Source organism: Candidatus Leptovillus gracilis (assembly GCA_016716065.1).
GTDB classification, from domain to species: domain Bacteria; phylum Chloroflexota; class Anaerolineae; order Promineifilales; family Promineifilaceae; genus Leptovillus; species Leptovillus gracilis.
The window spans coordinates 1-387,680 of sequence record JADJXA010000025.1; the positions used below are offsets into that span (position 1 = coordinate 1).

The 387,680-nt window shown below is 56.3% G+C and carries 343 protein-coding genes, 7 pseudogenes and 1 CRISPR repeat array; of the genes and pseudogenes, 140 read left to right on the forward strand and 210 right to left on the reverse strand.

What is annotated here, in order from left to right; translation table 11 throughout:
• The first annotated feature begins 498 nt into the window (after positions 1 to 498).
• Entirely contained in the window at positions 499 to 777 is a 279-nt protein-coding gene (locus IPM39_26040) for a hypothetical protein (protein MBK8989476.1), read from the forward strand.
• Here IPM39_26040 and IPM39_26045 read toward each other — a convergent pair.
• The 16 genes from IPM39_26045 to IPM39_26120 form a co-directional block, all read right to left on the reverse strand.
• A complete protein-coding gene (locus IPM39_26045; protein MBK8989477.1) occupies positions 774 to 1,154 on the reverse strand; it encodes a hypothetical protein in 381 nt (126 codons plus the stop codon). The genes IPM39_26040 and IPM39_26045 overlap by 4 nt on opposite strands.
• Complete coding sequence (locus IPM39_26050) at positions 1,118 to 2,011, reverse strand: hypothetical protein (protein MBK8989478.1); 894 nt, start codon at positions 2,009 to 2,011, stop codon at positions 1,118 to 1,120. The genes IPM39_26045 and IPM39_26050 overlap by 37 nt, the downstream gene beginning before the upstream one ends.
• A 548-nt stretch (positions 2,012 to 2,559) precedes the next feature.
• On the reverse strand, positions 2,560 to 4,800 hold the full coding sequence (locus IPM39_26055; GenBank protein ID MBK8989479.1) for a hypothetical protein: 2,241 nt from the start codon (positions 4,798 to 4,800) through the stop codon (positions 2,560 to 2,562).
• Positions 4,801 to 4,965: 165 nt separating this feature from the next.
• A complete protein-coding gene (locus tag IPM39_26060) occupies positions 4,966 to 5,286 on the reverse strand; it encodes a hypothetical protein (protein ID MBK8989480.1) in 321 nt (106 codons plus the stop codon).
• Between the two features lie 23 nt (positions 5,287 to 5,309).
• Entirely contained in the window at positions 5,310 to 5,792 is a 483-nt protein-coding gene (locus IPM39_26065) for a hypothetical protein (GenBank protein MBK8989481.1), read from the reverse strand.
• A 202-nt stretch (positions 5,793 to 5,994) separates the two neighbouring features.
• Complete coding sequence (locus tag IPM39_26070) at positions 5,995 to 6,249, reverse strand: hypothetical protein (GenBank protein ID MBK8989482.1); 255 nt, start codon at positions 6,247 to 6,249, stop codon at positions 5,995 to 5,997.
• A 138-nt stretch (positions 6,250 to 6,387) separates the two neighbouring features.
• Positions 6,388 to 7,581, reverse strand: a complete 1,194-nt coding sequence (locus IPM39_26075) for a hypothetical protein (GenBank protein MBK8989483.1) — start codon at positions 7,579 to 7,581, stop codon at positions 6,388 to 6,390.
• A 129-nt stretch (positions 7,582 to 7,710) separates the two neighbouring features.
• On the reverse strand, positions 7,711 to 8,811 hold the full coding sequence (locus tag IPM39_26080) for a PPC domain-containing protein (protein MBK8989484.1): 1,101 nt from the start codon (positions 8,809 to 8,811) through the stop codon (positions 7,711 to 7,713).
• Complete coding sequence (locus IPM39_26085) at positions 8,801 to 11,395, reverse strand: hypothetical protein (protein ID MBK8989485.1); 2,595 nt, start codon at positions 11,393 to 11,395, stop codon at positions 8,801 to 8,803. The genes IPM39_26080 and IPM39_26085 overlap by 11 nt, the downstream gene beginning before the upstream one ends.
• Positions 11,395 to 12,282 (reverse strand): hypothetical protein, encoded by an 888-nt coding sequence (locus tag IPM39_26090; GenBank protein MBK8989486.1) that lies wholly within the window; start codon positions 12,280 to 12,282, stop codon positions 11,395 to 11,397. The genes IPM39_26085 and IPM39_26090 overlap by 1 nt, the downstream gene beginning before the upstream one ends.
• A gap of 249 nt (positions 12,283 to 12,531) precedes the next feature.
• Positions 12,532 to 12,675, reverse strand: coding sequence for a hypothetical protein (locus tag IPM39_26095; GenBank protein ID MBK8989487.1), 144 nt, complete (start codon positions 12,673 to 12,675; stop codon positions 12,532 to 12,534).
• The gene (locus tag IPM39_26100) at positions 12,676 to 13,044 is read right to left on the reverse strand and encodes a single-stranded DNA-binding protein (GenBank protein MBK8989488.1); all 369 of its coding nucleotides are present in this window, start codon (positions 13,042 to 13,044) and stop codon (positions 12,676 to 12,678) included.
• 152 nt (positions 13,045 to 13,196) lie between these two features.
• Positions 13,197 to 14,585: a M23 family metallopeptidase gene (locus tag IPM39_26105; protein ID MBK8989489.1), complete on the reverse strand. Its 1,389-nt coding sequence runs from the start codon at positions 14,583 to 14,585 to the stop codon at positions 13,197 to 13,199.
• Positions 14,585 to 15,073, reverse strand: coding sequence for a hypothetical protein (locus IPM39_26110; protein MBK8989490.1), 489 nt, complete (start codon positions 15,071 to 15,073; stop codon positions 14,585 to 14,587). Before IPM39_26110 ends, IPM39_26105 begins: the two co-directional genes overlap by 1 nt.
• Entirely contained in the window at positions 15,022 to 15,828 is an 807-nt protein-coding gene (locus tag IPM39_26115; protein MBK8989491.1) for a DUF11 domain-containing protein, read from the reverse strand. The genes IPM39_26110 and IPM39_26115 overlap by 52 nt, the downstream gene beginning before the upstream one ends.
• Positions 15,829 to 15,925: 97 nt before the next feature.
• Positions 15,926 to 17,911 (reverse strand): hypothetical protein, encoded by a 1,986-nt coding sequence (locus IPM39_26120; GenBank protein MBK8989492.1) that lies wholly within the window; start codon positions 17,909 to 17,911, stop codon positions 15,926 to 15,928.
• 386 nt (positions 17,912 to 18,297) lie between these two features.
• On the opposite strand from IPM39_26120, the gene IPM39_26125 reads away from it, so the two are divergent.
• On the forward strand, positions 18,298 to 18,507 hold the full coding sequence (locus IPM39_26125) for a PspC domain-containing protein (protein MBK8989493.1): 210 nt from the start codon (positions 18,298 to 18,300) through the stop codon (positions 18,505 to 18,507).
• 804 nt (positions 18,508 to 19,311) lie between these two features.
• Complete coding sequence (locus tag IPM39_26130) at positions 19,312 to 20,082, forward strand: hypothetical protein (protein ID MBK8989494.1); 771 nt, start codon at positions 19,312 to 19,314, stop codon at positions 20,080 to 20,082.
• A 211-nt stretch (positions 20,083 to 20,293) separates the two neighbouring features.
• Here IPM39_26130 and IPM39_26135 read toward each other — a convergent pair whose 3' ends face one another.
• The 8 genes from IPM39_26135 to IPM39_26170 all read right to left on the reverse strand — a co-directional run bounded on the left by IPM39_26135 (position 20,294) and on the right by IPM39_26170 (position 29,472).
• Positions 20,294 to 21,595 carry a hypothetical protein gene (locus IPM39_26135; GenBank protein MBK8989495.1) on the reverse strand — a complete coding sequence of 434 codons (1,302 nt, stop codon included), beginning with the start codon at positions 21,593 to 21,595 and terminating at the stop codon, positions 20,294 to 20,296.
• A 522-nt stretch (positions 21,596 to 22,117) separates the two neighbouring features.
• A complete protein-coding gene (locus IPM39_26140; protein ID MBK8989496.1) occupies positions 22,118 to 23,599 on the reverse strand; it encodes an ATP-binding protein in 1,482 nt (493 codons plus the stop codon).
• Positions 23,600 to 23,820: 221 nt separating this feature from the next.
• Entirely contained in the window at positions 23,821 to 24,045 is a 225-nt protein-coding gene (locus IPM39_26145) for a helix-turn-helix transcriptional regulator (GenBank protein MBK8989497.1), read from the reverse strand.
• Complete coding sequence (locus IPM39_26150) at positions 24,042 to 24,248, reverse strand: hypothetical protein (GenBank protein ID MBK8989498.1); 207 nt, start codon at positions 24,246 to 24,248, stop codon at positions 24,042 to 24,044. The genes IPM39_26145 and IPM39_26150 overlap by 4 nt, the downstream gene beginning before the upstream one ends.
• Positions 24,249 to 24,729: 481 nt before the next feature.
• On the reverse strand, positions 24,730 to 25,524 hold the full coding sequence (locus IPM39_26155) for an ABC transporter permease (GenBank protein MBK8989499.1): 795 nt from the start codon (positions 25,522 to 25,524) through the stop codon (positions 24,730 to 24,732).
• A gap of 96 nt (positions 25,525 to 25,620) precedes the next feature.
• Positions 25,621 to 26,427: an ABC transporter permease gene (locus tag IPM39_26160; GenBank protein ID MBK8989500.1), complete on the reverse strand. Its 807-nt coding sequence runs from the start codon at positions 26,425 to 26,427 to the stop codon at positions 25,621 to 25,623.
• Entirely contained in the window at positions 26,411 to 27,373 is a 963-nt protein-coding gene (locus IPM39_26165; protein MBK8989501.1) for an ABC transporter ATP-binding protein, read from the reverse strand. Before IPM39_26165 ends, IPM39_26160 begins: the two co-directional genes overlap by 17 nt.
• Complete coding sequence (locus IPM39_26170) at positions 27,358 to 29,472, reverse strand: hypothetical protein (protein ID MBK8989502.1); 2,115 nt, start codon at positions 29,470 to 29,472, stop codon at positions 27,358 to 27,360. Before IPM39_26170 ends, IPM39_26165 begins: the two co-directional genes overlap by 16 nt.
• 142 nt (positions 29,473 to 29,614) lie before the next feature.
• Here IPM39_26170 and IPM39_26175 point away from each other — a divergent pair, with 142 nt between their 5' ends.
• The 4 genes from IPM39_26175 to IPM39_26190 are packed head-to-tail and all read left to right on the forward strand — an operon-like array spanning position 29,615 to position 32,266.
• Positions 29,615 to 30,565, forward strand: a complete 951-nt coding sequence (locus IPM39_26175; GenBank protein ID MBK8989503.1) for a transposase family protein — start codon at positions 29,615 to 29,617, stop codon at positions 30,563 to 30,565.
• The gene (locus tag IPM39_26180; protein ID MBK8989504.1) at positions 30,535 to 31,122 is read left to right on the forward strand and encodes a hypothetical protein; all 588 of its coding nucleotides are present in this window, start codon (positions 30,535 to 30,537) and stop codon (positions 31,120 to 31,122) included. Before IPM39_26175 ends, IPM39_26180 begins: the two co-directional genes overlap by 31 nt.
• Positions 31,123 to 31,130: 8 nt before the next feature.
• Positions 31,131 to 31,910 carry an ATP-binding protein gene (locus tag IPM39_26185; protein MBK8989505.1) on the forward strand — a complete coding sequence of 260 codons (780 nt, stop codon included), beginning with the start codon at positions 31,131 to 31,133 and terminating at the stop codon, positions 31,908 to 31,910.
• A gap of 20 nt (positions 31,911 to 31,930) precedes the next feature.
• Positions 31,931 to 32,266, forward strand: coding sequence for a hypothetical protein (locus IPM39_26190; GenBank protein ID MBK8989506.1), 336 nt, complete (start codon positions 31,931 to 31,933; stop codon positions 32,264 to 32,266).
• 95 nt (positions 32,267 to 32,361) lie between these two features.
• Here the strand turns inward: IPM39_26190 and IPM39_26195 are convergent, their stop codons facing one another.
• From IPM39_26195 to IPM39_26215, 5 genes are all read right to left on the reverse strand, one after another.
• Entirely contained in the window at positions 32,362 to 32,649 is a 288-nt protein-coding gene (locus IPM39_26195) for a hypothetical protein (GenBank protein ID MBK8989507.1), read from the reverse strand.
• 4 nt (positions 32,650 to 32,653) lie between these two features.
• A complete protein-coding gene (locus tag IPM39_26200; protein ID MBK8989508.1) occupies positions 32,654 to 33,586 on the reverse strand; it encodes a transposase in 933 nt (310 codons plus the stop codon).
• A 139-nt stretch (positions 33,587 to 33,725) separates the two neighbouring features.
• The gene (locus IPM39_26205) at positions 33,726 to 34,379 is read right to left on the reverse strand and encodes a polyprenyl synthetase family protein (GenBank protein MBK8989509.1); all 654 of its coding nucleotides are present in this window, start codon (positions 34,377 to 34,379) and stop codon (positions 33,726 to 33,728) included.
• Positions 34,380 to 34,745: 366 nt separating this feature from the next.
• Positions 34,746 to 34,937, reverse strand: coding sequence for a hypothetical protein (locus IPM39_26210; protein MBK8989510.1), 192 nt, complete (start codon positions 34,935 to 34,937; stop codon positions 34,746 to 34,748).
• A 186-nt stretch (positions 34,938 to 35,123) separates the two neighbouring features.
• On the reverse strand, positions 35,124 to 35,432 hold the full coding sequence (locus IPM39_26215) for a response regulator transcription factor (protein ID MBK8989511.1): 309 nt from the start codon (positions 35,430 to 35,432) through the stop codon (positions 35,124 to 35,126).
• Between the two features lie 96 nt (positions 35,433 to 35,528).
• On the opposite strand from IPM39_26215, the gene IPM39_26220 reads away from it, so the two are divergent.
• Positions 35,529 to 36,887, forward strand: coding sequence for a transposase (locus IPM39_26220; protein ID MBK8989512.1), 1,359 nt, complete (start codon positions 35,529 to 35,531; stop codon positions 36,885 to 36,887).
• A 253-nt stretch (positions 36,888 to 37,140) separates the two neighbouring features.
• Here IPM39_26220 and IPM39_26225 read toward each other — a convergent pair whose 3' ends face one another.
• From IPM39_26225 to IPM39_26250, 6 genes and pseudogenes are all read right to left on the reverse strand, one after another.
• Positions 37,141 to 37,371, reverse strand: coding sequence for a response regulator (locus IPM39_26225; protein MBK8989513.1), 231 nt, complete (start codon positions 37,369 to 37,371; stop codon positions 37,141 to 37,143).
• A gap of 932 nt (positions 37,372 to 38,303) precedes the next feature.
• Complete coding sequence (locus IPM39_26230; GenBank protein MBK8989514.1) at positions 38,304 to 38,537, reverse strand: hypothetical protein; 234 nt, start codon at positions 38,535 to 38,537, stop codon at positions 38,304 to 38,306.
• A gap of 120 nt (positions 38,538 to 38,657) precedes the next feature.
• Positions 38,658 to 39,306 (reverse strand): annotated as a pseudogene (locus IPM39_26235) (ATP-binding protein).
• 137 nt (positions 39,307 to 39,443) lie between these two features.
• Positions 39,444 to 39,713: a hypothetical protein gene (locus IPM39_26240; GenBank protein MBK8989515.1), complete on the reverse strand. Its 270-nt coding sequence runs from the start codon at positions 39,711 to 39,713 to the stop codon at positions 39,444 to 39,446.
• Between the two features lie 3 nt (positions 39,714 to 39,716).
• Positions 39,717 to 39,974, reverse strand: coding sequence for a hypothetical protein (locus tag IPM39_26245; protein MBK8989516.1), 258 nt, complete (start codon positions 39,972 to 39,974; stop codon positions 39,717 to 39,719).
• Positions 39,975 to 39,980: 6 nt separating this feature from the next.
• Entirely contained in the window at positions 39,981 to 41,003 is a 1,023-nt protein-coding gene (locus IPM39_26250) for a transposase family protein (GenBank protein MBK8989517.1), read from the reverse strand.
• Between the two features lie 266 nt (positions 41,004 to 41,269).
• Between IPM39_26250 and IPM39_26255 the strand changes: the two genes are divergently transcribed.
• The 3 genes from IPM39_26255 to IPM39_26265 all read left to right on the forward strand — a co-directional run bounded on the left by IPM39_26255 (position 41,270) and on the right by IPM39_26265 (position 43,748).
• Positions 41,270 to 42,088 carry an ORF6C domain-containing protein gene (locus IPM39_26255; protein MBK8989518.1) on the forward strand — a complete coding sequence of 273 codons (819 nt, stop codon included), beginning with the start codon at positions 41,270 to 41,272 and terminating at the stop codon, positions 42,086 to 42,088.
• A gap of 305 nt (positions 42,089 to 42,393) precedes the next feature.
• Entirely contained in the window at positions 42,394 to 43,323 is a 930-nt protein-coding gene (locus tag IPM39_26260) for a ParA family protein (protein ID MBK8989519.1), read from the forward strand.
• Positions 43,320 to 43,748, forward strand: a complete 429-nt coding sequence (locus IPM39_26265) for a hypothetical protein (GenBank protein MBK8989520.1) — start codon at positions 43,320 to 43,322, stop codon at positions 43,746 to 43,748. Before IPM39_26260 ends, IPM39_26265 begins: the two co-directional genes overlap by 4 nt.
• A 64-nt stretch (positions 43,749 to 43,812) precedes the next feature.
• Here IPM39_26265 and IPM39_26270 read toward each other — a convergent pair whose 3' ends face one another.
• On the reverse strand, positions 43,813 to 44,139 hold the full coding sequence (locus tag IPM39_26270; GenBank protein ID MBK8989521.1) for a stage V sporulation protein S: 327 nt from the start codon (positions 44,137 to 44,139) through the stop codon (positions 43,813 to 43,815).
• Between IPM39_26270 and IPM39_26275 the strand changes: the two genes are divergently transcribed.
• The gene (locus IPM39_26275) at positions 44,138 to 44,389 is read left to right on the forward strand and encodes a hypothetical protein (GenBank protein MBK8989522.1); all 252 of its coding nucleotides are present in this window, start codon (positions 44,138 to 44,140) and stop codon (positions 44,387 to 44,389) included. The two genes, IPM39_26270 and IPM39_26275, sit on opposite strands and share 2 nt — an antisense overlap.
• 245 nt (positions 44,390 to 44,634) lie before the next feature.
• Positions 44,635 to 48,546 carry a PD40 domain-containing protein gene (locus tag IPM39_26280; GenBank protein ID MBK8989523.1) on the forward strand — a complete coding sequence of 1,304 codons (3,912 nt, stop codon included), beginning with the start codon at positions 44,635 to 44,637 and terminating at the stop codon, positions 48,544 to 48,546.
• Positions 48,547 to 48,746: 200 nt separating this feature from the next.
• Here IPM39_26280 and IPM39_26285 read toward each other — a convergent pair whose 3' ends face one another.
• From IPM39_26285 to cas1, 12 genes are all read right to left on the reverse strand, one after another.
• The gene (locus tag IPM39_26285; protein ID MBK8989524.1) at positions 48,747 to 50,183 is read right to left on the reverse strand and encodes a hypothetical protein; all 1,437 of its coding nucleotides are present in this window, start codon (positions 50,181 to 50,183) and stop codon (positions 48,747 to 48,749) included.
• A gap of 69 nt (positions 50,184 to 50,252) precedes the next feature.
• The gene (locus tag IPM39_26290) at positions 50,253 to 50,531 is read right to left on the reverse strand and encodes a hypothetical protein (protein ID MBK8989525.1); all 279 of its coding nucleotides are present in this window, start codon (positions 50,529 to 50,531) and stop codon (positions 50,253 to 50,255) included.
• Between the two features lie 948 nt (positions 50,532 to 51,479).
• Entirely contained in the window at positions 51,480 to 53,525 is a 2,046-nt protein-coding gene (locus tag IPM39_26295) for a hypothetical protein (GenBank protein ID MBK8989526.1), read from the reverse strand.
• Entirely contained in the window at positions 53,519 to 53,974 is a 456-nt protein-coding gene (locus tag IPM39_26300) for a hypothetical protein (GenBank protein ID MBK8989527.1), read from the reverse strand. The genes IPM39_26295 and IPM39_26300 overlap by 7 nt, the downstream gene beginning before the upstream one ends.
• Positions 53,975 to 54,147: 173 nt before the next feature.
• A complete protein-coding gene (locus IPM39_26305; GenBank protein MBK8989528.1) occupies positions 54,148 to 54,459 on the reverse strand; it encodes a hypothetical protein in 312 nt (103 codons plus the stop codon).
• Positions 54,460 to 54,851: 392 nt separating this feature from the next.
• Positions 54,852 to 55,076, reverse strand: coding sequence for a helix-turn-helix domain-containing protein (locus tag IPM39_26310; GenBank protein MBK8989529.1), 225 nt, complete (start codon positions 55,074 to 55,076; stop codon positions 54,852 to 54,854).
• Positions 55,077 to 55,153: 77 nt separating this feature from the next.
• On the reverse strand, positions 55,154 to 55,537 hold the full coding sequence (locus tag IPM39_26315; protein MBK8989530.1) for a hypothetical protein: 384 nt from the start codon (positions 55,535 to 55,537) through the stop codon (positions 55,154 to 55,156).
• Between the two features lie 2 nt (positions 55,538 to 55,539).
• Positions 55,540 to 55,935: a hypothetical protein gene (locus IPM39_26320; protein MBK8989531.1), complete on the reverse strand. Its 396-nt coding sequence runs from the start codon at positions 55,933 to 55,935 to the stop codon at positions 55,540 to 55,542.
• 288 nt (positions 55,936 to 56,223) lie between these two features.
• Complete coding sequence (locus IPM39_26325; protein ID MBK8989532.1) at positions 56,224 to 56,583, reverse strand: hypothetical protein; 360 nt, start codon at positions 56,581 to 56,583, stop codon at positions 56,224 to 56,226.
• Between the two features lie 106 nt (positions 56,584 to 56,689).
• Positions 56,690 to 57,277, reverse strand: coding sequence for a CRISPR-associated protein Cas4 (gene cas4, locus IPM39_26330; protein MBK8989533.1), 588 nt, complete (start codon positions 57,275 to 57,277; stop codon positions 56,690 to 56,692).
• Positions 57,278 to 57,353: 76 nt separating this feature from the next.
• The gene (gene cas2, locus IPM39_26335; GenBank protein ID MBK8989534.1) at positions 57,354 to 57,593 is read right to left on the reverse strand and encodes a CRISPR-associated endonuclease Cas2; all 240 of its coding nucleotides are present in this window, start codon (positions 57,591 to 57,593) and stop codon (positions 57,354 to 57,356) included.
• A gap of 83 nt (positions 57,594 to 57,676) precedes the next feature.
• Positions 57,677 to 58,720 carry a CRISPR-associated endonuclease Cas1 gene (gene cas1 / locus IPM39_26340; protein ID MBK8989535.1) on the reverse strand — a complete coding sequence of 348 codons (1,044 nt, stop codon included), beginning with the start codon at positions 58,718 to 58,720 and terminating at the stop codon, positions 57,677 to 57,679.
• 81 nt (positions 58,721 to 58,801) lie between these two features.
• Between cas1 and IPM39_26345 the strand changes: the two genes are divergently transcribed.
• The 11 genes from IPM39_26345 (at position 58,802) to IPM39_26395 (ending at position 74,031) form a co-directional block, all read left to right on the forward strand.
• Positions 58,802 to 59,110, forward strand: coding sequence for a helix-turn-helix domain-containing protein (locus tag IPM39_26345; GenBank protein ID MBK8989536.1), 309 nt, complete (start codon positions 58,802 to 58,804; stop codon positions 59,108 to 59,110).
• Between the two features lie 8 nt (positions 59,111 to 59,118).
• A complete protein-coding gene (locus IPM39_26350) occupies positions 59,119 to 59,421 on the forward strand; it encodes a DUF4258 domain-containing protein (protein ID MBK8989537.1) in 303 nt (100 codons plus the stop codon).
• A gap of 104 nt (positions 59,422 to 59,525) precedes the next feature.
• Entirely contained in the window at positions 59,526 to 60,566 is a 1,041-nt protein-coding gene (locus IPM39_26355) for a WYL domain-containing protein (protein MBK8989538.1), read from the forward strand.
• Positions 60,563 to 63,007 (forward strand): CRISPR-associated helicase Cas3', encoded by a 2,445-nt coding sequence (gene cas3 / locus IPM39_26360; protein ID MBK8989539.1) that lies wholly within the window; start codon positions 60,563 to 60,565, stop codon positions 63,005 to 63,007. Before IPM39_26355 ends, cas3 begins: the two co-directional genes overlap by 4 nt.
• 95 nt (positions 63,008 to 63,102) lie before the next feature.
• On the forward strand, positions 63,103 to 64,887 hold the full coding sequence (locus IPM39_26365) for a hypothetical protein (protein MBK8989540.1): 1,785 nt from the start codon (positions 63,103 to 63,105) through the stop codon (positions 64,885 to 64,887).
• A gap of 31 nt (positions 64,888 to 64,918) precedes the next feature.
• Entirely contained in the window at positions 64,919 to 65,896 is a 978-nt protein-coding gene (locus IPM39_26370) for a DevR family CRISPR-associated autoregulator (GenBank protein ID MBK8989541.1), read from the forward strand.
• A gap of 65 nt (positions 65,897 to 65,961) precedes the next feature.
• Positions 65,962 to 66,651 (forward strand): hypothetical protein, encoded by a 690-nt coding sequence (locus IPM39_26375; protein ID MBK8989542.1) that lies wholly within the window; start codon positions 65,962 to 65,964, stop codon positions 66,649 to 66,651.
• A gap of 106 nt (positions 66,652 to 66,757) precedes the next feature.
• Positions 66,758 to 66,997: an AbrB/MazE/SpoVT family DNA-binding domain-containing protein gene (locus IPM39_26380; GenBank protein MBK8989543.1), complete on the forward strand. Its 240-nt coding sequence runs from the start codon at positions 66,758 to 66,760 to the stop codon at positions 66,995 to 66,997.
• Positions 66,994 to 67,410, forward strand: a complete 417-nt coding sequence (locus tag IPM39_26385; protein ID MBK8989544.1) for a type II toxin-antitoxin system VapC family toxin — start codon at positions 66,994 to 66,996, stop codon at positions 67,408 to 67,410. The genes IPM39_26380 and IPM39_26385 overlap by 4 nt, the downstream gene beginning before the upstream one ends.
• A gap of 23 nt (positions 67,411 to 67,433) precedes the next feature.
• Positions 67,434 to 68,462 (forward strand): CRISPR system precrRNA processing endoribonuclease RAMP protein Cas6, encoded by a 1,029-nt coding sequence (gene cas6, locus IPM39_26390; protein ID MBK8989545.1) that lies wholly within the window; start codon positions 67,434 to 67,436, stop codon positions 68,460 to 68,462.
• A 171-nt stretch (positions 68,463 to 68,633) separates the two neighbouring features.
• Positions 68,634 to 73,607: direct repeats of the CRISPR family, unit length 37 nt; unit sequence GTCGCCCCACCAGAGAATCGCCAGAGATTACTGAAAC.
• 25 nt (positions 73,608 to 73,632) lie between these two features.
• A complete protein-coding gene (locus IPM39_26395; protein ID MBK8989546.1) occupies positions 73,633 to 74,031 on the forward strand; it encodes a transposase in 399 nt (132 codons plus the stop codon).
• 160 nt (positions 74,032 to 74,191) lie between these two features.
• Here the strand turns inward: IPM39_26395 and IPM39_26400 are convergent, their stop codons facing one another.
• The 3 genes from IPM39_26400 to pglZ all read right to left on the reverse strand — a co-directional run bounded on the left by IPM39_26400 (position 74,192) and on the right by pglZ (position 79,368).
• Entirely contained in the window at positions 74,192 to 74,722 is a 531-nt protein-coding gene (locus IPM39_26400) for a hypothetical protein (protein MBK8989547.1), read from the reverse strand.
• Positions 74,723 to 74,833: 111 nt separating this feature from the next.
• Positions 74,834 to 76,864, reverse strand: a complete 2,031-nt coding sequence (gene brxL, locus IPM39_26405; GenBank protein ID MBK8989548.1) for a BREX system Lon protease-like protein BrxL — start codon at positions 76,862 to 76,864, stop codon at positions 74,834 to 74,836.
• 11 nt (positions 76,865 to 76,875) lie between these two features.
• On the reverse strand, positions 76,876 to 79,368 hold the full coding sequence (pglZ, locus tag IPM39_26410) for a BREX-1 system phosphatase PglZ type A (protein ID MBK8989549.1): 2,493 nt from the start codon (positions 79,366 to 79,368) through the stop codon (positions 76,876 to 76,878).
• A gap of 48 nt (positions 79,369 to 79,416) precedes the next feature.
• Between pglZ and IPM39_26415 the strand changes: the two genes are divergently transcribed.
• Positions 79,417 to 79,677, forward strand: coding sequence for a UPF0175 family protein (locus IPM39_26415; GenBank protein MBK8989550.1), 261 nt, complete (start codon positions 79,417 to 79,419; stop codon positions 79,675 to 79,677).
• 137 nt (positions 79,678 to 79,814) lie between these two features.
• Here the strand turns inward: IPM39_26415 and IPM39_26420 are convergent, their stop codons facing one another.
• The 6 genes from IPM39_26420 to IPM39_26445 form a co-directional block, all read right to left on the reverse strand.
• Positions 79,815 to 80,087, reverse strand: a complete 273-nt coding sequence (locus IPM39_26420; GenBank protein MBK8989551.1) for a DUF4926 domain-containing protein — start codon at positions 80,085 to 80,087, stop codon at positions 79,815 to 79,817.
• Between the two features lie 183 nt (positions 80,088 to 80,270).
• A complete protein-coding gene (gene pglX, locus IPM39_26425; GenBank protein ID MBK8989552.1) occupies positions 80,271 to 84,227 on the reverse strand; it encodes a BREX-1 system adenine-specific DNA-methyltransferase PglX in 3,957 nt (1,318 codons plus the stop codon).
• 91 nt (positions 84,228 to 84,318) lie between these two features.
• Positions 84,319 to 87,840 (reverse strand): BREX system P-loop protein BrxC, encoded by a 3,522-nt coding sequence (gene brxC / locus IPM39_26430; GenBank protein MBK8989553.1) that lies wholly within the window; start codon positions 87,838 to 87,840, stop codon positions 84,319 to 84,321.
• 60 nt (positions 87,841 to 87,900) lie between these two features.
• Positions 87,901 to 88,509, reverse strand: coding sequence for a DUF1788 domain-containing protein (locus IPM39_26435; GenBank protein ID MBK8989554.1), 609 nt, complete (start codon positions 88,507 to 88,509; stop codon positions 87,901 to 87,903).
• Complete coding sequence (locus IPM39_26440) at positions 88,506 to 89,138, reverse strand: DUF1819 family protein (GenBank protein ID MBK8989555.1); 633 nt, start codon at positions 89,136 to 89,138, stop codon at positions 88,506 to 88,508. Before IPM39_26440 ends, IPM39_26435 begins: the two co-directional genes overlap by 4 nt.
• Positions 89,139 to 89,406: 268 nt before the next feature.
• Positions 89,407 to 90,345 carry a hypothetical protein gene (locus tag IPM39_26445; protein MBK8989556.1) on the reverse strand — a complete coding sequence of 313 codons (939 nt, stop codon included), beginning with the start codon at positions 90,343 to 90,345 and terminating at the stop codon, positions 89,407 to 89,409.
• Between the two features lie 253 nt (positions 90,346 to 90,598).
• Between IPM39_26445 and IPM39_26450 the strand changes: the two genes are divergently transcribed.
• From IPM39_26450 to IPM39_26495, 10 genes and pseudogenes are all read left to right on the forward strand, one after another.
• A complete protein-coding gene (locus IPM39_26450) occupies positions 90,599 to 91,636 on the forward strand; it encodes a WYL domain-containing protein (GenBank protein ID MBK8989557.1) in 1,038 nt (345 codons plus the stop codon).
• 336 nt (positions 91,637 to 91,972) lie between these two features.
• Positions 91,973 to 93,382, forward strand: coding sequence for an exodeoxyribonuclease I (locus IPM39_26455; protein ID MBK8989558.1), 1,410 nt, complete (start codon positions 91,973 to 91,975; stop codon positions 93,380 to 93,382).
• On the forward strand, positions 93,370 to 94,320 hold the full coding sequence (locus IPM39_26460) for a hypothetical protein (GenBank protein ID MBK8989559.1): 951 nt from the start codon (positions 93,370 to 93,372) through the stop codon (positions 94,318 to 94,320). The genes IPM39_26455 and IPM39_26460 overlap by 13 nt, the downstream gene beginning before the upstream one ends.
• An 11-nt stretch (positions 94,321 to 94,331) precedes the next feature.
• Positions 94,332 to 94,994 (forward strand): hypothetical protein, encoded by a 663-nt coding sequence (locus IPM39_26465; GenBank protein MBK8989560.1) that lies wholly within the window; start codon positions 94,332 to 94,334, stop codon positions 94,992 to 94,994.
• A gap of 186 nt (positions 94,995 to 95,180) precedes the next feature.
• Positions 95,181 to 95,336 (forward strand): annotated as a pseudogene (locus IPM39_26470) (hypothetical protein).
• 1,085 nt (positions 95,337 to 96,421) lie between these two features.
• Positions 96,422 to 96,637 carry a twin-arginine translocation signal domain-containing protein gene (locus IPM39_26475; protein MBK8989561.1) on the forward strand — a complete coding sequence of 72 codons (216 nt, stop codon included), beginning with the start codon at positions 96,422 to 96,424 and terminating at the stop codon, positions 96,635 to 96,637.
• Positions 96,638 to 96,654: 17 nt separating this feature from the next.
• A complete protein-coding gene (locus IPM39_26480; GenBank protein MBK8989562.1) occupies positions 96,655 to 97,335 on the forward strand; it encodes a hypothetical protein in 681 nt (226 codons plus the stop codon).
• A 49-nt stretch (positions 97,336 to 97,384) separates the two neighbouring features.
• Complete coding sequence (locus IPM39_26485; protein ID MBK8989563.1) at positions 97,385 to 97,705, forward strand: hypothetical protein; 321 nt, start codon at positions 97,385 to 97,387, stop codon at positions 97,703 to 97,705.
• 223 nt (positions 97,706 to 97,928) lie between these two features.
• Positions 97,929 to 100,589 (forward strand): AAA family ATPase, encoded by a 2,661-nt coding sequence (locus IPM39_26490; protein MBK8989564.1) that lies wholly within the window; start codon positions 97,929 to 97,931, stop codon positions 100,587 to 100,589.
• A 187-nt stretch (positions 100,590 to 100,776) separates the two neighbouring features.
• Positions 100,777 to 101,265: a hypothetical protein gene (locus IPM39_26495; protein ID MBK8989565.1), complete on the forward strand. Its 489-nt coding sequence runs from the start codon at positions 100,777 to 100,779 to the stop codon at positions 101,263 to 101,265.
• Between the two features lie 116 nt (positions 101,266 to 101,381).
• Here IPM39_26495 and IPM39_26500 read toward each other — a convergent pair whose 3' ends face one another.
• The 6 genes from IPM39_26500 to IPM39_26525 all read right to left on the reverse strand — a co-directional run bounded on the left by IPM39_26500 (position 101,382) and on the right by IPM39_26525 (position 105,698).
• Positions 101,382 to 102,332 carry an ISNCY family transposase gene (locus IPM39_26500; protein ID MBK8989566.1) on the reverse strand — a complete coding sequence of 317 codons (951 nt, stop codon included), beginning with the start codon at positions 102,330 to 102,332 and terminating at the stop codon, positions 101,382 to 101,384.
• A 264-nt stretch (positions 102,333 to 102,596) separates the two neighbouring features.
• The gene (locus IPM39_26505; GenBank protein ID MBK8989567.1) at positions 102,597 to 102,806 is read right to left on the reverse strand and encodes a hypothetical protein; all 210 of its coding nucleotides are present in this window, start codon (positions 102,804 to 102,806) and stop codon (positions 102,597 to 102,599) included.
• 220 nt (positions 102,807 to 103,026) lie between these two features.
• Positions 103,027 to 103,734: a hypothetical protein gene (locus IPM39_26510; GenBank protein MBK8989568.1), complete on the reverse strand. Its 708-nt coding sequence runs from the start codon at positions 103,732 to 103,734 to the stop codon at positions 103,027 to 103,029.
• A gap of 218 nt (positions 103,735 to 103,952) precedes the next feature.
• Entirely contained in the window at positions 103,953 to 104,810 is an 858-nt protein-coding gene (locus tag IPM39_26515) for a hypothetical protein (protein ID MBK8989569.1), read from the reverse strand.
• Positions 104,811 to 104,985: 175 nt separating this feature from the next.
• Complete coding sequence (locus tag IPM39_26520) at positions 104,986 to 105,186, reverse strand: hypothetical protein (GenBank protein ID MBK8989570.1); 201 nt, start codon at positions 105,184 to 105,186, stop codon at positions 104,986 to 104,988.
• A 185-nt stretch (positions 105,187 to 105,371) separates the two neighbouring features.
• Complete coding sequence (locus IPM39_26525) at positions 105,372 to 105,698, reverse strand: hypothetical protein (protein ID MBK8989571.1); 327 nt, start codon at positions 105,696 to 105,698, stop codon at positions 105,372 to 105,374.
• Positions 105,699 to 106,559: 861 nt separating this feature from the next.
• On the opposite strand from IPM39_26525, the gene IPM39_26530 reads away from it, so the two are divergent.
• The 3 genes from IPM39_26530 to IPM39_26540 all read left to right on the forward strand — a co-directional run bounded on the left by IPM39_26530 (position 106,560) and on the right by IPM39_26540 (position 108,232).
• Positions 106,560 to 107,393: an ORF6C domain-containing protein gene (locus IPM39_26530; protein ID MBK8989572.1), complete on the forward strand. Its 834-nt coding sequence runs from the start codon at positions 106,560 to 106,562 to the stop codon at positions 107,391 to 107,393.
• 256 nt (positions 107,394 to 107,649) lie between these two features.
• Entirely contained in the window at positions 107,650 to 107,874 is a 225-nt protein-coding gene (locus IPM39_26535; GenBank protein MBK8989573.1) for a hypothetical protein, read from the forward strand.
• Between the two features lie 190 nt (positions 107,875 to 108,064).
• The gene (locus IPM39_26540) at positions 108,065 to 108,232 is read left to right on the forward strand and encodes a hypothetical protein (protein ID MBK8989574.1); all 168 of its coding nucleotides are present in this window, start codon (positions 108,065 to 108,067) and stop codon (positions 108,230 to 108,232) included.
• A gap of 137 nt (positions 108,233 to 108,369) precedes the next feature.
• Here the strand turns inward: IPM39_26540 and IPM39_26545 are convergent.
• Positions 108,370 to 109,710: pseudogene (locus IPM39_26545) on the reverse strand (transposase).
• Positions 109,711 to 111,451: 1,741 nt separating this feature from the next.
• Here IPM39_26545 and IPM39_26550 point away from each other — a divergent pair.
• The 6 genes from IPM39_26550 (at position 111,452) to IPM39_26575 (ending at position 115,714) form a co-directional block, all read left to right on the forward strand.
• Positions 111,452 to 111,643 (forward strand): hypothetical protein, encoded by a 192-nt coding sequence (locus tag IPM39_26550; GenBank protein ID MBK8989575.1) that lies wholly within the window; start codon positions 111,452 to 111,454, stop codon positions 111,641 to 111,643.
• The gene (locus IPM39_26555; protein ID MBK8989576.1) at positions 111,640 to 112,635 is read left to right on the forward strand and encodes a hypothetical protein; all 996 of its coding nucleotides are present in this window, start codon (positions 111,640 to 111,642) and stop codon (positions 112,633 to 112,635) included. The genes IPM39_26550 and IPM39_26555 overlap by 4 nt, the downstream gene beginning before the upstream one ends.
• A 136-nt stretch (positions 112,636 to 112,771) precedes the next feature.
• Entirely contained in the window at positions 112,772 to 113,581 is an 810-nt protein-coding gene (locus IPM39_26560) for an SDR family NAD(P)-dependent oxidoreductase (GenBank protein ID MBK8989577.1), read from the forward strand.
• Between the two features lie 54 nt (positions 113,582 to 113,635).
• The gene (locus IPM39_26565) at positions 113,636 to 114,202 is read left to right on the forward strand and encodes a hypothetical protein (protein MBK8989578.1); all 567 of its coding nucleotides are present in this window, start codon (positions 113,636 to 113,638) and stop codon (positions 114,200 to 114,202) included.
• A 104-nt stretch (positions 114,203 to 114,306) separates the two neighbouring features.
• A complete protein-coding gene (locus IPM39_26570; GenBank protein ID MBK8989579.1) occupies positions 114,307 to 115,323 on the forward strand; it encodes an aldo/keto reductase in 1,017 nt (338 codons plus the stop codon).
• A gap of 46 nt (positions 115,324 to 115,369) precedes the next feature.
• Positions 115,370 to 115,714: a hypothetical protein gene (locus IPM39_26575; GenBank protein ID MBK8989580.1), complete on the forward strand. Its 345-nt coding sequence runs from the start codon at positions 115,370 to 115,372 to the stop codon at positions 115,712 to 115,714.
• 18 nt (positions 115,715 to 115,732) lie between these two features.
• On the opposite strand, the gene IPM39_26580 is transcribed toward IPM39_26575, so the two are convergent.
• The 3 genes from IPM39_26580 to IPM39_26590 form a co-directional block, all read right to left on the reverse strand.
• The gene (locus tag IPM39_26580; protein ID MBK8989581.1) at positions 115,733 to 116,383 is read right to left on the reverse strand and encodes a GNAT family N-acetyltransferase; all 651 of its coding nucleotides are present in this window, start codon (positions 116,381 to 116,383) and stop codon (positions 115,733 to 115,735) included.
• Positions 116,384 to 116,403: 20 nt separating this feature from the next.
• Entirely contained in the window at positions 116,404 to 116,808 is a 405-nt protein-coding gene (locus tag IPM39_26585; protein MBK8989582.1) for a DUF1801 domain-containing protein, read from the reverse strand.
• 170 nt (positions 116,809 to 116,978) lie between these two features.
• Entirely contained in the window at positions 116,979 to 117,410 is a 432-nt protein-coding gene (locus IPM39_26590) for a hypothetical protein (GenBank protein MBK8989583.1), read from the reverse strand.
• Between the two features lie 168 nt (positions 117,411 to 117,578).
• Here IPM39_26590 and IPM39_26595 point away from each other — a divergent pair, with 168 nt between their 5' ends.
• A complete protein-coding gene (locus tag IPM39_26595; protein MBK8989584.1) occupies positions 117,579 to 117,749 on the forward strand; it encodes a hypothetical protein in 171 nt (56 codons plus the stop codon).
• Between the two features lie 27 nt (positions 117,750 to 117,776).
• Here IPM39_26595 and IPM39_26600 read toward each other — a convergent pair whose 3' ends face one another.
• The 3 genes from IPM39_26600 to IPM39_26610 are packed head-to-tail and all read right to left on the reverse strand — an operon-like array spanning position 117,777 to position 120,499.
• Positions 117,777 to 118,211 carry a tetratricopeptide repeat protein gene (locus IPM39_26600; GenBank protein ID MBK8989585.1) on the reverse strand — a complete coding sequence of 145 codons (435 nt, stop codon included), beginning with the start codon at positions 118,209 to 118,211 and terminating at the stop codon, positions 117,777 to 117,779.
• Complete coding sequence (locus tag IPM39_26605; GenBank protein ID MBK8989586.1) at positions 118,208 to 119,026, reverse strand: tetratricopeptide repeat protein; 819 nt, start codon at positions 119,024 to 119,026, stop codon at positions 118,208 to 118,210. The genes IPM39_26600 and IPM39_26605 overlap by 4 nt, the downstream gene beginning before the upstream one ends.
• Positions 119,027 to 119,071: 45 nt before the next feature.
• Positions 119,072 to 120,499 (reverse strand): hypothetical protein, encoded by a 1,428-nt coding sequence (locus IPM39_26610; GenBank protein ID MBK8989587.1) that lies wholly within the window; start codon positions 120,497 to 120,499, stop codon positions 119,072 to 119,074.
• A 123-nt stretch (positions 120,500 to 120,622) separates the two neighbouring features.
• Between IPM39_26610 and IPM39_26615 the strand changes: the two genes are divergently transcribed.
• The 4 genes from IPM39_26615 to IPM39_26630 all read left to right on the forward strand — a co-directional run bounded on the left by IPM39_26615 (position 120,623) and on the right by IPM39_26630 (position 123,441).
• Positions 120,623 to 121,198 (forward strand): DJ-1/PfpI family protein, encoded by a 576-nt coding sequence (locus tag IPM39_26615; GenBank protein ID MBK8989588.1) that lies wholly within the window; start codon positions 120,623 to 120,625, stop codon positions 121,196 to 121,198.
• Between the two features lie 357 nt (positions 121,199 to 121,555).
• Entirely contained in the window at positions 121,556 to 121,978 is a 423-nt protein-coding gene (locus IPM39_26620; GenBank protein ID MBK8989589.1) for a plasmid pRiA4b ORF-3 family protein, read from the forward strand.
• A 411-nt stretch (positions 121,979 to 122,389) separates the two neighbouring features.
• Complete coding sequence (locus tag IPM39_26625) at positions 122,390 to 123,139, forward strand: lysoplasmalogenase (GenBank protein ID MBK8989590.1); 750 nt, start codon at positions 122,390 to 122,392, stop codon at positions 123,137 to 123,139.
• Positions 123,140 to 123,234: 95 nt separating this feature from the next.
• A complete protein-coding gene (locus IPM39_26630) occupies positions 123,235 to 123,441 on the forward strand; it encodes a PIN domain-containing protein (GenBank protein ID MBK8989591.1) in 207 nt (68 codons plus the stop codon).
• Between the two features lie 489 nt (positions 123,442 to 123,930).
• Here IPM39_26630 and IPM39_26635 read toward each other — a convergent pair whose 3' ends face one another.
• From IPM39_26635 to IPM39_26660, 6 genes are all read right to left on the reverse strand, one after another.
• Complete coding sequence (locus IPM39_26635) at positions 123,931 to 124,533, reverse strand: hypothetical protein (protein ID MBK8989592.1); 603 nt, start codon at positions 124,531 to 124,533, stop codon at positions 123,931 to 123,933.
• 70 nt (positions 124,534 to 124,603) lie between these two features.
• On the reverse strand, positions 124,604 to 124,828 hold the full coding sequence (locus tag IPM39_26640; protein ID MBK8989593.1) for a transposase: 225 nt from the start codon (positions 124,826 to 124,828) through the stop codon (positions 124,604 to 124,606).
• A gap of 140 nt (positions 124,829 to 124,968) precedes the next feature.
• Positions 124,969 to 125,130: a hypothetical protein gene (locus IPM39_26645; GenBank protein MBK8989594.1), complete on the reverse strand. Its 162-nt coding sequence runs from the start codon at positions 125,128 to 125,130 to the stop codon at positions 124,969 to 124,971.
• 119 nt (positions 125,131 to 125,249) lie between these two features.
• Positions 125,250 to 125,507 (reverse strand): hypothetical protein, encoded by a 258-nt coding sequence (locus IPM39_26650; protein ID MBK8989595.1) that lies wholly within the window; start codon positions 125,505 to 125,507, stop codon positions 125,250 to 125,252.
• A complete protein-coding gene (locus tag IPM39_26655; protein MBK8989596.1) occupies positions 125,492 to 125,695 on the reverse strand; it encodes a hypothetical protein in 204 nt (67 codons plus the stop codon). Before IPM39_26655 ends, IPM39_26650 begins: the two co-directional genes overlap by 16 nt.
• 96 nt (positions 125,696 to 125,791) lie before the next feature.
• Entirely contained in the window at positions 125,792 to 126,430 is a 639-nt protein-coding gene (locus IPM39_26660) for a hypothetical protein (protein ID MBK8989597.1), read from the reverse strand.
• 74 nt (positions 126,431 to 126,504) lie between these two features.
• Between IPM39_26660 and IPM39_26665 the strand changes: the two genes are divergently transcribed.
• The 3 genes from IPM39_26665 (at position 126,505) to IPM39_26675 (ending at position 129,195) form a co-directional block, all read left to right on the forward strand.
• Complete coding sequence (locus tag IPM39_26665) at positions 126,505 to 126,819, forward strand: hypothetical protein (protein MBK8989598.1); 315 nt, start codon at positions 126,505 to 126,507, stop codon at positions 126,817 to 126,819.
• 16 nt (positions 126,820 to 126,835) lie between these two features.
• Positions 126,836 to 127,849, forward strand: a complete 1,014-nt coding sequence (locus IPM39_26670) for a DUF2804 domain-containing protein (protein ID MBK8989599.1) — start codon at positions 126,836 to 126,838, stop codon at positions 127,847 to 127,849.
• Positions 127,850 to 128,169: 320 nt separating this feature from the next.
• Complete coding sequence (locus IPM39_26675; protein MBK8989600.1) at positions 128,170 to 129,195, forward strand: glycosyl hydrolase 53 family protein; 1,026 nt, start codon at positions 128,170 to 128,172, stop codon at positions 129,193 to 129,195.
• Between the two features lie 47 nt (positions 129,196 to 129,242).
• Here IPM39_26675 and IPM39_26680 read toward each other — a convergent pair whose 3' ends face one another.
• From IPM39_26680 to IPM39_26710, 7 genes are all read right to left on the reverse strand, one after another.
• Positions 129,243 to 129,983: a hypothetical protein gene (locus tag IPM39_26680; GenBank protein ID MBK8989601.1), complete on the reverse strand. Its 741-nt coding sequence runs from the start codon at positions 129,981 to 129,983 to the stop codon at positions 129,243 to 129,245.
• Between the two features lie 61 nt (positions 129,984 to 130,044).
• The gene (locus IPM39_26685) at positions 130,045 to 130,593 is read right to left on the reverse strand and encodes a hypothetical protein (GenBank protein MBK8989602.1); all 549 of its coding nucleotides are present in this window, start codon (positions 130,591 to 130,593) and stop codon (positions 130,045 to 130,047) included.
• Positions 130,594 to 131,484 (reverse strand): ABC transporter ATP-binding protein, encoded by an 891-nt coding sequence (locus tag IPM39_26690; protein ID MBK8989603.1) that lies wholly within the window; start codon positions 131,482 to 131,484, stop codon positions 130,594 to 130,596. It lies immediately after the preceding gene.
• Between the two features lie 12 nt (positions 131,485 to 131,496).
• Positions 131,497 to 132,342, reverse strand: coding sequence for a hypothetical protein (locus tag IPM39_26695; GenBank protein MBK8989604.1), 846 nt, complete (start codon positions 132,340 to 132,342; stop codon positions 131,497 to 131,499).
• Between the two features lie 71 nt (positions 132,343 to 132,413).
• Positions 132,414 to 133,160, reverse strand: a complete 747-nt coding sequence (locus IPM39_26700) for a hypothetical protein (GenBank protein MBK8989605.1) — start codon at positions 133,158 to 133,160, stop codon at positions 132,414 to 132,416.
• A gap of 294 nt (positions 133,161 to 133,454) precedes the next feature.
• The gene (locus IPM39_26705) at positions 133,455 to 134,294 is read right to left on the reverse strand and encodes a hypothetical protein (protein ID MBK8989606.1); all 840 of its coding nucleotides are present in this window, start codon (positions 134,292 to 134,294) and stop codon (positions 133,455 to 133,457) included.
• Positions 134,291 to 134,863: an RNA polymerase sigma factor gene (locus IPM39_26710; GenBank protein ID MBK8989607.1), complete on the reverse strand. Its 573-nt coding sequence runs from the start codon at positions 134,861 to 134,863 to the stop codon at positions 134,291 to 134,293. The genes IPM39_26705 and IPM39_26710 overlap by 4 nt, the downstream gene beginning before the upstream one ends.
• A gap of 227 nt (positions 134,864 to 135,090) precedes the next feature.
• On the opposite strand from IPM39_26710, the gene IPM39_26715 reads away from it, so the two are divergent.
• The 4 genes from IPM39_26715 to IPM39_26730 all read left to right on the forward strand — a co-directional run bounded on the left by IPM39_26715 (position 135,091) and on the right by IPM39_26730 (position 142,087).
• Positions 135,091 to 139,821 (forward strand): DUF3320 domain-containing protein, encoded by a 4,731-nt coding sequence (locus IPM39_26715; GenBank protein ID MBK8989608.1) that lies wholly within the window; start codon positions 135,091 to 135,093, stop codon positions 139,819 to 139,821.
• Positions 139,822 to 140,221: 400 nt separating this feature from the next.
• Positions 140,222 to 140,956 (forward strand): carbon-nitrogen hydrolase family protein, encoded by a 735-nt coding sequence (locus tag IPM39_26720; GenBank protein MBK8989609.1) that lies wholly within the window; start codon positions 140,222 to 140,224, stop codon positions 140,954 to 140,956.
• A gap of 94 nt (positions 140,957 to 141,050) precedes the next feature.
• The gene (locus IPM39_26725) at positions 141,051 to 141,830 is read left to right on the forward strand and encodes a carbon-nitrogen hydrolase family protein (GenBank protein ID MBK8989610.1); all 780 of its coding nucleotides are present in this window, start codon (positions 141,051 to 141,053) and stop codon (positions 141,828 to 141,830) included.
• Between the two features lie 98 nt (positions 141,831 to 141,928).
• On the forward strand, positions 141,929 to 142,087 hold the full coding sequence (locus tag IPM39_26730; protein ID MBK8989611.1) for an NUDIX domain-containing protein: 159 nt from the start codon (positions 141,929 to 141,931) through the stop codon (positions 142,085 to 142,087).
• Positions 142,088 to 142,252: 165 nt separating this feature from the next.
• Here IPM39_26730 and IPM39_26735 read toward each other — a convergent pair whose 3' ends face one another.
• From IPM39_26735 to IPM39_26755, 5 genes are all read right to left on the reverse strand, one after another.
• Entirely contained in the window at positions 142,253 to 142,600 is a 348-nt protein-coding gene (locus IPM39_26735; GenBank protein MBK8989612.1) for a hypothetical protein, read from the reverse strand.
• Between the two features lie 39 nt (positions 142,601 to 142,639).
• Positions 142,640 to 142,987 (reverse strand): hypothetical protein, encoded by a 348-nt coding sequence (locus tag IPM39_26740; GenBank protein MBK8989613.1) that lies wholly within the window; start codon positions 142,985 to 142,987, stop codon positions 142,640 to 142,642.
• 176 nt (positions 142,988 to 143,163) lie between these two features.
• Positions 143,164 to 144,321 (reverse strand): Fic family protein, encoded by a 1,158-nt coding sequence (locus tag IPM39_26745; GenBank protein MBK8989614.1) that lies wholly within the window; start codon positions 144,319 to 144,321, stop codon positions 143,164 to 143,166.
• Between the two features lie 271 nt (positions 144,322 to 144,592).
• Positions 144,593 to 145,000: a hypothetical protein gene (locus IPM39_26750; protein ID MBK8989615.1), complete on the reverse strand. Its 408-nt coding sequence runs from the start codon at positions 144,998 to 145,000 to the stop codon at positions 144,593 to 144,595.
• Complete coding sequence (locus tag IPM39_26755) at positions 144,933 to 145,295, reverse strand: class I SAM-dependent methyltransferase (protein MBK8989616.1); 363 nt, start codon at positions 145,293 to 145,295, stop codon at positions 144,933 to 144,935. Before IPM39_26755 ends, IPM39_26750 begins: the two co-directional genes overlap by 68 nt.
• A gap of 242 nt (positions 145,296 to 145,537) precedes the next feature.
• Between IPM39_26755 and IPM39_26760 the strand changes: the two genes are divergently transcribed.
• The 8 genes from IPM39_26760 to IPM39_26795 all read left to right on the forward strand — a co-directional run bounded on the left by IPM39_26760 (position 145,538) and on the right by IPM39_26795 (position 156,407).
• The gene (locus tag IPM39_26760; protein ID MBK8989617.1) at positions 145,538 to 145,825 is read left to right on the forward strand and encodes a hypothetical protein; all 288 of its coding nucleotides are present in this window, start codon (positions 145,538 to 145,540) and stop codon (positions 145,823 to 145,825) included.
• Positions 145,826 to 146,094: 269 nt separating this feature from the next.
• On the forward strand, positions 146,095 to 147,105 hold the full coding sequence (locus IPM39_26765) for a PD40 domain-containing protein (GenBank protein MBK8989618.1): 1,011 nt from the start codon (positions 146,095 to 146,097) through the stop codon (positions 147,103 to 147,105).
• Positions 147,106 to 147,174: 69 nt separating this feature from the next.
• A complete protein-coding gene (locus tag IPM39_26770) occupies positions 147,175 to 148,599 on the forward strand; it encodes a PD40 domain-containing protein (protein ID MBK8989619.1) in 1,425 nt (474 codons plus the stop codon).
• 313 nt (positions 148,600 to 148,912) lie between these two features.
• On the forward strand, positions 148,913 to 150,337 hold the full coding sequence (locus tag IPM39_26775; protein MBK8989620.1) for a PD40 domain-containing protein: 1,425 nt from the start codon (positions 148,913 to 148,915) through the stop codon (positions 150,335 to 150,337).
• Positions 150,338 to 150,474: 137 nt separating this feature from the next.
• Positions 150,475 to 151,920 carry a PD40 domain-containing protein gene (locus IPM39_26780; GenBank protein MBK8989621.1) on the forward strand — a complete coding sequence of 482 codons (1,446 nt, stop codon included), beginning with the start codon at positions 150,475 to 150,477 and terminating at the stop codon, positions 151,918 to 151,920.
• 262 nt (positions 151,921 to 152,182) lie between these two features.
• Entirely contained in the window at positions 152,183 to 153,649 is a 1,467-nt protein-coding gene (locus IPM39_26785) for a PD40 domain-containing protein (protein MBK8989622.1), read from the forward strand.
• A 35-nt stretch (positions 153,650 to 153,684) separates the two neighbouring features.
• Positions 153,685 to 155,511, forward strand: coding sequence for a peptidoglycan DD-metalloendopeptidase family protein (locus IPM39_26790; protein MBK8989623.1), 1,827 nt, complete (start codon positions 153,685 to 153,687; stop codon positions 155,509 to 155,511).
• Positions 155,499 to 156,407 (forward strand): hypothetical protein, encoded by a 909-nt coding sequence (locus tag IPM39_26795; GenBank protein ID MBK8989624.1) that lies wholly within the window; start codon positions 155,499 to 155,501, stop codon positions 156,405 to 156,407. The genes IPM39_26790 and IPM39_26795 overlap by 13 nt, the downstream gene beginning before the upstream one ends.
• Positions 156,408 to 156,604: 197 nt before the next feature.
• Here IPM39_26795 and IPM39_26800 read toward each other — a convergent pair whose 3' ends face one another.
• From IPM39_26800 to IPM39_26830, 7 genes are all read right to left on the reverse strand, one after another.
• Entirely contained in the window at positions 156,605 to 157,516 is a 912-nt protein-coding gene (locus IPM39_26800; GenBank protein MBK8989625.1) for a hypothetical protein, read from the reverse strand.
• A 56-nt stretch (positions 157,517 to 157,572) separates the two neighbouring features.
• A complete protein-coding gene (locus tag IPM39_26805; protein ID MBK8989626.1) occupies positions 157,573 to 157,713 on the reverse strand; it encodes a hypothetical protein in 141 nt (46 codons plus the stop codon).
• A gap of 31 nt (positions 157,714 to 157,744) precedes the next feature.
• Entirely contained in the window at positions 157,745 to 158,095 is a 351-nt protein-coding gene (locus tag IPM39_26810; GenBank protein MBK8989627.1) for a hypothetical protein, read from the reverse strand.
• Positions 158,070 to 158,297 (reverse strand): hypothetical protein, encoded by a 228-nt coding sequence (locus IPM39_26815; protein MBK8989628.1) that lies wholly within the window; start codon positions 158,295 to 158,297, stop codon positions 158,070 to 158,072. Before IPM39_26815 ends, IPM39_26810 begins: the two co-directional genes overlap by 26 nt.
• A gap of 414 nt (positions 158,298 to 158,711) precedes the next feature.
• Positions 158,712 to 159,083 (reverse strand): hypothetical protein, encoded by a 372-nt coding sequence (locus IPM39_26820; GenBank protein ID MBK8989629.1) that lies wholly within the window; start codon positions 159,081 to 159,083, stop codon positions 158,712 to 158,714.
• Between the two features lie 183 nt (positions 159,084 to 159,266).
• Positions 159,267 to 159,599: a hypothetical protein gene (locus IPM39_26825; protein ID MBK8989630.1), complete on the reverse strand. Its 333-nt coding sequence runs from the start codon at positions 159,597 to 159,599 to the stop codon at positions 159,267 to 159,269.
• A 63-nt stretch (positions 159,600 to 159,662) separates the two neighbouring features.
• Positions 159,663 to 159,947, reverse strand: coding sequence for a hypothetical protein (locus IPM39_26830; GenBank protein ID MBK8989631.1), 285 nt, complete (start codon positions 159,945 to 159,947; stop codon positions 159,663 to 159,665).
• 686 nt (positions 159,948 to 160,633) lie between these two features.
• Between IPM39_26830 and IPM39_26835 the strand changes: the two genes are divergently transcribed.
• Entirely contained in the window at positions 160,634 to 160,810 is a 177-nt protein-coding gene (locus IPM39_26835; GenBank protein ID MBK8989632.1) for a hypothetical protein, read from the forward strand.
• Positions 160,811 to 160,879: 69 nt separating this feature from the next.
• On the opposite strand, the gene IPM39_26840 is transcribed toward IPM39_26835, so the two are convergent.
• The 4 genes from IPM39_26840 to IPM39_26855 all read right to left on the reverse strand — a co-directional run bounded on the left by IPM39_26840 (position 160,880) and on the right by IPM39_26855 (position 162,503).
• Positions 160,880 to 161,128: a hypothetical protein gene (locus tag IPM39_26840; GenBank protein ID MBK8989633.1), complete on the reverse strand. Its 249-nt coding sequence runs from the start codon at positions 161,126 to 161,128 to the stop codon at positions 160,880 to 160,882.
• 102 nt (positions 161,129 to 161,230) lie between these two features.
• Positions 161,231 to 161,752 (reverse strand): hypothetical protein, encoded by a 522-nt coding sequence (locus IPM39_26845; GenBank protein ID MBK8989634.1) that lies wholly within the window; start codon positions 161,750 to 161,752, stop codon positions 161,231 to 161,233.
• Positions 161,753 to 161,852: 100 nt separating this feature from the next.
• On the reverse strand, positions 161,853 to 162,035 hold the full coding sequence (locus IPM39_26850; protein ID MBK8989635.1) for a hypothetical protein: 183 nt from the start codon (positions 162,033 to 162,035) through the stop codon (positions 161,853 to 161,855).
• Positions 162,036 to 162,047: 12 nt separating this feature from the next.
• Positions 162,048 to 162,503: a ribonuclease HI gene (locus IPM39_26855; protein MBK8989636.1), complete on the reverse strand. Its 456-nt coding sequence runs from the start codon at positions 162,501 to 162,503 to the stop codon at positions 162,048 to 162,050.
• A 217-nt stretch (positions 162,504 to 162,720) separates the two neighbouring features.
• Here IPM39_26855 and IPM39_26860 point away from each other — a divergent pair, with 217 nt between their 5' ends.
• The 8 genes from IPM39_26860 (at position 162,721) to IPM39_26895 (ending at position 167,027) form a co-directional block, all read left to right on the forward strand.
• Positions 162,721 to 162,864: a hypothetical protein gene (locus tag IPM39_26860; GenBank protein MBK8989637.1), complete on the forward strand. Its 144-nt coding sequence runs from the start codon at positions 162,721 to 162,723 to the stop codon at positions 162,862 to 162,864.
• The gene (locus IPM39_26865) at positions 162,857 to 163,075 is read left to right on the forward strand and encodes a hypothetical protein (GenBank protein MBK8989638.1); all 219 of its coding nucleotides are present in this window, start codon (positions 162,857 to 162,859) and stop codon (positions 163,073 to 163,075) included. The genes IPM39_26860 and IPM39_26865 overlap by 8 nt, the downstream gene beginning before the upstream one ends.
• Before the next feature lie 88 nt (positions 163,076 to 163,163).
• Positions 163,164 to 163,358: an SDR family NAD(P)-dependent oxidoreductase gene (locus IPM39_26870; GenBank protein MBK8989639.1), complete on the forward strand. Its 195-nt coding sequence runs from the start codon at positions 163,164 to 163,166 to the stop codon at positions 163,356 to 163,358.
• A gap of 54 nt (positions 163,359 to 163,412) precedes the next feature.
• Complete coding sequence (locus tag IPM39_26875) at positions 163,413 to 163,568, forward strand: hypothetical protein (protein MBK8989640.1); 156 nt, start codon at positions 163,413 to 163,415, stop codon at positions 163,566 to 163,568.
• Positions 163,569 to 163,672: 104 nt separating this feature from the next.
• Positions 163,673 to 164,344: an alpha/beta hydrolase gene (locus IPM39_26880; protein MBK8989641.1), complete on the forward strand. Its 672-nt coding sequence runs from the start codon at positions 163,673 to 163,675 to the stop codon at positions 164,342 to 164,344.
• 31 nt (positions 164,345 to 164,375) lie between these two features.
• Positions 164,376 to 164,795 (forward strand): hypothetical protein, encoded by a 420-nt coding sequence (locus tag IPM39_26885; GenBank protein MBK8989642.1) that lies wholly within the window; start codon positions 164,376 to 164,378, stop codon positions 164,793 to 164,795.
• A gap of 1,059 nt (positions 164,796 to 165,854) precedes the next feature.
• Positions 165,855 to 166,298, forward strand: coding sequence for a DUF3887 domain-containing protein (locus tag IPM39_26890; GenBank protein ID MBK8989643.1), 444 nt, complete (start codon positions 165,855 to 165,857; stop codon positions 166,296 to 166,298).
• Between the two features lie 24 nt (positions 166,299 to 166,322).
• Positions 166,323 to 167,027 carry an alpha/beta fold hydrolase gene (locus tag IPM39_26895; GenBank protein ID MBK8989644.1) on the forward strand — a complete coding sequence of 235 codons (705 nt, stop codon included), beginning with the start codon at positions 166,323 to 166,325 and terminating at the stop codon, positions 167,025 to 167,027.
• Between the two features lie 84 nt (positions 167,028 to 167,111).
• On the opposite strand, the gene IPM39_26900 is transcribed toward IPM39_26895, so the two are convergent.
• The 6 genes and pseudogenes from IPM39_26900 to IPM39_26925 all read right to left on the reverse strand — a co-directional run bounded on the left by IPM39_26900 (position 167,112) and on the right by IPM39_26925 (position 173,350).
• Entirely contained in the window at positions 167,112 to 167,390 is a 279-nt protein-coding gene (locus IPM39_26900) for a hypothetical protein (GenBank protein MBK8989645.1), read from the reverse strand.
• A 109-nt stretch (positions 167,391 to 167,499) separates the two neighbouring features.
• A complete protein-coding gene (locus IPM39_26905) occupies positions 167,500 to 169,269 on the reverse strand; it encodes a hypothetical protein (GenBank protein MBK8989646.1) in 1,770 nt (589 codons plus the stop codon).
• Positions 169,270 to 169,316: 47 nt separating this feature from the next.
• Positions 169,317 to 170,153, reverse strand: a complete 837-nt coding sequence (locus IPM39_26910; GenBank protein ID MBK8989647.1) for a hypothetical protein — start codon at positions 170,151 to 170,153, stop codon at positions 169,317 to 169,319.
• The gene (locus tag IPM39_26915) at positions 170,125 to 172,242 is read right to left on the reverse strand and encodes an META domain-containing protein (GenBank protein MBK8989648.1); all 2,118 of its coding nucleotides are present in this window, start codon (positions 172,240 to 172,242) and stop codon (positions 170,125 to 170,127) included. Before IPM39_26915 ends, IPM39_26910 begins: the two co-directional genes overlap by 29 nt.
• Before the next feature lie 46 nt (positions 172,243 to 172,288).
• Positions 172,289 to 172,755, reverse strand: a pseudogene (locus tag IPM39_26920) (LURP-one-related family protein).
• 146 nt (positions 172,756 to 172,901) lie between these two features.
• Positions 172,902 to 173,350, reverse strand: a pseudogene (locus IPM39_26925) (DUF1269 domain-containing protein).
• 193 nt (positions 173,351 to 173,543) lie between these two features.
• On the opposite strand from IPM39_26925, the gene IPM39_26930 reads away from it, so the two are divergent.
• The gene (locus IPM39_26930) at positions 173,544 to 174,677 is read left to right on the forward strand and encodes a transposase (protein ID MBK8989649.1); all 1,134 of its coding nucleotides are present in this window, start codon (positions 173,544 to 173,546) and stop codon (positions 174,675 to 174,677) included.
• Here the strand turns inward: IPM39_26930 and IPM39_26935 are convergent.
• On the reverse strand, positions 174,674 to 175,813 hold the full coding sequence (locus tag IPM39_26935) for a LysM peptidoglycan-binding domain-containing protein (protein MBK8989650.1): 1,140 nt from the start codon (positions 175,811 to 175,813) through the stop codon (positions 174,674 to 174,676). The two genes, IPM39_26930 and IPM39_26935, sit on opposite strands and share 4 nt — an antisense overlap.
• Before the next feature lie 83 nt (positions 175,814 to 175,896).
• On the opposite strand from IPM39_26935, the gene IPM39_26940 reads away from it, so the two are divergent.
• Positions 175,897 to 177,774 (forward strand): DUF2723 domain-containing protein, encoded by a 1,878-nt coding sequence (locus IPM39_26940; GenBank protein ID MBK8989651.1) that lies wholly within the window; start codon positions 175,897 to 175,899, stop codon positions 177,772 to 177,774.
• Between the two features lie 25 nt (positions 177,775 to 177,799).
• Here IPM39_26940 and IPM39_26945 read toward each other — a convergent pair whose 3' ends face one another.
• The 5 genes from IPM39_26945 to IPM39_26965 all read right to left on the reverse strand — a co-directional run bounded on the left by IPM39_26945 (position 177,800) and on the right by IPM39_26965 (position 183,405).
• Positions 177,800 to 178,099, reverse strand: coding sequence for a Tn3 family transposase (locus IPM39_26945; protein ID MBK8989652.1), 300 nt, complete (start codon positions 178,097 to 178,099; stop codon positions 177,800 to 177,802).
• Positions 178,100 to 178,329: 230 nt separating this feature from the next.
• Positions 178,330 to 178,650, reverse strand: a complete 321-nt coding sequence (locus tag IPM39_26950; protein MBK8989653.1) for a hypothetical protein — start codon at positions 178,648 to 178,650, stop codon at positions 178,330 to 178,332.
• 11 nt (positions 178,651 to 178,661) lie between these two features.
• A complete protein-coding gene (locus IPM39_26955; GenBank protein ID MBK8989654.1) occupies positions 178,662 to 179,504 on the reverse strand; it encodes a hypothetical protein in 843 nt (280 codons plus the stop codon).
• 156 nt (positions 179,505 to 179,660) lie between these two features.
• On the reverse strand, positions 179,661 to 181,394 hold the full coding sequence (gene ltrA / locus IPM39_26960; protein MBK8989655.1) for a group II intron reverse transcriptase/maturase: 1,734 nt from the start codon (positions 181,392 to 181,394) through the stop codon (positions 179,661 to 179,663).
• A 955-nt stretch (positions 181,395 to 182,349) separates the two neighbouring features.
• Positions 182,350 to 183,405, reverse strand: coding sequence for a tyrosine-type recombinase/integrase (locus IPM39_26965; GenBank protein ID MBK8989656.1), 1,056 nt, complete (start codon positions 183,403 to 183,405; stop codon positions 182,350 to 182,352).
• A gap of 713 nt (positions 183,406 to 184,118) precedes the next feature.
• Between IPM39_26965 and IPM39_26970 the strand changes: the two genes are divergently transcribed.
• The 3 genes from IPM39_26970 to IPM39_26980 are packed head-to-tail and all read left to right on the forward strand — an operon-like array spanning position 184,119 to position 185,555.
• Complete coding sequence (locus IPM39_26970) at positions 184,119 to 184,367, forward strand: ATP-binding protein (protein ID MBK8989657.1); 249 nt, start codon at positions 184,119 to 184,121, stop codon at positions 184,365 to 184,367.
• Complete coding sequence (locus tag IPM39_26975; protein MBK8989658.1) at positions 184,364 to 184,684, forward strand: hypothetical protein; 321 nt, start codon at positions 184,364 to 184,366, stop codon at positions 184,682 to 184,684. The genes IPM39_26970 and IPM39_26975 overlap by 4 nt, the downstream gene beginning before the upstream one ends.
• Positions 184,685 to 184,694: 10 nt before the next feature.
• Positions 184,695 to 185,555, forward strand: a complete 861-nt coding sequence (locus IPM39_26980) for an ATP-binding protein (protein ID MBK8989659.1) — start codon at positions 184,695 to 184,697, stop codon at positions 185,553 to 185,555.
• A gap of 101 nt (positions 185,556 to 185,656) precedes the next feature.
• Here IPM39_26980 and ltrA (IPM39_26985) read toward each other — a convergent pair.
• Positions 185,657 to 187,390: pseudogene (ltrA, locus tag IPM39_26985) on the reverse strand (group II intron reverse transcriptase/maturase).
• A gap of 1,056 nt (positions 187,391 to 188,446) precedes the next feature.
• Here ltrA (IPM39_26985) and IPM39_26990 point away from each other — a divergent pair.
• From IPM39_26990 to IPM39_27000, 3 genes are all read left to right on the forward strand, one after another.
• Entirely contained in the window at positions 188,447 to 189,160 is a 714-nt protein-coding gene (locus IPM39_26990; GenBank protein MBK8989660.1) for a tyrosine-type recombinase/integrase, read from the forward strand.
• Positions 189,161 to 189,171: 11 nt separating this feature from the next.
• Complete coding sequence (locus IPM39_26995) at positions 189,172 to 189,423, forward strand: tyrosine-type recombinase/integrase (protein ID MBK8989661.1); 252 nt, start codon at positions 189,172 to 189,174, stop codon at positions 189,421 to 189,423.
• A gap of 651 nt (positions 189,424 to 190,074) precedes the next feature.
• Positions 190,075 to 192,030, forward strand: a complete 1,956-nt coding sequence (locus tag IPM39_27000; protein MBK8989662.1) for an APC family permease — start codon at positions 190,075 to 190,077, stop codon at positions 192,028 to 192,030.
• 369 nt (positions 192,031 to 192,399) lie between these two features.
• Here the strand turns inward: IPM39_27000 and IPM39_27005 are convergent, their stop codons facing one another.
• The 7 genes from IPM39_27005 to IPM39_27035 form a co-directional block, all read right to left on the reverse strand.
• Entirely contained in the window at positions 192,400 to 195,078 is a 2,679-nt protein-coding gene (locus IPM39_27005) for a cation-translocating P-type ATPase (GenBank protein ID MBK8989663.1), read from the reverse strand.
• 233 nt (positions 195,079 to 195,311) lie between these two features.
• A complete protein-coding gene (locus IPM39_27010; GenBank protein MBK8989664.1) occupies positions 195,312 to 195,581 on the reverse strand; it encodes a hypothetical protein in 270 nt (89 codons plus the stop codon).
• A gap of 515 nt (positions 195,582 to 196,096) precedes the next feature.
• Positions 196,097 to 196,345, reverse strand: coding sequence for a hypothetical protein (locus IPM39_27015; GenBank protein ID MBK8989665.1), 249 nt, complete (start codon positions 196,343 to 196,345; stop codon positions 196,097 to 196,099).
• A 236-nt stretch (positions 196,346 to 196,581) separates the two neighbouring features.
• Positions 196,582 to 197,226 carry an exopolysaccharide biosynthesis protein gene (locus tag IPM39_27020; protein ID MBK8989666.1) on the reverse strand — a complete coding sequence of 215 codons (645 nt, stop codon included), beginning with the start codon at positions 197,224 to 197,226 and terminating at the stop codon, positions 196,582 to 196,584.
• A gap of 1,434 nt (positions 197,227 to 198,660) precedes the next feature.
• The gene (locus IPM39_27025; protein ID MBK8989667.1) at positions 198,661 to 199,695 is read right to left on the reverse strand and encodes an IS630 family transposase; all 1,035 of its coding nucleotides are present in this window, start codon (positions 199,693 to 199,695) and stop codon (positions 198,661 to 198,663) included.
• A gap of 657 nt (positions 199,696 to 200,352) precedes the next feature.
• Positions 200,353 to 201,000, reverse strand: a complete 648-nt coding sequence (locus tag IPM39_27030; protein MBK8989668.1) for a GNAT family N-acetyltransferase — start codon at positions 200,998 to 201,000, stop codon at positions 200,353 to 200,355.
• Positions 201,001 to 201,016: 16 nt separating this feature from the next.
• Complete coding sequence (locus IPM39_27035) at positions 201,017 to 204,439, reverse strand: hypothetical protein (GenBank protein ID MBK8989669.1); 3,423 nt, start codon at positions 204,437 to 204,439, stop codon at positions 201,017 to 201,019.
• Positions 204,440 to 204,678: 239 nt separating this feature from the next.
• Between IPM39_27035 and IPM39_27040 the strand changes: the two genes are divergently transcribed.
• Together IPM39_27040 and IPM39_27045 are read left to right on the forward strand one after the other, a co-directional pair.
• Positions 204,679 to 204,942 carry a hypothetical protein gene (locus tag IPM39_27040; GenBank protein MBK8989670.1) on the forward strand — a complete coding sequence of 88 codons (264 nt, stop codon included), beginning with the start codon at positions 204,679 to 204,681 and terminating at the stop codon, positions 204,940 to 204,942.
• A gap of 190 nt (positions 204,943 to 205,132) precedes the next feature.
• Entirely contained in the window at positions 205,133 to 205,993 is an 861-nt protein-coding gene (locus IPM39_27045; GenBank protein ID MBK8989671.1) for a hypothetical protein, read from the forward strand.
• Positions 205,994 to 206,114: 121 nt separating this feature from the next.
• Here IPM39_27045 and IPM39_27050 read toward each other — a convergent pair whose 3' ends face one another.
• From IPM39_27050 to IPM39_27080, 7 genes are all read right to left on the reverse strand, one after another.
• A complete protein-coding gene (locus tag IPM39_27050; GenBank protein ID MBK8989672.1) occupies positions 206,115 to 206,552 on the reverse strand; it encodes a DUF2938 family protein in 438 nt (145 codons plus the stop codon).
• 62 nt (positions 206,553 to 206,614) lie between these two features.
• Entirely contained in the window at positions 206,615 to 206,857 is a 243-nt protein-coding gene (locus tag IPM39_27055) for a hypothetical protein (GenBank protein ID MBK8989673.1), read from the reverse strand.
• Complete coding sequence (locus IPM39_27060) at positions 206,854 to 207,774, reverse strand: NAD(P)-dependent alcohol dehydrogenase (GenBank protein MBK8989674.1); 921 nt, start codon at positions 207,772 to 207,774, stop codon at positions 206,854 to 206,856. Before IPM39_27060 ends, IPM39_27055 begins: the two co-directional genes overlap by 4 nt.
• A 47-nt stretch (positions 207,775 to 207,821) precedes the next feature.
• Positions 207,822 to 208,475, reverse strand: coding sequence for a DUF2306 domain-containing protein (locus IPM39_27065; protein MBK8989675.1), 654 nt, complete (start codon positions 208,473 to 208,475; stop codon positions 207,822 to 207,824).
• A gap of 61 nt (positions 208,476 to 208,536) precedes the next feature.
• The gene (locus IPM39_27070) at positions 208,537 to 209,211 is read right to left on the reverse strand and encodes a hypothetical protein (GenBank protein MBK8989676.1); all 675 of its coding nucleotides are present in this window, start codon (positions 209,209 to 209,211) and stop codon (positions 208,537 to 208,539) included.
• A gap of 44 nt (positions 209,212 to 209,255) precedes the next feature.
• A complete protein-coding gene (locus IPM39_27075) occupies positions 209,256 to 209,717 on the reverse strand; it encodes a hypothetical protein (protein MBK8989677.1) in 462 nt (153 codons plus the stop codon).
• 232 nt (positions 209,718 to 209,949) lie between these two features.
• Positions 209,950 to 211,899 carry a helix-turn-helix transcriptional regulator gene (locus IPM39_27080; GenBank protein ID MBK8989678.1) on the reverse strand — a complete coding sequence of 650 codons (1,950 nt, stop codon included), beginning with the start codon at positions 211,897 to 211,899 and terminating at the stop codon, positions 209,950 to 209,952.
• 2,041 nt (positions 211,900 to 213,940) lie between these two features.
• Here IPM39_27080 and IPM39_27085 point away from each other — a divergent pair.
• The 3 genes from IPM39_27085 (at position 213,941) to IPM39_27095 (ending at position 218,470) form a co-directional block, all read left to right on the forward strand.
• Positions 213,941 to 215,383 carry an IS66 family transposase gene (locus tag IPM39_27085; protein ID MBK8989679.1) on the forward strand — a complete coding sequence of 481 codons (1,443 nt, stop codon included), beginning with the start codon at positions 213,941 to 213,943 and terminating at the stop codon, positions 215,381 to 215,383.
• An 855-nt stretch (positions 215,384 to 216,238) separates the two neighbouring features.
• On the forward strand, positions 216,239 to 216,463 hold the full coding sequence (locus tag IPM39_27090; protein ID MBK8989680.1) for a hypothetical protein: 225 nt from the start codon (positions 216,239 to 216,241) through the stop codon (positions 216,461 to 216,463).
• Between the two features lie 495 nt (positions 216,464 to 216,958).
• Positions 216,959 to 218,470 (forward strand): hypothetical protein, encoded by a 1,512-nt coding sequence (locus tag IPM39_27095; protein ID MBK8989681.1) that lies wholly within the window; start codon positions 216,959 to 216,961, stop codon positions 218,468 to 218,470.
• Positions 218,471 to 219,076: 606 nt separating this feature from the next.
• On the opposite strand, the gene IPM39_27100 is transcribed toward IPM39_27095, so the two are convergent.
• A complete protein-coding gene (locus tag IPM39_27100; GenBank protein MBK8989682.1) occupies positions 219,077 to 219,310 on the reverse strand; it encodes a hypothetical protein in 234 nt (77 codons plus the stop codon).
• Between the two features lie 1,394 nt (positions 219,311 to 220,704).
• On the opposite strand from IPM39_27100, the gene IPM39_27105 reads away from it, so the two are divergent.
• The 7 genes from IPM39_27105 to IPM39_27135 all read left to right on the forward strand — a co-directional run bounded on the left by IPM39_27105 (position 220,705) and on the right by IPM39_27135 (position 233,438).
• On the forward strand, positions 220,705 to 221,211 hold the full coding sequence (locus IPM39_27105) for a hypothetical protein (protein ID MBK8989683.1): 507 nt from the start codon (positions 220,705 to 220,707) through the stop codon (positions 221,209 to 221,211).
• Between the two features lie 352 nt (positions 221,212 to 221,563).
• A complete protein-coding gene (locus IPM39_27110; GenBank protein MBK8989684.1) occupies positions 221,564 to 221,896 on the forward strand; it encodes a hypothetical protein in 333 nt (110 codons plus the stop codon).
• Positions 221,897 to 223,011: 1,115 nt separating this feature from the next.
• Entirely contained in the window at positions 223,012 to 227,586 is a 4,575-nt protein-coding gene (locus tag IPM39_27115) for a S8 family serine peptidase (GenBank protein MBK8989685.1), read from the forward strand.
• A gap of 234 nt (positions 227,587 to 227,820) precedes the next feature.
• On the forward strand, positions 227,821 to 228,084 hold the full coding sequence (locus IPM39_27120; protein MBK8989686.1) for a hypothetical protein: 264 nt from the start codon (positions 227,821 to 227,823) through the stop codon (positions 228,082 to 228,084).
• A gap of 234 nt (positions 228,085 to 228,318) precedes the next feature.
• Entirely contained in the window at positions 228,319 to 229,971 is a 1,653-nt protein-coding gene (locus IPM39_27125; GenBank protein MBK8989687.1) for an IS1182 family transposase, read from the forward strand.
• Between the two features lie 267 nt (positions 229,972 to 230,238).
• Positions 230,239 to 230,859 carry a TetR/AcrR family transcriptional regulator gene (locus IPM39_27130; GenBank protein ID MBK8989688.1) on the forward strand — a complete coding sequence of 207 codons (621 nt, stop codon included), beginning with the start codon at positions 230,239 to 230,241 and terminating at the stop codon, positions 230,857 to 230,859.
• The gene (locus IPM39_27135; GenBank protein ID MBK8989689.1) at positions 230,856 to 233,438 is read left to right on the forward strand and encodes a hypothetical protein; all 2,583 of its coding nucleotides are present in this window, start codon (positions 230,856 to 230,858) and stop codon (positions 233,436 to 233,438) included. The genes IPM39_27130 and IPM39_27135 overlap by 4 nt, the downstream gene beginning before the upstream one ends.
• A gap of 178 nt (positions 233,439 to 233,616) precedes the next feature.
• On the opposite strand, the gene IPM39_27140 is transcribed toward IPM39_27135, so the two are convergent.
• The gene (locus IPM39_27140) at positions 233,617 to 234,633 is read right to left on the reverse strand and encodes an alpha/beta hydrolase (protein ID MBK8989690.1); all 1,017 of its coding nucleotides are present in this window, start codon (positions 234,631 to 234,633) and stop codon (positions 233,617 to 233,619) included.
• An 836-nt stretch (positions 234,634 to 235,469) separates the two neighbouring features.
• On the opposite strand from IPM39_27140, the gene IPM39_27145 reads away from it, so the two are divergent.
• Positions 235,470 to 236,798, forward strand: coding sequence for an ISKra4 family transposase (locus IPM39_27145; protein MBK8989691.1), 1,329 nt, complete (start codon positions 235,470 to 235,472; stop codon positions 236,796 to 236,798).
• A gap of 151 nt (positions 236,799 to 236,949) precedes the next feature.
• Here the strand turns inward: IPM39_27145 and IPM39_27150 are convergent, their stop codons facing one another.
• Positions 236,950 to 237,243, reverse strand: a complete 294-nt coding sequence (locus tag IPM39_27150) for a HigA family addiction module antidote protein (GenBank protein MBK8989692.1) — start codon at positions 237,241 to 237,243, stop codon at positions 236,950 to 236,952.
• Entirely contained in the window at positions 237,243 to 237,521 is a 279-nt protein-coding gene (locus IPM39_27155; protein MBK8989693.1) for a type II toxin-antitoxin system RelE/ParE family toxin, read from the reverse strand. Before IPM39_27155 ends, IPM39_27150 begins: the two co-directional genes overlap by 1 nt.
• Positions 237,522 to 238,154: 633 nt before the next feature.
• On the opposite strand from IPM39_27155, the gene IPM39_27160 reads away from it, so the two are divergent.
• Together IPM39_27160 and IPM39_27165 are read left to right on the forward strand one after the other, a co-directional pair.
• The gene (locus IPM39_27160; GenBank protein ID MBK8989694.1) at positions 238,155 to 238,529 is read left to right on the forward strand and encodes a PH domain-containing protein; all 375 of its coding nucleotides are present in this window, start codon (positions 238,155 to 238,157) and stop codon (positions 238,527 to 238,529) included.
• Positions 238,530 to 238,675: 146 nt separating this feature from the next.
• Positions 238,676 to 239,248, forward strand: coding sequence for a DinB family protein (locus IPM39_27165; protein MBK8989695.1), 573 nt, complete (start codon positions 238,676 to 238,678; stop codon positions 239,246 to 239,248).
• A gap of 93 nt (positions 239,249 to 239,341) precedes the next feature.
• Here the strand turns inward: IPM39_27165 and IPM39_27170 are convergent, their stop codons facing one another.
• Positions 239,342 to 239,902 carry a hypothetical protein gene (locus IPM39_27170; protein ID MBK8989696.1) on the reverse strand — a complete coding sequence of 187 codons (561 nt, stop codon included), beginning with the start codon at positions 239,900 to 239,902 and terminating at the stop codon, positions 239,342 to 239,344.
• Between the two features lie 71 nt (positions 239,903 to 239,973).
• Positions 239,974 to 241,485, reverse strand: coding sequence for an ATP-dependent helicase (locus tag IPM39_27175; protein ID MBK8989697.1), 1,512 nt, complete (start codon positions 241,483 to 241,485; stop codon positions 239,974 to 239,976).
• An 829-nt stretch (positions 241,486 to 242,314) separates the two neighbouring features.
• Between IPM39_27175 and IPM39_27180 the strand changes: the two genes are divergently transcribed.
• Positions 242,315 to 242,467, forward strand: coding sequence for a hypothetical protein (locus IPM39_27180; protein MBK8989698.1), 153 nt, complete (start codon positions 242,315 to 242,317; stop codon positions 242,465 to 242,467).
• Positions 242,468 to 242,640: 173 nt separating this feature from the next.
• Here IPM39_27180 and IPM39_27185 read toward each other — a convergent pair whose 3' ends face one another.
• From IPM39_27185 to IPM39_27195, 3 genes are all read right to left on the reverse strand, one after another.
• Positions 242,641 to 242,931: a hypothetical protein gene (locus IPM39_27185; protein ID MBK8989699.1), complete on the reverse strand. Its 291-nt coding sequence runs from the start codon at positions 242,929 to 242,931 to the stop codon at positions 242,641 to 242,643.
• Positions 242,932 to 243,576: 645 nt separating this feature from the next.
• Entirely contained in the window at positions 243,577 to 245,430 is a 1,854-nt protein-coding gene (locus IPM39_27190) for a DNRLRE domain-containing protein (protein MBK8989700.1), read from the reverse strand.
• A 44-nt stretch (positions 245,431 to 245,474) separates the two neighbouring features.
• Positions 245,475 to 245,939 (reverse strand): hypothetical protein, encoded by a 465-nt coding sequence (locus tag IPM39_27195; GenBank protein MBK8989701.1) that lies wholly within the window; start codon positions 245,937 to 245,939, stop codon positions 245,475 to 245,477.
• A 103-nt stretch (positions 245,940 to 246,042) separates the two neighbouring features.
• On the opposite strand from IPM39_27195, the gene IPM39_27200 reads away from it, so the two are divergent.
• Both IPM39_27200 and IPM39_27205 read left to right on the forward strand, forming a co-directional pair.
• Entirely contained in the window at positions 246,043 to 246,522 is a 480-nt protein-coding gene (locus tag IPM39_27200; GenBank protein MBK8989702.1) for a hypothetical protein, read from the forward strand.
• Between the two features lie 16 nt (positions 246,523 to 246,538).
• Positions 246,539 to 248,227, forward strand: a complete 1,689-nt coding sequence (locus tag IPM39_27205; protein MBK8989703.1) for a phage tail tape measure protein — start codon at positions 246,539 to 246,541, stop codon at positions 248,225 to 248,227.
• A 6-nt stretch (positions 248,228 to 248,233) separates the two neighbouring features.
• Here IPM39_27205 and IPM39_27210 read toward each other — a convergent pair whose 3' ends face one another.
• The 26 genes from IPM39_27210 to IPM39_27335 form a co-directional block, all read right to left on the reverse strand.
• Positions 248,234 to 248,728: a hypothetical protein gene (locus IPM39_27210; protein MBK8989704.1), complete on the reverse strand. Its 495-nt coding sequence runs from the start codon at positions 248,726 to 248,728 to the stop codon at positions 248,234 to 248,236.
• Positions 248,729 to 248,916: 188 nt separating this feature from the next.
• A complete protein-coding gene (locus tag IPM39_27215) occupies positions 248,917 to 251,742 on the reverse strand; it encodes a hypothetical protein (protein ID MBK8989705.1) in 2,826 nt (941 codons plus the stop codon).
• Positions 251,743 to 253,200: 1,458 nt separating this feature from the next.
• A complete protein-coding gene (locus IPM39_27220; protein MBK8989706.1) occupies positions 253,201 to 254,124 on the reverse strand; it encodes a replication-relaxation family protein in 924 nt (307 codons plus the stop codon).
• 95 nt (positions 254,125 to 254,219) lie between these two features.
• A complete protein-coding gene (locus tag IPM39_27225; protein MBK8989707.1) occupies positions 254,220 to 254,465 on the reverse strand; it encodes a hypothetical protein in 246 nt (81 codons plus the stop codon).
• Complete coding sequence (locus IPM39_27230; GenBank protein MBK8989708.1) at positions 254,465 to 255,448, reverse strand: ParM/StbA family protein; 984 nt, start codon at positions 255,446 to 255,448, stop codon at positions 254,465 to 254,467. The genes IPM39_27225 and IPM39_27230 overlap by 1 nt, the downstream gene beginning before the upstream one ends.
• Before the next feature lie 10 nt (positions 255,449 to 255,458).
• Positions 255,459 to 258,302 carry a hypothetical protein gene (locus IPM39_27235; GenBank protein MBK8989709.1) on the reverse strand — a complete coding sequence of 948 codons (2,844 nt, stop codon included), beginning with the start codon at positions 258,300 to 258,302 and terminating at the stop codon, positions 255,459 to 255,461.
• Between the two features lie 14 nt (positions 258,303 to 258,316).
• Positions 258,317 to 259,000: a DUF4417 domain-containing protein gene (locus tag IPM39_27240; protein MBK8989710.1), complete on the reverse strand. Its 684-nt coding sequence runs from the start codon at positions 258,998 to 259,000 to the stop codon at positions 258,317 to 258,319.
• 32 nt (positions 259,001 to 259,032) lie between these two features.
• The gene (locus IPM39_27245) at positions 259,033 to 260,001 is read right to left on the reverse strand and encodes a bifunctional DNA primase/polymerase (protein ID MBK8989711.1); all 969 of its coding nucleotides are present in this window, start codon (positions 259,999 to 260,001) and stop codon (positions 259,033 to 259,035) included.
• On the reverse strand, positions 259,998 to 262,997 hold the full coding sequence (locus tag IPM39_27250; protein ID MBK8989712.1) for a hypothetical protein: 3,000 nt from the start codon (positions 262,995 to 262,997) through the stop codon (positions 259,998 to 260,000). Before IPM39_27250 ends, IPM39_27245 begins: the two co-directional genes overlap by 4 nt.
• Before the next feature lie 165 nt (positions 262,998 to 263,162).
• Positions 263,163 to 264,059: a DUF1461 domain-containing protein gene (locus IPM39_27255; protein ID MBK8989713.1), complete on the reverse strand. Its 897-nt coding sequence runs from the start codon at positions 264,057 to 264,059 to the stop codon at positions 263,163 to 263,165.
• Positions 264,060 to 264,250: 191 nt separating this feature from the next.
• Positions 264,251 to 265,831, reverse strand: coding sequence for a hypothetical protein (locus tag IPM39_27260; GenBank protein MBK8989714.1), 1,581 nt, complete (start codon positions 265,829 to 265,831; stop codon positions 264,251 to 264,253).
• 80 nt (positions 265,832 to 265,911) lie between these two features.
• Entirely contained in the window at positions 265,912 to 266,100 is a 189-nt protein-coding gene (locus tag IPM39_27265; protein MBK8989715.1) for a hypothetical protein, read from the reverse strand.
• 206 nt (positions 266,101 to 266,306) lie between these two features.
• Complete coding sequence (locus IPM39_27270; protein ID MBK8989716.1) at positions 266,307 to 267,764, reverse strand: hypothetical protein; 1,458 nt, start codon at positions 267,762 to 267,764, stop codon at positions 266,307 to 266,309.
• Positions 267,707 to 268,600, reverse strand: a complete 894-nt coding sequence (locus IPM39_27275; GenBank protein MBK8989717.1) for a hypothetical protein — start codon at positions 268,598 to 268,600, stop codon at positions 267,707 to 267,709. Before IPM39_27275 ends, IPM39_27270 begins: the two co-directional genes overlap by 58 nt.
• Positions 268,601 to 268,784: 184 nt before the next feature.
• Complete coding sequence (locus IPM39_27280; GenBank protein ID MBK8989718.1) at positions 268,785 to 269,078, reverse strand: hypothetical protein; 294 nt, start codon at positions 269,076 to 269,078, stop codon at positions 268,785 to 268,787.
• A 142-nt stretch (positions 269,079 to 269,220) separates the two neighbouring features.
• Complete coding sequence (locus tag IPM39_27285) at positions 269,221 to 269,565, reverse strand: hypothetical protein (protein ID MBK8989719.1); 345 nt, start codon at positions 269,563 to 269,565, stop codon at positions 269,221 to 269,223.
• 237 nt (positions 269,566 to 269,802) lie between these two features.
• On the reverse strand, positions 269,803 to 270,738 hold the full coding sequence (locus IPM39_27290) for a hypothetical protein (protein ID MBK8989720.1): 936 nt from the start codon (positions 270,736 to 270,738) through the stop codon (positions 269,803 to 269,805).
• A 793-nt stretch (positions 270,739 to 271,531) separates the two neighbouring features.
• On the reverse strand, positions 271,532 to 272,674 hold the full coding sequence (locus tag IPM39_27295; protein ID MBK8989721.1) for a PPC domain-containing protein: 1,143 nt from the start codon (positions 272,672 to 272,674) through the stop codon (positions 271,532 to 271,534).
• Positions 272,674 to 273,774, reverse strand: a complete 1,101-nt coding sequence (locus IPM39_27300) for a hypothetical protein (protein MBK8989722.1) — start codon at positions 273,772 to 273,774, stop codon at positions 272,674 to 272,676. The genes IPM39_27295 and IPM39_27300 overlap by 1 nt, the downstream gene beginning before the upstream one ends.
• A 26-nt stretch (positions 273,775 to 273,800) precedes the next feature.
• Positions 273,801 to 275,216 (reverse strand): hypothetical protein, encoded by a 1,416-nt coding sequence (locus IPM39_27305; GenBank protein MBK8989723.1) that lies wholly within the window; start codon positions 275,214 to 275,216, stop codon positions 273,801 to 273,803.
• The gene (locus tag IPM39_27310) at positions 275,168 to 276,025 is read right to left on the reverse strand and encodes a carboxypeptidase regulatory-like domain-containing protein (protein MBK8989724.1); all 858 of its coding nucleotides are present in this window, start codon (positions 276,023 to 276,025) and stop codon (positions 275,168 to 275,170) included. The genes IPM39_27305 and IPM39_27310 overlap by 49 nt, the downstream gene beginning before the upstream one ends.
• A gap of 185 nt (positions 276,026 to 276,210) precedes the next feature.
• A complete protein-coding gene (locus IPM39_27315; GenBank protein ID MBK8989725.1) occupies positions 276,211 to 276,354 on the reverse strand; it encodes a hypothetical protein in 144 nt (47 codons plus the stop codon).
• The gene (locus IPM39_27320; GenBank protein MBK8989726.1) at positions 276,355 to 276,723 is read right to left on the reverse strand and encodes a single-stranded DNA-binding protein; all 369 of its coding nucleotides are present in this window, start codon (positions 276,721 to 276,723) and stop codon (positions 276,355 to 276,357) included.
• Positions 276,724 to 276,854: 131 nt separating this feature from the next.
• On the reverse strand, positions 276,855 to 278,243 hold the full coding sequence (locus tag IPM39_27325) for a M23 family metallopeptidase (protein ID MBK8989727.1): 1,389 nt from the start codon (positions 278,241 to 278,243) through the stop codon (positions 276,855 to 276,857).
• A complete protein-coding gene (locus tag IPM39_27330; protein MBK8989728.1) occupies positions 278,243 to 279,502 on the reverse strand; it encodes a DUF11 domain-containing protein in 1,260 nt (419 codons plus the stop codon). The genes IPM39_27325 and IPM39_27330 overlap by 1 nt, the downstream gene beginning before the upstream one ends.
• An 80-nt stretch (positions 279,503 to 279,582) precedes the next feature.
• The gene (locus tag IPM39_27335; protein ID MBK8989729.1) at positions 279,583 to 281,562 is read right to left on the reverse strand and encodes a hypothetical protein; all 1,980 of its coding nucleotides are present in this window, start codon (positions 281,560 to 281,562) and stop codon (positions 279,583 to 279,585) included.
• Positions 281,563 to 281,915: 353 nt separating this feature from the next.
• On the opposite strand from IPM39_27335, the gene IPM39_27340 reads away from it, so the two are divergent.
• Both IPM39_27340 and IPM39_27345 read left to right on the forward strand, forming a co-directional pair.
• Positions 281,916 to 286,616: a tetratricopeptide repeat protein gene (locus tag IPM39_27340; protein MBK8989730.1), complete on the forward strand. Its 4,701-nt coding sequence runs from the start codon at positions 281,916 to 281,918 to the stop codon at positions 286,614 to 286,616.
• 35 nt (positions 286,617 to 286,651) lie between these two features.
• Positions 286,652 to 287,809: a hypothetical protein gene (locus IPM39_27345; protein MBK8989731.1), complete on the forward strand. Its 1,158-nt coding sequence runs from the start codon at positions 286,652 to 286,654 to the stop codon at positions 287,807 to 287,809.
• A 59-nt stretch (positions 287,810 to 287,868) separates the two neighbouring features.
• Here IPM39_27345 and IPM39_27350 read toward each other — a convergent pair whose 3' ends face one another.
• From IPM39_27350 to IPM39_27360, 3 genes are all read right to left on the reverse strand, one after another.
• The gene (locus tag IPM39_27350) at positions 287,869 to 288,864 is read right to left on the reverse strand and encodes a DUF4111 domain-containing protein (protein MBK8989732.1); all 996 of its coding nucleotides are present in this window, start codon (positions 288,862 to 288,864) and stop codon (positions 287,869 to 287,871) included.
• Entirely contained in the window at positions 288,839 to 289,180 is a 342-nt protein-coding gene (locus IPM39_27355) for a DUF4158 domain-containing protein (GenBank protein MBK8989733.1), read from the reverse strand. Before IPM39_27355 ends, IPM39_27350 begins: the two co-directional genes overlap by 26 nt.
• Before the next feature lie 169 nt (positions 289,181 to 289,349).
• A complete protein-coding gene (locus IPM39_27360) occupies positions 289,350 to 290,840 on the reverse strand; it encodes an ATP-binding protein (protein ID MBK8989734.1) in 1,491 nt (496 codons plus the stop codon).
• 810 nt (positions 290,841 to 291,650) lie between these two features.
• Between IPM39_27360 and IPM39_27365 the strand changes: the two genes are divergently transcribed.
• Positions 291,651 to 292,427: a hypothetical protein gene (locus IPM39_27365; GenBank protein MBK8989735.1), complete on the forward strand. Its 777-nt coding sequence runs from the start codon at positions 291,651 to 291,653 to the stop codon at positions 292,425 to 292,427.
• Between the two features lie 253 nt (positions 292,428 to 292,680).
• On the opposite strand, the gene IPM39_27370 is transcribed toward IPM39_27365, so the two are convergent.
• The 5 genes from IPM39_27370 to IPM39_27390 form a co-directional block, all read right to left on the reverse strand.
• Positions 292,681 to 294,033 carry a hypothetical protein gene (locus tag IPM39_27370; protein MBK8989736.1) on the reverse strand — a complete coding sequence of 451 codons (1,353 nt, stop codon included), beginning with the start codon at positions 294,031 to 294,033 and terminating at the stop codon, positions 292,681 to 292,683.
• A 980-nt stretch (positions 294,034 to 295,013) separates the two neighbouring features.
• The gene (locus IPM39_27375) at positions 295,014 to 295,343 is read right to left on the reverse strand and encodes a response regulator transcription factor (protein ID MBK8989737.1); all 330 of its coding nucleotides are present in this window, start codon (positions 295,341 to 295,343) and stop codon (positions 295,014 to 295,016) included.
• A gap of 60 nt (positions 295,344 to 295,403) precedes the next feature.
• Positions 295,404 to 297,839, reverse strand: coding sequence for a hypothetical protein (locus IPM39_27380; GenBank protein ID MBK8989738.1), 2,436 nt, complete (start codon positions 297,837 to 297,839; stop codon positions 295,404 to 295,406).
• A 393-nt stretch (positions 297,840 to 298,232) separates the two neighbouring features.
• Entirely contained in the window at positions 298,233 to 298,907 is a 675-nt protein-coding gene (locus IPM39_27385) for a response regulator transcription factor (protein MBK8989739.1), read from the reverse strand.
• 675 nt (positions 298,908 to 299,582) lie between these two features.
• Positions 299,583 to 301,307 carry a hypothetical protein gene (locus IPM39_27390; GenBank protein MBK8989740.1) on the reverse strand — a complete coding sequence of 575 codons (1,725 nt, stop codon included), beginning with the start codon at positions 301,305 to 301,307 and terminating at the stop codon, positions 299,583 to 299,585.
• 368 nt (positions 301,308 to 301,675) lie between these two features.
• Here IPM39_27390 and IPM39_27395 point away from each other — a divergent pair, with 368 nt between their 5' ends.
• Together IPM39_27395 and IPM39_27400 are read left to right on the forward strand one after the other, a co-directional pair.
• A complete protein-coding gene (locus IPM39_27395; protein ID MBK8989741.1) occupies positions 301,676 to 301,888 on the forward strand; it encodes a hypothetical protein in 213 nt (70 codons plus the stop codon).
• Positions 301,885 to 304,320, forward strand: a complete 2,436-nt coding sequence (locus IPM39_27400; protein MBK8989742.1) for a hypothetical protein — start codon at positions 301,885 to 301,887, stop codon at positions 304,318 to 304,320. The genes IPM39_27395 and IPM39_27400 overlap by 4 nt, the downstream gene beginning before the upstream one ends.
• Before the next feature lie 504 nt (positions 304,321 to 304,824).
• Here the strand turns inward: IPM39_27400 and IPM39_27405 are convergent.
• The 5 genes from IPM39_27405 to IPM39_27425 all read right to left on the reverse strand — a co-directional run bounded on the left by IPM39_27405 (position 304,825) and on the right by IPM39_27425 (position 307,673).
• Positions 304,825 to 304,998 carry a hypothetical protein gene (locus tag IPM39_27405; protein ID MBK8989743.1) on the reverse strand — a complete coding sequence of 58 codons (174 nt, stop codon included), beginning with the start codon at positions 304,996 to 304,998 and terminating at the stop codon, positions 304,825 to 304,827.
• 103 nt (positions 304,999 to 305,101) lie between these two features.
• Entirely contained in the window at positions 305,102 to 305,389 is a 288-nt protein-coding gene (locus tag IPM39_27410) for a hypothetical protein (protein MBK8989744.1), read from the reverse strand.
• Between the two features lie 140 nt (positions 305,390 to 305,529).
• Positions 305,530 to 306,342: an ORF6C domain-containing protein gene (locus IPM39_27415; GenBank protein ID MBK8989745.1), complete on the reverse strand. Its 813-nt coding sequence runs from the start codon at positions 306,340 to 306,342 to the stop codon at positions 305,530 to 305,532.
• A gap of 61 nt (positions 306,343 to 306,403) precedes the next feature.
• Complete coding sequence (locus IPM39_27420) at positions 306,404 to 306,793, reverse strand: hypothetical protein (protein MBK8989746.1); 390 nt, start codon at positions 306,791 to 306,793, stop codon at positions 306,404 to 306,406.
• Positions 306,786 to 307,673 carry a ParA family protein gene (locus tag IPM39_27425; protein MBK8989747.1) on the reverse strand — a complete coding sequence of 296 codons (888 nt, stop codon included), beginning with the start codon at positions 307,671 to 307,673 and terminating at the stop codon, positions 306,786 to 306,788. Before IPM39_27425 ends, IPM39_27420 begins: the two co-directional genes overlap by 8 nt.
• 540 nt (positions 307,674 to 308,213) lie before the next feature.
• Between IPM39_27425 and IPM39_27430 the strand changes: the two genes are divergently transcribed.
• The gene (locus tag IPM39_27430) at positions 308,214 to 308,465 is read left to right on the forward strand and encodes a hypothetical protein (GenBank protein MBK8989748.1); all 252 of its coding nucleotides are present in this window, start codon (positions 308,214 to 308,216) and stop codon (positions 308,463 to 308,465) included.
• A gap of 193 nt (positions 308,466 to 308,658) precedes the next feature.
• Here the strand turns inward: IPM39_27430 and IPM39_27435 are convergent, their stop codons facing one another.
• The 4 genes from IPM39_27435 to IPM39_27450 all read right to left on the reverse strand — a co-directional run bounded on the left by IPM39_27435 (position 308,659) and on the right by IPM39_27450 (position 312,091).
• A complete protein-coding gene (locus IPM39_27435) occupies positions 308,659 to 308,817 on the reverse strand; it encodes a hypothetical protein (protein ID MBK8989749.1) in 159 nt (52 codons plus the stop codon).
• A 190-nt stretch (positions 308,818 to 309,007) separates the two neighbouring features.
• Positions 309,008 to 309,736 (reverse strand): formylglycine-generating enzyme family protein, encoded by a 729-nt coding sequence (locus IPM39_27440; protein MBK8989750.1) that lies wholly within the window; start codon positions 309,734 to 309,736, stop codon positions 309,008 to 309,010.
• 567 nt (positions 309,737 to 310,303) lie between these two features.
• Positions 310,304 to 311,743, reverse strand: coding sequence for a hypothetical protein (locus IPM39_27445; protein MBK8989751.1), 1,440 nt, complete (start codon positions 311,741 to 311,743; stop codon positions 310,304 to 310,306).
• A gap of 69 nt (positions 311,744 to 311,812) precedes the next feature.
• Complete coding sequence (locus IPM39_27450) at positions 311,813 to 312,091, reverse strand: hypothetical protein (GenBank protein ID MBK8989752.1); 279 nt, start codon at positions 312,089 to 312,091, stop codon at positions 311,813 to 311,815.
• A 259-nt stretch (positions 312,092 to 312,350) separates the two neighbouring features.
• On the opposite strand from IPM39_27450, the gene IPM39_27455 reads away from it, so the two are divergent.
• Entirely contained in the window at positions 312,351 to 312,500 is a 150-nt protein-coding gene (locus IPM39_27455) for a hypothetical protein (GenBank protein MBK8989753.1), read from the forward strand.
• A 271-nt stretch (positions 312,501 to 312,771) separates the two neighbouring features.
• Entirely contained in the window at positions 312,772 to 312,954 is a 183-nt protein-coding gene (locus tag IPM39_27460; GenBank protein ID MBK8989754.1) for a hypothetical protein, read from the forward strand.
• Positions 312,955 to 313,012: 58 nt separating this feature from the next.
• Here the strand turns inward: IPM39_27460 and IPM39_27465 are convergent, their stop codons facing one another.
• The 6 genes from IPM39_27465 to IPM39_27490 all read right to left on the reverse strand — a co-directional run bounded on the left by IPM39_27465 (position 313,013) and on the right by IPM39_27490 (position 317,334).
• Positions 313,013 to 315,058, reverse strand: a complete 2,046-nt coding sequence (locus IPM39_27465) for a hypothetical protein (protein ID MBK8989755.1) — start codon at positions 315,056 to 315,058, stop codon at positions 313,013 to 313,015.
• A complete protein-coding gene (locus tag IPM39_27470) occupies positions 315,052 to 315,507 on the reverse strand; it encodes a hypothetical protein (protein MBK8989756.1) in 456 nt (151 codons plus the stop codon). Before IPM39_27470 ends, IPM39_27465 begins: the two co-directional genes overlap by 7 nt.
• 144 nt (positions 315,508 to 315,651) lie before the next feature.
• On the reverse strand, positions 315,652 to 315,963 hold the full coding sequence (locus tag IPM39_27475) for a hypothetical protein (protein MBK8989757.1): 312 nt from the start codon (positions 315,961 to 315,963) through the stop codon (positions 315,652 to 315,654).
• A 461-nt stretch (positions 315,964 to 316,424) separates the two neighbouring features.
• Entirely contained in the window at positions 316,425 to 316,646 is a 222-nt protein-coding gene (locus IPM39_27480) for a helix-turn-helix domain-containing protein (GenBank protein MBK8989758.1), read from the reverse strand.
• A 15-nt stretch (positions 316,647 to 316,661) separates the two neighbouring features.
• Positions 316,662 to 316,964, reverse strand: coding sequence for a DUF433 domain-containing protein (locus IPM39_27485; protein MBK8989759.1), 303 nt, complete (start codon positions 316,962 to 316,964; stop codon positions 316,662 to 316,664).
• Between the two features lie 139 nt (positions 316,965 to 317,103).
• Positions 317,104 to 317,334, reverse strand: coding sequence for a DUF2281 domain-containing protein (locus IPM39_27490; GenBank protein ID MBK8989760.1), 231 nt, complete (start codon positions 317,332 to 317,334; stop codon positions 317,104 to 317,106).
• A 190-nt stretch (positions 317,335 to 317,524) separates the two neighbouring features.
• On the opposite strand from IPM39_27490, the gene IPM39_27495 reads away from it, so the two are divergent.
• The 18 genes from IPM39_27495 (at position 317,525) to IPM39_27580 (ending at position 347,213) form a co-directional block, all read left to right on the forward strand.
• Positions 317,525 to 319,027 carry an SAM-dependent DNA methyltransferase gene (locus IPM39_27495; GenBank protein ID MBK8989761.1) on the forward strand — a complete coding sequence of 501 codons (1,503 nt, stop codon included), beginning with the start codon at positions 317,525 to 317,527 and terminating at the stop codon, positions 319,025 to 319,027.
• Positions 319,024 to 320,313 carry a restriction endonuclease subunit S gene (locus IPM39_27500; GenBank protein ID MBK8989762.1) on the forward strand — a complete coding sequence of 430 codons (1,290 nt, stop codon included), beginning with the start codon at positions 319,024 to 319,026 and terminating at the stop codon, positions 320,311 to 320,313. Before IPM39_27495 ends, IPM39_27500 begins: the two co-directional genes overlap by 4 nt.
• Before the next feature lie 32 nt (positions 320,314 to 320,345).
• Complete coding sequence (locus IPM39_27505; GenBank protein MBK8989763.1) at positions 320,346 to 321,491, forward strand: hypothetical protein; 1,146 nt, start codon at positions 320,346 to 320,348, stop codon at positions 321,489 to 321,491.
• Positions 321,492 to 321,760: 269 nt separating this feature from the next.
• Positions 321,761 to 321,985 (forward strand): hypothetical protein, encoded by a 225-nt coding sequence (locus tag IPM39_27510; GenBank protein ID MBK8989764.1) that lies wholly within the window; start codon positions 321,761 to 321,763, stop codon positions 321,983 to 321,985.
• Positions 321,972 to 325,145, forward strand: coding sequence for a type I restriction endonuclease subunit R (locus IPM39_27515; GenBank protein ID MBK8989765.1), 3,174 nt, complete (start codon positions 321,972 to 321,974; stop codon positions 325,143 to 325,145). Before IPM39_27510 ends, IPM39_27515 begins: the two co-directional genes overlap by 14 nt.
• Positions 325,142 to 325,282: a hypothetical protein gene (locus IPM39_27520; GenBank protein MBK8989766.1), complete on the forward strand. Its 141-nt coding sequence runs from the start codon at positions 325,142 to 325,144 to the stop codon at positions 325,280 to 325,282. The genes IPM39_27515 and IPM39_27520 overlap by 4 nt, the downstream gene beginning before the upstream one ends.
• Before the next feature lie 10 nt (positions 325,283 to 325,292).
• Positions 325,293 to 326,306: a hypothetical protein gene (locus tag IPM39_27525; GenBank protein ID MBK8989767.1), complete on the forward strand. Its 1,014-nt coding sequence runs from the start codon at positions 325,293 to 325,295 to the stop codon at positions 326,304 to 326,306.
• Positions 326,307 to 326,428: 122 nt separating this feature from the next.
• On the forward strand, positions 326,429 to 327,193 hold the full coding sequence (locus IPM39_27530) for a hypothetical protein (GenBank protein MBK8989768.1): 765 nt from the start codon (positions 326,429 to 326,431) through the stop codon (positions 327,191 to 327,193).
• Positions 327,194 to 327,295: 102 nt separating this feature from the next.
• Positions 327,296 to 327,541 (forward strand): helix-turn-helix transcriptional regulator, encoded by a 246-nt coding sequence (locus tag IPM39_27535; protein MBK8989769.1) that lies wholly within the window; start codon positions 327,296 to 327,298, stop codon positions 327,539 to 327,541.
• Between the two features lie 46 nt (positions 327,542 to 327,587).
• Complete coding sequence (locus tag IPM39_27540; protein MBK8989770.1) at positions 327,588 to 328,841, forward strand: queuine/other tRNA-ribosyltransferase; 1,254 nt, start codon at positions 327,588 to 327,590, stop codon at positions 328,839 to 328,841.
• A gap of 128 nt (positions 328,842 to 328,969) precedes the next feature.
• Positions 328,970 to 332,992 (forward strand): DEAD/DEAH box helicase family protein, encoded by a 4,023-nt coding sequence (locus IPM39_27545; GenBank protein MBK8989771.1) that lies wholly within the window; start codon positions 328,970 to 328,972, stop codon positions 332,990 to 332,992.
• Complete coding sequence (locus IPM39_27550; protein MBK8989772.1) at positions 332,949 to 335,570, forward strand: ATP-dependent DNA helicase RecQ; 2,622 nt, start codon at positions 332,949 to 332,951, stop codon at positions 335,568 to 335,570. The genes IPM39_27545 and IPM39_27550 overlap by 44 nt, the downstream gene beginning before the upstream one ends.
• A gap of 7 nt (positions 335,571 to 335,577) precedes the next feature.
• Positions 335,578 to 336,459, forward strand: a complete 882-nt coding sequence (locus tag IPM39_27555; GenBank protein MBK8989773.1) for a hypothetical protein — start codon at positions 335,578 to 335,580, stop codon at positions 336,457 to 336,459.
• 4 nt (positions 336,460 to 336,463) lie between these two features.
• The gene (locus IPM39_27560) at positions 336,464 to 339,676 is read left to right on the forward strand and encodes an ATP-binding protein (GenBank protein MBK8989774.1); all 3,213 of its coding nucleotides are present in this window, start codon (positions 336,464 to 336,466) and stop codon (positions 339,674 to 339,676) included.
• Positions 339,673 to 340,362, forward strand: a complete 690-nt coding sequence (locus tag IPM39_27565; protein MBK8989775.1) for a hypothetical protein — start codon at positions 339,673 to 339,675, stop codon at positions 340,360 to 340,362. The genes IPM39_27560 and IPM39_27565 overlap by 4 nt, the downstream gene beginning before the upstream one ends.
• A complete protein-coding gene (locus IPM39_27570) occupies positions 340,362 to 344,957 on the forward strand; it encodes a DEAD/DEAH box helicase (protein ID MBK8989776.1) in 4,596 nt (1,531 codons plus the stop codon). Before IPM39_27565 ends, IPM39_27570 begins: the two co-directional genes overlap by 1 nt.
• Before the next feature lie 16 nt (positions 344,958 to 344,973).
• The gene (locus tag IPM39_27575; protein MBK8989777.1) at positions 344,974 to 345,471 is read left to right on the forward strand and encodes a hypothetical protein; all 498 of its coding nucleotides are present in this window, start codon (positions 344,974 to 344,976) and stop codon (positions 345,469 to 345,471) included.
• A complete protein-coding gene (locus IPM39_27580) occupies positions 345,468 to 347,213 on the forward strand; it encodes a hypothetical protein (protein MBK8989778.1) in 1,746 nt (581 codons plus the stop codon). The genes IPM39_27575 and IPM39_27580 overlap by 4 nt, the downstream gene beginning before the upstream one ends.
• A gap of 35 nt (positions 347,214 to 347,248) precedes the next feature.
• Here the strand turns inward: IPM39_27580 and IPM39_27585 are convergent, their stop codons facing one another.
• The 3 genes from IPM39_27585 to IPM39_27595 all read right to left on the reverse strand — a co-directional run bounded on the left by IPM39_27585 (position 347,249) and on the right by IPM39_27595 (position 350,651).
• On the reverse strand, positions 347,249 to 347,443 hold the full coding sequence (locus IPM39_27585; GenBank protein ID MBK8989779.1) for a hypothetical protein: 195 nt from the start codon (positions 347,441 to 347,443) through the stop codon (positions 347,249 to 347,251).
• Positions 347,440 to 349,797: a hypothetical protein gene (locus IPM39_27590; GenBank protein MBK8989780.1), complete on the reverse strand. Its 2,358-nt coding sequence runs from the start codon at positions 349,795 to 349,797 to the stop codon at positions 347,440 to 347,442. Before IPM39_27590 ends, IPM39_27585 begins: the two co-directional genes overlap by 4 nt.
• 83 nt (positions 349,798 to 349,880) lie before the next feature.
• Entirely contained in the window at positions 349,881 to 350,651 is a 771-nt protein-coding gene (locus IPM39_27595) for a hypothetical protein (protein MBK8989781.1), read from the reverse strand.
• Positions 350,652 to 350,745: 94 nt separating this feature from the next.
• Between IPM39_27595 and IPM39_27600 the strand changes: the two genes are divergently transcribed.
• The 3 genes from IPM39_27600 to IPM39_27610 all read left to right on the forward strand — a co-directional run bounded on the left by IPM39_27600 (position 350,746) and on the right by IPM39_27610 (position 353,171).
• Complete coding sequence (locus IPM39_27600; GenBank protein ID MBK8989782.1) at positions 350,746 to 351,645, forward strand: hypothetical protein; 900 nt, start codon at positions 350,746 to 350,748, stop codon at positions 351,643 to 351,645.
• A 220-nt stretch (positions 351,646 to 351,865) separates the two neighbouring features.
• Positions 351,866 to 352,534 carry a 7-cyano-7-deazaguanine synthase QueC gene (gene queC / locus IPM39_27605; GenBank protein MBK8989783.1) on the forward strand — a complete coding sequence of 223 codons (669 nt, stop codon included), beginning with the start codon at positions 351,866 to 351,868 and terminating at the stop codon, positions 352,532 to 352,534.
• A 124-nt stretch (positions 352,535 to 352,658) separates the two neighbouring features.
• Complete coding sequence (locus IPM39_27610; protein MBK8989784.1) at positions 352,659 to 353,171, forward strand: VUT family protein; 513 nt, start codon at positions 352,659 to 352,661, stop codon at positions 353,169 to 353,171.
• A gap of 108 nt (positions 353,172 to 353,279) precedes the next feature.
• On the opposite strand, the gene IPM39_27615 is transcribed toward IPM39_27610, so the two are convergent.
• From IPM39_27615 to IPM39_27635, 5 genes are all read right to left on the reverse strand, one after another.
• On the reverse strand, positions 353,280 to 353,585 hold the full coding sequence (locus tag IPM39_27615; protein MBK8989785.1) for a hypothetical protein: 306 nt from the start codon (positions 353,583 to 353,585) through the stop codon (positions 353,280 to 353,282).
• 393 nt (positions 353,586 to 353,978) lie between these two features.
• Positions 353,979 to 357,179, reverse strand: coding sequence for an SUMF1/EgtB/PvdO family nonheme iron enzyme (locus tag IPM39_27620; protein ID MBK8989786.1), 3,201 nt, complete (start codon positions 357,177 to 357,179; stop codon positions 353,979 to 353,981).
• Positions 357,180 to 357,282: 103 nt separating this feature from the next.
• A complete protein-coding gene (locus IPM39_27625; GenBank protein ID MBK8989787.1) occupies positions 357,283 to 358,080 on the reverse strand; it encodes a hypothetical protein in 798 nt (265 codons plus the stop codon).
• A 32-nt stretch (positions 358,081 to 358,112) separates the two neighbouring features.
• Positions 358,113 to 358,691: a hypothetical protein gene (locus IPM39_27630; protein ID MBK8989788.1), complete on the reverse strand. Its 579-nt coding sequence runs from the start codon at positions 358,689 to 358,691 to the stop codon at positions 358,113 to 358,115.
• 59 nt (positions 358,692 to 358,750) lie between these two features.
• On the reverse strand, positions 358,751 to 359,836 hold the full coding sequence (locus IPM39_27635; GenBank protein ID MBK8989789.1) for an RNA-dependent DNA polymerase: 1,086 nt from the start codon (positions 359,834 to 359,836) through the stop codon (positions 358,751 to 358,753).
• Between IPM39_27635 and avd the strand changes: the two genes are divergently transcribed.
• Complete coding sequence (gene avd, locus IPM39_27640) at positions 359,811 to 360,164, forward strand: diversity-generating retroelement protein Avd (GenBank protein MBK8989790.1); 354 nt, start codon at positions 359,811 to 359,813, stop codon at positions 360,162 to 360,164. The genes IPM39_27635 and avd overlap by 26 nt on opposite strands.
• A gap of 244 nt (positions 360,165 to 360,408) precedes the next feature.
• Here avd and IPM39_27645 read toward each other — a convergent pair whose 3' ends face one another.
• From IPM39_27645 to IPM39_27660, 4 genes are all read right to left on the reverse strand, one after another.
• Positions 360,409 to 360,690, reverse strand: coding sequence for an SUMF1/EgtB/PvdO family nonheme iron enzyme (locus IPM39_27645; protein ID MBK8989791.1), 282 nt, complete (start codon positions 360,688 to 360,690; stop codon positions 360,409 to 360,411).
• Positions 360,691 to 360,775: 85 nt separating this feature from the next.
• Positions 360,776 to 364,048, reverse strand: coding sequence for an SUMF1/EgtB/PvdO family nonheme iron enzyme (locus IPM39_27650; protein MBK8989792.1), 3,273 nt, complete (start codon positions 364,046 to 364,048; stop codon positions 360,776 to 360,778).
• Between the two features lie 127 nt (positions 364,049 to 364,175).
• Positions 364,176 to 367,469, reverse strand: a complete 3,294-nt coding sequence (locus IPM39_27655) for an SUMF1/EgtB/PvdO family nonheme iron enzyme (GenBank protein MBK8989793.1) — start codon at positions 367,467 to 367,469, stop codon at positions 364,176 to 364,178.
• A gap of 119 nt (positions 367,470 to 367,588) precedes the next feature.
• Complete coding sequence (locus IPM39_27660; protein ID MBK8989794.1) at positions 367,589 to 370,864, reverse strand: SUMF1/EgtB/PvdO family nonheme iron enzyme; 3,276 nt, start codon at positions 370,862 to 370,864, stop codon at positions 367,589 to 367,591.
• A 237-nt stretch (positions 370,865 to 371,101) separates the two neighbouring features.
• On the opposite strand from IPM39_27660, the gene IPM39_27665 reads away from it, so the two are divergent.
• On the forward strand, positions 371,102 to 371,350 hold the full coding sequence (locus tag IPM39_27665) for a hypothetical protein (GenBank protein MBK8989795.1): 249 nt from the start codon (positions 371,102 to 371,104) through the stop codon (positions 371,348 to 371,350).
• 135 nt (positions 371,351 to 371,485) lie between these two features.
• On the opposite strand, the gene IPM39_27670 is transcribed toward IPM39_27665, so the two are convergent.
• From IPM39_27670 to IPM39_27680, 3 genes are all read right to left on the reverse strand, one after another.
• Positions 371,486 to 372,607 carry a hypothetical protein gene (locus tag IPM39_27670; GenBank protein MBK8989796.1) on the reverse strand — a complete coding sequence of 374 codons (1,122 nt, stop codon included), beginning with the start codon at positions 372,605 to 372,607 and terminating at the stop codon, positions 371,486 to 371,488.
• A gap of 174 nt (positions 372,608 to 372,781) precedes the next feature.
• Positions 372,782 to 372,979, reverse strand: a complete 198-nt coding sequence (locus IPM39_27675; protein MBK8989797.1) for a hypothetical protein — start codon at positions 372,977 to 372,979, stop codon at positions 372,782 to 372,784.
• A gap of 110 nt (positions 372,980 to 373,089) precedes the next feature.
• Positions 373,090 to 373,407, reverse strand: a complete 318-nt coding sequence (locus IPM39_27680; GenBank protein ID MBK8989798.1) for a hypothetical protein — start codon at positions 373,405 to 373,407, stop codon at positions 373,090 to 373,092.
• A 733-nt stretch (positions 373,408 to 374,140) separates the two neighbouring features.
• Here IPM39_27680 and IPM39_27685 point away from each other — a divergent pair.
• From IPM39_27685 to IPM39_27710, 6 genes are all read left to right on the forward strand, one after another.
• Positions 374,141 to 374,401 (forward strand): hypothetical protein, encoded by a 261-nt coding sequence (locus IPM39_27685; protein ID MBK8989799.1) that lies wholly within the window; start codon positions 374,141 to 374,143, stop codon positions 374,399 to 374,401.
• A gap of 44 nt (positions 374,402 to 374,445) precedes the next feature.
• Positions 374,446 to 374,640 carry an SDR family NAD(P)-dependent oxidoreductase gene (locus tag IPM39_27690; protein ID MBK8989800.1) on the forward strand — a complete coding sequence of 65 codons (195 nt, stop codon included), beginning with the start codon at positions 374,446 to 374,448 and terminating at the stop codon, positions 374,638 to 374,640.
• A gap of 233 nt (positions 374,641 to 374,873) precedes the next feature.
• Entirely contained in the window at positions 374,874 to 375,626 is a 753-nt protein-coding gene (locus tag IPM39_27695) for an alpha/beta hydrolase (protein ID MBK8989801.1), read from the forward strand.
• A gap of 31 nt (positions 375,627 to 375,657) precedes the next feature.
• Positions 375,658 to 376,077, forward strand: a complete 420-nt coding sequence (locus IPM39_27700; GenBank protein MBK8989802.1) for a hypothetical protein — start codon at positions 375,658 to 375,660, stop codon at positions 376,075 to 376,077.
• A gap of 1,055 nt (positions 376,078 to 377,132) precedes the next feature.
• The gene (locus tag IPM39_27705; protein ID MBK8989803.1) at positions 377,133 to 377,510 is read left to right on the forward strand and encodes a DUF3887 domain-containing protein; all 378 of its coding nucleotides are present in this window, start codon (positions 377,133 to 377,135) and stop codon (positions 377,508 to 377,510) included.
• Between the two features lie 215 nt (positions 377,511 to 377,725).
• Positions 377,726 to 378,301, forward strand: a complete 576-nt coding sequence (locus IPM39_27710; GenBank protein ID MBK8989804.1) for an alpha/beta fold hydrolase — start codon at positions 377,726 to 377,728, stop codon at positions 378,299 to 378,301.
• Between the two features lie 83 nt (positions 378,302 to 378,384).
• On the opposite strand, the gene IPM39_27715 is transcribed toward IPM39_27710, so the two are convergent.
• From IPM39_27715 to IPM39_27740, 6 genes are all read right to left on the reverse strand, one after another.
• Positions 378,385 to 378,663, reverse strand: coding sequence for a hypothetical protein (locus IPM39_27715; GenBank protein ID MBK8989805.1), 279 nt, complete (start codon positions 378,661 to 378,663; stop codon positions 378,385 to 378,387).
• Between the two features lie 570 nt (positions 378,664 to 379,233).
• Complete coding sequence (locus IPM39_27720; protein MBK8989806.1) at positions 379,234 to 379,569, reverse strand: hypothetical protein; 336 nt, start codon at positions 379,567 to 379,569, stop codon at positions 379,234 to 379,236.
• Between the two features lie 21 nt (positions 379,570 to 379,590).
• Positions 379,591 to 379,956 carry a hypothetical protein gene (locus IPM39_27725; protein MBK8989807.1) on the reverse strand — a complete coding sequence of 122 codons (366 nt, stop codon included), beginning with the start codon at positions 379,954 to 379,956 and terminating at the stop codon, positions 379,591 to 379,593.
• Positions 379,947 to 380,090 (reverse strand): hypothetical protein, encoded by a 144-nt coding sequence (locus IPM39_27730; protein MBK8989808.1) that lies wholly within the window; start codon positions 380,088 to 380,090, stop codon positions 379,947 to 379,949. Before IPM39_27730 ends, IPM39_27725 begins: the two co-directional genes overlap by 10 nt.
• A complete protein-coding gene (locus IPM39_27735) occupies positions 380,080 to 380,469 on the reverse strand; it encodes a hypothetical protein (GenBank protein MBK8989809.1) in 390 nt (129 codons plus the stop codon). Before IPM39_27735 ends, IPM39_27730 begins: the two co-directional genes overlap by 11 nt.
• 1,005 nt (positions 380,470 to 381,474) lie before the next feature.
• Positions 381,475 to 381,942, reverse strand: a complete 468-nt coding sequence (locus IPM39_27740; protein MBK8989810.1) for an META domain-containing protein — start codon at positions 381,940 to 381,942, stop codon at positions 381,475 to 381,477.
• A 128-nt stretch (positions 381,943 to 382,070) separates the two neighbouring features.
• Here IPM39_27740 and IPM39_27745 point away from each other — a divergent pair, with 128 nt between their 5' ends.
• Complete coding sequence (locus IPM39_27745; protein MBK8989811.1) at positions 382,071 to 382,283, forward strand: hypothetical protein; 213 nt, start codon at positions 382,071 to 382,073, stop codon at positions 382,281 to 382,283.
• A gap of 133 nt (positions 382,284 to 382,416) precedes the next feature.
• Here IPM39_27745 and IPM39_27750 read toward each other — a convergent pair whose 3' ends face one another.
• The 4 genes and pseudogenes from IPM39_27750 to IPM39_27765 all read right to left on the reverse strand — a co-directional run bounded on the left by IPM39_27750 (position 382,417) and on the right by IPM39_27765 (position 384,616).
• The gene (locus IPM39_27750; protein MBK8989812.1) at positions 382,417 to 382,647 is read right to left on the reverse strand and encodes an META domain-containing protein; all 231 of its coding nucleotides are present in this window, start codon (positions 382,645 to 382,647) and stop codon (positions 382,417 to 382,419) included.
• Entirely contained in the window at positions 382,634 to 382,852 is a 219-nt protein-coding gene (locus IPM39_27755) for an META domain-containing protein (protein MBK8989813.1), read from the reverse strand. The genes IPM39_27750 and IPM39_27755 overlap by 14 nt, the downstream gene beginning before the upstream one ends.
• Before the next feature lie 247 nt (positions 382,853 to 383,099).
• The gene (locus tag IPM39_27760; protein ID MBK8989814.1) at positions 383,100 to 383,282 is read right to left on the reverse strand and encodes an META domain-containing protein; all 183 of its coding nucleotides are present in this window, start codon (positions 383,280 to 383,282) and stop codon (positions 383,100 to 383,102) included.
• Between the two features lie 838 nt (positions 383,283 to 384,120).
• Positions 384,121 to 384,616 (reverse strand): annotated as a pseudogene (locus IPM39_27765) (DUF1269 domain-containing protein).
• Between the two features lie 415 nt (positions 384,617 to 385,031).
• Here IPM39_27765 and IPM39_27770 point away from each other — a divergent pair.
• Positions 385,032 to 385,220: a hypothetical protein gene (locus tag IPM39_27770; GenBank protein ID MBK8989815.1), complete on the forward strand. Its 189-nt coding sequence runs from the start codon at positions 385,032 to 385,034 to the stop codon at positions 385,218 to 385,220.
• A 99-nt stretch (positions 385,221 to 385,319) separates the two neighbouring features.
• Entirely contained in the window at positions 385,320 to 385,646 is a 327-nt protein-coding gene (locus IPM39_27775) for a hypothetical protein (GenBank protein MBK8989816.1), read from the forward strand.
• Positions 385,647 to 386,616: 970 nt separating this feature from the next.
• On the opposite strand, the gene IPM39_27780 is transcribed toward IPM39_27775, so the two are convergent.
• Positions 386,617 to 386,805 (reverse strand): hypothetical protein, encoded by a 189-nt coding sequence (locus IPM39_27780; protein ID MBK8989817.1) that lies wholly within the window; start codon positions 386,803 to 386,805, stop codon positions 386,617 to 386,619.
• A 238-nt stretch (positions 386,806 to 387,043) separates the two neighbouring features.
• On the opposite strand from IPM39_27780, the gene IPM39_27785 reads away from it, so the two are divergent.
• The gene (locus tag IPM39_27785) at positions 387,044 to 387,310 is read left to right on the forward strand and encodes a hypothetical protein (protein ID MBK8989818.1); all 267 of its coding nucleotides are present in this window, start codon (positions 387,044 to 387,046) and stop codon (positions 387,308 to 387,310) included.
• The last annotated feature ends 370 nt before the right edge of the window (positions 387,311 to 387,680 follow it).

The following is a 387,680-nucleotide window of genomic DNA, read 5'->3' on the forward strand; positions in this document are numbered from 1 at the left end:
TTGGCTCTCCAGGAAGCGCACTGGTCGTTACCGCCGGTTCCGGGTGGTGTAGATACGTCAAGGCTCAGCAGGGTTAGTCCAGCCGCTCGGTCTGGCTGAAGCTCCTGGGCATCCTCCGGCAAAGGTAGATATATCTCTTACAGCGTCGTCGGGCGAATGGTCCCGGCGATGCCGTTCAAGAAAGCGCCGCCGGGACCAGCAGCGTTATCCCCACGCAGACCAGGCTGATGAATAGGTTTTTTGAAGTGATACTGGATTTCTTCTGTTGTCATGGGTTCCTTTTTGGTTTAGTTGATAGTTGATAGTTGGGAGTTGGGAGTTGGGAGTTGGGAGTTGGGACTCCACCCCTCGTTGACAATTGACAATTAACAATTGACAATCTCCTCTTCCTCTTCCACTTCACAATTCAAACTTCACAATTCACAATTCAAACTTCACCACCGGGTATGATTTGCAGTCCGCTCTCTAGCAGACCAGCCCTTCTTCGCCGGGGGGCAGGTGGAGGTTCTCGGTCAGGACCGGGTCAGCCGCCAGGAAGCGGCGCGGCCGGGGGGCGGTATGCCTCGGCTGCTGGCCGTCAGGACGGGCAAACTGCCTGACAGCAGCGGTCCATTGCTCCAGCAGCACCGGCCGCCTCCACCCCCGCCGCGCCTCATTTCCCTCCCCACCGCCCACCCCTCCCCTCTCGTCATCCTCGTCATCCTCGTCATCTTCTCGTCATCTTCGTTATCTTCCGTCATCCTCGTCATCCTCCTCGCTCTCCCCCTCTTCCTCTAGCCTCGCCTGGCTCTCTCTAGCTCTAGCTCTTCCCAGGCAGCCCATGCAAAACTAGCCGGACGCCGGGCACGGCCGTGGGCGGCCAGCAGCGCGGCCAACAGCAGCTGCCGCCGCGCCCATTCCTGTCCGCGACAGCCGAAGATGAGCGCCCCGCGCGGCAGCCCGCCATAGCGGTCGGTCGGCCATTCCAGCCACTGCCGCACCTGCCGGTCGGCCATCAGCCGTCCCGCCGCCGCTTCCAACGCTCCCGCCGCCGCCCCGCGGCGCTGCCGCGCCGGCGCCGCCAGCCACTTTTGTGCAGCCCGTTCAGGTCGCCCAGCGGCGCTTCCTCCAGCAAAGGTCAGCCCGTGCGATGGACGCCCATCAGGCGAAACCATTGTCGCCGCCGCGCCCGCCGCCGTGATTCGCTCTCGCCGCCTACGGCCGCCAGTGGGTCGAAGCCGTCTATCACCGCCGCGCCGTCTATGTCCAGATAGTGCAGCCTGTCGCCTTCGGCCGCCCCGCGCCCCAACAGCCGGGTGACGGCCGGTTTCCGTTTCAGCCGGGGAGCCAGGTCGCCGACCCGTCGAGGATGACCAGCCCGCCATGACCGGTGGCGATGGTCTGGGTCAACCCGGCCACCAGCCAGTCGGCGGCTGCTGCGCCGTACAGGTTGACCCGCCCTGGCCCGGCCAGCATCTGCCCCGCCTGGTTCCAACCCAACAGCCAACTGTCGCCTTCGCCGGAGGTGGGCAGCAGGTCGGCGGGCGGCTCTGCCGGCTGCCAGGCGGCCGCCAGCCCCATCCCTACCGGCGGCGGTTCGGGCAGCCGCCAGCCTGTTTGTTTCACCCCATTTGGCGAGGGCAAGTAGGCTCCGCCTGTTTCTTCGCCGCTGACGAAGAGGCTGCCATCCACGATGTGGGCGGTAAACGGCCGTTCCCCAGGGCAGGTCGGCGGCGGCGGCCAGCAGCTCCGGCTCAGCCGGCGGCACTGTTTCTTGGTGCAAGACGAAGCCGAAGTCATCGGCCATCTGCCACAGCAGCGGCGCGTAGAGCAGCGGCACGCCCAGCCACAGTTGGGACACCGCCCCCGGTTGGTAGCGCAAGGCCACTCGCCCACCGGCCACCGGCCCCGACAGCAGCCGCGCGCTCCGCCCCACCCCAGATGCCTCCCGATAGCGCACCCGAAACCAGGCGACGGCCGTTTCCCATCGTTGTTGTTCTCGTTTGGCCCAATGTTGTTGCAATCGTTTCATTTGTCCTTCCTTTGTCGGGCAGGCCGTCGGCCTATGGCGCAGACGGCCATCCAGCCGCTTACCCGGCTGGCTGCCCGGCGCTATAACTTCCCCAGAACGGGTTGCCCGTCTCCTCTTCATCTACCGGCAGGTCGCTGGCTAGCATCTTCGCCTCTAATTCCTCAATCATCACCGTCACGATAATCCGCGACCATTCGTTATACTTCCGCGCATTGGGCTAACACCTCCGCCTGTAACCGCTCGAATTCTTCTAAGACTGAACTACTCATTGTTCCTCCACCAGTTGATAGTTGATAGTTGGGAGTTGGGAGTGGATAGTTGGGAGTGGATAGTGGATAGTTGGGAGTTGGGAGTGGTTGGTAACCAGTGGTCAACACTCCGCACTCCGCACTCCGCACTCCGCACTCCGCACTCCGCATTCCGCACTCCGCACTCCGCACTCCGTTGACAATTGACAATGAACCATTGACAATTTCTTCTTCCACTTCACAATTCACAATTCCCCCCTTCGACAAGCTCAGGGCAGGCTATTCACAATTCAAACTTCATCAGCTTCCCAACAGGCACTGCCGTTCCATCGGCCGCAGCACCATCTGCACCTTCTCCGCTCGTCCCTTGTAGCGCACGACGGCGCGGCCGGCGCCGGCTTCTTTGTTGCTGCTGTAGCGGGCCAGGAACTGCACGTGGGAGGAGAGAATCTCGCCGGGATACTGCTGGGCGAAGCGGGCCGCCGCCTTCTCCGGCAGCGGGAAGGTGACGCTCCAGGCCAGGTTGTCGAGAATCATCTGCCCCGCCGCCACGTTGATGCCCGCCTGCATGGATTCGGCGCGCGCCCCTTCCACGCCGATGAACGCCTCCAGGTTCTGGTCTATCATGATGACCGCCGCCCCATAGGTGCGCACCGTCTTGACCATGTGGGCCAGGAAACCCATCAGCCGCGATTCCCGCGCCATGTAGTGGACCTCGTCCACGAAGATGGCCCGCTTACGCGGATGCCGCCGCACCTGCAAGTTGATGCCCGCCAGCACCGCGTAGTAGAACAACGCCCGCCGCTGCTCCGGCACATGCTGGAAGTTGAACAACACCAACCGCTCTTGCAGCGTCAGGTCCAGGTTGCTCGGCCCATTAAACACCGGCGCATAATCCCCATAGACGTACAGACTCTCTATCTCCTGCGCCAGAGAAGAAGCAGCACCGCCGACGAGAGAGGGGGAGACTGGGAGACTTGGAGACGGGGAGACAAGGAGACTTGGAGAGGTCGTCTCCCGTTCTCCTTGTCTCCCGTTCTCCCAGTCTCCTCGTCTCCCGTTCTCCCAGTCTTCTTCCGCGACGATGTGCAGTTGGCGGCAGAAGCTCTCCAGGGTCGGGGTCAGGGTGCGGTCTACCAGGAGTTCGCTCTGCCAGTCGTAGTGGGCGTAGGTCTGGCGCAGCGCTTTGCGGATGGCGGCGACTTCGGCGTTGTCGAAGCGGCGGGGTTGGTGGCCGACAGGGTCCAAGAGCAAAGCCAGCAGGGTGATAACGTGGTCGTACTGCTCGGTCTCGTTCTCGTAGACCACGTCGAGGATGTTCAGCCGCGCCTTGTCGTAGGAGATTTCGTGGTAGGAGACGTTCTCCCCACCGGCCAGCGCCGCCAACCGGCGGCAGTGGCCCTGCGGTTCCAGGAAGATGGCCTGCACGTCTTGCTCGACCAGCCGCCAGGCCAATGCCTGCGAAAACACTGTTTTGCCCAGGCCTGTGAGTCCTAGGATGATGGCATGAAAGGGGTCGTTGCCTTTCCATTCCAGGAAGCTGACGTGGGGACTGTTCTCGTCGTGGGAGATGCCGACATAGATGCCGTTGGTCTCCTGTTCTCGCCCTATCCCCCACATCCCGGCGCAGACGGCCGCGCCGCTGCTCAGGACGTTGTGGTGGCCGTGCGGCAAGCCTGTCGGCCGCGCCTCCGGACCGAACATCGCCCCCGCCGCCGCCTGGTAGCCGTGCAGACTGTCCAGCTTGAAGTAGGCGCTCTGGGTGTTGCGCAGGTGGCGCAGCCGCTCGCGCAGCCGGTCTACCTTTTTGTCCAATACCATGAACAGCACCTGCACGTGGTGGACCGCCTCGCTGCGCGCCAGCAGCGCCTGTACCGCTTCTTGCTTCGCTTGCTCGGCGTCGAGGTTTTCATTGCTGCGCCGCATCCCTTCCCAGAAGTTGGTCGCCCCGGACACCCGCTCCGGATGTACCTTGCGCGCGTCCACGCAGATGATGAGCGGCCCGCTGGCCGAGGTGATGATGTCGCCTAACGGCCGCTGCCAATCCCAGGTGCGGGTCAACTGATACGAGGCGATGACGCCGTAGCGGTAGCGGCTGTTGTCCACCTGCAACCGGCCCGTCCCCCTGTCGCGCAGCACCGGGACCATGTGGTCTATCGTCTCGGCGTACTCGCCGCTGATGGGCAGCTGCGGGTAGCCCGGTTCGGCGCGCACCAACCAGTGGGTCAGGTCGGCCGGTGACAGGACGTTGGCGTAATCTATCAGGTAGTGGCGGCATTTGAGGAAGTCGGCCTGGGCTATCTCTTCCAGCAGCCGCACCTCTTCCAGCAGCCCGCGCCGCGCTCGCTCGTCGCTGCGGCTCATCGCCAGCCGCCGTCGGCTGCGAAGCAGGTTGTCTAGCCGTGTTGGCAGGACCATCGTCAACTGCCGGTAGTCGCCCAGCGGTCCGGCAAACAGCCCGGTCAGCGCCCCGATAATGCCCGCCTGCTCGGTAGGCTCGATTTGACTAAAGTTGGGTAGTGATAGTTGATATATTTTCATTTCGGATTTCGGATTTCGGATTTTGGATTGCGGAATGCGGATTGCGGATTTCGGATTTCGGAACCTGTCCTGAGCTTGCCGAAGGATTGCGGAAGGATTGCGGAAGGTGGATGCCGGAGCCTGTCTTGTTGCAGAATTGCCCGCTGCCACAGCAACGGCCGTTCTTCACTCCGCAATCCGCAATCCGCAATCATCATTCCTTTTGCCATTGGGACTCGATATTAACGACGCGCGGGTGGGCGATGGTCTGGCGCGCCCGGACCTGGGCGTAGACCAGCAGGCGCATCCAGACCATCTCCCGCGCAAGTCGTGGCCGGCGGCGTAGGCCAGGACCATCAGCAGCGGCGCCATCCACCACGGCAGATTCAGCATCCCGATGCCCACCACCAGGCTGACGATGACGAACATGAATTGGGTCATCGTCAACCGGGGCAGGATGAGCGCTTTGTTTTGCCGCACGAACTCGGTGTGAAAGTGGGTGTACATTCCTCTGGCCTACGCCCTTCGCCTTACAGCCCGCAGAGGGTGAACAGGTCGGGGATGCCGAAGCCTGTCAGGATTTGCACCCCGATTTCCGTCGAGAAGGCCAACAGGATGAGGCCGAGGAACACCGTCCCGGCTATCGCCCCTATCTGCGCCCCCTGGGTGGGGATGATGGCCGCCGCCTGTTTCTTGAAACCCAGGATGGCCACCGCCAGGATGAGCAGCGCCCCGCCCATCAGTTGGGCGGTGTACAGCCCACGGTCGTAGGTGTCACAGATGGCTGGTGGTGGCGCTTCGCCTTCGGCGCAGCCCGCCAGGACCACGACCATCAGGAGCAGCAGCGGGATGACGCGCCGCAGAAGGCGGCTGGTGGCTGGTGGCTGATAGTCGGTTGCCGACAACCGTTGGTCGGTTGCCGACAACCGTTGGTCGGTTGCCGACAATCGTTGGTCGGTTGCCGACAGTCGGCGGTCGGTTTGTTTTGTTTGATGCAATGCATTCTCGTGCATGATGTTTTTTCTTCTTTCCTCCATTCTTGATAATGAGTTGACAGTTGACAGTTAACAGTTGGTAGTTGGTAGTTGATAGTTGGTAGTTGGTAGTTGACAATTAACAATTGACAATTGATATTCGTTCGTTTGTTGGACGGGGAGAGGATGGGGGATTGTGGTTTGCTGAACATCCTGCAAGAATCCGCAATCCGCAATCCCCTCATCCTCCTCCTTCGCCTCTGGCTCCCCAGAGCCATCGGCCAATTTGCACCACCAGGGGCGTCTCCGGTCCGGGATGGGGGAAGCTCAGGCTTGCCTGAGCCGTCTCCCCCGCTTCGAGCAGTCGCTCACTGGCAAACCCGCTCATTAACCCACTTCCTAACCCGCTTCCATAGGCATCACCTCCTTCACTTGGTATCTGGATATACTCACCCGGCAGCAGCACCGCGCCGGGACCGGGGTTGTAGACGCTCACGGCCACCGTCACCTCACCGCGCGCGGCGTCCCAGGTGGCGGTTGGCTCGCCGGCTTCTAACTGCTCCAGCAGGTTGGGCGCTTCGCCCAGGCGGATAAAGGCGCTCTCACCGCCGGGCAGCTCCCCGGTAGACGGCCGTCACCCCTCCCCACCGCTGTTGGCCGGCAGAGCAAAACGCAGCTGCCAGGTCACCTCAGCCGGCAGGGGCACGGCCGTCGTCTGGTGGCTCTGTCCGTGCAGCGACAACAAGCCGGCTCCCTGCCCGGCGCCCGTTATCTCCACCAGCAGTTCGCCGCTGCGGCTGTCGCTGTAAACCACGTCGGTTATCTGCAAGTCACCACCGGCGAAAAACGGCTCCCCCATTTCCCGGTAAACGGCCGTCTGCGCATCTTCGCCCGTCAGGTCATAGGCCGCCTGGACGATGGGCACAGCCTCGGCGGAGCTGGCCGGCAGGGCGAACAGAGTCATGCCCACCCGGTTCTGCGACAGCAGTCCCGCCGCTTCATGGTTGGCCTTTGTCTCCGTCTGCGTCACCACGAAGGCGAGGGCGTAGCCGGTGTCGCTCGTCAGCCGCAGCCGGTCGCCCGGCAGCAGGTCGGCGACCACCTTCTCCGGCAGCCCAATGGCATAATTCAGCACCGTGCCGAACACCCAGACGGCCACTGGATTGTCCGAGGCCATCACCGCCGCGTTGTAGGGCAGTTCCCCCCGGTTGCTCACCCGCGCCGGGTCTATCGGTAGAGCGATGACCTTCTCCGTCGCCTGGTAGCGGATTTCCAACGCGCTCGGCCGGCCCAGCGTCAGACTACCGCCCAACCCGCCTATCGTCTGCAAGGCGTCATCGGCTCCAGTCGGCAGCGCTGGCGTCGGGCTGGGCGACGGTTCGGCCGTCGCCCCACTCTCTTCGACCAGCGCCAACGTCGCGCCTTCGAGGGTCTCGACAGCCTGGGCTACCCGCCCCGGTCTGTTGTAGACGGCCAGGAAGCCAAACAGCGCCACAACCGCCACAAAAACAGCTAACTTGGTGTAGGTCCGCCGCCGCTCCTGCTGCTGCTCCGGCGACCCTTCTTTCACATCCTGGACCATCGGGGCCAGCCCTTTGTCGTAAACCTGCCCCAGGTTCACCGGCGTGGTACTCGGCCTTCCATCCGGCTGGATGTAATCCCCTTGCTCGAACTCGCTCAACCGCTGCCGCAAATACGCCAGCATCTCGTTCTCCGCCGTATCTTTCTCCGCCTCGCGCATCTCCCGGTTCAGCGCCTCTCGCACCTTCTCCTGATACTCCGGCAGAATCCGGCTCAGTTGTTCATCTGCTTTCTTCTTCCTCGTCATCGTCGTCTCCCATGTGGATTGCGGAGTGCGGAGTGCGGATTGCGGAACCCTTTCCCGCTATCTCGGTCTCCTACTCTTGCTTTCGCTCTCGCTCTCGCTCTTCCTCTTCCTCTAGCTCTCGCTCTAGCTCTAGCTGCTCTGGCTAACGGGCAAAAACACCGGCAGCCGCACGGCCGGCAGGCCAAGACTAATCGGCTCATTGACCATGCCGGGGCGCACGCGGGCCGACCAGGCGGAGACGAAGGGCGTCGCCACCCGCTCGAAAGGGGCGTTGGTCAAGGTAAAGAGCGCCTCCCCTTGGAGATTGGTGAAGCTGCGAACCAACCGCTGCCCCTGGCTGTCCACCGCCAGCACGCTGACATTCGGGACGCCTTCGCCGGGGTCGGTCTGCCGGTTGTTGTTGGCGTCGTAGTAGATGAGGACCCGCGCCGTCGTCACCTGCGGCGTGGCCGCCGGCTGCGCCGGGCCTAACAGGTGCAGGGTGAGAGTAGCGCTTACGGCCGTTGTCGGAGTGAGCGTTGGCGTTGCGGTTGACAATGCCGGGCCGGATGGGCCTGTCGGACCGGATGGACCGGATGGACCGGTCGGTCCCACAAAAGGCGGCGTTATCGTCGGCGGAGTCGTCGGCGTCGGGGATGGCGTCGGGGACGGCGTGGGCGTCGGTGAAGATGTCACCGTGGGCGATGGCGTCATGGTCGGCGTGGGGTCGGTCAGGCCGACGTGCAGCTCGTAGCTGCCGCTGGCGATGCCGCCCGGCGATACGCGGGCAATGTACCAGCCATCGGCGGGCACGGTGAACAGCACCGCCGAACCTAAATCCGTCGCCGTGCTGTCGTCGTTTTCGGCCAGCAGCTGCGCCCCCTGCCACACCTGAAGGTACGTGTCCAGGTTGTGGGACGAACGGGTGTGCAGGTTGACGATTTGCCCCGTCTTGAGGTACAGGGCGTAGTAGTCCACATCGCCCTGGTGCAGCGTCGCCGGAACCATGCCCCAACTGACCGGCGTCGCCGTCTCGGGTGTGTCGTTGGGTTCAAAGGCGTCGGGTTGGACGCCGCCACTGTCTGGCGTGGCGCTGGGGACGGCCGTCGGCGTTTCCGTCGCGTCTACGGTGGGCGTCAGGTAGACCACCGGCGGCGTCGGGTTGGGCGTCTGGGCCAGCAGCGGCGATGCGGCCAGGGCGACGATGAGCATGAATAGGGCGATGGCCCAGGGATACGGCTTAGATTTCATCGGATGTGTCTCCTTCTGTCGGCGGTGCCGCGGAGCGGCGCAACAAGGTGGGTGGCGACGCGGTAGGCGGCGGCGCGGTGGGCGGCGGCGCGGTGGGCGGCGGTGCGGTGGGCGGCGGTGCGGTGGGCGGCGGCGCGGTGGGCGGTGTCGCGGTGGGCGGTGTCGCGGTGGGCGGTACGGCCGTTGTTTGCGGGATAGATAGTCCACCTTCCAGGCCACTCAGGTCGCGGCTAAACGCCTGCGCCTGGGTGGGCGTATAACCCTGCCCCGTTAGATACGGCGCGATTGCCTGCCCCGTTTGCAGCCGCACGGCGATGCGTTCCAGGTCTTGGGCTGTCAGTTGCAGCCGCTCGATGCCTTCCAGCACGGCGCGGACAGCGCCTGTCTGCGGTCCAAAGTGGCTGGGGTTGCCGACGGCCGTGGCCAGGTCGGCGTCGCTGCGCCCGCCCGCGGCCAGGTTATCAGCCATCGCCTTGACTAACTCCGCCTGGCTCATCTCGCGGCGTGGCTGCAGGACGGTATCGGCGACGGCCGTCAATTGTTCCCGGTTTAGCGGGGACTCCGGCAGAGCGTCGCCGCGTTGGAACGAGGCCACAATGTCCTGGGCCGATTGTCCCGCCGCCTGCGCCGCCGCTACCTGGGCGACGACGGCGTCAATCGCCGCCTGTACCGCCGCCGCGCCGTGTTCGCTCACGGCCGTTTGCAGCGTCTCCGCCCGCTCCGGCCCCACCACGTCCACCAGCACCCGCTGCGTCTGCGTGGCCGCCGGCCCCTCCAGGTTGGCGGCCAGACTGGCTAACCCCGCCTGCCGGTTGGCTGTCAGTGGAGAAAGACGGATGTCAGGCGCGGATGAGAACGCGAAAGGAGCGGTTGGCGCGTTGGCGGTGCTGCCGGTGGGCGACGTGGCAGCGCTGCCTTCATTATTAGCAGGCGGTGTCGGGGCATTGGCTGGCGCGTTGGCTGTGCCGCCGCCAGACGGCAGTGTGGCGGTATCTCCCGCGCCATCGGTTCGCTGCGCCGGTGCATTGCCCGTTCTGCCGCCGCCCCATTCGTCATCCCGCCAGCGCCCCCGCCCTGCGGCTGACCACCCATCAGGACGACGGCCGTAGCCGCCAATTTGCTCATAGGCGCTGCGCAGGGATGGCGATAATTTAGTCGTCAACCACAGACTGGAGCCGAAGCTCGACATGCTCGACCCTGCCCGCAGGTAGTCCATCAGGTCCGGTTCGTGAACCTGCGGCTCGCCGTCGCGGAAGTTGCGGCCAAAGGTGCGCACTTCGTGAACGGTTTCAATCATGTTGCGGGCCGTGGGCGATTTCCCCACAGCGTAGCCGGCCATCGCCTCCAACTGCCGCACCCGGCCGTCGGCTTTCTCCGGGTCTGTGTTCAGGTAGCCGCCGCCCGCTTTCGCGTCGGCCTTCAACATGCCTGCCGCCGCCAATGCCCCGCCGCCGACCGCCAGCGCCAGGCCCGCGCCGACGCCGGTGACGGCCGCGTTGCGGCCCATGTTGACCAGGTCGGTCCCGGTCGCCCCGCCGGTCATCACGCCGCCGCCAAAGAGGTGCATCCCGGCCATCGCCAGCTTAAACGCCCCCTGGATGCGCCAGACGAGGATGACGACAGCGATAATCGCCGCGCCGATGTACAGCCCGATGCCCCGTTGGGCGGCAATCGCCAGCAGCCCGATGACTATCGAAGCGATGATGACGCTGAGGAAGGTCTCGATGAACAGGTTGATGAACTGCCGCAGGTAAGCGCCGATGAACGCTTCGGTGTGGACGAAGAAGGCCAGCATCATGGCGAAGGGCACGCCGGCGTAGAGCAAGAGCGCCGCGCCGGTCAGCGCCAGGCGCAGGAAATGGTCGGCGATGGCTGTGGGGATGGCGATGAGGGCGAACAGCAGCCGCTCCAGCCCTTCGGCGGCCAGCCGTTTGGCAGCTTCCTGGTCGGCTTCGTCGGCCAGGTTGATGGACGATGGGTCGCCGTAGGGGAAGTAGGCGGCGGCAAACAGCGCCGGGAACTCGGTGTTGCCCAGTTCGGCCACGTTGCCGATGGACAGGAAGTAGGCCACCAAGTCGAAGCTGCCGATGACCCCGTCGCCGGCCGGGTAGACGTCGGGCAGGGCCGCCGGCAGGCCGGTGTCGGTGCCGCCGAACTCCGTGCCGAACAGTTCGCCTTCCGCCTCGGCCAGCGCTGAGGCCTGTACCCCGGCGGTGGCCGCCTGGCGCAAGCCTTCCATCATCTCGATGACCATCACCGGGGTGCTGAAGAAAAAGAATGTCATGAAGCCGTAGAGCAGGAGCTTCTGCGGGTCTACCACCCGTTTGGTGGGGGTGATGCTGCTCATGAGATACCAGACGCCGAGCAGGGTGAGGGCGAAGACAAACAGCGCGCCCATCGGCCCGGCCAGGGCGTTGGTCAGCAGGTCAACCAGGAAAGCGACGTTGGTCGTCAGCCAGTCGTTGACGTCTTCGGCGATGATGGCCATGGAGAGCAGCGAGCGGTCGAGCGACCAGAGCAGCTGCGCCAGGACGTATTGGATGAAGTAGATGGCTTCGGCCAGGGCGCGTCCGGGGTCGAGCATTAGTGGTCTGTCTCCTCGCCCGGGGCGTCTTTGCGCCCGGCGCGCCAGTTGGCGAGACGCTGCATCAGGTAGCCGAACCCCGCGCCGCCGGCAGCGGCCATGAGCAAGATGAAGACCGGCGACAGGCGCGCAGGTTGGCTATCGGAGGGGGATGGCGTGGCAATGGGCGATATGGCAGGCACGGCCGTGGTCGTAGACACAGTTGTGGGCTGTGTGGTTGTGATTGGCGCGGCGGCAGCGAAAACGGCCGTCGTCACCGGCACAACCGGCGGAATCTGTTCATCGGCGTGGTCGCCCTCATGGCCGTCGCCGTGGCCGTGGGCTTCTTCGGCCGTTGGTATCTTGGGCACGGGCAGCGGCGAATCTGGAGCCATGTCGAAGTAGACCCTGTCGTCGCTGTGGAAGGTGAAGTGGTAGGTCAGGGTAAGCGGTACAGGTATGGGCGTCTCGCCATTGGGCGTCTCGCCATTGGGCGTCTCGCCATTGGGCGTCTCGCCATTGGGCGCTGCGCCATTGGGCGCCCCGCCCACCATTACCCCCAGGCCATGCAGCCCGCTCTCGCCCAGAATGGCGGCAGAAATGTCGTCCAACGGACGGGCGAAGAGGAACTGGTACAACCCCGGCGTCACCGGCCAGGCGCATTGGCCCTGGGGGTCGGTGGTGCAGGCGACGGCCGTCTCCTCCGGCAGCCGCGCCAGCTTCACCACTTCACCGGCCAGCGCACGGCCGTTGCTGTCCCGCAGCCGGATGGTGAGCTGCACGGTTGTCTCGCCCTGGGCAACGGCCGTGCGCATCGGCACGGCCAACAATACAAACCAAACCACCGCGCCACAAAACACGCCCAACCACCAGCCTCGTTTCACCCATTCACTCTGTTTCATCATCATGTCGTCCTATTCGCCCTGTTGCAAAATCCGCAAATTTCGCAGATTCTCATCCTCTTCCCGTTGACCATTGGCTATTAGCCATCAGCTATTAGCTATTGACCTCTTCGACAAGCTCAGAGCCAGCCCTGAGTACCCCGAAGGGGCAGGCTATTCGCTCTTCTCTTCCGTTGACCATTAGCTATTGGCTATTGACCATTCACTCTTCTCTTCTACTTCACAATTCACAATTCACAATTCAAACTTCACAATTCAATAGGGTTCATGCTCTTTCCAGCGCGGCAGCCCATTGCGCGTTTTGGCCGTCCGGCTCACATACGGTGAACGACGCGGACGGAAAATAATCACCAGGAGCACCACCACAGAAAGGATGAGCAGCAGCATCAATACCTCCATCTACGCCTCCTCTTCCTGGGGCTTGTCGTTTAAGAAGCGCACCTGGTCGGCGCGCACTTCGTAGTTCGCGCCCATCGTGCCGTCGCTGCGCTTGTACAAGCGCGGTCCGCCGCTGGCCGGGTCCGGCGTCAGCCGCCCAGCAACCAGCACTTTACTGCCGCGCTGGAGGTACTGGTGGCACGCCTCCGCCTGCCCGCCCGTCACCTGCACGCGAAACCATGTGGTTTCGCTGGTCAACTCGCCAGTCTCCCCGGAACGCCACTTGCGCTCCGTCGCCAGGCTAAAATTCGTGACGGCCGTGCCATCCGGCATTGTCCGCATCTCCGGCTCCCGTCCTAATCGGCCGACTAATGTCAGTTGTTGGTACATGGTTCCTTCCTTGTAGCTAGAGCGAGAGCTAGAGCGAGAGCGAGAGCTAGAGCGAGAGCTAGAGTGGTCGCTCTTTTTGAACAATTGACCATTTCTTCTTCACTCCGCACTCCGCACTCCGCAATTCGCAATCCGCACTCCGCAATCCGCAATCACTCCGCCCACCCCGCCGGGTCCACCAGATTGCCGTGTTGGTACATCGTCCAGTGCAGGTGGCTGCCGGTGGAGCAGCCGGTGCTGCCCATTTCGGCGATGTTTTGCCCGGCGCTGACGCCGCCGCCCGTGAGCAGGAAGCCGCGCAGGTGGCCCAGGTAGTGGAGCGTCTCGCCGTCGCTCAGGCGCTGGTAGTTGCCCAGCCCTTCGTGCGGCGCTTCCGAGCCGGGGATGTGGGCGCAGTCCGGGCCGCTGCTGTGTGGTCCGGCGTAGTGCAGCGTCCCATTGATGGGCGACCAGACCAGCGTGCCGGCCGTGTTGGCGATGTCCACGCCGTTGTGGAACCACGGCTGCTCTGGCGGACAGCCGTAGCCCGCGCCGTCGATGCCGGTGTAGTAGGCGTTGCAGCCAAAGCCGCGGGTAATGAAACCCGTCGTCGGCCACATGCCGCCGCCGGTTCCGGGGTCGGTGGGACTGCCGGGGTCGCCATCGCCCAGGACGATGGGTGTGGGCGGCGGTGGCTGCTCGGCGTCCTGGTGGGGACCTGTCGGATCGCTGGTCAGCAGAAACCAGATGGGACGCACGGCCGTTTGCCGCCAGTTGGTCAAGAGGCCAATCTCCTGCACCTGGCCGGTTGGGGCGGTGATGCCCAACACCACCTGCCGCGTCTCCTGCGGCTGCAGAGGGGAGAGCAGTTGGCTGTCGGCCAGGGGTAGGTTGGCGGCCAGCAGCGGTTCGTTGCCCGGCTGCCAGCGGCCGGTGACCGGCTGGCTCTGGCCGTGGCTGGCGCGGATGAACAGCAAGTCGGACAGGGGCACGACGATTTCGACGGCGCTGCGGTTGGTCAGGCGGAAGGTGAAATAGTAGAAGCTGGCCTCCGGCTGACGCGGGCTGGGGGCGGTCTGCCAATCTATGAGCCTCAGTACCAGGTTGTTGGGGCCGCCGATGGTCACGTCGCTGTGCATGTAGAAGCTGCCCACCCGGTAGTGGGGCGTTGTCTGTGGGACCGGGGTGGTGAAGCCGATGATGGGCAGGCCGGGGGTCGTGGTCACCGGTGGCTGCGGCGTCTCCGTGATGTAGACCGGCGTGGTCGTCACCCAATAGGGCGTGGGGGTGGCGGCAAACATCGGCGTCACCGTCGTCCACTGCGGCGTGGTGGTGATGTAGGCCGGAACTGGCGTGTCGGCGTAGACCGGCGTCGTGGTTCCCAGGAAGCGGGTCTCGGTGGGCACGGCCGTGGTGGTCGCCGCCGCCCAATAGGCCACCCCGGCCAGCGGGTGGGGGTTTTCCACAGCGCTGATAAGGCCGCAGCCCAAAGAAGAAATGACCCCCAGGCAAATAACAGGCAGCAGGAGCGGCTGTCGTCGTTTGTGGCTGTGGTTGTCCATTACTGCCCTCCCGCGCCACCACCAAACAGCAGCGGCAGGTAGGTCTGGTGGCGAATAGCCAGGTAGTGGGTGGCCCATTCGGTACGGCCGTTGCTCCAGGTGGTCGTAGCGGTGTTGACGGCCGTTTCCGGGATGCTGCCGGTGACTCGCGCGCGGTAGGCGAAACTGCGGCTGTAGTCGGAACCGTAGAAATGGGGCTGCCAACGCAGGGTGGTCCCCGGCGCGGGCGGAAAACCGCGTGATGGCGTATCGGGTCCGGCGTAGGCGTAGGTGAAGCCGCGCTGCCCGGCGCTGTCTTGCAGGCCGATGGCATACCCGGCGGCGGTGAGTGCGTCGGGTTGGGCGATGTGGTCGTAGAGGTAAAAAAGTTCGCTGCCACTGTCTGGTGGCTCCTGGCCTTGTCGGTCCACCGTCAAGGCAATGGCGAAGCGGCTGGTCAGGTCGGGGTTGTCTGCGTGGGGGGCGTCGTGCCACTGGGCGTAGAACACCTGCCTGTCGGCCAGGTAGCCGGCAGGATGGCCGCGTGCCAGCGACCGCCGCCCGTCAGGTCCAGGTCTTGCCACAACCCGGCGATTTTAAGTCCGGGAGATTGCGCCGCCGGCAGCCACCGAGGGTCGCCGTCCGGGGTCTCATGCAGAAAAAGCAGGCCGTTGGCCGACACCCGTATTTGTTCGTAGCGACGGCCGTACAGCACCACGCTATAGCCTTCCGCGCCCAGGTTGAAGGTGACGGCCGTGTCGTCGCAGTCGCCGCCAGCGGCGATGAAGGGGTCGCAGAGGTTGGGCAAGCCATAGCCGCCCAGGTCCAGGTAAGGCAGGCCGTCGGGCAGGCTGGTCAGGCTGGTCAGGCTGTAGTCCAGTCGGCCAGGGGGAATTTCGCCGGTCCAGCGCAAGGTGCGGTTGGCGGGGTTATAGGCCAGGGCGCTGTCGGCCTCCACCAGTTCCACCTGCGGCGGCAGGACATCGGCCAGCGTCACCGTCTCGGTCACGGGACCGCTGTTGCGCAGCGTCACCGTGTAAACCACCTCATCCCCCGGCGCGGCAGTCGAGACGGCCGTCTTCGTCACCGCCGGAACCACCATCGCCACAGTTGAGCCGCTCTCATCCACCGCCACCGCCCGAAAGCCCGCAGCCGCCAGGTCCACAACCGGCAGCCCCATCTCACCAGGCCCCTGCGCCATCACCACCACCCCACCCATTCCCGCCAGCAAGCCCGCCAGCAAAACCCACACAAACCCTTTCATCCTCTCTCCTCTTCTTCGTCCCTTTGTCCCTTCGTCCCTTTGTAATAAATTCCGCCTTCTCTATCTCTAGCTCTCGCTCTTACTCTTCCTCTAGCTCTTACTCTTCCTCTAGCTCTAGCTCTAGCTCTCGCTCTAGCTCTCGCTCTAGCTCTAGCTTCACCCCAGCCGCATACACATCCCGACTCACATAGTCGGTCTGCAACCCACTCCAGGCCAGCAGCGCCCGCCGCGCTTGCAGCGGATGGGCCGCCAGGATGAGGTCAGCGGCCGGCGGCGTGTCGGCCGCCAGGACCACGCCCGGCGCTTCGTCGCAGCTCCCCGTCGCCAACGCGCAGCCCACCACCACCGGACGGCCGTAACGGATGAACGTCGTGCCCGGCGGTGGGTCGCCGCTGGCATAGATGGCAAATACGTGGAGCGTTGGTTCCGTTCCGACGGCGCTGAGGAAGGGGTAGGCGTCCGGCCCTAACGCTCCCGTGAGGCCCTGCCCCGGCAGTCGGTTTTCGCTCACGGGCACTGGCCCCGTCCAGCTCTGACCGCCATCGGCCGACCAGGCGGCGTAGGCGGTGTAGCGGTCACGGGGTGGAACGCCGCCGGCGCCGCTGTCTTCGTAGAAGGGGGTCCAGCCGTCGGGAATGCCATTGGTGAAGGTGTCCATACGGCCGTTGACCAGCTCGCCACCCGCCAGGGTCGCTCCGTCCCAAACCGCTTCGTTGTGGGCGCGGATGGCGTCGGGCCGGGCGCGCAGGAAAAGGGTGACGCTGTTGGAAACTGCCGTGCCCGATACGGCAAACGGCGCATACTGGTTGAGCGGGTTGGCCTCGCTCGACCAGAGGACGCCAGCGCCGTTGGGGTTTATGCCGCCGGCCGGGTCCAGCCCGATTTGTAATCTTAAGTTGGCCGGGTTGACGCCTGTCAGGGGGTCGTCGGCGTCGCTGGACCAGGCACGGCCGTAAGCAGTGAAGGTAACGGCCGTGCCCGGCGTGACGTAAACGGTTTGCATCAGGCCACCGTCGAATACGGCGTCTGCGGTATAGAGACGCGTCGCGTTGAACGGGTCGTAGATACGCTCCGGGTGGACCACCGCCAAGGGCGCCAGGGGGTTGACGGCCGTGTAGGTCGGCGGTACAGGCACAGGCGGCGGTGGCGGCGCGGGGATGTGGCTCACCCAGGCGGCGGCCAGGTGGAGGGTTCCATCGGCGGCGCGGGCGCTGTGCAGGGTGACGGCCGTCATGGGCGTCTCCGTCAGCGACAACTGCGTCACCGTCGTCCAGCCCGGCAGCAAGAGCGGCGTCATACCATAGGTACGCAGGTGGAGGATATTACCTTCCAGGTAGCTGAGGGCGAAGCCGCGTTCGTTGGTGTTGGGCGTGGCCGGGTTGTCGTAGAAGGTGGTCAGGCGCGGCGTGTGGCCGGGGCCGAGGCGGACGATGTGCCAGTACAGGTCGTGTTGGTGTTCCGCGTGCCAGATGGCCCCGTCCAGTTCATAGAAGACGTGGGCGCGGTTATTGGCGTCCAGGGTGAGGCGCGGCTTATGGCCTGGCCCCACCTGCCGCCAGAAGTCGAAGTCCGCCTGCCGTGCCCCCAGGTCGGCGGCGCGGTAATGGATTTGCCCATCCTGTTCGTAGACCAGGTGCAGCCGGTTGACGGCTGAAAAGACAAGGTCGGCGTGGACGGCGGGAGCGATGCGCCGCGCCTGCAAGAAGCTGCCACCGCGGGCCACCGAGATGGTCAGGTCGCCGGCCGTCAGCCAGGCCAGGGCCAGCACGTCGTCGCCGACAGCCGCGGCCAGCAATTGTTGGTCGGCGATGTCCAGGCTTTCGTTGCGCAGCGGCGCGGCGGTGAAGGCCAGGGAGTCGTCCAGGGGAAGCGTGTCGGCTGGCAGGCACTCTCCACCGCTGCTCAAGCCGCCCGCGGGCGGCGGCTGCATGAGGTCGGGGTCGAGACCCAACGGCCGTGTCGGCAGGGGGATGAGGCCGTGCGCATCGGGCTGGCAGGCTCCGGCCGGCGGCGGCTCGGCGGCCGCGCAGCCGGCCAGCAAGAGGACCCAAAATAAGGTGGCGAACAGTCCGTGTGTCTTCATAGCCAGCGATTGTAGGCAACCACGGACGGCCTGACAGTGTACGAAAGGACACCATTTTCTTATACTTTAGATCATTGTTTTCTACTACTTTAGATCACTATGGGGGCGTAACCGGGGGTTTTTGCGGCTATTGGCAGCCGGCAGGGAAATGGGCAGGTGGTCTTTATCTTATGATCCGACGACCCGCAGTGTGGGCAGCACACAGCCGTGAACCAGCGCGATTTCAACTGTATTTTCACCCAACGGCCGTATCCAACACCATATCGCACCTGTTATCGGGTTTACACAAAAATCCACAACCGGGAACGCAACCAGGCGTAATGGATAACAAATCGTATGAACAACCAACAGGCGGCAGCGTCTGCAAAACAAGGAAGGAATAAATCATGAACAAAAAACTGACACGCACAAACAATGATGTAATGGTCGCCGGCGTTGCCGGCGGTATCGCCGAATACCTGGCCATTGACCCCATCCTGGTGCGCCTCGCCTTTGTCCTGCTCACCCTATTCGGCGGGCATGGCATCCTGGCCTACCTGATCCTATGGCTCATCATGCCCCAGGAAGACCTCAAAGAGAAAATCCATGTCGGCTAATCTGGCGACTGGTCTCTGGACCGGCCGACCATCCGCAGGCCCCTCTGGCAGTTGCCGGCAGGGGCCTGTTGGTTTTTATTACCCCAGACCCGGCTGTCCCACCGACCTGGCCAGGTCGTGATGGTTTTCTCTCGTTCACTCTTTTTGTCGCCGGGCATGAAGTCGCCTTCTCCAGGGTGCTGCGGGCAGAAGTGAGACAGAGATTGGCAGAGCAAGTGTTCTTATTGGGGATGGTAACATGCCGCCTGGCAGCGGCTTACTAGCGGCAGGGTGAAGATGGCCGGGAAGTTGGGGGTTTGTGACGGCCATTGACACAAACGGCTGTCACCGCCAAATGCAGGCGCAGAATCCCACGAAAGCAAAACCGCCCCGTCGAAACGGAGCGGTTTTGTTTTGTCGCCAGACCGGGGATGGTAGCCTGGAGACAGGCGGGCGGGCAATACGCATACGAGAAGGGGGGTGTATTAACCCTATGTACAGTCGGAGCGTTCCAGTCGCGTTTCTTTTTTGCCAGTTTTTGGGGGGAGGAAGTTTTTTCTCGTATGTTAACCCCGGCTGCACCTGTCCACAGTATACTAAACTTTGCGCCAGATTTCATCCTCCGTATCGTCGAATAGGCAGCCAATCGCCGCCATGCGCTGCTCACCTCAGACACTACCCAATATGGCGTCCCCCAGTTGAATCTGCGCGTTTGACCTGGCCAGACAGCTGAGGGCAGCGCCAGGTTGGGAATGTCACCCGTCGGCCCATCGTGGTCATACCCACGTCAGAATATTTGCCCTGAGCGCGTAATAGGGGAAAATTGTGTCTATGCCCATGACTTATGAAGAGCTTTCCACGGCCGCGGCCGACATCGCCGCCCAACTCCAGGAGACCCACCCCCCGGCCATCCTGCAAATCCGGCGCATCATCGAACAGATCGGGCTGGAGGCCGCCTACGCCTGCCTGCAAAAGGCGCTCGAAGTCGAAGCCCAGGGGGGAATGCTTACCGCCAACAACAAACAGCGCCGCACGCCCGGCGGGACCTATTTCTATATCGTGCGCGGCCAACTCACGCCGGAACAGCGGCAAATTCTCTGGCCGCCGCCCCAATGGCCATCGCGCACCAAGCTGTCGCAATCCGCCAAAGTCCCTTCGCCGCCGCCGTCGCGACAGTCTGGTCGCCAACCCAAGTCCCCTCCCCCGCACCCGACATTACCCTGGGATGCGCGTGAAACCCTGGCCGCCCCGGCCCTGGCAGAAAAAGGAGTCGCCACAACCGTGAAAATCACTCTCGTTGGCCGTCCTGGAAAAGTCATCGAACGTCCTGATGCTGTTATTGTCACCCTGACCGGTCGCAAACCGCCGGCCCTGCCAAAAGGCTTGCCCATCTTGCCCGAAGACGCCGTCACCGTCTTTCTGGTCTACATCGCCAGTAAACAGTGGCAAAAGGTGTCCATGGCCATGCAAAATCCTGAAGACAAATTGGTCATCGAGGGCTACCCCTTCATGGACGCCAAACTGAAGGTCATCGGCGTATTGACGCAAAGCGTAACGACTGTCCTGACGCAGCGCGCCCTGCGCACCAACAGCTAAACCCCCAATTCCCTGTTCCCGCCTTCCCTCTTCTTTGCCGGCTTCCGCACCCTTGCAGACCCTACGGGCTAAGCTGCTTACTGCGACCGCCCAAACCTTCGTGTAACCACTAAGAAAGGCCACCCCCACATGCAGACCCCCAAAGAGAGGATTAAGAATTTATCCCTATAAGGGGCGCAGGTTTTTTCCGCTTCCGGACACAAAAAAAGAGTCATGACCCCTCCACCGGGTGCCAGATAGCCGCACGGCCGTGTTCCACAGACGGCCGTCGCCAATACCGCACCCCCTCGCCTGGCTGCCACCTCTGCGCCGCCAGACGGCCGTTGGCATAATACCGCTTCCCCATCACAGCCGCTGCTGCCGACCCGCAGTTCAACGCCCCATCTCCATCGTTCCCCGGCATCCCTTTCATAACCAGGTCTTGGAGTTGGCGGTTGATCCGCTTCTGCCGGCCCTTGGGCCGTTGTAGGTGCTGCCCCGCGTAGCTGTTAGGCAGCTGCCAGGCCAGGTAGGTCTTGCCCTCACGGCCGTGCTGCCCGGCGTAATCCTTCAGGGCAAACAGCGCCTGCCCTTGCCGCCAGGCGCGTTCTTCCTGTCGGCCGGCAGCTTCCGCCTCGCCGATGGCGAAGTTGGGCTGCGGCTGCACCCCCAACCGCGCTTCATAGGCCCGCTGGCTGGTCCGCCCCACCCCACTCAGGTCGGCCAGGGTGTCGCGGGCGATGGGCATCGTCGGACGGCCATCTGCCCTCCCTTTGAACCGCCCACTGTGGAAGGCGGCGTACAGATGAGCGCGGAAGGTCCCGATGCCTTGCCGCAGGGCTGACAATGGCAGGGCTACCGGCCGGCCGGTCAGCCGGTCCGCGCCCAGGGCGGCCGCCACCCGCGCCGCGGAATGCAGCCAGACATGCTTTTTGTCGCGGGTCCAGTACACCCCTTCCCCGGCGCGCAGCAGGTTGCGCAGCTGCCGCTGACCGCAGAGATAGAGGCTGGAGGTTCTTTTGCTGAGGTATTGCACGATAATGTCTATGCGAACTACACCTCGGCCTGGTTGGTCCAGATGATGGAGCATGAGCCACAATCGCCCGGCGGCGTCTTTCTCCTGTCGCAGCATGGCCAGGCCGATGTCGGGGTAGAGCTTAACTTCAGCTTTGGGTGGCTGCGGCACAGGGGGACGTAAAGGAACGTGTGTGGCTGTTGGCGGGTGAACGGCCGTGCCTGGCGTTGGCGCGTCTTGGGGCTGGGCAGCGGCTGTCAGAGATGCGGCTGGTTGGTGGCGGCGGAGAACGGCCGTTAGCGGGGCACTCCCCCACCCCAGATGGGATGGCAAGGCGGCGGTGATTATGGCGTCAACGGCCGTTTGCCCAGCCGCTGCGGCCTCGCCTAACGGGCCGGCAGCAGTTGGAATGTCCTCGCTGACTGTCAGGCGTCTGGCTTGAGCCTGTGCCCGCAGTTCATGCAGCCGTTGATTAGCCGCCAGCAAGGCTGGCGACGTCGGGACAACGTGGTCGTCCATGAGGCAGCCACGGGCCAACCGATATGGGTCAATCCAGCTACACGAAGATGTGACAACTGTTGACACAGGGATCGGCCTGTGTTATGCTCCTAAATGAAATTGCCCGCACAGGAGGTCGTTAAACATACCTCCCCCCTCCCCAAAAAAAGGGGCTTCATAACAAGGTTAGGGCGCTCCTAACACCCAAACCTCTGAAGTATGCGATTTAAGTGAACACATTCATTAAGCAAAAGTCAGTATTTATACTGACTTTTTGCTTTTATAGCTTTGTGCAGCACTGAATGCTATACAGTAGCCAGCTTATGACTGCCAAAGCCCTGACAAGCATAAGCTGACTGCCGTACTACACGGCCATCAAGGGCAAAATGAATGATCGGCAGAGCGAAACCACAGGCACTTGACGAGGCTACGGAAAGTATGGCAGCCTATCTACATGAATAAAGTTTGATGAAGTACACGTACCTCATCGCCTGCCTGTCCTTCGTGTTTGTTTCCGAGACAAATGCGAAGGCGTTTCTTATTTTATGTGGTTGCTGGCCCGAACCATTGCTTTAAATCTGAATAAACATCCTCCAGGTTCAACAGTCGAATACTGTTTGGCCGCCAATTTTTCCCAGAATTTCCATTAGCAGCGGCCCCTGCATCTAGCGCCAACGCTTCCGCTGTCCAACCAGATGCGGAAAAGCCTATGAAGTCAACAGTCCATTCGCCTCGTTTGGGCACAACATTATCAGTATGCTTAAACAAGGTATGCAGCGCCTTTAAATCCATTGGCGCGTTCGTCCAATGGCACGTACCCAATAACAACCGTTTTGTACGTTGATTTATTGCCACGACATCCACGAAGTATTTAGTTGTCCAGACTGAGCCAACTTTATCAAACGTGGCGGCAATGTTGCCATGGCTGCTCGCGCCGAGCAGCCATACCTGGCACAATTCACGCCAGGTATATCGTTCAACAAATGGGTCTATTTCCTCGGAAATCTCTCGAAGAGCTTGTTGTGACTGACCCAGGGCGACATGCGTCTGCGTGGCCAGGAACCGATAGTAAAAGCGCAAATATGGATCTGTAATATTATAATGGCCTCGACGAGACTTCTCTGTATCGGTTACCGGGATGCGTCGCTCGACAAAACCGGAATCTCGCAGCACGCTCAAATACTTCGAGATATGCCCTTGACTCAAGCCGGTATGGTTGGCAATTTCCAACTGGGTTTGTTCCCCCTGGGCAATTGCCTTTAAGATACTAACGTAATTGTGGGCATCGCTAATAAAATCCTGTAACAACAGCCGAGGTTCTTCACGCATCAGGGTATTTGGCGTCAGGAGCTGCTGTTGGATGTTTTCCATGATGGATAAGCTCGGATCCAACCGTTCCAGGTAAGCAGGTACGCCGCCGAGCATCGCATATACTTTCACCCATTCCGTTAGGCTATATTCGGGGAAAAATTCACATACAACAACAAATGGCAACGGTGGCAAATCAATCAAAGCAGTTGCCCGGCCGTAGAGAGGCTCCTGAGGGGCAAACATTTTTTCAATCATTCCTCTTTGCGATCCTGCCAATGCAAGTTTAATATGCGTTGGTTTGAGGACGTGATCCCAAATGTTTTGCAGTTTGCCAACAATAGAAGGATCGACATCAATCAAATAGGTGATTTCATCAATGAAGAGTGCAAGAGGCTCAGTTTTGGCCAACCGTGCCACCTCGGCAAACGCTTGTTCCCAACTGGCATAGGTGAAATCTTGGGGAGCGGGCATACCTGGGTGACTAAAATTATACATCGCTTGCGAAAACGACCGCAACTGATGCAGAGCTGACGAAGGTTCTGCTACCCAGTAGATTCCTCGGCCTGGCCGTTGATTGAGCCAGTGGATAAGAAGTCGTGTCTTTCCTACGCGCCTGCGTCCATAGAGGATCAGCAACGTGGCTTCAGAGGCATCCCATAAGGAATCCAATAGCTTCAACTCATCATCGCGTCCACGAAAGTCAGTTTTATTCACGATATACTCTTAAGTATGATACTTTCCAGTATCATAACGTCCTTTTTACCATCATAATACTTCAAAGTATGATACTATAATGAATATAGCCGATCTAATACCCTTTTGTCAAGTATTGTTGTGCTATCCCGCAGTCTGAATAACTGCTCGAACTGCTACTGCGAGTCGACGCTTGACCACTGTTGCTTTTGTTGTTCAACTGCTGGACTGTCGGTGGTGCGCTAACGCAGCAGCAACATCAGGCATTCGCTCCGATTCTGCACACCCATAGCGCGATAAATGTCATAGAAATGCTTTTTCACCGTCCGTTCGCTGACTTGCATCTGACTTGCCAGCTCACGGTTAGTCGCGCCAGGATCATTCATCAACCGTTCAAGCAACTCGGTTTGTCTGGAAGTTAGTTCACGAAATGGATTGGTACACTCGCGGCAAAGGGATATCATCACATATTTCTCTTGATATCCACGCCATTTGGAAACCAGGGTTGATCGGCCAGACGGTCGCAGCCTGTTCTATCATTACCGGTATACAATTTATGGTCGTCGAAACCGCGGTCAATGCCGCCGACCATCGACCCTATAGGGTAAGCAGCTATAAGCTGCACGCCAACTCCTCTCAAGGTTGTTTTGATTACCGAACCCTGCATCATCTTCATCCGTAGCTGGAAATATGCAGCAGTGTGAGTTATAGCCAGCAAGAAACAAGACGAAAACGGCCGTTTCTTGGCGAACGTCGTAGACATCATCACGAAATTATATGCACCGTATTCTAATTGGGGGCGCTGTGGTGTAATGAGGGCGGTTCTACCCCTTATCTGGGTAAACGATTCACCAGGGACTTGCAGCGATGAGTCTTTTTTCTTTGTATTTCTCTGAAGAATAATGACTCATTTTCAATCATCTGCACAACTTCAGTTCGTTACAGGTACTATTGTAAAACAACAACCCGCATCTGTCAGTAGACAATTGTTTACGATTATCCGCAACAATTGCTAATCCCCCCTCCGGCAATACCGTTACCGGATGTTTGACTAAAGGACAGCCGTGTGAACGGCTATCCTCTTGAGCATATGACAACCAACAGTTTGGACATAGGCCATCACCTAACACCTGTGCCCTCCTGGACCCGATTTAATAGATACCCAACTCCCCTCGTTGACGCGCCTGCTTTAAAGCCCTCTCAAAAATAAGCAGCCCGCCAATGAGCATAACAGCTGTTTGCAGTGCCAGACCCGGCAAAGCGCCTATCTGTATCAATTCAACCCAGGCGGTTTCGTTCAATAATACCTGGCGCAAAATCTCAATGCCCCAGGTCATAGGAAATAACAGCTTCAGCGCTACGTACAGGAAACCCAAGGAATCCAGCGGGACTAATGCCCCGGAAATCAGAAAAGAGAGATTGGCCAATAAACCCGTCACACTGCTCACCGATTTATAGAGCAACGCCAATCCGGCCACACCATAACCGACGCCCCAAACCCCGGCCAAAGTCAGCCCGGTCACCAACCAGGCGGTTGGCGAAAAAGCCAAGGGCAGCCGAAAAACCAGCAGCAGCACCAGCGTCAACAGCAAAGTCTCTACCAGTGAACGCAGCGAGCGGGTCAGAATACGGTAGAAAAACAAGGTGCGAAAGGGCAGGCGGGTTGAAAGTATCACATTTTCAAGCGTTCCAGTCTGGGCCTCTTCTTCAATCGTCGCTGTGCCAGCGACGAGGACACCCATACACAACTTCCAGACAATGAAGCCGATGAGAGATTGCGCTTGCTGTTCAGGACCAAAATTTACACCGCTATTGATGGCTACACTTTGGACAGTGACAAGCAGAATGGGAAATATGACACCCCACATAGCCAAAGAACTGACGGCGTTCACCCGATACGCCCGCCAAAGAAGCCATTCCCGGCGGAGTTCGCTATAAAGAATCATCGCCATCATCTCCTCTTGGGCTGATCGTCAAAACACCGGAAGGCTTTGGTGTAATCTGGTGATGCAATGAATCGGTTCATTTAGCTTTAGTCAGACTCAGTAATGAGCCAAAGAGCCATCAATCAGCGCTTTCTGCCTTGCCCAAGACAAGACCAACAGGCCCGCACTCAGGTAAAGAGCCGAGTTAATGAGCAGGGCAACAAAGGGCCAGGAAGCAAGGATATGCCCCAAAGAGGCGCCTTCCACCAATAAGTCGCGCAGCAAGTCAATGCCAATGGAAAGCGGCAAGATGCGGCTCAGGGGATACAAGATGGAAATACCGTCCAAAGGCGTCAAAGCTCCTGTCAAAAAGAGCAGGATGGTCGCCAATGGCTGCGTGATGGCGCTGATATTCTTGAAAGCCAGGTGCAATCCTGACAGGAGAAAAGCCAGTCCAATGGGACTGACAAGTGTTAGACCGTAGAGCAATATCGCGCCGGGCACATCGGCAGGAGTAAAGGTTAATGGTAACCGTAAAATAAGGCCAATGACGACGGCTATGACCAACACTCGCAGGGAGTAGTACATAATGAACGAGATGCTGCGCGCCAACAACACCTTTACCAATTCGGCGCCGCTTAACCAAACCTGCTCTAGCGTTCCCCACTGCGCATCCTCTTCCACCGAATGGGTGACATCGTCCATGCAGCCGCCAGCCACCCGCCACACCAAATAACCGATCAGCGCCGCCATTTGCGCTGCACCTGCATATTGACCCCTTGTCGCCACTTCAAATAGACCGGTCAAGACAAGAAACCCCAGGATGAAAAAGAGCTGATCGGCGACCAGTTCTACCCAATAGGATTTACTGAGCAGCCATTCGCGCCGCACCTCTATGCGAATCATATTAAACAGAGAAATCATTGACTACCACTCGTTGGTCACCTGTCAGTGAAAGAAATACTTCTTCCAGAGTCGGCTCACGGCGGGTAACGCTGGTTACAGTGTAACCGGCCTCATCCAACAGGCTGTAGAGAGACAAGATTTGTGGCTGCGATGGCGCCGTCCATTCAAACAGGCCGTTTTGCACATTAAGTCCAGGGAATTGGCCCATGAAACGCTGCTGCCAATCTATGGTGGGCATTTGCTCCATCTTGATGAGAGTGATAGGCCGGGCATCAAACTGCTGTAACAGTACGGCCGTCTTGTCATGGGCCACTTCACGTCCCTGATGGATGACAAATATCCGCCCGGCCAACCGCTGCGCCAGGTCCATAACGTGCGTCGTCAACAGCACTGCCTTGCCGCTGGCAGCCAGATTGGCTACGGTTTCTTCAAGCAAGCGTGCCGCGGCCACATCCAGGCCCAGGGTCGGTTCGTCAAGAACCAGGATGTCCGGATCGTGCATTAAAGCGTTGGCAATCGCCACTTTCTGCTGCATTCCCCGGCTGAATTTACGGACTTCTATGTTGCGCTGCTCAATCAAGTCGAGCATGGTTAGCAGTTGATGGGCGCGATCATCAATCTGTGGCCGCGACAGCCCGCGCAATCCGCCAAAATAGCGCAAGTTCTCCAGCGCCGACAGCCGCCAGTAGGCGTTCCTTGCCCCTTCCAGCACCGCACCGACATGCTGTGCACCGACGCGCATCTCTTTCTCCTGGCTCATATCGTAACCCATAATCTCAGTGTAACCGGCGGTGGGCAAGATGAGACCTAAGGCCATCTTAATAGTCGTGGTTTTGCCGGCGCCGTTGGGTCCCAGTAAAGCCAGGATTTCGCCAGCGTACACAGAAAAAGAAATGTCAGCCACCACGGTTTGCTTGCCATAGATTTTCGTCAAACTATCGGCGACAATCAAAGGTTCGCCCATCTTGGGTCCTCCAATGGGATCTCCAGGATAACGGCCGTTCCCCGCGGCTGGCGCGGTTGAATAGTCAACCGCCCGCGCACCAGATCGGTCCGGTCACGCATCCCTACTAATCCCAGATGCCCCTGCCGGATCAGTTCCGGCGTGGTAAAAGATGAAATGTTACACCCCACCCCATCATCAGCGATTTCCACGCGCAAACATTCGTCCGTCTCACTGACGGTGATCCAGGCGCGCTTTGTTTGGGCATGTTTCACGACATTGTTGAGTGATTCCATAACAATCCCGTAAACGGCTGTACCCACGTTGAGGGGCGGCGGCTGATACAGGATAGCGTCTGATGCCTGCAGGTTTTGTTCAATAGTTAGTCCAAACTGACGCTCAAAGCGGATTACATTATCACTCACAATCATTTGTAATCCCATCTCAATAGGTGGTGGGAAAAGGCCTTTGCTGATATCGCGTAGTTCCTCCATCACATGTTGCAATCTATTCATTTCCCGACGTATCTTCGGGATAACTGCTGGTGAACAGGCATCGGGGGTAAGCAGTACCTGATGCAATACGTTTGCTGAGTAAGCAAGGCTCTGCACGGGCCGGTCGTGGATGTCCTTAGACAGATTTTTGCGCTCTGTTTCTCTAGCGCTCAAAACCTGCAAAGAGAGATAGCGCGAGACATTGAAGAGGAAAATGGCTTCGCTGCCGACGGCAATGATGCTGGCGGCCTGCGTTAGAAAAACGACTTGCTCGGTATTGAAGTAACCGCCCTGAGGTCGGGCAAAAGCCAGGTAGCCGATCAAGTCATCACGAACGCGGATGGGCAGGATCAGTTCCGACCACGGATGAACGGTCCAGCAGGTGTGACGACTGTCGGTGCGAGCATCTGAACGCAGCAAAAAATTCGTAAGGGGTTCCATCTCGTCGAGTTTAACGGGTAAGTCGGAGGCATGCCCGGTCGTAATCACGTTCAACTGCCCATCATTTTGAATCAACGCCAGCAGCGCTTGCGGAATTTGAAAATCTTGCGCCAGTTGGGCGACGATGGCCTCCAATGTCGAAATGTCTGGCTTCAAGCTCAAAGCTAAGGTGAAAAGGGGCAATGATTTATTCTGAACAACTTCGCCAAAAAAAAGCTCTCGTATCAAGAGATCCACTGGTTTGCTCATGTACAGAACCAAAAACAGAACCGGTAAGAATATCAGAGTCTCCGGCAGGACAGAAGTGGTGGAAACAGAAATGCGGCCACGAATGAATGCAAGCGCGCTGCCGTAAACAACCAACGTCACCAGGGCCAAAATCAGAAAAAGGGCTGTCTTGCTGAAAACAACATCAAAACCAAGATAACCACGGCGGAAGATAACAAATAGATAGCCAGCCGGGACCAAAACAAACAATGAAATTGCCAGGGGGAAAGGCAGGAGTACAACATCGGCCAGACCACGTGGCACCAAGGTCAGCAATGTAACCGGCATAATCGCCAGGCCAATAAAGAGTAACAGGATAATCAGTTGCTTGCGCTGATACGAAGACGCTGGTACTCGCCAGATCCGTATGACTAACTGGAAGAAGCTGGTCAACCAGGCCACACCACCCACCAGTAGAAGCAATTCGTAGAAACCAAGTCCTGACAGCGTGTCTAGGCTGGTATGGTTAGGAAACAGAAAGAGGGCTTCCGCCAACGCCAACAGACCAAGGAGGCCAGCTAACACCCACAAGGCTCCGAACATCCTACGCCCTGACTGTGATAGAGGTTGGAAGCGAGGCACACCACCCAGGTAGAATATCCCCATCACCGACATATACCAGACGGGCCGTGACAACCAGGCTCCTGTCACGCTTAGAATTTCTGCTTGCACCCCGGTCAACGCCACGGCCAGGCCGACGAAAATATAGGCCACCCAAATTGCCGTCTGGTTCTCGGGACGGGTAAACCACAACATGATAGAGCCAACCAGCCAGAAACTCAGCACCAAAAAACCGGTTGGCACCCGGTAAGACAATCCAATCTCCGTGGTGCCATCCGGGAAAGGGACGCGAACGGTTAATACCTGACGGCCAACGACAATTAGAATTACCCACTGACGACAATTAGAAATGCCCATTTAGGCGTCAACGTGACTGCGGCTAAACTCCTGACATTTATGTAAGGAGTAAAGCAATGACAGCCACCGACGCACAAGTGAGGATTGCTATGCGTGAACGAAAAAGGGTAAGAATCAGGAACAGGCGGCGGCCAAAGCCAATCTGCGCAGCCGCAAAACAGTCAGCAAATACGAGCAGTCGGGTTTGCTGCCCCGTCAACTAGAGAAGGCGCGGACGTACAAGACCCGACCGGATGCTTTTGCTGCTGAGTGGCCGATGTTAGAGAAAATGCTGGCCGCGGCCCCGGAGTTGGAAGCTAAGACATTGTTCGACTGGCTGTGCGAACAGCAGCCGGGCAAATACCAGGAGGGTCAACTGCGTACCCTGCAACGACGTGTCACGACCTGGCGGGCGCTGAACCAAGAGCAAACGGCCAGTCTGGACCAGATACGGGAGCCAGGCGAGATGATGCAGTTGGACGGCACCTGGATGACCGAACTAGAGGTGACGCTGGAGGGACAACCGTTCAAACACATGCTCATCCACAGCGTCCTGCCTTATTCCAACTGGGAATGGGGGCGTGTGGCGCAGTCGGAATCGTTGAGCGCGGTGCGCCTGGGCTTACAAAGCGCATTGCTGAAATTGGGCTATGTGCCGCAAATTGTCCAGACAGACAACAGTTCGGCGGCAACCCGCCGCTTGCGCAGTGATGAAGAGGGACGCGAACGGCCGTACACCGATGAGTATCTGGCGCTGCTGGCCCACTATGGCCTGACGCCGCAGACGATTCATCTGGGTGCGTCTGACGAGAATGGGGATGTGGAATCGAGCAACGGCAAGCTAAAACAGTCGGTGGCGCAGCAGTTGTTGCTGCGTGGCAGCCGCGATTTCGCCAGCCTGGCGGTGTATGAGACCTTTTTGTTTGACATCATGGACAAGCGCAACAAACGGCGCGAGATGCGATTGCGCGAAGAATTGGCGGTGATGCGGCCGTTGTCGGCCACGCCGCTGGCAACCACAGCAAACTGCGGCTGCGCGTCAGTCAGGGCAGCCTCATTCGAGTGCTGGAGAAGACTTATTCTGTGCCCACGTCGCTCATCGGCAAAATGGTGACGGTGGTTATCCATGAGTGGTCGTTGGAGATTTATTACGCCGGTCAACTGGTAGACCGCTTCGCCCGGCTCATTGGCAATGAGGTCCACCAGGTGAATTACCGCCATGTCATTGACAGCTTGCTGCGCAAACCGGGGGGCTTTCGCCGCTACCGGTATCGGGACGATTTGTTCCCCTCGCTCGTCTTTCGGCAGGCGTGGGAGGCGCTGGACCGGCAGTATGCGCCACGCCGGGCCGATTTAGCTTATTTGCGAATTCTGCATCTGGCGGCGCGTCATCTAGAGTGTGACGTGGCGGCGGCTTTGGAACTGCTGCTGACCACCGGTCAGACGTGGAGCGAGGTGGATGTGGCCGAACTCCTGCGTGTGGAAACGGCGGTCGTGCCGGCGCTGACGCAGCCGGTGGTGGAATTGCGCCTGTACGACCAGTTGTTGGTCGGCGGTGGCGCGCTGAGCGGTGGCGCGCTGAGCGGTGGCGCGCTGAGCGGTGGCGCGCTGAGCGGTGGCGCGCTGAGCGGTGGCGCGCTGAGCGGTGGCGCGCTAGGCGGTGGCGCATGACGACGGGCATGAATCAGAGCGAGATGGTGCGGCTGCATTGCAAGACGCTGCGGCTGCCGACGATGGCAGCAGCGCTTGAGGAAGGGATGCGCTGCGCGGAACGGGATAACTGGCCGCTGGATGCTTTTTTAGCCCACTTGTTGGAACAGGAGGTGGCGACGCGGCAGCAGCGGCGCATTGAGCGTCTGCGGCTGGAGTCGAAGCTGCCGCCGGGGAAAACGTTTGCCGTTTTTGACGAAGGCCGCTTGCCGCTGCGCATCCGGCGGCAGTTACCCTATTTGCAGGCCGGGGACTTTGTCAATCAGGCCCAGAATGTGTTGTGCTTTGGTTTACCGGGCACAGGCAAAACGCATCTGGCGGCGGCCGTGGGGCATCTGTTGGTGGAAAACGGCCGTTCGGTGCTGTTTACGCCGACCTTCAAGCTGGTGGGGCGGCTGCTGCGGGCTAAGCAGGAATATGAACTGGAACGAGAACTGCGGCGTTTAGACCGGTTTGAGGTGGTCATTCTGGATGATATTGGCTATGTGCAGCAGAGTCGGGAAGAGATGGAGGTGTTGTTCACCTTTTTGAGCGAGCGGTATGAGCGGCACAGTCTGGTGATTACCTCCAACCTGGTCTTTTCGGAGTGGGACAAGATATTCAAGGACCCATTGACGACGGCGGCCGCCATAGACCGGGTGGTGCATCATAGCATCATCATTGAGTTTGGGCGAGACATCCAGAGTATGCGCATGGAAGAGGCGCAACGGAGTCAGGCGGCGCTGCGACCAGAGGTGGGCGTAGGGTAACTTTTCATGGGGAGAAAATCGTGGCAAAAATGACGCCAGAAATCCGTGACCAACTCTTGTTCTGTTATCCCGACCCCGTGCCTGTGTGCTCGGTGGAGTCACCCGCCTGGTTTGCCTGGTTGGAAACGGCGTCGGCCTTCCGCTATTGCAGTGGACAGCGGCGCAATCTGTGTCGCGGGCATGGCCCGTTGTATGGACCTGTGTCTTTCCGCAAGGAGCGGCGGCGGCAGATGGGACTGTGGTATGCCTATCGCCGGGTGCATGGCGTTTTGTACAAGCGGTATGTTGGTAAGTCGGCCGGGTTGACGCTGGCGCGGTTGGAGGAAACGGCCGTGTGGCTCAATGAGATATGGTGACAGATGGGAAGCATTAAGGAGGGCCTATGGTGGTGGTTGGCAGGCTGGCTGACGGCTTGTCGGGGCGTGTTTTTATGGGAACGGTATGGGCATTTCTAATTGTCGTTGATGGGCATTTCTAATTGTCGTTGACAGACCTGATCACCACGTTGAATGGTGTAGGTGTATGCTGATTTTGCCAGACCACTGAATACTGCGGCGGAACGGTGTACCGGCGTCCCATCAATTTGTAAAACAATGTCCCCTGGCTGCAAAACGGACGCAGCCAGTGACGAATCGGGCACTTCCAGAATGACCAGACGCTCCTCTGGACGCCAATGAAAACCAAAATCAGCAAACGGGACAACCAACCAGACAGCAAGGCCACAGTAGAGAATAGACATTATCCTAAATAAGATCGAGCAGGTTAATGGTCTCAACTGCATGACGGAATGAAACACGTAAATTGTGTAAACCGCAGGCTATGGCCATGACCAGGTCGTCAAAACTTGTTTTCCAATTACGTAAAACATCCTTAACTATCCGGCACCGCTTGACACCAGCTATCACGTTTTCCACAATGATCCGTCCAGAAGCGATAGCCTTATTCAAAAAGCGGTCGGCGGTTGACAGGTCTTTGCCACGGGCCTTTTTCTTTGGTTGCACAATGATGATGTTATCTTGTTCATACCCCTGAAAGCCGGTATCTTGTTCAACGACGGCATGGTCAGGGAAAGATAATGCCGCCTCATCAGCTATCTTTTTGTCATGTTTACTGCCCGGGACGGTTTTGCTGAGAAACCAGACACGCCGATTATCAGGATGAACAACCAGATGATTTTTGACCGAATGACACTTCTTTTTGCCACTATAGTACACTTCCTGGTTCTTTTTGGGCCGCTGTCGTCGTCTCTCAGTCCCATCTTGCGTGAACGTCAGGGTCTCACATTGCGCCAATACCTGCGCCAGTTGTTGTCCATCTCGTTCGGGTAGGTGTCCCATTTGTTGCAAAGCCTCTTTGAGAACATCGGCGGTGCGTTGAATGAGGCGGTTGGCCTGACTTTGACTAAGCCCAAACATAAATGCTTGCAATTCCTGGATGGGATAGAGTTTCATATACATCAGGATGAATAGCAACCTGTCGGACATCAATTCAAGACCCAGTTTCCGACCACCGCCTGCTTTGCGTTTTCGATTTAGGCGTCTACTGGCTCTTTTTCTTTCGTCGGCTTGCCAGGCATTGTCAAAAGCAACGAGTAACTCCAGAAACTCTGCTTCATCTAATCCTGTGAAGGCTTGCAGCAGTTTCGGCTCTTTTTGTAGATTACTGTATGATAACATCAGGTAGCACCTCTTTTTCTTTGATTTCCGGCTGATTTTACAGCCTTTTGGTGCTACTTTTTATTTTGGATAATGTCTAATAAACAGCAGCGCCAAACTTCCAGCCACGTAACGGCTACGGTAAAGTAAGGCATCTATCTCAAACATAGACCGCCAACTTGCTGCGGGCGGGTTCCGGCACGCCCGACAGAGCCGTAATTGCTTTTTCCCCAAAGACCTTCGCCATGCGCAAACTCCACTCTATAGCCCCCATCTCTTCCAATAGCCCCAGAATTTCTGACACCTGGGTGACTGATGGTGAATCTTGCAGTCGGGCCAATAAGTGCGCTTGGGCCGGATGCTCTGCCTGGGCTGCTGCATACAAAACTGGTAAACGGAAACGGCCGTTGATCAAATCCGAAACGCCTTGTCCATCTTTCGGGTACACATCCTCACAATCGTCAATAATGGCTACTTTCAGGCCAAGGTTGTAACCAAATGTATGCAAAGCGCTGAGGATCGGCTCGTCGGCCGCATACAATCGACCACCCAGCCACGCGCCAGTAGCAAACACCTCGCCTGTGGTGGCAATAATATGGTCGAAGTAAGCTTCTAAAGCCATCGCCGACAAATCGTACTGTGGTTCACGCGCCTGTGCGCGCGCCGCTTGCATTCCCGTCCGGCTCAAGACATATAAAAGATCGCGCAGGGTTTCGCCCCGATCCGCAAGGTGGGCCAGACAGAACGAAGCCGCTTCCAAGAGGCAATGCCCAGCGGCAGCGCCAATGCTGGCCCGCCCTGCATCCAGGGCCACGCCAACCCTTCATCATCCTGCAGATCGTCAAAAATGCGCGCCGCCAGGAGATGCAACAGCCAAGACCCAGTGAGCGGCCAAACGTCTTCTGAATGGCCGCCCAAACTGTGATAAACCACAGCCGGCAGCGTATCGGTCAACAACGCTGCCCCTGGTCTTGTATGACGCCCACGCCAATGCTCTAAAGAGCGAGTCAGATCCGGCCAATCGGATTGAGGAAGAATGTGGGAGTTTATAAAGTGATAGGTGTGATGGAGGTTCTGAGTAGGGAGTGTGTAAATAGATGGCTTTGAGTTCACACGTTCTTCCTGAAAGGGCAATCCGGTGTTCTCAAGTCCGGCAGCTTCACCATTTCAGTCGGGGAACTTATCCCCAGCATCTTTTACACTCAGCCAACAAAATACGCAGACCTGTGACGGGCTGGGCGTCAGTCAGTTCAATCTTTTTTTGACCAAAACCTAATTCGCGCAAGAGCAGGGGGGCTTCTTGCGCCTTTAGCGATGAAGGGGAAGGTGAAGGGAAAGAGGAAGGGGAAACAGGTAAAACTAAGGAAGTCATCAAACATATCTCCTTTGGCAAGATTTTGGGCAGGTGACTAACCTAAAATTAAACCAACCTGCTGTCGATATACACAACCTGACAGTATAGTATAAACCGTATCACAAAATTCATTGGGAGGGGATAGACAATTGTTGACGATTTTCCGCAACAATTGTTAGTGTCCTCTTTTTACCTCTCAAGAACTTAACTGAGAATAATACCTAACTCCAGACAACGAATCATGGCCGCGGCCGTGTTGCCCACACCTAAAGCCGCATATGACTTGGACATGTGCGCCCGTACCGTCGCTGGTTTAATCCCAAAAACTGCTGCGTGATCATCAGAGGTGTCATTCGGATAGCGGAAGTAATGGGTTAATAGCTCGATCTGCTGCGCCGAGAGGTCTATTGGAGGGTCAGTACTTGGACGCGCCAGAAGCCGTTGAATGGATTCTGAAAAATAGACACCTCCGGCGCCCACTTTTTCAATGGCCGATGTCAGGGCAATGGACATGTCGTCCCCCTTCAGGATATAACCGGCAACACCTAGCAGCTTGTCGGAGAAGATACGTTTCTCCGAACAAAAATGATTTCGGTGTAAACTTTGGGTATGGCAAGAAAATTCAGAACTGCTGATTACGAAAAGACCCTGGACCTGCAAATCACCTTGCGCGATGTCCTGCCACCCGACCATTTGGCTCGCTTCATTGTCGCTGTCGTCGCCCAACTTGATTTGGGGATCATGTATAGAAAGTATAGTGAGCAGGGTGCGCCACCATACGCCCCGGAAGTGATGTTGGGATTGCTGTTCTACAGCTATGCCAGCGGCGTATTCAGTTCGCGCAAGATTGAACGCGCCACCCATGAGGTGATTCCCTTTCGTTTCATTACCGGTGACATGCACCCCGACCATGACACGATTGCGGCTTTCCGCCAACAATTTCTGGCTGAACTGAAAGAGTTGTTTGTCCAGATACTGTTGATTGCCCAGGCGATGGGCTATTTGCAATTGGGTAACGTCAGTCTGGATGGCAGCAAAATCCATGCCGATGCGTCCAAGAGCAAAGCGGTCAGTTACCAGCGGCTGTTGGCTATCGAAGCCTATCTGCAAGCCGAAGTCGAGGAGTTGTTCACTTTGGCTGAAGTTGCCGATGGAGGACAACTGCCCGAAGAGATGAACATTCCCGATGAGATTGCCCGACGCCAGCAGCAATTGGCGCGGCTGGCCGAAGCCAAGAAGGTGCTGGAGGAACGCGCCCAGGCCCGGTATGAAGCCGAGCAAGCCGAATACGAGGCCAAGATGCAAGCCCGGGCCGAAAAGACCGACCCACAGGGAAAAAAGCCGCCGGGCAAACCACCGCAGCCACCCACTCCAGGACCCAGAGATAAAGACCAGTACAACTTCACCGACCCCGAATCGCGCATCATGAAAAACGCCACCAACAGCGGCTTTGACCAACATTATAACGTCCAGGTAGTGGTTGACCATGACAGTCGTCTGGTAGTGGGCAATTGGTTGTGTGACCATACCAACGATAAACAGGCCGCCCTGCCAACTCCCGACACCGTACCACCAGTCGTGGGTCAGCCGAAAAAGGTCAATTTGGACACCGGCTATTTCAGCGAAAACAACATCGCCAGCTTGGAAGCGCGCGGCATTGACCCCTACATCGCCACCGGTCGCAGCCCACACCATCAGGGTTGGCGTGCCTTTTTCCTGGACAATCCCAACCCGCCACCCAATGATGCTTCCGTCAAAGAGCAAATGGCTTACAAACTGCAGACCACCCTCGGCAAAGCCACCTACCGTTTGCGCAAATCGACGGTTGAACCGGTTATCGGTATCATCAAGGAAACCTTGGGTTTCCGTCAGTTTCCTCTGCGAGGCCTGGTTGCTGCCGGTGGCGAATGGACATTGGTTTGTCTGGCTTACAATTTGAAACGATTGCATACCTTGCAGCTTGCTTGACGGGGCTGGTATTGCCCCCTGCCTGATGCCCGAAAACGGGCTGTAAAACCGTGCAAAATTCATGGTAATGAGGCCAATATGAGTTGCAAACTGCTTGTCTTGATGCTTTGAAATCGTTATTTGTCTATCATCGGGCCTTCAGAAGATATTTTTCCGACAGCCTGCTAGCTCAATCATTCGGTAAACGAAGGCCGGTACATTGCTCATCGTAAGAATGATGATGCCGGTATGTGGCCATTGTTTCCGAATGGCTTCAATCCGTAGGCAGGGCACGAAAATTGGGCGATTCCGCATCATTGGTTTGCGGCATACTCAAGTCTAACACGAGGACATCTGGACTATGAAGGGCCATTAATGCCAGAATGTCATTGCCTCTGGTCCCCTCCCCTACCAATTCCATGTCATCACGTTGCTCGATAAGGCCGCGAATTGCCTCGAGAATTAACCGGTGATCGTCAACGGCAACAACGCTCACTTTTTTCATTTTTAGTTTCTCCTTTTATCAGCCAGAGGTGGGGTAAACTATGCTTCAAGGTGGGAAAAGTGTAGCCACTGAAACAAAAAGAAAAAGCGCCACCCGTAAAAAAGCGTGAAAAAGGCCGAGATCTGTTATCCTTTTGTACTATCAGCAAAGGTTTTGCGAGGGTATACGCTCGAAATCGAGCGGCAACCACTTCCAAAAACACAGACACGATTATGCGTATTCAGGCAAGCATGGTCGGGTGACAACACCATGTCTGAATCAAACGTTAAGTCCTTACAACCGCGGGTGACGAAACGGACGCATTCGGCGTAGCTTGTGTTCTACCAGGACTTGGCACTGACTAACATCTTGGTCAGACTGTTACGAGCAAAACGGCCGGGATAGTGGTTGATTCAATCCAGGACAGTCCCCTGCTGCCAAGGTGGAGCTGGCCCGAAGGAAAATCGGGCATAACAAAGGCTGCGCCGTTCTGTCGAGAAATGGAGCCGCCATTCCTATTTGCCGGGCACAGGGTGCCATTTTAGGGCAAAACGGCTGTTTGCCAGACCGCCCTGCTCTACTGTTTGAATCGCGCGAATCGGCAACCGATCGGGACTAAAAGGGCAAATCATCACCAGGAGTACCGGTAATGCTCCAGTACGAATCTGTCAACCACTCCATAACTCGGTTGAACTGGTTGGCCGGCAACTGTTTATGGCTGGTAATCCCAAACTCGCGGTACATCTGACTATAAATAGCGACAAACCGGCCAACGATAATTAGAATACCCACCGTCTTGCCTCAAATGAAAATCTTCTGTCAACGACAATTAGAAATGCCCATCAACGACAATTAGAAATGCCCATACCGTTCCCATAAAAACACGCCCCGACAAGCCGTCAGCCAGCCTGCCAACCACCACCATAGGCCCTCCTTAATGCTTCCATCTGTCACTATATCTCATTGAGCCACACGGCCGTTTCCTCCACCCGCGCCCGCGTCAACCCGGCCGACTTACCAACATACCGCTTGCACAAAACGCCATGCACCCGGCGATAGGCATACCACAGTTCCACCTGCCGCCGCTGCTCCTTGCGCAAAGAAATAGGCCCAAACAACGGGCCATGCCCGCGACACAGATCGCGCCGCTGCCCACTGCGATAGCGGAAGGCCGACGCCGTTTCCAACCAGGCAAACCAGGCGGGTGACTCCCACCGAGCACACAGGCACGGGGTCGGGATAACAGAACAAGAGTTGGTCACGGATTTCTGGCGTCATTTTTTGCCACGATTTTCTCCCATGAAAAGTTACCCTACGCCCACCTCTGGTCGCAGCGCCGCCTGACTCCGTTGCGCCTCTTCCATGCGCATACTCTGGATGTCTCGCCCAAACTCAATGATGATGCTATGATGCACCACCCGGTCTATGGCGGTCGCCGTCGTCAATGGGTCCTTGAATATCTTGTCCCACTCCGAAAAGACCAGGTTGGAGGTAATCACCAGACTGTGCCGCTCATACCGCTCGCTCAAAAGGTGAACAACACCTCCATCTCTTCCCGACTCTGCTGCACATAGCCAATATCATCCAGAATGACCACCTCAAACCGGTCTAAACGCCGCAGTTCTCGTTCCAGTTCATATTCCTGCTTAGCCCGCAGCAGCCGCCCCACCAGCTTGAAGGTCGGCGTAAACAGCACCGAACGGCCGTTTTCCACCAACAGATGCCCCACGGCCGCCGCCAGATGCGTTTTGCCTGTGCCCGGTAAACCAAAGCACAACACATTCTGGGCCTGATTGACAAAGTCCCCGGCCTGCAAATAGGTAACTGCCGCCGGATGCGCAGCGGCAAGCGGCCTTCGTCAAAAACGGCAAACGTTTTCCCCGGCGGCAGCTTCGACTCCAGCCGCAGACGCTCAATGCGCCGCTGCTGCCGCGTCGCCACCTCCTGTTCCAACAAGTGGGCTCAACAAGCATCCAGCGGCCAGTTATCCCGTTCCGCGCAGCGCATCCCTTCCTCAAGCGCTGCTGCCATCGTCGGCAGCCGCAGCGTCTTGCAATGCAGCCGCACCATCTCGCTCTGATTCATGCCCGTCGTCATGCGCCACCGCCTAGCGCGCCACCGCTCAGCGCGCCACCGCTCAGCGCGCCACCGCTCAGCGCGCCACCGCTCAGCGCGCCACCGCTCAGCGCGCCACCGCTCAGCGCGCCACCGCCGACCAACAACTGGTCGTACAGGCGCAATTCCACCACCGGCTGCGTCAGCGCCGGCACGACCGCCGTTTCCCCACGCAGGAGTTCGGCCACATCCACCTCGCTCCACGTCCGACCGGTGGTCAGCAGCAGTTCCTGCCGCCGCCACGTCACACTCTAGATGACGCGCCGCCAGATGCAGAATTCGCAAATAAGCTCAAATCGGCCCGGCGTGGCGCATAATGCCGGTCCAGCGCCTCCCACGCCTGCCGAAAGACGAGCGAGGGGAACAAATCGTCCTGATACCGGTAGCGGCGAAAGCCCCGGTTTGCGCAGCAAGCTGTCAATGACATGGCGGTAATTCACCTGGTGGACCTCATTGCCAATGAGCCGGGCGAAGCGGTCTACCAGTTGACCGGCGTAATAAATCTCCAACGACCACTATGGATAACCACCGTCACCATTTTGCCGATGAGCGACGTGGGCACAGAATAAGTCTTCTCCAGCACTCGAATGAGGCTGCCCCTGACTGACGCGCAGCCGCAGTTTGCTGTGGTTGGCCAGCGGCGTGGCCGACAACGCCCGCATCACCGCCAATTCTTCGCGCAATCGCATCTCGCGCCGTTTGTTGCGCTTGTCCAGGATCTCAAACAAAAAGGTCTCATACACCGCCAGGCTGGCGAAATCGCGGCTGCCACGCAGCAACAACTGCTGCGCCACCGACTGTTTTAGCTTGCCGTTGCTCGATTCCACATCCCCATTCTCGTCAGACGCACCCAGATGAATCGTCTGCGGCGTCAGGCCATAGTGGGCCAGCAGCGCCAGATACTCATCGGTGTACGGCCGTTCGCGTCCCTCTTCATCACTGCGCAAGCGGCGGGTTGCCGCCGAACTGTTGTCTGTCTGGACAATTTGCGGCACATAGCCCAATTTCAGCAATGCGCTTTGTAAGCCCAGGCGCACCGCGCTCAACGATTCCGACTGCGCCACACGCCCCCATTCCCAGTTGGAATAAGGCAGGACGCTGTGGATGAGCATGTGTTTGAACGGTTGTCCCTCCAGCGTCACCTCTAGTTCAGTCATCCAGGTGCCGTCCAACCGCATCATCTCGCCTGGCTCCCGTATCTGGTCCAGACTGGCCGTTTGCTCTTGGTTCAGCGCCCGCCAGGTCGTGACACGTCGTTGCAGGGTACGCAGTTGACCCTCCTGGTATTTGCCCGGCTGCTGTTCGCACAGCCAGTCGAACAATGTCTTAGCTTCCAACTCCGGGGCCGCGGCCAGCATTTTCTCTAACATCGGCCACTCAGCAGCAAAAGCATCCGGTCGGGTCTTGTACGTCCGCGCCTTCTCTAGTTGACGGGGCAGCAAACCCGACTGCTCGTATTTGCTGACTGTTTTGCGGCTGCGCAGATTGGCTTTGGCCGCCGCCTGTTCCTGATTCTTACCCTTTTTTCGTTCACGCATAGCAATCCTCACTTGTGCGTCGGTGGCTGTCATTGCTTTACTCCTTACATAAATGTCAGGAGTTTAGCCGCAGTCACGTTGACGCCTAAATGGGCATTTCTAATTGTCGTCAGTGGGTAATTCTAATTGTCGTTGGCCGATCTTACTGAATCGCTCAAAGTAAGATTATTTTTGAGTCAATTCGAGGGTCATCTTTTGCAGAGTGGTCGAGCTTTTTTGCGCCTTGATTATTTGGTATTATTCTTCTTTCGGTCCAGGAGGATTTAATGAGCAACGAGTTAACAGTAATTGATCAAAGAGAAGTGGAATTATACGGTGATATGGTCACCGCTATTCGTGCTGACGATGGTGAAATTTATGTTTCGCTTCGACAGATGTGCGATGTATTAGGGCTTTCGCGTCAAGCGCAAGTACGGCGCATCAAACGCCATGAAATTCTTGCCGAAGGTTATAAAGGGGGTGCCGTTTTGGCACCCCCTTCAGCCGAAGGTCGTGGCGGCGGCGCGCAGCAAGCTGGTGTGCTGCGGGTTGATCTGGTTCCGCTCTGGTTATCTGGTGTTAGCGTGAAAGCCGTAAAGTTGGAACTGCAAGCAAAACTCGCCCAATTGCAAAGAAATGCTGCCAGGTTACTCTGGCAGGCGTTCCAATCGGGCGAATTGACAGTAGACACTGAATTGGAATCACTGCTTGCTCAGGACAGTGAGGCTGCCCAGGCATATCGGATGGCAGTGGCTGTCGTGAAGCTCGCTAAAAATCAGGTCTTGCTGGAAGCCAAACTGCAGAGCCACGGTGCGCAGATTGAAGATCTTGAATCCCGCCTTTCGACCATTGAGGCCGACATGCACGATACGGCCCGCACCATCAGCGAAAGTCAGGCAACACAAATCAGTCAGGGCATACGGGCCATTGCACTTCATATGTCAGAAAAATCGAACCAGAACGAATACGGCCGTACTTGGGGCGAATTCTATCGCAAGTTCGGCGTGAGCAAATATCGTCACCTCCCGGTTGCCAGGTTTGAGGAAGCGCTAAAATGGTTAAACGATTGGTATAGCAGCCTAACCAACAAAGACCTGCCTTTCTGAAAACTCCCACCTCGCTGTTCCTAACGGCCGTTTCTAATCTGCTAGAAACGGCCGTTTTTGTTTTCCCCTCTATGGCTTCAAATTGGCGCTGTGCGGGATGAGTCCCTTTTTATAGGGAACTTAGCCTTACCCCGGCGGTAAACGCCGCAACGGGGAAATTGGGGGATATTGTAAACATTGTAAACATATAATGTTTACACCTGTCTACAGTGCAAACAGGCTGTTGACTATATGTTTACGTTAAGTGTATACTAATCAGTAAACATATGTGTGCACAGCAACAGAAACAACAAGGAGATAAAGTTATGCTTGTAATTGCCATTACCAATAACAAAGGGGGGGTTGGAAAAACCACCAGCACGATACAATACGCTCACCTTATTGCCATGGCAAAACCGAAATCGCGGGTGCTAATCATTGATTTAGATCCACAATCACACGCGGCCCGCTCGCTAGGGGTGCATCACCTTATTCCGGATCAGGGTGGTTTTGGCGTTGAAAATGTATTGCTGGGTCAGCCATTTCATGAGAACCTACTGACTCCCCGCGATCTGGTCAGCGAATTCCTCTCTAGCTCTTTTGTAACCGAATACGCTCTGGACGAAGAAACGATACGAACTCTGGTAAACGGCAGGCACAATCTGTATTTGCTTCCCTCTTCGCCACGACTGGAACTTATTACCGAAGAACTGAGCCGCAAAGCGACTAGCCGACTCGCTCGTTCTGAAGGTTTTGACCTGGACACGGTACTGGCTGACACCCTGTCGGAGCATCTGGCAACATACACGGATGAATTAACCCAACTTACTCCTGGATTTGACTACGTGGTAATCGATTGCCCACCCAAACTAGATGTACTCAAATCAACCGTCTACAATTTTGCGGACATTGCCGTCGTCCCGATTAAAATGGATGCCCTTTCTTTCGATGGCGCACAACGCCATACCAGCCAACTGGCAACGATGCGCACACAAGACCCTGAACTCATCCGCACACGCCTGCACACGGTACTGCCTACGATGATGCCCCCCCGCAAACAAATTCACGTTACTGACGTGTACGAAGCGATGGTTCAATTTTATGGCGCCAGCACGGTGGCGCAGCCCATCATGGAACTTGTAGAGGTGAAAGAGGCTCCGGCCAATGGCCTCACTCTGTATGAATACGCCAAGGTTATTCGTAAACAGTCACGCGCGCTGGCCAGTTACGCTCGTGCAGTCCGGAGTATCTTATGAGCAACGATTTTTTTGATCAGATAATCGGCGAAGAACCGCCTTCAGGGAAAAGGTTGCCAGCGGCCAAACAACCACAGGACAACCGTCGGCGCAGCAAGCCAAAAGGGAAGCTGCGCACTGAGTCGGTCTCTAAAGACCAAGTCTCAGCAGCCAAAGGCAGGAAGCTTGTCAACGGCCGTATTAGAAAGACCATCTATCTTCCCCCAGACTTGATTGACGAGATTGACGCCGAGGCTCAAGGGGTGGGGGTGAGCGATTTTTACCACTTTCTCGTTGCCAGCGCCTGGGAATCCTTCAAAAAAGGTGAGATCGACCTGGAGTACACGGAGGAAGTAGTCAAAAAGTGGGGATCAAAATCCCTGGGTTTAGCAACACGTAAGCAAGACCTTGTTGCCTTGCCCCAAGTCTATGGCTCCGACTCCTGACGTCTTACAGTTTGTTGCCATCTGTTGACTGACAGAGTAGGCAGCGAGGCGCTATTCCCGGCAGCTAGTTCGATATTGACAGGAACGGCATCTGCTCTTCGCCATCAATACTCGACTCGACCCATGATAGCAGTTGCCCCCCTTCAGCCAGATACCCTTTGGCAATGATGAAGAACTTAATCGCTTGATTTACAGCGCCTACGCCAATGGTTGATATTTCGGCACGGTCGTGAGTCGTGATTCCGATACGTTCCGGTGATAGACCCTTGCGATTGTGCGTGACTAACAAGAGACTTTGATCAGACTCGCGTTTCGGCAATGAATTGGCGAACAGAGCAAAAGTCAACGAGTGGAACAATATCCGGTGCGCGGCTACAATCCAGATTCCCATGAACAACCTGACTCCCATCCTCCACGACAACGCCCTGGCCTGGGCCAAAGCCTATTATCAGACCGACAAGGTCGTCGTCGCCATTATCCAGGAAGAAGGCGACGAACCCGACCGCTACCTGGCCCTCATCGCCGCCGCCAATCAGACAAGCTGGCAGGCGGCCGAAGTGTGGCTGGAAGACGGGGCCGTGGTGACGATCAACGACCTGGGGGAAGGGATACCGCCTGATGGTGCGACCTGGCCCTGGTAACAGCCGTAAGCCGGCGCCCCGCCTCACAACCTGATTCCTCCTCATGTGGTGGGAACCACCCCGACCCCACTCGGTAACTCATTACAAACGTCATACCAAATTCATGAGGTTTGCGAGTTCTTGTCGAAGCCGGTTCTTGTTACCCTTGCGACTGTTGTTCCTTTAAACGTCGTGGATCGTGGTTTGGGGCCTCGGAATATGCCCATTCAACCATGTTCATCATCGCATCGTCAGGGAGGGTACCCATGTTTCACCGACTTCGCCTTGTTTTGCTGCTGGTTCTGGTAACGGCCGTGTTCGGTATCACCACGCAAGTTGTATCTACTCAGGAAGCCCCGCCGCGCCCCTCGCGCACCATTGAAGAACTGCCGCGCCTACCCGGAGCAGAAGTGGGGGAGGGAGAAGCCCCAAGTCCGGCGAGCGCCGCGCAAGCCGTCATTCTCCCCTGGAGCAAACGCACCTTTCAATCTTACCGCGACGGCAACTGGGAAATCTACACCAGTAACGATGACGGCTCCGGCGAGGCTCGTCTGACGGCTCATGGCGCCATTGACATGCACCCGCGGTTGAATCGCGGCGCAACTCAAATTGCCTTTGCTTCCAAGCGCGGTGGCGTCTACGGCATATACACCATGAATGTGGATGGCTCCGGCGTCACGCGCCTGACCTTCACCGACAGAGACAACGTCTACCCGGCCTGGTCGCCCGATGGGACAAAAATCGCCTTTCAGTCCTACCGGGATGGCCAGGCGGAAGTTTACATCATGAACGCCGACGGTTCCGGCCAGACGCGCCTGACGGCCGATGCCGGCTTTGACGGCTACCCCGCCTGGTCGCCAGACGGGACCAAGATTGCCTTCAGTTCCAGCCGATCCGGCCAGGCTTACATCTACGTGATGAACGCCAACGGGACCGGCGTCACCCAGTTATCCACCCAGATGTACAGCTACAACCCAATCTGGTCGCCGGATGGCAGCAAAATCGCCTATGACGCCGATCAGGGAAATGATGGCTGGCAGGAGTTGTGGGTGATGGACGCCAACGGCGCCAACCAGCAAATGAAATATGATCCTTACGGGCAAATAGATGCCTGGGCGCATAGCTGGTCGCCTGATGGCCGTTACATCGCCTATACCCTCATCAGCTTCACCTACTACCAGGGCGCCTGGTACTGGGTGGACGCCTATCTGGACGCCTTGAGCGTCCAGCAGAACAACACGGTGCGGCTGAGCAGCAGTGGGCTGGATTGGAACCCTGACTGGCAAACCACGGATGCCATCAAGCCGACAGCGACAGCGGTCCCGCTGCCCGGTACTTCACCGGCGCCTATTGCCGTCCGCTGGTCGGGCAGCGACACCGGCGGCGCAGGAATGCAAGGCTACGACGTTCAGGTGAAAACCGGCGTTAATGGTAACTGGGCTAACTGGCTTACCAACACCACACTCACCTCGTCCGCTTATACGGCCGTGGGCGGGCAAACCTACGCTTTCCGCGTGCGCGCTCGTGATAACGCCCATAACGTCTCCGATTGGTCACCGGTTAACCAGGCCGTGACGACCGTCGAAGCCCTGCCGCCGCAAACGGCCGTTTCCCCACTCCCCCCGTTTAGCCGGGCGGATGAAGATCTTCCCGTCGCCTGGGGAGGCACGGACCCGGGAGGCTCCGGTATAGCCTCCTTCGACCTCGAGTACCGGCTGAATGGTAACTCGTGGGCGAACTGGTTGACTGAAACAAGTCTCTCAGCCGCTCTTTTGGCCACGAACGCACAACCTGGCGACGTGCTTGATATACGCAGTCGCGGCCGGGACAGGGCGCAAAATCTTGAACCGTGGTCGGCCACCGCCGACGCCACAACAACATTCTACCGATGGGGCATAGGCGGTCAGGTCCATGATAATGCGGGGGCGCCGATCGGTGGCGCAGCCATTCAAACCACGCCCCTGGCGCTGAATAATGCCCTGAGCAGCAGCGAAGGCGCTTTTGGCAGCTATATTGCCACTGTTAGCGATGTGTACAGCGTCACCGTAAGTAAGACGGGTTATGGCTCACTGCCGGTTACGGGCTACCCATTCGGACCAGACGCCAGTGTGCAGGTGGCCTTACCTCCCATCAACGATGTGGTTCGCAACGGCGACTTTGAAGCCGGTTCCCTGAACAACGACTGGACAGCCGATGGATATACCGCACCAGCCTTGAACGACAATGCCCACACTGGCGACTGGGCAGTCTTCATAGGTCAGTTTGCCGCCGAGCCGGGACCGCAATTTCCCGTCACATCGTACGGCACTATGACCAAGTTCAACACCGTTGTGGACAGAGAGGACAATGTTCATTTTGTCTGGTTTGACACAACTTCCTTATGGCATCGTCACCGCCTCACCAATGGCTCATGGTCGCCGCCGGTATCTCTGCCAGGGACAGACTCCTATTATTCCCTGGCTGCGGCAGCCGATGAAGATGGAGATGTCCACGTCGTTTTGAGCGCGTCTAACGACACCATGGACATCTTCTATGCTCGCTGGCGTAAAAACAACAATACCTGGTCCACGCCTATAAATATCTCTGGCGATACCCAATGGTCAAGTTCTCCTCAGTTGGCTGTAGATGCAGATGGGCGTGTTCACGTCGTCTGGCAAAGCAATCCGCCCGGCTATTACTGGTCAAGTGTGGTCTATGCGCGGCAAGAGGCAAATGGCGTCTGGAGTACCCCTCTTTACATACAGGATGACTTTGGCCGAGAAGGAAAACCACAAATTGACGTGGATGTGTCTGGAAGGGTCCATATGCTTTGGTCCAGTACTAATAATGATAACGCCGTCAGTGTCAGACATGCCCCGTTCGCCTCCAATGGGTCGCCAGGTGCGTTTACCACAGTGATTGATGAAGGCAGACACATTCAGTGGCAGCATGCTTTGGCAGCCAATGGCAACATCCATGTCATCTGGAGCCAGGTTGATGAACCTTACGCAACACACTTGTATCACATCTTCTGGAACGGACAGTCCTGGTCGCATCGCTCATCATCCCTATTTTCAGATTGGATATCGTCCATGACAATGAACGCTGACGTTGATGGAACCGTGCGACTTGCCTGGCAAAGTGACGATTCTATTTACTATAGACAGAAAACTGCCAACGCAGATTGGGCAGATGTGGTGGTTCTCGGCGTAGGCGAGACCGTTCCTTCTGTAGTCGGTGACTCCGATGGAATGGCTCATGTTATCTGGAGTGGTGGTATCTATGGCGATATGCCACAAGGGGACGCTTATTATACTCGCCAGACATTGGACCACGAGGGGTGGACAACGCCGGTGAATCTTTCGCCAGGGGCAATCGGACCGCGGGCCGGAACACTTGTCGCTGATTCCACCGGCTATATTCACATTGCCTGGGTTGAGGGAGACTGGGCAGAGCCAAGGTCCATTGTTTATCGCGGATCACCCACCAGCATCGTTGAAGCAAACTCGTGGTTGGAAACCACCATAACCATTCCGGAGGATATGACCTCGCCTGTCTTGTCTTACCAATACCAGGTCAGTGGGCTGGTAACTGGCGGGCCATCGCACCTGACTGTAGCGGTAACGGATAACAGCGGAACGACGACGCTGCAAACGTACAATGCCAGCGCCGTCGGTTGGCGTCACAACTGGGTCGATCTTTCGTCTTGGGTAGGCGAGACAATCAGCCTAACATTCAATTTGCATCAGGGAGCCAACGCTCTCTTAGCCTGGACTTACCTGGACTCAGTCACGGTCGGCACAGCTTACCCGGATGTCTGGGTAAGCGTCAATGAGACCAATGGTCTGCCCGGTGAGCAGATTGAACAAACGCTGACCTATGGCAACCGGGGTGGGGCGGTGGCTGCCGGAACGCGGCTGACCTATACCCTGCCGGCCGAACTTTCGTTTGTTAGCGCCAGCGTACCGCCGGTCTCCACGTCGCCGTTGGTGTGGGAGTTGGGGGAATTACCCGCCAAGAGCCAGCCACTGACGCTGTCGGTGGTGGTGCAAATGTCGCCAACGGCCGTTCCCTTCACCACACTTACCAGCACTGCCGTTATTAATCCGACTGGCAGCGAACTCGAAACGCTGAACAACAGCGCTCAGGGACGGACCTTCATCCGTCGCCTGCTTTATCTGCCAATGCTTCAGCGATAATCCTTCGTCGAGGCTGGCGTCTTTAGCCCATGAATGACGCCAGCCTCGTTCACAGGCAATGCTGTGTCTATATGCCAATGGTCGCCTCGCAGTCCAAAGGCCGTCTCCACCCATCCGCCAGTTGCCCCCAGCCTTCATCATCAGCAGAGCAATCTCTCTCCCCTTTAAACGGCGGTCAACCAGATCCCCCGTGTCCGACCCTACACGTCCTGCCCCGGCAGCGGATACCAGACCCAGCCGCCGCAGCAGCAGCGACACCGCCCGCGCCAGTAGCGCATACTTCCTTCCTGCCGCAGCGCCCGCGCCACGGCCATTCCCTCGGCATAGTACCGACGGGATGGCTTGCCCTCCGAACGGCCGTTCCCCGCATCCCCTTGTCGTCGCAGGTCTACCGCCCGGCGGCCTTGCCGCCCGTATTGTCGTCTATTGGGTCGCCGGCCCATCCGCCGGTGGGGGCCACTGTAGCTGTTGGGCAGCTGCCGCGCCTGGTAACGCGCTCCCGGACGGCCGTGCTGCCCTGTCACGTCGTGGAAGGCAAAAGCGCCACGCCCATACTGCCAGGCCATCTCCTCCTCGCCCGCTTCGGTCAGCGGCGCGCCGAGGGCGAAGTTGGCCTGGCTATGCACCCCGGCCTGCGCCTCATAACGCTGCTGCGTCCGCCGGCTCACTCCGCTGAGCGCCGCTAGCGTTGCCCGGCTAATGGGCGAACCGGGAAGTCCGCTGGGCGGCGCGGAGCCGGGCGCTCGCGGGCCATCCGCTGACGCTCCCGACAGACCATCGGCTCCACCTCCCGTCCGCGCCGAGTGGAAGCTGGCATAAAAGTGGGCCTTGACCACGCTCAGGCTGGCCAGCAGGTCGGCCAGCGGCAGGGCTACCCGTCGCCCGTCCAGCCGCTCCACCCCCAGCGCCGCCGCCACCCGCTCCGGCCGGTAAAGCCAGATACGGCCGTCTTCCCCCGTCACCCACTGCCAGAACAGCCCATCGCCCCGCGCCAGCAGCAGCCGCAGGTAGCGCTCGTGGTAGAGGCAGAGCGGGGAAGTGGGGTCAGTCAGGTGGGCGACGGCCGTTTGTTTGCTTATCCACCCCCGTCCGGCCGCGTCCAGATGGCGCAGCAGCAGCCACAGCCGCCCCTCGGCCGCCCGCTCTTTCCGCAAGAACGCCAGGACCAGAGCGGGAAGAAGAATGATTGCGGATTGCGGATTTCGGATTTCGGATTGGGGAGTGTCGAGTGCGGTGGGAGGATTGGGGAATGTGGCGTGGGGGTCTCTGCCTGCGGGCATAGCTCCGGCCGCCACCGCCTCTCCCTCGTTGACAATTAGCAGTTGGCGATTGGCGATTGACCATTGCCGCAGGTGCGCGGTAACGGCCGTGCTTTCCCATCCCAGATGTGGCGGCAGGTTTTCGACGATAGCCGACAAGGCGCTCTCTGGCGCAAAATCGGCCGTTGGCGACTGCGGGTCGGCAAAGCCGGTGCGTGACTCACCCGTCAGCCGCACGGCCGTTGCCGGCGATTCTGGATGCTTTTCCGCCACTGTCACGTTCGCCTCCCCGTCGCGCCCCAATGTCCGACGCAGCACCAGCAGACGTTCGTTGGCCGCCAGCAGGTCGGGAGAAGGGCAGGGGGAGACGTTTCGCATAGGACTACAGAGCGAAAGGCCGAAAGTCAGGTGCGGGCTGCTGTCGCCCGCCACACAAAGCCGCCGCGCTCACCGCCACCGCTCCCTGTCGCCGGGAGGAAACAGCAGCCAGGCTAGTAAGGCAAACAGGAGAACCGCGCCCCAGGTGTTGACAAAAAAGCCAGCCACAATCTCGGCCACGTGGTCGCTGGGCGTCGGCTCAGTGTCCGACGGCACGGCCGTTGGGGGAGCTGGTTCCGCCTGCTCAATGGACACGGCCGCGTCGCCGTGTTCGCTGGCGGCGATGTAAACGTCGCCGCAGCCGGCGAGCGCCACAAGCAGAACCAACGCTAAGACAAATCGAATCATGGTGTACCTCCAGGAACAGCGAAGCTGGTTTAACAAATGGTTGGGACTCATCGGATGCCCGCCCAAAAAACGATTTACGACTACGACAACAAAAGAAAAAAGGCCGATTTACGACAGGTTGTCGTAACTGTCGTAAGTTGTCGTAACTTACGACCGGAGGTCGTAGCCTACGACCAGAGGTCGTAGCCTACGACCGGGGGTCGTAGGGGGTAAATTCACGACAAACTACGACAACTACGACAGAGTTACGACAGACTACGACAGGGGCAAAACGGCCGTTTGAACGCCTGCTAAACGGCCGTTTCCCCGCACTGTAGGGAATGCAATGTGCCGGTTGGCCTCCGTCCCAACGGCCGTGGGGCAGGTGGGGACGGTATTGGCTGGACAACGCCGGACGCGCAGAACGGGTGAAGGTGGACGTGGTTTAGCGAATAGTTGAGATTCATCGGATGTCCCTCCAGAATGACGATCTACGACTACGACAACAAAAGAAAAAAGGCCGATTTACGACAGGTTGTCGTAACTGTCGTAAATTACGACCAGAGGTCGTAGCCTACGACCGGGGGGCGTAGAGGGTAAATTCACGACAACTTACGACAAACTACGACAGAGTTGCGACAGCTTAAGATAGGGGCAGAACGACCGTCTGGAAGCTGGTAAAACGGCCGTTTTCTCTATATGAAAAACGGCCGTTTCTGCGATTGATTGGTAAAGAACTGCGCCGGTTGGCATTGGCGTACACGGCCGTCGGCGCTATGGGTCAAACGGCCGTTTCCCCTACCTGAGAAACAACCGTCTCCTTGTCTCCCTGTCTCCCTGTCTCCCTGTCTCCCTGTCTCCCTGTCTCCCTGTCTCCCTGTCTCCCTGTCTCCCTGTCTCCCTGTCTCCCTGTCTCCCTGTCTCCTTGTCTCCCTGTCTCCTTGTCTCCCTGTCTCCTTGTCTCCCCCCTCACTCCAACACCTCCCGCACAAACCACCCCGCCGCCTCATCCCCCTGTTCCGCCAGCCAGCGGATAGCCGCCTCCGCGTCGCGGATAGAACGGCCCGGCGGGTTCACCCGGTCGCCCAGTTCACCTTTGGCCTCGCTCAGGGCGCGGCCGGCGGCGGTGATATTGCGGAAGTGGGGGATTTGCCCCTGGAGCAGACGAGCATCCTGCTCGATGCGCAGCAGCCCATCGGCCAGTGATTGGTCAGCGTGGGCGGCGGGCAGCAGGTCGGCGATGGCCCACTGCCCTTCGATGACCGCCGGTGGCTGGAGCAGCGGTGGCAGAGTGGACTGTCGCACCTGCGGCGCGCGGGTCTGGACGAACTGCCGGATGTCGGCCGAGGAGGGAAAGAAGCTGACGCAGCGGTGGATTTCGCCGCCGAGATTGGCGAGATACTGGCCGGTCGGCAGCCCGACGCTGCCCTGCGGGTAGCCGTCGCGGCTGCTGACGCCCAGGAACTTGCGGCTGCCGTCGGCGATGCGCATCCGAAAGGCGATAGCCAGACATTGGCGGCGCAGGGCCATGCCGTAGTCGCCGAGCAAAGCGCCGGTCGGGTCGGTCAGGGAGAGGAGCAGGTGGATGCCGTGCTTGCGGTTCTTGGAGGCGATGCGATTGGCGGCGTACCAGAGGCGGTAGACGCGGTGGTCTATCTCCTCGATGGCCGTGCGCTTCTCGGCTTGCGAGGCGTACTGCCGCGAGGCGCGGATGGCCTGCTTCACCTCGTCGGCGGCCAGGATGACAGCCAGGAACTCGTCTACGGCGATGAGCAGTTCGCCGCTCTCGCCCGCTTCCGGCGGCAGGTCGCGCCAGGTGTTGGCGTTCCAGGCGGCCAGGACGTGGTCGCGGCGGAGGGATTCGCGCACCGTGGCGTCGAGGAAGTCGGCCAGCGGGGCGATGAGGTCGCGCTCCTCGGCCGGGGGGAAGAAGGTGATGTTGGGGATGGCCATCAAATCGGCGAAGTCGCTGCCCGCGCCGTTGACGACGATGACGTTGGCCCCGGCGGCCCACAGGCCGAGCATGGTCGGCATCAGGCCGCTGCGCGTCTTGCCGCTGCCGCTGGTTCCGGCGACCAGGATGTGGGGTTCCTGATTGCGGTCAATGAGCAGCGGGCGGCGCGGGCCGCTGATGATGGCCCCCAGCGGCAGTTGGCTGGCGTGCTGCCAGCGGATGAAGCTGTCCCAGCGGGCGGACGGCGCGTCGGTGAAGTGGCCGTCTTCGATAGAGTCGTCGTCGGGGGTTACGGCCGTCTGGTCAAGGATGGTGGCGCGGGCGGGCAGCAATTGCCAGCCGTTGGGGCCTTTGAGCATCGGCAGTTGGTTGGGCGTGACGGCCATCTGGTAGAGCGGCGGCCGGCGGGCGTCCATGAAGCGGGTGAAGAGCAGGCTGCCCGCCCCTGCCAACAGCAGCAGGGTGATCGCGCCGAGCAGGTAGGGCAGGGCGTTGTTCCAGAAGCGGCGCATGTCGTTCTCCAGCTGCAGCCGTTCCAGTTCGCGAGCTTGCGCGGTGGCGCGGGCGGCAGCTTCCTGAGCGACCAGCGCGGCGTTGTGCTGCACGTCGAGCGATTCGCGGTAGAGGGCGATGGCCGTGGCCGTGCCGCTGACCTGGTTGGCAACGGCCGTGGCCGTGGCCATGCCCGCCAGTTCCAGGTCGCGCTGGCGCACATCCTGGGCGTCGCGGGTGACGAGCATCGCCCCCATTGTGGCATTGGCGATTTCCTGCGCCTGGGCTGTGGCCGATTGCGCCTGCCGCGTGCCCGACAGGTTGGCGTCAAACGCCTGCACGGTAGCGGCGTGCAAGGTGGCCGCCGAATCGCTGACCATGCGCGCGCCGGTTGTGCCGTAGGCGGCGGGGTTGGCGACAACGCCGCTGGATGGCGACGGGGCGCAAGCGGCGAGAGAGAGAAGAAAAACGCAGAGGAGCAGAGGGGCGGAGGAGCGGAGGGGATGGAAGAGAAGTTCTCTGCTTCTCTGTTCCTCCGCTTCTCTGGGTTGATTCCGGGTGATTACCATTCGGTGTCCTCGGGGGATGATGGGGGTTGGTTGGGTGGCGGCAGTTGCGGCGGGCCGTAGCCATAGTTGGGTGGCAGGATGATGGGGTTGTTGGTTGGTTGGTCAGCGGGGTGGGGGGCGCGACGGCCGTTTCCACCCCCACGCCGTTTAACCTGCCGCAGCAGGCTGTTGGCCTGCTTGAGGAAGGGTGTGCCGACGACCATGCCGAAAAGCAGGACGATGACGACGAGGAAGAGGATGAAGGGCCAGAGGGAGCGCGACGGCCGTTCTAGCTCGCGCAGTTGTTGCAGTTCGTCGAGGGTGTCGGTGTGACGGAATTCGCGGATGAGGGCGGGCGACTGTTCGACGACGGCGGGGGTGGTTTCGCGCACGGCCGTGGACAGGGCCAGGAAAGCCAGGGCGCAGGCCAGAAAGGCAGCGGCGAGAAGGAGGGGGAGGATGTTTTTCATGACAAGGTTTTGGGAGATGAGAGGGAGAGATAGGGAGACAAGGAGACCGGGAGACCGGGAGAGGGGAAGTTCGTGTAGTGCGAATAGGTGAGGCAAGAGACTCATCCCTGTCGGATGCAGAACATCATCCTCAAAGCGTCTTCTTTCTTCACTCCGCACTCCCCATTCCGCATTCATAGGGCTGGGCGCTGGTAATGGCGATGGGGGCGGTGGTAGGCTCCTGCGGGCATGACGGCCGTTGCCAGTCCATAGCTGACGAGCTTGAGCAGCACCCAGGCGACGTAGACTTCATCTACGCCGACCCCGCCTTCCGGGTGGTCAAGTTGGTGTTCGGTGCAGGCTTCGAGGATTTCCGCCAGGGAGAGTGGGGTCTCCGGGCGGAGAATGGCGGCGATGTCCGCGCCGTGTTCCCGCCAGAAGGTGAAGGCTTCGGGAGCGAGGGGGCGGAAGGCCCCGTTGTGATGGGTGATCCGTAAGAATTTCATGGGTCTTACCTCCGGTTTGGTTTGCTGTTGACAGAAGCCGGATACCCGGTTGAAGCCGGGCATCCGTAAACCGAATAGCCCCACTAACAGAAACGGCCGTTTCCCAACCTCTGCAGGTAGAAAACGGCCGTTAACCTACCAGCCCAAAGGCGGGTAGATCAAAAAAGGCCACCCTGTTGAGGTGGCCTTTTGCTGTCAGTGGCAATACCCAGACAATTCCGAAATCCGCAATCGGAAATCCGCAATCGTTTGTGGTATTATCAACGCCAGCCCTCGGCCTGTTTCGAGCAGGACTTGGGTTAAACGTGACTTGAGAGATTCCACCCTCTCAGGTCACGTTGCGTTTTGGGCTATTCAGTTGAACGCATTATACTAGAGTATTCTAGTATAAGTCAATTATCATCAACCTGGATGTCACTACGATACACTCCCCTTGGCGCACGACTGCGAATATAATCTTCCATATTTTGGGGAGTTGTCAACCACATATTCCCGATTTTTTCTGCTTTCAAACGGCCTTTTTTCGCTAACTGCGTCAAATAATCCCGATTAAATCCATACAAATCGGCTGCTTCAGCAAGACCAATGAGGCGGGTTTTGTCGTCGGTGTCGTTCACAATTCACAATTCAAACTTCACAATTCCCCATCGGGTTTTGTCGTCGGTGTCGGTCACAGTTGCAATTTCCAGCCCTTTTAGTCACTGATTTCCGTTGTATGAGCCAAACCATTGAGCGTCACAATCAACTGGTTCAGAACGTCGCGCCCAATAATCACTTCGTTTATGCTTTCCCGCCCAATCGCTTCAATTCCATATAAAACCAGCGAGTTAATGTCCAGTTGCACCGAGTAAATAGTGACCGGATAACGCACACCGGACAAATCTTGTACCCATCGCTGATCCAGTTTTCGTGCTTTTATGGCCCGCAAAATGCGAAGTGGGATCTGGGTCGCATCTGAACCGGAATCTATCAACCCCCATACCGTCTGCTCCTGACCGGTTTCTGTACCGGTAATGGTCAAGTCCAGGCCGGGAAAAGCAGGGAAGTACGTGCGATCATAGGCAAAGGATGCTTTCATGCCTAATCCCTGGCCCAACGAGCAGAGTGATTCCGGTAGACGATCTCTGCTTCTTGGCGCACCTGGCGCATGAGGACAAAAACGCCGGGATACCGGGCATCAATGCGCTTGAACAGGGCAACTTTATCGGCATCTTGGTCAACCACTTTGCCGCCTAAAATGGCTACGTATTGCTCAGGATACTTCTCCCACAGATCGGGATGCAAGCGCAGAAAAGCGGCCCGTTCAGCCTCAATTTCCGCATCTGACCATTCAGATGACGAACCCCTCATGACAGTTTTAGGACGAACAACAGCTACACCACCGCGGACGACCAGTTCCAATTCGCTGGATTCGGGGAAGTAAGTTAAGGGGATGATGACCTCTTGTTGTATGACCTGAATTGGTATCACATCCATCGTTCACCTCATATATAGCTCACGTGTGACTACATTATACGGGAAAAGGGGTGGGGAGGGGAAACGGCCGTTTGGCACCCTTTCCTCTTTGAAAAACATCCTTCTGGAATTTCCCTTACATTAGCCGGGCGAGTCTGTTTATACCCAGGGTTGACCTACATAATGCCCCTAGAATGAGCGTGCAGGCAACAGCCCCGGCGACGATCAGGTTGCCCCAGAGGCCCATCGCCTTCACTTTCCAGTTGTAGAGAAAGCCCAACAACCAGACGACGGAGCTCAGACCGAAAGTCAGGAGGCCAAAGATGGGCCGCGGCCAACCCTATCAGGGCAAGAACCCGGCCCAACAGCCTTGTCTCCCAAAGCATCAAGAGACCCGCGGGTAGGGGGCGCTGCGGTGATGCGCTCCGCTTCGAGGTCAAAGTAATCGTTGGTGACGAGGGCGGAAGCGGAAAGGAAGAAGCCGGTAGTGAAGCCCAATATTAGGGCGTCAGGCGGTGGCGCTGCGCCCAGGGCGAGTAGTTGGCCGATAACGACACACATGCCCGCCGCCAGCGGCAGTTCCGGTCGCGGTATCTGAATAACACCTCGGACTTTCTTATGCAAAGGCATCGTCACCTGCCTGATTATCTCTTCCGTATTAGAGGCCATTTACGTTCTTCCACACTATAGCACAAGGCAACGGCCGTTCCATTCATGGAGAGAAATGTGATCCTGAGATGTCGGGGAATGGGATTGCTGCCAGAAAAATAACAAATCAAAGAACGTCGTTACAAAAGCGGCGAAACTCGCAATCCACGCAGCGGGCGGGTGTGTCGGGCGGGGCAGGCAGTTGTTGCGCCTGAGCAATGGCCGCCATCTGCACTAATGCTTTGTCAAGCTGACGCTGGAGATGGGCGGTGATCGGAACCGGCACAGCTTCGCGGGTGGGGATGAGGTAGAGGAAGCCGCGCCGGATGGGTTTGTCGGGATGGAGCGTTTGCAGGAGACGGCCGTAAGCCAGCACCTGCATCTTGAAATGCGCCCCCACCTTTTTGGTATCCTTGTAATCTACGGGGATTCGCTCCGTCTCCGTCTCAATAAGCATATCCAGCACGCCTGACAACTTCAGTTCTGCCGACAGCAGCGGCACGTTAAACGAGCGTTCGCCACTCGCCAGCCCATAAGTCCGCAACTGACGCCGCTTCTCCCGCTCCTCCGCCTCGACGTGGGACTGGATGCCCGCCTCCATTTTGTAGGTAACAGGCCGTACTTCCGGCAGCACCGTCTGGTAGTACAAAATGCGCGGGCAGTACACGTATTGCTTCAGGTCAATCACACGAAAGGTGAAGGGGTCTTGGTCCATAGTCTGGTAGTCCTGTAGTCTGTTATTCGCATAGTTGTGCGACGAAGCGATTTCTCTGGCTATCAGCTTCCAACTATCAACGATTCTCCATCCGATTCGCCCAATCCTTGCCACAGATGGGAATAAGCTGGATGTTGCCTTCCTGTTTGCCCAACAGGTCAGTGACTTTGCGGAAGAGTTCTTCCTGATAATTGCGCGAGATGTCGCCACAAAAGGCGCTGTACTGGATGCGATCCAGGCCGTAATCCAGGCAAGCATCGGCGATTTTGGCGCGGATACGGTCGTCCACAATGTCGTAAATGAGCAGGCAGCGCATGGGAATTTCGGATTTTTGATTTCGGATTTCGGATGGAGGATGTTCCGAAATCCCAAATCCGAAATCCGAAATCCTGAATCGTTTTACCAACTGGCGAGAAAGGGTGTGTAGGCGTCGCGCTCGTTGCGGACGTAGGTGGCGATGGTGCGGGCCTGCATCTGGATGATCGTGCGCAGGGGGTAGCGCTTGTCGGCGTATTTTTCCGGGGATTCGAGCCGCCCCAGGATTTTTTCGGCCAGGAAGCGACGGGTTTTGTCGGTGAGAAAGCCCTGTTCGTCCTGCTCGATTTTGACGCCTTTGTTGACCAGTCCCAGCACGGTGCGGTCTACGGCCGGGGCGCGAAACTCCTCGATGAAATCCAGCACCAGGCTGGGCTTGCCCGGACGGTCGGTGTGGACGTAGCCGCCGTAGGGGTCCAGTCCAGCCAGGACAACAGCGCGTTCGATCTGGCTGTAGAGGATGCCGTAGCCGTAGTTGAGGGCGCTGTTGAAGGGGTCGCGGGCGCCACGTCCTTCACGGCCGTTCCATTCCCATCCTTCCGGCAGCAGCAGCTTGATGCCGCGCCAATACTTCTGCGCGGCGCGTCCTTCGATGGAGAGCAGCGGGCCGCGCACATCGTCTATGTGGTAATGCTCGCGGGGGGCCAGAAAGTCCAGGGCGCAGAGTTCTTCCATGTGGTCGAGGATTTCCCCGACCAGCAGGTGCAATTCGTGGTGCAGGTCGGGATTGGTCTCCTTGCGATATTTGGCGGCGTACTTGAGCAGGGTGGCCTGGTTCTGGATTTTGCCACCGGCAAAGGTAAGAGCCAGGTGGATGGCACGTAGGTCGTTGTAGGCCGTCAGTTGAGCGCGGCGGGTGAGGACAGTGCCGGTAAGTCCGGCGCTGTAGAGGCTGGCATAGGGATTGCCGGTGCCGCTGAGGAAGTGGATGGGGATGCCCTGGTCGGTGCAGGCGCGGATGGCGTCGGCGGAGATGGAGACGCCGTTGTTGGCGATGGTGACGGTTTCCAGGTGGAGCAGGGGAGCCTGGGCCAGAGTTTCTTTACCCTGGGTGATTTTGAGGCGCCCCTGGTATTTACCGACGTGGCTGCCGAACTGGTCGGCGATTAGGTGTTGGACAATGGGCATAGGGAACTCCGAATGGTGAATGGTGAATGGTGAATTGTGAATTGTGAATTGGGGGTAGGGTAGCAGACGGCCGTTTGAAAAATGGAAACAGACCTCTTTGAAAATTTAATTTTGCTTGTTGCCGTACTGGCAACAACGGGCTGGCATCCTCCAGGTAAATCAAAAACCTGGAGGTTGAACGTGTTCGGAAAAAAAGACAGTAAGTTTTCAAGGTTGTGGCAAATAGGCGAAATTTTGAAGTCGTCCGAAGATAGGGTGACGCAGGCGGAATTGGCACGGCGCGTGGGTGTGACGCGGGCAACGATTCATAAAGACCTGTCCATTATTCAAGAAAAGACGGGCATTTTACCGGCAGAGGATGATGACGGCCGTTTGTATTGGTGGCAGTAGGGGCGAACATGAGCGCGCAAACGATACAAATTTCACCTCACGCTCGTCTACGCATGGCACAGCGGAATGTGTCGGACGCCCAGGTTTCGTTTATACTTACACATGGTCACGCGGTACACTGTGCCGGAGCCATTCTCGTCACCTTACGTCAAAAAGACATTCCTAAATCAGAGCGGGCAAAGGATACTTTTGCCTGTTTAGAAGGTGTAACGGTTGTGATGAATCGATCAGCGCCAGTTGTGCAAACGGTATGGCGGAATCGCCGTCATGGGCTGCGCCACATTCGCCAGAAACCCCGTTATTCCTGTTAACCATTTGGGCATTTGGGGAGAAGCAACAAACTTTCTCCGAAAATGCCCTTTTGTGTTTCCATTTTTGGCAATCTGGTCAGGTACACTGTTGCTGGAGGTTTGCTATGAGTAAAGGTTTAGCCAGAGCCGAACGATTGCGCCAATTGGAGAAGAAGTATTTGTATGGCGCGTTCAACGACGAAGAAATGGCAGCGGCGATGGGCGTTGAAAGCCGGATCACCATCTACAAAGACCGTCAGTTGTTGTTTAAGAACGGCGTGCCTTTTGTGGAGACGGAACGGGGTCGCTGGAAGATTGATCGCCAGAAGTATGTGTCGGAACTGCGGGTGAATGTGCATGAAGCGGCGATGTTGTATCTGATGGCGCGTAAAGCGGCCCGGCAGACGCACGCTCCGAATCCTCATTTGGTCAACGTCTTGCGGACTATCGCGTTGAAGCTGCACCAACCATTAATGGATCGGCTGATTACGGCGACGAATTTTATACCCCAGGCAGAGGAGGCGTTGGAAGAAACGGCCGTTCTGGAAAAAATCGTCACCTGTTGGGTCGAACAGCGCAAAGTCAGCATTCGCTATCGGGGTTTGCAGTCCCAGAAGGCGACAGTCCATCTGGTCAGTCCTTATTTGCTGGAACCGTCGTTGTGGGGCGAAGGGATTTACCTGGTGGGGTACAGCGAAAAGCTGAACCGGATTGTGCCCTTCAAGTTAAATCGCATCGAAAAAGCGGCCGACACCACACAACCCATCATTGCGTCGGACTCATTCGATGAACAAGAGTTTGTGCGCAACGTGTGGAGCATTTGGGATGGCGACGGCGAGTTGGTGACGGTGAAGCTGCGGTTTCGGGGGAAAACGGCCGTGCGCCGGGTGCTGGAGAGTGTGTGGCATCCGAACCAGGCGGAACCGGAGCGGTTGCCGAACGGGGACTTGATCTGGTCTACGCAGGTGGCGGAGTGGCGAGAGATGCTGCCCTGGATTCGGGGGTGGGGAAGCCAGGTGGAGGTAATGGAGCCAAAGATATTACGCCGCGAAATTGAACGAGAAGTCATGCACATGGCCGATGTTTATAAGTTAAGTATGAATCAGGAACCACCGGAAGAAGATAATGATGCCTGGGCTTCGTTATTGTTTGGAGATGAGTCATGAGACCATACGAGTATCAAAATGAAATCGCAGATTTGGTACGACAGGGGAAGAATATTATTTTGCAGGCGCCCACTGGTGCAGGGAAAACATTTGCCTCGCTATGGCCTTTTTATATTGGCTGGGCAGCGCGTGAATCAAAAATGCCCCAAAAGTGCGTGTACGCTGTGCCCATGCGCGTATTGGCAAATCAGTTTGAAGAAGAAGTCAAACGGCTTGTAACAGAAGAAATGCGCTTCAAAACGCCGCCCACGGTCAAAAAACAAACCGGTGAATACAAAGAAGACCCCGAATTTCACGCCGACATTACCTTCGCCACCATTGATCAGGTGTTGAGTAGTTGGCTGATGCACCCGTACAGCCTGTCGGCAAGGAAGGGAAACCTAACCGCCGGGGCATTTGTCGGCAGCTACCTCATCTTTGACGAGTTTCACCTTTTCGATCCCGATTCTACGCTGCCAACAACGCTACATATGCTGAAAACCCTAAAAGGCGTCAGCCCTTTTGTGTTGATGACGGCGACCTTTTCTCAGGAAATGTTGCAAGAACTGGCGCAGGAATTGGGGGCAACTGCCGTTCTCCTATCCCCCGATGACCTGCAAAATATCCCTTCGCAGCATAAAACGCGCACCTTCCATACGGTAGACCAGCCGTTGGTAGGTGACGATGACGTATTCATTGACCAGATTGTGGCTGCGCACCTGGCACAAGAATCAGATGACCAGCGGTCTCTGGTGGTGTGCAACCAGGTAGAACGAGCGCAACGTGTGTATCAGGCATTGACGCGGCATCCTGACCTGACCGATGTTACCGTGCGCCTGCTGCACAGCCGGTTTTTGCGTGCAGACCGGCAAAAGATTGAGGCGGAAGTCCGGCGAGAGTTCAACAAGGAGCGGGCACAGCATACGCAGCGCAGCATGGTTTTGGTAGGTACGCAGGTGGTGGAAGTAGGATTGGATATGAGCAGCCGCGCTTTACATACGGAACTGGCTCCGGCAGCGGCCGTTTTACAGCGGGCGGGGCGATGTGCGCGGTATGAAGGGGAAGTGGGACGAGTATATGTGTACCCGGTAACTAAACTGCACCCCTACCACGAAAAAGAAGCCAAACAGCAGTGCGCGTTAACCTGGGAGTGGTTACAGACGCATGAAGGGGAACACTTGGACTTCACGAAGGAGCAGGCGCTAATCAATCACGCGCATACGCCAACTGATAAGCGATTGCTGGACGGTTTGCGCGGGACAGAATTAGGCCACAGACAGCGGATTGAAGAATTGTGGCGCGGCGCTGGCTCGCGGGCAGATGCGGCCAACCTGATTCGCCAGATTCAGGCTGTGACTGTAGTGGTTCACGACAATCCTGATCAGCTTCGTCAGTCCCCCTTCCAGGTGGACAGCTTTTCGCTGCATCCGGGTACGCTTCAAGGCAAGTTCAAGGAGTGGCAAGAACGAAATGAGGAGCTGGATGCGGAATGGGATAACGGCCGTTTGCCTTGGTTAACACAGAAGTTAGTTGAGGTTGAAGATGATGTTGACGCGCAAGGCAATCGTCCGATCCGGTATGAATTTAAGCCAGTAACCCATTCACATGAACTGTTTTCACCGCTGTTGGTTCTCCACCCCGCTTTGGTGGGTTATTCGTCGGAATTAGGGCTGACATTGTACCCATCGTCAACTTTTACATGTGCTGTGCCACAGGTGACAATTGAACAAGTGCGCCAAACGTATGGCTATCGGTTAGAAAGCTATGCTCACCATATCGAACTGGTACATCAGGAATTTACACGGGATTGGTTGGATTGGGTCACGGCCGTTTCCCAACGCATCGAAAACGCCTACAACTGGCAACCGGGTATTGTGCGCGACATGGCGCAGTTGATCGTCTGTTTGCACGACGCCGGAAAGTTGAGCGAAGGGTGGCAGAAATGGGCGCAGGCATGGCAAACGGCCGTTGGTAACCCTATTCCTGCCGGCGTAGCGGTCGCCCACACCGATTATGACCCTACCGACGGGCGGCATGTGGAATTGAATCGGAAAATGGGCCGAAAACGGCCGTCGCACGCCGTCGAAAGCGCTTATGCCGCCGCACCCATTTTGTTGGCGTTTTTGCCAGAAAAGGATAGACATCTGCCCCTGTTTCGCGCGGCGTTCACCGCCATTGCCCGACATCACGGCGCTTTTACATCACAACCCGACAGTTATCAATTGGTTGGGGATTGTGAGAGGCATGTGCAAGAAACGGCCATCTTGCTGCCGCCCACGTTGCAAACTCTTGATATGGCAGGTCTACGACGACAACTGGCCTACGATGCCAAAGCTCAGCGGGGTATTGAAGAGCGATTCTTGACTCAATCCCACAATGAACAGGATATGACGTGCTATATGATGCTGGTTCGCGTCTTGCGCTTTGCTGACCAGGAAGGCACAAAGGAGGGAAGTAAATAAATTTGAGAATATCCGTCCATTTGCTTTGAAAATTGGGGCCAAGGCCAAACAACTTTGGTCTCATCTTGAGCAAGATAATTTACCAAGAGGCGCATATGATTGAACTGCAATCTGTTTTTTACATTGACAAATTGACAGGAACCTTTGCTGACGAACTGCTAGGGGCTGGGTTTATCCTCGTTTTGCAAGAATTGTACTTTCAGCAGGGCGTCAAGCCTGTTATTACTCAACTTGACACGGGGTACAGCTACGCCATTGAATGCGATCCACCGCTGGATTTGGGGCGTGTACAAATGGATACACGGCCGTTTTACCCTGCTCCTGTCATCCAAACCACGAAAAATCAGGCTGGTTTGCCGGAGTTGCCGCCAATGTCCTTTGTCAGCTATGAAGGCGAGAAGGAAAAACGTAACCAGTACATCGAAGCCTATAAGGGTTTGGACAAAACGGCCAAGCGTGCCGACATAATTGGCGAAGCGCACCCCGCTTTAGCAAGCCTTCCCCCTGCGCCCCATGCTGATTGGGACATCTTCCGCATGATTAACCCTGCCGCCCTTATTGGCTACAATGGCTTGATGACCCAATGGTATGCGGTAGGCGCAGCCGGATTGACGGGCACGGTTGCCCATCTTCTTTGCCAGATGTTTCATCAATCGCCCAATGACGTAGCCACGGCGCGATCCACCTGGCAAAACGTGGCAAAGGCCAATGGTTGGAAGCAAATTGACGCCACCGCCAGCCAGTTTTACAACCCATCGCAAGGCAAAGGCGTTAATCGCCCTCAGCCGGATGGCGTTGGCCTGGGCAACCTGGACAACTTTTGGTTGTTGGAATGGCTTAAGGCGCTTGGCCTGTATGAAATCGGTTTTACGCGCACCCTGAAAGGAGTAGGTGATCGCAAAACGTATGTGCCGGTTTACGGCCGTATGACGCCTACCTTCGCCCGCTCCGTTCAAAGCGAGTTTCGTAATCGGATGCGTTTTGACGAAACGGCCGTGCGTTCTGACATCCTCACCGTGATGCGCTACCTGCAAGCCTTCCTCTCCCGCAGTCAGTACAGCCAGGGCGAAAGCGAAGAAGAGCGGTGGCAGCGAGAAATGTTCGGTGGCGGGTATAGGCCGGCCGATTTCATGCATGGCTTTCAGGTGGCTTTCTATAAAGACCTGGGCAATGCCGTTACGACTATGAACCTGGCTTTTCTCAATCTACCCGGTTGGGTCACTATCCACCAAGATACGGAGGTGGAAACTTATCAGGATGTGTTGCTGGAGCATGAAGAGATCATCCGTCAGTTTGAAGAAAACAGAGGGGACGAACTTGACCTGCTCATGAAATACCGCAACTTCATCGTCGCCGACAATCTGGCCCCATTTTTTGAATTCACCACTGCCTATAGCAGTTGGCTTATCAGCGAGGGGGAAAAACCTGGTTTCCCGCCACGCAAATTTTCAACCCGCAATTTAAGGAGGTTACTTGTGGCTGTTCAACCTAAACTCAGTGAGATTTTAGAGTCCCCCGGTTTTGTTAACATTGCTTATGCGATCCGTCAAAGCACCGTTGTGGCCCAATACCGCAAAGCGCAAAACGACCGTCGCTACGATGTACGTTATGGCCTGGGACGCGATCTGGTTCGCCAATCACAATACCCCGACGAATTTGTCGCCGCCCTCAGCGATTTTCTGCATAAATACAATGCCGAAAACGCCCAGGTCATGGAAAATCGCTCTGGTCCCTACCGGAAAAGTGTGCAAACTGGCGACATCCAAGAGATTTTGCGCCTGATTGACCAGCATGGCTCTGACCTCATTGCCAAATTGCTCGTCGCCTACGGCTACGCCCGCGAACCACGCCTGGACGAAGCCGGTGAACCAACAAACTAACAAACCAACAAACTAAAAGGAGATTCTTACCGTGTCCATTTATTCCATTTCCCTCTCTGCTCAACTTACCCTGGATATGCACAGCCTGAACAACGAAGGGGGCGAAGGCAACCAGATTCAAACCCGCATGGTCAACATCGTGGATGGCAATGGCGAACTGAAAAACGTCAATGCCATCTCCGGCGACATGATCAAACACATCCTGGCCGAGCATCTGCACCGCATTGCTACCGCCAACGGCCTGCCCCTATGCGCTGGTTGTAAAACCTTTAACGCCAACCGCATCAGCGCCGATGAAAGCTACATGGCCGCCATCGCCAACATGAACGACGCCGACTCGTTAACATTGATGCTGGAAACATGCGCTATGGATGATATGCTGGGCAACCTGATCACTGCCGGTTCCAAATCTTTGCCGCGCAAATCGGTGGTTGAGTTTGGATGGGTGGTCGGTTTGCCCGAACTGACCCGTTCCGACAGCTATTTTCACGTCAAGTATTCCAACGAACGGGGCAAAGCGCAGCGCGACGCCGAAAAGGGCGAAGAAGCGCGTGGCGCAAATTTGGGCCAGGCCATCTTCCATCGTCCGGCCAACAGCGGCGTGTACGCCCTGGTCGCTACCATTGAGGCGGCGCGTATTGGCTTCAACGACATTACCCAAACCTACGTGTTGGATGAAAGCCAGCGGCAAGCGCGATTGAAAGCCTTGCTCGAAGCCCTGCTCTACACCCTCATGGAGCCGGCCGGAGCCATGCGCGGCACCCAAGCCCCCCACATCGTAGACGTGGCCGGGGTGATCACCGTCAGCCAAAACGTCATCCCCGCGCCCACCCTCAGCCCACTGAATGAACGGTACGATGAGGAATTGGTCGGACTGTGCGAAACGCTGAACAGCATCCGCCCTGGCGCACTCACTGCCCATTCCTTTAATTCCATGAACGGCTACGCCCAAACCGTGCGCGACCTCATTCAGAGCGCCACACCGTACACGTTGCATTATGCAGGTTGAAGCAAGATTGGTTCAATCTTAAAGATTGAACCAATCTCCCCACCTGCCCATGCGAGTGACCAACCATGATATGGATACAAGCAATTTACCAGCCGACGACACTGTTTAGCTTACGGCCGTCCTGGACAACCTCATCCGGGGGCAAAAGTTTGCTGCTGCCGTCGCCTTATGCGCTGAAAACGGCCGTTCTCGACGCCGCCATCCGCACCAGTGGTCTCCAACAAGCGGAAAAAGCGTGGCCCTGGATACGCGACATGGGCATTGGCATTCAGTTGCCCGCGCAAATCGTCGTTACCAATCTATTTGCCAAAATTCTGCGCCTGCGCCGCAATCCGGCTACACCCGGTTCTGCTGATGTAGGCCCCTTCCAGAAAACCATCGCTTATCGTGAATATGTCTACCATCCACAACCGATCACCCTGGCCTTTGCTGTCCCCGATGGGCAGGCGGCGCAGCTTGGCGATTGGCTGGCGCAAATTAGTTATCTGGGCAAGCGCGGCGGCTTTGTACAACTGTTGGCCCCTCCCATGCCCCTGGCCGACAGCGCTGGCTTTGTGTTGTTGACGGCCGATGTCAGCAGCTTCCCCCTCAATGGCCTGGTACAACAACTAGACGATTGCGATCCGAAGATGAAGTTTGAGGAGGCGAACATTTACGACAGTAAAAAGCCAAAGCGGGTGGTGCGGCATGTGGTCTTGCCCTACCGGCTGGCGAAATCCAGCCGCGCCTACTCTCTCTACCAACACACCGGCTAAACCAAACGGCCGTTGGTTGCCCTCACCAACGGCCGTTCACCCATTGACCCACCACCATAAACCGTCTTACAATAAACAAAATAAGTAAGACGAATAGGAGAAGCATATGGTTGTCAAACTATCTTCCAAAGGCCAACTTATCATCCCTCAACCCATTCGCGCTGCCATGGGGCTGCAACCCGGCGATGCGTTTAACGTTTACCAAGAAGGCAACCGTATCATGCTAGAACCCGTAGATTGGTACTCCCCTATTGATGCCCTCTACGGCAAATACCGCGAATCCGACCTCCTGGCCGACCTGGCCGCGGAACATACCCAGGAACTAACCAGGGACAACCGCCGATGACGCAGCGATTTGTCCTGGACGCCTGGGCTGTTCTCGCCTTCTTGCAAGGGGAAGAGCCAGCCGCCGCCAGAGTGCGAGACCTGCTGGACGCGGCTGCCCGTGAGACCGACGTTGAACTGCTCCTCTCCATTATCAACCTTGGCGAGGTCTTCTACATCGTGGGCCGCGCCAAAGGGCAACACGAAGCAGAGCAAACCCTCACCGCCCTTCGCCAACTGCCCTGGCAAATCGTGCCCGCGACAGACACGGCCGTTCTCGCTGCCGCTGCCTTCAAAATGAAACATCCCGTGTCCTACGCCGATGCTTTTGCCGCCACCGCAGCCCAAGACCATACCGCCACCCTCTTAACCGGCGATCCGGAATTACTCGCGCTGTCAGACACCCTTCGTTTGGAGGCGATAAGCCGCGCCTAAAACCAAAGCAGCACTATCAAGCCATGACCAACCTGCAACTCACCCACCTTCGCTTCGACTGCGCCGCCACTACACCCATCAAAATGGGGGGCCATTACGCCGGTAACAACCTGCGCAACGCCCTCGCCAACGTCATGCGCCGCTCCACCTGCCCCGAATACCGCACCAACCTCCCTCCCGACCCCGCCCACGCAGCCACCTGTCCCGCCTGCTGGCTGCTCTCGGCCAACCTCGACCCCGGCACCGTCATCCGCGCCTACGCTGTCGCGCCGCCTATCCCACCGCGCAGCTACCTGAAAATAGGCGAACGCTTCAGCTTCGCCCTCACCCTCTTCGGTGACGGCTTCCACTACCTGCCCTACGTCGTCCTGGCCGCCAACGAAGCCGGACAAAGCGAAGGCATCGGCCCCGGCCGGCGCGAAGGGATGGGGCGATTTGTCGTGGACAGGATAACGGCCGTAGACCCCCTGCGCGGCGACATACAATCTTGCCTGGCCCCCGGTGACTCCTTCGTGACTGTGCCCAATCTGTTTGTAGATGAGACTGCCGTTCACCACATCAGCCAGATGCACCATCAAAACCTCAACGGCCGTCATCTCGCCTTCCATTTCCTCACCCCCACACGGCTGGAAGAAAAGCAGCAGCTCTACAAACTGCCCGACTTCTCCGTCCTTTTCCGGCGACTGCTCTACCGCATAGACGAACTAGGCCGCCAATTTGCCGGGCAAGAGCGGCGCGACCCGGCCCAGGTGACCCATCTTCACGCCCTGGCCGACAGCGTTCGTCTGGTAGATGCGCAAACCAACTGGCAAGAAATGTGGGTATACTCCGGGCGCAAGGACGAGAAAACGCCGTTGAGTGGGTTTACCGGCACGGCCGTTTACCTCAGCGACGATTGGGCTGAACTGCTGCCCTGGCTGGTATGGGGTCAGGCGACCCACGTCGGAAAATCGGTTGTCAAAGGCAACGGTATCTACGAATTAGGGGGTGGAAACTGGCCTGCCTACTGGGATTGGCTGCGCGCCGACCACCTGTGGGAAGCCGCGATCTGACCATCGCAAATCCCCCCCGTTTTGACGCAAAAACCGATTTGCGAAAAAAGCTCGTTAACAACCACATATTCAGCGAAATCAAGATACAATTGACCTACGAGATTGGCCTGTAACGGTCGAAACGGCCGTTGCAGGCCAAATATGAACCATTAACAACAAAAAACGCGGGCGGTCGCCCCACCAGAGAATCGCCAGAGATTACTGAAACACCTGATTTTACGGAGATTGGGAGCATCACATGGTCGTCGCCCCACCAGAGAATCGCCAGAGATTACTGAAACACCTGGGCAAGCAGACAAAGAGAATGCAATATAGGTCGCCCCACCAGAGAATCGCCAGAGATTACTGAAACCGGCTGAGTAGGGCGGGCCGGGCTGTTGTCCAGCCCAAGTCGCCCCACCAGAGAATCGCCAGAGATTACTGAAACGGCTTATTTATTCAGAGGTGCAGGTATGAGCGAACGTCGCCCCACCAGAGAATCGCCAGAGATTACTGAAACAACGGCCGCTTGTGTCCGCCGCTGCCATTTTGTACAGTCGCCCCACCAGAGAATCGCCAGAGATTACTGAAACGTCGAGGGCAGGTCACGCGCAATAGCCAACATCACAGTCGCCCCACCAGAGAATCGCCAGAGATTACTGAAACGTAGACCACGCCCACGCCCCTTTTGCTTTTTGGCATGTCGCCCCACCAGAGAATCGCCAGAGATTACTGAAACGTTATCTATTTGTGCCGTTCCAGTATTCTTCAATGTCGCCCCACCAGAGAATCGCCAGAGATTACTGAAACCACAACAATATGCCGCCTTATGCCGTCGTAGTGTGGGTCGCCCCACCAGAGAATCGCCAGAGATTACTGAAACAGGATGATAGGAGGTCTGCGACTTGTTTGGAGCTGCGGTCGCCCCACCAGAGAATCGCCAGAGATTACTGAAACGTTCATTGCCCCAGGTGACGAATACCCTGTCGAGGTCGCCCCACCAGAGAATCGCCAGAGATTACTGAAACAACCGCTCCCGGAAAGCCCGCAAATCAGCTTTGTAATGTCGCCCCACCAGAGAATCGCCAGAGATTACTGAAACCTGGCGCACCTGACCTGCTTGCTGCTGGTATTGGCGTCGCCCCACCAGAGAATCGCCAGAGATTACTGAAACATCCACTAGCTTGTGAGTTTCGCGCAGCAGCGACGGTCGCCCCACCAGAGAATCGCCAGAGATTACTGAAACAACATGGCCGTTCCCACCGTCGGCCAGATTGCCGATGTCGCCCCACCAGAGAATCGCCAGAGATTACTGAAACAGACACGTTACCACATGTCACAGGAAAATGTGGCGCTGTCGCCCCACCAGAGAATCGCCAGAGATTACTGAAACTCCCGCCATGTGTTACAACCCGCACATCTAATATGTCGCCCCACCAGAGAATCGCCAGAGATTACTGAAACAAGCGGTTCGTCGTCTATTGGCGGCTGCGGTGGGTGTCGCCCCACCAGAGAATCGCCAGAGATTACTGAAACAGTCCATCACGTTCCCACGCCGACCATGTGGCAAGGTCGCCCCACCAGAGAATCGCCAGAGATTACTGAAACTCAGACTGTCTTGTTGGGGAATTGGCACGCGCAAAACAGTCGCCCCACCAGAGAATCGCCAGAGATTACTGAAACAACCAACCGAAGGCCCCTTTAAGGTCAACATGTTTTGTCGCCCCACCAGAGAATCGCCAGAGATTACTGAAACAGGTCTACAAGCCACCGGCCAGGCCAACCACCGACGTCGCCCCACCAGAGAATCGCCAGAGATTACTGAAACTGTGAATCCATTTGCACAGCGGGAAACGGGGTTGCGTCGCCCCACCAGAGAATCGCCAGAGATTACTGAAACAACCACATACACGATGGCATAGCCATACTCCATCACGTCGCCCCACCAGAGAATCGCCAGAGATTACTGAAACCGTCACGCACGCACGCAGCACGCACGCACGATTTTGTCGCCCCACCAGAGAATCGCCAGAGATTACTGAAACACCAGTCTGCTACTCCTCTTCTTCATACTCTGATGTCGCCCCACCAGAGAATCGCCAGAGATTACTGAAACTTAATACCGTTGTTGTTGGCCTTTTTGATGGTTTCGTCGCCCCACCAGAGAATCGCCAGAGATTACTGAAACGAAGCTGTTGAACGCCTTAAGGCCATGCGGGATTGGTCGCCCCACCAGAGAATCGCCAGAGATTACTGAAACTAAAGCCGTCAACAATTGGGTTCACGGCAAGATGCTGTCGCCCCACCAGAGAATCGCCAGAGATTACTGAAACGTGTATATCGGCCAGACACCCGTGTACCAGAGTATGTCGCCCCACCAGAGAATCGCCAGAGATTACTGAAACTCAGGTATGGGCTGCTTTCTTGTTTTCTATCCAGAGTCGCCCCACCAGAGAATCGCCAGAGATTACTGAAACATTCGTAACCGATAGGCGTTACCGGGAATAGTTCGCGTCGCCCCACCAGAGAATCGCCAGAGATTACTGAAACAACAACCGTGTTAACTCTCCCAGGTGGGATTCTAAGTCGCCCCACCAGAGAATCGCCAGAGATTACTGAAACAACCGCTCCCGGAAAGCCCGCAAATCAGCTTTGTGTCGCCCCACCAGAGAATCGCCAGAGATTACTGAAACGTTCGATTTTTATAGGGATTACTGGTTGCGGGGAGGTCGCCCCACCAGAGAATCGCCAGAGATTACTGAAACGATATACACATCCGGGGTCTACTTCTGGCCTGACAAGTCGCCCCACCAGAGAATCGCCAGAGATTACTGAAACACGATTGTCCCACGATAAAAGTTGACCGGGCCGCCGTCGCCCCACCAGAGAATCGCCAGAGATTACTGAAACTTTTTGCAATGACTCGCCATAGAAAAGGGTTCCATCGTCGCCCCACCAGAGAATCGCCAGAGATTACTGAAACGGATTGTCATCACATATACGCCATAATCGAAACCCGGGTCGCCCCACCAGAGAATCGCCAGAGATTACTGAAACACCACCAGACAGTAGCGCGCATTTTATCTCGTTTGGTCGCCCCACCAGAGAATCGCCAGAGATTACTGAAACGTATAGTGATACGGGACATAAAATTTGTGGGGTAGGGTCGCCCCACCAGAGAATCGCCAGAGATTACTGAAACATTCAAAAGAACTAGACCTAATAGCCCAAATAGCAGGTCGCCCCACCAGAGAATCGCCAGAGATTACTGAAACTTTATCGTTATCTTTTTGGTCGGTATGTTGTCTCCGTCGCCCCACCAGAGAATCGCCAGAGATTACTGAAACTTCTGTTGATATTGAGTCTGACTACTCTGAAATAGTGTCGCCCCACCAGAGAATCGCCAGAGATTACTGAAACATAAGGTTGCCCTGGGTCTGGCCGATGGAAGCGCAGTCGCCCCACCAGAGAATCGCCAGAGATTACTGAAACGATATATACGTCGGGAGTTTACTTCTGGCCTGACAGGTCGCCCCACCAGAGAATCGCCAGAGATTACTGAAACCACAAGCGGGGCGCAAGGCTCCTCAACTCCTGGCTGTCGCCCCACCAGAGAATCGCCAGAGATTACTGAAACGCACAACTTCCCGGCGCGTCTTTTGGGGTGGGGCGGTCGCCCCACCAGAGAATCGCCAGAGATTACTGAAACGTTACGACCCGGTGACGCGCATTTGTGAAATCAGCGTCGCCCCACCAGAGAATCGCCAGAGATTACTGAAACTTGAGGACTACGAACGGGCAACCGGCTGGACCATGGTCGCCCCACCAGAGAATCGCCAGAGATTACTGAAACACTGCATGACGTACAGGGTGATTGCACCGACTAAAGTCGCCCCACCAGAGAATCGCCAGAGATTACTGAAACCTACGGGGCATCATACAGTCTGCGTTACTATGTGCCGTCGCCCCACCAGAGAATCGCCAGAGATTACTGAAACCTACGGGGCATCATACAGTCTGCGTTACTATGTGCCGTCGCCCCACCAGAGAATCGCCAGAGATTACTGAAACATTACAATGGCGGCAAGTACATCGGGAACGTGCCATCGGTCGCCCCACCAGAGAATCGCCAGAGATTACTGAAACTCACAAGTAAATTTTACCGTTCGTGATTTTTCCGATGTCGCCCCACCAGAGAATCGCCAGAGATTACTGAAACATAAAAGCCGACCCAAAGCACATCTTTGTACCCTCGGTCGCCCCACCAGAGAATCGCCAGAGATTACTGAAACATCAATGTTTCCCGACACATCCTCAGGGGCGGTTGCGGTCGCCCCACCAGAGAATCGCCAGAGATTACTGAAACGTGTCTATTGCTTTTGCGCCGTCAATCGTAGTAGCTGGTCGCCCCACCAGAGAATCGCCAGAGATTACTGAAACATTGAGATGCTGGAACTCCAGGTAAGTACAGGGAACGTCGCCCCACCAGAGAATCGCCAGAGATTACTGAAACTCTGCTCATCGAAGGCGTGGCCGCGCTCGACCACCGTCGCCCCACCAGAGAATCGCCAGAGATTACTGAAACACCAAACAATCCGATGGCAACGCGCTACCATCGGCGTCGCCCCACCAGAGAATCGCCAGAGATTACTGAAACACTGGGTGGGCGGGAAACGCGCGGGAACGATACCATCGTCGCCCCACCAGAGAATCGCCAGAGATTACTGAAACACTTGACTGCTATTTGACAATCTTCTGGCAGATCGCGTCGCCCCACCAGAGAATCGCCAGAGATTACTGAAACACTCCGTCCATCTTCCTATTAGATAGATTGAATAAGTCGCCCCACCAGAGAATCGCCAGAGATTACTGAAACTCTGGCTGCTCCATGTCGCCGGGGATTGTGCGCGGGGTCGCCCCACCAGAGAATCGCCAGAGATTACTGAAACAACGTGGATAACAGGTGATTATCTTGGGTTTGAACGTCGCCCCACCAGAGAATCGCCAGAGATTACTGAAACGTGACCGGATCGTACTCTTGGCACGGCTCAAAGTCGTCGCCCCACCAGAGAATCACCAGAGATTACTGAAACCTTGGAACTGCTGTTTTTGTATCACCCTTGGCCATTGCCGCCCCATCAGAGAATCGCCAGAGATTATTGAAACCCCTGCTGTAGACCAGCTAAAAAGCGTGGCTGTGCTGTCGCCCCATCAGCCAGACATCTTCAACAGTGACCTGGGCGCGCAGTTTACAGCCCATGCCTTTACCAGTGAACTGGCGGCGGCAGGAATCCGCATCAGCATGGATGGCCGTGGCCGCTACCTGGACAACATCTTCGTCGAGCGCCTTTGGCGCAGCGTCCAGCACGAAGACGTTTATTTGAAGGAGTACGCCACCGTCCCGGCTTCAACCGCCGGGCTGGACGATTACTTCCGCCTGTACAACGATGAACGGCCGCATCAAAGCCTGCAAGACCTGACACCGGCCGTTGTCTACAGAAGGGGCTGCCGGCCGTTGGTTGACCCGTCTCGTAGCACCATCATTAATGTCAAAAGTATCCACCTTATTTTTGCTGATTTGTGGTCTTGACAATAGGGGTCACTATATCGGGTTCATGGTTGGAATTGCGCTTCACCTCAACAAAGTAAGAGCGCAGATCAGCCGGGGTGAGGGCGCTGCCGCCCAAAAGATAAAGTGGGGGGATAACGGTCGCCCAGGCGGCGCAAAAATGCTTCGATCTCGTCGGTTGCTAGGCTGCCCATGCGGCCTCCTTGGCCAATCTTGTCAGCAAGCGATCAGCAGCGTAGTGATAAGAATCCAACCAATTGGCTTTGACGCCGCTTGATTCACGATGATGGGCGCTCAACTGCTGTAGCTGCACCTGGGGAACGCCCGTACCATCCAGGCCAAACGAAGCAGCAAACAAATCAGGTAATGGCCGTTGGTTGGGCAGGTGTTGGCGCAGTTGATCGCCATGAATCTGCTGCAAGAGAACGGCCGCTGTGTAGAACAGTTTCAGACTTATCTGCTGCACCTCAGTGAGTTGGCGCAGCGCGGCGGGAACGGCCGTTGCCGTTTCCGGCTGGTAAAGAAACAGAGCGATGAGCACCGGATGCAGGCGTGCCGCCTCATTCTGCACCAGCCCCGCCAGCAAAACGTCGGTCGGCAAACGCCCTATGGCAACATTGCTTTGGCTACCGACAACGATATGCAGATTGCGCACTGCCAGTTCAGCGAGCAGTTCTCTTTCCGAAGCAACCTGTTCAGCTTGCTGGATCATTCATTCACATATCGTAACGACCAACCATAGAGAGGTTTAGTCATTACCATCACACTCTTAATAGCGCCTATTTGCTTCCATTATACGGGAAAAGGGGAGGGGAAACGGCCGTTACCCACCCCCAAGCCGCAAAAACGTCGCCTCAAAAGCTTTGCACGCCCGCTGCTGTTGCAGCCGGTTGGTAAAATCAAAGGTCTCATTCATTTCATAATACTGAAATATTTCCAGACCCCGATCTAGCGAAATCTTCCAACCATGATCAGTGATGATATGCCGGGCGTGGAGCTTGCCGATGGGGTCAAAGACCATCGTGAAGCGAATTCCCACCGTGTCGCAGGCTTGCTTAATCCGCTGGAAAGAGTCAATCTGGTTGTCGCTGAACTCATCTTGAATCGTTACCAGATGGACTTCCACTTCCTCCCCTTCCGCCTTGTGTCGCACAACCGTCTCCAGAAACTCCATGAAGTTGCGAATCTGGTGGCGTTTACGCAGATAGGGATCCGTTACCTCAATTCGTTTCGCCCCTTTCAGGTAAGGGCCGAACAGGTTGTCGTAGCTGACACCGCGTTGATTTTCCTTGAAAACCAGATGCTTCTCTTTTAGCACACTGGTCTCATCAGATGCGCCCGCAGCCTCATCAGTTTGCTCAGCGTCAGGGGCTGCTACCCCGGCCTGCCGGTGGTAATACTGCGGATACAACTCTTCTTCCAGAGTCGGCACCGTGACCGTTTGCCCGCTGCCCGTGCGGTAGCCAAACTGCACGGCCGTATAGGTATTATCAATCCGCAGCAGTTGATCCTTCACCCGTTTGCGCCCTTCAATAGCAAAGCGCAGCATCATCTCGATTTCTTCCGGGCTGGCTTCCCCATGTGGAAACAAGATTTTCATCAGGCCGGAGAATGTTTTTTGCACGGCCGTTCTGTCCCGCGTCGAAATCTCTTCCAACAACTCAAAATGGGCGGTGTAGTGATGGGAATAATCGTGGTTGCGCAAGTTGCGCAAAATTTCCGCCAGATAATCCACCACAAAGCCATAGCCGTCAGAAAACATCTCGCCGCGAATGATGTCCACTTCCCAGCCGGGGATATAGAAATGGAGCCGGTCCAGAAAAGCGGAATCGTAATACTGTCGGGGCAGTTCATCGAACAGGTCAGAATGGTGCAGCATGTAGGGCAGGGTGTGCTGCGTATTGCCCACAAAGACCATCGAAGCCTCCGCGCCGAGCGTTTCAATGCCCCGCGAGAAGGATTTGTTAGCCATATAATTTTTGAGAATGTCTACCAGGGCGCTGTTGGCCCGCTTCGCTTTCCCGGCGAACTCATCGAAGGCGACCGTGTCCCAGTAACCTACCAGCCCAATTCGGCCGCTGGCGTTGTTGACAAACAGCTTGGCGACCGTCACTTCACCGCCGGAAATGAGGATACCGTGCGGCGAAAACTCGGAGTAGATGTGCGATTTGCCTGTCCCTTTAGGGCCTAATTCGATCAGGTTGTAGTTGCGTTCGCAGTAGGGGATCAGCCGCACAAGCTGCATCAACTTGCTGCGCTGGCCGAAATGCTCTGGATTAAAGCCCACGCTTTGCAGCAGCAGGTCTATCCACTCTTCGGTGGTGAACTGGCGGCGGGCGGAGAGGTAGGTGTCATAGTCAAAGTGGGATAGCTGGATCGGCTTAATCGTCTCCATAACGAAGGGGCTGACGTTTTTATCCTCGGAATACATATATTCCAGGTCGGCAATACACCAGACGCCGCTGACCAGCAGTTTGGGATGTCGCTTCACGACATCGGGATCAACCAACAACTGCTTGATGCCTAAATTGGTGAAGCTGGCTTCGTACACGTCTTTTTTGTCGTTCAGGTCTACGCTGATTTTGTCAATGACCTTGTGCCGCCCCTTTTCGCGGATGGTGGAGCGCACCAGCCCGGCCTCGTTGCGATGGACATAATGCTTGCGCAATATCTCCTTCACCGTCTCCACGCCGGATTGGATGCTGGCCTCGTCATCGGTGGCGCAATACTGCCCCAGGAGGTATTCCAGCACATAGGAAGGCACAATGGCGTTGCCTTTGACCAGTTTGACCAGGTCTTTACGTACGACCAGGCCGGGGAAATGTTGATTGATTTTTCGGTCGAGTTCGGTCATGGGTTGTTGGTCTAATCAAAATCACTGGTGATAGAGCGGCGCAGGGTGTAGCGTAGGGCCTGATATTCCCGGTAGTGGGAAGTATCGGTGACGCGCTCTTCGAGGCGAAGAATGACTTCTTGCCCCTCGGCCTCTTTCGCCTCCTGGGTCAGGATAAATTGTACCGGCAGTTCGCGTTCGCGCTCGTTGACGGAGCGGAAATCAAAAACCAGGGTGGGTTGATTGGAGATAAGCTGCCCGGTCAGGGTGAAGATGCCAGCGCGCAAGATGCGCGGCTGCATTTTGTCCGTTACTGGCTCTGTCTGGTAAAAGCGCACGGTAAGCTGGTTGGTGGTGATGGTGGCGCTGCTGCCGCGCAGGATGTCTACGGGAACCATTGTCACGTCGCTTTGCCGTTTTTTGTTGATCTGGATGATGGGGATGATGATCTCCTGCAATGATGCACCGCCATGCACGTAGCGGCTGCCGGCCCCCTTCACCCGCAGGCGGTTGATGGACTTAGGCAGCAATATCTCCATCTCGCCTGTCAGCCCGGCTTGATCCGCCGTCAGCTTCTTAAAGCTGTTATCGGCAGCCAACCCATGCCCCAGAACAAAGCGGCGGTTGTGGTTGAGAATTTCTTGGCCGCTGGCCTTTTGCCCGGCGAAGTCGCTCTCATCCAGCGCCCGGTGCTGGTAGATGAAGCCATGATCGGCCGTGATCAGCATATTGCTGACGTTGGCATTGGCTAATTTTTTGATGATGCGGATCAACTCTGCCAACGTTTCGGCAACGGCGTCGCAGGTACGCTCCTCCGTCTCCCGTTTGTCGCCGGTGGCGTCTATGCGGTTGTGGTAGACATAGACGGCCTTGTGGTCGCGGAACAGAGCGCGGCTTTCTTCGCGGCTCATGTTGAGGAGGACATCGGCTTTCACGGCCGTTGCCCCCCCATCCTTTACCGCCCCCTGCAAAATCTTCTTCCGGTTCTCCAGCCCGGCCGAGTTTTGCCCATCCACCAGGGCTGTCTGCCCATCCCCGGCAATCGCCAATGTCTCATGGGGCAGCAAGGCGGCCATGCCCAACTGGGTGTAGCTGGGCAGCCCGGTCACGGCGCAGCTTAGCTCCGCTTCGTAGCGGTCTTCCTGGCGGATCAGGCGCACCAACGCCTCACCGGCCTCATAGCGCAGGGCGTCGGAGATGATGACAAAGAGCTTGTTGTCGCGGCGCAGGAACGGCGCCACCTGATCGGCAAAGAAATCGGCCTGACGAGGGAGGGCAACGGCCGTCCAATCCGTCACCCCATCCACCATTGCCTGCCAGCGGTCATTCAACGGCAGCAAGAACTGGTTGCTGTAGCGGTTATCCACCTCATCCAGCAGCCGCGCCAGCAGCGTCGGCTGGCCTGACTGCCGCAGGTGGTAGATGAAGTCGCGGTAAAGCTGGTCCAGCAGAAACCACGCCTTCTGGTACTGCGCCAACCCATCGGCAAAGGAGCGGATGGTTAAATCGGCGCGGTCTAGCGTGTGAAGAAATTGGGCGGCGGCGTCTATCGCCTCATAGCTGTGTTCATAGCGCCCGTACCAATGGCGCTGGCGGCGCTGGCGCACAATCTGGGCGCAGGTCTGGCCGTCTATGGTGCGGTCGGCCACTTCACGGGCCAGGTCGCCGAGGATTTTCTGATCCACCAGTTCGTAGAGGTCGAGGGCGAGCAGTTGGCGATACGGCCGTTTCGCCAAATCCCGCTCCACCTGTAACAAGTCGGCATAGCTGGCCGACAGAGTGGCAAAGGCGGGCTGAAAGCGAGCGCTGTCTTGCCAGCGCTGCAAAAAGAGCATGGCGTCGTTGTTCAGCCGCGGCGTCTCGCCCACGCCCTGAGCATAAGCGGCCTTGAAGAGGTGGATGGCGAAATCGCGCAGACCGGGCGTTTCGGATTGGTAGCCATAGCTCCGCTCTGCTTGCTGCCATAGGAACGGCTCCAATTCGCAGCGTTGGATCAGGCGCAGTTTGTCGTCCCCTTCGTCGGCCAGTTCGGCCAGCAGGTTTTCCAGGATGGCATCCAGGCGTGGTTCGGCGGCGGCGCAAACGGCCGTTAACTTCAACAACACCTGCCGCGCCCCATCATCCGACCGCAGCAGCCCCTTCAACGCCATGCGCCGCTGGCTGGCGCGGAAAAACTCGACGTGGGGGGCAATGACATCGGTGAACTCGATTCCCAGCCCAATCTCCGCCAGCCACAGCGCCATCTGGTCGGCGCGAAACTCGCCATGCGCCAGTTGCACATCCAGCAGCCAGTTGTCCAGGTGTTCGGGCGGCGGCCCGGCGTGGTAGAGCAGGAATTTTTGTTGCGGTTCCTGGCGCAGGATGCGGTGTTTGACGCCAAACTGGTTGTCGCCGAGGCTGATTTTCTCCACGTCGGGCAGCGTCAACGTCTCGTACTCTGCGCCCAATTCTGCCTTGGCGTCGTACCAGAAGATGATGCGGTGGCGGTCAAACAGGCGGGTCAGGGCTTGGCTGATTTCGTTCATAGCTTTTCTTGATTCTAATCCTACCATTATCCGTGTTAAAATGGCTCCATGACAACGACTGTGCAACTTACGCTAGAACTGCCCCAGGACATCTTTTCTGCTCTGCGCCAGGAACCGGAGACGTTTTTGCGCGAAATGCGTCTGGCTGCCGCTGTCAAGTGGTATGAAACCGAGCAAATCTCGCAATCCAAAGCGGCTGAAGTCGCTGGCATCTCGCGGGCGGAATTTTTGGCGGCGTTGGCCCGGTTTGGCGTTTCCCCCTTTCAAATCACCGCCGATGAGTTAATCTCCGAAGTCAATAATGTCTGAGCGATGGGTTGTTAAATGCGTCGCCGCTTATTATCCTATCGGGAATTTAGGCACAGGGGAAACGACCATTTCCCTCCGCTAATTTCGTGTGTTTCAAGAGATGCGCCAGCAGCGTCACCTCTCTAAACTTCTGGTTCTTAACCTGCATATGAAGCGATTTGCGTCGGGCGTGGGTTGAGGGGTTGTCGTATCGTTGGCCGGTCAGTCGCGGCGGGGCGGCGCAATTGTGATTCCGGCGCTGTAATAACAGCCACCGTGTCGCCAGACATATTGAAAAACTCGACACTGTAACCAGTTTCCAGGCCCGGCACATCATGTCGCTCAACGACTACTCCAACATCACCAGCCAAAACCCCTTCTTCTGGTAGGTCTACCAACAGGATAACGTCTTCAAACAGAGGGAAATCCATTTTGAATCTCCTTCAAACGGCCGTTAATTCGGAATTTTCATAACCTTCGCCGCCCATTATAGCAGTAAAGCAGTTGTTAGTTGTTGGTTGCTCCTCCCACTCACAACTAACAACTGCCAACGAACAACTACTCCCCACTCAACCCCACCACCTTCTTCAACGCCCCGCCAAACTTATTGTAATTCACCAGCACCCCATCATCCAGGTCAATTTGCACCTGGCGGGTGGCGAGGGGGTAGAGGATGTTGTCTTCGTAGTCGCGGAGTTCCTGGAGGGTTTTCTGGATGGCGGCGACTTCTTTGAGCGCTTGCGTCTTGTCGCGGGGGGTGGCGGCGGCGCTGACGCTGACCCCTTCCAGGTGGCTTTTCCGCGCTGTGAGTTTGGCGCGGAATTCGCGCAGGTAGTCGTTGAGGACGATGGAGACGGTGTCTGGCCGGTAGCGGTGCATGTAGATGAGGACGTTGAAGCTGCCTTTGGCGCTGCTGAACAGCCAGTAGATCGGCCGTTTTTTGTAGGTCTTGATATGATGGTCGTAGAAGTCGCGCAGGAAGTAGCTGCGGATGTCGCGCCCCAGGGCGGCTTCGATGAAGGCCAGATTTTCTTCGTAATGCGCCTCGCCGAAGGTGATGCGCAGGAATTTCTTGAAGCGTTCGGTGATGTCGTCGCTGAACCAGTCGCCGTCCAGCATGGGGATGGCGTTGTCTTTGTCGGGGGGGAATTGTGAATTATGAATTGTGAATTGTGAATTGTGAATTGGGGGGGTGTCTGCCCCGCTCCCTGCGACCGAAGGTCGCCGCTCCCCCATGCCCTCCACCGTGTCATTCCCGCGAATGCGGGAATCCATGCCTTTATGGATGCCCGCCTTCGCGGGCATGACAGAGAGAGAGGCCAGTTTATGGACGTAATCCTCAAGGGTTTCGCCCTGGTTGGCGAGGATGAGGCCGGGTTTGTCCAGGGAGTAGCGGCCGAACATGCAGCCGACGGCGTAGCTGATGAATTCGCGCATCGTGTCGGCGAGGAGGCGGAGTTCCGGCCGGCTTCGCCGGGGGAGAAGTTGATGGTTGTTAGTTGTTGGTTGTTGGTGAAGAAGGCTAACTGACTACTATCAACTGACAACTGACTACTGCCATAGCGGTAGTGGGGGTTGCAGGTGAGGGTGATTTCGGAGAGGGGGACTTCTGGGGTGAGTTCGTCCTGGAGGCCGTAGGCGGTGATGAAGAGGCGGTTGTTTTCTTCTTCGAGGCGCTGCATGTCCAGGGTGGCGGCCTGCCACTGCTGGCGCAGGGCGGTGTAGGTGGCGGCCAGGGTTGCGCCGGGCTGCCGGGCAGCGAGCAGGGGCATGGTGGTGAAGTCCCAGGAGGTTTCGTAGGAGTCCCAATCGAGTTTAGCAACTTGTATGCTATTTTTTGCAATTTCATCAACATCTACTTCAGCCGCATATGGTATAGATGCGACTGTCCCTGCCTCAATGTTCATTGTTGCACTGAGCATGTTGATGTAGTGTGCAGCTACTTTAGAGCAAAGAAGAGCCGTGATAATTTCGGCTGATGAATTTTTAGGAAATCCTGCTGAACCACCTGTGACAAATAAAAAACCGGGGCCAGTGTACCGTACCCCAAAATATGTTGAACTAATAGATGACCAAGTTATTGCTTCTCTAAATGCAAAGTCTCCATTGTAGTTATGTGAGCGGATTCGACCTGTATCAGGATCGGACAAGGATTTGATTGCCTCACCCCCATTTTGCCAATTTACGATATGGCTATTATTCCCATACCATGTACGATATTCTCCGCCTTTTTGGCAAGGGAACCATTTTTTGCCAGAAAGAATACCTTCAATTTCTGTAGTTAAACCATAACCTATTGTTTCACTGTTTACTTCATACCAAATACGTAGAAACTGGTTGTTATCGCCAGTCGCCATAGCAACTCTAGTTTCTAAAACTTCACCCAAAGTCGGCATTTGAGTAAAGTTCCCAATAGAGCGCGAACTAGCAGAGTAACCAATAAGGGAGCCAGGGATTTTCTTGAAGTCGGTGGCGGCGGCGCGGTAGAAGTAGCCGCAGTCCGGGTTTTGGATGGCTTCCAGCGCCTTCACCGGCTGCACGTCCGCCCCGTAAAACGCTTGCAAATCAATAAACGCCCCTTTGTAATTGGGCAAATGGTCAGCCAACAGCGTAAAGCCGCAAATCGTCACAAAAGCGGAGTCAAAAAAGGCGTGGAATTCTGGCCTTACCAGGCTGGTCAGCGTGTAATTATCCAAAATCATCTGACGCATCTTTTCAAAGGAACTGAGGAACATCCAATTGAAGGGCGTCATCATGCCGATAGAGCCGCCCTTGCGCGTCATTTCCATAATTCGCACCGTAAAGGCAGAAAACAGGTCAGCTTTCACATCCGCATAGTTGTCACCCAAAAACTTTTTGAGCGTGGCGTTCTGGTTCTTGCTGCCCATGTAGGGCGGGTTGGCAATCACCACGTCATACTGTTGCGCCAGGGGGATGGCCTGGGCGATGGCCTGCCGCGCCTTCTTGCGTCGCTCTTCGTTGAACAGGCTCAGTTGTCCCGTGTTGGCGGGGGCGCTCAGGCGGTCGTGGAGTTGGGTCAACTGCGCCGCGCTCAGCCGGGGGCGCAGCAGGGAACCCGCGTTGTCGGCCTCGCGGAACAGGGCCAAGTCGTGGCGCAGGTCTTCGCGCAACGCCTCCGCCATGTCATGCCCGCGAATGCGGGCATCCATCTCCTGGCCCGTCGCACCTGTGGATTCCCGCATTCGCGGGAATGACGGGTTGAGTTGTGTGTCATGCCCGCCTGCCACCTTGTCATGCCCGCCCTTCTCCTTGTCATGCCCGCGAAGTGCCTGCCCCCGCGAAGGCGTGGGGCGGGCATCCATGCCTTCACCCGTCGCACCTGTGGATTCCCGCATTCGCGGGAATGACGGGTTGAGGAAGGGGGCCAGCACCGCCACCTCCGCATCTAACTCCGCCTCAGTAAAGGCAATGGGGCGCAGCGTGACAATGTTCGGGGCCACGCCGCGCCGGAAAAAGCGGCGGTCTTTGGCCCGCGCCTTCATCGTCAGGGCAAAAGCGGCCAGCGCCGCCGCCCGCTCATCAATCTCCAGCCCGGTCAGGTTCTGCTGCAAAATCAGCCGGGGAATGTCGGCCGGGTTGTACCCCTCCTCTTCATAAATGGCGTAAAGCAAATCAAAGGCATAGGTGAGCATGTGGCCGGAGCCAACAGCCGGGTCGCAGACCCGAAGGGATTCGGGGCCTTGCGTGTCACTCCCGCGAAGGCGGGAGTCCACTGGATTCCCGCCTTCGCGGGAATGACCATCGGAGGGGGCGATATAAAATTCCATCTGCTCCGCCAAACGGGAGTTGGGCCGGTTCAGCAGCCACAACCGCCCCAGGGAGTTTTCGACCAGATAGCGCACAATCCAGTGGGGGGTGAAGAGTTGGGTGGCGGCGGGGATGTCGTCGGGATTGATGGCCTTTTTGGCGCCAATCACCTCATCCTTCTTCTCGGAAATGTAGAACTGGTAGAGCCAGCCAATCACCTCCACGTCCTCGCAGGCATCGTCGGTCAACGCCTCGCGCGTTTGCTGGAGCAGGGAACTGGCGGAGAGCAGGTCGTCGGGCATCAGCAGTTCGCTGTAGTCGTCAATCGGCTCGAAGAGGAAGGGCATGGCGGCGTGGTACTGGTTGCAACTGGCGACGAGGAGCAGCCGGTACGCTTCTTGCTGTGGGTTGGCAGCGGGGGAACGGCCGGAAAGCAGGTCAAACACGCGCTGACTGTCTACGAAGGGGGCCAGGTCGGGGTCTATGTTCCCGGCCTTCGCCTCCTGCAAAATTTCGGGCTGGGTAAAGCCCGCCGCCGGCGAGACCACGCCCAGGCGGGTGTAGTGGTTGGCATCCATGTAGCGCAGAGCGCAGAAGCGGTTGAACCAGGTGTAGGCCACCTGCTCCACCACCGCCTGGCGGGAGCTATGGGCGATTTGTTTGTTCAGTTCGGCCACGACTCTGGCTTTGGCGCGCAGTTCGGGGCTGTCGGTGCGCAGCGCCTGTTCCAGCCGGGCGCGGACCTGTTCATGTAGCTGCCGCCGGGCGGTCTGGGCGAATTTTTCGAGGGGTTTGGTGTTCATAGTTGGGAGTTGATAGTTGTTAGTTGATAGTTGGGAGTTGGGAGTTGGGAGTTGATAGCGTCACTAACAACTAACAACTACCAACTATCAACTACACCTGAATGCGTTTGCCGTCTTGAATGGCTTGCAGCATTGTCTGTTTAAGGAGGCTCAGGTAGGCGTCTACGTCGCTTTCGTCGGCTAACCAGGCTTTGCTGAAGGGGACATGCAACGTTTGCTGGGCGACGTACTCGATGCGCGGTTCGATGACGACCCTGGGCTTTTCACCTGGCGAGGGGGCGATGGGCGGCGGGGCGGTGTTGGCGGCGGCCCAAACAGTCATCTGGCGCAGTTGGCTCTGGTAGCCGTCCCTGTCGAACTGGTTGAGCATATCGCGGATGACGGCGATGAGCAGTTGCCCTTCTACCCGCTGCTTCAAGGTGGTGAAGGGCTGCTGGAGTTGGGTTTGTTGAACGGCCGTCAGGTCGTTGAATTCGCCCATACCGGCCAGCCGCTGCCAGCGCTCATCTACTTTGGCGGCGGCCTGCGCCCTTTCCGCCTGTACCCGCGCCGTTACTTGCTGCCGCAAACTGTCTAGCAGCGTCTTCGCCTGCTGCATCTTATTGCCCTGGTAACAGCGGGGGTCGGTTAACAGGTCATAGAGCGCCCCGGCTTCCTCCTTGCCCACGTAACTGAAATTGGCCTCCTGCGCCTGCAAATAGGCGCGGGCGTCGTCGTATATCTGTTTGTGCGTCCCACTCATGAAGCGGCGCACCGGTTCTATCACCCCGTCTTTCAGGTCGAGCAGGGCGTCTTCGCGCGGCCGTAACTCCAACAGGTAGAAGGTATAGGGCTGCCCGGTGACAGCTTTCAGCGCCTCAATCGGCTCATCGAGGGCGGTGAGGAAGGGATAGACGGCCGCCTGACCGCGCAAAGCGGCCAACGCCTGCCCCATGTCGGCAAAGGCCCGCGCCGTCTCCACGCCCAACGCTTTCGGCTCATTGCCCAGCGGCGGCCCATCGAAAAATTCGGCGTAAAACTGGCGCAGCTGGCTGATTTGCCCGCCGGTAAACTCGATTTGTGGCGCGAGGATGACGTTGCCATAGCCGTGCGTATTGCGTATGGCCTGTTCCAGGGCGGCATTCTCCAGCGGCGTGCTGTCGCGGCGCAATTCCACCTTGCCCCGGCCACACAGTTTCGCCAGGGTGCATTGAATGGCCGCCAGATACCAGCCGTAAGGCTTGCGCTCGAACCGGGTTGATAAGGTTTGCAGCGTGGTACGCAAGCCATTGCGCTGATTGGCGTTGATAAAGGCCAGCATCTCCTGCTCCGCCTCGCTGTAGGTGGCCGCGTTGTCACCAAACAGGTTGCTCTCCGGCTGTAAATAGCGGGCCACCTCCTCCTCTTTGTAAACAATGCCGGGCAGCATCCGCAAATTGGGGTAGGTGCGGGCGATTAGCTCCTGGAAACCACGCAGCAGGCGCGTCTGGGCATCGGAACTGCTGATGTCCAACTCCTGCCCATTCACAATGAGCCGGGCCGTCAGCAGCAACGCCTGCGCCATCTCGCGCAGATTGGCATAGCGCTCCTGGTTTTGCTGCTGTTTGTCGAGCAAAATGCGCCGCGTGGTCTCCTTTTGGGCGATGGTGATGTTTTGCGTCACATATTTATCCGTCTGTTTGTACAGCGTCAGGTCGCGCACCAGGCGGTCGTTGGGGACCATGATCACCAGCAGCTCATCGCGCCCCATCGCCTGGGCGCGGAGGATGGTCTCGTTGCCGGTGTGTTCGTGGAAGGGGCTGATGACGTGGATGGTCAGTTCGCTGGCCTGCCCAATCACACGGTCGTCCAGTTTGCGCGTGAACGGGTAATCCTGGTTGTTCGGCTCGTAGCGAATTTTGCGGACCTTGAGGACGTTATCGAACACCAGCTTGCCCAGTTCATCCGCGACGGCGCTGCTTTCTACCTCCGTGTTCTTAACCTCTTGCTCGATGTCTTTCTCTTCGTCGGTGAGGTATTCGTACTGCTCGCCATTGCGCTGGATGTAGGTTTGCTGTTCCAGCAGGTTAAGCGCCTCTTCCAGGCGGCGGCGCAAGGCGGGCAGGTCGGCATCGAAATGGGGCAGCAGCAAGACAGCCAGATTGCGCGTGGTGGCACGGAATTCTTTGACGTATTTGATCAGGAAGAGCGCCTTGAGCACCTGCACGGCGAATTTGTTGTCCAGATTGGCCTCGGCCACCCGGATGCCGGTATAGACGCCGGCGAGGAGCGTGGTGCGAATGCCTTCAAACATCAGGTCGAAGGTAGCCAGATCGCCTATGGCGTGGTCGGCGATTTGCACGGCCACCTGCTGGAAGACGCCCAGCATGGAGCGTTCGCCAACGGAGCTATGTTTGCCCTCGAAGGCGTTGTGCAGGGAGAGGCTTTGGATGGCGGCCTGGAAGAGGGGGAACTGGTAGGGGACGAAGGGATAGCTGTGGATGAAGTGGTCGCGGTCGCGGAAGTTGCGGTAGGTCTGGGCGCCATCGGCGAAGTCGAAGAGGGTTTTGAAGTTGTTGTGTTGTTGGGCGTAAACGGCCGTTAATCCCTGCACGCCCGCTTCATTCTTGAGCAGCAGCCGCTTCTGAATGACTTCGGCGACATCGGCGCTGGTGAGCTTCATGCGGGTGGCGAAGCGGGCCTGGATTTTGGAGAAGTCGTTGCTCTGCTGCTTGCCCATCTCGCCGACGACGGTGTTCATGTCTTCCTGGGCGGTGACGATGATCCAGGAACGGCCGTTGCATTTGGTGGCTAAACTTTCGGCGATGGTTTGCAGGTTGGTCATCAGCTTGACGTTGTCGGCGATGTACTGCCCCACCTCGTCCACAAAGAAATTCAGGCGGAAGTCCGGCCCCTGGCGGATGACGTAGTCGTTGACCTGGGCGGCGAAATCTTCGATGGAGACTTTGTATTGGGCGCGATATTTATCGAGGATGCCGGTGGCGTCGGTGGGGGAAACGGCCGTTGTCTGGGCGTAGGCAGCGGCGATGTTGTGCCCTTCCAGCAATGCCTGCTCCCGGCCACGCTCCCAGGGAATCCCGGCGATTTGGGCATAAGCCGCCTTAAAAGGCGCATAGAGATGACGATTGTCCAGGTCACGCTCGAACTGCGCGATGTGCCCCTGCTTGCCGTAGTAACCACACATCTCATCAAACACCTTGACAAACACGGCCAGCAGCGCGTCTATCTGCGTTTTGCTGATCACGTCCGCTTTCTGGTCTATGTTGAAGAGGATGCTGCGCGAGGGGGTGGCGACGGCCCGTTTCAGGTCGCCGCGCAAAATCTCATTGTCGCCACATTTGGGGAGGAAGATGTCGAGGGCGGAACGGCCGTTTACCGGCCGGTTTTCCAACAGCAGCGCCAAAATCTTCAGCAGGTGGGATTTGCCGGAGCCAAAAAAGCCCGAAATCCAGACGCCGTTGGCTCCCTGGTAGTTGTTGTAAGCATAGAGGAAGTTCTCCAGCCGTTTGGCGACCTCGTTGGTCAGGACATACTCCTCAACCTCTTGCTGCAAACTGGCTTCGTCGTCGGCCTTGATGACGCCCTCAATATGGCGCTGGATCGGTTTGGCGAAAATGGTGGTTAGTTTGGTCATGGATTATTTCCTTGTCTGTGTTCTGTCAGCCGTGTTCCGTAATCCGTAAGCCACGTTGAGCTAGATCTCGGTGAGATAAATGTTGAAGGCGCGGTAGTATTTATCGTCGTGAAGCAGACCAAAAAGGTCCAGCGACGCCCCGGTTTCCAACGATTGGGTGTATTTCCCGGGAAAAAAGAGGAGGGTGGGCTGCTCTTTGGCTGTACTTTGCAGGTTGTTCAAGACGTTGTGCGAGCGGATGTAGGGAAACACCTCCCCCACGCCGGTGATAAACAGAACGTCAAACGCTTGCTGCCCCATTTTCGCGGCAATCGCCGGGACCAGGTGGCTCTCCGGGTCGAGGACGCCTTGCAGCAGCTCTTTGAACTGGTCTTTGCTGACGCTCTCTTCCACTTGCCCCAGGCGTTCCCAAATGCCCCGCGCTTGCAGCAGTTCAATACAGAGGTCGTAGAGGTCAATCTCCAGCACGCGCACACCCTGCTGCCCCAGGCGGTTAGCTAACTGGTGGGCCATCTTCTGCATCGCCACTGTCTCTTGGGGGTCAAAGGGGCAAATGAAAAAAGGCACTTCGTTGCCTAACCCCTGTTTTTGTAAAAAACGCTGGCTGGCGATGATCTGCAACAGATGTTGGAAGCGTTCGGAGATGGGGCGGGTGGCTATATCTTTCATAAGGTTTGACTGGCAAAAATGGCTAAATGAGCCGGATCATCTCCGGCTATCAGGCGGATCAGGTGGGGAGATAAAAACACCGGCATTATCTGACCAGCATCCGAGAGCAGTTCCGCCTCGCGCATACTCTTAAAGAGGAATTGACGCTGTTTTTTGCGGGTGGCCTCGGCAATCCGCGCTACTTCTGGATGCCATTCCGCTTTGTTGTTGAAGAAGATGTCGTATTCCTCATACGTGAGGGAGAGGTCCAGTCGCCGGAATTTTTCCTGCACCACTTCAACGGCAAAGTCGTAGACGAAACGATAACGCTTACAGTAGGCTAACCAGAGCAAATAGTTCTGCTCCCGGCGCTCGGCGGTTAACATGTAAGCCATTTGCTCTGGGGTAAGCTGGCGCAGGCGGGAGGCGACTTCGCTGAAAATCCGTTTGGCGGCGTTGGTGGTGCGCATTTGCAGCCGGTTGTCGGCCAGAATGTGGCGGCGCGTTTCGTCCCAGTCACCCAGGCTGACGAACAACTCCGCCACGAGGATGGATTCGTGACTGAGCAGGGTGGCGGTGGTGAAGGACATGCTGTAGTGAACGGCCGTTGTCAAGCGCAAATTACCTTTGTTCTGGTCTGGTACTGGCATCCTGGCTGTACCAACCTGATCTGTATCGGCTACATTGTCTACCATTTAGCCGGGTTGATCAATAAAACTTTACTCCCCTATGAGCTAACATACTCCCAGAGGCCAGAGTCACTGACTTCTACTTCGCAAGGGATTTTCACTTTCTTGGGGATGGCCTTCGTTTGAACCAACGGCGACCCGTCATTCCCGCGAAGGCGGGAATGACAAAGCGTGGCCGAAATGAAGACTATCCCCTCTTTCTTTATCGTCATTCAGCTTCTGAGGGAGATTACCTGGTTATAACTTCAATTGACCAATTCCCTTCGGCCTTAATGACTAATACCAACGCTCCATTACTTGTCGGCAAGTTGCTGGAAACAATAACCGTACCAGAATAAGGTGCGATCTCGTTCACCAAAAGGTCCCGCGTATTGCCATATCCTAGTATCACAAAATTGCTTTTTGTCTGGTTAGCATCTATTTTGAGCAAATCCGGTTTGCTTACTCCTTGCAGAAATACGACATCGTCCCCAATACCATCGAATGTGCCAGGAATAGTGACTTTGCGCATTTGCTCGAAAGGAAGTACCTGGATTTGCCACTGCCCACTGCTCTTGATTTCAAAGCGCGTCGTGTGTTCACCGCTGAGAAAATCTAAAGGAACTGTACCTTCATATTTACCAATGGTGTTTACTAACAGGTCTATGCTCTCCCCGTCTGCCCCATAATTTCTGACAACAAAATTCCTGCCTCCACTATAGCTGATTAAAACAAGAGCCGGACCCTCCCACTTCTCCAAATCTACAATTGTGTCGCCTGTGCCAGAAAGCACAATAGGCTCCGGTGTCGGCGTGGAAGTAGCTGTTGGGCGTGGCGTCTTAGTTGGTCTAGGGGTGTTAGTAGGAGCCGGTGTATTTGTCGGTTCTGGCGTATTTGTCGGTTCCGGTGTGTTGGTTGGTTCCGGTGTGTTTGTCGGCAAAGATGTGCTGGTAGCGGGAGATTCTTCAGTTACTTCGACAAATGCAACAGAAGTTTGCGCAGTGTGTGTTCCTCCTGGTTCTTGTGCGTTTGCGGTTGCATCTGCCTGCTCCTCTGGTGTATTCAGAAGTGCCCCTAGAGAAAACAGGCCACAACAACCTAACATCATGACTGCAATCACGCCAAAAACGATCTTTCTGCGACTTCCTTTGGGCTTTTTTTCCTTGTTGTTGATAATCTCTTCGTTCATCTGATTTCTTCTCCCATGTTTACGGTGCGAAAATTCAAGCCTGAATTACCGGGAGGGAAAGCGCCACCGACCAGTGCCAGTGACGCTCATTTCCCCCTACCGGCAGTGATAGCCAACTGCTAATTGCCATCGGCCACCACTTCCACAACGGCCGTGTCCCGGAACAAGCTGTTCCCTGATTGTTGGACACCGTACCGTGATAGAGGAATAATAGAGCAACGAGTCCGTCTTATAGGCGGGGAGAGGTGGCTGCATGATTGATAGAAATTGGGATGCTTTAAAACGGCCGTTGCTCATCCTCAACCATTTACGGCAAGGGCCGGCCGATAAACAGACGCTGATACGGGCGGTGGGCCACATCATGTCCGACGCCTATCCCGAAACCAATGACAAGGCCCAAAGCCGCACCTTTGAACGGGACATCGAGAACGCGCGGCTGCGCTTGCTGGCAACCATTGAATGGCAGCCGCGTCTGCGCCAGTATGTGCTGCACGATCCGGGGCCTTTTGTGCAAACCGAGTTATCACCGGAAGGGTTAACTGGCCTGGCGTTTCTCAAAGATTCGTTTACTACCAGTGAAGAGATACAGCGGGTGATACGGCCGTTGCTGGACTGGGTCGAACAGACAATGCCGCCAGAACAGATGCGGCAGATGGCGCATCAGCAGGCCCCTATCCATCTAAACATCCAGCGCATCAGCCAGGGAGAGATTCACCCGGAGGTGTGGCGCAAGGTCATTTACGCCATCAAGCAGCGTCGGATCATCACGTTTAGTTATGCCTCCCCCTTCCATGAAAAAAGCGAGGCGCGTCGGCATACGGTGGAGCCATACGCCCACTATTTCCGCGGCGGCCATTTCTATTTGCGCGCTTACTGCTTGCGTTGGGTCGCGCCCAATGGATTTGAAGACGGCCATTTCTGGGCCAATCCCTACCGGCTGGACCACATCCTACCGGATGATCTGGACCTGCTGGGTACGTTTGTCATTCGCCAGCAGCCCCAACCCAGGCAGCAAATCCGGTACAAATTATCGCCCCGGATTGTCCGAGGTGGTATCAGCCGCTACTTTGCGGAAATGGTCGTCAGTGAACCGGATGAAGAAGGGTGGGCGGAAGTGACTGCTTACACGGACAATGAATTTGAAGCATTCCGCACTTTGCTGGCTTATGCGGATCAATGTGTTGTCCTGTCTCCATCCAGCCTGGTTGAGCGGATGAAACAAGTGGCCCAATCGTTCAACGCTTTTTATGGGGAAACAGCGCCATCTCTCCCCGCCAATGAGACGGAGTGAGTACGTTATGCTTTAAATCAGTGGCATCCGATGCCTGTCTCGCAGCAGCAATCAGCCAGTCCAGTCCGGCTGAATGCTGGCCGCGATTTAAGTCCATGCAGGCTTATATGCGCCATCGCTGAGATTAAATCGGGCAGTAAGACGGGCGGCGGATGCCACGATGAATCAAGACCTTACGGGTTAGAGACGTTTACAGGGAACCTGCACCAGTGGGTTGAAATTGGTACAAGCAAATGCGTCGCTCATAATGACCGCTGCACAGTTACAGCGTGGACATTTGGAAATGATAGTGGCGGCAAAAGAAGTTCCCTGTTCATAAACCAAGTGAATAAAGCAGTGAACCTTACACCCACTTACCTCTTCTACGACCTGGAGACCAGCGGCCTCAACCCCGCCTTCGACCAGATTCTGCAATTCGCCGCCATCCGCACAGATGCCGCTTTTCAGGAACTCTCCCGTCACGAGTTCCGCGTCCACCTTCGCCCAGACATCATCCCTTCGCCCGGCGCGCTGCTGGCTACCGACATCTCCGTCTGCAAGGCATTGACCACCGGCATCGGAGAGTATGCGGCAGCGCGCCAGATTCACGCCCTGCTCAATCAGCCGGACACAATCAGCGTCGGCTACAACACCCTCAGCTTCGACGACGCCTTCCTTCGCTTCACCTTCTACCGCAATCTGCTGCCCCCCTACGACCATCAATGGCGCAGCGGCTGCCGCCGCCTCGACATTTTCCCCATCGCCACCCATTACTGGCTGCAAGATAGCCCCCTGCTCAACTGGCCGACGCTGGACGGCCAGCCGACGCTCAAGCTGGAACATCTCAAGCAGGCCAACGGGCTGGCCGAGGGGCAGGCCCACGACGCCCTGGTGGATGTGGCCGCCACCGTCGAATTGGCGCGGCGGCTCCGTCAGGATGAGGCGCTCTGGGCCGAATGCCTGATTGACTTCGATAAAACCGCCTTCGCCGTGCGGCTGGCCCAACTGCCGCTGTTTCTGGAACGCCCCAACGCCCTTCTCATCCACAGCAAGTTCGGCTATGGGCGGCAGTGCCAGGTTCCCGCCCTCTATCTGGGGCAAAGCAACCACGCCGGGCAGCGCCATCTCTGGCTGCGCCTGGACAAGCCAGAACTCCAGCAGGCCGCCCCCGACAATCTCATGAAAACAACCTGGATTATCCGCCAGAAACCGGGCGAACCCCCCTTCATCCAAACGCCGTCCCCTCATAAACTGAGCGATGAACGACGGGCCATCACACGGGCGAATCTGGCCTGGCTGCAACACCAACCGGCGCTGCTGGCTGATATCTGCAGCCACCCCCTGGCCCCGCCGCCCGCCGACAGCTTCACCCCCGACGCCGACGCCGCCCTCTACGCCAATGGTTTTGCCACGCCGGAGTTGCACGACCAGCAGCAGCGGTTCCACCAGGCTTTCCTGCCGCAGAAAATCGCCCTGGCGTCCCAGTTCTCCGATGAAGTTAGCCACGAGCTGTCCATCCGGCTGCTCTGTCGCAGCGAGGGCCTGGCCTACCGCTTCCCGACCTATCAGGCTTATGAACGGCGCATTCGCGATGATGCCCACCCCCTGCGCGACTTCCGCGGCCGCCCCCGACTGACGCCGGGACAGGCGTTGGCCGAACTTGAAGCCGAACGACAGCGGGCGACTACTCCCCGCCAGCAGGCTATCCTCGCGGATTTACAACAGTACATCCGCTACCAATTCACTCGAGATTCATGGGACAGTTAGCCGGCTATCTACAACAGCAGTTCCAGAGCCATTGCCCGCCGGGCTGGCAGTTTCAGCCCGAAGCGCAGCTGCTCTCCGCTGACCTGTGCAGTTTGTTGGGCTATGCTCCCCAGGTGGATGTTCTGCTGACACACCAAGACGGCCGTCGCCTCTGGATTGAGTTTGAAGTCAGCCGCGCCGACCCGGTAGCCAATCACGCCAAATTCGCCACCGCCCACCTGTTCCAGCCGCAGGCGGAGCGCGACATCTTTCTCTCTATGATCAGCCCCCACGTCACCCGTGGACGGCGCAATCTGGCGGCTAACGCCATCTGGCTCATGCGCTACGCCGGGATGCACGCTTTCCAGACGCCGCTCTTCCCCCACACCCCACCGCGCGAAATATACCGCCTGAACCATCTGGACAGGGCGGCGCTGACTCAGGAACGGCTGGACATCAAAGGAGAAATCCAGCGCGCTCTCGCCGTGTCCGAGACGCTGGCCCAGGTGGATACGGCCGCTATCCACTTCATAGCCAACCACATGGAGCTGATGTTTAACCTGCATCAATGGAACGAGGAGGTGTTGACCCCCTCCGGTCAGGCATTGTGGGGGCGACGCACCGTTACCTACTTTGTCTACGACCCGATTTCGCGGCGCTTTGCTCCCTCCAAATTCTGCGCCTACGTCTCTGTCCCCGACACGACGCGCTTCACCTTGCCCATTTCCGGGGCGACGATGACCCTGGCCCGTTATGCCGCCATAGACCACAGCGAACCCATCTTCGACGGTCACCGGGCGCATCGCCATCTGACGGACAATCTGGCGCTGACGCTCATGCCCGCCGCCACCCAGCCGGAGCTTCTGGGGCAGTTCCAGAGGTGGCAGGAACGTTACGAGGCGGCTGTTCGCGTTCACCCCTCGGGTCTCAAGTTCCTGGTCCCGCCAGACTGGTTTTAAGAGGTTTCTCCATGACTCATCTTCTCTACCTGCACGGCTTCGCATCTTCAGCCAACGGCCGAAAACCCGACTATCTGCGCTCCCAGCTGGCCGGGCAGCCGGGCGTGACCTTCCACGCCCTCGATTTCTCGCCCACGCCCGCCGACTTTGCCTACCTCACCGTTACCGGGATGATGAACCGCCTACGCCAATACATCCTGGACCGGGACTTGACGACGTTCGCCCTCATCGGCAGCTCGATGGGCGGGCTTGTCGCCCTCAATTACGCCGCCCGCTTCCCCGGCGCGGCTCGCCTGCTGCTGCTGTCGCCCGCGCTCACCTATCTCACCGGCGAGCGCGTCGGTCTGCCGCTGGCCGAGTGGCAGGCCAAAGGGGTGGGGGAGGTGTTCCACTACGGCTTCAATCGTCCCGTGTCGCTGCGTTATGACTTGGAGATAGACGGCCGTTTCTACCACACCCCGCCGCCGCCCCCAGCACCCATCACCATCCTTCATGGGACGCAGGATGAAGTTGTGCCGGTGACGGCCAGCCGGGAGTACGCTGCCCGCTACCCGGAGCAGGTGCGGCTCATCGAAGTGGAAGCGGAACATGACATTAACGACCACTTGCCACTCATCTGGCAGGTGACGCAGCGCTTTTTATTACTGTCAGGAAGCGCATCACGTCATCCTTGAAAACAGGCCAGGAAACACAAAGAAGGCTACCTCTGTTCCCTGCGGCGGCAGCCTTCTGCTACAATTCCCCTCAGATGAAGACATACTTGGCGCTGCCTGATGACCCATGCCGCGCTACACCAAACAGGAGGCCAGGCGATGACTCGACTCCCCATCCCAGGCGCAGACAGCGATAGCTGGGGCGAACTGCTCAACGAATTCTTGCGCGTCGAACATGAAGAAGACGGCCGTCACCGCTCTGGGGTCTACAACGTCCTGACTTTTGGCGCTCGTGGCGATGGTCTCCACAACGATACCCCGGCGATTCAAGCCGCCCTGGATGCGGCCGCAGACAAAGGGGGCGTCGTCTGGCTCGCCCCTACCGACGCTTTCTACCGCTGCGAAGGCTCGCTCCACGTCCCAGGCCACGTCGCTCTAAAAGGGGGCTATGGCGGGATGCGGCGCGGCCACAAGTTATGGAATGAAACGCCGCGCGGCTCTGTCCTCTACGCCTACGACACGGCCGATTTCATCACCATGAGCCACAACAGCCTGCTCGACGGCCTGGAAATCTTCTACCCCAACCAGGCGACGGCCGGCGAACCCATCCCCTACGGCTGGACCATCGCCATCCCGCCCGACCAGCATGGCGTCACCATCCGCAATGTGGCCTGCGCCAACCCATACCAGTTCATCTTCGCCCACGCCGATGGCTTCCTGATTGACAGCGTGCAGGGCTACCCATTGCTGAAGGGCATTAAACTGGGGCGCGTCGCCGACGTGCCGCGCCTCAACAACATTCATTTCAACCCCAATGTCTACCCCTCTCTGGACCCTTCCTTGCGCGACTGGGTGCAACAGCACGCCAGTTGTCTGGACATGGACATAGTCGAAGAGTTTATGGTCCACAACTTCTTTGGCTATGGTTACCTGCGCGGCATCTGGTTCACCGGCATCGCCGACGACCCCGGCCTCCTCGGCAGCTATGGCAGCATTAGCAACTTCGGTTTCGACGCCGTGATGGAGGGTATTCTCATTGAGAACCGGGGGATTTCCGGCCGGCAGGGACTTTCTCTGAGCAATGGCCGGATCATCCCCTTTGCCGGTCCGGTGGGGGCGCGGGCCGGCATCAAGTTTGTGGACGATTTACCCACCAACGACCCGAATTTCAGCCCAGCTGTCAGCCTGAGTAACGTCAACTTCTTCAGCCCCCATGAGCGTTCCATCTGGATTGGCCCCAACTCACGGGCGCGGCTGACGATGTTTGGCGGCCAATGCAATGAATACACCAATGAAGCGGTTTTGGTGGAGAGCCAGTCGGCGGCGGTGCGGTTGGTGGGGGTGCGTACCTTTAACGGCAGCGGCCCGCGCATCAACAATCCCCATGGCGCAGATGTGGCCGACCTGGGCGCGTTGACGTTCTGACCGGATGGGTGAAGGAGGCCACTATGACATTGATTCACCAGCGGATCAGTCGCCGCCGGTTCATCCAGTTGGCGCTGGGCACGGCTGTTTGTCTGACTGCGCCAGCTATCCGAGGCGCATCGCCGAGCAATTTGTCGCCGACAGCCGCGACGGTAACGCTGCGCGGCTATGGCGCTGGTCTTTACGGTCGGGGCGCTTATGGAGCCAGGTCTGTTTACCTGCCCATTGTCGCCAGGTGAAAAGGAGCGCGCTGCCGATGGAGTTTCTTGTTAACAACTGCCTGCTGACCAACGCCCGTACCGCTCTAAGCCAGCGCCACAATCTTTACTGGCTCTTAGGTGGGTCGGGGGCGGGTAAGACCACGGTCTGCCGTCTGCTGGCCGAACAGACAGGGCTATCCATCTACGATATGGACGCCCATATTTACGGCAGCTATCACGACCGTTTCACGGCCAACCACCCTGTCAACCGCGCCTGGGCCGCCGCGCCCAACGGTCTGGCCTGGTTATTGCAAATGTCCTGGGAGACGTTTAATCAGTTCAACCAGGCAGCGCTGCCGGAATACCTGGATTTGTTGGTCGCCGACCTGGAAGGGCCGGAATATGCGCGAGGCGTCCTGATTGACGGCGGCATTTGCAACCCGGCCTTGCTGGCCCAGGTCATCCCGCCGACGCAACTTGTCTGCCTGGCCGCGCCAGAACAGTCCAGCGTCCAGGTCTGGGAAGCAGGCGGTGAGCGGGGTGAGATGAAGTTGTTTATTGACCAACTGCCACATCCAGAAGAATTGTGGCGCAAATTTCTGGAATTTGACATGCGCATCACCGAGACGCTCTGGCAAGAAAGTCGGGCCTGCGGCATTCCTGTCTGTATCCGTAGCCACGAAGACCCAATAGAAGCCTTTACCCATTGCGTTGGCCAGACATTGGGTATCATGTGAGCTTTGCCGCTGTCACCGGTACAATTCAGTCGCAAACAGGAGATGACCCATGACCCGCGAAAAAAGCTACACCCCCGTCGCCTCTTATGAACAACTGAAGCTGGCGGAAACGGCCGTTACCCAGGCCACCACCGCCGACCACATCCGCGAAGCCACGCGGAAGCATGGCGCGAAGATTGGCTACAAAGCCTTCTGCTACCTGCTCACCGGCAAAATGACGCCGGAGGGGATGAAACCGGACGAGGCGGCGGTCACGGCTGTTGCCCTCGAAGAAGACGGCAAGGCCGCTGAGGCGCAGGCCATCTACCGCCTCATCCTGGCCGCGCATCCGGACCACCCTTTGGCCAAAGTGGAGTGGGAAGGTCATTGAAGTTCTCTGATTGTGGTTATCACTCATGTTGAGCCAGGGCTTCCGCCAGCTGATATTTAGACGACGGACCCACAGGAGATCGCGGCGCATGTGGCAAAGCAGCGATGGCTGTTTGACGTGGGCTGCACGCGGACGATGCGTTATCTGTTTATGACGCATGAGCAATAAGGGGAAAGATAACGCTAAATAACCGCGACAGAATGCAGTCTCGCCGGAGGTCAGTATGTGTACTCAACAAACAAATTACAAAGAGCAAGTTCCTGACTTAATAAAAGCCCTTCAGTCCGAAATCGACCAGGCAAAAAACCAAAGGAGTTACACCCATGATTTAGAAGATGGCCTCTTAGTGGACACGCAGATTAGTGGCGGGCAAACCCTGTTTTTATACAGCTTCACAACGAATTCTGAATTACAAATCCCCACTGATACACTGGCTGCCTTAACCTGTCGCGATAGAACTTATGACGTGACTATTGTCTCCGTCATCGAATACAATCTTTTGTTGTCACTCTTAGAAAACCTGGGCAAGCAAGTAAGCTACGCCCGATTGAGTACAGAACCCTGGTTCTTGTTGATGGAACTACAGAAGAGATTGCAGGAACTGATCACCGATCCAGACACGAATGAATGGGCTGGCGCTTTGTTCGCTACAGATTCGTTACATGTGGCGCCGCCAGCCATAACAGAAGCTCGTTCTTTGCTGTCCAATCTGCATCCCCAAGATAATCTAGGTGAAACCGCCGATCCATCACCGAGACCAGCGTCCCAAGGACGGGTGGCTAAACTGGCTGGAAAGCGACAAATCTTCGACATCGGGGTTGAACTACAGGTAGCCAACGCTGTAGAACAAGCGCTCGTTTACAATGAGCATCAGCTTCAAGCTGTAGGTCATATTTTAGCCAATCAGATCAGCTATATTTGGGGGCCTCCTGGCACTGGTAAAAGCCGCACACTCGGTATGGCTGCAGCCGCATTGCTCGCTCGAGGAGAGTCAGTTCTGGTACTGGCGCACAGCAATGCAGCTGTGGATGTGGCTATGGCAAATGTCGCCCGGCACCTGACGCACACCGACGCCTATCGCAACGGTCTTATTGTGCGGTATGGTCCCACAACCTCGTCGGTCTTAACTGAGCAATATCCTCAAGTCCTGACACGGCATATTTTACAGGACAGATATCCAGACCTCATGGGTCAATTGGATCGGATTGAAAAACGGCTGCAACAACAAATGAAAATCCTGCGGGAGAATGCTTCAAGCAGGCAAAACCGCGCCACAACTTTAATCGTTGAGGACCTGCGCCGCGAGCGTGAAAAACTGCGAATTGAGCTAAATGACAAAGAAAAATTGCTCGTGACCCAGGCCGGCATTGTCGCTTGTACCCTCTCCAAAGCTACCATTTCCCAAACCGTTTACGCTTTACGCAGCTTTGATGCTGTGTTCATTGACGAAGCCAGCATGGCTTACATCCCCCACTGCCTTTTTGCCGCCAGTTGGTTGGCCTCCAAGAGAATTGCCTTCTTTGGCGATTTTCGGCAGCTTGACCCCATTGCGCGGGCAGAGGATCGGGCGACCAAACTATGGCTGCAGCGGGACATTTTTGAACTGGCCGGTATCCGCCAGAAATTGGAAGCAATCGCCCAGGCAAAAGAACGCCCCACAGAGAATAATCGCCCATTACGCGCCACCCCCCTAGAAGAAGCTGACCCCCGTTTAGCTATGCTGCGCATTCAGTATCGTATGCACCCCGACATCGCCGCCGTTCCCAACCGTTTGTACTACTATAACCTGCTCCAAAATGGACCAGCGACGCACACTGAAACAGCGCCGATTGTCGCGGCTCGCCCTTTTCCTAAAAGCGCTGTAGCGATCATCAACACAGCCTTGTTGGTTATTTACTGCTTTTCCGATTCCACATCCGGCAGCCGGTTTAATCCGGTTTCAGCGTTAATCACAGTGATACAGGCGCGTCAGGCTCTAGCCAACCAACAAGGTGTCGGTATTGTGACCCCTTACAATGCCCAGGCCCGTCTCATCAACCTTATCCTGCGCGAAAGTGACGCGCCGAGAGAAAGTGTGTTGGTGGCTACCGTACACAAATTCCAGGGTTCTGAACGGGACTTGATGATCTTCGATCTCGTTGAAGGCAAGGGGAAAAAGCCTGGACTGCTTTTCTCCGGCAGCGGCAGCGGCGCAGCCCGATTGACCAACGTGGCTATCAGCCGCGCGAAGGGTAAGTTCATATACGTTCTCGACCATCGCTATGTCAAAGAAAAGTTTCCCGACAACCACGCATTACACCAGTTCACCAACGCCGTCGTGAAACAGGTGATGGAAGGGGAAAACGGCGCCCTGTTGCGCGCTGAATGGCCGCACGCAAATGTTTCCCACGGTATCTGGAATGAAGGAGAATTGCCCAATGTGTCTTGTTATCCACAAAGTCGCACGCAGGCAGAGGTGATTTCCGAACGCTTGATGCAAGCCAGGAAAGAAATAGCCATTAGCTGGCCAGACATAACCGTCAGCGAGAAACACCACTTTAGTACGACCGCCTTGCTGCGTGCCGACCAAAATGGGATACCGATACATTTAACGGGACAAGGCCAGGTGACCTCCCATCTTGCTCATGGCTTTCGTTACCAAAGAAAGAATAGCCAACAAACCTGGTATCAGATAGGCGTGGTCTGTGTAGATCAGCGTGAGATGTGGCTATATTTACAGCCGAAGCTCGACTATGGCACTATTATCCACATCGCCTTACCAAAAACGGTTGGTTTGTTGCGCGAAATGTTCGATCTTGTACCCGATGAAAAATGGCGTCAAATTCATCTGGATAAAAGTGCCACTCCGTCAAGAAATCGCTTTTCTAACAAAATAAATAAGTGATGAAGGCATTCTGACTCAGGCAAGAACTGGGGATGTTATGACGATTCGCCGTCCTCCTTGGCGCTGTCCTTTATAGGTGAGCCAGGGCGCAAAAACTGGACGAATGACCAGCAATTCTAAATGTAAAACTTGCGAACAGAAGTAGATCGCGCTATACCATCACCAAAAGCCAAAAAGGGGTGATGTGATGGGAAAAAGAGCGCAAGTGAGTCGGTTTATCCAGCATCTGGGCGAGTTGACAGAGAAGATGCCTGACAAGCGGGCTGGGCGGCATAACCAGATATATGCTTTGCAAGACGCGGTACGCGGCGCCTTCTCTATCTTTTTCATGCAAAGCGCTTCTTTTCTGGCGCATCAACGCCTTATGGCGCAAAAGCGCGGGCGGAGTAATCTGGAAAGCGTGTTCCAGATGTCGCGCATTCCCACTGACAATCATATCCGTACCCTTTTGGATGGCGTGCCAGCCAGCCATTTTGCGGGAGCCTATCAATGGCTTTGGCAGCAGTTGGTGGCTGAGGAGAAGTTGGCCGGATTTCGGGCATTAGCAGCAATTCTAAATGTAGAAAACGGGTATCGGGAAAATAGCGGCGCAATGCCGATGTATCAGCGAGGAGTCGCACTCTGCGCTAATCAGATTAAAGTGCAGTGTTATGTGGCACGGTTCCGAGTACAGTAACGACCTCAAAACCAGGTAATTACCCAGATGATAGCAACGCGGCATTTAGCCACCTCTCTGCCGAGGCGACTTGTGAGCATCCAATAACAATGGCCCAATCGTAAGAAACGAAACAGTTAGTCAGGGGCGGGTTCTAACTCTAGACCCTCGGCCATAAATTGAATCAGGGCTTCCCAATTTTCAAAGATTTGCCAACGCATCAGTGACCGGGCATCCTCAAAGAAGGTGCGACGCGCACCTAGAGCAGCACGAATCCGTTTGTAGGTCGTATCCACCAACTCCAGAAAGGTGTGCAGGAAAAAGGCGAGTAGATTAAGCGTGAACATGACGGTCGCTAAATGTTCTTGCCCATGACCAAAATTGTGCTTAATATGATAGCCGTGGGTGGTCAGGACATTATGTCCCTCATTTTCATGTTTCCAGCGGGCGCGTCCAGCGTGAGTGACAGCTTGGACCAGAGGCGCGTCCAGGCGTAAACTGGTCACAAAGCTGTTTTGATAAAGGCGTTCGCCAGTCAATTCATGGGTAATCGTCAACTCGCACCAGTTCACGCGAAGACCATCATCACCCGCACGCAGCGGTAAATCATTGAGATACCGATACCGCCAGATTTCCCCGTGACGACCGTTCCAGACGCGACGACTAATTTCAGGCAGCTTGCCCCCTCGCTCAATAGCCGCGACCCACTCATAGAGCGTCTCGTGCGAACTGGGCTTACACACGAGAATGAAGTCTAGCCCGTAAATCAGCACCAACTCACAGAACGGTTGATGACTGAACAAGTCATCTCCCAGGATGACCGCCTTCTGTTGTTGCAGCCAGGTGGCCTGCTGCGGCAACCAACGTTCGGCAGCCGCCAGTTCGCTGTCCTGTTTATCACTGCCATCCTGTGGCAGCAGGAATTCCGGCGCCAGAGGCAGCACCGCCGATTGCTCAGGATGAACAACCAAAGCTGTCAATGCCCGATGATGGTAGTGGGTGACACCTTCGCGCACTTGCTGACTGCATTGGGGGCAATGCACCTTTGTCGAACTAAAGAATTGAATGCCATCGATACCAACTAGCAACCGCCCCCCTAATGCCCCAGCAATTCTAAATGTAGAAAACGGGTATCGGGAAAATAGCGGCGCAATGCCGATGTATCAGCGAGGAGTCGCACTCTGCGCTAATCAGATTAAAGTGCAGTGTTATGTGGCACGGTTCCGAGTACAGTAACGACCTCAAAACCAGGTAATTACCCAGATGATAGCAACGCGGCATTTAGCCACCTCTCTGCCGAGGCGACTTGTGAGCATCCAATAACAATGGCCCAATCGTAAGAAACGAAACAGTTAGTCAGGGGCGGGTTCTAACTCTAGACCCTCGGCCATAAATTGAATCAGGGCTTCCCAATTTTCAAAGATTTGCCAACGCATCAGTGACCGGGCATCCTCAAAGAAGGTGCGACGCGCACCTAGAGCAGCACGAATCCGTTTGTAGGTCGTATCCACCAACTCCAGAAAGGTGTGCAGGAAAAAGGCGAGTAGATTAAGCGTGAACATGACGGTCGCTAAATGTTCTTGCCCATGACCAAAATTGTGCTTAATATGATAGCCGTGGGTGGTCAGGACATTATGTCCTCATTTTCATGTTTCCAGCGGGCGCGTCCAGCGTGAGTGACAGCTTGGACCAGAGGCGCGTCCAGGCGTAAACTGGTCACAAAGCTGTTTTGATAAAGGCGTTCGCCAGTCAATTCATGGGTAATCGTCAACTCGCACCAGTTCACGCGAAGACCATCATCACCCGCACGCAGCGGTAAATCATTGAGATACCGATACCGCCAGATTTCCCCGTGACGACCGTTCCAGACGCGACGACTAATTTCAGGCAGCTTGCCCCTCGCTCAATAGCCGCGACCCACTCATAGAGCGTCTCGTGCGAACTGGGCTTACACACGAGAATGAAGTCTAGCCCGTAAATCAGCACCAACTCACAGAACGGTTGATGACTGAACAAGTCATCTCCCAGGATGACCGCCTTCTGTTGTTGCAGCCAGGTGGCCTGCTGCGGCAACCAACGTTTGGCAGCCGCCAGTTCGCTGTCCTGTTTATCACTGCCATCCTGTGGCAGCAGGAATTCCGGCGCCAGAGGCAGCACCGCCGATTGCTCAGGATGAACAACCAAAGCTGTCAATGCCCGATGATGGTAGTGGGTGACACCTTCGCGCACTTGCTGACTGCATTGGGGGCAATGCACCTTTGTCGAACTAAAGAATTGAATGCCATCGATACCAACTAGCAACCGCCCCCCTAATGCCCGAAATCCGGCCAACTTCTCCTCAGCCACCAACTGCTGCCAAAGCCATTGATAGGCTCCCGCAAAATGGCTGGCTGGCACGCCATCCAAAAGGGTACGGATATGATTGTCAGTGGGAATGCGCGACATCTGGAACACGCTTTCCAGATTACTCCGCCCGCGCTTTTGCGCCATAAGGCGTTGATGCGCCAGAAAAGAAGCGCTTTGCATGAAAAGATAGAGAAGGCGCCGCGTACCGCGTCTTGCAAAGCATATATCTGGTTATGCCGCCCAGCCCGCTTGTCAGGCATCTTCTCTGTCAACTCGCCCAGATGCTGGATAAACCGACTCACTTGCGCTCTTTTTCCCATCACATCACCCCTTTTTGGCTTTTGGTGATGGTATAGCGCGATCTACTTCTGTTCGCAAGTTTTACATTTAGAATTGCTGCAGCCTTCGCTCAAGGTCTCAAACCACTGCACCCGCATCTCGCCCCGCAGCCGGATGACCTCCCGGCCCAACGGCGCCAGTTCAGCGAAGGGCAGCAGGAAGTCGTGGCGGTACTCCTGGTAAATCTTGACCAGCGAATCCCACTCCAGGTCGCCCACGGCCGCCGACACCTCCTCCCAGAGATGACCGGTCAGCCGCAGGGCCAGGATGAGCGCGCCGCGGTACATCTGCTCCGGATACCAGCGTTCGCTGCTCATGCCCACCAGAGTGATGAGCAGGTCGCGGAAGAGGTCGGCCACCTCCGGCGGCGGTCCCTCTTCCCGGTTCAGCACCGCCCACTCTACAGGGCGGGGAACCATGTCCCAGTGGTGCGCCTGCCGCAGCCGCCAGGACAAGTTGTCGTCGCCGGTCTCGTCGTCGTCCATGCTGTCGGCGGTGTCCACCACGGTGTAGTCGCGGGCGACCAACGATTTCCAGCCGCCGTTCAGCCCGCGCACGTGGACCCAGCCGTAGTTCTTCAAGGCAGTACGGGCGCAGGCGTAAGCGTAGGAAAGCGGTTGGTCGCTGTTTTCCAGGAAAGCCAAGAGCGCCGTCTGGGTCATGTCCGACCAGTGGGTGCGCCACTCCGGGCCGTTGAACCCATACTGCTGCCCCAACTCCCGCGCCAGCCCGCCAGCCCGCTGCCGCAACTCAGCCAGTTCTATCTCGCGCACCATCGGCCCTCCACCACCACCGTCCACCGCCGCAACGGGCAGGGAGGTTGTTTCCAATACATCTACCACTTGTGTCTGACGTGTTTCTAGATTAGAATGCGTATACATTTGGTTCGGCCCTCCTATGGCCGTAGACACAGAAGCCGGTTGAGTCATGACCTCAACCGGCTTCTCTCGTTTCTCCGACCGGACACCCGGCCAGACCAATAAAAACCCGCTACGCTCCCATTCTCCCCCTCTCCCAGTCTCCCGTTCTCCACGTCTCCCAGTCTCCCCCTCTCCCTCACGGAACCGGCGACGAAAAATCATGCCCCTGCTCGCGCAGGACGCGCAGGGCTGTACCCCAGGCATCGAGGGCCTGGTCGCTCTGGTGCGGTTCCCACTGCGGCCGTGCCTGGCCGACCTTCTTCTCGCGCCGTCCGCCGGGCAGCCGCCGCTGGTTGGGTTTGAGAACGATTACTTTCTGCGGGTCTGGTTTGTTCATCGGTATCCTCCTTAGCGAGAGCGAGAGCTAGAGCTAGATGAAGAGGCAAGAACTCTTCTTCTTCCTCTCGCTCTCGCTCTAGCTCTAGCTACTAGAAACGCAAAAGAGGCAGCCCGCGATGGACTGCCTCTCTTCCTATATATAATATGGGGTATGTTTGGTTGGGTGGCCTGACGGCCGTGTGCCTACAACGGAAATGTTTCATCCGACGCGGTCGGCGGGGTGGGGCGGTACGGCCGCTGCCACCAGGCGGCCCAGCCAGATTGCCTTATCGGCTCTTCGCCCAGGCAGACGGTGTAGCTCAGGTGCAGCTTGCCGCCGGGCAGGGGCAGCGTCAGGCTGACGCCGGCGTCGCGGTGGTCGAGGACGAAGCAGTCGTTGGCGCTCAGGCGGAAGGGGCCGAGGCTGGCCATCATGCTGTCTTCGTAAGGGCTGTGGTGTTCGTCGTAGTGGCGCGCCCAACGGCCGTAGATGAGGCGGGTGATGAGGCTGAAGATTCGTTCGTTTAGCATACAGGTCTCCTTTTGTTCAATGGGTTTGTTATCGGACCGACCCAATGCCAGCCCGTTCTCACCCACCTACAGCCGTAGGCTGTTTTGTCTGGGATGACCCGAACAAGCTGCAACAAAGAGAACGAGTGCTTCGCATAGGGGTGCGTCGAGGAGAGGGCAGGTGACGTTGTAGGATCCTGTAGGATCCCGTAAAGATTGGGACTGGTCCCGTAAAGATTGGGACTGAGATTGGCAATCTTCGCGAAAATTCGCGTTCTACCAGAGGCAGGCACAACTCAAACGGGGTAGGGTGTTTAGCCAGAGATTCAGTTATCCCGTAGGCCAGTCCCAATCTTTACGGGACTAAAATAGGCCAGTCCCAATCTTTACGGGACTAAAATAGGCCAGTTCCAATCTTTACGGGACAGAAATCCGGCTTTCCAGGTGTTTTGTAGGATCCCAAAGTTTTTGGGATCCGTTCCACAATTCTTGGGATTCTGTTCCACAGTTTTTGGGATTCTCGTCTCGAAGTTTCTGAGACAACCCTATTCGATAGAAATTCTCTCTGGCAGCCTGTTTTCACTAGTGAGGATAATCCCAAGAACTCTGGGATTGTACTGGGCGGGGCAGATCGGGCAGTCCCGAGAACTGTGGGATAACGGTAGGTTTGTCCCAAATACTTCGGGATGCCAATCCCAAAAACTGTGGGATAAGGGCGATTTTAGGGGCTTCCAGTCCCAAAAACTGTGGGATCCTACATCGTTTAACCGGCGCTGGCGGTAAGGGCTGTTTTTCGGCTCTCTGGGAAGTGGTAGGGCACGGCGTCTCGTTCTATAATCCTGGGCCATCAGAAGTTGAAACGAGCAGAGTGGCAGGTGAAATATGAGCCATGAGGATGACAAAGCATTGGTCCCGCTGGACCAGCGAGACATCGATTTTTACGGGGATGTAATCACGGCCGTTATCACCCATGACGGAATGGTTTACATCCCGATTCGGCCGATATGCCAGAACTTAGGTGTTTCCTGGCCCAGCCAAAGCAACCGGATCAGCCGCGATCCCATCCTCTCGGAAGTAAAAGGGGTATTCACCATGAATACCCCTGGCGGTCAACAGCAGGCTGTCTGCCTGCCCCTGGATTATTTGAATGGCTGGTTGTTTAAAATGGATGCATCACGTGTCAGGCCAGACATTAAGGAACCGCTGCTGCGTTACCAGCGAGAATGCTACCGGATTTTAGCCGATGCCTTTATCGGCCAGAATACGGCCGTACAACCTGCCGGCGACAGTGATGAGCCTCTAGTACAACTGCACAACATGGCCCTGGTCATTGCCGCCACGACGAGAGAGATGCTGGCCACAAAGTACCTGGCGCAATCCAATGCCGAACGGCTGGACCGGGCGGCGCTGGTGGTGCAAAATTTGACCCGGCGGGTAACGGCCGTTGAGCAGCAGGTCCGGGCGGGTAAACTGACCGAGGAACAGGCAGCGGAGGTTAAACGGCGCGTCAATCTCATCGCCAATGAGATGAGCAAGCACGACCCGGGTAAAACACATTTTCAGGCGGTTTATGCCGCCCTGGGGGATGAAGTGGGCGTGACGAGCTACAAGGCCATCCCGCTGAAAGCCTACGAAACGGCCGTCTCCTTCCTGGATAACTGGCTGCTCTCTCTCAAGCAGGCCGGCAAAAAAGGCGCGGCTGAGGCTGAAGGGTAACGGCCGTCCAACCGGCTCTTTGCGTGGGAGGAATTTTCCCCTTTGTCCAGGAGCATAAGCTGGGGAGCAAAACGGCCGTTCACGCCGCCGCCCATCCTTGCCCCATCAGCCGTTGGCAGGTACACCTTCCGTCAATCATGACGAGAGCAACGGCCGACACTGAGAGAAATCACAGTGCCCGTCTCCCTCGTTGACCATTGACAGTTGACAATTGACCCATTCCACCAGCCATCATCTCACGACAAAACAGACCATCATGGCGAACGAACGAGAACAGGCCGAATTACAACGTCATATCAAAGAAGCCGAGGAACGAGCAGCGGCCGGCGGCCATCGCTTAGGCCCCTGGCGGCGTGTCACCCAACCGGGTCTTTTTGTCCGTGAAACGACTTGCACCCGCTGCGGCGAGAAAGTCCAGGCCGGGTACACAACGTTGCTGGTGGCTTTTGCCCGCGATTGTCCAGGGTTGGGTGAAGGGTGAGGAACGGCCGTTGGCGGCGGCTGGCGCGATAACGATGGTAGGTAAGCGGCCGTCGCCATGCCGACGGCACAGTCACGGCCAAACGAGGATGGCCACCCGGCGGGCAAGCGGTGGATGCTCCCCGTCTCCGGGCCGCCGGCGCAATCATCTTTCTCAGAGGTGAACCTATGCAAACAGGCGGACAACAACCATGACCACCCCAAGACTGACGCCCCCCATGAGAGCCTTGCTGGAATGCGCCGGCTGCCTGGCGCTGGACGAACCCATCCCCCGCGCCGTCCTTTTCACCGCCACCAATGCCGCCCACAATGCGGCGATACCTCCGGCCCTAGCAGGCTGTCGGAAAAATATCTTCTGAAGGCCCGATGATAGACAAATAACGATTTCAAAGCATCAAGACAAGCAGTTTGCAACTCATATTGGCCTCATTACCATGAATTTTGCACGGTTTTACAGCCCGTTTTCGGGCATCAGGCAGGGGGCAATAACGCCCCATCAACCAACCTGCAAGGTATGCAATCGTTTCAAGTTGTAAGCCAGACAAACCAATGTCCATTCGCCACCGGCAGCAACCAGGCCTCGCAGAGAAAAACTGACGGAAACCCAAGGTTTCCTTTGATGATACCGATAACCGGTTCAACCGTCGATTTGCGCAAACGGTAGGTGGCTTGCTGAGGGTGGTCTGCAGTTTGTAAGCCATTTGCCTTTGACGGAAGCATCATTGGGTGGCGGGTTGGGATTGTCCAGGAAAAGGCACGCCAACCCTGATGGTGTGGGCTGCGACCGGTGGCGATGGGGTCAATGCCGCGCGCTCCAAGCTGGCGATGTTGTTTTCGCTGAAATAGCCGGTGTCCAAATTGACCTTTTTCGGCTGACCCACGACTGGTGGTACGGTGTCGAGAGTTGGCAGGGCGGCCTGTTTATCGTTGGTATGGTCACACAACCAATTGCCCACTACCAGACGACTGTCATGGTCAACCACTACCTGACGTTATAATGTTGGTCAAAGCCGCTGTTGGTGGCGTTTTTCATGATGCGCGATTCGGGGTCGGTGAAGTTGTACTGGTCTTTATCCTGGGTCCTGGAGTGGGTGGCTGCGGTGGTTTGCCCGGCGGCTTTTTTCCCTGTGGGTCGGTCTTTTCGGCCCGGGCTTGCATCTTGGCCTCGTATTCGGCTTGCTCGGCTTCATACCGGGCCTGGCGTTCCTCCAGCACCTTCTGGCTTCGGCCAGCCGCGCCAATTGCTGCTGGCGTCGGGCAATCTCATCGGAATGTTCATCTCTTCGGGCAGTTGTCCTCCATCGGCAACTTCAGCCAAGTGAACAATCCTCGACTTCGGCTTGCAGATAGGCTTCGATAGCCAACAGCCGCTGGTAACTGACCGCTTTGCTCTTGGACGCATCGGCATGGATTTTGCTGCCATCCAGACTGACGTTACCCAATTGCAAATAGCCCATCGCCTGGGCAATCAACAGTATCTGGACAAACAACTCTTTCAGTTCAGCCAGAAATTGTTGGCGGAAAGCCGCAATCGTGTCATGGTCGGGGTGCATGTCACCGGTAATGAAACGAAAGGGAATCACCCATGGTGGCGCGTTCAATCTTGCGCGAACTGAATACGCCGCTGGCATAGCTGTAGAACAGCAATCCCAACATCACTTCCGGGGCGTATGGTGGCGCACCCTGCCTCACTATACTTTTATACATGATCCCCAAATCAAGTTGGGCGACGACAGCGACAATGAAGCGAGCCAAATGGTCGGGTGGGGACATCGCGCAAGGTGATTTGCAGGTCCAGGGTCTTTTCGTAATCAGCAGTTCTGAATTTTCTTGCCATACCCAAAGTTTACACCGAAATCATTTTTGTTCGGAGAAACGTATCTTCTCCGACAAGCTGCTAGACCAGCTCATCGGTATTGGCTTTCTGCGGCGCGTAGACGATGAGCAGGTGCGGTTGACGGCCGACGGCCGTCGCTTCCTGGCCCAACGCAGCCGCAGCCCGCGCACCCACGATGCTGTCGAACTGGCCCTCCTGATCACCGCCAGGCAGCTGCTTGCCGCACAGGATTCTGCCCGGCTGGCGGCCATCGTCAACCACATGGCGGTCGTCGTCGAGGCCGCCTTGCCCCGCGCCGACGACAAGGCGGCGATGCTGGCCGCCACGTTCCTGTTGGTCTTGCTGGAACTGCGGCAGATGGAGACCATCCGCCGCTATTTACCCCGCTTGCAAACGCTGGAACAAGAGAGAGGCTGCGCTTTTCTGCCCGACGGCATCGTCGCCCAGTTTGCCTCCCGGCCTGACTCGGCCAGGCTCAGCCAACCCATGACTGTCCTCTTGCAGCTCCTCACCGCTCTCGATGACCGCCATCCCGTGCCGCTGGCGCTGCTGCACGCGGCGTTTGGCCCGCCGGAAGCCATCGCCGTGGCCGTGGCCGAAGCCGTGGCCGACCTGTCGGCGCAGGGATATGTGACGCAGCCCGACGCCCACAGCCTGCTGCTGACCGCCGCCGGGCGGCAGGCGCGGCCGCCGGTGGACCCGGAAGTACGCGAGGCGCTGCTTTCCAGCCTGAGAACGGCCGTTGTGACGGCCGCCGACCAGAAGGACCAGGCCACGCTGCGCCAACTGCGACCCCATGTGCAGGTCATGACCGATGCGGCTCTGCCGGCAACCGATGAGGCGACCTATCAACTGCTCCTGACCCTGATTCAATGCCTGCTGGCCCTGGGCGAACTGCCCCAGGCGGCGTATTACGTGGACATGGCCGAGGAGTTGGAAGCGGCGTTGGGCCTGGAGGGGCCGGTCACGGGGGCAGAGGGCGAGGGGGCGCTGCAATACCATGCCCAGGTCGCCGTCCATTATTTCCAGCGCGGCGATTTTGAACGCGCCCGGCGTCATTTTGAACAGGCCATCTCCCTGACCGAGGACCCGGCGCTGCTGCCGCTGCTGTACCAGAAGGTGGGCAACTGCTGTGGTCAGTTGGACGATGAGGTGGGCAAGATTCAGGCTTATATCACGGCTTTGGACCGGGCGCTGGCCTATCATGGCCGGGACAGTTGGGAGTTGGGTCGGCATCGCAATGAGTTGGCCCTGGTGTTTATGGAATACGGCCACATGGACACGGCCGCCCGTCATCTGGCGGAAGCGCTGCGTCAGGCGGAACGCGCCCCGGCCGACCATCCCCACTACCTGACGGAAACGGCCAAGAGCCATCTGTTGGCGGCCAGGATTGCCTGCCATCAGGGGCAGATGGAGCAGGGGGATGCTCAGGTTGAACAGGCGCTGGCGCTGACCCGGCGGCTGGACGAGCGGGGGATAAGCCGGGCTTCGTTGCTCTATATGGCCGCCAGCCTGCGCGCGGAGTTTGGCGACCGGGGCGAGGCCCGTCGGCTGATTGACGCGGCCTATGCCGGCTGCCCGGCCGACCCTGACCCGGCCGACCAGGATACCATCGGGGTCATCCGCCTGATTACCGACCTGCGCCGGCAGTTGGCGCAGACCGGATGAGGCGGATTTCGCCGGCAGCGGGGGTGGTTGGGGCAAGGAACGGCCGTCGGCCAACCTCATAGCCGGCGACGCCATGGAACCCTTACTGACATCGTTTCTCCCTTTTCGCCCGCCGCTGAACGGCCGTTTTGCCGCAGTATGGCCCGGCTTACGAACTGCTGGCCCCGCCGGAAGCACAGCCGCCGCGCCCATCTCACAAACGCCAACGCCGCCATTGAAAACGGCCGTTCGCTCCACCAGCGACAGCAAAAAGGTATGCCCATGACCTGGTTTACTGACTTAACGGGTTTTCCCGAAACAACGCCGGACGCGGTTCGCCGCAACCTGACGCTGGATGGCGAGTGGCTCACCTCGCACGTCAATGGCCGGGTGCTGGCCTGCGGCCGTTTGGAACTCCCCACTCTGGCCGAACTCCGGCAGCGCGTCGCCTCGGCCACTCCCCAACCGGGCGAGTTGACGCTGCGCGAGGTGGTAGCTGACGTGCAAAAGCTGCATCTGGCCCCGGCCAACGCCGGGGCTTTGTTCCAGGTGGCCTCCCAATTCAACTTGCTGGAGATGACCTCCCCGACGATTACGCCGGAAGCGGGCGTGGGGCTTTACGAATTGGACCACACCCAGGGACCCGCTTGCGCCATCGCCACCGGCGCGGGCACGATCTACCGCAACTACTTCGTCCCGCTCGCCGGGCATTTGGGACAGACGGCCGAACGGCAGCTAGATTGCCTGGCTGACCTGGGTCAGGCGCTGGGCAACGAGAATGGCCGTCTCTGGCGGATGCAGAACGGCTATGCCCTGGCCACCGCCGCGGGTCTGTGGGAAATCTCTGGAGGATTGCGCCAGGCCGACGATGCCGACCGCGACGCCCTGCGCCAACGCCTGCGGATTGGCCTCCAGTGGCAGACGCAAGTCACCCTCCACGGCTGCACCCATCGGGTATCCCAGGCGTACTGCGCCGCACTGCCGGTGGCCTATACCGCCCATCCGCCGGAGCAATGGGAGCCGTTTGCCCGATTGGTGCTGGAGGCGGCCTATGAGGCCACGCTTTGCGCCGCAATCTGGAATCTGCACGCCAACGGGCGTCACCCTCTCTTTTTGACGCTGTTGGGGGGCGGGGTGTTTGGTAATCAGACAGGCTGGATTCTCGACAGTCTGGCGCGGGCAGTGAGCCGCTATGGAGCGTGCCCGCTTGATGTGGCAATTGTGAGCTACGGCCGGCCCAACCCCGCTCTCCAGCCCCTGCTCGCCCGATTTGCCTGAGCATCGGGACGGTTAAGGTTTTGGTGGTTGGGATAGGGAAAACGGCCGTTGCCCGTTTCCCATTGTCTGTTGGCAAAGAAGCCAGTTGACGCATAACAACCTGCCCTCTAGAAGCAGTCCACAAGGAGAATAGTAAATGCCTGAACAGACAGAAAAGCGCGTCGCCCTGATAACGGGGGCGAATGGGGCCATCGGCCTGGCGATTGCCCGTCAGTTGGCCGCCCTACCCGGATACGAACTGGTCCTGGTGGGCCGGAACGAGGCGCGTCTGGCGGCCGCGACCGAGGCTGTGCAAACGGCCACCGGCAACCGGCAGGTGCAGTATGAAGTGGCCGACCTCTCCCGACAGGCGGACATCCTGGCGCTGGCTGGCCGCTGGTCCGGGCCGCTGCATGTCCTGGTCAACAATGCGGCGGCTACACCGCGCCGCCGTCAGGAGACGCCGGAAGGCATTGAATTGCAATGGGCGACCAATGTACTGGGCTATTTCTGGCTCACCCAGGCGTTCCGTGAGCAGCTCAGCCGCGCCGCGCCCGCCCGCGTGGTGAATGTCGCCAGCTACTATGCCGGCGACCTGGATTTGTCGGATGTGGAGTTTGTCCGTCGGCCGTATGACAACAACCAGGCTTACCGCCAGTCCAAACAAGCCAACCGGATGCTCACCGCCGCCTTCGCCCAACGGCTGGACCCGCGTCAGGTCGTCATCAATGCCTGCCATCCCGGCGACGTCAATTCCCAGCTGAGCAACGACCTCGGCTTCGGCGGGCAAACATCGCCCGATGATGGGGCGCGGACACCGGTCTGGCTGGCCAGCCACCCAGACACCGCCGCGCTGACCGGCCAGTATTGCGCCCAGGAGCAGGTTGTGCCGGACCCTTTCACCCAGGATGCGGCGGCCGTCGAAGCGCTCTATCAACTCTGCCTCCGGTATAGCGGGCACAACTGATTTTTCGCAAGCTATCTCTATGAGCGCCAGGCATGGTAGCGGAGGTCTACGTCGATGAAGGACATACGACACATTGGCCGTCATTTCATCAGCGACGGGGAGTTCAACCGGATGCTGCTGGATATGCTGGATTGGGCCAGCGCCTACATTGAGGGCAAAGAGGAAGTCAATCCGCTGGTGCTGGCGATTCACGCCCTGCCTGACGGCAGCCACGAGCTGAACGTCCTGATCCCCCCGGAGTTTGGTGGCGAGCGGGCCAGGGAAATCATGATCGCCATCGGCGCAAAAGCAGCCGAAAGCGACGATCCGCTCGCTGCCGCCTTTCTGGTCACCGAAGCCTGGATGACGCTGCGGCCGGCGGCCGATGCCCCGCCCGGACTCCCTCCCTCCGAGGACCCGGATAGGATTGAAGCGCTGGTCATTTCTGGCAGCACCATAGACCAACGCCAGAATCAGGTTGTCGTGCGAATCGAGCGTTGTGATGGGCTAATGCAAGTAGGCGAGGTGCTGTCTGTCCCGTTTATCAACGACGGGGCGGACCAGTTACAAAACCGGCTGTTAATGCAATTCTGGCGCTCTTACGCGGAAGAAACGATGGCGCGCAAAAGAGACGGCCGTTAACAACGCCTCTCGACAACCAGGTCCATAAGCCGGGAATGGGAATCGGCCATCAGCCTGTTGGCGATTCCGGTCCCGCCATCTCTTATCCGGAGTCATTTTGCATCATGTTACCACCCAAAAGCAGCTACCCCTTCGCCCCAGACCTACCTATCTGCCGCCTGCTCAACGGCCTCTGGCAGGTCTCCGGCGGCCACGGCCACATTGGCCCCGCCGACGCCATCACCGACATGCTCCACTACCACGATGCCGGGTTCACCACCTGGGACCTGGCCGACCACTATGGCCCGGCCGAGGAGTTCATCGGCGCGTTCCGGCGGCAGTTAGCCGCCCGTTCCGGCCCGCAGGCGCTGGAGCATGTACAAGCCTTTACCAAATGGGTTCCGTCGCCCGGTCCCATGACCCGCCAGATTGTCGAACGGGCGGTGGACGTGTCGCGGCGGCGCATGGACACGGAGACTTTGGACTTGCTGCAATTCCACTGGTGGGATTACCGTGACCCGCGCTACCTGGAGGCTCTGGAGCATCTGGCCGCCCTGCGGACAACCGGCAAGCTGCGTCACCTGGGCCTGACCAACTTCGACACCCGGCGGCTGGAAATCATGAAACGACAAGGGCTGCCCATCGTCGCCAACCAGGTGCAATACTCACTGCTGGACCGTCGGCCGGCGGTGGCAATGGTCCCCTTCTGCCAGGAACAGGGCATCGTCCTGTTCACCTACGGTACTTTGTTGGGCGGGCTACTGTCGGAACGCTGGCTGGGCCGGCCTGAGCCGGGGCCGCGTGATCTGACCACCGCCAGCCTGCGCAAGTACAAGCAGATGATTGATACCTGGGGTGGCTGGCCGTTGTTCCAGGAGCTGCTGCAAGCGACTGACCAGATAGCCGAGCGGCACGGCGTCAGCATTGCCAATATAGTCGTGCGCGCGGTCCTCGACCGGCCGGCCGTTGCCGGGGTCATCGTCGGCGCGCGATTGGGGGTGACCGAACACCGGGCGGAGAATGCGCGTGTGTTCAGCTTCCAGTTGGACGCAGCGGATTGGACGCGGCTGGATGCCGTCCATGCCCGGTCGCGCGACCTGTTTAAGCTGATAGGCGACTGTGGGGATGAGTACCGGCGGTAGCGAGTCCAAATTTTGGCGAGGGACGATGGCGCAGTAAGCAAATCGTGTGACGCTGTTTGACGACTGGGCGGCGCAGGATGATACGGCCGTCGCTGCCGGCGGCGATGATTTACCCTTCGCCGACTATGATAAGATGTTGGCCACGGCTGTCCGCACCGCCGGAGCACGGCCATCGCTGCGCGTCCTGGAACCAGGCATTGGCAGGGCAACCTGGCCGAGCGTTTTGTCACCGCCGGCTGCCAGGTCTGGGGGCTGGATTTCTACTATGCTGGTCCAGGCGCGGGCCAGGCTGCCCCAGGTCCACCTGGTCCAGTTGGAGGAAGCTAAACCCATCCTACAAGATGAGCAAAGTAAGATTCATTTTGAGTCAATGCGGCGTGAGCATTTCTAATTGTCGTTGACAGCAAAACTACACGTATCTCGAAAGCTCCCCTTGTTGGCTGACATATTCGGCGAAATAGGCTTTGGTCAGGGTGAAGACTTCGGCGGCATCCAGATTGATAAACAGGTGGGCCATCAGCCACATCTCTTTTGGGGGAATGTCTGGGCTGATAAATTGGAAGTAGCGAATGCCCTGGATGACCTGCGCCCCCAGTCGTCTGTACCAGTTGATTCGCCGCAGGGCGACTGCCGCCTCCTCGGCCCCATCTGGCATTTCAACTTCGATCAACATCACTTTTGCCGGCTGCTTCTGGAGCGCCTGCGCCAGGTAATCGTAGAAGATCGTGCCGTATCCCTGGTTGCGCAGCCCCGATTTGATGGCGATATACCAGAGAAAAGCCAGAGCCAACTCTGGCTCGAATTCGGTGAACGCCATGCCAACAACATTTGCGCTTTCAGCTTCTTTCGGACCGACCTCGACCGGAAACTGCTCCATCACCCACACGTGTTCGTGCGCCCGTTCGCTTTCGGTTAGGGCGGCAAACAGGTCAAGGAAATAGGAGACGGGAACTCGCTCTTCGTGGGGAAAGCAGCCGAGATACAGCTCTACCCAGGCGGGCCAGGCGGGATCGTCGCTGCTTGTGATTTCGCGGATGGTGAGATTGGTGGGAGGTTTCATGAGCTACTCATAGCGCCGCCTCACCTCCGCGATCGAGCCGGCGACAAGTTGTTCGAGCACCCCTTATCGAGGTCGGCTAGCTGCTTGAAGTACGGGCAAGACTTGCCCATCTTGTGCCTGCCAACCGTGGATAATAACGTTTTCTGACTATCGCTTTCGCAGTCCAGATACACGACCAGCTCGCGGCCACGAATGGCGAAGGCCGCCAGAGGAGCCTCCCCGGTACGCCCGCTCTCGTAGGCATACCGGTAGGAGCCATATCCAACGATGCTCGGCCCCCACATCTTTGGTGGTTGCCCGGTGATCTTTTTGAGCAGAACCATTAACTCCTGACAGTCCTTGCGCTGCTGCTCGTTGGGCCTTGAGGCGATATAGTCCTCAATGCTGGCGTCGGTGGGCTTCGACTTGTTCTCATTCTTCGTCATTGTTGAAACACTCCGTGATTGCCGGGTTCCCGGCCCGTAACGTCAATAATAGACATTATCCAAAATAAGAATTGCAGCGAATTTGGGTAGCGAATTCGCTGAATTTGTACAAGAATTGGCTGATTTTAATACTTAAATCCATGATTTTTCGTGTTTTTCGTATCGGGTTTTTATAACGGATAATGTCTAATGACCGTACGGCGCAGCGTCTGTAAAGCATACACTAAAAATGCTCGCGGGGCTTTGAGCGAATTCTTTTCTAGTTGAATTTGCAGGGCTGACAATGTTTCTTGTAATGCTTCGTCCTGCTCTTGGGGTTGCCTGGGTAGGGCGCGCCATTGTCGCCGCAGCCAGCTATCCAGCTCATACCAGGCGCGTTGGTAGACTGCGCCGTTGGGCTGGCGGCAGGTTTCGTGCAAGATAGCGGCGTACTGCTGCCAGATTTGGGTTTCTATGGCGTTTTTAGTCACCTCGTTGTCCGATACTTGCCAGATTTTTTCTGCGAATTGAGCGGCATCAACCAACTGCCAATCCTGTGCATGCACATACTGGGCGACCAGGAGTATGGCTTGGGTTTTGTCTAGTTGAGCTTGTTCCGCCATTACAAATCTTGTCCTCTTTCCAAGTGTCGGACACCTTAATGCAATATGTTGTTTTTCGACGCGATATGTTTTTCTCGCCTTTTGCGTCTGTATTTATAAGCCGGTGGCCACCTGGCAATTTTTACAGACAGTCGGGTTTTGCCCGACCCAGCAAAAGGAGAAACTCACATGTTGCGTATTCATTTGACACGCGTTCTGTTCGCCTGCCTGGTGGCCGCCATGCTCATTGGCCCAGCAACCCTTTCACTGTCCAAGAAGCAGGCTCCGCTGCCCATTGATCCCGGCATTGTCCTGCCTATGGGGGACTGTCCTAACCCTGGCGCCGGCACCTGTGTCTAACACTGTTTGATTGATATAAAGAGGCGGCTAATCTAGCAGGCCAGGGTTAGCCGCCTTTTTTTGCTCCTGAAGCTGCTGCCTAAAATCGGCAGTTAATTTTTTGGCCCAGGCGTCGTCGGAATACCTGGACAGGAGCGCTAACGCTTCGTCATAGAGGACGATGGCTCCATCTGTTTTACCCTGGCGGGCATACAATTCTGCGATGGTGCCTAAGGTGTTAGCCAGCATCAACTTGTCATCACATTGCCGCCACAATCGGGCGCTCTCTTCCAGATGCAGAGATGATTCGACCAAGCGGTTTTGCGCCAGGAAGGTGTTGCCCAGACATTGGGCGACAATGGCGCGGTGGTAAAAATAGCTGGACTGCTGTAAGTAGGGGGAATTAGCCCGATGGAAGGCCGCTTCTGCTTCGTCGTATCGTCCCTGCTCATACAAGGCGCCGCCATAACTCACTTCAATCAAGGATTTCTCATATTCGCTGACCTTTGTGGGAAGCAGGTCACCGCTTCTTCATAACAGGGCCAGACGTCTTCATATTTTTTGGCGGATTTCAAGGTCCCCATCAAATTGTTCAAAGACCGCAGTAGATCGGTGAACTGATTGACTTCGCGCCAGAGTGTAATGGCCTCACGCAGCAGCGTTTCAGCGAGATCGTATTGGCCGCGCCACCAGGCGACCATGCCCAGAGTGTTTAGAACGGTGGCATGGAATTTTGGGGGGGCGCTCGTGGCGCGGAAGCCTTCCAACGCCTGCTGCCCGTATTGTTCCGCCAGATCATATTGGCGGCTGAAGGCATAGTCCAGGCTTAAACTGGACCAGATATGATGGCGCAGATGCTCTGCGTGCAGATGCTCTGCGTGACTATGGCTCCCGTCTGCTTGTTTAAGGGCAGCTTCTGCTTGCAAATGGCTCTCAATGGCTGCCGGTAGTTGGCGGTTTGCACGGTATAGTTCGCCCAGTCGGTTAAGAAGTTCCGCTTTCAGAACCGGTTCGTCAGGTGGGCAGGTCGCGGCGGCATTTTGTAATAGTGGAATCCATTCATGCCAGTAGCCGCGCCGTTCAGCCAGATGGAAGGCTTGCAGGATGACAATGGCCGTTTCCCGCCGCGTTTGTGCCAGTTTTGAACCATAGACAACCGCCCGATACAAATTTTGCCGCCTGGCGTCCAACGCCGCTACAGCATCCTCTGTGCTGGAGCTGGTTTGCTCTTGCCAGTAGGCAATGCCGGCGGCTAAAGCGGCGGTAAACTGGGGGTTGATGGCGGTTTCGGGATTCATATTTTACCAGCCTGGTGGGCGGTGCGTGAAAAAAAAATTCACGCATCACGCTTCTTGTTCCTCATAGGGCCAGTTAATAATTTCTGTGTGTAGAAAAGTTTCTGTAAGACGGTGGATGCCGTAGCATTTTTCATGCAGCGACCCGCGCACTTCCAATAGGGAGCGGCTGCGCAGTTCCTGAATGGCGGGCCACAATTGGCTTTCGTTCAGACCGCTTAACACACATAGGTAGCCGGGGTCGCCCCCCGTTTCAGAAACCATGGGCATGGTCAGCAGCAGCCGACGGCCGTTTTCGCTGAGCGTGCGCCACATTTGCCAGTAGATGTGGCGATACATATCCTCGATATGCCCTGCGCCGCCTTGCGCCAATCCTCCCAGAATGGTGGACAGGGGCAGCACGTCCAGCAAACCCGCCACCAGTTTCAGCGCTAATGGATGTCCACCAGCAACGTTCCAGATGGCCTGATAATCGGCAGTAACGGCCGTTGCAAAGGCCACTACGCCCAATTCTTGCGCGTGGTGGTTGAGCAGGGTCACGCTGTCGTTAAATGACAGTTCGGGGATGACGCAGGTGAAAACGATGGCCTGCGGCGCCGGCCGGGTGCGGCTGGTGAGCAGGAATTTGCTGGGATTGGCCAGGTCGTTGAGCAGGGTCAGGAGAAAAGCGGTGTCGGTTTCGCTTTCCAGATTATCAATGATGATGAGAAACGGCCGTTCTTTTAAACGCCGCCTTACCTGGGCCAGTCGCTGGTCTGGTGTGTTTTCAACGCCGCTTTGGCCCCAGAAACGTTGGGCCAGCTCGATGATCAGGTTGTCGAAGGCAGCCTGCGGCGAAGCGGATTGACCGCTCATGGTGGGCGCGGCGCTGCGCAGCCAGATCGCGTCGTCAAAATGGAGTTCCGAAACCAAATGCCGAACGACGCTGTCGGCCAGGGCGGTTTTGCCAATGCCACCCAGGCCAGTAATGGCAATCACCCAGGGGCTGCCAGGGTCGCGCAGTCGGGCAGCCAGGTCGGTTTGGGTTTCGACGGCTCCGAAAAGTTCGGAATAGGTGGCGGGCGGCAGCAGAGCGGTTATTTCTTGTATTTTTCTGTCACGCATTGCCAGTTCTTGGCGGTAGATCACGTCGGCCAACTGGTCAATAGCCGCTCGCTGCATCCGACTGACGGTGTGCTCGCTGACGTTGAGCTGATTGGCAACCATGAGCAGAGAGTGCTGGCTAAGAAAGCGGAGTTTGAGAACACGAACGGCCGTTTCGTCCTGGACTGCTATTTCTTCCAGGGCGTTTAACAATACCTGATTGACAGCCAGCCGTGCCACCGGACTTTTAGCCTGTGACACGGCAGCCATCTGCGCTTGCACTAGCAGCAGATATGATAACGAATCGGCCGAGTCGTCACCACTGTTATGCCAGGCTCTTAGGGCCTGTTGCACATCCTTATCCAGCCGATCCCGATTCAATTGCATTTCCATCCACTATGCCCTCCCGTTAAAGGCAATCTTGCGCAAGTTTTACGCCCTTTGCGCGGAAAGTCGCAGAGATGTGATAAATCAGCGCAAATAAATTTCTGTATAGTGTAGAAGACTTTTGAAAAGATGGCTATTTACCATTTTTCAGAAGCAGCCAGTCGAATCGTGACAGTTTTTGGGCATTTTCATCAACAAGCAACCATCTTACTTGTAAGATACAAAAAGGTACCAGACCATCAAGCGTGTGACATGACTACCGCCGATTTTAAGAACAGAGCACTTATCCTGGTAGCTCCTGGTTTTGAAGAAGCGGCAGCGGTTTATTGTTTGACGCATCTGCGCAAGGCTAGTTTGCCGGTGTCGTTGGTGGGGCTTGCGTCAGGACAGGTTACCGGGTGGTATGGGTTATCTGTTCGCCCTGACCTGACACTGGATGAGGTTGAGGATTATGGGGCGCCAAAACTGGTTGTGATTTCAGGCGGTCGGCAGTGCGCTACGATGTTGCTGACAGACCCGCGTGTGCATCGTTTGCTTAACATGTTGATTGAGCAAGAAGGCAGGGTGGGAGTGATGAGAACGGCCGTTCCCGTTATCGCGCAATCTGGACTGCTGTCCGCGTCGACGAACGTCCACTATGTGATGCAAAACGAAGAAGATATGGATGGGTTTGTGATGGAACTGGTTCATCTGATATTAAATTAATCAGGTTATGCGCGATGACTGAATTGCCACACTGTCAGAATCCTATTGCCAAGACAGGCTCAATTCGATTAAGCTATAAAGGTTGCAGTGATCTGGCTAACCATAGGCAAAATATACATAACATTTGCATTAAAACGTCGAACAGCTAAGTAATATTATTACACTTCGCGTTATTGTGGCATGGCGTTTAATGCAGATTTAAATTGAATATTTTGTGGTTTTGCCTTTTCCAATAGGGGGCTTCGTGCAAAAACAGAACAAAATTTTCTTATTATGCCTCTTCTCGGTTATTTTCACCCTGGTTGGTTGTGGGGCGGATATTACTCGGTCTGTTATTTTCTATCAGGATGAAGTAAAGTGACCCCCATCTGGCGTCGCTTCCAGGTGCGCCACGACATCACCTTTCGCCAGTTGCACAACACCTTGCAAGTCGTGATGGGCTGGTGGGATTATCACCTGCACCTGTTCCACTACGGCCAACTGCTCATCACCGATGACAACACGTTGGCCGAATGGGGTGAAGAAGGTCTGCGCGACGACACTACGCCGCTCAACAAGCTGCTCAGGTATGAAGGGGTCTCGTTGACCTACGAATATGACTTTGGCGACAGTTGGGTGCATGAACTGGTGTTGGAGGCGATGCTGCCAGAGGAGGCAACGGCCGTTTACACCCCGCTGCCTGGCCGGGGAACGCGCCTGTCCGCCCGAAGATTGTGGCGGCGTCTGGGGCTACGAACAGTTCCTCATAGCCATCCGCGACCCCAAACACAAAGAGCATAAACGCTACCGGGAATGGATTGGCGGCTCGTTTGACCCCGAAGCCTTTGAACTGGCTAACGTCACGCGACAGTTCCGCGAGGGCGTCTATTGGCAAGGTGAACTGGTGGCCCCGCCCTTAACCTCCACCCAGACCTTCACCCCCCAGGCGCGCTGGTTCTGGAACAGCATCCCCGAAGAGGCGCAGACCCGGATTATCGGGGCTGTCTGGTGCCGTCACTGTGGTCAGAAGACGACGATCATCAATTTCAAGGGCAACATCCAGCAGGGAGATCTAATCCTACGCGGCGAATGTGTGCGCTGCGGTGGCGTTGTTATCCAGCTTCTGGAAGGCGGCTAAGTGGGACTGCCGGACCTGACACAAACAGGTATTCCCGTCGTTTGAGAGAAATCAGCGCAATTGGAGGACCGTACTTGAAACGCAACGACCCTTTCTTATCTTCATCTCAACGCATCTGGCTTATTGGGCTGGCTGGCCTCTGGGCACTGTTTCTCTTTGGCGGCTTCCTCTTCGGCGCGCCAGACGACGCCCACAGCCACCGCATGCCCACCTGGACGCGCATGGCCTCCTCCTTCGCGCTCGTCATCGCTGGCTGGAGTTGGTTCGCCTTCAGCCGCCAGCAGTTGGTCAACCGCTATGCCCTGCTCATCAGCCTGGGCATGCTCTTTGGCTTCCTGGGCGACCTGTTCCTGGCTTCTGTCTTGCCCGCGCCCAATCGCGTGTTGACCGGTATCGCCGCCTTCGCTGTAGGCCACGTCTTCTACATCCTGGCCATCGCCGGGTTTGGCAACCGCTTCAAGCTCAACGACCCGGCTGCCCGCTGGGGGATGTTGATCCTCTGGTGGCTGATTGGCCTGGCCGGGTGGTTTTTCGTCGTCTTTCGCGGGCAAAACCCGACTCTGGTGCATTGGGTGGCGCTGCCCTACGCTCTCCTGTTGGCCAGCACGGCTGGTCTGGGGTCCGGGTTGGGCAGACAGGATCGCCACTTTATTCCACTGGCGCTAGGCGGGGCGCTGTTCCTCGTAAGCGACCTGATCCTCGCCGGTGATATGTTCAGTGACCTGTTTTTTCCCCTGATTGGGGATGTAGTCTGGCTGACCTATGGCCCGGCGCAGATGCTCATTGTCTATTCGATAGGCGCGGCCTGGAGAAAAGCCGGTTAAGCTGATGGCGTCACACTATCTATATCTCAACCTCATGCATTCCACAGGTACACGGCCGAAGCAAAGTGTTTGGGGCTAATGCGCAGCGGGAATAGGTGTGGAAACGCGACACTCACCTATTTGCTAAAACTCTGCCGGCCGATGAAACAGTGGCCCATGAGGCGGTGGAATTACGCGCCACAACGCCCCATCGTCTGCCCACAATTGACGCGCTCATTGCGGCCACGGCCGTTGCCCATCAGCTAACACTGATCCACCGGGACCCTCACTTCACCGCAATTCCACCCCAACTCCTCAAGTAACAACACCTGCCGAATAATTGACATACTCCCAGGGCTAAAGGACTTTGTTGGCGAAGTCCAATCGCTCAACTTTTTTGAACGCTTCGGCAGTGTTTGAGTCCAAAAAACAATCAGATTTAACGTGATTTTTGCACCAAAATTACTTCGCCAACAAAGTCTAAAGCACCTGGGAGTATGTCAACCATCACCCTCATCGGCCGGCATATTTTCGTCGTGTTGTGCAGTCAGAGACGACCCACACCAGGGACAAAAGACAAACGGTTTGCCTTGATACCCTTTGCCGCCATGAGTCCAACGCAAAAGAACCATGTCGTGCAAATAGCCAATGTTTTCCTGCCAATCGCAGCAACAGCAGCCTGATTCTTTTTCTTTGGTCAAGGAGAGCCTCCGATGTGGCTTTGGGCTTGCAGGAGTTGTTGATAACGAATCCTGTTCTTTTCCGAAATCTTACGCTTGTCGATCACAGTGCCACAGTTATGCAATCTGGCGCTACCCAATCATCGCCGTCAGAGGCACAAATTCAACGTATATGCCAGTGACCTTCCCATCTTCGACCTGGACAAAAACCGGGTAGCCGCCATCCGCATTCGCGGTATTGGAAAAACAAAGGTGTGTGTCCACGCCAGCTATTTGATAACCTACTTCGTCCACGTCAAGGGGAATATAGGCCTCCTGGTCGGCAATAGCACAGGTTGCCGTATCAATGGGCACAGACCCCACTTCCAGCCATGATGTTTGTCGTATAAGATCGTGGAGAGTAGACGATGGGTCAGGCACGGCCGTATCGTGCCAGGCAAATAACGCCACATGCACACCAGCAACCACACCTACCCAGGCGCGCCATCTGCCGTTCGATACAGATGGGAGGGGAACAGCATAGTCGGCCGTGCCAAAGGCATCCACCACTACCATCTGCCCACACTGCACCACAAATGCACCTGATGGGTAGACGGCCGTTGGCGCTGCTTCATACGCCGCGTGCGCGGCCTGGACTGCTGCCAGCGCCGCCTGGAACGTCTTCTGATTGGTGGCCGGATCATGTACTATATCCAGGTAACGTCGGACCGCTACAGTCAGTTCTTGTGGAGTCATGGCGTCATCTGATTTCCTTATTCTCGTTCGTTGGTTATTTGGAAGACCTGAACATTTTAACAAAGTATAATCAGCTTGACCTGCTCGGCCAGTGACTCTTCGGCCAAGGACGATTCGACCGGGGGGCGATGGCCTCCCCGGCCGCTTTGGCTTTCAAACGATTCCAGCGCGACAGCAGCCCTGGCGTAATGCCAATCTCTCGCTCAATGTCTGCGGCGGAGCGACCACTACTACGGAGTAGGCTGACCGCCTGCTCTTTGAATGCTTCCGAATATGTGCGCATTTGCTTTTTCATGGGTTACCTCCAAAACAAGTGTACTCATTTTGTCTCTAGTTTTTGTCCACTTTTTTGGGGAACCCCATTACTAACAAATTACCATCAGGCCAGGTGACGGTCGGGCGCAGTGCTTGACCGAGCATAACCAAGCCAGTTAATCAGTCATGGCGCAGGCAAAACTCCACCAGGGATTGCGCTTTGGTCAGGCGGGTATCACCGGGTAGGTTTTCGTACTCAATGGCTAAATCGAAGGAGAGTTGGCACAGTTCGGCATCGTTGAAATGCTGGTCCAGTAAATCGCGTAGGTTGGGCAGTGTCATGGTTCATCCCCTGGTTGACTGATGGGGGAATGATGCCAGAAATAGCCCGACAGTAGGCAGATTTCGACCCGACTTTATCAAAAGCAGTTAACACGGCGCAGATGGTTAACGGCCGTTACTCAGGTCATCGCATTGGTTGGGCAACAATCCGCAATTTCTACGCCAACGAGGTGGGCAACACGGCCGTCTCTGAGATACCATACGGCCGTGCAAAGGAACCACACCCGATGAAAACCGCCCATCACCTCGACACCCACCAGCCCATCACGGCCGCCGTCGATGCCCCATCCCAGGCCATCTGCCCCCATTGTGGCGGCCAGGTTACGCTGCGCCACCGCCAGCGCATGGATAGCACGGCCGTTTACTTCTGGCGGCATCTCGACAACCAAAGTCGGGAGTGCAGCAGCCGTACCCATGCCGCCCAACTCAAATCAGCCGCCACCGCGTCTCCCGCCAAAGCCCGCCGCAGGCGGTAAGCCCCGACCAGTCCACTCCGCACTCCCCACTCCGCACTCAAAGCGGCCAGATAGCCGCCGCCGCTCCGATCATTGGTCAACAAGGCCATTCATTCCTCCTTTGTGGCGTCAACAACCCAGATCATCGCGCTCGACTGGTCTGATTCCCCTCCCCGTCCGGCAACAACAGTGACGGCATCGTTGGCTCAACGGCGCACCTGCCACACATCCGGCAGCCCGCCGCCCAACCACAGTTCCACGTATTTCAACCGCCGTTCCGTCGCCTCGTCATTCCCGGTCAGCGTGGCGCAGCTGTAGTGAATCAGGCGCAGCCCTATATCGGCTCGCTCATGCCGCGCCTGCTGGTACAGCCAGCGAATCTCGCCCATGTTGGTGCTGTTCGGGCCAATGCACACCAATAACCCGCCATAGTTCAGCTCTTGCAGCAGCAGGCGCACAAAAGGCGCATAACCCGGCGTGACGGCGCGGAAAGACAGCCGGGAATGTCCATCACATTGGGCTGAGAGGGGCGGGCCAAAGAAGATGACGTCAAAGTCCAGAAACTGGCGCATCACGGCCGTATCCAGCGCATCCCCGGCCAGGCAAGCCACGCCGTTCGCCCGATTCAGCGCTACCGCCGCCGGGCTGAGGTCCAGGCCACAATAGCGCGCGGTCTGTAACCGCTCCTGGTAGATTTGCTGCTGCCGCCGACAGTCGCCGCAGCAAATCTCGGCGATGGCGGGCTGCGTATAACCCAACTCGCGCAGAATGTCGGCTCGCTGCTGGATAGTTTGGCGATTGGTACGGGCAAACGGCCGTCCCGCCTGGGTAACATGGTAATTCATCCCGCTATTCTCCCCTAATCCGTGAGTTTTGCCGCCACAAAGGGTAGAATTCGTGACCAAACAGGAGGTAGACCATGTCCCGTGAAAAAAGTTACGCGCCTGTCGCGTCTTATGAACAACTCCAGCAGGCCGAAACAGCCATCAACGGCGCGACCACCGTCGCCGACATCCGCGAAGCCACCCGGCAGCATGGCGCAAAGGTCGGCTACAAGGCGTTCTGCTACCTGCTCACCGGCAAGATGACGCCGGAGGGGATGAAACCGGACGAGGCGGCGGCCACGGCCGTCACCCGGCAGGCCGCCGGTCAGACAGCCGAGGCGCAAGAAATCTACCGTCGCATTCTGGCCGAACATCCCGACCATCCGCTGGCGAAACAGGCGACAGGGTAATCGCCGCGAGGAACCTATGAATCAGGAACGTGAACTAACCACCCTCATTGACTTATGCCTGCCCGACGGCCGTCTTAATCCTGCCGCCGTTGGCTGGTCGCGCACGCCCCTGCACCGCGGCAACCTGCGGGGTCGCTGGCCGCGCAAGAAGCGTTGGAATTATTGGGCCATCACCACCGAAACCCATCTGTTTTCGGCGACCATCAGCCACCTGGACTACGCCGGGCTGGTCTTCGTCTACTACGCCGACTTCACCACCGGCCAGTTCATGGAAACGACGCGGCTGCTGCCGCTGGGCCAGGGCTGTCAACTGGCCGATGTGGTCGCCGCCGACGCCCACTACCACAGCCGCGAACTGCACGTCGCCATGCAGCAAACCGATGGCGGCGTGGACCTGGCCGTGGGCGTGGCAGATTTCCAGGGCCAGCCGCTGACCGCCCGCTTTGCCATCACCCTCCCGCCGCAGCACGAGACGCTGAACGTCGTTGTGCCCTGGGATGAGCGCACTTTCCAGTTCACCAGCAAACAGAACTGCCTGCCGGCCATCGGCGTCGTCACCATCGGCGAGCAGGAGACCCTCTTCAGCGGTGAGCAGAGTTTTGCCTGTCTGGATTTCGGTCGGGGTATCTGGCCGCGTCACTGCCGTTGGAATTGGGGCAGCGCGTCGGGAAGACAAAACGGCCGTCTCATCGGCCTGAACCTGGGTGGACAGTGGACGGACGGCACGGGCAGCACGGAGAATGGGGTAGGCGTAGACGGCCGTTTGCACAAGCTCTCGGCCGACCTGACCTGGCAGTACGACAAAACGGATTTCATGCGCCCCTGGCGCATCAGCGACCTGGACGGGCGTCTGGCGCTGACCTTCACGCCCTTCCTGGAGCGGGTGGCCGCCAGCAACGTTGGGCTGGTGCGCTCAGAGGTGCATCAGATGTTCGGTCGCTACAGTGGGTACGTCACCACCGATGCAGATGAAACGGTCGCCATCCACGACCTGGTGGGCTGGGCCGAAGACCACGTGGCGCTGTGGTAGGGCACAGCGCCGCCGCTGTCGTCTTTGGTACAGTAAATAGCCCTGACCGATGACGGCTGTTCACCAACCACCGCCGCCCGCTGAAAGCCGGCAAGCCGTGCCCAAGGTGCTATGCCAACGCTTGAGGGGATAATAAGCTGATGAAGTTACTACCGCGATGGCTGGGAATCATCTTCCTCTCGTTCAGTATGCTGACTTGCTGCCAGGCAAACGTCCCTGGCCCGGCCCAGGGCGCGACAATAGACGCTGACCAGACAGTAACGGCCGTTCACCCCATCAAGCCCACGCCGACTGACGCCGCCAGACCCTCCCCTACACCAATGCCGCCCGCTTTTTGGTATGGCGTAGACGCCTCCTTCTTGCCCCAGATGGAAGCGTCCGGGGCGCAATTCTATGCCGATGGCATCGCCCAGGATGCCCTGGCTATCTTCGCCGCCCATGGTGTGAACAGCGTGCGCCTGCGCGTCTGGGTGAATCCTGCCGACGGACACAATGGCGCAACCGAAACGTTAGCGATGGCCCGACGCATCCACGCCCTGGACATGGCGCTGCTGCTAAACCTCCACTACTCCGACACCTGGGCCGACCCCGGTCACCAGAGGAAACCGGCAGCCTGGGCAGAACTGGATTTTGTGGAGTTGGAAACGGCCGTTTACACCCACACCTTCAACCTCATCACTGCCCTGAAAACGCAGGGGACCCTGCCCCACATGGTACAAATCGGCAACGAGATTAGTCCCGGTTTTCTTTGGGATGACGGGCGCGTTGGCGCCGGGTATGCGGCCAACTGGCCGCAGTTGGCCGCCCTGCTGCAAGCCGGTATCGCCGGCGTCCAGGATGCCCTGGCCCCTTCCGACCGGGTGCAAATCATGCTGCACCTGGACGCCGGGGCCAACAACGCCGTCTGTCGCTGGTTCCTCGACAACCTCCAGGCTCAAGGCGTCGCGTTCGACGTGCTGGGGCTGACTTACTACCCGTGGTGGCAAGGCAGCCTCGAAGCGCTGGCGGCCAACCTCCAAGACCTGAGCCAGCGCTACTCGCAAGAGATTGTTCTGGTGGAGACTGCCTATCCCTGGACTCTCAACTGGCAGGACGACACCCACAATCTGGTGGGGCTGGCAGAGCAACTGCTGCCGGGTTATCCGGCCACGCCGGCCGGGCAGGCGGCCTTTTTGCGTGACGTGCTGGCGACTGTGCAGGCTGCGCCGCAGGGGAGGGGGGTGTATTACTGGGCGCCAGAAGCGGTGGCGGCCCCTGGCTTTGGTTCGTTCTGGGAGAATGTCGCCCTTTTTGATTTCAACGGCCAGGCTTTACCCGCGCTGGCTGTTTTGGCCGAACGGCCGTAGGCTCGCCCCATTGCCCACTGGCCACAGGGTACGCACGGCCGTTTCGTTCAGGCATCCGCCTCATACCAGGCGCGCAAGGTTGCCAGGGAATGGCCGTAATGGTACTGAATCTGCGGCAGCGTGTACCGATGCTCCGGGAAAAAGGGACAGGCCAGCCGCGCCAGGCAGCGGTCGGCGCAGGGGGACGGAGCGCACAGCCGGTATCGGGCGCAGCTATCCCCATCGAATCGCTCTGGCTGCGCCGCGCCTACCGGGCAGGCGTGAATACAGGGTTTGTCCCGGCAGCCGTCACAGGGGGCAGACTGCGGCGGCGTGCTGTGGAACGGCAGCGCCAGCGGCGTCAGAAAAGCGGCCCGGTAGGCAAACCAGACGCCATATTCCGGGTGGATGCCTTGACCCAACGGCGATGGGTAGCTCCAACCGGCCAACTGCCCCAACTGTTGCAGCGGAACCAGGTAGGTCGTGTCCGGGTACAGCCAGAGGACGGGCGGGTCGGCCAGATAATCGCGCAGAAATTGACGGGTGACGGTGACGCTGTAATGGTCTACGGGATCGGCCGTTTGCGGCCCGCTTGCTTGCAGCGCCGCCCAGAGCCGCCGGCCACCATGCCCCACCAGGACAAGTCGCTGGTAATCCGTCAGGGGGATACCATAGGCGACCAGGGATTGGGCGATGGACGCTGGCAGGGTGGCGCAATCCAGAGCAGCAAAGAGATTGAGACCTGCTTGCGCCAAAAAAGCGAGGCCAGCGTTTAATCGGGAACTATCTGTCTCAGATAGCATTTCCATTACCATCTCCAGGCATCAAGTGTGCCCACATCCTCTTCTGTGCTGGACCGGCGCGAACAAATCACTGCTTCCAGGGCGCCGCATATTTGCGGCGATACTTTGGGTCGGCTTCCGTCTCTAGCAACGCCAATGCGCGTTCCCGAACGGCTTCATCGGCCGTGGCCGCATACAAATTCCACAATCCCTGGCTGATGTCGTAGCGGATGAGCGTGCCGTTCTTTTCCGTTTCGCACTCGTGAAACCGCTGCGCAAACCCGTCCAGCACAAGCTGCTTTTGGGCAGCCCCGGCCAGACCCACCTGCCACAGCGCTTGCAAACAATGGCGGGCCGTTACAAAGCGTTCATCCTTCGTGACAGCCAGCAGCGTCGGGAAATCGTTAAGAATACGGTTTTCCGGGTCGCTTTTAGCCAACTGGCATAAAAGCTGTGCTGAAATGGCGCGAACACGGTTGTCTTTCGCCGTCAGACCGGTCACGACCTCATCCCACGCCTCATAAGCCCACGCTACCGGCGCTTCGGTGGCCGTCATCAGATAGGTATAGGCGGCGTTTTGCGCTGTTTTGTCTGTGGCGCGTACGTTTGCCAGATGGGTTCGTGTGCTGTCGTCCATTTACTTCTCCCTCTGGTTGTCCATTAGCCAGATGTACCCATCTTCCAAACTTGGCTCGGTGGGTGTGGCGGCATAACCCGGCGCCGGTTCGCCCAAAATGCGATATTGCACCCCATCTTGCAACTGCAAGGTGGAAACAATGGTAGCCTGGGGAAACGGCCGTTCCCCCACCACCTGCTCCCCATTGACCCGCACCGTCCACACCCGCCCCCGCGCCGCGGCAATCAAGTCGCGCGGGCTGCCGCGAAAGAGAACCCGCCCCTCACGCAGTACCGCCAGGTCGTTACAACTCTGGCTGATGTCCTCCACAATGTGCGTGGAAAGAATGACGGTGCAGCGCACGGCCGTTTCCGCCAGCAAATTACGCAGCCGCACCCGCTCCTCCGGGTCCAGGCCCGCTGTGGGTTCATCTACAATCAGCAGGCGTGGCTGGCCGAGCAGCGCCTGGGCAATGCCTACCCGCCGCTTCATGCCGCCCGAAAACTGCTTCAGCTTGCGCCCCGCTTGTGGCGTCAGGTGTACCTGCTCCAGCACCGTTGCCACCTGTCTTTGCCGTTCGGCGCGGCTGCGAATCCCTTTGAGGATGGCGATATAGTCCAGGAACTGCACGGCCGTTAGCTCCGGGTAAAAGCCAAACTCCTGCGGCAGGTAGCCAAGCCCCGCCTTTGCCGCCAATTTACCCCTGGCTGAGGCCAGGTCATGCCCAAAAAGGGTGATATGGCCGCTGCTGGGACGCAGCAGTCCGGCAATCAGGCGCATGAGGGTGGTTTTGCCCGCGCCGTTTGGCCCCACCAGGCCAAACATCCCCGCGCCAATCTCCAGGTCTACGCCGCGCAAAGCGTACACATCCCGGTTGTATTGCTTGGTCAGATTTTGGATTGTGATCATGATTTCACCTTATTTTCAGACCCGCCGCCAGCGCCAACTACCCCACATCAACAGCCAGACCGCAATCAGTTGCAGAGCTGACATCACGGCCGTTTGCCACACAAACAACGCCGGTACATCCACCAGCGGCAGCAGCGGCGCGGGCAGCGTGGTAGATTGGGCCATATAGTGAAAGGCAGCCCGCAGCGCCAGCGTCAGCCACGCCGCCGGCAGCGCGGCGTGCAGCCAATCGTACACCGGCTCTATGATCATAATCATCGTCAGAAAGCTGTAGATCGCCACGCCACCGCCCAACAAGGTCGCCCGCTTGCGCGTCGGCTGCCCCGCCGCCAGCAACACGCTCAGCCCAGACACAAACAACCCCGCCGGTAAAATGGCCGTCAGCCAGACACGGACGTATGGCCCAAGATGCAGACCCCCCAACCGCACCCAACCAAACAAGCCGGAGAGGACGGCCACCAGGGCCACCATGAGGGTAATTCCCCCCCATACCCCAAGCACTTTGCCCATCAGATATAGGCCAGCCGAGACAGGCAGCGTATCGCGCAGTTCTGCCACGCCAAACTGCTGGTCTCTGGCGATGGCCTCGGCCACGATGGGCGGCAAAGCCAGCAGCATGAGCAGCAGCGCCACCGGCGTAACGCCCAAGATCAGGCTAAAGGTGGCGGCCGTGGCGGCCATTTCGCTCATCTCTGGCGTCATCTCCGGCGAGGGCGTTTCCAACTGGTTGGTGACGAGAAACAGAAACAGCAGCAGGACAGCAGCAAAACAGAGACCCATAATGAGCAAACTGCGCCGCCGCCATTGCAGCCACAATTCATACCACACAATGCCCCATAACTGGCTCAAGACTACTTTCATAATCACTCCTCCGGTGACAATTTCGGATTGCGGATTGCGGATTGAAAGCTGCCCGGCAGCGCGCCCCAGCCTTAATCTGCGAAACCTGCGGATTCTTGTTTCGTGGCGGTGTGCGCCACCGGTGAACTCTCTGGAATGCCCAATAAATGCGCCGTGTTTTGACTGCGGCGCAGCGCCAGCCCCACCAGCAGCAGACCACCCAGCGTCAGGGTTATGCGATTCAGGGTGTACATCTCGCTGCTGACGTTGGCTGCACCGAATTGCAGGTAGGGCAGCAGCGGCGCAATCCAGCGCAGTTCGGCCGGCAAGCCGCCGCCGCCCACGGCCGATGCGCCGCACAAGACCAGCACGACCAATGCGCCCAGGGTTCCTTGCCGTGTCAGCAGCGCCAGATATAGCCCCAGGCCCATCAGCCAGAAGAGGGGCGGCAGCCAGCGCAGCAGCAAGCCGCCAAAGGTGATGCTGGGGGTGACAGTCAGCGTGAGCAGTGTTGCCAGCCCGCCCAACGCCAGATAAACCAGCAGCAGCAGCGCCAACCGCTCCAGCACCACCCAGATGATGGGACGGGGCGCGGCGAGCATGAGTTCCAACGGCCGTTCATCCTCCGGTGAAAAGACATACGCAGCCTGCCACCCGGCAAACAGGGGGACAAGCAGTTCCACCACACGGCTGGTGGGAAAGGGGCCAATCTGCCCGTCCCACAGCCCGGTCGCCAACGCCAACAGCAGCGCCATTGCGCCGCCGCACACGGCCGTTAACCCCCAGTTGATCCGCCTGAAGGAGAATTCCCAGGCTATCGGCCATTTTGCATTCAACATAACAAATAACAGATAACAATTAACGGATAACGGATTACGGGCATGGTTCAAAAAGCCAAAGTTGTCCTTTACAAATTAGTCTGCGAATCGTCATTCTGAGCGGAGTCTGCGGCCCTGAGCGTAGCCGAACGGGGAAGAATCCCCCTGCTTTGGTCACGCAAGTCAAAAGGGATGCTTCGCTCCGAAGACTTCGCTCAGCATGACACGTCTCATTTGTAAAGGACATTTTCACAATCTTGAACCACGTCGGATTACGGATTACGGATTACGGATTACGGACTACGGATTACGGGATTACGGATTCCGAACCACGCCCCGCTCTTCACGTCCGCCCAGCCACAAGGCGCAGGCAAAGCTGAGCAGGGCCAGCGCCCACAGCCACGCCCGGTTGGTGGGGTTGAACAGATCGGGCCAGTAAAGAACAAAAGCGCTCAGCCTATCCCCGGTCAGGCGGATGGTTTGCAGCGCCCACAGGCTGAGGCTGAACAGCATCCCTATCTCCGACGCGCCGGTTAGCACGGTGATGAGGAAGGCGAGCGCCGCCAGAAAAGTCATCGGCGCCAGCCAGGTAGTGATGAGCGGCCAGAGATCAACCTGGGGAAGCAGCAGCGCCAGCGCCACGCTGCCCAATAACGCCAGCAGCAAGTTGAAGCCAAAGACAAGCAACAGACGCGCCAGCAGGAGGAGACGGGGGGCAACGGCCGTCGTCATCTCCAGTTCCCATACGCTCTCCGCCGGGCTGTACAGGGTGGCAATACCCACCGCCGCCACGACGGGGGCCAGCAGCGCCAGCGGCAGCCCGGCCGCGCTGCCGCCGCCCTGCCAGACCACCGAAACCACAACGCCTAACGCCATCACCAGCAGCGAAGCGGCCCAAATTTCGCGGCGTACCACCCGCGCCTGTGCCGCCAGCAGCAGCCACAACCAGGATTGGCCGATGGCGTCGCGCCAGGTGGTGGTGGGGTGTAGGGTGGGCAGTTCTGGCAGCAAGCGAGCCACCAGCGCTTCAGTTTCGACCGGTTGGGGCGGCGCGGGCGCTTCGGCCAGTTGGCGGAATAAAGGCAGGAGAACGGCCGTTTCCGTCTCTGTCGCCCCGTCTTCCTGCAAACGCGCTATCAATTCTTGCTCATTCATGTTCCGCTCCATGCTTCTGTCATCACCGCGCGCAGCTGCTTCAAGGCCAGCGATAGGCGGGATTTCACCGTACCTTCGGGAATGTCGAGGATGTCGGCAATTTCGGCCAGGGACAGCTCTTCGACGTAGCGCAGCATCAGCGCTTCGCGCTGATGAGGGGGCAGGTGGGCCACGGCCGTTACGGCCGCCTGGATGGTTTGCTGCTGAATGACGGCCGTCTCCGGCCGTTCTGGCGCAGTCATCAGCCTGATTTCCCCATTGTCAGAAGTGGTGTGGCGCATCTCCGCTTGCTTGTAATAGTCGCGCGCCACGTTCACGCCGATTTGATAGAGCCAGGGTTTGAACGGCCGTTGTCCATCATAAGACCCCATCCCGCGCAGCAGGCGCACCATCGTCTCCTGTATCAGGTCTTCGGCCAGGGCACGGTCGCCACCTGTCAGGCGATACAAAAAGCCGAACAGCGGCGCATGGTGGCGGACAACTAAGGCGTGCAGCGCCACTGCGTCGCCTTGTTGCACCGCCTGGGCCAGCGCTTCATGGCTTAGATTGTCTGTATCTGTGCCTATCACGGCCGTTAACCTGCGCCTCCATCGGTGATATGCTGCTGATGATACCTGATACGAGGCTCACACTGAAAGGTTCACGCAATTGGGCCAGATAGCACCCACCCGAACACGCGGCATAGGAGCGTTATCATGCGGCAATAGCTTTGTGGTCCGACTACGAACCGATTTCTCTATTCATATTGCTGAGTTGGTTGTTGGGACACGGCCGTTCCCCCTGATACAATCCCCTCATGAACACCGCCACTCTCGCCCTCGACGCTGCCCGCCGCGAACTGCTCGACCTCGGCTTGCGCAATCCCCTGCTCAACTACCGCCCGCTCGCCGCCCGCGGCCTCACCATTGTGGACGAACGGCCGTTCCCCATCTACCAACACCTCGTCGCCAACAGCCGGGCCTTTACCTTCCTGCCCGCCAACGCCAACGACGATCCCCAAATCGGCCAGCCACCCGAAACCGACGCCGACCGCCACCACGACGACCGCCTGCAAACCCCCTACGCCGACGCCGAACTGCAAAAAAGGCTGCTCACCACCCACGACGCCGCCCGCGACTATATCGAAGAACGGGGCGTCAACGTCCTCTATCTGGCGTTGGGGCGGCTGCGCTGGCGCGAACGCCCTGCCGCGCCTGAGCGCCATGCCCCTCTGCTGCTCATCCCCGTCGAACTGCTGCGCGATGACGCCGGCAGCCGCTTTCGTCTGCAACACACCGGCGCCGACCTCGGCGATAACGCCGCCCTGCGGGCCAAACTCGCCCTGGATTTTGCTCTGGAACTGCCGCCCCTGCCCGCCGACGAGGCTCTCGACCTGCCCGCCTACTTTGCCGCCATCGGCCACGCCGTGCAGCAGATGGACGGTTGGGTTGTGGACGACACGGCCGTAACCCTCGGCTTCTTTTCCTTTAGCAAACTGCTCATGGTAGACGACCTGGCCCCGGCCAACTGGCCTGCCGCCCAGTCGCCCGCCGCCCATCCCCTCCTCCACGCCCTGCTGTCCGGTCACGACCTGCCCCAACCCGCCGCGCCGCTCGCCGCCGACGCTCCCATAGACGACCTGCTGCCCCTGGCCCAAAGCTGGCGCGTCGTCGAAGCCGATAGCTCGCAGGCGCTGGCGATTCTGGACGTTAACGCCGGGCTGAATCTGGTCATTCAAGGGCCGCCGGGCACGGGCAAATCGCAGACCATCACCAACCTCATCGCCGAAGCGCTCGGCCACGGCCGTACCGTTCTCTTCGTCGCCGAAAAAATGGCCGCCCTCGACGTGGTCAAGCGCCGCCTGGACGAAGTGGGGCTGGGCGACACCGCCCTGGCGCTGCACAGCCCCAAAACCACCAAAAGCGCCTTCGTCGCCGAACTGGAGCGCACGCTGCGCCTGGGCCAGCCGAAGGACGACGGCCGTTTCGCCCCACTGAATCAGCTCCAAACCATCCGCAACCACCTCAACGCCTACAGCGCCGCCCTCAACGACCCCATCGGCGACAGTGGCCTCTCGCTCCACGAGGCTTACGGCCGTGTTCTCACCCTACAAGCCCGCCTGTCCGACCAATCTCCACCGCCGCCGCTCGCCATCCCCAGCCTGGCCGATTGGTCGGCGGCGCAATTTGCGGCGCGGACGGCGCAGGTCCAAACGCTCCAGCGCACCCTGGCCGAAATCGGCGTCCCGGCGCAGCACCCCTTCTGGGGCAGCCAGCGCCAACACACCCCCGACGATTTGCCCGCCCAGGTGCGCGGGCTGGCCCGGCAGGCGCAAGAAAGCCTGCGCCAGATTGAAACCGAAGCCGCCCGACTGGCCGCCATGCTGGACACGGCCGTTCCGCCCACCTTCGCCGCCCTCAATAACCTGCAACTCAGCGTCCAGCGGCTGCAATTCGCCCCCCAACTACACGGCATCCAGACCAACCATCCCGCCTGGGCCACGGACGGCGCGGCGCTGCTGGCCGCCCTGGCAGCGGGCGAACGCCTCCAGCAAGCCCACGCCACCTACGACGACTGGCTCATTCCCGCTGCCTGGGAGCAGGCGGCGCTGCCCATTCGCCAGGGTTTGATGGCCGGGCGCAACCCGCTGGCGCGACTGCTGTCGCCTGCCTGTCGGCGCGCCCTCACTCAACTGGCCGGACTGTGCCGCGCCGCGCCACCCAAAGAGTGGGCCGAACAGATCGCCCTGGTAGACGCCATCCTCGACGTGCAGCGTTTAAAGCCGGTGCTGGCAGTGATGGCCGCGCCGCTGGCCGCCATCTTCGGCCTGCACTGGCGCGGCCCCGATTCGCGCTGGGCCGACCTGGTGACGGTGGGCCACTGGCTGGCCGCCGTCCACGACGGCGTCCGGCAGGGAGTTTACCCGGCCAGTCTGCCCGGCCTGGCCGGCGGAACCGTAGATAAAGCCGATCTGCAAACGGCCGTTCTCGCCCTGACAACCGCCCGCACCGACTATGAAACGGCCGTCGCCGCCCTGTTCGACCACCTGCAACTGGCGACGGCCGTGGCCTTTGGGCCAGAGCAGCCTTTCCTGGGACGACCATTGGCTGCGCAGCAAAACTGGCTGCACAGCGCCCAGGCCGCCGCCGAGACTCTGCCCGCTTTTGTAGCCGCCAACCGGGAGATGGCTCAGTTAACGGCCGTTGGCCTGCAACCGTTGGTAGAAGTAGCCCAGACCTGGCCCGCCGCCGCCGTCCACTTGGGCGATTGGCTAACGCTGGCCCGCTGCGCCGCCCTCATCCACCAGGCCAACGTCCAACACGCCGCCCTCAGCGGCTACAACGGCCAGCCGCCCGACGCCACCATCGCCCAATTCTGCGACCTGGACAACCAGTTTTTGGCCGCCAACCGCGCTCGCCTGGCCGCCGCCCACTGGCAGCAGTTGCCGCGCTATAAGGCAGGCGGACAGATGGGCCTGCTGCACGCCGAAATCGAAAAAAAGCGCCACCATCGCCCCATCCGCCAGTTGATGCAGCAGGCCGGGCGAGCCATCCAGCGCATCAAGCCCGTTTTCATGATGAGTCCGCTCTCCATTGCTGCCTATCTGCCGCCCGGCAGCGTGCAGTTTGACCTGGTGATTTTTGACGAAGCGAGCCAGGTGCGCCCGGTGGACGCCTTCGGTGCGATTGTGCGCGGGCGGCAGGTGGTGGTGGTCGGCGACAGCCGTCAGTTGCCGCCGACGACCTTCTTCGAGCGGCTGGCGGGCAATGATGGCGATACGGCCGCCAACGGCAATGCCGTTGGCGGCATTGCCGCAGCCGATGAGGAAACCGACGCCCCGCCAGACCTCGTCCCTAACCACGAAAGCATCCTCGACCTGTTTTGCGCCCAAAACGCGCCGCAGCAGATGTTGCGCTGGCATTATCGCAGCCGCCACGAATCGCTCATCGCCCTGCCCAATCACCTGTTCTACGACCGCCAACTGGTCATTTTCCCCAGCCCGGATGGCGGGCGGCGCGAGGTGGGGCTGCGTTATCATCACTTGCCGCACACCGTCTACGAGCGCGGCAAAAGTCGCGCCAATCCACTGGAGGCCGAGGCGGTAGCGCGGGCGGTATTGCAGCACGCCGCCGCGCAGCCGCACCTGACGCTGGGCGTGGTCGCCTTCAGCCGCAGCCAGCAGCAGGCCATCCGTCAGGCGGTGGAAGCATTGCGCCGCCAGAACCCGGCCACAGAACCCTTCTTCCGCGCCCACCCGACTGAACCCTTTTTCGTGAAGAATCTGGAGAACGTGCAGGGCGACGAGCGGGACGTGATTTTGATCAGCGTGGGTTACGGCCGGGCCGCCGACGGCCACCTGACGTTGAACTTTGGTCCGCTGAACCAGGTGGGCGGCGAGCGGCGGCTTAACGTGCTGACCACCCGCGCTCGCGCCCGCTGTGAACTGTTCACCAACCTGACGCCGGAGGATATTGAGCAGCGCTACCCGGATGCGGCGGGCGTGGTGGCGTTGCAGCGCTTTCTGCGCTACGCCGCCACCGGTGAACTGGCCGATTTGCCGCCGGACACGGCCGTTCCTCCCTCATCGTTCGCCCAATTGCTGGCCGCTGACCTGCGAGCGCAGGGCCGCACGGTGGTGGAGCGGGTGGGCAGCGGCCCGGCAGGGATAGATGTGGCCGTAGTGGGTGAGGGGGAAAACGGCCGTTACACGCTTGGCGTTGTCACGGATGGCCCCAGCTATCATCAGGCGCGCTCCGCCCATGACCGCGACCGCATTCAGGCGGCAGTGCTGGCGCGGCTGGGCTGGCGCATTCACCGGGTCTGGAGCCAGCCGTGGTGGCTGGATGCCAATGGCGAGCGGCAGCGCCTGCTGACGGCTGTCGCCGACCCGCCCGCGCCACTGCCCGCCATGTCCATGCCTCTTTACAAACGGTACGACCCGGCCGACATAGTAGCCGCGCCGCGCCCCATCCCGGCTTACCAGACGGCCGTACTCACCATCAACCTGAAAGGGCGCTCATTTGCCGCCTACCAGGCCGAGAAAAAGCCCCCTTTTCGCCAGAATTTGCTGGACTGGCTGGCCGAGGTGGTGGCGCAGGAAGGGCCGGTGCATCGCACGGAGGCGATGCGCCGCCTGAGTTATGCCGCCGGGTATCAGATGTTGACAATGCCGGAAGCGGTGGAGCGGTGGCTGCTGAAGGAGGGGGTGAAAAACGGCCGTATCGCCCGGCGCGGCGACTTTTTGTGGCCGTCAGACCCCATCGAACCGGTTGTGCGCGACCGGACCAACTTGCCGCCGGTATCGCGCAAGTTTGAATATATCTGCCCGGAGGAGATTGAGGCGGCGGTCTGTCTGGCGGTGGCGGATGCGCTGGGTATGGCGCTGGAGGAGATTCCGCATTTCGTGGGGCAGTTGTTTGGTTTCCGGCAGATTGGTGAGGGGTCGAAAACGGTCGTGTTCGCGGCTATCGAGCGGCTGGTGGCGGATGGGCGGCTGCAAACCACGGGCGCAGACCTTTACCTGGTCACCCCCAGCCGTGTCCAGTAATGAGTCCACGCTGATTGTTCCTGTCAGATACACCACATCTACAACGCTTAAGAACATGTCAGGTTATCGTCAAGGCCAGGTCGCAGTAACGGCCGTTTCGGAATTCGTTCAGCCATGCCCACCAGCACGGCCGTGCGCCTTTGCCCCACAAAATCGTGCCCGCCAACTGGCCGGACGGCCAGCGAATGCGCCAGATTGGCGTGGGGGCAAGTGGTTTAGTTGCGGTAGGACAGCGCCAGTTAGAACTACTGTTTGATAGCGATGGGTGAGGGGGCCGTTTTGCCCATTATATATAGAAGGGCCGCCTGCTGGCTGACAGCCCCATAACTTGCTCCCGCTGTCTGGTTTCGCCAGACGGCGGGCCGGAGAGAAACCATGTGTCGTATGACAGGAGAGCCACTTGAAAATCAGCATTGCCCAAACCAGACCGGTCACCGGTGACGTTCAGCAAAACATCTACCTACACCAGCGCTTCATTGTGCAGGCCGCCGCCGGTGGCGCCGACCTGATTGTTTTCCCAGAATTGTCGCTAACCGGTTACGAACTGACTCTGGCCCAAGAACTGGCTCTTAACCCGGAAGACGACCGTCTCCACGTTTTCCAGTCGCTGGCCGCCACCCACAACCTGACGATTGGGGTTGGCGCGCCAACCTGCCACCCGGCCGGCGTCTGCATCAGCCTGATTATTTTTCGGCCCGACAAAAGCAGGCACGTCTATTCCAAACAGCACCTACACCCCGACGAAGAAGCGTTTTTTGTCAGCGGCGGCAGCAGCCGGAATCTGATCGGCGAGGGAGACAACGTCGCTCTGGCTATCTGCTATGAGTTGTCTGTACCCGAACATGCGGCGCAGGCTTTTGCCCATGGCGCAGCGGTCTACATTGCCAGCGTCGCAAAATATGCCCACGGGGTAGACATGGCTGCTCAGCGTCTGGTTGAAATTGCCCACAGTTATGCCATGACGGTAGTGATGGCAAATGCCGTTGGTCCGGCTGACGGTGGTGAATGCGCGGGGCAAACGGCCGTCTGGAATACTCAAGGCCGCCTGGTCGCCCAACTCGACAACGCGCATGAAGGGTTAATCCTCTACGACACCGACAGGCAAAAATGGGTTAAAATGGCCGCTGTAGGATGATGCCTGTAACAACTACAGGGAGCAGGGATGATGGAAAACGACGCGCCGTCCAAAAGGGACAGAATTCGCGCCAACCAGCGGTAACAAGAGAACGATGATACGAATTGGACTCATCCAAATGCGTTGTGAAAAGGGGGCGGTGGCGGAAAACTTAACGGCCGTTGCCCACCACCTCGGCGAGGCAACACGACGCGGCATAGACATCGTTGGTTTCCCGGAGATGAATGTGACCGGCTACGCCGACCCAACCCGCTATCCAGCCACCAGGTTACGGGTGGATGGCCCAGAAGTAGACCAGTTGCTAAAAATAAGCCGGCGTTTCCCCGGCACAGTCCTGACCGGCTTCATCGAAGACAACCCCCAGGGCAAACCATTCATTACCCATACGGCCGTTCGCCAGGGGCAGTTGTTGGGCATTTACCGCAAGATAACCATCGAAGATGAAGAGGTAGCCTGGTTCTCAGCTGGGGACAGTGTGCCAGTCTTTCAACACGATGACCTGACCTTCGGCATCGCCATCTGCGCCGATATTGGCAACGAGGCCGTCTTTGCCGCCGGCCATCGCCAGGGGGCAAAACTTATCTTTGAGCTGGCAGCGCCCGGCCTGTACGGTGAGCAGGCGACCCGCAACTGGCGCGCCGGTTACGACTGGTGGGCCGGCGAGTGTCAGACATATCTCAGCGCCTATGCCCGGAAGTACGGTTTGTGGATCGCCGTGGCGACACAGGCGGGGCGGACAATAGATGAAGACTTCCCCGGTGGCGGCTACCTGTTTGCGCCAGATGGCGAACGCCTATACGCCACGCCGGATTGGTCCCCCGGAGCAGTGTATCTGGCCGTGGATGAGCAGAACCGGTCGGTGCAGGTATTGTAGACCGGGCATCACCCTCAAGGAAGCAACGGGTGAAGTCATGCTTCTCTATCGTCGCCCTGACTTTCATCTGCCAGGCCGCCTGACCCTACGGATACGACATGATTCAGAAGTACAAAGTTGCCGCCTACATTACCCAGGCCGACTGGCTGCTGGTCTTCTCCGAACCGGCGTATCCGGAGGCCGGGACACAAATCCCTGGCGGAACCATGCAGTCAGGCGAAGACCCGGACAGCGCCGTGCTGCGTGAAGCCGAGTAAGAGACCGGACTGACCGGACTGCGCATCCGGCGTTTCCTGGGAACGCGGGTGTACCATTTGCTGCTGGCGCCCGGGGACAGCGTGACCATCCACCGGCGCTTTTACCAGTTAACCTATGACGGCCCTCTGAACGTCAATGGCTGGCGGCATTGGGAGACAGACCCGTCAGACGGCAGCCCGGAACCGATTGAGTTTTCCCTGCGTTGGGTCAGATTCCCCCACGAAGTGCCCGAACTCAGCGTTGGTTTTGGGGATATGTTGCCATTCATTGAGTTTGTAGGCGAAGCCTTCTTCGCCTCGCGTCAGGGCGTCAAACACGACGCGCGCATCGGCAATATCTAAAAAGTGCGCCGTTAATGCGCTGGCGCCCGCACTGCGCCGATAGCTGCCGCCGTACAGACGAACCTTGCCCAGTTGCAGGCTGTCCTCAACGTGCAAGAAGCGGGACTGGGTCACATGGCTGGCAATGCGCACGCGCATGGGAACAGATGGCTCTGGTAAGGGATTGTTCATGGAAACCTCCTGGAATTGCGGATTGCGGATTGCGGATTATTACGGCCGTTGGCGGTGGTTATGCCTTTCGGAGCAACCACCGCCTGTCTGGAGTGGTAACGGCGGATAGGGTAAATCGGTTGGTAGGGTCAGATAGCGCGGGATGAAACAGAGGGTGACCGGCCGGGCGGCCACTGCCGTTGCTGTCCGCGCCGCCGTCGGATAGAAACGATGGCTCAGCCAGTCGCAGGCGTACTCGTTGCGCACAGCGACCACCCAGAACGAAGGCGTGCAGCCCGTCGCCACGATGCGGCTGCTGGCTAGCCAGGTGTTGAAGGTGACAACGGCCGTTTGTCCCCGCAGTTCGGCCAGAGTGAGCCGCCATAAGTTGTCCAGTGTAGGTGACATACAAACTCCGGGGTTCCTCGGCAGTGTGGCAAGGTTTTAACCAGTACTGAGGTGAGTGCCGTGACATCGCTATCTTCCATCAAATAAAAAGGCTTCACCAGTGTGATAAGTGAAGCCTCAAACGCTGACTGTGTGGACTGGATGACGTTCTCCGAACACCATCCTGGAATTATCGGTTACGAATCTCGGGCAACGGCAACTAATATTTCGTTCGCCCGGTACACACGGTTGCGCGCCTGACCAGTGATCTCGCTGATAATGCCCGCTTTCTCCAACTGAAACACATATCTTTGCGCCACAGAATAGTTGACCAACAACATCTGACTTAATTGCGGAATATCGAATATTGGCTGATTAAAAAGCCAATCAATGACTTGCAGTAAACGGGCGGCGCTCCGTGTTTGTTGGAACTGTCCCCGATACCCATCGCGCAAAGCTTGCAGACGCTGTATGCGCCGTACGCTATCGGCCGCCTGGGTCTGTACCCCATAGAGAAAGTAACTTAGCCACTCATCCCAGGCCCCTTTCTGACTGACAGCCAGCAGGTGGTCGTAATACGCTTGCCGATTTGCTTCAAAATAAGCGCTCAAGTAAAGAACTGGCTGCGACAGCAATCCCCAATCATGAAGTAACAGGGTGTTTAACAGACGCCCAACACGGCCGTTCCCATCCAGGAAGGGATGAATGGCTTCAAACTGATAGTGTACCAGGGCTAAGCGAATCAGGGCCGGCAAATCATCCCGTTCGTGGATGAATTTCTCCATGTCGTTGAGCGCCTGGTTCATGTCATCAACGGGCGGCGGCACATAAGTCGCCGTTTGAATCGTACTGCCTGGCGCGCCAATCCAGTTTTGACTGCGACGAAACTCCCCAGGCGTCCACTGCTCACCGCGCACCCCCTTCAGCAAATGAGCGTGGAGTTCGCGCATGAGCCGCAAACTCACCGGCAAGGTGGCGAGACGCGCCAACCCATATTGCAACGCCAGGACATAGTTTCGTACCTCTTGCACGTCCTCAGGAAATTCAAACAATGTCAACTGTACAGCCTCAAAAGCATATAAGTCACCCAAAGAAGCGCGTGTACCTTCAATGCGCGATGACAGCACAGCCTCGCGGCGAATCAAAGGTTGAATGAGCAGGTTAGGATTGGGCAACATCGAAGCCAATCCTGCCAGTTCGCCTAAAGCGCGATCCGCTTTTGATAGGGCGGTTACCAATCCCGCTGACCAGGCAATATTGGGCGGCAGTGGCTGAGGAATGAACGTCCAATAGCCTTTAGGATGCCGGACTACACGTCCTGGTGTACGAGCGCTGTGAAAATCTTCTGGTTGCATGTCGTTATTCTCACCAACGATAATAAGCTATCTCTTATTACCATTATACGCCGGAAATGATAATAAAAGATGATTTGCCACTGACTAAATAAGCAATCTGGGCATGGTTCATTTGAAGTGAATTCATCTTTACAAATAGCGACACGGAGGTTCACAGAGAAGACACGGAGAAACACGGAGAAAAAGCAAGTTAATCCTAAATCTCTCCGTGAAACTCTGTGACTTCTCCGTGTAACTCCGTGTAACTGTTTTTGAAATCGTAAAGGACGATCTACTTTGATATTGAACCATATTCCGCAGCGTCTAACAGCGTCTCCCCCCGCCCGATGGCCCGCAGCCGTTCCACCTCGGCCATCTCCGGCGCGATGGGGCGCTGGCGGTGGACGCCAAAGAGGACAATCTGGCGGAAGCGCTCATACTCGCCGTCGGGGAAGCGGTAGACCTGCACGTGTTGGAAGTAGGCGGTCAGGTAGTCGGCCAGCTTGCGGCTGCGCAGGATGTGGCGCGGCACGACGTAAACCAGCAGACCGCCCGGCTGCAAGTACGGCCGTGTGCGCCAGAGGAACTGGTATTCGGCACGGCCGTTGGACCCGCCCATCCCCTGTTCTTCATCATCCCGCAGGTAGGGCGGGTTGAGGTAGAGCAGGTTGTAGCCGCTGCGGGGACTTTTCAGGCTCAAGTAGCTGTCGTGGAGCAGGAATTTCGGATTGCGGATTGCGTAATCTGTCTCCAATCCGCAATCCGAAATCCGCAATTCTTTCCTGGGCTATTTTCGCCCGGTCTTCGTGCAGCTCGACGCCGTAAGGTTCCAGGCCCAGGCTCTCGGCCAGGGCGACCAGCGCTGCGCCTTCACCGCCGCACGTGTCCAGCAGACGGCCACCGTGCGGGGCGGTGATGTGGCTGGCGATGAGGGACGTAACAGTCGGGGGCAGGGGGAAGTACCCCGCTTTTTCGATATTGGCGAGTCGGGTCATGGTTGTTTCCTTTTAGCGAGAGCTAGAGCGAGAGCTAGAGCGAGAGCTAGAGGGGAGAGATAGAGATAGAGTAAGAAGAGAGAGGGAAGATGGATGGAAATAGCCTGTCTTTCTCAGAGAATAAGGTTCGCCCCATCAGGCGCGTTAGCGCCAGGGTTCGGGCCGCAACGCCTGTCACGGGACAGCGTAAAGGGTATCGTCTCCTCTCGCTTCCTGTTGGGCGATAGGAGCAGGAGGCATGAATGATGAAGTCGGCGACAGTGGAAAAAGAGAAAATGACGTGGCGGAAACCCCGGCTGCTGGGGCGTGAATACGAGCTGCCACTGAAAGGGCAGCCGTTGGCCTATCTCCGACAGACGGGCTGGTGGCCGGTGCAGGCGCACGTCTTTGAAGGGGTGGGAACCACAGACCCGGTGCTGCGCGCCACGCACAGCGGCGTATGGCGGCAGAAGCTGCACGTCAAAACGCTGGATTACCGCTTGCCGCAGATGACTCCCGCTGCTATTCTTGATATGGTATTGTTCCAATAGCTGAGGCTCCCCTCAACCAGGAAATTGGGTTACGCCAAGCCCGGTTTCATCAACATATACAGGAGGAGAATGTTATGCCCCGGCACCTTTTATGGTCTCTCAAAGTTTCCGTTTTACTTTTTACTGCGTTGCTGGTTTTCACCTACTTCGCCAACACATCTCCAGCCAATACCTGGAACAGTGAAATATTGCCCGGACCGACTGCGCCGTAGGCGCAGCTGGTCGCGGCGCTGGCTTTTTTGCCCTACGCCAATTCAGACGGTCATTCGATGAACGCAGTATTGTCGGACACGCCTGCACTGAGTGAAACCGAAGTGGCCGTTACCCTCTCTGCCTATCCCACCACGCCCGACCGTCAACTGAATACCACTTCCCGGCAAACGCTGGGGACACAGCCGGCCCGCGCCATGTGTGCAGCCGACCAACTGAGCGCCTCGCCGAACGGCCGTTACCTGCTCATCCAATACAACTGCGAAGCCGCCCTCTTTGCCATTTTGCAAGATTTACAGACTGGCAAAGAAACCACCCTGGCACGGGGCTATTTTCTTGACTGGTCGCCCGACGGCGACTGGCTGCTGTTCCGCCAGACAGACGAAGACGCTATCTGGTTGGTACAGGCGGCGACGGGCAGCCGGCAGACGCTGCCCAATCTGCCGGCCGGCGTCTACAACGCCGCCTTCCACTTTGACGGGCAGACGGTGGTGCTGGCCGCCAGCCAGGGATTGGGGCTGGGCAGCGAATTGGGCGTCTATCATCACCTGGCGACGACCAGTTACACACGGTGGCAAACCTTTCCGCAGCAGGTCGTCGCTTATCCGCGCTGGTCGCCGGATGGCACAAAGCTGGCCTACATCCTGATGCCGGACAGCAACCAGCCCTTCACCGTGGGTGAATTGTGGCTGGCTGAGCCGGGGACGGGCGCGCCAACCCAACTGCTGGACGCCGTAGACGCCGGGCACGGCTACCCGCCCGTCTGGTCGCCAAATGGTCAAAGCCTGGCCTATGTGCGCCGTGAAAACCCGGACAGCGTGCGCGCCGACCATCTGGCTGCGGCGCTGCGCAGCAATCTGATGCTGGCGAACGCCGCTGCCGGTCAGACCACGCCGCTGACCAGCTTCCCGGACAGCCTGGTATACGACGCCATCTGGTCGCCGGATGGGGCGCAGTTGGCTTTTACGGCCGATGACGCTATCTGGCTTGTCAGCCCCGGCCAATCGTCCACACAAATCACCCAATCCATGACCGCTCGCCATCCAGCCTGGCTGGTGGAAAACAATTAGAAATGAGGCGCGGGAGCGAGAGAAGATGCTGCTTCGTTCCTTGCGCCTCATTCTCTCCCGGAGGATGCTATGATTCAACGAATCCTTTTCTTGATCTGTTTGGCCTGCTTATTGTTGGTAGGGTGTGGGACGGAAGGGGAGATGGTTGCGGAAGCTGCCCCCACCGCTGCCCAACTACCTGCTGCCGAGACGCCAATAGCAACGGAAACGGCCCAGCCGACGCCCACCCCCAACGCAACCCCGGCGCCTGCGACCCACACCCCCACATTGCCGCCGCCAACCAACACGCCTACTACCACGCCCCAACCCACAGAAACGCAAATAGCTACAGCTACATCTTCATTAGCTTTCCCCTTATCACCTCAGGGCGCCATCTTTTTTCTTTGGAGCACCGTTCCGCCGCCAGATGGTTCTGATCCATCTCTGACTACAGACTTATATGTTGCTTATCCGGGTAATTCACCCGATAGATGGGATGTACGGCCCCTCATCCCTGACCTTTTCGGTTTTACCTTGATGAAAGCATCCCCAGATATGTCTTATCTTGCCATTCTTTTTTCTGAGAATGAAGAACAAGCCTGGAATGAAATGCGAGGAGTAGGGCTTTATAACTTTGAACAAAAGGCTTTTAGCAACCTAACTGGTAGTGAGTGTTGTCTATATGGATTCGACTGGCTGCCGCAATCACAAGCTGTTCTTTATTCTCAAGTTAACAATTTGTTCCAAATTGACATTGGTGAAGAATCCTCACCAAGTCAATTAACTGATGATTGGTTATCTCAATCTGGAACTGAAGTTTTCAACCCGGTGATTTCACCTGATGGAAACTGGGTGGCTGTTACTCTGTCTTCTAACCAAATGGCAGTCTATAACATGACAACCGGTCATTTCACTACTCTGGCAGAGGAGGTTCCTTATCCTTCCAGTCACCGGGTCATTACATGGTCACCAAATAGTCAAATGTTGGCTTTTACAAGCACCTTTGAGCAAGGATTGTTTGTGGCAAACATGGACTCAATGGCAGTCGTTCAGTTGGAAAATGTAAACACACGTTGTTTACCGGCGTGGTCATCAAAAACGCTCTTACTTGCTTATACGTGCGATAACAGCTTGTTTTTATGGGATGCAAAAACACAAGTTGCCGAAGAAACAGTTAATGGAGACATCGTAGGAATACCTGTCTGGTCGCCTAACGGTTCAACGATTGCCGTAAACGTAGTTATAGGCGAAAAAAAAGGGTTTCTACTTATCGACCCTAATGATGGCCGCCAACAGTTTCTCGATACAACAGATGTGGCAGCTCCTTCTCTATGGCCTCCAGCAATTTGGTCTCCAGATGGAGAATGGCTCTTGTATCTTTCCGAACAACCTGACCAGACTGGTTATTATGTTATGAACAAAACGAACAACATACCTTATCTTGTCTTAAATACCACTGGATTGGGAACACCACATGATTTGGTTTGGTTTCATGATGTGGCGTCTTTACCTTAAAAAATAAAAACAGGAGGAATTCGATGAGAAAACGAGCTTTTATCTATATGCTCTTTTTACAGGTTGCACTTTTTAGTGCTGTCCTCTGGTATGGGAAGTTTGCTGCAAAAGAAGCTGTATTTGCATATCAGGTAGAATCAACGTCAATCCCTTTCTTAGGCCCCATTTATTATGGGCAAGAAGCCATTCTCAATGTATTTGACCATGAGTTGCCACTCTTTAGACCAACACCCCGCTGTGGCCGGTCTTCCAGACCGTGCCACTTGGTTGCATGTATAGTTGCTTGGCAAAATCGTAATTTTGGGAGGATGTGATGACTCGATTACACTTGTTTTTATTGGGCTGTGTTTGTTTGCTGCTGGTAGTTGGATGTGGGGGAGAAGGGGAAAGGGTTGCGGAAGCTGCGCCCACACCTACCCAACTGCCTGTTACGGGAACGCCAACGGAAACGGCCGTTCCGCCCACTTTCACCCCACTACCGGCTACGGAAACGGCCGTGCCGCCTACCGCAACCATTGCTCCCACTAACACCGCTGCATCTTTGCCCACTACCATACCGACAAATACTCCTATCCCGTTGCCGCCGCCGCCAGGCCAGATTGTTTTTCTATGGAATCCAGAGCCGGTAGACCCTACCGGGCCGCAGCCGCAAAACCTGTATTTTGCCAAACCCGGCAATGCGGCTGGCGAGTGGGAAATGGAAACGACGCTAACAGACTTGCACGGCGCTGGCCTGTATTTATCACCTGACGGCACAAAGTTTGCTGCCAGGCTGTTTGAGGATACCGATGGAAATGGGATTGTTTCTACCATGGGCACGGCAGATTATTCAAACGTCTATCTTTACCCATTATCGGATAAAACTCTAACCCGATTAACAGACACTGAAATCAAGGGCACTGTCCAGGTCAGTTGGCTGCCGGACAATCAACAGTTTACTTACACGTTGAATAAGGATATTTTCCTTTTCGATTTGGCAAACTCAACTTCCACCCGGTTACTTAGTTTTCCAGGACTTATCACTTTTCACCAATGGTCACCTGACGGCCGTTGGTTGGCTATTGTTTCTAGGTTATCAGATGAACCAGCACCCGCAGGAGAATCCCACAGACTTGGTTTGTATGACACAGAAACAAATAACCTGATTTCTGTGGTTAGCAAACTGGGAGGAAGCAGTATAAGTTGGTCTCCAAGCAGTCAATGGTTCGCATTTTCCAGCATCGAACAGGGTTTATACGTCACTTCCATAAATGATCTTGTGCCAATCCAATTAGATGCTGGCCTCAGTTTTTCTTCCTGGTCGCCTGATGGTCAGTGGCTGGCTTTTACGTCTCAAACAGGCGCTGTAAGTCTGAATTTGTGGAACCCAAATACGCAGTTAATCGAACGCTTATTGGAGGGAAACGGCCGTTTTTCACGCCCCATATGGTCACCTGATAACCAACACCTGGCTGTTGCGCTGAATACCGAAGAAGAATCAAGTTTGGTTATCGCCGACATAGTTAATAAAACCACCAATACTGTATTGATTGGTCCAAAACCTGTACCCGACCCTGGTCCAGCTCGATGGCCGCTAGAAACCTTGAGTTGGTCGCCAGATGGACAGTGGATACTGTTTGAGGCTTCAGGAAAAGACAACCGCAACTTTTCAGTGGTCAATTATGCCAACGGAGAACTATTTGTGGTTCTCGACTTTACCGGTTCAGATGTGCCGGAGAATGTTTATTGGCTGCCATAAACGAGATCTATGTACAAGCTGTTTTTGGTGACCCCCGCTGTGGCCGCATCTCAGCCGAAGGGATGCTCTTCCAGACCGTGCCACCTGCTGGCCTGTATAGGTATTTGCCAAAATCGTCGTAAGTCTTGGAGGACGTGATGACTCGATTACACTTGTTTTTATTGGGTTGTGTTTGTTTGCTGCTGGTAGTTGGATGTGGAGGAAAAGGGGAACCGGTAACGGCCGTTACCCCCATGCCCAGTACACCTGCAACAGAAACGGCCGTTCCGCCCACCCCTACCCAGCCACTTGCTACAGATACGCCGGTGGGGATGGAAACGGCCGTGCTGCCCACCAATACCGCCACAGTTTCTCCTACAACGGCCACTTCGACTGCGCTCAGTGCAGGCGTACTCACCGAAACACCCACAAATACACCTGTACCTCTGCCACCATCGCCAGGGGAAATCGTTTTTCTATGGAGTCCAGAACCAAAATATGATTATGGCCCGCTGCCACAAAACCTGTATTTTGCGAAACCAGGTGATGTGGCGGGGGAGTGGGAAATGGAAGCGGCTCTCACCGAACTTCATGGCGCTGGCCTATATCTGTCACCTGACAGCACAAAATTTGCTATCAGACTGTTTGAGGACACCAATGGAGACGGAATTGTCTCTACTCGGGCAGAAAATTCAAACGCCTATCTCTACCCACTAGCGGACAAGACTTTAACCCGTTTGACAGCAACCGAAATCAGAGGGGCTGTCCGGGTTGGTTGGCTACCAGACAACAAACAATTCACTTACTCATTGCAGAAGGATATATACCTCTACAATCTGGAAGACTCAACTTCCAGGCAAATTCTTAGTTTCCCAGGACTTATCTATCTACACCAATGGTCGCCTGACGGCCGTTGGTTGGCTATCGTCTCTTCCATATCAGATGAACCCGCACCTGGTGGAGAATCTCACAGGCTTGATCTTTATAATAGGGAAACAAACACTTTAATTTCATTAGTTGACAAAATGGGATTTAGTGGCGTGGACTGGTCTCCAGACAGTCAGTGGTTGGTTTTTAATTATGATAGCAACCACGGTTTGTTTGTCACTTCTGTCAACGAGTTGACACCAATCGAACTGGTAAGTTCTGGTCTCAGCTTTGCTTCCTGGTCGCCAGACAGCCAATGGCTGGCCTTTACGACAGATATTGGCGCTGGAAACCTGAATTTATGGAACCCAAACACTCGTTCAACTGAAACCTTATTCGGGGGAAACGGTCGTATGACGCAGCCCATTTGGTCTCCCCATAACAACCGCCTCGCTATTGCTCTTAATGGTGAAGAGGAATCCAGCCTGATTGTGGCTGATGCAGTTCTTAAAACCACCAGCACAATATTAGTTGGGCCAAAACCTGGTCCTCCCGGCCCGTTCCGCCGGCCACTAAAAACATTGCATTGGTCACCTGATGGACAGTGGATAATGTTTGAGGCTTCAGGAGAAGACAATCAAAACTTGTCAATGATTGATTACTCTACCGGAGACCTGTTCACCGTACTTGATTTCACCGAAATGACCACACCTGATAACGTCTATTGGCTTCCATAAATCATACCCACCTAAATATTATTTCCGGAGATAACGATGAACAAAAATCATTTACTGACCACCATCTGTATTCAAGTAACATGTCTATGTGTCATTATCTGGATTCTTACAGACAATTCCGTTGCTTCCGTAAAAGCACATGCAGCCTATCAAGAACCTACAGCCACGCCTACTTCCCTCGCTGTGGCCGGTCTTCCAGACCGCGCCACCTGCTGGCCTGCATAGGTATTTGCCAAAATCGTCGTAAGTCTTGGAGGATACCATGACTCGAGTATACTTGTTTTTACTGTGCTGTGTTTGGTTGCTGCTGGTAGTTCGATGTGGGGGAGAAGGGGAAAGGGTTGCGGCCGTTTCGACTCCGCTCAACGCAAGCACACCTACCCATGCGGTTGTGCTAACAAATACGGCCGTTCCGCCCACTCCTACTCAGCCACTTGCTACAGATACGCCGATGGGGATGGAAACGGCTTTGCTGCCCACCATTACTGTCACAGTTTCTCCTACAACGGCCGTGCCCACCGAAACACCCACCATCACCCCAATATCCCTACCGCCTTTACCCGGTGAAATCTATTTCTTTTGGGACTCAAAGCATTTACCTCGTGGTGAGGTGTTTGATCCTGTTCAAACCCTTTACCGAATTTCAGGTGAAAACCTTAAGGATGTGGAAATTTCTACGGTTGCAGACGAAATTATAGGTTGGCCTTACATTTCACTTTCGCCAGATAAAACAGCTTTTCTGTTTACAAAGCTAGAAGACAGGAATGGTGATGGAAATGTTAGCTTTGAAGGTTATAACCAGGGTTTCGATGGGCCAAACATTTTCACCTATTCTTTGATCAATCGATCTGTAACACGAATAACTAAAGATTTCCCAACTGTCATTAACCCTGAATGGGGAGAAGGGGATGAAACGATTCTTTTTGGTCAATCCACGTCTGGTCTTTCGTCTATTCATGTGGCTAACGGAATAACACAGCTTGTTGCAGCTTTTCCCGAAGATCTTATTACCTGGACAGACGTTTCTCCCAACGGTCGCTTAATAGGCATCAATCTTGATTCGATTCTAATCAGCATTGTTGATCAACAAACTGGTGAAGTTACTGGCGTGACTCATGAAATAGGCGGTCTGGGAGTGGAAAGAGCATGGTCTCCTGATAGCAAGTGGCTTTTGTTAAACCAACCTTTCACCAACCGTAGATTTCTTGTCAATGTGCAAACATTGACGGCAAGTCCCTTAATGGGACTGACCTCTTTCCAGTCATTTGCGTGGCCGCCTGATAGCCAAAAGCTAACGTTCGTTCAAGATACAGGAGACGGTTCGAGCCTGATGTCTTTGGATCCGACCGATCTATCCACTCGAAAATTATTCAGTGTACCGGGGAGTATCCACAATCTATTTTGGTCTCCTGACGGTTCGCATTTGGCCATGACTATTTCTGTGGGAGAAAAAATTGCTCTTCACATTTTGGATGCGGAAACTGGCGAGCTTCGTGAATTGTGGCAAAACAGCGACTCTAAGCGGTTCTATATAGCTGCTTGGTCACCAGATGGAGAGTGGCTTTTGTTCTTTCGTGGTCGGGGGTGGCCATTGTCACATGGCCCAGATGATGAAGCTGGTATCTATATCACTCATCAAAGCGGTGGGGAGGCGCACCTGATCCTGGACACATCAAATGCATCCGACCCCTACGGCTTTTTCTGGTTACCAGAAATACAAGTTCCATAGGTTATGAATTATTAGCGATGACTATGGAGGAAATCATGGCAAAGAAAACAACAGTAATTACAATTGTTATTCAGTCAATTTGTTGGAGTGTAATCGGCTGGCTTATATTCAAAAATAGCCTCACGCCAGCTAACGCTTTGCTTCAAGTGCCGACGCCGCGACCTTTTCTCGGACCGGTTTATTATAATCAGGAGGATATTTGGCAAGTTTTTGATCATAACTTGCCATGCGCAAGTGTGTGTGACGATGGTAACGTTCATGTTGTTCACCATGACGGTAGCCAACACTATCCTGTTACACCTGTCCCTTCAGGGGAGCCATATATTCCTGGCGGCTATGGATATGATCAGCATGCTGGCATAGACTACAGTCTCAAGTATGAGCCTGTATTAGCAGCTGCTAACGGGATAGTAGAAGAAGCGAACTGGTATAATCCTTCTAACCACAGAGCCAGTTATGGCTTGTATGTTATTCTTGACCATACGCCTGAAACGAATTACGAAACATGGTATGGGCATTTGAGTGTGTTGACAGTCCAAGCTGGTGATGAAATTACCATAGACTCAAATGATCCAGGAAATCGAAATCGTATTTTAGGAATTAGCGGTAATACGGGGGCGGTTTTGGGAAATTGTGGGACTGTTCCCGACGATCCTAATTGTGCCCAGCACCTTCATTTTGAAATCCGTTTAAGCAATCAGGGATATAAGCCAGTAAATCCATATGGCTGGGTCGCACCAACAGAGACAGTTGATCCCTGGTCGGTCTACGTTAATCCATCAGGTACACCAGCAGGAGCAGTTAGTTATAACTTATGGGCAACGCCACCCGCTCTTGTCTCTTATGCTGACCAATACCCTGGCACAAACGTGCCGCCTGTCCCTGAACCGGCCGTAAACAATCCACGTATGATCATTGATGACCGTTCGGCCGATTTCGTTTCGGCTTATGCCGGTGGCATAGATCCGTCTTCGTCTACCATCGATCCCGCTTACCCGGAGTGCTGGCAGCCGGTCTCAGATAGCGCCGCGTATAACCTCGCTTACCGCCGCGTCCCCGTCAGCGCCACAGGCATCCCCACCTGCGGCGCTTTTTGGTACGTCCGGCCGGATGCCTTCACCCCGCCTGGCGATTATGACGTCTTCGTCCACGTCCCACCGGGCGATGACCAGACGTTGGGCGCGGCGTACACCATCCGGCACAATGGGCAAACCCACACTGCCATCGTCGTCCAGGCTGCCTATCCTAACAACGAATATGAACATGGTCCCTGGGCCTATATCGGCCGTTACGATTTTGCCATGCAGCCCGGCGTCACGGAGTACGTCCGGCTGACCAACGCCACAACCGTCAGCGAAACAAGCCCAAACGCCCATGTTGTGGCCGACGCCATTATGCTGGCCCCGGCCGAATTCACCTCGCCGCCCGGCGATGAAATTTACGTCTCCTTTGCCGGCAGCGGCACGGCCGGCAACATTCCCTATGCCGACGAAGACATTCTGGCCTACAACGCCGTCACCGGCGAGTGGTCCCTGCTGTTCGATGGTTCAGACGTCGGGCTGGCCGCCAGTAACGTGGATGATTTCGATTTCCGGGAAGGCGACATTTATTACAGTTTAACCCGTTTAGGGTCAGGTATCGGTGGTAATTTCACCCAACTTTATCGCTTTTCCCCCACTTCGCTGGGAACAGATACAGCCGGAACCATCAGGGAGTTTTTTGCCCACAGCCAGTTGGACAAACCTGCAGGAGATGTAGATGCGTTCAGCTTTGGTCCTGACGGCCGTTACCTACTTAGGGCCTGTAAAAGAATAAGTTCCTGCACCGTAAGTTTGATAACAAGGGGCAAGTGCGGGAAGTAATAAATTTACGGACCCTTAGTACAGTGGGCACGGCCGTTACCGGCGGCGGCAGCTTCGATGATGAGGATGTGTTCGCCTACAGTGTCGCTACGACACTGTTCGAACCCTTTTGGGATGGTACGGCATTTAACTTGACCACCGAAGCCGAAGACGTCAACGGCCTCTGGGCAGACCCGACTAACAACAAGCTCTACCTGACAACGGTCGGCGCCTTTGCCATACCCGGCAGCAGCGGCGACGGCGCAGATATATTCATCTGTCGCATAGGGGGTGGGTGCGACCCCGGCCTATTCTGGAACGGGTCGGCGCATGGCCTGGGTACGGCCCAAGTGGACGGCCTATCCCTGGCTTCCGAGCCGTACGCTTTATGTGAGACATTCGCCAACGGTGGTTTTGAGCAGCAATTCCGCTGCTGGGCAGCAACCTCGCAGTTTACCGACATAAAGTGGTTGCCTACGACAAATGAAGCCTACTCCGGCCGGCTCAGCGCCAAAGGCGAGATTATCTTCCCACAACTCGCTTCTACAGACGCTTTTCTGATAAGCTCGCCCCTTGCCGTACAACCCAATACCCGCTATCGTTTCCAATTCTTTGGTAAGAAAACTGGTCCTGGAGTAGATACAGATATTTGGTCTATCCACGCAAGCGTCAGGTGGTTCCAAAACGGACAACCTCTTGGCTTACCAACCGATGTTGGCGGATTCCATTGGAACGCCTACCCTACAGATTGGACTTTATTCTCTATCGAGTCTGTATGTCCACCTCCGGGGGCAGACGTGGGACGATGGCAATTTGTTTTACAGCAAACATCTAATTCCAGCGGAGCACCGCCGGTTGAATTGTTCATGGAAGACGTTTCCATTACCTCACAACCCGGCGCGTGTCCTGTTCATTAAAACAAGACCAGGGGCTGAGTTTAATAATTTCCTGGAATGTGGCGATTTCACGGCTGTGGTTGGTTTCGCCTAGCAAGACCCGATAGGTTGGCTCGAAGGTCGGACCGTTCATCGGGGGATTAGGGCGTGGAGATTGGGGGACGGCCGTTTCCATTGGTTGGACGGCCGTTGCCTGCTCCTAAACTGCCTGGTGGTGCTCACCCGGCAGATAATTGCTCTGCCTCGTCGCTATCAGCCGCCGCACCGCTCTGCAACCGCTTGCGCTGTTCCAGATACGATTCGTCGCTAATCACCTCTCGCCCATGTTCCCGCTCAAACGCCAACCGCGCTGCGCCCGCCGCCCGGCCGCCCTTGTCCGCCGCCGCGATGTTCTCCTCATACCCCTGGGCATCGTCTACGCGCACGTTGGCGATGGTCGCCTGCTCGGCGACGTTGATGAATGCCAGTTCCAGCCCCGTCATGTGGTCGCGCACTTCCCCTTTCTCCACGCCCTTGTGGGCGCGATGTTCCGATGGGGTCATGCCGAAGGCGCCGCGATGGACAACGGCCGTGAGCAACCCATACTGCTTCCCCTGCACCCCCCGCGCCTTCCATTCATCGGTCAGCTGGTTGCGCGTCTCTATCGTGATCTGCCGCTGCTTAATCCACGCCTCGTCATACCCCTGGCGCAGATAGCGCTGCCGCACCGCCGCCATCGCCGACTCCGCATCCCCGGTGAAGGCGGCGTCGAGGATGAGATGGGCTTCTTCCTGGAATTGCACTACTTTAGCCCGCAGCCGGTCATCTTTGATTCGCCCGGCGCTGATCCCGAAAAGGAAACCGCTCAGATATTGTCGCGGTAAACAGATGACAGCCCGGTTTTGCCCCCCAGTCTCCCCCTGCGTATTCGTTACGAAGACGGAGAGGGTCCGGATTTTCTTCGCCAACACCGCATCACGCTTGATCCGGTTGAACTGCGACCCCCAGGAGAGACCCAACGCCTCGACAATCGGCCGCAGCGCCACGTAGATTTCGCCATCTTCGCCCAACTGGACGATAAGCCGGTCCTCATAGAAGGGGATAGTCACTTCGCCGATAGAGATGAGTTCCTGGTCTGTTGTCTCGCTCATAGTCGCCTCTTTGTTTTGAATCGTCCGGTTTTCAGCAGGCTGTTTTCTTAGCCAAATTATATCCTCGATAGAACAGCCGCCACCAAGTGGATGTGGTAGGTGACCAGATTGGGGTACATGCTTCCTCCAGAAAACAAAACGGCCGTCGCCCCTGATGAAGTGGCGACGGCCGTGATAGACAACGACGCGGTTTGCACAGACGGCAGCGGCTATCTCTGCCGCAGCGAGTTAATCGGCAGCAACAGCCTCCCTAACCAATGGCGTCGGTGCGGCCATCTCTCTGAGACGACCCAATTCCCTCTCCAACCAGGAGCGACGGGCCGCCAATCGTTCCTCAAGCTCCTCCGGCGTTGCCGGTCGCCAATGCTCTACCCCTAAAGTGCGCTGAGGCGATACTTCCAACATGTCGTAGGGTCGAGCATTGCCGACGTTGCGCGGGAAGCGGACCAATAAGCAAACGGTTTCCGTAAACTGGCTGCGCAGAACATCCACGATAACCGCAATCTCCCCGTTCGCATCCACCACCATGCCTGGCGCCAGGCTGCTGATCAGGTCAGAAAATGTCTGGTTTTCGGCCATAGGTAATCACGTACTCCACATAGTTCTCAATCTGACTGCTGCTCTCGAACTGCTCATACACGCCCATCTCGCGCAGGATCAGCCGCAGTTTGTAATGCTCACCCCAGGCAGAGCCAGAGGAAGTGGAGCGAATCTCCATGAACTCCACATACGCTTGCCGGAGTCGTTCGATTTCTTCTGGATAAAAATCCCCTTCGCGCATATTCACTCTCAATGCCTTGTATCCACGCTCATTATACAACAGGGTGAACCCGAAAAAGCAACCCATCCTTATAGTAGATGCCCGACAGTGTACGACAAGGGAACCAACTCCTTCAGCGGAAAGCGCTTCTTACCATCTAAGGCCGCCCACAACTGGCGCACGTCGTCCGGCTGGCTGCGGCACTTGCCGTTGCTCTGATGCCATCAGGAACATCGCCTGAAGCATCACCAATTCAAGAAAATAGAAACGGCCGCGCCTCTCGCGCCCCTTCTCCCGCTACCAGGGTGACCACGATGGTCACTTCCTGCCCCGCCAGCGGGTCTTCGACGGTTAACGTTGTGTTCATAGAAACCTCGTTTTACTGGCAACATAAAAAGGCCGCTGGTTCTTCCAGCGGCCTGATTGTTACCTGATTCAATTGGCTATACGTCTAAAGGCGTGTCGGCACAGGGCTAATCCGCAGCGACAGGCAGGGGTAGGGGAGCAACGGGGGGCAAAGTCTGCCGTCACGGCCGTTTCTAACAGGCGAGCGACAGCCCCATCTAACAATCGCTGGTGAGTGTCAATCTCTCGCCGCAGCTCAACCATCGTTCCCTGCTGGACGGCTTCTGGCTGCAAACGCACATCAATATACTCTGGTCCATAGCCGCGAAATAGGTTGCGTACCGTTTGCACCCGGATGATAGAGAGGTCGCCATTCTCAGCGAAGTGGGTCTCCAAAACGACACCATGCCAGTTATGAATCTTCACCACGTCGCCCACCGCTAAGATTGAATCTGGTACCATAGCTGAATCACCTCCTCGGCCAACCGCATCGCTTCCGTTTAGTCGAATGTGGCCCGCGTGGTTCCATACATGGTGGCCGCGAAACCACCGATGATCACGTAGTGGATGTTGAACTGTTCCAACTTAAGCAGGATGTCGAGAAACAAATTGGGTATGGTCTTCGTTTGAACCAACAGTGGTCCGTCATTCCCGCGAAGGCGGGAATCCACTGGCGAACATGGATTCCCGCCTTCGCGGGAATGACAAAGCGTGGCCGAAGTGAAGACTATCCCCAACAAATTGAGGCCGGGGTTTGAGGCGATGGGCACGTTCTATTTCCTCCAGCAGCTTCAGATCAAGCGCCGCTTCGGGGGGCAGATCAGGGTATTGTCGGCGCAGCCGCCCACGGATGATTCCGACCAATAAGGCTCGCGCATCCAACATCGCCTGAAGACGCTGCCCTGGTGAAAGAGGCAGGCGCAGCCGCATCAATTCGATGTCTGTATGGGTGAAGTGGGGCAAACGATTTTTATCCATATCCGTTACCTGTACTGCCCTATACTGGCATTGTATCATGTTCCGCCCACGGCTAATACTCCTCTAGCAGCCGAACGGCCGGTCGGCTGCGGTAATCACCCAGAGGCGCGTCGTCTCGTCATCGCCCGCCGCGACGTTGTAGGCGGAGAAGATGCGCAACCCTTCTTTGAGAGCGATGTCGTTTTGCCGCCTGTCGAAAGGTTCCAGCTCCCCCCAGTCTCCGGCCGCATGGCGAGCGATGTAGGGCGTTGGGTCAATGCCCAGCGCCGCCACCCCCGGCGTCATCACCACCTGGCCCAGAGGAAACAGCCCTGGCGTGTCCCGATTGGCTTCCTCGACCAGAGAGATGTAGAGGTAGGGCGCACCGCTGTTGTCCGGCTGTACGTCGGCCTGGAAACGCCAGTAGCGCCGCTCCAGGCCGCGGATGATGACCGTGAACTGCCGCCGCGTCGGGCTGACGTCCGCGCCGCCGCGAATGCACATGCCCAACACGTCGTACCACAACCCTTTGTAGTCGTTGGGCCAGGCGCTCGCCACCGCCCGATGCAGCAGGTCGGCCACGCCCTCACTGGCGGTCACAGGAATCTTAAAGTGCTGCCGGCTGACTTCATCCAGACCCAACCGGCCCAACCTGGCGTCCAGCAGCAGGCCGTCGGCCAGCAGTTCCGCCGGGCCGGGGCCGGCGTGGATGAGGACGGGGTCGGCCGTCGTTGCTGCGGGCAGGGGTGGGCCGGCCGCCGGGGAGGGGCTGACCGTCCAGTAGAGGCCGGCCGCGGCCAGGTCCACGTCCGGCGGCGTCAGCCGGATCACCTCGGTGTAACCCATTTCCCGGCACAGGGCATCGGCCGTTTCCAGCACACGCTGGTAGGCGGCGGCGTCCATCGGGGCGTCGGGGTACACAAAAGCGGCCACCGTGTCGGCCACCGCCTGGTAGAACAGATGGGGCCGCCCGCCCAGGGCGATGGTGGTCAGAGCCGTCAGTTTTGTTTTAAGGTCGTTCATTGGTGTCTCTTGAGGTATCACAAAGCTGTGTCATGGGCGTACTCCCAGATGCTTACGTTGTCCGGTCCGGCAGCGATTTCAGCAAGGGCAGTACGGCCGTTCACGCCAGCCCGCCCGGCGAGGGCGCAGCGGCAGCGACTGACCCACCTGTATGCTTTCGCGGCATCCGCGCCGTTAGGCGCAAACCCGCCCACAGAACAGAAGCTTGATACCCGAAAAAAAAGAGGCTGCTCCTCGTCATCGGGGAGCAGCCTCTTGCAACAACTTGCCTCCGCGGGTTACTCTCCCGCGCTCGCCAACCACTCGGCGGCGCGAATGACAGCATCGCCCAATTCGGATTCGCCTTCGTCAATGATGCCGTCTTCGGCGTCTGCCAACGTCGCGGTTATCTTTTCCATGGCGGTGGTCTCCGGCGTGCAGCTTAGATGTTGGCAGCTATCGCGGATACCATCGCCGCCATCACAGGCGGTTAACAGAAGCAGGGTCACAAGCAGCAGAATAAGCACACCTGGTTTACGAGAAATCATGGGGAAGCCTCCGGAAAATAAAAAAGGCGTGGACACGGCCGTTAACGGCCGTGCCCACGCCTGTCAGTCAGCAGAATGCTTACAAATCTGAACGAATCTGTCCTAGAAAGGCACGTCGTCCGCTTCATACGCCGGTTCGGCCGCGCCGTGACCGTTGCCATTGCCATTCCCGTTGGCCCCGTTGCCGCCGCCCAGGAAGATGACACGCTCGGCGACTACCTCATACGACGCGCCTACAGTTCCGTCTTGCCGCGTCCACAGCCGCGGTCCGCCAGTAGCCGGGTCCGGCCGCAGCCGCCCTTCCACCAACACTCTGCCGCAGCGCCGCCAACATCGCCTGGGCCAGACCCGGTTCACGGCCCGGACCGGACGGGTGTTTCTCGCCCAACTGCCAGAGCAGCCCATCGCGCACCGGCGACCCTGCTTCCGGCCCGTGAATGTACAGGTAGGCCGCCGCGCCGCCTGGTAGAGGGTTTCGGCAACGGCCGTATCGCCATCCTCAGCCTCGTCACCCGACCAGAAGAAATCGTCAGCGCCGCGACCCTCGGCCAGCGCCTGCCGGATGGCCCGGCTGTAGACCTGGCGCAGTTCCTTGCCCACCGCCAGCCACTTCCGGCCTCGCACGCCAGCGCCGCCACTTCGGCCTGGTACTGCGCCTTGTGGGCTTCGATGGCCGCGCTCAAGGTGTCCAGCCAGGTTGACCGGCGGCCGCTGCCTGCTGCCGTTAATCCTCCAGCGCCACACCCCGCTGCCCGCCGTAGTCCTTGACCTTGAATGGGTTGCCCAGGGGGGAGTGCGCCAGGCCGGCAGGGGTGTTGCCTCGGCCGATGTAGACCCAACGGTCGCCAAACGCCTGGTTCAACGCGGTCACTGAGCCATACTGCTTGAAGGTGATAATCTGGCACATGGGTTACACCTCCTACACGCCGGCTGTACACGCCGCCGAAGCGCCTTTCAGCCGCCGCGTCGCTTCGGCATACGCCAGCCGGTCGCATCGCTCGTTAAGGCCATGCCCGCTGTGCCCGGCGACCCACTGCACAGTGACAGTGTGACGGGCTGCCGCCAGCCGCACCCGCTGCACCAGGTCCAGGTTGGCTTTGGCCTTGCCGCCACTTCGGCTGCGCTCAGTGCAGGCTTTTAGAATGTTGGCTGCGTACTGGCTGTCGGTGTACACGGTGACGGCGCACGGCCGCTTGAGGGCTTCCAAACCAGCTAATACGGCCGTTAGCTCCATGCGGTTGTTGGTGGTTTCGTCGGCCCCATCCACCAGCACCTTTTCCTGGCTGCCGGCCTGCATAATCGCGCAGTAGCCGCCTGGCCCAGGATTGCCGCGGCAGCTGCCGTCCACGAATAAAGAAACTGCTGTCATCGCCATCTCATCTACCTCCGGTTAGATTGGGTTTGTCGGACCGACCCAATGCCAGCCCGTTCTCACCCACCTACAGCCGTAGGCTGTTTTGTCTGGGATGACCCGAACAAGCTGCAACAAAGAGAACAAGTGCTTCGCATAGGGGTGCGTTGAGGAGACGGCAGGTGACGGCCGACAGCCACACCAGGGTGGGGGCGTCCCGGGTCGTTTAGCAGCGATGGTGGTGACGGCCGTTCTCCGGCTCTCCGGGCAGTGGCAGGCGACGACATCGCATCCTATAATCTTTTTATGGGGATGGGATAACGGCCGTTATGGGGGCAGTAGACGGCCGTCATCCTACTACAACAAGGCAGACATTCATGGCTGACGAACGAGAACGGGCCGAATTACAACGTCATATCCAAGAAGCCGAGGAACGGGCAGCGGCCGGCGGCCATCGCTTAGCCCCCTGGCGGCGCGTCAGCCAACCAGGTCTTTTTGTCCGCGAAACGACCTGCACCCGCTGCGGCGAGAAAGCTCAGGCCGGCTACACAACGCTGCTGGTGGCTTTTGCCCGCGATTGTCCGGGGGTTGGGTGAAGGGTGAGGTGGTAAACGGCCGTTTACCGTTGTCCATTGGTTAGGCAGCCGACTGCCACCTGGCGGCGGCCAACAAGGAGAGCAGATCATGCGTAAACAGACAGAGACAAGGCGTGTCGCCCTGGTAACAGGGGCGAATGGGGCCATCGGCCTGGCGATTGCCCGCCAGTTGGCCGCCCTGCCTGGATATGAACTGGTCCTGGTGGGCCGGAACGAGGCGCGTCTGGCGGCCGTCGCCGCGCTCTACCAACTCTGCCTCCGATATACTCGTGGGCACGATTGATTTTTCGCCAGCCATCGCTGTCAGCATCAGGCATGGTGACGGAGGTTGACGCCGATGAAGGACATACAACCAATCGGCCGTCATTTCATCAGCGACGGGGAGTTCAACCGGATGCTGCAGGATATTCTGGCATGGGTCGGCGTCTACATTGAGGGTCAAGAGAAGGCCACTCCGGTGGAGCAATATGGCCAGATTCAAAAGAAGCAATAGCCAAGAGACGTGAAAAGGTGAAAAATGGCTAACATTTCCCGAAGAAAAATCATCCTGGGTTTCATTGGCATCCTGTTCGTCGGTCTGGCTGTTTGGGGCGGGTTGTGGGCAACCTACGCCCGGTCGCCTTTGCCGGAAGCGGTTGCCGCGTTACAGAGCGACGAGGTTATCGTCGTGACCGCTGGGCCCTGGTTGACGTTCACCCCGACGCAAACGGCCGTCGATACCGGCTTCATTTTCTACCCGGCGGCCGGATTGATCCCCGCGCCTACGCCGGTTTGCTGCGAACCATCGCCGAAAATGGGTATCTGGTTGTCGTGCCGACCATGCCCATTAACATGGCGATATTTGACGTCAATGTCGCTGACGAAATCATCGCCGCCCACCCTGAAATTGAGCAATGGGTTATCGGGGGACACTCAGTTGGTGGTACGTCTGCCGCCTTATATGTCGCCGCCCATCCCGATCAAATGGACGGGTTAGCTATCTGGTCATCCTACCCGGCGGACAACAGCGACATTTCCAGCCTGGACATACCGGTGATTTTGCTTTATGGCGGTAATGAACTGGGTGTAACCGATGAAAGCGTGGGCGCCCGCAAACATCTGCTGCCGCCGGATGCGCTCTATGTCAGGATAGAGGGGGGCGACCATCACCAGTTCGGCGCTTATCAACTCGGCACTGAAGCTAACCTGGCGACTATAAGCCGCGAAGCCCAACACGCGCAAATTCTAGTGGCGATGCTTGAACTGCTAAACGCTGCCGCCCGAAGATAATGAATTTCTCTACGAAGGAAAACTCTCAACTATGTTTGTCCAGATTGTCATCGTCACATTCATCTTGCTTGAATTTTCGAATGTTCTAGCCTTGTATTTTGCGCCCAGCTCAAGATACGCCAATGCTGTTGGCGTTTTCACCGCCTGGGACAAGTCAGAACAGTACCCGGAAATCCATGAGTTTGTTAACTATCTGGTGAACTGGATCGCCGGGACAAAACTGATTTTCTTGTCACTATTGGCAATTATTGTTCTCTACGCCGATGCCGAACTGCAACGGCTCAGCCTGTGGGTGCTGGCCTTGACGACGGCTTCGTTCTACTGGCGCTTATTCCCGCTTATTCGTAACATGGGGCGGAACGGACAAGTCGAACCCCGGAATTATGCGACAACTTTAGGCGTTATGATTTTGGTGTTCATCGCTGCCTTTGTCAGCGCGGCGATTTTTTGAAGACTGCTGTGGCGAAGGGATGACCCATTGCTTCGCGCAAAAGATTTCCTGGACCGTTTAGGGGATTGGGTCCCTACCCCTCAAAATGGTTCAATCCAGCTTTTCTCACAAACCCTACCTCTGGTGGCGATTCTTACAACCCGGCCAAATCATCTAATTTTCAGACTTTGATTTTAGAGTCTCTACCTCTGGTGGTTAGTTTGAATTAAGCCTTTTCCAGTCTTGAAGCAAAACCCCGTGCAGGAAACGGCCGTCGGTTGACATGCATCAGGACACCATTCCCCCGGTTGCCGGCTGCCAAACGGCCGTTGTGCCCCTGTCTCATGCTACAATTTGGGCAAGAAACCATAATCGGAGGCGGACTATGCTTGAATTCACCGGCCTTTGCCTGTGACCCCAAAGAGTACGAAGCGCTGCGGTAGACGGTCATCAAGCAGTATGGTTCGGTGTACGGACACCTGGCCCCGCCGGAAGCACAGCCGCCGCGCCCCCAGCGTCCGCCGCGTAAACGCCAAAGTCGTCATTGAAAACGGCCGTTAACTCCACCAGGGACAAATGACAAAAACGGCCGTTTTGTCCTGCCTGGCGCAGATGATGGCGAGTGACCAGGCGGGACGATACCTGGTCAGATGAAACAGGTCATATTTGGGGCGTTAGACTTTGCCAGGTTCGAAAGGCCGTTAAATCATACTAAAAGCGGCAAAAATGGAGTAACTTCAAGATAAAAATTCAGAAAACGCCCCAGAATGGCGATTAAATGGGCTTTCCGAGCATTAACCCAAATTTCGCAGAAAGCTATCGTTTCAGTCGAGTAGCCTTGCCAGGCTAAATGTGGCATACGCCCTGGTTTTCACTGGCGAGATAGAACGCCCCAAATGTGACCACTTTCATGTGGCCTAGTGTCCGGGACCGTATTTGCGTTTCAGGTAGGAATAAAGGGTGGGGAGAACGGCCGTTGGCGTGCGTACCATTTTCCCCAACTACCAGTTGCACCAACCCACGTTCGCAGATACAACTGAACGGAATGGGGTAAAGTTCTTTCCAAAAGTGAGGTTTACCATGCAATTGCGCAAAACAACTCTAGTCCTTATTCTCCTGGCTTCTCTGACCCTGACAGCCCTGGCCGCCTGCGGACCACAGGCGACGGCGGCCGTCTCCGAGGCATATGTCACCACGCTGGCGGAGGAGAAGATGCAGGCCCTTAACGATGGCGATTACGCCACCTTTACCGCCGACTTCAGCGATGTGCTGGCAAACGCGATACCGGAGGATAGTTTTCAGGATTTGCGGGAGACAATTCTGGGGGCCAGCGGTCGGTTTGAGTCCGTCACCGGATTGCGCCTGGCCAACGCCAAGACGCCAGGATACGTCAACTATGGTATCACCTGCAAATTCGAGGAGGAGGAGGTACTGCTAACCCTGGTATATGCCGTTGATGGCGAGCAAGTCGAAGGCATTTTCTTCAATGCGCCGAAGCTGAATCAGGCGATGCAAGCCCCTTAAACCCGCAGGCGGCAAGAACCCAACATGACCGATTTTCACCAAACACCCTCTCTTCTCACCGAACACATCCTCTGGCGTAATGGCTGTCCGCTACATTATTGGCTGGGCGGCCCGGCCGCCCAGCCGTTGCTCGTCTTCATGCACGGGGCCACTATGGACCACCGCATGTTCAACGCCCAGGTCGAAGCGTTTGTCTCTGAGTACCGCCTCCTGGTCTGGGACGCCCGCGGACACGGCCAGTCACAGCCCATCGGTGGTGGCTTCTCACTGGAGCAGTGCGCCCAGGACATGCTGGTCATCCTCGATGAGTTGGGCGTCTCCCAGGCCATTCTCTGCGGCCAATCATTGGGCGGCTACGTCGCTCAACACCTTTACCGGCGCGCGCCAGAAAGGGTGGCGGCGATGATCCTCATCGGCTCCACCCCCATCGCCAAAGCGTACAGCCGAATGGAAGTGTGGGCGCTGAAAGCCTCGCTGCCACTCTTCCGCCTCTGGCCTTACGACCATTTCACACAGACCATCTCCCGCAGCACGGCGCTGACGCCGGCCGTGCAGGCCTATGCCCTGCAGGCGGCGCGGCAAGTTCAGCCGGCCGACTTCGCTGCCATCTGGCAAGCAGTCACCCTGGCAGTGGATGAGAAGGGCGACCCAGGCTTGCGCATAGATGTGCCACTGCTCCTGCTACATGGCGAGTGGTTTTCTGACCTTCATGAATCCGGGAATCGTTAATGCCCTCATTGCATCGAACCACAATCGTGTTGGGAAGAAACTAAACCCATCCCACGAGACAGGCAAAGTAAGATTATTTTTGAGTCAATGCGGGGTATAAGCAACGTCGTAATAAGCCAGCAGTGACACACCCAAAATGACCGGAAACAAAAGCAGCCCATACCCCACGCCAAAGGTAATGCCGCTGCGCCAGGCATAAGCCCCATGATCCCCCTTCTGTCCAAAAACAGGGAGCGTCCAACCGCCAATGCCGCCACCCAGCAGTCCACCCAAACCGGAAATAAAAAGGGCCAGCAAAACGCCGGCCGCCAGCCGGACCACCGGGTTGTCGTAAATAAACCAGTTGGGGGGGAACCTGATCAAACAAGAAGAAGCTGACGATATTCCCCATCATCAGCCCACCACCGTACGCCATGCTGGTGAACAGTAGTTGAACCGGATAGGGCTTTGTCACCATATCAGGAAACTGCATTTAAGGTTTTACCAATTCCATATCACCCATAAAAAGCGTCCCGGTCGGCGTCTGGCCGAACAGCAGCGCCATCTCGCTAATTTGGGTTAAATCCACCCCGGCAAAATCGCTCAACAACAGGCGCACCGTGGTCATGGGGGCGCGCCCGGTGAACAGCCCATCCACGAAAATGTCGTCTTCTTGCATGCTTCCCGGCGGGAAGGCCAACGCTGGTTCGTCTGGGCGGGTCTGGACGACGGCCGTAGCCCCAGTGCGGTCGGTTAGCTGTACCGCGAAGCTTTGGGTTTGGCCGGGTTGGTTCAAGGGAGATGAGGGATCAACGGCCGTTCTCAAGCTCATCGTCGTAAAGCCACTCAAATCACCGGCGCCCTCCGGCAGCGCCAACCGCAGAGCGCTGTCCGGCTGCTCCCAAGAGACCACCACCATCGCCGGGTTGCCTGGAATAGTCACATTGGCCCGTTTGCAAGGTTCACTGCCCGGCCGTACCGAGGGTGTAAAATAACCTTCCTCGCAGAAGAAAGTCGTCAGCCCCTCAGCGGTGACCGCGCCGCCAGCCAGATTGGTTGCCAGTTCCGCTTCGCCGGCCGGAACCAGCAGCGGCAAGCGGTTGGCCGCTGCCGCCAGGGTCATCACCCGCGCCGGCTGCTCGAACAAAGAGTTGGGCGTCAGCGCCGTCGGGTTTATGTTCAGGCGGGCCATCGCCTCATCCACGGCCTGGAGATCGTCGCTAAAGAGAGTGGTCAGGAAAGTGAGGGCCATATCGGTAAGGAATTGGCGTTGATCCTCCCCTGACAGCAGTTCGGTGCACTCCGGGCGGTCGGGGAATCCGATCATGTCGCGGTCAAGAATTTCGTTAAAAGCGTTGTGGTTGGCCTGCTCCAACCAGACCGACAAGGCCCACTCCTTCTGGCTAGGGTCTAACCGCGCCCCTTCATAAAAAAGCTGCCCATCCTGACCGACCACATCCCCATCGCAGGCTGGCAGAATCACCACCTGGGGCACAAGCGAACCAGTGGGCTTGGTGAAGATCGGCGCTGGGGCCAGCAGCAGCAGCCCGTGAACCGGCCCATAGCCAAATGTTTCTGGGGCATCTGGCAAGGCCAGACCCTGGCTGTTGGTCAGCCAACTGGCGGCCTCGCCGCCTCGTGAATGGCCGAAGAAGGCTAGTCGGCTCATATCGGCGCGGCCGTTTAGCGCCACGCCAAAATCGTTCTGGCCGCCGGCCGCTGCTTCAGCCAGCGCATCCAGGTGCAGTGCGGCCAGTTGGGACAGCCGTTCGCCGGGTATACCTTCGCCAAAACCAAAGGTGTTCTCGGCATTGAAGTTGGGCGTTACCGCCACATAGCCCTCCGCCGCCAGCGCTTCCGCCAGATAAGCAAAGCCCCGATAATTGGGTTGCTCTACCTCCGGATCACAGGGCCAGCGATCCACGCCGCCTTGCTCTTCCGGGCAGCCGGGATGTGTGCCATGGAAGATGACCACGACCGGATAGGGGCCAGCGTCACCCACCGGGACGGCGATGACGCCATTCAGGCGTACCGGCATATTGTGAAAGCGGCTGTCTTCGGGAAAGTTGGATTGCACGATGGTGGTTTCACCCAGGTTGTATTCAACGGCCGTTGGCGGCTGAGCTGCCATATCGCCTGTTTGTGGTTCCGGGGTGGGTTCTGCCAGCGGGGTGGCGGTGGGAACGGCCGTTTCGGGCGGGAGAGCGGCGCAAGCAGTCAGGATGAAAAATATAAAAGGCAGGAGGAGTATGGATTTTTTCATGAATTAGCTCGAGTTTTGTATCCGCCGTGGATAGGTAGAAGAGTGGATTAGTAGCCCCCGATGAAAATAGCTATGAGCACAAGGCTCAGGCAGACGGATGCCAGGATCAGGCCCGTTTTCCAGGGATTGGTATCGGTATGTTTTCCCCAACTATAGCCGGTGCCAAAGATGACGATAACCGATATGAAATTGGAGATTTGGATAGCCAGGGCGGTATTTTGGGGCAGCAGCAGCAGGGGCATGAGGGATGGCAGCACCACAATGACGGATACCAGCACCGAGGCAATGGCGCCAACCACATCTGCGCGCTGCAAGCCTACTTCTTGGGGTTCCGCCTGGCGCAAATGAGCGAGAATATCGTCATAAAGTTGGTATCTCTGCTTCTCATTGGTGATTGGCTCCAGAATAAAATCCAGCTCATCGGCTATGGCGTCAACGGCCGTTTCTTCTTTATCGGCCGCGTGCAAGTATTGCAGCAGGCGATGCCGTTCGCCACGCTGAAAAAGTTCGGTCAAGGCATACATGACACCATCAATAGTCCCCCAAATGGCAACGGCGCCCAGGATGGCAAAAAATAATTCTGTGCTATAGCCCGTTGAAAAGGATGTACTAATGACGCCGTTGTACATCAGAATGCTGTAGGAAAGTGTAAAGAGCAGTGCAAACAGAATGCTAAAGAAGGTTGCTGAAAGGGCATCAATGGGGTCCAGATAATTGCCCACAACTTTAACCAGTAAACCTTCTTTAGGGGGGGCGCTCCGTCTGCGATGTTGGGAGGGTCTTCTTGTTGACATGATCTGTTCGTTGGGTTTGATGGCTGGTAAGCATAACCAACCATCAAACCCAATGCGATTTTTACGGTATTCTGTTGGCAACCACTGCAATCTGGTTGCCAGCCGTGCGGATTTCCAGAGTGTTACCGTCGATGCGGAAAGTGGCCGCTGAGGGCAGGGCACTGTTCAAGAAATCGAATTCCTGTTCCATGATGCCGGCCGGTTCCGAACAGAGTATTTGGGTCCCAGCGGGCAAACCAATGGTGATATTACTGCCATTGGCCTGGTAGGATGTGGAGTAGGTATTGCAGCCGCTGCTGCCGATCAAACTGCCGTTGGCCCCAAACTCCATTGTCAGGCTTGTGCCAAGCAGCGGCGTGACAAGACCACCACGGCCGTTATTGAAATTCACCACCTCCCAACGAGTTCCGACCAGGGGATCAGGCGCCGCCCCGCTCACGTTGACGGTTACCTGACGGAAGATCACGGCCCGATCGCGCTGCAAAACGCGCATCTCATACGTCGTGGTGACGGTGGGGCAGACTTGCTCACTGCCCTGACCGGTGCGCGGGAAGCGCTCGAACTGCTCGCCCAGTGGATAGACCCACACGGCCTGGATGTTCTGCACCGACCAGCGCAGCGTGGTGCATTCACCCTGGTTGATATTGGTGCTATCAGCGCCGAACGAGATTTCTGGCGTGGGTGTGTTGGTTGGCGCCGGCACAGGGGAGGGCGTTGGCGCGGCGGTGGGAACCACAATCACCGGCGGCGCCACCTCAATGACAGGCACGTTTTCCGCATTGGTGGCAATGACGAAGTCGGCCGAGGCCCAGCCAACGCCGCCCGGCGCAGACGGCACGGCCGCCGCCCACCAGCGGTTATCGGCGCTGCGGCCCACAATTTCACCTTCATCACCATCCCGCGCAAACCCGATGACCGGGAAGTTGACGCCAGGACCAGAACGAATGTTAAGCCCTTGGGGTGAATTGACGCGGCCAGTGGGAGCGGCCGGTTCAGGTTCCAGTAGGTCCAGCTCGAGTTTGCGGATCATGATCAAGGCCAGTTGGTCATCGGCCGTGCGCATTTGCAGCATATTGCCCTGGATGGTGTAGGTGACGGCGCTTACCAGGGCGGCCAGAAATTCGCTTTCCTGCTCCATGATGCCGGCCGGTTCCTCGCAGAAGCGCATGGTTGAGCCTGGCATCCCAATTTCTATGGAACCATCACTGACCGTAAAGCTGGCGAAATATTGGTTACAACCGGCGTTACCGCTGAGGTCGCCTTCCACGCCAAAGTAGGCCGAAATCTCTGTGCCAGTGATGAGGCCGACGACAGCATCTCGGCCGTTATTGTAGTTCACCACTTCCCAGGCTGTGCCGGTCAGATCGGTGGATTGGAGCGCAAAGGTGGCCACGACCTGACCGCCAGAAAGCAAGGAAAGCGTATCTTCGCTGATGGTGAAGCTGTCGGTTTGAGTCAACGCTGCCATAAAGGCTGTGGCCTGGGTCATCACCGCTTCTTCGCAGGCCATCATGGTGGATGCGCCGGGCTGGCTGAAAGTAAGGCTGCTGCCATCCTGGGTATAGCCGGTGTTGAACTGGTTGCAGCCATCCGTGCCGGAGACCGTGCCATCTGTACCGAACTGGAGGGTAACGGCCGTTCCGGAAATAGGCATCTCGCCATTTAAGGCACTCAACACCCAACCGGTACCGGCCAGATCGCTGCCGGCTACCATTCCGGACGAAGCGACGACCGCCGCCGGAGCAGCGGCGTCGGCTGTGCCGGCCACAAAGGTGGCCACAACCTGGTCGCCCGCTTGCAGGTTCAACTGATTGCCAGAGGCGGTAAAGCTGGTAGCAGAATCAAGGGCCGCCATATAGGCTGTTGCCTGATTCATGATCGGGTCTTCACAGGCCATCATGGTCATCGCCGCAGCCGACAGGTCGATTGTCAGATTGGCGCCGTCCTGTGTGTAAGTGGCGCTGAACCGGTTACAACCGTCTGTACCAAAGGCCGTGCCATCTGTGCCAAACTGGAGGGTAACAACACTGTTTGCTACCGGCAGGCTGTCATTTAAGGAACTCAATATCCAGTTTGTTCCGGCCAGGTCTATGCTGGCTTCTGGTTCGGCCGTCTGCTGGCACGCCACCAGTAGAAACAAGGTGATTGCCAGCAATGTGATTCTTATCGTTTTTTTCATACAAGTCTTCTCCTCTGAATATAAAATAGTTGGTAAACTTGACAATTTAGTCATGCGCCATCATATCAATAGCGACGGTAATTGCCAAAATTACAATATCATTTTGGCTCGGTTCAATCTGAACGCCATATGTGTCGGCTATCCGGAACCATTTTCTGGAGACTTCGGCGATCTTGTTCCCGCCCTCGCCAATGGTGTATTCGAGGCTCAGGATATTGCCCTGCACGTTTAGATCCGGACCGTCACCAATTTTCACCACCCAACGATGACGCAGGGGGCGATCAGCGCTTTTCTGACGGTAGCCAGCGGCTCGCCATTCGGCCCCTCAATCGTCATCGTATCTCTGACCCGCAGTAACTTCCCCTGAATTTTGCACAAAGTCTGCCCTTGCATATCTTCAAAGAAGAGCGTGTCGCGCACGCGCAGCATTTTGCCATCTACCTTGAAAGCACGCTGACCGTTCTCATCCTCAATCCAGAAATCATCGCCAAAGGCAACCAATTTCTGCCGCATTCTGTAGGCGTTGTTCTCGTCGTCCTTTATCTGGCATGGTTTTGCCTCCACTCTCTATAAAGAGTTAGCCCACAGTAGGGTATCAGATTGAAGATTGATCCCTACTGCGGGTCATTGGCTAATATTTGGATGACAAGTAACGGCCGTTACCCGCCGAAATCTTCCATCAACTGTGCTTCCTGCTCATTCGTCAAATTAGATTGAATCAACTCAGCCGAAACGCCCTGGAATGCTTCCGTCACACGGTCTTGCACAGCGCCGCTAGCCATCAAAAGAGCGCCGACGTGCCTTCCGTCACCTGATCGCGCACTTCCTTGATGAATCTGTCGTTGATACCGTAGTCGGCAAACTTGCCCGTCAACGCGCCGGTCGCTGCGCCTATGGCCAAGCCAAAAAACGGCACAAAGAAGATGAGACCAAAGAGCATCCCCCAAAATGCGCCAGAGAGGGCAGCCTGGCCGGTCATGCTGCCGTAGTTGTGAGTTTTGGGTTTTTTCTTGCCCTTTGCCCACGGCACCACGGCCGCATCGTTGATCTGGATCAAATGCTGCTTCGACAGTTCAACAAGCTTATTGAGCGCATCTTACGCCCCCATGGGGTCATCAAATTTCCAAACGGTTAATGTTGAGCCTACTGAAAAAAGGTCAAGGCATCTAAAAGGTTAACATAAATCTGAGAATTGAGATAAAATAAGGGTAAATCATACCAGGAGTCCTCTATGTTTCGGGAAAGTGAACCCAACCAGCAATCCAGCCTTTTGACACCTTGTGGCTGATGCCCCCCCCAAGATGAAAGAACGCTTGTTGACCTCTTGGGCGGACACCTTCCGCCAGGAAGTCTTTGGCCGCATCCCCGAAACATTGTTTGCGCCCCTGTTCAGCGACATCGAATCGCGTCCCAACGCGCCCATCAATGTCATCATAGGCGGCGAGATTCTGAAGGCTGGCTTTGGCTGGACGGACGAAGAGCTTGTGGACCATCTCGGCTTTGACCTGTTGACGCGCCATGCCCTGGGACTGGATGAAGTGCGCGCCGAAGCGCCGACCATCCGTACCTTCTACAACTTGCGGCGACGGGTGCGGGAGTACGCGCAGGAGAACGGCCAGAATCTGTATAGCGAGGTGTTCGCCCACATCACCGACGAACAAATCAGCAAGTTTGCGGTGAAAACGAACTGGCAGCGGATGGACAGCACGCAGTTGTTGAGCAACATCGCCCTGATGAACCGGTTGGAACTGGTGATAGCCACGCTGCAAAAGGGGGTGAGCGGTCTGCCGAAAGCTTTGCAGCAACAGTGGGGCCAGGCGCAAGAAAGCTACTTGAGCCAACCGGCGCAGACTATCTGCTATCGCCTGAAAGCGGCCGATGCCACGCCGCATCTGCAAGCCGTGGGGCAGTTGTTGCTGCAAGTGTGGATGCAATTGGAGGCGCATGAAGCCGATGCGAGCCTGATTGCCATCGTAGCGCGGGTGATTCGGGAGCAATATCAGGTTGAAGGGGAAAACGTCATCACGTTGCGGCCGGCAGCGGCGATAAGCGGCGACAGCCTGCAATCGCCCCACGACCCAGAGGCGACCTATCGGCACAAGCATGAGCAGGGCTACAAAGGATATGTCACCAATCTGAGCGAGACGTGTGACCCGACCAACGCGGTGCAGTTGATCACCAGCGTGCAAACGGCGCCCAACTGTGTGGATGATGGTCAACTGCTGGCCGACACCTTGATTGACCTGGCGCAGCGGCAGGTGGTGATAGACCAGGCGACCGTGGATGGCGGCTACAACGGTCCCACCAGTGAAGCGGCGTGCCGGCAGCACTGCGTTCAATTGCGCCCGACCACGATTCGTGGTGGGCAGACGGATTGGACCAATCTTCTGAGATTGGTCCAATCTTCCGCATATCATTTATTTTTCATTCCTTAGCGGGTGTTAATCGCCTCAAGTGACCAATCATCTATGAACCAGCCGTTGTTAGACCCATCGAAACGGTTACGGAAAGCGCCGCCGAGGCGTACTGTTTGCGGTTGGCTGAGCGTAAATTCGTAACTTTGGGTGTTGACGACGCCCACCACCGCCGGAGACCACCCGGTACCGCCGGTGTTGTAGACAATGCGGTATTCGGCCGCCAGAGGTTCCTGGCTGAAGACTTTTTTGCTGCCATCATAAACGATGACTGTGTCCGGGAAGAAACGAATGGTGAAGCGATAGGTTCCGGGTTGCAGGGCCACATCTGTGTAGATGGCAAAATTCGTCGGCGCGCCGCCCTTAAAAGCTTTGATGGTTTTCTGACCGTCAAAGACGAATTGTTCTCGTTCTCCGGGCGGTAGATCGGCGCTGGCAAGAAGACGGACTTCGGGACGCAAGAAGTTGCCGCCGCTGCCGGGGACCAGGTTATTCGGTCCTTCGTCAACAGCCAGGAGCCATTCGTCCGGCAACTGCCATTCAGACACGCCTTCGAAGAAGTACCAGCCCGCTTCAAAGGAAGGGTTGGGCAGCAGATTGGCGCTGGCCGGTTGGGTGGTTTGTCCTGGGGCAGGGCTGGCGGCAACCGCCGTTTCTTCTCCTGACCAACCGGGAATGATGAGTTCTTGCCCAACTGCAATCACATTAGAATCGCTCAGGTTGTTGGCGGCGCTGATGTCGTCCACGCTCACGCCGGTTTTGGCGGCGATACCCGACAGCGTATCACCTGGCTGCACAGTGTAACTCGAACCTTCAACCGGAACGGCCGTAGTCGCCGGAGCTGTCGTGGCCGCCGAAGCTGTCGTGGGTGGTACCGGGTTTGGCGTTGGGGCCGCTTCTGTCGGGCTTTCCAGAGCGGGCGTTACGGTGACCGGCACTTCTACTTCCACCACGCGGGTCACTTCAACCGGAACTTCGACCGGAACTTCCACGGTAACTTCCTGGGGCACGACCCGCGTTACCTCGGTCGTCACCATGACTTCGCTAACCACCTCGCGAGTGACCTCGATAGTCTGTGGCTCCGACGCGCAGGCGACCAGGATCATCGCCAGAACGAGCAGCCCGATCAACAGGCCAATTGATTTCTTCCCGTCCATATTACGTCTCCTTGTTTGTATTGATTGGTGAACTCGCCATTTTGAACAAATTCAGCGCGGCATTATAGTGATTTGTTGCGACAATGGCTACAATCCCATTCCAGACGTCATTACCACCATCTTCTTCATTGCGCCCGCAGCCCACTTCGGCCGTCCGGCAGTTGTTCCACCGGCTGCTTCCCGGTCTGTTAGCCGTCACAGTCTTGGGCCTGATTTATGCCACGACGCTCCAACGAGACATCAATGGCAGCAGCCATGACTATTTGCTGGATACCGGTGAAATTCAAGTGGCGCTCAATCTTTGGGGGACCGTCCACTACACCGGTTATCCGCTCTACACAATTTTAAGCGCATTGCTCACCCAAACGGCCGTTGCCCTGGGCGCACCGCCGGCCCTGGCTGCCTCAGTGACCTCTCTGGTCTGGTCACTGCTGGCTTTGCTGCTTTTTTATCTGATCTTGTGCCGCGTTTTGCAGGGTAATTCGATTCTAGCCGGGCTGACCGTGTTGGTTGTCGGTTTGGCGGAGACTTTTTGGCTGCACAGTATCATCGCCGAAGTGTACAGCTTCAGCTTGCTGCTGGTGAGTCTGACCATCTTGTTGAGTCTTCGGCTGCGAGAGCAGTGGGCAGCGGGCGAGTGGGTGGCGTTGGTACTTGTGTTGGGAACGGCCGTTGCCCACCACCGTATTCTGCTGTTTCTCCTCCCCCTGGTACTGTTGCTGGTCTGGCCGCAGCCCTGGAGATGGTTCCTGGAAAAGCCCATCAGACATGGTTTTTACACGCTGCTGGCCTTTATGATCCCCTTTGTCGCCTACCTCTACTTGCCGCTGCGCGCGCACCAGGGCGCGACCTGGGTCTATGGACAGCCAGGAACGTGGCTCGGCTTTTGGCAGCAGTTCACTGGCAGCGAAGTCGCCGGAGGGCTGCTGCGCCTGCCAGAAAACGGCGAAGCCTGGATGCAAAATTTACGCTTCTTGTCCGGCCATTTAACACAACAGTTCCCCTGGCTCTTTCTGCTGGCCGGTCTCATTGGTCTACTCTGGTTAACCCATGATGATTGGCAGGTAGGTCTGGCCTTCTTGTTGGGCGCGGCGGTACTGCCTCTCTTTGTATTTTTATTTCCAAAGGCCGTGTGGGTTCCGGCCGTGTTGATGCCGCCTTTGCTCTGTCTGGCAACCGGCGCGGCCTATTTGCTGCACAAACTGGGACAGAGGGGAACAGCACTGCGCCTCCTCGGTTGGGCAGCCTGTTTTTTATTGGCCGTATTCCTGCTGGTGGGCAATTTTCCTTTTGTCAACGAGCTAACCCGCGATCCCACCGGGCGGGCCATGATTGAGCGGTTGAAGCCCATTTCCGGCGCTGCGACTTCATTTGGTGACCATCCAACAGTGGCTTTGCCCTGGGGCACGGATTTCTTCGCGGCTGCCTATGGATTGTATGTCACGCAGGAACTGTCTGACCTGACTCTGGTGGACCATCGGGCGGATTTTGCGGCCATCATAAATACCGAGGGGCGCATTTTGACGCCGGGTAAGTACCTGAATTACTGGCCCCCAGCCTGGTGGGAGGCCAGGGTCGGGGAGGTGCATTACAGCGCCGGGACACCGGAAATCATCGCCATTCAACGAACCGCGCTGTCAGATGAAGTTACGTCGCTGGCAGAGAATTTCGATCTGGGCAACGGTATTCGGATTCGTTCAGTCGCACTTGCCGAGGCGGACGACGGGAAATCCCATTTGACTATTTTCTGGGAAAGCATGCAGCCCATCGAACGGGACTACAGCGTAGCGATGCACTGGTTGACCCAATTTCCCCCACAAAGTCCAGCCGACATTGTGGCGCAGGCAGATTCCGTTCATCCGGTGCAGGGCTGGTATCCTACCTCCTACTGGCGGCCGGGTGAACTGGTGCGGGATAAATATGAGCTGGAGATAACGGCCGTTTCCGGCGTAAATACGTAATACGTCCGAAAATTCACACCCCCTGTTAAGTCGCTACAGGTGATAAAAAAGGCTTGTCTGGTTGCAGCGGTGGCGGAATCATTTCCAAATCAATCACATATTCTCCAAATCGCTTGATATGTTCTCTAGCATACGGGCTAAATGTCGCCACTATTTCTGTCGTTACCTCATATCCTTCCTGCACCATTTCGTGCAACACGTCCGGAATATGTACGGTTAGTTGAGGGCCGAAAAAGCGAGAAGTCGCGAGGGCCAACGGCCGTTTGGGAAGCCAAAAATATAGCTGGCAAACGGCCGTTTGGCGAGCATCCATCGCGGAAGACAACGGTTGTTGCCTCAGCACATCCCGGATCTGGTGGCAACTGTTAGACAAAGCAACTGCGCCGCAATCTCGCCTCAGCGCCGTAGGCAGACAGATCTATTCGCGACAATGGGAACCACGCCAAGTTAGATAGATTATTTTTTTGATTCAATGCGGATAGTTATATCTGCCGCCTTGGAAACATCCCCTTGTTCTCATTTGCCTATCTCAGAAAAGCGTCAAGAGAAGCTTGTTTAAGGCAGCGAAACGGGCAGGCCCAAATATGCCCGCAGTTGCTGTTCCAAAATCGCGCTGATCGGCCGCCGCTCTCGAACCTTACAGGTAATGAGTTCAATCCAAATCTGTTGGTCTAAATAAATAGAGCGCTGCCGACCCGATCCGGACATTAATAGGATTGGCGGCTTATCTTCTGCGGATAAACCCACATAGTGGCGTAAGACGTAGTCACAAACCTCGCTGGCTGTTTTCTGTTCCAGCGTCGCCTGGATGAGCGTTTCACTCCACACTTCATCAGGCAGCACCACTTTATGCTCTGCACGTTGGCTGTTTGTCATCCGGCTTTCTCCTACAGCAATCGCTTTTGGCTAGGCTGCTCAAAAATCGTGGGGACAGGCGCACCGGGTCCGGATAGGCGGACAAACCAATCACGCAGATAGCGCTTGACGGTATCAAAGTTTGCTTCTGGGATAAGCTGGTAGGAAGGTACCTGGAACTGCCGTTTGACCTCGGCGTGAACCGTGGCTTCGTTACCTTTTTGCTTGCGTTTGAGAACCCGCGCCACAATTGCCACCATATCGGTATATTCTTTCATCTGCTGCGGGTTTAGAAAATCAGTTCCCTGTAATCGGGCTTCAAGCGCCGAGACACGTTCTTCCAGAGTTCCTAACTGGGTGCTATGCTGCCCTAAACCGAGATCGTGGGTTTGCAGATGCTGCTTCAGATTGGCCGCTTCGTCCATAAGACGTAGATATTCTTGTTGAGCCGGTGGCAGACTGGCATCCATTTCCGCCAACATATCGTCTGGCAGAATTTCGCGCCGGAATGCGGCCCAGGCAACATCGGCGAAGTCGCGTTGGAATTGGACAACACGCTCCCGTTTTCTTTCGTCAGGAATCCGGTTGGTTTGAATAGTGCCCATCCAAAACGGTAACCGATCCAGGCGCAGGCAGATCATGTCTCGCTCCCGCGCCGCCTCATCGCCATAGTTCCACATGATGTTGAGATTGACCAGGGCATTGGCCATCGCTTCATGTTCGCGGATTCGCCGGATTTGACCATGAGCTTGTAAACCCATGGCATCACACAATGCCTGCATGGGCACGTAGAGTTTGCGATCATTGGCCAGGGCAACGGTGAAATGCTCACTATAAAACTCAAAAGGGAATTGGTCTATTACTTTGAGGGTCATTGCGCTCAATCTCCTGTTTAGTATGGGTAAATTATATCGTTATATCGTTGTATCGCAAGAATTTGAGCACCGAGACACATAACGTGTCCCCGTGATCTACTTAACCTGGTATGAAACTGTTAACCTAGGGGACGGGGTCGCCCCCGCCCCCCGGCTTCAAAACCGGACGTGAGCGTTTCCGCTCATCCGGCTCCTCGCATGACTGGCACTTTTCATGAGCGCCTCCAACTGCCTTAGACGTTTGTCCTTAGCAGTCTTCTGGTGATGACAGTGTTGGTGAAGAAGCTGCCAGTTGGTATAGCTATCTTTACCTCCGCTGGCTTTGGGAACAATGTGGTCAACTTCCAGAAGATCACCTGACGTAAAATACAATCCACAATGAGCGCATATACCAGATTGCTGCTTCAGTAGCTTCGCTACTCGTGTTGGGGTTCCAGTATAAGCCGCTCTTCTTTTGGCCCAATAAACCCAATCTCCATCATATGGACTCTTGCTGCCTTTCACCTTGACATGTCGCTTGATGGGTGTTTCGAAATGCCGGTAAAGCGGCAGACCAACAGGCGCGGCAAAGAGCCAAGTTCCCCGTTCAGGATGCCAATATTTACGGGCAATCCATTTCCAGGATTTAGATGGGTGGCGACCCTTTGCCCAGCGGCGAAGCTTGACAAAGGTGAGATGTGCCAGTTTGGAAAAGGCATCTTTTGAAGCAACCGTGGCAAAGTAGGCAGTCCAGCCGCGTGTAGTTTTGTTGAGTTGGCTGATGAGCTGTGCCTGTGGTGTGAATGGGTGCGCCTCGATAATGCGCTTAACCTCCTGGTAGTGCCGTTGCATCGCGTTCTTATTGGGTTTAATAATGGTCTTGAAGCCAAGTGGCAAGTTGGGCGGATACCCCGTTTTCCCGGAGCGATTCTTACCCGCCGGGTATTGACGCACATGAAATCCGAGGAAATCGAACCCAACCTTGCCTTCATGCTGGTGAAATGTATGGGTGATGCATGTTTTGCTTGGTTTCAATTCCAGCCCCATCCCAGCTAACCATGCTGACACTGTTTCCTTTGCTTGCTCAATGACGGGTAGGTCTTTGTGCAATACCACCAAATCATCGGCATAACGAATTAATCGCGCCTGTGGGTGTGCTTTCGAGACGGCCGTTTCCAGACCGTGTAAAGCGATGTTGGCTAACAGTGGCGAAATGACCCCACCCTGAGGCGAACCGGCGGGTGTGGGGAAAAGCTGGTCTTCTTCCATGACCCCAGCTTTGAGCCAGGCTCGGATGGAACGGCGAAGGGCAGGAAAAGTTTCCAGTTTTGCCAACAGTGCGGTATGGCTAATGCGGTCGAAGCATTGGGCGATGTCTGCATCGAGGACATATTTTGCTTTGAGGCAGATAGATTGAAAGATGGCTTCAATAGCATCATGGGCGGAGCGTCCTGGCCGGAATCCGTAACTGTTTGGTTCAAAGCGAGCTTCCCATTCGGGTTCCAGGGCAAGCTTGGCTAAGGCTTGCTCAGCTCGGTCGCGTATGGTGGGGATACCCAAGGGGCGCATCTCCGTTTTACCTGGTTTAGGAATCCATACGCGCCGCACGGGGCGGGCTTTCTGTCGAAGTTTCAGCGTTTGCGCCAGATACAATCGTTGCTTGGGTGAAAGGCGTTTGACGCCATCAATGCCGGCAGTATTCTTGCCGCGATTGTCTTGCGTAACCCGTCTGACAGCGAGACACCGAGCGTGCCAAGAGTTAATTAAGAGCCTTTGGAGCTTGTGGATTGTTTTTCTGTCATCCTCAATTGAGGCTTGGTAAATACGCTTTTGGAGCTTGAAAACCGACCGCTCGAATTTCTTCCAGGGCAGGTCTTTCCATTCATACATCGGTTGTTGTACCGTGTTCATAACCTGTTTACTCCTACTTGTGTCCTTACCTTCCAATCATGCGTCCCCACGTCTGCCTATCCGGGGCATTACCCCCGGCTTTTGCTTCTTGGGGAATCCTTCCCCGACCGGCATCCGGTTGGCGCCTGCTCAGTCCGGCTGAGAGCACGGGCGGGGTTACTTCGTTCCTGTGGTTCGTTTTGCGTATCCTTAGGGTCAGACTATACACCGGGTTTGTCGGGGTGAACCCTGGTCGTGCTTGCCATGCGCCAGGCCCTTATCCTTTCCCATTTTGGGCAAGCCAATAGTCCGCGTAGGCTTGTTTCTATTCACGATGCTTCAGACGTCTGTTCGTATTCCTACCCATAGATACCTGCTTGCGGGGATGACCTGGTCGAACTCCAGGCGACCCGCTTTTTCATCCCGCTTCACGGATTGATGTCCAGTCGCTACCATGGGGATGTAGCATTCTCCGTTCACTAGAGGTTGGGGATTGCACCCAACATCGAACCACAAGTTATCAAGGATTTAGTTAGCCATACTACCTCCTTGCCTCTCATCCCCCGGTCATGAACCGGTTTCGAGAGAACGAATCAAAACGGCAGGAAATAGAGCAACACCCTGGTAAACAAACCTCATGGCAACCGCATTGACTCAAAAAGAATCCCCCTGGCGCATTTAGCAGTAAAAGGATGAAAACCTACGATTAGCCATTTTTGTAACATAATTACCGTGATAACTCGCCTTATATTGCGGAAAACAGTGCAAAGCGAGCCGATTTTGCAAGAATTCACTCACTTAACGGCCGTTTTTGCTGCAACATAATTCCTTTTGCTGGATAAAGCGGTTGATTTTCGAGCCGAAATTAGCTTCAAAACCTCCAAACTTCCTTAGCGTAGGAAATCGTCCATTTGCTCCCAGCACCCCAACTACCCATTAGGCGGCAAAACCAGGTGTCTTTTAGCCAAGCCTGTTTTTATCCCGATAACTTCACACCCTTATTGGCAATTTCCGCTGCTTCCACATAGCGCCGGGGCATCGCCAGACTCGCCCAGCCACCGGCCTCTTGCAGCCGAAACGGATCCGTCCCACTTCTGGCCGCGTCGGTGGCCCAGTAATGACGGCAGTCATGGGGAGACAGACCCTCAAGCCCCAACTGGCGCTCTCCCAGATAGGTAATACGATTCTGCATCGCCCGTATCGACATCGGCTTGTTGGTTAGACGGCCGTTTTTTCGGCTGCCTAACAACAAGCGCCCGGCAGCGGCCGCATCCACAGCCAGATACCGTTTTGCTGCCTGCCAGACATCACCGGTTAACTGATGCGTTTGCTCCATATCGACTTTCGGGCGATAGAAGCGCAATTCTCCTGGCGTTAAATCGAAATTCTCGACAAATAGCCCGTAAACTTCGCCCACACGCAGCCCTAAATCCAGGAGAAGGCAGCACAGAAGCGCATCGCGCCGTCCTTGGGGTGTATCAGGCTGATCCTTCAAGATGTGCGCGTCCCATGGCGTCAGGCGCACCGGTAATTCCTTTTTATGGCCCACGCGTATCGTTGCGCGTCGTTCATCCAGCCGCTTGGCTTCAGCCCGGCCGTAACCGGTGACTGCTTTAATCAGCTGCAATTCCTGGGCATCAATCACGCCCGCTTTGGCGGCCATTTTGGCATACACCTTGATGGCCGACAGCCGGTTGTTGACCGTGGCCATGGCATAACCTTCGTGTAACTGCCATTTGACAAAACCTTCTACCAACCCCCAGGTTAAGCCGCGCCAGGTTTCCGGCTCCGTTTGCAGGCGAACGCCCGTTAAGCCAGGAATGCCCGCCACTTCCAAATATTCGCCAAACCGCTTTAAGGCCGCATAGTGCGTGGCAATCGTATCATCGCTCTTCCTATTTAAGTAGTCGGCAAAAATATGATCGGCGGCCACCTGGTTGGCCACTTGCCCGACAGTCGCCATCGGCGTCGTCGATGTCAGTGGATTCTGCAACTCATTGCTTGGCGTTGGTATGATTGCTTGTTCGCTCATTGTGTCTCACCCTGTTTTTTGTTATCTATCAGTTGCGTCACGGCCGTTCCTTGTCGTGCTTACCTAGCCGTTGTGTCACGCCCTTCATTTTGTCTCTATGGTTCATAATTCCCTATTTTACCCCAATAACTACGTATAAGCTTAAATTATACGTAGTAAAAAATGAAAGAAAAAGGTGGGTTTTTTTGCCTCATTTTGGCTTCGGGAAGATGTAGGATTCAGCATGTACTAATACAAATCAACGAAGGATCCGAAATTACGAACAGCATACTTCGAATGCGAAACTTGAAAACAGGAAATTAAAATTCAAAGCCGATGAGGGTTTATGTATGTCATCAGGCCGGAATATGTACGGTTAGTTAGAGGCGAAAAAAGGGCGAAAAAAGCGGGAAGTACCGGGGGCAAAACGGCCGTTTTGGGAGCCAAAATACTTGAATATACTCTCTTGAGATGCTATGCAAAAACACCCGAACCACGCAAAGTCAGATTGTTTTTAAGTCAATGCGCATCTCATTCTGAGCCAACGCCCCGGGTCCGCCTACGCCAGCATTCCCAAACACGCTTCCTATTATATTATGCCTCCAATCGACCCTCTCAAAGCACAAAGCTGAAGCTCACCTCTCTTGCTACGAAATAACTCTCTTCACGCATTGACATCATAATAATTATCAGACTATAATAGTCTGATAAACCTTTGCGAAGAAACCGAAACTATGAGTCAATTCATCAACCGCCACCACGAATTAGCCCTGCTCGACAATCTCATCCAGCAGCCCGGCGCCCACCTCATCATGCTCTACGGCCGGCGCCGTATCGGCAAAACAACATTAATCACCCATTGGGCCAGGCAAACCAGCTTGCCCACCTTCTACTGGGTGGCCAAACGCGACCCCGCGACCTGCTGCTCGGCCACCTGGGCCGGGCCATCTACGCCTGGCAGCATGGCGGCGAGGGAGACGTGACAATCCAGCCGCGCGATTGGGAGCAGGCGTTCAAGATGCTGGACGCGGCCGTTGGCAACCGCCGGGCTATCGTCATCCTCGACGAACTGCCCTACGCCCTGCAACAAGACAGCGGTCTCGGCAGCCATTTGCAGGCTGCTTGGGACCATCTCTTCAAGGAGAGCCAGATCATCCTCATCCTCTCCGGCTCCCATATCGGCATGTTGACCGACCTCATCCAATACCAATCACCGCTCTATGGTCGTTTGACAGCCCAATTCCCCCCTCTACCCCCTGCGCTTTGCCGACTGCCAGGCCTTCCTGCCGCGCTACGATAGCTGGCAGCGGTTGGCTATCTACGCCATTTTGGGCGGCGTGCCCGCCTACCTGGAGCGCTGGCGGGATGATGAGTCGCTCAAGGCCAACGTCGAGCGGCTTTTCTTGCAGCGCACTGGCTGGTTTCGCAACGAGCCGCAGGTGTTGGTGAGCGATCTGACGGAGCGGGAGACGGTCAATTACGAAGCGATTCTGAAGGTGATCGCCGCCGGTCATCACGAGCGGGAGGCGATTGCCAGCTATGCGGCGCTGAAAAGCACGGCCCTCAGCCATTACCTGCCCCGGCTGATAGAACTGCAATTCGTCGAACGACGCATCCCGGCCACTGTGCCGTTGGCAGAACTAAAAACGAGCCGCAAAACGCGCTACTACCTGCGCGACCCCTTCCTTCGGTTCTACTACCGTTTCATTGACCCCAACCTGCACCTGTTGGATGGTGGCCTGTCCCATCGTCTGTGGCAGATGATTGAGGACAACTTCCGCGCCTTTGTGGCCCTGACGTTTGAGGAGATTTGTCTCGCCTGGCTGGTAACGCAGGCGCAGCGGGAGAAGCTGCCCTTCGCCGCCGACAACGTGGGGGCGCATTGGTCGAAGACGGTGCAGGTGGACGTGGCGGCGATCAACTGGCGGGAGCGGCAGCTTTTGTTGGGGGAGTGCAAATGGGGCGATGCGCCGGTAAGCCGGAGCGTGCTGGCAGAGTTAATTGAGGTCAAGACGCCCAAAGTGTTGGCCGATTTGCCGGACGGAGGTGATGGCTGGACGGTGCATTATGCTCTGTTCGCACGGCAAGCGTTCACCGAAGCGGCGCACTCCTTGGCGGCGCAGCATGGAGTACAATTGCTGACGCTGCCGGAAATCGAGGCCGGGATGTAAACGTGGTGGGTAGGGAGTTTGGGGAACGGCCGTTCTCCAACAACCACCACTAACAGGGGTTTATTACAGTCGGCGGGGGCTTCACAGCCCCCACCGCTGATTCAGAACCGGACATGAGAGGCTACCCTCATCCGGCTCCTCGCATGATTGGCTGCTGTCATCAGTGCCTCTAACTGTTTGAGTTTCTCATCTTTAACAGTTTTCTGGTGGTGACAATGAGCATGAAGAAGCTGCCAGTTGTTATACCCATCATGTCCACCACGTGCTTTGGAGATGATGTGGTCAACTTCTGACTTATCCTCTGCACCGAAATACAATCCACAATAAGCGCATTTGCCAGCTTGCCATTTGAGCAGAGTCGCCACTCGTTTAGGCAGGCCGGGTTGTCTTCCGCGTCGTGTTGCCCAATAGACCCAGTCGCCATCGTACGGACTTTTGTTTCCGCGCACCTTGATGTGTCGTTGAATCGGTGTTTCGTAATGCCGCCTGAGCGGGACACCCTCTTTAGGCGCGAAAATCCAGGAACCCGTTTCCAAACGCCAGTATTTGCGAACAATCTATTGATTGGATTTGGTTGAATGGCGACGTTTTGCCCAACGAAAAAGTTTGACGAATGTCATATGTGACAGTTTGCCAAAAACATCTTTTGCGACAACTGTGGCGTAGTAGTTTGTCCATCCCAGAATGATAGGATTGAGTTGCCCAATGAGCCGGGCTGGCGGCGTTGTTGGGTTGGCATCCATGATGGCACAGATGGTTTCATAATGTCTCTGAATTGCTTTTTCGCTGGGTTTGATAAGTGTTTTGTAACCAAGTAATTTCGGGTATCGTCCGCTTGTCTTGCCTGAATGCGTTTTTCCTACCGGATACTGCCGGATGTGAAAGCCCAGGAAATCGAAGCCGACTTTTCCTTCAAGGTGGTTCAAAGTGTGGGTGATGGATGTTTTACTTGGTTTCAGTTCCAAGCCCATGCTGTCTAGCCAGTGCGCTACCGTTTGTTCTGCCTTCTCTATCACCTTCACCTCAGGATGTAGAACGACCAGGTCATCGGCGTACCGAATCACTTTTGCTTTGGGGTGTGCCGCAGTAACGGCTGTTTCCAACCCATGCAAGGCGATGTTCGCAATCAAAGGTGAGATGATTCCACCTTGCGGCGAGCCTTCAGTGGTAGGAAATAACGTCTCGCCGTCCAATACGCCAGCCTTAAGCCAGGCGCGAACGGCTCTTTGCATCACAGGGTAGGTTTGCAGTTTGGTTAATACAGCCGAATGCGATATTTTGTCGAAACAGGCAGCAATGTCTGCATCCAGCACATATTTAGCCTGGAGGCAGATGTTTTTGAAGATAGCTTCTATCGCATCGTGGGCGGAACGTCCTGGTCGGAAACCGTAACTGTTTGGTTCAAAGCGGGCTTCCCATTCCGGTTCAAGGGCCAGTTTGGCTAATGCTTGTTCAGCACGGTTGGCAATGGTGGGAATGCCTAACGGCCGTTTCTCCACTTTTCCCGGTTTGGGTATCAAAACCCGCCGTACCGGACAAGCTGTCTGGGATAGTTGCAACGTTTGCGCCAATCTTAACCGTTCTGGTGGGGTCAGGGATTTGATACCATCTACCCCGGCTGTGTTCTTGCCTCGGTTATCTTGCGTCACCCGTCGTACTGCCAGACATCTAGCTGACCAGGAACTTATCAAGAGCCTTTGGAGTTTGTGGATTGCTTTCGTGTCGCCACGCTGAGAAGCTTGGTAAATACGCTTTTGGAGCTTGAAGACTGCCTGTTCGATTTTCTTCCAGGGCAGGTCTTGCCATTCATACATCGGTCGCATTGCCGTGTTCATAACGTCTGTACTCCTACTGACATCTTTACCTTCCAATCAAGCGTCTCCACGTCAGCATATCCGGGGCATTACTCCCGGCATTGGCTTCTTGGAGAATCTTTCCCGCTCAGTGCTTGCGGTTGGTTGCCTGCTCAATACCATGATATATTGAGAGCGCAGGGCGGGTTACTTCGTTCCGACTGTTCGTTTGATGTATCCGTAGGGCCAAACTATCCACCGGGTTTCGCGGGGGTGAACACTGGTCAGCTAGTCATCTGCCAGACCCCTATCCTGTACCATTTTGGTCAAGCCTGTTAATCCGCGTTGGCTTGTCACCTATTACGATGGTTCAGTTTGTTCGTGTTCCTACCCATAGATACCTGCTCGCAAGTGTGGCTCAGTCAGATTCTGAGTTGACCTGCTTTTCATCCCGCTTTCCGTCCTGAGCTTGCCGAAGGATTGATGACCATGCGCACGCAGAGGGATGACGCTTTTCCCCGTTCACTAGGGGTTGGGGATTACACCCAACATCGAACAGTCAGTTGTCAAGGTTCTGCTTAGCCAAAGCTGTTACCTTGCTGCTCATCCCCCGGTCAACGGCCGGTTTCGAGCAAACGAATCGCACGACTAGGATCAGTGCAGGAATCGGACACAGAACATAATGTATCGGCAAACTGTTTCTTTCTCTGGGATAACAACCGGTATCACAGAATTTCGGGTTCCAAAAGCACATTTAACCCTGATCAGGATCGCGGATTCTGATGTACAAAGTCATCGTTATCGCAGGAATCATGTCCAATATAGCAATCTTTAAGTTGAAAAGCGCTCATGATTAGGCTATGTCCGATTCCTGCCCCAATCCTAGTAGAACCCCAAGATCGTCGCGGTCTGACTCCCCTCTTTTACAGGCACGTCAATCCTTACGGGGAATTCAAGTTGGATCTGGGCAAGCGACTACCCCTTTAATTATCGGTCAACTCGGCTGAGAAGTGATATTCTCAGCCGAGTTGACCTTTTACCAAGCAGCCCTACCAGAGAAACAAGTTGAATGCTTAACCTGATGATCGCCTTAAAAACATGACTGAGAAAACAAAACCCGACTCATTACCTGATTTATTCACCATCTGGGAAGCGGATTCGATAGCTGAATTATCTACTTCCACCCAACGCCGTTATCGCGCTGTTTTCGGTCGTTTCCTTACCTGGTTCACTCAAATGGAGCAACGCCCGCCGACGTTGGCTGACCTGCACCCGATTACGCTGGTAGGTTATCGGGGAATGCTACAAGAAACACTGGCCGCTACCAGCACCATCAACACCCATCTGAGTGCCTTACGAAGCTGGTGTGAGTGGCTAACTCAACAAGGTTATCTGGAGACCAACCCCGCCGCACGACTGAAACTGGTGGGGCGAACAGAAGAACCTGCGCCTGCTGCTTTAGAACCAAAACAGGTCAACGCCCTCCTCCGAGCGGTTCAACAAACCCGTTACCCTTTGAGAAACAATGCCATTGTGCAGATGATGATTCAGACAGGGATGCGGATTGGGGAGTGTGCCGCTCTACAATGGGGTGATATTGAAATGGGTGAACGAAAGGGTCGAGTGCGAATCCGCTCTGGCAAAGGGGATAAGACCCGCTTCGTCCCCCTCAATCAGTCGGCCCGCCAGACCCTAGCCGACTATGCTGCTCCGCTCTTAGAAGTGGAACCCAGGTTGAAAGCAGTGGCATCGGTCTGGCAGAATGTGGATGCTCTGGAACCGCTGTGGAAAAGCGAGCGAAGCACCCCTTGAGTATTCGAGAAATGAGCCGGATGATTGGGCAGGCTATCCAGCAGGCTGCATCGCTAGGGCAGGTTCCGGCCGAAGCCACTCCCCATAGTTTACGGCACACCTTTGCCACCCGCTACTTGCTTCGTCATCCAGGGGATTTGGTAGGATTGGCAAGATTGCTCGGACACACCTCCATTCAGACAACACAGATTTATGTCCAACCTACCGAGGCGGAAATGGCCCGTCGAGTTAGCCAAATTGATCTCAATGCCTATGCCCGATAGCTGAAAATGTGGCGGCTGGTGACAGCAATGTTTGTTTTACCCCTATCAGCAATGGTCTGGACGCACTCTGTGGCCAGGGGCACAAGTCAACCAGAGCTGCTGTCGCATTCGGCCTCTGGCAACAGGGCTGTGGTCGAGTATTGATGTCCCGCGCCGACCAACTTAATGCCTTTGACCCCATTAGGTTGATAGACCATGCCCCGATCCTCCAGGGTGGTGGCAAAAGGTTGGAGCCGCGGGGTGACATCTGCGTCTATCAACCAAAACGGCCGTTCTTTCGGTCGGGGGACATAGGGTACCGTCAGGTGTGACAGGTCTTCACCTGTCCACTGGCAGTCGGCAATGGCTGCAGAGAGCGACGCACGTCCTCACCGCAAGCAAGTCGCTAGATTTAACTCTCTGGCGCTTTGTGCCTCTGGAAAACTGCACTGGGCGTCCACTAATTCCATCAAAGTATCGGCTCGATTGTTAAAGTTCTGGTAAAGTTGTTGTCAGAACTGCTCTAATTCAGTTGTGTACGATTTGGTTGTCATACACTATGAATGGAGCAGTTTCGCTTATTTGGCAAATCTATTTATGTTAAACTGTTTGTCAAAAGTCCAATCTCTGTGAGGGTGTTTTTATGTCTGACAAACAATGGAGAATAATCCAATGGCAATTCCCGACCTTAAACGAACGCTGATCGGTAAACCATTTCCCACCAGCCAGGAAGTCCACGAACGTCTGGACAAAGTGCGCGGTCTGGCAGTTTTCGCGTCCGATCCCATCAGCAGCAACGCTTACGCTACAGAAGCCATCATGAGCGTCCTTATCCTTCTGGGCAGCAGTGCCCTGGCCCTGACTTTGCCCATAGCGATGGGCGTTGCCTTGCTTGTATTGATGGTCGTGTTTAGCTACATCCAGACCATCCTCCACTACCCAGATGGCGGTGGCGCCTACACTGTTGCCAAAGACAACTTGGGGAAGTACCCATCTCTGTTGGCCGGGGCGACTCTACTTATTGATTACATACTGACCGTTTCCGTGTCTGTTTCTGCCGGGGTCCGGGCCTTAACGTCGGCCGTACCCGAAGCCTTTGAATATCGTGTTTTGATTGCTCTGGTGGCCATTGCCATTATTACCTGGGTTAACTTGCGGGGTGTACGAGAAAGCGGCTCTATCTTTGCCCTGCCCACCTATGCTTTCGTGGGGGGCGTGCTGTTAACTGTTGGCATTGGTCTGGCCCGATATGCCGGACTGTTTGGCCTGCAGCCCCTACCCTCTTTTGAGGAAAGTGTGCCAGCGACGGCCTCGCTGGCTGGTTTTGCCTATATCTGGTTGTTACTGCGGGCTTTTGCCGGTGGCTGCACGGCGCTGACGGGCATTGAAGCCATCAGCAACGGTGTTAAGGCGTTTAAGCCACCGGAAGCTAAAAACGCAGCCAAAACCATGGTGGCGATGGGCATCATTGCTATGTCCTTGTTTGTTGGCATCACCTTTTTAGCCACCCGGATGCATCTGGTTCCCACCGAACATGGCGAAAGTATCCTTTCGCAGATGACGCGACAGGTGGTGGGGACGGGTATTATCTACTACTGGGTGCAAATCTTCACCGCCCTGATCCTGTTTCTTGCGGCCAACACAGGCTATCAGGACTTTCCCCGGTTGAGTTCTTTTTTGGCCAACGATGGTTTTTTACCGCGCTGGATGCAAAACCGCGGCGACCGGCTCGTATTCAGCTCCGGCATCGCAGTTCTAGCCGTTGTTTCGTCACTGATTGTCTTGATCTTTCAGGCCGATGAGATTGCCATGTTGCCCCTTTATGCGTTGGGCGTGATGTTGAGTTTCACTCTATCACAGGCGGGGATGTCGCAGTTAATGGGTAAGATCGGACGGCTCAAACCAGGGGAAACGGCCGTTACCGAAGTCACCATAATCCATTATGAACGCAACTGGCTCTGGAAAAAGGCACTGAATATTGCCGGCGCCGTCACCACAGGCACCGTTTTTATCATCCTGACGGCTACCAAATTACTGGACGGGGCATGGATTGTCGTACTGGCTATCCCATTGATAGTACTCGCCTTTGACCAGATCAACAAGCACTATCAGATAGTGGCACAGACCCTAAGCACGCGAGAGCTTAGCGAGGACAATCTGGTCGAAGTAGCAAACGTGGTCATCGTACCGCTGGCTGATGTTCATCGCGGGACGCTGCAGGCACTGCAATATGCCAAACGAATCGCTGGCGACGTACGCGCTGTCTGCATCGCCACAACACCAGAGATGCGGCAACGAGTAGAACGACGTTGGGCACGCTTCCCCAAACTGACAGAAAGCGTTAGCCTGGTGATCATTGACTATGATTACCGCGATGTGTTAGCACCGTTAGTAAACTACATACAAACGGTTAACAATAACGAGTTTCCAGGCTGGTTGATCACTGTGGTGATTCCCGAATTTGTGCCAACCGAAGCTTACGCTCGTATACTGCACAATCAAACAGCCAACCTGATGCGCCGCCATTTACGTACCTGCGAAAACGTAATTGTGATTGACGTACCGTTCCATATTCCTGCGGCCAATCACAAGGCAGAAGCGCTCCAGGCAGAGCAACAGCGGACTTGAACATTGGCTCCCGTAGCTGTTCGACTTTTGACAAAATGGCCCAAAATCAGAATACAGCTTTTTTTATGCCACATTGAATAACATTTTGAGCCAAATTCGGCACTGAAGATCATGATTTAGTTCAAAATACCAAGTGTTAGGGGGTTTTCCAATAAATTGTGTTCAATCTGCCTTACTTTCCGATCTGACTCAGCTCAAAGGTGAGTAATGAATCCAAAGCACGGTTAAAATCATTGAGAAAAGTGCTTAATGTGGCACATTTTCTGCCGTATTCTGATTTTGGGCCAGATTGGCGCCAACATCCATGGCTGCCTAATTCTGAAGCAAAATGGGAATTCGCCAACAGTATCTTGTGGCCGGGTATTGGTTTTAGCTGGTTTTTCCCAGCCACCCCTTGCGGATCATCCATTTTGCCAGTTCCAGCACCGGCACAATCGTCACGGATAGAACGCTAATGATCAACCAATCTTCCAGTGGCAGGTAGTAGGTGCCAAACGCAACGTTCAAGAATGGGACGTACAAAATGACGAACAGCAGCGCGATTTCCCACACGATGGCGAGATTGAGCCATTTGTTCGCAAATGGCTTATTGAAGATCGAATGCCGGTCAGAACGGAAGTTGTAGGCTTTGAAGAACTGGATCAGCACGAGCGAAACGAAGGTCATTGTCATCGCTTCTTCTAGGCTCTTGCCCACGTTGAGCGCCCAGGTAAACAACCCCAGGTTGATCAAAGTGGACCACAGACCGCCCAGCACCATCAACGCCACGACCGGGCGGGTGAAGATGCCTGTGCGGGGGTCGCGCGGCTGGCGTTTCATCAGGTCGGTTTCGGGCGGGTCTACCGCGAGCGCCAGGGCTGGCAGGCCGTCGGTGGCGAGGTTGACGTAGAGGATTTGCACGGCCGTCAGGGGCAGCGGCAGGCCCAAAAGCACCGAACCAGCCATCAGGCCGATCTCGCCGATGTTGGAGGAGAGCAGGTACATCAGGTATTTTTTGATGTTACCGAACACGCCGCGGCCTTCTTCAACAGCGGCCACAATGGAGGCGAAGTTGTCGTCGGTGAGGGTCATGGCGGCGGCTTCCTTCGTCACGTCGGTGCCGGTGATGCCCATTGCAATGCCGATATCGGCCTTTTTGAGCGCCGGAGCGTCGTTAACGCCGTCGCCAGTCATAGCGACGATGTGGCCGCGCGATTGCCAGGCCGTAACGACACGCAACTTGTGCGAGGGGGAGACGCGAGCATACACGCTGATATCTTCCACGTCGCGGCCTAATTCCTCGTCACTCATTTCTTCCAACTCAGCCCCAGTCACCACCCGTCCGCCTTTGTGCAGCAGGCCCAGTTCACGCGCCACCGCCTGTGCCGTGAGCGGGTGGTCGCCAGTGATCATCACCGGGCGGATGCCAGCCTCAGCGCAAAGGGCGATGGCGGCTTTTGCTTCGGCGCGCGGCGGGTCAATCATGCCGGCCAGCCCTAAGAAGGTCATACCCTGCTCGGCGGTTTCGAGGGTCACATTGGATTTAGAGGCGATCCCCAGCACGCGCAAGGCCTCGCCAGCCAGCGTCTGCGCCTGGGCCAGGATGTCTTCGCGGGCGGCAGAATCCAGCGGAGCCACACCGTTTTCAGTCAGCACAAAATCGCAGTCAGCCAGGATCACTTCCGGCGCGCCTTTGGCGTAGGCGGTGGTGATTCCATCGGCCTCGTGCAGGGTAGTCATGCGCTTGGTTTCGGAGGAGAAGGGGATTTCCTGTACGCGCGGGTGATCGGCGTCGAGAGCATCCTTTTGCAGCCCGGCCTTGGCCGCCGCCACAATCAACGCTCCCTCGGTGGGATCGCCTTTGATGTCCCAACCGCCGTTATCAGTCTGCACCAGGCGCGTGTCGGAGGCCAGGGCGGCGGCGGTGAGCATCTGGCGTAAGGCAGGAGAGTGCCCACCGGGTATGCCGCCATTGGTCGAGAAGGCACCTTCGGGAGTGTAACCCGCACCCGAGACGCTGACTATCTGCCCGGCGCAGTACAGGCGGCGGATGGTCATCTCATCTTTGGTCAGCGTGCCAGTTTTATCGGAGCAGATCACCGAGGTGCTGCCGAGCGTCTCCACGGCATGTAGGCGGCGGATCAGGGCGTTGCGCTTGACCATTTTTTGCACACCGATGGCCAGCGAAATCGTCACCACGGCCGGCAGCGCCTCGGGCACAACGGCCACGGCCAGGGCAATGCCGAAGATCAGCATCTCGATGAGGGGTTGGCCGCGCAGCAGCCCCAGGGCAACGATGATCGCCACGACGACAAATGCCACCCGCGCCAGCATGGTTCCGACCTTGTCGAGATTTTGCTGGAGTGGGGTCTTGCCGCTTTCTACGTCTTGCAGCATTTTGGCGATCTTGCCAAACTCGGTGTTCATGCCGGTGGCTGTCACCAGTGCCTTGCCACGGCCGTAGGTGACAGCGGTCCCGGCGTAGGCCATGTTTTTGCGGTCGCCGAGGGGCATATCGGCGTTTTCCAGAGCACGCACATGCTTTTCCACCGGCACCGATTCCCCCGTCAGGGCGGCTTCCTCGATTTGCAGGTTGACCGTTTCGAGCAGGCGGGCGTCAGCGGGGATGCGGTCGCCGGTGCGCAGCAGGATAACCTCCCCCGGAACCACCTCGCGGGCCGGGATTTTGCTTTCTGTCCCATCGCGCAGCACAGTGGCCGTGGGAGCGGCCATCTGACGTAGGGCTTCGATGGCGCGTTCGGCGCGGTATTCCTGCACGAAACCCAGTCCTACGGCAAACAGCACGATGATGGCGATCACCACCGATTCGATGCCGTGTCCCAGAAAGAGCGAAATGATCGTCGCACCGAGCAGAATCAATATCAGCACATTTTTGAATTGTTCGAGCAGAAGTGCCCATGGCGAAACACGATGGGCGGCCTGTAGCTCGTTGGGGCCGTTTTCTTGCAGACGTTTGGCCGCTTCGGTGGTATCCAGGCCATTGGGGCTGGTATTCAGTTGTATGAGGGTGTCATCCCGGGTAAGGGTATGCCAGGATTGTGTTTGCATGTTGTCTTTTATCTCCAGGTTGTGGAAAGTCTTCTTGGGAAATCAAAACTGCCTCTAAAATGATTGTATAAGCATGGCAGCGAGTTTCGCATGTCCGGTTGTTGACGCCAGAATTGGCGAGGCAGATGGATACACTTGCAGCAATATCATTGGATGCTCACACGCTTTCGTCATAGCATGTGGCGCGGCCGGTACAACTAGGCCACGAGAACATATGCGCAGGTTTTATGAGATTATGCGTATTTTGGAGGTGGTGGAACAGGAAGCAAGAAATGTGATTGCCGACGAACTTGCATCCATGATGCCTTGGAAGCGTTTAATCTACTTATCCATCCCCCAACATTGGGCATAATAAGCTCTTCATCAAAATCAATCTGCTCAAACAGGTTGTAATCGCCTGCCTCAGAAACGGATATTGCCTGGTCAGAGCATTCGGCAGCTATGAGTACGGGCAATGCCAGGCCAGCAATAACGAGAAATATGAGCAGGGGCACAAATCGCATTCTTTTTCTCAATAGTCATGTAAATAAAAAAAGACCATCACCTTGAAGGCGATGGTCTTGCGCTTGAACTCAGACAACCGGGAAATTGCTTTCCGTCTTGACGGCTGCCCATCCCGGTGAGCCGGGCGGCTACTCCCCATCGGAGTATCTAGAGTATATAGGATGCGGGCGATTATATCAATGATGCGCTTCTCTAGGGCAGGTCGTTTCCAAAGTCAGCCTGAAAACAAAGCTGCATCCAATCTTGCTTGAAAAACTCGTCGTGCATGTGCCAGATTATCAAAACCCATACATTGTGCTATTGCGATTATAAAATTATGGATAGTCGCTAACACTCTGGCCTGATGCGTGTTGCTCATTCGGATAGCATCTTCTCCCAGTGTCACATCTCGTCGGCGATGTAAACCATTCTCTATTCCCCAGTGTAGCCTCGTCCAATCCAGAAGTAGGGTGGCATAACCTGGTCGAGACATCATACTGGTAATGCCATAAAAAAATTCGATGGTTTTTGTGCCCTATTTCGGATTGAACACTTGGCGCTCTCGTTGGAATACTTGGCGTAAGCCTGGCCACTGAATGAAGTTTTCTTCATCTGAAATCACGGTAATCCGTCTTATTTCTACGCGACCATGATTTTTGTCCACACTTTGCGCTGTTTCTTTAGGCATTTGGGGTGGCTGCCATCCAGGCGCTTGTCGTGGGGTTGTGAAAAACCGTTGCACATCTTCTTGCAATGTGGGTTGATTTCCCTTGACCATCCACATGTAATCACCGCCTTGTGCTAAGCCTTGTACGGAAATATTCCGTTGAGCGGTGGTCAGGTGAGATTATCACCAACCGATAAAAAAAGAGGTCTGGCATAAGAGGTCTGAATCACAATCAAAAACGCCGCTGCATTTTCTCAATTTTGTAGAAAATGCAGCGGCGTCATGTTTATGCCTGTTTGCTAGATGTGGACTATGCCAGGAGACCCGGTATCAAAGAAAACAACCCGCTTCCCTTATCCTGAAAAATACCGCCATATTTCAAAGAATGTCATGCCGCCGCCGGCTACCAGAGCGGAAAAATAAATGACGCTAGCCACATTCGACAGGTGTCCCCATAAGATGCTGCCCCCATCTTTTTGCATTGATCCCACCGCCAGAAAAATAAGTGCGATAGCAGGCAGCGTGTTGCTAAACGGAATAAAGCCAAACGGCGCCATCAACAGAACAGCGGCAAATATGAAAGAAAGTGAATTAAAAATATCCATCTTTCCTTCAGTGGTCAGCCAGTTCATGCGGTGGGGGCGGCTCACTTTTTCCTGCCGCCGAAACCAGACCAGCGCTCTATTTAAAACGGCCTTCAGCTTCTCAGCCGAAATCGTACGATGTGCAATGCGCTCTGGCAGCCACAAGCCGCGTCTAAATAAGCGTGAAACGCCGATCAGTAAAATGGTGCTGCCAAACACGGTACTGACGCCGGGAATGGAAACAGGAACCAGAAAAACCAATGACAGGAATATTGTGAGGAACATCAGGCTGTCATCGCCGATCATGTCCAATATTTCTTTCAGGGTGATCTCTATGGGCGGCATTTTTTTGATAACCGCCTCGAGCTTTTCCCCCACCGATTCGGCTCTCAACTCTCCGTTGATCAGTTCCATATTCTGCATAACTTTTTACCTCTTCAATGTGTGTCAATTCTCATTACAATCGCCCTGCCTTTCATTTTGCCTGAAGTTGGGACTGAATGGCAAAGCGCATCGTTTATACCAATACCTTGTAGACTACGCAATTTCCGCTACCTACGGTTCAGGACGGGGTTCTTTGCATTTCCCCCGCCAAAACGCAACCTGGGAGTCGATACATCGATATTATCAGAAAAAATAGCCCTACCATCCTGAATCTTAGTCGAAGAAAGGCAGATGTTTAGAGGATAACTCCTCGACTAGCGCCTGTAGATGGGCTTCCACAATGATTGGAACAGAATTAGGACATAGGATATTTTGTATCGATTACTGTGCTAAAATGGCTCCGCAAAACCTTTATTCTTATGATAACGATAAATGGAAGACCTGTTTTGCACGTTCGTTACCAGAGGACAATTGTTTAGCGAGAGAACTTTACTTGGATGACGGTGGTTCTCTCGGGAAAAGTGGTTTATTGTGGGTACATTATGTTCTGTGTCCTAATTCTGTTCCAATCATTGTGGTGCGATTCGTTTGCTCGAAACCGGCCGTTTGGCCGGGGGATGAGCAGCAAGGTAGCAGGTTTGGCTAACCAGAACCTTGACAACTGACTGTTCGATGTTGGGTGCAATCCCCAACCCCTTGTGAACAGGGAACAGCATCATCCCTCTGCGTGCGACTGGTCATCAATCCCGCCTGTGGGTAACAAACCCGCCATATGAGGCAGGCTCTCGAGTGCATATGAGAAATTATCGGGACTTTTTCACATATTTACGCTTTCAGTACTCGAGAGATTGCCCCATATGGTTAATTTGTGTGCGCCGTGAAACGGGCACTTTGCATCGCTTCCAAAGGAAGCTCCTGTTCGTCAACATTAACAAGAGGGTCATCCAAGTAACCACGACCATAGCCCGAAAGGCTTCCCGAAAGGGGCGTGGGGAACATAGCATCAAGGAAAAGCGGGTTGAGGTGTGGTAAGCAACGCCAAGATGACTCCGCGAGACCCGGCCAATAAGGTTAAAGCTATACTGCCTGAACTCTAGTTCCCATTGGTGAAACGCCACACCCACAAGGAACCTTACCTACTGCTTGTGTCCAAGGGTGACTGACGGGATTAACAAATGCCCGAAGGTTGTTGACCCCCCTGGAACCTATTGCAATGAGCAATGGCAAGGGAACAAACGGAGAACCTAAGTTGGCCTATAACGTGCAAGTGTCGCGGAACACGGGATTGCCTAATGGAGTAATGGCGTAACGGCCGTTACTCACGGTAACGGAGTGACCGTAGTAGTCTGAGAACGGGAGAGCCGTTTACATGGCGAAGGGTCACAGGAAACCAATATTCAGGAAAAAGTCATGTCAAGCGAAATGCTCCCAGCAGACAAGTATCTGAATATATACTACCAACGGTCATAAACTGACATTTTCGAAAGTTTGAAAATTGAGGGTAAGCAGGCTGCTCAATCTTTCTTTGAACTTGCCGGAGACTTCGTCCAAACAATCCTCAATGGCCTGCTTAAAATCGGCGAACTTCTCGTAGTATTGGGAGTAGAGACACTGCTTTTTAACGAACTTCCAGAGACGCTCAATTAAGTTTAGGTTAGGCGAATAGGGCGGTAAAAAGAGAAGCTCGATTCCCAACTCGGCGGCGATATCCTGAACGAAATGACAGCGCTGGTAGCGGGCATTGTCTAGCACCAGCGTGATCGGCAAATCAGTAAAAAGAGCGGCAAGCTTATGCAGGAGGTCTACCACGCTTCGGCTATTGATGTAGTCGCAATTGGTGACGGAAACCAATTGCAAAGTGGAGGCGTGCAAAGCGCCTAGAACATTAAATCGCTGACGACCGGCGGGCGCTTTGATGAAAATACGGGCTAGACACCAGAGAAAACCCAAGAAAGGCTGCAAAACAAAGTGGGCGGCGTCTATGAAAAAGAGGTGGCGTTTACCTTCTTGCGTTTCCTGCAAGCGCGGTTCGAGTTCTTTGGTTAGGAATTCTTGCTGTTTTTCTGGGTCAGCTTTGGCTGGTATCTGGCCGACTTTGCGCCGTTTCAAGCCTAACTTCTTGAGAAATTCGCCGACTTGTGTTGGGCTGCGGCGTAAACCAGTCAACTTTTCAATGCGGTCGGCTGCTTCAGCCAAGGTGACTGCCGGTTTCTGATCAAACTCCCGGCGCAGTTCATCTTGATAATCTTCCAGTTCACTTTTGGGCTGGTTGAAGTTCAGTTCTTGCAGAGCTTCGATGCCGCCACGTTCATACAACAAGAGATATTCGCGCAGGGTTGTTTGACTAATACGAACGATGCGCCCAATCTCCTGGTGAGAAAGTTTGAGCGCCTTAAGATAAACTGCTTCCATACGCTGGCGCACACGGGGATGTGAATGCTGGGTGCGTTCTTTGTGCAACCGGTCAATTTCTTCGGGCGTGAATGTGAGCTTAATCATGCTGACAACTCCTTGGCGAATGAGCAAAATGCCAAAGTATAGCCTTGCTGCGCCGCTTGCCAAGCCATTTTCAGGTTAAAATGTCAGTTTATGACCATTGAAGGTATAGTCAACGATATGTTGAGGTTTCTGGAGAGCCGAGGTGAATTGAAAGGTTCAAGCCCGGTTCGGTGGGGGGCGGTTGGAAACACAGGTTAAGCTGTGCGCTGGCCGCCTACCCGACTACCCGTGGGCCTATATGTTGAGAATCTGTTCCATAATTTTTGAGAATGCCGTTTCATAGTTTTTGAGAACAGCCTATTGGGTAACCGATTACTCTGGAAGCCGGTAGAAGATTTTGTAGGCTGTTCTCAATAATTGTGGGATAGGTCCAAAATCAGAATATGGCAGAAAATGTGCCACATTAAGCCCTTTTCTCAATGATTTTAACCGTGCTTTAGGTTCATTACTCACCTTTGAACTGAGTCAGACTGGAAATTAAGGCAAATTGAACGAAATTGGTCGAAAAAATCTCTAACGCTTGGCATTTTCAGCTAAATCATGACCCTCAGTGCCGAATTTGGCCCAAAATGTTACTCAATGTGGCACAACAAAAGCCGTATTCCGATTTTGGACCTATATTGCGTGGTTACGTCAACTTAAGTCAACCAGCATTGATCATTCCAAACGAACAGTTTCTTGTTGACTGACGTATTCAGTGAAATAGGCTTTGGTCAGGGCGAAGAGTTCGACGGCGTCCAGGCTGGCGAACAGGTGGGCCATCAGCCACATCTCTTTGGGGAGAATGTCCGGGCTGATAAATTGGAAGTAACGAATACCCTGGATGACTTGCGCCCCCAGCCGTCTGTACCAGTTGATCCGTCGCAGGGCGACTACGGGATCCTCGGCCGCATCTGGCATTTCTACTTCGATCAACATCACTTTCGCCTGCTGTTTCTGGAATGTCTGTGCCAGATAATCATAGAGGATCGTGCCATATCCTTGATTACGTACCCCTGGCTTGGTAGCGATGTACCAGAGGAAAGCCAGAGCCGATTCTGGCTCGAATTCGGTGAACGCCATGCCAACGACATTTGCGCTTCCAGTTTCCTGGGGATCTGCGCCGGCCGGGAATTGTTCCATCACCCATATGTGTTCGGGCATTCGTTCGCCTTCGGCCAGGGCAGTAAACAGATCGAGGAAGTAGGAGACAGGAACTCGTTCGTCGTAGGGGAAGCAGCCGAGGTATAGTTCTACCCAGATGGGCCAGGCGGGGTCATCACTACTTGTGATTTCGCGGATGGTGAAGGTTAGGGGATTTTCCATTTTCTGCGCCTTATCTCTATGCTTCGGCCGAATCAATCTGCGCTTTGATCTGGCGGAGGGCCGGTTGGCAGGCGGCGATGATGGGGGTGAGGGGAGCGTGTTTCTGACTCAAGGCGGCCAGGTTCCGCAGGGTGGTTTCTACCAGATTGTAGCGCATTGCGCTGTAGGCGGCGGCCGGTTCGCCCGGAGTCTCTACTTTGTCAGGACGTTCCGGCAGGAGAAGCGCCAGAACCTGGAGTAGGTTGCCCGATGCGAGAAGGTGAGAAAGTGTATCGGGGGTGGGGGAACGGCCGTTCCAGAACCGTCCGGTTAAGGTCAGAATGTCTGGAAGATTGTCCGGCTCGATGGTAGAAACCAACTCAAGCCAGGCGAGAAACCGCTCCACTTGCTCACCCAAAAACTCCAGGCTGTACACGTCCCATTCCTCGCCCAGCCAGACGTAGGCTGTAAAGATGGCCAGGGCGTGGTAAACGGCCGTTGCCGCGCCATCCTTATCTTTCTCCCAAGAGACATCGGCCAAAACGCGGTAAAAATTGGCGATGATCTCCAAATCTAAAACGTCTTCTTGCCGTTGGGCGATCTCCACTGCATCGCCAATTCCCCGCTGCGCCTCACCCTGTACTCGCTCAAAAAGCTCTTTAGACCTGGCCAGCAACGTATCCCGTTGACCTGAACGGTAGGTAGCCAGCGAACGATATTGCTTGCCCAGGCGCAAGCAAGTTTCGCACACCTCCCGAATCACCCAGCTCGCGTGAAAAGAGTCCCCATTCTGGTATAACATAGACCCCGCTTCCTCCAGCAAGGCAAGCGCGTCCACATCCGGTTCCTGATTCATTTTGGGGTAAGTTGATCCGGCTTCAGCCAGATAGACGTTCAGGATTGATAGGGCATAGCGGTAAGCAGGCGTATCCTGTTCCAGTTCGGGGATGTCGCTGGCCAGGGCTTCCTTTAAGGCTGTCGCTGCTTTGCCCACCCGCATCCAGTTCCCGCGCATCTGAACCGATTCGCGCAGCCAAAACTTCCGTTCCGGCGGATAGGTATCGCCAATCTGGCGCAGCCAACGGACGTATTCCCTATCCTCAGCGTCGGCATGGGTCTTTTCCCAGATGTCTAACAGAGGCTCAGAGATGTTGTCGCCCGTCAGGTAAAAATCCCACCAGTAATGGGTCAATAAGTAAACGCAGGCAAAGACGTTCCGCGCCCGGTGCGGATTACAAACGCGGCTGATGGAGGCCAGCATATGCTCCATCCTCTCTAACCATTCTGGCTCCTGGACCGTATGCCAGCCTGAATAGGAGTGGGCGACGTCTGAATAGGTTGGGTCTTCTGTGCCAAAGAGTAAGATTTCCCACCGGGCGCCATTTTGGATGGCCCGCAGAACGTTGATGTCGTTGATGATGGTCTGCAATCGGGCAACGTTGCTTTCCCCGGCAAGACCTTCCCAGAAGTTGTCTTCAATCAATTCCATTGCTTCAAACTGGCGCAGGCAACCATCCAGGGCGATGATGTGGGGGTACAACATGGGCAGCCAGTCAGCGCCACGGTCGAGCGCTCTGGCGATGACCAGGGCGGTTTGCCGCAGCCAGAAGACGGCGCTGCCGTCGTCCAGCAGCATCTCCCAGAGAACTTTTTGCACAATTTGGTGCAGGGAGACAACCTGCTGACCGGCGTCGAAGTCTAAGAGGCGGGCGTCGTAGGCTTCTTTGATGGCCGCGCGGACGTCGGCGTCCGAGTGTTCCGCCGGGTTACGCAGGCTGTAAGCGATTTCCAGTAAGGGGAGGGGGATGTTGGCGGGAGACAAGAAGGCGCAGAGTTTCAGGAGGTCTATGGCGTGGGGGGCAAACGGCCGTTGGGTATCAGACAACCGCTTCAAACCAATCGAAAACGACTTGAATAGAGATTCTTGCGCTCCATCCCCCTTGGCGAACTTTACAAAAGAATGCTTTTCCGCCTCGAAAATCTGCAAATAACTGGCCAGGGTGAACCCAAATCTTTCCCCCGCCATCCCCTTAATCACTGCTGCCGCCTGATCCAGCGCCAACGGCAGGCCACCCAACGAACTCGCGATCATCAGCGCATCTTGCCAGTACTGATCCCCGGCGGTGCTGCCTGTCGCCTCTTTCCCTACCAACTCTGGCGCGTGGTTTTGCAGGCCGGCGCGTTGCAGCAAGAACCTGGCCCCATCCTCCGCGCTCATCAGGCCCATCTCGATATTGCGAAAGCGCTTCGTCTGCGCAATCTTTTCCGCCCGGTCACAACTGGTGACTAAAACCCGCCCACTCTCTGATTCCGGCACAAATATGTCCAGATATTGTGTAAATGTCTGCTGGGCATCTTCAGCTACCTTGAAGAACCAGTCATCCATATTGTCAAAGACCAGCAACCAGCGGGGATATTGCCCAATGGCTTCCTTGACCGTCCGCGCCAGAGAGCGGCGATCTTCAAGCTGCTCTTCTATTTGTTTGTCAGGGAGGCGCTGATCAATCCCCATAATCGCTGCCAGCCGGGCGTACTCTTCAAGTAGTTGTAGCTCACTCTTCGCCTTCACCCAGAAGATAGAGTAGCCAGGATCATGATGCAGGTTATGGGCGACTTTTAAGGCGGTGATGGTTTTACCCGCGCCAGGCAGTCCTGTTAAGACAACCTTACGGCTCTCTCTCAGCGCGCTTGTCAACGCATCAACCGCGTCATGACTATGAAAGAAAAAGGCTTCTTCCCGCTTCGGTAAGTTCGCCGTAAACTTGATGCCTTCCCGGATATTCCCTGGCAAGAGCTGCCTGATCAAAGCCTCGATTCGCTGATCTCCATCCTCAAGCCGCCGCAATATCTCCATCTGCGCTGCCTCTTGCCAAAGCATATAAGCGCGGAAGAGAGTTTCTTTGTGTATAACATTTCTGTAAAAACAATCTTGCCACAGCGGCAGAATGGACTTTGTAAACTTGTCGTAAAACGTAGAATCGTGCGACGAAAGCTCGTCGCGCCAGTTGTCGGAAACCATCTTGACCAGGGCGGCGACTGCGCCAGACGTTGCCTGCGGTTTGAATCTCGACAGCAAGAACGCCTCGAAACAACCCTCGTCAACCAGCTTCAAAGGCCCGGCCGACAGGTTTTTCCTGGTTTGAGTTTTCAGCACTTTACACAGTTCCTGGATAGAAGTTCTGTCCGGTTGCCTACCCGATCGCTGGAAAAAGTCCTTTTCAAAGCTGTCAAACGCTTCCAGGAAAGACTTATTCAGCGCATCCTGAATTTCTTCATGGAGGAAACTGTTTCGAACCCAATGTTCTTTTAGCACGCCCCAGGACTTACTAAGTTGAATCGTAGTCGCCTCCATAACAATGGCCGACAAGACGACGGTGGGATCATTGATAGCCACGCCAATCATGATGCAGGGGATGGCGCTGAGGACAGGAATTAACCCAGAGAACTTCGTTGAAGACATGACGTACTCCTTATGTGTTACCACAATACTGGAATGTTGTCTTCAAGTTTGTCAGATTATTCTATCATTAAACCTTGCATAAGGGGGTTTTAGGAGCAAATGGACGATTTCCTACGCTAAGGGAGTTTGGGGTACAACCCATTAAACCGTGATTGAGTACTCAATCACAAGATTTTTACAAAATCAGATTCATTATGGCATACTGGTTTGTTCAACAAAACGAATCAGTAGGAGGCACAATGAATCTGGAATTTTGTCCTAATGATGATTGTCCAGCAAGAGGACAAGTAGGAAAAGGTAACATCCGCAGCCATAGCCAAAAGGAAAAGCGCTGTTATTGTACGGAGTGCAACCGAACATTTGTTATCACCAAGGGCACGCCATTTTATCGTTTGCGAACAGACCCTCAAATTGTTATCTGGACACCCGGCCACATGAAACAGGTCATATTTGGGGCGTTAGACTTCGCCAGGATCCGCAAGCGCCTCTCTAAGCCGTTCTAAGCGGAAAATTCGTGAAAATTGGTGTCTTTAATACGTCTGAGCCAATTAGAAGTCCATGTGGATACGTGAAATCAAAGGTTAGCGATTGGTTCTATAGCTCTAGTAACGGCAAACAGGTATCTCGCCGTCCAGGTACCCTTGAGAGTTGGCAGTTTTCTGGCTCTAACTGGCGGAGTCTAACGCCCCAAATATGACCACTTTCATCTGGCCGGGTGTCGTCCATTGCCAGAATGTCCATGAAACTGTGGTTGCCAGCCAATCCCTGGATTTACAACAGGTGCAGGCGGATGAAATCAAAGTTAAGGTACAGGGTAGCTCGGTCTGGATGGCCCTGGCGATCATGGTCTCGACACGTCTCTGGCTCGGTGGGGTGATTAGTCCGCAGCGGGATATAGCTCTGCTGCAAAGCCTAACCGATCGCGTGCGCCAAATGGCCTTATGCCGCCCTTTGTTGTTGGCAGTAGATGGCTTGCCGGGCTATGTCAAAGCGTTTGGGCGCAGCTTTCGCAGTAAGATACCTCGCTTGGGTCAACCGGGTCGTTGCCAATGGCATGCCTGGTCTCAAGTCGCCATTGTGCAAGTCATCAAGCGACGCTTACCGACCGGGCTGGAGATTGAGCGACGGATTGCTCAAGGCGACCGGCAACAAGTGGCTGACCTGATTACCACCACGCAAAATGGATCTGGTGTTATCAACACGGCTTTCATTGAGCGGCTGAATGCCACCTTTCGCTCTCGCCTGAGTTGGTTGAGTCGCCGCACCCGACATCTGGCGCAGCAAACAGCGACATTGACGGCAGCCATGTATGTCACAGGTTACTTTTACAACCTCTGTGACACCCACCACGCTTTGCGTTGCCGCTTGTCGGTGGGCGAGTTTGGCCACCGTTGGGTGCAGCGCACCCCGGCTATCGCTGCCGGGTTGACAGACCATATCTGGACAGTCGATGAATTGTTAATGTACCGTGTGCCGTTACCGCGTTGGACACCACCGAAACGTCGCGGGCGGCCTTCTAAAGAGCTATTAGACCTGATAAATCGATGGTGTTAACCGACCACGATTAAATGTGGTCTCACCGAGTGTCCCAAATGTGTTACCTTTCATCTGGCCGGGTTTCCTCTGTATACTGGAAAGGTTCAAAGTTTGATCAGAAATGACTCCCCCGCCCAATCTACAATACCCAGCCAACGAGTAGCCCAAACACGTAAAGCCCCAGGCCAAACGCCAGGTGATTCATCAAACTCCGAACCCTTACCTGCCAGGGATTGGCCGTTTTTGCTGCGGCAATCCCCAACCCAAAGGCGGGCTGCATGATGAAAAAAGGCGCAATGACCGTGACGACACCAAAGAGGGCTGCCGGAAACAAGGTTGGATGCTGCAACCAGTTATTGCCAAGCGCTGCAACAAAAACGGCCGTAAACCCAATACCAATTGTGTAATGTCCCACCCACCCCACGACGCATTCTGCTTTTTTCGCAGGCGCGGCAGCAATGTGGGCGTGCTGAAAAATCCCTTCTGGCATATATCGCAGCCAGCGCCCAACAAGGCAAATATTCGACGGCGCTATTTTGAAGGTATGCTTGAGGAACAGTCCCCATAGGTCAAACATAAAGGTCGCGCCAAGCCCAATGAGAATTATCCGAATTAAGAAAAAGTGAATTGATTCATGGTTTACTCACTTACGGAATTCACCGATAACAAAGGCAGGCCTAAGTCGCGTACCTTCTTCAATATGCCATGCAGTGCGGCCTGATCAAGCATGGAACCGGTTAAAAGTGTGTTGCCATCTTCATCCAACGTGATGGCTAAACCTTCAAACCAGGCCATCCATGGCTGACTTAAGTGACCTTTGATCCGGATCTGATAAATCGTCGGTGAATCCTCGTCCGGTTTTACTCGCTGATCATTTGTCATGAGTTATGCCCCACTGAGATAACAACATTCCCTTTTTTGCGTCCCGTATCAACATAACGATGTGCCTCGACCATTTTCTCCAGCGGATAACACCGGTCAATCACCACTTTAAGCTTACCGGCCTCAATGAGCTCCTTGATGAAAAGTAGATTTTCCATGCTTTCTTTTGAGTCCAGCCTGGCCATCGTCACGTAGGCCCCGTTCGGAGCAAGCGCTTTTACGGCTTCTGATTTGGGGAGTTTTGCTACCGCATCAAAGATGACGTCATATCGTTCAGATCTGGTTGAAAACTTCTCTTTTGTATAATCGAGGACGTAATCGGCTCCCAAAGATCGCACCATCTCCAGGTTGGCAGTGCTGCTAACGCCGGTCACTTCCGCCCCGAAATACCTGGCGAGCTGAATGGCATAAGTGCCCACACTACCCGAAGCGCCGTAAATCAAGACCTTTTGTTCGCGCTGGATGTTGCCTTTGCGCAGCAGGCGTAAGGCGGTGGTTGCTCCGATAGGAACGGCCGTAGCTTCCTCATAACTCATATTGGCCGGTTTTATTGCCACCATTCCCGCTTCAGGGAAGCATTTGTATTGGGCGTAGCCGCCAAAATTCTCGGTCAGGGTAGATGCAAACACCTGGTCACCAACCTTGAAGCGCGTCACGTCCTTGCCAATCGCTTCCACTTCTCCAGCCAGCTCCATGCCATAGATCGGCTGCTTGGGTTTTCTGATACCCAAAGCAATCCGGGCAGGGAGCCACAACAAGGGCGGAACGGAAAAGCTCCGCATGCGGAAGTCCCCGGCCGTGACGCTGGTGGCGTGCACTTTAATCAAAATCTCGTTGACTTTTGGAGTTGGTTTTTCCATCTCTTTAACTTGCAGAACTTCAGGTCCGCCGTATTGAGTTGCCACAATTGCTTTCATTTTAAAATCCCTTCCTTTGCTAAAAAAGTTGATATCAATAGCCAAATCTATGCTGTACGAGCCTGCCGGGTGGGCCGCCTGCGAATGATCCATTCAGCAACTGCGAGGTTGATCACCCAGCCAGCACCCATCAACAAAGCATTTTCAAACTCATTTACTTCGCCAAGCGTCAAGGCTCCAACCAATCCGGTCAACACTTGTGTGGCTTGCCCCATCCCAATGGCATAGGCGCGTGTCATCCAGGCTTGGTGCTGACTGACGTTACGCTGGCGGATCGAGATGAATCCGATGATGATGGACAGGACCATGCCAGATCCGAAAAAGAGGCGTAATCCATAAAGTAGTCTGCTGGCACCTTCTGGATAGTCATAAAAGAGCGTCATCCAGAGCCCGGAGAGTCCCACGGCCAATCCAACTGGAACCAGCAGCCGCCCAACCCAGCGGTGCCATTTGTTCCCGCGCGTCCAAAGGCGACTCACAAATTGGAACGCGCCGAGCAGGGCATAGATCGCAGAGCTAATAATGTGAATGACCACAGGCGAAGGTGATGCAAAGAAGCGTGCGTTTTCGGGTGTAATCTCTGCCCCGCTGATCAACTGGTTGAGTCGGATCGCACCGAAGATGATCGGGATGATACTAATTAAGACCAACCCGGCAGGCAGCCACCACGACGTCTGAGTCTTTCTTGCCGGTACTTTCATTTGACGGTTATTTTGGATATTCGCTTTCATTTTTAAACTCCTTAAAAAGGTTTGTCGGTTCTCAAGCTGCTTTGCCTGGTTCTTGTGAAATAATTTCATCACGCAAGGATTCAAACGGTTCTCCGCATCGTTCGGAGAAGAGGGCGTATCCCAGCCAGACCATAGCAGCCCCTATCGGTATCGATGTGAACTGGACGAGCTGATAGGGAAGCAGGGCAAACATGGTGCCCGCCAAAGGACCGGATACGGCAAGTAAGGCAGCCGCCCCACGCGGCAGGATGCGCGCACGGAACGTAGCGATGCCAAATAGCAGGGAGCCAAGGACATAAAGTATCGATGCTAACGAATAGATTGTTGTGAGGCTGCCAAGGTTGGTTGGGACACCAGTCCCACTTGACAACTGCAATGCGCTTTCTACAAACGTTGGCGCTATGGTCGTCAACAGCGGCAGGACCGTAGGTTCGATGAATGAAATGCACATCTGAACTGCATAAAAGATGGTTAGCAGCAGATAGCCAGCCAAACCCGGCCAACCAGTCTCTTCCACTTGTCTGGCATAGAGTCCCGCAATACCGAGCAGGCCAAAGATTGGTATGGAGGTTTTGAAGGAGGTGATGATGAAGAATGTACTGGTATTGATAGGTGGATGGGTTGGTTGAATAGCGGTAAAAATAATCCCTGCTACCATGGCAGATAAACCGGCCCAACGGATGAGTCTAGGGGTTGTCACTTTCATTTTGTCTCCTTGTGAATTCATGAGATGGGCTGTAAATTTCGACACTAAGCTTCGCTGCCTGTCGTGCGACCATCCTGATTCAGAGCAATCTGCTTCATCCACGGATCGCCGGGCATCTTCACATACTGATTGAAGACATAGCCCCAAGGCATCACAAGTGGTATCAACACAATACCCAAGAGGTTGTTAATCAATACCTCTTGAGCGTCCGGCGCTAACTGCCCGGCAGACCATTGTGGGAGCGCGAACGCCAGAACCCAGACAGTCTTCCACAGAAACTCGAAGAACAGCAGTGGCAGCATCTTGAGTGGGCGATGAATTCCTACCCCTGCCAAGAGCCCTAGCCCAGCGAGCACACTGAGCACAACGCTGCCCATGGTAGATAAGTTTGCAGGAGGGTTGAAAATCGCGGGCAATTTATATATTGCCAGCCCAACAGCCATGAACGCATACATGGCTCTCAGTAAATAGAGCCTGAAAATCGAAACCTCGGACCTGGTATTCATAGATTTGTCTCCTTTTTGAACCGTTAGAATAAGTGTCAGAGCCTGACACCTGGCATCTCTGCCTGTTTGGGTTTGATAGAAGACAGTTTACAAATGAATGTGGGGAGAGGTCTTCCCCACATGTGGGGAGTTCGTGTGGGGATATTTGGGGATGCTGGCAAGCGCGTCAAAACCCCGCCGGAGAAATTAGGCAGGATTCATGGAAGACATTATTCAGGTGTGCGTTTTAGGCTTATATCAAGCCCAGTTCAATGGCGCGGTTAACGGCCGCACGGCGGCTGTTGACGTTGAGCTTGCTGTAGATGCCCTTGGTGTGTGTGCGAACGGTGCTTAAGGCGACGACAAGTTCTTGAGCGATCTCGGGTCCCGATAGGTCAGTTTTGAACAAGCGGAGGATATCCAATTCACGCTGGCTGAGCGGCTCGAGCAGCTTTGACTGCTGCATATCTTCGGGTGGCGCAAAAGCGGCCAGGAGTTTATCTACGTATCCCGACAGTTCATGGTTTTGTCCGCGCGGTTGCTTTTCGATTGACCTTCGAAAGGCCAAAAGCAATGATTGCAAGGGCTCACCTTCATCTACAAAGATTCTGAAGTAGCCCTTGGGTTGCGCCAGAGTCAAGGCACGCTCAAGCGACTCGAAAACCCTTGATGAGCCGCCCTGCGCCTGATAAACGAGGACTTGTGTCACCAGGATCTCGATTACGCTACCTATTCGGTTTCCATCTTCTGCTGCCTTTAGAAGACGTTCCAATAATCTCAATGCCTCAAGAATAATGTACTCATTCCGATTATTCTGATACTCGGCAAGCAGCACTCGTGCTAGGATAATATGTTCAAACTCGTGCAAATAACTAAGTTCATTATCCACCGAAAGTTCTTGTTCGTTTACCCACTTCTCCGCTTCGAAAAAGCGTCTTTGCTTAAGATAGATTTTCGCCTTTATTGCATCAACAGGACGCGTATGTGGCATGAGGGTCTTAATATAAAAAAGTTTGGCTTCCTCCAACAGTTCGAGCGCAGTATCCAGTTCTCCTATAGACTCTTTCAATCGAGCTTGGGCAATACATCTGCGGTAGGACCAGTCAACACTCTTATGCAGACTAGCCAATTCAAGACTCTTTTGAAAGTGCTGGTCAGCAGCATTGTCATCTCCCATCTCGTGATACAGCATCGACATCCCCAGATAAGGATGGACCATAACACGCAAAACACGGCTATCATGTTCTGCAGCAAGTTGTAAGGATTGCTGATAAGTCCATAATGCTTCGCGGAGATGTCCCTGCGCCGTAAGGATATCTGCCTTTTCTGCCATGGCGTAGGCAAATGCCGCAAAGTAATTGCCAACCTTCAGTGAACTATCAATCCAATTATTCATCGCCTGACAGGCTGCATCCAAATCACCATTAACCAAGTATGTGGCCCCCAAAATTGCAGTAGTTTGAGCGCGCAAGAACTGGTCTTCTTCGGAAATGAGCTCAAACACGAGTTCCGCGTACTTTATGGCAGCGATAAAATCCATCTGAGTTTGAGCATTGTAAGCGCGGGCGAACGCAATTCTGGCTCGCAGAGAACGAAATTGTTCCTTATTAACTATTATCATGCCATCGGATGAACCTTCCAGACATCGTTCCGCATCACGCAGACGGGATTCGCTGGCATCCACTTCATGGGCATTCATAAACCCCCAGGCAATCTGGGTGCAAAGTACGGGACGGGTACAGAGCAGCTCTTCTGGCAAATCCTTAACCCACTCCAGCCAGGTAGGTGACTGAAAACTTTCATACATATTCTGCCAAGTTGTTTCAGCCAACCCTGCTGCCCGGCTGAAATCCTTGGCCGCAAGTGCATGGTAAATTGCATCGGAAGCCAGACCATTCTGCTCATACCATTGGCTTGCACGTTGATGCAGTGTACTCACTAGATCAGGCTGCTCTATCGTCAGGTGCATTCGCAGAACTTCGGCAAAGAGGTGATGATAACGATACCAATATCGCTTGTCATCCAGCGGAATAATAAAGAAGTTACCCCGTTCTAGAGCCTCTAACTGCGTCTTGCCTTCCTGCTGACCAGTGACAGCCCTGCACAATGGGCCATTCAACCGATCGAGAATGGCGGTCTGAAGTAAGAAGTGGCGAGCCGATTCAGGCTGATGCTGCAAGACCTCTTCAACTAGATAGTCCACGATATAACGGTTGTCTCCGCCCCCCCCCCCCCGCCGCCGGGGGCGGGGGGGCGGGGGGCCGCCCCCCCCCCCCCCCCGCGCCCCCCCCCGGGGGGCCCCCCCCCCCCCCCCCCCCCCCCCCCCCCCCGGCCCCCCCCCCCCCCCCCCCCCCCCCCCCCCCCCCCCCCCGGGGGCCCGGGGGGGGTTTTGGTGTTCGCCCGCGGGTTGTGGGGGTTTCTTTTTTTCCTTTTGGCCCGGGGGGGGCGGGGGGGTTGTTTTGGTTTTTTTTGGGGGGCGGGCGGGGGGGGGCCCGGCGGGGGTGTGGCCGGGGTGGTTGTCGCGGGGGGGGCGGGGGGGGGGGGGCGGGGGGGGCGCCCGGGGGCCCGGGCGGTGTGTTTGTCTTTTTTTGGTTTTTTTTTTCTTTTTTTTTTTCGTTTTCCCCGGGGGGGCCCCGGGGGGGCGGGCCCGGGGGGGGGGGGGGGGGGGGGGGGGGCGCCGGGGGTTCGGCCGGGGGTGGTCCTTTTTTTTTTTTTTTTCGGGGCGGGGGGGGGGGTTGGCCCCGTGTTTTTTTTGGTTTTGTGGGGTTGGGGGGCCGGGTTTTTTTTTTGTGTTTTGTTTTGGGGGGCGGGGGGGGCCGCGGTTTTGGGTTTTGTCGGGGGCGCCCTTTTTTCCTTTTGGGTGGGGGGGGGGGGGGGGGGGGGGGGGGGTTGGTTTTTTTTTTTTTTTTTTTTTTTTTTTTTTTTTTTTTTTTTTTTTTTTTTTTTTTTTTTTTTTTCTTTTTTTTTTTTTTTTTTTTTTTTTTTTTTTTTTTTTTTTTTTTTTTTTTTTTTTTTTTTTTTTTTTTTTTTTTTTTTTTTTTTTTTTTTTTTTTTTTTTTTTTTTTCCGGTGAAAGCCCCTATGAACCCAGAAACATCCTCCCGCCCTTGCATCGAGAGGGCAGCGAGCTGGAGGCCGGCAATCCAGCCTTCGGTACGGGCTTCCAGTATGGCGATATGATTTTCTGAGAGGTTTAGACCCATGACCTGCCTGAGGAATTCGGCCGTTTCTGCCACAGTAAAACGCAAGTCATTGGCTCGAAATTCAGTCAACTGGCTGCGGACGCGCCATCGAGCCAGGGGCAAATTGGGATCCTCGCGGGTGGTGATGACCAGGTGCATGTGTGGTGGCAGGTGTTCCAACAAAAAGGTAAGGGCGTGATCAATATGGGGCGCGTCTACCATATGATAATCGTCCAAGACAACGAGTGCCTCTGGCAGGGCGACGATTTCATTCAGCAGGGTGGTTAGGATTGATTCGGTAGGTGGGAGATGAGCAGATTCAAAGATGCCCAGCAATTGTTCCCCAAAAGTTGGAAATATCTTCTGTAATGCAGCCACAAAGTAGGCGAGAAAGCGAGTCAGGCCGCTGTCCCGTTCATCGAGAGAGAGCCAGGCAGACGGCCGTTCGCAGCCAGCAATCCATTCACTGACAAGCGTCGTTTTGCCAAAGCCCGCCGGAGCCGAGATAAGCGTCAGTTTGCGGTGCAGCCCCTGGTTGAGTTTGGCGATGAGGTGGGGGCGAGGGACGAGAGACGGCCGTAATTGGGGCACATACAATTTTGTTTGCAGTATATCTCCAGGCATGAATCCATTATAGTGGAAAGAGATGGTGCGGCGAGAAATGACTTATTCTCAAATGCGCTAACGCGCTGCATTGGTGTAGGGTGACAAAGTTATTGCGCCAAAACAGGTCAAAAAACAGAGTTTTTGACAAAGTTGTTGCGCATTTTTGACAAAGTATGTGCGCGAAACCCCCATTTGTGACAAAGATATTGCGCAAATCCTCTCTAAGCCAGATCCCCTTCGACCACGTCTTAGGGCTTCCACAATGATCGGAACAGAATTAGGACACAGAACATAATGTGCCTACAATAAACCACTTTTCCTGAGAGAACCATCGTCATCCAAGTAAAGTTCTCCCGCTAAACAATTGTCCTCTGGTAACGAACGTGCAAAACAGGTCTTCCATTTATCGTTATCATGTAACTATACAGGTCTAAAGCCTGTGGTATAAATGATAAGCATGGACGAAGTAGAACAACTACGAGCGGAAAACAAGCAACTTAAGCGAGAAATCCAAGAACTCCGCGAAAAGTTAACTGCTGCTGAAGCTCAAATCAAACAGCTAATCGAGCTGCTAGGGCAAAATAGCCATAACTCCAGTTGGCCGTCCAGCCACGATAAAGGCCGACAAAAGCCGAAGCCCAAAAGTCTACGACCGCAAACAGAGCGCAAAGCTGGTGGACAGGAAGGACATGAAGGGCATACGCTTGAGTTCAATCCAAAACCAGATCTCATTGAATCGCACCGTCCAGCCCAATGTAGCCATTGCCAAGCACCATTGCCCGAAGAAATTGCAGCCAGTAAAGTTACCAAACGGCAGGTCTTTGAATTACCGCCATTGCGTTATGTGACCATCGAACACCAAGCCGAAACCATCCTATGTCCCTGTTGTGGTGAAGCAACAACAGGTGAATTTCCGGCGGATGTGAGCAATCCGGTGCAGTACGGCTCGCAAGTCAAGCGGTTGTCAGTTTATCTGCGCAATGAGCAGTTCATCCCGTATGACCGAGAGCGGCAGATGTTGACCGACCTGTTTGAATTACCCATTTCAACTGGTTCGTTGCAAAACTTTTTAGAGACAGCCGCAGAAAATGTGAAACCCGCCACAAAAGCCATTAAAGAAACCGTCAAAAAGGCCGAAGTCGGTCATGCGGATGAGACAGGCTTCTATATCAATGGCAAACGGTGTTGGCTCCATACGGTCAGCACTTCAGAACTAACCTACTATGAACCGCATCAAAGTCGGGGCAAAAAGGCTACCGACGCCATTGGCATTCTGCCTGAATTCACCGGCGCCCTTGTTCACGATAACTGGGCGACCTATTTCAAGTACCAATTGTTGCTTCATGCCTTGTGCAATGCGCATCATTTGCGCGAGTTGACGGCTCTGGTTGAGAATGACCAACAGCAATGGGCAGCCCTCATGATTGTCTGTTTGTTAGCGGCCAAACAATTGGTTGCCGAAGCCTATCAGGCAGGTGAAACCGAATTGTCAGTCGAGCAACTGCAACGAATCCACCAGGTGTATGACGCCATTGTTGCCTTCGGTTTAGAGGAAAACCTGTTACCCGATGAACATCCGCCACCTGTCAAACGAGGGCGGCGCAAAAAAACAAAGGCGCGTAATCTGGCAGAACGATTTGACAAGCACCAAGAGGCTATCTTGCGTTTTGTCCATGATTTTAAGGTGCCGTTTGATAACAACCTGGCTGAACGAGACATCAGGATGATGAAGGTGCAGCAGAAAATCTCAGGCTCTTTTCGCAGTTGGGAAGGCGCCGAACAATTCTGTTCATTGCGCACCTATATTTCCACGATTCGTAAACAAGGTCTCAATGTGTGGGAAGCATTAGGGTCTCTGTTTGACGATAATGTTCTCATGCCTCAACTCACACCTGTATAGTTACGTTTTTTTAATCAAACTATCCGAAAAAGGCCGGTTTAACTTGTTTTTTTTCAGAAAGATGAATTATTTACAATGCTTCCAGGACACACTTTTAGCTTTCATTACTCGAGTGAAAATCTCAGGTTGCGGTTTGGCGGGGGATATGTAAATAACCCCATTTTGGAAACCGACTACTCTGGAAGCCGGTAGAAGATTTTGTAGGCTGTTCTCAATAATTGTGGGATAAGGGCGAACAAGTCATGTAGGTTATTTTCAAAAATTAAGACATAACGGTAGGAAATTCTCAAAAACTGCGGAATAGTTGTCTCAAAAACTGTGGAATAGCCAGCTAATTGGACGAGAGGCTATTCTCAAAAATTACGAAATCCTACACTATTGTAGGATTGATGGAATGCCTGTTTGCCAGTGTCGCTGGAGATCAACGAACTCCTTGGCCCAAAATCAGAATATGGCAGAAAATGTGCCACATTAAGCACTTTCCTCAATGATTTTAACCGTGCTTTGTGTTCATCACTCACCTTTGAACTGAGTCAGACCGGAAATTAAGACAGATTGAACAAAATTTATTGAAAACCGCCTAATACTTGGTATTTTGAACTAAGGGTCCGTAAAAGAATAAGTTCCCGCACCCTGGTCATAGAAAGTTGAGGAAGTGCGGGAAGTAATAAATTTACGGGCCCTAAGTCATGACCTTCAGTGCCGAATTTGGCTCAAAATGTTATTCAATATGGCATAAAAAAAGCCGTATTCTGATTTTGGGCCTAGTAACGGCAAACAGGTATCTCGCCGTCCAGGTGCCCTTGAGAGTTGGCAGTTTTCTGGCTCTAACTGGCAGAGTCTAACGCCCCAAATATGACCACTTTCATCTGGCCGGGTGTCGCCATCACCAATCGCCGCATTGTCTCGCTGAACGATGACCCGGACGGTGGGCTGCCCACTGTCATTAAGGAGGCGTCGCGGGCTGACCCAAAAAGCAGCTGCAGGCGGGCTGTTTGTTTCATGTTGCCTGCTGATCGTCTGATGGTCGGTTTTGGCGTCGGCCACGTGAAATTGGGGCAGGAATTCGGGCGTAATTGATTGATCTTTTCCAGTCTAAACTGCTACAATGACTCTGGTCATGGGGGGTGAGCGCCCGCAGTTATCGGGAATCCCCAGGCTTAAATTCCAAATAGAAGATTTACCGCCAGGTGCGGCTTAGTTTAACTAAGTAACCATCTAAATATTACCTCCCGTTTTTCTTAGTGGTATAACCACAAAAAATCAGGAAGTTGTTTTTAGATGATTCCTAAGGATCCGTAAATTTATTACTTCCCGCACTTGCTCAACTTTCTATGACCAGGATGCGGGAACTTATTCTTTTACGGACTCTAAGTGTCATTCCTTCGTTGGCCGCTGAATGCCCGGATTACAATTTTGGAGGTGGCAATGTGAAATTCCAGTGACAATAAAGCCTAATGGCAACCCTTACGTCGGCTTCTCCGCTCTTGACAATCGTTGTCCAGAATCAACCATTTTTGAAACCTCTCTTCATTTGGTGCTGGGTCACCAAACAAAACCCTAAGGAGAATAGACATGACCATTTTTGATGATCTTTGGGACGGGATTGTAAGCATTCCCGGAGCTGTTGTTGATGTCGCTGAAGACGTTGTTGAAGTCGTCGGGGATGCGGTAGAAGCAGTGGCGGGCGCGGCAGCCGATGCGGTCAGCAAAGCTTGGGAAGTACTCACCGAATCGCCGCAGTGCTTGCTCTTTGTGGGGAGCGCAGCTTATTGGCAACTGGTGAGCGAACTCACGTTACTACGGGAAACAGGCGCAATAAAGGCCGGACAGTGCGATGCGACTCTCGAGAAGGTTGCCGATGTTTACCCGGCAATTCAGGCAGTGCCCGGCTATGAAATGTTCTGGAACTGTGCGTGGAAAATGGCTTTTTCAGAGGCCGGTGTTCCAGCCACTGTTGCCACTGCGGGTGTCACTGCTACCAAAGCGCTTGCCCTATCTGCAGACGATCAGGTTATGGGGATTGTTTCTGCCGTTTCCTGGGGCAAGGGTCGTCTGGACCTACTGGCGCGGGGCGCAGATGACGGCGTCTGGCACAGGTGCTACAACCAGGAAGACGGTTGGCACCCTGAGAATGGGTGGGGGTGTCTGGGCGGGCAAATCCAGCAGCCGCCGACCATCGTTTCGTGGGGAAAGGGGCGCTTGGATCTCTTTGTCTGTGGCAGCGACCGTGCTCTCTGGCATAAGTGCTGGGGTGCGGACGGCTGGTACCCATCTGAACTCGGCTGGAGCTCGCTGGGCGGGCAAATGCTGGGCGGGCCAGCCGCCGTCTCTTGGGGGCCGGGCATTTTGAACGTGGTCGTGCGCGGCCTGGACAATAGGGTCTATTATAAGGGTTATGATGGGGCGAATTGGAGCCCCTGGGCAAACCTGGACGGCCAAACGCTGGGCCCCCCCAGTCTCGTATCGTGGGCGCCGGGCCGTCTGGATATTTTCACGCGCGGGTCGGACAATGCCTGCCACCACCGATGTTACGATTCAAACGGTTCTGGCTGGTATCCCTGGGAAAGCCTCGGTGGGAGTATCACAGGTACACCGGCGGCTGTAGCTTGGGGGCCGAACCGTCTGGATATTGTGGTCCGCGGTAGCGACGGTGCTGCTTGGCACAAGTGTTGGGATCCAGGCGGATGGTACCCCTCCCGTACTGGATGGTCAAGCCTGGGCGGGAATATCACTGATACGCCGAGCATTGTCTCTTGGGGACCGGGGCGTCTGGACATGGTGGCACGCGGCGCTGATGGTGCGGTGTGGCACAAGTGTTTCCAGGAAGGAACGGGTTGGTATCCTTCTGAGACGGCATGGACCTCCCTGGGCGGAAAGATTGTCGGCTCACCGACGATCGTATCGTGGGGGAAAAACATCCTGAACATTGTGGCACGCGGAACCGGGGAGGGTATCACAGACATAAGGATTCAAGGGTCCAAGGGACCAAGAAGCGAACGTGTTATCTACAAGGGATACAACGAGAAGAAAGGCTGGTATCCCTCATTAACCAAGTGGACATCGCTTGGAGGCAATACAAGATGAGCCTCGCTAAGCTTATAGCCCCCAAGGGTTAGCCAACCCTTCGGGCTGATTTAATGGCTCGTTTGGAGTTGCCCTTTTACTCGCCTATAAGCTGATAAGTACCCAGGCAATTATTTTTGAGTATTCCTGCACGAGGATAATACCTGATTACCTTTGCCTGGGTACTTACGATCGAGGGATTTTTGTAGAGTAAAGCGCCAGCGCGCCTGAACCTGGCGTTAGTCGGGCCGCTACCCATTTATTTTTGCAGGTTTTTGGCCGTGGTTCTTTTCCAAAGTGGTGGCCGGTTCTCATGGTGCAGGTTGGGCGAGGTTTTGCAGAGTGGCAAAAGGTTTGGAAGGGAAACGGCCGTGCGCCTTTTTACTGTTTTCTCGTGGCGTAGGTTTTGCTGGGGAACGGCCGTTCACTTCATCGTCAATTTCTGGAAATTGTAAATCTGGCTGCCGTTTAGACGAAGCGGCGCAAAGTTGAGGCCGGTTGACCGGCCAGGTTGTACGTTGAGAAAAGAAGTTGGTGGGTGGGAACGGCCGTTTTGCCCCCACCCGTCTGGCAAAACAAGCTCAAGGTCTCAGCAAAGCGGCCTGACTGCGGCAGAGGTTTTGGTTTTTAAGCGGCAGGCTGATTGTGGAAGTTGTTGGGAATGGCGTAGGGGTTGGATGGGAGACGGCCGTTTGGCAAAACAAAAGTGATGGGCGTGAAACGCCACAGGCTGTTGTAGGTTTTGAGGAATGAAGAGATGTTGGGTGGGGGACGGCCGGTTGGGATAGCAAATGTGGTGGATGGGAAACGGCCGTTTTCCAGTAAAATTATGGTTAAAAGCCAGCGCCCTAACCCGCCCAATCAGTCAGCTTCGGCGCAGGTTTTAATAATTTTCGTTCAGGCACAAAGACAAGCGTCAGGACGGGCAGCCCGCCTAACATTCCATCCTGAGAACGTACCCGCTAATTGGGGCAAAACACTCCTTCAAAGGACGGGTAGGTTCTCCGGTGGGGGAATGACCCACCGGGCATGGGAGGTTACAGGTGACGCTGGCGCGAGTCCTCGGAAGGCTGGCTATTTGGTGATTGGCAAAGGTTTTGGCTGACAGCGCCAGCGCACCTGATGGTGGCGTTAGGGTGCGACACGAGGTCGCATGAGTAGCTGTTATGACCTTAACAAACAAGGGACATAACCTGGTGTTCTGCCACCAGTGCCCCTTCGGCTTCGCTCAGGGCAGGCTCTACCAGAGCGTGCGTCGTTGGTAACGACGGGGTGCGAAGCCTCTGGGACAATGAAGCCTCATCTCGCAAGAGATGGTCGTGGAATCGTGAGAGGAAGCGATGACCGCCAATACCAGGCGGGCCGGGAGCTAGGGCTGTGTAGTATGGTCAACATATGTGAATGGCTGATAAACGTCGTTACACCAGACAAGCGCAAGGTATTGCGTATGAAGGCAACTTCATACAACGCTTGGACCAAAATGGTAAGTGGTCAGGAATGGGTGCTCCTAACTCACTCATCGCAGATGCTGCACCACCGGCGAATAGGCCAGATGCTTCGGCAGCCTCAGCACAGGCTCTAACCTACACAGGTACTCATGCGGAACGTGGTAAGCCCGATGTTCTCCCTCATGGGTAGGGCGGTCGCAAGACCAACCGATGGAATAGCGGGTAAAGGATGCTGGAGAAAGCGAAAGCCGCGCTGTAACGGCGGGGATACGGGTTCAAGATTTGCCCGGCGCGAAAGCGAGCAGACTTCCGGCAGGTGTCTCTTTACGAGACAATACGGCAAACCGTCTCAGGAGAGAAAGCAGATGGCGAGGACGAAAACATAGGATGAAGTCAACCTTTTCCTTTCGTTACTTGATGCGCTCTCCCATGTTGTAGCAGGTTGGCACGATAGGATTACCTATCGCCTACAATATGCGATGGCTCCGTATGGGTATCGTAAAGTCTGCCCGGTAACGGGCGGGCGGGTCTAGCAATAGGCTTTTGAGATGCTTAAGCCTACTGCGTTGAAAAGCCTGCCCTGAGCGTAGCCGAACGGGGCGCACGGTGGGTTTTGAGGGGAGGAGGTGGCAGCAATGCCTCCCCCTTACCCGACATGAGCAAAGGCTCGGTCAACTGTTACGATTTGTACCTTGTAAACAGGGCAGAACCATCAATCCATGAAGCATAGAAAGGCATGAGTGATAGTTGATCTAGATGATTGGAATTCGCCAAATGACGAATCCCTGAAAGGAGAAGGTCTGGATCATGAACACAATAAGTAAGACTAGAGTGAATTACCGTCTCATGAATATTCTGGCACTTATAGTCGGGATCATCGGTATTGCGTTTCTATTCTTGCCAGATTTCGAACTACTGTCATTTATGCTGACGGTGGCTGTTTTAGGTGGCCTAATCGGTGGAAGTAACGGTTACGAGGAACGGGAGCGCCTTCAACTTAGGCAGGGTTATCAGAAAGCCTTTAATGGGTTGCTCTTAGTGGTAATGGCCGCCTACTCTCTTATCGAGTTTTCGAAATGGTTTATTCTTATGGAAGCAGCGGCAACTTTTTTGAATAACCACTGGCCTGGTTTGATTCTATCTGTGATGTGTATCGCAATGGGAATCGCTGGACTTCAAAAAAGCAAGAATGGCAGGCTCAGTCTAACAATGCGTGCACACGGACGGCGGGATTCTCACCATCAAAACGAGTTGGTTCTGATTTTGGGCTTTTTCCATTTTGCAGATGAATCCAAACCCACCCGCCGCCGGTAACGCGAGCCGTTAGTCGGGCTTACTTGTCCGTCAGGTTTACATATCGATAAAATAGTCGCAAGGGAGAGTTGATATGCCAACGAATCAGGCGCGCGATATTTTCATCGCTCGTATCAAACAGCTTATGGGGCAATATGGGTATTTTGTAGAGTAGAGCGCCAGCGCACAGCCGGAATGTGTCAATAGAAAGGTGAGTGATGAACACAAAGCACGGTTAAAATCATTGAGGAAAGTGCTTAATGTGGCACATTTTCTGCCATATTCTGATTTTGGGCCAATAAGGGCAGGGCGGTAACGGCCGTTTACTTTTTTATAGGCACATATACGCAAGGAAAATGAAAGGGAGGGTACGATGTCCATATGGAAAAAACTTTTAGCAGCATTTTTTATAATGTTACTTTCTTTCGTAGTTTCAGGTTTTCTTGGCTACTTATTTTTCGAGCTTTTTGCGGGGGTTCTCAGGTGGGGTGAAAGTATGTCTTTTCTTTTGATTTTTATTTCACCCGTTGTCGCTGGATTTGTAAGTCTTTTTGTGTCTTGGAAATTGCTTTTTTTTGATGAGCCAAGTTTTGCTTTTAGCGATAATTTGTATCGGTTGATTTTTAAAGGTGTAATGGTTAGTGCTTCGATTGGAATTATTTTAGTTGTTTTTCTATTTTCTTTATTTCAAGCCTATTTTTTTTAGGCTGGCGGTGATAGGCGCATATGTGCAAGGTAAAATCACATGAATCTATTCACTGAATACTACCCAAGAGATACCTGTTCACATGACACCTTTACACATATGGCACACTCTATTTCGCCAACAAAATACGGAGTGTTCTCGAGGTCAGCATAAAAATTTTCACCCTGTAGGCATCTTGTCTTTGTGGCCCAGCCAATCACGCAGAAGCCTTTCTGAGCCTTTTTCTTGCATTTTTGGCGGAAATTGCGCCCAAAATGCGGCATTTCTCTACTCTTGCGACTTTTTAAGCGATTAATCTCATTTCTGAACCACACTGGCAGAGTCTAATGTGCCAAATGTGTCAACTTTCATGATACTGCTGGCGAATTGTTTCGTCGCTCCGAAAATCACAAAAATTAGCCGCTTCAAGCTCAAAAAACGATCAAAATCCGTTTGTTTCATCACCGATTTTCGGCCTGTTTTGAATTTGCCAGCGGTATCCTTTCATCTGGCCGGGTATCCCCACATCGAAGCTAATTTTGCTGTATCAGGATTAATGTGTTTTGTTTGGGTTATGTGTCCCATGTGTCCACTTTTTTGGGGGAATCCCACTTTTCGGTCAACGATTGTATGGGTAGGAAACGCCAGGTCGGGCAAAATCTTCTCGCGCTGAAAAATTAAACAAAACCTAAACATATTTAAACGATTGTTGTAATTTACGTGACTATACTTATTAAATCATAGATGGGCACCGTGGATTTTAGGTAGACATCCTTACTCCTTCTACCTGATTAAATCCGAAAACCCATCTGTCATACGGCTGTTGCAGCAAGATCTTTCACAAAATGCGTGTGTAATAGGACGTTAGACTTCAGCCAAACTGTTTTCATTAGCAATTCTAAAACTCTCAGCAGTAACAAAGGGGACGGAGAAAACCTTTTACCTCAACAATTGCATAGCTTTTGCAGAGCGACCGATTTTCGTGGACATCTTTTTTTGTATTGGTAGCTCCCTCTGACGGAGAGTCTTGTTGCGTGTACCGGTAGTACTCTACATAGTCAGAGACTCCACTAAAGCCGTTCAGCTCTGGTGTGGTTTCGCTTGACAACATAACAACAAAGGAGCAAAGATCCAACATGAAGAAGAGAGTTATTTATTTTATTGTTAGCGTTATTTTCCTAGGGCTGACAGCTGTGCGACCTTATCCGGTGGCAGCCGAGCCGCCAACACAAACCGGCTCGGCTCAAACAGACGACAGCGTCCCGGCAGAACAGCCAAAGCCGGGTACGAACCCTGCGGTTGTGACCGACACCCCACCGCCAGGTTCGCCCGTTTTGCCGGAACGGGCCTATACCGGGTTGGAGATTCGTTTGCAGCAGGCTGTATTTGACCCGTCGGTGGCTTTAACGGCCGTTGCCTCCCCCAAAGCAGTTGTAGAAGTTGAACCAGCCCTCATCACCCGTTTTCAAAGTGTAGGCGAAACGGGCTACCTCATATACTTCCGCGAAAAACCAGATTTATCAGCCGCCTACAACATGACGTGGGCCGAACGCGGCTGGTATGTGGTGCAAACTCTGCAAGGGGCCGCCAGGTCTTCCCAGGCCAATGTGCGCGCCCACCTCGATTCGCAAGGCGTAAAATACCAAAGCTTCTGGATTGACAACATCATTGCCGTTGAAAGCTCCAATAAATCCACTTTGAACGGTTTGCTCTCCTTCAGCGAGATCGAAATCATCCGCGCCCCCCGCGTGATGCAAATCATTGAACCGGAAAAATCACTGGATAATAGCCATGCGCCGAACGCCATAGAACCCAACATCGCCCATGTGCTGGCCCCCCAAGCCTGGGCAGACGGTTATCGTGGCCTAGGTATGGTTGTTGCCAACGTTGATACCGGCGTACGCGCTACCCACGAAGCCCTGGTTCGCCAATATCGTGGCACGGCCACCGGCAGCCACGACTACAACTGGTTGGGCGCGGCCAGCGGCAGCGCCATACCAACGGACGATCACGGCCACGGCACGCATACAATGGGCACCATCGTTGGTGAAAACGCAGCCCTAACCAACCAGATCGGTGTGGCTCCGGGCGCTCAGTGGATTGCCTGTGACGCCTGCCAGACCACCGGCTGCCCCGATGCTGCCTTGCTCACCTGCGCCCAATGGATTGCCGCCCCCTATCCCATTGGCAGCCCTGGCTCTCCCAACCCCGACATGCGCCCCAACGTTGTCAACAACTCCTGGGGCGACTGTGGTCAAACATACGACAATTGGTACGCGGGATCCATCGCCGCCTGGCAAGCCGCCGGTATTTACCCGGTTTTCTCCAATGGCAACGCCAGCAACTGTTCTTACTCCTCGCCGCCCGGCCTAAACACCGTCGGCAACCCGGCCCGCTCCGGTAACGTCACCGGCGTAGGCTCTTCGGGTGAAAGCAACGGCCAATATGCCACTCACTCCAATTGGGGGCCAACAGACAATCCCGACACGGTAAATCCCCAGGCCGGTTGGGCGGATTTAAAACCCCAGGTCATCGCTCCTGGTGTAAGCATCCGTTCTAGCACGCCGGGCAGCGACACAGAGTATCAAGATGGCTGGAGCGGCACCTCCATGTCGGCGCCGCATGTTACCGGGTTGGTGGCCCTGATGTGGCAGGCTGGCTCCTGCCTGATAGGCGATTATGCCACCACGGAAACCATCATCGAGCAGACGGCCACGCCGATTTATTACAATGATTTGGGTACCGGCGCACGCTGGCCCAACTATGCCACCGGCTGGGGCGAAATTAATGTAGAAGCTGCCGTGCAGGCGGCGCAAGCCGAGTGTCCTAATGGTACGCTACAAGGGACGGTTACCGATGTCGGCAGCGGTCTGCCAATCGCTGGCGCTACGATTGAGGCTATTCTAAGTGGCAATATGCGCAGCGTAAACACCAACGCCGCCGGTGAATATGAAATTGGTGGTCTCTCTGTCGGTGATTATGACGTCACGGCCTCGGCTTTTGGTTATCTGCCGAGTACGCAAACGGGCGTGACCATCCAAGATGGCGTGGTGACTACTCAGAATTTTGCCTTAACGGCCGTGCCCGACGCCACAGTTTCCGGTTTCGTAACGGATGCGGCTACCGGCTGGCCGTTGTACGCCAGCATCGACATTACCGGCTACCCTGGCAGCACCATCTGGACCAACCCGGAAACGGGCGCGTACAGTGTGCAGTTGCCCCAAGGCGGCAGCTATGAGTTCATCGTCAGCGCCTGGGTAGATGGTTACACGGATGCCACCCAATTGATTGGCCCGATTGCCGGTGATACTACCCAGGACTTTGCCTTGAATGCTGATCTGGTTGCTTGTGAAGCGCCAGGTTATGCAAGTGGCGGTTTGTTTGAACAGTTCGATAGCGGAAGTTTGCCTTCGGGTTGGAGCATAGTTGACAATCAAGGAAATGGTCAGGTTTGGCAGTTCAACAATCCTGGCAATGTCGGTAACAATACGGGTGGGGCTGGCTTGTTTGCTGTCCTTAACAGCGATAGTTATGGCTCCTCTGGCGTACAAAACACCGAGTTACGCACTCCTGTAATGGACTTTTCATCAACGCCTGTAGTTACACTTGAGTTCAAGTACGAATACCGGGATTACTCATTTACATCCGAGGTAGCCAATGTAGATGTAAGCATCAATGGCGGGGCGGGGCCTTGGACGAACGTTTGGACACGCTCCGGAGCAAGTGATTTGGGGCCTAAAACGGCCGTTATCGACATCTCCGCTTTGGCCGGCAATCAACCTAATGTGATGGTCCGTTTCCACTATTACAATGGCAGTTGGTCATGGTGGTGGCAGGTAGATGATGTTTTAATTGGAGGAGCATCGTCTTGTACTGCTCCTTCCGGTGGTTTGGTGGTAGGCAACGTTTACAACGCGAACATGACCGCAGGCGTCAACGGCGCTACCGTGTCCAACGAAGACAGCTACACCACTAACAGCGCCGCCACGCCGTTAGACCCCAACGTAGACGATGGCTTTTATACTCTCTATTCCCCGGCCGGTAGCAAGACGTTTACGGCCGTCGCCACCGGCTACACATCAGACGTAGACACCGTGAACGTGGTAGCCAACAACACCGTGTACCACGACTTCTCCCTGGGCAGCGCTTTACTCAGTTATGCCCCGGAAAGTCTGGCTGTTACAATTCCGACGGGGAGCAGTCTGATACGGCCGTTTACCATCACCAACAGCGGTACTGACACAGCCAACTACCAGATTGGTGAAATAGGTGGCAGCGTCTCTGATGTGGCACAGGATGGCAGCTTTGAAGGCGGAACGCCAAATACCAGTTGGAGCGAGGCTTCTACTAATTTTGGCACGCCAATTTGTGATAGTGGATGTGGCGCCGATGTGTCCAGAACCGGCAGTTATTGGGTCTGGTTCGGCGGAGCAAATTCCACAGAAATCGGTTCGGTTGATCAGACTGTCACAATCCCATCCGGCGTAACGACATTGTCCTTCTGGCTGTTAATCGGAAGCACCGGCGCCCCGGCGTTCATGAATGTTTCCATGGATGGCGACGTGCTGTTTTCTGTCACGGAGGCAGATGCAGCCAGTTATGGGGACTATAAAGAGGCCACCGTTGATGTTTCTGCCTACGCAGATGGCGGCGCCCACAATTTGCGCTTTAGCTCAACCGAATACGGTACTTCTTTGGCCGTAACCAATTTCCACGTTGACGATGTCAGCCTGCTTGTAGACGCTGGCCTTCCCTGGTTAAGCGAACTACCAGCCTCTGGCACAGTCGCTGCCGCGACCGACCAGCAAATTAATGTGACCTTCGACGCCACGGCGATGACGCCTGGGCAATATACCGGTGAACTATTTATCGCCCACGACACGCCCAGCACAGTGCCCAACATGCCCATCACCATGACCGTGGTCACTGATTATGCCTGGAATGGCAGCCAGAGCAGCGCCTGGAACAATGCCCTGAACTGGACGCCCAACGGCGTCCCGAACGGCTTTGCGCGCGTCCTGGTGGACCCGGCTTATCTCACTGGAGTAGACTGGCCGGTACTGGAAATGGACCCGGCTGTGTTTGACCTGACGGTAGCCGCCGGTGCGGAACTGACGATTCCCGACGGCCGTTCCCTCGCCATCAACGGCGCCCTCACCAACAACGGCACGCTGCGCCAGACCATCGACATCACCGATCCCACTTACACCCGCTTCCTGCATATCACCGGCAGCGGTGGGGCAAAATACTACGGCGTAGACATCATCCCGGCCGGGGCGATGGGGCCGACGACGGTGGAAATTCGCGGCAACCAGACCGCCGGCTGCAACCAGGGCGACCAGTTGGCCCACCGCTGCTTCGACATCGAGCCGACCACGCCGCAAACGGCCGCCGTCCGCTTCTGGTATTTGGGTGACGAACGCAACAACCAGGACACCGGCGCTATGCGCGTCTATCATTGGAATGGGGCCAGTTGGGACCGCCTGGACGCTGATGGCGAACAACGCGGCAACGGTGGCGACCATTACTACGTGGAGGTTGATGGCGTCAGCGCCTACTCGCCCTTTGGCCTGACCGACAGCAATCCGGATGAACCCACGGCCGTTTCCCTGCAAACCATTCGCGCTGTGGGAGTGAACACGGCCGTCTTCTCCCTTGCCCTGCTGCTTGGCCTACTGCTGATTAGCGGTTGGGTACTGCGCCGGCGGTAACAACTTGATTCGCCAGGGCAAGACCAGTTTTGCCCTGGCCTACACACGGCATGTTAAGGGGCCTCCGGCGTCACGGGAGGCCCCTTAACCGGTAAAAAGCCTTCAGTCGCAAACGGACAGGCTATGCTTTTCTTCAAGGGAGGGTTGGGTAAAAGCAAATAATTCCTTGTACCGTGTATGAGCATTATGTTATGCTATGGCGCAATCGGGATAGTCACAGATGGAGGAGGCCGCTTGAACTGGCAAGAAGCAACTTACCTGTTTCCTTATATCATGGCACTGCTTATCTCGCTGTCCGTGGCCCACTATACCTGGCGGCGGCGATCCGTGCCGACTATCAATACATTTGCCTTCTATGCCTATGCCCAGACCGCTATGGTTCTGGGCTTTATTTTGGAACTGCTCAGCCCCGAATTAAACGGCAAGATTTTTTGGGATAACTTTCAGTGGATAGGTATCTTTGTCGCTCTCGTCGCGCTGTTTATCTTCACCTTTTAAGACACCTGGCCACATGAAACGATACCGCTGGCGAATTCAAAACAGGCCGAAAATCGGTGTTGAAACAAACGGATTTTGATCGTTTTTTGAGCTTGAAGCGGCTAATTTTTGTGATTTTCGGAGCGACGGAACAATTCGCCAGCAGTATCATGAAACGATACTGCTGGCGAATTGTTTGAGAGCCGTTGCGAGGCCAAAAGCATATAATAGCGGTCAAAAATCGGAGAGAGTTTCATGTCCTTAAATCCTCAGCAAACTCCTGTAGTTCCTGAAGAAACGGCGATGGTTGCCCGTGCTGCGTTCCCCAAAGGGAATACTTATATGCGGATGCGGGATGAGCTGGGTCCAGTTTTTGCTGATGAACAATTCGTTAAGTTATTTCCTGACCGGGGGCAACCGGCCGAATCCCCGGCCCGTTTAGCATTGGTAACGGTCATGCAGTTTGCGGAAGGACTATCTGATCGCCAGGCAGCAGACGCTGTCCGCGCACGAATCGATTGGAAGTACGCGCTTGGTCTAGAGATCGCCGACCCTGGATTCGATGCTTCTGTTCTAAGCGAATTTCGGACACGCCTCATTGAGGGCAGCGCTGAATTGTTGTTATTTGAAACAATGTTGGCCTGTTTGCGTGACAAAGGCCTGCTCAAAGTGCGGGGACGTATGCGGACAGACTCCACCCACATTCTAGCCGCTATCCGCAGCCTGAGCCGACTGGAATGTATCGGGGAGACAATCAGACAGGCGCTGAACGTGCTGGCCACTGTCGTCCCCGATTGGTTAAGCGAGTGGGTCCCCGCTGATTGGTACGATCGTTACAATCGTCGTTTTGAAGATTATCGATTGCCTAAAAGCAAGGAAGACCGCTATACGTTGGGCGAACAGATTGGCCGAGATGGGATGCAGCTATGGCAACGACTGGGGAACCATCCCGAATTAGCTCAATTACGTAATTTACCGGCCATGGAGACATTACGGCAAGTATGGCTTCAGCAATTTATGATTCAGGATGAGCAATTGAAGTGGCGACCGGCTAGCGACCTTCCTCCAGCCAGTTTGTTGATCAACTCCCCGTATGATGTCGAAGCTCGTTTCAGCAAGAAACGGAAGACGGAGTGGACAGGCTATAAAGTTCACCTGAGTAAAAGTTGTGATGAAGAACTCCCTCATCTCATTGTCAACGTTGAAACGACAGCAGCGACCACCACTGATTATGAGATGACGCCAGAAATTCATGGCCATCTGGCCGAACGGGACCTGTTACCCGGTGAGCATCTACTCGACAAGGGGTATATGAGTGCTGATAATCTGGTCGATAGTCAGGAACAACGGATTGATTTAATCGGTCCCGTCGCGGAGGACCCCAGTTGGCAAGCCCAGGCGGGTGAAGGTTTCGCGAGCGCCGCATTTGTCATTGACTGGGAGAAGAAACAGGCTACCTGTCCTCAAGGTCATCCCAGCCATCAATGGTCTTTACTGAAGCAGAAAAACACGACCGTTTATAACTTTCGGTTCCATAAGAAACATTGCGACAATTGTCTGGTGCGCGGCAAGTGTACAAAATCAGCCACCTCCACACGCAGTCTGACCATCCAACCGCAAGCCGGATATGAAGCGCTCCGGGCGGCGCGCCAACGCCAAAAAAAGGAGGCTTTTTGGCAGCAGTATGCCAAACGAGCCGGTGTCGAAGGCACAATCTCCCAGGGTATTGCCATTGCTGATTTGCGCCATGCTCGCTATATCGGGCTGGCTAAAACGCACCTACAGCATATCTTGACGGCCTTGGGTATGAACATTTTACGTCTGGGTGACTGGTGGTCTGGCACGCCCCAGGCGCAAACACGCATTTCCCCTTTTGCCAGGCTCAAACCATCACTGGCGGCTGCTTGAGTTCAAGAAAAGGCATTTCGCCAGCAGTATCATTTCAAGTGGGTGATGCTGATTTCAGGTAGGTCAAACGGCAAAATGCGAAGCAGTTTGATGCACAAAATAGGCTAGGTTGCTTATTTGACAGGCTGTTTTGGCTGTTCAAGAGGCTAATTTTGGCCGTAAGCTGCTCAAAAACCACCCATCTAGCGTTTACGCAAAAATCTGACGGACACCCCTGTTCTACAGCTTGTTTGACAGGCAATAAATATCCATGATATGATTCGTATCATGAATACGGATTCGACACGCCCTTACGAAAGTAAGATACGAAAACGGCAAAAACAACAGACCCGCACGCGCATCCTGGAAGGATTGATCAAGGTAATGGGTGATGGTCTGGCCGATGTCTCAATCCCGGCCGTTGCCAAGGCGTCAGAAATATCCATTCCCACGATTTATCGCTACTTTCCGACCAAACAAGCCCTAATCAATGCCTTGCCAGCCTATCTGGCCGAGAAAATCGGCGCCCCCACATTAGTGCCACAGCCCGATTTAGAAAGTTATCTGGCAACGATAAAAGCATTTTACTCGAACGCGGACAAGATGGATGAATCGCTGCGGGCGGCAGCCCTGAGCGAAGCGGCAGGCAACATCCGTCGCACCACACGGCCGGAACGTCTGCAAATGGTAGAAGAGATGCTGACGCCGTTCATAGCCGACTTACCGATAGAAGAACAAAAACGGTTGCGGAACGTTGTTCTTGTTTTGGCGACTTCAGCGGTTGTTCGTGCATTTACCGATTATTTAGACCTTTCCTGGCAAGAAGCAGCCGATCATGCGGTGTGGGCTATCCAGACATTGGTGAATGGGGCTTCTGCTGCTGCCCAGATCACAGGAGAAAATGAATGACCGTTGTCACGTTACCGGTAGCAGACAGCCTATCCTCAGTTACTTTGATTGGTGGAAAAGCAGTCAACCTGAATCATTTGTTAACCGCCGGCTTTGCTGTGCCTCCCAGTATAGTCGTTACCACAGAAGCTTACTGGGCTTTTGTTACGGCCAACAAGCTTGATGTTTTTTTTCAGGCCAGGACAGGCACGCCTGTTTCAGACGAGACTGTATGGCAACACTTTTTGGCTGCCAGTTTACCAGGCGCACTATCTGATTCGATTTTGAATGCCTATCACAACTTGGGGAACAAATTGGTTGCTGTTCGCTCCTCGGCGACGGCGGAAGATTGGGAGGCAGCCAGCTTTGCGGGACAGCATGACAGTTTTTTGAACGTTCAAGGTGAAACGGCCGTTCTTGAGGCTGTGAAAAAATGTTGGGCCAGCCTATGGATGGAGCGGGCAGTTGTTTATCGCAACCAGCGTGGTATTGATCAACATCAGGTAAGCATGGCGGTCATAATACAGCCAATGATAGCCGCAACCTGTTCTGGTGTACTTTTCACCCAGGACCCCCTTACGCTTACTCAAAAGACAGTCGTCGTTGAAGCGGTGCCTGGTCTGGGCCAGGATTTGGTAAGCGGGCGGGCCACACCGGACAGATACGTTGTGAACCGGCATAACAAGGAAATTGAAAAAACAACTACTCAGAGGGAACCCCCGGTTCTGACCAACGCCCAGGTCCAGCAACTGGTTGTTATCGGATTGGCCGTCGCTGAGTTGTTCGGCGCTGCCCAGGACATTGAATGGGCTGTAGAAAATAACAGCTTCTTTCTTCTGCAAAGTAGAGCCATCACCACAAAGGCTCCCTCTATACCCCTGACGCCGTTACCACCCCATGAAATCAATGTACCCGGTGATGATAGTTGGCTGCCGGAAGAGGCGATATCTCATCCCTTCGATTTATGGACACGGGCAAACTTTGGTGAAGTTCTTCCTAATCCAGTCACCCCTTTGACGCTTTCCAGTTTACAGATGATAGGCAATGCCGCAGAGGTGCAGTTAGCATCTGGCAAGAAGGTGCAGATGGCGCGACGTATCTATGGGCGCATTTATGCCAATGAGGGGGGAATGCGACAATTTGTGGCCGATATAGGACTACCTACATCCTTTATTGATGCTACCTGGGGTAGCAGACGTCCTGATCTACCACCTAAAGCGGGATTCCGACCGTGGCGGTTGCTGACTAAAGGCCCCCAACTTATCTGGCAAGGGTTGAAAAGCCAACGACAACCTTCGTCCTCAAAGCCACTCTTACCCAGAGATGAGGCTGAACTGTACCGGCAAATTGATGTCTGGACAGATGAATTCCAACAGCGTGACCTGTCGGGTATGAGTGAAGAAGAAGTATGGTCTACTATTCGCACTGTGTGGGAGCCGCGCCGCGCCGAGGTGTACCAGCGGCATGTCACGGTGAGTACGGGAGCTTTCCTTTCATTTGCCCCGTTGGAATGGATGACAAAGAAGTGGGGACATGATGCCCGGTTAGCTCAAACCTTAATTACTGGCCTGGATGGTGTCTACGCCGCGGAGATGGGTCCGGCCCTACAACGGCTTGCTCAGGCATTGCACGATGCCAATCTGGTTCACGTTGTCCGGGAAAATCCGCCCCAGGCAGCCTGGGATAAACTGCAAACTTTGCCAGAAGCAACCGGGGTACGGGCATTACTTAAGCAATTTTTGCATGATCATGGTCACCGTTGTCCGGCTGAACCTGAAATTTTACTGCCCCGTTGGGTCGAAGCACCAGAGCAGGTTATTGCCTTAGTGGCTGGATATGTAGGGGATATTGGGCAACGAGACAAACAGGAACATTCATCCGCACAAGTTGCTCAGCAAAACATGGAAAAACAACTGGGCCTCATCCGCAGAGTTCTGTTTCGCCGGGTGTTGCAACAGGCGCAAAATCAGGTACGCCGCCGTGACAACAGCCGTCACTTTATGGCTAAGCTGGAACTATCTCGCCGTCAGCTATTTATGGAGTTAGGGCGCCGTTGGCATGAAAGGGGAATTCTATCTGTCGCCGAGGATATTTTCTTTCTTACCCATGACGAAATTGACATTGCAGTGAGGGGAAGCACGACAGCTACGGCTGAATCTTTATTGGAGCGTACAGCGGAACGACGGAAGGCTTATGAATTCTGGTGCTCCTATCCAATCCCAGAGGCGCTCGATGCCGAGAGCCGACCTTTACCTAACCTCGCATTATCCGCGGAACAGGGTCTTCAAGGCATCCCGGCCAGTGGCGGTATGGCTACTGGCCCTGTGCGAATAGTTCATCAGCCTAACGAGGCTGCACGGCTACAGCGTGGTGATATTCTGGTTACGCTGGCTACAGATCCAGGTTGGACACCTGTATTTCCACTTGTTGCTGGGCTAGTTTTAGTTTATGGGGGGCAGTTGTCACATGGCGCCATTGTTGCGCGTGAGTATGGTGTTCCGGCTGTGGTAAATGTTCCTGAGGCAATGACCCGATTGCATGAAGGAATGATAGTGACTGTTGATGGCAGTAACGGCCGTGTTTTGTTTTTGGCAACGTAAAAGTGCCCCAGTTGGCAAATTGCGAGGTGGTATTTCATAGCCTGGTCTAGAATCAAACGATAGCACAGGTTATCCTTTCTTTACCATAAGACGGTAGTTGCCGTCCTAACGTCCGCTTTACCTGCCGATAGGTCAGGTGCAAGCTATCTCAGGCGGCGTAATATCGTGTCAAATTTAGCTATCTATCTCCCCCAATATGGGAAAGAATGTCCTTCGTCAAGGCCTTTGGCAACGGGAAAACGTGGCCCATATCATCAACCCACAACCCCTTTGCATTCGGTATGATGTCCACAAGTTTTTCTCCGTGTTCAATCGGGAGCAACTGATCGTTTTTGCCGTGAATGACTAATGTTGGCATATCCAACGCCCTTAATTTTTCATAGCGAGAACCAGAACCAATCACGGCCATGATATGTTGAAATATTGCGCGAGCATTCATGCCTCTGCGGTTTCTGCGATCATACAAAATGACTTCAGCAATCTCTTGAATATCCAATCCGTCATCACCCAGCAGCGAAATATACCCTGCGACACGCTCCTTGATCAGATTTTTCTCTCCACCCATGATGCGGTACTTTAACAGGGAGAGTTTCTTTAATGTACTCCCCAACAAATACCGTGTGCTCAGGCTTGGCAGATCAGGATCACCGACATCGCCCGATGCCATGATTAGCGTGAGTGATGCAACCCTGTCAGGATGATTGATCGCCACTTCCTGGGCCACCATTCCTCCCAATGAAACACCTACAAGATGCGCCTCTTGAACTTCGAGTGCATCTAATACTGTCACCGCGTCGCCCGCCATATCAACAAGTGAATAGGGGTTTTGGCGGTCCCACTCTTCAACCCAATCAGACATGCCAGTTCCCCGATGATCGTAGCGAATGAGTTGATAGCCAGCAGCGACAAATGCTTGCATAAAAGACGGCGGCCAGAAAAAACCATCACCGCCATTGGACATAATAAGCAATACAGTTCCTTTTGGTGTCCCTTTAGGGGGAATGCCTTCATACCAAATTTTCAAACCGGCTGACGAAGCAAAACCCGTTTCGCCAACAATTTGCTCTGGAAGCGCACGATTCAGCACCTCATCAATGATTGCGTCCGTTTCTGACGGCAATTTTGGCCCAGCTATAAAGATATAGATGACGAGAACTACAAGCAGCGGAAATAAAGTTACAATAATTACGATCAAAAATTTTCTGATTCTGGGAAATCTTTTCAATTTGAAATCCCTTATTATTGACACTGCTCGTGACAGGTTCGACTTGATTATAGACAAGTACATTGGTCTCATTTTAGTCATTTCATACGTCCGCCGTTCAGTTGTTTAAGCTGCGCGCTCGTTTCCTTTGGCGCGTCAGCTTTAAGCTGTTGTTAGGGCGGCGTTTTGGTTTGTAGAACGACCTTCAATTACCAATATCTTTCACGTTCGGCACAACACAAATTTACATAAGCTGCACCAACGCCACCGTCAGGTGCGCTGGCGCGGTTGACCAATGAATGAATCGCAGCCAAACCGCTGGCCCATTCAGGACTCACGCCAGCGACAGGTGGAAGTGTTGTTCGGTCTCTTTGCCTTTCTGAGCCACAATTCCCACAGCCTATGCCCCAAACGACACCCGGCCAGATGAAGGGTAACACATTTGGGACATCAGACTCCGCCAAGACGTTACTGGAATGCGCTTGATTACCCCAAAAGGGAAATTGAGCCGCTGAAATCGGCCGAGAGAACAGAAAAGGTGGGATTTAGGCGCAATTTTCTCTAAAAACGCGGCAGAAAAGCGTAGAAGCGAAGCTAATAGGGTTCGAAGAACCATTTTCCTAAACGCACATGGTTGACTTTTACGATGCAGAAAATCCATTTCGGCCAGTTGCTTCTCCTGAGGAAGGGGCGCATAAAGAACTTAGGGGAGGAAACTAACACGACATTATTTTTAGGTTAAACTTTCGAAGAATCATCACAAACCCGAAAGGATCGCCTAGAACAATGTCGTGTTTAATGGAAACTATACGTGAAGCGAAACCAGAATGCCAAAAATAGTTGATGAGATGGGCGATGCAGCCACGCTCTCCTTAATGATCCTGCTCGCCTGGCAATTATCGCGCATTCTGGCAGTGAGTCTGGTGGAAGAAACCTTGAATAGCAGAGCCCAAGCCCCAACAGAGTGGGGTCATTGTCAAATATGTGGCCGGAAGTTGCAGAGCAAAGGCTTTGCCCCTCGGGAAGTCAAGAGCATCATTGGTCTCATTCGCTGGCAGCGCCGACTGGGACGCTGTCCTAAGCGATGTGCCATTGGTCAGGTAGCGCCATTGGATGAGGCGCTGGGATTAAAGCCCAATCAAAAAAGCGATGATGGTTTGCGGCGGATAGCTTGCTTGACAGCCATTTTTGTGCCCTTTGAAACCGCAGCCATGTTGTTAAAAGAATTGAGCCAGGTCATCGTCACGCCGCAAAGTATCTGGGAGTGGGTTCAGGTGACTGGAGAAGAGATGATGAACCATTTGGTGGCCGAGTTAGCGGCGTTGAAACTGGGGAATGAGCCAGAGGCGGAAGCGTTGAGCGCGACCCTTGCCGCGGAAACTCTCCTGATGGGCGCTGACGGGGTGATGGTTCCCTTTCGCCCCCAAGCCAAGACAGCGGCGGGCAAAACAGTATGGCGCGAAATCAAGGTCGCCATCTTTGCCCGTTTAGGCAAGCATATCACCCGCGCGGGCCAGACGATGAGCCGCTTGCATCACCACCGCGTGACGGCTGTTTTGGGTGATGTGGACGACTTATCCGAGCGGATGTGGCTGGAAGCGCGCAAACAAGACATCAAGGGAGCGCCCCGCGTTGTCTGGTTAAGCGATGGCGGGCGGGGCTTTTGGCGTTTGTTTGCCGAACGCTTTAGCGCCTCGGCCACTGGGGTTTTAGATTTCTACCACGCAACCCAAAATCTTTGGTCCGGGGTCAAGGTGTGGCTGGATGGCCGCACAAGTCAGGCCAAAACGTGGTTCCATCAGGCCCGCCACCGCTTGCGACATGGTCAGCAAGACGCGGTTTTGGCCGATATTCAGGCAGCTCTCGCCGTACCCGGTTTGCCAGAATCCGCGCAACAAGCCTTGACCAAACTGTACAATTATCTCGATAAACACCGGGAGCACATCCAGTACGACAAATTAAAGCAGGCTGGATTACCCATTGGCAGCGGCCTGGTTGAAAGTACCTGCAAGTGGTTGATTCAGCAACGATTCAAGGGTGTCGGCATGCGCTGGAGCGAAGACGGCTTCAACCATTTGCTTCATTTGCGTTTGTATTGGGTTAACGGCCGTTTTGATGCTTTTTTCCCTTCTGCTTTGGCCTCCCCCAAGTCGTAGATGCGCCCCTGAGGAAGCTGGCACTTTGGGTGTTTTCCAGCGTTTCTCTGGCGAAATAGAGTGTCCCAAATGTGTTACCCTTCATCTGGCCGGGTTTCGCCTATGCCCCAAACAACCACCAATGATTTAGCAGAATAGACTACTGGATGAGCTATTGCGTCACAAATTCGAGCTTTTCAACCTCATCTATATTGAAATTCTGCCGCGTTTGCCACAGATCATAGTTGTTTTGCATAGCTAACCAGCTTTCGGGAGATCTGCCTAATGTTTTTGAGAGGCGTAACGCCATTTCCGGCGTAACACTACTTTTTCCGTTTAGTAGGCGTGTAAAAGTAGATGGGGCAACCTTCAATTTAGCGGCGACCGTGCGGGAACTGACTTGTAGTTCTTCTAAATATACTTCTCGAATAAATTCCCCAGGGTGGGGCGGATCGTACATGTTCATTAGTGATAATCCTCATAGTTCACAATATAGGCATTGCCATCTATGAACTCAAATGTAATGCGCCAATTTTTGCTAACATCCACTGCCCAAACGCCTTGTTTATCGCCCTTTAACGGATGAAGGCGAAAACCCGGCAAGTCCATATCTTCCAGAGTCGTGGCGGTATCGAGGGCCGCGAGACGAATTCTGATCTTTTGGCGATGAGAAGGGTTAATACCAGCGACGTTACCAGTTTCAAAGAAGCGTTTAAGCCCTTTGTGCCTGAATGACTTGATCATGAGATAGATTGTACGTCTTGTTGCGTATTGCGCAACAAAGTGGACTTGTGTGGGTTTCTGCCCCTAACGGTTTGCTCAGCTGCGCCGGCTACTGGGCGTATGACAGAGCCGCAGCGCTTCCCGGCGTCGGCTGCAGCAAAGAGTTAGGCGCAAGTTCATTCATCTTCGGCGAGGCAATAGATATCGACAGCGACTTCTGCCCCAATTTCTCCAAGAACAGAAAGCACTCTTCCGTTCAAATGTCATCCGGGGTTACACCCCGTCACGTAGTATTGAATGATCGATAACTCAGCATTGCAACTTGAAACAACATCTTTCAGCACATTTTTCTTCGGCTCTACCACTGCAGCCATGAATTCCTCGACAAGCTCACCGACGGAATGTGTCACGCCTTCGTGACATCGGCACAGCCCATTCAACGAGTGGGGATCGTCGACCGATACTCCACTGACCCAAAACAGAAAGCTACTGACGAGCAACACTGAAAGCCCAGGTTCGTAATGTGACTTGGGCAACTGATATTCAGGGTGCAAACAATCGGAGTTACCGGTCGGCGTAAACGATGGGCAGAAAAAAGCCAACTGCGACAGGTAACAGTTACACACAATCAAACGAAACAAAGAGGTCACAGACATGTTACAAGGAATTTTCGGCAACGCGACGGAAGCGGATGCTAAAGCGATTCAGAAGGATTTAGATGATTTATTGGCCGATGGGGAGCAGGTCGTCAAGGCGTTCAAAATCGTGCGCGACCTGTTTGTCTTCACCGACCATCGGCTCATCCTGATTGACAAGCAGGGAGTAACAGGCAAGAAGGCAGAATATCACTCCATCCCCTACCGGTCTATCACCCATTTTTCGGTGGAGACGGCCGGGACGTTCGACATGGACGCGGAGATGAAGATATACGTCGGCAGCAGTTCCATGCCCATTGAGCGGCAGTTCAAACGGGGAACTAACATCGTCGGTGTGCAGAAGACGCTAGCGCAGCAGGTTTTTAAGAGGTAGGCGTGGGGTGGTGGGTAACGGCCGTTTAAGCTGATAAGGCAATGGTGGAAAACGGCCGTTACCTGCCCAAAAAGTTGCTATAATACTTGCCCACAATCTGCTTCTGATTCTCTGGAGACCCAGAAGCAGACACCAGGAGTTGGCTAATGTCTGGAAACATGCAATCACTGGCAGCTGTTTTTGACGGTTGGCAAGGCTTTCAAACCAGCCTGATTCACGCTATCGCGCCGTTAACCCCGGAGCAACTTGCCTGGCGGCCGGCGGCCTCGCTCTACTCGGTGGGTGAACTGGCGCGTCACATCAGCCTGGGACGGATTACCTGGTTTGCGCGGATGCCCGCCCCAGGAAGCGCCGGGTTGGTGGCTAACATTGACGCCTGGGAGGTAGACGGCGATGGCAACCGGCAGCTTATGGAGAACGCCTTCCCCATCACAGAGAACGCCGCCGAACTTGTCCATTGGCTAGAAATCACCTGGGCTATGATTGCCAGCACCCTCCAGGATTGGACGGTAGCCGATCTGGCGAAAACCTATCGCCATACCTGGAACGGTGACGTTTATACCGTTTCCCGGCAGTGGACGGTCTGGCGCATCTTAACGCACGATGTTTACCACGGTGGTCAACTCTCGCTGATGCTGGGAATGCAGGGTATTGAAGCGTTTGAATTGGGCGACTTGTTTGGGCATATCATCCTGCCCCCACTGGCCGATTCCGAGTAACGTCAGGTCGCTTGCTCGCGTGCCAAAGCTCAAGATGAGGACAACGCCAGCTTCACCCGCCACGAACGAACCCCGCTCCTGGCATCTTCGGCGTCATTGTCTCTCGCTCTGTACATAAGCGACAACATCGTCCAGTACGGGCATGAAATAATGTGACGAGTCGAAGTATCGCAGGTGAAGCCGGGCGCATTCGGCCTGTACATATTGGCTGAAGGCAATTTCCCGATGGATGATAGCCAGCAGCGCGGCATCGGTATATTCTTGCGGCCAGTCATTGGGCTGCCCCCCATGCGTCCGAATCTCCTGCAATTTCTGAGTCGGCGTGATGGCGCTGTACCCCAAGAAACAGGCGAAGACCTGCGTTGGAGAGGCGCTCCTCAGCGCCGCCACATCCTGGGGCAAGAGTTCACCCTCAAAAACGTAATCCATCTGGTCATGGAGCAGGCTGACGCTCATCTCGCGTACCAATGGCCAGAGACGGTTGGCGACCTGCATCCCGCCAGCATTGGGATCGAGGGCATATTCCGGTACACCACGCGCCAAACCCATTTTGAGAACGTCGAGACTGAGGTAGGGGAGCTGCATCTCCGCGAGGAGACGGCGGGCCAGCATCCCTTTGCCCGTTCGCGCTGCACCACCAATGAAGAGGAGCATAGATTAAGTTCTCCAATCTGCACATATTCCTACAAGGATAGCATTTTCCCGCACCAACGACCGTTTCCTCCTCACTTCCTCCCCCCTCGCCGCTTACCAGCCAACGGCCGTTTCCCCGCATACACCACCATCGTCAACTGCCGCGTCAGTCCCTTTTCAGCGCGAAAGGCCAACCGGTCGTCGTGGGCCGTTTTGCTGTGCCAGCGGGCAATGGCCTGCGTGCTGGCGGCCAAGAACTTGTCGCACAGTGAGCAGGTATAGACCTTCTCCGCCCGCAAAAAGGTAATCGTCGCGGCCGCCAGGTCCAGCGCGATCTGTTCGGCATCCTCGTCGGGACGCAGCGTGATTGCCAGGCGGAGGGTGGTGTTGGTGGCAGGCGCTTCGGCCAACGGCCGTCCTGCCTCATCGGCCACCTGCTCAATCCGACCCCAACCGGCATCGCATTGCACCCAAACCCCCGGTTTAATCACAATTGGCGGCGGCGTGACGGCCGCTGCACTCGCGGCGGGCGACGGTTTGGTTTTGCCTTTGGAGGAATGCGGTGACGCCACCAATGCCGCCAAACCGGGGAAATCGGCCACAGCTGCGGCCGAGCCATCAGCGCCGAGCCAGAAGGCCAGCGCCTCATCCGTCAGCCCCAGCCGTTGTTGCCAATTGCGCCCGCGCACGGCCGTGGCAAAGGCGGCCATCTGTTGTTTCACGGCCGTTTGCGCCGCGTCTGGCGCAGTCCACCAATTCTGGAAGTAGCTTGACCACTGGTAGGCGGCGCTGTGCTGCGCCAATGCCAGCGCCGCCGGAGCCTGCCATTCCGCTGGTGGCTGGCGCAGTGTGGCCTGTACCGCCTGCACCCCGTCCAACACCTTATGCCACTGGCTCTCTCGCAAAAATTGCGACAACGGCTCCGATTCCAGCGCGTAGAGATAGGCGCTCTGCCGGGCGCGGGTCAGGGCGACGTAAAAGAGCCGCCGCTCTTCTTCCATATTAATGGCGTCTTGGCGGGTGAAGGGCAGCGTGCCCTGGTTGCACTGCGGGATGAAGACGTAAGGCCATTCCAACCCTTTGGCGCGATGGATGGTAGAGAGGGTGACGGCCGGGATAGTGGCGGCCCCATCGTCTTTGCCTACCCGCTGCTGCGCCAGACTGTTGACGTGGCCGAGAAAGGATTGCAGCGTGCCCTGCCCGACGGCATAGCCGATAAACGCCTCGACTCCGGCGGCGCGGTCGCTGCCCGTCTGGGCAAAGCCGCTGGAGGTGCGCAAGAACTGCTTGTAGTCCAGCCGCGCCTCCAACTGACGTAAGGTCTGGCTGGCGTCCTGGTCCAGATTGGCGGCCAGCCAGCGCAGGTCTTCGGCCAGTTGCCGCAGATTATCATGCAGCCAGTCTTCGGCCACACGCTGGCTGACATCGGCCAGGACGCGGCTCCACGGCTTGTCGCCGCGGCGCATGGCGTCTGTCAGGCGTTGGCGCAGGTCGTTGGGGATGTAGCGTTTGGGGCGATTGATGACGTTCTGCCAGGCGTCGAGCGCACGGGTGAGTACCGTTTCCGAGAGGGGGTTATTTACATATCCCCCGCCAAACCGCAACCTGAGATTTTCACTCGAGTAATGAAAGCTAAAAGTGTGTCCTGGAAGCATTGTAAATAATTCATCTTTCTGAAAAAAAACAAGTTAAACCGGCCTTTTTCGGATAGTTTGATTAAAAAAACACGCAAAATCACGAATTCTCATGCAGGTTACGTTTGAGCGGGGGATATGCAAAATACCCCGGATACGTGTAGTGCGCCGTGAAACGGCGAGATTGAATTGAACCCGGAGGGTTCTGTAGGAAGATACTAGCACCCTACAAGCCGACCTGAGTTAGCAGAAGGGGAAACCTGACTGTGAACAGAGCATCTTCGTAAAGCGGCGTGAGGCAAACGGGAAATTGCCAAGATGCGCTCGCAACGGCTGACCGGCATGGTAAAGGTTGGATTACTTGAACGCTAATGTCCAGCGATGCAAATTCCCGTCTACAGGAAGACCCGTTGAAATTACCTGTAACTTGCCATCGAAACAGATTTTGGACGGCTGATTTGAGGAGTATCTGGCAAGAGCGTCCCTTAGCGAAAGGGATCAAGGGCATGAAAGGCGTACCTAAACCAGTCTAGACACGTTCAACTCGCACGGAACATGGGATGGCCTAAGTGGCGTACGGGTAACAAAGTTGCGATATTGGGTCACTCGATTAATGCTGAATGAAAAAGGGTAGGTTTCTCTCGAGTGAACCAGATGTCAATTTCTGCTTCGTGACTATATCGACCTGCATAAACCTTATACACATTGGCATGGATGTGAAGTCGAAAAGCACTTGACTACTCGAGAGAAATCGGCTTGTCCTCATCTGCCATTAATCAAGCGACCCCGTGTCGCGGCTTTGTTACCCGTACGCCAGATAGAGGAGTTGGATTTTATTCATCAACGGTTGGACACGGCCGTGCTGGCCTCTTACGGCTGGCCGCAAAACCTGAGTGATGGGCAAATGTTGGAATGGCCGTTGGCGTTGAATTTGGCACAAGCGGGGAGGTAGAGAGGGGGACGGCCGTTTCTCATACCAGGGAAAGAAGAATCGGTTGCCCTAACGCCTCGCAAATTGCTCACGCCCACAGAACCGCCAATAACAGACGGCCTCAAAGTGCCAAGAGTGACTTCAATAAATGCCAGGTCCGTAGCGTCGGGTACATTTGCTTGTTGGGCGGCAACTTATGTGCCCGGTTCAACACCCACCAGTACCCGCGCCTGCGGGCTGCCTGCCAATCCTGGTGATGCCTCCGGTGACGACCAAACATTCAATTCGAGAAATTTTTTAAACCGCCCGGCTTCCTCAATGGTGTCGAAATCTAGATCAATGAGGATGTACTTATCGTCATCAACGGGCTGGTAGATGCGGTGCGCCCGAACGCCTCCTTTCTGTCGAGCTTCGGCGAACCTGCCAAACGCTGTCAACCAAGTATTCAGATCAGTAATTGGGTGTTCAATGTGAAGCGTTGCCATCTTGTCTCCTTGTACTCTGCGACATCAATTAGATGTAGACCTATTATCCAACCTCATATCATTATCCCCAGCCAAACCCACGCCCTTTGCAGGAGGTTGCAGCACTTTGGAAGTTATTATAGCCGAAAGTGACCTGTGATCTGAAGCAGCCGCCGAATTATTTATTACCCTGCACCGATTGCAGGGTATTCTTCTGGGGGAAATGATAACTTGCAATCTCAGAGGGGCAAGCAGCGGCCATATTGATTTTGGTGGTAGAAGAGGGAGATGTGGGTGGGGAGAACAGGGACGGCCGTTGTAGCCAACACTCGTGCAAATGGGGCAAATACGTAATACGTCCTTTTTCTGACAGCACTCGAGAGAATTGTCAGTAACAGATGAGGAATTTAGGCCAATTTCCATTACCTCTTTCTCGAGAGGTGTGAATTTTCTGCCATATTACGTATTTCCCCCAACATAATTAGCATGATAAGCTAACTTACGGCCAACGACAATTAGAAATGCCCATCGTCTTGCCTCAAATAAGTTCGCAGCTCAATGAGGTCTGTGCGCAGGCCGCCTACCTGACTAAACACAAGCCGGTTTGCACTCCTCACACATTTCCAAACCTTGCACTACATCAATTTGTCTGCTTTTTTAATAAAACTATGGGCTTTCTAAAAGAAACGGTTTGTTTGTAAGATAACCCACCAACCAATATGGCATATTGGCCGCAGGCTCAACATCCAACTCGATTTCAATAGATTCATATGGGTAACTGCCCATCTCATAATATCCGTCACGAAAGAGATCGTTATCAAACAAGCTCTTTGTGCAGGAGGAATTTGAGCAGGGAGTCAGCAGCAACTGCAATTCAGTGTCCGTATCTCGCAATGAATTCGCATTAGGATTCAGCGGATCGAACCAGCGACGAAATGTAAAAGGAATATTTGGCGGACTTACGCGAATATCATACTGCAAAATAGCATCGTACTGTTCTGATAAGTCACCTGCTGTCACCCTGGGTACAACGAACTCGCCATCGCCAGCCCAATATATTGCCATATACTTTGTCGGCCAATAATCTTCATTGGCGCTCACGCGACCCAGCCCATCATAAGGGTAAATTTCCATCAGATCATAGGGAATCCCAAACGTATCATGCATAATCTGAAAGAAGAGAATGGTGTTTAATATATCCGTACTGCCATCATAACGTGCATCCACTAAGTCTAAAATATTAACGGAGGCAGTGGGTGGGCCAGACATGATCATCAACATGAGTCCATCTGTCACGTATATGCCTAACCCTCCCTCCAGATAACTGAGAATGCGTGAATCAGCACAAGTCAATTCTGCGTTACAGGCATCCCCCCAATATTGACCATAATCTTCTAGATTTATCTCTGGTGCATCAAATCCCAGGAAGCCATTTGGGGGAATTCTTTCAAGAACACTATCAATCGTTATATCAGGGCTTTCAGCAACGGCTATGGGAACGTTACGATCATTTCCAAACCCAAGCTGAATCAACATATACATCAATAACCTTAATTGTCCCATTCCAGATGGACTTTGTAAATCGAGCCCAAGAATGCTGGCAAGTTCCGCTGTACCTGCAGCAGTCCTCGTATCAATGTCCTTATTCTCCATGCCAAGCTGTAACTTCTCCCAGGGAGTCATAACAAGCAGTAAATCCGGTTCCAAGTGAAAGGAATCCCCTTCGACATCGGCGGGTTCTGTATCTACGGCTTCTACAATGGTTTGGCCGGGAACTGTTTCATATGTAATGACAAGTACGCTGTTTGTTTGATATCCTTCCTTAGCGTAGAAAGTTTCAGTATTTTGCATGACATTTGCCGATAGCCTTAAGCCATTTTCGTCTAGCTCACCGCTAACCCACTTTTGGACAATTTCCGCTATTGGGAAGGACATGGACTGGTTTGTTTCGTCCAAATTATAGTCAAGGGCGATTGTTGCATCATATGTAGGCTGGGAATTCGCAGTAACAATCTTTTCGTCCCAAGATGTAATAATAGGGTGAATAGTAAATGAAAACCCCCAAAAAACTGGTTCATCGGCCGTTATTTGCAAATTAGCGTCAATGATCACCGAACCAGATGGTATGTAATCGAAAATATCAAAGTCTAATAATACTACATATGGATTGCCATCTGAATCTCCGCCCAATGTAAACCTGTCTTCCAAACCGTAGTTGGTGGCTGAAGCATTCGGGTGCGCATAAATAAACGTATCACCGGATACGGGAATGGTAATAGTTTGTTGGATGGGTTGAGGGGTAGCTGTAGGTGTAGCCGTCATAGTAACAGTAGCGGTAGGAACGACAGGCGTTGACGAAGGAATCGGTGTACTGGTTGGCTGAACGGTAGGTGTAGATGATTCAACGTCTGAAATTTGTGTTGGAGGTGCCGGTGTGACGTTAGATGGAGAGCATGCTGGTAGCATGATGAAGAACGCCATAAAAGAAAACAAAACGAGGAACTTAGCGGGTTTTGTCATGAGATTTCTCGCTTTCGATTTTCCATAAAATGATGAGTGCGGATTTAACGAGAAACCCGAACATACTTTACACCGTTTCGACTTGCAGAATCTGGCTCATTCCACTGAAGAGTATTTTCGTCTAGCAAAACGATAGTGTCATTCTCATTCAAGTTGATAGTGTTATTAGTAATAGAGTCTTGGATAATTACCGTTATTGTAGCTGAACCGCCTCTTAACCCTTTCCCCCACATATCAATTGTGATGACAGGCCACTTATCACCTTCTGCCGTCATCATTTCGGAATCGAGACAAAATTGAAAACCAATTAGGTCTACGTTTTCTGCCATTGCTTCATTGACCCAAATACCTTCAAATGGTGTAGTAGGCGTATCAGTAGAAATCCCGCAAACATCATTAATTGGAATATCGATAGATGGTTGAGTAGATACGGACTCATCACCGCTGACAGCTTCGCTACCCTCTCCGGCTATCTCGAAACACCACATTGGCAAGCCCATCCCTAGCATGACCTTTGCATGCTCTTTAACAACAACATAACTGGATTTTTCGATTGTGTTATTAGTCAGTATACTCTAGCAAAATTCTAACTGCCCCGATTAGAGGCGACTGATGGCATATCCACCTGCTGTAATTGACAAAGCCAAGAAACAGGAAAAATTGTTGCAAGCACGCGCCGCCGGCAAAACGCTGGCGGAAGCACGCGCCATTTCTGGTATAGCCGCCATGACGGTCCGGGAAGCGAATCGGCTGCAACGCAAGTATGAAGCTGGCGGTCGTACCTGGCAAGCGCTGCTGGACGGCCGTTTCGGTCACGATATCAAAGCCAACTCCGCTCTCAAAGAATGGTTGTATGAACGGAAACGACAAGACCCTACAATCCGCGCCAGCCAGTTGGTTGAGGAAATAAAAGAAAGGTTCGGCGTTGAATTTAGAGCCGGACATATCAATTATTTGCTGCGCCAGGAAGGGTTGACAGCGCCCATGGGTCGGCCCGAGAAGTCGGCTGGGAGCGGCACAGCCAATCAAGCAGCAGAGCCGGAAGCAAGCAGCCAGGAAAACGCTGGGATTTTTTTCCCTGGAAGCGGCTAAGGCCGCCATAGGCGTTGTGGCAGCGGTGGAAGAAACCGTCTACGAGGCGGAAGCAGCGGCGATAGCCGAAGCGTCAAACGACCTAATCGGCCCTATGCCAGTCGAGAAAGAGACACTGTGGCACAAGATAGACCATCTGCTGTATCTACCCATTCTCAACCTGACACGTCCCCGCGACCTCTACTATTATCAGGGAGCAGGATTACAGGCCTTGTACGGCTTCACGTACAAATATCTGACGGTGGAACATTTTCTGGGAAAACTGACCCGGTTAAACATAGGGGATGCCTTAGCCGACAAGCTGGCAAACGTCTACGCTCAAAGTCAATATCCTGGGGCAGAGCCCTTGACTATCTTCACCGATTGGCATGTAAAGCCCCATTGGACGAAAGAAAGGAGCCATTCCGGTCATGTCACCATGTGGGGACGGACCATGCCGGGGACAAAACAGTTGGTTGTCAATGGGCCAGACGGTTATTGGCTGGGATGTTGGAATTATCAGATAGATAGCCACATGACCCAGGTTCTGGTTGAATTGGAGGAGAGGTTATGTCAGACGCTGCAACGACCCATCCTTTGCAATATTTTCGATAGCGAAGGCGGCGGTCTGCCCACCGGAGAAGCCTATGCCGCCGCTGGTGGGCATTATCTGAGCATCCTATCCCGCCAACACAATTACCCGCTCTCCTCCTTTGTCATGGCAGGGGAATGGCAAACCGTCATTGACGACAACAGCCGCGAAGCGGTTTACGCCCAATGGCGCCATGAAGACAAAGCTGCGGCCGACCCGCGCCAATTTGTTTTGCTGCGACCCATTGGTCAGACAGAACCGACCCGGATTTATACCGGTCTCCTGCCGGAAAACCTGCCCGCAGCCGTTGTTCCCTGGTGTCATCGTCAGCGCTGGCCCCACAATGAGCAGCGTATCCGCGATATGATCAATGGCGCCAATCTCAATGAAAACTATGGCTATACCTACGACGAGGCGCCGCATCGCACCCGCCAGCGGCAGTGGGAGGCGGCGCAAGCACAGGTTGAAGTGATCGAAAACAAACTGTTGCAGGCGAGAGAGGCGGTCAAGAATCTGCGTCAAAAGCAAAGAGAAGCGCACGAGACCCATGCCCGGCAGCGGACTCTTTTGCAAACGGAGATGGGGCAACAACGACTCAAAATAGCGCAGGGGCAGCGGGAGGGCAAAGCGGTCAAGCAGCGACAGCAAGGGTTGCGGCAGCGGCGAAAGGAATTGCAGCAGCGAGAAAATAGCCTGCAAAAGAAACTGCGCCGTTTGCACCAGAAAACCGTCGAACAGCAGCATCGTATTGCCGCATTACAGCTGCAATTGACCCAGCGCCAGCAGAAGCGGGACGCCATTGATACGGAAACGCTTTGTCGTCAGCGTCATCTGGAAAAAGACCAGATCATGCTGAACTGGCAGGTTCTGTTGACGAATCTGCACGAATGGGCCAAACAAAACGTTTTCGCTCCAGCCTGGCAAAAGCTCTCGTTGGCCAAAGCGACCGAACTGATTTATCGTAAATCGGGGTATGTACGTTGGCATCCTGACCACATTGAGGTTGTTTTGGATAGCTACCGCTATCGGGAGCATCAACGAGCGATGGAAATGACATGCCAGCGATTTAATCAGGCCAACCTGCATTGGCGGGATGGCCGTTTGCTTCGCTTTTCTGTACAAGAGCCTCCGTGATTCCAGTTATGTAATTGTTAAGGTGCTATGCAAACCTAATGCTAGCGGATCACCCTGAATAAAGCAATAGCGACCCGGTTCCAGGGGGGTGCGTGACTGAAGCTCTAAGACCCCCTCATCCTTTGGATTAGCTGTGTAGTCCAATTCTTCTTTGGGGCTGACAGAGAAAAATTGAAGATATTGTAGTTGAGTATCGGGTTGCCACAGTAAAACAACAGGTTGTGAATCCGGCGTAACAGGAACACCATCAAGTTCACCGAATCTGGGCACACCAAATGCAGTACCTTTCTCAAGCTCGATTAAATCATCCCCATTCACCAAAAATGCGCCAAAATATGGTAGTTGCTGATATTGTCCGCTACAAGCCGACAATATCAGCAACAAGGGAAATAAAAAAATACCCTTTGATAACACAGTCCGATATATTTTCATTTTTCCTCCGTTTGGTAAACCAAAAACCAACCACCACTTTGAAAAGGCCTGCGACAAAAAGCCTAACATCTGCAACCTACCATGCCCGACGGGTCCTTCACTCACCAGAGAAGATCCCTAATGAGTGAAGGAGATTTTGTCTCACTAAGCGGATACGTTCTCAGGAATTATTGTTAGGCAACTAAACCCAACTATTTGTTTGATCTGTTTGATTAACACAACACAGAAATTCGCCTTCCTCAACATTCTTCGTTCAATCACCGTACCCCAAGTGGTAAAAAGACGTAATTCATTGTTACCGGCGGACTTCCACAAAGCGCTGTTAACCAAGGTTGGTAAAGAACACCGTCAGTAACAGCATTACCTGTTCCAGCCGGATTAGTGCTTTCCTGGTAAGGACCTGAGGTACTCCCCCACCATTGATCACGGGCATCTATGGCACTGCTTGGTGTCTCATTGTAAATACCTTGACCCTGGTTGTTAAAAATATTGTTGCACACCAAAGTTGGCGCAGAAGAACTCGCCAATATACCACGATAAGCATGTGATAAGGTTGTATTCTGGATTGTCGGTGAAGCGCTGGTCAGATTAAGATTACCCCGGTAATCATAACCGGCATAGCGGATGACGGCATGGTCAATGATTGAACTGGCATCAATACTACCATCTCGGAACTCGATGCCGCGCCAGTTGTTCCAGCCGGGCGTACTTGCGCCACCATCTCCATTGGTGTCACCACCAACCACATCGTCTCGAATAGATGTGAAGTAGACAAGACTATCCGCTGTACCCTGTACCTGCAAAGCGCCGTCAATCGTCAGGTCTCTACCAATGTCAAACTTAACGATGACACCAGGATTCACAGTTAATGTGCTACCAGTAGCGACAAAAATGTCGTTGATAATAAAATAGGAAGTGTCAGTGATACCCCATGTCGAATCGGAATTTATTGTTCCCCCTTCGTAACCAAAACCGTTGAAATAATTGTTGATGTATGTGTTGTTGGTTAACGTAGGAAACGAACTAACATTGGCGCGAATTGCCGCATACCCATTCGATAAGGTTGTGTTAGCAATCGTAGGGGAAGCGCTGCTGAGCGTGAGGTTACCCCGGTAATCCCCACCTGCGTATCGGATAACAGCGTGGTCAATGATTGAACTGGCATCAATACTGCCATCTCGGAATTCAATACCACGCCAATGATTCCAATCGGGTGTACTGGCCCCACCATCCCCATTGGTGTCACCACCAACCACATCGTCTCGAATTGATGTGAAGTAGACAGGATTATTCGCTGTACCTTGCACCTGCAAAGCACCGTCAATCGTCAGGTCTCTGCTAATCTCAAACTTAACGATGACACCAGGGTTCACGGTTAATGTGCTGCCAGTAGCGACAAAAATGTCGTTGATAATAAAATAGGAAGTGTCAGTGATACCCCATGTCGAATCGGAATTAATTGTTCCCCCTTCGTAACCAAAACCGTTGAAATAATTGTTGATGTATGTGTTGTTGGTTAACGTAGGAAACGAACTAACATTGGCGCGAATTGCCGCATACCCATTCGATAAGGTTGTGTTAGCAATCGTAGGGGAAGCGCTGCTGAGCGTGAGGTTACCCCGGTAATCCCCACCTGCGTATCGGATAACAGCGTGGTCAATGATTGAACTGGCATCAATACTGCCATCTCGGAATTCAATACCACGCCAATGATTCCAATCGGGTGTACTGGCCCCACCATCCCCATTGGTGTCACCACCAACCACATCGTCTCGAATTGATGTGAAGTAGACAGGATTATTCGCTGTACCTTGCACCTGCAAAGCACCGTCAATCGTCAGGTCTCTACCAATGTCAAACTTAACGATAACACCAGGGTTCACGGTTAATATGCTGCCAGTAGCGACAAAAATGTCGTTGATAATAAAATAGGAAGTGTCAGTGATGCTCCATGTCGAATCGGAATTAATTGTTCCCCCTTCGTAACCAAAACCGTTGAAATAATTGTTGATGTATGTGTTGTTGGTTAACGTAGGAAACGAACTGACATTGGCGCGAATTGCCGCATACCCATTCGATAAGGTTGTGTTAGCAATCGTAGGGGAAGCGCTGCTGAGCGTGAGGTTACCCCGGTAATCCCCACCTGCGTATCGGATAACAGCGTGGTCAATGATTGAACTGGCATCAATACTGCCATCTCGGAATTCAATACCACGCCAATGATTCCAATCGGGTGTACTGGCCCCACCATCTCCATTGGTGTCCCCACCGACCACATCGTCTCGAATCGATGTGAAGTAGACAGGATTATTCGCTGTACCTTGCACCTGCAAAGCGCCATCAATCGTCAGGTCTCTACCAATTTCAAACTTAACGATAACACCAGGGTTGATGGCTAAAGTGATGCCCGTTCCTACATAAATGTCATTGGTGATGTAGTAACTGGTATCGGTCACGTTCCAAACAGTATCTGATTCGATGGTTCCACCGGCGTAGCCAAGACCGTTGATATGATTATTGATATACGTATTGTTGGTGAGTACTGGCGTTGAGGTTAAGTCTGCATAAATAGCCATATGGCTGTCAGAAAAAATCGAATCAGTGATAGCGGGCGATGAACTAACAAGCGTGATATTTGCCCGATTATCACGACCGGAGTAACGGCTGACTGCATGTTGAATGACTGAATTTATGTCGTCACTCCCAGCGCGGAACTCGATACCGCGCCAATCAGTCCAAACGGGAACGGTGGCGCCTCCGTCACCATTAGTGTCGCCACCAATGGTGTCATCGCGCAAGGAGGTTAGATAAACAGGATTGCTGGCACTACCTAAAATTTCGAGTGTGCCGTCAACGTAGATTTCAGCTCCCAATGCAAATTTGACGATTGTTCCCTCTGTGATAGTGAGCGACAGCCCATTTGGAACGGTAACGTCACATGTGACAATATGCACATTATCAGCACTTGCCCAAATTTCATCTATGGCTAAGTTACCGCAATGAGATGTGTCAGCATATGTTATCGATAATGCTCCAGGATTGAACAGATATAGTCCGATGAGAAGTAAGAAGATACGTTTCATAACCAACCTCCTCGAAACCGCTATTTTGAATTTGTTTGGTCGCCCTAACGCAGGGGGGTAAGCAGATTGGCGGGTCTGGCGCGTGGCGTTGGCTTGCCGCTACTTGGTCTGCCCATTCAGGTTTTCCTGTAGGCTGTAGCCAATTCTGCTTCAACGGATTTTAATCTGGTTGCTGCCTCGTTTATCTTCCTCTCCGCCTGCGCCCATTTCTTCTTTTCTCCCCTTGTCCCATTTTCCTGCCTTCGGCTGGGCATGGGGGCTAGTCCCAACCCGACAGCCGCTTAGTGTTCCCTGCCTTCGCGCTACGCGCTAAGGAAGGGGACGGCTTGGTCGAGTTGGGAAAAGCCACCGAAGGCACTCTTTTTTTGCTTCTCTGTTTTTCTGTTCATTGGCGCAGGTCTGGCTTTCATCGTTTGCGGGGCTACGGTGCGTCCCCTTGAGATGGTGCTATATCTCAACGGTTAGCGCTTGACATCATTTTGGTATCACTTCGATGCCCTACCATCTTCCACAAATTGCCCTGCTTGTCCCCATGACGTCATTTGGACATCAATTTGATACCATGCCATTATTCTGGCATGAACAAAATTCAATTGTCCTTACGAATCCCTAGCCTCGACGACATCCCCCTACACCTAAGCCAGTTCGGTAACTTTCCCGACTCGGACTAACAAAGTAAGGATTCTTGCGGCGGCTTCGAAGACTTCGCGCCGTATAATCCTGAGTTGAATCAAGCCGCACTCAGCCGAAGCCCTTCCATTTTGAATTTAAGCCTGGGGACACCCGATAACCGCTACCTCTGGCCCCACGACTAGAGTCATTGTAGCAGTTTAGACTGGGAAAGATCAATGATCAGAGCCGGTTTTCCCGCCTTTGTGTTGCATCTCCAATACGACACCACCGCCGACCATCGGCCTCAATTAAAACATCTGTTATCACACCACCGTAGAAACCCACGTCTTTTTGCTCAACGGGTTTTACTGTCGTCTCCTATTCCACCTACCTCTTTCCTTGTTTTCATTCTCAGCGCCATCCGCATACCGGGATTGTAGTTTAGGCCAGCATCAAGTGACAGACGAGGCTATTTTAGCAATAACAGCTACCCGCTGCGCTTGTGTCATAAATTTCGACCCCCGGCTCCGCCCTTCCCATCTCACCCGGCGAGACTGATTCCCTACTCCCCCATTGCCTCTCGCCTATGCTTACTCTGTTACCTACTTCACGGGCCGCTGTTGGATTCTTCCCCCCTTTTTTGCCTCAGTCTCACCGCTCTCCGACCTGGATACCCCATTTTGCCTGAATACCCTCCCGGCCTCTATGGGCACTTTTCTCTCTGGTAAACGCCCAATGGGTGGCCTGTGGCCTGACTGTGGGAAACCCATAGACATTAGCCATAGACATTAGCCCTAGACATTACCCACAGTCTACCCACACGCAATTGATCGTCAGTCCAATCTTCTAGCCGATTAGCCCGGATTCGTTCGCCGTCACAGGGTCTAGCCAGCCTTGGTATACATCCTCCGCCAAAAAGCGTTCCCACGTCTTGAACAGATAACGGGTTATCGGCCGTTTTTCTCGTACTATCTGTATCGCCTCAGCCTCCACCCACTCCGACACAACAACGCATAACACAGCCGGATAGTCCGTCACGCGCAAGACCTGCCGCCACGCGCTGCGCTGGTAGGCGCGGTCGTAGAAGGCAATCTTCTTCTGCCAATCGGTATTGCCCCGGTCCATCTCAATAAAGTAGCCGACCTCCATATCGCTTCTCGCCCGCTCCAGAATCGCCACGCCATCGGGCCGGACCAGTTCCTCTTCTTCTTGTCTCAAGATGGCTGCCCATTCGTTGAACCAGGTCATCTCCCAACCCATCGCTTGCATCCCTACCTGCAAGCGGGTGAACATCTCGCTTATCTGCAAATCGTGGAGCATCTTGTGGTTTTGTCGCGTCAGCAAGTAACGATCCCGGTTGAAGGGGACTTGTTGATAACGCGCGCCCGTACACAGCGCATATGCTTCCAACCCGACCCGGTTGGCCGTGTAGATGTAGCAGGCGGGCAGTCCCATCGCCCGCATCTCGTCTCCCCAGGCCAGGGTCCGGTCCAGAAAATACTGGTGGTAAAGTCGGGCCAGCCGGTTGGCAGCCATCTTTTCATGATCGCGAAAGAAGATGCGCTGTATCTGATGCCGCGTCAACATTCCCACGGCGATAAAACCGCGAATCAGGTTGATGTCCCGATCACTCAACCGGTTTTGTTCCCACAGCAGCTGCGCTTGCTGCCGCGCGCTTATCTTCAATGGCTCACGCGCCCGGCTGCTGGCATGATGCTGTCGCAGTTGTTTGTTGTTCGTCTGTCGTAGTTTCACTACAGGATTTGCCATCGTTTTCGTCTCCTTTTATCGGCTTCTATACCGGTTTCCTGCGCCAGAAAATCGCCTTCGCGTTTTCTGGCGCAGAGAATAGGTCTAAGAAAGAACTAAAAAAGCAAGTCGTCCAGGGCGGCCAGCAGGTCGGCTTCATCGAACGCCCCACCAACGGCCGTTTCCCGAACCCCACCTTGCCGCAGCGCCGTCACCACCGCCCTTGCTCGGCTGCCGGCTGGCAGCTCGTTGAAGAAAACCAGCAGGTCATCGTCTTCCCCCGGCCGCAGCGACAGGGTAATACGGATTAACCGGGCCGGGACAGCCAACGGCGGCCGTCCCGGTCCATCACCCCGCCCCATTACTGGCTGCCTCCCGTCTGGCGGCCGTCGCGCAGCCGCAGCAGCTTGTGCATCCCCCGCGCCACCGCCAGCACCGGCTCGTCGGGGATGTGGCACTTACCCCGGAAGTAGCCGCTCAATTGGCCGCGCAAGAGCAGCGCCCCGCCGCCGACCACGATGACCTGAGCAAACTGCCGCCAGCGGTCGCCCCACTGCTTCTCAATCTGCCCGCTCACCCCTGACAGCCAGAGTTCGAGGTCGGCGCTGCCGGCCTGACCCGCCCGCAGCCGCTCGTCGAGTTCCCCCAACGAGTAGCTGCCGTTACCGTTCATCGTTTGCAGCAGGGCGCGCACGCCATGTTTGCTGCCGCCGGTGAAGCGGGCCAACGGCCGTTTCTCCCGGATGACCATCAGTTCCAGCGTATTGAAGCCCACCGACACCACGCCAATCTCCTCGTTGAGGTGGTTGGCGCGATTGGGCAGGAAACGACCGTCGTCATCGAGGACATAGTCGTACAACGCGGCCGTCGCCTGCGATGTGACCAATACTTGCACGATGGTCACACGATGGTCGACGTCATTGGCCTGCCAGGTATGCTCCCCGGTCAACCAACCGCGCATCTCCGCCCCTATCGTCCGCTGCTCGTCGCCCAACGCCCCCAACGGCAGGCCAACCATCAGGGTGATAGGCCTGGCGATAGTCCCATGCTGCCGCTGGTACTGGCTGAGGGCAGCGTAAAGCGTCGCCCGCACTTCGGGCGAACCGCTCAGCCGGGCGTAGTCCAGGCTCTCCACCGGCGCGCCCCAGTCATGGGCTCCCGCCCCGACGTAGAAGGCCCGCTCCCCCACCGTCACCGCCAGCGGCGGCCGTCTAGTTTGCATCCCTTCCATCCGTCCCAGGTGGCCGTTCTGCTTCATCGCCACATGCGAAGGCAGCGTCACGCCGCCCTCATTGCCGTAAATCTTCGTATTCCCGTAACCGGGGTCAAAACCTATGTTCGTCATCGTTTCTCCTTTAAGATTTAGCAGACAAGAGCAAAGGGCTAGAGGAAGAAAATATCCCTGTTCCTCTGTTCCTCCGCTCTCGCTCTAGCTCTCGCTCTAGCTTCTTTTCACCACTGCCTGCAAATCCCCGCCGCGCCCCAGGGCGTAGCGGAGGGTGACGGTTTGGCCGTCTTGGACATGCACGGCCGTTGCCGGACTGACCTGCCCCACCCTTTCGCCAGCAGCGGTGTAGGCTGCTTTGCGGCCGCTCTCTTCCTTTATATAGAGGCGCATATTCGCGGTAGGCTGTGGGCGCGTGTTCGGCCAACGCTTGCCGCGCCGCCCGGCGTGTCTGTCGGTTCATATCACCCATACTCGTCGCAGGCTGTTTCGCTTGTTGGCGGTGATAATGAACCCACGCTTCCTGGATGTGGAGGATGGTGTAATCCGTTTCGTGAGCCACGGAATGGCCGTGGCCTACGGCCGTCTCCGCTCCTTCCCGCAGCAGCCCCCGCTCACTCTCCCGGATACTCTCCAACAGCCCAATCTCCCGCAGCGCCGCAACGGACTTGTGCCCGATGCCCGGCAGCCGCTCCCCCTCTTCGTTCCTTTCTCCCGCCTGCCACACGGCCGCATCCGACCCGCCCGACAGCAAGGCGCTGACCATCGCCCCGCGCAGGATGGCATTGTGCCGCTCCGGGTGATGGTGGTGCAGGCTGTCCCACACCGCCTGGCGCGCCCGTTCGTAGCGCGCCTGTCGCTGCGTCTGGCGGATGACTTCTTTCTCGGCCTGACTCAGTTTCTCCCCCGGCGTAACTGGCACAGGCGGCAGCGGCTCCCGCAGCGCGGCAGCGAAGGTCTTGTTCAGCCCCGCGCCAATGGCGATGGTTTCCGGCTCGGCAAAGGCGGCTTCCAATAAGGCCAATGGGGGTCTTGCGGCAGCAGCCATCTCGTCGCGCACGGCCGTCATCCGCCCGATATGCCCTTCAATGCCCGCCACCGTCTCGTCCAGCCAGTGGTCGGTGGAAAATCGCGGACGGGGCGGACGCTCCTCGGCCGTCCAGTCCAGGCTCAGGCGTTTGTGCAGCACCGCCGGGATGGGCGCGCCGCTGGCCAGAATCTCCCGGCTGTTGGCGTAGTTCCAGGCCACCACCTGGCTCAGGTCGGCGCCCGTCTTGACTGCGCTGTCTATGATGTCCTCCAGCGGCGCGGGCGGCTGCTCCGGCAGACCGCCAGTCAGCGCTTTGTTGAGCATCAGGCTGTTACAGTACATGCCCAACGCTCCTTTGTTGGCTAAGGCGCGGTTAACGGCCGTTTCCATCACCTCCACCGTGTACGCCTCCGCCCCTTCGCCTAGACCGCCAGTGGTCGCGGCGTCTACCAACCCCAGATAGTCCGGCTCCAAATGGTCAATGCGCGGCGGCAGCTTGCGGCTGTCGGCGTCGGGAAAGCGGATGAGGCGGCCACTGCCACTGCCGACAGCCCATTCGGGAATGGCTGAATCTGGCGTCGGCTGCAAGACGATGTACTCGCCTACCTGGTTGGGGCTGCGCCAGGCCAGGATTTTTTCCGCCCCGTCATGGTCGGTGAAGGCGTGCAGCCAGAGGGCGTCGTCGTGGTCGGCCCCGCCCAGAATCCCGGCGATGCCCTGTCCCTGCGGCGAATCGGGCAGAGACAACCAATCTTCGTCGTTGACCCAGGCCGTGCCTCGTCCGGCGTCCAGGTGGATGTGGCCTTTGGGGACTGTTACTTCAATTCCCGCCCGTTGGGCCACGGCCGTCGGCATGACGTAGTGGCGCGCGCCAGGAATGGGCAGGCGCAGCTTCTCCAGCGTCTGGTAGTTGAGCCGGTCGAGGTGGCGGTTCATCAGGCTTTTGGTGTGCCCGGCAAACCAGCGCGGGTCGCCGCCGCTGGCCAGGTATTCGCGCAGTGGCCAGCTTTCCACCTCGGCCAACGTTGTGTGCGCCTCCAACCGGCGCATCGCCGCCACCACATCGCCATTGAGTCCGGCAGCAAACAAGTCGCCTTCCTGGCCCAACCACTCGTGGAGCTGCCGCTCGTCGAAGAAGGGGTGGAGGTTGATGAGGCTCTGCACGTCGAGGCGCATCTGCTCCTTGCCATGGACGAAGTTGACGCCGACAAAGCGTCGCCCGCCGGTCAGCGAGATTTCCCCTTTGGTGTCTTTGGGCAGCAGGAAATCTACGGCACGGCCGTGTGCGTCGCGCAAATCATCCACCACCACGGCGTGGCCTTTATCCTGCCCGGCCTCAGTCATCACGGTGAACTCCACACGGCCGGCGTTGGCCAGTTCCCGCCGCAAGCGGGCGCGGCGCGAGGGGGAGAGGTCTTCGGACAAGGCCAGCTTGCCCAGCATCCGGCGCGACATCAGGCCGGCCCCGTCCCAGACCTTCGCTTCTTCTTTGCTCTGCTCCATGTAGGCAACGGTCACGTCGTCGGTCGGGAAGAAGCCGCTGACAAAATGGGGCCGCATCAGGCGCGAGATACGCTTGGAGAGGACAAAGCTGCCCTTTTTCAGAGAGAGCTTCAGGCCGGTCTGGTCCAGGAATTGTTGGGTGTCCATGCCGTCCATGTACAAATCTGTCACCTGGTCACCGTTCACCCACCGCAGCGTGGGCGTGGTCTGGCCGAATGTGTCGGCAGCAGCCACATCGCCCAATTTGTCCACCGGCTGGACGACAATGCGCCAGGCGCGGCGGGTCTGGGCCAGGAAAGGATACACCGCCCCACCCAACGCCGTCTCAGGACTAATGACGGTATACGGCAGGCTCTCTTCCTTTATATATCCACCCCCACTGCCGCCGCCGCGATAAAAGCGATATGGAACCTGCCGCCCTTCTTTACCCCCACTCAACATCCCTCGTCCTCCCATTATTCCCTCTCCCCCTCTCCCCTTCTCCTTGTCCCCCGTTCTCCCCACTGCCGCGCCTGGCGGATACCCTGCCAGCGGGTGGGATAGGAAATAATCTCGGCCAGTTCATGGCACAGCGGCGGCAGGTCGCCGTAACACAGCACCCGGCTGGGCGACAATCGCCGCGTCATCTCGCGGAAACCGGCCACAAACAAGGCTCGCGCCGTCTCGTCCTGCCGCCAGCGCAGGCCGACGGTGGAGAGGGCCACAAGGCTGTGACGTGGCAGGCCCAGAAAGCAGAAATCGTAGCTCACGGACGTACTCCAGCTCACTGTGGGAATAACCGTCAGGCCGTTGGCCTGCCAATAGGCGCCGCACCAGCGGCTGCGGTAGACGTTCCACACCTGCGCCGCCACCGGCCAATCCCGGTAGAGGCTGAAATCCGGCGTCAGAACGGCCGTGTACGGCCGTAAACCCTTCAGCGCCTGCCCCGGCCGGTTCCACACAGCCTCGAAGCGGTAATCCTCCAAAAAGAAATGCAGCCCCGCCCCGCTAACCAGTTCGCTCGCCACCGGCCGCTGCCGGTAGGGCATCAGCCAGGCCGGAACCTGAGCCAGCGGCGTGTGGACCAACGCTGGGATGTCCAGATTGTTGTCGCCGGGAAATTTAATTGCGGAGTGCGGAGTGCGGAGTGCGGAGTGCAAGAAACACCTCTATACGAACAACAGTAATCACTTCATCGCCCTTCATCCAGGCGTGACAACAATTGTTGCGGGTCCACTGCCTGGCGCATTCCGGCATCGAGGCCGCTGACCAGGGTATTCCAGAAGGCCTGCTGCCCATCATCGGCGATGAGACCATTGCGCTGACACGCCTGACGCAGGTGGGCGATAACCATCGCCTGCGGCAGTAAGCCCGCGCCAACATAGCGCCCCAGGCAGAAAGCAGCCCGGTTCAGACAATCGTTGCGACCCCCCGACGGCATCTGCCCCAGGGCGACCACCTCCCGATGCAGGGCGGCATGGGCGTAGCGCTGGAGGCGCAAGAGAGCATCTCCTCGCCAGGGGAGAACGGCCGTGCCGTTCGTGGGTCGGCTGGCTTGTTTCTTTTTCGGCCGCTGGTCAAAGTAGGCGGCGGCGGCCAATATGGACTTAAAAGCCGCCGCCGACAAAACTGGCACGGCCGTTGCTTCGCCCCACAACCAGCGGTAAACATGGCCGGAAGCGTGGCGCGACGGCGGAGCGGTGATGTAACCCCCCTCCCCGCGCGTCTCGATGCGCTTACGGCCGTCGCCGCTCCAGGCCAATGTCCGGTTGCCGATCGGTTCCACCAGCCGCAGGTAGACGTGAAAGCCTTTACTCGTCACGGATGTCGGCAGGCTGACGGCCACTCCCCCCACCCGCTCCAACCAGGCGGGGAAGATGGCGGCGGCTTCGTGGTCGAAGTCCAAGACCACCAGTCCGCCGCTCACCCGGCCACCGACCAGCCCGACGTTGGCCTGCCCGTCGCCAAACCAGGCGCGAATCTGCACCTCACCGGCCGGAATTTCCCGAAAGGGCTGCCACACGCCCTTTGTCCGCCCCGGTCGTCGTCGGTCGGGGACCTGGGGCAGCCGTTCCCAGTACGGCCGTTTGTCCCGCCCCAACGGGATAACCGACAGTCCGGCAGCCTGATAGGCCAGCGCCATCTGCAACAATTCGTTCATTGGATCGTCGGCCGCCTGTCCTCTGGCTCATCGGCCTCGTCGCCGCCCGGCTGCGCCGCCGCCAGTTTCGCCGCCTCAGCCGCGGCTTTGGCCTCGGCCACTACTCGTTGCCTCTCAGCCACCGCCCGCAGATAATCTGCGTCGCTCTGCCACCAGGGGATGCCGCAGCGCAGCCGCGACAGCAGCCGCAGACGGTTCACTTTGCCCATCAGGATGCCCGGCGTCCTCATCGCCTCCTCCACCCACCAGGCGTTGTGCGCCGCCCGCAAGGCGCACAACGCTTCGTACTTCGCCGGCGGCAGCTCCTGCAAGACCGCCAGCAGTTGTCCAGCCCCCTCGCTGTCGCCTGGCTCAATCTCCCGCGCCCAGCTAAACAGGCTCTCCAGCGCCAGTTCCGGACCGGGGTTGGCCGGTATCGCGCTCGCCGCGTCGCCCAGCGCCGCCGGCGGCGTCGGCCACGGCGCGGTCTTTGGCCGCGCCATCGCCCGCAGCGGCGGCAGCGTCCGCACCAGGCAGGGGGCCGCCTGCCCGCCGCCCAGCGCCAGCCGGACATACGCCCGGTAGGGCCGCAGCTGCTGTATATCTTCGGCCGTCACCGACGCCCCCATGATTCGCGCCGCCACCTGCGCGTCTTCGGCCCCCAGACTCAAGGCTATCTGGCTGCGGCAGTTGCCGATGACCACCTGGCGTACTTCCGGCGGCAGGCTGACGTAGGATTGGTTCATCAGGATGACCGCCGCCCCATACTTGCGCGTCTCGTTGAGCAGCACGCCGACAAACTCGGCCAGCGCGCCGATGGATTCGGCCAACTCGTCTATCGCCACCGTGATGGGCGGCAGGTCGCCGCGCGGGTCGCGGGCCAGCAGCAGGGCGATGAGTTCCTGCAGCAGCAAGACGCTCCAGATGCGTTTCGTCTCTTCGCCCATCTCGTCGTGCATCGGGCAGAGAACTAGCTTGCCGCTGTTTAACGCTTCGGCCAGGTTGACAGTCGAACCCGCTTGCCCCAGCGTCCGCCGCACCAATCCCCGCCGGGTGAAGTTCTCCACCCGCCTTCTGGCCGCGCCTATCGCCCGCTTCTGGTCCTGGCCGTTCCACGACGGGAACTGCTTCTGCCAGAACGCCAACGCCTGCTGCGCCTGTGGCGATGTCGGCTGCACTTTTTCCAGGTAGGCTGCCCGCGTCTGCTCGTCGAGCAGGTCGGCCAGGGTGAGCATCGAGGCGGTTTCCGCGCCGTGCAGCGCCAGTGTCAGGGCGTGGAACAATACTTCCTGCATGCCCACGGAACTGTCCCACGACGTCCCCATCCCGGCGCGCAGGGCGGCCATCAGGCGTTCGACGGCCGTCTCTTTCCCCTGCCCCACGTCGAACAGGTTGAAGCGAAAGGGCTGGCGCAGGTCGCCGGGGTCGAGCAGGATGACGTCGCCCTCCCGTTCCAGCGGCACGCCTTGCAGGATGTCGTCTATCAGGCTGCGATGCGGGTCTATCACCAGCGCCCCATGCCCGGCCAGCCAATCCTGCAAGACAAGGTTGGCCCCCAAGACGCTCTTGCCCGACCCTGTCGCCCCGCAGATGAACGTATGGGTGGTGGCGTCTTGGAAGCTGTGGCCGATTATCGTCTCTTCGCCGCTGCTGCGGTTCTGGACGCCGTAAAAGCGCTTGACAGGTCGGCGTGTCAGGACGAGCGGCAGCGGGGTGAACGCTTTGCCGCCTGTCTGGCCGCTGCTCCCGTGCAGCACGGTGTCGGCGCGGGCGACGACCACCTGGCCGGCCGCGGCCAATGGCTCCGCGCCAGCCGTGTGCAGCCGGGCGTAGGGCGCCGCTTCGACCTGATTCGGCAGGTAGAGGAGCTGCCCCAACTCGCTGCTGCCCATGATGAAGCCGCCGCTCGCCGGGAAGTGTCGCCCCAGGACCGGCGCGGCGTCTGTGCCCCGCTTGTCTACCTTCAGATGGTTCCAGCCGCTGCGGGTCTGGGAGATGAGGGCGTTGCTCACCCGTTCCACTTCCCGCTCGGCCGTCGGCCCGCAAGCCCAGACGCGCAGGCACACTTCGTAGAGCGGCCCGGCGGTCAGCCGCTCGCTGATGCGCGCCAACTCCGCTTGCAGTTGGTCGGGGTTGATGGGGCCGTACTGCTGGCTGGTGGCCCGGCGCAGCGAGCCGCTCTCGTTGTTGTGGGTCTGCGTCTGGCTGTGGCTGCCGCGGTTGTTGAGCTGTCGCCGGATGAGGTTGGCGCGTAGTTCCCAGGCTTGCCGTTTGGATGGTGGCGCCGGGCGCACCAATACCTGCACGCCGCCTATCGTCCCCACCGGCAGCGCCTCGATTTCGGCCAGCAGCCCCCCCACCGGCGAGGGTGGGCGGGCCATGCCGTAGCGTATCTCGACGGTGCGCAGCGGGTGGAAATCTGGTTGCGCCAGCGTCAGGGTGCGCCAGCGCCAGGCGGAATCCGCCGCGTCGGCGCTCAGGTCGCCGCGATGGGGGATGTCCACGAAGATTTCGCCAGCCTCGGCGGCGGAGATGGTCGCCGCTGCCGTCCGCAGGCGGCGGATTTCTACCTTGGCCCACTCTTTGCTCACTTCGGTTGTCATTTCCTGGGCCAGTTCGGCCGGCGTGCTGAGGCTGAACAGGCTCTGATGGTGGTCGCCGTTCAGTTCCAGGCTGATGTGGGCCGCGGGCAGGTCCAGTCGCCCACGGCTCAGGTGGCTGCCGGGAGCGCGCCGCCAGAATTCGCAGGTGACCAGGTCGGGTCCCGGCCGTGGGGCCAGGGAGTAGAGCAGCCGCTCGGCCTGGTTTAGCGCCGTCTGCCGCCGCTGCCAGCAGCGGTAAAACCACCAGAGGGTGGCCAGGCTCAGGCCGAGACCAACAAAACCAAGCAGCCGCCAGCGTTCCAGCGGGCTGTCTTCGGCTCCGGTAAACAGTAAGATGCCGTGGCTGCCCAGTCCGATGAGCAAGGTGAGCAGCAGGCTGAACATGATGAGTTTGTATAGGATGGATTGAGTCATAATAGTTGATAGTTGGGAGTTGATAGTTGATAGTTGGGAGTTGATAGTTGATAGTTGGGAGTTGATAGTTGATAGTTGGGAGTTGATAGTTGACAGTTGGCAGTTGGGAGTTGCTGGTGGCCGCATTCCGCATTCCGCATTCCACACTCCGCACTCCGTTGGTTGCTACCCAAAAGGGTCTTCGTCCTCTTTGTCGCACTCTGACGGCCGTTCGGTGGCGGCCAGGTCGGAGTAGTAGGTGAACTGTTCGATGGTCAGTAGTCCGGCGGATGTTGCCGCTTGTAAACGCAGCTGCTCACTCTCTGCCTCGCCTGGCTCCGCCTGTTGCTGCCGCTGGCGCGGTGGCGCGGCTGGGCGAACGGACCAGGAGATTGCGCTGGCCGCAAAAACCAACCCGAAAACCCAGAACATGGATTGCAGGAGAAGCAGATTGGCGTAGGCGGTCCAAAAATCTTCGGGGAAGAGCCGAATCAGGCTGTCACTGGCGGCAAAGCTCCAACTGCCAGGTGGGAAAAGCCAGTAATGGAAGCTGTAGAAGAACAGCGGCCAGAACAGGGTGATGAAGGCGATGGAAACGAACAGCAGGAAGAAGCTCATGAAGACGCCTCTGTGTAACGCATTGGCCGCTCGCTCTCTGGCCAGCGGCCAGGCAAGCAGCGCCAGCAGGCTCAGTCCCAACAGCCAGGTCAGGCGCGCGCGCCAACGGGAGACCTCTTCGGTTAGCCGTTTCACGTCTACCAGGTGGGCCAGTTCCCGCTCGTTGTACAACGGCTGGTTTGTGCCCGGCAGCCGTTGGCTCTCCAGGAAGCGCACGGCCGTTACCGCCGGTTCCGGGTGGTGTAGATACGTCAAGGTCAGCAGGGCCAGGTCCAGCCGTTCGGTCTGGCTGAAGCCCTGGGCATCCTCCGGCAAAGTGTGATATATCTCATACAGCGTCGTGGGGCGAATGGTCCCAGCAATGCCGTTCAAGAGAAGCGCCGCCGGGACCAGCAGCGTTATCCCCACGCAGACCAGGCTGATGAATAGGTTTTTTAATTGATACTGCATTTCTTCTGTTGTCATGGGTTCCTTTTTAGTTGATAGCTGATAGTTGATAGTTGATAGTTGATAGTTGGTAGTTGATAGTTCATAGTTGGGAGTTGGGAGTTGGGAGTTGGTACTCCACACCCCTCGTTGGCAATTGACAATTAACAATTGACAATTTCTTCCTCTTCCACTTCACAATTCAAACTTCACACTTCACAATTCAAACTTCACCATCGGGTATGGTGCAGTCCGCTCTCATGGCAGACCAGCCCTTCGCCGGGGGGCAGCAGGTGGAGGTTCTCGGTCAGGACCGGGTCATCGGCCAGGAAGCGGCGCGCCAGCCGGGCGGTATGCTCCGGTTCGCTGGCCGTCAGGACCGGCAAACTGCCTGACAGCAGCGGTCCATTGCTCAGCAGCACCGGCCGCCTCCACCCCCGGCCGCGCCTCATTTCCCTCCCCACCCGCCCACCCCCTCCCCTCTCGTCATCCTCGTCATCCTCGTCATCTTCTTCATCCTCCTCGCTTTCCTCCCCCTCTTCCTCTAGCTCTCGCTCTAGCTCTAGCTCTTCCTCTAGCTCTCGCTCTAGCTCTAGCTCTTCTAGCTCTCCCCAGGGCAGCCCATGCAAAACTAGTCGGACGCCGGGCACGGCGCAGGCGGCCAGCAGCGCGGCCAACAGCAGCTGCCGTCGCGCCCATTCCTGTCCGCGACAGCCGAAGATGAGCGCTCCCTGCGGCAGCCCGCCATAGCGGTCGGCCGGCCATTCCAGCCACTGCCGCACCTGCCGGTCGGCCATCAGCCGTCCCACCGCCGCTTCCAACGACCCCGCCGCCGCCCCGCGGCGCTGCCGCGCCGGCGCCGCCAGCCACTTTTGCAGCCCGTTCAGGTCGCCCAGCGGCGCTTCGTCCAGCAAGGTCAGCCCTGTGCGATGGACGCCCATCAGCCGGAACCACTGCCGCCGCCGCGCCCGCCGCCGTGATTCGCTCTCGCCGGACACGGCCGCCAGTGGGTCGAAGCCGTCTATCACCGCCGCGCCGTCTATGTCCAGATAGTGCAGCCTGTCGCCTTCGGCCGCCCCGCGCCCCAACAGCCGGGTGACGGCCGGTTTCCGTTTCAGCCGGGGAGCCAGGTCGCCGACCCCGTCGAGGATGACCAGCCCGCCATGACCGGCGGCGATGGTCTGGGTCAACCCGGCCACCAGCCAGTCGGCGGCTGTTGCGCCGTACAGGTTGACCCGCCCTGGCCCGGCCAGCATCTGCCCCGCCTGGTTCCAACCCAACAGCCAACTGTCGCCTTCGCCGGAGGTGGGCAGCAGGTCGGCGGGCGGCTCTGCCGGCTGCCAGGCGGCCGCCAGCCCCATCCCCACCGGCGGTGGTTCGGGCAGCCGCCAATCTGTTTGTTTCACCCCATTCGGCGAGGGCAAGTAGGCTCCGCCTGTTTCTTCGCCGCTGACGAAGAGGCTGCCATCCACGATGTGGGCGGTAAACGGCCGTTCCCAGGGCAGGTCAGCGGCGGCGGCCAGCAGTTCCGGCTCAGCCGGCGGCACTGTTTCTTGGTGCAAGACGAAGCCGAAGTCATCGGCCATCTGCCACAGCAGCGGCGCGTAGAGCAGCGGCACGCCCAACCACAGTTGGGCCACCGCTCCCGGCTGGTAGCGCAAGGCCACTCGCCCACCGGCCACCGGCCCCGACAGCAGCCGCGCGCTCCGCCCCACCCCAGATGCCTCCCGATAGCGCACCCGAAACCAGGCGACGGCCGTTTCCCATCGTTGTTGTTCTCGTTTGGCCCAATGTTGTTGCAATCGTTTCATTTGTCCTTCCTTTGTCGGGCAGGCCGTCGGCCTATGGCGCAGACGGCCATCCAGCCGCTTACCCGGCTGGCTGCCCGGCGCTATAACTTCCCCCAGAACGGGTTGCCCGTCTCCTCTTCATCTACCGGCAGGTCGCTGGCCAGCATCTTCGCCTCTAATTCTTCAATCATCACCGTCACGATAATCCGCGACCATTCGTTATACTTCCGCGCATTGGCCAACACCTCCGCCTGTAACCGCTCGAATTCTTCTAAGACTGAACTACTCATTGTTCCTCCACCAGTTGATAGTTGATAGTTGATAGTTGATAGTTGGGAGTTGGGAGTGGATAGAGGAGTTGGGAGTGGTTGGTCACCAGTGGTCAACACTCCGCACTCCGCACTCCGTTGACAATTGACAATGAACCATTGACAATTTCTTCCTCTTCTTCTTCCACTTCACAATTCAAACTTCCCCATTCACAATTCAAACTTCATCAGCTTCCCAACAGGCACTGCCGTTCCATCGGCCGCAGCACCATCTGCACCTTCTCCGCTCGTCCCTTGTAGCGCACGACGGCGCGGCCGGCGCCCGCTTCTTTGTTGCTGCTGTAGCGGGCCAGGAACTGCACGTGGGAGGAGAGAATCTCGCCGGGATACTGCTGGGCGAAGCGCGCCGCCGCCTTCTCCGGCAGCGGGAAGGTGACGCTCCAGGCCAGGTTGTCGAGAATCATCTGCCCCGCCGCCACGTTGATGCCCGCCTGCATGGATTCGGCGCGCGCTCCTTCCACGCCGATGAACGCCTCCAGGTTCTGGTCTATCATGATGACCGCCGCCCCGTAGGTGCGCACCGTCTTGACCATGTGGGCCAGGAAACCCATCAGCCGCGATTCCCGCGCCATGTAGTGGACCTCGTCCACGAAGATGGCCCGCTTACGCGGATGCCGCCGCACCTGCAAGTTGATGCCCGCCAGCACCGCGTAGTAGAACAACGCCCGCCGCTGCTCCGGCACATGCTGGAAGTTGAACAACACCAGCCGCTCTTGCAGCGTCAGGTCCAGATTACTCGGCCCATTAAACACCGGCGCATAATCGCCGTAGACGTACAGACTCTCTATCTCCTGCGCCAGAGAAGAAGCAGCACCGCCGACGAAAGAGGAGGAGACTGGGAGACTTGGAGACGGGGAGACTGGGAGACTTGGAGAGGTCGTCTCCCGTTCTCCTTGTCTCCCGTTCTCCCAGTCTTCTTGCCTCCCGTTCTCCCGTTCTCCCCGTCTCCCGCTCTCCCAGTCTCCTTGTCTCCTTGTCTCCCGCTCTCCCCCTTCTTCCGCGACGATGTGCAGTTGGCGGCAGAAGCTCTCCAGCGTCGGGGTCAGGGTGCGGTCTACCAGGAGTTCGCTCTGCCAGTCGTAGTGGGCATAGGTCTGGCGCAGCGCTTTGCGGATGGCGGCGACTTCGGCGTTGTCGAAGCGGCGGGGTTGGTGGCCGACAGGGTCCAAGAGCAGCGCCAGCAGGGTGATAACGTGGTCGTACTGCTCGGTCTCGTTCTCGTAGACCACGTCCAGGATGTTGAGCCGCGCCTGGTCGTAGGAGATTTCGTGGTAGGAGACGTTCTCCCCACCGGCCAGCGCCGCCAACCGGCGGCAGTGGCCCTGCGGTTCCAGGAAGATGGCCTGCACGTCTTGCTCGACCAGCCGCCAGGCCAATGCCTGCGAAAACACTGTTTTGCCCAGGCCTGTGAGTCCTAGGATGATGGCATGAAACGGGTCGTTGCCTTTCCATTCCAGGAAGCTGACGTGGGGACTGTTCTCGTCGTGGGAGATGCCGACATAGATGCCGTTGGTCTCCTGTTCTCGCCCTATCCCCCACATCCCGGCGCAGACGGCCGCGCCGCTGCTCAGGACGTTGTGGTGGCCGTGCGGCAAGCCTGTCGGCCGCGCCTCCGGGCCGAACATCGCCCCGCCGCCGCCTGGTAGCCGTGCAGACTGTCCAGCTTGAAGTAGGCGCTCTGGGTGTTGCGCAGGTGGCGCAGCCGCTCGCGCAGCCGGTCTACATTTTTGTCCAATACCATGAACAGCACCTGCACGTGGTGGACCGCCTCGCTGCGCGCCAGCAGCGCCTGTACCGCTTCTTGCTTCGCTTGCTCGGCGTCGAGGTTTTCATTGCTGCGCCGCATCCCTTCCCAGAAGTTGGTCGCCCCGGACACCCGCTCCGTGTGTACCTTGCGCGCGTCCACGCAGATGATGAGCGGCCCGCTGGCCGAGGTGATGATGTCGCCTAACGGCCGCTGCCAATCCCAGGTGCGCGTCAACTGGTACGAGGCGATGACGCCGTAGCGGTAGCGGCTGTTGTCCACCTGCAACCGGCCCGTCCCCCTGTCGCGCAGCACCGGGACCATGTGGTCTATCGCCTCGGCGTACTCGCCGCTGATGGGCAGCTGCGGGTAGCCCGGTTCGGCGCGCACCAACCAGTGGGTCAGGTCGGCCGGTGACAGGACGTTGGCGTAATCTATCAGGTAGTGGCGGCATTTGAGGAAGTCGGCCTGGGCTATCTCTTCCAGCAGCCGCACCTCTTCCAGCAGCCCGCGCCGCGCTCGCTCGTCGCTGCGGCTCATCGCCAGCCGCCGTCGGCTGCGGAGCAGGTTGTCTAGCCGTGTTGGCAGGACCATCGTCAACTGTCGGTAGTCGCCCAGCGGCCCGGCAAACAGCCCGGTCAGCGCCCCGATAATGCCCGCCTGCTCGGTAGGCTCGATTTGACTAAAGTTGGGTAGTGATAGTTGATATATTTTCATTTGGATTTCGGATTTCGGATTTTGGATTGCGGAATGCGGATTGCGGATTGCGGAACCTGTCCTGAGCTTGCCGAAGGATTGCGGAAGGATTGCGGAAGGTGGATGCCGGAGCCTGTCTTGTTGCAGAATTGCCCGCTGCCAAGCAACGGCCGTTCTTCACTCCGCAATCCGCAATCCGCAATCATCATTCCTTTTGCCATTGGGACTCGATATTAACGACGCGCGGGTGGGCGATGGTCTGGCGCGCCCGGACCTGGGCGTAGACCAGCAGGCGCATCCAGACCATCTCCCCGCGCAAGTCGTGGCCGGCGGCGTAGGCCAGGACCATCAGCAGCGGCGCCATCCACCACGGCAGATTCAGCATCCCGATGCCCACCACCAGGCTGACGATGACGAACATGAATTGGGTCATCGTCAACCGGGGCAGGATGAGCGCTTTATTTTGCCGCACGAACTCGGTGTGAAAGTGGGTGTACATTCCTCTGGCCTACGCCCTTCGCCTTACAGCCCGCAGAGGGTGAACAGGTCGGGGATGCCGAAGCCTGTCAGGATTTGCACCCCGATTTCCGTCGAGAAGGCCAACAGGATGAGGCCAAGGAACACCGTCCCGGCTATCGCCCCTATCTGCGCCCCCTGGGTGGGGAGATGATGGCCGCCGCCTGTTTCTTGAAACCCAGGATGGCCACTGCCAGGATGAGCAGCGCCCCGCCCATCAGTTGGGCGGTGTACAGCCCACGGTCGTAGGTGTCACAGATGGCTGGTGGTGGCGCTTCGCCTTCGGCGCAGCCCGCCAGGACCACGACCATCAGGAGCAGCATCGGGATGACGCGCCGCAGAAGGCGGCTGGTGGCTGGTGGCTGATAGTCGGTTGCCGACAACCGTTGGTCGGTTGCCGACAACCGTTGGTCGGTTGCCGACAACCGTTGGTCGGTTTGTTTTGGTTGATGCAATGCATTCTCGTGCATGATGTTTTTTCTTCTTTCCTCCATTCTTGATAATGAGTTGACAGTTGACAGTTGACAGTTGATAGTTGGTAGTTGGTAGTTGGTAGTTGACAATTGACAATTGATATTCGTTCGTTTGTTGGACGGGGAGAGGATGGGGGATTGTGGTTTGCTGAACATCCTGCAAGAATCCGCATCCGCAATCCGCAATCCGCAAATCCGCATTCCGCAATCCGCAATCCGCAATCCGCAATCCCCTCATCCTCCTCCTTCGCCTCTGGCTCCCCAGAGCCATCGGCCAATTTGCACCACCAGGGGCGTCTCCGGTCCGGGATGGGGAAAGCTCAGGCTCGCCTGAGCCGTCTCCCCCGCTTCGAGCAGTCGCTCACTGGCAAACCCGCTCATTAACCCACTTCCTAACCCGCTTCCATAGGCATCACCTCCTTCACTTGGTATCTGGATGTACTCACCCGGCAGCAGCACCGCGCCGGGACCGGGGTTGTAGACGCTCACGGCCACCGTCACCTCACCGCGCGCGGCGTCCCAGGTGGCGGTTGGCTCGCCGGCTTCTAACTGCTCCAGCAGGTTGGGCGCTTCGCCCAGGCGGATAAAGGCGCTCTCGCCGCCGGGCAGCTCCCGGTAGACGGCCGTCACCCCCTCCCCACCGCTGTTGGCCGGCAGAACAAAACGCAGCTGCCAGGTCGCCTCAGCCGGCAGGGGCACGGCCGTCGTCTGGTGGCTCTGTCCGTGCAGCGACAACAAGCCGGCTCCCTGCCCTGCGCCCGTTATCTCCACCAGCAGTTCGCCGCTGCGGCTGTCGCTGTAAACCACGTCGGTTATCTGCAAGTCACCACCGGCAAAAAACGGCTCCCCCATTTCCCGGTAAACGGCCGTCTGCGCATCTTCGCCCGTCAAGTCATAGGCCGCCTGGACGATGGGCACAGCCTCGGCGGAGCTGGCCGGCAGGGCGAACAGAGTCATGCCCACCCGGTTCTGCGACAGCAGTCCCGCCGCTTCATGGTTGGCCTTTGTCTCCGTCTGCGTCACCACGAAGGCGAGGGCGTAGCCGGTGTCGCTCGTCAGCCGCAGCCGGTCGCCCGGCAGCAGGTCGGCGACCACCTTCTCCGGCAGCCCAATGGCATAATTCAGCACCGTGCCAAACACCCAGACGGCCACCGGATTGTCCGAGGCCATCACCGCCGCGTTGTAGGGCAGCTCTCCCCGGTTGCTCACCCGCGCCGGGTCTATCGGCAGGGCGATGACCTTCTTCCGTCGCCTGGTAGCGGATTTCCAACGCGCTCGGCCGGCCCAGCGTCAGACTACCGCCCAACCCGCCTATCGTCTGCAAGGCGTCATCGGCTCCAGTCGGCAGCGCTGGCGTCGGGCTGGGCAGCGGTTCGGCCGTCGCCCCACTCTCTTCGACCAGCGCCAATGTCGCGCCTTCGAGGGTCTCGACAGCCTGGGCTACCCGCCCCGGTCTGTTGTAGACGGCCAGAAAGCCAAACAGCGCCACAACCGCCACAAAAACAGCTAACTTGGTGTAGGTCCGCCGCCGCTCTTGCTGCTGCTCCGGCGACCCTTCTTTCACATCCTGGACCATCGGGGCCAGCCCTTTGTCGTAAACCTGCCCCAGGTTCACCGGCGTGGTACTCGGCCTTCCATCCGGCTGGATGTAATCCCCTTGCTCGAACTCGCTCAACCGCTGCCGCAAATACGCCAGCATCTCGTTCTCCGCCGTATCTTTCTCCGCCTCGCGCATCTCCCGGTTCAGCGCCTCTCGCACCTTCTCCTGATACTCCGGCAGAATCCGGCTCAGTTGTTCATCTGCTTTCTTCTTCCTCGTCATCGTCGTCTCCCATGTGGATTGCGGAGTGTGGAGTGCGGATTGCGGAACCCTTTCCCGCTATCTCGGTCTCCTACTCTTGCTTTCGCGCTCGCGCTCGCTCTTCCTCTTCCTCTAGCTCTCGCTCTCGCTCTAGCTCTTCCTCTAGCTCTCGCTCTCGCTCTGGCTAACGGGCAAAAACACCGGCAGCCGCACGGCCGGCAGGCCCAGACTAATCGGCTCATTGACCATGCCGGGGCGCACGCGGGCCGACCAGGCGGAGACGAAGGGCGTCGCCACCCGCTCGAAAGGGGCGTTGGTCAAGGTAAAGAGCGCCTCGCCTTGGAGATTGGTGAAGCTGCGAACCAACCGCTGCCCCTGGCTGTCCACCGCCAGCACGCTGACATTCGGGACGCCTTCGCCGGGGTCGGTCTGCCGGTTGTTGTTGGCGTCGTAGTAGATGAGGACCCGCGCCGTCGTCACCTGGGGCGTGGCCGCCGGCTGCGCCGGGCCTAACAGGTGCAGGGAAATGGTGGTGGTCAGGACGGCCGTTGTCGTGAGCGTCGGCGTGGTGGTCAGCGCGGCCGCAACCAATCCAGCCGTAACCGGGGCGATGGGATGGGACGCGGCTCCGGCTGTCCCACCCGCACCCATAAACGGCGGCGTTATCGTCGGCGGAGTCGTCGGGGTCGGGGTGAGCGTCGGGGACGGCGTGGGCGTCGGTGAAGATGTCACCGTGGGCGATGGCGTCATGGTCGGCGTGGGGTCGGTCAGGCCGACGTGCAGCTCGTAGCTGCCGCTGGCGATGCCGCCCGGCGATACGCGGGCGATGTACCAGCCATCGGCGGGCACTGTGAACAGCACCGCCGAACCTAAATCCGTCGCCGTGCTGTCGTCGTTTTCGGCCAGCAGCTGCGCCCCCTGCCACACCTGAAGGTACGTGTCCAGGTTGTGGGGCGAACGGGTGTGCAGGTTGACGATTTGCCCCGTCTTGAGGTACAGGGCGTAGTAGTCCACATCGCCCTGGTGCAGCGTCGCCGGGACCATGCCCCAACTGACCGGCGTCGCCGTCTCGGGTGTGTCGTTGGGTTCAAAGGCGTCGGGTTGGACGCCGCCACTGTCTGGCGTGGCGCTGGGAACGGCCGTTGGCGTTTCCGTCGCGTTTACGGTGGGCGTCAGGTAGACCACCGGCGGCGTCGGGTTGGGCGTCTGGGCCAGCAGGCCTGGCAGGAGGGCCGGCGTGGCCAAAATGAGGGCGAGAATGAACGTGAACAGGGCAATGGCCCAGGGATACCGAGTAGATTTCATCAGAGTATGTCTCCTTCTGTGGGCGGCTCCGGGGAGCGGCGTAACAAGGTAGTGGGTGGCGTGGTCGGCTGTTGCGCAGTGGGCGATACGGCCGTCGTTTGCGGTAGGGACAGCCCACCTTCCAGTCCGCTCAGGTCGCGGCTAAACGCCTGGGCCTGGGTGGGCGTATACCCCTGCCCGGTCAGGTAGGGCGCGATTGCCTGCCCGCTTTGCAGCCGGGCGGCGATGCGTTCCAGGTCTTGGGCTGTCAGTTGCAGCCGCTCGATGCCTTCCAGCACGGCGCGGACAGCGCCTGTCTGCGGGCCAAAGTGGCTGGGGTTGTCGACGGCCGTGGCCAGGTCGGCGTCGCTGCGCCCGCCCGCGGCCAGGTTATCAGCCATCGCCTTGACTAACTCCGCCTGGCTCATCTCGCGGCGTGGCTGCAGGACGGTATCGGCGACGGCCGTCAGTTGTTCCCGGTTTAGCGGGGACTCCGGCAGGGCGTCGCCGCGTTGGAACGAGGCCACAATGTCCTGGGCCGATTGTCCCGCCGCCTGCGCCGCCGCTACCTGGGCGACGACGGCGTCAATCGCCGCCTGCACCGCCGCCGCGCCGTGTTCGCTCACGGCCGTTTGCAGCGTCGCCGCCCGCTCCGCGCCCACCACGTCCACCAGCACCCGCTGCGTCTGCGTGGCCGCCGGCCCCTCCAGGTTGGCGGCCAGACTGGCCAATCCCGCCTGCCGGTTGGCTGTCAGTGGAGAAAGACGGATGTCAGGCGCGGATGGGAACGCGAAAGGAGCGGTTGGCGCGTTGGCGGTGCTGCCGGTGGGCGACGTGGCAGCGCTGCCTTCATTATTAGCAGGCGGTGTCGGGGCATTGGCTGGCGCGTTGGCTGTGCCGCCGCCAGACGGCCGTGTGGCGGTATCTCCCGCGCCATCGGTTCGCCGCGCCGGTGCATTGCCCGTTCTGCCGCTGCCCCATTCGTCATCCCGCCAGCGCCCCCGCCCTGCGGCTGACCACCCATCAGGACGACGGCCGTAACCGCCAATTTGCTCATAGGCGCTGCGCAGGGATGGCGATAATTTAGTCGTCAACCACAGACTGGAGCCGAAGCTCGACATGCTCGACCCTGCCCGCAGGTAGTCCATCAGGTCCGGTTCGTGAACCTGCGGCTCGCCGTCGCGGAAGTTGCGGCCAAGGTGCGCACTTCGTGAACGGTTTCAATCATGTTGCGGGCCGTGGGCGATTTCCCCACAGCGTAGCCGGCCATCGCCTCCAACTGCCGCACCCGGCCGTCGGCTTTCTCCGGGTCTGTGTTCAGGTAGCCGCCGCCCGCCTTGGCGTCGGCCTTCAACATGCCTGCCGCCGCCAACGCCCCGCCGCCGACCGCCAGCGCCAGACCAGCGCCGGCCCCGGTCACGGCCGCGTTGCGGCCCATGTTGACCAGGTCGGTCCCTGTCGCGCCGCCGGTCATCACGCCGCCGCCAAAGAGGTGCATCCCGGCCATCGCCAGCTTAAACGCTCCCTGGATGCGCCAGGCCAGGATGACAGTGGCGATAATCGCCGCGCCGATGTACAGCCCGATGCCCCGTTGGGCGGCAATCGCCAGCAGCCCGATGACTATCGAAGCGATGATGACGCTGAGGAAGGTCTCGATGAACAGGTTGATGAACTGCCGCAGGTAAGCGCCGATGAACGCTTCGGTGTGGACGAAGAAGGCCAGCATCATGGCGAAGGGCACGCCGGCGTAGAGCAAGAGCGCCGCGCCGGTCAGCGACAGGCGCAGGAAATGGTCGGCGATGGCTGTGGGGATGGCGATGAGGGCGAACAGCAGCCGCTCCAGCCCTTCGGCGGCCAGCCGTTTGGCAGCTTCCTGGTCGGCTTCGTCGGCCAGGTTGATGGCCGATGGGTCGCCGTAGGGGAAGTAGGCGGCGGCAAACAGCGCCGGGAACTCGGTGTTGCCCAGTTCGGCCACGTTGCCGATGGACAGGAAGTAGGCCACCAGGTCGAAGCTGCCGATGACCCCGTCGCCGGCCGGGTAGACGTCGGGCAGGGCCGCCGGCAGGCCGGTGTCGGTGCCGCCGAACTCCGTGCCGAACAGTTCGCCTTCGGCCTCGGCCAGCGCTGAGGCCTGTACCCCGGCGGTGGCCGCCTGGCGCAAGCCTTCCATCATCTCGATGACCATCACCGGGGTGCTGAAGAAAAAGAAGGTCATGAAGCCGTAGAGCAGCAGCTTCTGCGGGTCTACCACCCGTTTGGTGGGGGTGATGCTGCTCATGAGATACCAGACGCCGAGCAGGGTGAGGGCGAAGACAAACAGCGCGCCCATCGGCCCGGCCAGGGCGTTGGTCAGCAGGTCAACCAGGAAAGCGACGTTGGTCGTCAGCCAGTCGTTGACATCCTCAGCGATGATGGCCATGGAGAGCAGCGAGCGGTCGAGCGACCAGAGCAGCTGCGCCAGGACATATTGGATGAAGTAGATGGCTTCGGCCAGAGCGCGTCCGGGGTCGAGCATTAACGGCCGTCCTTTGTGTCGGTGGGTGTCGCCGGGGCGTCTTTGCACCCGGCGCGCCAGTTGGTGAAACGCTGCGTCAGGTAGCCGAACCCCGCGCCGCCGGCAGCGGCCAGGAGCAAGATGAAGACCGGCGACAGGCGCGCAGGTTGGGTATCGGAGGGGGATGGCGTGGCAATGGGCGATACGGCAGGCACGGCCGTGGTCGTAGACACAGTTGTGGGCTGTGTGGTTGTGATTGGCGCGGCGGCAGCGAAAACGGCCGTCGTCACCGGCACAATCGGCGGAATCTGTTCGTCGGCATGGTCGTCGACGTGGCCGTGGGCTTCTTCGGCTGTTGGTATCTTGGGCACGGGCAGCGGCGAATCTGGAGCCATGTCGAAGTAGACCCGGTCGTCGCTGTGGAAGGTGAAGTGGTAGGTAAGGGTAAGCGGTACAGGTATGGGCGCACCGCCATTGGGCGTCTCGCCGTTGGGCGTCTCGCCATTGGGCGCCGCGCCCACCATTACCCCCAGGCCATGCAGCCCGCTCTCGCCCAGAATGGCGGCAGAAATGTCGTCCAACGGACGGGTGAAGAGGAACTGGTACAGCCCCGGCGTCACCGGCCAGGCGCATCGGCCCTCGGCGTCGGTGGTGCAGGCAACGGCCGTTTCCTCCGGCAGCCGCGACAGCTTCACCACTTCACCGGCCAGCGCACGGCCGTTGCTGTCGCGCAGTCGGATGGTGAGCTGCACTGTTGTTTCGCCCTGGGCAACGGCCGTAGACATCGGCGCAGCCAACAATACAAACCAAACCACCGCGCCACAAAACACGCCCAACCACCCCACTCGTTTCACCCATTCACCCTGTTTCATCATCATGTCGTCCTATTCAGCCTGTTACAGAATCACAGATTACGCAGATTTCGCAGATTCTCGCCCTCTTCCCGTTGGCCCCTTCGACAAGCTCAGAGCCAGCCCTGAGTACACCGAAGGGGCAAGCAATTAACAATTGACAATTTCTTCTCCACTTCACAATTCACAATTCACAATTCAAACTTCACCATTCAATAGGGTTCATGCTCTTTCCAGCGCGGCAGCCCATTGCGCGTTTTGGCCGTCCGGCTCACATACGGTGAACGACGCGGACGGAAAATAATCACCAGGAGCACCACCACGGAAAGGATGAGCAGCAGCAGCAATACCTCCATCTACGCCTCCTCTTCCTGGGGCTTGTCGTTTAAGAAGCGCACCTGGTCGGCGCGCACTTCGTAGTTCGCGCCCATCGTGCCGTCGCTGCGCTTGTACAAGCGCGGTCCGCCGCTGGCCGGGTCCGGCGTCAGCCGTCCGGCCACCAACACCTTGCTGCCGCGCTGGAGGTACTGGTGGCACGCCTCCGCCTGCGCTCCCGTCACCTGCACGCGAAACCATGTGGTTTCGCTGGTCAACTCGCCCGTCTCCCCGGAACGCCACTTGCGCTCCGTCGCCAGACTAAAATTCGTGACGGCCGTGCCATCCGGCATAGTCCGCATCTCCGGCTCCCGCCCTAATCGGCCGACTAATGTCAGTTGTTGATACATGGTTCCTTCCTTGTAGCTAGAGCGAGAGCTAGAGCGAGAGCTAGAGCGAGAGCTAGAGCTAGAGTGGTCGCTCTTTTTGAACAATTGACCATTTCTTCTTCACTCCGCATTCCGCAATCCGCATTCCGCAATCACTCCGCCCACCCCGCCGGGTCCACCAGATTGCCGTGTTGGTACATCGTCCAGTGCAGGTGGCTGCCGGTGGAGCAGCCGGTGCTGCCCATCTCGGCGATATTCTGCCCGGCGCTGACGCCGCCGGCCGTGAGCAGGAAGCCGCGCAGGTGGCCCAGGTAGTGGAGCGTCTCGCCGTCGCCCAGGCGCTGGTAGTTGCCCAGTCCTTCGTGCGGCGCTTCCGAGCCGGGGATGTGGGCGCAGTCCGGGCCGCTGCTGTGTGGTCCGGCGTAGTGCAGCGTCCCATTGATGGGCGACCAGACCAGCGTGCCGGCCGTGTTGGCGATGTCCACGCCGTTGTGGAACCACGGCTGCTCCGGCGGACAGCCGTAGCCCGCGCCGTCGATGCCGGTGTAGTAGGCGTTGCAGCCAAAGCCGCGGGTGATGAAGCCCGTCGTCGGCCACATGCCGCCGCCGGTTCCGGGGTCGGTGGGACCGCCGGGGTCGCCATCGCCCAGGACAATGGGTGTGGGTGGTGGTGGCTGCTCGGCGTCCTGGTGGGGACCTGTCGGATCGGGGGTCAGCAGAAACCAGATGGGACGCACGGCCGTTTGCCGCCAGTTGGTCAAGAGGCCAATCTCCTGCACCTGGCCGGTCGGCGCGGTGATGCCCAACACCACCTGCCGCGTCTCCTGCGGCTGCAAGGGGGAGAGCAGTTGGCTGTCGGCCAGGGGCAGGTTGGCGGCCAGCAGCGGTTCGTTGCCCGGCTGCCAGCGGCCGGTGACCGGCTGGCTCTGGCCGTGGCTGGCGCGGATGAACAGCAGGTCGGACAGGGGCACGATGCTTTCGACGGCGCCATGGTTGGTCAGGCGGAAGGTGAAATAGTAGAAGCTGGCCTCCGGCTGACGCGGGCTGGGGGCGGTTTGCCAATCTATGAGCCGCAGTACCAGGTTGTTGGGGCCGCCGATGGTCACGTCGCTGTGCATGTAGAAGCTGCCCACCCGGTAGTGGGGCGTTGTCTGTGGGACCGGGGTGGTGAAGCCGATGATGGGCAGGCCGGGGGTCGTGGTCACCGGTGGCTGCGGCGTCTCCGTGATGTAGACCGGCGTGGTCGTCACCCAATAGGGCGTGGGGGTGGCGGCAAACATCGGCGTCACCGTCGTCCACTGCGGCGTGGTCGTGATGTAGACCGGGACCGGCGTGTCGGCGTAGACCGGCGTGGTGGTTCCCAGGAAGCGGGTCTCGGTGGGCACGGACGTGGTGGTCGCCGCCGCCCAATAGGCCACCCCGGCCAGCGTGTGGGGGTTTTCCACGGCGCTGATAAGGCCGCAGCCAAGCGAGGCGGCCGCGAGCAGGAAGAAAATAGCCGGGCGAAGAAGTGGATAATGGGTGACTCCGTTGTTGTCCATTACTGCCCTCCCGCGCCACCGCCAAACAGCAGCGGCAGGTAGGTCTGGTGGCGGATGGACAGATAGTGGGTGGCCCATTCGGTACGGCCGTCGCCCCAGGTGGTGGTGGCAGTGTTGACGGCCGTTTCCGGGATGTCGCCGGTGATTTGCACCCGGTAGTGGAAGCTGCGGCTGTCGTCGGAACCGTAGAAATGGGGCTGCCAGCGCAGGGTGGTTCCCGGCGCGGGCGGAAAGCCGCGTGATGGCGTATCGGGTCCGGCGTAGGCGTAGGTGAAGCCGCGCTGCCCGGCGCTGTCTTGCAGGCCGATGGCATACCCGGCGGCGGTAAGGGCGTCGGGTTGGGCGATGTGGTCGTAGAGGTAAAAAAGTTCGCTGCCTCTGTCTGGTGGCTCGTGGCCTTGTCGGTCCACCGTCAAGGCGATGGCGAAGCGGCTGGTCAGGTCGGGGTTGGTCGCGTGGGGGGTGTCGTGCCACTGGGCGTAGAACACCTGCCTGTCGGCCAGATAGCCGGACAGGATGGCCGCGTGCCAGCGGCCGCCGCCCGTCAGGTCCAGGTCTTGCCACAACCCGGCCAATCGCAGGCCGGGGGCAGTTGTCGTGGGCAGCCAATGGGGCGCGCCATCCGGGGATTCATCCAGAAAGAGCAGGCCGTTGGCCGACACTCGCAGTTGTTCGTAGCGACGGCCGTACAGCACCACGCTGTAGCCTTCCGCGCCCAGGTTGAAGGTGACGGCCGTGTCGTCGCAGTCGCCGCCGGCGGCGATGAAGGGTTCGCAGAGGTTGGGCAGGCCGTAGCCGCCCAGGTCCAGATAAGGCAGGCCGTCGGGCAGGCTGGTCAGGCTGTAGTCCAGTCGGCCGGGGGGAATTTCGCCGGTCCACTGGAGGCTGTGGTCGGCGGGGTTGTAGGCCAGAGCGCTGTCGGCCTCCACCAGTTCCACCTGCGGCGGCAGGACGTCGGCCAGCGTCACCGTCTCGGTCACGGGACCGCTGTTGCGCAGCGTCACCGTGTAGACCACTTCCTGCCCCGGCGCGGCGCTGGATACGGCCGTCTTACTCACCGCCGGAACCACCATCACCGGGTCCACGCGGCTATCATCCACCTCCACCGCCCAAAACCCTCGCGCCGCCAGGTCCACAACCGGCAGGCCCATTTCATCCGGCCCCGGCCCCAACCCCTGCGCCATCGCCACCACCCCACTCATTCCCACCACTAAGCCCACTACTAAACCCGCCAGCAAAACCCACAAAAACCTTTTCATCACTTCTCCTCTCTCCTCTTCTTCGTCCCTTTGTCCCTTCGTCCCTTTGTAATAATTTCCGCCTTCTCTAGCTCTCGCTCTTACTCTTCCTCTAGCTCTCGCTCTAGCTCTCGCTCTCGCTCTAGCTTCACCCCAGCCGCATACACATCCCGGCTCACATAGTCGGTCTGCAACCCACTCCAGGCCAGCAGTGCCCGCCGCGCTTGCAGCGGATGGGCCGCCAGGATGAGGTCGGCGGCCGGCGGCGTATCGGCCGCCAGGACCACGCCCGGCGGTTCGTCGCAGCTCCCCGTCGCCAGCGCGCAGCCCACCACCACCGGACGGCCGTAACGGATGAACGTCGTGCCCGGCGGTGGGTCGCCACTGGCATAGATGGCAAATACGTGGAGAGTTGGCTCGGTCCCAGCTATGCTGACAAAGGGGTAGGCGTCCGGCCCCAACGCTCCCGTGAGGCCCTGCCCCGGCAGTCGGTTTTCGCTCACGGGCACTGGCCCCGTCCAGCTCTGACCGCCATCGGCCGACCAGGCGGCGTAGGCGGTATAGCGGTCGCGGGGTGGAACGCCGCCGGCGCCGCTGTCTTCGTAGAAGGGGGTCCAGCCGTCGGGGATGCCATTGGTGAAGGTGTCCATACGGCCGTTGACCAGCGCCCCGCCGCTCAGTTCCGCCCCGTCCCAAACCGCTTCGTTGTGGGCGCGGATGGCGTCGGGCCGGGCGCGCAGGAAAAGGGTGACGCTGTTGGACACGGCCGTGCCCGACACGGCCAACGGGACGTACTGGTTGAGCGGGTTGGCCTCCGCCGACCAGAGGACGCCAGCGCCGTTGGGATTTGTGCCGCCGGCCGGGTCCAGCCCAATTTGTAATCTTAAGTTGGCCGGGTTGACGACCGTCAGGGGGTCGTCGGCGTCGCTGGACCAGGCACGGCCGTAAGCCGAGAAGGTAACGGCCGCGCCTGGCGTGACGTAAACGGTTTGCATCAGGCCGCCGTCGAAGACGGCGTCGGTGACGGCCATGCGCGCCGCGTTAAACGGGTCGTAGATACGCTCCGGGTGGACCACTGCGAAAGGCGACAAGGGGTTGACGGCCGTGTAGGTCGGCGGCACAGGCACTGGCGGCGGTGGCGGCGCGGGGATGTGGCTCACCCAGGCGGCGGCCAGCAGCAAGGTTCCGTCGGCGGCGCGGGCGCTGTGCAGGGTGACGGCCGTCATGGGCATCTCCGCCAGCGACAACTGCGCCACCGTCGTCCAGCCCGGCAGCAAGAGCGGCGTCATACCATAAGTGCGCAGGTGGAGGATGTTGCCTTCCAGGTAGCTGAGGGCAAAGCCGCGTTCGTTGGTGTTGGGCGTGGCCGGGTTGTCGTAGAAGGTCGTCAGGCGCGGTGTGTGGCCGGGGCCGATACGCGCGATGTGCCAGTACAGGTCGTGTTGGTGTTCCGCGTGCCAGATGGCCCCGTCCAGTTCATAAAAGACGTGGGCGCGGTTATTGGCGTCCAGGGTGATGCGCGGCTTGTGGCCTGGCCCCACCTGCCGCCAGAAATCGAAGTCCGCCTGCCGCGCCCCCAGGTCGGCGGCGCGGTAATGGATTTGCCCATCCTGTTCGTAGACCAGGTGCAGCCGGTTGACGGCCGAAAAGACAAGGTCGGCGTGGACGGCGGGAGCGATGCGCCGCGCCTGCAAGAAGCTGCCGCCGCGGGCCACCGAGATGGTCAGGTCGCCGGCCGTCAGCCAGGCCAGGGCCAGCACGTCGTCGCCGACGGCCGCGGCCAGCAATTGTTGGTCGGCGATGTCCAGGCTTTCGTTGCGCAGCGGCGCGGCGCTGAAGGCCAGGGAGTCGTCCAGGGGAAGCGTGTCGGCTGGCAGGCACTCTCCACCGCCGCTCTGGCCGCCCGCGGGCGGCGGCTGCATGAGGTCGGGGTCGGCGCCGAGCGCTCGGGTCGGCAGGGGGATGAGGCCGTGCGCATCGGGCTGGCAGGCTCCGGCCGGCGGCGGCGTTTCGGCGGCGCAGGCGGCCAGGAGCAGGGCCAGCAGGAGGTAAAAGGAGGTACACAATCCCGTCGTCTTCATACAGGGACGATTGTAGGCAACGACGGGAGAGCCGACAGTGTCCGATAGGGTACTTTTTTAGTATACTTTCGGGTACTTTTTTGGTGTACTATCGGGCATTTTATAGACATAACGCCAGAAGTGGCGGCAAAAGCACTCCCAACCAACCATCTGCGCCGTGCGGGCGGTTGCCACCAAAATGATGACGTAAGGCCGTGGGCTGCGTAATCCTGGCGAAAAGCACGCAGGGAAAGAGGGGGTTTTATTACCCATCTTCGCCAAATCGGTTACACTTCCCCTACCAGTTGAGCCACATGCTCACGCTTTGAAATCCGACAGTCAGTCAACATGATTCTGGTAGGAGGAAACCATCCATGCCCCACAGCCTCAGCCAGCCGGCTGCCCTTAGTTGCCCCGCCTGCGGACGCTCCTTTACCGCTGACATGTGGCTCGCTGTAGATGCCAGCGAACGACCCGACCTGCTCGACCGCATCCAGGCCGGAACCCTCCATGACCTGCTCTGCCCCCATTGCGGCTATCTCTGGCAGGCTGATGCGCCCCTTCTGCTGTATCGCCCTGGTGACATGCCTCCTTTGATTTTCTCTCCAGCGCAAGGGACAACAAAGGAACAGGACCGGGAACAGGCACAGGGATTACTTGGTTATCTGCACGATGTCCTGGGTAGCGCCTGGCGCGATGAATGGTTGGAAGCCATGCCCGCCATTCCGCGTGAATTTTTGCCCGCTGCCTTGAGCGATGACCCGGAAGCCGCTATGCGCCAGATGACGGCGCAGACGGAACAGGCATTGGCGCGACTGCAAGAGGAAGACCCCGACGCCTATCGGGAACTGGAAGCCGCTGCCCGCCAAATGGCTGAGCAAAACTCGCCCGCTGAACAGGCTGCGGAACAGGGTCAATTCCCCCCAGGACTTGACCCCGCGAGAGCGCAAGCCCTAGCTAATGAATTGGTAGCCTGGATGCGACAAGAGACATTGGCTGGGGCTGAAGCCTACCTTGAGGCACGCAAAGCAACCTTATTAACGGACGAAGGCGCTTTTGTTATGACGCTGCTGGTGCAGTCGAACCCTGGCAACCCCACTGTCAGCGACCACCAGCGGCGGTTGGCGCGAGCGCGGGAGGTTGGCGTACCGGCTCTGTATGCGGAAATTCGCCAACAGCGGGTTCAGGAGGCGCAAGCGGCGGAAAAGAGCCTGCCCCCGGCCGTGAGCAAGGTGTTGGCTGAACTGGCGCAAAGCGACGTGGCGATCAACAGCCAGGATGACCTGGAGCGAGCGCTGGCGGCCCGGCCGGATTTGCAGGCCAGATTAGCAGCCGCTCTGGGCGGCGGCCCGGTCGCACCACCCCAATTCGAGGCTGATTTACAACAGGCGCAGATCGGCAAACAACGCTACGTGCAGCGCGGCGACCGGCGTGGCCTGGACGAAGCGGCCGCCGCCTGGGAGCGCATCTTGCAGCACCCTGCCTTCCCGCAAACCGATAACTGGTTTCAACTGGCGGCGTTAAATAACAGCGGCGGGGTGTTTTTGCGTCGCTATTGGGCGCAAGGACAGCTTGCCGATCTGACTCGCGCTCTGGAATTGTGGCAGACTGCCGTGCAGCGCACGCCTCCCGATTCCCCCGACCTGCCGTCTCTCCTCAACAACCTGGGGAATGGCCTGCGCAACCGCTACGCCCGCACCGGCCAGTTGGCCGACCTGGAAGAGGCCATCCGTGTCTACCAGACGGCCGTGCAGCGTACCCCGCCCGATTCCCCCGAACTGCCTGTATACCTTAACAATCTGGGGAGTGGCCTCCGCGCCCGCTATGCCCGCACCGGGCAGTTGGCCGACCCGGCAGAAGCCATTCGCGCCTCCCAGACGGCCGTGCAACGTACCCCGTCCGATTCTCTCGAACTGCCTCGTAACCTCAACAATCTAGGTCTTGGCCTCCGCGACCGCTACGCCCGCACCGGCCAGTTGGCCGACCTGGCAGAAGCCATCCGCGCCTCCCAGACGGCCGTGCAGCATACCCCGCCCGATTCCCCCGAACTGCCTATGTACCTCAACAACCTGGGGAGTGGCCTCAGCGACCGCTACGCCCACACCGGCCAGTTGGCTGACCTGGAAGAAGCGATCCGGGTCTATCAGACGGCCGTGCAGCGCACCCCGCCCGATTCCCCCGACCTGCCCCGTAACCTCAACAATCTGGGGAGTGGCCTCCGCGACCGCTACGCCCACACCGGCCAGTTGACCGACCTGGAAGAAGCCATCCGCGCCTCCCAGGCGGCGGTGCAGCGCACGCCCCCCGATTCCCCAGACCTGCCGTCTCGCCTCAACAACCTGGGGAATGGCCTCCGCGACCGCTACGCCCGCACCGGTCAGTTGGCCGACCTGGAAGAAGCAATCCGCGCCTATCAGACGGCGGTGCAGCGCACGCCCCCCGATTCCCCCGCCCTGCCCCTCTCCCTCAACAACCTGGGGAATGGCCTCCGCGACCGCTACGCCCGCACCGGTCAGTTGGCCGACCTGGAAGAAACCATCAGGGTCTATCAGACGGCCGTGCAGCGCACACCGCCCGATTCCCCCGACCTGCCTGTATACCTCAACAACCTGGGGAATGGCCTGTATACCCGCTACGCCCGCACCGGCCAGTTGGCCGACCTGGCAGAAGCCATCCGCGCCTACCAGACGGCCGTGCAGCGCACCCCGCCCGATTCCCCAGACCTGCCATCTCTCTTCAACAATCTGGGGGGTGGCCTCCGCGCCCGTTACGCCCGCACCGGCCAGTTAGCCGACCTGGAAGAAGCCATTCGCGCCTCTCAGACGGCCGTACAACGCACGACCCCCGATTCCCCAGACCTGCCCCGTAACCTCAACAACCTGGGGAATGGCCTCCGCGACCGCTATGCCCGCACCGGCCAGTTGGCCGACCTGGAAGAAGCGATCCGGGTCTATCAGACGGCCGTGCAGCGCACACCGCCCGATTCCCCCGACCTGCCGTCTCTCCTCACCAGCCTGGGGAATGGCCTCCGCGACCGCTGCGACCGCACCGGCCAGTTAACCGACCTGGAAGAAGCGATCCGGGTCTATCAGACGGCGGTGCAGCGCACGCCGCCCGATTCCCCCGGCCTACCCCGTAACCTCAACAACCTGGGGAATGGCCTCCGCGACCGCTACGCCCGCACCGGCCAGTTGGCTGACCTGGAAGAAGCGATGCGGATTTACGAACAGGCATGTCTGTTGGGTCGGGAGCGGCAACCGGAAGCTGTCATCGTAGCTGCACGTAGTTGGGGACAGTGGGCATTGGCGCGACAGACATGGGATGAAGCCGTTCGGGCCTACCAATATGGCCTGGCAGCGCTAGAACAACTCTATCAGACCCAGCTCTTGCAGCACGAGCAGCAAAGCTGGCAGCGCGAAGGGCAAGGATTGTACGCTCGAACCGCCTACGCCCTGGCCCGCGTTGGCGATTTGTTCGCCGCCGCCATTGCTCTGGAGCAGGGGCAGGCGCGTGGCCTCAACGACCGGCTGGCCCGCGACGAAGCCAACCTGTTACAGGTGCAGCAGCAAGCGCCCGCCCTGTTCCAGCAGTATCAGGCGTCCGCTGCCCGCCTGCGGCAACTTGAAGCCGCCGAACGGCAAGAGCGCCTGACCAGCCCCGGTGCGGCTACGCCACCGGATTGGGCCACCCAGTCTGGCTGGGTCATCCACCGCCAACAGGTGCAGCAGGCCCGAACCGACCTGCAAACAGCCATCGCCGCCATTCGCCAGCTTGACGGCTATGAGCATTTCCTGCTGCCGCCTCGTTTCGAGGAAGTGGCAACGGCCATGCAACCCGGACACCCGCTCGCCTATGTCGTCACTACCCCGGCAGGCAGTCTGGCCCTCCTCTTGCATCGCCCCGCGCCCACCGCCGAAGTCCTCATCGAACCACTTTGGGCCGATGCCTTCACCACAGATAACCTCGATGCCTTCCTGTTCAAAGAGGAAAACGGCCGGGAAGTCGGCTATCTATCCGGCCAATTCTCTGGTGGTACGATACTGCGCCGGGCGCTGGCGGACGGCCTGCCTCACCTAGGCGCGAAACTGCTCTCTCCCCTGACCCACCGCCTGCACGCCCTCGGCCTCCAGCGCGTCACCCTCATCCCCGGCGGGCGGCTTAACCTGCTGCCCCTCCACGCGGCAACGCTCGCACACAACGACGACCAACCAACCAGCCCCCTTACCAACCAGCCCCCCACCTTCGGCGAGACCTTCACCATCAGCTACGCCCCCTCCGCCCGCACCCTGACCGCCAGCCGCCGCCGTCTGGAAAACCAGGCCGACCAGTCCGCCACCCTGCTGGTCGTCGGCAACCCACTGCCCTTGCCCGGTGAGATGAATGTCCGCCCCCTGCGCTACGCCCGGCCCGAAGCGGAAGAAATCGCCCTGCGTTTCGGCGGCACGCCCCATCTCTACTGCGAAACGGCCGCTACCCACGCTGCCATCACCGCCGCCATACCCGGCACAAGCTACCTGCACTTCTCCTGCCACGGCACGTTTGACCCGGAACAGCCCTTGCAGTCCGGCCTCATCCTCAGCGGCGGTGAACGGCTCACCCTGCGCCAGGTCTTGGATAACCTGCCCCTGAATGCCGCCCGCCTGGTGACGCTTTCCGCCTGCCAGACGGCGATCAGCGACTACAACGACCTGCCCGACGAGGTTATCGGCCTGCCCGCAGGCTTTCTCCAGGCCGGGGCCGCTGGCGTCCTGGGCAGCCTGTGGCCGGTGGACGACCTCTCCACGGCTCTGTTCATGGACCACTTCTACCTGCTCCACCGGGGTAATGGCACAGACGGCCTCGAACCGGCCGCCGCCCTGCAAGCCACCCAACGCTGGCTGCGTTGCCTCACCGTCGCCGAATTGAGTGATCTGTTTGCCGACTATCGTGCTGCCGCACCGGATGTCCCGATCGGCCGCATGGCCTATGCGCTAGCTCAAGAGAAGTACGTCAATTTCACTCTGGCTGAAAACCAGGATATGACACCCTATGCCGACCCCTATTATTGGGCCGCTTTTGCTTTCTATGGGATGTAACCCACCCGTTTTTTATCGCCTACAGGAGAGAAAACATGTTCAACAAACCTGCCCCCGACCCGCAACCCTACGCCCCAACAGGCACGACAACGCCCATTTATTTACCCCGTGGCGCCAATGCGCTGCTGGTGAAGCCCGGCGAAAGTTACTTTGTCATCAAAGTCCACAGCGCTCAGGCCGCCTTCTATGGCAGCATTTGGGAGCGGGTCAACCAGCTTCTCATCACCACGCAAGTTTCCCTCAACCATAGGCTGTTGGGAGACAAGCCGTTGAAAGCGATCCAGCGTTCTCGTGCCGTCCGGCGCAGGCAAGCCGAGAAGTTGGGTCTTAGTCCCAATCTGATTAACCTGGTTCCGGCGTCTATGACCCACGTCTCTGTTTCCATCGAGTTCCTTTTAGACAAGGAAAACCGGCTGGTGGACCTGGCGGGACTGATCAACAGTGATTCGTTTCTGACGGCCGTTTCCCTGGCTCCCGGCGCAGCGTTGGTGGCGCAAACGATTGGTGGTCTGTCGGAGAAAATCATCCAGACCTTCCTGGAACCGGCTGAACAGCAGCCCATCTTGCAGTTCAACGGCGACTTCAACATCTCAGGCAATGATCTACAAGATGGTTATTATGCCATCCTGGGCACACGAGACGCCGACAACCCCTTGCCATCTCCCCTGCCGGCGCTGAGTATCGTTAATGGCGAGCTGCTGGGTGACGGGCAGCCGCTCTCTCAGCTTTCCTATGTCATCCTGGATGTACGTGTGGCGCCTGCTCGCACACGTGGCCTGAATGATGGCGCTGTCTGGGCGGAGAAGCTGCGCCTGGCGGAAGGGACAGCGCAGCGGCTGGCCGCCGATCCCTTTGCGGAAACGGAAGAGAAGCGGCAGGCATGGCAGGAGTGCAAGGCGTTGATTAAAGAGGCGCAGTTGCTCCTGGCGTCTGATCCGAATTATCTGGCTCAAGAAGCCGATAACATCATCAAGGATTCGTACCAGCGCTGTTACAAAGAGATATTTGAGGCGGGCGAACGGGTCATCATGCGCGGCGAGAAGGGGTTGGAGTCGCTGGACGCGACGGCCGTAACCGCCGACCGGCAATTCCTGGGCATAGATCCCGGCGAAGACCTGAACGAAACACTGGGGAAGTATGCGGAGCAGGTGGCTGAATCACGGCGGATTTTGCGGGAGGCGGGGATTGGGTAGGCTACGGCGTCTCACCCGGAGATAGGCAAAAAAGAGTCGCTTTTGCCGCAATTTTTAGGTTATGGCGGATCCATCAGGTGCGTGGTACCTGTCATCACATGCTGCATGAATTCTAAGGTTTCATCCAGCAACTTCGCGTCTGCTCTCTGACCGATTTTGACGCCAAAGCGCACGCCTTCTCGGTCCTGCCAGGCCTGAGTGATCAGCTTTATCCATTGGGGATCCACAGAATTTCTGGCCCATTCAACCCCAGCTTTTTTGGAGTGGATTGCACCGGTATGGAGTGTGTGCATCATGCGGCAATGCGTTAAAACCGCAAACGACTGACCAAATTGAGAGTTCCAAAAGTTCAGCGGATGATTGATTGACATGGCGAAGGCCTGCATATTGTGGACCAACGATATTTTCATTTCGCTCAATAGTTCATCTACAGGCACTGGTGGTATCAGTGTGTGAGCCTCTTGACCTGTCAAAGTAATCCCGCCCTCTCGCAATATCCAGCGGACATGCCAGTTGTTATCGTGTACGGATTGTTCAAACGTGGTACTACCATTATCAAAGTAATACAGTTTCTTTTCCCCGACGCCATCCAAATCATTGAGAGTACCGACACTTATGTATGACCCTTCTAAATGCCTGGCAGGATAACAATCAATCGCATAAACTTTTCTCTGAATAGCTTGCAGATGGCTTGCGTTTTCTGCGGATAGTTCAGTATTAAGCACGACCAAGAAATCCACATCGCTATCTAAATCAAAATCACCCAAAGCCAGCGAACCAACCAGGTAGATGCCCACCAGATTTCCAGCTAGTTCAGCCTGCACGTCCGTCACAAAAATATGGAGTACTTCCCGGAGTTCCTGATAAGGATGATTGGGAACCCGGGTATCATCAACAAATTTCTTTGGCGTCATCATTTTGGGGTTAGGGGTGATGCAGACTGATACCTTCGGCCTCAGCCGCAGCCACCGATACAAGTTCAATACTGTCGCCTCTTCAGCCCGATAAACTGTTCTTGCTAGAGGAGATTCAGGTAGAAGGGGTAAAACAAACATTGCTGTCACCAGCCGCCACATTTTCAGCTATCGGGCAGCGGATTTTGGCTCGTTGCCATTCGATGGAACGCTCCTTCCAGGGGAACTCATGGAAAACGTCGGGGCTGACCTCTAATTGACGAGCCAGAAATTGCGCCACAGCCGATGGTATTTCCTGCTTCCGCTGGGGAAACCGGCCCGCACATTGAAACCACTTGAGCAGCAACGTCCGCCCTAACTGGTTGTTGACCCCGATGGCTCGTTTGGCCATTTCCCGTTCCCCTGGTGTCAGTGTCCAGTGATCTATCAATTCATCAATCTTCCAATTTCGTTTCATCTCACAACTCCTGGTTTGAATGGTTTACCTGGGAAATCCCCAGATTCGTGAGATGAGTATAGGGTTTGCCCTTCCTATCACAAGTCAATTACCAAAATGTGGCGGCTGGTGACAGCAATGTTTGTTTTAAGCCTACCAGGATCGGTCGCGTTCACCTGACCAGGTGTTTTTACGCCTCATGCGCCCAACCGTACAAATCACCATCCACCTGCGCTAAATCCAGCAGCTTCAGGCCGATGGGGCGCCAATTGGCCGTCGCCGACGCTGCCCATTCGCCACCGTCAGCGGCAAAGGCGCGCGCCGCCTCGCTCCAGCCCAGCCGCGAAAACCCCAGGTATAACACCCGCCACTGACCCGCTGCCGGGACAAACTGTCCGGTCTTGCTGATCAGGTTCGTCAATACCTCCCGCCCCGCCGCTTTGCTTTGCCATTTGCATTCTCCCAGCACCAGTATCTTTTCCATCGTGTTCACCCCCACCACGTCCACCTGCGCCTGGCTCGTCCATGCGCTGCCCACCTGGTCCACCAACGCCGCCCCTAAAGCCCCGCGCGCGCTGGCCCGCAGCGTCCACTCGCGACACAACTCTTCCCACGTATGGGTGGCGATGAAATCCAGGAGATGCCGCTTGATCTCCGCCAACGCCAGATCCCCCTCCCCCAACGCCAACTGCGCCTGCCGCGTCGCCAGAAACCGGTAATAGAAGCGCAGATAGGGGTCCACGATGTGATACCGGCCGAGCCGGGAGCTTTCACCGGCCGTCACCGGCACGCGCCGTTCGATAAAACCGGCGTCACGCAGGACGCTGAGATACTTGGAGACGTGGCCTTGCGCCAACCCTGTGCGCGCGCCAATCTCTTTTTGCGTGCGGTCGCCGCGGGCAATCGCCCGCAGAATACTGACGTAATTGTGCGGCTCCTGGATGAAATCTTGCAGCAGCAGGCGCGGCTCGGCCTGCATCAAGTTATCGGGGGTCAACAATTGCTGCCGTATGTTCTCCGAGATGCTCTGTTCCGGGTTGATCCGCTCCCAATAGGCCGGGATGCCGCCCAACATGGCGTAAATCGCTACCCGCTCATCGGCCTGGTAGGCGGGGAAGAAATCCTGGGTATAGCCAAAGGGGATGGGTTGCAAGTGCAGCTGCCGGGTGGCACGGCCGTATAACGGCGCTTGATAGGACAGCATATGGCGCTGCATCATGCCCAGGTGGGAGCCGCATAAGGTCAGGAATAGGTTGCTCTGCTTGAGAACATGGTCCCACATGTTTTGCAGCACGCCGGCGGCCGCGGGGTCAATTTCCAACACATAGGTGAACTCATCCACAAACAGCGCCAGTCGTTCGGTTTGGGCCAGATTGGCTACTTGCTGCCATGCCTGCTGCCAGGTGGTGTAGGTAAAATCCGGCGGCGCCGGGGCCTGGGGATTGGCGAAGTTGTAGATGGTCTGGGAGAAGGAGCGTAGTTGGTCCAGACTGGAGGATGGCTCAGCCACCCAATAGAGCGCCCGCTGCTGTCTTTGCTGCACCCATTGGGTGATCAGGCGGGTTTTGCCCACACGGCGACGGCCGTAGAGAATGAGCAGGGTGGCGTCCGGCGCGGCCCACAGAGCGTCGAGCAGGTGGAGTTCGCGCAAGCGACCTTTGAAGGTTTTGAACAAAGACATATCTATACGCCTATATTAGTATACTTGTAGCGTATATTACCTTGATTTAAGGGAAAGTACAAGCAGCCGGGTTCTGTATTCGCAGGCGACGGCAGGGAGGGCAACAGTACCGCTCCTCCCAAAAACCTCGCACCAGATTCTAACGCACTGCCTGCCCCGGAAACCTGACCACATGCTTTTCATGTGGCCATGCTTTTCCTGTGGCCTTGCATCGCTTTATTGCTCCGAAACCTGGAAGGGTCCGATGCTTCAAGGGCAAAAGCGAGCAGCATGTGCCTGTTGCATCGCCGATTTTCGACCTGGTTTAATTTCGCCAACAGCAGCATGAAAGGGGAACTTTGTAACGGTCGTTGGTACCAACGGCCGTACCGCCAAATCAGGTCGCAGGTTCCCGCTAAAACAAAACCGCCCCGTCGAAACGGAGCGGTTTTGTTTTGTCTTCAGACCAGGAGGGCGGCCTGAAGACCGTAGGGCGGGCAATACGTATACGAGAAAGGAGGGTGTATTTACCCTGAGTCCAGCGGAGCGTTCCAGTCGCGTTTCTCTCGTGCCAGTTTTTGGGGGGGAGGAATTTCTCTCTCGTATATAACCCCACTGAACCTGCCCATAGTATACAAAACTTTGCGCCAGATTTCATCCACCGTATCGCCAATTAGTCGGCCAATTTGCCGTCAAGGGCTGTTTACCTCTGTCTGAGGTCGCCTGCGGGCCAATCAGTCAGCCAACCTGCTGGTTGCGCCAGTGTCTGGTGGTACGTCACGGTTGTATCCTATCCAGATGTTTGCCCTGAGCGCATAATGGGGGAAAATTATGTCTATGCCCATCACTTATGAAGAGATTTCCACGGCCGCCAACGACATCGCCGCCCAACTCCAGGAGACCCATCCCCCGGCCATCCTGCAAATCCGGCGCATTGTAGAGCAGATCGGCGTCGAAGCAGCTTACGAATTCCTGCAGAAGGCGCTGGAAGTAGAAGCCAGAGGAGGGATGCTCACGTACGACGAGAAGCAACGCCGCACGCCTGGCGGAACCTTCTTCTACATCGTGCGCGGACAGGTAACACCGGAGATCCGGCGTATTCTCTGGCCCTGGAACCGCAAGAAGAGGAACGTTAAATCTGAGTCGAAGCCAGAGCCGCCAACGGATCGTCCTGAACGTAAACCAACTGCCCGACCCGTGCGCAAGGCGATATCCCAGCCGCCCATCTTGCCCTGGGATGAGCGAGAAACGCTTGTTTCGCCAGCGCTGACTGAAAAAGGAACTGCATCTACAGTGAAAATCACCCTCGTTGGTCGCCCTGGTAAAGTTATTGAACGACCCGATGCTGTCATTCTGACGATGACTGCGCCCAAGCCCCCTGCCCTACCCAAAGGTTTGCCGATATTGCCGGAAACGGCAGTGACCGTCTATCTGGTCTATGTTGCCCGCAAACAGTGGGACAAGGTGGCAGCGGCTATCCAGAACCCGGAAGATAAGCTGGTTATCGAGGGCTACCCTTTCCTGGACGCCAAACTGAATGTCATCGGCGTGCTAACGCAGAATGTCAACACGGTCATGCTGCAACGCGCTGCCCGTATCAGGGAATAGTCAACCCCTGCCCTGTCCCGTCCCCGGCCATACCGCCTGCTCCTTTATTGGGTTTCCTCCGCCGCTGCCAGCTGCCTGCCGCAGTATTCCCCCTTGTAGGTTCCCTCCCCTCCCTCCCGCTGCGCCGCACCCGACGGCTTCGCATAACCACCAAGCACCTCGCCCCCCAGATATAGGGACAAAAAGCGAAGACTGAGAATTTATCCCTATAATGAGCGCAGCTTTTTTCCGCCTAAATAAACAAAAAAGTGTTTCAACTTCCCTGTACCGGTCGCCAGAGGATGAAACGGCCGTTTTTCGTCTTGTGCTGCCGCCAATAACGCACGTCGCCCACCCGTGGTCCGCGCGCTTGCCCGGCGGAACGGCCGTTGGGGTAATATCGCTTCTCTGGCTGTTGCACCTCTCCCTCCGTCTCAATGTTCCCCGGCATCCCTTTCATAACCAGGTCTTCGAGTTGGCGGTTGATGCGCTTCTGCCGGCCCTTAGGCCGCTGCTGGTGCTGTCCCCCATAACTGTTGGGTAGCTGCCAGGCCAGATAGCTCTTACCTTGCTTGCCTTGTTCGCCGCGATAATCTCTTAACTCAAACAATGCCTGCCCTTGATGCCAGGCCCGTTCCTCCTTGTTCATCTCACTGGCCGTTTCGCCTATGGCGAAGTTGGCCTGCGGACGCAACCTCAGCCGCGCTTCATAGGCCCGTTGACTCGACCGCCCTACTCCACTAAGGCCGGCCAATGTGTCGCGAGCGATGGGCACCGCCTGTCCTTCAGGTGATCTCCCCTTTGTCGCGCCGCTTCCTGCTCGCACGCGGCCGCTATGGAAGGCCGCGTACAGATGGGCGCGGAAGGCGCCAATGCCTTCCAGCAAAGCGTTTACCGGCAAGGCCACCGGTCGGCCACTCAAGCGTGCGACGCCCAACACATGGGCGACTCGCGCCGTCGAATGCAGCCAGATGTGTGTTTTATCCCGTGTCCAAAACAGCCCCTCCCCATCTCGCAGCAGATTGCGCATTTGCCGTTTGCCACAGAGATATAGCTCTGAGTTTCTGTTGGTGAGTTGTTGTCGGATAATGTCTACGCGAAATACACCCCGGCCTTCAGGGTCGAGATGATGCAGCATAAGCCAGAGCCGTCCCGGCGCGCTCATCTCATGGCGCAGCATAGCCAGGCCGATGTCCGGATATAGTTTGACAGATGGGCAACACGGAAGTCTTTCCGGCGGTAGGCCACCAGACGCGGCCTGGGGAGCGAAACGCGCACCAGGCGACACATCGTCCCCGGCTGGCGGTTGAGGCATCACGGGCATAACAGCCCGGCGGAGAACGGCCGCCAGAGGCTCGCTCCCCCACCCCAGATGAGCCGGCAGGCTGGCGATGATCTGAGGCAAAGCGGCCGTTTCCGGGCATGGAACGGCCGCGGAGAAACCGCGCTCCCCATCGGCCGGAGACGCAGCAGCCAGGCGCACCACAGGCTCAGGGTTCGCCTGTGGTCGGGCCAGAGCAGACTGCTCTGCGAGCGCGCAAGCTGCCGGGCGCTGCGCCTGAGTTTGTGTCCGCAGCTGATACAGCCGACGATTGGCCGCCAGCAGTTCTGGCGACGCCGCGGTCATACAGTCGTCCATGCGGCAGTCACGGGCCAACCGATGCGGTCAATGGTTGTACACGCATGTGACAACTATTGACACAGGGATCGGCCTGTGCTATTCTCCTAAATGAAATTGTCCGCATAGGAGATACAGACATATCTCCCCCCTCCCCAATGAAGGGGCTTCATAATCAGGTCAGGATGTTGACGCATCCAAAACCTTCAAAGTATGCGGTTAAGACAACAACTAAACTCTATGCAGAAGAAGCCAGTATTGCCGCACTGGCTTTTTTGCATTTTTGGCAGACCAGGCTGCCAACCAGTACCAACCAAAAGATGTAGATTTTGATTAGCACTGGTCCACAGCTAAGCCTCATCATTGAACCCCTGTCTTGTAAACGATATCCTCATGCCATACGCCTTTCTCTGGGCAGCTACCTGTCTGGGCAGACCGCCTGCCTTGGGCCTGCCTGTGCCTGAGCCAAGTTGTCTCCGGGCAAACCACCTTTGACTTTTTACTCCGTCTGTGCTAACTTAATAAGCGCAAGGGGCAAAAAGAACCCCTCCCTAATAAAAGGGTTTCGCACTGAAGGCGATGCCAACGCCCAATAGTCAGCGAAAGATGCAATTCAAAGACAGAAATCATTGAAGGCCAGGTAATGCCAATACCTGGCCTTCTTTATTTGTTAACTGGGCTGCCACACCCAGGAATAACCACATGAGCGCCATGCAAGCCAAAGCGGCCCACAGACATGTAGATGTTGAGTCCACTGACGATATAAGGAAATAAAGTGTGTAAGGTCTCGACCGCGAGGACCACCGCCATTCTCCTGTATACAATTGGCGGTGAAAGCTAGGGATACTTGACCGGTAATGGGAAATCGGTCATAATCAGCTTTACACCGTCAGCCCCATCGGTAACAACGCTCCGGCAAAAGCTCAGTTACCAGGGGCTTTTTTTTTGCTTGCTGCACAATTACAGCAAATGTTTTAAACCCTTCTGCATTATACATAATCACCCTGTTTAGGCAAAGTACCATCTTGCCCTGCCCACCCCAATTCTCTCTGTTTCGCCCTTGCCATGCCACCAGTATAAGTCGTCTGACGTTGCCCCGATACCTCGGTCTTTGACACCTGAACCGTTAGCTCATCCTGCACCACGACGACGCCAGTCTGGAGAAGCATAACCAAACATTCGCTGCGATTCTGCGCCCCGACAGCGCGATAAATCTCCTTCAAATATTTCTTTACCGCGTTTTCGCTCACATGCAGACGCTGCGCCAGGTCGCTGTTCGTAGCCGCGGGATTAGCAACCAGAACCTCTAACAGCTCCATTTGTCGCGGCGTTAGTTCGCACAACGGGTTATCGCATCGGTAGCAAAGCGCCAGGGGCATTTATTCGTACATACCTCCGAGCATGGCTTCATCTCCTGAAGCCCCGACGAATGTTTTACGCGAGGGATCGGGAGGAAGGGGGCAGCGCAGCAGCACGTGGGTCCCCCGAGGGGTGTTTTCCATTACCTGCAAGTCTCCACCCACAGAATGCGCCCGTTCGTGCATCCCCACAATCCCCATACAACGCCGCCGAATAAGATCGTTGACGGACAGACCCGCTGCGGCCGTGCCCCGGCCGTCATCCACCACTTCCAACAACAGCATTTCATCGTCCCATACCAGCGTGACAAATGCGGAGTTTGCTGCGGCGTGTTTGACAACGTTGTGCAGCGATTCGGTGATGATATGGCAGACAGGCATTATCAGGTCTACCGGTACAACGCTCGCGTCTCCCGTCACTTCGACCGTGACGGGCAGCCCATAATCTTGACGAAACTGACGTACGACAGAATTTACCGCCATCGGCAATTCCTGCTCCAGCACGGGCGGATATAAACCCAGACAAATACCGCGCAGCGTATCCCCTGTCAACAGCAGTTCGTCTATGCCCCGCCCCAAATCGGCCACAACTTGCTGCCTGTTCCAGTCACCGGGGGTAGTGCGAATCTTATCAAGCAGGTTGGTGATAAAAAACATGCGCTGCAAGGGATCGTCGTGAATCTCCTGGGCAATCCGCTTCCGCTCCTGTTCTCGGACCAGCATAATTCGGCGCCCCAACCAGCGCGTCGCTTCAAAGAGGTAAATATTTTCGCTGGCGACCGCGAGAATTCTGGCAACACGCGCCACAAACGTGACCTGCCCAAAATTGAAATAACCGTCTATATTGGGCCGCCCTAACGCCAACAGGCCCACCGCTTCTCCCCGAACCGTGATGGGGACTATCAACTCCGTCCAATCAAAAAGCGACAACAGTGGGTGGCTCTGGGGATGCAGCGCCGTTCGCACCAGCGGCGCCGTCAATGTAGGCAAAATCAACTGCGCCTGGGCAATCAGGTCCATCGTCGTTTCACCGACTATCGGCCGCAGGTCCCCCTGCTCGTCTTTTAAGATCATCATGACCCGGTTGCTGCCCAAGATGCGCGCCACAGAGGTGGCCACCTGCTCTATCGTCTCAAACTCCGGATGGTTGGACAGGTCCGTAGCAAATTCAACCAGGCGTTCTTGTTCGCCGGCAATACGGCCGTATAACAGCCGCTGCATACTCTGGCTCATCGGGCGATTGGCATACAGGGCAAAAAGCAGCGCAGGCACAAATACCACGGTCGACTGGATGACGCCACCCCCAGCGGTTTCTAACCCCAGCCAATGTCGCCCCAGGTAAAGCGTCAAGGCATACAGGCAACCGATACCCATCGTCAAAACCAACAGGTGCAGGGCGCGGCTAAAAAAGAGGTCTAGTCCCAAAAAACCTTTACGGTATATCACAAACAGATACCCGACGGGGATGAAAATCATCAGGGCGATGGCGACAGGAAAGGATAGCAGCGTGACGTCGGCCAATGCTTTGGGAACGATTGTCAACAACATAGTGGGAAAAACGCCTAACAAAAAGAAAAACAGCAAAATCCACAACTGCTGGCGCAGATAGGACGCCGGCGGTAGGCGCAGGACACGCCAGAACAAAATAACCACACAGGTTATCAGGCTCGCCGCCATCGCCAGAAAGCTGAGATCATAAAGGCTGATGCCTACGATTTCCTCAAAGCTGGTCGGCTGGGGAAACAGAACCAACACTTCGTAAGCAGCCAGAGCCGCCAGGAGCGAGGCCAGTAGCAGCAGCACGCCCAGCGTTTGGCGCGCGCGCCCACTGAGCTGGTCTACACGCGGCAAAAAGCCCAAATAGACCCAACCCACAGCCAGGAAATAAATCATGACGTGGCCGGTCACCCAGGCGCCCGGCGTGCCGGACAGCGAGGCTTGAATGCCGATCAGCACCGACGCCGACAGCAAGAAAATATACCCGGTATGCAACGCCTGCCGGTTTTCCCTTTGCACTAAAAACAGCATCAGGCTGCCAACCAACCAGCCAACCACCGCCAACAAAGAAGACGGCGCGAGAAACCAGACAAACCGTTCATCAAACGAGCCGGACACAGGCACAAGGAGAGAAAGCGTCTCACCGTCCCGTTGTACTAAAAATGTGTAGGCGTCCTGGTGCGGCAAGGGAAAAAAGGGGGACATGCGGCGTATCGCCTGGCCCTCAATGGCCACCACCACATCACCTACTTGCAGCGGTGACTCTGGGTGCGTGTGATGCGCATTATGAATGACCGAACGGGAATCTGTGTACCAGATCATCAGTGGGGCGCCGGGCGGGTTACCCCACCAGATGTAGATCAGGCAGTAGCCCACAAACAACAATGAAAGGGCGGCCGCAACCATACGCCCATGGTAGAGGCCGGTATTGATCTGTTTTGTCACGTCGGAACGCTTCATAACCATCCTGTCTGCGGGCTATTGCCTCGCGCGCTTTTCGGGCTGTCACCGGGGATGGATACCATTGGCCTGCCAGCCCTTGATTGCCTCTACGGGTCCTCGCGCATCTGTTTTCTCAAGATTCGCCCCATCATAACTGAAGAAAGACAAAAAAAACGGCACTAAGTGCCGTTTTTGACCGGCTTAAAGTACTGTCTTCGCCCGTCCTAAAGTACTGCGTTGTATCCGGCAGGGAATAAAAAATCTTTGCTTTTGCGCCCGACTTCTGGCAGCATCAGGGGATGAATCGGCATGTACCCGCCTGGCCAGGCAGGTCAGGCGGTTGGCGAGCAAGTCACGGACAGGTCGCGAGCAGGTCGTCGGTTGGCCCAGTATTCAATTGGCCGGTTCTCTCTACACGGGAGGAAACTGCTGCATCCGGGTGTAATAAGCCACCGCTTCAGCGGTGTTTTTGACCTCCAGCGTCCTGTACACATTCGTCAGGTGCCCTTTAAAAGCGCTCTCGGAAATGTGCAGCAGCGCCGCCAGTTCGGCATTCGGCTTATCCAGGTTTCGCATTTTGAGGAGCCATATTTCCTGCTGTCGCGCCGTCAACATGGCTACGCGGTCAGACCGGGGCGACTCAAACAGGATTTGCTGCACCGCCTTGGAGAAGAAGTTATGCCCGGCATGGACGGTTTTTATCGCTTCCGCCAACCGTAAAGATAAAATATCTCCCTTCAGCACATACCCCCTGGCGCCGCGTCGCATAATTTCCTGGACTTCTCCGGGGATGGCATATTGGGACAGGATAATGGCGCGCGTCTCTGGATACGCCTGGCTTAACCTGGCTATGGTATCCAGGAAGGGAAACGTGCCGCTGTCTCTGTCCCCGGCGTGCTGCGGCATACGCAAATCTAGCAGCACAATATCCGGGCGGTGCCGGGCCACCAGCGGCAGCACCTGCTCGCCGGCCATGCCCTCAGCGACGATCTTGATGTCGTCATGGTCGTCCAGGCGACTGCGAATAGCTTCGTGGATTAAAGCATGATCATCAACGACCAGGACGGTAATCGGCTTAACTTCCATAAACACCTCGCTCTTTGTGTAGTTTGAGTTGGGTTTCAACCGCCGTCAGGCAAAATACGACAGCGGTATAGACCGTATAAGGTGACAAATGAAGACGGCCGTGTCCCGCCGGGCAGCCCAAAAAGCCGATCGGAGATTGGGCGTTTAGGCGAACTACTTAAACAATGATGGGGGATCCACAGCGGGAATCGTGTCATTTATCTCGCTTACAAGGAATCAGCGACGAAACAACAGCGCTGTTTGGGGATGGGTAGACGAGCGGGTCAGGTAATCAACAAGCCGCCCGTATCAAGCGGTTGAACCCCGGCCGGTTTTGCCTGACGCCTGCGGTATCCAACGGGGGAAATTGTACAAACCTGCCGGTTCTTGTCAAATCTTGCACCTGGCTTTCTGGTCTGTCACGCCGCCACAGCCCCACCGCTGTGGCCCGTACTGGCAATTTGGGCTTAACAGCCAATTAGAAAGTATGGGCATTAACCGCTTGCGTGCACGCACCAACACTGGATTCTTTATTAAAGTCCAGGGATCGCTCCTTGCTTTATGGCACACGCAAGCGATCAAAAATTAGCAATTACGGTTACGCACGGTTTTCGCGTAAGGTGGTGGCAAATGAATAGGGCGCAGGCTGGATGGCCTGATCCAAGTTGTGGCATGAGTCGCCGGGGGCGAACACGCTCAAGAAGTGCGCTGCTGCTGTGGTAGGCGTTTTCTTACGTGGTAGGCCAGCGGCGCGCCGACCATTCCCAGGACGATCATGCTGGCCGAGCAGGGACCGGCGGCATTGACGGATGGTGTGGCCGGTCCCTTGGTGGGGGCGGCGTCGCTAACGGCCGTTTCCCCTCCCCCCGTCTCCTCTACCTCAGCCGTCGGCATGGTCGCCGCCGGCATGGCCGCGGCCGCCTCATCTACCCCCAGGCTGAGGTCATCCACCCAAATAACGCCGTTGCTCGTCGTGTCGGGGTGCGTGCTAAAACCAAAGGCCAGGCCGCTTACCCGATCAGCGTCGGTAAACGGCGCGCCGGCGTTCTCTTCCCAATCCACACGGTGGAAATCGGCCCAGCGCAGATGCACAGGAATCCAATTGTCCACACTGTCCGGCGGGGTTTCCAGAACATAGGCGTAAGTTTCGCGCGCCTCTTCCGGCCCGGCGTAAAGGTCTATGTTGACCAGAAGCCCGGCCGATGCCGCTTGCAGGCGAAAGCTGAGGCCGGCGGCGCTTTGCCACGCTGGCGCGGCGTCGAAGAAGTGGGCGCAGGTGGCCCAACTGTTGGCGGCCACGTCGAACTCAATCTGCATGACCTTGCCGCTGCCCGCCGGGTCGGCTGCCGGGGCGCAGGCGAAGCGGGTGAGAGTGGTTTCGTCCCAGAACGCTTCCCATCCCTGGTTTGTTTCAAAGTTATCCAGGAGTGTGGCGGGGAGAACGGCCGTTTCCACCACCTCCTCCTCTGTCACCGCCATCTCCGTTTCCGCTTCTACTTCTACGACCGGTTCCACCGTGGGCAGCGGTGATGCGGCCTCGCTTTGCCAACGATGGTAGAAGACGTTGAGCATGGGCACAAATTCGGCCGTCGCTTTGCGGCTGCCTTCCACCGAGGGATGATCATCGTCGGAGGGGTAATACAGCGTATCCTGGCTGCCCGCCGCATGTTCGATGGTCCCACTCACCACCTGATGATGCGCGTCAGGGTCGGTGAGGATGTTGTAGAAATCAAACACGGCTACGTTGTTGTACGGGTAGTCATTTTCGCGCAGCCAATCGTTGACCAGCCATTGGTTAAATGCTCGCGCATTTTCCGGAATGGATGGCGCCGACAGGGGCGGCGCGGTGATGACGACGAACAGCTTGTCCGGGCGCGTGGCGAAGTATTGCAAAATCTCGTTGTACACCCATTTGGCGTTGCCGACGGTGAAATCGTAGCCTGGCGTGGGCGCGTCATCGGGGCTGCCGTAGAGGTCGGAATTGGGGAAGCAAGATTTGAACAACACAATCTGGTTCTCGCCGCCAGGATCGGCAAAGGTGCGCGTGTAATTGGCGTGCTGCTCGCTTTCGCTCAACAGCGCCGCCATGTAACGCGGCGTCGCGGCGCTGCGAAACCATTCCGGCCAGTTGGGGATGTCGGTGCGGTCGCCGATGCTATCCGGCCCCCAGCCGTAGTTGGTGTCGCTGACGAAGTAGTTGTTTTGCGCCAGCGCCAGCCCCAGGTCGCCGTAGCCATCGGTGAGCCAGTTTTCGCCGGTGGAATGGTGGATGAAGACGAGTTTGACGGGTGATGCCGGCGGCGCGGGATTGTCGGCCAGAGGTTGTACGGCTTCCGTGATGAGCGCGCCTGTCTTATCTACTGTGCCGATGATTAGAAGCGCCACTACGGCTAATATCCCCAACAGAAGGTTGTTTCTCATAACTTCCTTGCCGGGTAGAGCGGGGAAGCCCACCCCACCGCTAAATGACCAGCCAAAAACCAGTTTGTCATGACCGCTTGAGTCGCCCAAATTGCGCAAAGTGAGCCAGGCCCTGACGTGTAAGATGCCAGCGTGAAACACACTGAGGGTAAGGTACACCAAGGGAAACGGCCGTGTCACGTGTCAAAAGTCACAACCGGCGGGGTTTCCATAGAGTAAGCCAACTATCCACAGGAGCGTTCCAGAAGAATATCCCCCCAGACCTCAGGAATAGCGGCCCCGTTTTGCGCCCCTGCTTCGGCCAAACTCCAATCCCTACTTATTGGACGCTTTTTGGACGCCCCATCCATACAATGCCGGAAAGAGCTATGGATGAAACGACGACTCTTTCCCAGTTTCTTTTTATCGTACGCATCTGGCTTGTCGAAGAAGGGCGCGACGGGGCCTGGCGTGGTTCGGTGGAGCAGGTTCCTGCGGGGCAAACGCTCTACTTCACCTCGCTGGGTGACCTGGATGACTTTATCGCCTGGCGTCTGTCGGCGGCAGCCATTACCCCAACAAAAGGAAGGCATTACCCATGAAAAAACGTTGGCTTGTTCTCTTTACTTTGGTTTTGCTGATTGCCGCGGCTTTTACCGTGCAGGCTCAGAGCGATGAGCAGCCAGCCGCCCTGGCGACGCCTCTAGGGCCGCAGTTCACCTATCAGGGGCAGCTCAAGGATGAAATGGACGCGCCCATCAACGACACCTGTGACCTGACGTTTGGCCTGTGGGATGCGGCCAGTGGTGGTGCGCAGGTTGGTTCGGACAGTGTGGTGAGCGGGGTGGCGGTGGCGGAGGGGTATTTTACGGCCGTTCTCAACACCACCGGTCAGTTTGGCAGCAGCGCCTTCAACGGCGAAGCCCGCTGGCTGGAAACGGCCGTGCGCTGCCCGACCGGCGGCGGCGAATACACCGCGCTTTCGCCCCGGCAGCCGTTGGACGCCGCGCCGCTTGCCAATTACGCGCTCCGTGCGCCCTGGAACGGGGTGGCCGGCATACCTACCGGCTTCGCCGACGGCGTGGACAACGATACCACCTACACCGCCGGGACCGGCTTAACCCTGACCGGCGCTCAGTTCAGCGCCGACCTGAGTCTGATACAGCAGCGCGTGGCCGGTGTTTGTGGCGCGGGCTTCGCCATTCGCCAGGTAAACGGGGATGGCAGCGTGACGTGTGAACCCGTCACCGGCGGCGGCGCGCATACCCATTGGGGCGAAAGCTGGAGTGGCAGCGGGACCGGCCTCACCCTTTCCGGCGGCAGCGTTGGCCTTTCGGGCAGCGGCAGCACGGCCGGGGTGTCGGGCACCACCAGCGTGTCCAATAGTGCGGGCGTGAGCGGCAGCAACAGCGCCACAAGCGGTACTGGCGCAGGCGTATCCGGTCAGTCGGCGGCGACAGATGGGCGAGGGGTAACGGGCAGCAATACGGCCGTTACCGGGCAGAACTACGGCGTCTACGGCACGGCCGCCTCTACATCCGGGCGCGGCGTCACCGGTCATGCTACGGCAACCACCGGCGGCGCTATTGGCGTCACGGGGCAATCTGATTCAACGTCTGGGCGCGGCGTTTACGGCTATGCCTCGGCCGCCAGCGGCACGACCTCTGGCGTCTATGGGCAGGTTGCTTCCACCGATGGCTGGGCGGGTTACTTCCATACCACCGTCGGCAATGGCCTCTACATCAATGCGCCGGCCGGTAAAGTTGGCCTTAACGTCGCGGGCGGCGGCTCGGCTCTGGTGAACGGCAACGCCATCTGGCACGCGGGCAACGACGGCGCGGCCTCCGGCCTGGACGCCGATACGCTGGATGGGCAGCACGCCAGCAGCTTCGCCGCCACAAGCCACAACCATTGGGGCGCAAATTGGAGTGGAACAGGAACTGGCATATCGCTTAGTGGCAGCGGAACCGGCATCTACGCCACCGTTTCTTCAGAGATGGGGGTTGGGTTTTATGGAGTTGCCAGCTCATCTACCGGCACTGGCATTGGCGTTCTGGGCCGGACAGCTTCGACGGGCGGCTATGGCGTGTGGGGAGATGCGAACGCTACCAGCGGCGAAGCCTATGGCGTTTATGGAACGACTGACTCACCGGATGGCGCCGGGCTATATGGCTCGAATAGCTCCCCATCTGGGAATGGGATTGGCGTGTATGGCATAACTGCATCGGCAAATGAAGGCGCTGGCGTTTATGGCGAAACGGGATCATCGATTGGTTATGGGGTTTATGGTCACAATACGGCCACGCAAGCACAAGCCTACGGCGTATATGGCCGATCCGAGTCGGTGTATGGGATTGGTGTACAGGGGAATGCTAACTACATAGGCGCAGAGGGTCTCGCCGCTCGGTTTGGCGTGATTGGGTACGGATACGCAGACAATGGGATTGGCGTGCGCGGATCCGGGGGTCAAATTGGCGTGGAGGGATACAGTTCTGATGGGATTGGCGTGGAGGGATACAGTAGTGATGGGGTTGCCCTGGCTGCTACTGGCACTGGCGTCATCAGCTCCACCGCTGACACGGCCATCTACCTCAGCCCCTTTACCGCCACGCGCCGCGACGCTTTCACCGATCTGACCTTCACCCCGCTGGATAACGGCGGCGTGCGCGTGAAAAAGGTGGGCGCAGCCACCGGGGAGCGGTTGGTGGTCTTGCCGATCTCTGCTGCCGGCATGGTCTTCGGAACACCCGTGTACGTCAAATCGCTGGAGATTTGCTACAAAACCAGCGCGGTCGCCGGTTACATCACCGGAACTGGTATGTACAAAGGGAATGGCGAAAGTTATGCCACCTATCTGAGCAACGGCACAGATTACAACAGCACCACCCGGACATGCTATACGATCAACGCGGCGACCCGCGCCGTGATTGATAATTCGAGCTACGTGCAGTTACACCTTTACTTCAACAACACCACCGAACCCGAAATTACCATTTTCACGGTCAAACTAACTTTGAGCGAGTTGCCCGAATAAGGGCAGGACTAACAGGCTGGTGAAATGCTCTGTTAACAAAAATATTCTCACCGAAAGGGGACAAGCATGAAGAAGCTCATTATTTTAGGAATGGAAGTTAAATAACTTACGCATTTAGATCGGACCAATCTCAGAAGATTGGTCCAATCTAAAGATACTGCTGGCGAATTCAAAACCGGTCAAAAAACAGGTGATGAAACAACCAGATTTTGATCGTTTTTAACCTTGAAACAACTCATGTTTCTGGTTTTTGGAGCGATAAGACAATTCGCCAGCAGTATCATCTAAATGCGTAAGTTATTCAATTCTCGTTCCTAAGGCACCAGGCGGCTTAAAGCGCCTGGCGTCACGGCCGTCTCTTAAGCTGTGTCTACGCCTGAACTGCCTGGAATCGTTCGGCAGGTGGCGATTGGCCTGCCTCTCCACAAGCTCTCCGGCCTGCTCTGCATTCCGGGAAGCTCGTCCGGTCTATGCGAAGAGATTTTCGCCAAGCCCCCATTACTGCTATTCGGCTACCGGGATTTGCCGCTTGACCAGCGTGTTAACATCACCAACGGCTAACGGCCGCCATTGACCTGCCGTCGCGGCTTTGCGCTTCCTCGGAATTGGGTGCGCCGTCGTCAGGATACGCGAAGGGCTGGAGCGCACCATCCGGTCGCCGGATGAAACTGGCGACACGCTCTTGAGATACAGCCGTCGCAGGTATCCGGCGCGCAGCGTGTGGCTGCGGCCACCTTACTGCCGCCGCGCCAGTGCCAACCTGGAGGCAAAACCGATGGAGTCAGGGAATTCGCGTCACCCCATCTGGCGGGGTGACGGGGATGAGGCGATTGTTGCCGTCCAGTTGAATATGCTCCTGCTGAAGCAAGATGTCTACCAGATAATCCACATCCTTACGGCGCTGGGAGGCGAAACGGCCGTATTCGGCAAAGCTGGTATCCTGCCAGGACCTGGCTCCGACCAACATCTTGGCCAGGCCGCTGCGGGTGAACTGGCCGGGATAGCGGCGGACGACATCCAGGATAGTCTGCTGCCAGGGCGAGAGTTGGTCTACGGGAAAATGGGGCATACAGGGCTTGTCTTACTTTTTATGAGGAATGCTGCCCAACCACGGGCTAAGGCGCTAAAAAGGGCAAAACGGCCGTTTACCGGGCCGCCCTGCCCCAGGACTTAAATCGTCTCCAACGTTACTGCGACCACTCTCCGCTTCTAAAAAGGCAAATCATCGCCAGTAGCGCCGGTGATACGCCGATACCACTCTGTCAGCCACCCCATGGCGCGCTCGAACTTGTTGGCCGGCAGCAACTTATAGCTGGTGATACCAAATTCGCGATACAGTTGGCCATAGATCGCCGGGTATTCATTCTTTTTCGTGCGTTTTTCGATCTCGAAAGCGATGGCTTTGACGGCCTGACTGATCTGCATCGCCTGATCCGGGGTGATATTGCGGCCGGGATCGCCCAGGGTGGATTCCAGTTCTTCAAGACGCTGCTCGTGAGCGGCAAGCTGTGTGGTATGCGTACTCAACTGCGCTTCCAGCACAAGCTGCTGCCGGGCCATTCGCATGATGGCTTCCGCAATCTTGTAGGCTTGGGCCGCCGGCGTGTCGCTGGCTAACAAATCATCAAAACTGGGATCGGCCGTTAACCGACCGGCGACAAAGGCTTCGGCCAGGACGTCGTAACATTCACGCTGATACCGGACAACACGCTCGCGCAGTTCCGGCTTCACTCGACTGGCGCTAATGCCAAATAGCCAACCGGGAATAAACTTCAGCGGCAGACAAAGCATCTCTCTGGCTTGCTGTGTAAGCGTAACACTTACAGAGGTCATTTCCTCCGACAGCACCGGGTCGCGGATAATGCGTTCACGCTGCCCGGCCAGCGCCACGCCCAGGTTATCACAGATAGGCCTGATCGGGACGTAAATGTCACCATCAACCAGGCGTACAGCCATGATAATATCCTCGTAAAACGCAACTTCTTTTTGCTCAACGGGAACAAGTGATTTTGATTCGCTCATAGGTTCACCCGCCTCGCGTATTGACCTGACTGCAATACGCTAATTTTTTATCTGTTTTTATTTACTGGCTGGTCCAGTGGCTTTTTTTCGCCTCGCCGCGCACGTCGACCACTTCAATTTCCGGCTTGACGCCGTTGTCAAGCGCCGCCAGACCATAATCGATGAGCCAACGAAACAACTCGGCCTGACTGACGCCCAACTCTTTGGCTTTGCGCCTGATGTACTGCAACTGCGCCGGCGGCACAAGGATTTGTTTGCGCATGTATTGCCCCGCCATTGTTTTGTCACCGGTGGCGACGGCAATGTCTCTGGCATTCACCGCCAAATCTTCAGTAAACGATTTACTGCGCGCGCGGGCCGATTGGGATTGCGCGGCTTTTGACGGGGAGACCGCCTGATCATCCAGGCTGTCAACCAGTTTGTCCGGATCGGTAAAGCTTTTCCTAGCCATGATACACTCTCTCCACCAGGTCCTGATAGGCTTCGGCCGGAGCCGACCCTGGCGCGTATTCAAACACAGTCAAGCCACCCACGGCCGGCCCTTCCTTGATGTAAACGCTTTCGGGAATAGGCGTCGCCACCCGGCTGTCGCCATACCGACTACGCAGCATCTCCAAAGTTTGTTCGGCTAAGACCTGACGCGGGCGCATCATTGTCGGGACGACGTAGGAAATTTTAACCTTCAAATCATGTTCCTTAATCATACGGACAATGTCATCGGTATGCTGCTGGGCGCCAATGGCGCTGAGGCGATCCACCTTTACCGGGACGACCACCTCATTGGCAAATTCGTAGACCGCCCTTTTTAATGCGTCCAGATTAGGCGGACAGTCCACGACGATGAACTCAAAATTGTGCGCGATCCGCCGCAGCCTATCGGACAATATTGTATCCAGTTGTCGCGCCGGCGCGAGCTTCTTTCGCCCTTGACTGAGCGTAGCCTGGTAAGAAGAGATGGAATCAATAGCGGCGATGTTGTCTACAGCAAAGTTCAGTTCGCGGGTCGCCGGGGATAAAAAAAGATTAGGCCGCGGCAAGTTGTCCGGCGAGCGATCCAGGCTCACCACAAATTCGCGTGCATGACAATTTTCATCATTGAAGAGATTGCTCAAACAGGCCCCTTCCGGGTTTTTTGCGGCATCAAAGATACGCTCGCGCACGCCGAAGAAATCGGCCTGATTCCCCTGACTGTCCAGATCCACTATCAATACCCTGCCGGCTTTTTCACCGTTGACCATCAACTTGCGCGACAAGCCATAAGCCAGATTCCCGGCCGTAGTCGTTTTGGCGACCCCGCCTTTGTTGTTGGCAACAGCTATAATCCGTGTCATGTTAAAGCTCCTTTGTGATAATTGAAGTCAATTGACTTCATGGTAACTTCATGATGAAGTCAATAGTAGTTCACATGACTTCAATTTGCAAGTGATTGACTAATTTGGTTTTGCGGCCGGAAAATTTTGGCGAACTTTTGCTTAGAACGGCTTGTAGCGCGCGATACGAAGAATCCAAAAAAAGATGACACCCCCTCGGACGCAGCACATTTCGGGAAAGATGGGAACAAAAGGAGCGGGGTGGGGGAACACAGATGGCCAATAATCGCCGCGGCAGGCCGCCACTTCGTCCGTCTGCCGTAGGACAAGAACGCGCTTGTTCGTCAACCCGAACGCTGCCCGGCATCAGGGGGGAGCAGCAGAAAGTTGGGAACAAAGTGAAACGGGACTTCGCATAGGACTGCTGTAGTTAAACACCAACTGCATCGAGGAAAATGGGGGCTGTGGTCAGAGACGGACAATGATCACCGGCAGGCTATCACCACCGGCATCGTCAACCAGTGGAACAATAGCCGACGCATGGTTACAATCAAGGGTAGGATGAACAACCTGACTCCCACCCTCCACGACAACGCCCTGGCCTGGGCCAAAGCCTATTATCAGACCGACAAGGTCGTCGTCGCCATTATCCAGGAAGAAGGCGACGAACCCGACCGCTACCTGGCCCTCATCGCCGCCGCCAATCAGACCGGCTGGCAAGCGGCCGAAGTGTGGCTGGAAGACGGGGCCGTGGTGACGATCAACGACCTGGGGGAGGGGATACCGCCTGATGGTGCGACCTGGCCCTGGTGAAGGGTGTGCTACAGGGTGGGGGAGAGGTAGCAAGTGATTCCTGGGCTACAGCCAGCGACTTGCCATCATCCAAATTCCACAAACAGCCTGTCCCGGTTGGACCCCTCTCACCACATTCCCCATCCCAGCCCTGAGCCTCACCTCTGCGGCTAGAAGCTGCCATACAGGGCGGGGAACATTTCTCTTTGGGGCCTCAGGCCCCTGTTTGCAGCCGCCACAAGCTGCCTTCCAGGTCGAATTCAAAGCTGACCACGGCAGCGCGGTCGCGCTTGCCACAATGGGCCGTGCGAAAGGCCCAATAGAGATTGGCAAAGGTGTGGATGGGCAGGTAGAGGTTTTTGCATGTTTTCATCAAACTGTAGGACGATTTGATGCCAAGTAAAAGTAGCTGCGCTATCCTTACCGCACTTATGCAAACGAGGTATACGGATAGCGCGGCTACAGAATTTGAAGTGCTGGGGGAGAACCCCCAAGCAATGCCCGGCATTGCCGACCCCACGCAGAAGAAGATCAGAAAAACCAGAAACCAGTAGAACAGAAATTCATTCTCCTGAGGACGACGCGCACCGGAACCCGAGGAAATCGAACTGGACCGGGGGAGTGCCGCCGTCCCGGTTCGAGGTGGTGAGGTAGTACCAATTGCCGGACCAACCGCCCCCGCGCGGTACCTTGAACGTACCCATTTGCGGCCCCAGCGGGTTGCTATAGGGTGAACTACTATAATAAGTGCGGCCATACCAGTCATTAACCCATTCCCAAACATTGCCGGCCATGTCCAGCGCCCCATACTGGCTGGCCCCGGCCGGGTAGCTGCCAACGGCGCTGGTATCGCCCACGCAGTCGCTGCCTGTGGGGTTGTTATAACTGTTAGCCAGGGTGCAGTTCGGGTCGCCATCCCCCCAGGGATAGGCGCGAATCGTCGTGCCTCGCGCCGCCTTCTCCCACTCCGCTTCGGTGGGCAGCCGTTTGCCCGCCCAGGCACAGTAAGCCTGCGCCTGGTACCAGTTCACCCGAATCACCGGGTAATCGGCATAGGTAGGGTTGTCGTAGTAAGAGGGGCGTGTGTAGGAGGAATTGTCAGCGGGCGGCATACACGCCCCGGCAGTCACGCATGGCGCGTATTCGGCGTTGGTCACCTCCGTCGTGTCTATGTAGTAGGCGTCCAGGTACACCGCGTGCAGCGGCAGTTCATGTGACGGGCAGTTGCTATACATCCCGTTGTGGTCGGGGTGGCAGCCCATCTGGAACTCCCCGGCCGGTACGTAGACCATCTCAGCAAGGAGCCGGATATTTATGATAACCGGCAGAAAGAGATCGTTATTTGTCGTCGGATCTCTTTGTGTGTCGCTGGTAGATGACCCTGGCACTGCTCCAGAGAGAGGCAGTATTGGCAAGAGAATAGAGGTGAGTGAAAACAGAGTGATAAACGAGTAAATGTGAGAAAAACGCTTCATGGCTATTCCTCCAGTTCTCGAAAGGGAGATGGCGGGTGGCAAAACGCGCCAATAAGACAACAGTATACCATGAAACGAACCGGTTTAAGCAGCTACTTTGTGAAGACAAGAACAAAGCGCAGGCGCTGTCAACGCACAGATATAAGGCGTTGGGGATGCTGCAGCAATCAGCGATCACCATGCACCAAGACACTCATCGCCTCATTTTGTCTGTCGTATTAACCCATTCCAACTCCACTTTTGCGCCAGCCTGACCTGTGGAATAGCCCAACGGCCGTATCCCCATCCACCAGCCATCTGCCCCTGGCCATCCTTCACCAATAGCAAAGCAATCCCTCTCCCCTTTAAACGGCGGTCAACCAGATCCCCTCTCGCGCCAGCCTCCTACACGTCCTGCCCCGGCAGCGGATACCAGACCCACCCGCCGCAGCAGCGACACCGCCCGCGCCAGTAGCGCATACCGCCTTCCTGCCGCAGCGCCCGCGCCACGGCCGTTCCCCCGGCATAATACCGACGTGGCGGCTTGCCCTCCGAACGGCCGTTCCCCGCATCCCCTTGTCGTCGCAGGTCTACCGCCCGGCGGCCTTGCCGCCCGTATTGTCGTCTATTGGGTCGCCGGCCCATCCGCCGGTGGGGGCCGACGTAGCTGTTGGGCAGCTGCCGCGCCTGGTAACGCGCTCCCGGACGGCCGTGCCGCCCGGCCACGTCGTGGAAGGCAAAAGCGCCACGCCCATACTGCCAGGCCATCTCCTCCTCGCCCGCGTCGGTGAGCGGCGCGCCGAGGGCGAAGTTGGCCTGGCTGCGCACCCCGGCCTGCGCCTCGTAACGCTGCTGCGTCCGCCGGCTCACCCCGCTGAGTTCGACCAGCGCCGCCCGGCTAATGGGCGGACCAGGAGGTCTGCCAGGTGGGCTGGAAAACGCACCAGTCGCGCCGGACGCTCGCGGGCCATGTCCCGACAGAACATCGGTGTCACCACCCGTTCGCGCCGAGTGGAAGCTGGCGTAGAAGTGGGCCTTGACCACGCTCAGGCTGGCCAGCAGGTCGGCCAGCGGCAGGGCCACCCGCCGCTCGCCCAACTGTTCCACGCCCAGCGCCGCCGCCACCCGCTCCGGCCGGTAGAGCCAGATACGGCCGTCTTCCCCCGTCACCCACTGCCAGAACAGCCCATCCCCCCGCGCCAGCAGCAGCCGCAAGTAGCGCTCGTGGTAGAGGCAGAGTGGGGAAGCGGGGTCGGTCAGGTGGGCGACGGCCGTTTGTTTGTTTATCCACCCCCGTCCGGCCGCGTCCAGATGGCGCAGCAGCAGCCACAACCGCCCCTCGGCCGCCCGCTCTTCCCGCAAGAACGCCAGGACCAGAGCGGGAAGAAGAATGATTGCGGATTGCGGATTTCGGATTTCGGATTGGGGAGTGTCGAGTGCGGTGGGAGGATTGGGGAATGTGGCGTGGGGGTCTCTGCCTGCGGGCATAGCTCCGGCCGCCACCGCCTCTCCCTCGTTGACAATTGGCAGTTGGCTATCGGCAATTGACCATTGCCGCAGGTGCGCGGTAACGGCCGTGCTTTCCCAGCCCAGATGTGGCGGTAGGTTTTCGACAATAGCCGGCAAGGCGCTCTCTGGCGCAAAATCGGCCGTTGGCGACTGCGGGTCGGCAAAGCCGGTGCGTGACTCACCCGTCAGCCGCACGGCCGTTGCCGGCAATTCTGGATGCCTTTCCACCGCCGTCGCGTTCGCCTCCCCGACGCGCCCCAGTATCCGGCGCAGCGCCAGCAGACGTTTGTTGGCCGCCATCAGGTCGGGAGAAGGGGAGGGGGAGACGTTTCGCATAGGACTACAGAGCGAAAGGCCGAAAGTCAGGTGTGGCTGACGGCTGACGGCCACACAAAGCCGCCGCTCTCACCGCCACCGCTCCCTGTCGCCGGGAGGAAACAGCAGCCAGGCTAGTAAGGCAAACAGGAGAACCGCGCCCCAGGTGTTGACAAAAAAGCCAGCCACAATCTCGGCCACTTGGTCGCTGGGCGTCGGTTCAGTGTCCGACGGCACGGCCGTTGGGGGAGCTGGTTCCGCCTGCTCAATGGACACGGCCGCGTCGCCGTGTTCGCTGGCGGCGATGTAAACGTCGCCGCAGCCGGCGAGCGCCACAAGCAGGACCAACGTTAAGAGAAGTCGAATCATGGTGTACCTCCAGGAACAGCGAAGCTGGTTTAACAAATGGGCGGGACTCATCGGGTATCCTCCCAAAAGTGATTTACGACTACGACAACAAAAGAAAAAAGGCCGGTTTACGACAGGTTGTCGTAAGTTGTCGTAACTGTCGTAAATTACGACCAGAGGTCGTAAGTGGTAAATTCACGACAAACCACGACAGTTAGGACAGAGTTACGACAACTACGACAGAGTTACGACAACTTACGACAGGGGCAAAAACGGCGGTTTGACAGACTTCCAGACGGCCGTTTCCCCTCGTTATCAGCAACGAACCGTACCAGTTAGCCGCCGTCCTAACGGCCGTGCGGCAGGTGGGGGACGGTATTGGCTGGACAGCGCCGGACGCGCAGAACGGGCGAAGGTGGACGTGGTTTAGCGAATAGTTGAGATTCATCGGATGTCCGCCCAAAAGACGATCTACGACTACGACAACACAAGAAAAAGGCCGATTTACGACAGGTTGTCGTAACTGTCGTAAGTTGTCGTAAATTACGACCAGGAGTCGTAGGGGGTAAATCACGACAATTACGACAACTACGACAACTACGACAGAGTTACGACAACTTACGACAGGGGCAAAACGGCCGTCTGGAAGCTGGTCACACGGCCGTTTCCCCTACCTGAGAAACGGCCGTCTCTGCTATTGATTGGTAAAGAACTGCACCGGTCGACGCTGGCGTACACGGCCGTTTGCGCTGCTGGTCAAACGGGCGTTTCCCCTGCCTGAGACACGGCCGTCTCTGCTATTGATTGCTAAAGAACTGCGCCGATTGGCGCTGACGCACACGGCCGTTTGCGCTGTTGGTCAAACGGCCGTTTCCCCTACCTGAGAAACGGCCGTCTCCCCGTCTCCTTGTCTCCTTGTCTCCCCGTCTCCCCATCTCCCCCTCACTCCAACACCTCCCGCACAAACCACCCCGCCGCCTCATCCCCCTGTTCCGCCAGCCAGCGGATGGCCGCCTCCGCGTCGCGGATAGAACGGCCCGGCGGGTTCACCCGGTCGCCCAGTTCCCCTTTGGCCTCGCTCAGGGCGCGGCCGGCGGCGGTGACGTTGCGGAACTGGGGGATTTGCCCTTGGAGAAGGCGGGCGTCCTGCTCGATGCGCAGCAGCCCATCGGTGAGTGACGGGTCAGCGTGGGCGGCGGGCAGCAGGTCGGCGATTTCCCACTGGCCCTCGATGACGGCCGGCGGCTGGAGCAGCGGCGGCAGAGTGGACTGCCGCACCTGCGGCGCGCGGGTCTGGACAAACTGCCGGATGTCGGCCGAGGAGGGGAAGAAGCTGACGCAGCGGTGGATTTCGCCGCCGAGATTGGCGAGGTACTGGCCGGTCGGCAAGCCCACGCTGCCCTGCGGGTAGCCGTCGCGGCTGCTGACGCCCAGGAACTTGCGGCTGCCGTCGGCGATGCGCATCCGAAAGGCGATAGCCAGACATTGGCGGCGCAGGGCCATGCCGTAGTCGCCGAGCAGCGCTCCGGTCGGGTCGGTGAGGGAGAGGAGCAGGTGGATGCCGTGTTTGCGGTTCTTGGAGGCAATCCGGTTGGCGGCGTACCAGAGGCGGTAGACGCGGTGGTCTATCTCCTCGATGGCCGTGCGTTTCTCGGCTTGCGAAGCGTACTGCCGCGAGGCGCGGATGGCCTGCTTCACCTCGTCGGCGGCCAGGATAACGGCCAGGAACTCGTCTACGGCGATGAGCAGTTCACCGCTCTCGCCGGCTTCCGCTGGCAGGTCGCGCCAGGTGTTGGCGTTCCAGGCGGCCAGGACGTGGTCGCGGCGGAGGGATTCGCGCACCGTCGCATCGAGGAAGTCGGCCAGCGGGGCGATGAGGTCACGCTCCTCCGCCGGGGGGAAGAAGGTGATGTTGGGGATGGCGACCAGGTCGGCGAAGTCGCTGCCCGCGCCGTTGACGACGATGACGTTGGCCCCGGCCGCCCACAGGCCGAGCATGGTGGGCATCAGGCCGCTGCGCGTCTTGCCGCTGCCACTGGTCCCAGCGACCAGGATGTGGGGTTCCTGGTTGCGGTCAATGAGCAAGGGGCGGCGCGGGCCGCTGATGATGGCCCCCAGGGGCAGCTGGCTGACATGCTGCCAGCGGATGAAGGTGTCCCAGCGGGCGGACGATACGTCGGTGAAGTGGCCGTCGGCGATGTCGTTGTCGGCAGCGTTGGGCACGGCCGTCTGGTCGAGGATGGTGGCGCGGGCGGGCAGAAGCTGCCAGCCGTTGGGGCCTTTGAGCATCGGCAGTTGGTTGGGCGTGACGGCCATCTGGTAGAGCGGCGGCCGGCGGGCGTCCATGAAGCGGGTGAAGAGCAGGCTGCCCGCCCCTGCCAACAGCAGCAGGGTGATTGCGCCGAGCAGGTAGGGCAGGGCATTGTTCCAGAAGCGGCGCATGTCGTTTTCCAGTTGCAGCCGTTCTAGTTCGCGGGCTTGCGCGGTGGCGCGGGCGGCCGCTTCCTGGGCGACCAGCGCCGCGTTGTGCTGCACGTCGAGCGATTCGCGGTAAAGGGCAATGGCCGTGGCCGTGCCGCTGACCTGGTTGGCAACGGCCGTGGCCGTGGCCATGCCGGCCAGTTCCAGGTCGCGCTGGCGCACGTCCTGGGCGTCACGGGTGACGAGCATCGCCCCCATCGTGGCGTTGGCGATTTCTTGCGCCTGGGTGGTGGCCGCCTGCGCCTGCCGCGTGCCCGACAGGCTGGCATCAAACGCCTGGACGGTGGCGGCCTGCAAGGTGGCCGCCGAGTCACTGACCATGCGCGCGCCTGCCGTGCCGTAGGCGGCGGGGTTGGCGACGCTGCCGGTGGGCGGTGGCGTGGCGCAGGCGGTGAAGAAGATGAGGCACGCAGAGAAGCAGAGGAGCAGAGGAACGGAGGCGCGGAAGAGAAATCCTCGGCTTCTCCGTTCCTCCGCTTCTCGGTGTTGATTCCGGGTTGTTACCATTCGGTGTCCTCGGGGGATGATGGGGGTTGGTTGGGTGGTGGCAGCTGCGGCGGGCCGTAGCCGTAGCCGGGTGGCAGGATGATGGGATTGTTCGGTGGATGGTTAGCGGGGTGGGGGGCGCGACGGCCGTTTCCACCCCCGCGCCGTTTGACCTGCCGGAGCAGGCTGTTGGCCTGTTTGAGGAAGGGCGTCCCGACCACCATGCCGAAAAGCAGGACGATGACAATGAGAAAGAGGATGAAGGGCCAGACGGGGCGCGACGGCCGTTCTAGCTCGCGCAGTTGTTGCAGTTCGTCGAGGGTGTCGGTGTGGCGCAGTTCGCCGATGAGGGCGGGCGCTTGTTCGACAACGGCTGGCCCGGTTTCGCGTACGGCCGTGGACAGGGCCAGGAAGGCCAGGGCGCAGGCCAGAAGGGCGACGGCGAGGAGGAGGGAAAGGAGTTTGTTCATGATAAGGTAAGTGGGTGTGGGGGTGAACGATTATTCGTGTAGTACGGCTGAATGAGACTGGCTACCTGTCACCTGGACGGGCAGAACGTAGCCACCAGAGCGCCTTCTTTCTTCACTCCGCACTCCGCACTCCACACTCCGTACTCAAATGGTTGGTCGTTGGTAATGGCGGTGGGGGCGGTGGTAAGCGCCGGCGGGCATAACGGTCGTTGCCAGACCATAGCTGACCAGCTTGAGCAGCACCCAGGCGACGTAGACTTCATCCACGCCAACGCCGCCTTCGGGGTGGTCGAGCTGGTATTCAGCGTAGGCTTCGAGGATTTCGGCCAGGGAGAGGGGCGTCTCCGGGCACAGGACGGCGGCGATGTCTGCGCCGTGTTCCCGCCAGAAGGTGAAGGCTTCGGGGGCGAGGGGGCGGAAAGCGCCGTCGTTGTGGGTTGTGCGTAAGAATTTCATGGGTCTTACCTCCGATTTGGTTTGCTGATTGACAGAAACCGGATACCCGGTGGTGAAGCCGGGCATCCGTGAACCGAATAGCCCCACTAACAGAAACGGCCGTTTCCCAACCCATGAAGGTGGAAAACGGCCGTTTGAATTGTGAATTGTGAATTGGCAATTGTGAATTGTGAAGTGGGGGGAACCCGTTCACAATTCAGACTTCACCATTCACCATTCACAACTAAAAAAGCCGCTCCTGTTAAGGAACGGCTTCGCGCTGTCAGTGGCAATACCCAGACAATTCCGAAATCCGCAATCGGAAATCCGAAATCGTTTGTGGTATTATCAACGCCAGCCCTCGGCCTGTTGTCGCAGGACTTGGGTTAGACGGCGGCGCGGTACTCGTAATACTGCGCCGTCGTTGCGTTTTAGACTATTTGGTTAGTCAAATTATATTCCTAATTAGGCACATATGTCAATCACTCGTGATTTCCTATATCGGCACGGTATGCGCCTTTTTGCTCGCGTGTACGAATGTATTCCTCAACATCAGCGGGAGTTGTAACCCAACTACGCCCAATACGAATAGCCCGCAGCCGCCCTTTTTTAGCCAACGCACTGAAATAGCGCCGACTAAATCCATACAAGTCAGCTGCTTCAGTCATAGAAATCTGGCGAGTTTTGTCGTCGGTGTCGTTCACGATTCACAATGTGCTTTATACAATCAACGGCTGATGGCGGCTTCCAACGCGAGCCTCCTTCATGGAAAGGGCTAATTGGCGGTGGCGCTGAATAGTGGCGTCAATCGCCGCTTTGTGGTCGTAGTAATAAGCCAGCGCTGCATATACCTGTGATAATGACAATTCTAAATCAGCCGCTATCTCTTCTGGCTCTTGCCCGCCTACTACCTTGGCCGTGGCAATTGTGGCAATCTCGATGGTTGTGCCGGCGACACAAGGACGACCGTTGCGCACGCGCGGATTTGTGCTAATCAGATTAATACTTTGCACCGTTTCCATAAGGGATACCCTCCTTGCCTTTGGCAAGGTTTCGCGTCTCTTACCAATTTACTCTCCATTATAATGGAAAAGGGTGGGGGAGGGGAAACGGCCGTTTACCCCATATCTCGACCGCTCTGGTAGGGAAATCAGACCAGTTTTATCGTCGGTGTTCATCAAATTCGCTATCGAGTGCGGTGAAAGCTGTTAGTTCCAGGTCGGATTCGTAATCGCTCAACAAGGCCCGGGCAGCGGCGTCCAGATGGTGGGTTTGTTGTGTTTCGACGGACGCCAGCTTCGCCTCCAAAAACTCCACAAAGTTCAGCACTTCCTGTTTTTGGGAATAGGGTAGTCGGCGTAATCTGGTCAAAACGGCCGTTTCTATCATCATTTCCATCGTTCTTGCCCCACTTGTAGAACCATCTACGCTTCAATCTTGCTCCATTATAATGGAAAAGGGCAGTGGAGGGGAAACGGCCGTTTCTCTGCCTTCCCGTTTATTATCTGGTACGGCCGTTCACCTTATGTTATCCTTACGCTACCGGTAACAAACCAGTCTAGAACCATCATGGAGAGGCCACATGGCACAATCTGGCAACAACAGCAATGGCTTCGAGCAAACCCTTTGGGCAACCGCTGACAAGCTGCGCGGCCACCTCGACGCCGCCGAGTACAAGCACGTTGTCCTCGGTCTGATTTTCCTCAAATACATCTCCGACGCCTTCCACGTCCTTTATGATGATCTGGCCGCCCGCGCTGAAACCGACTACACCGATCCCGAATACCGCGATGAATACACCGCCGAAAATGTCTTTTGGGTTCCGCAAGAGGCACGCTGGCCCGCGTTGCAAGCGCAGGCCAAAAGCCCAGAGATTGGGCTGCGCATTGATGAGGCGATGGCGGCCATCGAGCGGGAAAACCCGCGCCTGAAAGGGACGCTGCCCCAGGATTACGCCCGCCCGGAATTGGATAAACGCCGCCTGGGTGAACTGATTGACCTGATCAGCACCATCGCCATGCGCTCCGGCGATGTGTTGGGGCAGGTGTATGAGTATTTCCTCGGCCAGTTTGCCAGCGCCGAGGGTAAGAAGGGGGGCGAGTTCTATACCCCGGCCTCCATCGTCAAGCTGTTGGTGGCGATGCTGGAACCGTATCGGGGGCGCGTCTATGACCCTTGTTGCGGGTCTGGCGGCATGTTTGTGCAGTCGAAGCGATTTGTCGCGGCGCATGGTGGGCGCGTGGGCGACATTTCCGTTTACGGGCAGGAGTCGAACCCTACCACCTGGAAGCTCTGCCGCATGAATCTGGCGATTCACCATATTGACAGCAATCTCGGCCCCCATCACGCCGACACCTTTCACCATGATCTGCACCCCGACCTGAAAGCGGATTTCATCCTCGCCAATCCTCCTTTCAACATCAGCGATTGGGGCGGCAACTTGCTGGCGGAGGATAAGCGCTGGCAGTATGGCGCGCCGCCGACGGGCAATGCCAACTATGCCTGGTTGCAGCATATGATTCACCATCTCGCGCCGAACGGCCGTGCCGGAATCGTCCTGGCGAATGGCTCTATGTCTTCGCAGCAGAGCGGGGAGGGGGAGATTCGGCGTAAGCTGGCGCAGGCGGATTTGGTGGAGTGCATGGTGGCGCTGCCACCGCAGTTGTTCTACAACACGCAAATTCCCGCCTGCCTCTGGTTTTTGGCGCGGCGCAAAGCAGCCGGGCGGCAGGGGCAAACGCTGTTCATTGATGCGCGGGAGTTGGGGCAGATGGTAGATCGCACCCGCCGCGAACTGAGCGACGACGACATTGACCGCATTGCCGCCACTTTCCACGCCTGGCGCAACAACGAAGATGGTTATGAGGATGAACCCGGCTTTTGCAAAAGCGCGATGCTGGCGGAGATTGCCGCCCATGACTTTGTGCTGACACCCGGCCGTTACGTGGGCGCGGCTGATGTGGCGGATGATGGGGAGCCGTTCGAGGAGAAGGTAGAGCGGTTAAGTTTGCTCTTGAAAAAACAGTTCAGCGAATCTTATCGATTGCAAGAAACGATTTTAGAATCTTTAAACGAGTTGTTATGAATCCGGAAAGCCCTGTTGAGTGGATTTACCGTCCTTTAAGAGAATGCGGTCAGTGGCTCTCAGGCGGTACTCCAAGCAAGTCCAATGAAAACTATTGGGGCGGCGAAATTCCATGGATAAGTGCGAAAAGTATGCATGACTTTTTTGTTCATGACTCCAAAGAGCATGTTACTGAGGAAGGGAGTAAAAATGGGACACGACTAGTGCCGAGAGACACCATACTTTTTGTGGTTCGTGGGATGAGCCTCGCACAAGAATTCCGAATTGGTATTACACAAAGGCCAGTTACATTTAACCAAGATTTGAAGGCGATCATTCCGACAAAAGATATTCTCCCGATGTTTCTTGCTTACGTCCTAAAAAGTAACATCCCTAAAGTAATGGCGTTAGTCGATGAAGCAAGTCATGGAACGAGACGGCTAACTACTGATGCTATATCTCAATTATATGTCCCTATACCTTCCCTATCTGAACAAGAACGTATTATCAGTACAATTCGCGTCTTCGATGACAAAATAGAACTAAACCGGCAAATGAACGCCACGCTGGAAGAGATGGCCCGCGCCCTGTTCAAGTCCTGGTTTGTGGACTTCGACCCGGTGCGCCGCAACCAGGCCGGGCAGCCCAGCCAGCCCTATGACCATTTGTTTCCGGGGAGATTGGTGGTGGGGGAAAACGGCCGTGAGCTGCCAGAAGGCTGGCAAATTAAACCACTTGACGAAATAGCCAGCTATCAAAACGGCCTTGCCTTGCAAAAGTATCCACCAGAAGGGGAGGAATACCTGCCAGTTATTAAAATTCGGGAATTGCGTCAGGGATTTGTAGACGACAATAGCAACCAAGCCTCACCCCATATTACAGAATCGTGTGTTTTGTACGATGGGGATGTTGTTTTTTCCTGGTCAGGCAGTTTATTGGTTGATTTATGGTGCGGCGGCAAAGGCGCACTGAATCAGCATCTTTTCAAAGTTACATCAGAGCATTATCCCAAGTGGTTTTATTATTACTGGACAGAACACCACCTGGATGAATTTCAGCGAATTGCAGCCGGTAAAGCAACAACAATGGGGCATATTCAAAGGAAACACCTGTCATCAGCAGAAACGGCCGTGCCGCCCACTGATTTACTACTTGACACCATGACCCAGATAATGGAACCGATCGTTGAGCAAATGATTACAAACCGCATTGAATCCCGCACCCTCGCCGACCTGCGCGACACCCTTCTCCCCCGCCTCATGTCCGGCCAACTCCGCGTTCCTGTCCATAATATTTCAAGTGGATAAGATTCTCTAATCCTTCAACTATGATTAAAAACATGCGACGGCAAAAAAGAGCCTTATTAAAAGAATTAATGGCAGACAAATTCAATGAAGAAGAATTGAAAAGTCTGGTCTTTGACCTTGACATTAAGTGGGGAGAGCTATCGGGCGATACACTTTCGAATAAGGCTGAATCCCTGATAGCCTATGTTGAAAATCGCAGCCGTTTGCAAGAACTCATTGCTGAACTTAAAAAACGTCGCCCCAACATAGCTTGGCCCTCCGTTGAAGAAAAGAAGCTACCATTTGATAAAGAGCTTATCGGACAATACCCCCTCCCGATAATTGGTGTGTTGATCCTGTTGTTGACTAGTTTGGTAATTCTATCGCTGCCGACTCCTAGAAATGCCCTCATCGCTATTATTGCACCATCTCCAACGCCTACAATCACTTCCACGCCATCCGTTACCCCTGCACTAACGCCTAGCGCCACAGCAACACCTACGTTAACTCCAACGCGCGCTGTTACCGTTTATCTGGTCAACACAGATAGTGGCCCGACACTATCTTTAGAACCATTTGGGATTGGTCTATTCGAACTCATCTATGATGAAACGTACGAAATGGGCGTCCCCGTCCAGGTGCAGCTAAACATCAGACCTGAAGGGATAGAAGTCAATGCATCACAAGTATTTGTGTCCTTAAACATTGAAACAGATCTGGAGACTGGTAGTCAAAAACTGGTCAAGGAAGAACTGGAATCAACCCCGTCCCCTGATTTAATCGATGAAGTTCCACTGTACCCTGTCATGCTCGCTGATTTAAGCAGCCTGTCTGATGTCTCAATTACGCCCTCTGAACCCGAACAAAAAATAATTTTAGCCGGTCAAATTACCACATGGCGCTGGCAAGTTAAACCACTTGTGGAACATATTCATATGCTGGAGTTAACCATTTCCATCCCTGTAAACTTATCTGAAAATGATGACACAGAAGCTATCATCTATCCGCTCAAAAATATTACTTTCCCAATAGTTCCCGCGCCAATGGTAACCCCATCAGAGGCGGCAGAAGGAGACTCGAGTTATACATTTTTGGTTTTGGTTTTAAGTACTCTTTTTTTCCTGGTTGGTTTACTAGTTATGGTAATTAGGAAGCAGCAATTAGAAAAAAGGGGAATCATGCCACCTCCACGTGATTAATCTATAGCCGAACTCGCTACTCTGGAATGGCTACAAACCATTGGCTACTCCACTATCTTTGGTCCAGACATCGCCCCAGCAAACCTGCCGGCAACGCCATCATAGATGGTTGCTTTTCGAGCCTGCAAACCTTTACAATGAAACCGTATGAGAATCTATCTGGGCACCTGTAGCATACAACGCCCTCTGGACAGCAAAAACCGGGTGCGCATGACAAATCTGCGCGTGAAAGTCGTTTCACCCGTTACCCTGATTGAGGAATTAGAAGCATGATTTTAGACACCAAACCCCTGACCCAAATTACGCAAGAAGCCGTGCAAATTCTCTATCGAGAACTGGGCGTGGTCAACTCTGTGCGTTTTCTCAACCAGTTCACCACCGGTTATGGCGACTATACGGCCGAACGCGACCAGCTATTCGCCCACCTAACCCTGGATGACATCTTAACCCAAATCAAAGCCGAACGCACCGCCGCCGAGGATGACCAATCTTAACGAAGCCACTGCCGAACTTGCCGCCCTGGAATGGTTAGCCGAAATCGGCTACGCCACAGTCTTCGGCCCAAACATCGCCCCCGGCGAACCCGCCGCCGAGCGCAGCAGCTATCAGCAAGTCATTCTGCGCGCACGACTTCGCGCCGCCCTGGCCCGCATCAACCCCCATATTCCCACCACCGCCCTGGACGACGCCATCCGCCAGGTAGAACGCAGCGACAACCCCCACCTCGTCAGCAGCAACCACGCCTGCCACCGCCTGCTCATCGAAGGCGTAGACGTAAGTTATTCCCACAACGGCAAAATCAAATACGACAAAGTCTGGCTGCTGGACTATGACAACGCGGCGAATAATGAGTGGACGGCCGTTAACCAGTTCACCGTCCACGACGTCAACCCCATCAGCCACGCCAAAACCAACCGCCGCCCCGACATCGTCCTCTTCATCAACGGCCTGCCCCTGGCTATCATCGAGCTAAAAAACCCCACCGACGAAGAGGCCACGCTGGAAAAAGCGTTCAACCAACTGCAAACCTACAAAGCCGACATTCCCAGTCTGCTGCGTTTTAACGAAGGGCTGGTCATCAGCGATGGCACCTATGCCCGCCTGGGCACGCTCACCGCGGGCTGGGAATGGTTCAAACAGTGGCGCACCATTGACGGCGATACCCTGGCCCTGGCGACGCAGCCAGAACTGGAAGTGCTGCTCAAAGGAGCGTTTGCCCCCCACCGCTTCCTCGACCGGCTGCGCTACTTCACCGTCTTTGAGGTGGATGGGCCGCATATTGCCAAGAAAACGGCCGCTTACCACCAATATCACGCCGTCAACAAAGCCATCACCCAAAGCGTCCGCGCCGCCGCGCAAGATGGCGACCAGAAAGTGGGCATCGTCTGGCACACCCAGGGCAGCGGCAAAAGCCTGACTATGCTCTTCTACGCCGGCAAAGTCATCCAGCAGGCCGCCCTCGCCAATCCCACCCTCGTCGTCCTCACCGACCGCAACGACCTGGATGACCAGCTATTCGGCACCTTCGCCAGCGGTCAGGAACTGCTGCGGCAGACGCCCATCCAGGCCGATAGCCGCGAGCATCTACAAGAACTGCTGCAAGTCTCCTCCGGCGGCGTTATCTTCACCACCATTCAGAAATTCCGCCCCGAAGGGCGCAACAACGCTTATCCCCAGCTTTCCTTCCGGCGCAACATCATCTTCATCGCCGATGAAGCCCACCGCAGCCAGTACGGCTTCGAGGCGCGGCTGGTAAAGGCCAGAGAGCAGGCCGCCGCTTACCTGGCCTACGGCTTCGCCAAATACGTGCGCGATGCTCTGCCCCACGCCTCCTTCATCGGCTTCACCGGTACGCCCATCGAATCCGACGACATCAGCACGCCGCAGGTTTTCGGCGATTACATAGACGTGTACGACATCCAACGCGCCGTCGCCGACAAGGCCACTGTGCCCATCTACTACGAAGCGCGGCTGGCAAAACTGCGGCTGCGCGAAGAAGTGCGTCCCATCCTCGACCCCGAATTCGAGGAAATCACCGAGGGTGAGGAAGAAGAAGCCCGCGAAAAGCTGAAAAGCAAATGGTCGGCGCTGGAAGCGATGGTGGGCACGGAAGAACGGCTAACGCAGGTAGCAGCCGACATCGTGGCCCATTTTGCTCAGCGCCAGGCAGCCATGCTTAACGTCGGCATCAGCGGCGGCAAAGGCATGATCGTCGGCATGAGCCGTCGCATCTGCGTAGACCTGTACAATCACATTATCCAACTGCGCCCCGACTGGCACAACGACCATGACGACGCGGGCGTGGTGAAGGTGGTGATGACCGGTTCGGCCAGCGACCCAGCCGGCTACCAGCCCCACATCCGCAACAAACCACGCCGCAAGGCGTTGGCCGAGCGCTTCAAGGACCCGGCCGACCCCCTGAAGCTGGTCATCGTGCGCGACATGTGGCTGACAGGCTTCGACGCGCCGCCGCTGCACACCATGTACCTGGACAAGCCGATGCGCGGCCATGGGCTGATGCAGGCCATCGCCCGCGTCAACCGCGTCTACAAGGAGAAGCCGGGTGGCCTCATCGTAGACTACCTGGGTATTGCCACCGACCTGAAAGAGGCGATGGCGAGTTACACCCTGCGCGAAGAAGCGCCGGTTTATGAATTGGGGGAAGACGGCCGTCCTGCCTCACCCATCGAGCAGGCCGCGGCCTTCATGGAAAGCCAGGTAGAGGTGGTGCGCCAGTTCTTCCACCGGTTTGACACGTCGCCATTCTTTCACGGCTTACCCGCCCAGCGACTCGCCATCATTCCCCTGGCGATGGAGCATGTGTTGGGGCAGGAGGAGGGCAAGAAGCGGTTTATGACGGCCGTGACCCGCCTCTCCAGCGCCTTTGCTCTGGCGATGCCCCATGACAAAGCGGTTGCCATCCGCGACGAAGTGGCCTTTTACCAGGCGGTGCGCGCCGGCTTTGCCAAGCTCTCCCCGTCGGGGAGTAAATCGCAATTTGAAATAGACGCCGCCATTCAGCAGTTGGTCTCCCAGGCGGTGGCCGCGCCGCAGGTGATCAACATCTTCGACGCCGCTGGGCTGAAAACGCCGGACATCTCCATCCTCTCCGGCCAATTCCTGGCCGAAATACAGCAGATGCCGCACAAAAACCTGGCCCTGGAGATGCTGCGCAAGCTGCTCAACGACGAAATCCGGGCGCGCATGGGCAAGAACGTGGTGCAGGCCCGCTCCTTTGAGGCGCTGCTGACGGACACGCTGCGCCGTTACCAAAACCGCGCCATTGATACGGCCGAAGTCATCACGGAACTAATCGCCATCGCCCAGGAAATGCAGGCGGCCCAACAACGCGGTGAGAAGCTGGGCCTGAGCGAGGAGGAACTGGCCTTCTACGACGCCCTGGCCGACAATGCCAGCGCCGTGGCAGTGATGGGTAATGAGCAGTTGGCCTTCATCGCTCACGAGTTGATTAAGATGCTGCGCCAGACGGTGACGGTGGACTGGACGGTGAAGCAGAGCGCCCGCGCCAAAATCCGGGTGATGGTGAAGCGCATTTTGAAGAAGTATGGCTATCCGCCAGACATGCAGGAAAAGGCGACGGACACGGTACTGGAACAGGCTGAACGAATTGCGGCGGATTGGACGGCCGTGTGAACTTAACGAAAAGCGACCTGGCGCGGGAATTGGCGTTGAAGCGCCAACGACACGGGCGGCCGGCGGCGTTGGAGGAGAGGGTGGTGGGGAACGGCCGAATTTACACAACTAACCTTTATCTACAAAGCGATCACTAGAAACATATTCATGAAAACCATCACTCTGTACCAAATAGTCTCCGAGATTAACTTGCGAGCAAAGTCTCACCCAATAGGAACGCTTCAAGAGATTCGCAAAGAGTTGAAGCAGCTAAAACGGTTGCCAACCTTTAACATATTCACTCCTTCAACTACGCACGAAAGTTGGGCATTTCATCACGGGGGACGGAAGGAATTACAATTCAATGTGGGTATTGAAACGATAGATACTGTTCCCTATCTCAGATATGGTGTTGCCTTCTCTTTTGAAACCAGCCAGACACTACCCGATATCAGCCTTCTTCTGCCGAAGGTCAGGTTATTCAACGAATTTATCCTACAGAATCCAGAACAATATGCCGACATGCGTATGTGGCACTATTACAGTTATCAAAGCGATGACTACATGCCTTCTCCAATCCCGCATGAAAACATCACCGAAGGAATGTTTTATTTTCTCGGCAAACGTCAACCCTGCGAGCAGATAGATTACGAGCTTCTTCTGGATGATCTAGACCGCCTGCTGCCTTTGTACAGATACGTTGAGGGCAATGGGAATTTACAACTTGTTACTGCCGTCAAGGTATCACCCTTCAGGTTTTCGCCAGGATTTACGGCTAAAGCACCATCCGCCAATGCTTCTCTCGCTCAAAAAGAACTGGATATCAACCTCCGCCATAATGTGCTACAAGCGGCCCTTTATAAGCAGTTGGTCAAAGAATATGGGAAAGAAAATGTGCGCACCGAGCTACCAAGCGGCATTGGCACCAGCATTGACGTTGTGGTCAAAGATGGAGACGAATTCTACTTCTATGAGATAAAAACGGCTCATTCACCACGCGCTTGTTTACGTCAGGCCATGGGGCAGTTATTGGAGTATGGTTTTTGGCCTGGAACACAAGAAGCTGCTCGACTGATAATTGTCGGTGAAACGGCCCTGGATCAGGAAGGGCTAACATACCTGAATACGCTGAGACAGCGTTTCTCTTTACCCCTGGAATATAGACAGATCGTGGTTGATTGAGTCGGACTCCTGGCAAGCCGTTTCTCAGCGTTTCACCATACGGTACTATTATCATCCCTACGCACAGTGTGATACTATATTCGGGGTTTGTTCGCTACTGCGAACAAACGGGGAATAACATCGTGACCATCGCATCAGAGAAGAAGCGCTGCCTCATTTTAAGTTGCTCACGCGCCAAACATGGTGCGCCTGAGCTATTACCGGCCGTGCAGCGGTACACCGGCCCCATGTACCAGGTTTTGCGCCGCTACCTGCGTGAGAAACCAGAAGAAGCAGCAACCCTCATCATCTACATTCTATCAGCCCGCCATGGGCTGATTGACAGCCAGACGCCCATTCTCCCTTATGACCAAAAAATGACGCCAGCAAGAGCTGCTGAACTGCACACGGCCGTTTTGCACAAGGTTGAGCAAGAAATCGCGCCGGTCGGTTACGCGGAGATATTTTTGGCGATGGGACAAACATATCTGCTGGCACTCGATGGACTTGACAATGTGTTGGGCGTTGACACGAAAGTGATAACGGCGCGCAGTTCCGCCGGGACGAAGTTAACCGAGCTACGGAACTGGCTCTGGGAAATCAGCCCCACTATTCCTCGGGTTGAGGAACAGGTGGTTATGCCGAATGTAGGGCGGGTAACGGCCGTTTTACGCGGTCGCACCCTTTCCCTGACAACAGCCGAAGCAGAGGAACACTTGAGTTCCAGCCTGTTCACAGCGCCAGATTCGGCCCGCCAGGTGCGTGGTTGGTATGTAGTCATCGGTGGCGAAAAGGCTAGCCCGAAGTGGGCGGCGCACCACCTTTTTGATGTGCCAGTGAGTGATTTTTCCGCTGATGAAGCGCGGCGGGTGCTGCGGAAGTTAGGGTTAAATTGTTATCGAACGTGAGTTTTTGCGTAGGATATTGGGAGTGGAGAAACGGCCGTCTGAATTAGACGGCCGTTTTTGTTCCTAATATAGAACATAATCATTCCAGACGAGGATAGGGCAATGTCTACAGCCAAGAATCTCGAGAATTTGGGCGCCAAACTCAAAGCAATTCGCAAACACTTGGGCTATAGCCAGGAAGATATGGCAACCGCTGTGGGTAAAACGGGTAAGTCCCGCCGGTCACGGGTGCATGAGTGGGAGAAAGGGCTGCGGGAGCCAGAACTTTCATGTTTATCTGCCTATGCCCGGCTGGCGGGGATCTCCGCCGACGATCTGCTTGATGACAGTGTGGAACTTCGTTTGTGACAGCCATCCCCGACGCCCAGAACTAAAAAATAACAAACGTGAACCTATGCAATTCTATCTACCGAACTTTGAAGACCTTGTTGATCCGGAATACGATTTTGAGAAGGATGACTATTCACCAAAACGGAAACGAAACGGCCGTTTCCAGCACGACCAATATGCCCATGAATTTTTCACAGAACCAATCTTTGACGGAATGCTCGTTTCCAAAACAGTTGTGACGCCCTCTGTAGAACAGCGCATACAAACGAGTGGGAATGTCCACCGCTTTTTCCGTTTGGCAGAACAAGTTCCGGTAATGGGTGACTGTGGCGCATTCTCCTATTGGGATAAAGAAGAGCCACCGTATACCGTAGCCGAAATCCTCGATTACTATGAAGTGATGGGCTTTACCTATGGTGTAGCCCTGGACCATCTCATCTTTCCCACCATGTCCGAAGCAGAAAGAGATCGCCGCCTAAAAATCACTCTTGATAATGCGCAGGAGTTTCTGAGGAAACGCAACGACTATGACTACAAAGTCATCCCTGTGGGGATTGCGCAGGGGTGGGATGCCGATTCGCGTGCAGGTAGTATCCGGCAGTTATTAGATATCGGCTATAGCCATCTGGCTATCGGTGGCATGGCACGCAGCAAAGACCAGGAAATCATCCAAACGTTGCAAGCAATCCATCCCATTCTGCAAGAAAACCAGTGCGTACAAATGTTACACCTGTTCGGGGTTGCTCGACTATCACTGATTTCGGATTTCATTCGCTATGGAGTCACAAGCGCTGACAGCGCCTCGCCCATGCGCCGGGCGTTTCTTGGTACAAGCCAGGACAACTACTGGACAGTAGGCGAAGAACGTTATGCAGCCATTCGAGTTCCAGAGGTAAAGGAAGGAGGGGCCAGAAAGCGCGGCGTAGACTCCACCGGTGAAGTTGCAGCCAAAAATGGCATGACAGTAATCAAAATGAAGGAAATGGAGCAGGAAGCATTGCGCCTGTTGCGTGACTATGATGCCGGAATTGCGGAGTTAGAGGAGACATTAACGGCCGTTCTTGCCTATGACCAGCTTCATGGCGACAAAAGGAAACATGAAGCAGCCTACCGGCGCACACTTGCCGACAAAGCATGGCAGAAGTGTAACTGCTCCATTTGTAAGAAATGGGGAATCGAAGTCATTATCTTTCGCGGCAACAATCGAAATAGACGTCGTGGATTTCATAATGCCTATGTCTTTTACCAACAATTTCAAGGGCGTGTAAAAAGCGAGAGTTCCAATGCAGGAGCTACACAGTTGAAGTCTATTCCCTGAATGAGTCACATCTATTACGAACTACTGACTTTGACCAACTGTGAAATTGCCAATTGAATAAAACGAATCTCTCAAACGAGACACCCTTTCTGAAACACCATTAATAGCATTTTCGGGGCAATGTATTGATGCTTCATCTTAAAGAGTTGCGCACACGAATGTTTATAAAAGGAATCCCCATTGATGGGATGCCACCTGATATTGCTGTAGAGATTCTTGATCTTCAATGGCAAAGCCCTGACGAATTAGTGGTAACGTGTCAGGATCCGAGGAAGCGTCTTTATAAAGTCATCCTCACTTCATCTGACAAGTGCCAACTCCAATGTACCAATGTTTTTTCCCTCCCATGGAAACTGTTACCTCAAAGCCCTGGTCAAGAAGAAATGAGAGTTTTAACAAAAGCCGAAAAAGGCCGTCTGAATCAGTCTCTCTTTAGAGCTGGCTTTGTGCATAAGTGGGACAAGGACGGTGGCTACTCGGATTGGACACACACAAGCACAACCTACCGCATTTTCCATGCGAACTCCCATCAGTCCTTTATCGTGCTTTTAGAGCCAGAAGCAACAACTTCCGCTCAACAAAAGCCACAAACTGCATTACATCACGACATCGGTGATTTGCCGAAACTAACACCCCCTGAGCAAAAATCACCACCAACAACAACCGCTGATTTTGCCTCCCATCCAACACCTCATCCCTATCTTGCACCAGGCATGTATGTCCGCATCCCCTTTGACCTTGTGGAATCACCTGGCGAATACCGCGATTATCGCATTGGGCAGTTGGTAGACATCAATAGTGTCGCAAACTCTGCTCGCATAAAGTTACAAACCTATTCACCTGGACAGCCGGTTGCACAAGAAATTGCCGAGCGAGATATTGCACACATCCATCGTTGTCATATCTTGCCAGAAACATTGTTCATTCATGCGGAAACTAAGCAAACAGGGCAAGTTCTCCTACCGTGTCTAACAGAGTGGGAAGAAGGAAAACTATGCGACTATTACGTGGAGATAACTGGTCAAATAAAACGCCTATCAGAAGAGAAGATTTTGGTGGCTTCGCACCGGCAATCCCCTCACCCCCTCGAACAACTTAAACGATATGAACTTCACCATCCCAGATGGAAGACTGAACGAGATCAACTTATCGAAAGTTATGCCGAACTGCACGCAGCAACCTATGGACTAGAAGATTTGGTTGGTTCTCGGATCATGCTTTTACCTCATCAAGCCGAAGTTGTTGCAACTGTTCTAAGCGATGAAACTTGCCGCTATATCTTGGCCGACGAGGTTGGTTTAGGGAAAACCATCGAAACTTGTGTCATTATTAAAGGACTGTCGCGCCGTCATCCGGGATTGAAGACGCTCATTGTGGCGCCAGCGTCTCTAGTAGAACAGTGGCACTTTGAACTGAACAATAAGTTCTGGCTCGATTTTGTCCGGGATGACCAACTGAATTTATTGCATCTACCGAAAGACTGCCCAGGCATTATCGTCAGCACAGAGAAACTTTCTAATGATGGGCAACTGACTCTCTGGCTATCAATGCAGGAGTGGGGTCTACTGATTGTTGATGAAGCACACCACCTCCATAAACGGCCGTCTCTCTACGAGCGTATCTACCAACTTAGCAGCGATGCCGAACGTGCCCTTATCCTATCAGCTACCCCCATTCAACGTCGGGGGGATGAATATCTGGCATTGCTCAAGCTGATGTACCCAGAGCGTTACAGCGCGCTAACGCACACCCAATTTAGTCATATTTTGCAAGCCCAACAAACCCTTCGGCAAACAATTGCGTATCTGGCTCAAGCCTTAACACCTGATGACTTTGATTTGGCTGAATTCCTTAAAGAGATGGAATTGATAACTGACAAGCTAAAAGAAGATGAGGTCTTACAACAGCTTGTTACGCAAGCCGCAGCGCAAACTTGCCTGGATGCTCAACTAAAAAGTGCCAAAGAAGCAATTAGTTACGTGAGCGAAAACTACCGGATCGAGAGTCGCATGATCCGTAATCGACGGGTCAATTTGAATATCGAATTGCCTAAAAGAGATGTGGATACCAGCTTCAGTTATTTGCCTGAAGCAACGGAAGTCGAATTGCTAAACCAGTTACATGATTATATTGACTTCATGTTAACAGAACTCAAGGGCGAGACAAAAAAAAGTCTGGGGCTGGAATACTGTCGTGTCTTATTGCACAAAGCCTTTAGCAGCCCCCACAGTTTAGAAAGTCTTCTGAAAGAACGACAAAAGATCCTCCATTCGCCTCAAAAAACTTTGACCAACGCGGTAAGTAACAGCTTGTTAACATTAGCCCCACCCCGTCAAGAAGCAAAACGCATACAAACTTTGTTGACGGTCGTTCCCGTTCTGGCAGGAGAAAGTGACTGGGTAAATAATCTACTGTGGCTCTGCGGAAACTGGCGCGAGCAAACAGACACCATCTTAGAGTCTTATATTACTGGCAGGAGCAGTGCTAATTCAGGCCATCGATTAGTCCGGGTGTTACGGGCCATACAAAATCAACTACAAAAGCACCCCGCGTCCAAAATTGTAGTTTTTTCTGCCTGGACCGAAACCTTGTTAGCATTGTTACCCCATCTGACCAAACACTTGAGAGCAAGACGCGGGCGCGTCGCACAGTTTCACTGCCAGATACCATCTGAAGATCTGCAAGAACAGGCTGACTTGTTCCAATCGCAGGACGATTATCACATTCTTTTATGTGATGAGTTGGGGGGAGAGGGACGAAATTTCCAGATAGCTGATGTTATTGTCCATATAGACATCCCTTGGACGCCAGCACAGTTAGAGCAAAGAATTGGCCGTGTAGATCGTTTGGGCAGAACTGGAAAGGTGGTTTCCATTGTGTCTTATGCCCACGAACAAATCGAACAGGACTTATTCCGTATCTGGGAGGACGGGTTTAACCTCTTCACACATTCTATGAGCGGGCTTGAAATTGCTCTGGAAAGCGTCTTGGACGATCTACTATCTGCTATGGAACATAACTCGCGTGACAGCCTTATAAACCTGTTGCCAGCAATGCTAGCCAAAGCAAAAGAATTACGGAAAGCAGTTGAGGAGGAACGGTATTTTGAAGAGAACGCCATCAACCATCGCCAACGGGATGAGTTCCAGAAATTAAGTGAAAAATATCGTGATGGTTCAAAACTCGGCCGCTCATTCACCAGTTGGGCATCAATGGCGGGGTTGGAAAACTCATATAATCGCCTAAAAGATACCGTGATGTTCTTTCCTAAAAAATTCAACCAAAAAAGCATGGTCAATGCCAAGTTTGTTACCCCGCCCAATATGGAAGAGGCACTTCGCCGCTCTGGACGAACGCATAATCTAGTAATCACCGGGACTTTCAATCGAGATGTTGCTGTACAACGAGAAGACCTGGTCTTTTTTGCCCCAGGCAATGACCCATGGACAGATGGGATTGTCAGGAATGCGCTTGAGGCAGATCGGGGCCGTAGCTGTGCTATTTTGCGCAAAACTGACTTACTTGCTACCCCCTGGCAAGGAGTGGAACTTCTATATCAGATACAGGTGAATCCTCGACCACTGTACAAAGCCGGTCACTCACCCATCCATTTGTTTCAAGCTCAGGGGTATCTTTTCCTCCCTACTTATCGTGTGCTGGTTTCTGTTGACGGAGACGTTATTACTCGTTCGCATCCTGCTTGGGAAGCAATTACTACGTATTCATTCAGCTCAAGTTATGGGGACATACATCTGGGTAAACGAAGTGGCCCACGCAGGATCGTTTTATTGAAAGAAGCTTTTCCTCCAGATATTTGGGAAGATGTGCTGGTAAGAGCTGTGAGTGCGGCAAACACAAAGCTCATGGAGGAATTCGACTTCACACTAGAAGTTGCTGAAGAGGCCGCAGAAGATTTTGAACGCAAACTGCTAGGCTTACGCGCCTCTCGCTATTGGTTTAATCAAATCTATGGCCCGGAAACGATACCTGGCGCCATAGATTTAGAGGCGCACCAGCAAATTGCTAACGGATTAATTGAAGGAATTCGCCATCCACTAATTCAGCTAGAATCCGCTTGCTTTTGGTGGCTATGTCCTACACAAGATTATGAATCATTACTTCAACGCACTACAAGAATTGCTGCTAGCTGAAAGCCCACAATTTGCAAACTTTCAGCACAATCTTAGAAATAAGCAGCAGAAGTTAATTGGAATTGAACTGGCACAGAGCCATGTGTTATTGCGTGCATCCTCGGTTTACCAGGCGTTCATTGAAAATCAAGCGGGTACAGGAGATTTAGGCGTTCTCCTGCGCCAGGTAATGCGCGTTTTTCATGAAGAGATGATCCTTAATAAACCAACATGGAAATCATTAGAAAAACACCAGCATCAAATGGGCTTGCGTCTTGTAGACGAAGATAACGGACGAGTTCGATTACGGGCTTTGCCTTGGGAATCTGCCTGGCTAAACGACACGAATAATATTGACCAGCTTGAAAACCGCAGACCTGATATATCAGTACCCGGTGATGGTCTGCTTTATGCTTTGTCGAATGGCAAGTTTTGTACATATCAATCAGAAGCCCAGAAAACGGCCGTTGTCACTTCTCTTTTCGCCCCTCCTGGTTCGACAACCCTAATCACCCTGCCCACTGGCGGCGGCAAGAGCATGTGCATCTTACTGCCTGCCTGGTTTGAATCTAGCGGCGGCCGACGCGCCGGGGGGACTACGCTGGTCATCGTCCCGACTGTGGCCCTGGCTTATGACCAACAAGACAATGTGCGCCCTTACTTTAACCCGGCGAATGATGCCTATAAACCGTACAGCCTTACCAGTGATACCACAAAAGAAACCCGCGCAATTATTTACAAAGGGATCAGCGAAGGTACGATCCCCATTTTATACACTTCGCCAGAAGCGCTTTTGTTAAACCCGGTTCTATATCACACCTGTTTGCAGGCGGCCGCTAACGGCCATTTACGAAGGTTTGTCATAGATGAAGCGCACTTGGTTGATTCTTGGGGGGCCAGTTTCCGCACCGAGTTCCAACTATTAGGGGCCTATAAGCGCAAACTATTAGAAGCCTCTCAGGGACAATTACGCACATTTTTACTCTCGGCCACCGTTTCGTACCAGAGCGAAAAAACGTTGGCGGAATTTTTCGCGCCAGACTCCAGTTTATCTTCGGTGTTAGCCAATCAGTTACGGCCTGAGCCTGGCTACTGGTTTCATCACACCCGACACTTTCCGCTACAACGGGATCGCGTAATAGAAGCGCTTTACCATCTACCTAGACCAGCCATTCTCTATGTCACTAAACCCAGCCACGCTCAACATTGGGTGCGCATGTTGCGCGAGCAGGGCTTCAAGCGAGTTGTGGATTTTACGGGACAAACAGCGGGCGAAGAACGTCAGCACATTCTAGCCCGTTGGAATCGTGACGAAATTGACATACTTGTGGGCACATCCGCCTTTGGTTTGGGCGTAGATAAAGGGGATGTGCGCACCATCATTCATGCGACGTTACCGGAGAATATTGATCGATATTACCAAGAAGTGGGGCGGGGGGGACGAGATGGATGTAGCAGTATCAGCCTTCTGATTAGTAAAGATGATGATTTTGATTTGGCTTTCAGTATGACCACCAAATCGCGTATCACCATTGAGAAAGCCTGGTTACGCTGGCAGGGCATGTGGCAAAGCTCTTTGCCATTTGGGCAAACTACCGATATGCGCCTGATTAACCTCAATGCCAGACCTACTTACAATCAGGAGATGCGCGAAAGCGAGGCCAATCGTTATTGGAATGAGCATATCTTACTATTCATGCAAAGAGCCGGTGTCCTTTCCATTGAAGATACACGCCCCAATGAAACAGCGCCAGAGCCCGATGACCAGAAACAGGAATCTTATCAGGACAATTTTTGGGTGCTGGTACGCATCAGAAATGACCAGATTGTAAACGACGAAGTTGCGTTTGAACGCCTCATGGATGAGCAACGCGACTTAGAAAAAGAGTCCATTACCCAAAACTTGAATGCGCTGAGACAAGTGGTTGAGACACAAGCCCCAATGCAGGCTTACCATTGTTTGGGGCATGATTTTGCTGGTTTGTATCCGTACACGGCCGTTGCCTGTGGCGGTTGTTCATACTGCCGACAAAACAAACAGGAACCATACGCACAGACCTTACGCGCCGAGGTTGAACCAGGTGATTGGCCTGCTTCCCCGGTTCGACTCGACGCCAATTTACAGCGGCAACTAGGCGAGCGGCAAAGTCTGATTGTCGCTTGGGATACGGAAAATTTGGCCGCTTTTGCCCCTGATTTGATAGCCTCGCTGGTTGAAGCGGGCATGGAGCAAATCGTTTTACCCGACAATCTCTTGGATGACCCAATTTGGGCGCAGAATCTGGTCAAAAAGTTGGCGCGTCATAAAGATAAACGGCAGCGGCTGGTAGGCGCTCGGTCAGTCGAACGGCACGGACTTTTCCCGCTGGCAACAGCCGTTTTTTACCCCCGACAAGACAAACTTATTGACGCGCTTTATCGTGCGCTCCAAACAGAATTCCAATCATATTTGGGAATTACGCCCCTCATTCATGTGGTGCATCAATCGGCATGGCTGGCGCGGGAAAACGGCCGTTTTCTGGAGCGGGTAAACGGCCTGCAATTAACACCGGATGCCCTCAAAAAGATGCTGGTCAAATCCCAAACATCACTCTATTAAAAAGCCTATGGAAATCATTAACAACAACCAAGTTACTCCCCATCGCTTACACGCTCTGGCGCGTCTAGTATCTCGATTGCGAACGCCAAGTCGAGATGACTTTTTGGAGATGTTGCAGCCTCCTGATTTGGTGAACAGTCAAGAAGCAAGTAAAGCTGTTTATAACGCCGCCACAAATTTCCGGGTCATTGTGGAAGATGAAAACGGCCGTGTCTCCCTCCACCCCGACATTGGCAAACGCAAAAACATTGAATCAACAGATGGTTTTCGCACCTTCATGCAAAAGCGACTCACAGGCATTGCCGATGAGAATGCCGACAACTACCTAATCAATTTCGTAACAGCCTGGTACGCGGTGCAAAACGAACGCATCTTTCAGTACCGGAAAAAGGATGAGATTTCGCAAAACTTTAACAGAGACATGGACCCTCGCGGTGAAGAAGAGCTACTAGAGGAAGGGCGTCTATTCAACTCCACAAAATTAATCGGCTGGCTCACGTGGGCATCATTCTTGGGCTGGGGTTGGACCATGACAATCGGTGGCAAAGAGTTGCTGATGCCCGACGCCCATAAGCGGCTCATCCCTGTCCTGCCATTATTACTGCCAGATTCCAAAGAAACGCCTTTCAGCCAATTCGCCGAACGATTAGCTGATAGTTGCCCAGAACTGGACGGCGGTAGTTTGTTTGAAAAATGTTGGCAATCCAGTCGCGGCGCCGAACTGAGAGGTAATCAATTAAGCCTTATGCTGTCCACCGGTCTGAGATCGCTCCATGATAACGGCAAAATCCGGTTAATTCATTACGCCGACAGCGCAGACGAATGGCAACTTTACCCGGCGCAAGCTCACCCACTTCAGCGCGTGACGCACATCCAACGGAGGGCTTAAGGCAATGAGTACATCTCCATTTACTCGCTACGTTTGCTGGGACAAACAGCCTCTCAACAAAGTCATCAACACAGAAGCTGTTTCTATAGACAGAGCTATTTTCTTAGCCACCCATACCCCCTTTAACAACATCACTTATCTCAAATCGCCAAGGCAGATCAAAGATACCAGTGAAACGCAACTACTGGAAGAACTTCTCCACAGAAGCGATAATGACGAACACACCTTTGTCGTCATGCAAGGTATACAGGGTACAGGCAAATCCCACCTTATTCGTTGGCTAAAAGAACGCTATGCTGCCGAAAGTCAGGAAAGGCATCTTAACGATGTGGTTTTACTCATCGAGCGGGCCAACAGCAGCTTACGACAAACCCTGTCACAAATTGTTCGGTCGCGTCTTTTTGATGCTGAACGCTTTGCTAACCAGATCAAAAAATTGGAAAGCGCTACTCAACAGCTATCCGACGAGTCCCTGTCCGATACTATCCTCCATTATTTGGAGGTTGCCACAAGGGAAGTAGACGTTCCCGCGCCGCGCCGCATCGCAGGTAAAGTGGGCGAATTCTTACGAAATGGCTTCATTCGTCAGCACTTGAAGCAGAAAGGGGCTGCAATTGAACGTGTTAGACTATTTCTTTCTGGAAAAGGAGACACCATTGGCTTGTCCGAGCATGAATTCCCCAAGTTCAATGCTACAGACTTCGACTTCCCTCCTGATGTTAAACGCAAAATTCTTATTGAAGGCGGACACCGCGATGCAAGAGATTTGGCAGAAACGCTTTCTCTCAAACCTGGCAAACAACAAGAGTTGGCTGATTATCTAAACCAGCTACTACCTTTTGCGATTGAGCGCACAACAGCCTTATCGGCCAATGATCTCAAACAGATGTTTTATGACCTGCGCCGCGAATTAAAACAGCAGGGCAAAAACTTAGTCTTATTTATCGAAGATATTTCCGTTTTCACTGGACTTGACGCTGGATTGGTAGATGTATTAGTCACCCAGCACACAGGGGAAGGAGGGCGCGATTATTGCCGACTAACATCTGTGGTGGGCATTACCGATGCCTATTTCAAAGATAGTTTCCCCGGTAATATCAAAGATCGCGTCACCCACCACCTGACACTTAACATCGGTGATGGAGAAAAAGAATCTCTTTTGCTTAAGAGTCAGGAAGCAGTAGCAGATATTGCATCTCGTTATCTGAATGCGCTACGTTTGTACCCGCACCAAATTGAAGAATGGGTCAAGTTAGGAGCAAGACCGTCAGAATTGCCGAATGCTTGCCAATCCTGTGCGCATCGTCCTATCTGTCATGCCGCCTTCGGAGCCAGGCCATTAAGTTCCGTCCATGATGAAGGTTCGGAAGCGGGCCTTTATCCATTTAACAAGCAATCACTTTGGACATTGTATCAACGGCTAGACACAACTAAAGTAGCCAAAACACCGCGCACCTTCCTGGGCAGTATTCTGGAATATATTCTGCAAAGCCATGGCGCAAAAGTAAAAGAGGGCCAATTCCCTCCCCCGGCTCGTGAATTGTCCAATGCAGTTAGGCCACCAACATTAACACAAGATGCCCAACGCCGTATGATTACCAGGCAAACTCCGTCAACGGCCGTTGCTGACCGCATTGAGTCACTTATCTTGTTTTGGGGAGATCGGACAATTAACCGCAGCGCGGAAAGTGGAGAAACGGCCGTAGGAAACCTAAGCGAACCCGTATTCCGCGCTTTTGACTTGCCTTTCATTGAGGGTGATGTTATCGCCAATCCACCCCATAGATTCCCCACGCCCATACAACCTAAAACTGTTAGCACACCCACCGTTCAAATCGGAGCGATCCATCCCGCCACAGTAACGTCAGTTGAACCGAAACCCATTGCTATAGAACAATCTCCGGTTGACCCCATCATCCAAGATATTCAAGAATGGCGTCGGGGGAGTGAGCTGGTTCGCTACAGCGACTTATCTAAGTGGTTGGCGAACTTCGTCAAAGAGTTCATTGATTGGGAGGCGCATAACGTCTCGCCAACCTTGGTTGACACTAAAGTAACTGGTGGGCGCTTTGTCATTGAAGGGCAGAAAGGACGCGCCCAAGGCGACTATCTGGTTTTTAAGCGAAGCGATGATCTCGCCTTTGTGCTACAAGCCTTAACCGATCTAAATCAACGGGCTAACGTTTTAAGTGCGACTGAAATTGGGGGACATCTTATCACGCTGAGTAATTGGATGGAGAAGGAAGAGGCGCGGATTGTAGAGTTTGTGCAACGGCCGTTGGCTAATTTAGAATCGCCTCGCTCGCTATTGGAACTATTAGTCCACACCAACCTGTTCATCTCCTGCCTGGGTGAAGAGTTCGCCACCAGCAAGGACAGCCCGCGCGATCTTTATCTGCGCCTGATGAAAAGTTCCGCCAGGCGAAATTCCTGGCAAACAGTGATGAACAAATCACCCTATCCCCGCTCAAAAGAGTGGCGCGATCTTATGCGTGGTTTACAGACCGTTGAAGCTGATTGTCGCGGGCAGTTGGAGATATTGGTCAATCGGCCTCAAGGCGGCAGTCGCTACATCACATTCATAGACGCCGCCAGCGTTCTAGACATTATCTCGGACATTAAAAAAGAGGGTTGGGATATTCCTCAGCTAGACCTACAAGAAGTTGCCAAAGTTAATAACAAAGTCTGGCAACCAGTTGCTACTGCCTATAACAAGTTACAGTCAAGTTTCGCCCCAACCGCTCTGGCCGAGACGCAACATATCCAGACCGTTTCCGGCAAATTGCTAGATTTCCTCGCCGGGGCAACTCCGGCTGACGTATTCCAGGCTATCGAAAATCTATTCCAAAGTTTCCGTGATAACGCGATTTCTATTTCGTTATCACGCTTTTCCGTGAATGAGGCGCTTACACCGGGCAAGCTGACCAATCGGTTAAAAAGCCTACAGGCGATTCTTGATAGCGAAAACATCGAAGCTCTCATTCTCTCCCTCTCTGGTGCGGGCGAGTTATTACAAGAAAGCGCCGCCTACGTTGATTACTTTGAGCGATTCGTAAAAGTTGCCCGTGAAGAGGAGACAAAATTAGGAGGCCATGTTGCTAGTTTGGAGAGGGAAAGTCAGGGAGACGACCTGTATCAGCAAATGCTGGATCAATACGATAAGCTAAATCAATTGCTTACCTCTACAACTCAAACTGAGGGGGAAACGAGGCCATGATAATTACCCTTACCGATAATATTCAAACCCAAATCAATCGCCGGAAAGAACTAGAACAACGCCGCGATAACAGGAAGGATATTGACGCCTCGTATCAAAGGCTCACAGAAATTAGTAAACTACTGCAAGAAACCTTAGCCAGCTTTCACCTCATCCAATCTCGGCTTACGAATGACCAGATAACTGAATCTATAAGGCAATTGCAGAACATCCAAAATAAGCTCAAAGAGTCCTACGAAAAGTTTGCTATTGAATATCGCCAAGTTCAAAAACTTATCGCAGTAGAAAAACTGGTGCAAGAGCTACAGGGTTTTCTTACCCGCGCTTGGGCGAGCTATGTCATGGCGCAAACACAGCCTCATTTCAATCTGCTGAATTTAGTTGAGAAACTACCAGAGGTGACTGTACAAGGCAGCCTAATTGCTCCTATACGGCAAAGACTTGAATCAGCATCGAGCCAATTACCGCGGAGAGAATTCCACCTTGCCCAATTCGATGCAGATCTGCAAGCGTTACAAAACAGTCTCGCAGACTTAAGCGGCTTGAGCGCAGAAGTCACCGAATTTTTGCGCCGAATACAAAAAGGTACCGCTACCATTACCGACCTTACAGATGAAGTGTTAGCCTGGTGCCGAGAAAATGAGCGCGCCAGGGCGTTTAAGATAAGTTTTGGGCAAGCCAAGTAATGAACCACTCCGATTTCAACCACCTCTGTAATGAAGTTCTCTCGCTGATTGAGTTGGAAGAGACCAAACTGCTTGGTTGGGGCTTTGTCAACATTCGCGTGGATTTACGCCGCGACTTGTTGGATATGTTGAGCAAGTTGCCGGCAACGGCCGTTGCCCTATGGAACAAAGCGCAACAAACCAACTATACCGAGCAAGACATTATCGAGAACCTAATCGAACGGCGTCTGTTATTTGAAGTGCCAGACGGCTACCGTAGCCGCTTTGCCGAAACGGTGCGCCTCCTATTTTTGCTCAGACAACGCTTTTCTAACGATGATTGGCAAGTGGCGCCGCACTTGGTCAGCGATTTCAAGCTAAAACTGCAACCGCGCCGCTATCCCCGACGCAATATCACCCTTGAACAGCTTAGGGAGGCGCTAAAACCTCTTCGCCCCTCCCAATTATTCGAGGATAGCATTGCGACCTTGTTGCAAGGAACATCCACACAGTCTTTACAACTATCACAATTTCAGCTTGACGCAATCATTCAGCAAATCCGCAACTTGCAAGCAAATAATGATCAAGCATTGGTAATTGGGGCAGGCACAGGAGCCGGTAAAACCAAAGCATTTTATCTGCCCGCTTTGGCTTATATCGCTGAAAACATTCAATCAGACTATGCTACAACACAAGTGCTGGCTCTCTATCCCCGAACGGAACTGCTCAAAGACCAGTTGGCAGAAGCTTTTTCCGAAGCGCGTAAGCTCGATAGTTTGTTGAGCAAAGCCGGTAAGCGACAAATTAGCCTTGGCGCTTATTATGGCGACACACCCTCAAGAGCCGCTGATTTCTCCAGCCCACACAAGCCGAATGGCTGGAAGCAGGCAGATGATTTACGAGGCTGGATTTGCCCTTATTTCACCTGCCCTAACGAGTTATGCAATCATGCAGAGATGATTTGGCTTCAACAAGACATAGATCGTGAAGCAGTGGCTAACAGGTCGAATACATTCGGTGAACACACGCGCTTGCAATGTCGTAAAGAATGCGGCTTTGAAACAGATGCCGGTCAGCTTATGCTAACCCGCGAGCAGATGATAAAACACCCACCTGACATCTTGTTTACCACCACGGAGATGCTCAATCGTCGCTTGAGTCGTGTCGCGGAACATAGCCTGTTTGGAGTCAACGCCAACAATCCGCCGCGCCTCGTTTTATTAGATGAAATTCATACCTATGAGGGGATTAGCGGCGCTCAAGTTGCCTACCTGCTACGTCGCTGGCGGCAGGCAAGAGGTACTCACGGGCCTCAGCGCAGTCTTTGTTTGGTCGGCTTATCGGCAACTTTGACGCAGGCGGAAACATTTTTTGCCAAATTGGTTGGACTGCCAGCAAGGAGTGTGCAATATATTGAGCCGCATGAAAACGACCTCATTACGGAGGGAATGGAGTACAACATTGTTTTGCGAGGTGATCCGGTCTCTGGCACAAGTTTGCTGTCAACATCGGTGCAAACGGCAATGCTCTTAGGTCGCGCATTGGACAATGGAGATAACCCTGTTTCGCAAGGGGCGTTTGGCTCTAAAACATTTGCTTTCACGGATAAGCTGGATGTCATCAACCGCTGGTATTACATTCAGTATGACGCAGAATACAACAAGAGATTGAGCCGTTGGCGCAAATTGCCCGAACCGCCTGACAATCAAAGAAGAGAGAGAATGGATTTAGGTCAGATATGGCCCATGTCGGAGCGAATCGGGCATGATCTAGAGGTTGCGCTTCGTCTGGGCAGGACAACTTCCCAAGATCGGGGTTTCAACACGGATGCGGAGCTAGTGATTGCGACAAGTACCTTGGAGGTGGGTTTTAATGATCCAAACGTCGGCGCGGTAATCCAACACAAAGCGCCACGTAGTATGGCTTCTTTTTTACAGCGGAAGGGGCGCGCTGGTCGTCAACGCGGGATGCGTCCGTGGCTGGCGTTGGTGGTTTCCGCTTACGGCCGTGATCGCTGGGCATTTCAACACGCAGAAGAGGTCTTTGATCCCCGTTTAGCAACCATCCATCTGCCATTGGAAAATTACTACGTGCAAAAAATACAGGCGGCATTTGCTCTGTTAGACTGGTTGGCGCTTGTGTTGAAAAAACAAGGGTTTGACGCCGACGTGTGGAAGTCACTAAGCAGCGCCCCCTACAGCAGCTCCAGTTGGTTCAGCGGTCAGCGAAAGGCAATGGCAGCTATCCTGCGCGATTTGCTAAACGGCAAACGGTTGGAGGAATTCACCGCCTATTTAACGCAGGCTTTGGTACTGCAACATGATGAAACGGCCGTTACCTCCATCCTCTGGGGCGAACCACGATCTCTCCTTTATCACGTCATCCCCACCATCTTGCGCCAGCTAGAGACAGATTGGCAAGCCATCAACAGGGGCAACCCTCAAAAGTGGGCCGACAACATTGCCGCCATGCCCTTACCCGCTTTTGTGCCATCAGCTCTTTTTAACGATCTGAATGTTCCAGAAGTACAAATCTTCGTTCCCACAGAGCGGTGGCAGAGTGATGAAACACGGGAAGAAATGTTGGGATTAGCTCAATCGCTTATAGAATTCGCGCCTGGTCGAGCGAATAAGCGCTTTGCTCTCACCCATCACGCCGATCTTGCTCACTGGTTGCAGATACCTGATCCTGCTCCCGATGCGCCTCATAATCTCAACATTCATGCCCTCAAAGCAGAATTTGATCCAGTTCCATCATCAATCACGGTCTCCGATACGTCATACCTCGTCTATCGCCCGCGAGCGTATCATCTGAATGCTGTACCGGACGATGTGCGGACGACCAGCTATAGCCAGTTGCAATGGCTGTCTCATTTTCAACCGCGATCAATCTCCACCAATGCCAACCAGTCAGCTTTGGCCGCCCAACGTCAGGCTCTTGCCGTTTTCTCGTCTAACTCCCAGTGGCAGCGCTTTTTTTACAAAGTTGAGTCATTCACACAATCCAGTGGCGAGTGGGTTGAAGTTGCCCGTTTAGCGGTAGGGGTTCAGGTAGATACGCGCTATAAAAACGGCTCTTCATCTCGTTACACGCTCCAGTTTAGCAATGGTCAGGGAATGCTTGCAGCAATTGGATTTAGCGTGGCCGCTGACGCGCTTAAATTCAGCTTTTACCCACTAGATGTTTCCGCGTTATTCGCGCATCCACGTTGGCCCACCCTCTACCAAAATCTATCGCCTCACTATTTTCTACACCTGTTACAACAGGATCAGCGGGTAAGTAACCTGAGTAGTTTTGAGATTGAGTGGCTATGGCAGATTGAACTATCTATGCTAACGACCGTTGCCATCTCCCGCTCCTGTTCTTTACCTGAAGCCGCGCAAGAAGTGCAAGAGAATCGCCACGCTCTAGCCAATCATGCCCTTAATATCATCTTTCAAAGTCAGGCTATAGACGAAATAGGCGATTCCATCATGACCGGCAAATTGCATAAGCAATTGCTGGATCATCAAGTAAATCCTGACGTTCAGGCCGCTTTATCCGCTGCGGCGACGGCGCTGTGGCACCCCAACCAACAGGATTTAGCAGAATGGCTGTCTGGCTGTTATGCCTCTTCATTGGGCGCAGTTTTGTTTACGGCCGTTATCCAACTATTGCCCGATATTGAACCAAACGACCTCCATATGGACATCGCCGGCGGTTGCATCTGGATTTCCGAAGCTATCACCGGCGGCGTTGGACTAATCTCTAAAATCGTTACCGCAATTACGCAACATCCACGCCAGTTTGAGTTACAGCTATTAGACACCCTCGCCCATTGTCGCCGGAGCCAGCTTGCCCAGCAATTACGCGCAGTTGTCCAGCTTATACAAGAACAAAACCCCGAATTAGAAGCTGTTTTCGCGCAAGTTCGCCAAGAAAGCGACCTGTCCAGTCTGACAAACGCACAAAAGAGATTAACGCATATCTTGGAAGCGCATGGCATTCCGCCCACACGCCAACTTTTTGTCGCCCTGAATAATAAAATCCTACGGGCGAATTCCGATGCAGATACCGACAAACTGATCGCTGATCTGGCGCATCATTGGGAGGCTGAAGAGAATCGCTTGGGAATTGCCATAGACTTGCGTGTGATCGCTGTGGCCGGTTATCAAATTCCCACAATACAGGAGCAAGTCAAGAAAGTGCTCAACCGGATTGGCGGCGGTCAGCCCGTTCAAGATGAGACCCAAGTTTTCAATTTGCTCCAATCATTGCTCTGGCTAAATTGTGTAGATAGTTGCCCCGATTGCATCCAGACATGGAACCCGTATCAACCCCAAATACGGCCGTCGCGTGATCTGCTCACGCTTTTACTGGCGCCATATGGGCAGACCATCCTATACGGTGACGCCTACTGGGAGAGCCAACTACAAAAAGCATTGGTAGCAGAGTATCAGGCCGAACTCCTTTGTGAACAGGCAGAGTTAGCCGAATGTAAAATTGCTCTGTTGCACGCCTTGACGCAGCCCATTGATATAGGCTTTCAAAGTTTTTACCCTGTTATCGAAAGTATTAGACAAGATAAACAGCAATGGCGATTCCATCTAATCATCCGCGAATTGGTGGGAGAATAAATCAATGTCTAATCGCATGATCAAATCAGCCACCCGCAAAAATTCTTTACAGCTAACCGATTGCCTCAGCTCACTGTTTATGCTGGAATTGGCGCTGCCCAGCCAACAGTTTTATTTGTTCTCGCCATGGATAAGTGATGTCGCTCTAGTAGATAACCGCTTTGGCCAAGTCAGGTCAATTGTCCCTAACCTTGAAGAGCGTCAATTACCCCTCTCTACGCTGCTAAACGCAATGGCTTCGCGGGGAACGGCCGTTTACATTGTTTGCCGCCCCTCTTACGAGCGAACAGAAACGTTTTTGCGAAAATTATTGGTAGATATTCAGGTCAGGCAGGTGGAAACTCTGCACGAAAAAGGATTAATCACCGATCATTTTTATCTGCGCGGCTCCATGAACTTCACCTATTCAGGTATTCACATCAACGATGAACATATCGAGCTAACCACAGACACAGAACAGGTTGCTCGCGCCTTGTTGGAAGCGCGACACCGATGGGAAACTCTTGGAAAATGACCACTGTAACCTTTGCCAACCCTGATCAATACGCCTTTGCTCAGGAGTTTGTCCGTCCTCTTGTTAATCAGGGCATTCGCGCCATGGGCGATCCTCATCAGCTAACGCTGACCACAGATCACGCCGCCGTTAACCTGCTGTTTCAGCGTCTGGCGAAAACAAATGCCGCCATATTGCCTTACTTGGGAAATCGTTCGGATCAATGGTTGCTAGTTGGGCAAGACCGTCGCGCCCTGGATGAAATGTTGGCGCGTGTGACCGCCTTTGTCATTCCTTCTTACGCTGAATTTGGCGATGGGGCACGCTTTGCCGAACTTTCTCTCTTTGACCCGCAAAAGAACATACTGAACCAATTGGGAGCGCAACTGTACAATCTTGGTTACTACAAGTGGGAGTCGTCCCCGAGGTACCGCGAAACAATTCTTGCCCGGCTATCACTGTGGCTCAAGTTGGAAGAAATCGAACCGTCCCTTGAACTGCCTCCTCAGTATGGGTACCGGGACCTGTATCAACTATTTACGCAAGCATTGAGTGTTAAAAACTGGCCGACGGCCGCAAATGTTTTGTCTGAGATGCGCCGGCTCAATCTGACAACCGCCGAAAACCTGCAATTCTTGCATGTTCAATGGTTAGCTGAACAACAAAGATGGCAAGACATTTGGGATGATCCAGATTTTGCAATGCTCGCCAGGTTAAGAATGCCCCGCGATGTACGGTCGGCCATGTTGACCACTTTCCATCATGTGAACCTGCTGGCTTTAGAACGAGCGGGGCAATGGGAAACGGCCGTTGCCATCTTCCAAGAGATGCAAGGGCGTTTAGGTACATTACTGGTAGGACGATTTGGCGTTGCGCAAGCTCCCGTTCTGCGCGTTTTTGGTTATCAGGCACTACTCAACAACGATGCCACCACATTAGAAAGTCTCCTAGCTGAGGCTTCAGATTTAGAGACGATTCACTGCCTCAACCAGTTAAAAAGCCGGCTGACCCCATCAGACGCCAAAACGAAAGTTCTCACTCAAGACCCCTTACAACAAGCCATCCTGGCTTTAAAAGCAAATGATTACGACACCGTTATTCAAGCAATAAAAGCTATTGACGACATAACCGCCCGGGTTTTGTTGGCTATTGAAATCGCCTATCACAGCCGTGATGATCTGCTAATACAAGAAGCATGGACTATTTACCAGAGCCTTTCCCCAGAGCAGAAACAAGCGCTCATGGTCAACGGCCGTTATGTGGGTATTTACCTCGATTTCTTGCGGGAAAGTAGTACCGATCAACCAAAATCCATATGGGCCACAGAAGTAAAGAAAGCACGGGACGCCGCCTGGGATGGCGTGTGTGAAGTTGAATATTATCTGAGGCGTTTGGTTGAAGACCGGTATGCCAAGAAATTTGGAGATGTCTGGGAGTCTCGCGTTAACCCTGAATTACGCGAGAGATGGGCAGGCACACAAACTAAAGACGAAAAAACCTTCGCCCGCTATGGAATGCGAAAATCTTCACTGTTGGACTACACTTACATGGGTGATTTGGTCGGGTTAATCAACAATCAGTGGCCACTCTTTGAAGATATTTTGGGCGCAGGCAAGGCAGCCAAACAAGAGTTTACACGGGTGACAGAAGCGGTAATTCGTGTCCGAAACCCTCTGGCGCACAACAGGGATGTGCCTCTCAATGAATTACGCCGGGCTGATGTTTACTGTGCTGATTTGCTAATGCTTCTCAGGGGGCCATGATTTCCTATTTGGGCAAAATCTTAAATAATAGTCGTCTACTCAAACGGCCGTACCATCTCAATCTCATACACTTCCGCTAAAGAAACGTCTATCTCATCCAGTGCCTTCTGAACATCGCGTGTTATCAACGCCACTGTATCGGGCGCCAATGTCACGTCAACTTCCTGCCCCTCCATTAACTCAAGCACGACGTGCAAAACCTTGTCTGGATTTGTATCAGCCTGTTTCATGTTTCTCGCTCCTTGTAAGATCCTTCTTCTGTTTCAACCAGATGCAGACGTAAGGCGGTGTACACATCAGGCACTAACATCCGTATCTCTTCCTGTACTTCAGGAGACACTTCCGTCAAAGCCACGCTCTCACCACGTCGCCAGGCATCAACCACCCGACTTGTGCGATCTGATAAGGTTGTAGACCCCGCCTGTTCACATTGCTCGATATAACGCTGGACCTGGCTCAATACGTTGGCTAACGGCCGTCCCTCCAGCAAATAATCCTTGTCTATTTCTGACACATCCATCTGGGCCAATCTGGAAAACCACGTCTCATAAGGTACGTCTTTCAACAATTGCCCAATGAGAACACTATCGTAAAACCCCTGACGCAACTCGAAAAAATCATCGAACAGAAACTGAAATGCCTGCCAGCTCCTGTCACTGATTTGTTCATGCCGCCACCGATAACGCTGATGCGTGTCATTGACCCAACACCAGAAATCAGCAGGAAAACCTGGTAAACGGTAGGCTCCTTCGCCTTTGACAACCAGGGCAAATGTTTGCAATACTAACGCCAGCAGCTCCACCTTCATACCCAACTGAGTCTCAAGATCAAGCCTTACACGTTGGCGATAGTTGTCTGCTGTCATTTGCAAAGAGACAAGCTCTTTGGCCGTCGCCAATTGTTCTTGTAACTTTTTCGTTTCACTGCCGGTCGCTGTTCCGTACCGGCATAAGTCGAAAGCTATCATGCCAATATCGCGCGTTAGCGCGATGCCATCCTGTGCTTCATCTACTCCTTCCAGATAAATGGGCAGGCGCACATCCAGATACGTTTTGCGCCAGCGTAGCGCGCCACGCGGCTTGGCTACATGCTCCCGATATATCCAGTCAATGGGCTGCACAGTGCGCAGCCAACGTGCCGCACCCTGACGCAAGGACCGCAGCATCTGCCGGTTGACCGACTTGCCCAGAAGCCAGTCTCTAACAACCATCTGGCTTTCGTCCTCAATGATCAGGCTGCTCGTTGCTTCGCGGGGCTGGTAAAAACGAATGAGAGGCTCAACGGGAATTGCCCTTTGTTCTGCGGTAATGGCGAAGGCCAGCAGCAGAGTTCCCGGCAGAGCAATCAGATTATCACTGTCTGGCTCCAACAAAGGTCCGTAAAACTCGCACAAACGCGCCAGACGACTGTCTTCCACTCTGGCGATATATTCCGGCCGAGCGAAATCTACCAGCACATCCAACGGGTCTTCACCCGTGGTAGTGCGCCGCAATATCTCGTGCAGATACCGAACAAAATACCGTACTTTCCCTTTACCCGCAGGCAAAGCGCGGTAAATGCGCACCAGCGCTTCCCGCGTGAATGGGAAATAGGGCAGGCCCGGTACAGTGTTGTCATTCATCTCTGTCAGATAGCGAGATGCAAACTCATCACAGTTTGCTTCGGTTAAGACGTAAGACTCCTTGCCCGTTTCATCTGACAACCACATTTTCCCGACACGGTCATCTATCGTGTCCAGATGGCTGATGCGCTGCAACAATCCGCGGCCGCGCAAGCTATCTTCAAACGCGGCTGGCGTTAGCCCTAAAACAACGTCCCAGTTACCTGCTTCCAACGTCAGGAGGTAATCCAGTAGATCAGTGGCAAAGATATTAAGGGATTGCACCAAATCGTCCACCAGCAAAAGAGGCCGCTGTCCCTGTTCTGCCTGACAATGATACGAAATACGCTGCATCGTTTCAGCCAGCGATAGACCTTCCAGCAGATGGTCACGAAAAGCGGTGGTCAATTGATGACGGAACTGTTCGTAAGCTACCGGAACGGGCAGGGATGTTTCTCGAAGAATAGCCGACCAGGTTTCCTGACCAATCAGCTCCACGCCCATAGACTCGTCTATATCTCCTGGTTCAAACGCCAGGATTCTGTCTACGTGTGGTTGCAGCGCATTCAGCAAGCGGTAGAAAAGAGCGTTGATCAGGTCATCCGAATCGAGAAGGTTCTCCAGAGCGAACAAGAGAATCATTTTAGTGACCGTGCGCGATTTCTGCCGAGCGGCACTCCAGCGCTGTGTCGTCGTTTCGTTGAGAAACTGATTGGGCAACAAAGTCAGGAAACGATTGACGATGCTAAGAACATCTAGCTCATGGCGCGAAATACGCACCATTACCTGGCCCCGCTGCGGTTCTTCCTGGAGGATGCGCGTCTCTAGCCATTTAATCAGCTCCGATTTTCCCGATCCCGGGGCGCCGTACAACACCCAGATGCGGTTGCCCAAACCATTCTGTTGCCCCAGAACACGCCGCAGTAACGCATCCTCTGTCAACATTTCGAGATGGCCGTTAGGCTGATAGCTGCGCATGGTCATGGGATAGTGGGTGCGCAAAAAGAGATCGGCGCCCAATAAATACCGTTGGTCGGCAGTGGGCGCAAAGATAGATAGGTTACTACTCAAGCCCCACCCCCGTTGCAAAGAAGATAACGTAACCGCTGTTCCGCGAAATAGGGCTTGTTGGGTGCATCCTGATAAGGGCGCATTAAGATGTTTCGCTGCTGATGTAAGTACCACAACGGCTGACCAACTGCGTGCGCCAGGTTGCCGGTTTGTGTCTGGTGGGGTAAATAGCCCGCCAGGTGCTCTTCCAAAAAGTCCTGGATAAACCCCTCGCGTCTATCCCACACGACGAGAATTTCTTGTAACAGGGTGGGGGAATAAACGCATTGAAACCCATCGCCGATGCGTCGCCCTATACCCAGGTAAGCCATTACTCGTTTCCAGGAACGGATTTTTTCCTGACTGAGACCGCCTAACTCAGCGACAGGTCGCAACTTGTTCGCCTCGGTGTGAACGTCACTCACGTACAGATGATTCGGTTTGATAAAAAGCTCTTGTAGCAGCAGCAAGTACAACGAATCTAATTCGTGGTTAGGCGTGATTTTTCGACTGGCAAGCGCCTGCAAACGAGCAATCACGGTTAACCGGAAGGAGGTTGTTGGCCTTTCCGGTTCCCCCAGACAAAACCCATCGCGGTCTTCGATCAGAAAAGCGGCGACGAGAAAGGAGAGAGCGTCGTCAATGCTTTGGGGTGAAACAGCTCGCTTGTCTTTATAGTCTGGAAGACAGGCCTGATAAATCGCCTGGCGCGAGACCGGCTTCGTATTCTGAGCCACAAAGGTGTAGACGACTTCCAGTTCTGGACCGGATACAGGACGAAATAGCATGATCTCTCCAGGTTAGCGAACCATTGACGCAGATCGCTACGTGTGCTAGTTTACACAGTGGTTAACGTGTTCGCAATAAAGAACAAGATGTGACATGGACTTCTACGTAAGTTGGTATCCCGGAGATCCCCTTTATCCCGTCTACGATCCAGATTGCGCCTTACTGGTGAGTATTACGTCGGTGGCTCAAGACTGGACAATTGATCGTCTGGCAACGCTTCCGCGCCGACTGCTGATAGATAGCGGTGGTTACCGCTTTGCGATTGCCCCTGACGATGCTTTATCACCCAAGCAAGTGCTACAAAGGCAACTGGCGCTGCTGAACGGGGCGACAATTCCGACGATCATCTGCGCTCGTGATTATCCCCTACTCGACAAATCTATCAGCCCCAATGAGCGGGATAAAAGTATTACCCAAACAATAGCCTTTGCTTATGAGCTAAAGACTCTTATTAACCAGAATGGACTGGAACACCACGTTACACCGATGGCCGTTATCCAGGGCAATGATGAGGATTCATTGGCTTACTGTGCCAGAGAGTTGCAGGCTATCGGCTTTCCCTTGTACGGGATAGGTTCACTGGCGGAGTTACGAAAGCACAACCTGATTATGGAACGAGTGAAGGTTGTGGCCAACATCATTGGCCCGGAGAAGCTGCACATCTTTGGTATCGGCGCAGTGCAAACAGCGCAGACTTTCCAGAAAATGGGTATCCACTCCCTTGATTCTTCACGACCGGCTAAAGCCGCCGCTTACAATGAGGTTCTTTACAGTAATCCCTATCGTCGTTTTGGGATTTTGGAACCTCCGTCAATTCCGCTAAAAGGTCGCATTGCGCCGCATAAACGATTAAGCGCTCCTTTGCACTGCCACTGCCCCATATGCCAGGAAGATGCAACACGGATATTGGGTGTCGGCAAGCGTAGCCATATCCGCGACCGGGCCTTGCACAACTATTACCATCTCAAAAAGGCTTTTCTTAGCCAAAACTAAGTCCCTGCCATTCGTCCATCTCACTGTTACTGCTATAATCAGTTTCATGCCGGTGGCAGAAAAGGGTTACACGACCCGTACCCGGCTTACCAAAACTGCGGTATTTTGTGCCCCGTTTCCTTTCTACCGCAACAAAGTCTTGGCTTGTCACAATGCCTGCTGCTGCTCCGGCAGTTGTCACGCAGTGGCAAGCGTCAGCACGACAAGGAAGTGAACAAATATGATAGATTCAGTCGTCATTGTCAGTGGGGGAATGGACAGCGTGACCCTGCTGCACTATTTGATCAAAATAGAAAAGCGTAACCCGGCGGTAATCACCTTTGGTTACGGACAAAAACATGACAAGGAAATTGAGTACGCCAGGGCACAGGCAACCGCGCTTGGTTGCGAGAACCATCTGGTGCTAGATTTAGCGCTGCTGCGTCCGCTCTTTGCCAACTCGGCATTGGTATCACTGGAAACGGCCGTGCCCAACATCCAGGATGTTCTTGGCGATCCACAGCCACCAACCTATGTCCCTAACCGCAACATGATTTTCCTGGCTCTTGCTGCTGCTTTCGCTGAAACGCAAGACGTCAGCGATATTTTTTATGGCGCACAACGCCACGATGTATACGGATATTGGGATACGACTCCTCAATTCCTGGAGCAATTGAACCAGGTTTATAAACTCAATCGCCGAACGCCGGTGACAATCCTTGCTCCTTTCGTTCAGTATTCCAAAGCAGATATTTTGCGTCAGGGTCTCGAAATGGGTGTGGATTACGGCCTCACCTGGTCTTGTTACGAAGGGCGCGAGATGGCTTGCGGCCAATGTCCCACTTGCGCCGAAAGACTCAAAGCCTTTGAGGAAATGGGCCTGATGGACCCCTTGCCTTATGCAGTATGATGGCGCGCCTTTTGGCAAGAGTGTCCCGATTGTGATGTGCTTGATGATTGCCTGACAGCAGCAGTGATCTGGACACTCTCAACTTAGCGAAGCAAACCGAAACATAATTCTGAAGGAGAAAGGTATGATTTACGTTGTCATGTATCTGGTGGCGATTGTTCTGGCGAATTTGACGGTGGCCGCTTTTGGCCCCAACATGGTCATCATCAATGCTTTTCTGTTCATCGGGTTGGATCTGACAGCGCGAGACCGGCTACATGATGCCTGGCGGGGCAATCGTTTATTCGTGAAGATGGCTGCTTTAATCGCCGTCGGATCCCTACTGTCCTGGGTACTCAATCGTAACGCAGGACAGATTGCGCTGGCTTCATTCGTTGCTTTTGCCGCCGCCGCTACGGTAGACGCTGTCGTCTATCATGTGTTGGGCAAATACCCTCGTTGGTTGCGTATCAATGGCAGTAATATTCCCAGCGCTCTGGTTGATTCGTTGGTCTTTCCTACTTTGGCGTTTGGCGCTTTTCTGCCGTCTATTGTTTTGGGCCAGTTCATTGCCAAGGTGCTTGGAGGATTTGTATGGTCTCTGGTTTTTCGGTGGACAGAGCAGCGGACAATGGCTAAAGCCAAACAGCCAAGTTAATATAACCAACAGGGCTTGAGGGCTGCAATCCATCATCTGCCTGTTTTCCTATCGCCAACGATGAAATAGCGTATCCTGGTAAACGGCCGTTTGTCTTCAACTCCTTTACTAAACCGCCGATTTTGACCCGATGTACATCATAATTTGCTGCATCAGTTCCACCCAGGAAACTCCATTCACCGTCACTTTTGAAATCGGCCATAGGAAACGCGGCGCCCAGTGACGCCGGGAATGGGTCGGGATGTCAATGATGATGTGCAAAGCCCAGGCTCCAAGCACGCGACGTGGCAAACGGCCGTTTCGCCAATAGATAAACCAGGCCACCAGGACGAGCAAAGGCAGGCTATGGAAGACGTGATGCCCTCCTTCCATCCAGGTAGGCGGATCCGGCCATTCTTGAGTTTTTAATGCCAATCCTAACTGACCCCGCCTTATTACCCAGGCGGGATACGTCAGGTAGAACGGCGCGTCGGGCAAGACACCAGCCAGGAGTACAATTGGCTCTCGCCCAAAAACTTTTGCGGTAACTATAAGGTGAGTCAAGGGATCCATGACTGCCTTTTTCCATTTGTCTCGTTGTCGCCAAGCGGTACGTCAGCGTCTGGTCGGGCCAAACAATCCGCCTGGTGTGCTTTCGTCCATAAACCGGGCGGAGTGAAGGTCGTTTCATTCTGCCCGGAAAAGGGCAACGGCCGTTTCCATCCTTTCATAGGTGTAACCATGGGCTCCCAATCCAAACAAAGTTGGTGGAACGTGCTACCGCGCGAGAAGAGGGCGGGCGCGTTTGCAGCAAACGACCCCTACCGGTCACCCGCCGGGAACACTGGTCAGTGGCCTTGATGAGATGGCCACCACCACCCGAAAACCGAGATAGGCGGCTCGGAGGTCTGGGTTAAGGTTGTAGCGGAAGGCCGCGCGCGCGAGGTCCGGGCCGCGGTGCCACGAACCGCCGCGCAACACGCGGGAGTCCCGGCTTTGGTCTACGCCATCCGCTTCCGGTTCGCCATATTTGTTCCGACACCATTCCCATACATTGCCGCTCAGGTCATATAGTTCCAACGCCTCATTTTTACCGGATGGATACAAGCCAACGGCCGTTGGCTGCCCAATCCTCCCCTCGTCTATGTTCGCCCAGTCTGTGTTAAAGCGGCTGCCCCAGGGGTAAAAACGGCCGTCAGGATACCTTGCCGCCGCTTCCCACTCAAACTCATGCGGCAGACGAATGTCCATCTCTAGCTTATCGCTCAGCCAGCGGCAAAAGGCCACCGCCTGATACCAGCTTACCGTCTCGCGGGGATGATTGGCGTAAGGAAATTCGGGTTCAGAAAACTGTCGTTCGTCATCGGGCATACCATCCCACCACTTCGGTTCATCCCGGTCGGGCGCATCCACAAAGCATTTAAACTGGGCGTTGGTGATGGGATAACGCGCCAAACAAATATCATGCGGGATGGTCACTTGCTGCTGTGTAAGGCTCACATAAGCCTCTTCGTCCCCTCCGATTGTGTAGCGCCCGGCTTCCAGCCAATTTCCCCAGGCAATGTCCGGTAGCTTTACCTCGCCGCGCTCCACCACGCCTACACCGGGGCGGGTATCTTCAAGCCAGCGCCCCAAGGCGTGGCCGGCTTGGGCCCGATGCGCTGGTTTCAGGCTGCTTTCGGCCACCAACGCCGCCTCCAGCCAAGCACGCCCGCCCGCTTCCACCAGCACAAAAGGATGTTCCACCTCCTTGCCACGCACAAAACGCATGAAGTTGGTTTCATGAATGGTCTGCGCCGCCAGAACAGCGCAAAACAACTGCCATTCGGACACATCCGACCGCGGCTGCCCGGCCGTCAGCCGCTCCACCAGCGATTTCACCCGGTAAGCGTCGGCGCGTGCCTGCCCCGCCGCCAGCAAGAAAATTTCCCGCCACCAGGCGGTATCACGCTGTAACCGCCTGTACAGCCCCTCCACCGGGTCATCTGGCAGCGACCAGACGTGGGCCGCCGCCAGATACTCCTGAAACGTGCGGTGAGGGAAGACGTAGGTGAAATGCTCTCTGGCTTGCAGCAGCCCAGATCGCTGTTGGATGTAGTCCGTCACTTCTTTGGCCCGGTCGTAGCTGCCCACCAAGGGCAGCAATCCCTCCCACAATTCGTCACGGCCAATGTCGGCGGCCTGTTCATCCCGGTTGCGCTGCCCTTCCTGCCGCTCGTGGGCGGCGAAGGCGATCGCTTCCAACACGCTGCGCACCTCTTCCCGCCGCAAATCCAGGCGGGCGATGATGCCGGGTTCCACCTGCCGCGAACCATCCGGTCGCCGCACCAGTCGGTTTTCCCAATGGGAAAGGAGCAGATTGATGGCCCGGTCGTACAGGTCGGCGCGGTTTTCCGGCAGGTCTCCATATCGGCCATGTACTTGGGCCATCAGGGTGAGCAGCAGCGGGTATTGACCCAATTCGCGCAAATGGGGCTTCGCCAGCACCGCGTCGGCCAGCCGTTTCGCCTCTTGCGCCTGCTGCGGCAAGTCCCACTTCTGGCGCGGGCCGGTGACGCGATACCACGTTTCCGTAAACTGCCGGATTTGCCCCTCCTTGAACAAGGCCAGGTCAATCACCGGAAATTGTGCTTCTGGCAGCCGCCAGGCGTCGTCTTTTTTGTAGGCATACTCGCGGCAGGTCACGATGACCTTGCAGGTGTCCAGCGGCCCGGCGAAGTCGGCGATGGTTTGTTTGATCAGGCTGCGACGGCCGTCTACCACGCTCTCCGGCACTTCATCCAGGCCATCAAAGAAGATGACGCCACCATCCGCCAGCAGTTTTTCTTTGACAGAACTGTACGCCTCCCGGCAGCCCCAATCGGGGAAGAGCTTTTCTTCCAGGTAGCGCCAGACCAGCCCGGCTTTGGTGTCGGGCTGGTTGTCGCCTACAGTGTCGGCCAGCCAGGCGGCAAAGCGGCGCAGGACGATGCGCACCGGCAGCAGCGGCGTCTCCGGCCAATCCGGCAGAGCGGTGGGGCCACCGGCAAGGCGCTGCCGCGCCAGGGTGGTTGCCAGGTAGTTGACCAGGGTGCTTTTGCCGCCGCCGGGATAGCCGAGGATGACAACTCGTGGCAAAGCGCCGGTGACGGAAACGGCCGTGAGAGGCTGTGTCTCTTTTTCTTCTTTGGGGGAACGGCCGTGCGCTGTCTCGTCGGGGAATCTTCGCAGCGCCTCGGCCACCGTCTGGCCGGGCGCGCGCCGGATCACCTGCGTCCCCCACGCCGCGTACAGGGTGGTGAACACATCGGTCAGCCGCACCTCGCCGCCCTCGTCATCCAGGAAACGCTCATCCACTTCCGCCAGGTCCAGCCGGTTGCACTGGTCAATCAGGGTTTTCAGATAAGCCGTCTCCCAGGTCTGCTTTTCGGCGCGGCCGCCCCACTGAAACACGGTTTGCTGCTGGATGATCTGCGGCCCGCTGACCACATTTTCGGCCACGATCCGGCCGGCCTGGATGCCTACGTGTTGGCCGGGTGAGGCTTGCAGCGCTGCCACCATTTGCCGCATCAAGACCACCATCTGCTGCTGCAAAGCGGTTTGCGCCCAGCCTTGATGCACCTGGATGATGGGTTGCAGCGCGGTTTCAGCCGCGGCCGTTTCCAGAAAGGCGGCTTCAAAGGCGGCCACCGCTTCGGGGAAGCGCAGGCCGGGCAGCGTCTCCGGGTCGTAGCCGGCCGCCTCGAATAACTCTTGCAGATCAGCCACCGACAACCGCTGCACGCTGACCAGCCGTGCCACCTCTTTGGCCACGTCGGCCTGGCCGAAGAAGTCGGTGAAGATGTCGCTGAGCAGCGCCGTCTGTTCCGGTTCATCCTGGCTGGCCCGGCTGACCATGCCCAGGATGCCCGCCTGCACACAGCGCTGCAAAGCTCGCGCTGTCTCGTCGCCCGGCCATTTGTCGGCCATGCGCCGCGCCACTTTGGTGATGATCGGGGCGCTCAGTTCGGCGGCCAGGTTGCTTAAATAATCGGCGGTGAATGCGTCCATCGGTGTTCCTGCCGTAATCCGTGTTCCGTGTTCCGTATACCGTATGCCCTTGGCATTTACGCGGCCTACGGATTACGGGTTACGGTATACGGTACTCGTTTCTTTAGCCGCCGAACAGTTTGACGGCAATCTGGTACAGCGCAGCGGCAACCGGGGCCAGCTTGATGAGAGCGATGCCCACCTTCCCGGCGGCCTGCGCCGCGCCGGCGCTCTCGGTGAGGATTTCGGTGGCCGCTTTGAGCTTGCGCACCACCCGGCTGCCCTGCGGTGCAGGTGCGGTCAGTTCTTTCTCCGCCGCCGCCAAATCGGCCTGCACATCATCGGCGTCACCCGCGTTCGGGAAATCGCCGGCGGCGATGGCCGCGGCCAACTGCTGCTGGAGGGCGGCGATTTCCTGGCGCAGGTCGTTGGGCGTGGCCTGAGACGGGTCGGCGATGTATTGCAGCCCGGCGACCACATTCTTAGCCTTGATGCTGTCGGCTTTGATGCGGCCGCTGCCCAACGCTTTCGCCAGTTCGACAAGGTCGGCGGAGTCGGCCGCCGCGCCGCCGATTTGCTGCATCCCCTGCACCACGTTATCGGCCTCGATGGTACCAGCCTGGATGCCGCCCACGCTGCCGCTGTCGCCGGTGATGATGCTGCCGCCGACATTGCCGCGCACGCTGACGCCACGCTCGCCCACGGCCGTGCTCCCCACGCCCTGTACCACCACCCCGCTGCCGGACACGGCGGCAGAATAGGTTGTGCCGGTCAACTGCGCGGCCAACTCCGCTTTCTTCTCCTGCAAGGGAGCGACCATCGCCTGGAACTGAGCCGGCGACAACGTGCCGCGTAACGACTCCAGGTCGGCCAACTGCTTTTCTACGGCGGCTAACTGTGTTTGTAGCGTTTGTTTATCCACGAGAAGGCTCCTTTTGCGTCTATGCTGACGCGCTAACGAGATTGGGAAACACGCGGCCAGGCCACAAAGTCGCGTTGCGCCCGGCACAACTGTAACAATGCTTCCAGGCGGTTTTGCCGGTAGCAGTGCAGAATCAGGGATTCGGCGAACTGCGGGCGGGTGCTGCCCGGCAGGTCGTCGTGGGAAATGCCCAGGTCAAGGGCCAGGGTATGGAGTTCGCTGAGGCTGAAATACTGCCCCAACAACTGGCGCAGGGGTGTCAGTTCCGGCGGCAGGGCGGCCACATCTCCCACAGCCGAAACGCCATAGACAATGGTGGTCGTATTGCCATCACCGGTGATGATAGGGCCGACGACGCTGCTGCTGCTGACGTTGACGCCGCGCTCGCCCACGGCCGTGTTCCCCACGCCCTGCGCGATTGCCCCGCTGCCGGACACGGTGGCGGAATAGGTTGCGCCGGTCAGGTTGCTTTCCAGTTCCGCTTTCTTCTGGCGCAGGGGGGCCAGCGCCGCCTGTAACTGCTCGGCGGACAAGACGCTGCCCATCCCCTCCAGGTTGGCGATTTGCTTCTCGATTTCGGTCAACTGCTGCTGTATTTCCGGCTTGTCCATGACAGGCTCCTTGACTGGTTTTGCCCGTAGTATACTCAATTTCCCCGGTCTGATATAGGCTAAATCGGCATTGAAGCCGGAGGAATGGGATGACTGCCCAACAACTGCCGGCGCAGCCCCCAGGTATCCCCATACCGCACGTGGTTGATCCAGCCCTGCACGCTGGCATCTAACTCAGCAAACGAAATCTCGCCGCGCCGATAGAGCGTGATGTTGCGCATCAGCCGGCGCCGAAAACCACCGACGTTGCGCTGTTTCAGGCAGCGATGGGTGGAATACACGACAAAGCCTAACCAGGGAATGCCCATGCTGACCGGCTGCGCCTGGGCGCAGCCGGCATGGACGGTCAGGCGCAACGTTGCCAGGAAGTTTGTTACCGCTTCGCCCCACTGCGTTAACTGCCGTTTGTTGTCGGAGAACAGGGCCATATCATCTACATAGCGGAGATAAGCCGGGCATTCCATGCGGCGGGTGATGAACCAGTCGAGCGGGTTCAGGTAGCAGTTGCTCCAAAACTGGCTGGTGAGGTTGCCGATGGGTAAGCCTCTTTGGCGCAGGCTGTCCAGTAGCGTATCGCCGGGGAAGTAGACCATGTCGTATTCGTCGGCCAGTACGCCTTCGCCAGAGCGCAGAATCGCGTCAATCAGGTGGCGCACTTGCTCATCGTGGATGACTTTGGCTAACTCGTCTTTCAGAATCGCATGGTCGAGCGAGGGGAAATGCTGCACGATGTCCAGCCGCAGCACATAGCGATAGCGCCGGGCGTATTGCTGTAGCTGGTCAATGGCGCGATGCGTGCCTTTGCCGGCGCGATTGGCGTAGCTGTGGGGATGAAAAAGCGCCTCGAACAGTGGCTCGATGACGTTGCACAAGGCATGATGTACCACCCGGTCGCCAAAAGGGGCGGCGCTGATCAGCCGTCGCTTGGGTTCATGGATGATAAAATGCTGGTAAGGGCCTGGCGCATACGTGCCGGCGATTAGTTCGTCCTGGAGAGCCAGCAGCCGGTCAGCCAGCCGGGATTCAAATGTGGCCGCCGCTGCCTTGCCTCGTTTGCCCCGCGCTGCTTTGCGATATGCTTCCAGTAGATTTTCCCAACTCACCACACGAGGAAACAAGATGTCGTCTAACTCTGAAATGGTCATTTTTACCCGAACTTATGATTTACTTCACTGGCTGCTGCCCAAGAGTGAACGTTTTCCCAAACTGTACCGCAGCACGGTCACGCAGCGATTGACGGCTGCCGCCCTCGATTTTCAGGAATCACTACTGGAGGCGCAGGGGTATCAGGACAAAATCCGCCTACGCCACTTACGCGCCGCCGACATTCATCTGAGCAAAGTGCGGCTGTATCTGCATCTGATTTACAAATGGGGCTGGCTGTCGCCCGGTCAGTATGAACACGTCAGCCGTATGGTGGCCGAGATTGGCAAACTCCTTGGCGGTTGGATACGGCAAACGGAGGGTGGGTAGCCCAGGACAGGCGGCCAGGCTGCCCTGTGCTGTTGGAGCGGGTACGGCGGGAGCAAATCCAGACCGCACCCCATTTTTTATCTATGCCTGCCACCGGCAGCGCTCCATACCGCCAGTTCGTGGACAGACGGGACCTGCCTGCGCCATCTCATCATCTTCCCGATCCGCGTCTCACAAACCGTAGTCGGTGAGCATAAACTGGAAGCAGCAGCTTATGGTGGAACTGCCGCTCGACCCTGCGCCATCACCGGTCGGCCAGGCCGGAGCGTGCAAAAGTCCAGGGAAGGGGAACGTTGGGAAACGCCATGCCCTTCTGGGATAAGAGATAAGGTGTGGAAAAACGCACCACCACCACCCGAAAACCGTTGTTGTCGTTGCGGTTGTCTGGGTCGTTGTTGTTGCGGTAGGCCGCGCGCGCGTTGTCCTGGTTGTTACCCCACGAACCGCCGCGCACCACGCGGGAGTTGCCAGGCGGCCCCAGGTATGGTTGCCCATACTTGCAGCTATTTGTAACGCAATTTGGCAAACCACGCTACAGAAAAATTTTTCGGATCGCGCGATAGCGCGAGAAGAGGCGGGACTCCCTACCGGTCGCCCGCCAAGAACAGTGATCAGTGACCTTGATGAGATGGGGAAAAACGCACCACCACCACCCGAAAACCGAAGTTGTCGAGGCGGTTGACTGGGCCGAAGAAGTCGCGGGAGGCCGCGCGCGCGCCGACCTGGCCGTTACCCCACGAACCGCCGCGCACCACGCGGGAGGCTGTGTTTATGCTAACCACCTCTGGTTCCAAGTTGCTGTCAGGCTTGTTGTATTCGTTCCGACACCACTCAAACACATTACCGCTCAGGTCATACAGGTCCAGGGCCACATTTTTGCCGGAGGGGTACAGACCAACGGCCGTTGTCTGCCCCACCCTATCCCCTTCATATGTATTCGCTTTCGTCGCATTAAACTCCGGCCCCCAGGGGTAAATCCGTTCCTGCACGGCCTCATGCGGCCAACGCGCCGCCACCTCCCACTCAAATTCGTGGGGCAAGGTAATGGTGTACTGTTTCAGGTCGCCGGTCAGCGGTTCGGCCGGCAGCAGACCGTCATGCAGCTTTTGGGTCAGCCAGCGGCAAAACGCCATTGCTTGATACCAGCTTACCATCTCGCGGGGATGGTTGGCATAGGGAAATTGGGGTTCGCTAAATTTCCGTTCGTTGTCCGGTATACTTTCCCACCATTTGGGGTTGTCCCGGTCAACAGCGTCCACAAAGCACTGGAACTGAGCATTGGTAACGGGGTAGCGGGCCAGCCGATATGGCCGTTGAATGGGCGCTTGACGCGGTTTTTCGTCGCTGTGAGGGCTTTTGTCATCGCCAATCGTGTACGTTGCGGCCGGTATCTCTTTACTCCAGATAATGTCCGGCAGTTTGACGCCGTTTTGCTCAACGGTACCCACCCCCGGCCGGTCATCGCCCAACTGCGCCAGCCACTGCCCGGCTTCACCGCGCAGCTTCGGCGGCAGCACATCCTCGGCCACCAGCGCAATCTTCAAGCGGGTCTGGACACGGCGATAAAAGGCGGCAAAGCTATCACTGTCCAGCGGCCCATTCCCGGATTGCTCCGCCTGTTGCTTTTCCAGTTCCACGTAGTAGTGGAAGTTGGTTTCCACCAGCGCCTGAGCCGCAATCATCAGCCACGGGGCATTGCGCCGCGTTATCGTCTCCTCCGGCGGCAGCAGCGCCTGCACCAAAAACTGGATGTTGTCGGCCACTTGCATACTGGCGGCGCTCAGTAAGAACACTTCCCGCCACCAATCCGGCGCGTCACGCACGTGTTTAATCAGCTTCGGCTGCCAGCCGGCGATGTTCTGCAAATGCTGCCCGGCCAGATATTCCTGGTACGTGCGATGCGGGAAGGTAAACACCCCCTCGCCCTTGTCCACCAGCAAACCGGTGCGATGCTGGATGTAGATGATGATTTCTTCCACCCGTTTCAGGCTGTCAAACTGCGGCAGCAAGGCGTCTTTCAACTGCTGGTAGGTGATTTCCACCGCCGGACCATCAGCCGCCGATTCGCTCCCGGTCTGGCGCTGGTCGCGGTGGCCTTCGTAAGCCAGTCTCGCCAGCACATCGCGCAATTTCAGCGTGGGCAGGCCATCCAGCCACAGTATCTTCTCGTCGGGCACCTCGGCCCCAGGATTGTCGTCGAGCTGGAGGCGGTTTTCCCAACGAGCCAGCAGTAAATCTACAGTCTGCTTGTACAACTCGGCCCGGTTGTTGGGCAACATCGCCTCCACGCCGCTGCTGTCTACCTGGGCCATGAGCGTCAGCAGCAGCGGCGACGCCGCCAGCCGGCGCAAGTGCGGCCGGCCCAAAATCGTGCGCGTCAGCCGGGAAGCCCGCAGATGGAACTGCTCCTGGCTCCAATCGCGCCGCGGCCCCATCACCTGCGTGTACCAGGCGGTGATAAACGCCTCAATCTGCGGGTCGTCGAAGGGAGCCAGGCGCACGACTGCGAACTGGTCATCGGGCAGCCGCCACTTCGCGTCCTCATAGGCGTAGGGACGGCTGGTGACAATCACCTGGCACTTATCTTCATCGGCGGCGAAGCGGGCTACCGCCCCCTTGATGACGGCCCGCCGCATCGCCACGTCTCGAATCTCGTCCAGGCCATCGAAAAAGAAAACGCCCCCCTCTTTGATGAGCGTCTGGCGCAGGCCGTTATAGCTGTCACTGCACCCCCAACGCCCCAACAGGTAGGCCAGATAGTCCCACACGTCGCCGGTTTCCCCACGCCGCTTTTCTCTGGTCAGCCAATCGGCGAAACGACGCAAGACAATACGCACCGGTAGCGGGGCAGGGGCGGTAGGCCAGTGGCGCAGGGTGACGCCTTCGTCGCCGCGCCGCTGCCGCGCCAGTTGGGTCGTGATGTGGTTGACCAGGGTGCTTTTGCCGCCGCCCGGCTGCCCTAGAATGACCAGCCGCCGCACGCCGGCCACGGCTTCGGTGGCGGTGATGGGCAGCCGCTCTTTTTCCGACTGCGCCATCTCTCGTTTATCGGCGTCGCGGCCTTTCTGCCGGGAGGATGTCGGGCGCAGCACGTCGGCCACAGTCTCATCTTCGCTACGGCTGACGCCTTCCAGGTAGAGGGTGGTAAAGACGGCGTCAATGGCGAGGGAATCGGCCGTGGCTTCGCTGGCCGACAGGGTGGTGAGGTCCAGGCCGCCGCAGCGGGTGATGAGGGCCTTGAGATAGTGGCTTTTCCAATGGTCGGGGTAGTCGGGCGATGGTTTTTCCGGCTTCAACTCGTAGATTATCTGCGTGCCGCTGACGACGTTGGTGGCGGTGATGGTGTCGGCGGCGATGCCGACGATGTCGCGCAGGGCTATCTGGCGCAGCACGCCCAGGATTTCTCGCAGCAGCCCGGCCTGTTCTGTGAGCAGGCGTGTTTGCTGCAAAAGCTGCGCCGCCTGAATCGTCTCCCGCAGACTTTCTTCTTCTGTCGCTTGCAGCAAGAAGATGATTTCAAAGTCGGCCATGGCCGCAGCGAAGTCGAACCGGTCTTGAGCGGGATAACCGGCGCTGGTGAATAGATAGTGCAGTTCGTCTACGTCGAGCCGCTGTCCGCGCAGCAGCCGGGAGAGTTCCCTGACAACATCCGGCCGGTGGAAGAAGGTGTCTGTGGTTTGCAGCAGTTCCACGTACACCGGTGCAGCGGTTTGAGCGCGGCGCAAAAAGGCAACCAGGCCGGCGTCGAGGCAGCGGTGCAGCGCCTGTTCACGAGGCGTACCGTGAATCTGCTCTCCGACACGCTTACCCCAGGCTTCAACAATGAGTGCGCCGAGTTCGGCCGCTAAGTTGGCGAGAAAGTCACCAAAGGTTGATGGTATCAACTGGTTTCCCTCCATTTTTCCATGATGCTGTTCTTTGAGAACAGCGAAAACGCAAAATTTTTGCGGATCGCGCGATAGCGCGAGAAGAGGGCGGGACTCCCTACCGGTCGCCCGCCAAGAATAGGGGTCAGTGATCAGGGTGATGAGATGGGGAAAAACGCACCACCACCACCCGAAAACCGAAGCCGTCGAAGCGGAGGTCTGGCGAGTCGAAGAAGCGGGCGGCCGCGCGCGCGTAGTCCTGGGAGTGACGCCACGAACCGCCGCGCACCACGCGGGAGGCCCCACTATCGTCTACCGCATCCTCAGCCGGGCTGTCATATTTGTTCCGACACCACTCAAACACATTGCCGCTCAGGTCATATAGGTCCAGAGCTACATTTTTGCCAGAGGGGTACAGGCCAACGGCCGTTGTCTGCCCCACACTATGCCCTTCACGAGTGTTTGCTTTAGCCGCATTAAATTCCGGCCCCCAGGGATAAATTCGTTCCTGCACGTCCTCATTCGGCCAACGGGCCGCCACCTCCCACTCATATTCATGGGGCAGGGTAATGGTGTACTGTTTCAGGTCGCCGGTCAGCGTCTCGACCGGCAGCAGACCGTCATGCAGCTTTTGAGTTAGCCAACGGCAAAACGCCATTGCCTGATACCAACTTACTCTCTCACGGGGATGGTTGGCATAGGGAAATTCCGGTTCGCGGAATTTCCGTTCGTTATCCGGTATGCCCTTCCACCACGCCTGGTCATCCCTGTCAGGAGCATCTACGAAACACTGAAACTGAGCATTGGTAACGGGGTAGCGTGCCAGGCGGTACGGCCGCTGAATCTTTACCTGACGCGGTTTCTCACCGCCACTCCCCTTGTTATCCCCAATCGTGTACGTTCCGGCCGGTATCTCCGCACTCCAGATAAAGTCCGGTAGTTTGATGCTGTTTTGCTCAACGACGCCAACGCCTGGCCGGTCGTCGCCCAGGCGGGCCAACCATCGCCCTGCTTCCGCCCGCGCCTTGGGCCGCAGGACGGTTTCGGCTACCAGCGCGGCTTTGAGCCAGGCTTGCACGCGGCGGTAAACGGCCGTGAACCCTCCCGGCGTTTTCTCCCGCTCCACATGGTACTTAAAATTAGTCTCTTCCAACGCCTGGGCCGCTATCTGAACCCAGGTCGTCACTTCGGCGGTCAGCGGCATCTCTCTCGTTCCCGGCTCAAAGGGCAGCAGCGTGTTCACCAAATCCTGCACGTTCTTGGGCAGCGCCATGCTGCTGCCCGCGCTCAACAGAAACACCTCTCGCCACCAGTCCGGCTGCTTTTTCAGTCTGGCGCACAACTGCTCCAGCCCATCCGACTGGCTCAACAAATACTGCGCCGCCAGATACTCCTGATACGTGCGGTGGGGAAAGGTAAAGACCCCTTCCCCCTTGTCCACCAGCAGCCCCGCCCGGTGCTGGATGTAGGTGATGATTTCTTCCGCCTTGCTGCCGCTGTCAAACTGGTTTACCAATGCCAGCTTCAAGGCATCGTGGCGGATTTCCACCGTGGGGCCATCCGCGCCAGCCGCCTTGCCCTGCCGTCCCTGCTGTTCATGCCCCGTAAAGGCCAACTGCGCCAGCACATCCCGTACTTCCTGCGTGGGGATGCCGGCCAGCCACAAGATAGCATCCTCCGGCACGTCGTCGCCTTGCCGGCCGTCCAGTTGGATGCGGTTCTCCCACCGAGCCAGCAGCAGACTGACCATCTGCCGGTACAGGTCGGCGCGGTTGTTGGGCAGCATGGTCTCCGGCCCGCTGCTGTCTACCTGGGCAATCAGCGTCAGCAGCAGCGGGGAGGCGGCCAACCGATTCAGATGGGGACGGGCGGCAATGGTGCGGGCCAGCCAATCTGCCCGCTGTTGGCTCTCCGCCTCATCCCAACCGCGCCGGGGTCGCATCACCCGCGTGTACCACGCCCGGCAAAATGCCTTTATCTGCTCCGGCCCAAAAGAGGCCAGCGTCACCACCGCAAACTGGTCGTCGGGCAGCCGCCAGGTCACTTTCGGCTGCGCTTTGCCCTCGGCCGCTTTGTCAAGGTAGGCGTAGGGGCGGCTGGTGACAACAACCTGGCACTTCTTCTCCGTGGCGGCAAAATCGGCGACGGCCCCTTTGAGAATGTCCCGGCGGGCTGTGGCCTGGCGAATCTCGTCCAGGCCGTCGAAAAAGACAATGCCCGCGTCGTTGATGAGCGCATGGCGCACGCCTTCGTAGCTGTCGGCGCAGCCCCAACTGTTTAGCAGGAAAGCCAGATAGTCCCATACATCGCCGGCCGTGCCGGAACGCCCCTCGCTCGCCAACCAGTCGGCAAAGCGGCGCAAGACGATGCGCACCGGCAGCGGTGTTTTAGCCGCCGTCCAGCCGGACAACCCGGCCTCCTTCTCGCCAAGCCGCTGCCGGGCCAGTTGGGTGGTGATGTGGTTAACCAACGTGCTTTTGCCGCCACCTGGCTCACCCAAGATGACCAACCGGGGGACGCCGGCCACGGCCTCCACGGCCGTGATGGGCAGCCTTTTTTTCTCCTGGTAGTCCATCTCCCGCTTGTGTTCTTCTGGTTCACGGCGGCGGGGCAGCAAGGGGACTACCACGTCGGCCACCGTCTCAGCGGCCGTGCGGCTGACGCCGTCCAGGTAGAGCGTGGTGAAGACGCTGGCGATGGTCAGGGCTTCGCTGGTAGCTTGACTGGCGGCCAGCACCGTCAGGTCCAGGCCACTGCATTGGGTCACCAGGGTGTCCAGATAGTGCTTTTCCCAATGGTCGGGGAAGCGAGATGGCGCGGCCGCTGGCGGAGCCAACTGGTACACATTCTGCACGCCGCTGACGACGTTGGTGGCGGTGATGGTGTCGGCCGAAATACCGACGATGTCTTTCAGGGCGATTTGCTCCAGCAGTTCCACCATGCGGGCCAGCATGGCCTTGGTCTCGGCCAACAGTTGGGTTTGCTGCAAAAGCTGGTTGGCCTGGATGATGCCTTGCAGGGCGGTCTCGTGGGTCGCCCGCGTGAGGAACGCGCCTTCAAATTCTTGCAGGGCGGCGTCAAAGTCCAACGCCGGGAAGCGGTCCGGTTGATACCCGGCGCTGGCGGCCATGAATTGGAGCGCACGGCCGTTTAAGCGCCGACCATCTAACAGGAGGACAACCTGCCCGGCCACCTGCTCGTCGGCAAAGAAGTGGGGGAAAACAACGTCCCACAGTTCGGCGTAGGCCGGGGCGTCGGCTTTGGCCCGGCGCATGAAGGCGGCAATCCCGGCGTCCAGGCAGCGACGCACGGCCGTGTCCGTTTCATCGCCGCGCCAGGTTGTTTGCAGCCAGGCGGGGATGGCCGCCAGGACGTGGGCGCTGAGTTCGGCGGCCAGGTTGCTGAGGTAGTCTCCGAGCAGGGGTGTCAGTGGCGTCACGGTTGTTTTCTCCAGGAATGTTTAGCGCATGAAAACGGGCCAATTGCAAAATTTTTGCGGATCGCGCTATCGCGCGAAGAGGGCGGGACCCCCTACCGGTCGCCCGCCAAGAACAGAGGTCAGTGACCTTGATGAGATGGGGAAAAACGCACCACCACCACCCGAAACCCGAAGTCGCCGACGCGGCCGTCAGGCAGGAAGTAGCGGTAGGCCGCGCGCGCGTAGTCCTGGCCGAGACGCCACGAACCGCCGCGCAGCACGCGGGAGTTGCCTCCCGCTGCCATGTTTTCACGGCCGTCACCTGCCTTATAGGGATACGACTCGTACACACTGCGCGTCCACTCCCACACATTGCCGCTCATATCCAACACCCCATACGGACTGGCTCCTTCAGGGAAGATGCCTACCGGCGTCGTCGAGCCTAGACCTAATTCGCCCGTATTACAGCGCAGCCGGTCAAAGGTATCCCCCCACGGATATTCTCGCGCATCTTTGTCTCCCCGCGCCGCCTTCTCCCACTCCGCTTCACTGGGCAGGGTGATGGATTTGCCCGTGACCTGGCTCAACCAGGCGCAGTAGGCAACGGCGTCATGCCAATCTACATTGACGACGGGATGGCTTTCTAAGCCTTTGGGGATACGGCCGTCCGACCAATGCTGTGGCGCAGGCCGGCCGGTAGCCGCCACAAACAACTGATATTGGGCATTGGTAATGGGCACACGGGCAATGGCATAAGTCGGTAAGTTGACACGATGAACAGGCGCATCACTTTTCCGTTTGCTTCCCATCGTAAACTCCCCGGCGGGAATTTCCACCCACTCCGGTTCACCATAGGGCGGCGTCCAGAACCCCTGGCCGGTAAACCCACCCAATCGCCCCAGCGCCGTGGCCGCCGCAATTTTGCGCTGGACCAACTCCTGCTTCAATCTCTGCGCATCAAATTTCGGCCGTGCCGTTGGTTCAACTGGATGGATTTCTGCCCCGCGCCAGAACTTCTCCAAACGTGACTGCGGCTTAACTTGGGGTTTGGGTTCCGGTACAGACTGCCGCTTTTTGATTTCCGCATCAACATCCAGGCCAATATCAGCCTGCAATCGAGTACGTATCTCGCTTTCCAGGTCGCCACTCACCCGTGTATTGCCTACATCCCGTAAGCAATCGGCCGCTAAAACCAGGTTGTGGTATGGCTCTGGCTCCTCTTGTTGATTGGCAATGGCCTGTATGAGCGTGGTAGGGCGTTGCCGGCTGTTCAGGCTCAGGTGCCCTGCCTCCAGCAAAATCACCTCCCGCCACCACGCTTCGCCGCTGTGGGACAGCGTGTAGGCCACGTAATCATCCAATGCGGCCACGGCCAATGCCACCAGGTATTCCTGAAACGTCAGGTGGGAGAAGCTGTACACCCCATCCCCCCTCGCTACCAGCAGGCCGGTGCGCTCCTCTATCACCCGCAAAAAGCGGCGCGTCGCCTTGTCTGCCTGGCTGTCGTCGGTCACCAACGGCCGGAACAACTGGCGCAGCAGCGTTTGCAGGGCGTCGGCCTCTATCTCTTTCAGCCCCTGCTCGTGCATATGCAGGGCCACGCTTTGCAGCAGCAGGCGGCGGTCGGTGGCGTCAAACGGCCGGTCGGGCAGGATGGGCTGTTCCAACAGCACGCCCCGCGCCTCATCCCACTTGCCTAGCAGCACCTCCACCGCTTCGGCGTACAGTTCGGCGCGGCGGTCGGGCAGCTTCACCCGGTCACGATGCACCAGGGCAATCACCGTCAGCATCAGCGGGTTAATCGCCAGTTCCCGGATGCGCTCGTTGCCGCGTATGGCCGCCAGCAGTTGTGTCGTCTGCCGCTCGGCCTCGTGTTCGGCGCTTGGCCCCGGCCCCATCTGTCCAATCCACACCAGGCGGTGCCAGTAGCGCAAAAACTGTTCCACGTCGGCCAGGCTGAACTCCTGCACTGTCGTGGTAGTGTAGCCTTCCCCCAGCCGCGCCGCTCCCTCGTAGCCCACAATGCGGCTGGTAACGACGTAGCGACAGGCGGGATAGGCTTGCGTGAAACGCTCCACCAGCCGGGCCACGCGGCGGCGCAGGTCGGCGCCCGGCACTTCGTCCAGCCCATCCAGCAGAACCACGGCCTGCCCTTGCGCCAGGTAGGGGTCAAAGAAATTCAGGGGCACGTCTATGCGCTCGTTCGCCAGGTAGCGGCGCAGGAACTCCAGCAGCAGCCGCGGCCCTTCGGTGCTTTCTTCGCTGTGGTCTTTGAGAAACGCCCCAATCTGGCGCAGGGGGAGCAGGATGGGCAGGCAGCCACGTTCAGGCAGCCCCAACAGACGATGAATCGCCCCTTCTGAACTGTCCTGACTGCCGTCTGGCCCGGCTTTGTCACGGCCGTAAATCAAGGCCAGGTAACGCAGCAGGGTAGTCTTGCCGCTGCCGGGGTCGCCCAAGACCACCAGCCGCCGGTGGCCGGCCAGCGCTTCGTTGACGCTGACGGTGACCACTTCGGTGACTGTCTCGCGGGCCGCGAAATGGGCGCGGCGCCGTTCGCCGGGGGCCAGTTGCGCTTCCTGCGCCAGCCAGCGCTCCTCGGCGGAGACAGTGCGCTGCTGGGTGGCCCGCAAGGTGATGTAGATTTGCTCCAGTTCGATGTGAACCAGCCGGCCGCCGGAGCGGACACCCTGAAGCTGCAAGTAGCGGTTATGGGCGATGATGTGGGTCAGGTAGCGGTCTACGGCCGAGTCCCGATTCAAGGCCGGGGTATCGGCCGGTTGGTCGGCGTTGTTCATCACCAGGGTCGCGCCGGACTCTACAGTGACGACGACCTTCTGGCCGGGGATAATGTCGCCGCCAACGTCACCGCCAACATGGACACCGCGTTCACCGACGGCGATTGCGCCATCCCCCTGAGCGATGGCGCCGCTGCCGGTGAGAAACGCCTCGTAATAGGCAACGTTACCTAATTGGGTCAGTTCAGAACGCAGAAGTTGTCGAAATCGGTCGTGGGATTTTTCGGGCAAAGCGTTTTGGGCTGTTGGCAGAGCATTGAGGGCCGCGAGAATAGCGTCGAGTGTGTGGCGCAGTTCCGTGTTGACCACTGCCTGCTGCGATATCCAGGTACTCACGTCGGTTTCCGTGGGTGGCGTAGCCTGGTTTTTCCAGGCTTCTAGCTGGCTGGTAATGAGTTTTGCGCCTACGCCGGTGGCCGTACTGTAGAGGGTGACAAATACTGGCGCAAGCTGACCGGTGGTAACGGCCGTTTCCACCAACGGCCATAGGGACAGACCCGACACGGTGCCATAGACAAAATAAGGCAACTTTGCCTTGCTGTGCAGGCTTAACCAGTGATTGATTTGCTGCAATTTCTGGGCAGCCTGATCGCGCCAGATTTCCAGGTTGAAGTCCACTTTTCACCCCCGGTTTGTTGGTGTTTGCACTGTTGGGGAAATGATACCAGAAATAGACGTAGACTGGCAGATTTCGGCCCGACTTTATCAAAAGCGATCAACACGACGCAGATGGTTAACGGCCGTTACTCAGGTCATTGAAGTGGGTGGGCAACAATCCGCAATTTCCGCGCCAACGAGGTGGGCAACACGGCCGTCTCTGAGGTAACATACAGTCGTGCAGAAGAACCCGTACCCATGAAAACCGCCCACCACCCCGACACCCACCAGCCCCTCACGGCCACCGCCGACGCCCCACCCCAGGCCATTTGCCCCCACTGCGGCGGCCCTGTCACCCTGCGCTGCCGCCACCGCATGAACGGCACGGCCGTTTACTTCTGGCGACACATGGATAACCAAAGCCGGGCGTGCAGCAGCCGCACCCACGCCGCCCAACTCAAATCCACCCCCACCGCTTCGCCCGCCAGAGCCCGCCGCAGGCGGTAGGCCCCCATCAACCCACTCCCCATTCCACACTCATAGCCCCTCCGGCGAGGAGGTCGCCACCCCAACCCCACAAAAAAGAAAAAAAAGAAGGCCAGGCGGGTAACCGCCTGACCTTCTCTCTCTCACACCCTGCGCCTAAATCACGCCAAACATCACCTGCCGCGACTCGTTGATACGCCCCAGGTTGCCCGTCGCCTCCGCCAGGAAACCAGTCAGCTTGCGCTCCAACTCCAGCGACCGCTCCCAGAGCTTCTCCTTCGTCAACTGCCCGGCCGGACCGAGATGCACCTGCCGGGAGCAGATACGGCCGTTCACCCGCCGCCCTTTCTGCAATGCCGCCACCATCTTGCCCGGCTTCCGCCGGTCCTGCCGGTAGGTGATGGTGTAAATGCCATGCGGGAAGACCACTATCTTGCGCTGCGCCAGCTTCAACCAGCCTTCGCTCAGCGTCTCAAACCACTGCACCCGCATCTCGCCCCGCAGCCGGATGACCTCCCGCCCCATCAGGGACATCTCCGCGAAAGGCAGCAGGAAATCGTGGCGGTACTCCTGGTAAATCTTGACCAGCGAATCCCACTCCAGGTCGCCAACGGCCGCCGACACCTCCTCCCAGAGATGACCGGTCAGCCGCAGGGCCAAGATGAGCGCGCCACGGTACATCTGCTCCGGATACCAGCGTTCGCTGCTCATGCCCACCAGGGTGATGAGCAGGTCGCGGAAGAGGTCGGCCACCTCCGGCGGCGGTCCCTCTTCCCGGTTCAGCACCGCCCACTCCACCGGACGGGGGACCATGTCCCAGTCGTGCGCCTGCCGCAGCCGCCAGGACAGGTTGTCGTCGCCGGTCTCGTCGTCGGCGTCTATGCTGGTGATTGTGTCCACCAGGGTGTAGTCGCGGGCGACCAACGATTTCCAGCCGCCGTTCAGCCCGCGCACGTGGACCCAGCCGTAGTTCTTCAAGGCGGTACGGGCGCAGACGTAGGCGTAGGACAGCGGTTGGTCGCTGTTTTCCAGGAAGGCCAACAGCGCCGTCTGGGTCATGTCCGACCAGTGGGTGCGCCACTCAGGGCCGTTGAACCCATACTGCTGCCCCAACTCCCGCGCCAGCCCGCCAGCCCGCTGCCGCAACTCAGCCAGTTCTATCTCGCGCACCATCGGCCCGCCACCACCGCCGTCCACCGCCACAACGGGCAGGGAGGTTGTTTCCAATACATCTACCACTTGTGTCTGACGTGTTTCTAGATTAGAATGCGTATACATTTGGTTCGGCCCTCCTATGGCCGTAGACAATGAAGCCGGTTGAGCTGCTACTCAACCGGCTTCTCCCATTTCTCCGACCGGACACCCCGGCCAGACCAATAAACACCCACTACGCTCCCCGTCTCCCCCTCTCCCCGTCTCCCGCTCTCCCAGTCTCCCAGTCTCTCCATCTCCTCACGGGGTCGGCGACGAAAAATCATGCCCTTGCTCGCGCAAGACGCGCAGGGCCGTGCCCCAGGCATCGAGCGCCTGGTCGCTCTGGTGCGGTTCCCACTGCGGCTGAGGCGCCGCCTTCTTGGGACGCCGCTCACCCGGCACACGCCGTTGGTTGGGTTGGAGATAAATCGCTTTCTGTGGGTCTGGTTTGTTCATGAGTTCCTCCTCTGGAACGCAAGAGAGGCAGCCCGCGATGGACTGCCTCTCTTCCTATATATATGGGGTATGTTTAGATGGGTGGCCTGACGGCCGTTAACCTACAATGGTCACGCTTCGTCCGATGCAACCGGCGGGGTGGGGCGGTACGGCCGTTGCCACCAGGCGCGCCAGCCAGATTGCCTTATCGGCTCCTCGCCCAGGCAGACGGTGTAACTCAGGTGCAGCTTACCGCCGGGCAGGGGCAGCGTCAGGCTGACGCCGGCATCGCGGTGGTCGAGGACGAAGCAGTCGTTGACAGTCAGGCGAAAGGGGCCAAGGCTGGCCATCATGCTGTCTTCGTAAGGGCTGTGGTGTTCGTCATAATGGCGCGCCCAACGGCCGTAGATGAGGCGGGTGATGAGGCTGAAGATTCGTTCGTTTAGCATACAGGTCTCCTTTTGTTCAATGGGTTTATTATCGGACCGGCCCAATGCCAGCCCGTTCTCACCCACCTACAGCCGTAGGCTGTTTTGTCTGGGATGACCCGAACAAGCTGCAACAAAGAGAACGGATGCTTCGCATAGAGGTGCGTTGAGGAGACGCAGGTGTAGGATCCCGCAAAGATTGGGACTGGTCCCGTAAAGATTGGAACTCGTCCCGTAAAGATTGGGACTGAGATTAGCAATCTTCGCGAAAACCTGTGTTCTACCAGAGGTAGGCACAAACAGGACGGGGCAAACGCTTAGCCAGAGATTCGGGCATTCTGTAGGTCAGTTCCAATCTTTACGGGACTAAAATAGGCCTGTTCCAATCTTTGCGGGACAAAAATTCGGCTTTCCAGGTGTTTCCAGAGGTGCCAGTCCCAATCTTTACGGGACGAGTCCCAATCTTTACGGGATCCTACAGACAGCCACACCAGGGTGGGGGCGTCCCGGGTCGTTTAGCAGCGATGGTGGTGACGGCCGTTCTCCGGCTCTCCGGGCAGTGGCAGGCGACGACATCGCATCCTATAATCCTCGGTTATCAGAACCTAATACGAGCCGAGTGGCAGGTGAACCATGAGGGCGACAAAGCGCTGGTACCGGTGGGCAGCGGGACATAGATTTTTACGGGGATGGGATAACGGCCGTTATGGGGGCAGTAGACGGCCGTCATCCTACTACAACAAGGCAGACATTCATGGCTGACGAACGAGAACGGGCCGAATTACAACGTCATATCCAAGAAGCCGAGGAACGGGCAGCGGCCGGCGGCCATCGCTTAGCCCTGGCGGCGCGTCAGCCAACCAGGTCTTTTTGTCCGCGAAACGACCTGCACCCGCTGCGGCGAGAAAGCTCAGGCCGGCTACACAACGCTGCTGGTGGCTTTTGCCCGCGATTGTCCGGGGGTTGGGTGAAGGGTGAGGTGGTAAACGGCCGTTTACCGTTGTCCATTGGTTAGGCAGCCGACTGCCACCTGGCGGCGGCCAACAAGGAGAGCAGATCATGCGTAAACAGACAGAGACAAGGCGTGTCGCCCTGATAACAGGGGCGAATGGGGCCATCGGCCTGGCGATTGCCCGCCAGTTGGCCGCCCTGCCTGGATATGAACTGGTCCTGGTGGGCCGGAACGAGGCGCGTCTGGCGGCCGTCGCCGCGCTCTACCAACTCTGCCTCCGATATACTCGTGGGCACGATTGATTTTTCGCCAGCCATCGCTGTCAGCATCAGGCATGGTGACGGAGGTTGACGCCGATGAAGGACATACAACCAATCGGCCGTCATTTCATCAGCGACGGGAGTTCAACCGGATGCTGCAGGATATTCTGGCATGGGTCGGCGTCTACATTGAGGGTCAAGAGAAGGCCACTCCGGTGGAGCAATATGGCCAGATTCAAAAGAAGCAATAGCCAAGAGACGTGAAAAGGTGAAAAATGGCTCACATTTCCCGAAGAAAAAACATCCTGGGTTTCATTGGCATCCTGTTCGTCGGTCTGGCTGTTTGGGGCGGGTTGTGGGCAACTTACGCCCGGTCGCCTTTGCCGGAAGCGGTTGCCGCGTTACAGAGCGACGAGGTTATCGTCGTGACCGCTGGGCCCTGGTTGACGTTCACCCCGACGCAAACGGCCGTCGATACCGGCTTCATTTTCTACCCCGGCGGCCGGATTGATCCCCGCGCCTACGCCGGTTTGCTGCGAACCATCGCCGAAAATGGGTATCTGGTTGTCGTGCCGACCATGCCCATTAACATGGCGATATTTGACGTCAATGTCGCTGACGAAATCATCGCCGCCCACCCTGAAATTGAGCAATGGGTTATCGGGGGACACTCAGTTGGTGGTACGTCTGCCGCCTTATATGTCGCCGCCCATCCCGATCAAATGGACGGGTTAGCTATCTGGTCATCCTACCCGGCGGACAACAGCGACATTTCCAGCCTGGACATACCGGTGATTTTGCTTTATGGCGGTAATGAACTGGGTGTAACCGATGAAAGCGTGGGCGCCCGCAAACATCTGCTGCCGCCGGATGCGCTCTATGTCAGGATAGAGGGGGGCGACCATCACCAGTTCGGCGCTTATCAACTCGGCACTGAAGCTAACCTGGCGACTATAAGCCGCGAAGCCCAACACGCGCAAATTCTAGTGGCGATGCTTGAACTGCTAAACGCTGCCGCCCGAAGATAATGAATTTCTCTACGAAGGAAAACTCTCAACTATGTTTGTCCAGATTGTCATCGTCACATTCATCTTGCTTGAATTTTCGAATGTTCTAGCCTTGTATTTTGCGCCCAGCTCAAGATACGCCAATGCTGTTGGCGTTTTCACCGCCTGGGACAAGTCAGAACAGTACCCGGAAATCCATGAGTTTGTTAACTATCTGGTGAACTGGATCGCCGGGACAAAACTGATTTTCTTGTCACTATTGGCAATTATTGTTCTCTACGCCGATGCCGAACTGCAACGGCTCAGCCTGTGGGTGCTGGCCTTGACGACGGCTTCGTTCTACTGGCGCTTATTCCCGCTTATTCGTAACATGGGGCGGAACGGACAAGTCGAACCCCGGAATTATGCGACAACTTTAGGCGTTATGATTTTGGTGTTCATCGCTGCCTTTGTCAGCGCGGCGATTTTTTGAAGACTGCTGTGGCGAAGGATGACCCATTGCTTCGCGCAAAAGATTTCCTGGACCGTTTAGGGGATTGGGTCCCTACCCCTCAAAATGGTTCAATCCAGCTTTCTCACAAACCCTACCTCTGGTGGCGATTCTTACAACCCGGCCAAATCATCTAATTTTCAGACTTTGATTTTAGAGTCTCTACCTCTGGTGGTTAGTTTGAATTAAGCCTTTTCCAGTCTTGAAGCAAAACCCGTGCAGGAAACGGCCGTCGGTTGACATGCATCAGGACACCATTCCCCCGGTTGCCGGCTGCCAAACGGCTGTTGTGCCCCTGTCTCATGCTACAATTTGGGCAAGAAACCATAATCGGAGGCGGACTATGCTTGAATTCACCGGCCTTTGCCTGTGACCCCAAAGAGTACGAAGCGCTGCGGTAGACGGTCATCAAGCAGTATGGTTCGGTGTACGGACACCTGGCCCCGCCGGAAGCACAGCCGCCGCGCCCCCAGCGTCCGCCGCGTAAACGCCAAAGTCGTCATTGAAAACGGCCGTTAACTCCACCAGGGACAAATGACAAAAACGGCCGTTTTGTCCTGCCTGGCGCAGATGATGGCGAGTGACCAGGCGGGACGATACCTGGTCAGATGAAACAGGTCATATTTGGGGCGTTAGACTTTGCCAGGTTCGAAAGGCCGTTAAATCATACTAAAAGCGGGAAAAATGGAGTAACTTCAAGATAAAATTCAGAAAACGCCCCAGAATGCCGATTAAATGGGCTTTCCGAGCATTAACCCAAATTTCGCAGAAAGCTATCGTTTCAGTCGAGTAGCCTTGCCAGGCTAAATGTGGCATACGCCCTGGTTTTCACTGGCGAGATAGAACGCCCCAAATGTGACCACTTTCATGTGGCCTAGTGTCCGGGACCGTATTTGCGTTTCAGGTAGGAATAAAGGGTGGGGAGAACGGCCGTTGGCGTGCGTACCATTTTCCCCAACTACCAGTTGCACCAACCCACGTTCGCAGATACAACTGAACGGAATGGGGTAAAGTTCTTTCCAAAAGTGAGGTTTACCATGCAATTGCGCAAAACAACTCTAGTCCTTATTCTCCTGGCTTCTCTGACCCTGACAGCCCTGGCCGCCTGCGGACCACAGGCGACGGCGGCCGTCTCCGAGGCATATGTCACCACGCTGGCGGAGGAGAAGATGCAGGCCCTTAACGATGGCGATTACGCCACCTTTACCGCCGACTTCAGCGATGTGCTGGCAAACGCGATACCGGAGGATAGTTTTCAGGATTTGCGGGAGACAATTCTGGGGGCCAGCGGTCGGTTTGAGTCCGTCACCGGATTGCGCCTGGCCCAACGCCAAGACGCCAGGATACGTCAACTATGGTATCACCTGCAAATTCGAGGAGGAGGAGGTACTGCTAACCCTGGTATATGCCGTTGATGGCGAGCAAGTCGAAGGCATTTTCTTCAATGCGCCGAAGCTGAATCAGGCGATGCAAGCCCCTTAAACCCGCAGGCGGCAAGAACCCAACATGACCGATTTTCACCAAACACCCTCTCTTCTCACCGAACACATCCTCTGGCGTAATGGCTGTCCGCTACATTATTGGCTGGGCGGCCCGGCCCAGCCGTTGCTCGTCTTCATGCAGGGCCACTATGGACCACCGCATGTTCAACGCCCAGGTCGAAGCGTTTGTCTCTGAGTACCGCCTCCTGGTCTGGGACGCCCGCGGACACGGCCAGTCACAGCCCATCGGTGGTGGCTTCTCACTGGAGCAGTGCGCCCAGGACATGCTGGTCATCCTCGATGAGTTGGGCGTCTCCCAGGCCATTCTCTGCGGCCAATCATTGGGCGGCTACGTCGCTCAACACCTTTACCGGCGCGCGCCAGAAAGGGTGGCGGCGATGATCCTCATCGGCTCCACCCCCATCGCCAAAGCGTACAGCCGAATGGAAGTGTGGGCGCTGAAAGCCTCGCTGCCACTCTTCCGCCTCTGGCCTTACGACCATTTCACACAGACCATCTCCCGCAGCACGGCGCTGACGCCGGCCGTGCAGGCCTATGCCCTGCAGGCGGCGCGGCAAGTTCAGCCGGCCGACTTCGCTGCCATCTGGCAAGCAGTCACCCTGGCAGTGGATGAGAAGGGCGACCCAGGCTTGCGCATAGATGTGCCACTGCTCCTGCTACATGGCGAGTGGTTTTCTGACCTTCATGAATCCGGGAATCGTTAATGCCCTCATTGCATCGAACCACAATCGGTTGGGAAGAAACTAAACCCATCCCACGAGACAGGCAAAGTAAGATTATTTTTGAGTCAATGCGGGGTATAAGCAACGTCGTAATAAGCCAGCAGTGACACACCCAAAATGACCGGAAACAAAAGCAGCCCATACCCCACGCCAAAGGTAATGCCGCTGCGCCAGGCATAAGCCCCATGATCCCCCTTCTGTCCAAAAACAGGGAGCGTCCAACCGCCAATGCCGCCACCCAGCAGTCCACCCAAACCGGAAATAAAAAGGGCCAGCAAAACGCCGGTCGCCAGCCGGACCACCGGGTTGTCGTAAATAAACCAGTTGGGGGGGAACCTGATCAAACAAGAAGAAGCTGACGATATTCCCCATCATCAGCCCACCACCGTACGCCATGCTGGTGAACAGTAGTTGAACCGGATAGGGCTTTGTCACCATATCAGGAAACTGCATTTAAGGTTTTACCAATTCCATATCACCCATAAAAGCGTCCCGGTCGGCGTCTGGCCGAACAGCAGCGCCATCTCGCTAATTTGGGTTAAATCCACCCGGCAAAATCGCTCAACAACAGGCGCACCGTGGTCATGGGGGGCGCCCGGTGAACAGCCCATCCACGAAAATGTCGTCTTCTTGCATGCTTCCCGGCGGGAAGGCCAACGCTGGTTCGTCTGGGCGGGTCTGGACGACGCCGTAGCCCCAGTGCGGTCGGTTAGCTGTACCGCGAAGCTTTAGGTTTGCCGGGTTGGTTCAAGGAGATGAGGATCAACGGCCGTTCTCAAGCTCATCGTCGTAAAGCCACTCAAATCACCGGCGCCCTCCGGCAGCGCCAACGCAGAGCGCTGTCCGGCTGCTCCCAAGAGACCACCACCATCGCCGGGTTGCCTGGAATAGTCACATTGGCCCGTTTGCAAGGTTCACTGCCCGGCCGTACCGAGGGTGTAAAATAACCTTCCTCGCAGAAGAAAGTCGTCAGCCCTCAGCGGTGACCGCGCCGCCAGCCAGATTGGTTGCCAGTTCCGCTTCGCCGGCCGGAACCAGCAGCGGCAAGCGGTTGGCCGCCGCCGCCAGGGCATCACCCGCGCCGGCTGCTCGAACAAAGAGTTGGGCGTCAGCGCCGTCGGGTTTATGTTCAGGCGGGCCATCGCCTCATCCACGGCCTGGAGATCGTCGCTAAAGAGAGTGGTCAGGAAAGTGAGGGCCATATCGGTAAGGAATTGGCGTTGATCCTCCCTGACAGCAGTTCGGTGCACTCCGGGCGGTCGGGGATCTGATCATGTCGCGGTCAAGAATTTCGTTAAAGCGTTGTGGTTGGCCTGCTCCAACCAGACCGACAAGGCCCACTCCTTCTGGCTAGGGTCTAACCGCGCCCCTTCAAAAAGCTGCCCATCCTGACCGACCACATCCCCATCGCAGGCTGGCAGAATCACCACCTGGGGCACAAGCGAACCAGTGGGCTTGGTGAAGACGGCGCTGGGGCCAGCAGCAGCAGCCCGTGAACCGGCCCATAGCCAAATGTTTCTGGGGCATCTGGCAAGGCCAGACCCTGGCTGTTGGTCAGCCAACTGGCGGCCCTCGCCGCCTCGTGAATGGCCGAAGAAGGCTAGTCGGCTCATATCGGCGCGGCCGTTTAGCGCCACGCCAAATCGTTCTGGCCGCCGGCCGCTGCTTCAGCCAGCGCATCCAGGTGCAGTGCGGCCAGTTGGGACAGCCGTTCGCCGGGTATACCTTCGCCAAAACCGAAGGTGTTCTCGGCATTGAAGTTAGGCGCCACGGCCACATAGCCCGCAGCCGCCAGCGCTTCCGCCAGATAAGCAAAGCCCTGATAATTGGGTTTGCTCTACCCTCCGGATCACAGGGCCAGCGATCCACGCCGCCTTGCTCTTCCGGGCAGCCGGATGCGCGCGGAAGATGACCACGACCGATAGGCCAGCGTCACCCACCGGGACGGCGATGACGCCATTCAGGCGTACCGGCATATTGTGAAAGCGGCTGTCTTCGGGAAAGTTGGATTGCACGATGGTGGTTTCACCCAGGTTGTATTCAACGGCGTTGGCGCTGAGCTGCCATATCGCCTGTTTGTGGTTCCGGGTGGGTCCTGCCAGCGGGGTGGCGGTGGGAACGGCCGATTTTCGGGCGGGAGAGCGGCGCAAGCAGTCAGGATGAAAAATATAAAGGCGGGAGGAGTATGGATTTTTCGATGAATTAGCTCGAGGTTTGTATCCGCCGTGGATAGGTAGAAGAGTGGATTAGTAGCTCCCGATGAAAATAGCTATGAGCACAAGGCTCAGGCAGACGGATGCCAGGATCAGGCCCGTTTTCCGGGATTGGTATCGGTATGTTTTCCCCAACTATAGCCGGTGCCAAAGATGGACGATAACCGATATGAAATTGGAGATTTGGATAGCCAGGGCGGTATTTTACGGGCAGCAGCGAGGGGCATGAGGGATGGCAGAACCACAATGACGGATACCAGCACCGGGCAATGGCGCCAACCACATCTGCGCGCTGCAAGCCCTACTTCTTGGGGTTCCGCCTGGCGCAAATGAGCGAGAATATCGTCACTCAAGTTGGTATCTCTGCTTCTCATTGGTGATTGGCTCCAGAATAAAAACTCGCTCATCGGCTATGGCGTCAACGGCCGTTTCTTCTTTATCGGCCGCGCAAAGTATTGCAGCAGGCGATGCCGTTCGCCACGCTGAAAAGTTCGGTCAGGGCATACATGACACCATCAATAGTCCCCCAAATGGCAACGGCGCCCAGGATGGCAAAAAATAATTCTGTGCTATAGCCCGTTGAAAAGGATGTACTAATGACGCCGTTGTACATCAGAATGCTGTAGGAAAGTGTAAAGAGCAGTGCAACAGAATGCTAAAGAAGGTTGCTGAAAGGCATCAATGGGGTCCAGATAATTGCCCACAATAACTTTAACCAGTAAACCTTCTTTAGGGGCGCTCCGTCTGCGATGTTGGGAGGGTCTTCTTGTTGACACTGATTTGTTCGTTGGGTTTGATGGCTGGTAAGCATAACCAACCATCAAACGCAATGCGATTTTTACGGTATTCTGTTGGCAACCACTGCACCTGGTTGCCAGCCGTGCGGATTTCAGAGTGTTACCGTCGATGTGCGGAAAGTGGCCGCTGAGGGCAGGGCACTGTTCAAGAAATCGAATTCCTGTTCCACCATGCCGGAGGTGGTTCCGAACAGAGTATTTGGGTCCCAGCGGGCAAACCAATGGTGATATTACTGCCATTGGCCTGTGAGGATGTGGAGTAGGTATTGCAGCCGCTGCTTTGCCGATCAAAACCGCCGCTGGCCCCAAACTCCATTGTCAGGCTTGTGCCAAGCAGCGGCGTGACAAGACCACCACGGCCGTTATTGAAATTCGCCACCCACCTCCCAACGAGTTCCGACCAGGGATCAGGCGCCGCCCCGCTCACGTTGACGGTTACCTGACGGAAGATCACGGCCCGATCGCGCTGCAAAACGCGCATCTCATACGTCGTGGTGACGGTGGGGCAGACTTGCTCCTGCCTGACCGGTGCGCGGGAAGTCTCGAACTGCTCGCCCAGTGGATAAGCCCCACGGCCTGGATGTTCTGCACCGACCAGCGCAGCGTGGTGCATCCACCCTGATTGATATTGGTGCGATCAGCGCCGAACGAGATTTCTGGCGTGTGTGTTGGTTGGCGCCGGCACAGGGGAGGGCGCGTTGGCGCGGCGGTGGAACCACAATTACCGGCGGCGCCACCTCAATGACAGGTACGTTTTCCGCATTGGTGGCGATGACGAAGTCGGCCGAGGCCCAGCCAACGCCGCCCGGCGCAGACGGCACGGCCGCCGCCCACCAGCGGGTTATCGGCGCTGCGGCCCACAATTTCACCTTCATCACCATCCCGCGCAAACCCGATGACCGGGAAGTTGACGCCAGGACCAGAACGAATGTTAAGCCCTTTGGGGTGAATTGACGCGGCCAGTGGGAGCGGCCGGTTCAGTTCCAGTAGGAACCAGCTCTTCGAGTTCGCGGATCATGATCAAGGCCATTGGTCATCGGCCGTGCGCATTTGCATATTGCCCTGGATGGTGTAGGTGACGGCGCCATCAGGGCGGCCAGAAATTCGCTTTCCTGCTCCATGATGCCCGGTTCCTCGCAGAAGCGCATAGTTGAGCCTGGCATCCAATTTCTATGGAACCATCACTGACCGTAAAGCTGGCGAAGTATCGGTTACAACCGGCGTTACCGCTGAGGTCGCCTTCCACGCCAAAGTAGGTCAGAAATTCTGTGCCAGTGATGAGGCCGACGACAGCATCTCGCCAATTATTGTAGTTCACCACTTCCCAGGCTGTGCCGGTCAGACGGTGGATTGGAGCGCAAAGATGGCGACCTGACCGCCAGAAAGCGGAAAGCGTATTCGCTGATGGTGAAGCTGTCGGTTTGAGTCAACGCTGCCATAAAGGCTGTGGCCTGGGTCATCACCGCTTCTTCGCAGGCCATCATGGTGGATGCGCCGGGCTGGCTGAAAGTGGCTGCTGCCATCCTGGGTATAGCCGGTGTTGAACTGGTTGCCATCCGTGCCGGAGACAGTGCCATCTGTACCGGAACTGGAGGGTAACGGCCGTCCCGGAAATAGGCATCTCGCCATTTAAGGCACTCAACACCCAACCGGTACCGCCGGAGATCTGCCGGCTACCATTCCGGACGAAGCGACGACCGCCGCCGGAGCAGCGGCGTCGGCTGTGCCGGCCACAAAAGTGGCTCACAACCTGGTCGCCCGCTTGCAGGTTCAACTGATTGCAGAGGCGGTAAAGCTGGTAGCAGAATCAAGGGCTGCCATATAGGCTGTTGCCTGATTCATGATCGGGTCTTCACAGGCCATCATGGTCGTCGCCGCAGCCGACAGGTCGATTGTCAGATTGGCGCCGTCCTGTGTAAGTGGCGCTGAACCGGTTACAACCGTCTGTACCAAAGGCCGTGCCATCTGTGCCAAACTGGAGGGTAACAACACTGTTTTGCTACCGGCAGGCTGTCATTTAAGGAACTCAATATCCAGTTTGTTCCGGCCAGGTCTATGCTGGCTTCTGGTCCGGCCGTCTGCTGGCACGCCACCAGTAGAAACAAGGTGATTGCCAGCAATGTGATTCTTATCGTTTTTTTTCATGCAAGTCTTCTCCTCTGAATATAAAATAGTTGGTAAACTTGACAATTTAGTCATGCGCCATCATATCAATAGCGACGGTAATTGCCAAAATTACAATATCATTTTGCCTCGGTTCAATCTGAACGCCATATGTCGGCTATCCGGAACCATTTTCTGGAGACTTCGGCGATCTTGTTCCCGCCCTCGCCAATGGTGTATTCGAGGCTCAGGATATTTACCCTGCACGTTTGGATCCGGACCGTCACCAATTTTCACCACCCAACGATGACGCAGGGGCGATCAGCGCTTTCTGACGGTATTGGGCGGCTCGCCATTCGGCCCCTCAATCGTCATCATGTCTCTGACCCGCAGTAACTTCCCTGAATTTTGCACAAAGTCTGCCCTTGCATATCTTCAAAGAAGAGCGTGTCGCGCACGCGCATTTTGCCATCTACCTTGGAAAGCACGCTGACCGTTCTCATCCTCAATCCAGAAATCATCGCCAAAGGCAACCAATTTCTACCGCATTCTGTAGGTGTTGTTCTCGTCGTCCTTTATCTGGCATGGTTTTGCCTCCACTCTCTATAAAGTTAGCCCACAGTAGGTATCAGATTGAAGATTGATCCCTACCGGGTCATTGGCTAATATTTGGATGACAAGCACGGCGTTACCCGCCGAAATCTTCCATCAACCGTGCTTCCTGCTCATTCGTCAAATTAGATTGAATCAACTCAGCCGAAACGCCCTGGAATGCGCTTCCGTCACACGGTCTTGCACAGCGCCGCTAGCCATCAAAAGAGCGCCGACGTGCCTTCCGTCACCTGATCGCGCACTTCCTTGATGAATCTGTCGTTGATACCGTAGTCGGCAACCTTGCCCGTCAACGCCGGTCGCTGCTATAGGCCAAGCCAAAAACGGCACAAAGAAGATGAGACCAAAGAGCATCCCCCCAAAATGCGCCAGAGAGGGCAGCCTGGCCGGTCATGCTGCCGTAGTTGTGAGTTTTGGGTTTTCTTGCCCTTTGCCCACGGCTTTGACCATCGTTGATCTGGATCAAATGCTGCTTCGACAGTTCAACAAGCTTATTGAGCGCATCTTACGCCCCCCATGGGGTCATCAAATTTCCAAACGGTTAATGTGGAGCTCTGACCGAAAAAGGTCAAGTATCTAAAAGGTTAACATAAATCTGAGAATTGAGATAAAATAAGGGTAAATCATACCAGGAGTCCTCTATATGTTTCCGGGAAAGAACCCAACCAGCAATCCAGCCTTTTTGACACCTTGTGGCTCCCCAAGATGAAAAGGACAGCTTGTTGACCTCTTGAAGGACACCTTCCGCCAGGAAGTCTTTGGTCATCCCGAACATTGTTTGCGCCCCTGTTCAGCGACATCGAATCGCGTCCAACGCGCCCATCAATGTCATCCATAGGCGGCGAGATTCTGAAGGCTGGCTTTGGCTGGACGGACGAAGAAGCTTGGACCATCTCGGCTTTGACCTGTTGACGCGCCATGCCCTGGGACTGATGAAGTGCGCGCCGAAGCGCCGACCATCCGTACCTTCTACAACTTGCGGCGACGGTGCGGAGCAATGCGCAGGAGAACGGCCAGAATCTGTATAGCGAGGTGTTCGCCCACATCACCGACGAACAAATCAGCAAGTTTGCGGTGAAAACGAACTGGCAGCGGATGGACAGCACGCAGTTGTTAAGCAACATCGCCCTGATGAACCGGTTGGAACTGGTGATAGCCACGCTGCAAAGGGGGTGAGCGGTCTGCCGAAAGCTTTCAGCAACAGCGGTGGGGCCAGCGCAAGAAGCTACTTGAGCCAACCGGCGCAGACTATCTGCTATCGCCTGAAAGCGGCCGATGCACGCCGCATCTGCAAGCCGTGGGGCAGTTGTTGCTGCAAGTGTGGATGCAATTGAGGCGCATGAAGCCGATGCGAGCCTGATTGCCATCGTAGCGCGGGTGATTCGGGAGCAATATCAGGTTGAAGGAAAACGTCATCACGCTGCTGGCCAAGCAGCGGCGATAAGCGGCGACAGCCTGCAATCGCCCCACGACCCAGAGGCGACCTATCGGCACAAGCACGAGCAGGGCTACAAAGGATATGTGTCGAGCGCGAGACGTGTGACCCGGACCAACGCGGTGCAGTTGATCACCAGCGTGCAAACGGCGCCCAACTGTGGATGATGGTCAACTGCTGGCCGACACCTGATTGACCTGGCGCAGCGGCAGGTGGTGATAGACCAGGCGACCGTGGATGGTACGGCTGCAACGGTCCCTGCAATGTGAAGCGGCAGGCCGGCAGCACTGCGTTCAAGGGCGCCCGACCCGATTCGTGGTGGGCAGACGGACGGACCAATCTTTCGAGATTGGTCAATCCTTCCGCATATCATTTATTTTCATTCCCAGCGGGTGTTAATCGCCTCAAGTGACCAATCATCCATGAACCAGCCGTTGTTGAACCCATCGAACGGTTACGGAAAGGCCGCCGAGGCGTACTGTTTGCGGTTGGCTGAGCGTAAATTCGTAACTTTGTGTTGACGACGACCACCGGCGGGGACCACCCGGTACCGCCGGTGTTGTAGACAACAATGCGGTATTCGGCCGCCAGGTTCCTGCTGAAGACTTCTTTTTGCCATCATAAACGATGACTGTGTCCGGGAAGAAACGAATGGTGAAGCGATAGGTTCGGGTTCACAGGCCACATCTGTAGATGGCAAAATTCGTCGGCGCGCCGCCCTTAAAGCTTTGATGGTTTTCTGACCGTCAAAGACGAATGGATGCTCGTTCTGGCGTGAATGAGACTGGCAAGAAGACGGACTTCGGGACGCAAGAGTTGCCGCCGCTGCCGGGGACCAGGTTATTCGGTCGCTATCAACAGCCAGGGCCATTCGTCCAGGCAACTACCATTCAGACACGCCTTCGAAGAAGTACCAGCCCGCTTCAAATGAAGGGTGGGCGGCTAGTTGGCGCTAGCGGATTTGGGTAGTTTGTCCTGGGCAGGGCTGGCAGCAACCGCCGTTTCTTCTCCCGACCAAACCGGGAATGATGTGCTTCCCACTGCAATCATTAGAATCGCTCAGGTTGTTGGCGGCGCTGATGTCGTCCACGCTCCGCCGGTTTTGGCGGCGGCGAGCCGGACAAAGTATCTACAGGCTTACTGGTGTAACTCCGAACCTTCAACCGGAACGCCGTAGTCGCCGGAGCTGTCGTGGCCGCCGAAGCTGTCGTGGGTGGTACCGGGTTTGGCGTTGGGGCCGCTTCTGTCGCTTCCAGAGCGGGCGTTACGGTGACTGGCTACTTCCACCACGCGGGTCACTTCCGGAACTTCGACCGGAACTCCCACGGTAACTTCTGGGGCGACCCGCGTTACCTCGGTCGTCACCATGACCTTCGCTAACCACCCTCGCGAGTGACCTCGATAGTCTGTGGCTCCGACGCGCAGGCGACCAGGATCATCGCCAGAACGAGCAGCCCGATCAACAGGCCAATTGATTTCTTCCCGTCCGTATTACGTCTCCTTGTTTGCTGGTGATTGGTGAACTCGCCATTTTGAACAAATTCAGCGCATTAATAGTGATTTGTTGCGACAAGCACACAATCCCATTCCAGACGTCATTACCACCATCTTCTTCATTGCCTGCAGCCCACTTCCGGCCGTCCGGCAGTTGTTCCTGGCTGCTTCCGGTCTGTTAGCCGTCACAGTCTTGGGCCTGATTTATGCCACGACGCTCCAACGGAGACATCAACAATGGCAGCAGCCAGACTATTTGCTGGATACCGGAATTCAAGTGCCGGCTCAATCTTGGGGGACCGTCCACTACACCGGTTATCCGCTCACACAATTTTAGCGCATTGCTCACCCACCAACGGCCCGTTGCCCTGGGCGCACCGCCGGCCTGGCTGCCTCAGTGACCTCTCTGGTCTGGTCACTGCTGGCTTCTTTTTTTATCTGATCTTGTGCCGCGTTTTGCAGGGTAATTCGATTCTAGCCGGCTGACTGTGTTGGTTGTCGGTTTGGCGGAGACTTTTTGGCTGCAGTATCATCGCCGAAGTGTACAGCTTCAGCTTGCTGCTGGTGAGTCTGACCATCTTGATGAGTCTTCTGGCTGCGAGAGCAGTGGGAAGCGGGCGAGTGGTGGCGTTGGTACTTGTGTTGGGAACGGGGGTTGCCCACCACCGTATTCTGCTGTTTCTCCTCCCCTGGTACTGTTGCTGGTC

Bases quoted from the DNA above. Each gene is read 5' to 3' on its own strand.
- IPM39_26270 (MBK8989521.1), bottom strand. From the start codon at position 44,139: ATGGGAATCTGGATTGTAGCCGCGCACCGGATATTGTTCCACTCGTTG.
- IPM39_26995 (MBK8989661.1), top strand. From the start codon at position 189,172: ATGAGCCGGATGATTGGGCAGGCTATCCAGCAGGCTGCATCGCTAGGG.
- IPM39_26265 (MBK8989520.1), top strand. From the start codon at position 43,320: ATGAGCAACGATTTTTTTGATCAGATAATCGGCGAAGAACCGCCTTCA.
- IPM39_27055 (MBK8989673.1), bottom strand. From the start codon at position 206,857: ATGACAAATGATCAGCGAGTAAAACCGGACGAGGATTCACCGACGATT.
- IPM39_26045 (MBK8989477.1), bottom strand. From the start codon at position 1,154: ATGGTTTCGCCTGATGGGCGTCCATCGCACGGGCTGACCTTTGCTGGA.
- IPM39_27250 (MBK8989712.1), bottom strand. From the start codon at position 262,997: ATGACTCAATCCATCCTATACAAACTCATCATGTTCAGCCTGCTGCTC.
- IPM39_26695 (MBK8989604.1), bottom strand. From the start codon at position 132,342: ATGAAAGTAGTCTTGAGCCAGTTATGGGGCATTGTGTGGTATGAATTG.
- IPM39_27515 (MBK8989765.1), top strand. From the start codon at position 321,972: ATGACCAATCTTAACGAAGCCACTGCCGAACTTGCCGCCCTGGAATGG.
- IPM39_27475 (MBK8989757.1), bottom strand. From the start codon at position 315,963: ATGAAATTCTTACGCACAACCCACAACGACGGCGCTTTCCGCCCCCTC.
- IPM39_27085 (MBK8989679.1), top strand. From the start codon at position 213,941: ATGGACGAAGTAGAACAACTACGAGCGGAAAACAAGCAACTTAAGCGA.
- pglZ (MBK8989549.1), bottom strand. From the start codon at position 79,368: ATGAACGAAATCAGCCAAGCCCTGACCCGCCTGTTTGACCGCCACCGC.
- IPM39_27425 (MBK8989747.1), bottom strand. From the start codon at position 307,673: ATGACACGGATTATAGCTGTTGCCAACAACAAAGGCGGGGTCGCCAAA.
- IPM39_26915 (MBK8989648.1), bottom strand. From the start codon at position 172,242: ATGAAAAAAACGATAAGAATCACATTGCTGGCAATCACCTTGTTTCTA.
- IPM39_26820 (MBK8989629.1), bottom strand. From the start codon at position 159,083: ATGGTACCAGATTCAATCTTAGCGGTGGGCGACGTGGTGAAGATTCAT.
- IPM39_26640 (MBK8989593.1), bottom strand. From the start codon at position 124,828: ATGAAAAAGCAAATGCGCACATATTCGGAAGCATTCAAAGAGCAGGCG.
- IPM39_26715 (MBK8989608.1), top strand. From the start codon at position 135,091: ATGAACACCGCCACTCTCGCCCTCGACGCTGCCCGCCGCGAACTGCTC.
- IPM39_27700 (MBK8989802.1), top strand. From the start codon at position 375,658: ATGTTTGTCCAGATTGTCATCGTCACATTCATCTTGCTTGAATTTTCG.
- IPM39_26355 (MBK8989538.1), top strand. From the start codon at position 59,526: ATGAGTAAAGGTTTAGCCAGAGCCGAACGATTGCGCCAATTGGAGAAG.
- IPM39_27585 (MBK8989779.1), bottom strand. From the start codon at position 347,443: ATGAAACAGGCTGATACAAATCCAGACAAGGTTTTGCACGTCGTGCTT.
- IPM39_26450 (MBK8989557.1), top strand. From the start codon at position 90,599: ATGATTGATAGAAATTGGGATGCTTTAAAACGGCCGTTGCTCATCCTC.
- IPM39_26095 (MBK8989487.1), bottom strand. From the start codon at position 12,675: ATGGAGGTATTGATGCTGCTGCTCATCCTTTCTGTGGTGGTGCTCCTG.
- IPM39_26150 (MBK8989498.1), bottom strand. From the start codon at position 24,248: ATGATGCAGGGTTCGGTAATCAAAACAACCTTGAGAGGAGTTGGCGTG.
- IPM39_27565 (MBK8989775.1), top strand. From the start codon at position 339,673: ATGATAATTACCCTTACCGATAATATTCAAACCCAAATCAATCGCCGG.
- IPM39_26760 (MBK8989617.1), top strand. From the start codon at position 145,538: ATGATGAAGTCGGCGACAGTGGAAAAAGAGAAAATGACGTGGCGGAAA.
- IPM39_26200 (MBK8989508.1), bottom strand. From the start codon at position 33,586: ATGTTATCATACAGTAATCTACAAAAAGAGCCGAAACTGCTGCAAGCC.
- IPM39_26700 (MBK8989605.1), bottom strand. From the start codon at position 133,160: ATGTTGAATGCAAAATGGCCGATAGCCTGGGAATTCTCCTTCAGGCGG.
- IPM39_27710 (MBK8989804.1), top strand. From the start codon at position 377,726: ATGGACCACCGCATGTTCAACGCCCAGGTCGAAGCGTTTGTCTCTGAG.
- IPM39_26765 (MBK8989618.1), top strand. From the start codon at position 146,095: ATGAACGCAGTATTGTCGGACACGCCTGCACTGAGTGAAACCGAAGTG.
- IPM39_27505 (MBK8989763.1), top strand. From the start codon at position 320,346: ATGCGACGGCAAAAAAGAGCCTTATTAAAAGAATTAATGGCAGACAAA.
- IPM39_26375 (MBK8989542.1), top strand. From the start codon at position 65,962: ATGATATGGATACAAGCAATTTACCAGCCGACGACACTGTTTAGCTTA.
- IPM39_27355 (MBK8989733.1), bottom strand. From the start codon at position 289,180: ATGAAACGAAATTGGAAGATTGATGAATTGATAGATCACTGGACACTG.
- IPM39_27090 (MBK8989680.1), top strand. From the start codon at position 216,239: ATGACCACTTTCATCTGGCCGGGTGTCGCCATCACCAATCGCCGCATT.
- IPM39_27260 (MBK8989714.1), bottom strand. From the start codon at position 265,831: ATGAAACGATTGCAACAACATTGGGCCAAACGAGAACAACAACGATGG.
- IPM39_26675 (MBK8989600.1), top strand. From the start codon at position 128,170: ATGCCGCCCGCTTTTTGGTATGGCGTAGACGCCTCCTTCTTGCCCCAG.
- IPM39_26505 (MBK8989567.1), bottom strand. From the start codon at position 102,806: ATGTTCACGCTTAATCTACTCGCCTTTTTCCTGCACACCTTTCTGGAG.
- IPM39_27280 (MBK8989718.1), bottom strand. From the start codon at position 269,078: ATGTACACCCACTTTCACACCGAGTTCGTGCGGCAAAATAAAGCGCTC.
- cas6 (MBK8989545.1), top strand. From the start codon at position 67,434: ATGACCAACCTGCAACTCACCCACCTTCGCTTCGACTGCGCCGCCACT.
- IPM39_27675 (MBK8989797.1), bottom strand. From the start codon at position 372,979: ATGAACAAACCAGACCCACAGAAAGCGATTTATCTCCAACCCAACCAA.
- IPM39_26365 (MBK8989540.1), top strand. From the start codon at position 63,103: ATGATTGAACTGCAATCTGTTTTTTACATTGACAAATTGACAGGAACC.
- IPM39_27620 (MBK8989786.1), bottom strand. From the start codon at position 357,179: ATGGACGCATTCACCGCCGATTATTTAAGCAACCTGGCCGCCGAACTG.
- IPM39_27630 (MBK8989788.1), bottom strand. From the start codon at position 358,691: ATGGACAAGCCGGAAATACAGCAGCAGTTGACCGAAATCGAGAAGCAA.
- IPM39_26185 (MBK8989505.1), top strand. From the start codon at position 31,131: ATGAATCAGAGCGAGATGGTGCGGCTGCATTGCAAGACGCTGCGGCTG.
- IPM39_26250 (MBK8989517.1), bottom strand. From the start codon at position 41,003: ATGCGTGAACGAAAAAAGGGTAAGAATCAGGAACAGGCGGCGGCCAAA.
- IPM39_26345 (MBK8989536.1), top strand. From the start codon at position 58,802: ATGGAAACAGACCTCTTTGAAAATTTAATTTTGCTTGTTGCCGTACTG.
- IPM39_27590 (MBK8989780.1), bottom strand. From the start codon at position 349,797: ATGACCATGCGCAGCTATCAGCCTAACGGCCATCTCGAAATGTTGACA.
- IPM39_27695 (MBK8989801.1), top strand. From the start codon at position 374,874: ATGGCTCACATTTCCCGAAGAAAAAACATCCTGGGTTTCATTGGCATC.
- IPM39_26050 (MBK8989478.1), bottom strand. From the start codon at position 2,011: ATGAAACGATTGCAACAACATTGGGCCAAACGAGAACAACAACGATGG.
- IPM39_26160 (MBK8989500.1), bottom strand. From the start codon at position 26,427: ATGATTTCTCTGTTTAATATGATTCGCATAGAGGTGCGGCGCGAATGG.
- IPM39_26865 (MBK8989638.1), top strand. From the start codon at position 162,857: ATGGCTGACGAACGAGAACGGGCCGAATTACAACGTCATATCCAAGAA.
- IPM39_27445 (MBK8989751.1), bottom strand. From the start codon at position 311,743: ATGCGAAACGTCTCCCCCTCCCCTTCTCCCGACCTGATGGCGGCCAAC.
- IPM39_27045 (MBK8989671.1), top strand. From the start codon at position 205,133: ATGACCACTTTCATCTGGCCGGGTGTCGTCCATTGCCAGAATGTCCAT.
- IPM39_26540 (MBK8989574.1), top strand. From the start codon at position 108,065: ATGACCACCCCAAGACTGACGCCCCCCATGAGAGCCTTGCTGGAATGC.
- IPM39_27230 (MBK8989708.1), bottom strand. From the start codon at position 255,448: ATGACGAACATAGGTTTTGACCCCGGTTACGGGAATACGAAGATTTAC.
- IPM39_27365 (MBK8989735.1), top strand. From the start codon at position 291,651: ATGTCTATGCCCATCACTTATGAAGAGATTTCCACGGCCGCCAACGAC.
- cas4 (MBK8989533.1), bottom strand. From the start codon at position 57,277: ATGGACCAAGACCCCTTCACCTTTCGTGTGATTGACCTGAAGCAATAC.
- IPM39_26090 (MBK8989486.1), bottom strand. From the start codon at position 12,282: ATGATGATGAAACAGAGTGAATGGGTGAAACGAGGCTGGTGGTTGGGC.
- IPM39_27525 (MBK8989767.1), top strand. From the start codon at position 325,293: ATGAAAACCATCACTCTGTACCAAATAGTCTCCGAGATTAACTTGCGA.
- IPM39_26780 (MBK8989621.1), top strand. From the start codon at position 150,475: ATGACTCGATTACACTTGTTTTTATTGGGTTGTGTTTGTTTGCTGCTG.
- IPM39_27145 (MBK8989691.1), top strand. From the start codon at position 235,470: ATGCCAAAAATAGTTGATGAGATGGGCGATGCAGCCACGCTCTCCTTA.
- IPM39_26105 (MBK8989489.1), bottom strand. From the start codon at position 14,585: ATGGACAACCACAGCCACAAACGACGACAGCCGCTCCTGCTGCCTGTT.
- IPM39_26775 (MBK8989620.1), top strand. From the start codon at position 148,913: ATGACTCGATTACACTTGTTTTTATTGGGCTGTGTTTGTTTGCTGCTG.
- IPM39_26075 (MBK8989483.1), bottom strand. From the start codon at position 7,581: ATGACGAGGAAGAAGAAAGCAGATGAACAACTGAGCCGGATTCTGCCG.
- IPM39_27440 (MBK8989750.1), bottom strand. From the start codon at position 309,736: ATGGTCTACGTACCGGCCGGGGAGTTCCAGATGGGCTGCCACCCCGAC.
- IPM39_27410 (MBK8989744.1), bottom strand. From the start codon at position 305,389: ATGCCCCATTTTCCCGTAGACCAACTCTCGCCCTGGCAGCAGACTATC.
- IPM39_27095 (MBK8989681.1), top strand. From the start codon at position 216,959: ATGACCATTTTTGATGATCTTTGGGACGGGATTGTAAGCATTCCCGGA.
- IPM39_27325 (MBK8989727.1), bottom strand. From the start codon at position 278,243: ATGGACAACAACGGAGTCACCCATTATCCACTTCTTCGCCCGGCTATT.
- IPM39_26935 (MBK8989650.1), bottom strand. From the start codon at position 175,813: ATGGACGGGAAGAAATCAATTGGCCTGTTGATCGGGCTGCTCGTTCTG.
- IPM39_26855 (MBK8989636.1), bottom strand. From the start codon at position 162,503: ATGGCGATGACAGCAGTTTCTTTATTCGTGGACGGCAGCTGCCGCGGC.
- IPM39_27755 (MBK8989813.1), bottom strand. From the start codon at position 382,852: ATGGCAGCAGCCACTTTCAGCCAGCCCGGCGCATCCACCATGATGGCC.
- IPM39_27775 (MBK8989816.1), top strand. From the start codon at position 385,320: ATGCACGCCGCATCTGCAAGCCGTGGGGCAGTTGTTGCTGCAAGTGTG.
- IPM39_26950 (MBK8989653.1), bottom strand. From the start codon at position 178,650: ATGACAAACAGCCAACGTGCAGAGCATAAAGTGGTGCTGCCTGATGAA.
- IPM39_26660 (MBK8989597.1), bottom strand. From the start codon at position 126,430: ATGAATTACCATGTTACCCAGGCGGGACGGCCGTTTGCCCGTACCAAT.
- IPM39_26730 (MBK8989611.1), top strand. From the start codon at position 141,929: ATGATTCAGAAGTACAAAGTTGCCGCCTACATTACCCAGGCCGACTGG.
- IPM39_27215 (MBK8989705.1), bottom strand. From the start codon at position 251,742: ATGAAACGTATCTTCTTACTTCTCATCGGACTATATCTGTTCAATCCT.
- IPM39_27500 (MBK8989762.1), top strand. From the start codon at position 319,024: ATGAATCCGGAAAGCCCTGTTGAGTGGATTTACCGTCCTTTAAGAGAA.
- IPM39_26890 (MBK8989643.1), top strand. From the start codon at position 165,855: ATGCAATTGCGCAAAACAACTCTAGTCCTTATTCTCCTGGCTTCTCTG.
- IPM39_27495 (MBK8989761.1), top strand. From the start codon at position 317,525: ATGGCACAATCTGGCAACAACAGCAATGGCTTCGAGCAAACCCTTTGG.
- IPM39_26435 (MBK8989554.1), bottom strand. From the start codon at position 88,509: ATGAAAGATATAGCCACCCGCCCCATCTCCGAACGCTTCCAACATCTG.
- IPM39_26260 (MBK8989519.1), top strand. From the start codon at position 42,394: ATGCTTGTAATTGCCATTACCAATAACAAAGGGGGGGTTGGAAAAACC.
- IPM39_26055 (MBK8989479.1), bottom strand. From the start codon at position 4,800: ATGAAAATATATCAACTATCACTACCCAACTTTAGTCAAATCGAGCCT.
- IPM39_26275 (MBK8989522.1), top strand. From the start codon at position 44,138: ATGAACAACCTGACTCCCATCCTCCACGACAACGCCCTGGCCTGGGCC.
- IPM39_27035 (MBK8989669.1), bottom strand. From the start codon at position 204,439: ATGTCTTCAACGAAGTTCTCTGGGTTAATTCCTGTCCTCAGCGCCATC.
- IPM39_27560 (MBK8989774.1), top strand. From the start codon at position 336,464: ATGAGTACATCTCCATTTACTCGCTACGTTTGCTGGGACAAACAGCCT.
- IPM39_27295 (MBK8989721.1), bottom strand. From the start codon at position 272,674: ATGAAATCTACTCGGTATCCCTGGGCCATTGCCCTGTTCACGTTCATT.
- IPM39_26825 (MBK8989630.1), bottom strand. From the start codon at position 159,599: ATGGATAAAAATCGTTTGCCCCACTTCACCCATACAGACATCGAATTG.
- IPM39_27320 (MBK8989726.1), bottom strand. From the start codon at position 276,723: ATGTATCAACAACTGACATTAGTCGGCCGATTAGGGCGGGAGCCGGAG.
- IPM39_27265 (MBK8989715.1), bottom strand. From the start codon at position 266,100: ATGAGTAGTTCAGTCTTAGAAGAATTCGAGCGGTTACAGGCGGAGGTG.
- IPM39_27225 (MBK8989707.1), bottom strand. From the start codon at position 254,465: ATGGGGCGGGGTGATGGACCGGGACGGCCGCCGTTGGCTGTCCCGGCC.
- IPM39_26930 (MBK8989649.1), top strand. From the start codon at position 173,544: ATGAAAGAACGCTTGTTGACCTCTTGGGCGGACACCTTCCGCCAGGAA.
- IPM39_26535 (MBK8989573.1), top strand. From the start codon at position 107,650: ATGGCGAACGAACGAGAACAGGCCGAATTACAACGTCATATCAAAGAA.
- IPM39_26460 (MBK8989559.1), top strand. From the start codon at position 93,370: ATGGGACAGTTAGCCGGCTATCTACAACAGCAGTTCCAGAGCCATTGC.
- IPM39_27340 (MBK8989730.1), top strand. From the start codon at position 281,916: ATGCCCCACAGCCTCAGCCAGCCGGCTGCCCTTAGTTGCCCCGCCTGC.
- IPM39_27400 (MBK8989742.1), top strand. From the start codon at position 301,885: ATGAAAAAACGTTGGCTTGTTCTCTTTACTTTGGTTTTGCTGATTGCC.
- IPM39_27380 (MBK8989738.1), bottom strand. From the start codon at position 297,839: ATGAAGCGTTCCGACGTGACAAAACAGATCAATACCGGCCTCTACCAT.
- IPM39_27190 (MBK8989700.1), bottom strand. From the start codon at position 245,430: ATGACAAAACCCGCTAAGTTCCTCGTTTTGTTTTCTTTTATGGCGTTC.
- IPM39_26785 (MBK8989622.1), top strand. From the start codon at position 152,183: ATGACTCGAGTATACTTGTTTTTACTGTGCTGTGTTTGGTTGCTGCTG.
- avd (MBK8989790.1), top strand. From the start codon at position 359,811: ATGTCGTCTAACTCTGAAATGGTCATTTTTACCCGAACTTATGATTTA.
- IPM39_26305 (MBK8989528.1), bottom strand. From the start codon at position 54,459: ATGAAATTCTTACGGATCACCCATCACAACGGGGCCTTCCGCCCCCTC.
- IPM39_27575 (MBK8989777.1), top strand. From the start codon at position 344,974: ATGATCAAATCAGCCACCCGCAAAAATTCTTTACAGCTAACCGATTGC.
- IPM39_27075 (MBK8989677.1), bottom strand. From the start codon at position 209,717: ATGAATACCAGGTCCGAGGTTTCGATTTTCAGGCTCTATTTACTGAGA.
- IPM39_27220 (MBK8989706.1), bottom strand. From the start codon at position 254,124: ATGGCAAATCCTGTAGTGAAACTACGACAGACGAACAACAAACAACTG.
- IPM39_27535 (MBK8989769.1), top strand. From the start codon at position 327,296: ATGTCTACAGCCAAGAATCTCGAGAATTTGGGCGCCAAACTCAAAGCA.
- IPM39_27010 (MBK8989664.1), bottom strand. From the start codon at position 195,581: ATGCGATTTGTGCCCCTGCTCATATTTCTCGTTATTGCTGGCCTGGCA.
- IPM39_26060 (MBK8989480.1), bottom strand. From the start codon at position 5,286: ATGTACACCCACTTTCACACCGAGTTCGTGCGGCAAAACAAAGCGCTC.
- IPM39_27165 (MBK8989695.1), top strand. From the start codon at position 238,676: ATGTCTGGAAACATGCAATCACTGGCAGCTGTTTTTGACGGTTGGCAA.
- IPM39_26490 (MBK8989564.1), top strand. From the start codon at position 97,929: ATGTGTACTCAACAAACAAATTACAAAGAGCAAGTTCCTGACTTAATA.
- IPM39_27300 (MBK8989722.1), bottom strand. From the start codon at position 273,774: ATGTCGAGCTTCGGCTCCAGTCTGTGGTTGACGACTAAATTATCGCCA.
- IPM39_26570 (MBK8989579.1), top strand. From the start codon at position 114,307: ATGTTACCACCCAAAAGCAGCTACCCCTTCGCCCCAGACCTACCTATC.
- IPM39_26080 (MBK8989484.1), bottom strand. From the start codon at position 8,811: ATGAAATCTAAGCCGTATCCCTGGGCCATCGCCCTATTCATGCTCATC.
- IPM39_26300 (MBK8989527.1), bottom strand. From the start codon at position 53,974: ATGAAAAACATCCTCCCCCTCCTTCTCGCCGCTGCCTTTCTGGCCTGC.
- IPM39_26085 (MBK8989485.1), bottom strand. From the start codon at position 11,395: ATGCTCGACCCCGGACGCGCCCTGGCCGAAGCCATCTACTTCATCCAA.
- IPM39_26565 (MBK8989578.1), top strand. From the start codon at position 113,636: ATGAAGGACATACGACACATTGGCCGTCATTTCATCAGCGACGGGGAG.
- IPM39_27000 (MBK8989662.1), top strand. From the start codon at position 190,075: ATGGCAATTCCCGACCTTAAACGAACGCTGATCGGTAAACCATTTCCC.
- IPM39_27195 (MBK8989701.1), bottom strand. From the start codon at position 245,939: ATGCTAGGGATGGGCTTGCCAATGTGGTGTTTCGAGATAGCCGGAGAG.
- IPM39_27610 (MBK8989784.1), top strand. From the start codon at position 352,659: ATGATTTACGTTGTCATGTATCTGGTGGCGATTGTTCTGGCGAATTTG.
- IPM39_26605 (MBK8989586.1), bottom strand. From the start codon at position 119,026: ATGAATCCCGAAACCGCCATCAACCCCCAGTTTACCGCCGCTTTAGCC.
- IPM39_26065 (MBK8989481.1), bottom strand. From the start codon at position 5,792: ATGCACGAGAATGCATTGCATCAAACAAAACAAACCGACCGCCGACTG.
- IPM39_27135 (MBK8989689.1), top strand. From the start codon at position 230,856: ATGACCGTTGTCACGTTACCGGTAGCAGACAGCCTATCCTCAGTTACT.
- IPM39_27415 (MBK8989745.1), bottom strand. From the start codon at position 306,342: ATGAGCGAATCAAAATCACTTGTTCCCGTTGAGCAAAAAGAAGTTGCG.
- IPM39_27350 (MBK8989732.1), bottom strand. From the start codon at position 288,864: ATGTTTGTTTTACCCCTTCTACCTGAATCTCCTCTAGCAAGAACAGTT.
- IPM39_26295 (MBK8989526.1), bottom strand. From the start codon at position 53,525: ATGGTAATCACCCGGAATCAACCCAGAGAAGCGGAGGAACAGAGAAGC.
- IPM39_26895 (MBK8989644.1), top strand. From the start codon at position 166,323: ATGACCGATTTTCACCAAACACCCTCTCTTCTCACCGAACACATCCTC.
- IPM39_27105 (MBK8989683.1), top strand. From the start codon at position 220,705: ATGAACACAATAAGTAAGACTAGAGTGAATTACCGTCTCATGAATATT.
- IPM39_27030 (MBK8989668.1), bottom strand. From the start codon at position 201,000: ATGGAAAATCCCCTAACCTTCACCATCCGCGAAATCACAAGTAGTGAT.
- IPM39_26100 (MBK8989488.1), bottom strand. From the start codon at position 13,044: ATGTACCAACAACTGACATTAGTCGGCCGATTAGGACGGGAGCCGGAG.
- IPM39_26800 (MBK8989625.1), bottom strand. From the start codon at position 157,516: ATGAGCGAGACAACAGACCAGGAACTCATCTCTATCGGCGAAGTGACT.
- IPM39_27110 (MBK8989684.1), top strand. From the start codon at position 221,564: ATGTCCATATGGAAAAAACTTTTAGCAGCATTTTTTATAATGTTACTT.
- IPM39_26970 (MBK8989657.1), top strand. From the start codon at position 184,119: ATGAGTCAATTCATCAACCGCCACCACGAATTAGCCCTGCTCGACAAT.
- IPM39_27740 (MBK8989810.1), bottom strand. From the start codon at position 381,942: ATGCACCACGCTGCGCTGGTCGGTGCAGAACATCCAGGCCGTGGGGCT.
- IPM39_26635 (MBK8989592.1), bottom strand. From the start codon at position 124,533: ATGACTCCACAAGAACTGACTGTAGCGGTCCGACGTTACCTGGATATA.
- IPM39_26705 (MBK8989606.1), bottom strand. From the start codon at position 134,294: ATGAATGAGCAAGAATTGATAGCGCGTTTGCAGGAAGACGGGGCGACA.
- IPM39_27285 (MBK8989719.1), bottom strand. From the start codon at position 269,565: ATGCACGAGAATGCATTGCATCAACCAAAACAAACCGACCAACGGTTG.
- IPM39_26595 (MBK8989584.1), top strand. From the start codon at position 117,579: ATGTTGCGTATTCATTTGACACGCGTTCTGTTCGCCTGCCTGGTGGCC.
- IPM39_26485 (MBK8989563.1), top strand. From the start codon at position 97,385: ATGACCCGCGAAAAAAGCTACACCCCCGTCGCCTCTTATGAACAACTG.
- IPM39_26555 (MBK8989576.1), top strand. From the start codon at position 111,640: ATGACCTGGTTTACTGACTTAACGGGTTTTCCCGAAACAACGCCGGAC.
- IPM39_26350 (MBK8989537.1), top strand. From the start codon at position 59,119: ATGAGCGCGCAAACGATACAAATTTCACCTCACGCTCGTCTACGCATG.
- IPM39_26650 (MBK8989595.1), bottom strand. From the start codon at position 125,507: ATGCCGCCAGAAGTAAACGGCCGTGCTATCCATGCGCTGGCGGTGGCG.
- IPM39_27130 (MBK8989688.1), top strand. From the start codon at position 230,239: ATGAATACGGATTCGACACGCCCTTACGAAAGTAAGATACGAAAACGG.
- IPM39_27040 (MBK8989670.1), top strand. From the start codon at position 204,679: ATGAATCTGGAATTTTGTCCTAATGATGATTGTCCAGCAAGAGGACAA.
- IPM39_27015 (MBK8989665.1), bottom strand. From the start codon at position 196,345: ATGTGGATGGTCAAGGGAAATCAACCCACATTGCAAGAAGATGTGCAA.
- IPM39_26615 (MBK8989588.1), top strand. From the start codon at position 120,623: ATGGCTATTTACCATTTTTCAGAAGCAGCCAGTCGAATCGTGACAGTT.
- IPM39_27570 (MBK8989776.1), top strand. From the start codon at position 340,362: ATGAACCACTCCGATTTCAACCACCTCTGTAATGAAGTTCTCTCGCTG.
- IPM39_26790 (MBK8989623.1), top strand. From the start codon at position 153,685: ATGGCAAAGAAAACAACAGTAATTACAATTGTTATTCAGTCAATTTGT.
- IPM39_26210 (MBK8989510.1), bottom strand. From the start codon at position 34,937: ATGACTTCCTTAGTTTTACCTGTTTCCCCTTCCTCTTTCCCTTCACCT.
- pglX (MBK8989552.1), bottom strand. From the start codon at position 84,227: ATGAACACCAAACCCCTCGAAAAATTCGCCCAGACCGCCCGGCGGCAG.
- cas3 (MBK8989539.1), top strand. From the start codon at position 60,563: ATGAGACCATACGAGTATCAAAATGAAATCGCAGATTTGGTACGACAG.
- brxC (MBK8989553.1), bottom strand. From the start codon at position 87,840: ATGACCAAACTAACCACCATTTTCGCCAAACCGATCCAGCGCCATATT.
- IPM39_26520 (MBK8989570.1), bottom strand. From the start codon at position 105,186: ATGAACAAACCAGACCCGCAGAAAGTAATCGTTCTCAAACCCAACCAG.
- IPM39_26530 (MBK8989572.1), top strand. From the start codon at position 106,560: ATGAGCCATGAGGATGACAAAGCATTGGTCCCGCTGGACCAGCGAGAC.
- IPM39_26475 (MBK8989561.1), top strand. From the start codon at position 96,422: ATGACATTGATTCACCAGCGGATCAGTCGCCGCCGGTTCATCCAGTTG.
- IPM39_26815 (MBK8989628.1), bottom strand. From the start codon at position 158,297: ATGCGCGAAGGGGATTTTTATCCAGAAGAAATCGAACGACTCCGGCAA.
- IPM39_26870 (MBK8989639.1), top strand. From the start codon at position 163,164: ATGCGTAAACAGACAGAGACAAGGCGTGTCGCCCTGGTAACAGGGGCG.
- IPM39_26645 (MBK8989594.1), bottom strand. From the start codon at position 125,130: ATGACACTGCCCAACCTACGCGATTTACTGGACCAGCATTTCAACGAT.
- IPM39_27210 (MBK8989704.1), bottom strand. From the start codon at position 248,728: ATGTTAGGCTTTTTGTCGCAGGCCTTTTCAAAGTGGTGGTTGGTTTTT.
- IPM39_26665 (MBK8989598.1), top strand. From the start codon at position 126,505: ATGTCCCGTGAAAAAAGTTACGCGCCTGTCGCGTCTTATGAACAACTC.
- IPM39_27545 (MBK8989771.1), top strand. From the start codon at position 328,970: ATGCTTCATCTTAAAGAGTTGCGCACACGAATGTTTATAAAAGGAATC.
- IPM39_27310 (MBK8989724.1), bottom strand. From the start codon at position 276,025: ATGATGATGAAACAGGGTGAATGGGTGAAACGAGTGGGGTGGTTGGGC.
- IPM39_26990 (MBK8989660.1), top strand. From the start codon at position 188,447: ATGACTGAGAAAACAAAACCCGACTCATTACCTGATTTATTCACCATC.
- IPM39_26655 (MBK8989596.1), bottom strand. From the start codon at position 125,695: ATGGCCTTGTTGACCAATGATCGGAGCGGCGGCGGCTATCTGGCCGCT.
- IPM39_26285 (MBK8989524.1), bottom strand. From the start codon at position 50,183: ATGCGAAACGTCTCCCCCTGCCCTTCTCCCGACCTGCTGGCGGCCAAC.
- IPM39_27050 (MBK8989672.1), bottom strand. From the start codon at position 206,552: ATGTTTGACCTATGGGGACTGTTCCTCAAGCATACCTTCAAAATAGCG.
- cas2 (MBK8989534.1), bottom strand. From the start codon at position 57,593: ATGCGCTGCCTGCTCATTTACGACATTGTGGACGACCGTATCCGCGCC.
- IPM39_26740 (MBK8989613.1), bottom strand. From the start codon at position 142,987: ATGTCACCTACACTGGACAACTTATGGCGGCTCACTCTGGCCGAACTG.
- IPM39_26560 (MBK8989577.1), top strand. From the start codon at position 112,772: ATGCCTGAACAGACAGAAAAGCGCGTCGCCCTGATAACGGGGGCGAAT.
- IPM39_27395 (MBK8989741.1), top strand. From the start codon at position 301,676: ATGGATGAAACGACGACTCTTTCCCAGTTTCTTTTTATCGTACGCATC.
- IPM39_26170 (MBK8989502.1), bottom strand. From the start codon at position 29,472: ATGGGCATTTCTAATTGTCGTCAGTGGGTAATTCTAATTGTCGTTGGC.
- IPM39_26580 (MBK8989581.1), bottom strand. From the start codon at position 116,383: ATGAAACCTCCCACCAATCTCACCATCCGCGAAATCACAAGCAGCGAC.
- IPM39_26325 (MBK8989532.1), bottom strand. From the start codon at position 56,583: ATGGCCTCTAATACGGAAGAGATAATCAGGCAGGTGACGATGCCTTTG.
- IPM39_26810 (MBK8989627.1), bottom strand. From the start codon at position 158,095: ATGGCCGAAAACCAGACATTTTCTGACCTGATCAGCAGCCTGGCGCCA.
- IPM39_27430 (MBK8989748.1), top strand. From the start codon at position 308,214: ATGAACAACCTGACTCCCACCCTCCACGACAACGCCCTGGCCTGGGCC.
- IPM39_26965 (MBK8989656.1), bottom strand. From the start codon at position 183,405: ATGAGCGAACAAGCAATCATACCAACGCCAAGCAATGAGTTGCAGAAT.
- IPM39_26590 (MBK8989583.1), bottom strand. From the start codon at position 117,410: ATGGCGGAACAAGCTCAACTAGACAAAACCCAAGCCATACTCCTGGTC.
- IPM39_27290 (MBK8989720.1), bottom strand. From the start codon at position 270,738: ATGGCCTCGGACAATCCGGTGGCCGTCTGGGTGTTTGGCACGGTGCTG.
- IPM39_27245 (MBK8989711.1), bottom strand. From the start codon at position 260,001: ATGAACGAATTGTTGCAGATGGCGCTGGCCTATCAGGCTGCCGGACTG.
- IPM39_26125 (MBK8989493.1), top strand. From the start codon at position 18,298: ATGAACAAAAAACTGACACGCACAAACAATGATGTAATGGTCGCCGGC.
- IPM39_27555 (MBK8989773.1), top strand. From the start codon at position 335,578: ATGGAAATCATTAACAACAACCAAGTTACTCCCCATCGCTTACACGCT.
- queC (MBK8989783.1), top strand. From the start codon at position 351,866: ATGATAGATTCAGTCGTCATTGTCAGTGGGGGAATGGACAGCGTGACC.
- IPM39_27065 (MBK8989675.1), bottom strand. From the start codon at position 208,475: ATGAAAGTACCGGCAAGAAAGACTCAGACGTCGTGGTGGCTGCCTGCC.
- IPM39_26940 (MBK8989651.1), top strand. From the start codon at position 175,897: ATGGCTACAATCCCATTCCAGACGTCATTACCACCATCTTCTTCATTG.
- IPM39_26735 (MBK8989612.1), bottom strand. From the start codon at position 142,600: ATGAACAATCCCTTACCAGAGCCATCTGTTCCCATGCGCGTGCGCATT.
- IPM39_27170 (MBK8989696.1), bottom strand. From the start codon at position 239,902: ATGCTCCTCTTCATTGGTGGTGCAGCGCGAACGGGCAAAGGGATGCTG.
- IPM39_26440 (MBK8989555.1), bottom strand. From the start codon at position 89,138: ATGCCAGTACCAGACCAGAACAAAGGTAATTTGCGCTTGACAACGGCC.
- IPM39_26755 (MBK8989616.1), bottom strand. From the start codon at position 145,295: ATGACCCGACTCGCCAATATCGAAAAAGCGGGGTACTTCCCCCTGCCC.
- IPM39_27005 (MBK8989663.1), bottom strand. From the start codon at position 195,078: ATGCAAACACAATCCTGGCATACCCTTACCCGGGATGACACCCTCATA.
- IPM39_26120 (MBK8989492.1), bottom strand. From the start codon at position 17,911: ATGAAGACACACGGACTGTTCGCCACCTTATTTTGGGTCCTCTTGCTG.
- IPM39_26465 (MBK8989560.1), top strand. From the start codon at position 94,332: ATGACTCATCTTCTCTACCTGCACGGCTTCGCATCTTCAGCCAACGGC.
- IPM39_27435 (MBK8989749.1), bottom strand. From the start codon at position 308,817: ATGAAAACATGCAAAAACCTCTACCTGCCCATCCACACCTTTGCCAAT.
- IPM39_27330 (MBK8989728.1), bottom strand. From the start codon at position 279,502: ATGAAAAGGTTTTTGTGGGTTTTGCTGGCGGGTTTAGTAGTGGGCTTA.
- IPM39_26680 (MBK8989601.1), bottom strand. From the start codon at position 129,983: ATGGAAATGCTATCTGAGACAGATAGTTCCCGATTAAACGCTGGCCTC.
- IPM39_27540 (MBK8989770.1), top strand. From the start codon at position 327,588: ATGCAATTCTATCTACCGAACTTTGAAGACCTTGTTGATCCGGAATAC.
- IPM39_26905 (MBK8989646.1), bottom strand. From the start codon at position 169,269: ATGAAAAAATCCATACTCCTCCTGCCTTTTATATTTTTCATCCTGACT.
- IPM39_26220 (MBK8989512.1), top strand. From the start codon at position 35,529: ATGGCAAGAAAATTCAGAACTGCTGATTACGAAAAGACCCTGGACCTG.
- IPM39_26875 (MBK8989640.1), top strand. From the start codon at position 163,413: ATGAAGGACATACAACCAATCGGCCGTCATTTCATCAGCGACGGGGAG.
- IPM39_26380 (MBK8989543.1), top strand. From the start codon at position 66,758: ATGGTTGTCAAACTATCTTCCAAAGGCCAACTTATCATCCCTCAACCC.
- IPM39_26415 (MBK8989550.1), top strand. From the start codon at position 79,417: ATGACAACGACTGTGCAACTTACGCTAGAACTGCCCCAGGACATCTTT.
- IPM39_27490 (MBK8989760.1), bottom strand. From the start codon at position 317,334: ATGATGATAGAAACGGCCGTTTTGACCAGATTACGCCGACTACCCTAT.
- IPM39_26585 (MBK8989582.1), bottom strand. From the start codon at position 116,808: ATGACGAAGAATGAGAACAAGTCGAAGCCCACCGACGCCAGCATTGAG.
- IPM39_27680 (MBK8989798.1), bottom strand. From the start codon at position 373,407: ATGCTAAACGAACGAATCTTCAGCCTCATCACCCGCCTCATCTACGGC.
- IPM39_26955 (MBK8989654.1), bottom strand. From the start codon at position 179,504: ATGACCCTCAAAGTAATAGACCAATTCCCTTTTGAGTTTTATAGTGAG.
- IPM39_26525 (MBK8989571.1), bottom strand. From the start codon at position 105,698: ATGCTAAACGAACGAATCTTCAGCCTCATCACCCGCCTCATCTACGGC.
- IPM39_26725 (MBK8989610.1), top strand. From the start codon at position 141,051: ATGATACGAATTGGACTCATCCAAATGCGTTGTGAAAAGGGGGCGGTG.
- IPM39_26610 (MBK8989587.1), bottom strand. From the start codon at position 120,499: ATGGAAATGCAATTGAATCGGGATCGGCTGGATAAGGATGTGCAACAG.
- IPM39_26445 (MBK8989556.1), bottom strand. From the start codon at position 90,345: ATGAACGAAGAGATTATCAACAACAAGGAAAAAAAGCCCAAAGGAAGT.
- IPM39_26135 (MBK8989495.1), bottom strand. From the start codon at position 21,595: ATGGACGACCACGTTGTCCCGACGTCGCCAGCCTTGCTGGCGGCTAAT.
- IPM39_27670 (MBK8989796.1), bottom strand. From the start codon at position 372,607: ATGTATACGCATTCTAATCTAGAAACACGTCAGACACAAGTGGTAGAT.
- IPM39_26550 (MBK8989575.1), top strand. From the start codon at position 111,452: ATGGAACCCTTACTGACATCGTTTCTCCCTTTTCGCCCGCCGCTGAAC.
- IPM39_26885 (MBK8989642.1), top strand. From the start codon at position 164,376: ATGTTTGTCCAGATTGTCATCGTCACATTCATCTTGCTTGAATTTTCG.
- IPM39_27600 (MBK8989782.1), top strand. From the start codon at position 350,746: ATGGACTTCTACGTAAGTTGGTATCCCGGAGATCCCCTTTATCCCGTC.
- IPM39_27200 (MBK8989702.1), top strand. From the start codon at position 246,043: ATGGCATATCCACCTGCTGTAATTGACAAAGCCAAGAAACAGGAAAAA.
- IPM39_27060 (MBK8989674.1), bottom strand. From the start codon at position 207,774: ATGAAAGCAATTGTGGCAACTCAATACGGCGGACCTGAAGTTCTGCAA.
- IPM39_27685 (MBK8989799.1), top strand. From the start codon at position 374,141: ATGGCTGACGAACGAGAACGGGCCGAATTACAACGTCATATCCAAGAA.
- IPM39_27375 (MBK8989737.1), bottom strand. From the start codon at position 295,343: ATGGAGCTGTTAGAGGTTCTGGTTGCTAATCCCGCGGCTACGAACAGC.
- IPM39_27470 (MBK8989756.1), bottom strand. From the start codon at position 315,507: ATGAACAAACTCCTTTCCCTCCTCCTCGCCGTCGCCCTTCTGGCCTGC.
- IPM39_26290 (MBK8989525.1), bottom strand. From the start codon at position 50,531: ATGATTCGATTTGTCTTAGCGTTGGTTCTGCTTGTGGCGCTCGCCGGC.
- IPM39_27465 (MBK8989755.1), bottom strand. From the start codon at position 315,058: ATGGTAACAACCCGGAATCAACACCGAGAAGCGGAGGAACGGAGAAGC.
- IPM39_27595 (MBK8989781.1), bottom strand. From the start codon at position 350,651: ATGCTATTTCGTCCTGTATCCGGTCCAGAACTGGAAGTCGTCTACACC.
- IPM39_27185 (MBK8989699.1), bottom strand. From the start codon at position 242,931: ATGGCAACGCTTCACATTGAACACCCAATTACTGATCTGAATACTTGG.
- IPM39_26195 (MBK8989507.1), bottom strand. From the start codon at position 32,649: ATGTCTATTCTCTACTGTGGCCTTGCTGTCTGGTTGGTTGTCCCGTTT.
- cas1 (MBK8989535.1), bottom strand. From the start codon at position 58,720: ATGCCCATTGTCCAACACCTAATCGCCGACCAGTTCGGCAGCCACGTC.
- IPM39_26745 (MBK8989614.1), bottom strand. From the start codon at position 144,321: ATGCAACCAGAAGATTTTCACAGCGCTCGTACACCAGGACGTGTAGTC.
- IPM39_26215 (MBK8989511.1), bottom strand. From the start codon at position 35,432: ATGTCCATTGCCCTGACATCGGCCATTGAAAAAGTGGGCGCCGGAGGT.
- brxL (MBK8989548.1), bottom strand. From the start codon at position 76,864: ATGACCGAACTCGACCGAAAAATCAATCAACATTTCCCCGGCCTGGTC.
- IPM39_26685 (MBK8989602.1), bottom strand. From the start codon at position 130,593: ATGGACGACAGCACACGAACCCATCTGGCAAACGTACGCGCCACAGAC.
- IPM39_27635 (MBK8989789.1), bottom strand. From the start codon at position 359,836: ATGACCATTTCAGAGTTAGACGACATCTTGTTTCCTCGTGTGGTGAGT.
- IPM39_27235 (MBK8989709.1), bottom strand. From the start codon at position 258,302: ATGTTGAGTGGGGGTAAAGAAGGGCGGCAGGTTCCATATCGCTTTTAT.
- IPM39_27155 (MBK8989693.1), bottom strand. From the start codon at position 237,521: ATGATCAAGTCATTCAGGCACAAAGGGCTTAAACGCTTCTTTGAAACT.
- IPM39_27115 (MBK8989685.1), top strand. From the start codon at position 223,012: ATGAAGAAGAGAGTTATTTATTTTATTGTTAGCGTTATTTTCCTAGGG.
- IPM39_26225 (MBK8989513.1), bottom strand. From the start codon at position 37,371: ATGAAAAAAGTGAGCGTTGTTGCCGTTGACGATCACCGGTTAATTCTC.
- IPM39_27020 (MBK8989666.1), bottom strand. From the start codon at position 197,226: ATGGAACTGATCAACGGAGAGTTGAGAGCCGAATCGGTGGGGGAAAAG.
- IPM39_27745 (MBK8989811.1), top strand. From the start codon at position 382,071: ATGACAGGTACGTTTTCCGCATTGGTGGCGATGACGAAGTCGGCCGAG.
- IPM39_26115 (MBK8989491.1), bottom strand. From the start codon at position 15,828: ATGAAAGGGTTTGTGTGGGTTTTGCTGGCGGGCTTGCTGGCGGGAATG.
- IPM39_27510 (MBK8989764.1), top strand. From the start codon at position 321,761: ATGATTTTAGACACCAAACCCCTGACCCAAATTACGCAAGAAGCCGTG.
- IPM39_26850 (MBK8989635.1), bottom strand. From the start codon at position 162,035: ATGTGCCAGATTATCACCTTCAAGCAGTATGGCTCAGTGACCGCGTTG.
- ltrA (MBK8989655.1), bottom strand. From the start codon at position 181,394: ATGAACACGGTACAACAACCGATGTATGAATGGAAAGACCTGCCCTGG.
- IPM39_27390 (MBK8989740.1), bottom strand. From the start codon at position 301,307: ATGAGAAACAACCTTCTGTTGGGGATATTAGCCGTAGTGGCGCTTCTA.
- IPM39_27270 (MBK8989716.1), bottom strand. From the start codon at position 267,764: ATGTTCGGCCCGGAGGCGCGGCCGACAGGCTTGCCGCACGGCCACCAC.
- IPM39_26420 (MBK8989551.1), bottom strand. From the start codon at position 80,087: ATGGATTTCCCTCTGTTTGAAGACGTTATCCTGTTGGTAGACCTACCA.
- IPM39_27360 (MBK8989734.1), bottom strand. From the start codon at position 290,840: ATGTCTTTGTTCAAAACCTTCAAAGGTCGCTTGCGCGAACTCCACCTG.
- IPM39_26670 (MBK8989599.1), top strand. From the start codon at position 126,836: ATGAATCAGGAACGTGAACTAACCACCCTCATTGACTTATGCCTGCCC.
- IPM39_26255 (MBK8989518.1), top strand. From the start codon at position 41,270: ATGAGCAACGAGTTAACAGTAATTGATCAAAGAGAAGTGGAATTATAC.
- IPM39_26515 (MBK8989569.1), bottom strand. From the start codon at position 104,810: ATGTATACGCATTCTAATCTAGAAACACGTCAGACACAAGTGGTAGAT.
- IPM39_27025 (MBK8989667.1), bottom strand. From the start codon at position 199,695: ATGATTAAGCTCACATTCACGCCCGAAGAAATTGACCGGTTGCACAAA.
- IPM39_27150 (MBK8989692.1), bottom strand. From the start codon at position 237,243: ATGAACATGTACGATCCGCCCCACCCTGGGGAATTTATTCGAGAAGTA.
- IPM39_27370 (MBK8989736.1), bottom strand. From the start codon at position 294,033: ATGACCGCGGCGTCGCCAGAACTGCTGGCGGCCAATCGTCGGCTGTAT.
- IPM39_27345 (MBK8989731.1), top strand. From the start codon at position 286,652: ATGTTCAACAAACCTGCCCCCGACCCGCAACCCTACGCCCCAACAGGC.
- IPM39_27690 (MBK8989800.1), top strand. From the start codon at position 374,446: ATGCGTAAACAGACAGAGACAAGGCGTGTCGCCCTGATAACAGGGGCG.
- IPM39_26385 (MBK8989544.1), top strand. From the start codon at position 66,994: ATGACGCAGCGATTTGTCCTGGACGCCTGGGCTGTTCTCGCCTTCTTG.
- IPM39_27385 (MBK8989739.1), bottom strand. From the start codon at position 298,907: ATGGAAGTTAAGCCGATTACCGTCCTGGTCGTTGATGATCATGCTTTA.
- IPM39_27580 (MBK8989778.1), top strand. From the start codon at position 345,468: ATGACCACTGTAACCTTTGCCAACCCTGATCAATACGCCTTTGCTCAG.
- IPM39_27665 (MBK8989795.1), top strand. From the start codon at position 371,102: ATGAAAACCGCCCACCACCCCGACACCCACCAGCCCCTCACGGCCACC.
- IPM39_26155 (MBK8989499.1), bottom strand. From the start codon at position 25,524: ATGATTCTTTATAGCGAACTCCGCCGGGAATGGCTTCTTTGGCGGGCG.
- IPM39_27275 (MBK8989717.1), bottom strand. From the start codon at position 268,600: ATGAAAATATATCAACTATCACTACCCAACTTTAGTCAAATCGAGCCT.
- IPM39_26165 (MBK8989501.1), bottom strand. From the start codon at position 27,373: ATGGGCGAACCTTTGATTGTCGCCGATAGTTTGACGAAAATCTATGGC.
- IPM39_27335 (MBK8989729.1), bottom strand. From the start codon at position 281,562: ATGAAGACGACGGGATTGTGTACCTCCTTTTACCTCCTGCTGGCCCTG.
- IPM39_27160 (MBK8989694.1), top strand. From the start codon at position 238,155: ATGTTACAAGGAATTTTCGGCAACGCGACGGAAGCGGATGCTAAAGCG.
- IPM39_26280 (MBK8989523.1), top strand. From the start codon at position 44,635: ATGTTTCACCGACTTCGCCTTGTTTTGCTGCTGGTTCTGGTAACGGCC.
- IPM39_27255 (MBK8989713.1), bottom strand. From the start codon at position 264,059: ATGACAACAGAAGAAATGCAGTATCAATTAAAAAACCTATTCATCAGC.
- IPM39_27450 (MBK8989752.1), bottom strand. From the start codon at position 312,091: ATGATTCGACTTCTCTTAACGTTGGTCCTGCTTGTGGCGCTCGCCGGC.
- IPM39_26480 (MBK8989562.1), top strand. From the start codon at position 96,655: ATGGAGTTTCTTGTTAACAACTGCCTGCTGACCAACGCCCGTACCGCT.
- IPM39_27705 (MBK8989803.1), top strand. From the start codon at position 377,133: ATGCAATTGCGCAAAACAACTCTAGTCCTTATTCTCCTGGCTTCTCTG.
- IPM39_27125 (MBK8989687.1), top strand. From the start codon at position 228,319: ATGTCCTTAAATCCTCAGCAAACTCCTGTAGTTCCTGAAGAAACGGCG.
- IPM39_26315 (MBK8989530.1), bottom strand. From the start codon at position 55,537: ATGAAAGCATCCTTTGCCTATGATCGCACGTACTTCCCTGCTTTTCCC.
- IPM39_26510 (MBK8989568.1), bottom strand. From the start codon at position 103,734: ATGGCGCAAAAGCGCGGGCGGAGTAATCTGGAAAGCGTGTTCCAGATG.
- IPM39_26495 (MBK8989565.1), top strand. From the start codon at position 100,777: ATGGGAAAAAGAGCGCAAGTGAGTCGGTTTATCCAGCATCTGGGCGAG.
- IPM39_27420 (MBK8989746.1), bottom strand. From the start codon at position 306,793: ATGGCTAGGAAAAGCTTTACCGATCCGGACAAACTGGTTGACAGCCTG.
- IPM39_27485 (MBK8989759.1), bottom strand. From the start codon at position 316,964: ATGGAAACGGTGCAAAGTATTAATCTGATTAGCACAAATCCGCGCGTG.
- IPM39_26770 (MBK8989619.1), top strand. From the start codon at position 147,175: ATGATTCAACGAATCCTTTTCTTGATCTGTTTGGCCTGCTTATTGTTG.
- IPM39_26840 (MBK8989633.1), bottom strand. From the start codon at position 161,128: ATGATTTCTCGTAAACCAGGTGTGCTTATTCTGCTGCTTGTGACCCTG.
- IPM39_26835 (MBK8989632.1), top strand. From the start codon at position 160,634: ATGGGCGTACTCCCAGATGCTTACGTTGTCCGGTCCGGCAGCGATTTC.
- IPM39_27550 (MBK8989772.1), top strand. From the start codon at position 332,949: ATGAATCATTACTTCAACGCACTACAAGAATTGCTGCTAGCTGAAAGC.
- IPM39_26400 (MBK8989547.1), bottom strand. From the start codon at position 74,722: ATGATCCAGCAAGCTGAACAGGTTGCTTCGGAAAGAGAACTGCTCGCT.
- IPM39_26320 (MBK8989531.1), bottom strand. From the start codon at position 55,935: ATGGATGTGATACCAATTCAGGTCATACAACAAGAGGTCATCATCCCC.
- IPM39_27315 (MBK8989725.1), bottom strand. From the start codon at position 276,354: ATGGAGGTATTGCTGCTGCTGCTCATCCTTTCCGTGGTGGTGCTCCTG.
- IPM39_27070 (MBK8989676.1), bottom strand. From the start codon at position 209,211: ATGAAAGTGACAACCCCTAGACTCATCCGTTGGGCCGGTTTATCTGCC.